Origin of the sequence: Pseudomonas sp. BYT-1 (assembly GCF_023611805.1) — a bacterium.
GTDB classification, from domain to species: Bacteria; Pseudomonadota; Gammaproteobacteria; order Pseudomonadales; family Pseudomonadaceae; genus Aquipseudomonas; species Aquipseudomonas guariconensis.
This window is the reverse complement of sequence record NZ_CP072559.1, coordinates 170,071-631,443: the sequence shown is the minus strand read 5'-3', so window position 1 is coordinate 631,443 and position 461,373 is coordinate 170,071. Positions and strand designations below refer to the sequence as shown.

The window sequence follows — 461,373 nt, the reverse complement described above, 5'->3', positions numbered from 1 at the left end:
GCCGCGAATCCACAGGCCCTCACCCCGCAGGAAAAGATCACCCAGCAACTGCGCTTCATTTTCGTGGGTGCGCGCCACTGGCAAGGGTTGGGAAATCCAGGCTGATCGTTGCCAACAACGGTAAAGTACCGGCGCGAGCGCCCTGCAACCCCATTCTGCTACCATGGCGCACTGCCCGATTGCGACGAGCGCCTTCATGTCCGACCCCCGCCCCACCCTGCCCGAACTGGCTCGCTTCAACCAGCACTTCGCCGACTGCATCGTGCCACTGTGGCAAGGTCCGGGCTGGAATGCCGAACTGGCCCTGCCCTTTGAAGCCCTCGATGGCGAACACCGGCCCATGCCCGTGCAGCGCTACCGCGCCATGGCCTGTGCCCGGCAGCTGTACCTGTTCAGCAGCCGGATCGAGCAACCGGGCGCGGCCGAGCGGGCTGCGGCGCTGTTCCGCTCGCTGCAACGGCATTTCCACGATGCCGAACATGGCGGCTGGTTCTACAGCATCGATGCCGAAGGTCGGCCACTGGACCGGCGCAAGGACCTCTATACCCATGCCTTCATCGTCTTCGCATGCGCCCATTACTGGGGCAAGGTGCGCGAGGGTCTGGTGGAGTCCGCGCTCAACGCCGCCCTGGATATCGTCGCCGAGCGCTTCGCCCGGGATGACGGGCTGTATGAGGCCAGCCTGGGCGAAGACTGGTCGGACCTGGGTAGCGGCCCCCTGCAAAATCCTCAGATGCACCTGACCGAAGCCTTCCTGCAGACCCTGGCGGTGCGCGAGGACGACGCTGTCGAGCACGCCTTGTTGTCGCTGTGTGAAGCGCTGCAGGCGCGCTTCGTCGATCCCGTCCACGGCTTGATGCTGGAGAAACCGAACGGGGCTGTGGATAACTGGTTCGAGCCGGGGCATCAGTTCGAATGGTTCTATCTGCTCGACACCTCGCCGCTGCTGCGTGGCACCCCGCTGCATGCCTCCATCGATCGTGCATTCATCTATGCCGAACAGTCCGGCGTTAAGGATTCGGCAGTGTTGGCCATGCTGGATGTCGCGGGTAAGGTGATCGACCCCACCCAACGCATTTGGGCGCAGGCGGAATACCTGCGAGCGCTGGCGTTGCGGCCGGGGAGCGGGGCGAAGTTACTGGCGCAGTTGCAGGCGCTCGAGGGTCGGTTCCTGCATGCCGGAGGCTGGTATGAATGCCGCGATGGCCAAGGCGAGGTCAGCCGGCACGACATGCCGTCCACCACGCCCTACCATTTGGCGACGTGTCTGGAAGGCCTACAGGCTGCCTGTGCGGACAACACTTCCCTCTGCTGATCGACCGCCATGCCCCCTCACCATTGTTCTTCCATCTCGGAGGAACAATGGACATGAAAAACAACGATTTTGCAGCATTCGTGGAAACGCAGATCGACAGGGCGGCCCAGAAGATCATCGACAGCAGCAATCAACGCTACGATGAACACGCCCATGGGAAACTGAGCTACCTGCTGAGCTTGCGCCGCGTGATGAGCCAAAAAGCCACCGCCGAGGATCTCGGCCGACAGGACGCCATCAACGATGTGCTTCAAGCCCTGAACATCATCGAGCCCAACAAAACCTACTTGTCACTGATCAAATAAAGTATCGACGGCACTGCAAGAACCGGCCAAAGCCGGTTCGCGTCCGTTCAGTCCTTGCTCGAGCGGTGGACCGAAAAACCAGCCCAGTCCTGGCTCACCGGCATCAATTCGAGACTGTTGATATTGATGTGCGCCGGTTGGGTAAGCATCCAGAAGATGGTTTCTGCAATGTCCTGGGGCTGGATCGCTTCGGCGCCCGCGTAAGTGGCATCGTACCGCGCCTGGTCCCCGCCGAAGCGCACCAGCGAAAACTCGCTCTCGCACAGTCCTGGCTCGATGTTGCTGACACGCACGCCGGTGCCGCGAAGATCGCAGCGCAGGCTCAATGAAAACTGCCCGACGAACGCCTTGGTGCCGCCATAGACATGGCTGCCCGGATAGGGATAGTTGCCCGCCACCGAACCTACGTTGAGGATACTGGCCCCACGGCCATGGGCAATCAGGCGCGGCAACAGCAGCCGGGTGGTGTACATCAAGCCCTTGATGTTGGTGTCGACCATGGTTTCCCAGTCGTCCAGGTCGCAGTCCTGGGCAGGTGACGCGCCCAGTGCCAGGCCTGCGTTGTTGACCAGGCCCTGCAGCTTGTCGAAAGTCGGCGGCAGGCTGGCGATCGCCTGTTCCATGGCCTGGCGATCACGTACATCGACCGCAAGACCATGCACTAGGGTCTTGGCCGACAGCTCGGCACACAGGGCGTCCAAGCGCTCCTTGCGCCGACCGGTGAGCACCAGCTTCCAACCTGCCTCAGCGAAACGGCGGGCGGTGGCTTCACCAAAGCCGGACGTCGCGCCGGTGATGAAAACGGTGGATGTCATGCGCATCTCCTTCACGGTGGGTTGTCGTCGACAGATGCTCAGCATGGTCTGCTACATCGTCTCCAGCAAGCGCACCCCATGCTGGTCAATAAATAGCCAACACCTTGAAACCCTTGTAATAGACAGGCTCAACGCACCTATACGCACCTTATCCACAAGGCTTTCCCCACGGATTGGGGGCAACTCGTCATCCTGAATGAACGCAACGTTGTCCAGCGGGTCTGTGGAGCGCTTTTCGGTGATGGCCCAACGCTTTCAACGGTGCCGCTTGCAGCGGTCTGTCCAAGGCTTTTTCACAGAGTTATCCACAGCCTTCGCCAAACATCGACACGCTGTTTGCGGACTGCGCGGCTGCAGTAAAAACGTCCTCAAGCCTGACCTGGTCAAAAAACATACAGATGCCTGTAAGGCGCGCCGGTAAAGGCGTAGAGACACCTGCCACCATGTTTTCCACAGGCGGTTCCACACGATCCGTGGACAAAGCGAAGCCTGTGGAAACAATGACTTGCGAAGGGATTCTGCGGGCCCTCGTGCAGGGTATGCGACAAGTTGTCCACATTGGCGTGAACAACCGGGCCGCGCTGCGGCCCGGTTACTGGGTCAGTGTCCGCCGAGGTAGGCGTTGCGCACTTCCTCGTTGACCAGCAGCTCCTGCCCCGTACCGCTCATGCGGATCTGGCCGTTGACCATCACATAAGCCCTATCGGAGAGCTTCAGCGCATGGTTGGCGTTCTGCTCCACCAGGAAGATGGTCATCCCTGTCTTGGCCAGCTCGCGCAAGGTCGAAAAGATCTGCTTGACCACGATCGGCGCCAGCCCCAGTGACGGCTCGTCAAGCAGCAGCAACTTGGGACGGCTCATCAATGCCCGGGCGATGGCGAGCATCTGCTGCTCGCCGCCGGACATGGTCATGGCCCGCTGGTTACGACGCTCCTTGAGCCGCGGGAACAGTTCGTACATGCGCTGCATGTCCTCATCGGCATGCTTGTCGCCAATCGGGATGGTCCCCATCATCAGGTTTTCCTCGACAGTCATGTCGGGGAACACCCGGCGTCCTTCCGGCGACTGGGCAATGCCGTTGGAGGCGATGTAGTGCGAGGACTTGCGGGTGATGTCGGTGCCCCGGTAGACGATCTGCCCGGACGCGGCCCGGGGCTGGCCGAAAATCGACATCAGCAAGGTCGACTTGCCGGCGCCGTTGGCCCCGATCAGGCTGACCGTCTCGCCTTCGTTGATGTGCATGCTGACTTTCTTCAGCGCCTGGATGGGCCCGTAGAACACATCCAGGTCCTTGAGCTCGAGAATGGGTGCACTCATACCAGTTCCTCTTCGTCGGCACCCAGGTAGGCGGCGATTACCGTCGGGTTGTTGCGGATGTCCTGCGGCGCACCTTCGGCAATCACGTTGCCGTGGTCGAGCACCACGATATGGTCCGAGATGCTCATGACCATGCCCATGTCGTGCTCGATGAGCACCACGGTGATGTCGTGTTCATCGCGGAGCACGCGGATCATGCGGCTCAGGGCTTCGGTTTCCTGGGGGTTGAGACCGGCAGCCGGTTCGTCCAGGCAGATGATCTTCGGCCGCGTGCACATGGCCCGGGCGATCTCCAGGCGACGCTGCTGTCCGTAGGACAGCTCGCCGGCCAGGCGATTGGCGCAATCGACCAGATCGACCACCTCCAGCCAGTAGAACGCATGGTCCAGGGCATCGCTTTCGGCCTTGCGGTAGGCCTTGGTGTTGAGCACGCCAGCCAGCAGGTTGCGGTTGACCCACATGTGCTGAGCCACCAGCAGGTTCTCCACCACCGACATTTCCTTGAACAGGCGAATGTTCTGGAATGTCCGGGCCAGGCCTGCGCGGTTGACCAGGTGGGTACCGCCGAACATCTTGTAGTACAAGCGATTGGCAAAACGCGCCGGGGACACGAAATCCGCCGCCTGGAAACGCTCGCCGAGCAACTGGATCACATTGGTGCGGCCACCGCGCACGTTCAGTTCGATGCGCCCGCCACTGGCCTTGTAGAAGCCGGTCAGGCAGTTGAACACGGTGGTCTTGCCGGCGCCGTTGGGGCCGATCAGGGCGAAGATCTGGTTGCGCCGGACCTTCAGGCTGACATCGCTGAGCGCTTTGATGCCGCCGAACTGCATCATCAGGTTGTCGACCGAGAGAATGATATCGTCGCTCATGGCGCCACTCCTTTACGCGGGGTCACACCGGCACGGCTGATGCGGATCAGCCCTCGCGGTCGCCAGATCATCATCAGCACCATCAGCACACCAAACAGCAGTACCCGGTATTCAGAGAAGCTGCGCAGCAACTCAGGTGCCACGGTCAGCACGAACGCGGCAATCACCACGCCTACCGTCGAGCCCATGCCGCCGAGCACCACGATCGCGAGAATCAACGCCGATTCGAAGAAGGTGAACGAAGACGGGTTGACGAAGCCTTGATAGGTGGCGAAGAACACTCCAGCCAGGCCTGCGGTGGAAGCACCCAGGGTAAACGCCGATAGCTTGACCAGTACATGGTTCAGGCCCATCGAGCGGCAGGCGATCTCGTCCTCGCGCAGCGCCTCCCAGGCCCGGCCGACCGGCATGCGGGTCAGACGGTGCTTGATGTACAGGACGGCCAGCACCACGATGAACAGCACTGCATAGATGAACACGAACTTAAGGTTGGCGTTGTATTCGAAACCGAAGAACTCGTGGATGGGCACTCCGCCATCCTTGGCCCTACGGCCGAACTCAAGGCCCATGAAGGTCGGCGCCGGTGCCGGCATGCCGTTGGGGCCACCGGTGAACGACAGCCAGTTGTTCAACACCAGGCGGATGATCTCACCAAAGCCCAAGGTCACGATCGCCAGGTAGTCGCCATGCATGCGCAACACGGGGAATCCAAGTATGCACCCGGCCAGTGCTGCGGCGATGGCCGCCAGTGGCAGCACACTCCAGAAGCCCAGGCCAAGGTACTGGTAGCCCAGGGCCAGACCGTAGGCACCAATGGCGTAGAACGCCACGTAGCCCAAGTCGAGCAGGCCCGCCAGACCTACCACGATGTTCAGGCCCAAGCCCAGCAGCACGTAGATCAGGCCGAGGATGACCACGGTGAGCAGGTACTTGTTGGCAAAGACCGGAAACACGATGGCGATGACGATCAGCGCCGGAATGATGTAACGCAGCCGTGATTTGTAGTCAGGCGCCAGCACGTGCACGCCCGAGCCGCCACTTTCGAAGCCCTGGAGCATGCGCTGCCCCGAGGCGGTCTGCAAAAACAGGCTGAGCAGGAAGCGCCCCAGCATCACCCCTCCGACCAGCCAGGCCACGCGACGGGGTTCGGCATTGAAGCTGTAGCCGTCGAGCACCACGCCGACGACAGGGCCAAACACGATCAGGGCGAGCAGGCCAGCGACGATGGTCTCCAGCAGGCTGCGCTTGATATCGAAACCGGAAGAAACAGTATTGGCAGCAGACATGTTCACACCTTAGCCACGAGCGGGCGACCCAACAGGCCTTGGGGACGGAAGATCAGAATCATCACCAGCAGTGAGAAACTGAACACGTCCTTGTAGTCGGAGTTGATCAGGCCGGAGAACAACGACTCGGAGATCCCCAGGATGATCCCGCCAAGCATGGCGCCTGGGAGCGAGCCAATGCCGCCGAGCACCGCGGCGGTGAACGCCTTGATGCCGATGATGAAGCCGGCATAGAAGTCGAAGGTGCCGTAGTTCATGGTGATCAGCACGCCTGCGAGGGCAGCCATCACCGCACCGATGACGAACACGTAGGAGATCACCCGGTCGGTGTTGATCCCCAGGATCGAGGCCATCTTGCGGTCTTGCTGGGTCGCGCGGCACATGCGGCCGAGCTTGGTGTACTTGATCACATAGGTGAGCAGGGCCATGCCGACGAAGGCCGCCACCAGGATGAAGATCTTGGTGTAGGTCAGTTGCACGAAGCCGGTCCCCACTTCGACGCGCCAGGCGCCTTCGAGCAGGGTGGGCACGCCTTGCTGGCGGGCACCCTGGCTGATCTGCGCGTAGTTCTGCAGGATCAGCGAGATGCCGATGGCACTGATCAGCGGTGCCAGGCGGGTGGAGTTACGCAGGGGCTTGTAGGCGATGCGCTCGATGGTGAAGCCATAGATGCCCGTGACGACGATGGTGAACAACAAGGTTCCCAACATCAGCAGCGGAAACGACTCGATACCGAAGTAGGCCAGCAATGCCAGGCTGATCGCCGCGAGGTACGCGGAGATCATATACACCTCGCCGTGCGCGAAGTTGATCATGCCGATGATGCCATAGACCATTGTGTAGCCGATGGCGATCAGACCATAGACAGACCCGAGGGTCAGTCCATTGATCAGTTGCTGCAGGAAAATACCATCCATAACGCAATCTCACCTGATTGAGATTGCACGAGCGCCGACCACGGCGGACCACCGCTGAAGCGGCCCTCGCAGCGCAGAACTGTGCAGATCTACGGATAAAGACAGGTACCGCGGGGCTGCGGCCCGGAGCACTGCGCATCCGGGCCGGTCGCCATTGTTATTTTTGTTTTTCCAGCTGGTGGTACTTGCCGTTGGCATCCCACTGGTAGACCACGTAGTCGGAGACGGTCAGGTCGCCCTTGTTGTCCCACTTCTTCTCGCCCATGACGGTCTGGACCGGGTTGGCCTTGAGCCACTTGGCAGCATCTTCGCCCTTGTTCGACTTAGCGCCGTTGAACGCGGCAGCCAGGGCCTGGAGGGAAGCGTAGGCGTACAGGGTGTAGCCCTCAGGTTCGGTACCGGCCTTGCGGAACTCCTCCACCACCGCCTTGCTGTCAGGCAGCAGGCGCGGGTCGGCACCGAAGGTCATGTACACGCCATTGACGTACTGGGCACCGCCAGCGGTGGCTACCAGTTCGTCGGTCACGATGCCGTCGTCGGACATGAACTTCACATCTTTCAGACCTTGTTCGCGCAGTTGGCGTACCAGTGGGCCGGCTTCTGGGTGCAGACCACCGAAGTAGACCACGTCGGCACCGGTGGAACGAATCTTGGTGACCACCGCGCTGAAGTCTTTCTCGCCTCGGGTCAGGCCTTCGTACAGCACAGGTTTCACGCCACGTTTTTCAAGCTGCGCCTTGGTCGCATCGGCCAGGCCCTGACCGTAGGTGTCCTTGTCGTGCAGGACAGCGACTTTCTTGCCCTTGAGTACATCGACGATGTAGTCGCCGGCCACGATGCCCTGCTGGTCGTCGCGACCGCACATGCGGAACATGGCCGAGAGCCCTCGCTCGGTCACCTGAGGGTTGGTCGAGCCTGGGGTGATGGCGATCACGCCAGCTTCGTCGTAGACCTCAGAGGCCGGGATGGTGTTGGAGGAGCAGAAGTGACCGACCACGCCGATGACTTTGTCCTGGTCGACCAGACGGTTGGCCACGGCCACGGCTTGCTTGGGTTCGCAGGCGTCATCGCCCTTGACCAGGATGATCTTCTCGCCGTTGACCCCACCTGCGGCGTTGATCTTGTCGGCTGCCGCCTGGGCACCTTTCATGTACTGCTCGCCAAACGCTGCGTTGGCACCGGTCATCGGGCCTGCGACGCCGATCTTCACATCGGCCTGAACAAACGAGGAAACACCCAGTGCCGAAGCTACGGCGAGAGCCAGGAAACCTTTCTTGTAAAACGTCTGCGACATGAGGTGGTGCTCCTTAGAGTTTTTTTGGTTGGCACTACAACTTTCAGCACTGAGCTCAGAGCAAGCGCCGTGCCAGCAGATTTGTCTTCGTCGCAAAACGCAGTGAGAGAGCGGACTAAAGGCGACCGACGGCCTTTTCTTTATTGAGCGTGCAACCGTCTAACCTAGACAAGTCGCAACCCTGCTGGCCATTCTGTGCAACCGTTCGGCGCCATCATTGCAACCCTGGCAAGTGTTTACGTGCAACCGCCCTGTAACAGGGCGACGTCACCGAACTGCACACTGCAAGTGCACAACTGCTACAGGGGGCACCGTTACGAGGCGGCGCAGTGTGTAGGAAAGTGCCCGGATCACAGGCGACAAAAGCGCCAAATCGCGGGACAAGCCCGCTCCGACAGGGGCTGCCCGGGCCGAACCGCACGGGCCGTTACCGAAGCCAATGTGCTCACGACGGCGCAAACGCTGGCACAATGGCGCGGATTCCACGCGCCTGCTTTGTGACGCGAGCGCCGCCACTTGGAGCCCCTCAATGAGCGAGAGCGCATTTGCCGAGCGCATCGTGCACAACCTGCTCGACACCGACTTCTACAAACTGACCATGATGCAGGCTGTCCTGCACAACTACCCGGATGCAGACGTGGAATGGGAGTTCCGCTGTCGCAACGGCGAGGACCTGCGCCCGTACCTCGACGAAATCCGCAAAGAAATCGAACACCTCAGCGACCTTAGCTTGGACGAAGGTCAGCTGGCCTTCCTCGAGCGCATCAGCTTCCTCAAGCCCGACTTCCTGCGTTTTCTTGGGCTGTTTCGTTTCAACCTGCGTTACTTGCGTATTGGCATCGAGAACGATCAGCTGTTCTTGCGCCTGCGTGGCCCATGGCTGCACGTGATCCTGTTCGAAGTGCCGTTGCTGGCCATCATCAGCGAAGTGCGCAATCGTCATCTGCACCCACGCATGCGCCTTAGCGAGGCGCGTGATCAGTTGTACCGTAAGTTCGACTGGCTGCGTGCCCATGCCAGCGACGAGGAGCTGGCCGAACTGCAAGTGGCCGACTTCGGTACCCGGCGGCGCTTTTCCGGTCGAGTGCAGGAAGAAGTGGTACGGGTGTTGCGTGATGACTTCCCAGCGCGCTTCGTCGGCACCAGCAACGTGGACCTGGCCTGGAAGCTGGATGTCAGGCCCCTGGGCACCATGGCCCATGAGTGGATCATGGCCCACCAGCAACTGGGCCCTCGGCTGATCGACAGCCAGATCGCCGCGCTGGACTGCTGGGTCCGCGAATACCGCGGGCTTTTGGGCATCGCCTTGACCGACTGCATCACCATGGATGCCTTCCTGACCGATTTCGACCTGTACTTCGCCAAGCTCTTCGACGGGCTGCGCCATGATTCCGGAGATCCGGTAGCCTGGGCGGAGAAGGCCATCGCCCATTACCGTAAACTGGGCATCGATCCGATGACCAAGACGCTGGTGTTCTCCGACGGCCTGAATCTGACCCGTTCGCTGGAAATCTTCCGCGCCTTGCGCGGTCGCATCAATGTCAGCTTCGGTATCGGCACCAACCTTACCTGTGACATTCCTGGTGTAGCGCCGATGAGCATCGTGCTTAAAATGACCGACTGCAACGGCTCGCCGGTGGCCAAGATCTCCGACGAGGCCGCCAAGACACAGTGCCGTGACGAGAATTTCGTCAATTACCTGCGCCACGTATTCAAAGTCCCCAGCAAGGAGTAACCCATGCAAGCCGTTCAGCGAGAGATTGCGCAGCAGCTCAAGGTGCAGCCCCCGTTTGCCGACGCCGCCGCGCTCCAGGCCGAAGTCACCCGGCGCGTGACCTTCATCAAGGGATGCCTGGCCAATGCTCGGCTCAAGACCCTGGTCCTGGGCATCAGCGGCGGGGTCGACTCGCTGACCGCCGCCCTGCTCGCCCAGCGCGCGATCAATGAGTTGCGTGCCGAGACCGGAGACGACAGCTACCGCTTCATCGCCGTGCGCCTGCCCTATCAGGTACAGCACGACGAACACGACGCCCAGGCGTGTCTGGATGTGATCAAAGCCGATGAAGTGCACACCGTGGATATCGCCCCGGCCGTCCGCGCCCTGGCAGCCGAGACCAAAGCCTTGGAAGGCGGCTCGCCGACCCTGGTGGATTTCGTCGTGGGTAACGTCAAGGCGCGCATGCGCATGGTGGCCCAGTACGCCATTGCCGGCGCCCGGGGCGGCCTGGTGATCGGAACAGATCATGCTGCCGAGGCGGTGATGGGCTTTTTCACCAAATTCGGTGATGGTGCCTGCGACCTGGCACCACTGAGCGGTCTGGTGAAGAACCAAGTGCGAGACATCGCTCGCAGTTTCGGCGCGCCGGAAGCACTGGTGGAAAAAGTCCCGACCGCGGACCTGGAAGACTTGGCGCCGGGCAAGCCGGACGAAGCCTCCCACGGCGTGACCTACAAGCAGATCGACGCGTTCCTGCACGGCGAGCCGGTCAGCCAGGAGGCGTTCGACATCATCGTCGCCACCTACCGCAAGAGCCAGCACAAACGCGAGCTGCCGTTCGCGCCTTGATCAGCCCCTAGAAACGCCTGTGGGAGCGGGCTCACCCGCGAATGCAGTGGCAGACCACCGAGGCATTCGCGGGCAAACCCGCTCCCACAGGTTATACGCTCAGGTTTCGCTTACTTGACGATGACCTTGCCCTTCATCATCGAGATATGGCCTGGGAAGGTGCAGAAGAAGCTGTAGTCACCACCGGCTTCGAGCTTGGAGGTGTCGAACTTAACTTCGGTTTCCTTCTCTGGCGCACCGATCATCTTGGTATGGGCGATGATCCCGGCATTGGCGGCATTGAGGTAGTCGTTTTCCAGACCCTTGCTCATGCCTTCGGTGGCGATGCCCTGCATGTCGGCAGTCTTGCTGATCACCAGGTTGTGGCCCATGACGTTCTTCGGCAGGCTGCCGGAATGGGTCAGCTTGACGGTGAACTCTTTGCAGCTCTTGTCGACGGTGAATTCCTTGGTGGTGTAGGACATCTGGTCGGTGGACTCGACAGTCACCGAGCACTCGGCTGCAAAGACAGAAGCGCTGGCGAGGGTCAGCAGGGATACCGCTACAGCTTTCGCAAACATCATGAATCTCCTTGGCAGGGTTTAATCATTGCGAGACTGCCTGAAGCCGCTCGCCTCCCCGCTGATATGGGTCAAGGAGGAAAGGCCTCAGCCAGTAGATTTGTTCAATGGATTGTATACAACCAATCTAAGTGCACATCATGCCCTCTTAATGGACGATGGGACAACCTCTCATTCAGGAGCAAGTACCATGACATTGAGCAGCATGATGCGCAGCCTGCTGGCTGCCTACGCCTGTGGCGCCAGTGGCGCGGCAGTTTGCGAGTTCTCCCGCCCCGAGTGAATCGGCGCTTGGAAGCGGCAGGCATGCGCCTTACCCTGTGCGCGCATGTGATGGGAGATTAGCAATGCCTGTACGTTCCGTTTGTGTCTTTTGCGGTGCCAGCATCGGCACCCACCCCGCTTATCGTGAAGCCGCGGTAGCTCTGGGCCAGGCCATCGCCCGGCGCGGCCTGACCCTGGTGTACGGCGGGAGCTCCGTGGGCCTGATGGGCGCTGTGGCCGATGCCGCCATGGCGGCTGGCGGGGAAGTGATCGGCGTCATGCCACAAAGCCTCATCGATGCGGAAATCGGCCATAAAGGCCTGCCACGGCTGGAAGTGGTCGACGGCATGCACGCCCGCAAGGCGCGCATGGCCGAGCTGAGCGATGCCTTCATCGCCCTTCCGGGGGGCCTGGGAACGCTAGAGGAACTGTTCGAGGTCTGGACCTGGGGCCAGCTGGGCTACCACGCCAAGCCATTGGGCTTACTGGATGTGAACGGGTTCTATGAAAAACTGGGCGGGTTCCTCGACCATATCGTCGAAGAAGGCTTCGTAAGACCGCAGCACCGGGCGATGCTGTTGCTTGGCAAGCAGCCGGATGAGCTGCTGAATGCGATGGAGGAATTCGTGCCGCCCGTGCTACCCAAGTGGGTCGACAAGAAACCTGATTGATCTCGATCGATGGGCCCCGCATCTGACCTGTGGAACGGGTTTTACCGCCAATGCGTCGGTAGACACCTCAGCATTCGCGGATAAGCCCGCTTCCACAGGGTCCAGTGCCCAGGCTATCGATCAGCGCGGAATGACTGGCTGACGAGGCTTCTTCTTGCCTTTGCCGCCCTTGGCCGCTTCCCTGCGCTCCTTGGCCGCCTGTTGGTTGCGAGCGAACGCTTCGGCCTTGGCCTTCTCCCGTTTGTCCCACGGCTTGCTGCCATCGCTGGCGCGCGGCGGCAGGCCGGTGTGCTGGGTCAGGATCTTCTGGTCTTTGCCCACCTTGTGGCTGCCGGCAGGAGTCGAGTTCTTACGGCGAGCGCTCTGGTAGCTGTCGGTCTGCGGCTGATGCAGCGGGATCAACTGGTGCTTGCCCGGACCGATCAGGTCAGCGCGCCCCATGCGTTGCAGCGCTTCACGCAGCATTGGCCAGCCCTTCGGATCGTGATAGCGCAGGAAGGCCTTGTGCAGGCGACGCTGTTCTTCGCTCTTGACGATCTCCACCCCTTCGCTCTTGTAGGTCACCTTACGCAGCGGATTCTTGCCCGAGTGGTACATGGCCGTGGCCGAGGCCATCGGCGAAGGGTAGAACGCCTGCACCTGGTCGGCGCGGAAACCATTGCTCTTGAGCCACAGGGCGAGGTTCATCATGTCCTCGTCGGTGGTGCCTGGGTGCGCGGCGATGAAGTACGGGATCAGGTATTGCTCTTTGCCCGCTTCCTTCGAGAACTTCTCGAACATGCGCTTGAAGCGGTCGTAGGTGCCGATCCCCGGCTTCATCATCTTGTCCAGCGGCCCCCGCTCGGTGTGTTCCGGAGCGATCTTCAGGTAACCGCCGACGTGGTGGGTCACCAGCTCTTTGACGTACTCCGGGGACTCCACGGCCAGGTCGTAGCGCAGGCCGGAAGCGATAAGGATCTTCTTCACCCCCGGGAGGGCACGCGCCTTGCGGTACAGCTCAATCAGCGAACTATGGTCGGTGTTGAGGTTCTCGCAGATGCCGGGGAACACGCAGGACGGCTTGCGGCAGTGCTTCTCGATCTCGTGGCTCTTGCAGGCGATGCGGTACATGTTGGCGGTCGGGCCGCCGAGGTCGGAGACCACGCCGGTGAAGCCTGGCACCTTGTCACGCATTTCCTCGATTTCGCGGATGATCGAGTCGTGGGAGCGGTTCTGGATGATTCGGCCTTCGTGCTCGGTGATCGAGCAGAAGGTGCAGCCGCCGAAGCAGCCACGCATGATGTTCACCGAGAAGCGAATCATCTCGTAGGCCGGGATGCGCTCCTTGCCATAGGCCGGATGCGGGACGCGCGCGTAAGGCATGCCGAACACGTAGTCCATTTCCTCGGTGCTCATCGGGATGGGTGGTGGGTTGAACCACACGTCCACCTCACCATGCTTCTGCACCAAAGCGCGGGCGTTCCCGGGATTGGTCTCCAGGTGCAGCACACGGTTGGCGTGGGCGTAGAGGACCGGGTCGTTGCGCACCTTCTCGAACGATGGCAGGCGGATCACCGACTTCTCACGGGTCATGCGTGGGCTGTCGAGAATCTGCACAACCTTGGCTTCGTTCGGGTCCTCGACTTCACCCTTGGCCTGCTCGATGGCGCAGGCCTGGGTGTCCTGGGTGTTGACGTAGGGGTTGATGATCTTGTCGACACGTCCTGGCCGGTCGATGCGGGTCGAGTCGATCTCGTACCAGCCCTCTGGTGTGTCACGGCGCACGAAGGCGGTGCCGCGTACATCGGTAATGCTTTCGATGCGCTCGCCCTGGGACAGGCGCTGGGCGACTTCAACGATGGCGCGCTCGGCGTTGCCGTACAGCAGGATGTCGGCACTGGCATCGATCAGGATCGAATGACGGACCTTGTCCTGCCAGTAGTCGTAGTGGGCGATGCGACGCAGGGAGGCTTCGATGCCACCGAGGACGATCGGCACATGCTTGTAGGCCTCCTTGCAGCGCTGGCTGTACACCAGGCTTGCGCGGTCAGGGCGCTTGCCCGCCAGGCCACCCGGGGTATAGGCATCGTCGGAACGGATCTTCTTGTCCGCGGTATAGCGGTTGATCATCGAGTCCATGTTGCCTGCCGCGACGCCGAAGAACAGATTCGGCTCGCCAAGCTTCATGAAGTCGTCCTTCGACTGCCAGTTCGGCTGTGCAATGATGCCGACGCGAAAGCCCTGGGCTTCCAGCAGCCGGCCAATGATGGCCATGCCGAAGGACGGATGGTCGACGTAGGCGTCTCCGGTCACGATGATGATGTCGCAGGAATCCCAGCCGAGCTGATCCATCTCCTCCCTGCTCATGGGCAGGAACGGTGCCGGCCCGAAGCATTCGGCCCAGTACTTGGGATAGTCGTAGAGTGGTTTGGCTGCTTGCATGTCAGTGACCGGTTCTGGTGTGCAGGGAAATCGCGGGCGCGGAATATAGCACAAAATTTGATCAAATCCGACGATAGTGGTCGGATTCGTGTGCTCAAAAAAAGAGACTTCCGCCCTGTGGGAGCGGGTTCACCCGCGAATGCGATGGCGCAGAGTCCACTGTATTCGCAGGCAAACCCGTCGTCACATGGGACAGACGTACCGCTGGAAGGGTTATTCGTCGTCGTCGAAGTTGTACATGCCCGGAGCGAGGTTCTCGAAACGGGTGTACTTGCCGATGAACGCCAGGCGGATGAAGCCGATGGGGCCGTTACGCTGCTTGCCGATGATGATTTCGGCGATGCCCTTGTGCTCGGTCTCGGGGTGATACACCTCGTCACGGTAGACGAACATGATCACGTCGGCGTCCTGCTCGATCGCTCCGGATTCACGCAAGTCGGAGTTCACCGGACGCTTGTTGGGGCGCTGCTCGAGGGAGCGGTTGAGCTGCGACAGGGCGATGACCGGGCAGTTGAATTCCTTGGCCAGCGCCTTGAGGGAACGCGAGATCTCGGAGATCTCGTTGGTCCGGTTATCACCGCTGGAGCCAGGGATCTGCATCAACTGCAGGTAGTCGACCATGATCATGGCGATATCGCCATGCTCGCGGACCAGACGGCGGGTACGGGCACGCATTTCCGAGGGACTGATGCCGGCGGTATCGTCAATGAACAGCTTGCGGTCGTTGAGCAGGTTGACTGCCGAGGTCAGGCGCGGCCAGTCGTCGTCGTCCAGCTGACCGGAACGCACCTTGGTCTGGTCGATGCGCCCCAGGGAGGACAGCATACGCATGATCAGCGCATCGCCGGGCATCTCCAGGGAGAACACCAGCACCGCCTTGTCGCTGCGCAGCACTGCGTTCTCCACCAGGTTCATGGCGAAGGTGGTCTTACCCATCGAAGGGCGACCCGCGACGATGATCAGATCCGCTGGCTGCAGGCCGCTGGTCTTTTCATCCAGGTCGGTATAGCCGGTCGACAGACCGGTGATGTCGCTGTCGGAGTTGAACAGCGTGTCGATGCGGTCAATGGCCTTGGTCAGCAGCTCGTTGACGCCCACCGGGCCACCGGTCTTGGGCCGTGCTTCGGCGATCTGGAAGATCTGCCGTTCGGCGTCATCGAGAATTTCCGCAGCATTGCGGCCCTGGGGGTTGAAGGCGTTGTCGGCGATATCGGTGCTGATGCTGATCAACTGGCGCAGAGTGGCCCGCTCGCGAATGATCGCCGCATAGGCCTTGATGTTGGCCACCGAGGGCGTGTTCTTGGCCAGCTCGGCCAGGTACGCCAGCCCGCCGACCTGGGTCGAGAGGCCTTCCTTGTCCAACTGCTCGTGCAGCGTGACCACGTCGAACGGCTGGTTCTGATCCACCAGTTTGTGGATGGCGCGGAAGATCAGGCGGTGGTCATGCCGATAGAAATCACCGTCCGAGACCTGGTCCAGCACCCGCTCCCACGCGTTGTTGTCCAGCATCAGGCCACCGAGCACGGCCTGTTCGGCCTCGATGGAGTGCGGCGGCACCTTGAGGGCGGCAGTCTGCAGGTCTAGTTGTTCGGGATTGCTGATCTCGTTCATGTCCACACGAAAAATCTGGGTGATGAAAAAGACAAAGGGCACGACCTGCATGATGCAGGACCGTGCCCGATGTTAACCGGCTGGCCCCGAGGAGCCAACCGATTCGCGGCAGCTTAGGCTGCGACGACAACCACGCGAACGGTGGCTTCAACGTCGCTGTGCAGGTGCACGGCAACGTCGTATTCGCCGACGTTACGGATGGTGCCGTTCGGCAGACGAACTTCAGCCTTGGCCACTTCAACGCCGGAGGCGGTCAGGGCGTCAGCGATGTCGTGGGTGCCGATCGAACCGAACAGCTTGCCTTCGTCACCAGCGGTGGCAGTGATGGTCACTTCCAGCTCGGCCAGTTGGGCAGCGCGGCTTTCAGCCGAAGCTTTACGCTCGGCAGCAGCTTTTTCCAGCTCGGCGCGACGCTCTTCGAACGCAGCCAGGTTGACGGCGTTGGCAACAACGGCCTTGCCGAAAGGCAGCAGGAAGTTACGGCCGTAACCACCTTTTACTTTTACTTTGTCGCCCAGGTTGCCCAGGTTGGCGACTTTTTCCAGCAGGATCAGTTCCATTTGGTAAAACCTCTTAACTTTTAACCTTCACCGTTCGCGGAATCGTCACCCTGGTGAGGGGACTTGCGACCGCGAAAATCAATCAGGCTATCGACAATAGCCAAGACCACGAGCAACGGATAAGTCAGCTGCATGAACAGCACCAGCGTCACGTACAACCCCACCAGCCAGAACTTGGCCAGGCGCTTCTGGGCCACCAACCCATGCAGCAGGGCGATCCCCGCGAACATGAGCGGCACACTGCACAGTGGTGTCAGCAATGCCAGGCCAGGACCGAAGTTCGGGCCGAACAGCATGCAGGCCAACAGCACCAGCATCGGCACCAGGGGAATCCGTACCGCGTGAAACTCGCGGCCGAAACCTCCCGGGTTGTACAACACGGCTTGCCAGTAGCGACCCAACATCAGGGCCAGCACGCTGACAACTTGCAACAGGGCCGCAATCAGGCCGCCGAGCACAGGTACGATGAGGCTTCCAAGGTGTGCCTGTTCCTCTACCGACAACTGCTGGTAGAGGCCGTCGAGCATCTGCGGCAGGGCTTTTTCAAGCGCTCGCGCCAGAGCTTCAATCGGTTCGCGGAACACCGAACCAAGCACAACACCGTACAACAGGCCCAGGGCGATGCTGGACAACAGCACCCGGTTCCAGGAATGTCCGGCGCGCAGCAGCGCAGCCAGCCCCAGCGTCCCCAGCAGCACCATCAAGGTGCGTGGCTCGCCGAAGATCCACCAGGCCAACGCCGGCAAGATACCCCAGACGATGACCGAGGAAGCGTCCTTGAAACCGCGCCGCAGGAACACCAGGCTCCCGGCGGCGGCACTCAACCAGAACAACAGCGGCAACGCCGCACAACCGGCCACCACAATGGAGGCCTGCACACGACCGCGCATGATGAAATCAGCCAACGCTCGCATGCTTATCCCTTGCTACTTGTCGACGACCCGGTCTCAGCGGCCGTGGCTGTCGGTGTAGGGCAGCAGGGCCAGGAAGCGGGCGCGCTTGATAGCGGTAGCCAGCTGACGCTGATAACGAGCTTTGGTACCGGTGATACGGCTTGGAACGATCTTGCCGGTTTCGGATACGTAAGCTTTCAGGGTGTTGAGATCTTTGTAGTCGATCTCTTTCACGTCTTCAGCAGTGAAGCGGCAGAATTTACGACGACGGAAGAAACGTGCCATGTAATAGGCTCCTCAAAAAGGTCCGTGGATTACTCGTCAGCGTTATCGCTGTTGTCGCTGTTGTCGCTGTCGTTGCTGTCGTCGCCATCGACGCCATCAGCAGCTTCAGGACGCTCGCGACGCTCACGGCGCTCGCTGCGGTTCTCTTCGGCCTTCAGCATCTCGGACGGGCCGGTGACGGCTTCGTCGCGACGGATGATCAGGTTACGGATCACGGCATCGTTGTAGCGGAAGTTGTCTTCCAGCTCGGCCAGGGCCTTGCCGGTGCACTCAACGTTCAGCATCACGTAGTGAGCCTTGTGAACGTTGTTGATGGCGTAAGCCAGCTGACGACGGCCCCAGTCTTCCAGGCGGTGGATCTTGCCGCCGTCTTCCTCGATCAGCTTGGTGTAACGCTCAACCATGCCGCCGACTTGCTCGCTCTGGTCCGGGTGAACCAGGAAGATGATTTCGTAATGACGCATGAATGCTCCTTACGGGTTAGTAGTCTGCCAGCACTGTGGTCAGACAAGGAGTGAATGACACTGTATGTCTTGCCTTGGAAAGAGGCACATGCGCGCCTGCCTGCTTGGCAAGGGGCGCAATTGTAGAGAAGGCGGGGAGTACAAGCAAGGTGGCTGGCGATTATTTGAACAGCCGGAAACAAATTGCCGGAGCCCCGCGAAAGAGGCGCCGCCCCTTTTGCGGGTAATCCCGCTCCCACTGCCCTGTAGCAGCGGGATCAGCCGCAAATGGGCATCAGCCCTTGACCTGACGCTGTCGCACAGCCTCGAACAGACACACCCCGGTAGCCACCGACACGTTCAGGCTGCTGACGCTACCGGCCATCGGCAACTTGACCAGGAAGTCGCAGTGCTCGCGGGTCAGGCGACGCATGCCCTTGCCTTCGGCGCCCATGATCATCACCAGCGGGCCAGTCAGATCCTGCTGGTAGATCTCCTGCTCGGCCTCGCCTGCAGTCCCGACCACCCATAGCCCACGCTGCTGGAGCTTCTCCAGCGTACGGGCAAGGTTGGTCACGGCCACCAGTGGAATCACCTCGGCAGCGCCGCAGGCGACCTTGCGCACCACGGCCGTGAGCGTCGCCGACTTGTCCTTGGGAATCACCACTGCAGTGACACCGGCAGCATCGGCAGTACGCAGGCAGGCTCCGAGATTATGCGGATCGGTGACACCATCGAGCACTAGGATCAGCGGTGGCCGTTCGGCACGTTCGAGCAACTCGTCGAGCATGGCCTCGCCCCAGACCTGGCTCGGGCTGACCTCGGCAACGACACCTTGGTGCACACCTTCGACCCAGGCATCGAGCTCGCGGCGCTCGGCCTGGCCGACCGGAACGCGGTTTTCCGCCGCCAAGGCCAACAGGCTCTGGATACGCGGTTCGCTGCGTCCCTCGGACAACCAGATCTGCTTGACCCGCTTGGGATGATGCTGCAACAGCCCCTGCACGGCATGCACGCCGTAGATTTTTTCCAGCTGACTCATGACTTGTTCTTGCCTTTGCGCGGCGCGCCGGACTTCGACGGCCCCTTGCGATGCTTGGTCGGCTTGCCGGACGCCTTGGCGCCTTTGTCCGACTTGCCGCTGGCGTGGCTGTGACGGGCCTCGCTCATCAGCGCCTTTTTCATTTCCCGGCTTTTGCGCACTTCGGCATTACGCTGCACGGCGTCCTTGGGGAAGTACGCCTCGGCAGTCTCGCTTTTGCGGCTGCGCGGCTTGGGCGAAATCTTCGCCTCGGATGCAGGTGCCGGCTGGGCTGCAGGTACCGCTTTGTCGGCCGCGGCAGCGGGTTTGCGACCGACCGGGGCGTTGACGCTCGCCTCGGACATCTCGAAGTCGATCTTGCGCTGCTCCAGGTCGACACGCATGACCTTGACCTCGACAGTATCGCCCAGGCGGAAGCTGCGACCACTGCGCTCGCCAGACAGACGGTGGTGCACCGGATCGAAGTGGTAATAGTCACCCGGCAAGGCGCTGACATGTACCAGGCCTTCCACATAGATGTCGGTCAGTTCGATGAACAGGCCGAAGCCGGTCACCGCGGTGATCACGCCCGGGAAGGTCTCGCCGACACGGTCGCGCATGTATTCGCATTTGAGCCAGTTGACGACGTCGCGCGTGGCCTCGTCGGCACGTCGCTCGGTCATCGAGCACTGCTCGCCCATCTGGTCGAGGGTGTTCTCGTCGTATGGGTAAATGCGCGCCTTCGGAATGCTCATGGCACCCGCCCGCTTGACATGCGGAGTATCGATCTTCGAGCGGATCACGCTGCGGATGGCGCGATGCACCAGCAAGTCCGGGTAACGGCGAATCGGCGAGGTGAAGTGGGTGTAGGCCTCGTAGTTCAGGCCGAAGTGGCCGTTATTCTCGACGCTGTACACCGCCTGGCTCAACGAGCGCAGCATGACGGTCTGGATCAGATGGAAGTCCGGGCGCCCGGCAATGCTCGCCAACAGGGCCTGGTAGTCCTTCGGCGAAGGATCCTTGCCCTTGTGCAGCGAAAGGCCCAGCTCGCCCAAGAATGCGCGCAGTTTTTCCAGGCGCTCCGGTGGCGGGCCATCGTGAACACGGTAGAGTGCCGGAACGCCGTGCTTCTGCAGGAACTCGGCGGTGGCCACGTTGGCCGCCAGCATGCACTCCTCGATCAGCTTGTGGGCATCGTTGCGTACGGTCGGGCGAATCTCATCGATCTTGCGGTCTTCACCGAAGATGATGCGGGTTTCCTGGGTCTCGAAGTCGATCGCGCCACGGGTGTGGCGAGCCGCCACCAGCACCTTGTACAGGGCATAGAGGTGCTTGAGGTCCGGCAGAACCGCGCTGTACTCCTCGCGCAGGGCCTTGCCTTCGCGGGTACGGGCATGTTCGAGCATGCTGCTGACCTTGTTGTAGGTCAGGCGGGCATGGGAATGAATCACCGCTTCGTAGAACTGATAGTCGACCATCTGGCCGGCCTTGTTGATGGTCATTTCGCAGACCATGGCCAGGCGATCGACGTGCGGGTTCAGCGAACACAGGCCGTTGGACAGCTCCTCGGGCAGCATCGGAATCACGCGCTCGGGGAAGTACACCGAGTTGCCGCGCTGCTGCGCCTCGACATCCAGGGCCGAACCTAGGCGCACATAGCTGGAAACGTCAGCGATCGCCACGTACAGGCGCCAGCCGCCCGAGAACAGCCGCAGCTTGCCCAAGGGCTCGCAATAAACGGCATCGTCGAAGTCGCGGGCATCTTCGCCATCGATGGTGACAAACGGAAGATGACGCAGATCGATGCGCTTTTCCTTGTCCTTCTCTTCGACCTCGGAGCGGAACTTGCGCGCTTCCTTGATCACATCTTTAGGCCAGACGTGAGGAATATCGTAGCTACGCAGCGCGACATCGATCTCCATGCCGGGCGCCATGTAGTTGCCGATCACCTCCACCACATCACCCTGGGGCTGGAAGCGTGGGGTCGGCCAATGGGTGATCTTGATCTCGACGAACTGGCCAATCTTCGCACCACCGTTACGCCCGGCAGTCACCAGCACTTCCTGCTGGATCTTCGGGTTATCGGGAGTGACATAACCAATGCCACCTTCCTCGAAGTAGCGGCCGACCACGCTCTCGTGGGCACGGGAGATGATTTCGACCAGCACGCCTTCACGACGGCCACGGCGATCGACACCGGAAACCCGGGCCAGACCGCGGTCACCGTCGAACACCAGGCGCATCTGCGCAGGGCTCAGGAAGAGGTCTTCACTGCCATCATCAGGGATCAGGAAGCCGAAACCATCGCGGTGGCCGGAAACGCGACCGCAGATCAGGTCAAGCTTGTCTACCGGGGCATAGGTGCCGCGCCGGGTATAGATGAGCTGGCCATCGCGCTCCATGGCGCGCAGGCGGCGGCGCAGGGCTTCGATCTGGTCTTCTTCGTGCAGGCCGAACTCGGCGGCCAGCTCTTCGCGAGCGGCCGGTTCGCCACGGTCGGCGAGACGCTGCAGGATCAGCTCACGGCTAGGAATGGGATTTTCGTATTTTTCCGCTTCGCGAGCGGCCTCGGGATCGAGGGATTGCCAATCGGCCATCAGAAGGGGTTCACCTTGGGGTATATAGATAAGAATTCTGGCATAGGCGTATTGAAACCGGAAATGTCTGCCTTGGACAGCCCCAGCGGAGCGTCGAAGTGGAGGCAATAGGCCTGCGGAATCAACAAGTTGAATTTTTTGAATTTTTTTTTGATCCGGGGCTTTACAGCCCTCAGGAGCGTCCGTATAGTGCGCACCACAACGACGGACAGCCGACGTTGTAGTTGAGATGCAACGCGATGTAAAGCATCATGTGACCTCGACGAAATGTGTGCCCAGGTGGCGGAATTGGTAGACGCGCTGGTTTCAGGTATCAGTGGCTTAACGGCCGTGGAAGTTCGAGTCTTCTCCTGGGCACCAACTATTTTCAAGTAACAGATGACCAAGGATCTGTTACTACTGTGTTAAACGAACGATAGTCGTCTTGCACAGAAGATGTAAAGCTTTGCCCAGGTGGCGGAATTGGTAGACGCGCTGGTTTCAGGTATCAGTGACTTAACGGTCGTGGAAGTTCGAGTCTTCTCCTGGGCACCATACAAAAACCCACTAGCTTGCTAGTGGGTTTTTTCTTGCCTGCGATTTAGCCCCCCGCCCTCTGCAGCAACGGCTTCATGCGCAAACACCGGCAAAGCCGGTGCCAAGCACTGTGTATCGCTCTTCACAGGCAAACCAGCCCCACCAGGAAGAGACGCCTCCTTAGCCCTTTGTCTGCTGATGAATTTCTCGCCATACGGCCACTTGAGAAACGATTTCGTTTACCATTGTTTCCAAATATGTAGCCGTAAGCGAGGAAGTACCCGCATGACGATCCGCCCGCAACTGCTGATGCGCAGCCTGGCCGCCGCTCTCTTCGGCCTGGTGATCGGCGCACCGGCCGCCTTGGCTGACGAACCGGTCACGCTGACCCTGTACAACGGCCAGCACAAAGAAATCGGCGAAGCCATCGCCAAGGCCTACGAGGCCAAGACCGGCATTCACATCAATATTCGCAAGGGCAGCAGCAACCAGCTGGCCAGTCAGATCATCGAGGAAGGCGATCGCTCGCCCGCCGATGTCATCTATACCGAAGAATCCCCGCCTCTGAACAACCTGGGCGAACTGGGCCTGCTGGCGAAAATCGATGACGCGACCTTGGACATGCTGCCCAAGCAATACGTCGGCGCCAACGGTACCTGGATGGGTGTGACCGCGCGAACCCGGATCGTCGTGTTCAACCCCAAGAAAATCGACGAGAAGGACCTGCCGAAAAGCGTCATGGACTTCGCCAACCCCGAGTGGGATGGCCGTGTCGGCTACGTGCCTACCAGCGGGGCCTTCCAAGAACAAGCCGTGGCCATCCTCAAGCTGCATGGCCGCGAAGCGACCGAGGAATGGCTAACCGGCCTCAAAGCCTTCGGCAAGGCCTACACCAACAACATGGTGGCCCTCAAAGCCGTCGAGCGCGGTGAAGTCGATACCGTGCTAGTGAACAATTACTACTGGTATGCCCTCAAGCGCGAGCGTGGCCAGCTGGACTCCAAGCTCTACTACCTGGCCGACGGCGACGCCGGCAATCTGGTAACCATCTCCGGTGCCGGCGCCGTCAAGGCCAGCAAGCACCCGAAGGAAGCCCAAGCCCTGCTCAACTGGATGGCCAGCGAAGAGGGCCAGCGCGTCATCACCCAGACCACCGCCGAATACCCGCTGCATAAAGGCATGGTCTCGGATCAGGGCCTGAAGCCGTTCGAAGAGCTACGCCCACCGAAGATCTCGCCGGCGGACCTTGGCAACGCCGAGGAAGCCTTGGAGCTTGAACGAGAGGTCGGCCTGCTCTGATGACTGCCGCCCTGCCCCAGCCGGCCCTGGCGCGCTTCGTGCCACGCCGCAAGCGCCCCTCGATCTGGGTGGTGCTGCCCGTCCTGTTCCTGGTGGCGATGAGCTTGCTGCCATTGCTCTACGTCGCCCTCAAGGCATGGCAAGCCGGCTGGCATGAAGCCTTTCGCCTGCTCTGGCGCCCCTTCGTCTGGGGGCTGCTGCGCAACACCTTGATGTTGATGATAGGGGTCACAGTGGCCTGCCTGATCGTCGGACTGGCGTTGGCCTGGCTGCTGGAGCGCAGCGACCTGCCAGGCCGTCGCCTCTGGGGGGTGGTGCTGTGCCTACCCTTTGCTGTGCCGTCGTTCGTCAGCAGCTTCACCTGGGTGTCGCTGAGTTCGGACTTCGAGGGCCTGGGCGGGGCAATCTTGGTCATGGCGCTGTCGAAGTACCCGCTGGTGTTCCTGCCTGTGGCCGCGACCCTGCGCAACCTCGACACCTCTCTTGAGGAGTCGGCGCGCACCCTGGGCTGCAGCCGCTGGGGCGTATTCTTCAAGATCACCCTGCCGTTGCTGTGGCCCTCGATGATCGGCGGCGCACTGCTGATTGCCCTGCACATGCTGGTGGAGTTCGGCGCCCTGTCCATCCTCGGCCTGCAGACCTTCACCACGGCCATCTACCAGCAGTTCGAACTGGAGTTCAGCAACGCCAACGCGGCCATGCTTTCGGCTGTGCTGCTGGCGCTGTGCCTGGCAATGCTCTGGCTGGAACTGCGCGTACGTGGCAAGGCGCGCCATGTGCGGATCGGCCAGGGCGTGGCCCGTCGCGGTCAACCGGTTCGCCTACGGGTTTGGATGCCCTTGGGGCAGTTGTTCTGCCTGTCACTGGCGGTACTGGGCAGCGGAATCCCCTTGGCCATGCTCGGCTACTGGTTGAGTGTGGGTTCATCGGCAGCATTTCCGGTTACGGAAATCGGCAAGGCACTGCTGACGTCGCTGTCAGTCTCCTTGGGTGGAGCCGGTTTTTGCGTGCTGCTGGCGCTGCCCATCAGCTTTCTGGTAGTGCGCTACAAGGGCCGCCTGGCGATCTGGGCCGAGCGCCTGCCCTACCTGCTGCATGCCTTGCCAGGGCTGGTGATCGCGCTGACGCTGGTGTTCTTCGCCCTGCACTATGTGCCGGCCCTTTACCAGACGTCCGCCCTGCTGCTGCTGGCCTATGCCTTGCTGTTCCTGCCACTGGCACAGGCCCCCGTGCGCACGGCCCTGAACAAAGCCTCCCCCACGCTGGAAGAAGCGGCCCGAACCTTGGGCGCCAGCAGTTTTGGCGCCTTCTGCCGGGTGACTCTGCCGATCATCTTCCCAGCCCTGGCAGCGGCCTTCGCCCTGGTATTCCTCGATGCCATGAAGGAGCTGACCGCTACCCTGCTACTCAGCCCCACCGGCATGACGACGCTGGCAACAGAAGTCTGGGCGCATACCGCCAACGTCGAATTCGCCGCGGCAGCACCTTATGCGGCGCTACTGATCGTGGTGTCGGGGTTGCCGGTGTATTTGCTGACCACGCGGATGTATCTGAACAAGGCGTAAACCGTTTCGTAGATCCCACCGCCGCTCCAGGGGCTGCTTTACAGCCCCTGGATCCGGCAGGGCAACAGTCGCCCCGTCACACCCCCTACGTTTTTTCAGGCGCGGAACTGCCCCAGGCTCGCCCGCAACTGTGCCGCCAGATCATCCAGCACCTTGCTGCTGGCCGTGGTCTGCATCACCACCTCTGCCGAACGCTCAGCCTGGGCATGGATATTCTCCACTCGTCCGCGCACAGCCTGCGCGCCGTGAGCCTGTTGTTCAGCCGCCCGGGTCGCGAGACCGATGGCCGAGTGCACCTGCTCCACCGCTGCCTGTACCGACTGCTGACGACGCTCATTGTCACGCAGCACCAACAACCCTTCGCTTGCCTGGCGACCGGCCTGGCTAATGGTGGCCACCGCCTCCTTGGCTCCTGCCTGCAAGGCGGCGATGTGCGCCTGGATATCGCCCGTAGAGCTCTGGGTCTTGCTTGCCAGGGCGCGCACTTCATCGGCGACCACGGCAAAGCCGCGTCCCGTCTCTCCGGCCCGGGCAGCCTCGATAGCGGCGTTGAGCGCCAGCAGGTTGGTTTGCTCAGCGATGCCGTGGATCACGGTCAACACCACTTCGATCTGCTCGCTCTGCTTGGCCAGCCGTTCGATTACCTGAGAACCCGTCTCCACCTCCCCGGCCAAGTTCTCGATCAAACGCGCCAGCTGGGTGGAAGCGCGACTGTTCTCGTCAGTGGCTTGGCGGATATCCACCACTTGCTGCAAGGCCGCTTGCATGGCCTGGCTTTCGGCCTGGGCCTCGTCCGCCATGCTCGAAAGATCACGCAGACTGGCGGCGACCTCGTCACGCTGCAGCGCAGCGGCTGCGTCGGCACCTGCGTTGCGCTGAGCCATGGTGTCGATTTCCACTCCCGTACGCTGAGCCACTTCGCCAGCCTCGCGGACGATGGGCTGCAACTTGTCGACGAAGCGATTGACCGCCGAGGCCATATCACCGATCTCGTCACGGCTGTCGAGCGCCACCCGCTTGGTCAGATCGCCCTCGCCCGCCGCCAGATCGTTCAGCGCCCCAATCAACAAGCGCAGCTTGTTGACCACACGCCGCCCCAGCACCACGGCCACCACCAACAACACGCCCAAGCCTACCAGCACCAGGCCCAGGCCGATCCGCCAGCGCAGCTCGGCCGCGGCATCGCGCACGGTTTGCGCGGTGTTGGCCTGCATGGCGGTGGCGCTGTTCTGTGCGGTCTCGAGACGCGACCGCAGGGCCTTGCCACTGTCGGCGGCGGCCGCCACCAGGCTATCGCCCACCAGTTGCTCGCCGCTGGCGATCAAGGCAGCAAAGCGCTGGTCCAGCGCCTTGAGCTCCTGCTCCACCCCGGCGGTCGACACGCCCATCAGCACCTTGCCGATCTCGGCGCCATTGGGGTTGATGGACGCCTCGACGTAGTACACCGAAGGGTCCTTGCGCGCAGCATCGAGCACCTTGTCCAACGCGCGCTCGCCCTGCCCGCGCTCGATCAGCGTCTGGTTGATGGGATTTTGGCGATTCAGGTAGCGGGTCAGGTGTTGGCCTTGGGCGTCGTCATAAATGACGAACAACACATTGGGATTGCGCTGCGCGCGACGCGCAAAGTCCGAAAGCGTCGGTACATCGTTGTCCCAGATGGCGCGCGGCGCGACAGAGGCCAATAGCTCGGCCATGTCGTTGGCCGAGTCCTTGAGGTTCTTCTCCAGCGTGGCGCGCAGTTGCTGCTGCTCACCCTGCAGGCGCTCGGAAAGGCCGGCGCTCAGGCGCTGACGAGTGCTGGCCGAGAGGCTGTCGAGCCCGGCGCGGACATCCTGCCCGGCCTGCTCCAGTTCAGCGGCCAGTTTCTGGCTATCGCTGCCCAAGCGTGCACCCAAATCGGCTTCTAGGGCGGTGACCGTGCTCCGCGTTAGTGCAACGGCAACCAGCACCTGCACCAGAAGAGCGATACCAAGTGCAACAAACACTGGCCGCAAGAGGCGGCTTCGTAACAGTGAAAGAATGGCAGACACGTTGTAACTCCCGTGTTTTCTGGCGCCATTACTTTGATGGCACCGACAGGAGTTTCATACAGCAAGGGTTATGCCCAGCACAGCAGGGATAAACGCCAATGTCTGGCGCCTGACAAGGCATTTCTGCATGGTGCCCAAATGAAAACGCCGCGACTCCTTGCGGAGCGCGGCGTTCGATCACTGCCGAAGCGACTGATCAGGCGAACGGATGACGCAGCACGATGGTCTCGTTGCGGTCCGGGCCAGTCGAGATGATATCGATCGGCGCACCGATCAGCTCCTCGATGCGCTTGATGTAGGCGCGAGCGTTGGCCGGCAGTTCTTCCAAGGTTTTCACGCCCAGGGTCGACTCGCTCCAGCCTGGCATCTCTTCGTACACCGGCTCCAGGCCGATGTAGCTGTCAGCGTCGGAAGGCGCGTCGATGACCGCACCGTTCTCGTTCTTGTAGCCAACACAGATGTTGATGGTTTCCAGGCCGTCCAGCACGTCCAGCTTGGTCAGGCAGATACCCGAGATGCTGTTGACGTCGATAGCGCGACGCAGGATCACGGCATCGAACCAACCGCAGCGGCGAGCACGACCGGTGGTGGAGCCGAACTCATGGCCGCGCTTGGCCAAGGTGGCGCCAGTCTCGTCGAACAGCTCGGTCGGGAACGGGCCAGAACCCACGCGGGTGGTGTAGGCCTTGGTGATGCCGAGGATATAGTCCAGGTACATCGGGCCAACGCCGGAACCCGTGGAGATACCGCCAGCGGTGGTGTTGGAGCTGGTGACGTACGGGTAGGTGCCGTGGTCGATATCCAGCAGCGAGCCCTGGGCGCCTTCGAACATGATGTCCTTGCCAGCGCGGCGCAGGTTATGCAGTTCGGCGGTGACGTCGAGCATCATCGGCTTGAGCTGCTCGGCGTAGGCCATGCACTCGTCCAGTGTCTGCTGGAAGTCGATGGCCGGCTCTTTGTAGTAATTCACCAGCTGGAAGTTGTGGTAATCCAGCAGCTCACCGAGCTTGGCGGCAAAACGCTCGCGGTGGAACAGATCGCCAACACGCAGGCCGCGACGAGCGACCTTGTCTTCGTAGGCTGGGCCGATACCACGGCCAGTGGTACCGATCTTGGCTTCGCCACGCGCCTTTTCACGGGCCTGGTCGAGGGCCACGTGGTAGGACAGGATCAGCGGAGCAGCCGGGCTGATGCGCAGGCGCTCGCGCACCGGTACACCCTTCTCTTCCAGCTTGGTGATTTCACGCATCAAGGCATCCGGAGCCACGACCACGCCGTTGCCGATCAGGCACTGCACGCCTTCACGCAGGATGCCGGAAGGAATCAGGTGCAGAACGGTCTTCTCACCGTTGATCACCAGGGTGTGACCCGCATTGTGGCCACCCTGGTAGCGCACTACGGCGGCAGCATGTTCGGTCAGCAGATCGACGATCTTGCCTTTGCCCTCATCACCCCATTGGGTGCCCAGGACGACGACATTCTTACCCATAACACTTGTCCTCATTCACGCAAACTTGGTTGCCGGCCCACGGCCGACGAAGAATCTCAATGGGTCAGCGGCAGTACCTGCCAGCGCCCGTCTTGCTGAATCAATTGCCGATCACAATCCGCCTCGAGAGCAGCACTCAACGGCTGACCAGGCAGTGCCTGGACCACACGCTGGCCCTCGTTGCGCAACTGGCAGACCATCTGCCAGAGGGCCGTGTCGCCGCTGTCGGGCATCCAGATCCCGCCAGAAGGCAATACGACCTCCGCTCGCCCCAGTGTGACCAGGGTCTTCAAATCCGTGGAAAATCCAGTGGCTGGGCGTGCCCGGCCAAAATCGGCGCCGATGTCGTCGTAGCGTCCGCCCTGGGCGATCGACTGACCGACGCCTGGAACGAACACGGCGAACACCACGCCGGTGTGATAGTGATAGCCGCGCAACTCGCCCAGGTCGAAGTACAGCGGCAAGTCCGGATAACGCGCCGCCAGGCGATCGGCGATCGCCAGCAAATCGTCAAGCGCCGCCAGCACGCTGGCTGGCGCACGCCCCAGGCGGACGCGGGCCTCGGCCAGCACCTCACGACCACCGCACAGCTCGGTCAGGGCACGCAGCATGTTGCCCAGATCCTTCGGCAGGTCGGCGGTCAGGGCCTGCACTTCATCGACGGCCTTGCGCTGCAGGGCGTCGAACAACTGCTGCTCGACCGCCCCGGACAAGCCGGCGGCACGGGCCAGGCCACGGTAGATGCCCACATGGCCGAGGTCCATGTGCACATCGGCGACATCGGTCAGTTGCAACGTGGCGAGCATCAGGCTGATGACCTCGACGTCACTGGTAGGACTGGCATCGCCGTACAACTCAGCACCGAGCTGAATTGGGCTGCGCGAAGTGGACAGGGCACGGGGTTGAGCGTGCAGAACGCTACCGGCATAGCACAGGCGGCTCGGCCCTTCGCGACGCAAGGTGTGGGCGTCGATACGCGCCACCTGCGGAGTGAAGTCGGCGCGGAAGCCCATCAGGCGACCGGACTGCGGGTCGACCACCTTGAAGGTGCGCTGGTCCAGGTCCTGGCCGGCACCGGTGAGCAGCGATTCCAGGTACTCGATATGCGGGGTGACGACCAGCTCGTAACCCCAACTCTGGAACAGGTCCAACACCTGGCGACGCGCGATCTCGATGCGCGCAGCCTCAGGCGGCAGTACTTCCTCGATGCCATCTGGCAGCAGCCAGCGGTCTACCGTTGCCATTACGCCATTTCCCCTCTGGTCCGGGCGGCTTGCCAGCTGGCGAGCCGTCAGTAAAGCAGGCATTGGCGCACAGCAGCGGGCAGCACCGATCCCAGCGCTACCACCGTACCCAATACCCTCGAATAGCCTTGCGACCTGACCAAACCGTCAACCGACACGTTGCCGATCAACCTTGCAGACGCAAAAAAGCCGGGAATTTCCCGGCTGACTTATCATACACCCCTTTTCCTTCAGGATGCACCCCGCTTGGCATTTTAGCTGCCAGGCGGGGTGCGTCTTCAGGAAGGGCTCAAGGCTTGCTCTTGTCCAGGAAGCGGAAGAACTCGTTCTTCGGATCGAGGACCAGCACGTCGCTCTTGCTGGAGAAGCTCTCGCGATAGGCCTGCAGGCTACGGTAGAACGCATAGAAGTCCGCGTCCTGGTTGTAAGCCTTGGCATAAATGGCAGCCGCCTGGGCGTCGCCGTCACCGCGGGTCTCTTCCGCTTCACGATAGGCCTCGGCCAGCAGTACACGACGCTGACGGTCGGCATCGGCACGGATACCTTCGGCCAGTTCGTTACCCTTGGCGCGGTGCTCACGGGCTTCACGCTCACGCTCGGTGCTCATGCGGTCGAACACACTGCGGTTGACTTCCTTCGGCAGGTCGATGGCCTTGACGCGCACGTCGACGACCTCGATACCCAGTTCCTTGCTGGCCATGCGATTCAGCGAAGCGGTGATGTCGGCCATCAACGCATCACGCTCACCGGAGACCACCTCGTGCAGGGTGCGCTTACCGAACTGGTCACGCAGGCCGCTTTCCAGACGACGGGACAGACGCTCATCGGCGATCTGCTTGAGGCCCGAGGTCGCGGTGTAGAAGCGTTCGGCGTCCTTGACTCGCCATTTGGCGTAAGCATCGACCATCACCGCCTTCTTCTCGAGTGTCAGGAAGCGCTGGGTCGGTGCATCCAGGGTCATCAGACGGGCGTCGAACTTGCGCACCTGGTTGACGTAGGGGACCTTCACATGCAGGCCTGGCTGGACATCCGCCTGGACCACGCGGCCGAATTGCAGCAATACCGCACGCTCGGTCTGGGACACGATGTAGAAGCTGTTCCAGGCCACGATGGCCAGCACCACGGCGGCGATCAGGGCGATCAGCGATTTATTGCTCATCAGCGGCTCTCCCTAGAACGCAGCGATTGTTGCTGCTGTTGCATTTCCTGCGCCGCGCGCGCGGCCGCATCGTTGGCCGACGCCGGTACTGTGCTGACCGGTGCGGCCGAATGGCGGCTGCCTTCGACCATCTTGTCCAGTGGCAGGTAGAGCAGGTTGTTCTGCCCATCCTTGCTGGTCACCAGGACCTTGCTCGAATTGCTGTAGACCTCCTGCATGGTCTCCAGGTACAGGCGCTGACGGGTCACGTCCGGTGCCTTTCGGTACTCGGCAACCAACTTGCTGAAGCGATCGGCCTCACCCTTGGCGCGGGCGATGACTTCATCGCGGTAGCCGTTGGCATCCTCGATGATGCGCTGAGCCTGACCACGGGCCTCCGGCACCACACCGTTGGCGTAGGACTCGGCCTGGTTGCGTGCACGCTGCTCGTCCTCGCGGGCACGGATCACGTCATCGAACGCTTCCTGCACTTCACGCGGGGCTGCCGCGCTCTGCACGTTGACCTGAGTGACGGTGATACCGGTGCGGTAGTTGTCGAGGAAGCGCTGCAGGCGCTCACGGATATCGACGGCCATCTGCTCACGGCCTTCGGTCAACACCTGGTCCATCGAGGTGGAACCCACCACATGGCGCAGGGCGCTGTCGGTCGCGTGCTGCAGGCTGACCTCCGGCTGGTCGACGTTGAGTACGAAGTCCTGCAGGTTGGTGATCTTGTACTGCACGGTCAGCGGCACCTCGACGATGTTCTCGTCCTCGGTGAGCATCTGGCCCTGCTTGGTGTAGGCCCGCTCGCGGGTCACGTTCTCAAGATATTTACGGTCAATGGGCGGGAAATAGATATTCAAGCCCGGACCGACAGTCTCGTAGTACTTGCCGAAGCGCAGCACCACAGCCTGTTCCTGTTCGTCCACGACGTACACGGCGCTGTACAGCCAGATGGCCGCAAGCACGGCCAGGCCGATGCCCAGCAGGCCCAGGCCGCCACCTTTGCCAACATTGCGGTCACCACCGCCACCGCGTTTCTTGCCGCTGCCAAACATGCCGTTGAGGCTGTCCTGCAGCTTGCGGAAGGCCTCGTCCAGATCCGGTGGACCTTTCTTGTCGCCACCACCGCCGCCACGACGGCCGCCCCAGGGATCCTGATTGTTCGAGTTGCCACCCGGCTCATTCCAAGCCATAGCGCTCTCCATCTGATAAAGCAAAGACGCGCCCACGGCGCGCCGTCCAATGCTACAGAATGCCTGTCACGGTCGCCCGGCGACCTCGACGGGCATTTATTGCAAAGTGTGTTGCTCGATGAAAAGTTCAGGCTCCATGCCCTCGCGACTGACCAGGCGATTGAGCTCCACCCGGGGCAATCGCACGCTCAGCAGGCTGCGACCTTCTTCATCGTGCTCTTCGCCTTGCACCGCGCCCAGAGCGAAGAATTGCGCGCGCAAGCGGGCAAGTCGCTGTTCCAGACGCAGGGTTCCGACATACAGATCATCCCCCAGCAACTCGGCAATCGCCTGGCCAACCAGTTCCAGGCCACGTCCATCACGTGCCGATACCCAGACCCGCTGCGGTTTGCCGTCGGCATCTCGCTGGATCTGCGGCTCGACATCTTCGAGCAGGTCGAGTTTGTTATAGACCTCGAGGATCGGCAAGCCTTCGGCTCCGATCTCGCCCAGCACCGCCAGTACCTGCTCGATCTGCTCCATACGCTCGGGCTCATGAGCATCGATGACGTGCAGCAACAGGTCGGAGTTGCTCGATTCTTCGAGCGTAGCCCGAAATGCCTCGACAAGCTTGTGCGGCAGGTGGCGGATGAATCCCACGGTGTCGGCCAGCACGATCGGGCCTAGGTCGGCGAGTTCGAGTCGGCGCAAGGTCGGATCGAGGGTCGCGAACAACTGATCGGCGGCGTAGACGTCGGAGGTGGTCAAGGCGTTGAACAGCGTGGACTTGCCGGCGTTGGTGTAGCCCACCAGCGAAACGGATGGGATATCCGCACGTTTGCGGCCGCGCCTTGCCTGTTCGCGCTGACTGCGCACCTTTTCCAGACGCGCCTTGATCTGCCGCAGGCGGACCCGCAACAGGCGCCGGTCGGTTTCCAGCTGGGTCTCACCCGGGCCGCGCAGGCCGATACCGCCCTTCTGCCGCTCCAAGTGGGTCCAACCGCGTACCAAGCGCGTGCTCATATGCTCGAGCTGAGCCAGTTCGACCTGCAGCTTGCCCTCATGGGTGCGCGCCCGCTGGGCGAAAATGTCAAGGATCAGCCCGGTACGGTCGAGCACACGACACTCGAAGACGCGCTCGAGGTTGCGCTCCTGGCTGGGCGTGAGGGTGTGATTGAATATCACCAGATCGACCTGTTCGGCGTGGACCAGATCGCGCAGTTCCTCGACCTTGCCACTGCCAATCAGGTACTTGGCTGTAGGCTGGTGCCGGGCCACCGTGGCCAGCGAAACGATCTCCGCTCCGGCCGACAGCGCCAGCTCCTGAAACTCCTGCGGGTCTTCGCGCGCCTCAGGGTTCTGACCTTCCAAGTGAACGAGCAACGCTCGCTCACCACCACCGTGGCGCTCAAAGAACAATGCAGGCTCCTATCAGGCGTTGCCTGGCTCGCTGTCGCCGTGTTCGGAATCGGACGGGCTTGGCAGGCGAACCGGACGGGCAGGAACCACGGTCGAAATGGCGTGCTTGTAGACCATCTGGCTGACGGTGTTCTTCAGCAGTACCACGAACTGGTCGAAGGATTCGATCGAGCCCTGCAGCTTGATCCCGTTTACCAGGTAAATGGAAACCGGGACCTTTTCTTTTCTCAAGGTGTTCAAGTAAGGGTCTTGTAGCGAATGCCCTTTTGACATATGCCGCACTCCTGTAAGGATCAATAGTAAAAAAACAATAAAATCGGTCATTCAAGCCATTCTAATCGCAAGAATAGACGGCAATTGCAGGGACTCAGCTCAATATGGAGATGGCCCCCAGGTATTTCAAGGTGCGGGACAGATTGTCGCAGGCCAGGCTGTCGAGCCACTCCACGCCGGACCAACCACGTAACCAGGTGAATTGCCGCTTGGCCAATTGGCGAGTGGCAATGATACCGCGTTCACGCATTTCTTCGGCTGTCAGCTTGCCGTCCAGGTAGTCCCAGACCTGCCGATACCCCACTGCCCGTATAGACGGCAGCCCTGCGTGCAAGTCACTTCTGGCGCGCAGTGCTCGGACCTCGTCGACGAACCCCTGTTCCAGCATTTGCGAAAATCGTAGCGCAATTCGCTGATGCAAAATGTGACGATCTGTAGGAGCAATCGCCAAACTGGCGACAGTATAGGGCAAATGACCGCCCGCGCCTGCGTCTGAGCCGCGACTTTCCGCGTATTGACGTTGCCGGTGCGCGGTCATGCTTTCGCCGCTCACGCGATAGACTTCCAAGGCGCGAATCAGTCGCTGCGGGTCGTTGGGATGGATGCGCGCCGCCGATTCCGGATCCACTTCGGCCAATTGCCGGTGCAGCTCGGCCAAGCCCAGGTCCCGCGCCTGGGCCTCAAGCTCGGCACGCACGGCAGCGTCTGCGGCGGGCATATCCGCCAAACCATCGACCAGCGCCTTGTAATAAAGCATGGTGCCGCCCACCAGCAAGGGGATCTTGCCCCGAGCGGTGATCTCGGCCATCGCTTCCAGCGCGTCGGTACAAAATTGCGCCGCCGAGTAGCTCTCGCCCGGGTCGAGAATGTCGATCAGCCGATGGGGGTGTGCAGCCAGCACGTCCTTGGAAGGCTTGGCGGTGCCAATATCCATGCCGCGATAGACCAGCGCCGAATCGACACTGATCAGCTCACAGGGCAGCACCTTGGTCAGCTCGATGGCAAGGTCGGTCTTGCCGGCCGCCGTCGGGCCCATGAGGAATATCGCTGGGGGCTTGCCGCTCATGTCATCGACCGCGCAGGAAAAGTTTGTCCAGGTCATCCAGCCCTAGCTGGGTCCAGGTCGGCCGACCGTGGTTGCACTGGCCACTGCGCTCGGTGTTCTCCATGTCACGCAGCAGCGCGTTCATCTCGGGGATGGCCAGGCGGCGGTTGGCACGCACCGCGCCGTGACAGGCCATGGTACCGAGCAGCTCGTTGAGGTGCGCCTGGATACGATCACTGGTGCCGTACTCCATGAGATCCGCGAGCACGTCCTGGACCAGCCGGTTGGCCTCGGCCTGCTTGAGCAAGGCAGGAATCTGCCGGATCGCCAGGGTTTCTGGGCCCAGGCGCTGCAGTTCGAAGCCCAGGCGCTGGAACCATTGGGCATGCTCCTCGGCGCAGTCGGCCTCGCGCTGGCTGAGGGCCAGCGACTCGGGCACCAGCAGCGGCTGGCCACTCAACCCCTCGCTGGCCATGGCCACCTTGAGGCGCTCGTACATGATGCGTTCATGGGCGGCATGCATGTCTACCAGCACCAGGCCAACGGCGTTCTCGGCCAGGATGTAGATGCCTTTGAGCTGGGCCAGGGCAAAGCCCAATGGCGGCACATCGCCCTGGCTTTGCGGCAACGCCGCCGGGACAGAGGCGCCGCCCTCCAGCGGGGCGAAGAATTCACGATAGACAGCCTGCGCTTCAGCAACCGGCACAGGCTGCGAGGGGCGTGGGGTGTACTGGTACTGATAACCCGAGCCACCACCGGCGAACGACTGGCGCGGCTCGGCTTGAGGCGGCTCCAGCACCGGCGAGGCCAGGCGCATCTCGCCCTGGGGCCCGAACTCACCGGCCTGCAGACCACTGGGACGGACGATCTCGGTAGCCGCTGCCGGTGCGGCGAGCTGGTCTTCCGGACGCACGTCCGCCAGGGCACGGTGCAGAGTGCCATACAGAAAATCGTGGACCATGCGCCCTTCGCGAAAACGCACTTCATGCTTGGTGGGGTGCACGTTGACGTCAACCCCGTTCGGCTCGAGTTCGAGGAACAGCACGAAGGTCGGGTGCCGGCCATTGAACAGCACGTCGCGGTAGGCCTGCCGCACCGCATGGGCCACCAACTTGTCACGCACGGCGCGACCGTTGACGAAGAAGTACTGTAGATCAGCCTGACTGCGCGAAAACGTCGGCAGGCCAACCCAGCCCCACAAACGCAGGCCATTGCGCTCGACATCGATAGGCAGCGCCTGCTCGAGGAAGCCCGGGCCGCAGATCGTGCCGACCCGCCGCGCCCGGGTCAGCTCATCGGGCGCCTCGTGCAGACTGAGGATGCTCTTGCCGTTATGTCGCAAGTGGAAGCCGACATCGAAGCGAGCCAAGGCCAGACGCCGGACGACTTCCTGCAAGTGATCGAACTCGGTCTTCTCCGACTTGAGGAACTTGCGCCGGGCCGGGGTATTGAAGAACAGGTCACGCACCTCGACCGAGGTGCCGACAGGGTGCGCGGCGGGCTGTACACGCGGCGTCATGTCGCGCCCCTCGGTCTCCACCTGCCAGGCTTCACCAGCGCCGGCGGTGCGCGAGGTGAGCGTCAGGCGCGCCACTGAACTGATCGACGCCAGGGCCTCGCCGCGAAAGCCCAGGCTGAGCACGCCTTCGAGGTCTTCGAGTTCGCGAATCTTGCTGGTGGCATGGCGCGCCAAGGCCAGCGGCAGATCGTCAGGCGCGATGCCGCCACCGTCATCCCGCACGCGCAGCAGCTTCACGCCGCCCTGCTCGACTTCCACATCGATACGCCGGGCACCGGAGTCCAGGCTGTTCTCAAGCAGCTCCTTGGCGACCGAAGCCGGGCGCTCGACCACCTCGCCTGCGGCGATCTGGTTGGCCAGCCGAGGGCTGAGCAACTGGATGCGCGAACCACCACTCATTGCTGGGCAGCCAGGGTAGTGCCAGGGATGTCGAGGTGCTGGCCGACCTTCAGCTCATCGCTCTTGAGGCTGTTGGTGGTCCGCAGGCTGGCCACGCTGACCTGATAACGCACGGCGATCATGGCCAGGGTTTCGCCGGGCCGCACAGTATGCTCGCGCGGTCCCTGGGCAATCTTGCCGCTATCGCGCAGCCATGCGATGTAAGTCCCGGGAGGGGGGCTTTGCTGGAAATACTGACGCACACCAGTGTGGATCGAGCGGGCCAAAGCCTGCTGGTGGCTCTTGGTCGCCAGCTTGGCGGCTTCGTTGGCATTGGAGATGAACCCGGTTTCCACCAGGATCGACGGAATATCCGGGGATTTCAGCACCATGAACCCAGCCTGCTCCACGCGGCGTTTGTGCAACGGGGTGATGCGCCCCATGTTGCCCAACACCTTCTGCCCCACATCGAGGCTGGAGCTGAGCGTGGCGGTCATGGACAGATCCAGCAGTACACCTGCAAGCATGCGGTCCTTGTCATCGAGGCTGACATTGCCGGCGCCCCCGATCAGGTCGGAGCGGTTTTCCGTGTCGGCCAGCCAGCGCGCGGTCTCTGAGGTTGCGCCCCGGTCGGACAACGCGAACACCGATGCACCGAAAGCGGCCTTGGACGGCGCGGCGTCGGCATGGATGGAAATGAACAGGTCGGCGCCCTTCTTGCGCGCGATCTCGGTGCGCTTGCGCAACGGGATGAAGTAATCGCCCGTTCGGGTCAGTTCGGCGCGATAGCCACGCTCGGTGTTGATTTGGCGCTGCAGCTCGCGGGCAATCTGCAGGACGATGTCTTTTTCATGCTGCCCACGCGAGCCCGATGCGCCTGGGTCCTCGCCACCATGGCCGGCGTCGATGGCGACGACGATGTCGCGCTTGCCACTGGGCACCGGCGGCAATTTGATAGCCGGCTGGGCAGGCGACACCGGCACGGCCGGGGCAGTAGCGGGTGTTTGCGCAGGTGGCGGGGTCGGAGTACTGGCGGCAACGGCATCGGCTTCCTGATCGTACAGATCGACCACCAGACGGTTGCCATACTGCGCGTTGGGCGCCAGGGTGAAGCTCTTGGGCGTCACGGCCTTTTTCAGATCGACCACCACGCGCAGGTCAGTGGGCGTGCGCTGGGCGGAGCGCACACTGTTGATCGGCGTATTGGAGGTGGCGACATTCAGCGTACCGCCCAGGGTGGCGCCGTTGATGTCGATGACCAGGCGGTCCGGCGCGGTCAGGGTGAAGACGCTGTGCTGCACAGGGCCGGACAGGTCGAAGACCAGCCGCGTATTGTCCGGTGCGCGCCACAGACGCATGCTCTTGACTTGTGTGACGGCCAGAGCGTCAACGGTCACCGCTGTCAGCAGCAGCCCAACGACGGCGACCAGTGCGCGTATGCGCATACCTAACCCCATTTACTGTTTGAATTCTGTGGCCAGGGCGGCGCACCAGGCCTCACCGCGAGCCCCCTGCGGTGAAAGGAGAAGCGAGCGTCCACTCGCTTGCGGGCTTATGGTAATGGTCAGGTCGGGCTTTGGCAAAACGCCCGCACCCTTTTGTGGCCATTCGAACAGGCACAGCGGGTCCCCTTCGAAATAGTCACGGATCCCCATGAACTCCAGCTCCTCCGGATCGACCAGACGGTACAGGTCGAAATGGAAGGCGCGCACATCGCCAATTTCGTAAGGCTCGACCACGGTGAAGGTCGGACTTTTGACTGCCCCGGTATGGCCCAGGCCGCGGATCAGCCCGCGCGAAAGCGTGGTCTTGCCCGCGCCCAGATCGCCTTCGAGAAAGATCACGCCATGACCGCCGGTCACTTCGGCCAAGCGTGCACCAAATGCGACGGTGGCCGGTTCGTCGGCCAGAAACAGGGTTATGCCAGACACGCTGAATGCTCCTCCAACAACTCACGAATGACCGGAACCAGATCACTGGCCGCCAAGCCTCTTCCCTTCACACCCAAGCGCTCCCCTGCACAGGCGTGCAACCACACGCCCAGGCAAGCGGCCGACCACGCGTCCATGCCTTGGGCCAGCAAGGCGGCCAGCACACCGGTCAGCACATCGCCCAGGCCCGCGCCCGCCATGGCCGGATGGCCACGCTCGCACAGCGCCAACTGCCCATCCGGGCCTGCCACCAAGGTACCGGCGCCCTTGAGCACGCAGACACTGGCATGCTTGCGCGCAAGCTTGCGGGCAGCTCCCGGGCGGTCGGCCTGAACCGCCTCAGTGGAAATACCCAGCATGCGCGCTGCCTCCCCAGGATGCGGGGTGAGGATGCTGCCGCTGTGCAGGGCCAAGGGCCTGTGCGCCAGCTGATTCAGCGCATCGGCATCCCACACCTGCGGCACAGGCGCGTTGGCCGCCGCCGACAACAGGCTGCGCCCCCAGGCGGCCTGGCCCAGGCCAGGGCCGACTACCAACACCGAGGCGCGCTCGAGCACGCCCATCAACTGGTTGGCCGAACTCACGCCGAGCCACATGGTTTCGGGCAGACGTGCAAGCCCTGCACTGACGTGCTCGGGGCGTGTGGCCACGCTCACGAGGCCAGCACCGCAGCGCAGGGCCGCCTCGGCACTGAGCATCACCGCTCCGCCGGTGCCCAGATCGCCCCCGACCACCAGGACGTTACCGAAGTCGCCTTTGTGGGCGTCGGCGCGCCGCGCTGGCAGGTGCGCAGTGGTCAGGCTGCTCAGCAGCTGGGGGGCATTACCGGGGTGTTTGGTCTGAGGCATGGGGTCAAAGGCTCCGATGTCTGGCAGAATTATACGCACCTCTGCCTGTATTGCCTTGTCCATCCATGTCCGCTTGCCTTCCTGACCTCAATACGCTGGCCCAATCGATCAAGGATTGGGGCCGCGAACTCGGTTTCGCACACGTCGGTATCGCCGACGTGGCGCTTGGCGAGCACGAACATCACCTGCAGCGCTGGCTGGAAGCCGGTTACCAGGGCGAGATGGACTACATGGCCGCCCATGGCAGCAAACGCTCGCACCCCGACGAACTGGTACCCGGCACTGTGCGTGTGGTGTCACTGCGCATGGACTACCTACCCGGCGATACACGCATGGCCCAGATGCTCGCTCAGCCTGAGAAAGCCTACATTTCCCGCTATGCCCTGGGTCGCGACTACCACAAGCTGGTGCGCAAACGCGTGCAGCACCTGGCCGAGCGTATCCAGCAGGCCATAGGCCCCTTTGGTTTTCGCGCCTTCGTCGACAGCGCCCCAGTATTGGAAAAAGCCATCGCCGAACAGGCCGGCCTGGGCTGGATCGGCAAGAATACCTTGCTGCTCAATCGCAAGGCCGGCAGCTATTTCTTCCTTGCTGAGCTGTTCGTCGACCTGCCACTGCCGGTGGATCAGGCCCAGACCAGCGAACATTGCGGACGCTGCCAGGCCTGTCTGGACATCTGCCCGACCGCCGCCTTCGTCGGGCCGTATGTGCTCGACGCCCGTCGCTGCATTTCCTACCTGACCATCGAACTCAAGCACGCAATTCCGGTCGAGTTACGCCCGCTGATTGGCAATCGGGTGTTCGGTTGCGACGATTGCCAGATCGTCTGCCCTTGGAACCGCTTCGCCCGCCCGACCCAGGAAAACGACTTCAAGCCACGTCACGGCCTGGACAACGCCGAGCTGGCCGCACTGTTCCTCTGGGATGAAGCGACCTTCCTGAACAACACCGAGGGCTCTCCCCTGCGCCGTGCAGGCTACGAACGTTGGTTGCGCAACCTGGCGGTGGGGCTGGGGAATGCCCCGACTACCATCCCTGTACTCGAAGCTTTGCGTGCCCGGCGCGAGCACCCCTCGGCACTGGTGCGCGAGCATGTGGAGTGGGCGCTGGCACAGCACGAAGATCAGTAGCGACCCAGCCCCTCAGGCCTGCAGAGAGGCAATCATTGCTGGTCGTTGTAGTGGAACTTGGGCATTTCCCAATGGAAGCGGATTGCCAGCAAGCGCACCAGGAACCCACCGAACAAGGTCAGCAGCATGGCCTGCTCGGCTGGCACTTTGAAGTGCACGCAACCCAGGTAGAACCAGGCGGCGGCAAAGGAGACGCTGGCATACAGCTCCCGGCGGAATACCAGCGGGATATCGTTGCAGAAGATGTCCCGCAGGATGCCACCGAACACACCGGTGATCACGCCACTGATCGAAGCCACCAGCATGCCCTGCCCCATCTCCAGGGCGGTCATGCAACCGATCAAGGTGAAGGCCACCAACCCCAGCGCATCGAGCACCAGAAACAGCGAGCGCAGATGGCGCATCAGCGGCGCTATGAAGATGGTCAGCAAAGCTGCAAAGCTGGTCAGCACGAGGTACTCGGGATGCTTCACCCAAGTCAGCGGGTAGTGCCCAAGCAGTACATCCCGCACCGAACCGCCGCCCAGCGCGGTGACGCAGGCGATCAGCACCACGCCAAACCAATCCATGCCGCGGCGCCCCGCGGAAAGCGCGCCGGTCATGGCTTCGGCGGTAATGGCGACAAGGTAGAGCATCAACAACATGGTGCATGTCCAAAAAAAGCGGCAAACGCCAAACCCACAAACAAAACGCCACGGCCGGCTGATCACTCAGCCGCTGTGGCGCTGATGCTTGGCTCGAGGCTCGAAACTTAGACTTTGATGAAGTGTTCGCGGTAGTGCCGCAACTCAGCGATCGACTCACGAATGTCGTCCAACGCCAGGTGAGTCCCCCCCTTCTTGAAGCTGTCGCGCACCTGCGGGGCCCAGCGGGCTGCCAACTCCTTGAGCGTGGAGACGTCCAGGTTGCGGTAGTGGAAGAACCCTTCGAGCTTAGGCATGTGGCGATAAAGGAAGCGGCGATCCTGGCAGATGCTGTTGCCGCAGATCGGCGACTTGCCCTTGGGCACCCATTGTTCGAGGAAGGCCAAGGTCTGCGCTTCGGCCTCAGCCATGTCGATGCGGCTCTCGCGCACACGTTGGGTCAGGCCGGAAGCACCGTGGGTCCGGGTGTTCCAGTCGTCCATACGTGCCAGCACTTCATCGCTGTGGTGGATCGCGATGACCGGCCCTTCGGCCAGGGTGTTGAGCTCACTGTCGGTGACGATGGTCGCCATCTCGATGATGACGTCGTTGTCCGGATCCAGACCGGTCATTTCCAGATCGATCCAGATCAGGTTCTGTGCGTTTTGCATGAAGGGGCTCCTCGAATAGGCCGTCATTTTAGCCCACGCGAGCCCCGGGGCGGTTAATTCTGCTCAGCAGCGGTTGAATTAGTCGGCACCTTCAGGCTTAACCCCAGCAGTACCACAACCCATGGCATCAACCACATCGCACGGGTACGCTCCCACAAACTGAAGACATCGAACTGCATGGCCACGCTGGCGAAAACCCAAAGTAGCAGCACCGAAAGGCCCAGCTGGGTATGACGGGCCCGCCAGGCCTGAAGGCCCAGCGCCACCCATAGCCAGCACCACACCAGCAATGCCGGAACGCCATATTGCATCGCCGTATGCATCAGGAAGTTGTGAACGTCCATGTCGGTCGGACGGCCCCAAAGATGGAGTTCATAGCCTGCCCCATAGCCCAGGCCGATCCAGAAATGCTCCTTCAGGATCGGCCAGGCACTTTGCAGCAATTCAAAGCGCCCCGAATCCCCACGCGCCAGCAAGGTCGGCTCGAGCCAGGCCAGCATCGCGCCAGCAGCCAAGACCAAGAGCGCGATCCACCGCCCTCGGCGCCCGGCCAAAAATACCAGGTAGAACAGCGCCACCACCATCAACCCCAACAACGTCCCTCGGCTCGCACACAGCCCGATATAGATCAGTGGAGGGATCTGAAGCAGCAGCCACCCTATACGCCAGGACCGCATAGCCGGAAGCAATGGCAACGCCAACAGCATTACAAAGCCAGTGGCATAGGCCGCCGCATTGGGATTGTCGAGAAAACCGCCAAACCCGCTCATACGCCCGAACACCGGCTTCAACCACAGCAAGGCCGCGACGCTGTACAGGCTATTGAGCGCGCCCAACACCATCATGGTGCCACGCAAGCGCTGCTCGCTCATCCGTGCCCACAGCACCCACCCGCAGACCAGCAGGCAGAACAGTAACAAGCGCTTGAGGCGGGACAGGTGTTCACCCGGCTCACCATTCCAGAACAATGAAAGCCCGGCCCAGACCAGCAAGACCAGGAACAAGCGCGCCTCGATTCGTTCGTGCAACAGTTGCTTGAGGCTCGCCGGACGACTGATGACCAACCACAAGGCGGGCAGGTAGACGAACAACACCAGAAGCGTGTGATAGAGCTTCATAGTCGGCGTCAGGAACACGCCCCCAATGCTCCAAAACACACCAATCCCAAGCATCGTTTCCGCGACCCGGGCCGCTCGTCCCTCACCCACACGTACGGGCGCCCGCCAGCTATTCCAGGCGTGCAGCAAATTTTGCTTTGTAGACAACATCTGATTACTCACGGAACTTGAACACCAGCTGGCGAATGCGTCGCCAGGTCACGCGATTCCAGCGCCACGGCGGAATTTTCATCAACAACCCGAGCGCATAGCCCTTTTGCGAAACCACCGAATGCTTGAGGGCTTTGTTCATCACGCAGGTCAATCCCGGCAGGTAGCCGGGATGATCTTGATAAGGGGCGATTGCCATCAGGTCATAGTCAAGCTGGCGCTTGTAGGCCGTCGTCGACATGTTACCCGGATGCTTGCGATACAGCGTCACCAGGTCAGGCAGAATATCCACGCGGTAACCCAGATAGGCGATCTTCAGGGTCATCTGGAAGTCTTGGATACGAATCTGCGGGTCGTAACCACCGACACGATCCATAGCCTCGCGTCGGTACATGGCCACCGGAGCCCCAACCGCACGGGCAGTGGCCAGCAACTCGGAAAAACTGAAAGCGCGTATCGGCTTGCACTTCTCGGCTTTCAAGCGCCGGCCATTGGCATCCACATACACAACCCCGGCGCCGACGCATCCGACTTCGGGATGTTGCTCAAGGTAGGCGACCTGCAGCGCCAGACGGCCTGGCAACATGACATCGTCGGAGTCCGGGGTCGCAATGTACTGACCGCGTGCATACTTGAGCGCTGTGTTGAGTGCCGCGCTCACACCCTGATTCTGCTGGCGATAAAACTGGAAACCATAACGCTCGCGCAAGGCTTCGATCCGCTGGGCACTGCCATCTTGCGAGCCGTCGTCGACGACGATCAGCTCGAAATTCGGGTAATCCTGTTCAAGGATGCTCAGCAGTGCTTCCTCGATGTACAGCTCGCGGTTGTAGCAAGGCACGAGCACGGAGACCAAGGGCGCGTCCGCGCCACCTTCTGCATCAGGTCCCGATGATGGACGAATGCTCAAACGCCCGACCTCCAATGCAATACCTCCGATCCCAGGCCAGCCGCCGTACTCAGGAAACGCTGCGAAGGAATGCGATCACCCATGCTCCTGGGCACGTAGAGAAACGCTGGGTAATCACCGTAGAAAACTCTAATCAGCATGTCCATCAGGCACAATATCGCGGCCTTCCCCCGCTCCTTGGTCATTGCGTGGCAGGCCATCATTTGGAAATCCTGCGTATCGAATCTGCACAGCGGCAAGGTGCCAGCTCCTAGTGTAGGGCGGCATCGTCGCACAATGGCAAATAGATGCCTAGGGAAACTCCATACCCACCGGAAGCTTAACGTCGGATGGGTGTTTCCCCGATTTTTTCACCCTCTCTATATATGTAGTCATTTCTATAGAAATAGCAGCTTTCGCCGTGCATTTGGCCGCGAAACCGTAACCGAATAAGGCGAGGGCTTCCGGCGTGCTAAACTGCCAGCCGTTTTTCCTTCTGCCCCGCCGACACGGAACCTCCATGGCCAAACGCCAGCTCAACCGTCGCCAAAACTGGCGCATCGAAAAAATCCAAGGCGAGCGCGCCGCTCGCGCCGCCAAACGTGAGCAACACGCCCTGCAGGAGCTGGAAGGGGGTGATCTAGGCCCTGAGCAGTTGGGGCTGGTGATCGCTCACTTCGGCGTGCAGGTGGAGGTCGAGGCGCAGGATGGCGAGTCCAAGGGCCAAGTGTTTCGCTGTCATTTGCGAGCCAATTTACCGGCACTGGTCACTGGCGATCGGGTGGTATGGCGAGCGGGCAACCAGGGCAATGGTGTGATCGTCGCGCAGATTCCCCGCACCGCCGAGCTGTGCCGGCCGAACAATCACGGCCAGCTCAAGCCGGTCGCGGCGAATGTCGACCTGATCGTGATCGTCTTCGCTCCCGCCCCCGAACCCCAGGCCAACCTGATCGACCGCTACCTGGTCGCCGCCGAACACGCAGGCATCCGCCCTCTTCTGCTGCTGAACAAGGCCGACCTGATCGATGAGCAGAACGGCCCGACCATCGAGGCCCTCCTGGCAGTATACCGCGACCTGGGTTATCCCCTTCTTGAGGTTTCGGCTCATCAGGGCGAGGGCATGCAGCGTTTGCAGCAGACGCTGGACAAGCACATCAGCGTGTTCGTTGGCCAGTCCGGGGTCGGCAAGTCATCGCTGGTCAACAGCCTGTTGCCGGAGGTCAGGACTCGTGTGGGCGATCTGTCCGAATGGTCCGGCCAAGGCACGCACACTACCACCACAGCCCGCCTGTACCATTTCCCCAATGGTGGTGATCTGATCGACTCACCCGGCATCCGCGAATTCGGCCTGGGCCATGTCAGCCGCGACGATGTCGAGGCCGGCTTCATCGAGTTCCGCGAACTGCTCGGCCACTGCCGCTTCCGCGACTGCAAACACGACCGTGAACCCGGCTGCGCCTTGCTCCAGGCTCTGGATGACGGGCGCATCAAGCCACAGCGGATGAACAGCTACCGCTCGATCATCGCCAGCCTGCCGCAGGACACCTACTGAGTCATCCAGCGCGGGCCTGCCGAACAGTTCCCAGACAAAACAAGGCCGCGCCTGCAGCGATTGCAGGCGCGGCCTTATGTGGACTGGCCCAGCCCAGGTCTCATTCCTGGGTATTGTCCATTTTCAACACGCCATCTTCGAAGATGTTCAGCTTCTGGCGAAGCTCACGCGGCTGCATCGGCGCCTGAGCCGTATCGCCCGGGCCCGGCGCGGCCGGGGTAGCCGCCCCCGGCGCACCATTGGCCGGAACCTGTTCTGTCGCCGGCGGGGCCTGTGGCGTGCCCTGCTCGCCTTCGATGGTACGCTGGGCCTTCTTGGTCAGGACAATGATGTCGATACGTCGGTTGACCGGGTTGAACGGGTCCTTGCGATCGAACAGCGACGACGAGGCATAACCCACCACCCGTGCCACCTGCTCATCCGGATACCCTCCGGCGACCAGCGCGCGGCGCGCGGCGTTGGCGCGGTTGGCCGACAGTTCCCAGTTGCCGAACTCGCCAGTGCCGGCGTATGGCTTGGCATCGGTATGACCACTGATGCTGATCTTGTTCGGCACTGCCTTGATGGTGTCGGCCATGGCCAACAGGATGTCCTCGAAGTATGGCTGCAGGCGTGCACTGCCCAGGTCGAACATCGGCCGGTTCTCGGCATCCATGATCTGAATGCGCAGGCCGTCCTGGGTGATCTCGAACAGGATCTGGTCCTTGAACTTCTGCAGTTGCGGGTTTTCCTCGACCTTGTTCTGCAGTTCCTGCAACAGCAATTGCAAGCGCTCCTGCTCGACCTGCTCGGCCAAGGTCTCGACCTTGTCTTTGTCCAACTGGATGCTGGTGTCAGGTGTCGGCTCGGATTTTTCTTCCGGATTGATGGTTTTCTCCGGCGCCAATTGTGGCGAACCACCCAGGTCGATGACGTAGGGGGTGCCGCTCTCGGAGAAGCCTATCGGGTCCTTGAAATAGCCAGCGATGGCGAGCTTCTGTTCAGGCGTGGCCGTGGACAGCAGCCAGAGCACCAGAAAAAACGCCATCATCGCGGTGGCGAAGTCGGCAAAGGCGATCTTCCAGGCACCGCCGTGGTGACCGTCGCCAAAGCGCTTGACGCGCTTGACGATGATGGGCTGATTGTTCTCCATGATTTAGCGACCGCGAACCGCTTGTTCCAGCTCGGCGAAGCTTGGACGGTGCGCCGGATAAAGCACCTTGCGCCCGAACTCCACGGCCAGCGACGGCGGCATGCCAGAGGCAGAGGCCACCAGCGATGCCTTGATTGCCTCGTAGACGTTCAGCTCTTCCTTCGCGTCATGACGCAGGGCGTTGGCCAACGGACCAAAGAAGCCGTAGGCCGCGAGAATACCGAAGAACGTACCCACGAGCGCGGCGCCCACGTGCAGACCGATGGACTTCTGGTCGCCATCGCCCAGCGATGCCATGGTCACGACAATCCCGAGAACCGCGGCCACGATACCGAAGCCGGGCATGCCATCGGCGATGCCTGTCACCGCATGGGAAGGGTGCTCGAGCTCTTCTTTCATGTTCAACAGCTCCATGTCGAACAGGCCTTCGAGCTCGTGGGGCGCCATGTTGCCGGTGGACATGATGCGCAGGTAGTCGCAGATGAACGCGGTCATGCGCTCGTCGCCCAGAACGGCCGGGTATTTGGCGAAGATGGGGCTGGCGGCTGGGTCTTCGATATCACCCTCGATGGCCATCATGCCCTCGCGGCGGCTCTTGTTGAGGATCTCATAGACCAGGCCCAGCACCTCCAGGTAGAAGGTGTGAGTGAAACGGGTGCCGAACATCTTCAGCGACTTCTTGATCACATGCATGGTCATGTGACCAGGGTTGGCCTGAAGGAACGCACCGAAGGCCGCACCGCCGATGATCAGCACTTCGAACGGCTGGATCAGCGCCGCGATCTTGCCGTGGGATAGCACGTAGCCGCCGAGCACGCTCGCGAATACGACGATGATGCCGATAATTTTAGCCATAGGTTCAAAGCACTTGCTGTGGTGGTCAGGGTCAGGGGCGGGAGCTTTAAAACTCTTCTTCTACTTATCGACAGAACTGCGCCAGACTATAGGCACAAAATGCGAAAAGCCAGTTCGGACTGATGTCAAAATGCCAATGGACGCTAAGGTACCAAGCCAGATTCCACCCACGCTCGATGCCTGGGTAAAACTGCTCGATGGCATCCGCCTGCCAGTACCCAAGGAGAGTCATGACCGGGTACTGGCCGCCATCAACGATAGCCGGCGCTCTTTGCGCGACATCGCCGAACTCATGCAGGACAGCCCAGCGCTGGTGCTTTCGGTGATGCGCGAGGCGAACCATCCGGCCAACGCCAGCCAGGCCGAACCCGCCGAAAGCCTGGAAGTCGCCCTCAATCGCCTAGGTCTGGCCCGCACCGCAAGCCTGCTGGCACGTCTGCCCGCCGTCCCTGGCGAAGATATTCCGCCGGTACTACGTCAGTTCCTGCTGATCAGCCAGCACGCTGCCCAGCAGGCCAGTGGCCTGTTCGCCAGCCGCCTGGCCCGGTTGTGGCAAGAGATCCATTGGGGCAGCCTGTTGTTCCTGTCACCACTGTGGCCCCTGGCTTTGGCCTACCCTAAATTGCTCGATGCCTGGGAACTGCGAGTCATCCATAAGGGCGAGGAGGCCGCCGAAGTCGAGCAGGCACTGTTCGGCGTGCGCATCGTGACCCTGTGCCAGGCCATGGCCGAGCAATGGCGCTTGCCCGGCTGGGTGACCCAGGGTTATCGCCTGCTGCTCGATGAGCGCGAACAATTAGCCCAGATCCTGACCATCGCGCGCGAGCAGGATGCCTTCACCCAGCAACAGCGTCTGGATGAAGAGCCCGGGCTGCGCCGCTGGTTCAACCAACCGGCCAACACCGTGCTGCTGGCCAACGGACTGGCTCTGGCGGCGCAGGTGGGCTGGGACAACCCTCACCTACTGCGCTGGCAGTTGCTGACGGCCTTGTACCTACAAACCTCGCTCGACGATGTCCAGCAACAGGTTCACCAGCAAGCGGCAGCCAGTGCCCGGCACCACGCCCGGCACGCCCTGTTCCATCCCGCCGAAGCGCTGCTCTGGCCCTGGCACCAGCGGCGACCGCATCCGGACATGCTCGCACCTGAGCCACCCACCAGTAAGGATCTGGAACACTGGCGCAAAATCTGTGGCGAGTTGCTGGTCCAACCCAGCCCGTTCACCACCATCCTGCACCTGACCACCCAGGCGCGCGAAGCCCTCTTGGCCTGCGGCATGCAGCGGGTCATGCTGCTGGCGCTCGACAGACCCAATGAATGCCTGCGTGTTCAGCAGACCGCAGGTCTGCCCCCGGAGGCAGCCTCGCTGGTGCTGCCACTGAACCAGAGCAAATTGTTGCAACGGCTGATGGGCCAGGCAGCGCAACTGCGCCTGACGCCGGAGAACCACGCCCAGTTCTCGGCCTTGCTGCCAACTCCTTTGCGAGCACTGCTGTCCAGCGAGCATTTGTTGCTGCGCTCGCTGGCAGTCAACGGCCAGGTGACGATGCTGATGATCGCCGACCAAGGCGGCAGGCCCATGGCCGATGTCAGCGTGCAGGCTTTCGGCAAGACAGCCCAATGCACCGAGCGTGCCCTGTCGGCCTTTACCAACCGCAACGCTTGAGCCTTAGGCTACAATCGCCTCCTCTATTCCACCCTGGAGATCGTGGATGACTGACTTTTCCGGCTTGCCCCTGGTGATCGAACCGGCCGACCTGCTCGCGCGCCTGGATTCGCCACAGCTGATCCTCGTCGACCTGACCAGCGTCAATCGCTATGGCAGCGGGCACATCCCTGGCGCCCGGTTCGTCGATCCCAAGCGCACCCAGCTGGGACAACCACCGGCACCTGGGTTGCTGCCGGCGCGGGCTGACCTGGAGAAGCTGTTCGGTGAACTCGAGCACCGGGACGATGCGGTCTATGTGGTGTACGACGATGAAGGGGGCGGCTGGGCCGGGCGCTTCATCTGGCTGCTCGATGTCATCGGGCACACGCGTTACCACTACCTCAATGGCGGCATCCAGGCCTGGCCCGCTGACAAGCTCAGCGTTGAAATCCCGCCAAGCGGCGGCAGCCCGGTCAGCCTGCAACTGCATGCAGAGCCCACCGCCACCCGCGAATACCTGCAAAGCCGATTGGGCGCGGCGGACCTGGCCATCTGGGACGCCCGCAGCCCCGGCGAGTACAAAGGCGAGAAAGTCCTGGCCGCCAAAGGCGGGCACATTCCCGGCGCGGTCAACTTCGAGTGGACCGCAGGCATGGACCTGAACGACCACCTGCGCATCCGCTCGGACATGGCCGACATCCTGCAACAACTCGGCATCACCCCGGACAAGGAAGTGATCACTCACTGCCAGACCCACCATCGTTCCGGCTTCACCTATCTGGTGGCCAAAGCCCTCGGCTATCCACGAGTGAAGGCCTACGCCGGCTCTTGGGGCGAATGGGGCAACCATCCGGACACGCCTGTAGAAGTTTGAAATTCCAAGGAAACCCAATGAAATCCCGTTTGTTCATCATCAGCCAGTACCTGCTGCCGCATCACCTGCTCTCGCGGCTGGCCGGCTGCGTCGCCGAATGCCGCGCCCGCTGGTTCAAGAACGCCTTCACCGCCTGGTTCGCCAAGCGCTACCAGGTGAACATGTCCGAGGCATTGGTCGAAGACCTGACCGCCTACGAACATTTCAACGCCTTCTTCACCCGCGCCCTGAAGCCAGGCGCCCGCCCGCTGGACGAAACCCCAGGCGCCATCCTGTGCCCGGCCGATGGTGCCGTCAGCCAGCTCGGCCCGATCGAGCATGGCCGTATCTTCCAGGCCAAAGGGCACAGTTTCAGTGCCCTGGAACTGCTCGGCGGCGATCCCGCCCTGGCCGCGCCCTTCATGGGGGGGGAGTTCGCCACTATCTACCTGTCGCCTAAGGACTACCATCGCGTGCACATGCCACTGGCCGGCACCCTGCGAGAAATGGTCTACGTGCCAGGCCGGCTGTTCTCGGTCAACCAGACCACTGCCGAGAACGTACCCGAGCTGTTCGCCCGCAACGAGCGTGTAGTCTGCCTGTTCGATACGGAGCGTGGCCCGATGGCTGTAGTGCTGGTCGGCGCAATGATCGTGGCCTCGATCGAGACGGTCTGGGCAGGCCTGGTCACGCCACCCAAGCGTGAACTCAAGACCTTCCGCTACGACGAAGGCAGCCGTGCCCCTATCCACTTGGAGAAAGGCGCCGAAGTGGGCCGTTTCAAGCTGGGTTCGACCGCAATCGTGCTTTTTGGCCCAGAGCAGGTGAAGTGGGCGCAAAGCCTGGGTGCAGGCTCTGCGGTACGTATGGGCGAGTTGCTCGCACAGCCTGCCCAAGCCTGAGTCATCGCCACGAAAAAAGGCCCCGCACAGGCGGGGCCTTTTTCATGGAGCTACGTCATTAGGCGCCAACCTCAGCTACGCGCGTCGCGATCCCGTAGGCCCAGCAGGTACAGCACGCCATCGAGCCCCAGGGTGGAGATTGCCTGCTTGGCCGACTGGCGCACCAGCGGCTTGGCACGGAAAGCCACACCCAGGCCGGCCAGCGACAGCATTGGCAGGTCGTTGGCGCCATCACCCACGGCAATGGTCTGTTCCAACTGCAGGCCTTCTTCGCTCGCCAGTTGCTGCAGCAGATCGGCCTTGCGCTGCGCATCGACGATCGGCTCAATAGCGACGCCGGTGACCTTGCCGTCGACCACTTCCAGTTCGTTGGCAAAGACATAGTCGATGCCCAGGCGCGCTTGCACCTGCTTGGCGAAGTAGGAGAAGCCACCAGACAAGATCGCTGTCTTGTAGCCCAGCCGCTTGAGCTCGGCGAACAGGTGCTCGGCCCCCTCCGTCAGGCGCAGGGAAGCGCCGATCTGGTCCAGCACGCCAACATCCAAGCCCTTGAGCAAGGCCATGCGCTCCTTGAAGCTGGCACGGAAATCCAACTCACCGCGCATGGCGCGCTCGGTGATCGCCGCCACTTGCTCGCCCACACCGGCGGCCTTGGCCAGCTCGTCGATCACTTCAGCCTCGATCAGCGTCGAGTCCATGTCGAACACGGCCAGGCGCCGGTTGCGGCGGAACAGGTCATCTTTCTGGAAGGCGATGTCGACGCTCAGCTCCTCGGCCAGGGCGAAGAAGTCCGCGCGCAGGGCCTGGGAATCACTCGGCTCGCCGCGTACGGAAATCTCGAGACTGGCCTTGCTCTTCTCGCACGAGGCATCCAGCGACACCCGAGCGGACAGGCGCTCGATGCGCTCGATGGTCAGGCCGTACTGGCTGATCACAGCACTGACCCGCTGCAACTGCTCCGGTGTCACTTTGCGGCTGAGCAACGTCACGATATGGCGTGCCTCGCCCTGGCTGTCGGCCCAATGCTGGTAGTCGGCCTCGGAAATGGGCGTGTAGCGGGCCTGCAGGTTCAGCGCATGAGCTTTGGCCTGAACGCTCTGCAGCAAGTTGGTGGCCACTTCGTTGTCCGGGATATCGACCAGAATGCCGAAGGACAGGGTGCCATGCATCACCGCCAGGCCGATGTCGAGAATGTTCACACCGCCCTGGACCAGGACGCCAGTGATGGCCGCAGTGAGACCGGGACGGTCTTCACCAGTGATGTTGATCAGGACGATTTCGCGCAAGACCGGGCTCCGACTTCGATGAAAAATGCGCATTCTACCGATTTTCCGTGACCATCGGGCGCTACCGATACTTTGCCGACAAAACACGGCTCGCTATACTGCGCAACACCTTTTTCGCCATAAAGAGCCGCGCTCTGTGAACCGGCCCACGCCAGTCAAACCTGATAACTTCTTCCTGATGATCTTCCGAGCCCTGCGCCAGCGTCGCGTTCCGCTGGCTCTGCGCATCGCCAGCCACAATATTTTCCTGGTGGCCCTGGCGCTGGTGATCTATGCCTGCGTCATGGGTCTGCAGTTCCGGCAGGCCATGCATGAGCAGGCCGACGCCCTCGGCCAGAGCCTGACCATCCAGACCGCCAACTCGGCGACCGAGCTGCTGGTGTCGAATGACATCCTCAGCCTCAACGTATTGCTGGGCAATCTGGTGAAGAATCCGCTGGTGGCCCATGCGGCCATCTACAGCGTGGACAACCGCATGCTGGCCGAAGCCGGCCAACGGCCGAAGAACGGACTGCTGGGCGAGGCTGAAGGGCTTTACCAGACCAAGATCACCTTCCAGGACGTGACCGCCGGGCAACTGCGCATCAGCCTGGACATGAGTCAGTTCCAGCAGCCGATGACCATCAGCCTGCAGAGCATGGGTATCCTCGGCGGCATCCTGCTGGCCTTGGCACTGGCCCTGAGCCTGCGCCTGGGCCGTCACATCACCACGCCGCTCTTGCAGTTGCGCGTGTGGCTGCGCGACCCGCACCCATATACGCCTGCAACCGACCGTCAGGACGAGATCGGCGACCTGGCGCGTCAGTTGCACACCCGCCTGGCACCACCCCCGCCGCCAGAACCGGAGGAAATCGAAGAAGATTTCGAGGACCTGGACGAAGTCGTCGTTACCCCCAAGGCCACGACAAAAACCAAGATCGCAACTGAAGACGACGAGGACGATGATGCCTTCGCCGGTCTGATCGACGCCGAGGACAGCCACGCCAAGCCTGTCGCTGCTGTGTCCGACGAGCCGCAGTACAGCGCCGTGCTCGCCGTGCAACTGGGCTCCCAGGAGCAACTGCGCCGCCTGCCCCGCACACGCCTGACCGAGTTGCTGGAGCGCTATCGCGACTGCCTGGAGCAGGCCGCATCGCTGTATGACGGCGAGACCTACACCCTCAACGATGGCAGCACCCTGTTGCTGTTCCACAGTCGCGACTGTGGCGAGGATTACCTGACCAATGCCATCTGCTGCGGCGAACTGCTACGGGCGCTGGGCCATGCCTTGCAGATCGAGGTGGCCGACAGTGGCATCACCCTGCAACTGCAGCTGGGCTTGGTCCTGGCAGACGACCTGCAGGGTCTGGAGCAGGTCGACCTGCTGATGACCGAAAAAGCCCAGGATGCCCTGGCGCTCTCGCAGCACAGCCGTAACTTGCTGCTGGTGGAGCGCAAGATCAGCGATGATGGACTGATTCGTCAACGAGCCCGCATCCGCCCGATAGCCAGCCCAGAAGGCGCCTGCTGCGTCGAGCGACTGATGGAGCCCTATCCGTCCATGCTCGAGCGCCAGTTGGCGCGCATGCACGAGCGCCGGGCCTGAGCTTCAGGAACGATTGGGGCCGAGCCAGCGCACCGTAGGAGCTGGCTCAACCTGCGAGGGTCCGTACACCGGCCTTCTAATTCGCAACCGTTCCAACAGCTCGAATCACCAGCACTTCACGAAGCAAAAAAAAGCCCGCATCGCTGCGGGCTTTTTTGTGTCTATCGGTTTAGAACCGGTAGACCTCCATGTCGGTCCGAATCGGCGAGGCCATCGGAATCTTTGGCTTCTCAGGCCCCTTCTTGACTTGAACCGGGGCGGACTTGCGTTGAGGCGGGGTCTCTTCAGCAATTGCCGGCTGGTTAGCCAGCGGTTTGACCGCAACACTGAGCTGCTCGGCCAGCTTCTGCAGCAATTGCCCCTGGGCCTGCACCTGGGACGCCTCGGAGCCCTCGTGTGGCTGCTCCAGGTGAACGATACGGTTATCCCGTACCTTGCCGCGACGATCGAGCAGGCGCCACTGGGCGTCGAGAATCGCCGGCTGGTTCTTGCCCGAATCCAGGCGGGTAATCGACAGCAACACTTGCACGTCAGGATTGAAACCGGCGGTCGCCGGGGCCAGGACCACGCGCTGGCTGTCCAGACGCCAGGCCAATTGGCGAACCAGCAACTGATCGATGTCCGAGGACAAACTGCCGGCCCAACGACCGTCGGTCGCCGAGGTCAGGCTGCCATCAGGCTGACGCTGCAGGAAGGTTTCACGTTGCAGGTAATCGGCGACCGATACCGGGCCGAGCACAACCGCCATGCCGGCGCTCTGCGAGGGCTGGCCTGGATCACCGCTGTCCAGCTGATACAAGGCTACCGGCTGATGCATGCTGCATCCGCTCAGTCCCAGCAGACCTGTCATCAACAGCGCAAATGGAAGGCGCAGAAATTTCATTCATCCCATCCAAGCGGTCGCCCAGGGGCAAACCGCAGTGATACTCATGTAGATTCTTACGGGCACACGGCCACGCCGGTACCGCAAGGGCACTATCATCCGCGAAATAACCGCCCGACTCCAGCATTTCTGCCTGAAATGACGCTGTAATTGCCGCTTCAGACAGACAGCCGGTTCACTCAGGGCGTTCAACCGCCATGCCATCCACGCGCTGGAAGCCACGCGGCAGCTTGCTGCCACGCCGTCCCCGTTCGCCTTTGTAATGCTCAAGATCGTCAGGCTTGAGAGATAGCGTACGCTTGCCCGCTTGCAATACAAGGGTCGCCCCCTCACTCACTACCGCAAGGTCAGTGACAAACTCTTCACGGCTGGCGACCCGGTCACCGGGCACGCCGATGATCTTGTTGCCCTTGCCTTTGCCCAATTGCGGCAGATCGCTGACCTTGAAGATCAGCAGGCGACCTTCGGTGGTCACCGCAGCCAGCCAGTCCTGCTCCCGGTCCGACACCGGCCTTGGAGTCATGACCTTGGCGCCGTTGGGCAGACTGAGCAGCCCTTTGCCGGCCTTGTTCTTCGCCTGCAGGTCTTCGCCTTTGACCACGAAGCCGTAGCCGGCGTCGGAGGCTACCACATAGAGCGCATCGTCATCAGGCAGCAGTACGCATTCGAAGCTCGCGCCCGGTGGCGGCGTCAGACGACCGGTCAGCGGTTCACCCTGGCCACGTGCCGAAGGCAAGCTGTGGGCAGCCAGCGAATAGCTGCGCCCGGTGGAATCGATAAACACGGCGTACTGATTGGAGCGGCCCGCGGCAGCGCCCTTGAAGCCATCACCGGCCTTGTAGGACAGGCCTGTGGCATCGATGTCATGCCCCTTGGCGCAGCGTACCCAGCCCTTCTCGGAAAGCACGACGGTAACAGGCTCGGTCGGCATCAGCTCGTTTTCCGAGAGTGCCTTGGCCTCAGCTCGCTCGACGATCGGCGAGCGGCGGTCGTCGCCGTAGGTCTCGGCATCCTTGATCAGCTCACTGCGCACCAGCTTGCGCAGCTTGGCATCGCTGCCCAGCAGCGCCAGCAGCTTGGCCTGTTCCTTCAGCAGCTCGTCCTGCTCGCCGCGGATCTTCATCTCTTCCAGGCGCGCCAGCTGACGCAGGCGGGTCTCGAGGATGTAATCGGCCTGAACCTCGGTGAGGTCGAAGCGAGCGATCAGAGCCTGCTTGGGCTGGTCTTCGGTGCGAATGATGTGGATGACTTCATCCAGGTTGAGGAACGCTGTGAGCAAGCCTTCCAACAGATGCAGGCGTTTCTCGACCTTCTCCAGACGGTGCTGCAAGCGGCGGCGGACGGTACCGATGCGGTACTCCAACCATTCGAGCAGCAAGGCACGCAGGTTCTTCAACTGCGGCCGGCCGTCCAGACCGATGATGTTGACGTTGACCCGATAGCTGCTCTCGAGGTCCGTGGTGGCGAACAGATGCTGCATCAGTTCGTCGGCATCCACCCGGTTCGAACGCGGGATGATGACGATACGGCAGGGGTTCTCGTGATCCGACTCATCGCGCAGGTCGGCGACCATCGGCAGCTTCTTGGCCTGCATTTGCGCGGCGATCTGCTCCAACACCTTGGCACCGGAGACCTGGTGCGGCAGGGCCGTCACCACGATGTCGCCGTCTTCTACCCGGTACACGGCGCGCATGCGGATCGAGCCACGGCCGCTCTCGTAGAGCTTGAGGATCTCGGCGCGCGGCGTGACGATCTCGGCTTCGGTCGGATAGTCCGGCCCCTGGATGTGCTCGCACAGTTGCTCGATGGTGGCCTTGGGCTCGTCGAGCAGGCGCACGCAAGCGCTGGCGACTTCACGCAGGTTGTGCGGTGGCACGTCGGTGGCCATGCCCACGGCGATGCCGGTGGTGCCGTTGAGCAGGATGTTCGGCAGGCGCGCCGGCAACACGGCAGGCTCCTGGAGCGTGCCATCGAAGTTCGGCACCCAGTCGACAGTGCCCTGGCCCAGCTCGCTGAGTAACACCTCCGAATAACGCGACAGGCGCGCCTCGGTGTAACGCATGGCGGCGAATGACTTCGGATCGTCCGGCGCACCCCAGTTGCCCTGGCCATCGACCAGGGTATAGCGGTAGCTGAATGGCTGGGCCATCAGCACCATGGCCTCGTAGCAGGCCGAGTCGCCATGGGGGTGGAACTTGCCGAGCACGTCACCGACGGTGCGCGCCGATTTCTTGTGCTTGGCATCGGCATCGAGCCCCAACTCGCTCATGGCGTAGACGATGCGTCGTTGCACCGGCTTCAGACCGTCGCCGATATGCGGCAAGGCACGGTCCATGATCACGTACATGGAGTAGTTGAGGTAGGCCTGTTCGGTGAAGTCAGCCAAGGAGCGGCGTTCGACGCCTTCGAGACTGAGTTCCAGTGAGTCGCTCATGCGGGCCTCGTCATTTCAGGTTCTGGCGCGACGGCAACTACCGCCGCGCCGGGTAAATTCAAATCGGCCGGCAAGCCTACGGCTTGGCGTTCCAGCCACCTTCAGGGGCCGCGAAACGCCAGACGATTGGACGAGCCTCACCATCGGCACGATCGCCGTTGTTGTTATCCACACCCACCCAGGCACCTTTGGTGTCGATCACCAACGCCTCGGCCAGCCCATACGGTTGGTCGTAGCGGCGCGATTCAACCAAGGCATCGGCGGCGAACGACCAGCAACGCTCGACCTGCCCGCTCTCGCTGTCACGGCGGCAGATGCGATAGGCGTTGCGTTCGAGGGTGTACAGTTTGCCCTCGTACCATGCCAGGTCGGAGAAGTCCCGCGCCATGGCCTGCGGATTGGGCATTTGCTTGGGCTGCATTTCGACGCCCGCCTCGCTGAGCAACACACAGCTGCGTGCGCAGTTCCAGACCGACTGCTGGCGTTCTACCAGCAGCAGACCGCGTCGCTCCCGCTCGGCCGCCAGCCACAGACGATCCCCGGACGGGTGGACTGCCAGCCCTTCGAACAGTGCATTGAAGTGCAGCAGCATGCCGCTGGCACGCGCCTGGCGCACCATGGCCGGGTCGATCTTCAGCCAGCGCGGTTCGCCATCGGCAGGCAGTTGCAACACCGCGGCATGGGCTTCGCTGATCAGGTAGAAGTTGCCGGCCTGATCACAGCTGATGCCCTCGAAGTCCAGCTCGCCGCCGCGGATATAAGAGGCCGCCCAATTACGCGACTTCAATCCCCAAGGCAGACCGCTCTCCGGCACCGGTGGCGGGGTGAACGTCAGTGGCTGGGCACGCCAGGTCCGGTCCTGCTGATCGAGGCGGTAGATGCGGTCGTCGTCCCGGTCGGACACCGTCCACAAGGCCCCACGGCACCAGGCCAGGCCCGACAGGTTGCCACCGCGCATGCCATCGACCGGGTGTTCCTCGCTCATCTTGAGCTCAGGCCAGTTGGCCGCCAGGCTCGGCAAGGCGACTAACAGCAGGCAGACCGCTGCGAGCAGGCGGGTCAAACCAGTACCTCGGCGAGATTACCTTTGGTCTCCAGCCAGCTCTTGCGATCGCCGGCGCGCTTCTTGGCCAGCAGCATGTCCATGATCTCGGTGGTGCCCTGCACATCGTCCAGGGTCAGCTGGACCAGGCGCCGGGTGTTCGGATCCATGGTGGTCTCGCGCAACTGCGGTGGGTTCATCTCGCCCAGCCCCTTGAATCGGGTGACCTGCGGTTTGCCACGTTTCTTCTCGGCCACCAGGCGGTCCAGGATGCCGTCGCGTTCCGCCTCGTCGAGGGCGTAGTAGATCTCCTTGCCCAGGTCGATGCGATACAGCGGTGGCATGGCCACGTACACGTGACCGGCTTCCACCAGCGGGCGGAAGTGCTGAACGAACAAGGCACATAGCAGCGTGGCGATATGCAGACCGTCGGAGTCGGCGTCGGCGAGGATGCAGATCTTGCCGTAGCGCAACTGCGACAGGTCCGCAGCGCCCGGATCGACCCCGATGGCCACGGCGATGTTGTGCACCTCCTGGCTGGCGAGGACTTCGCCACCATCGACTTCCCAGGTGTTGAGGATCTTGCCGCGCAGGGGCAGGATCGCCTGGAACTCCTTGTCACGCGCCTGTTTGGCCGAACCGCCGGCCGAGTCACCTTCGACCAGGAACAGCTCGGCACGCATCGGGTCCTGACCTGCGCAGTCGGCCAGCTTGCCAGGCAGTGCCGGGCCTTGGGTGATGCGCTTGCGTTCGACCTTCTTGCTCGCCTTCAGACGACGCCCAGCGTTGCTGATGGCCAGCTCCGCCAATTGCATGCCCAGCTCGGGGTGGGCATTGAGCCACAGGCTGAACGCATCCTTGACCACGCCGGAAACGAACGCCGCCGCCTCGCGGGATGACAGGCGCTCCTTGGTCTGGCCAGAGAACTGTGGCTCCTGCATCTTCATGGACAAGACGAAGGTGATGCGCTCCCAGACATCCTCGGGCGCCAGCTTGACGCCACGCGGCAGCAGGTTGCGAAACTCGCAGAACTCGCGCATCGCATCCAGCAGCCCCTGGCGCAGCCCATTGACGTGCGTGCCGCCCTGGGCGGTGGGGATCAGGTTGACATAGCTTTCCTGGACGCTGTCGCCGCCCTCGGGCAACCATAGCAAGGCCCAGTCGACCGCCTCCTTGTTGCCCGCGAGGCTGCCGCAGAACGGCTCGTCGGGCAGACGCATGAACTCGCTGACCGAATCGACCAGGTACGAGCGCAGGCCGTCCTCGTAATGCCATTCGACCTTTTCGCCGCTGGCTTTGTCTTCGAAGCTGACTAGAAGGCCTGGGCAAAGCACGGCCTTGGCCTTGAGCACATGCTTGAGGCGGCTGATGGAAAACTTAGGTGAATCGAAGTATTTCGGGTCGGGGCTGAAATAGACGCTGGTGCCAGTGTTGCGCTTGCCAACAGTGCCGACCACCTCCAGTTCGCTGGCCTTGTAGCCATCGGCGAAGGTCATCTGGTACTCGGTGCCATCGCGCTTGACGCGTACGCGGACTTGGCTGGACAAGGCGTTGACCACCGAGATGCCCACCCCATGCAGGCCGCCGGAGAATTGGTAGTTCTTGTTGGAGAACTTGCCGCCAGCATGCAGCTTGGTGAGGATCAGCTCGACCCCGGACACCCCCTCCTCGGGGTGAATGTCCACCGGCATGCCGCGACCATCGTCGCAGACTTCCAGCGAATGATCGGCGTGGAGAATCACCTGTACCGAACGGGCGTGGCCGGCCAGGGCTTCGTCGACACTGTTGTCGATGACTTCCTGGGCCAGGTGGTTGGGCCGGCTGGTATCGGTATACATGCCCGGCCGCTTGCGGACCGGGTCAAGGCCCGAGAGGACTTCGATGGCGTCTGCGTTATAGGCGCTAGCGCTGGGATTGGCCATGGGTTCTCGTCGTCAGTCTGGTGAATGCAAAAAGTCAAAATACAGAAAAATCGAGCGCCGCATACTGCCCGCGCGCAATCCCGGCGAAGGCCAGCAATGCCGGAAGGCGCTCGGCGAAACCCTGGAAACCGTGGTCGCCGCCAGCCTGGATGCGCAGGGCACAAGCTCGGTAATAGCGCTCGGCCTGGCGATAATCCAGGGTTTCATCGGCGGTCTGCAACCATACCTGATAGCGGTTGGCATCCAGGGGGGGCGGCACCTCCAGCTCGGCCAGGGCGTGTACATGGTCCAGGGTCAGCTCCCAGGTCTCGTCGGTGTACAGGTTGCGCTGGGTGCCGAGGTATCCGTCGAACAGCCGGTGCGGTCCGACCGCCGGGTTGATGAGCAGTGCCTTCAGGCCATGGCGCTCGGCCAGGTAGGTGGCATAGTAGCCGCCGAGCGAACTGCCCACCAGTAAAGGGTGGCCCAGCTCGGCGATGGCCGCTTCGAGCTGGGCAATGGCCTGACGCGGGTGGTGATGCAAGGCAGGCACACGCAGTTGGTCGGCCAGGCCCAGTTGCTGCATCACCGCCTCGAGTTGGAGGGCTTTCCTCGACAGCGGCGAGCTGTTGAAGCCGTGGATATAAAGGATGGAACCCGACATGCTGCCCCCGGAGTGTACTGCGGCGCGCCCGTCCGTGCGGGCGCAGGGACGCGCAGTGTAGCCTGTTCGCTGGGTTTTGGCGCAGCTTCGGGCTTTTCGCAACAAATTCTTCACGCCGCAGGCGGCCAAGGGCTTGCATCTTGTTCGCGGGCCCTTACCTGGAGCACACCGAGCCTCAATACCCCGGACTGTTGAAATCCAGCTGTACGTTGAAATCCCGGGCCCGCTCGAACCCACTCTCGACTCGCCCATCGCCATGCAAGCGCAACCACCGGTAACCGGGCTGCTCCTCGCTGACCTGGAAGTCCTCACTGTTGGGGGCGAACTGGATGCAGGTCGAGGGCGTGGCCAACAGACGAACACCTTCACGCCGCTCATCCCAAGGCTGGTGGATATGCCCCCAGAGCACTGCCCTTACCTGTGTATAACCGCGCAGTCGCTTCCATAGTTCATCGGCATTGCGCAGGCCGATCGGCGCGATCCAGGCACAACCGATGTCCACAGGCTGATGGTGCAGGCAGACCAGGCAGTGACGCTCCCCCGCTCCAGCCAGGGCTTGCTCCAGCAGGGCCAGTTGATCGTCGGCGAGCCAACCATGGGTGGCATCGGGCACGTTCGAGTTGAGCATGACAATGCGCCAGGCGCCCAGATCGGTCACCGCCTGCACCAGGTCGCTGCCCTGCGCGAACTCGGCCATCACCTTGGCCTCATCGTGATTGCCCGGCAGCCAGCGGCTCGGCGCACCCAACACCGCAGTCAGCTGGCGGAAGGCTTCATAGGACGCGACGCTGCCATCCTGGGATAGATCACCGGTGCACAGCAGTAAGTCCGGTTGCGGCTGCTCGCGCCGCACTTGCTCGACCACATGCTGCAAGCTGTCGCGGGTATTCATGCCCAGCAGGGTGCCGCCCGCGTCCGCGAACAGGTGGGCGTCGGTCAGTTGCACCACCTGCAGGGGTGCCGAGGCTTGAGGGAGATTGAATTGCGGCAACGGCCGGCTCCTCGAACGGATTCAGCGCGATTATGGGATGCCGAAGGCGCCGGAGCAAAGGGCTGAAACCGACCGCCGTCACATTTCAGCGAACGGCTTCCAACTCATGGCCGCAGGCCAGGCAGTGGCTGAGCCATTCACCCAGGAACAGGTTGAGCTGAGCTTTTTCATCCGGCTGGTGCATGGCCGCGTTGGGATAGGGATAGATGCTGCGCAGGCGCCGGGTATGCTCGGCACTGACCACTTCGGCCATGCGTGCATCGTGGTACACCTGCACCTCCAGATGCGGCACCGGCAACCAGGGCAGGCTGTGTTCCTGACGCACGCGCAGGGTGGTGGTGTAGGGGCACGCCAGCACCACGTCGAGCACCAGCACGCCCAGCATCTGGTCACCTTGGGTCATGCCGATGCGCCGCGAGCTCTGGGTGGTGCGCATGTCTGGCAACAGACGCATCAGGCGGGCGTAGTTGGCCTCGCAGGCTGCCTGCAGCCCAGCCAGGTCGACCCGATAGCGCTCGCGTAACAGGTTCACGACCACATCCCTCGCACTTCCGCACGGTTCAGCGCCAACCATTGCAGGCCGATGATGGTCGCGGCGTTGCAGATACGCCCGTCACGCACAGCCTGCAGGGCGTCCTCGAACGACCAAACGCGCACGCGGATGTCCTCGCCTTCTTCCTCAAGACCATGCAGCCCGCCGGCGCCTTCGCTGGAGCAGCGCCCCAGGAACAGGTGCACGTACTCGTCACTGCCTCCGGGCGACGGGAAGTAGCGGGTCATGGGCCACAGTGCGCTGAAGGTCAGGCCGGCTTCCTCCTGGGCTTCGCGGTGGGCGACCTCCTCGGGCTCCTCGTCCTTGTCGATGAGCCCGGCGACCATCTCGATCAGCCAAGGGTTCTCGACCTTGCCCAAGGCACCGACGCGGAACTGCTCGATCAGCACCACCTCGTCACGCTGAGGATCGTATGGCAGCACACAGACCGCATCATGGCGCACGAACAGTTCCCGGCTGATCTCCCGCCCCATGCCGCCAGCGAACAACTCATGGCGCAAGCGCACCTTGTCGAGCCGGTAGAAGCCCTGGAAGCAGTTGGCCTGCTCGACGATCTCGACCGCCTTGGGCACTGAATTCAACGTATCTGACATGGAAATCCTCGTTACCTCATTTACCGCATCGCGCCATCCTACTCTGCGAGCCGTCGTGTTTCACCCCTTTCCAACGACCGTTCAGGCGGCCAGGACAGAGCGTCTCTACTCTGTTAGCTTAGTGGCGAACTGAAGGCCGCGCCGACGGTCGAAGCTCGACTCCATCTGTTCTGCAAGGATCATCATGACGCTTGTCAAACTGACTTCCGTGGCTGTGCTGGCATTGGCCCTTGGCGCCTGCCAAAGCCTGTTCGAGCCCAACTACCGAGCTCCGCTCGAGGTCAAGCGCGACGCCTGGGAACACGTCAAACCCGGTTGCAGCGAGAGCGACTGCCCACTGGTGAACATCGACACCATTCATTTCCCGGCCCTGCCCAAGCTCGACGCCATCGTCGAACAGCGCCTGCTGCAGCTGACCGAAGACAACCAGCGCAGCACCGCGCCTACCTCGCTGCAAGCCTATGAGCAGCAATACCTGGCCAGTGCCGAAAAACGCAACAGCAGCTACCTGCAGGCCAAGGTACGCGAGCAGCATGACGGGCTGGTGATCATCGAACTGTCCAGCTATCTGGACAGCGGTGGCGCCCACGGCATGCCGGGGCGCGGGTTCATCAACTATTCGCGCAAGCTGGACAAGGTCCTGACCCTGCAGGACATGCTGCTGCCGGGCCAGGAGGAGACCTTCTGGAAGACGGTCGAGGAGTCCCACCGCGCCTGGATGATCAGCACCGGCATGGACAAGGACCCCGAATTCATCAAGACCTGGCCGTTCCGCAAGTCCCCGCACGTGGCGCTGACCTATGGCGCGGTGGTGGTCAAGTACGAAGTCTATGCCATTGCGCCCTATTCCATGGGCCACATCGAACTGAAGATCCCCTATCCACGCCTCAATGGCGTGCTCAAGCCCGAGCTGTTTCCTGGCCGCGGCTGAGGCTCAGCAGGCCATGCAGTACCCCTGCCAGCAGCAGTGCCGGCAGGGTCGCCCCCAGCTCCGGTGCGACATTGGCCATGAAGTGATATGCCGCCACCCCCACCGCCCAGGCGACCAGCGCCTGCCAGTGTAAGCCACTGATCGCCGCCGGCATCTGCCGACGACGAATGACGAAGTGGTCCATCAGCACGACACCGAACAACGGCGCGAACACCGATCCGATCAACAGCAAGAAGTTCTGGTACTGCGCCAGCGGCGCCAGCAGGGCGATCAATGTGCACAGCACGCCGATGGCCAGGGCCAGGTGCTCGACCTTCATGCGCACCAGCAAACCCGTAGACACGGCAGCAGAATGGATGTCGGCAAAGGCGTTCTCCGACTCATCCAGCAAGATCAGCAGCAGTGGAATACCCAGACCTGCCCCCGCCAAGGCCAGTAGCAGTGCATTGACCTCACCGCTCGGCGCGAAGGCCAGGGTGTAGGCCACGCCCAAGCTCATCAGCCAGGCATTGCCAATGAAAAAGCCCAGCGCCGTACCGCCGAACACGCGGCTGGCTCGCTGGCCGAAACGTGAGTAGTCGGCGATCAACGGCAACCACGACAACGGCATGGCGATGACGATGTCAAAGCCCACCGCCAGCGACATCGAGCCATCGCCCGCCTGGCGCCACAGGCCCGCCAGGTCGGCCTTGGCGAATAAGTTCCAGGTCAGCCACAGGCACGCCCCGAGCAGCAGCCAGATACCCCATTTGCGCAGCACCTTGCGCACGAAGGTCAGTGGGCCGCTCACCGCCAGCAAGGTGGCCAGAGCGCCAAAGCACAAGGTCCAGAGCAGAGGGCTGCTCCAGCCGCTGCCCTCGCCGAACGCCCGGGTGCCGAGCAGGCTGGCGGCATCGCGCATGACGATGATCTCAAACGACCCCCACCCCACCAGTTGCAACAAGTTGAGCAGCGCCGGCAGACGCGCGCCATGACGCCCCAGGCTCAGGCGCAGGGTGGCCATGGCCGATAGCCCAGTGTCGCTGCCGATGACCCCGGCCGCCGCCAACAGCAGCACGCCTACCGCGGAGCCCAGCGCGATCGCCAGCACCGAGCCTGCCAAGCCAAGGCCTGGCGCCAGTAGCGCGCCGACCTGCAGGACCATCAGGCCGATGCCGAGGGAGAACCAGAGGGAAAACAGGTCGCGGGCGCCGAATTGGCGCTGCCCGTGAGGGACCGGGTGGTCGGGGGAGAAGTGGCTGGGAGTGGTCATCGGCGGGCTTACCAGAGTTGTTGTTGGGGATACCGAGTCAAACTGACGAAGGGCACAGCCCTGTGGGAGTGGGTTTACCCACGAATGCGTCAGTGAACTCAGCATTCGCAGGTAAACCCGCCCCCACAGGGCCGTGCCCCACACAGAAAAATGTGCCCCTCCCACAGGAAGGGGCCGGGATGCGTTACACCTTTTTGTACAGCTGGCTGCCTTCCTGACGGAACCGCTCGGCCTGCTCGCGCATGCCTTCTTCCACGGACACATCCGTCGCCTCGATACGCTGGTTGGCTGCGTACTCACGGACTTCCTGGGTGATCTTCATGGAGCAGAACTTCGGCCCGCACATCGAGCAGAAGTGCGCGACCTTGGCCGACTCCTTGGGCAACGTCTCGTCGTGGAACGCACGGGCGGTGTCCGGGTCCAGGCCGAGGTTGAACTGGTCTTCCCAACGGAACTCGAAGCGTGCCTTGGACAAGGCATTGTCGCGGATCTGTGCCCCCGGATGGCCCTTGGCCAGGTCAGCGGCGTGCGCGGCGATCTTGTAGGTGATGATGCCGGTCTTTACGTCGTCCTTGTTCGGCAGGCCCAGGTGCTCCTTGGGCGTCACGTAGCAGAGCATGGCGCAGCCGAACCAGCCGATCATCGCGGCACCGATACCGGAGGTGATGTGATCGTAGCCAGGGGCGATGTCGGTGGTCAGCGGACCCAGCGTATAGAACGGCGCCTCATCGCAGCACTCGAGCTGCTTGTCCATGTTTTCCTTGATCAACTGCATCGGCACGTGGCCCGGGCCTTCGATCATGCACTGCACGTCATGTTTCCAGGCGATCTTGGTCAGCTCGCCCAGGGTTTCCAGCTCACCGAACTGGGCCGCGTCGTTGGCATCGGCGATCGAGCCCGGACGCAGGCCGTCGCCCAGCGAGAAGCTGACGTCGTAGGCCTTCATGATTTCGCAGATCTCGTCGAAGTGCGTGTACAGGAAGTTTTCCTTGTGATGTGCCAGGCACCACTTGGCCATGATCGAGCCACCACGGCTGACGATACCGGTGACCCGCTTGGCGGTCAGCGGTACGTAGCGCAGCAGCACGCCGGCATGGATGGTGAAGTAGTCCACGCCCTGCTCGGCCTGTTCGATCAGGGTGTCGCGGAACAGCTCCCAGGTCAGGTCCTCGGCCACACCGCCGACCTTTTCCAGGGCCTGGTAGATCGGTACGGTGCCGATCGGCACCGGCGAGTTGCGGATGATCCACTCGCGGGTTTCGTGAATGTGCTTGCCGGTGGACAGGTCCATGACCGTGTCCGAACCCCAGCGGATGCCCCAGGTCAGCTTGGCCACTTCTTCCTCGATCGAGGACCCCAGGGCACTGTTGCCGATGTTGCCGTTGATCTTCACCAGGAAGTTTCGGCCGATGATCATCGGCTCGAGTTCCGGGTGGTTGATGTTGGCGGGGATGATCGCGCGGCCGCGGGCGATTTCCTCGCGCACGAACTCAGGGGTGATTTCCTTGGGGATGCTGGCACCGAAGCTGTGCCCGGCGTGCTGCTGGTCCAGCAGGCCAGCGGCGCGGGCCTCCTGCAGCTTCATGTTCTCGCGGATGGCGACGTATTCCATCTCGGCGGTGATGATGCCCTGACGTGCATAGTGCATCTGGGTGACGTTGGCGCCTGGCTTGGCACGGCGCGGGTTGCGCACGTGGGCGAAACGCAGCTTGGCCAGTTCGGGGTCGTTCAGGCGCTGCTGACCGAAGTTCGAGCTCAGGCCATCCAGGCGCACGGTATCGCCACGGGCCTCGATCCACGCCGAGCGCACATCGCCCAAGCCTTTGCGCACATCGATGACGACGTTGGGATCGGTGTAGGGACCAGAAGTGTCGTACACCAGCACCGGCGCATTCTGCTCGCCACCGAAGTCCGTGGGCGTGTCATGCAGGCTGATCTCGCGCATGGGTACGCGGATATCGGGGCGCGAGCCTTCGACATAGACCTTGCGCGAACGGGGGAAAGGTTGCACGGACTGCTGGTCGACTTGCGCCGACTCGCTGAGGTGGATCGATTTTTCTTGTTGGCTCATCACAGGCTCTCCAGACAGCGTGGAATGTCGGGGAGAACCTGAAGGGGCGCGGATACACCTAGGACGGTGCGGTGCCGGATGCGAGAAGTGCCTTGAGCTTGAGCTTCGACAATCCCGGACCTGGCACAAGATCTCGCCGGGAAAGCGAGCAATCTTGTTCCCTACGCAGGCGCTAACCTGATCAGGTTCAACGGGATCCGGAACTATCCGATCTCAGCCTTCGATTCAAGGCACCCCGACAAGAACATGCGCAGTCTAGACTCAAGTGGTCGGCAAAGCCAAGCGTGTAGCTTGGCGAATGATGAAAGGCACGTCAGGCGATTGTTGCCAGGTGCGCCCGGCACTACACTGGCCATCGCTCGATACTCAACAGTTCAGAAATTCATTTCAAGGATTGCCTATGCTGCGCAAACTCTCACTGGCGATAGCCGTGTCTTGTGCGTCCAACGCAGTGGTCTGGGCAGCGGATATGCCCACGACGGTGAAAACCGACCTGGTCAGCGTTTACCAGGAGGCGGTCGACAACAACGCCGACCTGGCCGCCGCCCGCGCCGACTACGGCGCTCGTCGCGAAGTGGTCCCCCAGGCCAGGGCCGGACTGCTGCCGAACCTGTCGGCCGGTGCCGAGATGCTCAACACCCGCACCAAGATCGACGAGCCCTCCATCACGTCTAACCGCAGCGGCAATTCCTGGAGCGCCACACTGGCGCAGCCGATCTTCCGTGCCGACCGCTGGTTCCAGTTGCAGGCAGCCGAAGCCGTCAATGAACAGGCGGCCCTCGAGCTGTCGGCCACCGAACAGAACCTGATTCTGCAAACCGCCGAAAACTACTTCGCGGTACTGCGCGCCCAGGACAACCTGGCCTCGACCAAAGCCGAGGAAGCGGCCTTCAAGCGCCAGCTGGACCAGTCCAACGAGCGCTTCGACGTCGGCCTTTCGGACAAGACCGACGTGCTGCAGTCCCAGGCCAGTTACGACACCGCCCGGGCCAACCGGATCATCGCCGAGCGCCAGGTACAGGATGCCTTCGAGGCCCTGGTGACCCTGACCAACCGCGAATACAGCTCGATCCAGGGCGTGGTCCATACCCTACCGGTGCAGGTGCCAATCCCCAACGATGCCAAGGCCTGGGTCGATACCGCGGCGCGGCAGAACCTCAACCTGCTTGCCACCAACCATGCCGTGACCGCCGCCGAGGAAACCCTGCGCCAGCGCAAGGCCGGCCACGCCCCGACGCTCGATGCGGTGGCCAAGTACCAAAAAGGCGACAATGACAGTCTCGGCTTCACCAACCCCTCGCCCTTCGGGCGCTACAGCGGCGACGTGGAGCAGACCAGCATCGGCCTTCAGTTGAACATCCCGATCTACAGTGGCGGGCTGACCAGTTCCCAAGTGCGCGAAGCGTACCAGCGCCTGAGCCAGAGCGAACAGCAGCGCGAAAGCCTGCGTCGTCAGGTGGTGGAGAACACCCGCAACCTGCACCGCGCAGTGAACACAGACGTGGAACAGGTACAGGCGCGCAAGCAATCGATCATTTCCAACCAGAGTGCCCTGGAGGCTACCGAGATCGGCTATCAGGTCGGTACCCGCAACATCGTCGACGTACTCGATGCCCAGCGCCAGCTTTACACCTCGGTGCGCGACTACAACAACAGCCGCTACGACTACATCCTCGACAACCTGCGCCTCAAGCAAGCCGCCGGGACGCTCAGTCCGCAGGACCTGCAGGACTTGGGCCGCTATCTGAAAGCCGACTACAACCCGGACAAGGACTTCCTCCCACCCGACCTGGCAGCCGCGGCGGCAAAGAACTTCGAGCGGCGACCTTGAGGACGCGCTACCGCTACTTCACGGGCACGCCTGCCGAGCGGCTCGTGAAGTAGCAGGCACAGCCTGTCGATGCACATCACTTCATGAAGAAACGAATTGCGTTGTGATCGCCATCGATATGCAGCGAAGACCTGCAGTCGGCGTAGGCCTCGCCGATGGACGCGGCATGAAGCCTGACACGCCGCAGGTCGTACATGATGCTGAAATTGCACGCCAGAGCGCCCGAGGTCACAAGGACCTCCTCAACGAAGCTATGCTTGCCCAGCACCTTCGGCACCATCTCCAACCTGCCCTGATCGTCGTCATCCACCGACCAACTGGCGTTGTCATCGATAGTGAAGTGCGGCCCTTTCAGGGCATCGATGAAATAGGCCCCGGTGTGCTGGATGCTGGCGTTTGGATCCGGGTAGTTCACGCTCACGCTGGCCCACTGTTCGATGAACTTTGGGTACTTCGGCACACCTATCGAGGCCTGTGCCGACAAGGCGGTCATCAGGCCGAACGCGGTGAGTGTCCTGCTGTACATGCGGCGTCTCCTCCAATCTTCGACACGCCTGTTGGCGTCCTGGACAGGAGCGTAGGCAGCACGCCCAGCGCAAATGAACTATCTGTTTGCCACCTTTTGCGTCATCACAGCCATTTCGCCAATGCCTGCACAAGCCGGTCCAGGGCCCCTTGATTGGCTTGCATCACGGCCTTGCCCGCCAGCCCCATGCGCCGGGCATCCTGTGGCAGCTCGATCAAGCGGCGTATAGCGCCAGCCAGTCCCTCGGCATCATCCACCTGCTGCAAGGCACCGGCCTCACGCAACATGGCGGTGATCTCGAGGAAATTGAACACATGTGGTCCCATGACCACCGGCAAGGCCAGCGCAGCAGGCTCCAGTGGGTTGTGCCCGCCGGTAGCCACCAGGCTTCCGCCGACGAAGGCGATATCAGCCAATGCGTAGAGGAACAGCAATTCGCCCATGGTGTCGCCCAACAGCACCGCAGTCTGGCCGTTCACCGGCGTCCCCAGGGAGCGTCGCACCGTGGCGAACTGATCGCGGCACAAGGCATACACCGCATCGAAGCGCTCCGGATGACGCGGCACCAGAATCAGCAGCGCATCACCATGAACCTGCAACAACTGCCGATGGGCCTCCAGGATCAGCGCATCCTCACCCTCGTGGGTACTGGCGGCGATCCACACGGGGCGCTGCTCGGCGCCCCACTGTTCGCGCAACGCCTTGGCACGTGGTTGCAGTTGCTCGTCGATCTTCAGGTCGAACTTGATCGAGCCGGTCACCTGCACGCACTCGGGGCGCGCGCCCAAGCTGCGGAAACGCTCGGCCTCGACCTCGGTCTGCACGGCGATCAGGCTCATCTCAGCGAGCATCGGACCGGTCAGCCCGGCAAAGCGCGCGTAACCGCGGGCCGAACGCTCGGACAGCCGAGCATTGGCCAAGGCCACCGGGATACCGCGCTTGGTGCATTGGTGAATGTGGTTTGGCCACAGCTCGGTTTCCATGATGATGCCTAGCCGTGGCCGCACATGATCGAGGAAACGCCCGGCGGCCCACGGCAGATCGTATGGCAGGTAGCAATGCTGAATGCGCGGCTCCTCGGCGAACATCGCACGGATCCGCTCCGACCCGGTCGGGGTCATGCAGGTCAGGGTAATGGGCAAGTCCGGGTAGGCCTTGAGCAGGGCGCGAATCATCGGCGCAGCAGCGATGCTCTCGCCTACCGACACCGCATGCACCCAGATGCCTCCCTGGCGCATGGGCGCAAGCTTGCAGGCAAAGCGCTCGGCGATGCGCTGGCCGTAGGCCGGGGCCTTGCGGGCGCGCAGGTACAGGCGCAGCGCGACCAGCGGCAGGCCCAGGTGAAACAGCAAGGTATAGAGGGTTCTGTTCATGGCGACGCAGTGTACAAGGAACCGCAGGAAAAGGCCTGCAAGCGGCGAGCCTCAGCCAATCGCCCGCAGGTGCACGGCGAAGCGCTCGGCCAACCATTGCGCCGCCGGCCCCAACGGCTGGTCGCGGCGCCAAGCCAGCTCGACCACCAGCGCCGGCGGGCGCCACTCGCTGTCCAGTTCGACCATGTGCGTTTGGTAGGTCGGATACTGCACCACATGCCGCGGCAGCCAGGCCCAGCCCAGGCCACGCATCAGCAGTTCGGCCATTGAATAGAAGCTGTCGGCGCGCCACACCTGCGGACTGATCGCCTCGCCACCCGGATAACCGCTTTGCTGGGGCGTGATCAGCAATTGCCGATGACGCGCCAGTTGCTGACGACTGACCCGCTGCTCACGGGCCAGCGGATGCCCCACGGCGCAGACCGTGACCATCTCGACGCTGCCCAGCGCCCGACGCTCCAGCGAGGCGGGAATCTGCTCGTGATGGAAGAACAACCCCAGGTCCGCGCGCCGCTCGACCAGCTTGCGCGCCACATCCCCCTGAGCACCGCTGGCCAGTTGCACCTCGAGGAACGGAAAGCGGGTGGACAACTCGTCCAGGCTGTCGATGACCGGCTGGTAGGGCATGGCTTCGTCATTGGCTACCCGCAGCAGTGCTTCCTGCCCCCGCATCAATGCCAAGGCCCGGCCGTCCAGACGCTCGCACTGGCGTAGCAGCTCGCGGGCATCCTCGAGCAGGGCAGCACCGCTCTCGGTCAAACGTGGCTGGCGCCCGCTGCTGCGCTCGAACAACGTTACGCCCAAGTCCGTCTCCAACAGCGCGATTGCATTGCTGATGGCTGACTGCGCCTTGCGCTGCTCCCGTGCGACAGCAGAAAACGACCGCAACTCGGCCACCCGCAGGAACAGACGCAGCTGATCCAGACTCCACTGCTCAGCCATTGAACCTATCTCCAAGTTAGATAGGTAATGACTTTACCGCATTTCACCTAGGCCTAGAATGCGAGGCCTGGCAACGGAGACTCGCACCATGAACGCATATACCTACCTGACCATCGCCATCTGCGCAGAAGTCATCGCCACCGCTTCCATGAAAGCTGTGAAGGGCTTGAGCACACCGCTGCCACTGCTGTTGATGGTGTGCGGTTACGCCGTGGCGTTCTGGATGCTGACGCTGGTGGTGCGCAGCATTCCAGTGGGTATCGCCTACGCCATCTGGTCGGGCCTGGGCATCGTGCTGATCAGCGCAGTGGCGCTGGTGATCTATGGGCAGAAGCTGGACTTCCCGGCGATGCTGGGCATGGCCATGATCGTCGGCGGCGTGGTGGTGATCCAGCTGTTCTCCAAGACCGCGGGGCACTGAGCGACAGCGCATTTCATGCACGCCCATGGGCGGCAAGCATCTTGCCCTGTGGTAGTGCCCTCTTCACCGGGCAAACCCGCCCTCACCGGTTCTTCGGCGCTCATAGGTACGCCGCTGTAACGGTGTGAGCGGGTTTACCCGCGAACGCGACAAAACGGTCTGCATCTCTCCCCGGACAAGCATCACGCCACAGCCTGTATACTGGGCAACTGTCCCAGTTCTAGAGGTGCCCGCATGCCATCTGCCATTTCCACTGACGTGCTGATCGTCGGCGCCGGGGTCGCAGGCCTCTGGCTCAATGCCCGGCTGCAGCGCCTGGGGTACTCGACCGTGCTGGTCGAGCGCGCCAGCCTCGGCGGCGAGCAGACCATCAAGTCCCAGGGCATCATCCACGGCGGTACCAAGTACGCCCTGCATGGCGCCCTGACCGGCGCATCGGAGGCCATCGCCGACATGCCTCGCCGCTGGCGCGAAGCACTGGCCGGCAACGGCGAGCTCGACCTCGGCAAGACCCGCATTCTCTCCGAAGCCCACTACCTGTGGTCTCCTGGCACCCTGGCCGGCAACCTCACCAGCTTCTTCGCCAGCAAAGCCGTGCGCGGTCGGGTCGATCAGGTCAAGGGCGATCAATTGCCCCCCGCTCTGCAGGATCGTGCCTTCAAGGGCAAGGTCTATCGCCTGGCCGAACTGGTCATCGACGTGCCCAGCCTGCTCGCCAACCTGGCCGAACTGGCCGGCGACAGCCTACTGGCCGGCGAGCGCATCGAACCCTTGAAAGAAGGCGACGAGCTCGTCGGCTTGCGTGTCGATGACCGTGAAATTCGTGCCCAACGCATCGTCCTCAGCGCCGGCGCGGGCACCGAGGCGCTGCTCCAGGCCCTGGGCCTGAGCCAACCCGCCATGCAACGCCGTCCGCTGCATATGGTCATGGCCAAGGGGCCGAATCTCAAACCGCTCTACGCCCACTGCCTGGGCGGCGGCCCCAAGCCTCGGGTGACCGTCACCACCCACCCGGCTGCGGACGGGCAGTGGGTTTGGTACCTGGGGGGGGATTTGGCCGAAGCCGAGGGGGTCGCCCGCGAGCCTGCGGCGCAGATCGCCGCGGCGCAAAAGGAAATCGCCAGCCTGTTGCCATGGGTCGACCAGAGCCCAGTTCGCTGGGCCACCCTGCGTGTCGACCGCGCAGAACCTGCGCAATCAGGCCTGGTACGCCCGGACAACGCCTTCCTGGCTGACCAGCAGCGCCTGCTGGTGGGCTGGCCGACGAAGCTGGCCCTGGCACCGGACTTTGCTGATCGCGTCTTGGCGAGCCTGGATCGGGACGGCATCCGCCCCACCGCCCAACCGGACCTGGCCGACTTGCCCCGCCCCCCGGTTGGCGTGCCTGCCTGGGAGCAACTGCTGCCATGAGCCTGCCGACCCTGCACGACCTCCATCGCCCGCTGGGCAGCACCGGCCTGAAGGTCTCGCCGCTGGGCCTGGGCACCGTCAAGCTTGGCCGGGACCAGGGCGTCAAGTACCCCACCGGTTTCACCATTCCAGGTGATGACGAGGCCCGGCTGTTGCTGGCCCAGGCGCGAGAGCTGGGTATCAATCTCATCGACACCGCCCCTGCCTATGGCCGCAGCGAGGAACGCCTGGGGCCGCTGTTGCGCGGGCAGCGCGACGAGTGGGTGATCGTCAGCAAAGTGGGTGAGGAGTTCGAGGACGGCCAGTCCCGATTCGACTTCAGCGCCGCCCATACTCGCCTGTCGGTGGAGCGCAGCCTGCGTCGTCTGGAGACCGACCGCATCGAGCTGGTGCTGGTGCATTCGGATGGCAACGACCTGGCAATCCTCGAACAGCAAGGCGTCTACCAGACCCTCGCCGAACTCAAGCAGGAGGGCAAGATCCTCGGCTACGGCCTGTCCGGCAAGACCGTAGCCGGCGGACTCAAGGCGCTGGAGCAAGGCGACTGCGCCATGGTCACCTACAACCTCAACGAGCAGGCAGAACGCCCGGTGCTGGACTACGCTGCCGAACACGGCAAGGCCATCCTGGTGAAAAAGGCCTTGGCCAGCGGGCACATCTGCCTCGCGCCCGGGGTCGATCCGGTGCAGGCCAGCTTCGAGCTGCTGTTCTCCCACCCGGGGGTGAGCAGTGCTATCGTCGGTACCATAAACCCGTTGCACCTGGCCCATAACGTGGCCACCGTCGCCCGAATCCTGGGACGGCCTTGAATCGCCCAGACGGGCGCCCAACGCAAGGAGGAGCCTCGTGCCGCGAACGCTGATCCGCAAGAACCCGAGCAACTTCAAAACTTTACCGCTGCATGTCGAAGCCACGCCCGACGGCCTGACCTACAAGCCCATCGGCATGCCGTTGAACTTCTCCCAGGTGCAACAGCGACGCAAAGCCATTCAGCTGGGCAACCCGGAGCGTTTCGTGGTCGAACTGGCCAACCTCGGGGTATCGGTGCGTCTGACCTTGCATTGGCAGCATCGCGATTACTGGGTGCTGGTGCGCCAGCGCCGCCAGGATCGCGGCGATGTCGTGCTCAAGCTTATTTCCGGTTATGTCCCGGCCCAGGAACTGAACCTGCCGCTGCACACCGCCATCCAGGAGGTGGCCGAGGAGTGCCTGATGGAGACGCCCGAAGGCTGGCTCGGTGGGCGTTTCAACGATACCTGGCTGCCAGCCCCCTACGCCGACGCCCTGCACTACCGCGAGGCATTACCGTTTGTTCTGTCCCCCGAGTCCGGTGCAGCCCGTCCGGTTCACTGCGACAACCTCATGCTGCTGGAACGCCCACGCGCCTATGTGCACCTGCCAACGGCATCCCTGCAGTTGATCTATGACCTTCGCCTGCAGGTCCCCCGGGAGGCCAAGTCGCTCAGTTTGTTCCATGTCGACGAACGGCTGGAAGGCGACCAACTGGTCGCACGCCTGAACCGCAAGCGCCCTGACTTGTATCTGATGCCACTGATCGATGGCCAGCCCACGGCCGAGCTCTATACCTTGAAGAAAGACCAACTGGTGCCTGCAAGCACCCGCGGTCTGTACCTGGCCGAAAGCTTTGCCCGACAGGAAGGCTGGGTGGTGAAGGATGAGCGGATTCGTTGGAAAGAGTGGATCAAGCAACAAGGCCTTGAGCAGGTGCCGACCTCGCACCTGCAGCGATTCAGCGATAAGGCGCGGGCGCTGTTGCAGCGCGCACTGCACAAGTAACGACAGCAGGCCTTACAGGCCAATCGCGTGACAAGCTCCCCACAAGCATTGCGCTATGGGGGAATTGTCACGCGATACCTACGTTGCAGATCAGTGCTTGCGGATCTTCTCGACGATGGCGGTGGTCGAGCTGTTCTCCACCAGTCCCAGTACCTTCACGGTGCCACCGTAGGCCTTGACGATATCGGCGCCGACCACCTGGTCGATGCCATAGTCGCCGCCCTTGACCAGCACGTCCGGTTTGACCTGGCTGAGCAGGTTTTCCGGCGTGCCTTCAGGGAAACTGATGACCCAATCCACAGCCCCCAGGCCAGCCAGTACGGCCATGCGACGGTCGACACTGTTGATTGGACGACCCGGCCCTTTGAGACGGCTGACCGAAGCATCGTCATTGACCGCCACGATCAGGCGGTCACCTTGAGCGCGAGCCTGTTCCAGATAGGTCACATGCCCAGCGTGGAGAATGTCGAAACACCCGTTGGTGAAGACGATCTTTTCGTTGTGTGCCCGGGCATCATCAATGGCCAGCAGCAACTGGTCGAGGGTGAGCACGCCGCGCTCGGAGCCCTCTTCACGCTGGATCGCCCGGCGCAGCTCCGGCGCGCTGATGGCAGCGGTACCCAGTTTGCCGACCACGATACCTGCAGCCAGGTTGGCCAGCGCGACAGCGTGGGGAAGATCCTCGCCGGCGGCAATGGCTGCGGCCAGGGTCGAGATCACGGTATCGCCGGCACCGGTGACATCGAACACTTCACGGGCCCGGGCGGGCAGGTGCAGCGCCGGGTGCCCGGTGCGCAGCAGGGTCATTCCATGCTCGCCACGGGTCACGAGCAGCGCGCCCAGTTCCAGATCCTGGAGCAATTGCAGACCCTTGGCGACCAGTTCGGCCTCGTCGGCGCAACGACCTACGATCGTCTCGAACTCGCTGAGGTTCGGGGTGATCAGACTGGCGCCACGGTAGATGGAGAAGTCCTTGCCCTTGGGGTCGGCCAACACTGGAATGCCCTTGGCCCGCGCCGCCTGGATCAAGCTCTGATGGTTCTTCAGCGCCCCCTTGCCGTAGTCGGACAGGACCAGCACCTTGATGCCTTCGAGCAGCTCATCGACCTCCTCGCCCAACGACAACGGGTCGGTGGCGAACGGTTCTTCGAAATCGATGCGCAACAGCTGTTGGTGACGGCTCATGACCCGCAGCTTGACGATGGTCGGCTGATGAGCGATGCGCTGGAAGACCGAGCGCACACCTGCAGCCTGCAGGCTGTTGGCGAGGCTGTCGGCAGCCTCGTCCTGACCGGTCACGCCGACCAGCGAGGCAGGCGCGCCAAGGGCAGCGATGTTCAGTGCGACGTTGGCCGCGCCGCCGGGGCGATCCTCGATCTGCTCGACCTTGACCACCGGCACCGGTGCTTCGGGAGAGATCCGCGAGGTACCGCCATGCCAGTAGCGGTCGAGCATGACATCACCGACCACCAGGACCGGGGCTTGATCGAAACGCGGCATGGACAACTTCATGGGCAACCCATATGAAAAATAATGAACAGGGGCAGGATATTAGCACAGGGTCGGCGACGGCTTTATGGCCAGCTGCGATCTGTGCGTTACCAATGATGATCGGGGCCGAGAGGGCCCCGATTCAGGGGGGTCAGGTGATATCGGCCTTTTCCGGCTCATCCAGCCCCATGGCGTGCAAGCGGGCATAATGGCCATTGGCCTGGAGCAGCTCGGCGTGGGTGCCACGCTCCACCAGGCGGCCTTGGTCCATGACCAGAATCAGGTCGGCCTTCTCGATGGTCGACAGGCGGTGGGCGATCACCAGGGTAGTGCGGCCTTCCATCACGTGGTCCAACGCCGCCTGGATGTGCCGCTCGGATTCGGTATCCAGTGCCGAGGTCGCCTCGTCGAGGATCAGCAGCGGTGCGTTCTTGAGCAGTGCGCGGGCAATCGCCAAGCGCTGGCGCTGGCCACCGGAAAGCAGCACGCCGTTCTCGCCGACTTCGGTGTCGAAACCCTTGGGTAGCTGGTCGACGAAATCCTTGGCGTAGGCATCGGCAGCCGCCGCCTCGATCGCCTCACGCGGTGCACCGGCCAGGTCGCCATAGGCGATGTTGTTGGCCACGGTATCGTTGAACAGAGTGACGTGTTGCGTCACCTGGGACACATGTCGACGCAGATTGCGCAGTCGGTACTGTTCGATCTCCACGCCATCGAGCAGGATCTGCCCCTGATCATGGTGATAGAAGCGTGGAATCAGCGCCGCCAGCGTGGACTTGCCGCTGCCGGAACGCCCAACCAGTGCGATCATCTGCCCAGGCTCGGCGGTAAAGCTGATGTCGCTCAGTACCTGGCGCTCGGTCCCTGGGTAGGTGAAGCTGAGGTTGCGCACCTCCAGGCGGCCTTCCACCTTGTCCTTTTCCACGGTACCGGTGTCCACCTCGGGCTTCTCGTCCAACTGCTCGAAGATGCTCTCGGCGCCGGCCAGGCCCTTCTGGATGGTCGAGCTGACTTCCGAAAGCTGGCGGATCGGCTTGGGCAGCAGGCCCGCGGCGGTGATGTAGGCCACCAGGTCGCCCGCCGAAGCATCGCCACGCAGGAACAGCACCAGGAACATCAGCGCGGCCATGGCGCTGTAGATCACCAGCTGCAGCATCGGCGTGTACAGCGCGCCGGTCTTGGTCATGCGCAGTTGTTTGTCCGTATTGCTCTGGCTGGCGTTGCTGAAGCGACGCTGCTCGTAGGCCTCGCCGCCGAAGCTGCGGACCACGCGATAGCCCTGGATGGTCTCGGAGGCTACATGGGTGACGTCCCCCATGGCCACCTGGATCTTCTTGCTCTGCTTGCGAAACTTCTTGCTCGCGGTGCTGACCATCAGGGCGATGACCGGCAGGATGGCAACCATCACCAAGGTCAGCTTCCAGTTCATCCACAGCAGGTAGGCGAACAGGAACACCACGGTCAGGCCTTCGCGAATCACCACTTTGATCGCATCGGTGGCGGCGCCGGTGACCATGGTCACGTTGAAGGTGATGCGGGAAATCAGGTGACCGGAGTTGTGGCTGTCGAAATAGCGGTTCGGCAGCACCAACAGCTTGTTGAACAACTCCACCCGCAGGTCATGCACCAACCCCAGGGAGACCTTGGCCAAGTAGTAGTTGCCCAGGAACGAGCCCAGGCCCTGCCAGGCTGCGATCAGGATGATCAGCAACGGCACGGCCTGCAGCAACTGCATGTCTTTGAGGTAGGGCACGTCCGGGAACAGGACCGCCTGTGGATCGCTCAATCCATCGACGAAATACTTGAGAATCCCCGCCAGCATCGGCTGGGTGGAGGCGAAGATCACGAAGCCCACGATACTCAGCAGGAAAATGCCGATATAGGGTTTGACGTAGCTCAGCAGCCGGAAGTAGATCTTCAGGCTGGAGGTTTGCTCCGCCGGTAGCGGTGTTTCGGCCATCATCGAGCTCGCTGTTCAGGTTGAACCGGAAATTTTAACACAGGGTTTGTCCAGGGCACCCGTCGGGGCAGCACCAGACCCACATGACCAGCCTCTTCGCAGGCCGGCGCAATGCTTCTTGGCTTCGATCCCTGAAACAATCCAACGCCACCATCATGGTACTGGCGCGTTATTTTCGGCATTATTGCCGGTCATTTTGCTTGCCAGACGACAAGGCCCTACCCATGCAATGCTCCCGGCTCTCCCAGGTCGACTTCGATCAGCTGACACTCGGTGCCAAGGTTCTAGAGGCAGATAGCTACGGCGCCAAAGTCTACCTGCTAGGGAATGGCAATATCCTTAAAATCTTTCGTCGCAAGCGTTTGATTTCATCTGCATTGTTGCGCCCCTACTCGCAACGCTTCGTCGAGAATGCGGCACGCCTGACGCAACTGGGGATCCCGACCCTGCAGGTGATCAGCCACCACAAGCTCGAACTGCCAGGACGCACCGCCGTGCTGTACCGCCCACTGCCGGGCGAAACACTGCTGCAGCTGTCGCGCAAACCTGGGTTCAGTTGGGACGCCCTTATGCCTCAACTGATCGAGTTGATCCGTCACTTGCACCGTTCGGGCATTTATTTCCGCTCGTTGCACCTGGGTAACGTGGTGATGACACCCGACCAGCGCCTTGGGCTGATCGATGTGGCGGACATGCGCTTCCTGCGTGCACCGCTTTCGGCGCGAATGGTTCGGCGCAACGTCCAGCACATGGCGCGGTACATCGAGCGAGAAAAACTCGCCAATCAGTTCCCCGTCGCCGATTTCGAGGCTGCCCTGCTGGCCCATTGAGGTCTGCTAATCGATAGCGGCTGTCAGGTCCTGGGGCCGCTTCGCCAGCACCTACCAAGACTGCGCTGGGCCGCACACCGGCCCCGGCAGCTGGAAGCCGCCGCCGAGCCCCAGGTAAAAGAAGCCGGTCAGAATCCCAGTGCCAGGCGCAGACGCTGCCAACGGGTCAGCGGCGGATGCGGACGCAGCGCAGGCACCAGATGCTCGACGATGCTGCGTCCTACCTGGGCGAAGCTAAAGCGTGACACCGCAAGCTCACGACCATTACGGGCGATGCGCTCGGCAAGTTCGGGGTCGTTGCGCAGTACCGCCAATTTCTCCCGCAAGGTCGGAATGCTGTCGTACAGCACCACGTTGTGCATGTCCTCAAGACCCAGTGCACGGTTCTCCGCCTCGCCCTGGTCATAGGCCAGCAGCACGCAGCCACAGGCCATGGCCTCGAAGTTCTTGATCATGTATTCGCCCATGCCCACATCGGCGCTGACGAAGAAGCGAATGCGGTTGAGCGTATTGCAGTAGTCCTCGCCGGACTTGGTGCGGGTGACCACCAGGTTCTCCACCTGACCCAGCTCATCGAGCAACGCCTTGCGGCCACTGTAGGCGACGCTTCCAGTGCTGCCGACGAAGGCCAGCTCGATATCGCGCTCGCGCCCCTGGTCTGTGAGCAATTGCTCGTCGTAACCCTTGGGCACGAACACTGCGTCGAAACCTTCCTGGCGCAGGCGCTCGCTGACCATATAGCCGGAGCTGATCACCCGAGCCCACGGCAACTGGCGATAATGCGCACTGAACTTGCCGGTGTACTTGCACGGTATGTAGTTCTGGTAGGCGTCGTGCTCGAGAATCACCAGGTTGGGCACGCTGCGGATGAACGGGACCTGGCGGATCTCCTGCTTGAAGCGTAGGAAGAACACGATCCGGTCATAGCGCGTGACATCCACCTCGCGCTTGAAGTAGCGGCGCAGGTTGCGCTGGTCCTCGCTGCTCAGCCAGCGCAGGTCGCAATCGCAATTGGCGGCCACCCCATCGTACAGGCGGTCGAGGATCGCCCGTTGCTCCTTCTGCACCAGAAATAGGACTTTCATTGCTTTGCTTGGGCCTCTGCGCCTTCAATCATTCGTCGCGCTCAAACGTGCGACGCCAGAACAGCTCGTGGCGGCGTACCGCCTTGCGGAAGAATTCGTTCTCGCCATAAGGCGATGGCTTGCGTCCGGCCAGCCAGCGTTGCAGGGCACGCCGCAAGCGACGCTTGAACGGCGCGCTGGGCTGCAGGTCATGCATCATGCCCAAGGCCATGGCCTTGTCGCGTTGGATGGCAAGACTCAATACCTGGCTGCAGGGTGCCCAGACCTGGTCGGCACTCAACTGCGGGGGCAAGGCAACGCCGTCGCCGCTGTCACCCATCGGCCAGCGGTCATTGTCGTGCAGGTGGTTGGCGTAGCACAGCAGCGTCTCGGGCTGCCAGTCCAGGCCCTGCAACGCTTCGAGCACCGCCGCTTGGGCACAGATGTGATCCGGATGTGGATCGAGCTGTGGATGTGGCATCACCAGCACCTGGGGCCGCGCCCGCTCCAGGACGGCGCGCAGATCGGCCAGTAGGTTGTTCCAGGTCGGTGCACCATCGGCATCGCCTGGCAAGTCGAAGGGGTTGAATCGGCGGAAGGGGCGGATGTCGGCCATGTCCGCCTCACGCGAGCCCACCGGCATGTCCGGCGCCGCTTGCATCGCCGGCAATTGCAGACAGAAATAGCCCAACTGCACACAGCGCGCCTCAGGCACGCCCGCCCAGCGCGGCACCGCGATGCTGTCCCAGGCGCGCAGACGGCCCTTCAGGCGCGCCGCCTCAGCCTTGGGCAGGCCCATCTGCTGATAGTGCTCGGCCTCGATCTCACCTGCGGTCAGGGTGACCACCCAGGCTTCTTCGGCCTGGCTATACAGGCCATAGGCAGCAAGCTCAGCGTCATCTGCATGGGGTGCGATGACCATCACACGGCGCTTGTGCAATTCAACCGAGGGGGTTATCCACAGGCGAGGCTCGCCGACCAGCCGACAGTGGCGACCGCGCAAACGCAAGACACCCGCCATCAGGGGCGCGGCGAAACCGGTCAGGTTCAGGAAGCGGACACCATCGACGCCGCGTTCGAAAGTCTGGCAGTCCTGCTCGGACTCACCATCAAGCAGCACCTGCGGGTCGAGAAAACGCCCCAACCAGTTGGCTTTGACCCGTACTTCGAGGATCAGCGTCTCATCGCCTGCCAGTGGCACATCGACCTGGAGCCGGTCACCCTGAAGCCGCGCAGCGGCCTGGCGGGTCAATTCGCCGAAGCGGTAGGCATAGTCTTCGGAGGGCGAATAGAACAGGTGATCAGCGAACCAGGCCTCGTGGGCAATCCACACCAGCGGCAATAGCACCAGTGGCAGCCACCACCAAGTCAATACCCCCAGGGCGGCCAGCACCATGAGCCCGGCCAGCAGCCCCAGGCGCTTGTTGCGCCGATGGCGTTTGAGCAACTGCTGCTTGCGGCTCACGACTGGAACACCGGCACCGGGTTGCACCAGCGGTCCTTGTACTCGCGGTCGGCGCGACCGAAGGAGAATCGCAGCGGTTTGTTGCGCGCCCTGGCGTCCTCCCAGGCAGCCTGGGTATTGAGGAAGCTCAGGACGCTGCCCGGGCTGAAGGCCTTGGTCTCTGGGTCGACACCGCCGTTGATGTATTCGACGCTGATCCATTCCGGCGCCTCGACCCGGTACACCAGCTGGATCGCGATCGGCGCCCCATCGAGCAGCAACACCGAGCCGATCAACAGGTCACGCAGGCGCTCCAGCACCTCAGCCATACGCGCCGCGCCCGTGGCCGGGAACCCCCAGCGGCGCATGAACAGGTCGCAGTAGATGGCGGCAATTTCGGTCGCGCTGAAGTCGCTGATCGGCCGCACCACACCGCCCGCCTCTTCCAGCAGGCGCAGCTCGCGGCGCTGGTTGTAACGGAACTTCTTCGACAAGTCTTCATGGGCACGGGCCATGGCCAGCTGCTCGGCTTGCGCCTTGAGCCCAGTGAATCGACCTTGGTTCAACTCGGAAAGATAACGCGCTGCATGGCGCAGTGGCGCACCGGCATCGGGAGCTGCGGGCAGGATGATTTCCGCATTGCCCAGGTCGAACAGGCCCCTCTTACCGTGGCGCTTGAGCACGTCCTTGGACAGCGCCAGGTGACGCCCCCAAGTTGGAATAGCAGCCTTGAGCTCGCCAGCGTGGTGCCAACCCAGGTAACGCACAGGGATCTGCGCCAGGTCCGCCAATTGCTCGACCACCTGCGGATGGGTGGCGACACTGCCGCCGAAACGATGCCAGGCATCGGCGTAGGCCTGACCGTCGATGACGGACCAGCCGCGCTCGCGCAGGGCCCGGATATGATTGAGCATCACGCCTCCGCCACCAATGCCCGCACCTGCGGCAAGGCCCAGAAGGCCTCGCGTACGGCCTGGTCGGAAAATCGCTCATGCAGGCGTTGTAGCATGTGCTCGGCGCACGCCTGGCGCTGCGCCGCATCCAGCCCGGCCATATGCTTCAGGCCTTGGGCCAGCTGAGCGGCATCCCCAAGCGGGAACAGCACGCCCACACCTTCAACCACCTCGAGGGCTCCACCACACGCCGTGGCGAGCAGCGGTACGCCGGCAACCATCGCCTCCAGCAGAACCATGCCGAACGGCTCATGGTCGGAGCTCAGGGCGAACACGTCGAACGCCTGGAAATAGCGCCGCGCATTGGGCACCTGGCCCAGAAAATCCACCTGACCGGCAATACCCAGCTGCGCCGCCTGCGCTTTGAGCGCAGCTTCCAGGCGGCCCTCTCCCAGGATCGCCAGACGGGCGCCAGCTGGCAGATCGGGCAGCGCCTCGGCAAAGCCGCGAAGCAAAGTGGCCTGGTCCTTGTCGGGATGCAGGCGACCGACGTTGCCGACGACCCAGGCCTGCGGATCGAGCCCCAGCGCCCGGCGCGCCTCCTCACGAGGCACCAGGCCGGCCTGCAGCCCCTGGACATCGATGCGGTTGTACAGTGTCTGGATTCGCTCGATCGGCCACTGCGCCAGGCAACGGCGCATGTCGTCACGCACCGCATCGGAAACGCCGAGCAGGCTCAGACGCTTTTTGAACAAGTTGGCGAACAGGCGCCGACCGCCGCGCTGGTAGTCACCGAACGCATGGTGCACGCCGATCACCGGCAGGCGGGTACCCAGCAGCGCCACATAGATCGGCTTGAAGCGGTGGGCGATGCAGAAGCTGAAGTCGCGGGCCGCGGCGATCTTGCGCAACGCGGCGATCGCGCCCAGCTTCAGGCCACGTACGGCCTTGGAGCTGAACTCCAGAAACAGCACTTCGTCCGACGCGCAGCCTGCGGCTACCTGGGGGTCGGCCTTTCCGGTGAGAAAGACCGTGGTGACCTTGAAGCCGCTGCCCTGGAACAGACTGGCATATTGACGGGCGCAATCGAGGAATGGCCCGTCATAGCCGTGGCAGAACTGCAGGACGCGCCGTTCAGAGCGGTTGGTCATAAGGCGCCGCGCCGTCCTTGACTACCAGGATGTCCTCCATGATCAGGTACTGCAGGTCCGAGCCGAAGAACATGTTCAGGGCATCGGTCGGCGAGCAGATCATGGGTTCGCCACGGCGGTTGAGCGACGTGTTCAGCGACACGCCGTTGCCGGTCAGGTCCTCGAGGGCCTTCATCATGTCGTAGTAACGCGGGTTGTATTCACGCTTGAGCACCTGGGCGCGAGAGGTGCCGTCCTCATGGACCACCTCTGGCACACGGGTTTTCCATTCCTCGGCGACCTCGAAGGTGAAGGTCATGAACGGCGCGGGGTGATCGACCTTGATCATCTGCGGCCCTACAGTGTCGAGCATCGACGGGCAGAAGGGTCTCCAGCGCTCGCGGAACTTGATCTGCTCGTTGATCCGGTTGGCCACGCCCGGCACGCTCGGGCAACCGATGATCGAACGACCACCCAGCGCACGCGGGCCGAACTCCATGCGGCCTTGGAACCAGGCCACTGGGTTGCCATCGACCATGATCTTGGCGATGCGCTGCGGCATGTCGTCGATCTTGCGCCATTTCGGTGCATTTGGATGACGGGCACAGGCGGCGATCACGTCTTCGTTGGAGTACGAAGGGCCGAGGTAGACGTGCTCCATCTTCTCGACCGGCACGCCGCGGGCGTGGGAAACATACGCTGCGGCACCGACGGCGGTACCGGCATCGCCCGAGGCAGGCTGCACGAACAGTTCCTTGACGTCTGGGCGGGCGATGATTTTCTGGTTGAGCTTGACGTTCAGCGCGCAGCCGCCGGCGAAGGCGAGTTTGCCACCCTGCTTGAGGATGTCGCCCAGGTAGTAGTCGATCATTTGCAGCGCGAGCTTCTCGAACAGCGCCTGCATGCTCGCGGCGTAGTGGATGTATGGCTCGTCGGCGATGTCACCTTCGCGCTTGGGCCCCAGCCACTCGATCAGCTTGGGCGAGAAGTAGAAACCTTTGCCCTTCTCTTTATAGCGGCGCAGGCCAATGACGTTGGCGTACTCGGTGTTGATCACCAGCTCGCCGTTCTCGAAGCTGGCCAGACGGGAGAAGTCATACTTGCTGGCGTCGCCATAGGGCGCCATGCCCATGACCTTGAATTCGCCATCGAGCATCTCGAAACCGAGGAACTCGGTGATCGCGCCATACAGGCCACCCAGGGAGTCCGGATCGTAGAACTCCTTGATCTTGTGGATCTTGCCGTTCTCGCCGTAGCCGAAGAAGGTGGTGGCGTACTCGCCCTTGCCGTCGATACCCAGGATCGCGGTCTTTTCCTTGAAGCCCGAGCAGTGGTAGGCGCTGGAGGCGTGGGCCAGGTGGTGTTCGACCGGTTCGATCTTGATCTTCTTCGGGTCGAAGCCCAGTTGCTCCAGGCACCAGACGATCTTCTTGCGGTAACGCTTGTAGCGACGGTTGCCCATCAGGATCGCGTCGAGGGCGCGGTCCGGGGCGTACCAGTAGCGCTTGGCATAGTGCCAGCGCGCCTTGCCGAACAGACTGATGGGGGCGAACGGAATGGCCACTACGTCGACGTCGGACGGCTTGATGCCGGCCTGCTCCAGGCAGAACTTCGCCGACTCGTAGGGCATGCGGTTCTTCGCATGCTTGTCACGCACGAAGCGCTCTTCTTCGGCGGCGGCAACCAGTTTGCCGTCGATGTACAGGGCCGCGGAAGGGTCATGGCTAAGGGCGCCGGACAGGCCAAGAATCGTCAATGCCAAGGGTCTAGCCTCTTCTTTCGGTAGGGATGCGCCATCGGCCTTGCAGGCGGATGGCGGCTAAAGGGCGGAATTATAACGCAAACAGCAGGGGGTGCGATTGCTGGAAGGGGCTACAGGAAGCAGCGCTGTACCACGAGCGAGTTCGCAGCCTGGCATGGCTGCGCAACAGGCCCTTGTCACTCGGCGATCAGCCAGTCCATGCGGAAGCTGCCGGCCGTTTGCGCCAGCTCCTTGGCCAACCACGGCAACAACTCGCGCAGCTCCTCTTCCAGACCCCACGGCGGGTTGGCGATAGCCAGGCCCGAGCCATTGAGACCCTGGGGGCTGTCCTGATGATGGACATACAACTCGACCCGCAGCAGCTTGGGCGCCCCGGTGCTGGTGAGGTCTTGATAGAACCGCGTGAGCGATCGCTGATCCTTGATCGGGTACCAGATCGCAGCGACGGTCTGGCGCATGCGGCCGATCGCCTCTTTCATCGCCACGGTGCAGCGCTTGAGCTCATCGGCCTGCTCGAAAGGCGGGTCGATCAACATCACCGCGCGCTTCTCCTGCACCGGCAGCAATGCCCGAGGCACGTGCCAGCCCTCGCCCAGGTGCACGACCACCCGTGGGTCCTTCTTCATGTTTTCCTTGAGCAGCGGGCCGTCTTCGGGGTGCTTCTCGTTGAGCAGCGCCCGATCCTGCTGACGCATCAGGCGCCGCGCCAGCTCCGGGGATCCGGGGTAATAGCGCAGCTCGCCGTCCGGATTCAGGCGTTTGATGATTCGCAGGTAGTCAGCGGTGACGGCCGGCAGGTCTTCGCGATTCCACAGTCGGGCGACACCTTCGAGGTACTCACCGGTGCGGGTCGCCTGGTCGCCCTGCAAATCATACAGACCGAGGCCGGCATGGGTATCGATGTAGGCGAACGGCTGCTCCTTGCGCGACATCAGGGCGATGAGGCGAGTCAGCACGATGTGCTTGAGGACGTCGGCGTGATTACCGGCGTGGAAGGCGTGACGATAGTTCATGGCAACTCCTGCGGGGGCGACAAGTTTACCTTGTCAGGCAGGCGGAGTCAGGCCTGGCTGTCGATCGGCGCATGCTGCACTCGCGGTCAAGCCCGCCTCCCCCAGGCAACTGGAGCCTGTGGGAGCGGGCTTGCCGCGAACAAAGCAGTTGTCCTAACGCAGGATCACTTCTCGGCGTGATACGCCGCGTCGGCTTTCTCGAAGCGCGACACCATGCTGCCGGTCGGGGCACCCAGCTTGCTCACCACTACGATGGCGATGCTGGCGAACAGGAAGCCCGGGATGATTTCGTACAGACCCAGCCCAACGTAGTTCTTCCACAGAATCACCGTCAGGGCGCCGACCACGATACCGGCCAGTGCGCCGTTGCGGGTCATGCCCTTCCACAGCACGGAGATCAGCACGACCGGACCGAAAGCGGCACCGAAACCTGCCCATGCGTAGGCCACCAGGCCCAGTACGCGGTTTTCCGGATTGGCGGCCATGGCGATGGCGATCAGAGCCACAGCCAGCACCATCAGGCGGCCGACCCAGACCAGTTCACGCTGGGAAGCATTCTTGCGCAGGAAGGATTTGTAGAAATCTTCGGTCAGCGCGCTGGAGCACACCAGCAGCTGGCAGCTCAGGGTACTCATCACCGCAGCCAGGATGGCCGACAGCAAGACACCCGCGATCCAGGGGTTGAACAGGATCTTGGCCAGCTCGATGAACACACGCTCATGGTTCTCGGTGACGGGACCTGCGACCTCAGGGTGAGCCGAGAAGTAGGCGATACCGAAGAAACCGACGGCGCAGGTACCGGCCAGGCACAGGATCATCCAGGTCATGGAGATGCGACGGGCCTTGGCGATCGACTTGACCGAGTCGGCGGCCATGAAACGCGCCAGGATGTGAGGCTGGCCGAAGTAGCCAAGGCCCCAGCCCATCAGCGAGATGATGCCGATGAAGGTCGCGCCGCGGAACATGTCGAAGTTGGCAGGGTTCTGCGCTTCGATGGCCAGGAAGGTGGTGTCAAAGCCACCCGTGGAGATCAGCACGATGATCGGAGTGAGGATCAGCGCGAAGATCATCAGCGAAGCCTGTACGGTGTCGGTCCAGCTGACCGCCAGGAAGCCACCGACGAAGGTGTAGGCGATAGTAGCGGCCGCGCCGGCCCACAGGGCGGTCTCGTAAGGCATGCCGAAGGTGCTTTCGAACAGGCGGGCACCGGCAACGATGCCGGAGGCGCAGTAGATGGTGAAGAACACCAGGATGACGATCGCCGAGATGACCCGCAGCAGACCGCTGTTGTCTTCGAAACGGCTGGAGAAGTAGTCCGGCAGGGTCAGGGCATCGCCATTGAACTCGGTCTGCACACGCAGGCGACCGGCGACGAACAGCCAGTTGAGGTAGGCGCCGACGGTCAGGCCGATGGCGATCCAGGCTTCGGAAAGACCCGCGAAATAGATAGCGCCCGGCAGGCCCATCAGCAGCCAGCCGCTCATGTCGGAGGCGCCGGCGGAAAGCGCGGTGACCACGCTACCAAGGCTGCGCCCGCCCAGGATGTAATCGGAGAGGTTCTTGGTGGAGCGATAGGCGGCGAAGCCGATCAGCACCATTGCCGCAATGTAGATCACGAAGGTGATCGTGAGTGGATTGCCCATGGTTGTGCCCTGGCGTTGTTTTTATGTTTTGCGACCGCCGGCAAGGCGGTTGCACCTAGGCGGCGCATCCTATGCAACAACACGAACGAGGTGCAACCATTTTTCATTTGCAAGTTGCACCTACACCTGCATTTTCAGACAAAACCGCTTCTTTGCACCTTTTTGTTTCAAAAACCGGGTTTTTCATAAGAAAAAGCACCAAGAAAGTACATTTTCCTGCCACCCATGGAGCCGTCGGACGAGTTGCACCTACGCTGATCAAAAAACGGGTTGCACCCGGTTGCACCCGGATTGTCCTACAGCTAATCTTGCCGCCAGCTTAGGCCACATCCGTGGCAATAACGAGGATAAGAAATGGCGACGACCACCCTTGGGGTCAAACTCGACGACCCGACCCGTGAGCGACTCAAAGCAGCTGCGCAGTCCATCGACCGCACGCCGCACTGGTTGATCAAGCAAGCGATCTTCAACTATCTGGAGAAGCTCGAGGGTGGCGCCACCCTGAACGAACTCAACGGCCATGCCGCCAGCCTCGGCGACGATGCCGGCGACGTCCAGCCCGACCACAGCCACCAGTGCTTCCTCGAATTCGCTGAAAGCATCCTGCCGCAATCGGTCCTGCGCTCGGCCATCACTGCCGCCTACCGTCGCCCGGAACCTGAAGTTGTGCCGATGCTGCTGGAGCAGGCGCGTCTCTCCACCGAGCAGGCCGAGGCCACCAACAAGCTGGCGGCCGGCATCGCCGAGAAACTGCGCAACCAGAAGAGCGCCAGCGGCCGCGCCGGCATCGTCCAGGGCCTGCTGCAAGAATTCTCCCTGTCGTCCCAGGAAGGCGTGGCGCTGATGTGCCTGGCCGAGGCGCTATTGCGCATCCCGGACAAAGGCACCCGTGACGCCCTGATCCGTGACAAGATCAGCACCGGCAACTGGCAGCCGCACCTGGGCAACAGTCCGTCGCTGTTCGTCAATGCCGCCACCTGGGGCCTGCTGCTGACCGGCAAGCTGGTCTCCACCCACAACGAATCCGGCCTGACCTCCTCGCTCACCCGCATCATCGGCAAGAGCGGCGAACCGATGATCCGCAAGGGCGTCGACATGGCCATGCGCCTGATGGGCGAACAGTTCGTCACCGGCGAGACCATCGCCGAGGCCCTGGCCAACGCCAGCAAGTTCGAAGCCAAGGGCTTCCGTTACTCCTACGACATGCTCGGCGAGGCCGCCCTGACCGAGCACGACGCCCAGAAGTACCTGGCCTCCTATGAGCAGGCGATTCACTCGATCGGCAAAGCCTCCCACGGCCGTGGCATCTATGAAGGCCCAGGCATCTCCATCAAGCTCTCCGCCCTGCACCCGCGCTACAGCCGCGCCCAGTACGAGCGCGTGATGGAGGAGCTGTACCCGCGCCTGCTGTCGTTGACTCAACTGGCCAAGCAGTACGACATCGGCCTGAACATCGACGCCGAGGAAGCCGACCGCCTGGAGCTGTCCCTGGACCTGCTCGAGCGCCTGTGCTTCGAGCCATCGCTGGCTGGCTGGAACGGCATCGGCTTCGTCATCCAGGCCTACCAGAAGCGCTGCCCGTACGTGATCGACTACGTCATCGACCTGGCCAAGCGCAGCCGCCACCGCCTGATGATCCGTCTGGTCAAGGGCGCCTACTGGGATAGCGAGATCAAGCGCGCCCAGGTCGAGGGCCTGGAAGGCTACCCGGTCTACACCCGCAAGGTGTACACCGACGTCTCCTACATCGCCTGCGCTCGCAAGCTGCTGTCGGTACCGGAAGCCATCTATCCACAATTCGCCACCCACAACGCCCACACCCTGTCGGCCATCTACCACATTGCCGGCCAGAACTACTACCCAGGCCAGTACGAGTTCCAGTGCCTGCACGGCATGGGCGAACCGCTGTACGAGCAGGTGGTGGGCAAGGTCTCCGAAGGCAAGCTGAATCGTCCATGCCGCGTGTACGCCCCGGTCGGCACCCACGAAACCCTGCTGGCCTACCTGGTCCGTCGTCTGCTGGAAAACGGTGCGAACACCTCGTTCGTCAACCGCATCGCCGACCACTCGATCTCGATCCAGGAACTGGTCGCCGATCCGGTCGCCAGCATCGAGCGCATGGGCACCCAGGAGGGCAGCATCGGCCTGCCGCATCCGCGCATTCCTATGCCGCGTGAACTGTATGGCAGCGAGCGGGCCAACTCGGCCGGCATCGACATGGCCAACGAACACCGCCTGGCGTCGCTGTCCTGCGCACTGCTGGCCACTGCCCACAATGACTGGAAAGCGGCCCCGCTGCTGGCCTGCGCCGCCAGCGAGCAACCTGCCGTGCAAGTGCTCAACCCGGCCGACCACCGCGATGTCGTCGGTCACGTGCAGGAAGCCACTGTCGAGGACGTCGACAATGCCATCCAGTGCGCACTCAACGCCGCTCCGATCTGGCAGGCCACGCCGCCAGCCGAACGCGCCGCGATCCTCGAACGCGCCGCCGACCTGATGGAAGCCGATATCCAGCCGCTGATGGGCCTGCTGGTGCGCGAAGCCGGCAAGACCTACGCCAACGCCATCGCCGAAGTGCGCGAAGCGGTGGACTTCCTGCGCTACTACGCGGTGCAGGCACGCAACGATTTCAGCAATGACAGCTGCCGCCCGCTTGGGCCGGTGGTGTGCATCAGTCCGTGGAACTTCCCGCTGGCGATCTTCTCCGGCCAGGTCGCCGCGGCCCTGGCCGCCGGCAACCCGGTCCTGGCCAAGCCTGCCGAACAGACCCCGCTGGTCGCCGCCCAGGCTGTGCGCCTGCTGCTGGAAGCCGGTATCCCTGAAGGCGTGCTGCAACTGCTGCCAGGCCGCGGCGAAACCGTCGGTGCCGGCCTGGTCGGTGACGAGCGCGTCAAAGGCGTGATGTTCACCGGTTCCACCGAAGTCGCTCGCCTGCTGCAACGCAACATTGCTGGCCGTCTGGATAACCAAGGCCGTCCGATTCCGCTGATCGCCGAGACCGGCGGCCAGAACGCCATGATCGTCGACTCCTCGGCCCTGACCGAGCAGGTGGTCATTGACGTGGTGTCCTCCGCGTTCGACAGCGCCGGCCAGCGCTGCTCGGCACTGCGTGTGCTGTGCCTGCAGGAAGACTCCGCCGACCGCGTGATCGAGATGCTCAAGGGCGCCATGGCCGAAAGCCGCCTGGGCAACCCGGAACGTCTGTCCGTGGACATCGGCCCGGTCATCGACGCCGAAGCCAAGGCAGGCATCGAGAAGCACATCCAGGGCATGCGCGACAAAGGTCGTACGGTCTACCAGGTCGCCATCGCCGAAGGTGAAGAGATCAAGCGCGGCACCTTCGTGATGCCGACCTTGATCGAGCTCGAAAGCTTCGACGAACTCAAGCGTGAGATCTTCGGACCGGTCCTGCACGTGGTGCGCTACAACCGCAAGGACCTCGACCAGTTGATCGAGCAGATCAACGCCTCCGGCTACGGCCTGACCCTGGGCGTGCACACCCGCATCGACGAGACCATCGCCAAGGTGGTGGACAACGTCAATGCCGGCAACATGTACGTCAACCGCAACATCGTCGGCGCCGTGGTCGGCGTCCAGCCGTTCGGTGGCGAAGGCCTGTCCGGCACTGGCCCGAAAGCCGGCGGTCCGCTCTACCTGTACCGCCTGCTGTCGACCCGCCCGGCCGACGCCATCGCCCGCCACTTCCAGCGTGTCGACGGCGAAGGCAAGGTCGATACTGTCCTGCGCGACCAACTGATCAAGCCGCTGCACACCCTCAAGACCTGGGCTGCCAGCAGCCAGCTGGGTGAGCTGGCCAGCCTGTGCGACCAGTTCGCCGCCCAGTCCCAGAGCGGTATCAGCCGCGTGCTGCCCGGGCCGACCGGCGAGCGCAACACCTATACCGTGTTGCCACGTGAGCACGTGCTCTGCCTGGCCGACAACGATGCCGACCTGCTGGCCCAACTGGCTGCCGTACTGGCCGTGGGCAGCTCGGCGGTATGGGCCGACGCAGAGCCCGGCAAGAGCCTGCGTGCCCGCCTGCCGAAGGAGCTGCAGGCCAAGGTCAAGCTGGTGGCCGACTGGCAGAAGGACGACGTCGCCTTCGATGCCGTCATCCACCACGGCGACTCTGACCAGCTGCGCGGCGTGTGCGAGCAAGTGGCCAAGCGCGCCGGCGCCATCGTCGGCGTCCATGGTCTCTCCAGCGGCGACCACCAGATCGCTCTGGAGCGTCTGGTAATCGAGCGCGCCGTGAGCGTCAACACCGCAGCAGCAGGTGGCAACGCCAGCCTCATGACCATCGGCTGATCCAACGCGGTAAACGAAAAAGGAGAGCTTCGGCTCTCCTTTTTTATGTTTACAACGCCCGATTGCCGCTCACCCAATCAGGTGGACACCTGGTTTCTACCGAAGAACCAGAGCGTCCAGATTTTGAACAGCTCACACGCCAGCACGATCAAAAAGAACATCAGTGGATGTGCTGACGCTTGATAGCCCTCGTACAGATAGAAGACCGAAACAGAGGGAATGAAAAAGAGCAGCCTGAGCGGTAGTTGCAACCCCACCAGCCATTTCACGGCATTGCGCTGGGTGAAAAACAGCGCACAACTGATGCCCACTGACACCAGCAGGCCCAAGCGCAAGGCAAAAAGCACCGCGGTCGCCGTACCTTCGTCGCTGGCGACCACAGCAATCCGCAGCGCGTCGGAAACGAATGGAATCCTTCCGCTGGCGATCGCTTTGAATATGTAGTCGATTAACAACAGGGCATCGAACATGCCCCAGCACCACCAGCTGATCCGTCTGCTGTTCACAACAAGATTCACCTTTTGACGATTCAGGCCGCACGTTATTTCTTCCACCGACCAAGGGCGAGGCTGCCATAATGACCTCGCACCGCTCAAGTCAGGCAACATAGCCGGCCTGGGCCTGCAAGAGGGGGTGGTTCTAGGGGGAGCCACCGCGCACCGGAGGTTCCCGCATGTTCGATTCCAGTGCCTTGCTACGCCAGCGCTTTGCCGCGCTGCGCAGTTCGGCCGAGGTGTTTTCCCTGCGCCATGTGAAGCAGTCGCACCAGAGTCTGTCGGTGCGTCGCAATGTGGCCGAGCCACCATTCTTCAGTCAGGACGAAGGCGCCATGCTCACCGTGCGCGTCAAGGGTGTGGAAGCCTACGCTGCCACCGCCGACGTGTCCCAAGCCGGTCTGCAACGCGCCCTCGAACAGGCCGAGGCGCTGGCTCGCACGATCGCCGCCTACAGTCTGCTGGACCTGAGCGGGCAACCGGTGGCCAGCGAGCGCCATGACCATGTTTCGCCCCACTTCGAACATCCCCTGCCTAGCCTTGCCGAGTGCCTCGAGCTGCTCACCGCCGAGTCGGCCAGCGTGCCCAAGGACAGCCGCCTGGTTGATTGGCAGGCGAGCCTGGGCATCAGCCTTGTCGAGCAGACCTACCTCAATTCTGCAGGCGCCGAGCTGCGCCATGCCCAACGTTTCCTGTTCCCGGGCCTGGGCGTGACCGCAAGCGATGGCCAGGACAGCCAGAGCCGCAGCCTAGGCCGGGAGAACTTCGGCCAGCAAGGCGGCTTCGAGGTGATCGAGCGCTGTGGCCTGGTCGGTGCGGCCAGGCGCATCGCCGACGAGGCCCTGCAATTGCTGCTCGCGCCCAATACCCCCAGCGGCCCGCGCGACCTACTGCTGATGCCAGACCAGATGATGCTGCAGATCCACGAGTCCATCGGCCACCCGCTGGAGATGGACCGTATCCTGGGCGACGAACGAAACTACGCCGGCACCAGCTTCGTCAAGGCAAGCGACTTTGGTCACCTGCAATACGGCTCGAAGCTGCTCAACGTGACCTTCGACCCGACTATCGCCGAAGAGCTGGCCAGCTACAGCTTCGACGACGACGGCACTGCGGCGAGCAAGCAGTTCCTGATCCGCGACGGTGTGCTGCTGCGCCCGCTGGGCGGCGCCTTGTCGCAGTACCGCTCGGGACTGGATGGCGTGGCCAACAGCCGGGCCTGTGGCTGGAATCGCGCGCCGATCGATCGCATGGCCAACCTCAACATCGAGCCGGGCGACCAGTCGTTGGCGCAGCTGATCGGTGGTATCGAGCATGGCATCCTCATGCGCACCAATCGCTCCTGGTCCATCGACGACGCACGCAACAAGTTCCAGTTCGGCTGCGAATGGGGCCAACTGATCGAAAACGGCGAACTCAAAGGCGTAGTGAAGAACCCCAACTACCGCGGCATCTCCGCGCAGTTCTGGGGCAATCTCGCCGCCGTCGGCGATCGCAGCACGTTCCAGGTACTGGGCACGCCAAACTGCGGCAAGGGCGAACCCAACCAGGTGGTACGGGTTGGCCATGCCTCGCCGGCATGCGTGTTCCGCCAGATCGACGTATTCGGAGGAGACGCTTGATGAGCGCCACGCCCCAGCAACGCTTCGAGGACCTGACAGGCGCCCTGCGCGACGCACTCCAGGCTGGCGAGCAGTTCACCCTCGGCTACAGTGCCGAGCATTCACAGTTCATCCGCTTCAACCATGCCCGCGTGCGCCAGGCCGGCGAAGTCGCCCAGGCCAGCGCGCACTTGCGCCTGATCCGCGACGGGCGCCAGGCCGAGCAGCACTTCACGCTGGGCGACGATCCACAGCTGGACCGCCAGCGCCTGCGCGACGCGCTGGCCCAGCTGCGTCAGATCCTGCCGCTGCTGCCTGTCGACCCTTACCTGCGTCTTGATGAAAGCGCCTGGCACAGCCACAACCTGCAGGCAGCGGCGCTGCCGGACTGCGCCGATGTTCTTGGACTGATCGAGCGTGAAGCCGGCGATCTGGACCTGGTCGGTATCTATGCCGCAGGCCCCATCTGCCGGGGGTTCGCCAGCTCCTTCGGGGCCTTTGGCTGGCATCAGGCCAACAGTTTCAACTTCGACTGGAGCCTGTTCCACGCCAATGGCCAGGCGGTCAAGGCCAATTATGCAGGTCAGGTCTGGGACAGTGCGGCCCTGGTGGCGCGCCTGCGCCAGGCCCGCGAGCAACTGGATTTCCTTGGCCGCCCGGCAATCATCCTCAAGCCTGGCAGCTACCGCGCCTACCTGGCCCCGGCGGCGATGGACGAGATTGCCGGCATGCTCTGCTGGGGTGGTTTTTCCGCGCAGGCTCTGGCCACAGGCAACAGCGCGCTGCAGCGCCTGTACACCGGCGATGCCAGCCTCAGTCCGCAGGTCGGTTTCGATGAACAGGTCAGCGGCTCGCTCAGCCCGCCCTTCTCCGACGAAGGCTCGCCGCGCCAGGACGTGCGCCTGATCCACGAAGGCCGCGCACACGCGCGCTTGGTCAGCGCGCGCAGCGCTGCGGAGTTCGACCTGCAGGCCAACGGCGCCGACAGCTTCGAGTCGCCCTGTGCACTGAGCCTGGCTCCGGGGCATCTGCCTTCGGCGCAGGTCCTCGAGCGACTCGGCACGGGTCTGTATATCAGCAATCTCTGGTACCTGAACTACTCGGACCTGCCCGCCGCCCGCATGACCGGCCTGACCCGTTTCGCCACCTTCTGGGTGCAGGACGGTTGCATCCAGGGGCCGGTCGGCACCATGCGCTTCGATGACAGCCTGTACAACCTGCTGGGCAGTCAGTTGGAAGACCTGACGCGTGAGCGAGAGCTGATCCTGTCGACCAGTACCTACGGCCAGCGCAGCACCGGGTCGAGTCATTTGCCGGGAGCGCTGGTCAAAGCCCTGACCCTCACCCTCTAATGGGTCTGTGCTGGCTGCTTCACAGGGCTCCTACAGGACGATAACCCTGTGGAGGCGGGCCAGCACGATCAAGCAGCAAAGCCGAGGTATTCATGCCCGAACGCGCCCCGCTGGACCCCGTCACCGCCCGCTGGATCCCCTGGGTGGTGGCCATCGCCTTCTTCATGCAGTCCCTGGACGGCACCATCCTCAACACCGCCCTGCCGGCCATGGCCCGCTCCCTGGCCGAAGACCCGCTGCGCATGCAGGGTGTGATCATCGCCTACATGCTCACGGTGGCCCTGTTGATTCCCGCCTCAGGCTGGATCGCCGACCGCTTCGGCACCAAGCGCATTTTCTTCAGCGCCATCCTGCTCTTCAGCCTGGGCTCGCTGCTCTGCGCCATGGCCAACAGCCTCACGTTCCTGATCCTGGCCCGGGTCATCCAGGGCCTGGGCGGTGCGTTGATGCTGCCGGTCGGGCGACTGGTAGTGCTGCGCGCCTACCCGCGTTCGGAGCTGGTGCGGATCATGAGCTTCATCACCATCCCCGGCCTGCTTGGCCCGCTGCTGGGACCGACCCTGGGCGGCTGGCTGGTGGAGATCCTCACCTGGCACTGGATCTTTTTGCTCAATCTGCCCGTCGGTGCACTGGGCTGCTATGCGGTATGGAAGTTCATCCCTGATCTGCGCGGCGCCGAGCGCACTACCTTCGACGGCCCGGGGTTCATCCTGTTCGGCGCCGCGATGGTACTGATCACCATCGCCATGGAAGGCTTGGGTGAGCTGCACCTGCCGCACTTGCGGGTGATGTTGCTGCTGTTCGCCGGCATGGCCTGCCTGGCCGCCTATTGGCTGCGCGCCGGGCGCGATCCGCAGCCGCTGTTCTCGCCGGGCCTGTTCCGGGTGCGCACCTTCGCCATCGGCATCCTCGGCAACCTCTTCGCCCGCCTGGGCAGCGGCGCTCTGCCGTTTCTGGTGCCGTTGCTACTGCAGGTGGCGCTGGGCTATTCGCCCGCCGAGGCCGGCATGAGCATGATCCCTCTGGCCGCCGCGGCGATGCTCGCCAAGTCCATCGCACGGCCGCTGATCGAACGCTTCGGCTATCGCATCATCCTCACCGGCAATACCCTGTTGCTTGGCCTGCTGCTGGCCAGTCTGGGACTGGTGGACGCAGACACGCCGTATGCCCTGCTGCTGGCGCAACTGGCCCTGCTCGGCGCCGTGAACTCCATGCAGTTCACCGCCATGAACACCGTGACCCTGATCGACCTGGACGACGCCAGCGCCAGCAGCGGCAACAGCCTGTTGTCGGTGGTCGCGCAGCTGTCCTTGAGCCTGGGGGTGGCCTGTGCCGGCGCCTTGCTTGGCGGCTTTACCGCCGCGGGCAGCGCAGAGGGGGTGGAAAGCACCCTGGGCGCCTTCCAGCTGACCTTCTTGACCATCGGCTTGATGGCCATGCTGGCCGCAGCGATCTTCCTGCAGTTGTCACCGACAGACGGAAGGCGTGCCCGTCGTCAGGAAGCGCACATGGAGTCGTAGGGCGAATGGCCACGAGGCTGGTAGACTGTGCGGCATTTTTCGCTTCGCAACGCAGGCCCGCCTCGTGACCACCGACTCCACCGCCTTTGCCACTCTGCCGCTGTCCGCCGCCATGCTGGCCAACCTGGACGCCCTCGGCTACGCCTCGATGACGCCGATCCAGGCCCAGAGCCTGCCGGTCATCCTCAAGGGCCAGGACCTGATCGCCCAGGCCAAGACCGGCAGCGGCAAGACCGCCGCCTTCGGCATCGGCCTGCTCAACCCGATCAATCCGCGCTACTTCGGCTGCCAGGCCCTGGTACTGTGCCCGACCCGCGAGCTGGCCGACCAGGTGGCCAAGGAGCTGCGTCGCCTGGCCCGTGCCGAAGACAACATCAAGATCCTCACCCTGTGCGGCGGCGTTTCGCTGGGCCCGCAGATCGCCTCCCTGGAGCATGGCGCACACATCATCGTCGGCACCCCAGGGCGCATCCAGCAGCACCTGGACAAGGGCACTTTGGTGCTCGATGGGCTCAATACCCTGGTGCTGGATGAAGCCGACCGCATGCTCGACATGGGTTTCTTCGACGCCATCGCCAGCATCATCGGCAAGACCCCTTCGCGCCGCCAGACGCTGCTGTTCTCGGCCACCTACCCGGCCGGCATCGAGCAGTTGGCCGCCGAGTTCATGCGCAAGCCACAGCAGGTCAAGGTCGAAAGCCTGCACGCAGACAACCAGATCGAACAGCACTTCATCGAGATCGACCCGCAGCAACGCCTGGAAGCCGTCACCCGAGTGCTCGGCCACTTCCGCCCGCAGTCGTGCGTGGCGTTCTGCTTCACCAAGCAGCAGTGCGAGGACGTGGTAGCCCACCTCACCGCCAAGGGCATCGTCGCCCAGGCCCTGCATGGCGACCTGGAGCAACGCGACCGCGACCAGGTGCTGACAATGTTCGCCAACCGCAGCAGCTCGGTGCTGGTGGCCACTGACGTGGCGGCCCGTGGCCTGGACATCGACGGTCTGGACATGGTGATCAACGTCGAGCTGGCGCGTGATCCGGAGATTCACGTACACCGCGTCGGCCGCACCGGTCGCGCTGGCGAAAAAGGCATCGCCATCAGCCTGGTCGCGCCTGCCGAGGGCCACCGCGCACAGGCCATCGAGGACCTGCAGAAGCGCCCGCTGCGCTGGGAGCAGCTCGACAACCTCAAACACAAAGGGGGTGAGCCTTTGCTGCCAGCGATGACCACCTTGTGCATCGCCGCAGGCCGCAAGGACAAACTGCGCCCAGGCGATATTCTCGGCGCGCTGACCGGCGACGCAGGGATCCCCGGTAAACAGGTGGGCAAAATCGCCATCTTCGACTTCCAGGCCTTCGTGGCGGTGGAGCGCGCTGTGGCCAAACAAGCCATGCAGCGCCTGAACAGCGGCAAGATCAAGGGTCGGTCCCTGAAAGTCCGCATCATCTAAAGATCTGCACGACTCTGTGGAAGCGGGTTTACCCGCGAAGGCGGCAGTGAGTCCACCATCGCATTGCGGGTAAACCCGCTTCCACGGGGGCCAGTGTGTCATTTCAGAAAAGGTTTACACCGTGCATTCCACCGACGTGATCATCATCGGCGCCGGCGCCGCCGGCCTGATGTGCGCCCAGCTCACCGCCCGCCGAGGACGCCGGGTGCTGGTGCTCGACCACGCCAACAAGCCGGGCAAGAAGATCCTCATGTCCGGGGGCGGTCGCTGCAACTTCACCAACATGTACACCGAGCCCGCCAACTTCCTCTCGCAGAACACGCACTTCTGCAAGTCGGCCCTGGCCCGCTATACCCAGTGGGATTTCATCGAACTGGTGTGCAAGCACGGCGTGCCTTACCACGAGAAGAAACTTGGCCAGCTGTTCTGCGACAACAAGTCCAGCGACATCCTCGACATGTTGCTCGCCGAATGCGACGAGGCCGGGGCCCAGATACGCCTGCAGACCAGCATCGAGCAGATCGAGAAGACCGCCGAAGGCTATTGTCTGCAAACCTCCGCCGGCCCGTTCGCCTGCCAGTCCCTGGTGATCGCCACCGGCGGCCTGTCGATCCCGACCCTGGGCGCTACCGGCTTTGGCTACCAGGTCGCCCGTCAGTTCGGCCATACCCTGCTGCCGACCCGCGCGGGTCTGGTGCCCTTCACCATCACCGAGCCTCAACTCAAGGCCCTGTGCACCGAGCTCTCCGGCACCGCACTGGACTGCGTCGCCAGTTGCAACGGCACCAGTTTCCGGGAAAACCTGTTGTTCACCCACCGCGGCCTGAGTGGCCCGGCGATCCTGCAGATTTCCTCGTTCTGGGAGGCGGGCGATACCGTGGAGATCAACCTGTTGCCCGATCGAGACGCCCTCAGTTGGCTGCAACAGCAGCAGGCCGAACGCCCCAACAGCGAGCTGAAGACGCTGCTGGGCGAGGTTTTCACCCGCAAGCTGGCCAATCTGCTGGCCGAGCAATGGTTCGTGTCCAAGCCGATGAAGCAGTACACCCCGGCCGAACTGGCCCAGGTGGCGGATAAGCTGTCGGCCTGGCAACTGGTGCCGGCCGGTACCGAAGGCTATCGCACCGCGGAGGTGACCCTCGGCGGCGTCGATACCCGCGAGGTGTCTTCAAAGACCATGGAATCCCTCAAGAGTCCTGGGCTGTACTTCATCGGCGAAGTGCTCGATGTCACGGGCCACCTGGGCGGGTTCAATTTCCAGTGGGCATGGGCCTCGGCCAACGCTGCAGCGCAGTTCGTGTAGAGTAGAATCCTTTCAGCAGCACGGAACGCTTCTTGCTGGTCTGTGCTGAGGTGCCGATTTTCTGGGGCTGCTGCGCGGCCCACTATGAATGGCGCCAAGGTATTCATTCGATCACTGCCCAGGGCCATCATGTCATCGAGCTCGTTCCGCCATTCATTGCGTCGTTTGTGGGGCCAAGACAAGTTCAGCTACAGCATCAGGGTAACGATCGCACTCACCGGCAGCCTGGCGCTTTGCTGGTACCAGGACGAAATGGCGCTGTTGATCCCGCTGTTCCTCGGCATCATCGCCAGCGCCCTGGCCGAGACCGACGACGGCTGGCAAGGCCGCCTGAGCGCCCTGGCCGTTACCTTGGTGTGTTTCGCCATCGCCGCCTTGTCGGTGGAGCTGCTGTTCCCTTACCCCTGGATCTTCGCTGGCGCACTGGCCCTGGCAGCCTTCGCCCTGACCATGCTCGGTGCCTTGGGCGAACGCTACGGCGCCATCGCCTCGGCGACGTTGATCCTCTCGGTGTACACCATGATCGGCGTGGACCAGCGCGGCGGGCAGGTCAGCGATTTCTGGCACGAACCGTTGCTGCTGGTGGCCGGTGCGGCGTGGTATGGGCTGCTCTCGGTCCTGTGGCAGGCGCTGTTCTCCAACCAGCCGGTGCAGCAGAGCCTGGCAAAGTTGTTCATGGAGCTTGGCCGCTACCTCAAGCTCAAGGCCAACCTGTTCGAGCCGATCCGCAACCTGGACCTGGAAGCCCGCCGCCTGGAACTGGCCCAGCAAAATGGCAAAGTAGTGGCGGCGCTGAACGCAGCCAAGGAAATCATCCTGCACCGGGTTGGCAACAGCCAGCCGAACGCCAAGGTCAGCCGTTATTTGAAGCTGTACTTTCTGGCTCAGGACATCCATGAGCGGGTCAGTGCCTCGCACTATCCCTACAACGCACTGGCCGAAGCGTTCTTCCACAGCGATGTGATGTTCCGCTGCCAGCGCCTGCTGCGCCAGCAAGGCTCGGCCTGCCAGCAACTGTCCCACTCGATCCGCCTGCGCCAGCCGTTCGTCTACGGCGGCGGGTTCGCCGAAGCGCTGGAAGACCTCAACGCCTCCCTGGAACACTTGCGCCAGCAAAGCAATCCAGCCTGGCGCGGCCTGTTGCGCTCTTTGCGGGCGCTGGCCGGCAACCTGGCGACCCTGGACCGCCTGCTGGGCGCCGCCAGCAACCCCGACAGTCTGGCCGATGCCAGCGACAGCAGCCTGCTCGACCGCTCGCCACGCAACCTCAAGGATGTCTGGAGCCGCCTGCGCACGCAGCTGACGCCCACTTCGCTGTTGTTCCGCCATGCCCTGCGCCTGTCCCTGGCGCTGTCGGTGGGCTACGGCATGGTGCACCTGATCCACCCGACCCAAGGCTACTGGATCATCCTGACTACCCTGTTCGTCTGCCAGCCCAACTATGGTGCGACCCGCCGCAAGCTGGTGCAGCGCGTAGTGGGCACGGCTGTCGGCCTCACGGTGGGCTGGGCGCTGTTCGACCTGTTCCCCAGCCCGGTCATCCAGTCGATGTTCGCGGTGGTCGCCGGGGTGGTGTTCTTCGTCAACCGAACCACCCGCTATACCTTGGCCACGGCGGCGATCACCCTGATGGTACTGTTCTGCTTCAACCAGATCGGCGATGGCTACGGCCTGTTCCTGCCACGCCTGTTCGATACCCTCGTGGGCAGCCTGATTGCCATCCTGGCGGTGTTCCTGTTCCTGCCGGACTGGCAGGGACGGCGCCTGAACAAAGTGCTGGCCAATACGCTGACCTGCGCCAGTGCCTACCTGCGCCAGATCATGCAGCAATATGCCCATGGCAAGCGCGACGACCTGGCCTATCGCCTGGCCCGGCGCAACGCCCACAACGCCGATGCGGCACTGTCGACCACACTGGCCAACATGCTCATGGAGCCTGGGCACTTCCGTAAGGAAGCCGATGTGGGCTTCCGCTTCCTGGTGCTCTCGCACACCCTGCTCAGCTACCTCTCCGGGCTCGGTGCACACCGCGACACGGCGCTGCCGCCGGAGGTTCACGAGCAGTTGATCGATGGCGCCGGCCAGAGCCTGGCCAACAGCCTCGATGAGATCGCCAATGGACTGGCCGCCCGCCTGCCCGTGGCCATCCACAGCGATGCCGAGGAAGCCCTGGCCGGCGCCTTGGAACAGATGCCCGAAGAGTTGGACGAACATCAGCGTCTGGTGCAAACCCAACTGGCGCTGATCTGCCGCCAACTCGGGCCGCTGCGTACCCTGGCGGCGCACCTGATCAAGGAAAGCCCAACGGGCTGACGCTCCCAGGCCAACCCGCTCTTGAAGCCAGAGGGCGCTGAGGCGGATCAGAACCCGTGTTGGCGCAACAGACGGGCATAGCTGCCATCGGCCTTCATCGCGGCGATGGCGCGGTCGAAGCGCTCGATGATCTGCTGATGATGGGGGTGCTTGAGGCTGACGAGGATGTGCAGGTTGTTTTCGCCCAACGCGGGCTCTACGAAGGTCACGGCCTCACGCACCTCCTTCGGCTCGCGTTGCAGGCTGTAGCGCGCGACGAATTCGTCCTCCACCGTCAGGTCGACCCTGCCCGCCGCCAGCATGCGCACCGCCGAGGAGAAGTTGCGCACCGCCACCTTGTGCAAACGGGCGTCGGCGTCGAATTCCGGGGAATAGGCGTAATCGCGTACCACGGCAATGGAATAGTCGTAGAGGTCGGCCAGCTGACGGTAGCTCAAAGGCGTATCTTGCGGCCTGAGCAGGCGGATGCGGTTGACCAGGTAGGGTTTGGAAAATGCGCCCAGACGCGTGCGCGAGTCGTTGTACCAGGTGTTGACCAAGATGTCGTAGCGGCCTTCGCCGATACCCATCAAGGCCCTGGCCCAGGGCACCTGCTCGACATTGCTGGTGTAGCCAGCACGGGTCAGTGCCGCGGTGACGATGTTGGTGGCCAGGCCGCCGCCGGGCAAGTCGCTGTCTGTGAACGGCGGCCAACTGTCGGCCACAAGACGCAACTTCTCGGCCGCCACGGCGGGAGTGACCAGCACGATCAACAGTAAACCAAGCGCGCAAAGCAATGGCCGCATGCTCGAGTCCTTTCGCAGGTGGGTGATCCACTCTGATGGTGGCGATCCGCACTACTACAGGATGGGCAGATTACACAAAGCCCTCTCGGACGGCAGCCGACAAATGATATCAAATAGCCTCTATTTTGGCCGAATGCGGTTGAAGCCGTTTTTGGGCAATGTCTGACTCGTCGCCAGCGCCGGGATTTGCGATGATCGACCGCCCCTTCAAAGAGTTCATACCCATGTCCATCGAGTGGATCTGCAAGCACCATACCGACCTTGGCAAGGAGCAACTCTATGCCATCCTGCAGTTGCGCACTGAAGTCTTCGTGGTGGAGCAGCAATGCGCCTACCAGGAGGTCGACGGCCAGGACCTTTGCGCAGATACGCTGCACTTGATGGGTTGGGAACAAGACCGCTTGGTGGCCTACCTGCGCCTGCTCGACCCCCAATCCCAAGGCGGCGACGTGGTCATTGGCCGGGTGGTAACCGCCCCCGCCGCGCGCGGTGGCGGCCTGGGCCATCAGCTGTTGCTCAAGGGGCTGGAGTGCGCCGAGCACTGCTGGCCTGGGACACCGATCTACCTGTCGGCCCAGGCACATCTGCAGGCCTACTATGCGCGGCATGGATTCGAGGTGGCGGGAGAGCAGTACCTGGAGGATGGCATTGCGCATATCGGTATGCGCAAGGCTTGAGGCGAGAGGGCATCGAGCGGCTGGGGCGCTCAGGTCATGGATACCCCAGCACGTCCCTGATCTTGCGCAGGTGCTGGATGATCCACTGCTTGTCGATGGCACCCCAATCGTGGATGCGGTAGTGCCCGGCGTGATTACGCGCCCCGGCCTGCTGCTCGAATTCACAAACGATATCCAGGTCGGCCAGTGCGGCGATGGTGTCCTGTGCGGTGCGACGAGGCATGCCGGTAGCCTCCATCAGCGCCGGAACACTGGTTGCGGTCTGGCTGTCGATCAACCAGGCCACATAGAGACGCCGGTAGAAACTGCTCTTGGTCTTGCTCACATCCATGCTGCTCGATCCTCAGGTGGTGCCCGGCAGCTCCTGGTAGGTCAGGTAGACGCGCAGGTCGAATTCCAATTGATGATAGTCCGGCTCCATGTGCTGACAGAGCTGGTAGAACGCTTTGTTGTGGTCCCGCTCGCGCAGGTGCGCCAACTCGTGCACCACGATCATGCGTAGAAACTGGGGCGCCGCGTCCTTGAACAGCGAGGCGATGCGGATTTCCTTCTTGGCCTTGAGTTTGCCGCCCTGCACACGGGAGACAGCAGTGTTCAGGCCCAGGGCGCGATGGGTCAGATCCAGGCGGTTGTCGAACAGCACCTTGTCCAGATTCGGCGCACTGCGCAGGTATTGCTGTTTCAAGTCCTGGGCATAGCTGTACAGCGCTTTGTCGCTCTGTACGTCGTGTCGATCCGGGTAGCGCTGGCGCAGGTAATCGCCCAGGCGATCGGAGGCGATCATCTGGCGGACCTGCTCTTGCAGGTGAGGCGGGTAGGCTTGCAGGTAGCGTAATGCGGTCATTGCACGACGTTCAGCGAGAAGAACCGCGAGTGTATCCGATCCGCATCCAATATGAACGAGGGGCCGTTTCGCCAGCGCGAAACGGCCCCTCGTTCATGGCAGGATCAGTTGACCTTGGCGGCCAGCTCACCTTTGGCGTAACGCTGGAACATGCCCTCCAGGGAGATCGGCTTGATCTTGGAGGCGTTGCCGGCGGTACCGAAGGCTTCGTAACGGGCGATGCAGACATCACGCATGGCCTTCACGGTCTCGGCGAAGAACTTGCGTGGGTCGAACTCGCTCGGGTGCTGGGCCATGTAGCGACGGATGGCACCCGTGGAGGCCAGGCGCAGGTCGGTATCGATGTTGACCTTGCGCACGCCGTACTTGATGCCTTCGACGATTTCTTCGACCGGCACGCCGTAGGTTTCCTTGATATCACCGCCGTATTCGTTGATGACCTTCAGCCATTCCTGCGGCACCGAGGAAGAACCGTGCATGACCAGGTGGGTGTTGGGAATGCGCTTGTGGATTTCCTTGATCCGGTCGATGGCCAGGATGTCACCGGTTGGCGGCTTGGTGAACTTGTAGGCGCCGTGGCTGGTGCCGATGGCGATGGCCAGGGCGTCGACCTGGGTCTTCTTGACGAAGTCGGCGGCTTCTTCCGGGTCGGTCAGCATCTGGCTGTGATCCAGAGTGCCTTCGGCGCCGATACCATCTTCTTCACCGGCTTGGCCGGTTTCCAGGCTGCCCAGGCAACCCAGTTCGCCTTCGACGGACACGCCGCAGGCGTGGGCGAATGCCACGGTCTGCTGAGTGACGCGAACGTTGTACTCGTAGTCGGACGGGGTCTTGCCGTCTTCCTTGAGCGAGCCGTCCATCATCACCGAGCTGAAGCCCAGCTGGATGGAACGCTGGCAGACGTCAGGGCTGGTGCCGTGATCCTGGTGCATGCACACCGGGATGTGCGGGAACTCTTCGATCGCCGCCAGGATCAGGTGACGCAGGAACGGGGCACCAGCGTACTTGCGGGCGCCGGCCGAGGCCTGGACGATGACCGGGGAGTCGGTGGCATCCGCAGCTTCCATGATGGCGCGCATCTGCTCGAGGTTGTTGACGTTGAAAGCCGGAACGCCGTAGCCGAACTCGGCGGCGTGGTCCAGCATCTGGCGCATGCTAATGAGTGCCATTGTGTATCTCTCTCCCGACAAGCGTCGTTGTTTCGTGCAAGCCTGCCGCAGGGGCGGTTGCTGTTCAAGTAGTGTGGGCCACCGTCGCGGCCCGGCCAGTCACGGTGCCTTGCAGCCCCGCCCAATCAGATCGTTGGTCGCCACCCAATACACCAGGCCTTCGTCGCCCTTGGTGTGGAAGGCAAGTACCCCGTCGCTGTACAGCGCGCCCGAGGCGCCCGGCTCGGACTTGAGCCGGTAGACCTGGTCGCCGCCGCCTAGGCGTACGTCGACCGCATCCTGGCTCGCATCGGCGAATCGCCAGAGCACTTCGGCCTGGCTGTCGCAGACCCAGCGGGTCCAGTTGTCCGCCGAAGCGGATGGGGCCGGTTGCAGCAGCGAGCATCCTGCCAGGGTCGCCAGGGCCAATGCGGCCAGAAGCGCTTTCATCCAAAAACCTCGTCGTGGATCCGCTACGCGGCCCCTAATCCAAGACCACAAAACCCAACCTTGGTTGCCTGGCGCCCGATCAAGGGCAGCCCGGCGCCTGGCGCTGGTGTTCGTCGTCGTACTTTTCCAGGCCCTCCGGGCCCATGCGCTTGTTGATGACCGGCGCGGTTTCCGCCTGCCACTGAGACTGGTAGCAGCCGCCCTTGGGCGGCTGCGACGGCTCGGTATCGGCAGACTTGCTGGAGCAGGCGCCCAGCAACAGGGCCAGGATCATCACAGGCAATTGCTTGACCATCAGGTCGCTCCCTTTGCCAGGCGCCGCCATACTCAGGCCTTGGCCCGCTCTTCCAGGATAGCCACGGCGGGCAGGACCTTGCCTTCGACGAATTCGAGGAACGCGCCGCCACCGGTAGAAATGTAGGAGATATCAGCGCCTACGCCATATTTGTCGATGGCCGCCAGGGTGTCACCGCCACCGGCGATGGAGAAGGCGGCGCTGTCGGCGATGGCCTTGGCCAGCACTTTGGTACCGTTGCCGAACTGGTCGAACTCGAACACGCCGACCGGGCCGTTCCACAGAATGGTCTTGGACGACTTGAGCAGCTCGGCGAACTGTTCGGCAGTCTTCGGGCCGATATCCAGGATCATGTCGTCATCGGCCACATCGGCGATGGACTTGACGGTGGCTTCGGCGCTCTCGGCGAACTCCTTGGCAACCACTACGTCCACCGGCAGCGGCACGCTGACCTTGGCGGCGATCGCCTTGGCGGTGTCGACCAGGTCAGGTTCGTACAGCGACTTGCCGACCTTGTGGCCCGCCGCGGCGAGGAAGGTGTTGGCGATGCCGCCACCGACGATCAGTTGATCGCAGACCGTGCTCAGGCTGTTGAGCACATCCAGCTTGGTGGAGACCTTGGAGCCGGCGACGATGGCGGCCATCGGTTTGGCCGGGGCTTTCAGGGCCTTGCCCAGGGCATCGAGTTCGGCCGCCAGCAGCGGGCCTGCAGCCGCAACCTTGGCGAACTTGGCAACCCCGTGGGTCGAACCCTCGGCGCGGTGGGCGGTACCGAAGGCATCCATGACGAATACGTCGCACAGGGCGGCGTACTTTTGCGCCAGCTCGTCGGCGTTCTTCTTCTCGCCCTTGTTGAAGCGCACGTTCTCGAACAGCACCAGATCGCCGGCCTTGACCTCGACACCGTCCAGGTAGTCAGCGACCAGCGGCACGTCGCGGCCCAGGGCCTTGCTCAGGTAATCAGCCACCGGCTTGAGGCTGTTCTCGGCGGAGAACTCGCCTTCGGTGGGGCGACCCAGGTGCGAGCAGACCATGACGGCAGCGCCCTTCTCAAGGGCCAGCTTGATGGTCGGCAGCGCGGCCAGGATACGCGCATCGCTGGCTACCACACCGTCTTTCACAGGGACGTTGAGGTCTTCGCGGATCAGTACGCGCTTACCTTGCAGGTCGAGGTCGGTCATCTTCAACACGGTCATGAATGCAGTCCTTCAGGGCTGTTTGGTGCGGGTTTGGTGGACGACGTGCAGGAAATGACCGGCAACGTCGAGCATACGGTTGGCGAACCCCCATTCGTTGTCGAACCAGGCCAGCAGGTTCACCAGGCGGGGGCCGGAAACACGGGTCTGGCTGGCATCGACGATGGCCGAATGCGGGTCATGGTTGAAATCACAACTGGCGTGGGGCAGCTCGGTATAGGCCAGCAGCCCTTTCAGCGGGCCGTTCAGCGCAGCCTCGCGCAACACCCGGTTGACCTCTGCCGCGTTGGTATCACGGGCGGTCTGCAGGGTGATGTCCAGGCACGAGACGTTGACGGTCGGCACGCGTACGGCTTTGGCCTGGATTCGACCGGCAAGTTCCGGAAGCAGGCGCTCGATGCCGCGCGCCAGACCAGTGGACACCGGGATCACCGACTGGAATGCCGAACGGGTGCGGCGCAGGTCCTCATGGTGATAGGCATCGATCACCGGCTGGTCGTTCATCGCCGAGTGAATGGTGGTGATCGACACATACTCGATGCCAAACGCCTGGTCCAGCACGCGCAACAGCGGCACGCCGCAGTTGGTGGTACAGGAGGCGTTGGACACCAGGCGCTCCTCGCCGCTCAGGCAGTCCTGGTTAATGCCATAGACCACCGTGGCGTCGACATCCGCTTCACTGGACATCGGCTGGGAGAACAGCACCCGCGGCGCGCCGGCATCGAGAAAGCGCTGGGCATCGGCACGAGTGTTGTAGGCCCCGGAGCACTCCAGCACCAGATCGACGCCCAGCGCCGCCCAGTCGATGCCCTCCGGGGTGACGCTGCGCAGGACCTTCACACAGTCGCCATTGATGTGCAGGCAGTCGCCGTCAACCCTCACCTCGCCAGGGAATCGCCCGTGGGTGGAGTCGAAACGGGTCAAGTATTCGAGGCTGGCCTGATCGGCCAGGTCGTTCAGCGCGACGATCTCGAAGCCGGCGTCCGCTCCTCGCTCGAACAGTGCGCGCAAGACACAACGACCGATACGGCCGTAACCGTTGAGTGCAACTTTGTAGGGACGCGGATGGGGCATTCGATACTCACGGAACAGATCTATTGTCAGCAGCCTGCGGGATTGCGGTGTGGCATTCGCAGGCAAGCCCGCTCCCACAGGGATACACGACCACCGTGGGAGCGGGCTTGCCCGCGAATCGGGGCGACACCGCCCGCAGATCCTTACATCAGTCTTCCAGCAGCTCTTCAGCGGTACCCAGAATGTTCTCCAGGGTGAAGCCGAATTCCTCGAACAGTGCGGAGGCCGGCGCCGACTCACCGTAGGTGGTCATACCGATGACGCGGCCTTCCAGGCCCACGTACTTGTACCAGAAGTCCGCGTGGGCAGCCTCGATGGCGATACGCGCACCGACTTCCAGCGGTAGAACGGACTGCTTGTAGGCGGCGTCCTGGGCGTCGAACACGCTGGTGCACGGCATGGAAACCACACGCACCTTGCGGCCCTGCTCGGTCAGCTTGGCATGCGCCTGGACCGCCAGCCCCACTTCGGAACCGGTGGCGATCAGCAGCAGCTCAGGCTCGCCGGCGCAATCCTTGAGGATGTAGCCGCCGCGGCTGATGTTGGCGATCTGCTGGGCATCGCGCTCCTGGTGCTGCAGGTTCTGACGGGAGAAGATCAACGCCGATGGGCCGTCCTTGCGCTCCAGGGCCTGCTTCCAGGACACGGCGGATTCCACCGCGTCGGCTGGACGCCAAGTGTCCAGGTTCGGCGTGCTGCGCAGGCTGGTCAGCTGCTCGATCGGCTGGTGGGTCGGGCCGTCTTCGCCCAAGCCGATGGAGTCGTGGGTATAGACATGGATGACGCGCTGCTTCATCAGGGCGGACATGCGTACCGCGTTGCGGGCGTATTCCATGAACATCAGGAAGGTCGCGCCATAAGGCACCAGGCCGCCGTGCAGGGCGACGCCGTTCATGATGGCGGTCATGCCGAACTCGCGCACACCGTAGAACACGTAGTTGCCGCTGGCGTCATCGGCGCTGACGCCTTTGCAGCCCTTCCACAGGGTCAGGTTGGAGCCTGCCAGGTCAGCCGAGCCGCCAAGGAACTCAGGCAGCAGCGGGCCGAAGGCATTCAGGGCGTTCTGGCTGGCCTTGCGGCTGGCGATGGTTTCACCCTTGGCGGCGACTTCGTTGATGTAGGCCTGGGCCTTCTCGGCGAAGTCGGCCGGCAGCTCGCCGCGTTCACGGCGCTTGAACTCGGCGGCCAGCTCAGGGTAGGCCTTGGCATAGGCGTCGAAGCGCTGGTTCCAGTCGGCTTCGAGCTTGGCGCCGGCGGCTTTGGCGTCCCATTCTGCGTAGATGTCGGCCGGAATCTCGAACGGACCGTGGTTCCAGTTCAGTTCCTTGCGGGCCAGGGCGATTTCATCGTTGCCCAACGGCGCGCCGTGGCAGTCTTCCTTGCCCTGCTTGTTGGGCGAACCGAAGCCGATGATGGTCTTGCAGCAGATCAGGGTCGGGCGATCGCTCTTGCGGGCGGTCTCGATGGCAGTCTTGATCTCGTCGGCGTCATGACCATCGACGTTGCGGATCACCTGCCAGTTGTACGCCTCGAAGCGCGCCGGGGTGTTGTCGGTGAACCAGCCGTGCACTTCGCCGTCGATGGAGATGCCGTTGTCGTCGTAGAAGGCGATCAGCTTGTTCAGGCCCAAGGTGCCGGCCAGGGACGCGACTTCGTGGGAGATACCTTCCATCATGCAGCCGTCGCCCAGGAACACGTAGGTGTGGTGGTCGACGATGGTGTGGCCTTCACGGTTGAATTGGGCCGCCAGGACTTTTTCCGCCAGGGCGAAGCCCACGGCGTTGGCGATACCCTGGCCCAGCGGGCCGGTGGTGGTCTCGACGCCTGCGGTGTAGCCGTACTCCGGGTGACCCGGCGTGCGACTGTGCAGTTGACGGAAGGCCTTGAGGTCGTCGATCGACAGGTCGTAGCCGGTCAGGTGCAGCAGCGAGTAGATGAGCATCGAGCCGTGGCCATTGGACAGCACGAAGCGGTCGCGGTCGGCGAATTTCGGATTGCTCGGGTTGTGCTTCAGGTAATCGCGCCAAAGCACTTCGGCGATATCCGCCATGCCCATGGGGGCACCTGGGTGGCCGCTGTTGGCCTTTTGCACGGCATCCATGCTGAGGGCACGAATGGCGTTGGCACGTTCACGACGGCTGGGCATCGCTGAGTCTCCTGGGGATTGAAAAGGTAGTGAAACGAAAAAGGCCGCCATTTTCGCCCACAGGCGGGGCCGGGGGCAAACTTTTCCAGCCACAGGCGACAAGCTCGACACTGCAAGCAGAGGTAGATCGGCGCCCGATCTGCTCCAACCTTGCAGCTTGCCCCCTGCAGACCGCAGCTCATCGCCAATATCAAAACTTTTTGATATTGCTATTGCTACGACAGCATCCCCTGTCTAGACTGCCGCCTCATGAACCAAAGCGCGCCCATCACCCCTCAACGCAGCGACGAGCTGGCCGCCCTGTGCAAGGCCGGCGGCGACCCGCTGCGCCTGAACGTGCTGCGCGCGCTGGCCAGCGACTCGTTTGGCGTGCTGGAGCTCGCACAGATTTTCGACATCGGCCAATCGGGCATGAGCCATCACCTCAAGGTACTGGCCCAGGCTGAACTGGTGGCCACGCGCCGCGAGGGCAATGCGATTTTCTACCGCCGCGCCTTGCCCGACAGCCTGCGCTTGGGCGGTCGCCTGCACGCAGCCCTGCTCGAAGAGGTGGACGGCCTGGCCCTGACGCAGGACGTGCAGGCCCGTATCGCCCAGGTGCAACAACGCCGCGCCGCCACCAGCCAGGACTTTTTCCTGCGCGTGGAAGAAAAGTTTCGCGCCCAGCAAGACCTGATCGCCGGCCTGCCGCAGTACCGCGACAGCCTGCTGGCTCTGCTCGACAACCTCAGTTTCGGCCCCGAGGCCAGCGCGCTGGAAGTCGGTCCAGGCGATGGCGGCTTCCTGCCGGACCTGGCACGGCGCTTCAATCAGGTCACGGCCCTGGACAACAGCTCGACCATGCTCGAATTGGCCCGCCAGGTCTGCGAGCGCGAAGGGCTGGATAATGTAAACCTGCAGTTGGCCGATGCACTGGGTGCAACGGATGTGGAAGCCGACTGCGTAGTGCTGAACATGGTGTTGCACCATTTCAGCGACCCGGCCCTGGCCCTGCGCCTGCTGGCCAAACGGGTGAAAGCGGGCGGCAGCCTGCTGGTCACCGAGCTGTGCAGCCATGATCAGAGCTGGGCGCGGGAAGCCTGCGGCGATCTCTGGTTGGGCTTCGAGCAGGAAGACCTGGCCCGTTGGGCCCGGGTAGCGGGGCTAGTACCCGGGGACAGCCTCTATGTGGGCTTGCGTAACGGTTTCCAGATTCAGGTCCGCCATTTCCAGCGGACGACTGGCGACACTCACCATCGGTAAATTTTTAGGAACCCGTCGAGATGAGCGAATACTCCCTTTTCACTTCCGAGTCCGTGTCCGAAGGGCATCCGGACAAGATCGCCGACCAGATTTCGGACGCGGTCCTTGATGCAATCATCGCCCAGGACAAATACGCCCGCGTTGCTTGCGAAACCCTGGTCAAGACCGGTGTCGCCATCATTGCCGGTGAAGTGACCACCTCCGCCTGGGTCGACCTGGAGGAGTTGGTGCGCAAAGTCATCATCGACATCGGCTACAACAGCTCCGACGTCGGCTTCGACGGCGCGACCTGCGCCGTGATGAACATCATCGGCAAACAGTCGGTGGACATCGCCCAGGGCGTCGACCGCTCCAAGCCGGAAGACCAGGGTGCGGGCGACCAGGGCCTGATGTTCGGCTACGCCAGCAACGAAACCGACGTCCTGATGCCTGCCCCGATCTGCTTCTCCCATCGCCTGGTGGAGCGCCAGGCCGAAGCGCGCAAGTCCGGCCTGCTGCCGTGGCTGCGTCCGGACGCCAAGTCTCAGGTCACCTGCCGTTACGAAAACGGCAAGGTCGTGGGTATCGATGCCGTGGTCCTGTCGACCCAGCACAACCCGGAAGTCTCCTACAAAGATCTGCGTGAAGCCGTCATGGAGCTGATCGTCAAGCACACCCTGCCTGCCGAACTGCTGCACAAGGACACCCAGTTCCACATCAACCCGACCGGCAACTTCATCATTGGTGGCCCAGTGGGCGACTGCGGCCTGACCGGTCGCAAGATCATCGTCGACTCCTACGGCGGCATGGCGCGTCACGGTGGCGGCGCGTTCTCCGGAAAGGACCCGTCCAAAGTCGACCGCTCGGCAGCCTACGCCGGCCGCTACGTGGCCAAGAACATCGTTGCCGCAGGCCTGGCCGACCGTTGCGAGATCCAGGTGTCCTACGCCATCGGCGTGGCCCAGCCGACCTCCATTTCGATCAACACCTTCGGCACCGGCAAGATCGCCGACGACAAGATCGTACAATTGGTCCGCGAGTGCTTCGACCTGCGCCCGTACGCCATCACCACCATGCTCGACCTGCTGCACCCGATGTACCAGGAAACCGCTGCCTATGGTCACTTCGGCCGTATCCCACAGCAGAAGACCGTCGGCAACGACACCTTCACCACCTTCACCTGGGAACGCACCGACCGCGTCGACGCCCTGCGCGCCGCAGCCGGCCTGTAAGGGTAAGCGGCTGATTGCAGGCCGCACGCTACAGGTTGCAAGGAAAAGCCCCTGCCGAGTGATCGGCAGGGGCTTTTTCGTGACATATCGACTGACAACTCCGCCCGCCGCCCTGGCCTGCGATTGCCTAGGCTGAGCATTCCCTCCTGCCAAGCAAGGATGCTGGCCATGCCCCCAATGCTCATCGCTGCATTGCTCATACTTCTGCCGATCGTCAGTCAAGCCGACGTCTGTCCATCCTGGCCCCCGGCCCGTGCCCACGAGGAAATCACCCGACTGCGCGAAACCCTGGCCACCTGGGACGACCAGTACCACCGCCAAGGCCATTCACCCGTGGCGGACGAACTCTACGACCAGAGCCGGCAGCGCCTGCACGCGTTGCAAATCTGCTTCGACCTGCCAGGCAGCGATGATCCGCTGGCCAGCGCCCGCGGCGCCCTACCTCACCCGATACCTCACACCGGCGTGATCAAACTGGCCGATGAACAGGCAGTGGTAGCTTGGCTGCAAGGCAAGCGCGATGTCTGGATACAACCGAAGGTGGATGGCGTCGCAGCGTCGTTGGTGTACCGCGAAGGGCGCTTGGTGCAGTTGCTCAGCCGCGGTGATGGCCTTCTGGGACATGATTGGAGTCGCCATATTCCCCACCTGAGCGGCATCACTCGGCAACTGCCGGAGCCGATCGACCTCGTGCTGCAGGGCGAACTCTATTGGCGTCGGGACAATCACACGCAAGCTCTGGCCGGCAGCGCCAACGCCCGCGGTACGGTGGCAGGCCTCCTGGCGCGCAAGAGCCTGGATGATGCCCAAGGTGGCGGCATCGGTCTGTTCGTTTGGGATTGGCCCGATGGGCCGCCCCGTCAGGCCGACCGCCTGTCACGGCTGGCGCAGCTCGGCTTTGCCGATAGCCAGCGCTACAGCGTCGCCATCGAGACCTTCGACCAAGCCTCGCACTGGCGCCAGCATTGGTACCGCTCAGCCCTGCCCTTCGCGACCGATGGCGTGATTCTGCGCCAGGACAGTCGGCCGCCGGCCAAACGCTGGCGGGCCAAGCCGCCCTCCTGGATAGCGGCCTGGAAGTACCCATTCCAACAAGCCCTGGCCGAGGTGCGCGAGGTGCGCTTTCGGGTAGGACGGACCGGTCGCATCACGCCCATGCTGCACCTGCACCCGGTCGTATTGGATGACCGCCGCATCAGCCTGGTCAGCCTCGGTTCGCTGGCCCGCTGGCAGCGGCTGGACATACGCCCTGGTGACCAAGTGGCGATCACCCTGGCCGGGCTGACCGTGCCGCGACTGGAAAGCGTGGTGCACCGCTCGACGCACCGGGAGCCCGTGGCGCCGCCGGACGCCACACAGCACCATCCACTCAGTTGCTGGCGGCCCGACGACACCTGCAAGGAGCAGTTCCTCGCCCGCCTGGCCTGGTTGAGCGGCCGCCAGGGTTTGCAGATGCCCAACCTTGGCTCCGCCACCTGGGCGCGCCTGGTGGAAAGCGGGGCCGTGAGCAGCCTGCATGACTGGCTGGCCTTGGAGCGCGACGACCTGCAGCGCATATCGGGCATCGGCACGGCGCGTGCAGAGCAGTTGCTGCAAGCCTTTGCCAATGCTCGGCAGCAACCGTTCGAGCGCTGGTTGCGGGCCCTCGGTGTCCCGGCTCCGCGCAACCTCCCACTGGGACCGGATTGGCAGACCCTCGCGGCCAAGCGCCGTGAACAATGGCTGGCCGAGCCCGGTATCGGCCCTGGACGCGCCGCGCAACTGGAGGCGTTCTTCACGGATGAAACGCTGGCCCTGCTGGCCATGCAATTGCGCGCACACGCAATCCAGGGTTTCTAATTTCGTCAGATCAGGGCAGCATTTCGTTTTCCGCTGTCCTGCCTTCGAATGGAGTCCCCGATGAAATTGCCTTCGTCTCTTGCACTGTCCGCTTTGCTCAGCATCGCCGCCAGCCCTCTGCTGGCCGCCGAAGAGCAGCCTGGGCTGACAGGCTGCGCGGCCAAGCGCCAGGCTATCAGCGAACAGCTCGAACAAGCGCGCAGCCATGGCAACAGCGAGCAGCAGGCCGGCCTGGAAAAGGCCCTGGCCGAAGTCACCGAACACTGCACCGATTCCAGCCTGCGCAAGGAGCGTGAGCAGAAGGTCCTCGAGGCCCGCCACGAAGTGAACCAGCGCACCAAGGACCTGGACAAGGCCATGAAGAAAGGCGACCCGGAGAAGATCAACAAGCGCAAGGAAAAGCTCGCCGAGGCCAAGAAGGAGCTGCAAGAAGCCGTCGATGGACTGGAGCGCTGAGTCAGTCACGCCGGAGTAGGGTTTTTCTGAAAGCGATGTAGCACCCGTTTCCAGGGTTCACTCGGCAAACGGTTGTAGGCACTATCCCCTACAAATTTTGTTGCTATTGAAGGAAGTGTTCATGAAAGCCCGTTCCGCCCTGACAATTCTGGCCATCCTCGGCCTGGCCGCTGGCACTGCGCAGGCAGCGCAGCCCGCCCCAGGCCTGACCGGTTGCGCGGCCAAACGCAGCGCCATCGAGAACCAGCTCGAATACGCCCGCAAGCACAACAATTGGGGTCAGATCCGTGGCCTGGAAAAAGCCTTGAAGGAAAACGCCGCCCACTGCACCGATGCCGGCCTGAAACACGAGCGTGAAGCCAAGGTCGCCGAGGCCAAGGCGGAAGTGGCTGAACGCAAGGGAGACCTCGCCGAGGCTCATGCCAAGGGCGACAAGGACAAGATCGCCAAGCGCGAGCGCAAGCTTGCAGAGTCCCAGGCTGAACTCAAGCAGGCCGAGCTGGAGCTGGACAAGTGACATCGGCTCCCTGGGCTACCGCTGAGAGGGGCAGTGCACGGTAGTTGTGCCCCTGCATATCGGGGCCGTTGCGCGGCCCTTCGCAGTTTCCCGCAGGCATTGCGGGAAGCAGCCTCAAGCCCGGCCATGCGGGCAATCAATGATTGCGAAATTCCGTGTGGCAGGCCTTGCATGCGGCCTCGACCTTGTCCATTGGCGCCTTCAGGCTTGCCGCCTCCAGTGGCTGGTCACGGGTCACGCTGACGAGCTCGCCCGTCACCCCTTCCAATTGCCGAGCCAAATCCTGGAAACGCGCCTGACGCTCCCACACCTCAGGCCGCGCGCTGCTGTCACCTTCATCCTTGACCTGCGGAAAATGCTGCCACGGCTCGCGGGACAGACCATCGAGCTTCACCGCACCCTCGGCGAACCGGGCGCCGTCAAACGGTAATCGTCCCCGCAGCATGCCGCCCATATCCTCGCTGGTCTTGAGCATTTGCTTGAAGATCGCCTTGCGCTGACCCAGTGGTGAGTTAGGATCGACACGGTCACAGGCCGCCAGGGACAGGCCGACCAACAGCAGAACGGTGAAACATTTCAACATCACGGTCACATTGGCAGAGGGAAAGGGCCGACAGTATCCTCGCCTGCTCGACAAAGACCAATACCCCCACGAAAAACATGGGCAGCCGTACAGGCCGCCCATTCAAGGATTCAACCATGAGATCTGCTCTGCGCCACCTTGCCTGGGCGCTTCCCACCCTGGCCCTGCTGGCCGGTTGCAACGGCGGCGAGAATGCCAAACCCGAACCCCACGCCGTGGCGACCTACGCCCCGGCCACCTGGCAAGACCTGCCAAGCGTCAGCGACGACGACCTGTTGGCCGGTTTCCAGGCCTGGCGCAATGGATGCGAAAAGCTCAAGCGTGACCCGGTCTGGGCCGCTACCTGCGAGGCCGCGGCCCGCATGCCTGAAGACGCCGCCCAGATCCGTGCCTTCCTACAGCAGAACCTATCGGTCTACGGCCTGCGTTCAGCGCAGAACAACGCCCACGGCCTGATCACCGGTTACTACGAACCGGTCTACCCCGGAAGCCTCAGCCGTACCGAGACCGCCCACGTGCCGGTGTACGGTATCCCCGAAGACATGATCGTGGTCGACTTGGCCAGCATCTACCCGGAACTAAAAGGCAAACGCCTGCGCGGGCGCCTCGATGGCCGCGTGCTCAAGCCCTACGACACCGCTGAAGTGATCAACCGCGACGGCGTGAAAGCGCCGGTACTGGCCTGGCTGACCGATCCGATGGACCTGCAATTCCTGCAGATCCAGGGCTCCGGGCGCATTCAGCTAGAAGACGGACGCCAACTGCGCCTGGGCTACGCCGACCAGAACGGCCATCCCTACCGTCCCATCGGTCGCTGGCTGGTGGAGCAAGGCCAGTTGAAGAAAGAAGACGTGACCATGGGCAGCATTCACGCCTGGGCCCAGGCCAACCCGCAGCGGGTTCCCGAGCTGCTGGCCAGCAACCCCAGCTACGTATTCTTTGGCACCCGTCCAGACAGCAATGAAGGCCCGCGCGGCTCGTTGAACGTGCCGTTGACCGCCGGTTACAGCGTCGCCATCGATCGCAAGGTGATCCCCCTGGGCAGCCTGCTGTGGCTGTCCACTACCCGTCCGGATGGTAGCCCGGTGGTGCGTCCGGTGGGCGCCCAGGACACCGGCGGCGCCATCACCGGCGAGGTCCGCGCAGACCTGTTCTGGGGAACTGGCCCGCAGGCCGGCGAACTGGCAGGGAACATGAAGCAGCCAGGGCAGATCTGGATGCTGTGGCCCAAGGGCGCGGCGCTGCCTGAGGTGCCGAAAGTCCCTTGATCAGGGTTGGATGCTTCGCGGCGGAACCCGCTCCCACAAGCCTGCACAGACCTCAAGACCCACAGTGCCATGGGGGAGCGGGTTTAACCGCGAAGAGCGCGACACGCTTTCAGATGGAAACCACGAAAAACGCAATGATCAGCGCCAGCCCGGCAAACCACACCAGTGAACGCAGGATGGCCAGGTCGGCCAGGTAGCAGATGATGAAGAGTAGGCGACTGGTGATGTACAGCACCGCCAGTACATCCTGCGTCACCTGCTCCGCGTTACCGACGATATCGGCAACGAGCACCGCGGCAGCAAAAGCGGGAAAGGCCTCGAAGCCGTTCTGCTGGGCGGCATGGGCACGGCGTGGCAGGCCCGACAAGGTATCGAGGAAGGCGCGCGGATCGTGGTTTTCACGCAAGCCGAAACGGCCACTGCTCAGTTTCGCCGTCAACCCACACAGCGGCGGCAGGATCATGGCAATCAGGATGCACCACAGGGCAACGGTCATGGAAAGGACTCCTTGTTCAAATGATCGGTTTCAGAGCTTCATCACCAGCATGCCAGCCAGGACCAGCCCGCAAGCTAGGAGTCTTGGCCCGCCAAAAGGTTCTTTGAGGTAGCGCATGCCCAGCAGCACCACGAGGATCACGCTCAGCTCCCGCAATGCCGCCGCTTCGGCAACCGACCCCAGGTGCATGGCCCATAGCACCAGGGCATAGCTCAACAACACGCACAACCCCACCGCCAACCCCAGGCGCCACTGGGTGCGCCAGAACAACACGAACGGCGCCCGCCGCGCCACGCTTGCCAGCAACGGAAACGGCCAAGCACTGAGCAAGGTCAACCACACCAGGTAATCCAACGGCTTGCCCCAGATTTGCACGGCCCTGCCGTCGAACCAGGTGTAGCAACCGATGCACAGACCGATCAGCGCGACCACTGGCAGCATCGACCACGGCAGCCGATCCCCGCCGCCGCCCTGCCAGAGCAGGCAGGCCATGCCGCACGGAATCAGCAGGATGCCAATGATCTGCTTGTCGCTGAGCGATTCTCCGGCAAAGGCCAGCGTCAGCCCCAGCACCACCAAGGGCGACAGGCCGCGCATCAGAGGATAGACCAGCCCCAGATCGCCAACCCGATACGCCTGGATCAACAAAAAGCGGTACAGCTGCTCGGCCAGCGCCGATGCGAGCAACCAAGGCCAGATGTGCGCCGGAGGAATGTCTACGAACGCCACCGCCGCCACGGCGAAGGCGAGGGCTACCAGGTCCATGCTGGCAATCACCAGCAAACGCTCGCCACTGAATTTGATCAGGGTATTCCAAGTCGCGTGGAGCAGGGCCGCGACCAAAACCAGCGAAGTTGCCAACACGGGAGGGTCCTTGCACAGAGTCCAGGCCCTCGTTGGCCTGATTGTCCGACACTATATCGATTTCCAGCCCTAATGTAGGAATCAGCGCCCTGTCCGGCGGAACGAATCTTTCGGATCGGGTCATAAGGTGTGTCCCGAAACGCTCACCAGACCATCAAAGAACTGCCCGAGCATTTCGGGTAACGACTTGGAAGCCACTGTCACAGGATTTCGGATGCTTGAACTTGTTGCCGCTTTTATCTGCCTGACCACCCTCCTCACCTACGTCAATTACCGCTTCATCGGCCTGCCGCCGGCCATCGGCGTGATGGTCACCGCCCTGCTGTTCTCCTTGATCCTGCAAGGCCTGAGCCTGATCGGCTTCCCCGGCCTGGAAGCGCGCGTCGAGGGGCTGATGAACCAGATCGATTTCAACGACCTGTTGATGCACTGGATGCTGTCGTTCCTGCTGTTCGCCGGCGCGCTGCACGTCAACCTCGCCGATTTGCGCAGCTACCGCTGGCCGATCGGCCTGCTGGCCACCTTCGGAGTACTGATCGCCACGCTGGTCATCGGCTATCTGGCCCATTGGGTTTTCTCGATGTTCGGTTGGAACGTGCCGCTGATCTACTGCCTGCTGTTCGGCGCGCTGATCTCCCCCACCGACCCGATCGCCGTACTCGGCGCACTGCGTACCGCCAATGCCTCCAAGCCACTCAAGACTACGATCGTGGGCGAGTCGCTGTTCAATGACGGCACGGCGGTGGTGGTATTCACCGTCCTGCTGGGCATCGTCCAGCTCGGCGAGGCGCCAAGCTTTGCCGACACCGCCTTGCTGTTCGCCCGAGAAGCCATTGGCGGGATCGCCTTTGGCGGTGTGATTGGTTACGCCACCTATCGCATGATCAAGAGCGTCGAGCAGTACCAGGTCGAGGTGATGCTGACCCTGGCATTGGTGATCGGCGGCTCGGCCATGTGCTACGAGCTGCATGTGTCGGCGCCGATCGCAATGGTGGTGGCCGGCCTGATCATCGGCAACCTGGGGCGTAACCTAGCGATGAACGACATGACCCGTCGCTACATGGACGGTTTCTGGGAATTGATCGACGACATGCTCAATGCCCTGCTGTTCGCCCTGATCGGCCTGGAATTGTTACTACTGCCGTTCAACTGGCTGCACCTGGCCGCCGGGAGCGTGCTGGCCGTGGCAGTGCTGCTGTCGCGCCTGCTGACCGTGGCGCCTGCGATCGTATTGCTGCGCCGCTGGCGCAGCGTGCCCAAGGGGACTGTCCGCGTACTGACCTGGGGAGGTTTGCGCGGCGGAGTGTCGGTGGCCCTGGCGCTGTCGCTGCCCGCTGGCGCCGAGCGTGACCTGCTGCTGTCGATCACCTACATCGTGGTGCTGTCTTCGATCCTGGTGCAGGGGTTGAGCATCGGGCGGGTGGTGCGCGGGGTTACTGCACAGCCTTGAGGCTTTTGGGGCTGCTTTCGCGGCCCCCGATGTCATTCCACCGCGGTATCGGGGAACTGGTCCTGGATGTACTTGATCTCGGTTCGCCCATGGGGGGCCGGCAGGCCGTCCTCGCCCAGGTTGACGAAGACCATCTTGTCGACGGTCAGGATGCTTTTACGGGTGATCTTGTTGCGCACTTCACACTTGAGAGTGATGGACGTACGGCCGAACTCGGTGGCGGTAATGCCCAGCTCGATGATGTCGCCCTGACGCGAGGCACTGACAAAGTTGATTTCCGACATGTACTTGGTGACCACGCGCTGGTTGCCCAACTGGACGATGGCGTAGATCGCCGCCTCTTCGTCGATCCAGCGCAGCAAGCTGCCACCGAACAGGGTGCCGTTGGGATTGAGGTCTTCGGGTTTTACCCATTTGCGGGTGTGGAAATTCATCGGTACTCCTGACCTGCTTGGCTAACGTAGGGTAATGATGGCAGAGCCTTTGGCACCTCTCCATTGAACATCGACTATCGTCTCGATTAAGCGACAGAAAACCTTGGGCGTGGCACGACGCCACGGCTATAATCCCTGCCGATTCACATGGCCACCCGCCGCGGGGGCCATCCCGCCACCCATCCGAGGGGCGCTGCAGCAGGCTCGGCCTGTCAGGCTCGGTTGGGGCGTTGTCCGCACTGCGGACGCCTAACGCACAACGGCGCCCATTCGCACACTACGAATGGAGGCTCTCGATGAGCGCTGTAAACACGCCTGCAGGTTTTTCCGACTTCAAGGTCGCCGACATTTCCCTGGCCGACTGGGGCCGCAAGGAAGTCATCATCGCCGAATCGGAAATGCCCGCGCTGATGGGCCTGCGTCGCAAGTACCAGGCTGAGCAACCGCTCAAAGGCGCCAAGATCCTGGGCTGCATCCACATGACCATCCAGACCGCCGTGCTGATCGAGACCCTGGTCGCCCTGGGTGCCGAGGTGCGCTGGTCGTCGTGCAACATCTTCTCGACCCAGGACCAGGCCGCTGCCGCCATCGCCGCCGCCGGCATTCCGGTTTTCGCCTGGAAGGGCGAGACCGAGCAGGAGTACGAATGGTGCATCGAGCAGACCATCCTCAAGGACGGTCAGCCATGGGACGCCAACATGGTTCTGGACGACGGCGGTGACCTGACCGAAATCCTGCACAAGAAGTACCCGGCGATGCTGGAGAAGATCCACGGCATCACCGAAGAAACTACCACTGGCGTGCACCGTCTGCTGGACATGCTGGCCAAGGGCGAGCTGAAAGTTCCGGCGATCAACGTCAACGACTCGGTCACCAAGAGCAAGAACGACAACAAATACGGTTGCCGTCACAGCCTCAACGATGCCATCAAGCGTGGTACCGACCACCTGCTGTCGGGCAAGCAAGCCCTGGTGATCGGCTACGGAGACGTGGGCAAGGGCTCGGCCCAGTCCCTGCGTCAGGAAGGCATGATCGTCAAGGTCACCGAAGTCGACCCGATCTGTGCCATGCAGGCCTGCATGGACGGCTTCGAAGTCGTCTCGCCGTTCAAGGACGGTATCAACACCGGCACCGAGGCCGGCATCAACAAAGACCTGCTGGGCCGCATCGACCTGATCGTCACCACCACCGGTAACGTCAACGTCTGCGACGCCAACATGCTCAAGGCCCTGAAGAAGCGCGCCGTTGTCTGCAACATCGGTCACTTCGACAACGAGATCGACACCGCCTTCATGCGCAAGAACTGGGCATGGGAAGAGGTCAAGCCGCAGGTTCACAAGATCCACCGTACCGGCGCTGGCACCTTCGATCCGCAGAACGACGACTACCTGATCCTGCTGGCCGAGGGCCGCCTGGTGAACCTGGGCAACGCCACTGGCCACCCAAGCCGCATCATGGACGGCTCGTTTGCCAACCAGGTGCTGGCCCAGATCTTCCTGTTCGAGCAGAAGTTCGCCCAACTGCCTGCCGCACAAAAGGCCGAGCGCTTGACCGTGGAAGTACTGCCCAAGAAACTCGACGAAGAAGTGGCCCTGGAAATGGTCCGCGGCTTCGGCGGCGTGGTCACCCAGCTGACCCCGCAGCAGGCCGAATATATCGGCGTGACCGTCGAAGGCCCGTTCAAGCCGGACACCTACCGCTACTAAGCGGCAAGCTTCAAGCGGCAAGCAGCGGCAGAGCGCGCCGATGCCGCTTGAAGCCCAGGCTAAGGAATCTTGAACGATGCCAAGCCAGATCGGCCATCACCGATCTGGCTTTTACTTGCAGCTTGCCGCGTGAGGCGGGCTGCACGAGGAACGAGTGATGTCACAAGAACGCCGCTACAGTTTCGAGTTTTTCCCCACCAAGACCGATGCCGGCCATGAAAAGCTGATGGCGGTCGCTCGCCAGCTGGCGGGCTACAACCCCGATTTCTTCTCCTGCACCTACGGTGCCGGTGGTTCCACCCGCGATCGCACCCTGAACACGGTGCTGCAGCTGGAAAGCGAAGTGAAGATTCCTGCCGCGCCACACTTGTCTTGCGTCGGTGACAGCAAGGAAGAGCTGCGCGCCCTGATCGCCCAGTACAAGGCAGCAGGCATCAAGCGCATCGTTGCCCTGCGCGGCGACCTCCCGTCGGGCATGGGCATGGCCTATGGCGAGCTGCGCTATGCCAGCGACCTGGTCGAGTTCATCCGCCAGGAAAGCGGCGATCACTTCCATCTGGAAGTCGCGGCCTACCCGGAGATGCACCCTCAGGCGCGCAATTTCGAGTCCGATCTCACCAACTTCGTGCACAAGGTCAAGGCCGGTGCAAACAGCGCCATCACCCAGTACTTCTTCAATGCCGAGAGCTACTTCTATTTCGTAGAGCGCGTGCAGAAGATGGGTGTGGACATCCCGGTCGTGCCCGGCATCATGCCGATCACCAACTACAGCAAGCTGGCGCGCTTCTCCGACGCCTGCGGTGCTGAGATCCCCCGCTGGATTCGTAAGCAGCTGGAAGCCTATGGCGACGACACCGCCAGCATCCAGGCGTTCGGCGAAGAGGTGATCACCCGCATGTGCGAGCAGTTGCTCCAAGGCGGCGCACCGGGCCTGCACTTCTACACGTTGAACCAGGCCGAGCCGAGCCTGGCGATCTGGAACAACCTGAAGCTGCCGCGCTGACATATTTCGCTAACAGGTCCTTAAGGCAGCTTTAAGGCTTAGGTATTAGGCTAAAACCTTTCATCCAGCCTTAGACCTGTTAGCGAGCCGCCCATGCAGCCTTTGCCTTCCTCGACACCTCAGCTCATCTATCTAGCGTTCGGTGCAAAGACCTACCATCAGGAAGCTTGCTTCAGCATCATCAGCGCCCTCGCCCAGCTGAAAGAGTCCGGCAGCCAAGCCCTGGACATCCAGGTCCATACCGACGACCCCGCGCCCTACGCGAAACTCCCGGTCACCGTTCACCTTATTTGCGATGCCACGCGCGCGGCCTGGGCCCAACCCCATGGCTACCATTTTCGCAGCAAGCATGTTCTGTTACGCCAGGCCCTCGAGCAGCATTCCCAGGCGGTGCTGATCGACACCGACACCTTCTTCCGCCAATCGCCGATGGAACTGCTGCGTCGCGTCAAGCCCGGCCATCTGCTGTGCAACGCCATCTGCGCACGCTATGGCGAAAACCCGAACACCGACCTGTACCAAGGCCTGCGCAACATCCTGCACGCGCGCGGCCTGGCGGATGACCACATGAACCTGGTCAACTCCGGCGTCATCGGCCTTGCGGCAGAGGATTCAGGAGCACTCGACCAATCGATCGCGCTGATGGACGAGTTCCACCCCATCGTCCCCAACGCCTATACCCTCGAAGAGTTCTGTCTGGCCGTGGCGGCCTATCGCACGCTGACGCTGACCGACTGCACCGACGTCATCCACCACTACTGGAGCCGCAAGGACCTGTTCCGCGCCAAGATCCAGGCCTGGTTGCACAAGCACGGGGATGACCCTCTGGGCGAGGCCGCCCTGGCCGACGTAGCCCTGGTCAACGACCGCCTGCCAAAACCGCCCACCTTGCATCGCCTGGGATACAAGGCCCTGAGCCTGACACTGCCCCGCCACCAACGCCAATTTGCTCGGGAGTTGCTGTACGGCTGCTACCCCTATGCCAACGAATTCGATCGGGCCTGTACCTTCGCCTGGTGGGACAAGGCACTGGAAAATCTTCAGCAACGCCAAGGGCGCCTGAACAGCGAACAACTGCACCAATTGTTGCACCACCCTGGCTTACGTCTGTCTTTGGGGAGCAAGTATCAGGACGTGCGGGATCATCTGCTCAAGCCTGACAAAGGCTGACGACAGGCTTCACTGGCCTCGGACACACATTGGACGTACGCTGCCGCCATGCCTGACTTAACCCCCCTTCTTTGCGCCCTGCTGCTCGTCTGCCTGAGCCCGTTTGCCAAGGCGGAGCGCCTGCGCTTGGTTAGCGATGACTGGGCGCCCTATATCTACTGGCACGAAGGCCAGCCCAAAGGCATCGACTACGAAGTCGCCAACGAAGTGCTCAAGCGACTCGGCATCGATGTCGACTGGCAACTGCTGCCCTGGAAACGCTGTCTCGCCATGGTGGAGCAAGGTGCGGCCGACGGTGTGCTGGACATCTTCCAGGTCGATTCGCGCAAACCGTTCATGGTCTACCCGGACGAGGCACTCTCGGAGGTTGAGTTCGTGCTGTTCCAGGCCGACGCCAGGCCTCACGCCATCGAACGCCTGAAAGACCTTGCGGGCCTTACCGTAGGGACCTCGCCGGGCTACACCTACAGCCGGGCGTTCAGCGAGTCCTTCCTGTTTCGTCGAGAGCCGGCGCCCACCCATGAGGCGAATTTCGGCAAGTTGATGCTCGGGCGCATCGATCTACTGGTGACAGACCGCCGTGCGGGGCGCCTGTTGCGGCGGCAATTGGGGCTCGAGGGACAGGTTCAGGAGCTACCCTTGGTAATCAGCCGACACCCTCAATACTTGGGACTTGCGAACAAACCCGGAAGGGAACGCTTGGCACAGGCGTTCGCCGACGAGCTGCGACGCTTCAAGCAAGACCCTGCGTATGCGGCCATCAATGCCCGTTACGACAGCGACCTCGGCAATATTCCTGACGCCGTTGAGCAGCACGAACACAGCAGAGCGCGATAGCTCTGTTATACTCGGGCCTTCCCGCCCGGCTCACGCCCGGACGCTCGGCCTCGCAACAGGCATCTCGACCCGTCGGCAACGCACCCAGTGCCGCCCGCCGCCTCCCGGATGCGCAGTGAATGCCCAGCTGGACCGGACGCGATCGCATCTCGCCGATGCCCGTCGCGCCAGGCAGATCATCCCATCGGGCCCAGCCCCCACGAGAACAGGATTGCCCATGTCCTTTGCTTCCCTCGGTCTCTCCGAGGCTCTTGTCCGCGCTATCGAGGCTGCGGGCTATACCCAGCCCACTCCGGTGCAACAGCGGGCCATTCCCGCCGTGTTGCAAGGTCGCGACCTGATGGTCGCTGCCCAGACAGGTACTGGTAAAACCGGCGGTTTTGCACTGCCGATCCTCGAGCGTCTGTTTCCCGGTGGCCACCCTGACAAGTCCCAGCGCCACGGCCCGCGTCAGCCTCGCGTACTGGTGCTGACCCCGACCCGCGAGCTGGCAGCTCAGGTACACGACAGCTTCAAGGTTTATGCCCGTGATCTGAACCTGATCAGCGCCTGCATCTTTGGCGGCGTCGGCATGAATCCGCAGATCCAGGCCATGGCCAAGGGCGTCGATGTCCTGGTCGCCTGCCCGGGCCGCCTGCTCGATCTGGCCGGCCAAGGCAGCGTGGACCTGTCCCATGTGGAAATCCTAGTGCTCGACGAAGCCGACCGCATGCTCGACATGGGCTTCATCCACGACGTCAAGAAAGTCCTTTCCCGCCTGCCGGCCAAACGTCAGAACCTGCTGTTCTCGGCGACCTTCTCCAAGGACATCACTGACCTTGCCGACAAGCTGCTGCACAACCCCGAGCGCATCGAAGTCACGCCGCCGAACACCACGGTCGAGCGTATCGAGCAACGTGTCTATCGCCTGCCGGCTAGCCACAAGCGTGCCCTGCTGGCCCACCTGATCACCCTCGGCGCCTGGGAGCAGGTGCTGGTATTCACCCGTACCAAGCATGGCGCCAACCGCCTGGCCGAGTACCTGGAAAAGCACGGCCTGAGCGCTGCCGCGATTCACGGCAACAAGAGCCAGAACGCCCGCACCAAGGCCCTGGCCGACTTCAAGGCCAACACCGTGCGCGTGCTGGTCGCCACCGATATCGCCGCCCGCGGCCTGGATATCGACCAACTGCCTCACGTGGTCAACTTCGAGCTGCCTAATGTCGAGGAAGATTACGTCCACCGCATCGGCCGTACCGGTCGAGCGGGCCGTTCGGGCGAAGCCATCTCCATGGTCGCGCCGGATGAAGAAAAACTGCTCAAGAGCATCGAGCGGGTCACCAAGCAGAAGATCCCGGACGGCGACCTGATGGGCTTCGACCCAAGCCAGGTGGAAGCCGAGAAGCCGGAAGTGCGCGAACGTCCGCAGAACAACGGTCGTGGTGGCCGCAATCAGCAGCGCGCCGAAGGCAGCAAGGACGGCAGCGGCGGTCGCAAGGACAAAGGCAAGGATAAAGGCAAGGCCAAGCAGCACGCCGCCGAGAAGCCAGCCGAGCAGGAAAAGTCCGGCGAGAAATCCCAGCAACAGCGCAAGTCGCGCAACAAGAAACCCCGCCAGCAGCAAGCGGCCCAAGGCCAGAGCGGCATGCCGTCGGTTCCGGTGGACCGTGATCCAGAAGAATTCCTGGACGACGACATCGACAACTTCGGCAACCGCGCCGACTACGTCAGCCCCTACCAAAACGCCAAGAACCAAGGCCGTAACCGTCGTCCAGGCGGCGGCCAGGGTCAAGGCCAAGGGCAGGGCCAACGCAACGGCAGCGGCCAGCCACGCAACAGTGGCGGCGGCCAGCGCAAAGGCCAAGGTCAGAGCCAGGGGCAAGGTTCCGGCGAGAAACGCACCCGCAACAACAACGGCGGTGCACGCCGCGACAATAATGGCGGCGGCCGAAACCGCTCCTCGAGCCGTGACGACTTCTCCCGCCAAGAGCCAGCCGTTCGCAGCCCGCGTGAAACCCCTCAGCCGGTGATCATCCGCAAGGAGTCCAAGCTCGATCGCTATCCGACACCGGAGCAACTCGATGACTTGCCGAGCCGCCCACGCGGTGAGCGTCCTGCTTTGCTGACCCGCAAGGGCTGAGTCCAGCACCGCGCAAACGAAAACGCCGCCCAATGGGCGGCGTTTTTCGTCAGGGCAAAGCGAATTACTTCTGCTTCACGCCTTCGACGCTGATGTCCAGGTCCAGGGTCTGGGAGGACGGGCCTGGGCCTTTGATGCCGAAGTCGTTCAGGTTCAGCGTGGTGGTGGCGTTGAAGCCGGCACGCTCGCCGCCCCATGGATCCTTGCCTTCGCCATTGAAGGTTGCCTTGAAGGTGACAGGTTTGGTCACGCCGTGCATGGTCAGATCGCCGGTCACGTCAGCGGTCTTTTCACCGGTCGACTTGACGCTGGTGGAGACGAACTTGGCTTCCGGGTACTTCTTAACGTCCAGGAAGTCAGCGCTGGCGATGTGCTTGTCACGCTCGGCGTGGTTCGACCACAGGCTCGCGGTCTTCAGATTGACGGCGATCTTGCTGGCCTCAGGCTTGGCGCTGTCCCAAGTGAAGTTGCCGTCGAAGTCCTTGAAGGTACCGTGGATGAAGCTGTAACCCAGGTGGCTGATCTTCCAGTCGACGAACGCGTGCTGGCCTTCCTTGTCGATCTTGTACTCGGCAGCCATGGCCTGGCCGGCGGAGAGCAGTGCGGTACCGAGCGCCAGTGCGGCAAAAGTCTTTTTGAACATCCTTACTTCCTTCCTATGCAATTGAGGTAGAGAGTCAAGCTTTGCGGCCCAGCATACGGCTCAGGGTCGCGTCACGGTCGATGAAATGGTGTTTCAGAGCTGCCAAGGCATGCAGGATGGCAAAAATCACCAGCCCCCAGGCCAGGTAGAGGTGAATGGCTCCGGCGGTATCCGCCTGATCGGGCAGGTCACTGACCAGCGCCGGAACCTCGAACCAGTCGAATACCGGGATGCCCACCCCATCCGCGGTGGAAATCAGGTACCCGGCAATCATCACGGCGAACAGCCCAAGGTACAGCACCGCATGGCCAAGCTTCGCGGCCAGGCGGGTGAATGCGCCATGGTTGGCAGGTGCCGGCGGTGGCGGGCTGACGAAACGCCAAAGTACACGCAGCACCATCACCGCCAACAGCACCAGGCCGATGCTCTTGTGCAGATCGGGCGCGGACTTGCGCCAGGGGCTGTAGTAGTCCAGGCCGACCATCCACAGGCCGAGGCCGAACAACCCGAAGACCGCCAGGGCCACGCCCCAATGCATGACGATACTGACCAGGCCGTAGCGAGAAGCAGAGTTGCGCAGTTGCATGTTGGCGTGATTCTCCGTGAAAGCTGTGCACAGACTAACGCGTAACGTATCGAAAGAAAGCGGAAAAATTCGCTTGGGATTATCGACAAATACGATAGGTATTTTGGAAGTTTCCTATTAAGAAAACATTAACGATAGATGTTCAGCGGCGGGTTGTCGTAGTGCGGTGTAAACCCGCTCGCAATCGGTTGCAATGTCCTAAAACAACGCAATCCGAATGGGAGCGGGTTTACCCGAAAAGAAGCGGCTCACCGCGAGGGGCCCGAGTCCTCAGCCAGCCTTGGCCTGGGTATTGGCCAGTGGTTTTTTCACAGGCTCGGATTTGGCCGTGGTCTTTTTCACCGGCGCGGGCTTGTGGGCCTGTTTGGCGGACGGCTTGTGGGCCTGGGCGGGCTTGGCAGGTGCAATCTTGCTCGCCGCTGGCTTGACGGGCTCCTCCTTGGCCACTGGCGCTGGGGCAGGCTCAGGTTCCGGCGCTACCACCGGTGCGACCTCGTCAGCCTTGGCGATCGGTGCAGCTTTGGCCTGGGGCTTGTCGCCGCCACCGAACAGGCGCGAGAAGAAGCCTGGCTTGTCCTGCTTGGCTTCCTCTGCCTTCACCGCGTCCGCCTTGGCAGGTGCCTTGCCGGACGATCCGCCGAACAGGTTGGAGAAGAATCCACCTTTGTCCTTGGCGGCAACCGCGCCCGCTGCTGCGGCGGCGGCGACCGGTGCAGCCCTGGCCGGATCGAACGACTTGCCGGCCGCCAGGTCCTGCACCTGGCTGGCAGCACGCTGGCCGCTGCGCAGCGCGCCTTCCAGGGTGCCAGGGTAGAGTGCATCGGTGTGCTCGCCGGCGAAGGCTATGCGTTGCACCGGACGCTCCCACAGACGCCAGTACTTGCTGATCTGGCCTGGGCCATAGGCCAGATAGGCGCCGCCAGTACCGGCGTCGGTGCTGTAGCGGCGCACTTCGTAGCCGGTGAACGCGCCCCGGGCCTGCGGATAGAACGCGTGCAGTCGAATCAGCACCTGATCGACCATCTGCTTGTCGCCAAAGGCCTGCAGCAGTCGGGCATTGTCACCCGAGAGGTTGATCACCACATTCGCGCCGCCTTTGAGCGCCGGCTCGATCCACAACATGCCAAGGCCGGCATTGCTGAAGATTTCGCCGGACATGCGCGCACGGCTTTCCCAGACGGGTTTCTTGAACTTGAGCATCATCTGGTCGCGCCAACCGTAGTTGGTGCCTTTCAAGGCCGCCAGGTGCTGGCTGTCCAGCCCCGGAGTCATCTGGATCTTCGCCAGGGCGCGCAGCGGCACGGCCATGACCAAATAATCGGCCTGGTAGCCGACGCTGCCGACCTTGACCGTCACGCCTTTGCTGTCCTGTACGATCGAGGTGACCGGCGAGCTGGTCTTGATGGTCTTGAGTTGCTTGACGAAGGCCTGCGCCAGCACCGGGCTGCCGCCTGGCAGGCGGGCAGCGCGCAGGTCACGATCACTGATACCGCGGTAGACCCGGTTCTGCTGGGCGAAATAGAGCAGCGACAGACGCGACGGCTCGTCGTAACGGGTGCGGATCTGCTGGTTGATCAATTGCCGTGCCGTGGCAGGCAGTTGCAGTTTGTCCAGCCAGGTGGAGACGTTCATCTGGTCGAGGGCAAACAAGGTGCTGGTGGCGGCCGGGTTCAGCGGGTCCTCGATCGAACGGGCCAGATCATCGAGGGTCTTCTCGTAACGCTTGAGCGCATCGGCGGTGGCCGGTTGCTTGGTGGCCAGATCGCTGGCGCTGAAATACTCGCCGTCGATCAGGTAGCCGGGGGTGCGTACGAATTCAGGCGCGGGCAGTGTTTCAAGCTTGAAACGGTCCAGGTACTGGTTGAGCACCGGCTGGCTCTTGCCGTTGCCGATCCACTCGCTGGTGGCCAGGCCCGAACGGCCGCCCATGCCGGACTTGGCCTCCAGCAGCGTGACCTGCCAGCCTTTGTTCTGCAGTTCATAGGCCGCGGTCAGGCCTGCCAGGCCCCCACCCACGACGATCGCCGTGGGGCTCGTGTCCTTGGCCAGCGCGGCACCGCTGGAGACACCAATCAATACCAACGCGCACAGGCGCACCCAAGCAGCAGCCATGTTGGCGAACTCCGGATCAGAAGTGACAGAAAAGAGGGGGAGAGTGCCCCTGGGACGAGATGCGTTAAGAATACGTCAGGTCTCCAGACCCTGCCAGCGTAGTGACATCAAGTGCTTGCCAGCACAGGAAATTTAATTTTCGACGCAATCACGCGCTGCGCGTCGGTTGTCCTGCGCGGCCCCATTGCTTAGGCTTGTCGGCCTCAGCACGCCCCGCCAGGAGATCTGCCCATGGGCCTCAACCAACAGTGGATGCAACGTGACCTCAAGGTCCTCTGGCACCCCTGCACCCAGATGAAAGACCACGAGCAGCTGCCGCTGATCCCGATCCGCCGTGGTGAAGGCGTGTGGCTGGAGGACTTCGAAGGCAAGCGCTACCTGGACGCCGTCAGTTCTTGGTGGGTCAATGTGTTCGGCCACGCCAATCCGCGCATCAACCAGCGCATCAAGGACCAGGTCGATCAGCTCGAGCACGTGATCCTGGCCGGCTTCAGCCACCAGCCGGTAATCGAGCTGTCCGAACGCCTGGTGGCCATGACACCGGCGGGGCTGGACCGGGTGTTTTATGCCGACAACGGCTCGTCGTGCATCGAAGTGGCGCTGAAGATGAGCTTCCACTACTGGCAGAACAAAGGCCAGGTGAACAAGAAGCGCTTCGTCACCCTGACCAACAGCTATCACGGAGAAACCATCGCCGCCATGTCGGTGGGCGACGTGCCGCTGTTCACCGAGACCTACAAGGCGTTGCTGCTCGACACCATCAAGGTGCCGAGCCCGGACTGCTACCTGCGCCCCGAAGGCATGGGCTGGGAAGAGCACTCACGCAACATGTTCGCGCTCATGGAACAGACCCTGGCCGAGCACCACGCCAGCATCGCCGCCGTGATCGTCGAACCGCTGATCCAGGGCGCTGGCGGAATGCGCATGTACCACCCGGTATACCTCAAGCTGCTGCGCGAGGCCTGCGACCGCTATGGTGTGCACCTGATCCACGACGAAATCGCCGTAGGCTTCGGCCGCACAGGGACGATGTTCGCCTGCGAACAGGCCGGGATCCGCCCGGACTTCCTGTGCCTATCCAAGGCCCTGACCGGCGGATACCTGCCGCTGGCCGCTTGCCTGACCACCGATGATGTCTACCAGGCGTTCTACGACGATTACCCGACCCTGCGGGCGTTCCTCCATTCGCACAGCTACACGGGCAACCCGCTGGCCTGCGCCGCGGCCCTGGCGACGCTGGACATCTTCGAGCAGGACAACGTGATCGAGGCCAACAAGGCCCTGTCGGCACGCATGGCCAGCGCCACTGCGCACCTGGCCGACCACGCCCATGTCGCCGAGATCCGCCAGACCGGTATGGCCCTGGCCATCGAGATGGTCCAGGACAAAACCAGCAAGACTGCCTACCCCTGGCAGGAGAGGCGCGGCCTGAAGGTCTTCGAACACGCCCTGACCCGCGGCGCGCTGCTGCGACCGCTGGGCAGCGTGGTGTATTTCCTGCCGCCCTACGTGATCACCCCGGAGCAGATCGACTTCCTCGCCGAAGTGGCCAGCGAAGGCATCGACATCGCCACCCGCGACAGCGTCAGCGTGGCGGTGCCGGCCAACTTCCACCCCGACTTCCGCGATCCGGGCTAACCCTGAGGCTCGCCTCGCCCCCTGTGGAAGCGGGTTCATCTGCGAATGCGGATCGAGGATTTCCCCTCGCATTCGCCAGTAAATCGCAGCGGCCCAACGCCACTTCCACGGGGACGATGTCCATTTCATTTCCTGAGCAAAGCCATGAGACTGTCCCGCTTCTTCATCGACGCCCCCCTGAGCCTCGGCGAGCACGAGTTGCCCGAAGCCCAGGCCCACTACATTGGCCGCGTGCTGCGCATGGCGCCCGGAGACGCTGTGCAACTGTTCGACGGCAGTGGCCAGGAGTTTCGTGGCCAGTTGCTCGACGTCGGCAAGAAATCCGTGCGCGTCACCCTGGACCAGGCCTTGCCCGGCCAGGCCGAGTCCCCATTGCATGTCCACCTGGGCCAGGGCCTGTCCCGCGGCGAGCGGATGGACTGGGCGATCCAGAAGGCCACCGAGCTTGGCGCCAACGCGATCACGCCAATCGTCAGCGAACGCTGCGAAGTGCGCCTGAAGGACGAACGCGCCGACAAGCGCCTGGCCCATTGGCGGCAAGTGGCGATCAGCGCGTGCGAACAGTGCGGCCGCTCGACGCTGCCGGTGATCCACCCGCCGGTGACCCTGGCCGAATGGCTCAAGGATACCGAGGCCGACCTCAAGCTGGTGCTGCACCCGGTCGCTGAACCGCTGACCAGCCATGCACACCCCGGCCGCCTGGCATTCCTGATCGGCCCCGAAGGCGGCTTGAGCGACGCCGAAGTCGACCAGGCCAAGGCCGCCGGCTTCCACGCCGCACGCCTTGGCCCACGGGTACTGCGCACCGAGACCGCGCCGGTCGTGGCGCTGTCGGTGGCCCAGCAGCTGTGGGGCGACTTCTAACGCACGTAGAAGAACACCGCGACGAAGTGCATGAGACTGCCGGCGATGACGAACAGGTGCCAGATGCCATGCCAATGGCGAAAGCGGCTGTCGAAGGCGAAGAACAGGATGCCGATGGTGTAGAACGCACCGCCGGCCGCCAGCCAGGCGAAGCCGGCGCCGCCCAGGCTCTGCAGCAACGGCTTGACCGCCACCAGGACGATCCAGCCCATCACCGCATAGATGATGATCGACAGCACCCGCGCCTCGGAGCGCGGCTTGATCTCCTGGAGCATGCCGATCAAGGCCAGGCCCCAGACCACGCCGAACAGGCTCCAGCCCCAGGGGCCGCGCAGGCTGACCAGACAGAACGGCGTGTAGCTGCCGGCGATGAGCAGGTAGATCGACAGGTGATCGAGCTTGCGCATGATCACCTTCGCCCGCCCACGGGTGCTGTGGTAGAGCGTTGAGATGCTGTAGAGCAGCAGTAGAGTGCTGCCGTAGATGGAAAAGCTGACGATCTTCCACGGATCGCCCTGCAATCCGGCCACGACGATCAGCCAGATGGCACCGATACAGGCCAGCACGGCACCGACCAGGTGCGTCCAGGCGTTGAAGCGTTCACCGTAATACATGCAAACACTGACCTCCCTGACAGCTTCAAGTTTCAAGCTGTAAGCCTCAAGCAAAGCACGGGGACGCCCCCGACACAGCTAGCTTGCCGCTTGAAGCTTACAACTTGAAGCTAGTGAAGATCCGCGTCACGCACCATGCGCTCCAGCGCCGCCAAGTCAGGTACCCGCGCCACCTGCTCGCCGACCTGCACCGCCGCCAGCTCCAGGCTCGCCAAGGGGACATCCACATAGTTGAGCTGGCTGTCCAGCTTGCAGGAGCGTGGGATGTCCTGCAGTAGCAACGCCAGGTAGCGCAGGCCGGTATCGCCCAGCGCGTTGAGCACCACCACCCGTGCCCGCTCGCCACAAACGGTCTCGCCGCCACAGGCGGCCTCCAGGCCGATCAGCGGCAAGCGCTGCTGACGCCAGTCGATCCAGCCCAGGTGCCAGGCCGGGTCGCCCGCCTGGCAGGCGAAGGTGCGCTGGCCGATCAGCTCGGCCACCGCCACATTGGGCAGCACCAGGGTGCGGTCGCTCAAAGGCAGTAGCAGACCGGTCAGGCTGCTGCGCTGGCCGGCGATGTATTCAAGCATGGGGTTGGCTCCAATGGGCGATGCTCTGCAACAGGACCGACTCCTGATAAGGCTTGCCCAAGTAGTCGTTGACGCCGATGGCCATGGCCCTGTCGCGGTGTTTCTGGCCGGTACGCGAGGTGATCATGATGATGGGCAGATCCTTCAGACGGACATCGCGGCGGATGCGCGTGGCCACCTCGAAGCCGTCCATGCGCGGCATCTCGATGTCCAGCAGCAGCACATCGGGGCGGTGCTCCTCCAGCAAGGCCATGGCATCCACACCGTCCTTGGCCGTCAGCACACTCATACCGTGGCGCTCCAGTAGACGACTGGTGACTTTGCGCACGGTGACCGAGTCGTCCACCACCATCACCAGCAGACGCTGACGCGGTGCCGGGCCAAACACCGGACGCGGCCCCCCGTAGCCACCCGGCAGGCGCGCCAGACGCCGCTGCTGCCCGCGCAACTGGCCGAGCAAATCGAGAATCAGCACTACCCGGCCATCCCCCAGCAAGGTCGCGCCGGACAGCCCAGGCACCGCCGCGAACTGCGGCCCCAGGCTCTTGACCACGATCTCTCGGCTTGGCGACAGGCTGTCCACCTGGATGGCGAACGACTGCTCCTGGGAATGCACCAGCAACACAGGCAATGGCACGCTTTGCCCCAGCAGACTTGGCCGAGGCACACCGCCCTGGAGCACCTCCCCGAGATAGCGCAGGTCGTACTCGTGACCGGCATAGGCATAGCGCGGTGCGCTCAGCTGGTAACAAGCCTCAAGCTCAGCGGGCGGCACGCGCACGATGCCTTCGATGGTATTGAGCGGGATTGCGTACTGCTCCTCGCCCAGGTGCACCATCAGCGCTCGGTTCACCGACACGGTGAACGGCAAGCGGATCAAGAATCGCGCGCCTTTGCCCGGGCTCGACTCGATGCTCATCGAGCCGCCCAACTGCTTGACCTCCTCATGCACCACGTCCATCCCCAGGCCCCGGCCAGAGATCTGGGTGATCTTCTCAGCGGTAGAGAAGCCCGGACGCAGGATGAATTGCAGGATCTCGTGATCGCTCAAGTATGCTTGCGGGTCCAGCAGGCCACGCTTGATGGCCTTGTTGCGCACCGCCTCCAGGGGCACTCCGGCCCCGTCGTCGCTCATCTCGATGACGATATCAGCGCCTTCGTGCAGCAAGTTCAGATGGATGGTGCCCTGCTCCGGCTTGCCCGCCGCCAGACGCGCTTCGCGCGACTCCAGGCCGTGGTCCACGGCGTTGCGCAGCATGTGCTCCAGAGGCGCCACCATGCGCTCGAGCACGCTGCGGTCCAGCTCGCCCTCGGCGTTGCCCACCACCAGTTCGACCTGCTTGCCCAGCTCGCTGGCCACCTGGCGGACCACCCGCTGCAGGCGCGGTACCAAGCGTTCGAAGGGCACCATCAAGGTGGCCGTGAGACCTTCTTGCAATTGACTGTTCACCCGCGCCTGCTGCTGGAGCAGGCTGTAGGCTTCCTGGGCACGCTGGGCGAGGGTTTCCTTGAGGTCGAGCAGGTCCGAAGCCGACTCGAACAACGCCTGGGACAACTGCTGCAACTGGGAATGGCGGTCCATCTCCAGCGGGTCGAAATCCTCGTACGCATCGCCCTCGGCCTGGTAGCGGCTGGACATCCGTCCCTGGGTCTCGATATCCAGGCGCAGCAGCTGGTCGCGCATGCGCTCGAGCGTTGTTTCCATCTCGTTGAGGGCGAATTGGGCATCGTTGACTTGCTGCTCGATGCGCCCGCGAATAACAGAGTGCTCACTGGCCAGGTTGCCCAAATCGTCCAGCAGCTCGGCGTCCACCTTGACCATGTCGCCCGGCGCGCGCTCCGGCGCGGCGGCCGGCGCCTCCGGCGACGGCGCTTCGACCGGGACCTGGCCGGCCGCGCTGTCGGTCAACGCGGCACTGCTGAAATTGCGGATATAGTCGATCAGCGCCGTGGCTGCGTGCAGGGGCTGACCGAGGCGCACGGCGTCGAGCATGTGTGCCAGACGGTCATGGCAGTTTTGCAGCAAGGAGAACAGCGCCGGGCTCGGCGGCAAGCGGCCGGCGGCGAGCAGTTCGTACAAGAATTCCAGTTCATGGGCCAGATCGCCGATAGCGGCGATCTCGACCATCCGCGCGCCCCCCTTGAGGGTATGCAGATCACGCAGCAGGTTCTCCACCTCGACGCTGTTACGCGGATCGGCCTGCCAGCGCGCCAGGGCCGCAGCGGCGCTTTCGACGATATCCGAACTTTCTTCGAGAAAGACCTCGAGCAGTTCGTTATCGCTCGAGCGTTGGGCTTCGTCCGCCGCTGCCTCGACGGCAGCAGGCGCAGGTGGGGCATGGCGGTACTCGCGCAGCTCGCCCAGGAGCGCCGTTGCCGAAGCCGGCGCCTGCCCTTCGCGTAGCGCGTGCAGCATCTGCCCGAGGGTCTGGTGGCCGCGCCGCAACAGATCGAGCAGCTCGGCAGTAGCCCCCAGGCGGCGATCCACCAGGCCCTCGTAAAGCGCGACCAGCGCGTGGGCCAACACCTCCACCGCACCCACGCCAGCCATCTGCGCACCGCCTTTGAGGGTCTGGAGGTCGTGCTGCAGGGTCGACAGTGCCGAGTGGTTGTCCGGGTCCTGAGCCCATTGCGCCAATGCCTGGTCGGCGCCATCGAGGATATCGCCCGCCTCGTCGAGGAACAGTTGCACCAATGCAGGATCGTTCGCTGTCGGGTAGACCGCCAGAGGTGCCACCGCATCCTGGCCCACCACGCCCATGATCCCGGGGTCCAGGGCGTCGTCCAACAGGCCGCGCATGGCCGCGATGCAATCGACGCGGGCGCTGAGCGCCTGGCCGGCAGCTATCTCGTCGAACATGTCGAGCAGCGCCTCATGGGCCTGCTGGGCCAGGGCAAAGAATCGCGGGCTGGCGGCCAGACTGCCCTCTTCCACCGCGCCATACAGGTCAAGCAACGCCTCGCAGACTTCATCCACCTGCCACAACTCGGCCAGATACGCCGACTGGCCGAGGGTGGTCAACTCGTCCAGCAGCGTTTCCAAGACCGAGCGGTCGCCGGGTTGCGCCTGCCAACGCGACAGCAGCGCCTCGGCCTCGAGCAGGATATCCATACCCTGGGTCAGGAACGCGGCGATTCGCTGCGGATCGCGTTTGGGTCGATGGCTGTGCTGTGGGTCCTGCTGCAGGAAGGCCAGGCGCACATCCACCGACTGCCCGACCTCCTCGATCAACTGCGCCGCCCCCGGGATAGGGGCCAACGGCGTGCTACCCAGTTGCGCAAGGCCGAGGTGGAACAAGGCGCGGGCCGCCTCCAGCCACTCCAGCTCCGCCACCTGCAAGGGCAGTTCGTGACCTTTGTATTCGCGCACCAGTCGATCGAAGGCGGTGGCCAGCTCGGCGATCGGCATGACGCCCGCCATCGCCGCGCTGCCCTTCAAGGTATGCAGTGCGCGCTGCAGGCTGTCGTTGACGGGCGTGCCATGGCCATCGGCATCGCGCAGGAACGTCTCCAGACTGGCGAGATGGCCTTGGGCCTCGTTGCCGAAGATCGCCAACAATTGTGGGTCGAGCCCGTCGACCTGCGCCGGCGCCGACACATCATTGATCGCCAGATGATGCAAGTGGCCGGCTAACGGCTCGACCTCGACCCGCGACGGCAGATGGCCCACCGCGAAGTCGGCGAGCAAGTCCGGGAGCCGGACGAACACCTGTTGCAGGGCCAGCACCCCTTCGGCGCCAAGGGTGATCCGCCCTTCCAGTACACGGTTGAGCAAGTGCTCGGCGCCCCAGGCAAGCTCGGCCAGCGCCTCGGCATGGACCATGCGACCACTGCCTTTGAGTGTATGCAGGGCTCGGCGCACCTCGACCAGGGCCTCGCGCAAGGCATTGTCGGCGCGCCAACGCAGCCAGTGGCGTTCGATTTCCGGAAGCAGCTCGCCGGCCTCTTCGAGGAAGACATCCCGCAATTCTTCATCGACCGCTTCGAACTCGACGCGAGCCTCGGCCTGCCCGCACGACACACCCAGCGCCGCCAGGCTGGCCCGCGCCCTGTCGATGAATGGTTGGGCATCGACCAGCGGATCGGCCACCCGCCATTGCACATAGCACTCGCCAGCGCTCAAGGCTTCGGCCAGATGCGCCAGCTCGTCTGCAGGTGGCGGCTGCTCCAGATGCGACAGCCAACCCTGCACATAACCTGCGCAGCCACCGAACACCTCGGCGGCCTCCGGCCACATGAGCATCGTCAGCGCGCCACGGATCTGGTGCAAAAGCCCCGGCAGCGGCTGCAAGCGTTCTGCCGGCCAGCCCGACTCCAGGCAATCGCCGATCAAGTCCTTGGCCTGTTGCAGCACCGCCAGGGACTCATTGAGTACCAGCTGGCGGATCTCCGTCAGGTCCGCGCCCGGCAGGCCGCCCTGGCCGGTTTCCTCCAGCGGGCCGACCATGCCGTTGAGGGTGGCCTCCACGTACAGCAGGGCGCCGGCCACATCCATCAGCACGGCGTCGTCCACCGCCTGCTCGCCTTGGGCCAGGGCCTGCAGCACCAGTACTTGGTCGATGATCACCCGACGCGGCTGCTGGAAGGCGAGCACCGCCAAGGTATCGGCGACCTGGCGCAACGGCGCCAGCAGGGCCTCAAGTTGCTCACGCTGCTCACGATCGCCGCGCATGTACTGATCGAGTCGGTCCTTGATGCGCATCAGGTCATCGCACAGTGCCGTCACCACCGAGCGCAGGGCGTCGCGTCCATGGCCGGCCTGCAAATGTTCGCGCCAGTTGCCCAAGGACAGGTCCAAATCCGCCAGGTCCGCCGCCCCAGCCAGACGCTGCGCCACGCCGCCGACCAGGCTGCCCTGGGGCAACGGCTCGACGCCACGGCAGCCGCGCAGTTGGTTGAGCAGCGGCACCACCACCAACGGCAGGTCGTGTCGCGAGCCGCGCAGCCGTTCCAGATACGGCGGCAATTGCTCGAGCCCGCGGAACAGCGCACCCAGACAATCGCCTCGGGGGCTGACCTGACCATCGGCCATGGCCCGGCCCAGCAGCTCCAGCTCCTCGGCCAGGTGCGCTGCACCGCGCAGTTCGAGCATGCGCAGGCAACCCTGGACCTGATGCAGGTTGTCGACGAAGAAAGCCAGCATCGCCGGATCGCCCGGTTCGCTGGCGAATCGCTCCAGGGCCTGGCGGGCCTGGCCCAGGCAATCGAGGATCGGCGCCTTGACCCACGCCAGGGCGACGGTGTCGTGGCGCTCGGGGCTCACTGCTGAAGCAGCCATCTGTCGCTCCTCAACGCCGCTCGGCGGGTGCCGGCAGGGTAAAACCGGAGACCGAACGACGCATCTCGCTGGCCATGCGCGCCAAGTGGCGGATGCTGTCGGCGGTGGCGCTGGAACCGGCCGAGGTCTGGGCGGTGATCTGCTGGATCACCGCCATGGTGTGGGAGATCTGCCCGGCCGAGGAGGTTTGCAACTGGGCTGCGTCGGAGATGCTGTGGATCAGCTCAGCGAGGGTCTGCGATACGCCTTCGATCTCGGCAAGCGCCACCCCGGCGTCCTGGGCCAGGCGCGCACCGCGCACCACCTCGGCGGTGGTTTGCTCCATGGAGATCACCGCCTCGTTGGTGTCGACCTGGATGGTCCGCACCAGCGCCTCGATTTGCCGAGTAGCCGACGAGGAGCGCTCGGCCAGGCGCTGCACTTCGTCGGCGACCACCGCAAAACCACGCCCGGCCTCGCCAGCGAGGGAGGCCTGGATCGCGGCATTGAGCGCAAGGATGTTGGTCTGGTCGGCAATGTCGTCGATCAGGCTGACGATATCGCCGATTTCCTGGGAAGACTCGCCCAGGCGTTTGATCCGCTTGGCGGTGTCTTGGATCTGCTCGCGGATGTTGTCCATGCCGTGGATGGTGTTGTGCACCACCTCGTTGCCCTTGTTGGCAATGGCCACCGAACGCTCGGCCACCTTGGCCGATTCGTAGGCGTGGGAGGACACACGGTCGATCGACTCGACCATGTCGCCCACCGCCAGGGACGCCTCGCTGATCTGCTCGGCCTGGTGTTCGGAGGCCTTGGCCAGCTGGCGCGCTGTGTTCTGGGTGTCCTGCACGGCGGCGGCGACCTGCTCGGCACTGTGGTTGATGGTGGCCACCAGGTCGCGCAACTGGTCGACCGAATAGTTGATCGAATCGGCAATGGCGCCGGTGAAGTCCTCAGTGACCGACACCGTGACGGTGAGGTCGCCATCGGCCAGCTCCTCGATCTCGTCCAGCAAACGCATGATCGCTTGCTGGTTGCGCTCGTTCTTCTCGGCGGTCTCGCGCAACTGGCGGTGGGTGGCGCGCACCATCACCAGGCCGATGAGGATGATCGAAGCCAGCGCCACCAACCCCAGCAGGTAGCCACCGACAGTAGCCAGGGTGCGCCCGCTGGCCAGGTTCTCGAAGCTGTTGGCCAGGTGCGAGGCTTCATCGAGCAAGGTTTGCGACAGACTGAAGATATTGCCGGCCGCCTCGCGCACGCGCAGCAGTTCAGGCGACGTTTCGAGGATCTCGTCCACGGACCCGGAGACGAACTGGAACAGTTCGGCGATCTCCGCGAGGCGGGCGCGAGCATCGGCGTCCTCGACCTTGGTCACGTGAATCGCCGGGTTGCCGCCAAGCATGCCTTCGAGCACCTGGCCGAAACGGCTGGCGTCGCGGCCAAAGGCATCGGCGGCCTGTACCGAGGTGTCATCACCGGCCAGCACGGTGTTGACCGAACCCAGAATGCGCTCGGCCAACAGCAACTGACGCTGGGCCACCGCCACCTGGCTCGCCGGCGCTCCGCTCTGCAGGAGGATCTCCACTACTTTTTCGTATTCGACCTGCAACTGAGGCACGGTCTCGGCCAGCGTTGCCGCCACTTGGTGCAGCGACAGCACGGTCTGCTCGCTGGCCAGGATGGTGTCGGTATTCTTGCGCAGGTTGTCCCAGTCCTGACGGACCGCGTCCATCTCGTCCCGCACGGTCAGCGGCGCCGGCGGCAGCCCGGTGGCCTTGTCGCCCTCGCGCAGATAACGCCAGCGCCGCTCGAAGTCATTGCGCGCATCGGACAGCAGCTTGAACGCCAGGGCCTTGCCGGCCGCCGCTTCGGTGGCGTTCTTGGCGATGCGCTGGGACAGCACGCGCAACTCGCCGGCGTGGCCGATGTACTGTTTGTCGTAGTTGGACTGGGTATTGAGGTACGCGAAGTTGGCGAACAGCAGGATGATCGCCAGGATGAGCACCAAAAACAGTGCGGTGATCTGCGCAATACTGCGGCTGCGCTGGCTTTCGGCAACCGGAGCGACGGGGGTGGCGGGTTTGTTCACGGTCGAAGCATCCTCTACAACGCCACGTCGAGAAAGCCTGGCGCCTGGGCCAGGGCGAACGGGCTGAAGATCGCCCAGTTGCGTTCACGGGGAAAATGCCCCTGGACGAAGGGCGCCGCGGCACGCAGCAAGGGCTGCGGTGGCGACAGCTCCAGACTGCTCAGGGCAAAGTGTTGAAGGCCCAGGACTTCGTCCACCAACAGGCCGGCGAACAGTTCTTCGTGGTCCAGCACCAACACACGCCGCTGCTTGCCCGCCGCCGCAGGGCCTAGGCCGAAGAAGGCGCTCAAGTCCATAACCGGCAGCAGCCGGCCACGCAGATTGGCCACACCGCAGACCCAGGGCTGCACGCCGGGGACCCGGCTAGTGCGCGGCTCATGCAGGACCTCGGCGACTTCGCCCATGGGGGCCACGAACCACTGCCCGGCAATGCGAAACCCAATGCCGCTCCATTGCTGCAAGCGGGTGTCTTGCAAGGGCTGGTCCGCTACCAACAGGCGACAACGCCGGTCGATGTCCAGCAACAGCTCGAAGGCGGTCAGCGACGCGCCATGGGGGCGGGTGGTCAAGCCCCGAGCACTTCTTTGAGTTTGCTGATCAGGGCCGCCTCTTCCACAGGCTTGGTCAGGAAGTCGCGCGCGCCCTGGCGTGTGGCCCAGACCCGGTCGGTTTCCTGGTCCTTGGTGGTGACCACGATCACCGGAATGGCGCGGGTCTCAGGGTCCTTGCTCAGCTGACGGGTAGCCTGAAAACCATTCATGCCCGGCATGACGATGTCCATCAGCACCGCGTCGGGTTTCTCCTGACGGGCCAGGGCCACGCCATCGGCGCCGTTGTCGGCCTTGAGCACCTGGTGGCCATGCTTCTCCAGCCAGGCGGTCAGTCTGTACATCTCTGTCGGCGAATCGTCGACGATCAAAACTCGGGCCATGCTGTTTCCCCATTTAAAGGAAAAGAAGACGCCGCCAGGCGCGGCGGTGTCAGGGTGCGTGTTGTTCTTGCACGACGAAACCGGGCACATGAGCCCTGATCGCATCGAGCAGTTCTTCCTTGCTGAATGGCTTGGTCAGGAACTGGTCTGAGCCGACCACCCGACCGCGGGCCTTGTCGAACAGGCCGTCGCGCGAGGACAGCAGGATGACCGGGGTATCCTTGAAGGTGCTGTTCTGCTTGATCACCGCGCAGGTCTGGTAGCCATCCAGGCGAGGCATCAGTACATCGACGAAGATGACCTGGGGCTTGTGGTCGACGATCTTGGCCAGGGCATCGAAACCATCACTGGCGGTGATCACCTCGCAGCCGGCCTCGCCGAGCAACATCTGTGCGGTGCGGCGGATCGTGCGCGAATCGTCGATCACCATCACCTTCAGGGGTTGTTCCATAGTTGCCTACCAGTGGGAATTAGCTGCAGTTGCAAGCATCAAGCTGCGAGAAAAAGCGCGCCGACGCATGGCTGGTTTTTCTCAAGGCTTGTAGTTCAAGGCTTGCAGCTGCACTTTTAGCACACTACGGATAGCCATTCCATCCGCCGAACCCCTTGACCATCGGCGCTCCCGGCGCCACCCTGAGCCACTTTTCTTTCGAATCACCGCGGCCCCGCGCCGCCAAGAGGAACCACCCCATGAGCGTTCGCCTCGGGATTGTCATGGACCCTATCGCGTCCATCTCCTACAAAAAGGACAGCTCGCTGGCCATGCTGCTGGCGGCCCAGGAACGTGGCTGGAGCCTGTTCTACATGGAGCAGCGCGACCTTTACCTGGGTGCGGGCCAGGCCCGGGCCCAGATGCGCCCCCTGAAGGTGTTCGCCGATCCGGCCCGCTGGTTCGAACTGGGCGAGGAGCAGGACAGCGCCCTGAGTGAGCTGGATGTGGTCCTGATGCGCAAGGATCCGCCCTTCGACATGGAGTTCGTCTACAGCACCTACCTGCTGGAGCAGGCCGAGCGCGAAGGCGTGCTGGTGGTCAACCGCCCGCAGAGCCTGCGCGATTGCAACGAGAAGCTGTTCGCCACCCAGTTCCCGCAGTGCATGGCGCCCACGCTGGTCAGCCGCCGCGTGGACATCCTGCGTGAGTTCGCCGATAGCCGTGGCGACGTGATCCTCAAGCCGCTGGACGGCATGGGCGGTGCCTCGGTGTTCCGCCACCGCAAGGACGACCCCAACCTGTCGGTGATCCTCGAGACCCTCACCCAGCATGGCACCCAGCAGATCATGGCCCAGGAATACCTGCCGCAGATCAAGGACGGCGACAAGCGCATCCTGATGATCGACGGCGAACCGGTGCCCTACTGCCTGGCGCGCATCCCGGCCAGCGGCGAGACCCGTGGCAACCTGGCCGCTGGCGGTCGAGGCGAAGCCCGCCCGCTGACCGAGCGCGATCGCTGGATCGCCGCCCAAGTTGGCCCGACCCTGCGCGAGAAGGGCCTGCTGTTCGTCGGCCTGGACGTGATCGGCGACTACCTGACCGAGATCAACGTCACCAGCCCGACCTGCATTCGCGAAATCGACGCCGCCTACGACACCCACATCGGCGCCCAGCTGATGGACGCCATTGATCGCAAGCTCAAGGCGCGCTGACCGAGGACACGTGGCAATGCCACGCAGTGGGGTATGATGCGCAGCTTCAAGCTGCAAGCTGCACGTACGGGCAGGCCTGCACCGGGCCGCTTTTACTTGAAGCTTGCAGCTTGTGATTCGAAGCTGCCCTTGGATACCTGATGACGCTGCCTGCCGACATCCCTGCCGACCTGCTCCCACCCCGCGTCCGCCCGGTGGACCGGCTTGGCTTCACCCTGTTCCTGGCTGCCTTGGTGCACCTGGCGCTGATCCTCGGCGTGGGTTTCACCATCAGCAAGCCCAGCGAAATCCGCCACACGATGGACATCACCCTGGCCACCTTCAAGAGCGAGAAGCCGCCCGAGAAGGCCGACTTCCAGGCCCAGGACAACCAGCAAGGCAGCGGCACCCTGGAAAAGAAAGCCGTACCCAAGACCACCGAGGTCGCGCCCTTCCAGGACAGCAAGATCAACAAGATCACCCCACCGCCAGCCGCTCGCCAGGAAACCCCGCCCCCGCCGCAGAAGTCCGCGGTGGCCACCAAGGCGCCCAAGGTGCAGAAGGTCGAGCCCAAGCCCAAGGAAAGCAAGGCGCAGCCCAAGCCCCAGGCAGCGGTGCCGGACTTCGACAGTTCGCAGCTCTCCAGCCAGATCGCCAGCCTCGAGGCGGAGCTGTCCAACGAACAGCAGATGTATGCCAAGCGCCCGCGCATCCATCGCCTCAACGCAGCCTCGACCATGCGCGACAAAGGCGCCTGGTACAAGGAAGAATGGCGCAAGAAGGTGGAGCGCGTGGGCAACCTCAATTATCCCGAAGAAGCGCGACGCCAACAGATCTACGGCAACTTGCGGATGATGGTCTCGATCAACCGCGACGGCTCGCTGTACGAAGTGCTGGTGCTCGAATCCTCTGGTCAGCCGGTGCTCGACCAGGCGGCCCAACGCATCGTCCGTCTGGCCGCGCCGTTTGCACCGTTCACAGGCGACCTGGCGGAGTTCGACCGCCTGGAGATCATCCGTACCTGGCGCTTCGCCCGCGGGGACCGGTTGTCCAGTAACTAGCCGCACGTCACACGCCTCAAACGGCAAGAAAAAAGCGCGGGCATGCACAGCCGTGCTTTTTCTTGCCGCTTGAAGCTTGCAGCTTGAAGCCGAGCCCAGCTGACGCCACACTATCACTCATGAAAACCCTCAGCCCGAGCTACCTCAAGCATCAGTTCCTGATCGCCATGCCGCACATGGTCGATCCGAACTTTGCCCAGACCCTCACCTATATTGTCGAGCACAACGCCAACGGCGCCATGGGCCTGGTGATCAACCGCCCGCAGGAGCTGAACCTGGCCGACATCCTGGAGCAGCTACGCCCGGATGAGGAGCCACCGGCCAGCACCCTGCAGGTGCCGATCTACCAGGGTGGCCCGGTGCAGACCGATCGCGGCTTCGTGTTGCACAGCAGCGACTGCAGTTATCAGGCCACGGTGGAGCTGCAGGGGTTGTCGCTCTCGACCTCCCAGGACGTGCTGTTCGCCATCGCCGAAGGCGTAGGGCCCAAGCAGAGCCTGATCACCTTGGGTTATGCCGGTTGGGAAGCCGGCCAACTGGAAGCCGAGCTTGCCGACAACGCCTGGCTCAACTGCCCCTTCGACCCCGAGATCATCTTCGGACTGGCCAGCGAGCAGCGCCTCGAGGCAGCCGCCGCCAGCCTGGGGATCAACCTCAGCCTGCTGACCAGCCAAGCGGGTCACGCCTGATGGCCGAGCTGCGCCTGCTGCTGGGCTTCGACTATGGCAGCAAACAGATCGGCGTGGCCGTCGGCCAGGTGGTCACCGGCCAGGCCCGCGAATTGTGCACGCTTAAAGCCCAGAACGGCGTCCCGGACTGGGCCCAGGTGGAAAAGCTCATCACCGAATGGAAGCCCGACGCCATCGTCGTCGGCCTGCCGCTGAACATGGACGGCACGCCCAGCGAAATGAGCGCCCGGGCCGAGAAGTTCGCCCGCCGCCTGCATGGCCGCTACAACCTGCCTGTGCACACTCATGACGAGCGTCTGACCACCTTCGAAGCCAAGGGCGAGCAGATGGCCCGAGGCATGCGCCATGGCAGCTACCGCGACAACCCGGTCGATGCCATTGCCGCCGCCCTGCTCCTGCAGGGCTGGCTGGAGGCCAATACTTAAATCCGCTTCGCCGCCGGCCCAGCCCGGCGCCCCCCTTCCGAGGAGCACGCAATGAGCCTACCCAATCCCGCCGACCTGATCCGGCAGATGGCCGTCGACCTTCGCGCCCACCTGGCCCGTCGCACTATCACCGAGCCGCGCTTCATCGGCATCCGCACCGGCGGCGTATGGGTAGCCCAGGCCCTGCAGCAGGAGCTGGGCGACAGCAGCCCGCTGGGCACCCTGGACGTGTCCTTCTACCGCGACGACTTCAGCCAGAACGGCCTGCACCCGCAAGTGCGTCCGTCCGAGCTGCCCTTCGAAATCGAAGGCCAGCACCTGGTGCTGGTGGACGACGTGCTGATGAGCGGTCGCACCATCCGCGCCGCGCTCAATGAACTGTTCGATTATGGCCGCCCGGCCAGCGTCACCCTGGTCTGCCTGCTGGACCTGGACGCCGGCGAATTGCCGATCCGCCCGAACGTGCTGGGCGCCACCTTGCAACTGGCGCCCACTGAACGGGTAAAATTGACCGGACCGGCACCGCTCGTCCTCGAGCGCCAGGACCTCGCCACCGCTTCCGCCCTTTAAGAGTCCCTCGCGATGACGCCATTCGACGCCAAGCGCCCGCTGCAGCTCAATGACCAGGGCCAGCTGCGCCACTTTCTCTCGCTCGACGGTTTGCCCCGCGAACTGCTGACCGAGATCCTCGACACCGCCGACTCCTTCCTGGAAGTCGGCGCCCGGGCCGTGAAAAAAGTCCCGCTGCTGCGCGGCAAGACCGTCTGCAACGTGTTCTTCGAAAACTCCACCCGTACCCGCACCACCTTCGAGCTGGCCGCCCAGCGCCTGTCGGCGGACGTGATCAGCCTGAACGTGTCGACCTCCTCGACCAGCAAGGGCGAGACCTTGTTCGACACACTGCGTAACCTCGAAGCCATGGCCGCCGACATGTTCGTCGTGCGCCACTCCGACTCGGGCGCCGCCCACTTCATCGCCGAGCATGTCTGCCCGGAAGTCGCCGTGATCAACGGCGGTGACGGCCGCCATGCGCACCCGACCCAGGGCATGCTCGACATGCTGACCATCCGTCGCCACAAAGGCAGCTTCGAGAACCTCTCGGTGGCCATCGTCGGCGACATCCTGCACTCGCGCGTGGCCCGCTCCGACATGCTGGCGCTCAAGGCCCTCGGTTGCCCCGACATCCGCGTGGTCGGCCCCAAGACTCTGATCCCGGTGGGTATCGAGCAGTACGGGGTGAAGGTCTACACCGACCTGGCCCAGGGCCTGAAAGATGTCGACGTGGTGATCATGCTGCGCCTGCAGCGCGAACGCATGGCCGGCGGCCTGCTGCCCAGCGAGGGCGAGTTCTACCGCCTGTTCGGCCTGACCACCGCACGCCTGGCCGGCGCCAAGCCCGATGCCATCGTCATGCACCCCGGTCCGATCAACCGTGGGGTGGAGATCGAGTCGGCGGTAGCCGACGGTCAGCACTCGGTGATCCTCAACCAGGTGACCTACGGCATCGCCGTGCGCATGGCCGTGCTGTCCATGGCCATGAGCGGCCAGACCGCGCAACGTCAATTCGACCAGGAGAACGCCCAGTGACCATCAGCATTATCGGCGCCCGGGTCATCGATCCTGCCAGCGGCCTGGACACCATCACTGACTTGCACCTCGACGGCGGTCGCATCGCGGCCATCGGTGCAGCGCCCGCCGGCTTCACTGCCAACCGCACGATCCAGGCCGACGGCCTGGTGGCAGCCCCGGGCCTGGTCGACCTCGGCGTCTCCCTGCGCGAGCCGGGATACAGCCGCAAGGGCAACATCGCCAGCGAGACCCGCGCTGCGGTCGCCGGTGGTGTCACCAGTTTGTGCTGCCCGCCGCAGACCAAACCGGTGCTGGACACCTCGGCCGTGGCCGAACTGATCCTCGACCGCGCCCGTGAAGCGGCCAACAGCAAGGTCTACCCGATCGGCGCCTTGACCAAGGGCCTGGAAGGCGAGCAACTGGCCGAGCTGGTCGCCTTGCGCGACACCGGCTGCGTGGCCTTCGGAAACGGCCTGAAGGAAATCCCGAACAACCGCACCCTGGCCCGCGCGCTGGAATATGCCGCCACCTTCGACCTGACCGTGGTTTTCCACTCCCAGGACCGCGACCTGGCCCAGGGCGGCCTGGCCCACGAAGGCCCGATGGCGAGCTTCCTCGGCCTGCCGGGCATCCCCGAGACTGCCGAGACCGTGGCCCTGGCGCGAAACCTACTGCTGGTCGAACAAACTGGCGTACGCGCGCACTTCAGCCAGATCACCAGCGCCCGCGGTGCACGACTGATCGCCCAGGCCCAGCAGCTTGGCCTGCCGGTCACCGCCGATGTGGCGTTGTACCAGCTGATTCTCACCGACGAGGCGCTGCGCGACTTCTCCAGCCTCTATCACGTGCAACCGCCGCTGCGCACCGCCGCCGACCGCGATGGGCTGCGCGAGGCGGTCAAATCGGGTGTGATCCAGGCGATCTCCAGCCACCACCAACCCCACGAGCGTGACGCCAAACTGGCACCGTTCGGTGCGACGGAGCCTGGGATCAGCAGCGTCGAGCTGCTGCTGCCATTGGCCATGACGCTGGTCGAAGACGGCCTGCTCGACCTGCCGACCTTGCTGGCCCGCCTGAGCAGCGGCCCGGCGGCGGCCATGCGTCTGCCGGCCGGCGAGCTCAAGGTCGGCGCAGCGGCGGACCTGGTGCTGTTCGACCCGAACGCTTCCACGGTCGCGGGCGAGCAATGGTTCTCGCGCGGCGAAAACTGCCCGTTCATCGGCCACTGCCTGCCGGGCGCGGTGCGTTATACCTTGGTCGACGGGCACATCTGCCACGAGGCCTGAGCGAACCCATTTCGCGGGTAAGCCCGCCCCCACAGCAATCCTAGCGCCTGTGGGAGCGGGCTTACCCGCGAATGGGCAACACCGATGGCCCTGCCCGGCACGACCATTCATCCCCCCCGGTTGAAATCCTTCCCCCCACCCCCATATGAGTCTGCAACAGGCATTTTCGCCCCGCTGCGTGGAGACTCTCCCTTGACTACCATCGTTTCAGTCCGCCGCCACGGCAAAGTCGTCATGGGCGGCGACGGCCAGGTTTCCCTCGGCAATACCGTGATGAAAGGCAACGCGAAGAAAGTCCGTCGCCTGTACCACGGCCAGGTCATCGCCGGCTTCGCCGGTGCCACCGCCGATGCCTTCACCTTGTTCGAGCGTTTTGAAGGCCAGCTGGAAAAACACCAAGGCCACCTGATCCGTGCCGCCGTCGAACTGGCCAAGGAGTGGCGCACCGACCGTTCCCTGAGCCGCCTGGAAGCCATGCTCGCCGTGGCCAACAAGGATGCCTCCCTGATCATCACCGGCAACGGTGACGTGGTCGAGCCCGAAGACGGCTTGATCGCCATGGGTTCCGGCGGTGCCTACGCCCAGGCCGCTGCGCGCGCCCTGCTGAACAAGACCGACCTCTCGGCTCGCGAGATCGCCGAGACCGCCTTGAACATCGCCGGTGACATCTGCGTGTTCACCAACCACAACCTGACCATCGAGGAGCAGGACCTGGCCGAGTGATCAGCTGTTTTGGCGCCCGGTCCCGGTGACAGGGCTTTTCCACGCTGACCCACTCTGATCAAGGACCATTTTCATCATGTCCATGACCCCCCGCGAGATCGTTCACGAACTCAACCGCCACATCATCGGCCAGGACGACGCCAAGCGCGCCGTGGCCATTGCCCTGCGCAACCGCTGGCGCCGCATGCAGCTGCCGGCCGAGCTGCGCGCAGAAGTCACCCCCAAGAACATCCTGATGATCGGCCCAACCGGCGTGGGCAAGACCGAGATCGCCCGTCGCCTGGCCAAACTGGCCAACGCGCCATTCCTCAAGGTCGAAGCCACCAAGTTCACCGAAGTGGGCTATGTCGGCCGTGACGTCGAATCGATCATCCGCGACCTGGCCGATGCCGCGCTGAAGATGCTCCGCGAGCAGGAGATCATCCGCGTGCGCCACCGCGCCGAGGACGCTGCCGAGGACCGCATCCTCGACGCCCTGCTGCCCCAGGCCCGGGTCAGCAGCTTCGCCGAGGAAGCCTCCCAGTCGAGCAGCGACTCCAACACCCGCCAGCTGTTCCGCAAGCGCCTGCGCGAAGGCCAGCTGGACGACAAGGAAATCGAGATCGAAGTGGCCGAGTCCATGGGTGTCGAGATCGCCGCGCCACCCGGCATGGAAGAAATGACCAACCAGCTGCAAAGCCTGTTCGCCAACATGGGCAAGGGCAAGCGCAAGGCGCGCAAGCTCAAGGTCAAGGAAGCGCTCAAGATGGTGCGTGACGAGGAAGCCAGCCGCCTGGTCAACGAGGAAGAGCTCAAGGCCAAGGCCTTGGAAGCGGTCGAGCAGCACGGCATCGTGTTCATCGACGAAATCGACAAAGTGGCCAAGCGCGGCAACGTCGGCGGCGCCGATGTCTCCCGCGAAGGCGTGCAGCGCGACCTGCTGCCGCTGATCGAAGGTTGCACCGTCAACACCAAGCTGGGCATGGTCAAGACCGACCATATCCTGTTCATCGCCTCCGGCGCGTTCCACCTGAGCAAGCCAAGCGACCTGGTACCTGAGCTGCAAGGCCGTCTGCCGATCCGCGTTGAGCTCAAGGCGCTGACCCCGGAAGACTTCGAGCGCATCCTGCAGGAGCCGCACGCCTCGCTCACCGAGCAATACCGTGAGCTGCTCAAGACCGAAGGCCTGAACATCGAGTTCGCCGCCGACGGCATCAAGCGCTTGGCCGAGATCGCCTATCAGGTCAACGAAAAGACCGAGAACATCGGCGCCCGCCGCCTGCACACCCTGCTCGAGCGCCTGCTCGAAGAGGTATCGTTCAGCGCGGGCGACCTGGCCAGCGCCCATGACGAAGCGCCGATCCGCATCGACGCGTCCTACGTGAACAGCCACCTCGGTGAGCTGGCGCAGAACGAAGACCTGTCGCGCTACATCCTGTAAGCCCAGCGTCGCCTTCTTCACGGGTAACCCGCTCCACAAGGATTGCAGTGACCTTGTGGGAGCGGGTTCACCCGCGAATGGGCCCTTGAATCCCTCCACAAGAAGCTGGAAGCTTGCCTTATCAGCTCCCGAGAGATTCCCCCATGGCCCGCCTGCCCACCGCCATCAACCTGCACAAAGCCTCCAAGACCCTCAGCCTCACTTACGCCCCCGGCGAGGTCTATCACCTGCCCGCCGAATTCCTGCGGGTGCACTCCCCCTCCGCCGAGGTCCAGGGCCACGGCAATCCCATCCTGCAGTTCGGCAAGATCAACGTCGGCCTTACGGGCCTTGAACCTGCCGGGCAATACGCCCTGAAACTGATCTTCGATGACGGCCACGACAGCGGCCTGTTCACCTGGGAGTACCTCGAGCAGTTGTGCCTACGCCAGGAGCAGCTGTGGGCCGAGTACCTCGATGAGTTGCACAAAGCCGGCAAATCCCGCGACCCGGCCGAATCCGTCGTCAAACTCATGCTCTAGTGCAAGACTTCCACGCTTTAGAGCGCGTTTTCTAATCTCATCTGTTTGAATGCCCTACAGACAGCTCATGCACGAGCTGTCTTGCGCATTACATGAAAGTCGGGTAACCAATGGAGCTGGCAAGTTCCCTGCATCGTCGAACGCGCGGGCAGGGTCGGGCCGGTATGTAGAGGTCGCGAGCGAAAGCAGGCTGTCTTCACACGCAGAAAATCCCGCAGCTCATCGCCTGACGCATCCGGTCGCAGCACCGCTGTTTCTTATCACTGGTCACCCGAGCAGCAGTACCGGGCAATCGTCTGTGTACCCGCCACAGCCAACCGGTACTCGTCTCAGGACAACGGAGCGTCGTAGATGAGTAACAAGAACAACGATGAGTTGCAGCGGCAGGCCTCGGAGAACACCCTGGGCCTGAACCCGGTCATCGGCATTCGTCGCAAGGATCTGCTGACATCGGCGCGCACCGTCTTGCGCCAGGCCGTTCGCCAGCCGCTGCACAGCGCCAAGCACGTGGCGCACTTTGGCCTGGAACTCAAGAACGTGCTGCTGGGCAAGTCCAGCCTGCAGCCCAGTGGCGATGACCGCCGCTTCAATGACCCGGCCTGGAGCCAGAACCCACTGTATCGCCGCTATCTGCAGACCTACCTGGCCTGGCGCAAGGAGCTGCAGGACTGGATCGGCAACAGCGACCTCTCCCCTCAGGATGTCAGCCGCGGGCAGTTCGTCATCAACCTGATGACCGAGGCCATGGCCCCGACCAATACCCTGGCCAACCCGGCAGCGGTCAAGCGCTTCTTCGAGACCGGCGGCAAGAGCCTGCTCGATGGCCTGTCCAACCTGGCGAAGGACCTGGTCAACAACGGTGGCATGCCCAGCCAGGTGAACATGGACGCCTTCGAAGTGGGGAAGAACCTGGGCACCAGCGAAGGGGCCGTTGTGTATCGCAACGACGTGTTGGAGCTGATCCAGTACAGCCCCATCACCGAACAGGTGCACGCCCGTCCGCTGCTGATCGTGCCGCCACAAATCAACAAGTTCTATGTCTTCGACCTGAGCCCGGAAAAAAGCCTGGCGCGCTTTTGCCTGCGCTCGAACCAGCAAACCTTCATCATCAGTTGGCGCAACCCCACCAAGGCTCAGCGCGAATGGGGCCTGTCGACCTACATCGATGCACTCAAGGAAGCCGTGGACGCGGTGCTGTCGATCACCGGCAGCAAGGATCTGAACATGCTCGGTGCCTGCTCCGGCGGCATCACCTGCACCGCGCTGGTCGGCCACTACGCGGCGCTGGGCGAGAACAAAGTCAACGCCCTGACCCTGCTGGTCAGTGTGTTGGACACCACCATGGACACCCAGGTCGCGCTGTTCGTCGACGAGCAGACCCTCGAAGCCGCCAAGCGCCACTCCTACCAGGCCGGCGTGCTCGAAGGCAGCGACATGGCCAAGGTGTTCGCCTGGATGCGCCCGAACGACCTGATCTGGAACTACTGGGTCAACAACTACCTGCTCGGCAACGAGCCGCCGATTTTCGACATCCTGTTCTGGAACAACGACACCACGCGCCTGCCCGCCGCCTTCCACGGCGACCTGATCGAGATGTTCAAGAACAACCCGCTGACCCGCGCCGACGCCCTGGAAGTGTGCGGTACCGCCATCGACCTGAAGAAGGTCCACTGCGACATCTACAGCGTCGCCGGCACTGCCGACCACATCACCCCGTGGCAGTCCTGCTACCGCTCGGCGCACCTGTTCGGCGGCAAGATCGAGTTCGTGCTGTCCAACAGCGGGCATATCCAGAGCATCCTCAACCCGCCCGGCAATCCCAAGGCGCGCTTCATGACCGGTGAAGACCGCCCGGACGATCCCGTGGCCTGGCAGGAAAACGCGATCAAGCACGCCGACTCCTGGTGGCTACACTGGCAAGCCTGGCTGGGTGAACGCGCAGGTGAGCTGAAAAAGGCGCCGACCCGCCTGGGCAATCGCGCCTACACCGCAGGCGAAGCCGCACCGGGGACGTACGTCCACGAACGATGAGACCTGTCGCCATGGCCGCTTGGTCGCGTCATGGCGTCTTTTTGACCTAGAGTTCCGTGCATGCCGCAACCCTACATATTCAGGACAGTCGAGCTGGACAACCAGTCCATCCGCACCGCGGTCCGCCCCGGCAAGCCGCATCTGACGCCTTTGTTGATCTTCAATGGCATCGGCGCCAACCTGGAGCTGGTGTTCCCGTTCATCGAGGCGCTGGACCCGGACATCGAGGTCATCGCCTTCGATGTGCCGGGTGTCGGCGGCTCGTCCACGCCCAGCCGCCCTTACCGCTTCCCAGGCCTGGCCAAGCTGACTGCGCGCATGCTCGACTACCTCGACTATGGCCAGGTCAATGTCATCGGCGTGTCCTGGGGCGGCGCCCTGGCTCAGCAGTTCGCCCACGATTACCCCGAGCGCTGCAAGAAGCTGATCCTCGCCGCGACCGCTGCTGGGGCCTTCATGGTGCCGGGCAAGCCCAAGGTGCTGATGATGATGGCCAGCCCCCGGCGCTATGTGCAGCCCTCCCATGTGATCCGCATCGCGCCGTTGATTTATGGCGGTGGTTTTCGCCGCGACCCCGACCTGGCCCTGCACCACGCGGCCAAGGTGCGCTCGGGCGGCAAGACCGGTTATTACTGGCAACTGTTCGCTGGCCTTGGCTGGACCAGTATCCACTGGCTGCACAAGCTCCAGCAGCCGACACTGGTACTGGCCGGCGACGATGACCCGTTGATTCCGCTGATCAACATGCGTCTGCTGGCCTGGCGTATTCCCAACGCACAGCTGCACATCATCGACGACGGGCATTTGTTCCTGATTACTCGGGCCGAAGCCGTGGCGCCGATCATCATGAAATTCCTTCAGCAGGAGCGCCAGCGCGCGGTCATGCATCCTCGCCCGGCCCCTGGCCCTGGCGGCTGAACCCTGCCCCACCGGTGGTGATGGTTACGCGAGACGAACGTGGATGAGGCCTTACGACGGAGTGTGGGATGACAGATAAACCGGTAAAAGGGACGACACCGGTCCCCGCCACGAGCATCAATGTACAGAACGCGATCACCGGCCTGCGCGGGCGCGATCTGTTCTCGACACTGCGCAATGTCGGCCGTCTTGGCCTGCGCAACCCCTTGCACACCGCCCATCATCTGCTTGCCCTGGGCGGTCAACTGACCCGGGTGATGCTCGGCGACAGCCCGCACCAGCCCCACCCGCGCGACAACCGCTTCAGCGACCCGACCTGGAGCCAGAACCCTTTCTACCGTCGCGGGCTGCAGGCCTACCTGGCCTGGCAGAAACAAACTCGCCAATGGATCGAGGAAAGTACGCTGGACGACGATGACCGCGCTCGTGTCCACTTTCTGTTCAACCTGCTCAACGATGCCCTGGCTCCGAGCAACTCGCTGCTCAACCCTCTGGCGGTCAAGGAAATCTTCAACACCGGCGGCCTGAGCCTGGTCCGCGGCGTGGCCCACCTGCTCGACGACCTGCGTCATAACGACGGCCTGCCGCGCCAGGTGGACGAGCGCGCTTTCGAGGTGGGCGTGAATCTCGCCGCCACCCCTGGCGCCGTGGTGTTTCGCAATGAGCTGCTGGAGCTGATCCAGTACAAGCCGATGAGCGAAAAACAGTACGCCCGACCGCTGATGGTCATTCCGCCGCAGATCAACAAGTACTACATCTTCGACCTTGGGCCGACCAACAGCTTCGTGCAGTACATGCTCAAGAACGGCCTGCAAGTGTTCATGGTCAGTTGGCGCAACCCCGATCCACGCCATCGCGAATGGGGGTTGTCCAGCTACGTGGAAGCGCTGGAAGAGGCCCTCGTCGCCTGCCGCAGCATCAGCGGCAGCCGCGACCCCAACCTGATGGGCGCCTGCGCCGGTGGCCTGACCATGGCCGCCCTGCAGGGCCACTTGCAGGCCAAGGGCCAATTGCGCCGGGTACGCAGCGCCACCTACCTGGTCAGCCTGCTGGACAGCCAATTCGACAGCCCGGCGAGCCTGTTCGCCGACGAGCAGACCATCGAGGCGTCCAAGCGCCGCTCGTACCAGCGCGGTGTGCTCGATGGCGGCGAGGTGGCGCGGATCTTCGCGTGGATGCGGCCCAACGACCTGATCTGGAACTACTGGATCAACAATTACCTGCTGGGCAGGACACCACCGGCTTTCGACATCCTTTACTGGAACGCCGACAACACGCGTTTGCCCGCGGCGTTTCATGGCGAGCTGCTGGACTTCTTCAAGCTCAACCCCTTGACCTACCCGAACGGCATGCAGGTGTGCGGGACACCGATCGACCTGAGCCAGGTCACCCTGGACAGTTTCACCGTTGCCGGCAACAACGATCACATCACCCCGTGGGACGCGGTGTACCGCTCGGCCTTGCTGCTCGGTGGCAAACGCCGTTTCGTGCTGGCCAACAGCGGCCATATCCAGAGCATCATCAACCCGCCTGGCAACCCCAAGGCGCATTTCCTGGAGAACCCCACGCTGTCGAGCGACCCACGTGCCTGGGTGCACGACGCCACACGCCACGAAGGCAGCTGGTGGCCCCAATGGCTGGAGTGGATCGGCCAGCGCTCCGGGCGCCTGAAAGCCCCCGCGACCGAGCTGGGCAACGCCAGCTATCCACCGCTGGGCCCGGCTCCGGGCAGCTATGTCAGGGCACGCTGACACGATGAAGACCCGCGACCGTATCCTCGAATGCGCCTTGCACTTGTTCAATCGCCAGGGCGAACCCAACGTCTCGACCTTGGAGATCGCCAACGAATTGGGCATCAGCCCGGGCAACCTCTATTACCACTTTCATGGCAAGGAGCCGTTGGTGCTGGGGCTCTTCGAGCGCTTCGAGGAAGCGCTCATGCCGCTGCTGGACCCACCCCTGGGCGTGCGCCTGGACGCCGAGGATTATTGGTTGTTCCTGCACCTGATCGTCGAGCACATGGCCCAGTACCGTTTTCTGTTCCAAGACCTGTCGAACCTGACCGGACGCCTGCCGAAGCTGGCCCGCGGCATGCGCAGCCTGATCAATGCGCTCAAGCGCACACTGGCGGCCCTGCTCGCCAGCCTCAAGAGCCAAGGCCTTGTGAGCAGCGACACGCAAGCGCTGGGGCAACTGGTGGAGCAGATCACCCTGACCCTGATGTTTTCGCTCGATTACCAGCGGGTGCTTGGGCGTGAAGGGGACGTGGGCATCGTGGTGTATCAAGTGATGATGCTGGTGGCGCCACATCTGGTAGGCCCTGCACGCGGGGCTGCCGAACAGCTGGCGGGCAGATACCTGGAGGGGTAAGGCGCACGCGATGCGTTGCCTGGCCTGACGCTTTCGCGGGTAAACCCACTCCCACAAGGTTCAACGCTGAACCTGTGGGAGCGGGTTTACCCGCGAAAGGGGCGACGCGGTATTAGGCCTGGGTAGCGGCGTTCACCGGTGCCGATGGCGTGCTGCTGGCCGGCGCAGCGGCGGGTGCCGGAGCGGCGGTTGCAGCGGGGGCGGCGCTGGCGGCCGGCACGGCTGGCTTGGCTGCCGCGGGCTTGACGGGTGCTTTTTTCGCCGCGGGCTTCTTCGCCGCAGCGGGTTTGGCCGCAGGTTTGGCGGCAGTCGCCTTGGCAGCCGGTTTTGCCGCAGCGCTCTTCGTCGCAGGCTTGGCAGCCGCCTTGGCTACAGGCTTCGCAGCCGGCTTGGCGGCCGGTTTCGCCGCAGCCGTCTTCGCCGCAGGCTTGGCAGCCGCTTTCGCCAGAGGCTTGGCGGCGGTCTTGCTGGCAGCAGCCTTGGACACTGGCGTCACCGAAGCACCGGTGAGTTTCTCGATCTGCTTGGTGAGGCTATCGACCTGCTGGTGCAGGGCCTTGATCTCGTTGCGGCTTGGTACGCCCAGGCGCGAGATGGCGCTATTGAGGCGCTTGTCGAAGGCTTCTTCCAGCTCGCTCCACTTGCCCAACGCGCGCTCTTTCACATCGGAGACACGAGAGGATGTGGACGACTTGGCGCTTTGCTTCACGTCATCGACATTCTTCTTGGCTTGTTTTTCGGCCTTTTCACCATCCTTGACCAGCGACTCGAACAGCTTCGGGCCGTCCTGGTCGATCTTGGAATAGATACCCAGGCCAGCCAGCCAGATCTTGCGGGAGTACTTCTCGATCCCGCCGACCCAGGAGCTGCCTTCTTTCTCGGTGTTCTTCTTGCCAGCCATCCTGCTCTCCTTATGGTTTGCGCGCGACACGCTCGAGCAACTCGGTCAGCTGTTCGAGTTTGATGGACAACGCTTCAACGTCATGTTTAGACGGTATGCCGAGGCGATTCAAGGCGCGGGCGACCCGTGCATCGAAAGCTTTCTCGATCTTGTCGAGTTGAATCTCGACCTTGCCCCGAACACGGCTTACCTGCACGGTCGCTTCGTCGATCTGGTTGTTGGCGGCGTCGAGCTGTTGGTCGACGCGTTTCTTGCCACGCTTCTCGACGCCTTCGCCGGCCTTGACCAACTCCTTGAAGTAGTCCGAGCCTTCCTGGCCGACACGGGCATAGGCACCCAGGCCCGCCAGCCAGATCTTGCGCGCGTAGCCGCGCACCTCGCCCAAGGTGCTGCCTGGGGCGTCGTCTTTTTTCTTCAGGTTCACTTTGGCCATGCTCTGCACCTCACTCGCTTGAGGGAATGGAGGAACTGCCCATGGAACGCGGGCTTGAGCATAAGGTAGGGCGGAAAATTAGAATCCTCACCCTAAGAGCGCAGCTGCAAGAGAAAGCAAATCCCGCCGTACGCGATTCTGCTTTTTCTTGCAGCTTGGTACTCGGAGGGCCGTCAGGCCAGGGCCTTGTCCAGCGCTCGCTCGATCTCGCCCTTGATGGTGCCGCTCATCATCGACAGCATCATCCCAAGCTTGAGCTCCACGCGGATGGTGTCCTCGCCGATATGCACGCTGCCATTGGCACCGCTGCGCGACACGTCGACGCGGTCGCCCTGCCAGCTTGCCTTGAGGTCGTACTCGCGGGTCAGCCGGTCCACCAGCACCTCGGCCTTGGCGCGGGCGGCCTCGCGGCCGAGGGAGTGTTTGCGTTCAACGCTGATCTGGGTCATGCGGGCAATCCTGGATATCAACACAATGACGCCATTATGCCCGCGCCCATCCCACGGAGCACCCCGCCAAGACAAATCCGCCCGTTGCCCCTAGAATGGCCGTAATTTTTTTCGGTGAAGCGATATGAACGACCAGCGCAAAGGCGACCACGCCGAACCCACCACCCACTTCGGCTACCAAAACGTACCCGAGAGCCAGAAAGCGAAGAAAGTCGCCGAGGTTTTCCACTCGGTAGCCGCCAAGTACGACCTGATGAACGATGTGCTTTCCGGGGGCATGCACCGCCTGTGGAAGCGCTTCACCATCGAGCTGTCGGGCGTGCGCAGCGGCAACCGAGTGCTGGACATCGCCGGTGGCACGGGCGATCTGGCCGCCAAGTTTTCGCGCCTGGTAGGCCCCACCGGCCAAGTGGTGCTCGCCGACATCAACGAGTCGATGCTCAAGGTCGGCCGTGACCGCCTGCTCGACCGTGGCGTGGCCGGCAACATTGAGTTCGTCCAGGCCGACGCCGAGAAGCTGCCTTTCCCGGACAACCACTTCGACTGTGTGACCATCGCCTTCGGCCTGCGCAACGTCACCCACAAGGACGAAGCCATCCGCTCGATGCTGCGCGTCCTCAAGCCCGGCGGTCGCCTGCTGGTGCTGGAGTTCTCCAAACCCACCAACAAGCTCATGTCCAAGGCCTACGACGCCTACTCGTTCGCCTTCATGCCACTGGCCGGCAAGCTGATCACCAACGACTCGGAAAGCTACCGCTACCTGGCCGAATCGATCCGCATGCACCCCGACCAGGAAACCCTCAAGGCCATGATGGTCGAGGCCGGCTTCGACCGCGTCACCTACCACAACATGACCAGCGGCATCGTCGCCGTGCACCGGGGAATCAAACCCTGATGCTCCTGGCCGGCCTGCTCGCCAGCGTCGAGCATGGGCTCAACCGGGTCCTGCGCATGGACAGCACGGCCTTGCCGCGCCTGGCTGCGCTCGAAGGCAAGGTGATCGAGATCGACTGCCGCCAGCCGGCCTTGCAGCTGTACATCCTGCCCGATGAACAAGGCCTGATGCTCGCTGCCCACTGGGAAGGCGAGGTCGATTGCAGCCTGCGCGCGCCGGCCGGCAGCCTCGCCCAACTGGCCTTCGCCAAGGACAAGACCGCCGTGCTGCACAGCCCTCAGGTCGAATTGCATGGCGACAGCGCCGTGCTGCTGGACCTGGTCGGTGTGCTCCAGGACCTGGAACTGGACTGGGAGTACGAGCTGTCGCGCTGGCTGGGGCCGGTCGCCACTGCACTGGTCGCCGGGCATATCCGCCTGCGCGCCCGCTGGACCCGCCAGGGCCTTTCACGCTTCAGCCAGAACCTCTCCGAGTACCTGGCCGAAGAGTCCCGCACCCTGGTCGGCCGGCGCGAAGCCGAAGCGGCCTTCAGTGAGCTCGATGCCCTGAAGGTCGACGTTGAACGCCTCGAGGCGCGCCTGCGCCGCCTCGCCCGATCCCTTGATACCAGCGATAACGCATGAAGCTGCTCGCCGTCCGCCGTCTGTTGCGCATCCAGCGCGTCGTGATCCGCTACCGCCTCGATGACCTGCTGTTCGACCTTCCCCTGCCCTGGTGGCTGATGAGCCTGCGCGCCTTGCTGCCCTGGCGCTGGCTCCCGCGCAAACCGTCCGAGCTCAGCCGCGGTGCACGCCTGCGCATGGCCCTGCAGGACCTGGGGCCGATCTTCATCAAGTTTGGCCAACTGCTGTCCACCCGCCGCGACCTGCTGCCCACCGACATCGCCGATGAGCTGATGCTGCTGCAGGACCGCGTGCCGCCATTCGACCCCAAGCAGGCCGTGGCGCTGATCGAGGAGCAGCTGGGCGCCAAGGTCGGCGAAGTGTTCAGCCGCTTCGACGTCGAGCCCCTGGCCTCGGCGTCGGTGGCCCAGGTGCATGCCGCACGCCTCAAGAGCGGTGAAGAGGTCGTGGTCAAGGTGGTGCGCCCTGGCCTCAAGCCGGTGATCGCCCAGGACCTGGCCTGGCTGTTCCTGATCGCCAAGGGCGCCGAGCGGGTCTCGGCCGACGCCCGACGCCTGCACCCGGTGGAAGTGGTCAGCGACTACGAAAAGACCATCTTCGATGAGCTCGACCTGCTGCGCGAGGCAGCCAACGCCAGCCAGCTGCGCCGCAACTTCGAAGGCTCGGAATTGATGTACGTACCCCAGGTGTATTGGGACTGGTGCCGCCCCAAGGTGCTGGTGATGGAGCGCATCTACGGCGTGCCAGTCACCGACCTGGCGACCCTGGCCGACCAGCGCACTGACATGAAACTGCTCGCCGAGCGTGGTGTAGAGATCTTCTTCACCCAGGTGTTCCGCGACAGTTTCTTCCACGCCGACATGCACCCGGGCAACATCTTCGTCAGCACGGTCAAGCCCTGGAGCCCGCAGTACATCGCCATCGACTGCGGCATCGTCGGCAGCCTCACCTCCGAAGACCAGGATTACCTGGCGCGTAACCTGATCGCCTTCTTCAAGCGCGACTACCGGCGCGTCGCCCAACTGCACATCGATTCGGGCTGGGTGCCGGCGCAGACCAAGGTCAACGAGTTCGAGGCGGCTATCCGTACCGTGTGCGAGCCAATCTTCGAGAAACCGCTCAAGGACATCTCCTTCGGTCAGGTACTGATGCGCCTGTTCCAGACGGCCCGACGCTTCAACATGGAAGTCCAGCCGCAGCTGGTCCTGCTGCAGAAGACCTTGCTCAACATCGAAGGCCTGGGCCGCCAGCTTTACCCCGACCTCGACCTGTGGAGCACCGCCAAGCCGTACCTGGAGCGCTGGATGCGTGATCGCATGAGCCCCAAGGCAGTGTTCGGCAACCTGCAAAGCCAGGTAGAGCAATTGCCGCACCTGGCCGACATGACCCGCGACCTGCTCGAGCGTCTGTCGCAGCCGCACCTGAACGATCCGCAACTGCCGGAGCGCCGCCGCCAGGGCGACCGCTGGGCTCTGCGTTTGCTCGGTGCCGGCCTGCTCGGCGGCGGTGCCACCCTGGCGGCCGGGGCGGCCAGCCTCAGCGCCCCGGCGGCCTGGCCAGCCTGGCTGATGCTGGCGGCCGGGCTCTACCTGATCGTGCGCCAATAGCCAGCCGCGCGGCTGGCTGGCACACTAGCGCAAGGGGCCCGACACAGGCGTGGGTCCGGATTTGGAGTCGACGATGAAAGACTGGCTGGACGAGATCAAGTGGAACAGCGATGGCCTGGTGCCGGCGATCGCCCAGGACCATAAGACCGGACGCGTATTGATGATGGCCTGGATGAACCGCGAATCCCTGGCCCTGACCGCTGCCGAGCAACGCGCCATCTACTGGTCGCGCTCACGTGGCAAACTGTGGCGCAAGGGCGAGGAGTCCGGCCATGTGCAGAAGCTGCACGAAATGCGCCTGGACTGCGACGCCGACGTGATCATCCTGATGGTCGAGCAATTGGGCCATATCGCCTGCCACACCGGCCGCGAAAGCTGCTTCTATCGCGTCTTCGAAGACGGCCAGTGGAAAACCGTCGACCCGGTCCTCAAGGATCCGGATGCCATCTACAGCGCAGGACACTGACATGAGCGACACCCTCAACCGCCTTGCCGAAGTACTCGAGCAACGCAAGCAAGCGGCGCCCGACAGCTCCTACGTGGCCAGCCTGTACCACAAGGGTCTGAACAAGATCCTCGAGAAACTGGGCGAAGAGTCCGTCGAAACCATCATCGCCGCCAAGGATGCCGCCATCAGCAAGGATTACGGCGATGTCATCTACGAAACCGCCGACCTGTGGTTTCATAGCTTGGTGATGCTCAGCGCGCTGGGCCAACACCCACAGGCCGTGCTCGATGAACTGGAGCGCCGCTTCGGGCTCTCCGGGCATGACGAGAAGGCCGCACGCCAGCCTTCCAACTGATGTATTCCCGGGGCGCAGCGCGTCCCTGTGGAGCGGGTTTCCCCGCGAAGAATGCAACGCGGTAGAGAGCACTGGCTTGGCCGGTGTTCGCGGGTGAACCCGCTCCTACAGGGGCCGCGCTGTCAGAAAAATTCGCTGTACCTGTAAATTTCAGGAGTACGAAATGGGTATTTTTGACTGGAAACACTGGATCGTCCTGCTGGTCGTCGTAATCCTGGTCTTCGGCACCAAGAAGCTGAAGAACCTGGGCAGCGACCTGGGCGAATCGATCAAGGGCTTTCGCAAGGCGATGAACGAGGAAGAAAACAAACCGGCCGAGCAGACCCCGCCGCCGGCCCAGCCCGCAGCCCCCGTGCAGAACACCGCCCAGCAGCCCCAGGGCCAGACTATCGAAGGCCAGGCCCAGCCGGTCCAAGAGCCGCAGCGGAAAGACTGACCCATGTTCGGCATCAGCTTCAGCGAGCTGCTGCTCGTCGGTCTGGTCGCCCTGCTGGTGCTCGGTCCCGAGCGCCTGCCTGGTGCCGCGCGTACCGCAGGCCTGTGGATCGGCCGACTCAAGCGCAGCTTCAACGCCATCAAGACGGAAGTCGAGCGCGAGATCGGTGCCGACGAGATCCGCCGCCAACTGCACAATGAGCACATCCTGCAGATGGAGGAACAAGCCAAGCGCATCCTCGATCCGAGCAGGCCAGCCACGCCATCCATCGGCAACAGCGAAACACCGGCGCCATCGACCACCCCTGCCGCTCCCGGCAGCAGCGCCCCGGTATCCCCTGCCGCCCCCACTGAGCCGCCGCAGCCGCCACGAGCCCCATGAGCGATAGACCGGAACACGACCAGCCGATGCCGCTGGTTTCGCACCTGACCGAACTGCGTACCCGCCTGCTGCGCTGCGTAGCCGCCATCTTCCTGATCTTCGCTGGGCTGTTCTCCTTCGCCCAGCAGATCTACACCCTGGTCTCGGCGCCCCTGCGCTCACACTTGCCGGCCAACGCGACGATGATCGCCACAGACGTGGCCTCGCCGTTCCTGACGCCGTTTAAGCTTACGATGATCGTCTCGCTGTTCCTGGCCATCCCGTTCATCCTCCAGCAGATCTGGGGCTTCATTGCACCGGGGCTGTACCGCCATGAAAAGCGCATCGCCATTCCGCTGCTGGTCTCGAGCATCATCCTGTTCTATGCCGGCATGGCGTTCGCCTATTTCCTGGTGTTCCCGCTGATCTTCGGCTTCTTCGCCAGCGCCACGCCCGAGGGCGTGTCGATGATGACGGACATCTCCAGTTACCTGGACTTCGTCATGACCCTGTTCTTCGCCTTCGGCGTCGCCTTCGAGATCCCGGTGGCAGTGGTGCTGCTGGTGTGGATCGGCGTAGTCGATGTGCAGTACCTGAAGAAGATCCGCCCCTACGTCATCATCGGCTGCTTCGTGGTCGGCATGATCCTGACCCCACCGGACATCTTCTCCCAGACCCTGCTCGCCGTGCCCATGTGGATGCTGTTCGAGGTCGGCGTGCTGTGCGGCAGCCTGATCCGCAAGCGCAGCCAGCCCGAAGAAGCAGCCTCGGATGACCACAACGACCAGCCGCCAGCGACCCAACCGTGAACCTGCTGTTACTTGAAGAGGCCGACTTCATCGCGGCCGATCGCGTGGTGCTGGCTGACCGGCGCTTCACTCACATGCAGGAGATCCACGGCGTCGAAGTGGGCGATTCCCTGCGCGTCGGTCAGGTCAATGGCTTGATGGGCAAGGCCACGGTGCTGCGCCTGGCAGGGCATGAAGCCGAGCTGCAGGTGGCCTTCGACCAGCCGCCCCCGGCCAAGCTACCGCTGACCCTGGTGCTGGCCGTGCCACGCCCGAAAATGCTTCGTCGCCTGTTCCAAACCGTCGCCACCCTGGGGGTGCCACGGCTGATCCTGGTCAACAGCTACAAGGTCGAGAAGAGCTTCTGGCAAACGCCCTTCCTGAACCCCGAGACGATCCGCGAGAACCTCATCCTGGGCCTGGAGCAGGCCCGTGACACCGTGCTGCCCGAGGTGATCGTCGAGAAGCGCTTCAAGCCGTTCGTCGAAGACCGTCTGCCTGCCATCGCGGCCGGTACGCTTGGCTTGGTCGCTCATCCAGGCCCCTACCCGGCCTGTCCACGCGCCGTGGAGTCGCCTGTGACCCTGGCCATCGGCCCGGAAGGCGGGTGGATCCCCTATGAGGTCGATCTGCTGGGCAAAGCAGGCTTGGCGCCGGTGCAGCTGGGCGATCGTATCCTGCGTGTGGAGACCGCCGTGACGGCATTGCTGTCGCGCATTTTCTGACGAGCGGGTCAAACACCTCCCATCAAGTTTCCCCCCGGCAAGCCGATGGCCTTGGAAGCATGACAAAAATGCGACCAAGCCGACGGGGGAGTGAAGCATGTATCAAGGGTTTGCCCATTTTCTGGGGAACATGAGCGTCAATCGCAAGTTGGGCTTTGGCTTCGGCCTGGTGTTGCTGCTGACCCTGGCGATCACTGCCACAGGTTGGACAGGTATCGACAACGTCACCAACCGCGGCGACAAGCTGGGCAACATTTCGCTGATCTACCAGACCACCCAGGAGCTGCGTATCGCCCGCCTGAACTATACGACCCGTCACGACCAAGCCTCGCTCACCGAGCTGGACAAGACCCTGGACAAGCTCGAGCAGCAAGTGCAGGCGATGCTCGGGCAAATCGAACAACCTGTCGATCACCAGCGCCTAGAGCAGCAGCTGGAAGCTGTGCGCCAGTACCGCCAAGGCTACGAGCAGCTCCAGCAGGCCGACCAGCGCCGCGCGACACAACCTGACAGCGCGCAAACCGCAATCGAACAGGCGCTGCAGCACATGGCCACGCAAGGCAACGTGCTGCTCGAGTCCAGCGCGGCCATGACAGTCTCGCAAACCAAGGTACGCGACGAAGGTACCCGCCAAGCCAAGCGTATGCTGGCCGCCGCCACCGCCCTCGCCCTGTTGCTGGGTCTGCTGGCCGCCTGGACCATCACCCGGCAGATCATCGTGCCGCTGCGCCAGATCCTCGCGGCCGCCGAGCGCGTGGCCAATGGCGACCTCAGCCAGGACGACCAATCGATCGAGCGCCGCGACGAGCTGGGCCAGCTGCAAGCGAGCATGAAACGCATGAACCAAGGCCTGCGGACGCTGATCAGCGGCATCGGTGACGGCGTCACCCAGATCGCCAGCGCGGCCGAGGAGCTGTCGGCGGTGACCGAACAGACTAGCGCCGGGGTCAACAATCAAAAGGTCGAGACCGATCAGGTCGCCACTGCCATGAACCAAATGACCGCCACCGTGCATGAGGTCGCCCGCAGCGCCGAGCAGGCCTCCGAGGCGGCGCTGATGGCCGATCAGCAGGCCCGTGAAGGCGATCGCGTGGTCGGTGAAGCCATCGCCCAGATCGAGCGCCTGGCCAGCGAAGTGGTCAATTCCAGCGAGGCCATGAACCAGCTCAAGGCCGAGAGCGACAAGATCGGCAGCGTGCTGGACGTCATCAAGTCGGTGGCCCAGCAGACTAACCTGTTGGCGCTCAACGCGGCCATCGAGGCCGCTCGTGCAGGTGAAGCCGGTCGTGGTTTCGCCGTGGTCGCAGACGAGGTGCGCAGCCTCGCCCAGCGCACCCAGCAATCGACCGAGGAAATCGAAGAACTGATCGCCAGCCTGCAAAGCGGCACCCAGCGCGTGGCGGGGGTGATGGATGGCAGCCGCGCCCTGACCGACAGCAGCGTCGAATTGACCCGTCGCGCCGGAGGTTCTCTGGAAACCATCACCCGCACCGTCTCGTCGATCCAGGCGATGAACCAGCAGATCGCCACGGCAGCCGAGCAACAGAGCGCCACGGCTGAGGAGATCAACCGCAGCGTGATGAACGTACGTGACATTTCCGACCAGACATCGGCAGCCAGTGAGGAAACCGCGAGCTCCAGCGTCGAACTGGCGCGCCTGGGGACACACCTTCAGGGGCTGGTAGCACGCTTCCGGCTGTAAAGCAGCTGCAAGCACAAGAAAAAGCCGAACGGAGATGAGTTCGCCATCTCGGTTCGGCTTTTTTCATGCCGCTTGAAGCTTGCTCCCCGCTCTACAGCACCTGACGCAGGAAGGCCTGGGCGCGCAGGTCTTTAGGAGCCGCGAAGAACTGCTGGGGCGGGGAGTCTTCGAGGAGCTTGCCGTGGTCGAAGAACAGCACGCGATCGGCCACTTCACGGGCAAAGCCCATTTCGTGGGTCACGCAGACCATGGTCATGCCTTCCTGGGCCAGGGTCTTCATGACATCCAGTACCTCGCCGACCATTTCCGGGTCCAGCGCCGAGGTGGGTTCATCGAACAGCATCACCTTCGGCTCCATCGCCAGGGCTCGGGCGATGGCCACGCGCTGCTGCTGGCCACCGGAAAGGCGCGAAGGGTATTCGTTGGCTTTCTGGGCAATGCCGACCTTCTCCAGCAGCGCGCGCGCCTTGGCTTCGCGCTCGGCTTTGCCACGTTTGCGCACCACCTTCTGGGCCAGGCACAGGTTCTCGAGCACCGTCATGTGCGGGAACAGGTTGAAATGCTGGAACACCATGCCGACTTCGCGGCGGTAGGCGTTGATGTCGGTCTTCGGATCATCCAGCTGCAGGCCGTCGATGGACACATGGCCATCGTCGAAATGCTCCAGGCCGTTCAGGCAACGCAGGAAGGTCGACTTGCCCGAGCCTGACGGCCCAAGCACCACCACCACTTCGCCCTTGGCCACGCGAGTGGAGACGTTGTCCACCGCGCGCACCACCTGGCCACGGGTGTCGAAGACTTTTACCAGATCACGGACTTCAATCACTTTGCGCAAGCCTCCGCTCGAGCCGGCTGGCCATGTGCGACAGCGGCAGGTTGATCAGCAGGTACAGGCCTGCCACGCAGAACCAGATCTCGAAGGTCGAGAACGAGGTGGTGATAGCCTCGCGGCCGCTCTTGGTCAGTTCGGTGATGGCGATCACCGAGACCAGCGAGGTGTCCTTGACCAGGCTGATGAACTGGCCGGCCAGCGGTGGCAGCACGCGCTTGAACGCCTGGGGCAGGATCACGTGACGCATCGACTGGCTGGCGTTCAGGCCCAGCGAGCGTGCCGCTTCGTTCTGCCCCTTGGCGATCGACTGCACACCGGCGCGCACGATCTCGGCTACGTAGGCGCCAGTGAACAACGCCAACGCCGCCACCCCCGCGAACTCCCGGGACAGGTTGAGCACGGTGCCGATAAAGAAGTAGAAAATGAAGATCTGCACCAGCAGCGGTGTGCCGCGTACCAGCTCGACATAGACGGTGGAAAGATCGCGCAGGGTCGGGTTGTTCGACAGCCGGCACAAACCGGCGAACAGGCCGATCACCAAGCCCAAGGCGCCGGACACTACCGAGATCCATAGGGTGGTCCACAGGCCCCAGGTCAAGGGGCCAATGGCCCACTGGCGGGTCACGCCGATCTGGTCGCCCTCGGCGACGTCATCGCCACGGCTCAGCAGCAGGCTGTCCTTGGCGACGGTGACGACCTGCTGACCGCCGCTTTCATCCTTGAGCGTCACGCGGGCGGTGTCGCCCGAGAGGGTGATGTCTTCGACAGAGCCGTTTTCAGCGGCGCGCTGCGCTTCTTCGGCCTGGTAGGCGAAATATTGGGGAACGCGGTTCCAGCGCCACTCGTAGGAAATCATCGAGGTGGCCAGGTAGAGGCTGAACGCCAGCCCCACCAGGACCAGCGCGGTCAACCCGTGCCAGGGCCACTGGGCTTTCTTGTGCTTGATCAATTGGGGTACTCCAGAAAGCGGCAAGCCGCAAGCAACACGCGGCAAGAACAGGCCAAGCGTAGGCTCTGTTTCATCTTGCAGCGTGCAGCTTGCGGCTTGTAGCTACTGCTTATTCCATGTCCTTCAGCCAGTCTTTGTTCTTGAACCACTTGTCGTGAATACGATCGTAGGTCCCGTCGTTCTTGATCTGGTGCAGGAAGTTGTTGATGAAGTTGATGCTGTCGTAGTCGCCCTTCTTCAGACCGAAGGCAAGCGGCTCGTAGGTGAACGGCTCTTCGAGGAACAGCAGCTTGCCGGCACCGGCCTTCTCGACCGCTACCACGTTGTACGGGGCGTCGTAGACGAAAGCATCGGCCTTGCCGTTGACCACGTCCATCACGCCCTCTTGCTCGTTGTCGTAACCGTGATACTTGGCCTTGCTGATGAGTTTCTTGGAAACCATCTCGCCGGTGGTGCCGAGCTTGGAGGTGATGCGGTACTTCTCGTTGTTCAAGTCTTTGTAGGACTTGATCTCGCCCGCGAGTTCCTTGCGGATCAGCAGGGTCTGGCCGACGACGATGAAGGGTTCGCTGAAGTTCAGGCGCAGGTTGCGCTCCTGGGTCAGAGTCATGCCGCTGCCGATCATGTCGAACTTATCGGTCAGCAGGGCTGGGATGATGCCGTCATAGGCGGTGGAGACAGTTTCCAGCTTGACGCCCATGGACTTGGCCATGGCTTTGAGGATGTCCACCTCGAAACCGATGATCTCGCCACGCTTGTTGGTCATTTCGAAGGGCATGTAGGTCGGGTCCATACCGACCCGCAAGGTACCGCGTTTGACGGCGTCTTCGATGGCGCCCGCCTGGGCGGCGGTGACGGCGACCAGTGCGGTGACACCGACCAGCAGTCGCGACAGGTATTTCTTCATCATTACCAAGTCCCCTAGCAAAGTGTTGCGAATTTTATTGTTGGAAAGGTCGATAGACCGATACGCAATATCGAGAGGGATGCTAACGCATGCGCGGCCTAGGACCTAGAGCCGGGGGGGACATTGTTGGCCAAAATAGAGACACAGGCCCTGGCCGCAGGCTTCAGCAGCCTCCACAGGTTCGGTGAAGACACCGGTGGACTCTGGCGAAGCCTGGGAAAAGGGCCGCAAAGCGGCCCTTGGGGAATCAGGCGCCGACCAGTGAAGGCTGGGCCTGGTTTTCCGGGTGCAACGGCAGCAGCGGCGAGTGTGGATCGTTGGTGATGGAGCTGCGCCATACCCCGATCCAGGCCTCGTTGTTCGATGCCCATACCTGCTCATGCAGGCGCGAGAGCGCCACCGGGTCGCTCAGTAGCGCCAGGCGGGTGTTGCCATCCAGACCCTTGGGCCCGACTTCCAGGGCCTTGGCCACACGCTCGATGCGCAACGCCTCGATCGGCGCGGCCTGACCATGGCGTGCGGTAGCCATGGCGCACGCCAGGGCGTTCTGCCGTGGGTCGACCACCGCACGAACGAAGCCGTCGTGCAGGGCATGCCAGCGGTTCTCATGGGTGTACTGATCGGTCGCCAGCAGCTCCTGCGGCGTCGCGTATTCCTCGGGGATGAGGAACAGCTTCTCGTCCTTGGCCGCCAGGCCCAGGCGCGTACGGCTGGAAATCACCGAGACCGGAATCGACAGCACCAGCGAGCCCACGATCGGCGCCAGCCACCACAGGAAGCTTGGGTTCAGCCAAGCCACCAAGGCCGCCCAGGCGATGCCCAGCAGCGTCTGCGGACCGTGGCGACGGACTGCCTCGCTCCACGGCGTGGAGTCGTCGTCACGCTGCGGCGAATTCCAGGTCGCCGCCCAGCCGAGGAACGCGGCCAGGACGAAGCGGGTGTGGAAAATCATCCGCACCGGCGCCAGCAGCATGGAGAACAGCATCTCGATCAGCATCGACACGGTGACCTTGATGCGCCCCCCGAACTCCGTGGCGCCCTTGGCCCAGATCAGGATGACGCTGAGCAGTTTGGGCAGGAACAGCAGCACGACGGTGGTGGAGAACAGCGCGATGGCCTTCTCCGGATGCCATTGCGGCCACAGCGGGTAGAGCTGGAACGGCTCGATGAAGTACTGCGGCTCCATCAGCGTGTTGGTCGCCAGCAGCGCGGTCGAGAGCACCAGGAAGAAGAACCACAATGGCGCCGACAGGTACGACATGACACCGGTCAGGAACACCGCGCGGTGTACCGGGTGCATGCCCTTGACCAGGAACAGTCGGAAGTTCATCAAGTTGCCGTGGCACCAGCGCCGGTCGCGCTTGAGTTCATCGAGCAGGTTCGGCGGCAGTTCTTCGTAGCTGCCCGGCAGGTCATAGGCGATCCACACACCCCAGCCGGCACGGCGCATCAGCGCGGCCTCGACGAAGTCGTGGGAGAGGATCGCACCGGCGAACGCACCCTTGCCCGGCAATGGCGCCAGGGCGCAATGCTCGATGAAGGGCTTCATGCGAATGATCGCGTTATGGCCCCAGTAGTGCGATTCGCCCAGTTGCCAGAAGTGCAGGCCGGCGGTGAACAGCGGGCCATAGACGCGGGTGGCGAACTGCTGCAGGCGCGCATAGAGGGTATCCATGCCCGAGGCCTTGGGCGCGGTCTGGATGATGCCGGCGTCCGGGTTGGCCTCCATCAGGCGTACCAGGCTGGTCAGGCACTCACCGCTCATGACGCTGTCGGCGTCGAGCACGACCATGTACTTGTACTCGCCCCCCCAACGACGGCAGAAGTCGTCCAGGTTGCCGCTCTTGCGCTTCACGCGACGACGGCGGCGGCGATAGAAGATACGGCCGAAGCCCTTGGCCTCACGGCACACGTCCAGCCAGGCCTGTTGCTCGGCCACGGCGATGTCAGTGTCGTTGGTGTCGCTGAGCACGAAGAAGTCGAACCGGTCCAGGTCGCCCGTGGCGGCCACCGACTCGAAGGTCGCACGCAGGCCGGCGAACACCCGTGGCACGTCTTCGTTGCAGATCGGCATGACCAGCGCGGTACGCGCCTGGGGCGCGATCGGCTCGTTGCCGGCGCTGCTGCCGGAGATGCGGTACTTGTCACGACCGGTGAGCAATTCGAGAAAGCCCATCAGCGCGGTCCAGAAGCCCGCCGACACCCAGCAGAACAGGATGCCGAACAGGATCAGGATGCTCGTCTGCAAAGCATAGGGCCAGACCTGCACCACCGACTCCCAGAGCGACTGGGCCATGATTTCGTCGAGCGAAACGAACGACCAGCCCTGGTACGGCAGGATGCCCTTCATGTACCAGCCGGCAACGAGGGTCTGCCCGATCATCAAGGCCAGGAGAATATAGCGGCGCAGGGAGCCGACCCGGCGCCAGCGGGCCGGTGGCAACTCGCGCTTGGGCGGTTGCGGTGCATTGGTGCGCCCGGTGAGCCGGCGCCACATGCGCACCAGGATGTTGGTGCGCCATGGCTCGGGGATTACGCGGGTACGCTTGATCGGCGGTGCGATCTTCAGGCACAGCCGGCCGCTGCCGTCGACGCCGAGCATTTCGGCGTCCTCGAGCTCGGCGGCGCTACCCACGGTCAGGCGTGGGCCCACCGAGGCCTGCACGGCCTCGGCGGGGTTGGCGGCCGGTCGGGCCGCCAGGCGTTGGTGCAGCTCACTGAACGATTGGCAGCTGGCGAGTTCCGCGCGCTGCTCATCGCTCAGGGGAAGGTGGGCCAGGTATTCGCCAAGCGATTCTGGCCGTGCGCTTGAGTTACTCATCGGCAGGCAACTGATAGCTCCAGGTCTCGGTCATCACTTTTTCGGTGGTGGCCGGTGCCCCGTTGGTGGGTGCCGCATCGGCGGCAGGTTGTTCAGCCTTGGCGGCTTTCTCGGCCTTGGCGTGCTTGGCTGCGGCCTTGTCCTGCTTGCCTTCCTTGGCCGGTTTGGCCGGTTCCACCGGAACGTCACGCACCAGTGCGGCGCGCATCTCGGTGGACTTGCTCGGATCCTTGACCTTCAGTCGCAGGGTCAGGCGCCAGCCCTTGGTTTCAGGGTTATAGCGCAGGTTGTTCTCGACCACCTCGGCGTTGTCGCCGACGCTGACCTGGCTGCGCAGGGCGGTGTCTTCCGGCAGGGCGGCCAGGGTCGGCCCCTCGAAGTCGACCAGGAAAGCCACGCTGCCATCGGCTTCGCGGATCAAATTGGACTGTTTCACATCACCAGTGGAACGCATGGTCTTCTTGACCCAGCCCAGCTCTGGCGAGTGCAGTTGGGACTCGTTGATGGTCCAGCGCAGGCGGTACTCGAACTCCATCGGCTTGCCAGGCTCAGGCAGCTTTTCTGGGCTCCAGAAGGCCACGATGTTGTCGTTGGTCTCGTCGGCGGTCGGGATCTCGACCAGGTCGACGGTGCCCTTGCCCCAGTCGCCACGCGGCTCGACCCAGGCGCTTGGACGCTTCTGGTAGTTGTCGTCGAGGTCTTCGTAGGCGCTGAACTCACGCTGGCGCTGCAGCAGGCCGAAACCACGGGGGTTCTCCACGCTGAAGCTGCTCACGGCCAAATGCTTGGGATTGTTAAGCGGGCGCCACAGCCATTCGCCGTTGCCCGCGTGGATCGACAGGCCCTCGGAGTCGTGCAGGGCCGGGCGGTAATTGAGGACCTTGGACGGCTGGTTGGCGCCGAACAGGAACATGCTGGTCAGCGGGGCAACGCCCAGGCGGCTGACATGGTCACGCAGGAAGACCTTGGACTTGACGTCCAGGAGGGTATCGCTGCCTGGACGCAGGGTCAGCTTGTAGGCGCCGGTGGAGCGTGGCGAATCCAGCAGGGCGTAGATCACCAGGTGCTTGTCGGTCGGCTTTGGCTTTTCGACCCAGAACTCGGTGAAGCGCGGGAATTCCTCGCCCGACGGCAGCGCGGTGTCGATGGCCAGGCCACGGGCGGACAGGCCATACACGTGGCCCTTGCCGACGACGCGGAAATAGCTGGCGCCAAGCAGGGTCATGATCTCGTCCTGCTTGTCGGCCTTGTTGATCGGATAGAGCACGCGGAAACCGGCATAGCCGAGGTTTTCGACGGTCTTGGGGTCGTGCGGGACGTCACCGAACTCGAAGCGGCTCGGGTCGTACTTGATTTCTTCGACCTTGGTGGCGGTGACCTGGTTGATCTTCACCGGCGTGTCGAAGTGCATGCCCTGATGGTAGAAGGACAGTTTGAACGGCGTCTTGTCCTTGGCCCACTCGGCCTTTTCCTGGATGAAACGAATTTTCTGGTAGTCCCCGAACTTCATGTCACGGAAGACCGCTGGCAGGTTGCTCTTCGGTGCTTCGTACTTCTGACCGGCGAGATCCTTTGCCTTGGCTGCAACATCGTCAAGATTGAATGCCCAAAGCTGGCCAGCGCTCATCAGGCCAACCAGCGCGACGCCTGCCGCCAGGGCCTTGCGAAGCCGATTTCCGGGGATTCTTTGTGCAATACAGGGACTAACAATCACGAGCAACCCTCGCCGAAAACAGATCATGAAACCAACGGCCAGCGACCAATGCCGGGTTGGCGAGCACTGTTCGGACCCCGTAAGGGCCTAATGATTCCCCAAACGGTTCCAGACAGTGCTCGAGTCAGAGTGAAACGAGCCTACGAACGTAGGCTCACGCAGCGCGCGATTATCCAGCAGGGCGCGTTACAACGCATCAGGCTGAAACAACTATTTATCGTACAAACCCACTTGTTTTCCTTCAAACAAGGGGTTTTTTAACCTCATATTTGTAACATAAATGTTACGGGGCCATCATTGACCAAATGCACCTGCATGTCCGCCCCGAATCGGCCGCTGGCGACATCGCCATGGGCGGCGCGGGCCCGCTCAAGAAGATAGTCGAATATCTCGACGCCGAGCGCAGGCGGCGCAGCGGTGGAGAAGCTGGGACGCATGCCATTGCGAGTGTCGGCGGCCAGGGTGAACTGGGACACCAGCAGCAGGCCGCCGCCGATGTCCTTAAGGGACAGGTTCATCTTGCCCTGGGGGTCGCTGAATACCCGGTAGTTGAGCAGCTTGTGCAGAAGCTTGTCGGCGTGCTCACGGGTATCCCCCGGCTCGACGGCCACCAGCACCAGCAGGCCCTGATCGATCGAGCCGACGATCTGGCCCTCTACTTCGACGCGCGCACCGCGTACGCGCTGCAGCAGCCCTTTCATGCTTCTTCCAGAGGCAGGTCGAGCAGGCGCCGGGCCATCTGGTCGGCAGCGCGCACCAAGGCGTCGGTGATACCCGGCTCGGAGGCGGCGTGGCCTGCGTCGCGGATCACCTTCAGCTCGCTGTTGGGCCAGGCTTGGTGCAACGCCCAGGCGTTATCCAGTGGGCAGATCACATCATAGCGACCATGGACGATCACTGCCGGCAAATGGGCGATCTTCGGCAAGTCGCGGATCAACTGGTCCGGCTCGAGGAAGGCGTTGTTCATGAAGTAGTGGCACTCGATACGCGCGATGGACAGCGCGCGCTGCGGCTCGGAGAAGCGATCGACCACCAGAGGGTTGGGACGCAGGGTCGCGGTCCGGCCTTCCCAGGTCGACCAGGCCTTGGCCGCGTGCATCTGGGCAATCTGGTCGTTGCCGGTCAGGCGCTTGTGGAAGGCCTTGACCAAGTCGCCCCGCTCCTCCGGCGGAATCGGCGCGATGTAGTCCTGCCAATAATCGGGGAACAGGCGGCTGGCGCCTTCCTGGTAGAACCATTGGATCTCCTGCGGGCGGCACAGGAAGATGCCGCGCAGGATCAGGCCATGGACCCGCTCGGGGTGGGTCTGGGCATAGGCCAGGGCCAGGGTGGAGCCCCAGGAGCCGCCGAACAGCACCCACTTGTCGATGCCCAGGTGCTCACGGATGCGCTCCAGGTCCTCGACCAGGTGCCAGGTGGTGTTGTTTTCCAGGCTCGCATGCGGAGTCGATCGGCCACAGCCGCGCTGGTCGAAGGTGATGATGCGGTAGAGGGTAGGGTCGAAGTAGCAACGGCTCTGGGCATCGCAGCCCGCGCCGGGGCCACCGTGGATGAATACCACCGGCAGACCTTCTGGCGATCCGCTTTCGTCTACATACAGCACATGCGGTGCTTCCACGGCCAGATCGTGCCGGGCGTAGGGTTTGATCTGCGGGTACAGGGTCTGCATTGCGCACTCCGTGTGAGGATTTAATCTGCCGCCTGGCATCATAAACCTGAATTGCGCTTTGAGCATGTGTCACGGTGAAACAGGTGGATGTGTGCGGGGCCGTTCGCGGGAATCCCCGCTTCCACGGCTCTGGCGATGAACCTGTGGAAGCGGGTAGACCGGCGAACAGGACAGCGGACCTACCGCCCGTAGCGCTCCCTGCCCCAGGCCAGGACGGCCTCGAGCAACTGCTTGAGCACCACTTGGGTCGGCTGGGCCAGGTCCTCGCGGTACTTGAACGGCTCGAGCTCTTCCATATAGGTGCTCTGCGCCAGCTCCAGTTGCACCGCATGGATGTGGTTCGCCGGATCGCCGTAATGACGGGTGATGTGCCCACCCTTGAAGCGCCCGTTGAGCACGCAGGTATAGCCCTGGGCCTGCGCGCAGACACCCAGCAGACGCTCGGCCAGGACCGGGTCACAGCTGGCGCCGCTGAAGGTCCCCAGGTTGAAGTCCGGCAGCTTACCGTCGAACAGGTGTGGGATGACCGAGCGGATCGAGTGGGCATCCCACAACAGGGCATAGCCGTGAATCTCGCGCAGGCGCGCGAGCTCCTGGCGGATCGTATCGTGGTAAGGACGCCAGATGTGCTCCAGGTAGCCTTTGCGCTCATCGGCTGAGGGTTCCTGGCCCGCCTTGAACAACGGCTCACCCTCGAACAGCGTCGCCGGGTACAGGCCTGTGGTGGCGCCGGCGTACAACGGTTTGTCGTCATCCGGGCGGTTCAGGTCGATGACGAACCGCGAATACTGGGCGGCCACCACGCTGGCACCCAGGTCCCTGGCGAAATCGTACAGACGTGGGATGTGCCAGTCGGTGTCTGGCAGGCTGCGCGCCTGCTCGACCAAGCCGTCACGCACGGCGTCGGTCAGGCCAAGGCCTGCGTGAGGCATGCTGATCAGCAGCGGCAGCTGGCCCTGGTGAAAACTCAATACCTTGTCCATGTGCCCTCACTCAGTTGGATATCTCATGACCCAGGCGCACCACCCGCTTGGGCAGGTCGCCGCCGAGCCAATAGCTCAGATCCGCCGGGCGCTCGATCTGCCAGGCGATGAAATCCGCGACCTTGCCCACCTCAAGCGAGCCATGGCTTTCGCCTAACCCCAAGGCCGTGGCCGCATGCACGGTCACGCCCGCCAGGGCTTCTTCAGGCGTCATACGGAAGCAGGTGCAACCCATGTTCAGCATCAAGCGCAACGACAGCCCGGGCGAGGTGCCCGGATTGAGGTCGCTGGCAAGGGCGATCTTCACGCCATGGCGGCGCAAGGCATCCATCGGCGGCAACTGGGTTTCGCGCAGGAAGTAGAACGCGCCCGGCAACAGCACGGCGACAGTGCCGGCCTCGGCCATGGCGATGGCGTCTTCCTCGGTCATGAACTCCAGGTGGTCGGCCGACAGCGCCTGGTAGCGTGCCGCCAGGCTCGAGCCGTGCAGCGACGACAACTGCTCGGCATGCAGCTTGACCGGCAGGCCCAGTTCACGTGCCTTGATGAAGACTTTTTCGACCTGGGCCGGCGAGAACGCCAGGTGTTCGCAGAAGGCATCGACGGCGTCCACCAGGCCCTCTTCGGCCAGGGCCGGGAGCATTTCGTCGCAGATATGCGCAACGTAGTCATCCGCCCTGCCAGCATATTCTGGCGGCAGGGCGTGGGCGGCAAGGCAGGTGCTGCGCACGGTCAATGGCAGCTCCTCACCCAGACGCCGAGCGACCCTGAGCATCTTGCGCTCGTTGGCCAGGTCCAGGCCGTAGCCGGATTTTATCTCCAAGGTGGTCACGCCATCGCGCATCAACGCCTTGACCCGCTGACGAGCACTGGCCAGCAGCTCGTCTTCGCTGGCCGCGCGGGTCGCCCGTACGGTGCTGGCGATACCGCCGCCGTTGGCCGCGATCTCGGCATAGCTGACGCCCTGCAGGCGCTGCTCGAACTCACCGCTGCGATTGCCGCCGAACACCGCATGGGTATGGCAATCGATCAGGCCCGGGGTGACCCAGGCGCCGCCCAGGTCCACCGTGCGCTCGGCACCGACCACGGGTACCTCGCCACGCGGGCCGATCCACTCGATCAACCCGGCGTTGGTGACGATCGCGGCGTCCTCGATGATCGAGTAAAGGCCCTGGGCCATTGTCGCCACGTGGCAGTGCTGCCAGAGGGTTCTCATAAGCGTTCTCCGTGACTAGCGGTGCAGCTCGGCCGGCTCGCGAACCCGTTGGCCCTGCCCTGCCCGTGGCTTGCACCACAGCAGGTAGGAGGCCACCAGGAACACCACCCAGATCACGCCGACGATCAACGCGGCCTGAGTGTCCGGGAAGTAACCGAGCACACCAAAGATGAACAACATGAAGGCAATGGCCATTGCCGGCCCATAAGGCCAGAACGGTACCGGGAATTTCAGCTCGGCGATCTGCTCGCGTGTCATGCTGCGGCGCATGGCCACCTGACTCATCAGGATCATCAGCCATACCCACACGGTGGCGAAGGTGGCGATCGAGGCGATCAGCAGGAACACGTTCTCTGGGATCACGTAGTTGAGCACCACGCCGATCAGCAACGCAGCGCCCATCACCAGCACGGTCATCCACGGCACGCCGTGCTTGGACAGCTTGCCGAAGCTACGAGGCGCATGGCCTTGCTGGGCCAGGCCATACATCATGCGGCCAGCGCCGAAGATGTCACTGTTGATGGCCGAGACGGCCGCCGAAATCACCACGATGTTCAGCACCGCGGCCGCCGAGCCGATGCCCAGGTTGCTGAAGATCTGCACGAACGGGCTGCCTTGGCTGCCGATCTGCGGCCACGGGTAAAGGCACATCAGTACGAACAGGGTCAGCACGTAGAAGAGCAGGATACGCAGCGGTACAGCGTTGATCGCCTTGGGAATGACGCGTTGAGGATCTTTCGCCTCACCGGCGGTGACGCCAATGATCTCGATGCCGCCAAAGGCGAACATCACCACCGCGAAACAGGCGATCAGACCGCTGATGCCGTTGGGCATGAAGCCGCCGTGGCTGAACAGGTTGCTCACACCGACAGTGGCACCAGTGCTGGCCTGGCCCATGCCGAAGATCATGATGCCGGAACCTGCCAGGATCATCGCCACGATGGCGCCGACCTTGAGCAGCGATAGCCAGAACTCCATCTCACCGAAAACCTTGACGTTGCACAGGTTAAGGCCGCCGATGATGAAGACGATGCCCAGCACCCAGATCCAGCGGGCTACTTCCGGGAACCAGAAGCCCATGTAGATCCCGAACGCGGTGACATCGGCGATGGCGACGATGACCATCTCGAAGGCGTAGGTCCAGCCGAGGATGAAGCCCGCCATGGGGCCGAGGTAGGTACTGGCGTAGTGACCGAAGGAGCCGGCCACCGGATTGTGCACGGCCATCTCGCCGAGGGCCCGCATGACCATGAAGACCGCCGCGCCACCGATCAAGTAGGCCAGCAGCACTGCCGGGCCGGCCATCTGGATGGCCGATGCCGAACCGTAGAACAGCCCGGTACCGATCGCGGAACCGAGCGCCATGAAACGAATGTGCCGAGCCGTTAGCCCGCGCTTGAGACCTTCTTGCATTTCGCACCCTTATTATTGTTCTGCCGGTGATAGCTACAAGGGCCGCTTCGCCTCCCATCGCGGGCTTCGCCAGCGCCTCCAGGCAGTTGCGATCCTGCGGGCGCTGGCGAAGCCTGCGATGGGCCGCGAGCGGCCCCGAGGGTATTACAGGCTGGGCAGTACGCCAGCTGGCAGCAGGCCGGTCAGGCAACCCTTGGCCAGCAGCTCGGCAGCGGCTTCGATGTCCGGCGCGAAGAAGCGGTCACGGTCGTAGTGCGGGACTTCACGGCGCAGGGCCAGACGGGCCTGCTCCAGCTTGGCGGAGGTCTTCAGGCCTTCACGCAGGTCCAGGCCCTGGCAGGCGCCCAGCCACTCGATGGCGAGGACGCCACGGGTGTTTTCGGCCATTTCCCACAGACGCTTGCCGGCGGCCGGCGCCATGGACACATGGTCTTCCTGGTTGGCGGAGGTCGGCAGGCTGTCGACGCTGTGCGGGTGCGACAGGGCCTTGTTCTCGCTGGCCAGGGCGGCCGCGGTGACCTGAGCGATCATGAAGCCGGAGTTGACGCCGCCGTTTTCCACCAGGAACGGCGGCAGCTGGGACATGTGCTTGTCCATCATCAGCGAGATGCGGCGTTCACTCAGCGCGCCGATCTCCGCAATGGCCAGGGCGATGTTGTCGGCGGCCATGGCCACAGGTTCTGCGTGGAAGTTGCCACCGGAAATGACGTCACCCTGGGCAGCGAAGACCAGCGGGTTGTCCGACACAGCGTTGGACTCGATCGCCAGCACTTCGGCGGCCTGGCGCAGTTGGGTCAGGCAGGCGCCCATGACTTGCGGCTGGCAACGCAGGGAGTACGGATCCTGGACCTTGCCGCAGTTTTCGTGGGAGCGGGACACTTCGCTGGAATCGCCCAGCAGGTCACGGAAGCAGGCCGCGGTGTCGATCTGGCCGCGCTGGCCACGGACTTCGTGAATACGTGCGTCGAACGGCGAACGCGAGCCCAGGGCCGCTTCGACGGTCAGGCTGCCACAGGCGATGGCTGCGGCGTACAGGTCTTCGGCATGGAACAGGCCGCGCAGGGCGTAGGCGGTGGACGCCTGAGTGCCGTTGAGCAGGGCCAGGCCCTCTTTGGCAGCCAAGGTCAGCGGCTCCAGGCCGGCGACGGCCAGAGCCTCGGTGGCAGGCAACCACTGACCTTTGTAACGTGCCTTGCCCTCACCCAGCAGGACCAGCGACATGTGCGCCAGCGGTGCCAGGTCGCCAGAGGCGCCGACCGAGCCCTTGAGCGGGATGTGTGGATAGACTTCGGCGTTGACCAAGGCGATCAGCGCGTTGATGACCTTGCGACGGATGCCGGAGAAGCCGCGGCTGAGGCTGTTGATCTTCAGGACCATGATCAGACGCACCAAGTCGTCGTCCAACGGCGCGCCGATACCGGCGGCGTGGGACAGCACCAGCGAGCGCTGCAGGTTTTCCAAGTCATGGCTGGCGATGCGGGTCGAAGCCAGCAGGCCGAAACCGGTGTTGATGCCGTAGGCGGTGCGGTCTTCGGCAATGATCTGCTCGACGCAGGCAACGCTTGCGTCGATGGCCTGGTCGGCGCTGGCATCCAGTTGCAGGCGCACGGGCGCTGCATGGATGGCCCGTAGTTGGGCCAGGGTCAGGGTGCCGGGCTTGAGAGTCAGTTCGGTCACTTCGCTACTCCAATTCGCATGGGGCCTGCAGGCCCCTTCTTGTTTTCAGTATCAACGTTGTTCGGCAATTACCAAAGGAACGTCGATCAGCCCGTGATCATGGGCAGGTCCAGGCCCTGCTCCTTGGCGCAGTCGATGGCGATCTGGTAGCCGGCATCGGCGTGACGCATCACGCCAGTCCCTGGGTCGTTGGTCAGCACGCGAGCGATACGCGCGGCCGCTTCGTCGGTACCGTCACAGACGATGACCATGCCCGAGTGCTGGGAGAAGCCCATGCCCACGCCACCGCCGTGGTGCAGCGAAACCCAGGTGGCGCCGCCTGCGGTGTTGAGCAAGGCGTTGAGCAGTGGCCAGTCGGAGACGGCGTCGGAGCCGTCACGCATGGCTTCGGTTTCGCGGTTCGGGCTGGAGACCGAGCCGGAGTCCAGATGGTCGCGGCCGATGACGATCGGTGCCGACAGCTCGCCGCTGCGGACCATTTCGTTGAACGCCAGGCCCAGCTTGGCGCGCAGGCCCAGGCCAACCCAGCAGATACGTGCCGGCAGACCCTGGAAGCTGATGCGCTCGCGGGCCATGTCCAGCCAGCGGTGCAGGTGGGCGTCGTCCGGGATCAGTTCCTTGACCTTGGCGTCGGTCTTGTAGATGTCCTCGGCGTCGCCGGACAGCGCCGCCCAGCGGAACGGGCCGACACCGCGGCAGAACAGCGGACGGATGTAAGCCGGCACGAAGCCTGGGAAATCGAAGGCATTGGCCACGCCTTCTTCCTTGGCCATCTGGCGGATGTTGTTGCCGTAGTCGAAGGTCGGCACGCCCATTTTCTGGAAGTCCAGCATGGCTTGTACGTGCACGGCCATGGACTGCTTGGCGGCCTTGACCACCGCAGCGGCGTCGGTCTGGGCGCGGTCGCGGTACTGCTCCCAGGTCCAGCCGGCCGGCAGGTAGCCGTTGAGCGGGTCGTGGGCGCTGGTCTGGTCGGTGACCATGTCCGGGCGCACGCCCCGCTTGACCAGTTCAGGCAGGATTTCAGCAGCGTTGCCGTGTAGGGCGATGGAGATGGCCTTGCCTTCGGCAGTGTACTTGGCGATGCGCGCCAGGGCGTCGTCCAGGTCCTTGGCCTGCTCGTCCACGTAGCGGGTCTGCAGGCGGAAGTCGATGCGGCTCTGCTGGCATTCGATGTTCAGCGAGCAGGCGCCGGCCAGGGTCGCGGCCAGTGGCTGGGCGCCGCCCATGCCGCCCAGGCCTGCGGTCAGGACCCATTTGCCGGTCAGGTTGCCGTCGTAGTGCTGACGTCCGGCCTCGACGAAGGTTTCGTAGGTGCCTTGGACGATGCCCTGGCTGCCGATGTAGATCCAGCTGCCGGCGGTCATCTGGCCGTACATGGCCAAGCCTTTGGCGTCCAGTTCGTTGAAGTGTTCCCAGTTGGCCCAGTGTGGCACCAGGTTGGAGTTGGCGATCAGTACGCGCGGGGCATTGGCGTGGGTCTTGAAGACACCGACCGGCTTGCCGGACTGGACCAGCAGGGTCTCGTCGTCTTCCAGGCGGGTCAGGGTCTCGACGATCTTGTCGTAGCACTCCCAGTTACGTGCGGCACGGCCGATACCGCCGTAGACCACCAGCTCCTTCGGATTCTCGGCGACCTGAGGGTCGAGGTTGTTCATCAACATGCGCAGCGGCGCTTCGGTCAGCCAGCTCTTGGCGGTCAGCTTGTTGCCACGCGGGGCGCGGATTTCTACGTCACGGTATTTGTTGTTGTCGGTCACGGGAATGTCCTCTGCGGTCAGGTCGACGGCGGTGTGTCGATGTGAATATACAAACACACCTTTACTTGTATGTACAAGCATGGACAACCAAATTTTTCGTACCGTTCCTCGGGAAGCCGAAAAACAAAAAGGGCCGCTGCGCGACCCAACCGCAGGAAAACCCGCGATCAGGCCGCGCAGCAGCCCCTTTCACAATGCCGGGTTTACCGCGGCATCAATTCGATCAGGCAGAACCGCCCTTGCACATCCAACCCGAGCAATCCGTCATTGCCTTCCAGGTGCAGACAGTCATACAAACCGAGCTGCTGCTTGGCCTGTCCCGATGCCGACACCTCTACCTGCCCGCTGGCGGCGAACAGCAATACCGTCGAGGCCGAGCTGAATATCCGGCTGGTGCCGTCGAACCACTGCAACCGCGCGCGGTAGCGTTGCGGCGCGTAGATCAGGTTGAAATCGCGGATCGCGCCACCGAGCAGCTTGCAACTGACCTGGCTTTCGCCATTGAAAGCAAAGGCGTCGAACGGCAGCAGCGGCCGGCTGGCCTGGCCATCGACCAGCAAACGCATGCCATCGCCTTGCAGCACGGTGATGATCCGCTGATAGCCAGCGAAGGTGGAAAATCCACCAGACTCCTCGATGTCGGCGATCGACAGGCGCCAGCCGAAGCCATCCAGGCCTTCGCCGGCGTCGCGGGTGATCTCTTCGGTGAAACCGCCACCGTTCTTCCAAGGCATGCGCGGGTAATCATTGGCACGCAGCAACTGCAAATGAGTCATTTACTGAATCGTCCTTCGAGGCGATGACGGGAACCGGGGTGGATCAGCCGCGCCGCAGTCACCGGCTGGCGACCGGACCAAGTGCGGCGGCGAATCAGCAAGCAAGGCTCACCTTGCTCGATTTGCAGCAATCGGCATTCCTCGGGTTCGGCGAGAATCGCCTCCACCACGTGCTCGCCCTCGGTCAGTGGCGCGACCTGCGAAAGGTACGCATAGGGCGTTTGCTGGGTGAAGTCCTGCTTGAGGTAGTCCGGGGCGATCTGGGCATTGACGTAGCGATCTTCGATCTGCACCGGCACGCCGTTCTCGTAGTGCACGATCAGCGAATGGAACACCCGCTGGCCTTCGCGCATGTCCAAGGCCAGGGCGCGCTCGGAACCGGCGGTCTCCTCGGCGAGACGGATGACCTGGCAGCTATGCTGATGGCCACGGCCGGCGATCTCGTCAGCGATGTTGTTGACCTCGAACAGCGCCGAACGGGTCTTGGGCTCGGCGACGAACGTGCCAACGCCCTGCATGCGCACCAGCAGCCCTTCTGCGGTGAGCTCTCGCAGGGCACGGTTGATGGTCATGCGACTGAAGCCCAGTTGGCTGACCAGCTCGCTCTCGGACGGTACCCGGTGATGCGGCGGCCAGCTGCCGTTTTCGATCTGCTGGACGATCATCTGCTTGACCCGGGCGTAGAGCGGCGCCGGCCCTTCGCCCATCTGGGCAACCAGCGCGGAGACAGGAGGTGTCGGCACGGCGTTGAATCCTTGTGCAATTTGATTGAGCGGTAGCTTGCCGCAGTTTACCCGGCAGGCAAACACCTGTATATGTATATACAAGTTAAACAGTAACAGGATTTTCCCCGATGCCTGCCTTTTTCGCCGAACGCGCCCTGCTGCCTACTGGCTGGGCCAGCAATGTCCGCCTGGAAGTTGCCGAGGATGGCCGCTTGACCCATGTCGAGGCCGACGCCTCGGCCGAAGGCGCCGAGCGCCTGGGTGGTCCGGTGCTGCCGGGCATGCCGAACCTGCACTCCCACGCCTTCCAACGTGCGATGGCAGGCCTGGCGGAAGTGGCTGGCAACCCTAACGACAGTTTCTGGACATGGCGCGACCTGATGTACCGTCTGGTCGGGCGCATTACCCCCGAGCAAGTGCAGGTCATCGCCCGCCAGCTGTACATCGAGATGCTCAAGGCCGGTTACACCTCGGTCGCCGAGTTCCACTACGTCCACCACGACCACAACGGCCACGCCTACGCCGACCCGGGCGAGCTGTCGCTGCGTATCAGCGCCGCCGCCGCCGACACGGGTATCGGCCTGACCCTGCTGCCCGTGCTCTACAGCCACGCAGGCTTCGGCAGTCAGGCGCCGAGCGAGGGCCAGCGCCGCTTCATCAACTCCAGCGAGCAGTACCTGCGTCTGCAGGAGCGCCTCGCCCCGCACTTGGCGGCCCAGCCAGCCCAGCGCCTGGGTTTGTGCTTCCACTCCCTGCGCGCAGTCACGCCGCAGCAGATCGCCGAAGTGCTGGCTGCCGGCGACCAGGCGTGCCCCGTGCACATCCATATCGCCGAGCAACAGAAGGAAGTCGACGATTGCCTGGCCTGGAGTGGTCGCCGTCCCTTGCAGTGGCTCTATGAGAATGTCGAGGTAGACGCGCGCTGGTGCCTGGTCCATGCCACTCACGCCGAGGCCGACGAGGTCAGCGCAATGGCCCGCAGCCATGCCGTGGCCGGCCTGTGCCTGACCACCGAAGCCAACCTGGGCGACGGCATCTTCCCCGCCGTCGACTTCTTGGCCCAAGGTGGGCGCATGGGCATCGGCTCGGACAGCCATGTGTCACTCAGCGTCGTGGAGGAATTGCGCTGGCTGGAATACGGCCAGCGCCTGCGTGACCAGCGCCGCAACCGGCTGTATCGCGGTGACCAGCCAATGGTCGGTCGTACCTTGTACGACGCAGCCTTGGTCGGCGGCGCCCAAGCGATGGGCCAGGCTGTCGGCGAGCTGGCTGTCGGCAAACGCGCCGATTGGCTGGTGCTGGATGGACAGGACCCCTACCTCGCCACAGCCAGCGGTGATGGGATCCTCAATCGCTGGCTGTTCGCCGGGGGCGATCGCCAGGTGCTTGACGTGATGGTCAATGGGCAGTGGGTTGTGCGCCAGGGCCGCCACGCGCAGGAGCAAGCGAGCACTCGAGCGTTCATGGAGGTACTGCGTCAGTTGCTGGACTGATCCGTCACCTGCCCAAACGCAATCGCGGCGGCCCGTTATGCCGGACCGCCGCGATTGCGTTCTACCTGCCTGAATTAGTGCGAAGCGACGATCTGCTTGTCCGAGGCACGCCAGATCAGGCGGGTAGTGTCATAGCCTTGCTGACGCGCCTTGGCCAGCAGGCTTTCGCGCTCCACCGCCGGCAGGGTCTGGGTTCGCGAGAGCAGCCACAGGTACTTGCGGTCCGGGCTGCCGACAATCGCCGTGCGGTAGCGCTCGTCCACATACAGCACCCAGTACTCGCCCTTGGCCACGCCCGGCACCAGCTTCGTGAACCAATTGTTGAACTCTACCCACAGCCGGTCATTGTGCCCCGGCTCCTGCGGCCAGGCCGAACCTTCGGCGCGCAGCCATTCGCCATCGAACATGCGGCAGCGATTGAGCACACCCATCGTGCCATCGGGCCGCAGGTTGTAGTGGGCTTCGGACTGGGCGCAGTCACGCTGGAACAGCATCGGCAAGCGTGCCAGCTCGAACCACTTGCCTTCATAGCGCTTGAGGTCGATGTTTCCGGCAGTCTTGGGTACCAGAGGATCGGTCGCCGAAGTGGCGCAGCCACCCAGGACGACTACCGCGCAGAACGCCAACAGCAGGTGCAAACGCTTCATTTGAGACCCTGCCCGGAATAGATAAGGACTTTGTCCGCCGCATACTGTACGCTGATGAAGCTCTTTTCGTCCCCCCAGGTGCAGCTGCTCATGCCCAACGCGCCCGAACACTCGGCCGGGGTGCCGAGCAGTTGCTCCACTTCAGCCTTGCTCATGCCCGTCTTGAGCTTGGAATAGTTTTCCTGGTTGATCTTGCTGCAAGCGGTCAGGACGACGCACAAGGACAACAGGGCGAGGGAACGCAACGACATGAAGGGACACTCCTGGAGATGAAGGCACAGGCATGGTGGCCTGCAGACAGCTTAGAAGACAAAAAGCCGCCTCGGTTCCCTAGTCCCTTGGTTTTCACCCTACGCCATTGGTCGGCTGGCGCGCGCCGTGAGACGCTGATCACAGCGGAAACGATTGCGGGGCAGTTCACGTCCACGACAAGCGTGGGAGCGAACTGCCCCGCAATCGATTCAAATGCTCAGAAACGCGAACCCGGCTCCAGCAGAAAGTCCATTTCTTCGCTGGTGCTCGGTCGGCCCAGCACCAGGTTGCGGTGTGGGAAGCGGCCGAAGCGAGCGATCACCCGTTGATGCTGCTCGGCATAATCGAGGAAACCCTCGAACAACCGGGCATTGGCCTCGGGCTGCTCGTCGAGCAGCATCTGGTAGCGCTCGACACACAGGTTTTGCCAGTCCAGCACCTCGGCATGCTCCAGCACCAGCAGCACGAACACACGCTGGATCGGCAGCAGCTGGTAGTCCCAGCCCTTCTGCAGGCCCTGCATGGCGATCACCTGGGCACGACGGTCGCCATCGAAGGCGCGCGGCGTGTCACGGTAGATCATGCGCGGCAGCTGATCGAGCAGCAGGAGCAGGCCAAGCCAACCCTGGGGGCTTTGCTGCCACTCGTCCAAGCCGCCGGCCAGGGCATGCTCGACCAGCTCGCCGAAATACTCACGGGCTTCATCGTCATGGTGCTTGCCGAACCACAGCGAGCTCTTCTCGTCAGCCACGGCCTGGGGGCTACTACCCCATCCGAACCACCATTCCAGTAACGGCTGCCAAGGTGCGAGCATGACTTACTCCTTGTGGTAGGCGGTGACGCGCTCGACCTCTTCCTTCGAGCCGAGGATCACCGACACACGCTGGTGCAGGCTCTCTGGCTGGATGTCGAGGATGCGATCGTAACCGTTGGTGGACGCGCCGCCAGCCTGCTCGATGATGAACGACATCGGGTTGGCCTCGTACATCAGGCGCAGCTTGCCCGGCTTGCTCGGCTCGCGGGCATCGCGTGGGTACATGAACAGGCCGCCACGGGTCAGGATCCGGTGCACATCGGCCACCATCGAAGCGATCCAGCGCATGTTGTAGTTCTTTTTCAGCGGACCGGTCTCACCGGCCAGCAGCTCGCCCACGTAGCGCTGGACCGGAGCTTCCCAGTGACGCTGGTTGGACATGTTGATGGCGAACTCGGCGGTGGTTTCCGGTACGCGGATGTTTTCGTGGGTCAGGACGAAGCTGCCCAGTTCACGATCCAGGGTGAAGCCCTTGACGCCATTGCCCAGGGTCAGGATCAGCATGGTTTGCGGGCCGTAGATGGCGTAACCGGCGGCGACCTGCTGGGTGCCGGGCTGCAGGAAGGCTTTTTCGTTGAGGGTTTCGTTCTGGCTCAGGTATTCGTTGGGGCAACGCAGTACCGAGAAGATGGTGCCGACCGAAACGTTGACATCGATGTTCGACGAGCCGTCGAGCGGGTCGAAGACCAGCAGGTAGGCGCCTTTGGGATATTTGCCCGGAATCTGGTAGGCGTTGTCCATTTCCTCGGAGGCCATGCCGGCCAGGTGGCCACCCCATTCGTTGGCTTCGAGCAGGATGTCGTTGGAGATGACGTCCAGCTTCTTCTGCACTTCGCCCTGCACGTTTTCGGTGCCCATGCTGCCCAGGACACCGCCCAGGGCGCCCTTGGAAACGTGGTGGCTGATTTCCTTGCACGCACGCGCCACCACTTCGATCAGGAAGCGCAGATCGGCAGGGGTATTGTTGCTGCGGGTCTGCTCAATCAGATAGCGACTCAGGGTAACGCGGGACATGTATGGCTCCGAAATGGAAAGGGGGAGAAAAACCCCCGCAGTTTACAGGGAGAGTTGCGGGCTAGCGAGCGATGAGACTCGCCACGGCTCTCAGACGGCACAATAGGTGGGTAGTTCAGCCCTTGCCAGGCCGGTGGTCGGCGTTAGGGTCCATTCGCGGGCGGGCCGGTTCCCAAAGGACCGCATTCCTCCCAGGCCTGCGATGCACCCGTGGAGGCGGTCTACCCGCGAATGGCGACACCTCAGTCCAATGCCTTCCAGATCTCGCTGGCATATTCGCGAATGGTCCGGTCCGAGGAGAACCAGCCCATGCGCGCCGTGTTGAGCACCGCCATGCGCCACCAGTCCTGCGGCGCATGCCACAACGCCTCGACCCGCCGCTGGGCGTCCCAGTACGCATCGAAATCGGCGCACACCAGGAAGCGGTCGTAGGCCACCAGCGCGTCCACAAGCCCGGTGTATCGCGCCGGATCATCCGGCGAGAACACCCCGCTGCGGATCGCCTGCAGCACATCGGCCAGGCGACTGGACGCCGAGACCGCAGCGCCGGCGCCAAAGTCACCGGAGCGCCGCCGTTCCTCCACCTGCTGGGCGGTCAGGCCGAAGATGAACATGTTCTCGCCTCCCACTTGCTCGCACATCTCCACGTTGGCGCCGTCGAGGGTGCCGATGGTCAGCGCGCCGTTGAGGGCGAACTTCATGTTGCTGGTGCCGGAAGCCTCATAGCCGGCCGTGGAGATCTGCTCGGAAAGATCGGCTGCCGGAATGATGCTCTCGGCCAGGCTCACGTTGTAGTTGGGCAGGAATACCACCTTGAGCAGGCCGCGCACGGTCGGGTCGTTGTTGACCACCCGGGCGATGTCGTTGGCCAGCTTGATGATCAGCTTGGCTTGGTGATAGCTGGCCGCAGCCTTGCCCGCAAAGATCTTCACCCGCGGCACCCAGTCGGTCCCGGGCTCGGCGCGCATGGCCTGGTACAGGGCCACGGTGTGCAGCAGGTTGAGCAATTGGCGCTTGTACTCGTGGATGCGCTTGACCTGCACGTCGAACAGCGCCTGCGGGTCGACCGTGACCCCGACCCGATCCTGGATGATGCTGGCCAGCGCCCGCTTGCTGTGCAGGCGCTGGGCGGCGAACTGTTTGCGGAAGGTCGCCTTCTCGGCAAACGGCACCAACGCCTTGAGCCTGCTTTCCGGGTCGTCCAGCACCTCCGGGCCCAGCGCGTCGACCAGCATCGCGGTGAGCTGCGGGTTGGCCTGGTACAGCCAGCGTCGGAAGGTGATGCCGTTGGTCTTGTTGTTGATCCGTTGCGGGTAGAGCTTGTGCAGCTCGGCGAACACCGTACTGCGCATCAGCCGGCTGTGCAGGGCCGACACGCCGTTGACGCTGTGTGAGCCGAGGAAGGCCAGGTTGCCCATGCGCACCCGACGGCCGTTGTCCTCTTCGATCAGCGACACCGCCCGCAGCACGTCGAAGTCATGCAGGCCTTTGGCCCGCAGCGCATCGATGTGGTAGGCGTTGATCAGATAGATGATCTGCATGTGCCGTGGCAGCATGCGCTCCATCAACGCCACCGGCCAGGTTTCCAGGGCTTCGGGCAGCAAGGTGTGGTTGGTGTAGGCCAGGGTGTTGACGGTCAGCTCCCAGGCGGTATCCCAGGGGATCTCGTGCTGATCCACCAACAGGCGCATCAACTCGGCCACAGCTATGGATGGGTGCGTGTCGTTGAGCTGAATGGCCGCCGCGTCCGGCAGGTTGAGCAGGTTGTCATGCATGTTCAAGTGGCGGCGCAACAGGTCCTGCAGGGAGGCCGACACGAAGAAGTACTCCTGGCGCAGGCGAAGTTCCTGGCCCGCCTCGGTGCTGTCGGCCGGGTACAGCACCCGCGAGATACTCTCGGCCCGTGCCACCTCGGCCACAGCGCCCAAATGGTCCCCGGCATTGAAGCGCTCCAAGTGCAGCTCTTCGAGTGCCCGGGCGCGCCACAAGCGCAGCGTGTTGACGCTCGCCCCGCGCCAGCCGACCACCGGCGTGTCGTAGGCCACCGCCCGCACCGTCTCGCCCGGCCACCAGACCTGACGCGGTTGGCCGTGGGTGTCCTGCACCGTCTCGACGCTGCCGCCGAAGCTGATCGGGTAGATCACCTCGGCCCGCTCGAACTCCCAAGGGTTGCCGAAATCCAGCCAGTTCTCGGTCTGCTCCTGCTGCCAGCCATCGACCATGGCCTGGCGGAATAGACCATGCTCGTAGCGGATACCGTAGCCATGGGCGGCAATCCCCAAGGTCGACATGCTCTCCATGAAGCAGGCCGCCAGCCGCCCCAGGCCGCCATTGCCCAGCGCGGCATCCGGCTCGAGCAGGCGGATGCGTTCGAGGTCCACATCCAGGCCTTCGAGGGCCTCGCGGGCGATGTCCAGCAGTCCGAGGTTGCTCAGGCTGTCGTAGAGCAGCCGGCCGATGAGAAATTCCAGCGAGAGGTAATAGACCCGCTTCTGGCTGCGTCGATACGCCTGGCGGGTGTGGTCCATCCAATGATCGACCATGTGGTCGCGGGCAGCCAGGGCAATGGCTTCGAACCAATCGTGATCGAAGGCATGCTCCGGATCCTTGCCGACCGCGTAGGTCAGCTTGGCCAGTACAGCGGCGCGGAACTCAGCCACTTCTGCATCACGCGCTTTGGGTTCCTGGGACATGCGGCATCCTCGGGCAAGTTTGACGAAAGCACAGGTTGTTCAGCCTAGACGCTTCGACACAGAGCGACAGCGTGGGTTCGCGGTTTTCACATCCACTCGGCGATTCGGGCGAAAGGTTGTTCACAATTTGAACAACTCCGGTATTATCGCGCGCCCCAACTGTGATACGCCCACACAACGATGAAACCGACCCTGATCGCCGCCGCCGAAGTCGACCGCCTGGAAACCTGGCAACGCTATGCCAGCCATATGTGCGGGGGCTGCCACTCGACCTGCTGCACCCTGCCGGTGGAGGTCAAGATCAAGGACCTGATCCGCATCGGCGTGGTGGACGAGTTCGAAAAGGACGAACCCCCGAAGAACATCGCCAAGCGCCTGCAAAAGGACGGCATCATCGAGCGCTTCAACCAGAAGTCGGGGATCTTCACCCTGACCCGGATGAGCAACGACGACTGCCTGTACCTGGATCGCAAGAGCCGGCTGTGCACCATCTACGACAAGCGCCCGGACACCTGCCGCAATCACCCGAAAATCGGGCCACGCCCCGGGTATTGCGCCTACAAGCCCAAGGCGACCACCCGCTGATCGCTTGCCTGTAACGACCTGTTCGCGGCCCCCCCCCACAGCGGTCACTGGGATCCCTGTGGGCGCGGTTTCCGACAGCCAGGGCGACACCAGAACATAAGACAAACAAAAACGCCCCCGGCCTTTCGACCGGGGGCGTTTTCGTTCAGCTCAGGCTAGTACATCAAGCCTTGGCTTTCTTGGCAGCGCGGGTACGCTCGCCTTCGTCGAGGATCTTCTTGCGCAGACGGATCGACTTCGGCGTGACTTCGCACAGCTCGTCGTCCTGGATGAATTCCAGGGCCTGTTCGAGGGTGTGGCGAACCGGCGGAACCAGAGCGATGACTTCATCCTTGCCCGAAGCACGCATGTTGTCGAGCTTCTTGCCTTTGGTCGGGTTCACGCCCAGGTCGTTGTCACGGCTGTTCAGGCCGATGATCTGACCGTTGTAGATGTCCTGGCCGTGCTCGATGAATAGCTTGCCGCGAGCCTGCAGGGTTTCCAGCGAGTAAGTCAGGGCCTTGCCGGTCTCGATCGAAACCAGAACACCGTTCAGACGGCCCGACATGGTGCCTGGCTTCATGGTGTCGTAACGATCGAAGATCGAGGTCAGGATGCCTGCACCGTTGGTCAGGGTCAGGAACTGGTTACGGAAACCGATCAGGCCACGGGCCGGAACGTTGTACTCCAGACGCACACGGCCTTTGCCATCTGGCGCCATGTTGGTCAGGTCGCCCTTACGCAGACCCATTTCTTCCATGACCTTGCCCTGGGATTCTTCAGGGATGTCGATGGTGACGTTCTCGAACGGCTCCTGCTTGACGCCGTTGACCTCGCGGATGATCACTTCAGGACGGCCTACGGCCATTTCGAAGCCTTCGCGACGCATGGTTTCGATCAGAACCGACAGGTGCAGCTCACCACGACCGGAAACCTTGAACTTGTCGGCCGAGTCGCCTTCTTCAACGCGCAGGGCAACGTTGTACAGCAGCTCTTTGTCCAGACGCTCTTTGATGTTACGGCTGGTGACGAACTTGCCTTCCTTGCCGCAGAACGGCGAGTCGTTGACCTGGAAGGTCATCGAAACGGTCGGCTCGTCGACGGTCAGCGGCTTCATCGCTTCGACGTGGTTCATGTCGCACAGGGTGTCGGAGATGAACAGCTCGTCGAAGCCGCTGATGCAGACGATGTCGCCGGCGGTGGCTTCTTCGACGTCAACGCGGTGCAGACCGTGGTGACCCATCAGCTTGAGGATACGACCGTTGCGCTTCTTGCCTTCGGTGTCGATGGCGACGACCGGGGTGTTCGGCTTGATGCGGCCACGGGCGATACGACCAACGCCGATAACGCCCAGGAAGCTGTTGTAGTCCAGTGCGGAGATCTGCATCTGGAACGGGCCGTCGACGTCGACGGTCGGTGCCGGCACGTGGTCGACGATGGCCTGGTACAGCGGGGTCATGTCTTCGGCCATGTTGGTGTGGTCCAGGCCGGCAATGCCGTTCAGGGCCGAGGCGTAGACCACCTGGAAGTCCAGCTGGTCGTCGGTGGCGCCAAGGTTGTCGAACAGATCGAAGATCTGGTCCAGAACCCAGTCAGGACGCGCGCCCGGACGGTCGACTTTGTTGATCACGACGATCGGCTTCAGGCCGGCTTCGAACGCTTTCTTGGTCACGAAGCGGGTTTGCGGCATCGGGCCGTCCTGGGCGTCGACCAGCAGCAGCACGGAGTCGACCATCGACATCACGCGCTCGACCTCGCCACCGAAGTCGGCGTGGCCGGGGGTGTCGACGATGTTGATGCGGTAGTCGTTCCAGCGGATGGCGGTGTTCTTCGCCAGGATGGTAATGCCGCGCTCTTTTTCCTGGTCGTTGGAGTCCATCACGCGCTCGTCGTTGAGCTCGTTACGCTCCAGGGTGCCCGACTGGCGCAGGAGTTTGTCGACCAGGGTGGTTTTACCATGGTCAACGTGGGCGATGATGGCGATGTTACGCAGATTTTCGATCACAACTGTATCTCGATCAGAGGATTCGGTTGCCGCCAGTGTAGGCGGCGAATATGTACGGTTTGAGGCTCAGCGGGCCCGATGGTCGGGAGGGCGATGGCGGATGCTGCCGCCATACAGCCCTGGCGTCTTATGCCGGACGATAAACACGCACATTGGCATGTCCCTCACTGAGCAGGTGGTGTGCGTGCAGACGACTCATCACACCTTTGTCGCAATACAGCAGGTACTGGCGGTTGGCATCCAGATGCTTGAACTTGCTGTTGATCGCGTAGAACGGCATGGCCTGGACTTCGACGCCGTCGATCACCAGGGGTTCGTCTTCCTGGGCATCGGGATGACGAATATCGAGAACGATCTGGCCTGGCAAGGCCTCGGCCACTTCCTCGATCTCGATGTCCTTGCCCAGCTCGTCGATGACGTGGTCGATCGAGATGAACTTGGCGCGCTCCAGGGCTCGCTCGAGCACCGCCATGTCGAATTGCTTCTCTTCGTGCTCCATGCGGTGGCGCTTGGCATGGGTGGTCGGGTTCACCGAAATCACGCCGCAGTATTCAGGCATGTGCTTGGCGAACTCGGCAGTGCCGATCTGATAAGCGGTGTCGATGATGTCCTGCTTGTGGCTCGCGAGCAGCGGGCGCAGCACCAGCTTGTCGGTAGCCGAGTCGATGATCGACAGGTTCGGCAAGGTCTGGCTGGAAACCTGGGAGATCGCCTCGCCGGTGACCAGCGCCTCGATTTCCAGGCGGTCGGCCATGCGTGCGGCGGCGCGCAGCATCATGCGCTTGAGGGTCACGCCCATGTAGCTGTTGTCGACCTTGTTCAGGATCTCGCCGACCACTTCTTCGAACGGCACGCTGATGAACAGTACGCGCTGGCTGCTGCCAAACTTCTTCCACAGGTAATGGGCGACTTCCATCACGCCGAGCTCGTGGGCGCGGCCGCCAAGGTTGAAGAAGCAGAAGTGGGTCATCAGGCCACGGCGCATCATCTGGTAGGCCGCGACGGTGGAGTCGAAGCCACCGGACATCAGCACCAGGGTCTGCTCCAAGGCGCCCAGCGGATAGCCGCCGATGCCCTGATGCTGGTTATGGATCACGTACAGGCGCTGATCGCGGATCTCGATGCGCACCAGGACTTCCGGGGTCTTGAGGTCGATGCCGGTGGCGCCGCACTGCTGGCGCAGTTGGCTGCCGACATAACGGTCGACATCCATGGAGGTGAAGTCGTGGTGACCACCGCGCTTGCAGCGTACGGCGAAGCGCTTGCCGGCCAGCAGGTGGCCGAAGTGGTGCTTGCACTTGGCGACGATGTCGTCGAAGTCGCCCAGCGGATACTCCTCCACCTGCAGGAAGTGGGTGATGCCCGGCGTGCAGGTCAGGCGTTCGATCATCTCGCGCTGGATCTTCTCGTCCTCGACGCGGGTGACCACCTCGAGATTGTCCCAGACGCCATCGACCGCGAGCTCAGGATCCAGATCCTTGAGCACGACGCGGATGTTCTTGCCGAGCTGGCGGATGAAACGCTTGCGCACCGGCCGGCTTTTGATGGTGATCTCTGGGAAGACTTTGACGATAAGTTTCATTGGTTTAACAGCGCGCACCGGGCCTGCCGAAAATGAGGGGCGCGAATTATAGCGGAAATTGCTCAAGCTTTGAGCAACTTTTGATCAGAAGCTTCCAGATATTGCCGAAGGCGCATTTTGCGCTGCCTGTGCTGCCCCTTTTGGGGTAATGCCCCTGCCGCCAGGGTCAGCATGAATTGCAGCCGGTGTGCGCCCCTTGCAGGAGCGCTTTTAGTCGCGAACGGGAAACACGCCACCCAAAAGAATGCACACATTTGGTGCGCGCACTTAAAAACACGCCTCGCAAGAGTGCATTTCTCGCCGCACCGGGGGCCCCAATTGCCTGTAACCGCCCCCTTTTGTCCCGCCTTCGCCATTTTCGGGCACTGGCATGCAATTTGCTCCCTTGTGAGGCAGGCAAGCTTGGCCGACTATCCGCGCCCGGCGACACCCTTTTTCCAGGGCAGCGGCCCACCGCGCCCTAGACCATCCGGAGGACACTATGTCGAAGTCGGTTCAACTCATCAAAGATCATGACGTCAAGTGGATTGATCTGCGTTTCACGGACACCAAAGGCACTCAGCACCACGTGACCATGCCGGCGCGCGATGCGCTGGAAGACGACTTCTTCGAAGTCGGCAAGATGTTCGACGGTTCCTCCATCGCTGGCTGGAAAGGCATCGAAGCCTCCGACATGATCCTGATGCCGGTCGATGAAACCGCCGTACTGGACCCGTTCACCGAAGAGCCGACCCTGATCCTGACCTGCGACATCGTCGATCCTTCGAGCATGCAGGGCTACGACCGCGACCCACGTGCGATCGCCAAGCGCGCCGAAGAGTACCTCAAGAGCACCGGCATCGGTGACACCGTCTTCGCCGGTCCGGAGCCTGAGTTCTTCATCTTCGACGAAGTGAAGTTCAAATCGGACATCTCCGGCTCGATGTTCAAGATCTTCTCCGAGCAAGGCTCGTGGATGACCGACGCCGACGTGGAAGGCGGCAACAAAGGCCACCGTCCAGGCGTCAAAGGCGGCTACTTCCCGGTCCCACCGTTCGACCACGACCACGAAATCCGTACTGCCATGTGCAACGCACTGGAAGAAATGGGTCAGACCGTCGAAGTTCACCACCACGAAGTGGCGACTGCCGGCCAGAACGAAATCGGCGTCAAGTTCAACACCCTGGTTAAGAAGGCTGACGAAGTACAGGCCCTGAAGTACGTCGTGCACAACGTTGCCGATGCCTACGGCCGCACCGCCACCTTCATGCCGAAACCACTGTACGGCGACAACGGCTCGGGCATGCACGTGCACATGTCGATCTGGAAAGACGGCAAGAACACCTTCGCCGGCGAAGGTTATGCCGGCCTGTCCGACACCGCCCTGTACTTCATCGGCGGCATCATCAAGCACGGTAAGGCCCTGAACGGCTTCACCAACCCATCGACCAACTCCTACAAGCGTCTGGTCCCAGGTTTCGAAGCCCCGGTCATGCTGGCCTACTCGGCTCGCAACCGTTCCGCCTCGATCCGTATTCCTTACGTCGGCAGCCCTAAAGCCCGCCGTATCGAAGCGCGCTTCCCGGACCCATCGGCCAACCCGTACCTGGCCTTCGCAGCCCTGCTGATGGCCGGCCTGGACGGTATCCAGAACAAGATCCACCCAGGCGATGCTGCCGACAAGAACCTGTACGACCTGCCGCCTGAAGAGGCCAAGGACATCCCGCAGGTTTGCGGCAGCCTGAAAGAAGCCCTGGAAGAGCTGGACAAAGGTCGTGCGTTCCTGACCAAGGGCGGCGTGTTCTCCGACGACTTCATCGATGCCTTCATCGAGCTGAAGAGCGAGGAAGAGATCAAGGTCCGTACCTTCGTTCACCCGCTGGAATACGAGCTGTACTACAGCTGCTGATCTGATCGGCGCCTCGCGCCGATGACATGATCAAAAACGGCCTCCCTCGGGAGGCCGTTTTCGTTTCTGCCCACGCAGAAACCTTCCCCACCACGCTATGCTCTATCTTGGTGCACGCCAGTGCGCCTAACCGCTGACTGTTCCCCAATCTGGTTCAAATGAAACGCTTCACCCAGAGTTTCTGGTCCGGATTTGCGCAAATCCAGGCCTTTATCGGTAAATGCCGCATCTTTTCAGAGCTTTGGTTTGTTTCTTGCATTTTGTAAAGGACGGAATCGCACCCGCGGATCCATCCCGCGCCCGGCCCTTCCAAAACAGTGCCTGGCAAGCGCCAAAAGAGGTCGACGACGCCTTATGACCATCAGCGATGCACAGCACCGACTGCTCCTGGACAACCTGACCACGGCCACGCTCTTGCTCAATGCCGAGTTGCGCCTGGAGTACATGAACCCTGCCGCTGAAATGCTGCTGGCGGTCAGTGGTCAGCGCAGTCACGGGCAATTCATCAGCGAGCTGTTCACCGAGTCGGCCGAAGCGCTCAACTCTCTGCGCCTGGCCGTGGAGCAGGCGCACCCGTTCACCAAGCGCGAAGCGCAACTGACCTCGCTGACCGGCCAGAGCATCACCGTCGACTACGCCGTGACGCCGATCCTGCACCAGGGCCAGACCCTGCTGCTGCTGGAGGTCCATCCCCGGGACCGCCTGCTGCGCATCACCAAAGAAGAAGCCCAGCTGAGCAAGCAGGAAACCACCAAGCTGCTCGTACGCGGCCTGGCTCACGAGATCAAGAACCCCCTCGGCGGCATCCGCGGGGCGGCGCAACTGCTGGCCCGGGAGCTGCCGCATGACGACCTTCGCGACTACACCAATGTGATCATCGAGGAGGCCGACCGCCTGCGAAACCTCGTCGACCGCATGCTCGGCTCCAACAAACTGCCATCTTTGGCCATGACCAACATCCACGAAGTGCTGGAGCGGGTCTGCAGCCTGGTGGAAGCCGAAAGCCAGGGCGGCATCACGCTGGTGCGCGACTACGACCCGAGCCTGCCGGATGTGCTGGTCGACCGCGAACAGATGATCCAGGCAGTGCTCAACATCGTGCGCAACGCCATGCAGGCGATCGCCAGCCAGAACGACCTGCGCCTGGGCCGCATCACCCTGCGCAGCCGCGCGGTGCGCCAGTTCACCATTGGCCATGTGCGCCATCGGTTGGTCGCGCGGGTCGAGATCACCGACAACGGCCCGGGCATCCCCGCGCAACTGCAGGACACCCTCTTCTACCCCATGGTCAGCGGCCGCCCGGACGGCACCGGGCTTGGCCTGGCCATCACTCAGAACATCATCAGCCAGCACCAGGGCTTGATCGAATGTGACAGCCACCCCGGCCACACCACCTTCTCGATCTACCTGCCCCTGGAACAAGGAGCCACCGCCTCATGAGCCGAAGTGAAACCGTCTGGATCGTCGATGATGATCGCTCCATCCGCTGGGTACTGGAAAAAGCCCTGCAGCAAGAAGGCATGACCACCCAGAGCTTCGACAGCGCCGACGGCGTCATGGGCCGCCTGGCCCGCCAGCAACCGGACGTGATCATCTCCGACATCCGCATGCCCGGCACCAGCGGCCTGGACCTGCTTGCACAGATCCGCGAGCAACACCCGCGCCTGCCGGTCATTATCATGACCGCCCATTCGGACCTGGACAGCGCCGTCGCCTCCTATCAAGGTGGCGCCTTTGAATACCTGCCCAAGCCGTTCGACGTGGACGATGCAGTCTCGCTGGTCAAGCGCGCCAATCAACATGCCCAGGAACAACAGGCACTCGATGTGCCGACAAGCCTGGCCCGCACGCCGGAAATCATCGGCGAGGCGCCGGCGATGCAGGAGGTGTTCCGCGCGATCGGTCGCCTCAGCCATTCCAACATCACGGTACTGATCAACGGCGAGTCCGGTACCGGCAAGGAGTTGGTCGCCCACGCCCTGCACCGCCACAGTCCGCGGGCGGCATCACCCTTCATTGCCCTGAACATGGCGGCAATCCCAAAGGACTTGATGGAATCCGAACTGTTCGGCCACGAGAAAGGCGCCTTCACCGGGGCCGCCAACCTGCGCCGCGGCCGCTTCGAGCAGGCCGATGGCGGTACGTTGTTTCTCGACGAGATCGGCGACATGCCCGCCGACACCCAGACCCGCCTGCTGCGGGTCCTGGCCGACGGCGAGTTCTATCGGGTGGGTGGTCATGTGCCGGTCAAGGTGGACGTGCGCATCATCGCCGCGACCCACCAGAACCTGGAGTCGCTGGTGCAGGCCGGCAAGTTTCGCGAAGACTTGTTCCACCGCCTGAACGTGATCCGTATCCATATTCCGCGCCTGGCCGATCGGCGCGAGGACATCCCTGCCCTGGCGCGGCACTTCCTTGGCCGCGCCGCCAAGGAACTGGCCGTCGAGCCCAAGCTGCTCAAGCCGGAAACCGAAGAGTTCATGCGCAATCTGCCCTGGCCGGGCAACGTCCGCCAATTGGAGAACACCTGCCGCTGGATCACCGTCATGGCCTCCAGCCGCGAAGTGCTGATCGGCGACCTGCCGCCGGAGTTGCTCAACCTGCCGCAGGACTCGGCACCGGTCACCAACTGGGAGCAGGCCCTGCGCCAGTGGGCCGACCAGGCCCTGGCCCGCGGCCAGTCGAACCTGCTCGACAGCGCCGTGCCCAGCTTCGAGCGCATCATGATCGAGACCGCCCTCAAGCACACCGCAGGCCGCCGCCGGGATGCCGCCGTACTGCTGGGCTGGGGACGCAATACCCTGACACGCAAGATCAAGGAACTGGGAATGCGCGTCGATGGCGGGGATGAGGAAGAAGGCGACGATCATTGATCCTCGCTGAATCCGCCATTTTTTATTGTGGGGCCGCACCGCGGCCCCCAGCAGCCCCAAAGGCTCCATCTGCACCGATCCTGTGCCCTCTGCACCGCACCGAGGCACAAAATCTCGAAAAACCCCGCCAAAACCGCTCAATACCCAGCGTTTCTGTAGGTTCAGAAACTGGCACGGCATCTGCAATAAGACAGATATCTCCAGTTTCGGGGACCTCGGTACAGGCAGGCCGGGACATCCCCTCTTTTATTCGTGCAGCCTCACCTGCACCCGCCAGCGCCCAGCGTCCTGTGCACCGCTCCACTCGCCGTGCAGAGGGCGCGCGGCGACCACCGTCAGCAACAAACCTTCCTCGCTGTTCTGTAACCGCCAGCCAGCCGGCTTTCCTTGCACTTGCAACTGGCCTCGCTGGGGCTGGCCCTCGGCCTGGAACACAACAGCCACCGTGCCCTGCACCGTTTCACCGTGCAGCTTGGGCTCGTCGTTGAACCACAAATCCAGGCCGTCCTGCACCACTTCCACCTGTTCGAGCACTCGCTCTTGGGGCGCAGTCAGGCGTCCGATCATCAACCCCACCATCATGCCGACGATTGCCAGGGACAACAGCACACGTGGCCAAGCCTTCGAACGCAGGTCGGGTTCAAGGGTAGAATGCTCGTCATCTTCACGCCTGGAGCCGTGCATGTTTCACGTCATCCTCTTTCAACCAGAGATTCCGCCGAATACCGGCAACATTATCCGCCTTTGCGCCAATAGCGGCTGCGCCCTACACCTGATCGAGCCGCTGGGCTTCGAGCTGGACGACAAGCGCTTGCGCCGGGCAGGGTTGGATTACCACGAGTATGCCACGCTCAAGCGCTACCAGAGCCTGGCTGACTGCCTGGAGAGCCTCGGCCAGCCGCGACTGTTCGCCTTTACCACCAAAGGCTCGCATGCCTTCCACGAGGTCGATTACCAGCCGGGCGATGCCTTCCTGTTCGGCCCCGAGAGCCGGGGCTTGCCCACCGAGGTGCTGGACAGCCTGCCTGCGCAGCAGCGCCTGCGCCTGCCCATGCGGCCCGGCTGCCGCAGCCTGAACCTGTCCAACACCGTGGCGGTAACCGTCTACGAGGCGTGGCGCCAGCAGGGCTTTGCCGGCAGTTGATGCCCAGCCTGTTCGGGGGCAAACCCGCGAACCGGGAACTCACCGACAAAAAAGGGCGACCGAAGTCGCCCTTTGCTTTTTTTTACAGCGATTACTGCATGGTCGGCGCTTCGCCGGCTTCCTGCATGCGCTGCATTTCCTGCGCGTACAAGGCGTCGAAGTTGACCGGGGAGAGCATCAGCGCCGGGAACGAACCACGGGTCACCAGGCTGTCCAGGGTCTCGCGGGCATACGGGAACAGAATGTTCGGGCAGAACGCACCAAGGGTATGGCTCATGGAGGCCGCATCCAGGTTCTTGATCAGGAAGATACCGGCCTGCTGCACTTCGGCGATGAAGGCCACTTCTTCACCGTTCTTGACGGTCACGGACAGGGTCAGCACCACTTCGTGGAAATCGCTTTCCAGGGCTTTCTGGCGGGTGTTGAGGTCCAGCGAGACGCTCGGTTCCCACTGCTGACGGAAGATCTGCGGGCTCTTCGGCGCCTCGAAGGACAGGTCGCGCACGTAGATGCGCTGCAGGGAGAATTGCGGGGAATTGTCGTCGGCGGCGCCGTTGTTCTGCTGGTCAGTCATGGCAGATCTTTTCCTAATGGTTATGTAAGAGCTGTGATTCAAGCCTCGAGCAGGGCATCGAGTTTGCCCGCCCGCTCCAATGCATAGAGGTCATCGCATCCGCCAACGTGGGTGGTGCCGATCCAGATCTGCGGTACCGAGGTGCGGCCCGCCTTCTGGCTCATCTCGGCGCGCACTTGCGGCTTGCCGTCGACCTTGATTTCCTCGAAGGCCACGCCCTTGCTCTCGAGCAGGTACTTGGCACGCATGCAATAGGGGCAATAGTCGCTGGAGTAGACGATGACAGGCTTCATGATCACTTCACCAGGGGCAGGTTATCGGCTTTCCAGCTGGAAACGCCACCGCTGAGCTTGGCGGCAGTGTAACCAGCCTTGAGCAGCTCGCGGCAGATGGTGCCGGACTGCTGGCCCATGCTGTCAACGACGATCAGGGTCTTGCCCTTGTGCTTGTCCAGCTCGGCCATACGGTTGACCAGTTTGTCCTGCGGGATGTTCAGGGCGCCGACGATATGGCCCGACGAGTATTCCTTGGTCGGACGGATGTCGATCACCACGCCTTTGTCGGCGTTGACCAGCGCGGTCAGCTGGCCGTTGCTCAGACTCTGGCCACCACGGCGGATTTCGTTGATGAGCAGCAGGACCAGCAGAACAACGAAGATCGCCACCAGGATGTAGTGGTTTGTCGCAAATTGAATCAGGTTAGCAACCATCTGAGGGTGTTCCACGCGATTGAAAATGCCGGCCAGTATACACAGCCCCCCAGGCCCGCCAAAGCCCGGCGGCCCCACTGGAAAATCCCTCGTATCGACAGCCTGTCGGGCACTGCCCGTTCATTTGGAGGAAATTGGCCGCCGCTGGCCGATTTGCCCTAAAATGCGTGTCTTTATCATCTTGCAACCGTGAGTAGGATTGATGACGAACACGCCAAAACCCTTGGTCCTGATTATCCTCGATGGTTTCGGGCATAGCGAAAGCCCCGAATACAACGCCATCTTCGCCGCCAATACACCGGTCTACGATCGCCTGCGCGCCAGCCAGCCCAACGGGTTGATCTCCGGTTCCGGCATGGATGTCGGCCTGCCCGACGGCCAGATGGGCAACTCCGAGGTCGGTCACATGAACCTCGGTGCCGGGCGAGTGGTGTACCAGGACTTCACCCGGGTCACCAAGGCCATCCGCGATGGCGAGTTCTTCAGCAACCCGGTGCTCACCGGCGCGGTGGACAAGGCCGTGGGCGCCGGCAAGGCCGTGCATATTCTCGGCCTGCTGTCCGACGGTGGCGTACACAGCCACCAGGATCACCTCATCGCGATGGCCGAACTGGCCGCGCAGCGTGGCGCCGACAAGATCTACCTGCATGCCTTCCTTGATGGGCGCGATACTCCGCCGCGCAGCGCGCAGTCGTCCATCGAACTGCTCGATGCCACCTTCGCCAAACTGGGCAAGAGCCGCATCGCCAGCCTCATCGGCCGCTACTACGCCATGGACCGCGACAACCGCTGGGACCGTGTCAGCGCCGCCTACAACCTGATTGTCGACAGCGTCGCCGACTACACCGCGCCATCGGCCCTGGCCGGCCTGGAAGCGGCCTACGCCCGTGATGAAAGCGACGAGTTCGTCAAGGCCACCCGCATCGGAGAAGCCGTCAAGGTCGAGGACGGCGACGCCGTCATCTTCATGAACTTCCGTGCCGACCGTGCCCGCGAGCTGTCCCGCGCATTCGTCGAGGCAGACTTCAACGAGTTCCCTCGCGCCCGTCTGCCCAAGCTGGCCGCCTATATTGGCCTGACCCAATACTCGGCCAAGATCCCGGCCCCGGCCGCATTCGCTCCAGCCAGCCTGGACAATGTACTCGGCGAATACCTGGCCAAGAAGGGCAAGACCCAGCTGCGCATCGCCGAGACCGAGAAGTACGCCCACGTCACCTTCTTCTTCTCGGGTGGTCGTGAGGAGCCGTTCGAAGGCGAGGAGCGCATCCTGATCCCATCGCCGAAGGTCGCCACCTACGACCTGCAGCCGGAAATGAGCGCACCGGAAGTCACCGATCGTATCGTCGAGGCCATCGAGCAGCAGCGCTACGACGTGATCGTGGTCAACTACGCCAACGGCGACATGGTCGGCCACACCGGTGTGTTCGAAGCCGCGGTCAAGGCGGTCGAGGCGCTGGACGGCTGCGTCGGACGCATCGTCCAGGCACTGGACAAGGTGGGCGGCGAAGCGCTGATCACCGCCGACCATGGCAACGTCGAGCAGATGGAAGACGCCTGCACGGGCCAAGCGCACACCGCCCATACCACCGAGCCTGTGCCGTTCATCTATGTCGGCAAGCGCAACCTCAAGGTTCGCGAAGGCGGCGTGCTGGCGGACGTGGCGCCAACCATGCTCAAGCTGCTGGGCCTGGAAAAGCCTGCCGAAATGACCGGTACGTCGATCCTCGTCGACGACTGATCCACACGTCGCGAAGCACACGCTGCAAGTGGCAATAAAAAGCGGGCCAGCGCTCGCTGTTTCTTGACACTTGCAGCTTGAAGCTGACCGCTGACACTGCGAGACGTTTTTTTTGCAGGCCCAGGCGGGCATACTAGGCCAGTCTCCATCCCTGGTACGCCCAACTCCATGCTTCGCGCCCTGATCCTACTCGCCCTGTCCTGCCTGCTCAGCCCGGCCTTTGCCGACGAGCGCGCGCAGACCCAGCAACAACTGGAAGCCACCCGCCAGGACATCGCCGAGCTGAAGAAGATGCTGGGCAAGCTCCAGGAGGAAAAGTCCGGCGTGCAAAAAGACCTCAAGTCCACCGAGACCGAAATCGGCGACCTGGAAAAGCAGGTGGAGGCTCTGCAACAAGAACTAAAAAAGACCGAGGGCGAGCTGGAGCGCCTTGATACCGAGAAAAAAAAACTCCAGAGCGCCCGCGTTGAACAACAGCGACTGATCGCCATCCAGGCCCGCTCCGCCTACCAGAGCGGCCGCGAGGAATACCTCAAGCTGCTGCTCAACCAGCAGAATCCCGAGAAATTCGCCCGCACCCTCACCTATTACGACTACCTGAGCAAGGCGCGCCTCGAACAACTGCGCACCTTCAACGAGACCCTGCGCCAGCTGGCCAACGTCGAGCAGGACATCAGCCGCCAACAGGCGCAATTGCTGGCCCAGCGTGGCAACCTCGACAGCCGCCGCCAGGAACTTGAGGCCGTGCGCAACGAACGCCGGCAAGTCCTGGCCAAGCTCAACACCGACATGCAGGCTCGCGACCAGAAACTGCAGTCCCGCCAGCAGGATCAGGCCGAGCTGACCAAGGTCCTCAAGACCATCGAGGAAACCCTCGCCCGCCAGGCCCGCGAAGCCGAAGAAGCCCGCAAGAAAGCCTTGCTGGCCCAGCAGCAGGCCGAAGAGCAGCGCCGCCAGCAGCAGGCCCTTGCCGCCAACGAAGAAGAAGCCCCGAAAAAAGTCCGCACCACCCTCGGCCCCCTCGTTTCCAGCGAAGGCGCAAGCTACGGCGGCGCTTTTTCTGCTGCCCGCGGAAAACTTCCCTGGCCGGTCAATGGTCGATTGCTGGCACGCTTCGGCGATGCACGCGGTGGCGATGACCGGGCCAAGTGGGACGGTGTGATGATCGGCGCCAACCCGGGCACCCAGGTGCGCGCCGTACACGGCGGGCGCGTGGTGTTCGCCGACTGGTTGCGTGGCGCTGGACTTCTGGTCATTCTCGACCATGGTAATGGTTACCTGAGCCTGTACGGCCACAACCAGAGCCTGCTCAAGCGCGCCGGCGACATCGTCAAGGCCGGAGAGGCCATCTCCACCGTTGGCGACAGCGGTGGACAGGACAGCTCGGGCCTGTATTTCGCCATTCGCCAGCAGGGTCGCCCCACCGACCCTTCGCAGTGGTGCCGCGGTTAGTCACCTTTTTTACGGCATAGCCACAGCTGCGCCGATGCTCCTTCGAGGGAGCACCAACAGGATCAGGAGTTCGTTCGACATGCTGCACTCGTCTCGCCTCACCCAGCTGGCCCTGACCATCGCCCTGGTGGTCGGCGCGCCCCTGGTTTCCGCCGCCGAGCCGGCCGCACCGGCCAGCCGCGCGGCGGTACCGGCCACCGAGGTGACCGCCAAGGCGCCACTGCCGCTGGATGAGCTGCGCACCTTCGCCGAGGTCCTTGATCGCATCAAGGCCGCCTATGTCGAGCCGGTGGACGACAAGACCCTCCTGGAAAACGCCATCAAGGGCATGCTGAGCAATCTCGATCCTCACTCGGCCTATCTGGGGCCAGAGGACTTCCAAGAGCTGCAGGAAAGCACCAGCGGCGAGTTCGGCGGCCTGGGGATCGAAGTGGGCATGGAGGACGGCTTCGTCAAGGTGGTGTCGCCGATCGACGACACCCCGGCCTCGCGCGCCGGCATCGAGGCGGGCGATCTGATCGTCAAGATCAACGGCGCCCCGACCCGCGGCCAGACCATGACCGAAGCCGTGGACAAGATGCGCGGCAAGGTGGGCGAGAAGATCACCCTGACCCTGGTCCGCGATGGCGGCACGCCCTTCGACGTGACCCTCGCCCGCGCGGTGATCCAGGTCAAGAGCGTCAAGAGTCAGCTGCTGGAGAACGACTACGGCTACATCCGTATCACCCAGTTCCAGGTCAAGACCGGCGAGGAAGTCGGCAAGGCACTGGCCAAGCTGCGCAAGGACAACGGCAAGAAACTGCGCGGCGTGGTCCTGGACCTGCGCAACAACCCCGGCGGCGTCCTGCAATCGGCGGTGGAAGTGGCCGACCACTTCCTCACCAAAGGCCTGATCGTCTACACCAAGGGCCGCATCGCCAACTCCGAGCTGCGCTTCTCCGCCGACCGGGCCGACGCCAGCGAAGGCGTGCCGCTGGTGGTGCTGATCAACGGCGGCAGCGCCTCGGCTTCGGAAATCGTCGCAGGCGCCCTGCAGGACCAGAAGCGTGCGGTGCTGATGGGCACCGACAGCTTCGGCAAGGGCTCGGTACAGACCGTGTTGCCGCTGAACAACGACCGCGCGCTCAAGCTCACCACCGCGCTGTACTTCACGCCCAACGGCCGTTCGATCCAGGCCCAGGGCATTGTCCCGGACATCGAGGTACGCCCAGCCAAGCTCACCGCCGAAGCGGACACCGAGAACTTCAAGGAAGCCGACCTGCAGGGCCACCTGGGCAACGGCAACGGCGGTGCCGACCGTCCGACCGGCAGCAGCAAGCGCAAGGAGCGGCCGCAGGATGGTGACTTCCAGCTCAGCCAGGCCCTGAGCCTGCTCAAAGGCCTGAACATCACCAAGGGCGACTGACCCGTCTCATGCGTTACCTGCTGTTGACGCTGTTCTGCCTGTTGGCCGGCACCGCCCATGCGGCGCCGGCCAAGGCCTACATGAGCATCATCATCGACGACCTGGGCCAGAGCAGCGAGCGCGACAGCCGCACCCTCGCCCTGCCGGGCCCGATCACGATGGCGATCATGCCCGATACGCCCCATGCCACCGACTTCGCCCGACAAGCCCACAAAGCCGGGCGCACGGTGATCCTGCACATGCCCATGGACCCTGCCACCGGCCCGTACGCCTGGCACCCAGGCACCCCGATCGAAGAGCTCGCCCGCCGCCTGGATGCCGCCTTGGCCAAAGTGCCCTTCGCCGCCGGCATCAACAATCATATGGGCAGCCGCATGACCTCCCAGGCCGAGCCCATGACCTGGCTGATGGCAGAGTTGCAGCGGCGCCACCTGTTCTTCGTCGACAGCCGCACCAGTGCCGCCACCGTGGCCGCGGCCAAGGCCCAGGCACTTGGACTGGCGCATGTTTCGCGAGATGTCTTCCTGGACGATACCCGCACCACCGAGGCCATCTCCGCGCAGCTGCAGCAGGGCGTGGCCTTGGCCCGCAGACAAGGCTCGGCGGTGCTCATCGGCCACCCCTACCCTCAGACCCTGGACGTGCTGGAACGAGAACTTCCCCGACTCAAGCAGCAGGGCATAGAGCTGATCGGCCTTCACCAGATGATCGCCGAACGGAGCAACCAGGCCATGCCCGCCCATGGCAAGCATGGCCGTTACAGCAACCGCTGAAGCCATCACGCTTCACTAAAGATGTACCGCGCTGCGCTCACTTTCAGCGCTCACAGTGGCCCTTCTACACAAATAAGGAGGGTCACCATGCTCGCGCGACATTCGATCTGCCTAGGGCTGGCATTCGCCTGGATTGCCTCGCCTGCGTTGGCCGGCCCAGTGCCCGGTATGCAGGCCTGGCCTTCTGCGCGGATGCTCTGGCCAGCGCCCGTTCCCGATCCGGACATGACCCTAGAGCGCCTCGACAACGGCGACATGAAGGTCACCTGGAAGATCGCCCCGCCGGACCTTCAGTGCTATCGCATCAAGCACGGCCCACCCGGGACCCTCGACTGCAACGAGCCGGCTGGCTACCAAATGCTTCGCCATGCCAGCCAGGAATTCAAATGGCAGGACCTGCCCCTGAAGCTCTGCACCAAAGCCGAGGACATCGCCAAACACCACTCGGCGCCACGCGAAGACCTGTTGCTCCTGCAAGCCCCCTGAAACGACAAAGGCCCGACTCTCGCGAGTCGGGCCTTTGTCATGACATCAGGCGCTATCAGCTATAGACACGGCCCAGCAACTGGCGGTGGCTTTCGAACTGATCCAGCACGTCGCGCACGATCTGCTCCGGCGTGAAGCCCATCAGGTCGTATTCCTGACTGCCATCATGCAGGTAGACCTCAGCGCGGTAAAAACGCTGGCGCACTTCTGCCTCACCTTCTGCCGCGGCCTCGCTCGGCGCGGCCTGGTAGCCATCCAGGCTCACTTCGTAGACGAAGGGATTACCCTCTTCCATCATCACGCGCAGGCCCATCAGCGAACGGGAGTGACCGGCACGTGCCTCGACATCGAAGCCCTGGTTACGCATCTGCGCGGCAGCTTCCTTGAGCGCCGGGCTGACGTACTTGTCCATGAAGCGCTGGACCACGGCCTGGCTCGGCTGCAAATCCATCTGGCTCAGGCGCTCGCTGAAGCCACGACGGCCACGGGCAGCCAGTTCGGCACGCTCCTGCTCGACCGCAACGTCCTGCTTCATGGCCTTGTACAGACCGAACATGAACAGCACCAGCACCACGGAGAACGGCAAGCCAGCCAGAACCACCATGGTCTGCATGGCTTCGAAGTTACCGGCGAACAGCAGGCCGATGGTTACCAGCGTAATGACGACCGACCAGAACACCACCATCCAGTGCGGGGCGTCTTCATCCACCTTGCCGCCTTTGCACGACAGGTTGGCCATCATCACTGCACCGGAGTCGGCCGGGGTGAGGAACAGCACGAAGCCGACGAACACCGCCACACCGATGACGAACTTGGCTGCCGGGAAGAATTCCAGCAACTGATAGATCGACATCGACGGCTGTTCCAACGCGGTCTTGCCCAACTCCACAGCGCCCTGGTTAACCACCAGGTCCAGCGCGGTGTTGCCGAAGATCGACAGCCACGCCAGGGTAAAGCCCAGCGGGATCAACAGCACGCCACTGACCAGCTGGCGCACGGTACGGCCCTTGGAGATACGGGCAATGAACATACCGACGAATGGGCCCCAGGAGATCCACCAGGCCCAGTAGAACACGGTCCACAGGCCCAGCCAGCGCTCGGACTTGGCGCCGTCGCCTTCATAGACGTACAGGTCGAACGTCTTGAGCACGATGCCATTGAGGTAGTCACCGATGTTCTGCACGAAGCCGTTGAGCAGGTGCAGGGTGTTGCCACCCAACAGAACGAAGATCAACAGACCACTGAACAGCATGATGTTCAGGTTGGACAGACGGCGGATACCGTTTTCCACGCCCGACACCGCAGCCACGGTCGCCACGCCGGCCATGACCAGAATCACCGCCAGCAGGTTGGTCTTGCTGTGGTCGATGCCGAACAGGTACTCAAGGCCCGACGCCACCTGCATCGAACCGATACCCAGGTTGGTCACCAGGCCCAGCAAGGTGACGAACATGCCGAAGATGTCCACTGCATTGCCGGCAGCGCCCTTGACCCAGCGCTCACCGACCAGCGGGTACAGAGCCGAACGCAGGGCCAACGGCTGGTTGTGGCGATAGGCGAAGTAGCCCACGGCCAAGCCAACCAGGGCGTAGATCGCCCAGCCATGCAGGCCCCAGTGCAGGAAGGTCAGTTGCAGCGCCTGGCGCGCGGCTTCATGGCTCGCGGCGGCACCTTCAGGCGGGTTGAAATAATGGTCCAGCGGCTCGGAGGCGCCGAAATACAGCAGCGAGATACCGATACCTGAGGAGAACAGCATGCCGGCCCAGGCGCCGTAGCTGAAATCGGGTTGGTCATCTTTGCCGCCAAGCTTGAGCTTGCCGAAGTCGGAGAAGGCCAGATAGACGACGAACAGCAGGTATCCGCAGATCACCAGCATGTAGTACCAACCGAAGGTACGGGTCAGCCAGGCCTGCGCCACGCTCAGCACACGGCCGGCGGTTTCAGGGACAGCGATAAGCAGGGCGGTCAAAACGAGGACCAGCAACGCGGAGGTATAGAACACAACGCGGTTGACCCGTACCCGTTCGGCGGGAGGGTTGGTTAGGGAGGCAGAACTCATTGCACGAATGCTCCGGGCAGTGCGGGAGTGGAGGCTAATCAGTCTTCCCGAGCAAATGGTGCAATAGCCCCACAGCATCAGGTGTTATAAAAGCACCTAGGAAATCGCGATCCCGAATCGAATCGTTGCAAATAAAACAGATCCAAGCCCGCTCCAGTGGCTGCCCGCGCGGCCCATGACCGCTCGGCGGAATCTGCATTTCGCATCGCTCTTGCCCGTCAACGCCTTGTATTCCGGGGGTTACGCGATTTCCTGGGGTGTCAATCCGTGCCTTCTCGATCAGCTGAAAAACTGTCAATGGCACAAATTGTCGCAGAGCTTATTCTTTATTGATTGAACGTTCAATCAAAACAAAATAGACTGGCCTTCGCCGAGGCAGCCGCTCGTCGTCTGCTCGCAGGCCTGAGGAGATATGCAACATGCCCAAGGTCGGTATGCAACCCATCCGCCGCCAGCAGTTGATCGAAGCCACGTTGCAGGCGGTCGATCAGGTGGGACTGGGAGATGCCAGCATTGCGCTGATTGCCCGTTTGGCCGGTGTGTCGAACGGCATCATCAGTCACTACTTTCGGGACAAGAACGGCCTGATCGCAGCGACGATGGGTTACATCATGAGCATGCTCAACGAAGGCGTTGCGGCGCGTCGCCAGGCACTGACGGACGACAGCCCGCGCGCCCACCTGAAAGTGATCATCGAGGGCAACTTCGATGCGAGCCAGGTGAACGGCCCGGCAATGAAAACCTGGTTGGCCTTCTGGGCCTCCAGCATGCACCAGCCAGACCTGCACAGGTTGCAGCGGATCAACGACCACCGCTTGTATTCCAACCTGTGCTGCCAGTTCCGTCGCGTCCTGCCGCTCTACCATGCGCGCAAGGCTGCCCGCGGACTGGCGGCCCTGATCGATGGCCTGTGGCTGCGTGGCGCGCTGTCCGGTGATGCATTCGACACCGACCAGGCAATACGGATTGCTTACGAATACATGGATCTACAACTGGCTAAACAGCAGAGTCTGGACACTACCGACCAGGCCTCTGAACAACCGCGCGCGGCGATTGCCAACCAGGCAGGAGCGTGACGCGGTAGCCAACCACACACTGCACTTGCGAGGACACTATGGCCCGTTTCGGAACGCAAAAACTCTACATTGATGGTGGTTACGTCGACGCTAGCACCGACGCCACTTTCGAAGCCATCAACCCGGCCACCGGCGAAGTCCTCGCCCACGTGCAACGTGCCACCCAGGCTGACGTCGAGCGCGCCGTCGAAAGCGCCGAGCGTGGCCAGAAAGTCTGGGCCGCAATGACCGCCATGCAGCGTTCGCGCATCCTGCGCCGCGCCGTCGAGATCCTGCGCGAGCGCAACGACGAGCTGGCCATGCTGGAAACCCTGGACACCGGCAAGTCCTATTCCGAAACCCGTTACGTCGACATCGTCACCGGCGCCGACGTGCTGGAATACTACGCAGGCCTGGTTCCTGCCATCGAAGGCGAGCAGATCCCGCTGCGCGAGAGCTCCTTCGTCTACACCCGCCGCGAGCCACTGGGCGTGACTGCCGGCATCGGTGCCTGGAACTACCCGATCCAGATCGCCCTGTGGAAATCCGCCCCGGCCCTGGCCGCCGGCAACGCCATGATCTTCAAGCCTTCGGAAGTCACCTCGCTGACCACCCTGAAGCTGGCCGAGATCTACACCGAAGCCGGCCTGCCGGACGGCGTGTTCAACGTCCTGACCGGCAGCGGTCGCGAAGTGGGCACCTGGCTGACCGAGCACCCGCGCATCGAGAAAGTCTCCTTCACCGGCGGCACCACCACCGGCAAGAAAGTCATGGCCAGCGCTTCGAGCTCCACGCTCAAGGAAGTCACCATGGAACTGGGCGGCAAGTCGCCGCTGATCATCTGCGACGACGCCGACCTGGACAAGGCCGCCGACATCGCCATGATGGCCAACTTCTACAGCTCCGGTCAGGTCTGCACCAACGGCACCCGCGTATTCATCCCGTCGTCGATGAAAGCGGCCTTCGAAGCCAAGATCGCCGAACGCGTCGCCCGCATCCGTGCCGGCAACCCGGAAGACGAGAACACCAACTTCGGTCCGCTGGTCAGCTTCGCGCACATGGAAAGCGTCCTGGGCTACATCGCCAAGGGCAAGGAAGAAGGTGCCCGCGTCCTGTGCGGCGGCGAGCGTCTGATGGCCGGTGACTTCGCCAAGGGCGCGTTCGTTGCCCCGACCGTCTTCACCGACTGCACCGACGACATGACCATCGTCAAGGAAGAGATCTTCGGCCCGGTCATGAGCATCCTGACCTACGAAACCGAAGAAGAAGTCATCCGTCGCGCCAACGACACCGAGTACGGCCTGGCCGCCGGCGTCTGCACCAACGACATCAGCCGCGCCCACCGCATCATCCACAAGCTCGAAGCGGGCATCTGCTGGATCAACGCCTGGGGCGAATCGCCGGCCGAAATGCCGGTCGGCGGTTACAAGCAGTCGGGTGTCGGCCGTGAGAACGGTGTCAGCTCGCTGGCTCAATACACTCGCATCAAGTCGGTCCAGGTCGAGCTGGGCGGCTACAACTCGGTTTTCTGAACCCTGTCTAGCTAGCCACGCCCGTGCCGCTGCGCACGGGCGTTTCCGCTCCCTGATCACCGCCAACATGAGGGTACTTTCATGTCCAAAGAATACGATTACATCATCGTCGGTGCCGGCTCCGCCGGTAACACCCTGGCGACCCGCCTGACCGAAGATGCCGGCGTCACTGTACTGCTGCTGGAAGCCGGTGGCCCCGACTACCGCTTCGACTTCCGTACCCAGATGCCAGCCGCCCTGGCCTTCCCGCTGCAGGGCCGTCGCTACAACTGGGCATACGAAACCGATCCTGAGCCGCACATGAACAACCGCCGCATGGAGTGTGGCCGTGGTAAGGGCCTGGGTGGCTCTTCGCTGATCAACGGCATGTGCTACATCCGCGGCAACGCCATGGATTTCGACGGCTGGGCGAAACTGCCAGGCCTCGAAGACTGGACCTACCTGGACTGCCTGCCGTACTTCCGCAAGGCCGAAACCCGCGATATCGGCCCGAACGACTACCACGGCGGCGAAGGCCCGGTCAGCGTGACCACGCCTAAAGCCGGCAACAACCCACTGTTCCACGCCATGGTCGAAGCCGGCGTGCAGGCGGGTTACCCACGTACCGAAGACCTCAACGGCTACCAGCAGGAAGGCTTCGGTCCGATGGACCGTACCGTGACCAAGAACGGTCGTCGCTCCAGCACCGCCCGCGGCTATCTGGACCAGGCCAAGAAGCGTCCGAATCTGACCATCGTCACCCACGCCCTGACCGACCGCGTGCTGTTCGACGGCAAGCGCGCCATCGGCGTGACCTACCTGGTCGGCGACAGCGAAGAGCGCGTCGAAGCCCGCGCCCGCAAGGAAGTTATCGTCAGCTCCGGCGCCATCGCCTCGCCGCAGCTGCTGCAGCGCTCCGGCGTCGGTCCGCGCGAACTGCTCGAAAGCCTCGACATCCCGGTCGTCCACGACCTGCCAGGCGTCGGCGAGAACCTGCAGGACCACCTGGAGCTGTACCTGCAATACGCGTGCACCCAGCCGGTTTCGCTGTACCCGTCGCTGCTGTGGTGGAACCAGCCAGCCATCGGCGCTGAATGGATGTTCAACGGCACTGGCATCGGCGCCAGCAACCAGTTCGAGGCAGGCGGTTTCATCCGCACCCGTCCTGAGTTCGAATGGCCGAACATCCAGTACCACTTCCTGCCGGTTGCGATCAATTACAACGGCTCCAACGGCGTGAAGGAACACGGTTTCCAGGCCCACATGGGTTCGATGCGCTCGCCTAGCCGTGGCCGCATCAGACTCAAGTCCAAGGATCCGCGCCAGCACCCAAGCATCCTGTTCAACTACATGGCCACCGAGCAGGACTGGCAGGAATTCCGCGACGGCATCCGCCTGACCCGCGAGATCATGGCCCAGCCGGCGCTGGATCCATACCGTGGTCGCGAGATCAGCCCGGGCGCCCACGTGCAGACCGACGAGGAACTGGACAAGTTCATCCGCGAGCACGCCGAAACCGCCTTCCACCCGTCCTGCTCGTGCAAGATGGGCACCGACGACATGGCGGTGGTCGATGGCGAAGGCCGCGTGCACGGCATGCAGGGCCTGCGTGTGGTCGACGCATCGATCATGCCGATCATCATCACCGGCAACCTCAATGCCACCACGATCATGATCGCCGAGAAAATCTCGGACAAGATCCGTGGCCGCAAGCCGCTGCCGCGCAGCACCGCCAAGTACTACGTGGCCAATGGCGCACCGGTGAAGGGCAAGCCTATGCGCGAGGTCAAGCAGGGCTGAACCTGTCCCGGCTTGTCCGTGACCAACGCCGCTCCCACAGGGATATCGCTGCCCATAAGCGCAGCGCAGTACCTGTAGGAGCGGGCTTGTCCCGCGATAGCGCCGTACTGGTAACACCGAAAAAGGCACCCTCCGGGGTGCCTTTTTCATTTTCAGAAACGCTTTACAGGCTGCCAATTCATCAGGTTAGAATCGATTGGCACGCGACCTGCTAGTCAACGCTATCAAGTCCTTTTTCCCCGCGATGTACCGGAGTACTGCCTTTGGATGCGAGCACCATCAACAGCCTGTTTCTGATCGGCGCACTGCTGGTCGGGGCAAGTATCTTGGTCAGCTCGCTGTCATCGCGCCTTGGCATTCCTATCCTGGTCATCATCCTCGCCGTCGGCATGGTCGCCGGCGTCGATGGTGGCGGCATCATCTTCAACAACTATCCGACCGCCTATCTGGTGGGCAACCTGGCCCTGGCCGTGATCCTGCTGGACGGCGGCCTGCGCACGCGGGTGGCGAGCTTTCGCGTGGCGCTGTGGCCCGCGTTGTCGCTGGCCACGGTCGGCGTGCTGATCACCACCGGGCTGACCGGCATGGTCGCCGCCTGGCTGTTCGACCTGAGCCTCATCCAAGGCCTTCTGATCGGCGCCATCGTCGGCTCCACCGACGCCGCGGCGGTGTTCTCCCTGCTCGGTGGCAAGGGCCTGAACGAGCGTGTCACCGCGACGCTCGAGATCGAGTCGGGTAGCAACGACCCGATGGCGGTCTTTCTCACCGTCACCCTGATCGACATGATCGCCAGCGGCCAGACCGGCCTGCACTGGAGCCTGCTGACCCACTTGGTGCGCGAGTTCGGCATCGGCAGCCTGCTGGGCCTGGGCGGTGGCTGGCTGATGCTGCAACTGGTCAATCGCATCAACCTGGCCGGCGGGCTGTATCCGATCCTGGTGATCGCCGGCGGCCTGGTGGTGTTCTCGCTGACCAACGCCTTGCACGGCAGCGGTTTTCTGGCGGTCTACCTGTGCGGCCTGGTGTTGGGCAACCGCCCCATCCGCAGCCGTCACGGCATTCTGCACATGCTCGATGGCATGGCGTGGTTGGCGCAGATCGGCATGTTCCTGGTGCTGGGCCTGCTGGTCACGCCTCACGATCTGCTACCGATCGCCTTGCCAGCGCTGGGCCTTGCGCTATGGATGATCCTGTTCGCGCGCCCCCTGTCGGTGGTGGCCAGCTTGCTGCCGTTCAAGGCCTTCCACGGCCGCGAGAAAGCCTTCATCAGCTGGGTCGGCCTGCGCGGCGCGGTGCCGATCATTCTTGCCGTGTTCCCGCTGATGGCCGGCCTGCCCGATGCCCAGCTGTTCTTCAACCTGGCCTTCTTCATCGTCCTGGTCTCGCTGTTGGTGCAAGGCACCAGCCTGCCGTGGATGGCCAAGCTGTTGAAAGTCACCGTGCCGCCGGACCCGGCCCCGATTTCCCGCTCCGCTCTGGAGGTGCACATCACCAGCGAGTGGGAGCTGTTCGTCTATCGCCTGGGTGCTGAAAAATGGTGCATCGGCGCCGCCCTGCGCGAGTTGAAGATGCCAGAGGGCACCCGTATCGCCGCACTGTTCCGCGGCGAGCAACTGCTGCACCCCTCAGGCAGCACCGTGCTGGAGGTCGGCGACATGCTGTGCGTGATCGGCCACGAGCACAACCTGCCGGCCCTGGGCAAACTGTTCAGCCAGGCGCCGCAGCGGGGGCTGGACCTGCGCTTCTTCGGCGACTTCGTGCTCGAAGGCGATGCCGAGCTCGGCGCGGTGGCGGCGCTTTATGGCCTTAAGCTGGACGGATTGGACGCGAAAATGCCGCTTGCCCAGTTCATCCGACAGAAGGTCGGAGGCGCTCCAGTAGTAGGCGACCAGGTCGAATGGAACAGCACGATCTGGACCGTGGCGACCATGGACGGGAACAAGATCCAGAAAGTGGGCGTCAGATTTCCGGAAGGTACTCGACCCGGCCCCGGGTTGTTCCTCTAAACTTCGATTTGCCTCGTTTCGCAAGAATTCTGCCTATGTCCCTGCGTGTGTCCCTCCGCGCAGCCCTGCTCGGGCTGTGCCTGTCCCTCTCGTTCGCCGTCATGGCGGCCGAGGTCCCGACCACCGCCAGCGTCCAGCACAGCCTCGACAAGATCGCCGAGCGCAAACTTCCGGAAGCCGAGCAGAAGGCCCTGCAGCAAGTGCTCGAGCAGACCCTGGTCCTGCTCGCCAGCAAGGAAGACAGCGAAAAGAAACTCGCCGAGCTCAAACAGCAGCTGGCCAGCGCGCCCAACGAGATCCGTGACGGTCAACGCGAGCTGACCAAGCTCAAGCAAACCAAGAGCGTGCCGGTGGCTGAGCGCTATGCCAACCTGGCCGTACCCCAGCTGGAGCAGATGCTCAGCGAGCGCAGCACTGAGCAAGGCGAACTGCAAAAAGCGCTCTCCGAAGCCAACAGCCTGATCATCAACTCCCAGACCCGCCCTGAACGGGCCCAGGCCGAAATCAGCAGCAGCCAGACCCGCATCCAGCAGATCAACAGCAGCCTAAAATCGGGCAAGGACGGCGGCAAACCGATTTCCGCAGACCAACGCAACCAGCTCAACGCCGAGCTGGCCGCGCTCAATGCACGCATGGCTCTGCGCCGCCAGGAAATGACCAGCAACAGCCAACTGCAGGATCTGGGCAATGCCCGCCACGACCTGTTGATCGAGCGCGCCGCGCGCCTAGAGCAAGAAATCCAGGAGCTGCAGACGCTGATCAACGACAAGCGTCTGGCCCAGTCCCAGCAGACCGTCACCCAACAGTCGCTCGAAGCCCAGAAGGCCGGCAGCAGCACCTTGCTGGCCACCGAGAGCACCGCCAACGTCAAGCTTTCGGACTACCTGCTCAAGAGCACCGACCGGCTCAACGAGGTCACCCAGCAGAACCTGCGCACCAAACAGCAACTCGACAGCCTGACCCAGGCCGACCAGGCTCTGGACGAACAGATCGACGTGCTCAAGGGCAGCCTGCTGCTATCGAAGATCCTCTACAAGCAAAAGCAATCCCTGCCGCACCTGAAAGTCGATCGCAACCTGGCCGACCAGATCGCCGACATTCGCCTCTATCAGTTCGAGATCAACCAGCAGCGCGAGCAGATGAGCAGCCCCTCGATCTACGTCGACAAGCTGCTGGCCGCCCAGCCCGAGGAAGAGGCCACACCACAGCTGCGCAAGGCCTTGCTGGAGGTGGTGATCACCCGCAGCGACCTGCTCGAGCGCCTGAACCGCGAGCTGTCGGCGCTGCTCAATGAGTCCATCACCCTGCAGCTGAACCAGAAGCAATTGCTCAGCACCGCCCAAAGTCTGCGCACCACCCTGGAAGAGCAGATGTTCTGGATTCCCAGCAACAAGCCGCTGGACTGGGAGTGGCTGAGCCATGTGCCCGAGCGGTTTGCCGACCAGGTCGCCAACCTGCCATGGGGCTCGGGCCTCAAGGAGCTGACCGACGGCCTGGCGCAGCGCCCGCTGTTGTTCCTGCCGCTGCTGCTGGTGATCGGCGCACTGCTATGGCGGCGCAAGTACCTCTATCAGCGCCTGGGCAAGGTTCACCAGGACATCGGCCACTTCCGTCGCGATAGCCAGTGGCATACGCCCCAGGCGATCCTGATCAATATCCTCCTGGCCATGCCGGTCGCCCTGGCCCTGGCCCTGGGCAGCTACGCCCTGCAGATCGACGCTCGCGGCCAGAACGCTAACCTGGGCGCCGCCCTGTGGCAGATCGCCCAGGCCTGGCTGGTGTTCTACACCGCCTACCGCATCCTCGCGCCGGGCGGCGTTGCCGAGATCCACTTCCGCTGGCACAAGCCGCAGGTCGAGTTCCTGCGCGGCTGGGTGCGCCGACTGGGCACCGTGGTGCTGGCCCTGGTAGGTGTGGTGGCGGTGGCCGAGCATCAGCCGTCGGCCCTGGCCGATGATGTGCTGGGCATCGGTGTGGTGCTCACCTGCTATGCCCTGATGGCCTGGTTGCTCAGCCGCCTGCTGCTGAGCAGCCCCGCGCACCGAGACACCTCGCTGTTCCGCAAAGCGGTTGGGGTGGCCTTCACCGCGCTACCCATCGCCCTATTCGTGGCCGTGTGCTTCGGCTACTACTACACCGCGCTCAAGCTCACCGACCGACTCATCTATACCCTTTACCTGCTGTTGTTCTGGCTGGTGATCGAGGCCGCGTTCGTACGCGGGCTCTCGGTTGCGGCCCGGCGCCTGGCCTACCAGCGCGCCCTGAGCAAACGCCAGGCTGCCAAGGAAGGGCTGGACGGCGAGGTGATCGTCGAAGAACCAACCTTGGATATCGAACAGGTCAACCAGCAGTCGCTGCGCCTGATCCGCCTGGCCCTGCTTGGCGGCTTCATCGCCGGCCTGTACTGGGTCTGGTCGGACCTGATCTCGGTCTTCGCCTATCTCAACAACTTCACCTTGTACGAATACACCAGCGGCACTGGCGCGGCGGCCAGCATGGTGCCGATCAGCCTGGGCGACCTGCTCGGTGCGCTGGTGATCGTCGGTATCACCTTCGCCCTGGCCGGCAACTTGCCGGGCCTGCTGGAGGTGCTGGTGCTGTCGCGCCTGAACCTGGCCCAAGGCAGCGCCTACGCCACCACCACGCTGCTCTCCTACACCATCGTGGGTGTGGGCATCGTGAGCACCCTGTCGACCCTCGGGGTGAGCTGGGACAAGCTGCAATGGCTGGTGGCGGCCCTGTCGGTGGGCCTGGGCTTCGGCATGCAGGAGATCTTCGCCAACTTCATCTCCGGCATCATGATTCTGTTCGAGCGCCCCGTGCGCATCGGCGACACCATCACCATCGGCAATCTATCCGGCACGGTGAGCAAGATCCGCATCCGTGCGACCACCATCACCGACTTCGACCGCAAGGACATCATCGTCCCCAACAAGACCTTCATCACAGGCCAGCTGATCAACTGGTCCCTGACCGACACCGTCACCCGCGTCACGCTCAAGCTGGGCATCGACTACGGCTCGGATTTGGATCTGGTGCGCGAACTGCTGCTCAAGGGCGCCCACGAAAACCCACGGGTGCTCAAGGATCCTGAGCCGATCGTGTACTTCCTCAACTTCGGCGAAAGCTCGCTGGACCACGAACTGCGCATGCACGTCCGCGACCTGGGCGACCGCAACCCGACGCTGGACGAGATCAACCGCTACATCAACCGCGAGTTCAAGGCGCACAACATCAAGATCTCGGTGCGCCAGGTCGAGGTGTTCCTGATGGACATGCAAGGCGGCAAACAGCAGTTGATTCCGGTGGAGAACCCGAAACCGGATGGCACTGCACCGGCCTGAGTGCACTCGAATACTTTATTCTGTGCACAACCCTTGCGAGGGCTACGCCCTCGTTCGCGGGTAAACCGCTCCTACAGGCACAGCGCTGGACCTGTGGGAGCGGGATTACCCGCGAAGGGCCGCAAAGCGGCCCCTGACCCCCGATCCCAGGAGCCGGCCTGTGAAAGCCCTCGACCAACTGACCTTCGACAACCGCTTCGCCCGCCTGGGCGATGCCTTTTCCACCGAGGTCCTGCCCGACCCGATTGCCGAGCCACGCCTGGTGGTGGCCAGCGAATCGGCCATGGCCCTGCTCGACCTCGACCCGGCCCAGGCCGAACTGCCGGTGTTCGCCGAGCTGTTCAGCGGCCACAAGCTGTGGGAAGAGGCAGAGCCGCGGGCGATGGTCTATTCCGGGCACCAGTTCGGTTCCTACAACCCACGCCTGGGCGACGGCCGTGGCCTGCTGCTGGGCGAAGTGCTCAATGACGCCGGCGAGCACTGGGACCTGCACCTCAAGGGCGCCGGCCAGACCCCCTATTCGCGCATGGGCGATGGCCGTGCCGTACTGCGCTCCTCGATCCGCGAGTTCCTCGCCTCCGAGGCCCTCCACGCCCTGGGCATTCCCAGCAGCCGCGCATTGTGCGTGATCGGCTCGAGTACCCCGGTGTGGCGTGAGACCCGTGAAAGCGCCGCGATGCTCCTGCGCCTGGCCCAGAGCCATGTGCGCTTCGGTCACTTCGAGTACTTCTACTACACCCGCCAGCCAGAGCAGCAGCGCCAACTCATCGACCATGTCCTGGAGCAGCATTACCCCGAGTGCCGGGAAGCAGAACAGCCCTACCTGGCCATGTTCCGCACCATCGTCGAACGCAACGCCGAGCTGATCGCCCGGTGGCAGGCCTACGGCTTCTGCCATGGCGTGATGAACACCGACAACATGTCGATCCTGGGCATCACCTTCGACTTCGGCCCCTACGCCTTCCTCGACGACTTCGACGCCAATTTCATCTGCAACCATTCCGACGACCGCGGTCGCTACAGCTACGCCAACCAGGTGCCCATCGCCCACTGGAACCTGAGTGCCCTGGCCCAGGCCCTGACCACGGTGATCGAGGTGGAGCCGCTCAAGGAAGCGCTGGGCCTGTTCCTGCCGCTGTACCAGGCTCACTACCTGGATCTGATGCGTCGGCGCCTGGGCTTCACCATAGCCGAGGACGGTGACATGGCCTTGGTGGAGCGCCTGCTGCAACGCATGCAGAGCGGCGGCGTGGACTACACCCTGTTCTTCCGCAGGCTTGGCGACCAGCCCGTGGCCGATGCCCTCAAGGTGGTGCGCGATGACTTCATCGACCTGGCCGGGTTCGACGCCTGGGGCGAGGATTACCTGGCCCGCTGCCAGCGTGAACCCGCCAACGCCGAAGGCCGGCGCGAGCGCATGCATGCGGTCAACCCGCTGTACATCCTGCGCAATTACCTGGCACAAAAAGCCATTGAAGCGGCCGAAGCGGGGGATTACAGCGAAGTACGGCGGTTGCATCAGGTGCTGAGCAATCCATTCGAAGAACAACCTGCAATGCAGGCCTATGCCGAACGTCCGCCCGAGTGGGGCAAGCACCTGGAAATCAGCTGTTCCTCGTGAATGCCCTGCCAGGGCTGTGGCCAGTATTCACAAGATGTGGCTGCTTCAGATCAGGCCCCGTGGGCGCTGCGACAGCCTGCGATAAACCGAACAGGAGATGAAATGTCCGAACCTCTGCTGATTCCCTGCCCCCATTGCAACGGCCTCAACCGCCTGCCCGCCGAACGCCTGGGGGACCACCCCAAGTGTGGACGCTGCAAGCAAGAGGTACTGCTGGCCACGCCGTTCGACCTCGATGAACGCAGCTACGCCAGCCAGATCAAAGGCGATTTGCCCCTGCTGCTGGACGTCTGGGCAGACTGGTGCGGGCCGTGCAAATCGTTCGCCCCGGTCTTCGAACAAGCCGCCCGCCAGCTTGCCGGGCGCTGTCGCCTGGCCAAGCTGGACAGCGAGGCCAACCGCAACCTCGCCGGTCAGTTGGGCATCCGCTCGATCCCCAGCCTGATCCTGTTCAAGAATGGTCGTGAGGTCGCCCGCCAGGCAGGCGCTTTCCCACTCCAGTCTTTGCTGGAGTGGTTGCGCAGCCAGGGGGTCTAGGCGTTCTCTTCGAGCAGCGCGTGCAGCTCGACGAACTGCTGGGTCAGCTTGTGTCGAGGCTCCAGGTGGATCAACGGCAAGCTCGCATGGTGGGATTCACGCATCTTCACCGAACTGGCCAGATACACCGGCAGGACCGGCAAGCCCTCGGCCAGCAACTCGTCGAGCATCTGCTGCGGCAGGCTGGCGCGTGACTGGAACTGATTGACGACGATGCCCTCGACCAGCAGGTCTTCGTTGTGGTCGTCCTTGAGTTCGTCGATTTCCGCGAGCAGGCCATACAGCGCCTGGCGTGAGAAGCTGTCGCAGTCGAATGGGATTAGCACCCGATCGGCGGCGATCAACGCAGAAACCGCGTAGAAATTGAGCGCAGGTGGCGTATCGATGTAGATTCGCTCGTAGTCATCGTCCAGCTCATCGAGCAGTTTGCGCAGCTTGTTGATCTTGTGCTTGGCCTCGAGCTTGGGCTGCAGGTCGGCCAGTTCCGGGGTCGCAGTGACCACGTGGAGGTTGTCGAACGGCGTTTCGTAGATATCGACCTTGTTCTTCTTGGCAAAGGGCCCGCTGGAGAGGGTTTGCTTGAAGAAGTCGGCGATGCCCATGGGAATGTCCTCGCCGGTCAGCCCGGTGAGGTACTGGGTGGAGTTGGCCTGGGCATCCAGGTCGATCAACAGGGTCCGATAGCCTTCACTGGCACTGACCGCCGCCAGGTTGCAGGCGATGCTCGACTTGCCCACGCCACCTTTCTGATTGAACACCACGCGCCGCATGGAAGACCTCCGTGTATCAACGAATGCCCGAGTATGTGTCCGGCGAGCGACAATGACCAGTACCGCCCGCTCAACCTTTCCTACCCCGGTGCCGATAACCTTCGTAACCGTTCATCGGAAACCGCGGGTAATCGATCGGAGCGGGTCGACTAGCCAGAGCGTTGTTCATTGGTCATTGTCCAAGGCGTATTTGCTAGCGGTCCCCTGCACCGGGATAATGCGCGCCACTCGGCGAGTGTGAATCCCTCAGGCCGCTCCGAGCCACTCCGACGCCAAAGGTCGCCCGCAGGGCGGGAAACAAGCACATCGTGATCACTTTCAACATCAGCCAATGGCGCGCCTGGGCCCCCGGTCTGCACACGCCTGCCGACTGGCGTGCCTGGGCCAACGGTGAGTCCGTGTCGCCAGGCGACAGCCAGGTGCCGGACGTGTCCTTCCTTCCGGCCTTGCAGCGCCGGCGCCTGAGCCCGTTGGCACGCATGGCGTTCGCTGTCGGCTGGCCGCTTGCCGAGGGGTACGAATCGCTGCCGCTGGTGTACGTCTCGCGCCATGGTGAAACCCCGCGCACCTTCTCCATCCTCAGCGACCTCGCCCAGGGCGAGCCGCTCTCGCCCACCCAGTTCAGCCTCTCGGTGCACAATGCGGTGATCGGCCTGTGGTCGATCCTGCGTGGGCAGAGCTGCGAAATGACCGCCCTGGCCGCGGCCGACGACGGATTCGAACATGGCCTCGTCGAGGCGGCCGGCCTGCTCCATGAAGGCGCGCCGGCCGTATTGCTGATCGTTGCCGAAGAACTGCCGCCAGCGGCTTATGCGCCCTGGATCAGCGACGTACCGCTCTCCTATGCCCTAGGGCTGCTATTGACCCCTGGCGAGCAATGGCAGTTGGACCTGACCCCAGGCAGCGAAGCCGTCCCTGGCAACTTGCCCCACGCCTTGGGCTGGCTGCGCGCCCTGCTGACCGACCAGTCCAGGCTCACCCACCCAGGAAAGCAACGCTCATGGAACTGGCAACGGCTCGCGTGAACAAGCCACGGGATGCCTACCCCTGGCGCCTGGTGGCGACCGCACTGAGCTTTGCCCTGTTCGGTGTGGGCAGCCTGTGCCTGCGCGTGTTGGTGTTTCCGCTGCTCGCCTGCCTGCCCGGTGGCGTCGAACGCCACCAGCAACGCGCCCGCCGAACCATCGGCTGGCTGTTCTGGCGGTTCATACGTTTCATGCGGGTCAGCGGCGTGCTCACCTACGAGGTCGTCGGAGCCGAGGGTCTGGGCCGTCCGGGGCAGCTCATCATCGCCAATCATCCATCGCTGATCGACGTGGTGTTTCTAATCGGCCTGGCCCGCAACGCCAATTGCGTGGTCAAGCAGAGCCTGTTCGACAACCCCTTCACCCGCGGCCCGGTGCGCGAGGCACGCTACATCGGCAACGATGGCAGCGTGCAGATGCTCGAAACCGCCGCCGACACCCTGCGCCAGGGACAGCCGCTGATCATCTTCCCCGAGGGCACCCGCACACCGCCCGGCCAGGCCCCGGCCTTTCATCGCGGTGCCGCCGCGATCGCCTTGCGCGGTGCGAAAATCATTACACCCGTGACCATCAGCGTCAGCCCCAGCACCCTGACCAAACATGAGCCCTGGTACCGCATTCCGCGCCGACGCGTGCATTTTCGTCTACATGTCGGTGCCGATATCGACCCCGCCTCGTTCGCTGCGCTGGGCCCGGCACCGGTGGCCTCTCGACGCCTCAACGATTACCTGCATCAGTATTTCATCAAGGAGCTCGCCGAAGATGAGCGATCCACAGCAAGACCTGCACCGTGATATCAAGCAATTGATCATCGACGCCCTGGGGCTGGAAGACATCGACGTCCAGGACATCGATGACCAACAACCTCTGTTCGGCGAGGGCCTGGGCCTGGACTCGGTGGACGCCCTGGAGCTCGGCCTGGCCTTGCAGAAACGTTTCGGGATCAAGATCGACGCCGACGCCAAGGACACCCGCTCCCATTTCACCAATATCGCCACCCTGGCAGCATTCGTCACTGCCCGTCAGGCCGCCTGAGACCGCACCATGCAAAACCGCGAAGACATCTTCAACCTCCTGCGCAACGCCCTCGTCGAGCTGTTCGAGCTCGACCCGGCCAGCATCAGCCTGGAGTCCCACCTGTACCAGGATCTGGAAATCGATAGCATCGATGCCATCGACCTGATCGATCACATCAAGCGCCAGACCGGCAAGAAGATCACCGCCGAGGACTTCAAGTCGGTGCGCACCGTCAATGACGTGGTCGAAGCGGTCTTCCGCCTGGTCAACACCGCAGCATGAAACGCCTGTTCGGCCTCGCTCTGGTCATCGCCGGGGTGCTTTATCCCTTCGCCGTGTACTTCGGCCTGGCCCGGTTCGCACCCTGGCAGTTCGCCTTGCTGCTCGCTGCCCTTTGGCTGGCCCGCGCCGTTGGCACGGCGCGCAGGCCAGGCGACCTGGGGATGACCGCCGTGGCCCTGGCGTTCTGCGCTGTGCTGGCCTTGAGTGACAGCGCGCAGTTGCTGCGCTGGTACCCGGTACTGGTCAATGCGTTCATGTTGGCCCTGTTCGCCTCGAGCCTGAAGTACGGCCCGCCCGTCGTCGAGCGCATGGCACGCCTGCGCGAACCTGACCTGCCGCCTGCGGCCGTCGCCTATACGCGGCGCGTGACGCAGGTTTGGAGTCTGTTTTTCGTGATCAATGGCGTGATCGCCGCCGGGCTCACGCTCTGGGCGCCACTGACCTGGTGGACGCTGTACAACGGCCTGATCGCGTACCTGGCGATGGGCGTGCTGTTCGCTGCCGAATGGCTGACACGACACCATGTGCGAGGACGCTCATGAACTGGATCGATCCCGAGCACCTGTTGCGCCCACTGACGACCGCGCGCCCAGTGACCCTGGAGCCGCCCCTGGACCACGAAGGGCTGCGAAATGCCGCCCTGGGCCTGGCCGCGGGCCTGCAGCAGCGGGGCGTGCGCCGTCTGGCGGTGCATCTGGAAGACGCCGCCGACCTGGCCATCGCGCTATTGGGTGCCTGGCGCGCAGGCGTCCAGGTCCTGCTGCCCGCCGACCTGCAGCCCCAGACCCGGCTGCGCTGGAACGACCAGGTCGACCTGTGGCTCACTGATCAGCCCGGCGACCTCGACCTGGCGTCGCTGCAAACTTCCCCGCTGGCGCCGGTCGACCTCGATCCGGACCAATGCCGCATCGGCCTGTGCACCTCGGGCTCGAGCGGCGAACCCAAGCTCATCGGCAAGACCCTGCGCCAGCTGGCCAACGAGGTACGCGCCCTGGAGCAGCAATGGGGCACCGCGTTGGGCGACGCCTGGATCATCGGCAGTGTCGCCTCGCAGCACATCTATGGGCTGCTGTTCCGCGTGCTCTGGCCGCTGTGCGCCGGGCGCGGCTTCCTGCGGCGTCAGGTGCCGTTCCCTGAAGACCTGCAACGCGCCAGCCTGGCCCAGCCAGCCTTTGCCTGGGTCGCCAGCCCCGCCCTGCTCAAGCGCATGGGCGACAATCTGGACTGGACGGCCCTGGCCAAGGTGCGCTGCGTGTTCTCATCGGGCGGCGAACTGCCCGGCGATGCCGCGCAGCGCTTGCAGCAGCGCCTGGGGCAACGGCCGGTGGAAATCCTCGGCAGCTCCGAGACAGGCGGCATCGCCTGGCGCCAAGGGGAGCAGCGCTGGTCGCCCTTCGCAGGCGTGGTCTTGAGCCTGTCGGCCGAGGGTGCCCTGTGCGTGAGCTCGCCCTACCTGCCCGAGGGGCACGTGGAACACACCGCCGATGCAGCGCACATCGAGGCCGACGGACGCGTACGCCTGCTCGGGCGGCTGGACCGGATCGTCAAGCTCGAAGAGAAACGCATCGCCCTGCCCAGGCTGGAGCAAGCCCTGTGCACCCATGCCTGGGTCAGCGAGGCGCGTTTGGGCATGGTCGAGCAAGGCCGTGCCTTCCTCGGCGTCTTGCTGGTACTCACCCCTCTTGGGCTGCACCAATTGCGCAACCATGGGCGGCGTGCCCTGATCGAGGCGCTACGCGAGCACCTGGCCCAGCACTGCGAAGCCGTGGCCCTGCCCCGGCGCTGGCGCCTGGTGCGCCAACTGCCGCTCAATGCCCAGGGCAAGCTGCCCCAGGCGCAGATCCAGGCCCTGCTGGCAGCGCCCAGGAGTAATGCGCCGGAGGTCCTCGATACCCTGCAGGACGCCCATCAGTTGCGCGTGAAACTGGCAGTACCAGCGGATCTGGCCTGCTTCACCGGCCACTTTCCAAGCACCCCTATTCTGCCGGGTGTGGTGCAGATCGACTGGGCCATGGACCTCGCCGCGCCGCTGATTCCCAGCGGGCATCGGTTTGCCGGCATGGAAGTGCTGAAGTTCCAGCAACTGGTCCGCCCCGGAGACGAGATCGAGCTGACGCTTCGTTTCGACGCCGAGCGCGGCAAGCTCTATTTCACCTACGCCAACGGCGAGCAGGCCTGTTCCAGTGGCCGCATCCTCCTGGAGCACGCCGGTGCATAATCCCTGTGCGGTCATTCCGGTGTACAACCATGAGCGCGCCGTGCCCACGGTGGTCGCCGAGTTGTTGCGTGCCGGGCTGCCCTGCATTCTCGTGGACGATGCCAGTCACCCTGGTTGTGCCCAGGTGCTGCGCGAGCTGGCGCAGCAGCCGCAGACATTCCTCGTTCGCCTGGACCTGAACCAGGGCAAGGGCGGCGCGGTGATGACCGGCTTGCGCGAGGCCGCGCGGCTGGGGTTCAGCCATGCCCTGCAAGTGGACGCCGATGGCCAGCACGACCTGACAGCGGTCGGGGACTTCCTGGCGCTGTCGCGTGCCCAGCCCCAGGCGCTGGTGTGCGGTTATCCACAGTACGACGCCAGTGTCCCGAAGGGCCGGCTCTACGCCCGCTACCTGACCCACGTGTGGGTCTGGATCAACACCTTGTCCCTGGCCATTCCGGACTCCATGTGCGGCTTTCGTGTCTATCCCCTGCCGCCGACCCTGGCGCTGATCGACTCGGTGCGCCTGGGCCGGCGCATGGATTTCGACACCGAAATCCTGGTGCGCCTGTCGTGGCGTGGGCAACCGATGCGCTGGCTGCCGACCCGGGTGCACTACCCCGCCGACGGCGTCTCGCATTTTCGTCTGCTCCATGACAACGTTCTGATTTCGCGCATGCACGCCAGATTGTGTGTCGGCATGCTCCTGCGTGCGCCGATGATCCTCTGGCGCAGGTGGCGTCGATGAGCGACCGATCGCAGCATTGGGCGGCGCAACGTGAACGCGGCAGTTTCTGGTTGATGAAACTCACCGCCGTGCTGGCGCGCCTGCTCGGTCGTCGTCTGCTCAGCCCCTTGATCCATGCCATCGTGCTGTACTTCTTCCTGTTCGGTCGCAAGGCCCGGCGCAGTGCCTGGCAATACCAGCAGCGTTTGTGGCAATGCAGTGGTGGCCGAACTCCGCCGCCCAATCACTGGCGAGTGTTTCGCCAGTTCATGGCCTTTGCAGAAGCCCTATTGGACAAACTCGATGCCTGGAACGGCAGGCTGCGCCTGGAAGACATCGAGATCCGCGACACCAGCGAACTGCGCCAGCAACTGCGCGGCGCACGTGGGCAATTGCTGGTGGGCGCGCACCTGGGCAACCTGGAGGTGTGCCGAGCCCTTGCCGAACTGGGAGAGCGGGTGCGCATGAACGTGCTGGTGCACACCCGCCACGCCGAACGCTTCAACCGTCTGCTCGGCGAGGCCGGCGCCAGCCACCTGCGGCTGATCCAGGTCAGCGAGCTGGACCCGGCGATCATGCTGCAGCTCTCCGAGCGCCTGGAGCGCGGCGAATGGCTCGCAATTGCCGGCGACCGCATCCCCTTGCATGGCGCCCGTACGGTCGAGGTGGACTTCCTCGGCTATCCGGCGGCCTTTCCCCAGGGCCCTTGGCTGCTGGCCGGCCTTTTGAAGTGTCCCGTCAACCTGCTGTTTTGTCTCAAGCAGGACGGGCGCTACCGGATCACCCTGGAGCCCTTTGCCGAGCAACTGCACTGGCGCCGCGAGCAGCGCCAGCAGGTGATCGCCCAATGGGCCGGTCGCTATGCCGCCCGCCTGGGCCATTATTGCCAGCAGGCGCCGGACCAATGGTTCAACTTCTACCCTTTCTGGAGCGACGATGACGACGCATCCGCATGAGTCCGTGACCTTCGGCGAAGCGCCGTTGGCCATCGAGGACATCCTTGCCCTCAGCCAACGCCACGCCCGCCCCTTGCTGCAGGCCGACGCCGAGTACCGGGAGCGCATCGCCCGCGGCGCACGTTTTCTCGATACTCTGCTGCACAAGGAAGGGGTGATCTACGGCGTCACCACCGGTTACGGCGACTCCTGCGTGGTGGCCGTGCCCCTGGAGCACGTCGAGGCCCTGCCGCGCCACCTGTACACCTTCCATGGCTGCGGCCTGGGACAGTTGCTCGATGCGCCCGCCACCCGTGCGGTGCTGGCGGCGCGTCTGCGCTCGCTGAGCCATGGCATGTCTGGCGTGCGCCTGGAGCTGCTGGAGCGCCTGCGCGATTTTCTCGCCCACGACATCCTGCCGCTGATTCCCGAAGAAGGCTCGGTGGGCGCCAGCGGCGATCTGACGCCGCTCTCCTACGTCGCCGCCGCGCTCTCGGGCGAGCGTGACGTGATGTACCAGGGCGTGCGCCGCAGCAGCGCGGACGTGCACCGCGAACTGGGCTGGCAGCCACTGGTGCTACGCCCCAAGGAAGCCCTGGCGCTGATGAACGGTACCGCCGTGATGACTGGTCTGGCTTGCCTGGCCTATGCCCGTGCCGACTATCTGCTGCATCTGGCAACGCGCATCACTGCGCTGAACGTCATCGCCCTGCAAGGCAACCCCGAGCACTTCGACGAACGCCTGTTCGCCGCCAAGCCGCACCCAGGCCAGAACCAAGTCGCGGCCTGGCTGCGCCAGGACCTGGCCCTCGACGCCCCAGCCGCCCCCCTGCACCGCCTGCAGGACCGCTATTCGCTGCGTTGCGCGCCGCATGTGCTGGGCGTTCTGGCCGACAGCCTGGGCTGGCTGCGCAGCTTCATCGAGACCGAACTCAACAGTGCCAACGACAACCCCATCATCGATGGCGATGCCGAGCGGGTGCTGCACGGCGGGCATTTCTATGGCGGGCACATCGCCTTTGCCATGGACAGCCTCAAGACCTTGGTGGCCAACGTCGCCGACCTACTCGACCGCCAGCTCGCCCTGCTGGTGGACACCCGCTACAACCATGGCCTGCCCAGCAACCTCTCCGGGGCCCAGGCCGACCGGGCCATGCTCAACCATGGTTTCAAAGCCGTGCAGATCGGCGCCAGCGCCTGGACCGCCGAGGCGCTCAAGCAAACGATGCCGGCCAGCGTGTTCTCGCGCTCCACCGAATGCCACAATCAGGACAAAGTCAGCATGGGCACCATCGCCGCCCGGGACGCGCTGCGCGTTCTGCAACTGACCGAACAGGTCGCCGCCGCTACCTTGCTGGCCGCTAACCAGGGCGTCTGGCTGCGCGGCCGCCAAGCCGTTACCGCCCCGCTGCCGCCTGCCCTTGCGCAGATGCACCAGGCGTTGCTGGCGGACTTCGCCCCGGTCACCGAAGACCGCGCCCTGGAACACGAACTGCGGCTGTGCCTGACGCGCATCGGCGAACGCCATTGGAGGCTGCATGCGTAACCCCGGCGTGTTCCATGTCGACAGTGAGATCGTCGTGCCCTTCTTCGACGTGGACAGCATGCACGTGGTCTGGCACGGCCATTACGTGAAATACCTCGAAGTCGCCCGCTGCGCGCTGCTCGAACGCCTCGGGCAAGACTATCGGCGCATGCAGGCCAGCGGCTACATGTGGCCGGTGATCGACTTGCAGTTGCGCTATATCCGTGGCGCCACCTTCGGCCAACGCCTGAAGGTCCGCGCCAGTCTGGTGGAATGGGAAAGCCGCCTGAAAATCCACTACCTGATCAGCGACGCAGACACCGGTGAACGCATGACCCGCGCCAGCACCGTACAGGTCGCGGTGCACATCGAGAGCGGCGAAATGCAGTTGGCCTCGCCCCAGGTGATGCTCGATGCCGTAGCCAAGGTGCTGCCATGAACCGCTTGCACCGCTTGCTGGCGGTATTGCTGATGCTGCTTTCAAGCCCGATGGCGATGGCCTTCGACCTGGCCGACTTGCAAAAGCAGTTGAGCGCGCCAGCGGTGGTCAGCGGCAACTTCGTGCAGGAGAAACACCTGCGTGCCCTGGCGCAACCGCTGACGAGCCAGGGCCGCTTCGTCCTGGCACGCGACCATGGCTTGCTCTGGCTATTGCGCACCCCGCTGCGTCAGGACTACCGCATCGACGCAAGCGGCATCGCCCGTCGTGATCCGGGTGGCTGGCAACCGCTGCCCAGCCAGAGCGCCGGAGCACAGCAGAACCGTTTGTTCTTCGCGGTCCTGCAAGGCGACAGCAGCGGCCTGCAACGGGACTTCGAGCTGAGCCTGAGCGGTGACGCCGAGCATTGGCAACTGCGCCTGACGCCGCGCTCGATGTTGCTCAAGCAGATCTTCACCCGCATCGATATCACCGGCGGGCGTTTCGTCGAACGCATCGTGCTGGCCGAAACCCAGGGCGACAGCACGGTCCTGCGCATGCAGGACAGCCGCGGTGCCAGCGCCTTGAGCGACTCGGAGCGTCGTGACTTTGCCGATTGAACGCCTGATGCCGCGCCTGTTTCTCGCCCTGTTGCTGGCCATGCTCGCGCTCGCGGCCTGGCAGTGGCACCGCGGTGCGCCCCTGTCCTCCGACCTGATGACCCTGGTGCCTGGCGCGCCCCAGGACCCGCTGGTGCAACGCGCCGAACAACGCATGCAGGCGCCGCTGAACCGCGAAATGCTGGTGCTGGTTGGCCACCCTGATCGCCAGCAAGCCCTTGCCCTGGCCGAGGGCCTGGCCACCCGGTGGCAGGCCAGCGGCCTGTTCGAGAAGGTGCAGTGGAACCTGCACACCGACCTGCAGGCGGTGCGTGCGCAGCTCCTGCGAGGCCGCCTGGCGATGCTCTCGGCCGCTGACCGGCAGCAACTGGCCGAACAGCCCGACGCCTTCATCGAGCAACGCGTCCAGAGCCTGGTCGACCCCTTTGCGGGCTTGAGCCTGGTCTCGAGCCAGGACGACTGGCTGGGCCTGAGCGGACGCATCCAGGCCAGCCAGCCCAGGCCCGCCAATGTCCAGCTCGACACCGCCAGCGGCGCGCTGGTGGCCGAAGCGGACGGCAAGCATTGGGTGCTGCTGCGCGCGCGCACCGTGGGCAACGCCTTCGACCTGAACTTGCCCTTGCAAGTAGAGGCGTTGCTCGCCCAGGCCCGTCGGCAGGCCGACCAGGCAGGCGCCCAGCTGCTGGCGGCCAGCGGCCTGCTGCACGCCGCCGCCGGTCAACGCCAGGCCAGCCGGGAGATCACCTGGGTGGGCGGCGGGGCAACCGTGGGCATTTTCCTGCTGCTGTTGCTGGCCCTGCGGCGCTGGCGCGCGCTGCTGGCGTTCGTTCCGGTGGCGGTCGGCATGCTGTTCGGCTCGGTGGCCTGCGTCGCGCTGTTCGGCCAGATGCACGTGATGACCCTGGTGCTCGGGGCCAGCCTGATCGGCGTGGCGGTGGACTACCCGCTGCACTACCTGTCCAAGGGCTGGAGCTTGCGCCCCTGGCACAGCTGGACGGCGCTGCGCCTGACCTTGCCCGGCATGACCTTGAGCCTTGCGACCAGTTGCATCGGCTACCTGGCCCTGGCCTTCACGCCGTTCCCGGCATTGACCCAGATCGCGGCGTTTTCCGCCGCAGGCTTGCTGGGTGCCTACCTGTGCGCCGTCTGCCTATTGCCTGCGCTGTTGCAGCACATGGACCTGCGTCCTTCCCCCTGGCCGCTGCGCGTGGCCCAGGCCCTGACCGACCTGCGCGAGCGCCTGCTGCGCAAAGTGCCCAGCGTCATGCTGCTCGGTCTGTTGCTGGTGTTCTGTGTGGCCGGGTTGTGGCAGTTGCAAAGCCGCAACGACATCCGCCAGTGGATCAGCGCCCCACCGCAACTGCTCGAACAAGCCCAGGCCGTGGCGCGCATCACTGGCTACCAGCCGACCAGCCAGTTCTTCCTGGTGCGTGCCGATGACCAGAGTCAATTGCTCGACCGCTTGCAGACGCTGAGCGGCAAGCTCGATGAGTTGGTCGACCTGGGCAAGCTCAAGGGCTACCTGTCCCTTAGCCAGTTGGTGACCAGCCCAGCGACGCAGCAGCAAGTGCGCAACGCCCTGCTGCAGTTGCCTGGGCATTGGCAGCCATTGCTGGCCCTTGGTGTGCCCGAGCAGGCCTTGCAGACGGAGATCGCTCAACTGCAGACATTGGCACCGCTGTCGATCGACGAGGCCCTGCAGGGGCCGCTGGGCGAAGCCTGGCGGCCCTTGTGGCTGGGCCAGGACGGCCAAGGCGTGGCGGCGATCGTCAGCCTGCAGGGCCACGCAGATGTCTCGCTGTTGCGCCTGCAGGCACAGGACCTGCCCGGCGTACACTTGGTCGATCGCCTAGGCGAGCTCAACCAGCTGTTCACCGCCACTCAGGTCAGTGCCGCCGAACTCAAGTTGCTGTCTTGCGCGTTGATAGCGATGGTGCTGATGCTGCCGTTCGGCCTGCGCAGCGCCCTGCGCATCGTCGCCCTGCCGCTGCTCGCGGCGTTGTGCAGCCTGGCGAGTCTTGGTTGGCTGGGACAACCGCTGACCCTGTTCAGCCTGTTTGGCCTGCTGCTGGTGACCGCCATCGGCGTGGACTATGCAATCCTGATGCATGAGCGCGTCGGCGGCAGTGCCGTCAGCCTGCTGGGTACCTTGCTGGCAGCACTCACCACGTGGCTGTCGTTCGGTTTGCTGGCGCTTTCCAGCACCCCGGCAGTGAGTCATTTCGGCATGGCCGTGAGCCTGGGCCTGGTGTTCAGTTTTCTCCTGGCGCCCTGGGCCGGCGCCAACGATGGAGGGCCTCGGCAACCATGAAACATCTGTGGATTCTGCTGGCCTGCCTGCTGCTCGGCGCCTGCACCGGTCGAGCCCCCCTGCCTGAGCGGCTGCCGGAGTTGCAGTTGCCTCGTCAGTTGCATGTACAACGCGAACAGGATGGCCAGCGCCAGGACTGGCTGCTGGTGATCCAGCGAGAGGAGGGCCGCTTGCGCTGGTCGTTGCTCGATCTGATGGGCATTCCCCAGGCGCGCCAACTGTTCGACGGCCGTCAATGGCACGCAGACGGTCTGCTGCCCCCCAACCCGGCTGCCCGCGAACTGTTCGCCGCCGTGCTCTTCGCGCTTACCCCAGAGGCCCAACTGAGGCAGCTCTATCCCGGTGCCCTCCAGCGCGGACAGCAGCGTTCGCTACAGACGCGTTGGCAGGTGGACTACCAAGACCCGGATGATTTCACCTTGAACCTCGGCCAGGGCCTGCGTTATCTAGTCACCCCCTTGCCCAGCGAGAACACGCCATGACCGCCTTCCTCGACGCCCTGGGCCTGGTCTGCGCCCTCGGCCACGGCCAAGCCCAGGTTGCCCGCGCACTGTTTGCCGGCGACTGCGGCGGCATGCAGCCGCAAGAGGGTTGGGTAGCCGGACGCCGTCTGCCCGTCGGGGCCGTGCCAGGCCCTCTGCCCGAGCTGCCATTGCCCGGTCACCAAAGCCGTAACAACCAATTGCTCTATAGCGCGGCACTGCAAATCGAGCCTGCCATTCGCCACGCCATCGAACGCCACGGCCCACAGCGCGTGGGCGTGGTGCTGGGCACCAGCACTTCGGGGATCGCCGAAGGCAGCGACGGCGTCGCGCAGTACGTGCGCACCGGCCGCTTCCCGGATAGCTACGACTACGCTCAACAAGCCCTCGGCGCACCGGCCACATTCCTGGCCGCATGGCTGCAACTGTCAGGCCCGGCCTATGTGTTGTCGACCGCATGCACCTCCAGTGCCCGAGCGTTGCTCAGTGCCCGCCGCCTGCTCGACCTGGGTCTGTGCGATGCCGTGCTGTGCGGAGGCGTGGATACCTTGTGTGGCCTGACGCTCAACGGCTTCAGCGCGCTGGAGGCCGTCAGCGCCGAGCGCTGCAATCCCTTCTCGGCCAACCGCGACGGTATCAACATCGGCGAGGGCGCAGCCCTGTTTCTCATGACCCGCCAACGCGCAGGCGACGGGCCAGGCATCGCCCTTCTCGGCGCAGGCGCAAGCTGCGATGCGTTTCATATCTCAGCACCAGAGCCCACCGGCAAGGGCGCCTTGCAGGCCATGGGCAAAGCACTGGACAATGCCGGCCTAACGCCTGCACAGATCGACTACCTGAACCTGCACGGCACCGCCACCGTCCACAACGACGCCATGGAGAGCCTCGCCGTGCACGGTCTGTTCGGCGATCGCGTGCCCTGCTCCTCCAGCAAGCCCATGACCGGCCATACCCTGGGGGCCGCCGGCGCCTTGGAAGCGGCGTTCTGTTGGCTTGCCCTGAGCCGGCACAACCCAGAGGGCCTGTTGCCGCCTCATGTCTGGGATGGCCAGCGCGACCCCCGGTTGCCGGCCCTGAACCTGGTCGATGGCAGCCAACGCCTGCCTCCGCAGGGGCCGCGCCGCCTGATGAGCAACTCGTTCGCCTTCGGTGGCAACAATGTCAGCCTGATTCTCGGAGACGCCCCATGAACACCTGGCCACTGTCCGAACTGCTGCCGCATGCCGCAGATATGATCCTCATCGACCGCATCGACAGCTGCGACGACGAACAGATCCATACCCGTGCAACGGTCCGCCCGGGCGGTCAGTTCAACCGCGCCGACGGCAGCCTGCCCGCCTGGCTGGGCCTGGAGCTGATGGCCCAGAGCGTGGCCGCCTATGCTGGGTACCAGGCTCGCCGCGCCGGGCGTGCGGTGGAAATGGGCTTTCTGTTGGGTACCCGTCGCTTCGAATGCGATGTGGCGCAGTTCCCGGCCGGCGCCGAGCTGCGCATCCATGCCCTGCGATCGCTTGAAGACGAGAGCGGCATGGGCGTGTTCGAATGTCACCTGCGCGGTGAGGGTATCCATGCCAGCGCGCGCCTGAACGTCTACCGTCCGCCCCAGGCCACTGGCTACCTGGCCGAAGCGGCACCCGAGGAAACACCCCATGACTGACACTATCCTGGTCACCGGCTCCAGCCGCGGTATCGGCCGCGCCATTGCCCTGCGCCTGGCACGCGCAGGCTTCGACCTGGTGCTGCATTGCCGCAGCGGCCGCGACGCGGCCGAGGCGGTCGCCGAACAGGTGCGTGGGCTGGGGCGTCAGGCGCGGATCCTGCATTTCGACGTCGCCGACCGGGCGGCCTGCGCCCGCATCCTGGGCGAGGACGTCGAAGCTCACGGGGCCTACTATGGAGTGGTGTGCAATGCCGGACTGACCCGCGATGGCGCATTCCCTGCGTTGAGTGAAGACGACTGGGACCAGGTCATGCGGACCAACCTGGACGGCTTCTACAACGTCCTGCACCCGCTCATGATGCCCATGATCCGCCGCCGCGCACCTGGTCGCATCGTCTGCATCACTTCAGTATCCGGCCTGATCGGCAACCGCGGCCAGGTCAACTACAGCGCCTCCAAGGCGGGCGTGATCGGTGCCGCCAAGGCTCTGGCCATCGAGCTGGGCAAGCGCCGCATCACGGTCAACTGCGTGGCCCCGGGGCTGATCGACACCGACATGCTCGATGAACAGGTACCGGTCGATGAACTGCTCAAGATGATTCCTGCCCAACGTATGGGGACCCCGGAGGAAGTGGCCGGCGCGGTCAATTTCCTGATGTCGGACGAAGCGGCCTACATCACCCGCCAAGTACTGGCCGTCAACGGAGGGCTATGCTGATGCGTCGCGTTGTGGTCACCGGCATGGCCGGCATCACTGCCCTGGGCAGCGACTGGGACAGCATTGCCCGGCAATTCGCCGCCAATCGCAGTGGTATCCGGCGCATGGACGAGTGGGACCGCTTCGAAGAACTCAATACTCGCCTGGCCGGCCCTGTGGATGACTTCCAAGTGCCAGGGCACTGGACACGCAAGCAACTGCGCAGCATGGGACGCGTGTCACGGCTGGCGGTCGCCGCAGCCGAACGCGCCCTGGCCGATGCCGGGCTGCTGGACGCCCCGAGCATCCGCGATGGACGCATGGGCGTGGCTTGCGGGTCATCGATCGGCAGCACCGAAGAGATCAAGGCCTTCGGCAACATGTTGCTCAATTCAAAGGCCGACGGGCTCAATGCCAACTCCTACGTGCGCATGATGCCGCACACCACAGCCGCCAACATCAGCATTTTCTTCGGGCTGACCGGGCGCCTGATCCCGACATCCAGCGCCTGCACCAGCGGCAGCCAGGGTATCGGTTATGCCTATGAAGCAATCAAGTTCGGGCGCCTGCCGCTGATGCTGGCCGGCGGTGCCGAGGAGCTGTGCCCCAGCGAGGCGATGGTGTTCGATGCCCTGTACGCGACCAGCCTTAAGAATGACACCCCCACCCTGACGCCGCGCCCCTATGACCGCGCACGCGATGGGCTGGTGGTGGGTGAAGGCGCCGGCATGCTGGTACTGGAAGAGCTGGAGCATGCATTGGCCCGGGGCGCGCATATCCACGCCGAGATCGTAGGGTTTGGCAGCAACGCCGACGGCCAGCACATCACCCGCCCGGAGCAGGTGACCATGCGCCGGGCGATGGAACTGGCGCTCGAAGATGCCGGCCTGCCCGTCGAGGCCATTGGCTACGTCAACGGCCATGGCACTGCCACCGAACAAGGCGACATCGCCGAGACCCTGGCCACCCACGCGCTGTTCGGCCCGCGCATGCCGATCAGTTCCCAGAAAAGCTTCCTTGGCCACACATTGGGTGCCTGCGGCGCACTTGAGTCCTGGTTCAGCATCGAGATGATGAATCGCGACCAGTACGTGCACACCCTGAACCTCGATGACATCGACCCTCGCTGCGCCGAGCTGGATTACCTGCGCGGGGGCATGCGCGCCATGAGCCACGAGCATGTGATGAACAACAACTTTGCCTTCGGCGGCGTGAACACCTCGTTGATCTTCCGGCGCTGGCGCTGAGGCTTGCACGGATTCCTCGGGGAGCGGGTTTACCCGCGAACAGCACCGCAGACCGCATTCATCCTCAATCCAGTACCTGCTGCGTCAACAACTCGGCAAAGGCACGGGCCATGGCCGATCCGCCGAGCTGGCGCTGGACAAGCCATACCGCCGTGATCGCGCCCTCGTCCAGCAATGTGCGATAGACCACCCCGTCGATGCGCATGCGCTGGAACGACGCCGGCAATACCGACACCCCCAACCCCGCCGACACCAACCCGATGATGGTCATCGCCTCCCCTGCCTCCTGGGCAAAATGCGGGCTGAACCCAGCCTGGCGCGCCAGGCTCAGTAACTGCGCATGCAGGCCACTGCCGTAGCTACGCGGAAAGAACACGAAGGGCTCATGGGCCAAGGCTTCCATATACAGCCCCTGCTCATTGCCCTGGGCCAGCGGATGAGAGGCATTGATCACCGCCACCAGCGGCTCGCTGAACAACTCGGTGGCGACCAACCCCTCCGGCAAGGGCAACGGCCGCATCAGGCCGACTTCGATGGACTCGTTGAACACCGCCTCGGCCACATCCCGACTGCTCATCTCCCGAAGGCTCAGGTGTACCGCCGGAAACCGCTGGCGGAACGCATGCAATGCTTTGGGGATTTTTGACGTGAAGGGGGCCGATGAGGTGAAGCCGATCTTCATTTCGCCCAACTCGCCCAACTGCGCCCGCCGGGCGACATCGGCAGCCTTCTCCACCTGCGCCAGGACCTGACGCGCCTCTTCGAGAAACAAGCGCCCGGCCTCGCTCAGTTCCACCCGCCGATTGGTGCGCTCGAACAGGCGCGCGCCAAGCTCCTGCTCCAGGGCCTGGATCTGCTGACTCAAAGGTGGTTGGGAAATCCCCAGTTGCTGGGCCGCGCGTCCAAAATGCAGTTCTTCAGCCACGGCGATGAAATACCGCAAATGGCGCAGTTCCATGAAGCCTCCGAATCAGTCGCAGAACCTATTAAACAGGTCGAACAATATATTGGATCTAATCATTAGCCAGCTATATGCTTTTTTCCATCGCAACGCCGGCCCGCGCCCCGAGGTACCCTGCCGTGAAATCCGCCGTCGCCCCGCTATCCCTTGAGCCTGACCGCGTCCTGAACGACGCTTGGATAGAGAAAGGCACCCCCGCCTTCATGAAGACCGTACTGGCCTTGTTCAGCGGCGGCTTCGCCACCTTTGCCTTGCTCTACTGCGTGCAGCCGATGATGCCGTTGTTGTCGCGGGAGTTTTCCATCAATGCGGCGCAGAGCAGTCTGGTGCTCTCGGTCTCCACCGCCACACTGGCCTTCGGCTTGCTGGTCACAGGGCCAATCTCGGACCGCATCGGGCGCAAGCCGGTCATGGTATTCGCCCTGCTGTGCGCGGCGCTTGCGACGCTGGCCAGCGCAGTGATGCCTAGCTGGGAGCTGGTGCTCGCTACCCGCGCCTTGGTCGGCCTGTCACTGAGCGGCCTGGCGGCCGTGGCGATGACCTACCTGAGCGAAGAGATCCACCCGCAACACATCGGTCTGGCCATGGGCCTGTACATCGGCGGCAATGCCATTGGCGGCATGAGCGGTCGGTTGATCACGGGCGTGCTGATCGACTTCGTCAGCTGGCACACGGCAATGCTGGCCATCGGCGGCTTGGCGTTGATGGCGGCGCTGGTGTTCTGGAAGGTATTGCCCGAGTCGCGTAACTTCCGCTCCCAGCCGCTGAATCCGCGCAGCCTGTTGGATGGCTTCGTCATGCACTTCAAGGACGCCGGGCTGCCTTGGCTGTTCCTCGAAGCCTTCCTGCTGATGGGTGCATTCGTCACGCTGTTCAACTACATCGGCTATCGCCTGCTGGCCGAGCCCTACCACATGAACCAAGCCTTGGTCGGCCTGCTCTCGGTGGTGTACCTCTCAGGTATCTACAGCTCCGCGCAGGTCGGCGCCCTGGCCGACAGGTTGGGTCGGCGCAAGGTGTTCTGGGCGAGTATCGTGGTGATGGCCGCGGGGCTGCTGATGACCCTGGCCAGCCCGCTGGTGATCGTGATCCTGGGCATGCTGGTGTTCACCTTCGGCTTTTTCGGCGCCCACTCGGTGGCCAGCAGCTGGATAGGACGCCGGGCGCTCAAGGCCAAGGGCCAGGCTTCGTCGCTGTACCTGTTCAGCTACTACGCAGGTTCGAGCATCGCCGGCACCGCCGGTGGCGTGTTCTGGCACCAGGCCGGCTGGAACGGCATCGGCCTGTTCATCGGCAGCCTGTTGGTCGTGGCGTTGCTGGTGGCCCTGCATTTGAGCCGGTTGCCTTCCAAGAGCCCTGCCTGAAACCGCGCAAACCGGCTCCAGCGCCAATTCGACCCTGGCCTGGAGCTGTTCGGCCTTGCGACGACTGCAAGGCAGCCGCTGGCACACCTGCATCAGCAGATGCAGGCGGCCATACTCGAACTCAAGCGTGGTATTGCGCCGACAGCTCGTGCACGGCGTTGATGAACGCACCGGCGTGTTCCGGGTCGACTTCAGGCGTAATGCCATGGCCCAGGTTGAACACATGACCGCTGCCATGGCCATAGCTTGCCAGGATCCGCGCCACTTCCTTGCGGATGGCTTCGGGCTTGGCATACAGCACAGTCGGGTCCATGTTGCCCTGCAGAGCGACCTTGTCACCGACCCGGCGACGGGCATCGCCGATCTCGCAGGTCCAGTCCAGGCCCAAGGCGTCGGCGCCGGCCTCGGCGATGCTTTCCAGCCACAGGCCGCCGTTTTTGGTGAACAGGATAACGGGCACCTTGCGCCCTTCGTGCTCGCGGATCAGGCCGCTGACGATCTTGCGCATGTAGGCCAGGGAGAATTCCTGGTAGGCCGCCGCCGACAGGTTGCCGCCCCAGGTGTCGAAGATCTGCACGGCCTGGGCGCCGGCCTGGATCTGGCCGTTGAGATAGCTGGTGACCGACTGGGCGAGCTTGTCCAGCAGCAGATGCAGAGCCTGGGGATTGTCGTAGAGCATGGCTTTGGTCTTGCGGAAGTCCTTGGACGAACCGCCTTCGACCATGTAGGTGGCCAAGGTCCAAGGGCTGCCGGAGAAGCCGATCAGCGGTACGCGGCCGTTGAGCTCACGGCGGATGGTGCTGACGGCATCCATCACGTAGCCAAGGTCTTTGTGCGGATCTGGGATCGGCAGCGCTTCGATGTCGGCCGGGGTGCTGATGACCTTCTTGAAGCGAGGGCCTTCGCCGGTCTCGAAGTACAGGCCTTGGCCCATGGCATCGGGGATGGTGAGGATGTCCGAGAAGAGGATCGCCGCGTCCAGCGGGTAGCGGTCCAGCGGCTGCAAGGTGACCTCGCAGGCGAACTGCGGGTTCATGCACAGGCTCATGAAGTCCCCCGCTTTGGCGCGGCTGGCGCGGTACTCCGGGAGGTAGCGACCGGCCTGGCGCATCATCCAGACCGGGGTGACGTCTACGGGTTGCTTGAGCAGTGCACGCAGGAAACGATCGTTCTTCAGGGCAGTCATGTCGGCATCCAGCAAAAAAGTGCGGGCATTTTCTCAGACGCCGACACAAAAGGCACGGCCAAGGCCATGCGTTTTGTCTATTGAGTGCCGTAGATCAAGCATTTTTGTATACAAAAATGCTTCCGGGGCGGCCTTTCGTCGCCCAGGTCCACACATCTCACACCCTTATCGAGACCTTGCTGTACCTGTGGGAGCGGCTTTGGCCGAGATAGGGCTGCAAAGCAGCCCCACTGACGGATCAGACGCCGAGATAGTCAAGAATGCCTTCAGCTGCAGTGCGGCCTTCGAAGATCGCCGTCACCACCAGATCCGAACCGCGCACCATGTCGCCACCGGCGAACACTTTCGGGTTGCTGGTCTGGTGTTTGAACTTGGCCTTCTCCGGTGCCACCACGCGGCCCTGGCTGTCGGTCTGGATGTCGAACTGCTCGAACCACGGCGCCGGGCTCGGACGGAAGCCGAACGCGATCACGACGGCATCGGCCGGCAAGATTTCCTCGGAGCCTGGAATCGGCTCAGGGCTACGACGGCCACGGGCATCCGGCTCGCCAAGACGGGTCTCGACCACCTTCACGCCTTCGACTTTGTCCTCGCCGACGATGGCGATGGGCTGACGGTTATAGAGGAACTTCACGCCCTCTTCCTTGGCGTTCTTCACCTCGCGGCGCGAACCCGGCATGTTGGCCTCGTCGCGGCGATAGGCGCAGGTCACCGATTTGGCACCTTGGCGGATCGAGGTGCGGTTGCAGTCCATCGCGGTGTCGCCACCGCCAAGCACCACCACCTTCTTGCCCTGCATGTCGACAAAGTCTTCCGGCGACTTCTCGAAGCCCAGGTTGCGATTGACGTTGGCGATCAGGAAGTCCAGCGCGTCATGCACGCCCGGCAGGTCCTCGCCTGGGAAACCGCCCTTCATGTAGGTGTAGGTACCCATGCCCATGAACACTGCATCGTATTCGGCGAGCAGTTGTTCCATGGTGATGTCCTTGCCCACCTCGGTGTTCAGGCGGAACTCGATGCCCATGCCGGTGAAGACTTCGCGGCGACTGCTCAGCACGGTCTTTTCCAGCTTGAACTCGGGGATACCGAAGGTCAGCAGGCCACCGATTTCAGGGTTGCGGTCGAACACCACCGGAGTCACGCCCGCACGCACCAGCACGTCGGCGCAGCCCAGGCCCGCCGGGCCTGCACCGATGACTGCGACACGCTTGCCAGTCGGTTTGACCTTGGACATGTCCGGGCGCCAGCCCATGGCGAAGGCAGTGTCGGTGATGTACTTCTCCACTGAGCCGATGGTCACCGCGCCGAAGCCGTCGTTGAGGGTGCAGGCACCCTCGCACAGGCGGTCCTGCGGGCACACACGACCGCACACTTCAGGCAGGGTGTTGGTCTGGTGCGACAGCTCCGCCGCCGCCAGGATATTGCCTTCGGAGACCAGCTTCAGCCAGTTGGGGATGAAGTTGTGCACCGGGCACTTCCACTCGCAATACGGGTTGCCGCAACCCAGGCAACGGTGTGCCTGTTCGACCGACTGCTGGGGCTTGAAGGGTTCGTAGATCTCCACGAACTCCTTCTTGCGCTGGCGCAGCAGTTTTTTCTTAGGGTCCTTACGGCCCACTTCGATGAACTGGAAGTCGTTGTTCAGACGTTCAGCCATTTTTCAAAACCTCTTAACAGCAGCTGCAAGCTAAGCGCTGCAAGCCGCAAGACGATCACTTAAGCCGGGCGAACCTCGAACCGCTTCAACTTGCAGTTCGAGGCTCGCCACTTGCAGCTGCTTTTACTGCGGGTTGGCACGGGTGCTGGACAACAGTTGCTTGAGGTTGGCGGCCTTGGGCTTGACCAACCAGAAGCGACGCACGTAGTCGTCCAGGTTCTCCGAGAGCTCGCGCCCCCACTCGCTGCCGGTCTCTTCCACGTATTCGCCAAGGACCCGCGCCAGATGGCTGCGGTAGGCCTCCATCGCCTCACCACTGATGCGCTGGATTTCCACCAGCTCGTGGTTGAGTTTGTCGACGAAGGTGTTGTCCATGTCGAGCACGTAGGCGAAGCCGCCAGTCATGCCAGAACCGAAGTTGTAACCGGTCTTGCCCAGGACGCAGACAAAGCCGCCGGTCATGTATTCACAGCAGTGATCGCCGGTACCCTCGACCACAGCGTGGGCGCCGGAGTTACGCACAGCGAAGCGCTCGCCCGCGGTGCCAGCGGCGAACAGCTTGCCGCCAGTGGCGCCATACAGGCAGGTGTTGCCGACGATGGCGCTGTGCTGGGTTTCGAACGGGCTGCCGGCAGGCGGCACGATGGTCAGCTTGCCGCCGGTCATGCCCTTGCCCACGTAGTCGTTGGCATCCCCTTCCAGGTGCAGGTTCAGGCCACCGGCGTTCCACACGCCAAAGCTCTGGCCGGCAGTGCCCTTGAAGCGGAAGGTGATTGGCGCACCGGCCATGCCCTGATTGCCGTGCAGGCGGGCGATCTCGCCGGAGATACGCGCGCCGATGGAACGGTCGCAGTTGCAGATGTCCAGGCTGAATTCGCCACCGGAAAGATCGCGAATCGCCGGCAGGGCCATCTCGACCATTTTCTCGGCCAGCTCGCCTTTGTCGAACGGCGGGTTCTTGTCGACTTCGCAGAACTGCGGCTTGTCGGCCGGAATGTGCGAGCTGCCCAGCAGCGGCGACAGGTCCAGGTACTGCTGGCGCTCGGTATCGCCTGGCAGGATGTCGAGCAGATCGGTACGCCCGATCAGCTCGCCCAGGCTACGCACGCCCAGCTTGGCCAGCCACTCACGGGTTTCCTCGGCGACGAAGGTGAAGAAGTTCACCACCATGTCGACGGTACCGATGTAGTGGTCCTTGCGCAGCTTGTCGTTCTGGGTGGCAACGCCGGTAGCGCAGTTGTTCAAGTGGCAGATACGCAGGTATTTGCAACCTAGGGCGATCATCGGCGCGGTGCCGAAACCGAAACTCTCGGCGCCAAGGATGGCCGCCTTGATCACGTCCAGGCCAGTCTTCAGGCCACCGTCGGTCTGTACCCGCACCTTGCCACGCAGGTCGTTGCCGCGCAGGGTCTGGTGGGTCTCGGCCAGGCCCAGCTCCCACGGCGCACCTGCGTACTTGATGGAGGTCAGCGGCGAGGCGCCGGTGCCACCGTCGTAGCCGGAGATGGTGATCAGGTCCGCGTAGGCCTTGGCCACGCCAGCGGCGATGGTGCCCACGCCGGCCTCGGCCACCAGCTTGACCGACACCAGCGCCTGCGGATTGACCTGCTTGAGGTCGTAGATCAGCTGGGCCAGGTCTTCGATCGAGTAGATGTCATGGTGCGGAGGAGGCGAAATCAGGGTGACGCCCGGCACGGCATAGCGCAGCCGTGCGATCAGGCCGTTGACCTTGCCGCCAGGCAGCTGGCCGCCCTCGCCGGGCTTGGCGCCCTGGGCCACCTTGATCTGCAGCACTTCGGCGTTGACCAGGTATTCCGGGGTGACGCCGAAGCGGCCGGTGGCCACCTGCTTGATCTTCGAGCTCTTGATGGTGCCGTAGCGGGCCGGGTCTTCGCCGCCCTCGCCAGAGTTGGAGCGCGCGCCCAGGCGGTTCATCGCCTCGGCCAGGGCCTCGTGGGCTTCCGGCGACAGGGCGCCGAGGGAGATGCCCGCGGAGTCGAAGCGCTTGAGGATGTCCTCCAGCGGCTCGACCTGATCCAGCGCCAACGGCTGGTCGGCCAGCTTGACCTTGAGCAGGTCGCGAATCATCGACACCGGACGCTGGTCGACCAGTGTGGTGTATTCCTTGAACTTGGCGTAGTCGCCCTTCTGCACTGCTGCTTGCAGGGTGTTGACTACATCCGGGTTGTAGGCGTGGTACTCGCCGCCGTGGACGAACTTGAGCAGGCCGCCCTGCTGGATCGGCTTGCGCGCGCTCCAGGCTTCGGCCGCCAGCAGCTTCTGGTCGTTCTCAAGGTCCACGAAGCGTGCGCCCTTGATGCGGCTGGCCACGCCCTTGAAGCTCAGGCCGACCACTTCCTCGGCCAGGCCCACGGCTTCGAACAGCTGGGCGCCGCGGTAGGAGGCGATGGTGGAGATGCCCATCTTCGACAGGATCTTCAGCAGGCCTTTGGAGATGCCTTTGCGGTAGTACTTGAACACTTCATCCAGGTCGCCCAGCACCTCGCCGGTGCGGATCAGGTCGGCCAGCACTTCATAGGACAGGTAGGGGTAGACGGCCGAGGCACCGAAGCCCAGCAGCACGGCGAAGTGGTGCGGGTCACGGGCGGTGGCAGTTTCGACCAGGATGTTGCTGTCGCAGCGCAGGCCTTGCTCGGTCAGACGATGGTGTACCGCACCGACCGCCAGGGAGGCATGCACCGGCAGCTTGCCTGGGGCAATGTAGCGGTCGCTCAGCACCAACTGAGTCTTGCCGCTGCGTACGGCTTCCTCGGCCTGGTCGGCGATGTTGCGGATGGCCGCTTCCAGGCCGACGCTCTCTTCATAGTTGAGGTCGATCAGCTGGCGATCGAAGCCTTCGCGCTCCAGGTTCATCAGCGAACGCCACTTGGCAGGCGAGATGACCGGGGAGCTGAGGATTACCCGCGAGGCATGCTCGGGGGATTCCTGGAAGATGTTGCGCTCGGCGCCCAGGCAGATCTCCAAGGACATGACGATCGCCTCGCGCAGCGGGTCGATCGGCGGGTTGGTTACCTGGGCGAACTGCTGGCGGAAGAAGTCGTACGGCGAGCGCACGCGCTGGGACAGCACGGCCATTGGCGTGTCGTCGCCCATCGAGCCGACCGCTTCCTGGCCCTGCTCACCGAGCGGACGCAGCACCTGGTCACGCTCCTCGAAGGTGACCTGGAACATTTTCATGTATTGCTTGAGCTGGTCAGCGTCATAGCTGGCCACGCCTTGGTCGTCGGTCAGGGTCGCCTGGATGCGCAGGGCGTGCTGACGCAGCCAGCGCTTGTAGGGATGGCGCGACTTCAGACGATTGTCGATAGCGTCCGTGTCGAGAATCTGGCCGGTTTCGGTGTCCACGGCGAAGATCTGGCCCGGGCCAACGCGCCCCTTGGCCAGCACATCCTCGGGCTTGTAGTCCCAGACGCCGATTTCCGAGGCCAGGGTGATGTAGCCGTTCTTGGTGGTCACCCAGCGTGCCGGACGCAGGCCGTTGCGGTCCAGCAGGCAGACCGCGTGGCGGCCCTCGGTCATGACGATACCGGCCGGGCCGTCCCACGGCTCCATGTGCATGGAGTTGTACTCATAGAACGCGCGCAGGTCGGCGTCCATGGTCTCGACGTTCTGCCAGGCTGGCGGTACCAGCATGCGCACGCCGCGGAACAGGTCGATGCCGCCGGTGACCATCAGCTCGAGCATGTTGTCCATGCTCGAGGAGTCCGAACCCACGCGGTTGACCAGCGGGCCGAGCTCTTCGAGGTCGGGGATCAGATCGTTGGCGAACTTGGTGCGACGGGCGATAGCCCAGTTGCGGTTGCCGGTGATGGTGTTGATCTCGCCATTGTGGGCGAGGAAGCGGAAGGGCTGCGCCAGCGGCCATTTCGGCAGGGTGTTGGTGGAGAAGCGCTGGTGGAACACGCAGATCGCGGTTTTCAGGCGCTCATCGCCCAGGTCCGGATAGAAGGCGGAAAGATCCGCCGGCATCATCAGGCCTTTGTAGATGATGGTCTTGTGCGAAAAGCTGCAGATGTAGTGGTCGGCGTCGTGGGCATTGGCCACGGACGAGCGACGACGGGCACTGAACAGCTTGATGGCGAACTCCTGGTCGCTCAGGCCTTCGCCGCCGATGAAGACCTGCTCGATCTGCGGCAGGCGCTCCAGGGCCAGGCGGCCAAGCACACTGGTGTCGATCGGGACTTTGCGCCAGCCGACCAGCTTCAGGCCAGCATTGATGATCTCGCGATCCATGTTGGCGCGGGCCGCTTCGGCCTTCACCGGGTCCTGATTGAAGAACACCATGCCGACGGCGTACTGCTTGGGCAGCTCGACGGCGAAGTGTTCCTGGGCCACGGCACGCAGGAATTGATCGGGCTTCTGCATGAGCAGACCGCAACCGTCGCCGGTCTTGCCGTCGGCGTTGATTCCGCCGCGGTGGGTCATGCAGGTCAGCGCCTGCATGGCGGTTTGCAGAAGATGGTGGCTCGCCTCGCCCGTCATATGGGCGATCAGGCCGAAACCACAGTTGTCCTTGAATTCTTCGGGATGGTACAGACCTGTTTTCATAGACACTTTCTCACCAGGTTCGCCTCTCAACCAAGGCAAATCTCTTTTTAGTACAACCACTTACCATCCACGCCGATCGAATGCCAGCTTTTTGCGGTGGGCAATGGGAAACCATTGTTGCACAGGGACAGCAACGCCCACAAATTTTCATGACGCATCACTGAAAACTTATGTCGCATTTTTGAATGTTTTTGCGCCATGCGCCGTGGTAACGGCTTGACTCGAGTCTGAAGCGTTTCAGCCATGACTGCAAGAAAGGGCTTGTGGCCGGCAGTCCGGGACAGAAAAGCCTGCCGCGCTCAGGCGCAGCAGGCTTATCGAAACTCAGGCAACTGGGCAGCAGGGTGGAGCCGCCCGGAAGGTGTCAGCGGGCCGTGGCCAGCTCTTGTTGGACGCTGCCTACGGTTCGTGGCCAAGGTTTACCAGCCTGGACCTTGGCTGGCAAGTTCTTGATTGCCGCAACCGCTGCATCGCGGCTGGCGAAGTTGCCGTAGGTCACCACGTAGAGGGGTTTGCCCTGCAGGGTCTTCTTGAAGTAGCGATAGTCGCCACCCTGGGCTTTGACGAAAGACTGGGCGGAGGCCTCGGAGCTGGTGCCGAAGATCTGCACCACGTAATTGCCCGGTTTCTGACCGCTGTACCAGCCGCTATTGCCCGCGCCACCAGCGGTTGGCTTGGCAGCCGGCTTGGCGGTGGCGACCTGGGTCGGCGCCGGGGCAGGCTTGGCAGGTGCAACCGGCTTGGCCGGCTGGGTTGCGACTGGCTTGGGCGCAGGTGCAACAGGTTGGGCTGGTGCGGTGGCGACACTCTGGGCCGGCGCGCTGGTGACAGGCTGAGCCGGTACCGGGGCTGGGCCTGCGGTGGCACCTTGCGGCGGCGCGATGGTCGTGACAGTCGGCGGGTTGGCCGGCTGCAGTGCGGTGTTGCCGGCCGGGCCGCCCTCCTCGCCATCACCCATGCCGGCCGCCTGGGCCAGCGGCTCGCGCATCACCGGCTGCGACTGCCCAACCAGCGGCAGTGGCATTGGCTGGGAAGAGCCGGAGAACTCGATGGCTGGACCACTATTATTGGACTGGGCATTGGCCGGCTGGCCTTCACCCAGCGGCAACTGGGCCTGGGCGGCAGGCGCTTCGGCAGGCTTGTCACCGCCCTTCTTGGGCATCAGGACCGCCGCGGCAACCGCGACCACGACGACAGCGGACAGCGCGAGCACGTGTTTCTTAGGCATATTGAACCCCATGGATGGTCGCTTCACCGTACTGCGGCTAGCGATCATGGCTTCGATCAAGGTATCGCGGGCGACCTGGTTAATGTTGCCAGGCCAGCCGTCGGAGTTTTCATGGATGTCGACGATCTGTTCACGGGTGAACACCTCGATGCCCCGGCCTGCGCCATCCAGACGCTGCTCCAGGTACTCGCGGGTTTCCTCCTCGCTGTAGGGCGCAAGCTCGATGACATGGAATCGCTCTCCGTCGGCATCGAGCCCTTCCAGTGCGGCGATCAGTGACGGCTCACCGAACAGGAACACGTGCGGACGGCCCTCCGGAACACCCGCCGCCAGCTCCAGCAACGCTTGGAGTGCCGACTCGTCGAGTTGTTCCGCATCGTCCACCAGCAAATAGACTTCCTGCCCGGTCAGCGCCAGTTGCACGACTTGGGCGAGGATGGTCTGCACTTCGGCATTGGCGACATTGAGTGCCTGTGCCACCTGGGCCAGAACGCTGGCCGCGTCGCCCGCGCCACGGGCCGAGACCACCACGCTCTGCACCGACTGCTTGTTGGTGCTGGCCACCAGGGCCTGGCGCAGCAGGGTCTTGCCGCTGCCCACAGGGCCTGTGACCACCAGCATTAGCTGGCTATAACGCGCCAGATGATGCAGTTGGCCCAGCACCGGCTTGCGCTGGGCGGGGAAGAACTTGAAACCGGGCACACGGGGCGCGAACGGATCGTGGCTCAACTGATAGTGGTCGAGAAACGCCTCATCGGCATGCAAACTGGTCATTGCGCTGTCACAACCTCAAAGCTGGGCCACGATTGCGCGGTAATCCGCTGCCAACGTGGCCTGAAGAATCTCTTTCGGATAGTCGTCGGTCACCACGGCCTCGCCCATCTGGCGCAGCAGCACCAGGCGCAAGCGACCGTCGAGGACCTTCTTGTCGACCGCCATGTGTTCCATGAAGTGCTCAGGGGTCATCTCCTGGGGAGGCACCACCGGCAAGCCGGCCGCCTGCAGCAGACGAATGCCGCGATCTCGCGCAGCCTGGTCGATCCAGCCCAGGCGCATGGACATTTCCAGCGCCATCACGGTGCCGGCCGCCACGGCTTCGCCATGCAGCCAAACGCCATAACCCATGTGGGTCTCGATGGCATGGCCGAAGGTATGACCGAGGTTCAGCGTGGCCCGCACGCCGGATTCGCGTTCGTCAGCCCCAACCACCGCAGCCTTGGCCGCGCAGGAGCGGCGGATGGCTTCGGTGAGCGCGACGGGCTCCAGCTCGCGCAGGTCATGGATGTGGGCTTCAAGCCAAGTCAGGAACGGCTCGTCGCAGATCAGGCCGTACTTGATGACCTCGGCCAGGCCCGCCGACAGTTCGCGTGCCGGCAGGGTCTTTAGGCTGGCGGTGTCGATCAGCACGGCGTTGGGCTGATAGAACGCGCCGACCATGTTCTTGCCCAAGGGATGATTGATACCGGTCTTGCCGCCCACCGAGGAATCGACCTGGGACAACAAGGTAGTCGGTATCTGAATGAAGTCGACGCCGCGTTGGTAACAGGCAGCGGCGAAGCCGGCCATGTCACCGATGACACCACCGCCCAGGGCCACCACGGTGGTCCGGCGATCATGCCGGGCGGTGAGCAGGGCATCGAAGATCAGTTGCAGGGTTTCCCAGTTCTTGTGGGCCTCGCCATCGGGCAACACCACGGGCAATACCGCATAGGCACCGAGGGTGCGGCGCAGACGTTCGAGATACAGGGGGGCAACGGTTTCGTTCGAGACAATGGCGACCTGCCGTCCGGCAATGTGCGGCGCCAGCAGTTCGGGCTGGTCCAGCAGGCCTTCGCCAATGTAGATCGGGTAGCTGCGTTCGCCCAGGTCGACCTTTAATGTCTGCATGTATCCCCACAATGTACTAGGGCGCGGCATCGTCCAGGCGACCCCGCGCGGTAACGTTCAACCCGCCTCGGCGTTGGTCGCCGAGAATAGTCCCGGCTTACCGGGGCGGCAACTTCTGCAAGCGCTCAAGGATGTCGAGCACCACCATGCGCGGCGGCCGTTCGTCGGTTTCCACCACCAGGTCAGCGATTTCACGGTAAAGCGGGTCGCGGGTTTCCAGCAGGGCGCGCAGGGTCGCCTCCGGGTTGGCAGTGCGCAACAGTGGCCGGTTGCGATCACGCGCTGTGCGCCCGACCTGCTGCTCGACCGAGGCGTGCAGGTAGATCACCCGTCCGCCCTCACGCAGCGCCCTGCGATTGGCTTCACGCATCACCGCGCCGCCGCCGGTCGCCAGGACCACGCCATCGAGGCCACTGAGTTCGGCGATCATGGCCTGCTCACGGTCACGAAAGCCCGGCTCGCCTTCTTTGTCGAAGATCCACGGGATGTTGGCGCCGGTTCGCAGCTCGATTTCCTTGTCGGAATCCTTGAACAACAGGCGCAGCTCTTTGGCCAATAGGCGTCCGATGGTGCTTTTACCAGCGCCCATGGGTCCCACAAGTATCAAATTTCGCACAGAATCAACGACTCACAGCAATCGCCTGGTCACTCATGATACGCGGAGTCAGGAAGACCAGCAGCTCGGATTTTTTCTCTTGTAATACATCGCGTCGAAACAGCCTGCCAACATACGGCAGATCGCCTAAAAATGGCACCTTGTCGACCACATTGTTTTGCGTGGTCGAGTAAACGCCACCGATGACGATCGTCTCGCCGTCCGCCACCCGCACCTTGGCGTTGACCTCATTCTTGCGGATGGGCGGGACGTTGTTCAGTGCATTGACGTAGTCAGGCTCGTCCTTGGTCACCCTGACAGCCATCACGACTTTGCCATCGGGCGTGATCTGCGGCGTCACCTCAAGCGATAACGATGCCTCGCGAAACGAGATGGAGGTCGCGCCGCTCTTGCTGGTTTCCTGGTAAGGCACCTCGGTACCCTTGATGATCCGCGCGGTCTCCTTGTCAGCGGTGACCACCTTCGGCTGGGAGATGATCTCGCCGTTTCCGCTCTTTTCCATGGCACTGAGCTCCAAGTCCAGCAGCGTCCCGCCTCGTAGCACCCCCAACCCAATGCCGGACGTCCCCCGCTCCACACCCAGGTCGACGAACAGTTCTTTTCCCAGACGAGCGGTATCGCCTTGCAGGGGCGCGCCCCAGCGCACACCCAGGCTTTTTTCGTAATCGACGTTGGCCTCGACGATCCGCGCCTCGATCAGCACTTGTCGCACCGGCACATCCAGCTGCCCCACCAGTCGCCGCAACTCGGCGAGTCGGTCGGCCGGCTGGTAGGCCACCAAGGTGTTGGTCCGTGGGTCGACACTCAGGCTGCCGCGCCCGGTGAGAATGCCCTCGTCGGCGAGCGCGGCCAACAGCAACTCTGCCATGTCCGCCGCCTTGGCGTGATGGATCGGCAGCAGCTCACGCCGCATGGGCTGCAATTGCGCATCCAGCGCCTGCCCAGACCGGGCTTCACGAAACTGCTCTGCCAGCTCCGCGATGGGCGCGACCACCAGAACGTTACCCTCCTCGCGCCGGGCCAGTCCTTTGCTGCGCAATACAAGGTCCAGCGCCTGATCCCAGGGCACGTCTTCCAGGCGCAAGGTAAGACTGCCTTGTACCGTGTCGCTGGCAACCAAGTTGATGCCGGCATGATCGGCCAGCACCTGCAGCGCCGCGCGCACTTCGATGTCCTGGAAATTGAGGGACAGCGGCTCACCTCGATAGAGCGATGCTGTCGCCGCCGGGCTCGACAGCATTGCCATCACCATGCCGATCTTCAGTTTGTTCAGCGTCATCCATGACCTCGTTGTTGACCCGCTTTCCCATGGCCAGGTAGACCGACCGCTCGTGCCACACTCCCGCGACGAACACACGCTCGCGCACCTCGATCTGGTGTCGATCGATCCGTACCACGACACCCTCATTACGCCCCACACGGTCCCCAGAACACACCCGATACAACCGTCCAGCCGACCACAGCAGAGCCTGGTGATGCCCAGCCTGCGACAGGCTGCCGACCATCTCCAACTGATCCAGGGGCACGCCAGCCAGCCCCGTCACGGCGGCCTGAGTCGACCAAGGCACGAACAGGTCCACGCGCGGAGGGCGGGCCGCCGGCCTCGCCGGCTCATGGGCCAACGAGGCCGGTGCCGGCAGTTCTTCGCCCGGGTGATACGAAGCGACCTGCACCTGCAGGCGCAGCAGGCCTGGACGCTCGGGCAAGTCGACCAGCCGCAGGCTCGTTGCCCGCAAGAGACGAACCTGGCCGAACCATTCGTCCAGCCACATCCGCAGCGCGGCATAACGCCCCACGACCTCTACCCGCAGCGGCACCATCTGGTAGCCAGTCTCCACGCGCGCCTGCTCCACATCGAGCTGTTCGAACACCAACCCATGGGCATGTCCCGAACTGGTCAGCTCGTCGAGCAGATCACTCATGTTCACACCCGCAGCCAGGCGCCAACGCGCATCGCGCAACTGCAGCGTGGCATCGTCCAGCGCCAGCCGGGCAGACTCGTGCAGGTGCAGCGCCTGCGAATTGCCCGACAGCGCCAAGTTCAATGATTGCTCTTGGCCCTTGCCCAACTGATAGGTCCGATACCGCCCTTGGAGAAGCCCGAACCACCCGGCAAGCAACACCAGGGCGATCAACGTCGCCAGAATCGCAGCAATGAAACCCCGCGAACGGATCCCCCACTCCCGCCAGTCGGTCATCTCGGCCCACGTCATGACCACGAAACCGGCACCTGGGCCAACAATAAGAACTCTTCCCCCGCTGGCACATTGCGAAGGCGTTTTAGCTCCAGCCCCTGCAGGACGGCAGACTGCTCGAGCGCGCGCATGAGCTGCGCCAGGACAGCGGGGGACGCCGCCAACCCAAGCACTTGCACGCGATTTTCCTGCAAGGTCAGTTCGCTCAAGCTCAATCCCTCTGGCATGGCCCGCTCAAGCTCGGCGAACACCACCAAAGGCAGACCTTGATCGGCACGCAGGCGAGCCAGGGCTGAAGATTGCGCCTGCACGGCCTCGCGCCGCTCACGCAGCCCATCGATGCGCGCGAGCTCCGCTTGCTGCTCTTGCAGCAAAGCCTGGCTTTGCGCAATGGCCAATTCCTGGCTCTGCAAACGCTGACGGGCCATATGGTCGAGCAGCATCACGCCGCAGAAGGCAACCAGGACACTGGCGAGCACGGCCAGCTTGAAGCGCCGAACTGCCGCAAGGCGCTGCCGTTCGCGCCAGGGAAGTAGGTTCAACCGCAGCATCACTGCCCTCCTCCCAATGCCAGTCCGTAGGCTAGCGCCATGCCACCAGCCTCCCTGCACGACAGCGTGGAATCCATGGCCAGGCCCGCCAGCGCCAGGCCAGCGAAAGGCCAGAGCGACTCACACGGCATCGCCAGTTGCTGCGCGAGCCCTTCCAGCCAGCCGTCTTCCGGCACATCGCACGGTGCGACGTGAAGGCATTCGACGGATGTTCCGGGCAGCGCACTGCGCAGCCAGTGCCCGATACGTTCGAGGCGTTGTGCCTGGTCCTGCTCGGGCACCATGCGCAACTCCAGACGCTGAGGCATGAAAGGCTCCGACCAGGTATGCACGGTGGCACGAACAGCCTCGATCCTGAGGACCGCCGCTGCGGTAAGTCGGCCAGGGGCGAGCGTGCGGGCCAAGGCCAGGCTGTCGACTTCGACCATCACCAACTGCAAGCCAGCGCTGTGGAACACCTGCTCCAACGGCTCCAACAGACAGTGGCGGCAAGCCCCCACCAGCACGCTCACCTCATCGACCGGCCCCGGCACCGTCTCGAGCGTCTGGAAATCCAGCGCGAGGTCCTGCAATGGAAACGGAAACAGGCGCTCGGCCTCGGCCAGCAACTGCGCCTCCATCTCGCTGTCGGACAATCGCGCCGGCAGCCGATGTACCTTGCAGATCACCTCAGAGCCCGGTAACGCCACTGCGGCCTGACGCTGACGAGACCCACTACGCTGCCAGGCTCGTTGCAAGGCCTTGGCCACCACATCAGGATGTGCCGTCCAGTGCCCCGGTGGCGCCTCGAAAGGCTCCACGGCCCAGGCGCAGACTGCATGGCCGCCCTGGCGCCGTTGCAATTGAAGGATTCGAACGGAACCGGAGGCGATTTCCACCCCCAGCAGTGAACCGGCATCCCTGCCGAAACGTCCAAGCATGGTTCTTCCTTGAAAGATCGTCGCAGTGCCGCACTACAGGAGCCGACCGTCCAGGCCGGCCGGTCGCCCCGGCAAAGCGAAAAATGCTTATAATGCCCAGCGTTTTTTCCTGTCCGCCGGACCGCGTGCAATCCACTCCCAACCTGGACACCCAAAAGCCTTGATACGTCTGCTGAAGTTCTTCTGGTGGTCTTTCGTCGCAGTCATCTGCGCGCTCGTACTCGGTGTGAGCGGTGCGTTTCTGTATCTTAGCCCCAGCCTCCCCTCGGTCGAGTCCCTCAGAAGCATCCAGTTGCAGATCCCCTTGAGGGTGTACAGCAGCGACGGCAAGCTGATTGCGGAATTCGGCGAAATGCGCCGCTCGCCTATCCGTTTCGCGGATATTCCCCCACAGTTCATCCAGGCGCTTCTGTCAGCAGAGGACGACAATTTCCTCAATCACTATGGGGTCGATCCGAGCAGCCTGATGCGCGCCGCGACCCAGCTGGTGAAATCTGGCCACATCCAGACCGGCGGCAGCACGATCACCATGCAGGTGGCGAAGAACTTCTTCCTCACCAGCGAGCGCAGTTTCTCGCGCAAAACCAATGAAATCCTCCTGGCCTTGCAGATCGAACGCGAGCTGACCAAGGACGAAATCCTCGAGCTGTACGTCAACAAGATCTACCTGGGCAACCGCGCCTACGGCATCGAAGCCGCTGCACAGGTGTACTACGGCAAGTCCATCCGCGACATCAGCCTGGCCCAGATGGCCATGATCGCTGGCCTGCCCAAGGCGCCGTCTCGCTTCAACCCGCTGGCCAACCCGGTGCGCGCCAAGGAGCGCCGCGACTGGATCCTGGGCCGCATGTACAAGCTCGGCAAGATCGACCAGGCCAGCTACGAGGCCGCCCTGGCCGAGCCGCTCAATGCCAGCTATCACGTCCCGACACCCGAGGTAAACGCGCCCTACATCGCCGAAATGGCCCGCGCCGAAATGGTCGGCCGCTATGGCAGCGATGCCTACACCGAAGGCTTCCGCGTGACCACCACGGTGCCGAGCGACATGCAGGAGATGGCCAACAAGGCCGTGCTCACTGGGTTGACCGACTATGACGAGCGCCATGGCTATCGCGGCCCAGAATCGCGTTTCCCAGGCAAGACCCACGCCGCCTGGCTGCAGGAGCTGAGCAAGCAGCGCACCCTTGGGGGCCTTGAGCCTGCCATCGTCACTCAGGTCGACAAGAGCGGCCTGAAGGTGCTGACCCGCAGTGGCGAAGAGGAGCACGTAGCCTGGGACACCATGAAATGGGCCCGGCCATTCCTCAACAGCAATGCTCAGGGTCGCTCCCCTCAATCGCCCGCCGACGTAGCCCAGGTCGGTGATCTGATCCGTGTGCAGCGCCTGGAAGACGGCAAGCTCAAGTTCAGCCAGGTGCCTGGTGCCCAGAGCGCACTGGTCACTCTGGATCCTTACAACGGCGCCATCCGCGCACTGGTCGGCGGTTTCTCGTTCGAACAGAGCAATTACAACCGCGCCATGCAGGCCAAGCGCCAGCCCGGTTCGAGCTTCAAGCCCTTCGTCTACAGCGCCGCACTGGACAGCGGCTACACCGCCGCCAGCCTGGTCAACGACGCACCGATCGTGTTCGTCGACGAGTACCTGGACAAGGTCTGGCGCCCGAAGAACGACACCAACACCTTCCTCGGCCCGATCCGCATGCGCGAAGCCCTGTACAAGTCGCGCAACCTGGTCTCGATCCGACTGCTGCAATCGATGGGCGTGGGCAAGACCATCGACTACATCGCCAAGTTTGGCTTCAACAAGCAGGACCTGCCGCCGAACCTGTCTCTGGCGCTGGGGACAGCAACCCTCACGCCGATGGAAATCGCCACGGGCTGGAGCACTTTCGCCAACGGCGGCTACAAGATCAGCCCCTATCTGATCGAACGCATCGAGAGCCGCAACGGCGAAACCCTGTTCACCGCCAATCCGGCGAGGGTTCCTCAAGAGGGTCAGGACCAGGCCGGCATCGCCGCGCCGGAACAGCCGATCAGCATCCAGCCGCTGCCAGGCGAAGCACCCTCGACACTGGGCCAGGTGGCACCCGCGCCACAGGCACCGGTCGTGGCCGAGCGCATCGTCGACGGTCGTACTACCTATATTCTCACCAGCATGCTGCAGGACGTGATCAAGCGCGGCACCGGCCGCCGCGCCCTGGCCCTTGGTCGAAACGATCTGGCGGGCAAGACCGGCACCACCAACGAGTCCAAGGACGCCTGGTTCACTGGCTACAACGCCGACTACGTGACGACCGTGTGGGTTGGCTTCGACCAGCCAGAGACCCTGGGCCGGCGCGAGTATGGCGGCACCGCCGCGCTGCCGATCTGGATGAACTTCATGGGCGCGGCGCTCAAAGGCAAGCCCGAGCACGCCCCAGCCGAACCGGAAGGCATCCTCAGCCTGCGGGTCGATCCGGTCAGCGGCCGCGCCGCCACGCCAAGCACTCCGAATGCCTATTTCGAGCTCTTCAAGGCCGAGGATTCCCCGCCTTCGGTAGACGAGCTGGGCAACGGTGCGGCACCAGGCAGCCCGCTGCCGGCCGATGAAGCGGCGCCGATGGATCTGTTCTAAGCAGCACAAGCGACAAGCAAGAAGAAGGGCGCGCCGGCTCTCCCGGGCGCCCCTACAGACAACCTCGAACAACGTGTCGCTCGCAGCTCCAAACTCGAAGCAAAAAAAACCGGCTCATTTGAGCCGGTTCTTTTTTGCGTTCTGCATTAACCGTTGAACACGTCGTTCACGTTCTGCAGTGGGTAGTGCTTCGGATACGGCAGGGTTGCAACGCCGGACTCGATGGCAGCCTTGGCCACGGCATCGGAGACGACGGTGATCAGGCGTGGGTCCATCGGCTTCGGAATGATGTACTCACGGCCGAATTCCAGCGCCTGCACGCCGTAGGCGTCGCAGACTTCCTGCGGCACTGGCAGCTTGGCCAGGTCCTTCAGGGCGATGGCGGCGGCGATTTTCATTTCTTCGTTGATGCGCTTGGCACGTACGTCCAGAGCGCCACGGAAGATGAACGGGAAGCCCAGCACGTTGTTGACCTGGTTCGGGTAGTCGGAACGACCGGTAGCCATGATCACGTCGCTGCGGGTCTGGTGGGCCAGCTCTGGCTTGATCTCCGGATCCGGGTTCGAGCATGCGAACACGATCGGGTTCGCAGCCATGCTCTTCAGGCCTTCCGGGCTCAGCAGGTTCGGACCGGACAGACCCACGAAGACATCGGCACCTTCCAGTGCGTCAGCCAAGGTGCGTTTGTCGGTGGCGTGCGCGAATTGGGCCTTGTACTGGTTCAGATCGTCACGGCCTGCGTGGATCACGCCGGTGCGGTCGATCATGAAGATGTTCTCGACCTTGGCACCCATGCTGACCAGCAGCTTCATGCAAGAGATGGCGGCAGCGCCAGCGCCCAGGCAAACGATCTTGGCTTCGTCGAGCTTCTTGCCGGCGATTTCCAAGGCGTTGATCATGCCGGCCGCAGTGACGATCGCGGTGCCGTGCTGGTCATCGTGGAAGACCGGAATGTCGCACTGCTCGATCAGCGTGCGCTCGATCTCGAAGCACTCAGGCGCCTTGATGTCTTCCAGGTTGATGCCACCGAAGGTGATGGAAATACGCTTGACGGTGTCGATGAAGGCTTGCGGGCTTTCGGAGTCGACTTCGATGTCGAATACGTCGATGCCAGCGAAACGCTTGAACAGAACACCCTTGCCTTCCATGACCGGCTTGGACGCCAGCGGACCCAGGTCACCCAGGCCGAGGATGGCGGTACCATCGGAAATCACCGCAACCAGGTTGCCTTTGCCGGTGTACTTGTAGGCCAGCTCTGGATCACGGCCGATCTCACGCACAGGCTCGGCGACACCCGGGCTGTAGGCCAGGGCCAGGTCACGGGCGGTTGCGGTCGGCTTGGTGAGTTCGACGCTCAGTTTCCCCGGACGAGGCTGAGCGTGGTATTCGAGAGCGGCGGTTTTCAGGTCTGACATGGTGGGCATTCCGCTTGTTTACTGTTCTGACGGACCGCCGAGGATACGCAAAGAGCCGGGGGGCCACAAGACTGCCCGGTCACTTGTGTCAAGGCCTTTAGCCTACGACTTTACGCTATAACCCACGGGGGCATACACCATCAAGTGTGTACAATTTAATAGCGAAATGTCTACAACTATTTACCCTGAAATCCGTTCGAGCATGCTCGGATCGGTCAACGGCAATTCCCAGCGTCGCTGCCCAGGCTTCAGCCCACCCTTGCGGGAACGATCCAGCACCCAGCCGCGCGCCTCGACCTGGCGTCCCTTGAGGTTATCGAAGAAGCTCGAGGGGAAGTTGCGCTGCAGACGAGCGGGAATGCGAAGCACCACCGCATTGCCAAGTTCCAGCCAAACACCACCACGATTGCGCTCGATAGCCTTTACTTTGCCGCTTATGACAGCAAAGCCCGACTGCCGGACATCACCCTCTCGCAGCACTGGCGACTGCCGCCATAACCCGATCCGCGCCGCCCTGGCCGCCTGCTCGGCCTGTTGCTGGCAGCGGGAAAGCTTGACGTTGGGCGCCACCGCGACGCGATAGCCCAAGCCCTCGCTGAGCAGTGTGGCTTCAAGATTGTTGCCATCCCGGCCATAGATGTGCGCCAAGGTGCGACCGTACTTGTCCTTTCCCTCTACCCCCGGCACCAGTCCGACCCGTCCGTCGCTGGCTTTGACCAACGCCTGCAAACGCTGCCTGGCGGCCTCGGCATAGGGCTCGCTGGTGCGACCTTTACGGCCGATTTCCGGTGCATTGATGCCGATCATCCGAACGCTGCGTCCATCACTCAGACGCAAGGTGTCGCCATCGACCACCTGTCGCACCGCCACCTGCTGCGGCTTGTCGGGCAATGGGCAGAAAGCCAGCGCGGGAAAATGCCAGATCGCGCCCACAAAAAAAGCGCCCACAAGGGGCGCCTTTTTTTGCAGCAGCGCGAAACCCGAGGGATTCGCCATGCGCATGATTACTTCTTGGTACCGAACATACCGAAGCGATCGGCGAACTTCTGTACGCGACCACCGGTGTCCAGGACTTTCTGCTTACCAGTGTAGAACGGGTGGCACTGGGAGCACACGTCGATCGCCAGCGGCTTGGCCAGGGTCGAACGGGTTTCGAATTTGTTGCCGCAGCTGCAGGTGACTGCAACTACTTCGTAGTTCGGATGAATATCTGCTTTCATGGTCACTTCCTCGAGCTGCGTGCCGCCACCCAACACCAATTGTTGAATACCGCACGTAATTAGGCGGCGAATAATACCAGAGCAAGGCGCCAGCGCAAGTTGTCGCGATCACCGACTGTCGTCTGCTAGGCTCGCGGAACTTGTAAACCTGCCATCCAGAGACCTCCCGCGTGTCCGACGTCATTCTGCGCCTAGCCCTGCCCTCGCCTTTGCGTCGCCTGTTCGACTATAGGGCACCAGCAAGCATGGCCCGCCAGGCCTTGACGCCTGGCATGCGCATCCGCGTGCCGTTTGGCCGCCGGGAGATGATCGGCGTACTGGTGGAGGTCTGCGACAAGAGCGAAGTGCCCGCCGACAAGCTCAAGCCCGCCAGTGCCCTGCTCGATCCGGTCTCACCGCTGCCGTCGGCACTGTTCAAGCTGTGCCTGTGGACCGCGCAGTACTACCAGCACAGCCTGGGCGACACCTTGAACTGGGCCTTGCCCACCTTGTTGCGCCAGGGCGAGCCGGCCGAGATGCGCCAAGAGCGTTTTTGGCATGTCGCTCCCGGCGCCCGCCTCGAAGACCCGCGTATCGCACGCGCTCCCCGCCAGCGTGACGCCCTCAAGGCCCTGGCCCAGCATCCGCACGGCGTCGCCCACAGCGTGCTGTCCAAGCTGGGCCTGAGCAAGGACAGCCTCGATTTGCTGCTGGCCAAGGAACTGGTTCAGGTAGAGGTCCGCCGCCATTTGCCCCAGCCCCGTCACGAACACTGGCTGGCACAGCCGGAGCTGCCCCTGAATGAAGAGCAACTGGCCGCATTCGATGCCGTGCGCTCGGGCTTCGGCGCCTTCCATGCCTTCTTGCTGGCGGGAGTGACCGGCAGCGGCAAGACCGAGGTTTACCTGCAACTGATCCGTGAAACCCTCGAGGCTGGCAAACAAGCACTGATCCTGATTCCGGAAATCAACCTTGGGCCGCAGACCTTGGCGCGCTTCGAGCAACGCTTCAACGCTCGCATCGCCCTGCTGCATTCGGCGGTCGGTGATCGCGAACGCCTGGATGCCTGGCTCGCCGCCCGCGACGGCGAGGCCGATATCATCATCGGCACCCGCTCGGCACTGTTCACACCGATGAAAAATCCCGGGCTGATCATCATCGACGAGGAGCACGACGGCTCCTATAAACAGCAGGAAGGCCTGCGCTACCACGCCCGGGACCTGGCCGTGGTCCGCGCCCACCAAGAGAACATCCCGATCCTGCTGGGCTCGGCCACCCCCTCGCTGGAAAGCCTGCACAATGCCCACAGCGGCCGCTACGGCCTGCTGCGCATGAATCAACGCGCCGGCGGCGCTCGCGCACCGCGCTTCCTGCGCCTGGACGTACGCAGCCTGCCGCTGGACAGCGGCATCAGCGGCCCGCTGCAACAGGCCATCCGCCAGACCCTGGAAGCAGGCCAGCAAGTGCTGGTGTTCCTCAATCGCCGCGGCTTCGCGCCGACCCTGCTGTGCCACGATTGCGGCTGGCTGTCCGAATGCCCCCGCTGCGACGCCCGGATGACGGTGCACCAGCGCTCCGGCGTGTTGCGCTGCCACCACTGCGGCCACGACGAACGCCTGCCCCACCAGTGCCCGCAATGCGCCCATGTCGACCTGCGCCCGGTGGGCGCGGGTACCGAGCGCGCCGAGGAGCGTCTGAAGGTGCTGTTCCCGGACTATCCCATCCTGCGGGTCGACCGCGACAGCACATCGCGCAAGGATGCGATGCACAACCTGTTCACCACTATTCAGCGCGGACAGCCGAGCATCCTGGTCGGCACCCAGATGCTGGCCAAGGGTCACCACTTCCCCCGGGTAACCCTGGTGGCCATCCTCGACGCCGATGGCGGCCTGTTCTCCGGGGACTTCCGCGCCAGCGAACGCATGGCGCAGTTGATCGTCCAGGTCGCCGGCCGCGCTGGTCGGGCAGAGGAGCCCGGCAAGGTGATCATCCAGACCCACCTGGCCGAACATCCGCTGCTGGTGCAACTGACCGAGCAAGGGTATTTCGCCTTTGCCGAGCAGGCCCTGAGCGAACGCCGCGCGGCCGGCCTGCCGCCCTTCTCCCACCTCGCCCTGCTCCGGGCCGAGGCGCACAAGCCAGGCCAGGCCGAGGGTTTTCTGGACGAGGCCTGCAGCGCCGCTGAACGGCTGTTGGCCGAGCAGAACCTGCAGGGTATCGAGCTGCTCGGCCCGGTACCTGCGCCCATGGAGCGCCGTGCGGGGCGTTTCCGCGCGCAATTGTTGCTCCAGGCCAATGCCCGGGCGCCCTTGCATCGACTGATCAGCGCTTGGTTGCTAGTGTTGGAACACATGCCATCCGGGCGCCAGGTGCGCTGGTCGCTGGACGTAGATCCGGTCGACCTTTATTGAGCTGCAAGCAACAAGCAAGGGCAGGCCGTGCACGCTGCGCTTTTTTTGCAGCTTGAAGCTTGAAGCTTGCCGCTCCATACCCAGCTTGCCGCTCAAAGGTTGGCAACACGCCCCCGGGAACGGATAATGCCCAGTTTTTCCACCTGCGCATCGAAGCGCCCCACCGCGCTTGCGGTCGAAAAGAGAACGCCATGAAAGACACCATTCGCCAGCTCATCCAGCAAGCCCTCACCCAACTCGTCACCGACGGCGTGCTGCCTGAGGGACTGACGCCGGCGATCCAGGTGGAAAACGCCCGGGACAAGACCCACGGCGACTTCGCCAGCAACATCGCCATGATGCTGGCCAAGCCGGCCGGCATGAAGCCGCGCGACCTGGCTGAAAAGCTCATCGACGCCCTGCCGGCCAGCGCCGACATCACCAAGGTCGAGATTGCAGGCCCGGGCTTTTTGAACTTCTTCCAGAACACCCAGGCCTTGGCCAACCGCCTGGACGCAGCCCTGGCAGACGATCATCTGGGCGTGCGCAAAGCCGGCCCTAGCGAGAAAGTGGTGATCGACATGTCGGCACCGAACCTGGCCAAAGAGATGCACGTCGGCCACCTGCGCTCGACCATCATCGGCGACAGCGTCGCACGCGTGCTGGAGTTTCTCGGCGACCAAGTGATCCGCCAGAACCACGTGGGCGACTGGGGCACCCAGTTCGGCATGCTGCTGGCCTACCTGGAAGAAAACCCGATCACCAGCGACGAGCTGTCGGACCTGGAGAACTTCTACCGCGCGGCGAAAAAGCGCTTCGACGAGTCCGAGGAATTCGCCACCCGCGCCCGTGGCCTGGTGGTCAAGCTGCAAGCCGGCGACCCTGAGTGCATGGCCCTGTGGACCCGCTTCAAGGACATCTCCCTGTCCCACTGCCAGAAGACCTACGAGCTGCTCAACGTCAAGCTGACCATGGCCGACGTGATGGGCGAAAGCGCCTACAACGGCGACCTGGCCAACGTGGTCGCCGACCTCAAGGCCAAGGGCCTGCTGGTCGAGGATCAGGGCGCCCAGTGCGTGTTCCTCGATGAATTCAAGAATGCCGAAGGCGAGCCGCTGCCGGTGATCGTGCAGAAGGCCGATGGCGGCTACCTCTATGCCACCACCGACCTGGCGGCCGTCCGCTATCGCAGCAACGTCCTCAAGGCCGACCGTGCCCTGTACTTCGTCGACCAGCGCCAGGCCCTGCACTTCAACCAGGTGTTCGAAGTCGCGCGCCGCGCAGGCTTCGTCGGCCACCCAATGCAGATGGAACACATGGGCTTCGGCACCATGAACGGCGCTGACGGCCGCCCGTTCAAGACACGTGACGGCGGCACCGTAAAACTGATCGACCTGCTGACCGAGGCCAAGGAGCGTGCCTATGCACTGGTCAAGGACAAGAATCCGAGCCTGTCCGAAGACGAACTGCGCCACATTGGTGAAGTGGTCGGGATCGGCGCGGTGAAGTACGCCGACCTGTCCAAGCACCGCACCAGCGACTACAGCTTCAACTTCGAGCTGATGCTGAACTTCGACGGCAACACCGCACCCTACCTGCTGTATGCCTACACCCGAGTGGCCAGCGTATTCCGCAAGCTGGGCAAGGGCTTCGAGGAAGTCGAGGGCAACATCGTCCTACAGGCGACCCATGAGCAGGATCTGGCCGCTCGCCTGGCGCAGTTCGGTGAAGTACTCAACAATGTCGCCGAGAAGGGCACCCCACATGTGCTGTGCAGCTACCTGTACGACATCGCAGGCCTGTTCTCCAGCTTCTACGAGAACTGCCCGATCCTCGCCGCCGAAACCGCCGAACAGCAGCAAAGCCGTCTGCGTCTGGCCGCTCTGACCGGCCGTACGCTCAAGCAAGGTCTGGAACTGCTCGGCCTGGAAACCCTGGAGCGCATGTAAGTTGGCTGCCAAGAAAAAACCTGCACCCAAGCGTGGCGCCAGCCGCAACCAGGCACCGGCCAAACAGCCGATTCCTGGTTGGATCTGGCTGGCGGTCGGCCTCACCGTAGGCGCTTTCGTTGTCTTTTTGATGAAGCTCGAGCCAGGCAGCGAAGACATCAAGCGCGCCAAGCCTGAGCAGCAAAAACCCGCCAAGGTCGCCGAAGCCGGAAAGACCAGCGCACCGACGACACAGCAGCCGGTCAAGCCGAAGTACGACTTCTACACCCTGCTGCCGGAGTCAGAGGTCATCGTGCCGCCGGAGGCCGTACCGGAGAAAACCCCACCGGTACCGGCCCAGCCAGTGCAGCCGGTCAAGCCGGTAACGCCAGCGGAAGCTGCGAAGATCGATACCGCGCGCGCCCAGGCCGCCCTGATGGGGCAGACGCCTCCGCCCGCCCCTCCGGTGATCAAGCCTGCGGCGACTACCACCTTCTTCCTGCAGGCCGGCTCGTTCCGCAAACAGGCCGATGCCGACAAGGTTCGTGCGCAAATCATCCTGCTTGGCCAAGCGGTCAAGGTGGAGTCAGGGACAGTGAAAGATGAAACCTGGTACCGCGTCCTGGTCGGCCCGTTCAGCAACCGTGAGCAGTTGACGGTCGCCCAGAAGCAGCTTGCCGGGGCAGGGTTCAGCAACCTGCTGCTGCAACAGCGCCAGACCCGCCAGTAACGAAAAAGGCCTTGCCGCTCGATGCGACAAGGCCTTTTTTCTGTCAGCGGCGCTGGGCGTTGACCTGGGAGATCTGGCTGTTCAAGGTCCAGAAATCGTACAGCACACCAATCAGGAACAAGCCCCCGGTGAGCAGATAGATCAACGCGCTGATCCACTTGCCCAGGTACAGCCGGTGCACGCCGAAGATCCCGAGGAACGTCAGGAAGATCCAGGCCAGGTTGTAGTCCACGCGACCGGACTGAAAGCGCATGTCCGCCTCACGGTCCATCGACGGAATCAGGAACAGGTCGATCAGCCAGCCGATACCGAGTAACCCCAGGGTGAAGAACCAGATCGTCCCGGTGATCGGCTTGCCGTAGTAGAAGCGGTGCGAGCCGGTGAAACCGAAGATCCACAAGAGGTAGCCAAGGACCTTGCTGTGGGTGTCGTGCAGCCCACCCTGTTGATAACCGTTCATGCTTGTCCTCCGTGGGTTAGCAAAAAATTTTCTAACGGAAAATGTGACTTTTCCGTGGGAAGCCGACGTATGGTACCCGCGCAATCGACCAACGGAGCAAAAAATCACCCGAAGCTGTTATAGAGTTGCGCGCCACAGCCAACACATACCTAAAAAGAGCTTCAACTATGCCGCCTCTGTTCAAGACATGGCTGACCCTCTGCCTATTGTTGCCCCTGGCCGCCCACGCCACCAATCGTGAGCAACGTCTTCCCAATGGTTTCACCGGCTATACCACCAACGCCTCGGTGAAACACGCGCCGGTCAAATACAGCACCTTGCGCGCCCGCCCAAGCAATGCCGCCAAGGCTTCGAGCAATCTGCCCGTCGTGGCCATGTCGGCCAAGCAGAGCAGCAACGTGCTCAGCCGCGCAGTGAATGTACTGGGCACGCCCTATCGTTGGGGCGGCAGCAGCCCGAGCAAGGGCTTCGACTGCAGCGGCCTGGTCAAGTACGCCTTCACCGATGTCGCCGACGTCGACCTGCCGCGCACCTCCAATGCCATGGCCAAAGGGCACGGCGTCAAAGTCGCAAAAAGCGACCTCAAGCCTGGCGACCTGATCTTCTTCAACATCAAGAGCCGCCGGGTCAACCACGTCGCCATCTACCTGGGCAATGACCGCTTCATCCATGCGCCACGCACCGGCAAGCGGGTGAGCATCGACACCCTGAGCAAGCCGTACTGGCAGAAGCACTACGTGGTGGCCAAGCGCGTGCTGCCTAAAGAACAGCAGACCCTGGCCCTGGCCAAACGCTGACCTGCCCCTCGGTGGAGCCCAGGTTCTTCGAACTGCCTGACATCACCGGGACTGCTGCTCGGCCCATTCGCCGGTGAACCCGCTCCCACAAGAACCGCGCCAATCCCAGCTCCGCGCGGTGGGTGGAGGCGGTTTTATCCGCGAATGGGCCGAAGATCCAACCTCAGCCTGACGCGATCAGCCCCGCCCCCTGCAATTGCTGCATCGCCATCTCCATCGTCCTCATCCCCGCCGCCGCTCCGGTCTGCATCACTGAATGCAACTGCGCCATGCGACCTTCACGGATCAGGTTGCGTACGGCGGGCGTAGCCACCAGCACTTCCCTGGCCGCCACACGCCCGCCATCCAATCGTCTGATCAATGTCTGCGCCACCACCATGCGCAGCGACTCCGCCAGCATGCCCCGCACCAGAGCCTTTTCCTCTGGCGCAAACACCTCCACCAGGCGGTCGATGCTGTTCACCGCCGAGCGGGTATGCACCGTCGCCAGCACCAAGTGCCCCGTTTCCGCAGCGCGCAAGGCCAGGCGGATGGTTTCCAGATCACGCAGCTCGCCGATCACGACTACATCCGGATCCTGGCGCAATGCACTGCGCAGGCCTTGGGCAAAATTTCGGCAGTCGCGGCCGATCTCGCGCTGGTTGACCAGACTGCGCTGGCCGCTGTGGATAACTTCGATGGGGTCTTCGAGGGTGACGATGTGCAGCGCCTGCGTTCGATTGAGCTGATCGATCAGAGCCGCCAGGGTCGATGACTTGCCGCTGCCTGTCGGCCCGCCGACCAGCACGAGGCCATCGCGCCACTGGGCAATCGCTTGAAACACTTCCTCTAGGCCCAGCTCATCGAGCCTGGGAATGCGAGCCGGCAGCAGTCGCAGGCTCACGCCTGGCCCACGATGCTGGCGATAGAGGTTCGCACGCACGCGCACGGCGCCTGGCAGTATCAATGCGATATCCAACTCATCGCCCTGCGCCCACTGGCGGCGCTGGGCTTCATCGAGCAGCGGAGCAAAGCCATCGTTCAGGGTCGCAGCCGCCAGAGGCGGCAGATCCAGGCGCTGCAGCTCGCCGTCCAGGCGCAGCACCGGTACTTCGCCCGTCGCCAGGTGCAGGTCGCAAGCGCCCGCAGCCACGGCCCGGGCCAACAGGTCGGTCACATCCATGAGACTCCCCAAAGGCCATCAAGCAGGTAGAATGCCGCAGACCACTGAGCCGTCGGCATCGATTCCATGTCCACCATAGCAGACAACCTGTCCGCCCTCGCCGCTCGCATCGACAGCGCGGCCAAGGCTGCCGGACGCGACCCGGCCAGCATTCAACTGCTGGCGGTGAGCAAGACCAAACCCGCCAATGCCGTGCGCGAAGCCCACGCCGCTGGCGTGCTCCACGTCGGCGAAAACTACCTCCAGGAAGCCTTGGCCAAGCAGGAAGAATTACGCGACCTGCCCTTGACCTGGCACTTCATCGGCCCCATCCAGTCGAACAAGACCCGTTCAATCGCCGAACATTTCGACTGGGTACACTCCGTGGACCGTCTGAAGATCGCCCAACGCCTGTCCGAACAACGCCCTGCCGACCTGGCACCGCTGAATGTCTGCCTGCAGGTGAACGTCAGTGGCGAGGACAGCAAGTCCGGCTGCCAGCCAGCCGATGTGCCGGCCCTGGCCAGTGCCATTGCCAGTCTGCCCGGCCTGCGTCTGCGGGGCTTGATGGCGATCCCCGAACCCACCGAGGACCGTGTCGCCCAGGAAGCGGCCTTCGCCACCCTGCGCCAGTTGCAGGAGGGCCTTGGACTGGGCCTGGACACCTTGTCCATGGGCATGAGCCATGACCTGGAAGCGGCCATTGCACAGGGAGCGACCTGGGTGCGCATCGGTACCGCCCTGTTCGGTGCCCGCGACTACGGACGCCCCTGATTCCATGCTTTACTCACTCTTTCCTTCAAGGACCTGACATGAGCAAGACACGTATTGCCTTTATCGGCGCCGGCAACATGGCCGCCAGCCTGATCGGCGGCCTGCGTGCCCAGGGTCTGGACGCCGCGCAGATCCGCGCCAGCGACCCGGGCGCCGAGACCCGGGCCAAGATCCAGGCCGAGCACGGCATCGAAGCCTTCGAAGACAACGCCCAGGCCATCGCCGACGCGGATGTGATCGTTCTGTCGGTCAAACCGCAGGTCATGAAGGCCGTGTGCCAGGCTCTGCAGCCCAATCTGGCGCCAGGTCAACTGATCGTTTCCATCGCCGCCGGCATCACTTGCGCCAGCCTGCAAGCCTGGCTGGGCCCACGCCCGGTGGTTCGCTGCATGCCCAACACTCCGGCCCTGTTGCGCGAAGGCGCCAGTGGCCTGTACGCCACCGCCGAGGTGTCTGCCGAGCAGCGGCAGCAGGCCGAGCAACTGTTGCGCGCCGTGGGCACCGCCCTGTGGCTGGACCAGGAGCAGCAACTCGATGCCGTCACCGCCGTCTCCGGCAGTGGTCCGGCTTATTTCTTCCTGCTGATCGAAGCCATGACCGCAGCCGGCGAAAAACTTGGCCTGCCGCGTGAAACCGCCTCGCAGTTGACCTTGCAGACCGCACTGGGCGCCGCACGCATGGCCGTCTCCAGCGACGTGGACGCCGCCGAGCTGCGTCGGCGCGTCACCTCGCCAGCCGGTACTACGGAAGCGGCGATCAAATCGTTCCAGGGCAACGGCTTCGAGGCGCTCGTCGAGCAGGCACTGGAGGCCGCGGCAAAACGTTCCGCCGAGCTGGCCGAGCAATTGGGCAAATAAGGAGCTGTCGATGAATGCATTGTCCGGCGCCATGATCTTCGTGGTGCAAACCCTGGTCAGCCTGTACCTGGTGATCGTCCTGCTGCGCTTCGTGCTGCAACTGGTCAAGGCCGACTTCTACAACCCCCTGAGCCAGTTCGCGGTGCGCGCCACCCAGCCGCTGCTCAAGCCGCTGCGCCGCATCATCCCCAGCATCGGCGGCCTGGACACCTCGTCCTTGCTGCTGTCGGTGGCCATCCAGGCGCTGTTGATGGCCTTCGTGATGATGTTCGTGCTCTACAGCTACAGCCCGCTGCAACTGGTGATCTGGGCGATCATCGGCGTGACCTCGCTGTTTTTGAAGATCTTCTGGGTGGCGATGATCGTCATGGTGATCGTCTCGTGGGTCGCGCCCAACAGCCACAACCCTGCCGCCGAACTGGCCTACCAGATCAGCGAGCCGGTGCTGGCGCCGTTCCGCAAGCTCATTCCTAACCTGGGCGGGCTGGATATTTCGCCGATCTTCGCCTTCCTGGCGATCCAGGTCATCCAGTCCTACGCCATGCCGGTACTTGCCGAATATGTCGGCATGCCGGAGATCCTCTGGCGCATGATCTGACCCTGGTGTTTCCAGCGGCAAGCCTTTGCTTGCCGCTGGGGATAGCGCTCTTTAGACTTACGCCTCCGTCAAGCGTGAGCAGGGTCGATGTCCACTGTCTTTCCCGAAGATTCCGTTGGTCTGGTAACACCGCAAATTGCCCGGTTCGATGAGCCGCTGGCGTTGGCCTGTGGCCGTTCGCTGGCCAGCTACGAGCTGATCTACGAGACCTATGGCACCCTCAACAGCACCGCCAGCAATGCCGTGCTGATCTGCCATGCGCTCTCCGGCCATCATCATGCCGCAGGCTATCACGCCCCCACCGACCGAAAGCCCGGCTGGTGGGACAGCTGCATCGGCCCCGGCAAGCCGATCGATACCAATCGCTTCTTCGTGGTCAGCCTGAACAACCTCGGCGGCTGCAACGGCAGTACGGGGCCGAGCAGCGTCAACCCTGCCACCGGCAAGCCCTATGGCGCCGACTTCCCGGTCCTGACCGTCGAAGACTGGGTACACAGCCAGGCGCGGTTCGCCGATCGCCTCGGCATCCAGCAGTGGGCGGCGGTGGTCGGCGGCAGCCTGGGCGGCATGCAGGCCCTGCAATGGACCATCAGCTACCCGGACCGAGTACGCCACTGCGTGGACATCGCCTCGGCGCCCAAGCTCTCGGCACAGAACATCGCCTTCAACGAAGTCGCCCGCCAGGCCATCCTCACCGACCCTGAGTTCCACGGCGGCTCGTTCCAGGACAAAGGCGTGGTGCCCAAGCGCGGCCTGATGCTGGCGCGCATGGTGGGCCACATCACCTACCTGTCCGATGATTCGATGGGCGAGAAATTCGGTCGCGAACTCAAAAGCGACAAGCTCAACTATGACTTCCACAGCGTCGAGTTCCAGGTCGAGAGCTACCTGCGCTATCAGGGCGAGGAGTTCTCCGGGCGCTTCGATGCCAATACCTACCTGCTGATGACCAAGGCGCTGGACTACTTCGACCCGGCCGCCACCCACGGGGGGGACCTGGCGGCAACGCTGGAGCATGTCACGGCGGACTACTGCATCATGTCGTTCACCACCGACTGGCGCTTCTCGCCGGCGCGTTCTCGAGAAATCGTCGATGCACTGATGGCCGCGCGCAAGAACGTCTGCTACCTGGAGATCGACTCACCATACGGGCACGATGCCTTCCTGATCCCCACGCCTCGCTACATGCAAGGTTTCGCGAACTACATGAACCGCATCGCCATCTGAGGACAGCATGAGAGCCGACCTGGAAATCATCCACGACTGGATCCCCGCCGGCAGCCGGGTACTCGACCTGGGCTGCGGCAACGGCGAGCTGCTGGCCTCGTTGCGCGATCGCAAGAACGTCACCGGCTACGGGCTGGAGATCGACGCCGACAACATTGCCGCCTGTGTGGCCAAAGGTGTCAACGTCATCGAGCAGGACCTGGACAAAGGCCTGGGCAACTTCGCCAGCAACAGCTTCGACGTGGTGGTCATGACCCAGGCCCTGCAGGCCGTGGAATACCCTGACCGCATTCTGGACGAAATGCTGCGGGTGGGCCGCGAGTGCATCATCACCTTCCCCAACTTCGGCCACTGGCGTTGCCGCTGGTACCTGGCGACCAAGGGCCACATGCCCGTCTCGGACTTCATGCCGTACACCTGGTACAACACGCCGAACATCCACTTCTGTACCTTCGCCGACTTCGAGGACCTGTGCCACGAACGTCGCGCCAAGGTGATCGACCGCCTGGCGGTCGACCGTCTGCACCGTAATGGGTGGGCAGGCCGGCTTTGGCCTAATCTTCTAGGAGAAATCGGTATCTATCGCGTCAGCAGCCGAGGCCTGCAGGAACATCAGGTCGCGGTCTGACATCGAGCCCATCCCACTGGAGGATCGCACCATGCGTCGCCTTGCACTTTTCTTGATCAGCCTGTGCCTGGCCTTGCCAGTTCTGGCTGCAGACCCCGCCAGGCCGGAACGCAAGGAAGTCTTCGGCGACGTGACGGTCCACTACAGCGCCTTCACCTCAAGCATGCTGCAACCGGATGTGGCCGCGGCCACGGGCCTGACCCGCAGCAAGAATCAAGGCGTGCTCAATATCGCCGTGCTCAAGGCCGGCAAGCCAGGCATGGCGGTGGTCAGTGGCACCGTAAAGGACCTCACCGGGCGTAGCAGCCCGTTGTCGTTCAAGCAGATCACCGACCAGGGCGCGGTCTACTACATCGCCCAGTTCAAGATTGACCAGGCAGAAACCCTGACCTTCGACCTGAACGTCGAGACCGGCGGCGTCAGCCACAAACTCAGCTTCAACCAGGAAGTGTTCCCAGGCGAATGATGAATTTCCAACAGCTCGTATTGGCCAGCCACAACGCCGGCAAACTCAAGGAACTCCAGGCCATGCTCGGCGAGTCCGTGCAACTGCGTTCGATCGGCGAATTCAGCCAGGTCGAACCGGAGGAGACCGGCCTGTCGTTCGTCGAGAACGCCATCCTCAAGGCACGCAACGCTTCTCGTATCTCCGGCCTGCCGGCCCTGGCCGACGATTCGGGCCTGGCAGTGGACGCTCTGGGCGGCGCACCGGGCATCTACTCGGCGCGCTATGCCGACGGCAAGGGCGATGCGGCGAACAACGCCAAGCTGCTCCAAGCACTCCAGGATGTACCCGCCGCAGAGCGCGGCGCGCAGTTCGTCTGCGTGCTGGCCCTGGTGCGTCACGCCGATGACCCGCTGCCGATTCTGTGCGAAGGGTTGTGGCATGGCAGCATCTTGTTCGAGGCCAGCGGCGAGCACGGGTTTGGCTACGACCCGTTGTTCTGGGTCCCGGAGCGCAAGTGCTCCAGCGCCGACCTCAGCCCTGTCGAAAAGAACCAGCTCAGCCACCGCGCCCGCGCCATGGCCCTGCTGCGTCAACGTCTGGGCCTGGCATGACCGAAACGTTGTCCACCCAGCTGCGCCATTGCGGCGCGGCAGGTTTCGCCGCACTCCCACCTCTGGCCTTGTATATCCATATTCCCTGGTGCGTGCGCAAATGCCCTTATTGCGACTTCAATTCTCACGCTGCCGGGCCTGATCTGCCGGAAGAGGCGTACGTCGATGCGCTGCTGACCGACCTTGATCAGGAGATGGCTGCGGTCCAGGGACGCCCCATCAGCTCGATCTTCTTCGGCGGCGGCACTCCAAGCCTGTTCAGCGCCAAGGCTTTGGGGCGTTTGCTGCGCGGCGTGGAGCAGCGCATCCCGTTCGCCGTCGACATCGAAATCACTCTGGAAGCCAACCCAGGGACCTTCGAGCAAGAGAAATTCAAGGCGTACCGGCAAACCGGCATCAATCGCTTGTCCATCGGCGTACAGAGCTTCCAGCCCGCCAAGCTCCAGGCCCTGGGGCGTATACACAACGGCGACGAGGCGATCCGCGCCGCGGACATGGCACGCGCAGCCGGCTTCGACAACTTCAACATGGACCTCATGCACGGCCTGCCCGACCAGTCCCTGGACGACGCCTTGGCCGACCTGCGCCAGGCCATCGAGTTGGCGCCGACGCACCTGTCCTGGTACCAGCTGACGGTGGAGCCGAACACGGTGTTCTGGAACCAGCCGCCGGAGCTGCCCGAAGACGACATTCTCTGGGACATCCAGGAAGCCGGCCAGGCCCTGATGGCGGCGAACGGCTTCCAGCAGTACGAGGTCTCGGCGTATGCGCAGCCGGGCCGGGCCGCGCGCCACAACCTCAACTATTGGCGTTTCGGCGACTTCATCGGCATCGGTGCCGGGGCCCACGGCAAACTGACCTTTGCCGACGGCCGCATCCTGCGCACCTGGAAGACCCGCCTGCCCAAGGACTACCTGAACCTGGCCAAGCCGTTCAAGGCCGGCGAAAAGCTCCTGCCCGCGCAGGAGTTGCCGTTCGAGTTCCTGATGAACGCCCTGCGCCTGACCCAGGGTGTGGAAGCCGACCTATTCACCCAGCGTACCGGCTTGCCCCTGTCGCAGCTGGCAGAGGCCCGGCGCGAGGCAGAACGAAAGGGCCTTTTGCAGGTCGAACCGGATCGATTGGTGGCCACACCACGCGGCCAGTTGTTCCTCAACGACCTGTTGCAGTATTTCTTGACCTAAGGATGACCCATGGATTTGGTACTTGACCTGCTCGCGACCGTCTCCCGCTGGAGCCGCAGCAACCTGTCGGAGATTTCCCTGGCCTTGGTAGGCTGCATGCTGGTGCTGTTTGGCACCGACATCAAGGGTTGGGTGGAGCAACGCCTGGGCGGCCTGGCCGGCGCCCTGCGCGTCCCCTTCATGGCATTGCTGGTGATGATCGGCAGCGGCGCGGCGCTGATCTACGCAACGCCGTGGGTGGTGAAGGGCTTGGCCCAGTTCAACAACTATGCCCTGGCGCCGGTATTGCTGGTGGTACTGGTATTGATCGGCGTGGTGGCTGATCGACGGGGGTAAATGAACGGGTGCGCGGCGGCAGGCCTGCTTGCGCCCCCATTCAAATCAGGGTTGCAACCGTACCTCTATGGGTACAGAGCGCTGCCCGGCATGATCAATGCCCACTGCACACAGCCGTGTATCCTGCCCGACCACGATCTTTCCCGTTGCCGTAGCGGGTAAATCACCGTAGTTCTGAAGGCTCGCGCAATCAGTGCCCTGCCAAGGGCCCAGCTTGAATTCCACCCTTCGGAACAAGAGGTGCCTGGAGGGAAAACGCACTCGGTAGGCCTTGCGCCCGTGATGATCATAGTAAGGTGCGCTGATTTTCAGCTCCGGCTGCGCGGCCGGCCCCGGCTGGAGCACTACCACCGGCAGAGCCACAGCGTTACGGCTAGCAGGCTCGGGAGCACTAGCCTCACGCCCCCAAATGCACAACGCCAGCACCGTGGGATTGGTTGGTGAAAGAGTGAATCCCTCCAAGTGTAGATTCAGCGCAACGCCCGATGCCTGTGGCGCGCCATACCCATTCGATTCCTCGCACTGCTCCGGCCACTGCGCAAGCTTGGCCTGGTACAGAGAAGTCGTCGAATACACCGAAGAATCAATGAGCATTGGCGCCTGATCGGACGGCTTGTAGATCAGACGATCGTCATCGTCTTTTTCCACCACGACATTGAAGACATTGTCCAATCCACAACCTTGGGCCTCAGCGCTGAAGCGTCCCTGACGTAAGCACGCCGGCAGGAAGCTCATATCTGACGCATGGGCGCCGCCTGGCACAACGCTGTGCACGACCGCCAAGACACTATGATTGCTGGCATCCACGATCGGACTACCGGAGTCCCCGTCGTGCAGGCTGACGTCGTTCAACATCAAAAGGTGTCGGAACAAGGTTCCCTCGCCAGTCTGCATGTCGATCCAGGGCAATGCTTGTTCCGGCCAGCTGGCGACACCACTGACACTACCCTGGCACGTCGCGGCAATGATCGTTTCGCCATCAACTGCCTTGCGTCCAGCCAGAACTAAAGGCGTAATGCCCAATGCCTTGAGCGCGCCCTGCGTCTGATGCAACTCGAAAATGGCGAAGTCCAGACCTCGACGCGAGGCAAATCGCACGTGGGCGACCTCGAAGGTCGCGTCTGGAAGGTCCCGGAATCTGACCAGACCGATCCCCGTCAGTTGCGTAGCGACCTGATCGAACACGTCGAGCACCGCATGCCCGCTGCCCACCAGCAAGGCCGGCGCGGCGTCGTTGCCGCTGTCGATCAGAAACGCCGTGCTCTTCTCGACTTTGCGCAAACCGAAATGCAGGCCACTGTCGCTGAGCGAGCGCTGGTACATCGCAATGGCAGAGGTATCCAGCCCGCCCCCAACGGCAGCGGATTCAGCGAAGACCAGCGTCGGAACGCCCAGCAGGGCACCGACCAACAGCGAACGCAGCAATGATGAGAGATAGCGCTGTGTGTACATATTGAGCCTCCTGGCGTCTCCGGGCGTCGTTACCCGAGGTCAGGAGGCTCACATAGCGCATGAGCTGCGGTGACATATCATGCGCTACGCACCTGCCAAAGCAGGATGGTCAAGCAACAGACAGGTAAGAGAAAGCGTGCGGCGCTCCTCTGAAGGATCAGGCCAGCTTTTCGAACTTCAAATCCCACACCCCATGCCCCAGTCGCTCGCCACGGCGCTCGAACTTGGTGATCGGGCGTTCCTCTGGGCGCGGCACGTAAGTCCCGTCGGCGGCCTGGTTGCGGTAGCCCGGGGCGACGCTCATCACCTCCAGCATATGCTCGGCATAGGGCTCCCAGTCGGTAGCCATATGGAACACACCACCCACCTTGAGCTTGCGACGCACGAGCTCAGCGAACTCCGGTTGGACAATACGGCGCTTGTGGTGGCGCGCCTTGTGCCATGGGTCCGGGAAGAACAGCATCAAGCGGTCGAGGCTGTTGTCGGCCACGCAGCGGTTGAGCACTTCGATGGCGTCACAATCATACACACGCAGGTTCTTCAGGCCCTGAGTGAGCACACCGTTGAGCAGTGCACCGACACCAGGACGGTGTACTTCGACACCGATGAAGTCCTGCTCAGGCGAGGCAGCGGCCATTTCCAGCAGGGAATGGCCCATGCCAAAGCCGATCTCCAGGGTACGCGGCGCCGAGCGCCCGAACACCTGGTCGTAGTCCACCGGGCTATCGGCCAGGGGCAGGATGAACAGCGGACCGCCCTGTTCCAGACCACGCTGCTGGCCTTCAGTCATGCGCCCGGCGCGCATCACGAAGCTCTTGATGCGGCGGTGTGGGCGCGCTTCGCCGTCGGTGGTAATCGGCGTTTCTTGCGATTCAGTCATCAGAGGCTCTTACTTGATCAGACCTTCCAGCGGCGACGAGGCGCTGGCATAGAGTTTTTTCGGCATGCGCCCGGCCAGGTAGGCCATGCGACCGGCGACGATCGCGTGCTTCATGGCTTCGGCCATCAGCACCGGTTGCTGGGCATGAGCGATGGCCGAGTTCATCAGCACTGCCTCACATCCCATTTCCATGGCGATGGTCGCGTCAGAGGCCGTACCCACGCCCGCATCGACCAGCACCGGTACCTTGGACTCTTCCAGGATGATTTGCAGGTTGTAGGGGTTGCAGATACCCAGGCCAGTGCCGATCAGACCTGCCAGCGGCATCACCGCGATGCAGCCGGCTTCAGCCAACTGGCGGGCGATGATCGGATCGTCGCTGGTGTAGACCATCACGTCGAAACCGTCCTTGACCAGCACTTCGGCGGCCTTGAGGGTCTCGATCACGTTGGGGAACAAGGTTTTCTGGTCGGCCAGGACTTCCAGCTTCACCAGATTGTGGCCATCGAGCAGTTCTCGGGCCAGGCGGCAGGTGCGCACTGCCTCGACCGCGTCGTAGCAACCGGCGGTGTTCGGCAGGATGGTGTAGCGATCGGGAGGCAGCACGTCGAGCAGGTTCGGCTCGCCCGGGTTCTGGCCGATGTTGGTACGGCGCACGGCAACGGTGACGATTTCGGCACCCGAGGCCTCGATGGCCAGGCGGGTTTCTTCCATGTCACGGTACTTGCCGGTGCCAACCAGCAGGCGCGACTGGAAAGTGCGCCCGGCCAGGGTGAAGGGCTTGTCGCTACGAACGTTGCTCATCGTGGATCCTCGGGAAAAGGTTACGGGACTTGCAGGTGAATCACCGGGCGGATCAGCCGCCACCGATGGCATGGACCACTTCGACCTGGTCGCCTTCACTGAGCCGCGTGCTTTCATGCTGGCTACGCGGGACGATATCCAGGTTCAGTTCCACCGCCACTCGGCGACCAGCGAGCTCCAGCCGACCCAGCAGGGCAGCGACGCTCTCGCCATCGGGCAATTCGTAAGGTTCACCGTTCAGTTGAATGCGCATGCGCACGGCCACCATTGTGCTTTGGGGGTCGGCATTCTAGCCCTGATCCGCACTTCAACCCAAGGCCAGCCAACGCCATTAGTCGCGATTGTGGACCACTTGGTCAGCTCAGGCGCCAGGCCGCCAGACCCAGGCACAACCAACCGGCCAGAAAGCACAGCCCGCCGATGGGCGTGATGATGCCAAGCTTGCCCAGGCCGCTGAGGGTCAGCACGTACAAACTACCGGAGAACAGCAAGATTCCGACGGCGAACAGGCCACCGGCCCAGCCGATTAACCGACCCGGTAGGTGCACAGACAGCAGCGCGACGCCGAACAGCGCCAAGGCATGCACCAACTGGTAGGTCACGCCGGTGTGAAAGATCGCCAGGTAGTCGGCCGTCAGGCGGTTCTTCAGGCCGTGGGCGGCGAAGGCGCCCAAACCGACCCCGGTGAAGCCGAAGAAAGCGGCGAGCATCAGGAAGCTGCGAAGCATGGGACGACTCCTCGAAAGGGGTCTGTATAATGGCCCGTTCCAACGGTCCGGCCAAGCCATCACCATGCTGTCATCCCTAATCCGTCGCATCGCCCGCGCCCTGCTCTGGTTCGCCGCCGGCAGCATCGTCGTGGTGCTGGCCCTGCGCTGGATACCGCCACCGGGCACGGCGCTGATGGTCGAGCGCAAGGTGCAATCCTGGATCAACGGCGAGCCGATCGACTTGCAACGTGAATGGACGCCTTGGGAGCGGATCTCCGACGACCTCAAAGTCGCGGTCATTGCTGGCGAGGACCAGAAGTTCGCCAGCCATTGGGGCTTCGACCTGCCGGCGATCCAGGCTGCACTGGCCTACAACGAACGCGGCGGCAAGATCCGGGGGGCCAGCACCCTGACCCAGCAGGTCGCCAAGAACCTGTTCCTCTGGTCCGGTCGCAGCTGGCTGCGCAAAGGCCTGGAGGCCTGGTTCACCGGGTTGATCGAGCTGTTCTGGTCGAAGGAGCGGATTCTCGAGGTCTATTTGAACAGCGCTGAATGGGGCAAGAGTGTGTTCGGGGCACAGGCCGCCGCCCGCTACCACTTTGGCGTCGATGCCAGCCGTCTTTCCCGCCAGCAGGCCGCTCAACTGGCCGCCGTACTGCCCAGTCCGCTGAAATGGAGCGCTAGCCGGCCCAGCGCCTATGTCGCCAGCCGCGCTGGGTGGATTCGCCGGCAGATGAGCCAGCTGGGTGGGCCGAGCTACTTGATGCAACTGCGTCCTTGAGTGCCCACAGCGAGGACAGCTTGCCCCCTTCATGAAGCCAAAAGAAAAGCCGCTTGCCCAAAGGCAAGCGGCTTTTCGTGTATGGCCAGGTCTTGATCAGATCGTGATCAGCGCCTTGACCTTGTTCATTGCGTTCTTTTCCAGCTGGCGAATCCGCTCGGCCGAAACACTGTATTTGTCCGCCAACTCATGCAGCGTTGCCTTTTCCTCGGCCAGCCAACGCTGATAGAGGATGTCACGGCTGCGCTCATCAAGACCCTGCAACGCAACGTGCAGGTTGCTGGTGGAGTTGTCGCTCCAGTCTGCGTCTTCCAGCTGTACGGCCGGGTCGTAGCGGTGATCTTCCAGATAATGCGCGGGCGACTGGAAGGCGCTGTCGTCGTCAGCTTCGGCCGCCGGGTCGAAAGCCATGTCCTGGCCACTCAAGCGGCTCTCCATCTCGCGCACTTCACGGGGTTCGACACCCAGGCTCTCGGCCACTCGATGGACTTCTTCATTGTTCAGCCAGGCCAGACGCTTCTTCTGGCTGCGCAGGTTGAAGAACAGCTTGCGCTGGGCCTTGGTGGTGGCCACCTTGACGATGCGCCAGTTGCGCAGAATGAACTCATGGATCTCGGCCTTGATCCAGTGCACCGCAAAGGACACCAGACGCACGCCCATTTCCGGGTTGAAACGCTTTACCGCCTTCATCAGGCCAACATTGCCTTCCTGGATCAGGTCGGCCTGGGCCAGCCCGTAGCCAGCATAGCTGCGAGCGATATGTACGACGAAACGCAGGTGGGCCATCACCATTTGCCGAGCGGCCTCAAGATCCTGCTCGTAGTAGAGACGCTCGGCCAGTTCACGCTCCTGCTCGGCCGTCAGCAGGGGAATGCTGTTGACCGTGTGCACATAGGCTTCCAGGTTTGCACCGGGAACCAGGGCATATGCAGGTTGCAACGAATTGGTCATTCAAGAACCTCCGACTTACTAAACTCGCGCCTTGTGGGCACTGCCAACATTGACCGGAAACCACGAAACAAGTTCCCAGAACGGTAGAAAAGTCAATGCTGGCGTAAAAACATTATCGTGGTGCCAGCTCGTTCAGGTGACGAGCGACCGCGATCCACGCACCGATATACCCCAACAGTAGAGCACCGATCAAGAGCGAAAGTCCATCAGACCCTGGCACACCTGCCAGGGCGAAGTCGCTCCCGTACAGCCCGGAAAGGTCCACGACCGCATCGTTGAGCCAGTCCAGCGAGAACGCCAGGATCCCCCACGCCAACACGCCGGCACCCAGGCCGTAGAGCGCGCCCATGTAGAGGAAGGGCCGGCGCACATAGCTGTCGGTACCGCCCACCAGTTTGATCACTTCGATCTCGATGCGGCGGTTCTCGATATGTAGACGAATTGTGTTACCGATTACTAACAGCAGGGCCGAAATCAGCAAAACAGCCAAGCCGAAGACGAATCGATCGCCCAACTTGAGGATCGCCGCCAGGCGCTCGACCCAGACCAGATCCAGCTGCGCCACTTCGACTCGCGGCAGCTCCGACAGCCGTTGGCGCAGGGCTTCCAAGGCCGGCTTGTCGACCTCTGTCGGCGTCACCACCACAACGCCAGGCAGCGGGTTGTCCGGCAGCTCGCGCAGGGCCTCGCCCAAACCGGACTGCTGCTGGAATTCCTCCAGCGCCTGCTCGCGGCTGACGTACTGGGCATCGGCCACACCGGGCATGCCTTTGATCTCGTCGCGCAGCGCTTCACCTTCACGGCTGCCGGCATCGAGCTTGAGGTACAGGGAGATCTGCGCGGCGCGCTGCCAGGAACCGCCGAGCTTCTCGACGTTCTTGAGCAGCAACGACAACCCCATGGGCATGCTCAGGGCCACGGCCATCACCAGGCAGGTGAAGAAACTGCCGATCGGCTGCTTGCCCAGGCGGCGCAAGCTGTCGATCAGGCTGGCGCGGTGGCTCTCCAGCCAGGCGTGCAGCAGGCTGCGAAAATCCGGGCCATCGTCATCGTGGCCGCCGCGCTGCTTGGATGGCTGCGGATCGGCAGCCTTCGGCGCGACACGCTCGGATACCTTAGGCGTACGTGTAGTGGTCATTGCCCGGCCTCCCCATCGCCGATCAGACGACCGCGCTGCAGAGTCAGCATGCGGTGCCGCATGCGCGCGATCAGCGCCAGGTCGTGACTGGCGATCAATACGGTGGTCCCCAGGCGGTTGATGTCCTCGAACACGCCCATGATTTCCGCGGCCAGGCGCGGGTCCAGGTTACCGGTAGGTTCGTCTGCCAGCAGCAAGGCCGGCTGGTGAACGATGGCACGGGCGATACCCACCCGCTGCTGCTGGCCCGTGGACAGGTCGGCTGGGAACAGCTCGCCCTTGTCGCTCAGGGACACACGCTCCAGGGCCGAGTCCACGCGCTTGGCGATCTCGGGTTTGGACAGCCCGAGAATCTGCAGCGGCAGGGCGATGTTGTTGAAGACGGTGCGATCGAACAGCAGTTGGTGGTTCTGGAACACCACGCCGATCTGCCGGCGCAGGAACGGGATCTGCGCATTGCTGATCTGCCCCAGGTCCTGCCCAGCCAACAGCAGCTTGCCGCTGGTCGGACGCTCCATGGCCAGCAGCAAGCGCAGCAAGGTGCTCTTGCCCGCGCCCGAGTGCCCGGTGACGAACAGGAACTCGCCCCGACGCGCCCGGAAGCTCAGCTCATGCAAGCCGACATGGCCATTGGGATAGCGCTTGGCAACCTGTTCGAATCGGATCATGGGTGCTCCCGCTCGGCAAACAGGGCTTTGACGAACGGCTCGGCCTCGAAGGTGCGCAGGTCATCGATGCCCTCGCCGACACCGATGAAGCGGATCGGCAGGTTGAATTGCTTGGCCAGGGCGAAGATCACCCCGCCCTTGGCGGTGCCGTCCAGCTTGGTCAGGGCGAGGCCTGTCAGCTCGACGCTCTGGTTGAAGTACTTGGCTTGGCTGATGGCGTTCTGGCCAGTGCCGGCATCGAGCACCAGCAGCACCTCGTGGGGCGCCTCGGCGTCGAGCTTGCCGATGACCCGACGGACCTTCTTGAGCTCTTCCATCAGGTTGTCCTTGGTGTGCAGGCGACCGGCGGTATCGGCGATCAGTACATCGACGCCCCGTGCCTTGGCGGCCTGCACGGCGTCGAAGATCACCGAGGCGGAATCCGCACCGGTGTGCTGGGCGATGACCGGAATCTGGTTGCGCTCGCCCCACACCTGCAACTGCTCCACCGCTGCTGCGCGGAAGGTATCGCCAGCGGCCAGCATGACCTTCTTGCCTTCGAGTTGCAGTTTCTTGGCCAGCTTGCCGATGGTGGTGGTCTTGCCGGCGCCGTTGACGCCCACGACCAGGATCACGTACGGCTTGTTCTGGACCTGGACTTTCAGCGGTTGCTCGACCGGGCGCAGCAGGGCAGCCAGTTCTTCCTGCAGCGACTTGTACAGGGCATCGGCGTCGGCCAACTGCTTGCGAGCGACCTTCTGCGTCAGGTTCTGGACGATGACCGACGTGGCTTCGACGCCAACGTCGGCGGTCAGCAGACGGGTCTCGATCTCGTCGAGCAGGTCGTCGTCGATGGCCTTCTTGCCCAGGAACAGGCTGGCCATGCCTTCGCCGATGCTGGCGCTGGTCTTGGACAGGCCCTGCTTGAGGCGGGCGAAGAAGCCGGGCTTGGCGGGTTCGGCGACAGCCGGCTCGGGTGCGGGGTCACGCGGTGTCGGTGCTGGCTCGACGGGTGCCTTGGGCGCCTCGGGAGTGGCCACCGGGGCCATCTCGACCACTGGACGCTCAGGTATGACCGGCGGGGCCTTGGGCTCCAGATCCGGGACCAAGGCCACGGGTTCCTCAGCCACCGGCAGCACCAGATTGCTCACCGGCGCTGCAGGCGCGACCACTGGCGGCACAGCCTGTACAGGCGTGGAGGCGACCGGCTCCGGAGCAGGCGCCTGCAGCGGCATGGACGCGATCGGCTCAGGCTGCGGGGCCTGCAATGGCTCGGACGCGACCGGCTCTGGGGTCGGCGCTGCAATGACCGGGGCCACCGGCTCGGCCGGAACAACCTCGGGCTGCTCTACGGGGGCCTGCGGCGCGACCGGTTCTACGGTTTGCGGTTCAGGGGTTTGCGGCTGTTCGGCGACAGGTTGCTGCGGCTTCTTGCGAAACCAGCTGAACAGGCCTTTCTTTTCGCCAGCCTCGGCCGGCGCTTTTTTGTCGTCGTTGGAACCAAACATGGAAGACGGCTATCTCAGGGTAGCGATGGGCCATCAGCGGCGCATCGGGAATTCTCTAAACGCAGAACAGACTATTTTGAATCCGGCTGGTTCATGCGCAATATTTTGTCGTCAGGCCCGCAGGCCAGAACGGCGACAGGCATGGTCGCCAGGCAACCGGATCAGTATCCTAGCACCTCCTGGCCCGCCGACGCTAAACCCTGGGGGCCGCCGTACAGGTTATCCAACGTATGAATGCTCTAGCCCGCCGCGCCGCTGGCCTGTTGCTCAGCACGCTCTGCCTGCCGTTCGCGGCCCTTGCCGCCGATCCGCAACCCACCCACGAGTTCATTCTCGACAATGGCCTGAAAGTGGTCGTGCGCGAAGACCATCGCGCACCGGTGGTGGTCTCGCAGATCTGGTACAAGGTCGGCTCCAGCTATGAGACGCCAGGCCAGACCGGCCTGTCCCATGCCCTCGAACACATGATGTTCAAGGGCAGTGCCAAGATCGGTCCGGGCGAAGCTTCGCGCATCCTGCGTGACCTGGGCGCAGAGGAAAACGCCTTCACCAGCGACGACTACACCGCCTACTACCAAGTGCTGGCCCGCGACCGCCTGCCGGTGGCCCTGGAGCTCGAAGCCGACCGCCTGGCGAGCCTGCGTTTGCCGGCCGATGAGTTCAGCCGCGAAATCGAAGTCATCAAGGAAGAGCGCCGCCTGCGCACGGACGACCAGCCCAATGCCAAGGCCTACGAGCTGTTTCGCGCGATGGCCTATCCGGCCAGTGGCTATCACACACCGACTATCGGCTGGATGGCCGACCTCGAGCGTATGAAGGTCGAGGAGCTGCGCCACTGGTATGAATCCTGGTACGCCCCGAACAATGCCACGCTGGTAGTCGTCGGCGATGTCACCCTCGACGAGGTCAAGGGCTTGGCGCAGAAGTACTTCGGCGCAATCCCCAAACGAGCCGTTCCTCCCGCCAAGCTGCCTCTGGAACTGGCCGAGCCCGGCCTGCGCCAGCTGACCTTGCATGTACGCACCCAGTTGCCAAGCCTGATCTACGGCTTCAACGTGCCCAGCCTGGCCACCGCCAAGGATGCGCGCGCGGTCAATGCCCTGCGACTGATCTCGGCCCTGCTCGATGGCGGCTACAGCGCGCGCATGCCGTCACGCCTTGAGCGTGGCCAGGAACTGGTGGCCGGCGCCTCGTCGGGCTACAACGCCTTCACCCGCGGTGACAGCTTGTTCATGATCTCGGCCACGCCGAACGTGCAGAAGCAGAAAACCCTGGCCGACGTCGAGAAAGGCATCTGGCAACTGCTCGACGAACTCAAGACCACCCCGCCCACCGCCGAGGAGCTCGAACGCGTGCGCGCCCAGGTGATCGCCGGGCTGGTCTACGACCGCGACTCCATCAGCAGCCAGGCCACCACCATCGGCCAGCTGGAGACCGTGGGCCTGTCCTGGAAGCTGATCGACAGCGAGCTGGACGAGCTCAAGCGCGTGACCCCGCAGGACATCCAGGACGCCGCACGCACCTATTTCACCCGCGAACGCCTGAGCGTTGCCCACGTACTGCCCGAGGAGTCCGCTCATGAGTGATCGCAGCGCCCCACGCTACACCCTGTTCGGCCTCGGGATCATCACCTTGGTCGTGGCCCTGGCCCTCGTGCTGGCCCGCCCGGCTCAGTCGGACAACGCCGCAAAGGCCCAGGACACGGCGGCGCGCCCGGCCAATACGTTGCAGTCGCTGGCCGAGCTGGACGGCAAGGCGCCCAGTCGGCGCCAACTGAACATCCAGAGCTGGAGCACCGCCGAAGGCGCGCGGGTGCTGTTCGTCGAAGCGCGTGAGCTGCCGATGTTCGACCTGCGCCTGACCTTCGCGGCCGGCAGCAGCCAGGACGGCGATGTGCCAGGGCTTGCGACCTTGACCAATGCCATGCTCAACGAAGGTGTGGCCGGTAAGGACGTGACCGCCATCGCCCAAGGCTTCGAAGGCCTGGGGGCGGACTTTGGCAACGGCTCCTACCGCGACATGGCCGTGGCCACCCTGCGCAGCCTGAGCACCCCGGACAAGCGCGAGCCAGCCCTGAAGCTGTTCGCCGAAGTGGTGGGCAAGCCAACATTCCCGGATGACGCCCTTAAGCGCATCAAGAACCAGCTGCTGGCCGGCTTCGAGTACGAAAAGCAGAACCCGGGCAAAATCGCCGGCAAGGCCCTGTTCAACCAGCTCTACGGCAACCACCCTTACGCCCATCCCAGCGATGGCAGTGCCGAAAGCATCCCTGGCATTAGCCTGGCGCAGCTGCGGGCGTTCCACGCCAAGGCTTATGCTGCCGGCAATGCCGTGATCGCCCTGGTCGGCGACCTGAGCCGGGCCGAGGCCGAAGCCATCGCCGCCCAGGTCTCCAGCGCGCTGCCCAAGGGGCCGGCGCTGGCCAAGCCTGCTCAGCCGGCCGAACCCAAGCCTGGCCTGACCCACATCGACTTCCCGTCCAAGCAGACCCACCTGATGCTGGCGCAGTTGGGCATCGACCGCCAGGATCCGGACTGGCCGGCGCTGTCTCTGGGTAACCAGATCCTCGGCGGCGGCGCTTTCGGCACACGACTGATGAGCGAAGTACGCGAGAAGCGCGGCCTGACCTACGGCGTGTACTCGGCCTTCAGCCCCATGCAGGTGCGCGGACCGTTCATGATCAATCTGCAGACTCGTGCCGAACTGAGCGAAGGCACGCTCAAGCTGGTCCAGGACATCCTCGCCGATTACCTCAAGACCGGCCCCACCCAGCAAGAGCTGGACGATGCCAAGCGCGAACTGGCCGGCAGCTTCCCGCTGTCGAATGCCAGCAACTCGAGCATCGTCGGCCAACTGGGCGCCATCGGTTTCTACAACCTGCCGCTGACCTGGCTCGAGGACTTCATGCAGCAGTCCCAGGCCTTGACCGTCGAGCAGGTCAAGGCCGCCATGAACAAGCACCTGGCGGCGGACAAGCTGGTGATCGTCACCGTCGGCCCGACCGTGGCGCAGAAACCACTGCCGCCGCCCACTGACAAACCCGCCGAGCAGCCGCTCGGCATACCGGAGCATTAATGGCCAAGCCATCGACCCCTGCCCGTCCGGGCCAGGCCCAGAGCAAGGGCCCAGGACACTTGCGCATCATCGCCGGCGAGTGGCGCAGCCGCCGCCTGACGGTCCCGGAAGGTGAAGGCCTGCGGCCGACACCGGACCGCGTCCGCGAGACCCTGTTCAACTGGTTGGCGCCCTATATCGAGGGTGCTCTGGTGCTGGATGCCTTCACTGGTAGCGGCGCCCTGGTACTCGAGGCCCTGTCGCGGGGAGCCAAGGATGCCGTCGCCCTGGACAGCAACCCAGCGGCCATCGCCAACCTCAAGGACAACCTGGAAGTGCTGCGCTGCCCGCGTGGCCAGATCCTGCAGACCGATGCCCTGCGCTACCTGCAAGGCCCGGCCAAACAACAGTTCGACGTAGTGTTCCTCGATCCGCCCTTCCACCAGGACCTGCTGGCCGACACCTGCAACCTGCTTGAAGACCGCCAGTGGCTGAGCGAAAGCGCCTGGGTTTACACCGAGAGCGAAGCGGCGCCTTCCACCTTGCAGATGCCCGGCAACTGGCGCTTGCACCGGGAGAAAAAGACCGGGCAGGTGCATTACGCGCTCTGGCAACGGGGCTGAATCGACGGACTGCCTACTTATGTAACGCAGATAGACCCTTTCTATCGCTGAAGCTGCTCCGGCTTATCGCCCATGAGGAGCACTTCAGCGATGATTTCTTCCCCAACTCCACCTAATCAGGCCCACACAGGTTGCGCCAGTCTCGACGTACTGGCATCAGCCAAGCCTGCCCCTTTGCACCATTTCAGGCTCGACAACGGTCTATCGGTCTACCTGCATGAAAACCACAGCGCCCCACTGGCAGCCGTCCAGTTGTGGTACCACATCGGCGCAAGCCACGAGCCACCGGGGCATTCGAACCTGTCGCACCTGCTCGAGCACCTGGTTTTCCAAGGTAGCAGTAAACTCCCGGCTGGACAGTACTCCCGATTGATCGCCCGCCTGGGCGGTGTGGCCAATGCCACCACCCATGACGACGCCACTTCGTTCGAGATGATCTTGCCTGCCTCCCGGCTGCCTGTTGCTCTGGAACTCATGGCCGATGCCATGAAGAACGCCACACTGGACCCGGCTGCATTCGAACAGGAAGTCAAAGCCGTTGCCGACGAACGCCGCTTCAGAGTCGACAATTCGCCGATCCAGCTGGCATTTGAACAGCACCGAATGCTCGCCCACGGGGACAACGCTTATGCCATGCCCAGCTTCGGATATTCGATCGACCTCGAAGAGATGAGCCTGGCATCGGTACGGACGTGGTATCAGACGTGGTATCAACCGAACAACGCGACCTTGGTGGTCGCGGGCGCGGTCGATCCCAAAGTCCTGCGTCACCAGGTAGAGACTTACTTCGCGGCCCTGCCACCCGCCCCCCTTGATGCCAAACCCGCTCCTCGGCACAGAGGCGTGCTTGCCGAACGCAGCCAGACGCTCGTTCAGCCCACGCTGGTGGATGGCCTGTTCATGTCGTTCAACGTCCCGAGCCAGGCCACAGCCCCTTCTCAGGAAACCGTCCTGGCGCTGCGCTTGCTCTGCCAAGTTCTGGGCACTGGCTACAGTGCCCGGCTGTACAGCCAACTGGTGCGTGACAAACGCCTCCTCAAATACGCTCAACTCTCCTATGACCACCACGTGCGGGGCGACACCCTGATGACGCTCTCGAGCGCCACGGTCCCGGACAGGGCCACTGCCCAACAGGCGGCTACCGAGGTATGGCAACTGATCGACACGCTTCGAACTGCTGCACTACCAGAAACAGAGCTCGAAGGTGCAAAGCTGCGCCTGCTGGCCAGGCAGTTCTACGAGCGGGACGACCTCGCGCACCAGGCGACGCTCATTGGCCATGCGGCCGCGGCCGGCCTGGATCCGGCGCTACACGATGAAGCGCCACGAATCATCCGCGACCTCACCAGCGCCACCCTGCAACGTGTCGCCAGCGAATACCTGAGGCGGGAGCGGCTGACGACAACCTACCTGCAGCACGGAGTGCCAGCATGAACGATCTCTCTTCCCCCTCGGCGAACGCCGAAACCTGCAACCCTCTTGCGCCGGACACCTTCACCGAGACGCTGGCCAACCTCGCATCGGCGCAGGCCCTGGACCTCGACCCGTTCCCGCTCGTGAAGCACGACGTACAGCATTGGCGTACGAAAGAAGGCACTCGCGTGCGTTTTCTGGCTTCACACGAACGGCCGATGTTCGACCTGGTGCTGCGCTTCAAGGCTGGCAGCGCCCTGGACGGCGATACGCCCGGTCTGGCAGCCCTGGCCCTGTACGCGCTGGACCAAGGCACTGCCGAGCTCAACGCCACCCAATTCACCGAGCGACTGGAGGGTCTGGGCGCGGTCATGAACCGGCAGGTGACCCAAGACTGCGCGATCGTCACGCTGCGCAGCCTTAACACGCCGGACCTGCGCGCTTGCGCCTTGCGCTTGATCACCGAGATGGTCGCCCGGCCTGCTTTGCGCCCAGAAGATGTCGCCAAGATCAGCGCGCGCCTTGTCGATGCACAGCAAAGCAGCCTCCAGCCTCTGCATGCACGGTTGTTCGACGCCACGATGGAGCAATTGCTCGCAGGTCATCCCTATGCCACCCCGCTGGCCGGAACACTCGATGGCCTGGGCTCCCTGACGCCAGACGATGTACGCGCCTTCCATCGACAAGCCTACTCCGCCAACAATCTCGACATCGGCCTGGTTGGCGATCTGTCCCGTGAAGAGGCCCAAGCGCTGGTAAACGATCTTACCCAGGCACTGCCGCAGCAGTGGGCCGCCGTGCCTCCGCCAGCGCTGCCAGTACCTGCCGCTGGTCCCCTGCATCTTGAGCGCCCAGGCGCCAGCACTCAGGTGCTGCTGACACTCCCGCTGCATGTCTGGCCAAAGGACGAGGATTACCCAGCCCTGCTCATGGCCACTGAAATCCTGGGAGCGGGGTTCGAGTCCCGATTGACCCCCGAGCTGCGCACACGTCGCGCGCTGACCTACAGCATCTATGCTGTATTAGAACCGATGGATGCGGGATGCCTGTGGCAGGTGAGCTGGGATATCGCACCTGAATACCGGGATGCCTCCAGGGTCCTGGTATCGAACGTGCTTGAATGCTTCATCGCCCATGGGCCCACCCAGGCCGAGTGCGACCTGGCCCTGAACCAGCTGGCGGGCAAGCTGATGCGTGGCATGGCCGACAATGCGGTGCTGGCAAACGGGTTGGCAGCATTCAGCCATCAGGGGCTGCCAGCCAATCATCTGGCGAGCTACCAGGAGAAACTCGCAGCCTTGACACCCGAGGGCATTCGACAAGCCGCTCGGGGCTGGCTCGATATAAAAAAGGCTTTCTTCGCCACCCTTGGCCCTGCCGTCGATCAGCAGCCGTTGCCCGAGCCACCGACCATAGGCGTATAGGGCAACCCCTGAAGAGGCGCTTCATGGCAAGCTAGGCGAGCACATGACGAGTTGTCCAGCATGCCAAGTCCTATCGCCCAGTTCACGCCCGCCATCGGCCTCTCCAATCCGCATCTGCAAACCTTGTGGGGCCCGCTCTGGCGTAAAACGCCCGAGTTGCATCGCACCCGCGAGCGAATGTGGCTTTCCGATGGAGATTTTCTCGACCTCGACTGGCTTGGCCCCAATCAGGTCAACGCACCCGTGGTCCTAGTGCTCCATGGCCTGACCGGCTCGTCCCACTCGCCCTATGTCAAAGGCCTGCAGCAGGCGCTGCAGGCCCATAGCTGGGCCAGTGTCGCAGTGAACTGGCGAGGCTGCTCGGGCGAGCCCAACCTGTTGACGCGCAGCTACCACTCCGGCGCCAGCGAGGATCTGGCCGAGACCATCCGTCACTTGCGTGTCCAGCGACCCTTGGCACCGCTCTATGCGGTGGGGTATTCGCTGGGCGGCAATGTGTTGCTCAAGTATCTGGGGGAAAGCGGCTCGGCCAGCCAACTGCAAGCGGCAGTCGCAGTATCGGTACCGTTTCGCCTGGACCAAAGCGCCGACCGTATCGGGATGGGTTTCTCGAAGGTCTACCAAGCGCATTTCATGCGCGAATTGCTGGCCTATGTGCAACGAAAACAGCGGCACTTTCGCGACAACGGCCATGTGGAGCGGCTGGCCGAACTGGAACGGCTCGGGTCATTGCGCAACCTACGCAACTTCTGGGACTTCGACGGCAAGGTCACCGCGCCCCTGAACGGCTTCAGCGATGCCTACGACTACTACCGGCGCTCGTCGAGTCGCTACTACTTGGGCGAAAACCGCACCCCGACGCTGATCATCCAATCCAGCGACGACCCTTTCGTCTTCGACCATAGCCTGCCGACTGCGAGTGAACTGGCGCGCGACACGCATCTGGAACTGCACAGCAGAGGTGGCCACGTGGGCTTCGTGGAAGGCAGCCTGCGCAATCCAGGGTATTACCTGGAGCGCAGGATTCCGCAGTGGTTGGTGCAGGGGGCTTGATCGTCGAAGGGATTGGCCTGTATCACGCCCCCGCTTTCCTCAGGTGGCGTCAATCACCGGTTGCCACACCGTGGCCAGGGTCGTTGATCCACTCGCTCCACGACCCGGCGTAGAGTCTGCCTAGCGGGTACCCCGCCAATGCCAGGGCGAACAAGTTGTGGCAGGCGGTCACGCCCGATCCGCAGTAGGCCACCAACTGTTCTGGCGCCCGCCCTGCCAGTTTCTGGGCAAAACGCTGCTTGAGCTGTTCGGCCGGCAAAAAGTGCCCATCCGGCCCCAAGTTGTCGGTGAAGGCCGCGCACTGAGCCCCGGGAATATGCCCGGCCACTGGGTCGATCGGCTCGACCTCACCGCGAAAACGCGGCAGGCCACGGGCATCGATCAGAGTCATTTCTGGATTGCCCAACCCCTTGGCCAGATGCTCGGCGTCGATCACCAGTTTCATGTCCGGCGCACCGGTGAAGGTGCCCTCACGCTTGGCCGGAGGGTCCAGGCTCAGCGGCTGATGCGCGGCGTGCCAGGCCTTCAGGCCTCCGTCGAGAATCGACACCCCCTCGCGTTTGCCCAGCCAGGCCAGCAGCCACCAAGCGCGGGCAGCGAAGGCGCCCGGGCCGTCGTCGTAAAGCACCACCTGACTGTCGTTGTCCATCCCCCACTCACGCAGGCGCTCGACCAGCCGTTGCGGATCCGGCAACGGGTGACGGCCCGTCACGCCCTTGACCACCGGCCCGCTCAGGTCTCGCTCCAGATCCGCGAAGTGCGCGCCGGCGATATGCCCGAGGGCGTAGCTGCGTTGGCCGTAGTCCACATCTTCCAGGGCAAAGCGACAGTCGAGGATCACCAACCCAGGCGCGCCCAGGCGCTCGGCCAGCTGCGTTGGGGTGATCAATTGCGCAAGAGGCATGACAATCTCCTGATCGATAGCACGAAAGCCCGGGGTCACTGCTCCAGGGCCTGGTTGAACGGAACGTGGAACTCCTCGCAGAGGGCATCCACGGCGGCACGCGCGCTGGCAGTGACGAAGCCCAGTTCGAGCACCAGCACCTGGTAGACACCACGCTTGAAGGCTTCTTCTCCCAGATGCGCGGAATGTTCGCGTGTAGTACTGAGAAAACGTACCCAGGATGTCAGCACGATCCAGGCATTGATGGTCAACGATTCGACCTGCGCGGCATCCATCGCAAGAATGCCAGCATCGACGAAGCCCCGGTAGATCGCCTGGCCCTGCTGCAGGCAACGCTGGGAAAAACGGCGGTAACGGGCAGCCAGTTCCGGGTCGCTGTCGAGCAGGTGCTCGAGGTCCCGGTGCAGGAATCGGTAGTTCCACATGGCCGCCAGCAAGGCCTTGAGGTAGAAACGTTTGTCCTCGACCGTGGCGACACGCCCCTGTGGCGGACGCAGGAAGCTGTCTACCAGCTCTTCGTATTGGTTGAAGAGCACGGCGATGATCGCCTGCTTGTTGGGGAAGTGGTAGTAGAGGTTGCCGGGCGAAATTTCCATGTGCGCGGCGATGTGGTTGGTGCTGACGCTACGTTCGCCCTGTTGATTGAACAGCTCCAGGCTGTTCTGCACGATGCGCTCGCGAGTCTTCATGCGCGGGGCCATGCTCAGCTCCAGGTTCGTTGATGGTTCATCTTACGGCGTATCGACCAGGCAATGCACAGTGCTGCGGGCGCGGGGGTCCGTGGGAACGGGTTTACCTGCGAAAAGTCCGGCAGGGTGGACGGCAGGCAGACGAGTCCGCGCTGTCGGTAAATTTTCAAGACGGCACACCTTAATTGAATGTCCAGGCAACGGATTAGAGTATATGCTCTAGCCACCGAGCACCCCAGCGGAGCAGCCATGACCTCGCCGATCACTCAGCTTCCAGTGCATTCCGACCTCGACCTGCCCGCGTTGTTCGATGCCCAGCGCCAAGCCTTCGCAAACAATCCCATGCCGCCGGCGGCCCAACGTCGGCAATGGCTCCGGAGCCTGCGCGAAGCGCTGCTGCAAAACCAGCAATCGCTGATCGAGGCGATCGACCGAGACTTCGATGGCCGCAGCGCCGACGAAACCCTGCTCGCCGAGCTGATGCCGTCGATCCAAGGCCTGCGTCATGCCGAGCGTCACCTGCAACGCTGGATGAAACCTTCGCGACGCACGGTCGGCCTGGCCTTCCAACCGGCCAGCGCCCAGGTGCTTTATCAACCGCTGGGCGTGGTCGGGGTCATCGTGCCGTGGAACTACCCCTTGTTACTGGCGATCGGGCCGTTGACCTGCGCCTTGGCCGCCGGCAACCGGGTGATGCTCAAGCTCAGCGAGGCCTCACCGGCCAGCGGGAAGGCTCTCAAGACCCTGCTCGAGCGCGTGTTCCCGGCGGACTTGGTCAGCGTCGTGCTCGGCGAGGTCGAAGTCGGCCAGGCCTTCGCGCGCCTGCCTTTCGACCACCTGCTGTTCACCGGGTCCACCAGCGTGGGTCGACAAGTCATGCTGGCTGCCGCCACCAACCTCACCCCGGTGACCCTGGAACTGGGCGGCAAGTCGCCGGCCATCGTCTGCGCCAGTGTGCCGCTGGAAACCGCCGCCGAGCGCATCGCTTTCGGCAAAGGTCTCAATGCCGGCCAGACCTGCGTCGCCCCTGACTATGTGCTGGTTCCTCGCGAGCGCCTCGACGCCTTCGCCGAAGCCTACCAACGCGCCATGCGCCGTCTGTACCCGCGCATCGCCGACAACCCCGACTACAGCGCCATCATCAACACCCGGCAACTGCAACGCCTGGAGCGGCTGCTCACCGATGCCCGCGACAAGGGCGCCCGGGTGCTCGACCTGTATGCCGACGAGCCCCGCCAGGGTCGTCGCCTGCCCCCTCACGTGCTGATGGCGGTGAATGACGACATGCAGGTGATGCAGGACGAGATCTTCGGCCCCTTGCTGCCCCTGGTGCCATACGACAACCTCGATCAGGCCCTGGCCTACATCAACCAGCGCCCGAGGCCCCTGGCGCTGTACTACTTCGGCTACGACCGCGCCGAGCAGGCCCACGTGCTGCGCAACACCCATTCCGGCGGCGTGTGCCTGAACGACACGCTCTTGCATGTGGCCCAAGATGATCTTCCCTTTGGCGGCGTCGGCCCCTCGGGCATGGGCCACTACCATGGTCATGAAGGCTTCCTGACCTTCAGCAAGGCCAAGGCGGTGTTGGCCAAGCAACGCCTCAACACCGCCCGGCTGATCTACCCTCCTTATGGCAAAGCCTTGCAGCGTCTGATTTTCAAGCTGTTCATCCGTTGAGCGAGGGGATGCCATGCACCGCCGAGACCTGCTTCGGTTCAGCCTGGGTGCCAGCGTTTTCTTGAGCACTGCCAGCCTGGTCGGCTGTGCGCCGCAGACATCCGCTGCAGGTTTCTCGGTGCTACGCGAAGACGACTTGCCGATGCTGGCTGCGGTGATTCCGGTGGTGCTCGCCGGCACTCAGGCCAGCGACGCACTGGTACTGCACAGCCTGGATCACAAGCTGGCAGCGCTCTCGCCTGAAATGCTCAAACTCACCCGCCAGTTGTTCGACGTGCTCAGCCTGCCGCTGACCCGTGGACCATTGACGGGCATCTGGGGCAGTTGGGAAAACGCCAGCAGCGCCCAGGTGAACACCTTCCTGCGACGCTGGCGCGACAGTTCGCTGGACATGCTGCGCATGGGCCACGCCTCGCTGCTGCAACTGCTGCTCATGGCCTGGTACGAACGCCCCGAGGCCTGGGCGGCCTGCGGCTATCCCGGCCCACCGAAGATCTGACTAAGAGGCTTGCCCATGCCTGTCGCCGACCCGTTTCGCCAAGGCCTCGCCCGAGGCTGGATCACCTACGATGGTTCGCGTCTGGACCAGGACCTGACGCTGGAGGCCGACATCGCCGTGATTGGCAGTGGTGCTGGCGGCGCCACCAGCGCAGAGCTGCTCAGCGCCGCAGGCTTCAAGGTGCTGTTGATCGAGGAAGGCCCGCTCAAGACCAGCAGCGATTTCCACCTGCAGGAAAACGAGGCCTACGCCCAGTTGTACCAGGAAGGGCTCGGGCGCATGAGCAAGGATGGCGCCATCACCATCCTCCAAGGGCGCGCCGTGGGCGGTACCACCTTGGTCAACTGGACCTCCAGTTTCCGCACCCCTGAGCAAACCCTCGAGCACTGGGCCCGGGAGCACGGCGTCAAAGGGCTCGCCAGCGAAGACCTGCGCCCTTGGTTCGAGCGTATCGAGCAACGCCTGGGCATCAGCCCCTGGGCCCTGCCGCCTAACCCCAACAACGACGTGCTGCGCCGGGGCTGCGAAGTGCTCGGCTACCGCTGGGCAGTGATTCCGCGCAATGTGCGCGGCTGCTGGAATTTGGGCTACTGCGGCATGGGTTGCCCGGTCAACGCCAAGCAATCGATGCTGGTGACCAGCATTCCCACCACCCTCGACAACCACGGCGAGCTGCTCTATCTGGCCCGTGCGCAGCGATTCGAACATGACGGCAGGCGCATCACCCAACTGCTGTGCCAGGCCCTGGACCGCCGGGCCGTGGAGCCGACCGGGTACCAGGTACGGATCCGCGCACGGCATTATGTACTGGCTGGCGGCGGCATCAACAGCCCAGCCCTGCTGCTGCGCTCCGAGGCGCCCGACCCGCACCGACGGCTGGGCAAGCGCACCTTCCTGCACCTGGTCAATTTCAGCGCGGCCTTGTTCGATGAGCGCATCGATCCGTTCTATGGCGCGCCTCAGTCCATCTACAGCGACCAATTCCAGTGGCGCGACGGCGTCGATGGGCCGATCGGCTTCAAACTCGAAGTGCCCCCGCTGCATCCGGCGCTGGCAAGCACGCTGCTGGGCGCCCATGGCCAAGAAAGCGCCCGGCGCATGGCCGCGTTGCCACATACCCATGTCATGCTGGCGTTGCTGCGCGATGGTTTCCACCCCGAGAGCCAGGGCGGCCAGGTGGAGCTGCGCGGCGACGGCTCGCCGGTGCTCGATTATCCCATCACCGACTACTTGCGCGATGGCCTGCGCCGGGCCTACTTGAGCATGGCGCGCATCCAGTTCGCCGCCGGCGCTACCCAAGTGATACCGGTGCACAGCGATGCCCGCTACACCACAGACCTGCCCCAGGCGCAGGCGTTGATCGACGAATTGCGCCTGGAGCCGTTTCGCACGCGCCTGGGCAGTGCCCACGTAATGGGCGGCTGCGCCCTTGGCGAGGATCCACGCCAGGCGGTGTGCGACAGCCTGGGGCGGCACCACCAGTTGGAGAACCTGTCGATCCACGACGGCTCGCTGTTCCCCACCAGTATTGGCGCCAACCCGCAACTGTCGGTCTACGCCCTCGCCGCCCGGCTCAGCGACGCCCTGGCCACCCGCCTGGCACGGGGCGCATGACAACGAACGGCCTGGCTGTCTATAGTGCCCTCATTCGGCCGTGCGACTTGGCCGGGCAGCAGTCGCTGCGCTACCATCCGACTCCCCAACGCACTCCAGCCAGGATGACGCGATGAACCGAGTGTTGTACCCGGGTACTTTCGACCCCATTACCAAAGGCCACGGCGATCTGGTCGAGCGCGCCTCGCGTCTGTTCGATCACGTGATCATCGCAGTCGCCGCCAGCCCGAAGAAAAACCCGCTGTTCCCGCTGGAGCAACGCGTGGAGCTGGCCCGTGAGGTCACCAAGCACCTGCCCAATGTCGAGGTCATCGGTTTCTCGAGCCTGCTGGCGCATTTCGCCAAGGAGCAAGGTGCCAATGTCTTCCTGCGCGGCCTGCGTGCAGTCTCGGACTTCGAGTACGAGTTCCAGCTGGCCAACATGAACCGGCAACTGGCGCCGGACGTCGAAAGCCTGTTCCTGACGCCGTCGGAGCGCTACTCGTTCATTTCCTCGACCCTGGTCCGGGAAATCGCCGCCCTGGGTGGCGACATCAGCAAATTCGTCCACCCGGTGGTCGCCGAGGCGCTGACCCTACGCTTCAAGAAGTGACACCCACCGCCTGATCATCGCGCCAGCGTGCACTGCGGGCGCGAATGCGGCACAATTGTGCCCACTGGTTTGATACATGCCCGGGCCAATAGCCCCGGCCGGAGCCCCCATGTCCCTGATCATCACCGACGATTGCATCAACTGCGACGTCTGCGAACCCGAGTGCCCGAACGCCGCTATCTCCCAAGGCGAAGAGATCTATGTGATCGACCCGAACCTGTGCACCCAGTGCGTAGGTCATTACGACGAGCCGCAGTGCCAGCAGGTCTGCCCGGTCGACTGCATCCCTCTGGATGAAGCTCACCCGGAGACCCACGACGAGCTGATGGAAAAGTACAAGCGGATCACCGGCAAGGCTTGAAGCGCTCGGCAAGGGTTTCGCACTTCTTCGCGGGTGAACCCGCACCCACAGATTCTGCGGTGCTCTTAAGACCACCAGTAACCTGTGGCGACGGGTTCACCCGCGAAGGCCCATGAGGCGATCCCAATCATGATCAGCGCTGGCAGCGCGGGCAGTAAACGCTGGCCCGCTGCCCCAGCTTCACTTCCCTGAGCGTCGTGCCGCAGACCTTGCATGGCTGTTCCCCGCGCCCATACACGAACAACTCCTGCTGGAAGTATCCCGGCTGCCCGTCGCCTCCGATGAAGTCGCGCAGTGTCGTGCCGCCCTGCTCGATCGCCGCTGCCAGCACCCGCTTGATCTCGATCGCCAGCCTCACATAACGCGCCCGAGAGACGCCGCCGGCCTCGCGCCGCGGGTCGATGCCGGCCGCGAACAGCGCCTCGGTAGCGTAGATGTTACCCACCCCCACCACCACGGCGTTATCCATGATGAACGGCTTGATCGCCATGCTCCGCCCGCGGGATAACTGGAACAACCGCTCGCCATCGAACAGGTCGGTCAGCGGCTCCGGCCCCAGACGCATGAGCAACTCATGATTGAACGGGTCCAGGCTCCAAAGCATCGCGCCGAAACGACGCGGGTCGGTGTAGCGCAGGGCTAGCCCCGATTCCAGTTCGATGTCTACGTGCTCGTGCTTGCCCACCGGCAAGCCCTGCTCCACCAGGCGCAGGTTGCCCGACATGCCCAGGTGGCTGATCAAGGTGCCGACCTCGGCATTGATCAACAGGTATTTGGCGCGCCGCTCAACGGTGAGGATGCGCTGCCCGGAAAGACGCACATCCAGATCCTCAGGGATCGGCCAGCGCAGGCGCCGGTCACGCACCACCACGCGGCTGACCCGCTGACCTTCCAGGTAAGGCGCGATACCGCGCCGGGTAGTCTCGACTTCAGGTAGTTCCGGCATGGTCTTTCAGTGTCCGCCCAATTCGCGAATGGTTTGCTTGAGGTGCTCGAAGTCGTACTCCGACAGGCCGATGTAGTCGAGCACCAAGGGCCCGACCACCTGCCACTCATGGTCTTCGGCCTGGTTGCCCAGTACCCGGTAAGAGGCGCAGATGTGCTCGGCCATCTTCAACACCGCGAGCAGGTTCTTCAGTCGAGTATCGCCCGAAGCGTCGTCGCGAAACACTGCCAGGGCATTGTGATGATTGGCGATGGCCGCCGTGATGTGCTCCGGCAGGCGCCAGGACTTGGCGGTGTAGTAACCCACCACCGAATGGTTGGTGTTGAACATGCGGTTTTCGGTGTCCACCACCCGCGTCTGCTCGCTGGCCTGGGCATAGGCGGTTTCCAGCACGCTCATGTAGTCGGGGAAGCGCTTGAGCATCAGCGGCACGCCGCAATCATGGAACAAGCCCAGGGTATAGGCCTCGTCCACGGCCGGGATGTCGGTGTGCCTGGCCAGGGTCAGGCAGGTCATGGCCACGTCCTGGGCGGTGTCCCAGAAGCGATTGAGCGTGACGATGGTTTCATCGCTCATCTCGCCCTTTATCGACAAGGCGTTGATCAGGTTGATGATCGAACCGCTGCCCAACAGCGCCACGGCGCGCTGGATCGAACCGACCTTGTCGGCCAGCCCGAAGTGCGGGGAATTCACCAGTTTGAGCAACGCCCCCGAGAGCCCCGGATCCTGGGCGATCAGCCGGCAGATGGTGTCCAGGTCCGGGTCTGGCATGTACTGCTCGAACTGCAGATCGACCATGATCTGCGGTTGCGGCGCGATGCTGATTCCTTGCAGGACCTGCTGGATCTGTTCGGGACTGAGTTCCTGGGACATGGTGCACACATACATTGAGGACGGCGAATTCTACCGTCCTCCGCCCGGCAGGGCACCCACCACTGGCGCACTGCGCCGGAACTTTCCCCCACGCCACTGGCCTGCACTCTCAAGACCCACCCTCAAAGGAGAACCTCCCATGAGTGCAATACTGAACGGCAAGCGCGTGGCTTTCTTGGTCACCGATGGCTTCGAGCAGGTGGAATTGACCGGCCCACGCGAGGCCCTGGAACGCAACGGCGCGGTGGTCGATATCCTGAGCGACAAGGAAGGCACGGTGCGCGGCTGGAACCATGACAAGCCCGCTGATGAGTTCGCCGTGGACGCCACCTTCGAAGGCGCCAGCCTGGACCTGTACGACGCCCTGGTGCTGCCAGGCGGTGTGCAGAACTCCGATACCATCCGGATCATCCCGGCTGCCCAGAAGCTGGTGAAAAGCCATGATTCGGCCCGCAGGCCGCTCGCCGTGATCTGCCATGGCGCCTGGCTGCTGGTCTCTTGTGGCCTGGCCAAGGGGCGCCGGTTGACCAGTTACAAGACCCTGCAGGACGACATCCGCAACGCTGGCGGCGAGTGGGTCGACGAAGAAGTGGTGGTCGATGGCAACCTGATCACCAGCCGCAAGCCCGACGACATTCCGGCATTCAGCGAACAGCTGGTCAAGGCGCTGGCCTGAGACGCGGGCAACCCCGTACCCACAGGCTAAGCGGTGTCGCTGGGCACCACTGAACCCTGTGGGAGGGGTTGACCCGAAAAAGCGCTTGTCCGGGCAGCGGAAAACCGACGGGGCAACGCTCAGCGCATGGCCAACACGCTATAATCCCGCTCTTTTTTCCCGGAGCGACGTCATGTCCCTGCCCAGCCTTCGCCTCAAAGCCAATGCCGACCGCCGCCTGCGCGCCGGCCACCTGTGGGTCTACAGCAATGAAGTCGATGTTGCCGCAACCCCGCTGCAAGGCCTGAAGGCCGGTCAGCAGGCCATCCTCGAAGCCGCCAATGGCAAGCCCTTGGGCGTGGTGGCCATGAGCCCGAACAACCTCATCTGCGCACGCCTGCTGTCCCGTGACGCCAAGCTGCCCCTGGACAAGTCGCTGCTGGTTCACCGCCTCAATGTGGCCCTTTCCCTGCGCGAGCGTCTGTTCGACCAGCCCTGCTACCGCCTGGTCTACGGCGATTCCGACCTGCTGCCGGGCCTGGTGGTGGACCGCTTCTACGACATGCTGGTGGTCCAACTGGCCTCGGCCACCATGGAGGCACACAAGGACGATGTGATCGCCGCCTTGGTGCAGGTGCTCAAGCCCAGCGGCATCCTGTTCAAGAACGACTCCGCCGCCCGTGATGCCGAAGGTCTGGAACGTTATGTCGAGACGGTCTACGGGGAAGTCCCGGACTGGGTCCCGCTACAGGAGAACGGCGTGAAGTTCGAAGCGCCTGTGCGTGATGGCCAGAAGACCGGCTGGTTCTACGACCACCGCATGAACCGCGCGCGCCTGGCCCCCTACGTCAAGGGCAAGCGTGTACTGGACCTGTTCAGCTACATCGGTGGCTGGGGCGTGCAGGCCGGTGTGTTCGGCGCCAGCGAAGTGTTCTGCGTCGATGCCTCGGGCTTCGCCCTCGACGGCGTCGAGCGCAACGCAGCGCTCAACGGTATCAGCGAGAAGCTGACCTGCATCGAAGGCGACGTGTTCGAGGCCCTGCGCGAGCTCAAGGCCGCCGAGGAACGCTTCGACGTGATCATTGCCGACCCACCCGCCTTCATCAAACGCAAGAAGGACCTGAAAAACGGCGAGGCTGCCTATCGTCGCCTGAACGAGCAAGCCATGCGCATGCTCACCAAGGATGGCATCCTGGTCAGCGCCTCCTGCTCGATGCACCTGCCCGAGGACGACCTGCACAACATCCTGCTGACCAGCGCCCGCCACCTGGACCGCAACCTGCAGTTGCTCGAGCGCGGCGGCCAAGGCCCAGACCACCCCGTGCACCCAGCGATCCCCGAGACCCGCTACATCAAGAGCATCACCTGCCGCCTGCTGCCCAACAGCTGACCGTTGCAAGCTGCAAGAGGGTAGCCTCACCGCACCCGTCTTGCAGCTTGTAGTTCCAAGCTCGTAGCTCCAAGCTCAAAACGTACCACCTGTACCTGAACCATTCCCTCGCCGCGCCAGCGGTGTAGAATCGGCCTATTCATCGCCAGACATCCCCGGCGGGTTTATGAGCTCTGGTCGAGCACACGGCGATCCCGTGACGCTTTCGGCCTCATCCGTGCCAGCGGCAACCGGCCTTCGGCGCAAAGGAAAGACAAGCTCACTCCCCATTTTGTGACCTGATTAAGCCGCCAGGAGTGCTTCATGCCTGATTATCGTTCCAAGACTTCCACCCAGGGCCGCAACATGGCCGGCGCTCGTGCCCTGTGGCGCGCCACCGGGATGAAGGACGAAGACTTCAAGAAACCGATCATCGCCATCGCCAACTCGTTCACCCAGTTCGTCCCAGGCCACGTGCACCTGAAGGACCTGGGCCAGCTGGTCGCCCGCGAAATCGAACGCGCCGGAGGCGTGGCCAAGGAATTCAACACCATCGCGGTCGACGACGGCATCGCCATGGGCCATGACGGCATGCTGTACTCCCTGCCGAGCCGCGAGATCATCGCCGACGCCGTGGAATACATGGTCAATGCCCACTGCGCCGACGCCATCGTGTGCATCTCCAACTGCGACAAGATCACCCCCGGCATGCTGATGGCCGCCCTGCGCCTGAACATCCCGGTGATCTTCGTCTCCGGTGGCCCGATGGAAGCCGGCAAGACCAAGCTGGCCAGCCACGGCCTGGACCTGGTCGACGCCATGGTCATCGCCGCCGACTCCAGCGCCAGCGACGAGAAAGTCGCCGAGTACGAGCGTAGCGCCTGCCCGACCTGCGGTTCGTGCTCCGGCATGTTCACCGCCAACTCGATGAACTGCCTGACCGAAGCCCTGGGCCTCGCCCTGCCGGGCAACGGCTCCACCCTGGCCACCCACGCCGACCGCGAACAGCTGTTCCTGACCGCTGGCCGCACCATCGTCGAGCTGTGCAAACGCTACTACGGCGAGAACGACACGTCCGTCCTGCCGCGCAGCATCGCCAGCTTCAAGGCGTTCGAGAACGCCATGACCCTGGACATCGCCATGGGCGGCTCGACCAACACCATCCTGCACCTGCTGGCCGCCGCCCAGGAAGCGGAGGTGGACTTCGACCTGCGCGACATCGATCGCCTGTCGCGTAAAGTCCCGCAACTGTGCAAGGTGGCGCCGAACATCCAGAAGTACCACATGGAAGACGTGCACCGCGCCGGCGGCATCATCAGCATCCTCGGCGAACTGGCCCGCGGCGGCCTGCTGCACACCGACCTGCCGACCGTGCACAGCCGCAGCATGGAAGAAGCCATCGCCAAGTGGGACATCACCCAAACCGATGACGAAGCGGTACACACCTTCTTCAAGGCAGGCCCTGCCGGCATCCCGACCCAGACCGCCTTCAGCCAATCGACCCGTTGGGAGACCCTGGACGCCGACCGCGCCGAAGGCTGCATCCGCAGCGTCGAGCACGCCTACTCCCAGGAAGGTGGCCTGGCGGTGCTGTACGGCAACATCGCCCTGGACGGCTGCGTGGTGAAGACCGCCGGTGTCGATGACTCGATCCTGGTGTTCGAAGGCAACGCGAAGATTTTCGAAAGCCAGGACAGCGCCGTGCGCGGCATCCTGGCCGACGAAGTGAAGGCCGGCGACGTGGTGATCATTCGCTACGAAGGCCCCAAAGGCGGTCCGGGCATGCAGGAGATGCTGTACCCGACTTCGTACCTCAAGTCCAAGGGCCTGGGCAAAGCGTGCGCCCTGCTCACCGACGGCCGCTTCTCTGGCGGCACCTCGGGCCTGTCGATCGGCCACGCCTCGCCGGAAGCCGCTGCAGGCGGCGCCATCGGCCTGGTGCGCGACGGCGACAAGATCCTCATCGACATCCCTAACCGCACCATCAACCTGTTGGTCAGCGACGAGGAACTGGCGCACCGTCGCATCGAGCAGGACAAGAAAGGCTGGAAGCCTGCCGAAGCCCGCCCACGCAAGGTGACCACCGCCTTGAAGGCCTACGCCCTGCTGGCCACCAGCGCCGATAAAGGCGCTGTGCGCAACAAGGCGATGCTCGAAGGGCTTTAAGGCCTGAAGGCATAAAAAAACCGGCGCCCCGTGCGCCGGTTTTTTTGTGGGAGCGGGTTTAACCGCGAATCCAATCAAGCAACACAGGAGCTACTGAATCTGCTCCGGCGTCACGATCACCCAGTTCTTGTCCGCCGTCACCGGCAGCCCTTCCTTGGCCTGGGCCGCTGCGTTCTTGGCGATCATCCCGTTCATCTGGTCCATGTACTTGGCCTTGCGGTTGACCCATAGATGGATGCCGCCCTTGTTCACATCGACGCTGTGAAACTGCATGTAGCCATCGCTGGTGGGGGTGTCGCCGCCGACCAGCACAGGCTTTTTCCATTCGTCGATGTAGGTGAGGATGGCGGCCTGTTTACCTGCCATCCAGGTGGCCGGAGTCCACAGGTAGGGCGTCAGTTCCAGCTCCTGATTGGCCTTGGCGTCGTAGTTGCCTTCGCTGATCTGCTTGCGAGGCGTGGTCAACTGCCCGGTGGTGCGGTTCTTGAGCAACAGACTGACGCCAATCACGTTTTGCGGTTTGACGTTGTAGCCGTACTTGGGGTCCGAGGCGACCATGCGCACCAAGTCCTCGGACGCTGCGGAGATCACGTACACGTCGATCCCGTTTTCCATCAGCTTGTTGTACAGCTCTGTCTGCCCGGTGAAGACCTTCGGCGGCTGCACCTCCATCTGCTTGACCTGGTCGCCGTCGTAATAGGTGGTCGGGATCGGCTTGCCGGAGGCCATCAGCTCATCGACTTGCACCTTCAGTTCCTTGAGGGTGAAGCCTGAAAACACCTGGGCCACCCAGGGATAGCAGACCATGTCGTCGATTTCGCAGAGGCGGTAGTAGTAACTGAACAGGCTCTCCTTGTGATCAGCGGTGTCCTTGAACGGGATCAGCTTCAGGGAGGGGTCGAGCTTGTCGCGGGTGATCAGCCCTTTGTTTTCCATGAACGGCAGCAGGGACTCTTCCAGGTCGAAGCGGTAACTGGTGTTGTCCATGTCGAACACCGCGTAGTTACCTTTGTTGGCATTGGCGGCGATCATGCTGTCCAACTGCTTGGCGGCCTCTGCGGGCCAGTGCTTGAGCTCGGTGGCCCAGGTCTCGACGCTCAGCAGCAGGGCCAGGCCCGCCGCGAGTACTTTCGGAGCAGACTTCATTGCAAGTTCTCCTGAACAGTGGACCTGCAACGCTAGACAAACCCCCGCCACTACAAGGGCCCGACAGCGACGTCGAACCTTCTCCACGCGCCACGTGATGTTCCAAGTGCGACGCCTTTATATTCCAGAAACGACTAAGCACATTCGATTTGGGTATAAATTCGTTTGTTTTCAGGCTGTTAGCATTTGCGTTCGCAATCGCTCAATCAGAGGCGATGCCTCTTGTGCTTTACCCTGGAGCTTCAATGAACCTGCCGTTGTCACTCAACCTGCTGGCCTTCGTGGTCTTGTTACTGGGCCTTTCGCAAACCCGCCGTACCGACTGGAGCCTGGCCCGGAAAGTCCTGCTCGGCCTGGTGCTGGGCGTATCGTTCGGTCTGGTGCTGCACACGCTCTATGGCGCGGGCCATCCGGTGCTCAAGGCGACGATCGCCTGGCTCGACCTGGTCGGCAACGGTTACGTGGGCCTGTTGCAGATGATCGTGATGCCGCTGATCTTCGCCTCGATCCTCAGCGCGGTGGCTCGCCTGCACAATGCATCGTCCCTGGGCCGGATCAGCGTGCTGAGCATCGGCATCCTGTTGCTGACCACCGCGATCGCGGCGCTGATCGGCATCACCCTGACCAACCTCTTCGGCCTGAGCGCCGACGGCCTGGTGGCCGGCGCCCAGGAAACCGCGCGGCTGCAAACCATCCACAGCGACTACGCGGGCAAGGTCGCCGACCTCAACATCCCGCAGTTGCTGCTGTCGTTCATCCCCACCAACCCGGTGGGTGACCTGGCGCGGGCCAAGCCGACCTCGATCATCAGCGTGGTCATCTTCGCTGTGTTCCTGGGCCTGGCTGCCTTGCAACTGATCAAGGACGACGCCGACAAGGGCAACCGCGCCTTGGCGGCCATCGATACCCTGCAGGCCTGGGTGATGCGCCTGGTGCGCCTGGTGATGAAGCTCACTCCCTACGGCGTGCTGGCGCTGATGGCCAAGGTGGTCGCCAGCTCCAACCTCGAGGACATCCTCAAGCTGGGCAGCTTCGTGGTGGTGTCGTACCTGGGCCTGGGCCTGATGTTCGTGGTGCATGGCGTGATCCTGGCCGCGACCGGCGTCAGCCCGCTGCGCTTTCTGCGCAAGGTCTGGCCCGTGCTCACCTTCGCCTTCACCAGCCGCTCGAGCGCAGCGAGCATCCCGCTGAACATCGAAGCGCAGACCCGGCGCCTGGGCGTTCCGCCGTCCATCGCCAGCTTCAGCGCCTCGTTCGGCGCCACCATCGGCCAGAACGGCTGTGCCGGCCTGTACCCGGCCATGCTGGCGGTGATGGTCGCGCCTGCGGTGGGCATCGATACCTTCGACCCACTGTGGATCGCCACCTTGGTGGCCATCGTCACCCTCAGCTCGGCAGGTGTAGCCGGTGTGGGCGGCGGCGCGACCTTCGCTGCGCTGATCGTGCTGCCCGCCATGGGCCTGCCGGTGGAGCTGGTGGCGTTGCTGATTTCCGTGGAGCCGCTGATCGACATGGGTCGCACTGCATTGAACGTGAACGGCTCCATGACGGCAGGCGTAGTCACCAGCCAGTTGCTCAAGCAGACCGACCAGCAGGTGCTGGCCGATGATGCCCATGCCGAACTGAGCCATTCCTAGCTCCGTGGCGACTGCTTCGCGGAAATCCGCGCCCACAGGGTTGGTGGTGATCCTTGGGGGGCGGGTTCACCCGCGAAGGGCTGCAAAGCAGCCCCGGTAGTTTCAAACCTTGTCCCACACCTCGAAGTGATACGCAGGCTTGCCTTCCTCGGCCTGCGGCTCACTCGACACCAAGCGCCAGTGAGCCTTGTCGAACTCAGGGAACCACGCATCCCCCTCCGGCGATAGCTCCACCCGGGTCAGGTACATGCGGCTGACCAAGCCCTTCTCCAGCGCTTGCCCGTACAACTGCGCCCCGCCGATCAACATAAGCTCGCCGACGCCCTGTTCCCGCGCCCACTGCTCGGCCCGTACCCGAGCAGCCTCCAGCGAGGGAAACACCTCGGCGCCCTGCAATTGCAGGCCCGGTTGGCGGCTGACCACGATGTTCAGGCGCCCCGGCAAAGGGCGGCCCAGCGAATCCCAGGTCTTGCGCCCCATGATGATGGGCTTGCCCAGGGTGTTGGCCTTGAAGTACTTGAAGTCCCCCGGCAGGTGCCAGGGCATGGTGTTGTCGATGCCGATCACACGGTTCTCGGCGAGTGCCGCGATCAGGCTGAGGGGGAGTGATGTATTCATGGTGGCGAGGATAGCACCCGACGCCTGGGTTATGCTTTGCCCTGACTTGTGCAATGGAAGAGCTCGTGACTGCACCCACCCTATTCGACAAACGCTGGCTCACCGAAGCGGTGCGCCTGCGCGAGGAACAGGCCGGCCCCCTGGAGGATCAGGAAGCCAACCGCCGCGCCCGCCAACAAGGTGGCGACCTGGCGGCGCGCATCGAAACGCGCGCGCTGTGGCTGGCCGAACGCGATGGTATGACCCACGCCCTGCGCCATTGGAAACAGGGCGCGCGCCTGGCCCTGCTGGCCCTGATGGTACTGGCCGTTCTCAGCGGCGCCGGCCTGGGGCTGGCGGCCCTGGGCGACGGGCAGCGCCCGGTGAATGTGTTCTGGGCCCTGGGCAGCCTGCTGGGGCTGAACCTGCTGATGCTGCTGGGATGGGCCGCCGGGCTGTTGCTGGCCGGCGAGCACGACACAGGCCTTGGCCGTCTGTGGCTATGGCTCAGCGAACGCCTGGCCCGCGATGCGCAGGCCGCGCACCTGGCCCCCGCCTTGCTGGTGATGCTACAACGCCAACGGCTCAACCGCTGGCTGCTCGGCGCGCTGGTGCATGGCCTGTGGCTGCTGGCAATGGTCGCCGCAGTGGGCATGCTTCTGGCGTTGCTGGCCACCCGGCGCTACGGCTTCGTCTGGGAAACCACCCTGCTCGCCGCAGAACCGTTCATCCATCTGACCCAGACCCTCGGCGCTCTGCCTTCGTTACTGGGCTTCGCGGTGCCCGATGAAGCCCTGATCCGCGCCAGCGGCGACACCCTGCCCGCGCTCGACCTGGCACGCCAGGCCTGGGCCAGCTGGTTGCTTGGCGTGGTGCTGGTGTACGGCTTGCTGCCGCGCCTGTTGCTCGCCCTGCTCTGCCTGTGGCACTGGCATCAGGGTCGCGCGCGTTTGAAGCTGGACCTGAACCTGCCCGGCTACAGCCACCTGCGCGATGTGTTGATGCCCAGCAGCGAACGGCTCGGCGTGCAGGACGCCGCGCCTCACGCCCTGCCCGAGTTCCGGGCCGGCCAATTGGGCGTTCAGGATGGCGGCGCCCTGCTGGTCGGCCTGGAGCTGGATGACCAGCGTCCTTGGCCACCCATTCTGCCCAAGACCGTGGCCAACGCGGGCGTGCTGGACAGCCGCGAATCGCGCAACAAGCTGCTGGAGCAACTGAGCCGCTTCCCGCCAGCCCGCCTGGCCATCGCCTGCGACCCCCGTCGCTCGCCTGACCGTGGCAGCCTCGCACTGCTGGCCGAACTGGCACGTAACGCAGGGGCCACACGCATCTGGCTGCTCCAGGCCCTCCCAGGCGAGCCGCTGGACGCCGATCGCCTGGGTGATTGGCATGACGCCCTGGATCGCCTCGGCCTGCCCCACGCCGACACCTCGCCCATGACCTGGTTGGAGCACGGCCATGACTGAGCCCCTGAAGCTGGCCGTGGTCGGCCACACCAACGTCGGCAAGACCTCCCTGCTGCGCACCCTGACCCGTGACGTCAGCTTCGGCGAGGTCTCCCACCGGCCCAGCACCACCCGTCACGTGGAGGGCGCGCGGCTGTCGGTGGACGGCGAGCCGCTGCTGGAGCTGTACGACACGCCCGGCCTGGAAGATGCCATCGCCCTGCTCGATTACTTGGAACGCCTGGAACGCCCCGGCGAACGCCTGGACGGCCCGGCACGGCTGGAGCGGTTTCTCCAGGGCAGCGAGGCGCGCCAGCGTTTCGAACAGGAAGCCAAGGTCCTGCGCCAACTGCTGGCGAGCGATGCCGGGCTCTATGTGATCGATGCCCGCGAGCCGGTGTTGGCCAAGTACCGCGATGAGCTGGAAGTCCTGGCCAGTTGCGGCAAGCCCTTGCTACCCGTGCTCAACTTCGTCGCCAGCCAGCAGCATCGCGAGCCTCAGTGGCGCGAAGCCCTCGCCCGTCTTGGCCTGCACGCCCTGGTGCGCTTCGACAGCGTGGCGCCGCCCGAGGATGGCGAACGGCGCCTGTACGAGAGCCTGGCCCTGCTGCTCGAGGACGCCCGCCCCGCCCTGCAACGCCTGATCAACGACCAGCAAGCCCAGCGCAAGGCACGCCAGCAAAGTGCCAAGCGCTTGATCGCCGAGTTGCTGCTCGACTGCGCCGCCTGCCGACGCAGCGTCGAGGCCGAACCTGCCGCCGAAGCCCAAGCCATCGAAACCCTGCGTCATGAGGTGCGTCAACGCGAGCAACGCTGCGTCGAAGCACTGCTCAAGCTCTATGCCTTCCGTCGCGACGACGCCCATGCCGGTGACCTGCCCTTGCTCGATGGGCGCTGGGGGGATGACCTGTTCAACCCGGAGACTTTGAAGCTGCTCGGCGTGCGCCTGGGCAGCGGCGTGGCGGCCGGGGCTGCCGCCGGGGCTGGCGTGGACCTGCTGGTGGGTGGCCTGACCCTGGGTGCCGCCGCCCTGGCCGGGGCCATTGCCGGTGGCGCACTGCAAACGGCGCGCAACTATGGGTCGCGCCTGATGGGCAAGCTCAAAGGCCAGCGCGAACTGACCGTGGACGACACAGTGCTGCGCCTGCTGGCGCTGCGCCAACAACAGCTGATGGTGGCGCTCGACAGCCGCGGACATGCCGCGCAAGACAGCATCCGCCTAAGCGAGCCGGATGAAAAAGCCTGGCGTGAGGGCAAGCTGCCCGAGGCCCTCAAGCGCGCCCGGGCGCACCCCCAGTGGTCGACGCTCAACCCTGGCGCGCGAGTCAATCAGGCCGAGCGGCAGGAGCAACTCGAAGCCCTGGTGAACGACTTGTAGATCCCTTCGCGGGTTTACCCGCGTAGAGGTCTGTCAGAGCAACGCCAGGGCCTTTTCCTTGAGCAGCGCCAGGTCGATCACCGGTACCCCGACCTCCTTGGCCATTTCGTCCCACTCGCGCATGCGCAGACTGACCTTGAACAACGGGTCCTGCTCGAATGCGTCGGCCTCGGCATCGCTCATCACCCCGCCTTGATATTCGAGCGTACGCCGGCTCGCCTCGCTCAGGCGGTCGTAGTAACCCGGCTGGCGCAAGGTCAGGTAGCGCTTGGCCTCGACGTGGTACTGCACCAACCGCGCCATGCGCTCGCCGAAACCGCAGCGACGAAGGTACTCGGCCCCGATCCGCTCGTGGCTGACCACCCCATAGCCGCCCATGTCCCCTTCGCCCTCCCCGCACAGATGGCCGATGTCATGGAAGAACGCGGCCAACACCACTTCATCGTCGAAGCCCTCGGCCATGGCCAATTCGGCGGCCTGGGACATGTGCTCGATCTGGGTGATCGCCTCGCCGATGTAGTCGTCGGCGCCGTGGCGTTCGTAGAGGGTGAAAGTGGTATGGATGATCTGTTCGGGGGTGGGCATTGCTCATCTCCAGAATTAGGTACCAATACATTCGCGGGTAAACCCGCTGCCACAAGGTTCAGCATCATCCCTGTGGCAGCGGGTTTACCCGCGAATGAGGGCAAGCGGCCCTCGCAAGAGACTAGCCGCGATTACTGCTGAGCGACTTTCTCCGACTTGCCGTCATAGCGCTTGCGCCACTCGCTCAGGATCTCGTCGCGGTTCTTCGAGGCCCAGGCGAAATCGTTTTTGATCAGGCGCTGCTCGTAATCTGCCGGCAGCTCGGTCTGCGGCTTGGCGATGCCAGGGGCGGCAAGCACGGCGAAGTTTTCCTTGTACAGCTCCATGGCCGCGGGGCTTGCCGAGAAATCGGCCAGGCGCTTGGCGGCCTCGGCCTTCGGCGAGCCCTTGATGACCGCGGTGGCTTCGATTTCCCAGCCCAGGCCTTCCTTGGGCAGGATGATATCCAGCGGCGCGCCCTGGCGCTTGAGCTGCACGGCCGGGTACTCGAAGGAGATACCGATCGGGAACTCACCGGCCGCAGCCAGCTTGCACGGCTTGGACCCGGAGTGGACGTACTGACCGATGTTCTGGTGCAAGGCGTCCATGTAGGCCCAGCCCTGAGGCTCGCCGAAGGTCTGCAGCCAGGCACTGACATCCAGGAAGCCGGTGCCCGACGAGGCCGGGTTCGGCATGACGATCTTGCCCTTGTACTCAGGCTTGGTCAGGTCCTGCCAGCTCACCGGCTTGCTCAGGCCCTGCTTCTCGGCCTCGACGGTGTTGAAGCAGAGGGTGGCAGCCCAGACGTCCATGCCGACCCAGGCAGGCGGGTTGGCGGCGTCGCGGTAGTTGGGGGAGATCTTGCCCAGGTCTTTGGGCGCGTAGGCTTCGAGCATGCCGTTCTGGTCGAGGATGGCCAGGCTGGAGGCAGCCAGGCCCCACACCGCGTCTGCCTGCGGGCGGTCTTTTTCGGCCAGCAGCTTGGCGGTGATGATACCGGTGGAGTCACGCACCCATTTGATCTCGATGTCCGGGTTGGCCTTCTCGAAGGCCTGCTTGTAGCTCTTGAGCTGCTCGGCTTCCAAGGCGGTGTAGACCGTCAGTTGGGTCCCGGCGGCCGAAGCCTGCAGGCTGAACACGGCGGATACGGCAGCGACAAGTGCGAGGGGCTTGAACATGATGCGGTTCCTTACAGGGTTGGCAGTCGGTCAATGGCCGGGCGCACGCTGGCGCCAGGCCTGGGAGCGGCGCAGCAGGCCGCGGGATGCACCGGCCAGCAGCAGCGAAGCGGTCGCGCTGGTCAGCAGGATCAAAGTGGACATGGCGGCGGCGCCGCCCACATTGCCGGCGTCGTCCATGTTCAACACGGCGACGGCGGCGAGAATGGTGTCGGGGCTGTACAGGAAGATCGCTGCCGACACGGTGGTCATCGCCGAGACGAACAGGTAGCGGATGATGTCCAGCAGCGCCGGCAGGCAGATCGGCACGGTCACCCGCATGAAGTGCTTGTACAACGGTGCCTTGAGCGATAGCGCGGCGGCTTCGAACTCACTGTCGAGCTGGCGCAGGGCAGTGGTCGCGGTCATCTGCGCCGTGGTCAGGTAGTGGGCGATGGTGCACACCACCAGCAGCGCCATGCCGCCATAGAACACGTGCAATGGGTTGCCGTTGAGGTTGAAGAAGAACACATAGCCCAGGCCAAGGACGAGGCCCGGCACCGCCATGGGAATGAAGCTCAGCAGGCGCAGGGACTGGTTGAGCAGGCGCTGGCCCTGGGTCTTCTCCATCAGGTAGGCGCCGGTGAAGATCACGAGGCTGCCGATCAGCGCCGTGGCCAGCGCCATGGTCACGCTGTTGCGGTACGCCAGCCAGCCGCCACCGGCGGTGTCGTCGAACATATAGTGCTTGAACGACAGCGACAGGTTGTACGGCCAGAACTTTACCAACGACGAGTACACCGCCATACCGATGACCAGCAACAGCACCGCGCAGACCAGCAGCACGATGGCCAGGAAGCACGCATCACGGCGGCGCGACGGCTGGGGCTGGAACACCTGCGCACGACCGCTCATGGCATCGCCCTGGCGTCGGCGCAGCCAGGCATCGACGGTAAAGCTCAGCAACGCGGGCACCAGCAACACCATGCCGATCAACGCCCCCCGACCGAACTGCTGCTGGCCGACCACCGCCTTGTAAGCTTCCAGCGCCAGCACTTGATAGTCGCCTCCCACCACGACCGGCACGCCGAAATCGGTGATGGTCAGGGTGAACACCAGGCAGAACGCGGCGAACACCGCTTGGCGGGTGCCGGGCCAGGTGATGCTGCGAAACGCGCGCCAGGGCCCGGCGCCCATGCTCGACGCGGCATCGAACAGACGTGCATCCGCCAACGTCAAAGCCGACAGCAGGATCATCAAAGCATGGGGGAAGGTGTAGATCGCCTCGCCCAGCACGATGCCCCAGAAGCCATAGACGTTATCGGTCAGCAGCCCGCGCAACAGGCCCTGGTTGCCGAACAGGTAGACCAGCGCGATCGCCGGCAGCATCGACGGCGCCAGCAGCGGCAGCAGCGAGATGCCTCGCCACAGCCCCTTGGCGGGGATCAGCGTGCGTTGCAAGGCATAGGCGAACAGATAGGCCAGCGGCACGACAATGGCCGCGACACTGAAGGCGACCTTCAGGCTGTTGCCCAACAGCCAGTGGAAGTTCTCGCTGGCGAACAGTTCACGGGCGGCGACCAGGCCGCCACCTTGACCGGCCTCACCATTGAAGCCACGCCAGAAGATCGCCAGCAGTGGCATCAGCACGGCGAGGATGAGCAGGAGCAGCAGCAAGCACTTGCCGCCGACGACGAAGAGTCGATCGCCCAGAGCGACACCACTGCGTGGTGCCGACTTGGCCTGGGGGATCGCGACGGACAGGGGCGCGGCCATCTCAGGCAAAGACCTGCAGGCTGCGCGGCGGCAAGGCCACCCAGATGTCCTGGGACCCCAGGCGCGGCATGGCCTCTGGCGCCAGCTCCGCCAGCAGCGAATGGCCAGGCAGGGCCTTGAGCTCGAAGCTCATGCGGCAGCGGTTACCCAGGAAGGTGATCTCCTGGACCATGGCCGGGAACAGGTTCTCCTCATGCACCACCGGGTTGACGGTGATCGCCTCAGGGCGACAGAACAGTCGACCGCTGCTGCTGTGCACCGCCCCAGGGGCCAGGCGCATGTTCATGCCCCCCACCTGGGCATGGCTGTCGCCGCTGCGCTGGAAGGGCAGCCAGTTGCCCTGACCGACGAACTCGGCCACGAACGGCGTGGCGGGCTGGTCGTAGATTTCCTGCGGGGTGGCGTACTGCTCGACCTGGCCGTTGTTCATCACGGCGATGCGGTCGGCCATCAACATGGCTTCGTCCTGGTTGTGGGTCACCATCAGGGTGGTGATGCCCAACTGGCGCTGAAGCTGGCGCAACTCGGTGCACAGGTGCTCGCGAACACGTGCATCGAGTGCCGACATGGGCTCGTCGAGCAACAACAGCGAAGGCGACGGCGCCAGGGCGCGGGCCAGGGCCACGCGTTGCTGCTGGCCGCCGGACAGCTGGCCGGGGTATTTCTTCTCGCTGCCCGAGAGACCGACCAGTTCGAGCATCTGCGCCACACGATGGCGTGCCTGCTCGCGGCTACTGCCGGTCAGACCATAGGCGATATTGGCCTCGACGGTCAGATTGGGGAACAGCGCATAGGACTGGAACAGGATGCCGTAGTCACGGGCCTGGGGCGGCAAGTGGGAGATATCGCGTTCGCCGATGTACAGCTCGCCACGGTCCTGGCGCTCTAGACCGGCGATGCAGCGCAGCAGCGTGGTCTTGCCACAGCCGGAAGGGCCCAGCAGACAGACCAACTCGCCGGCGGCGATGTCCAGGGAGACATCGTTGAGGGCCGTGAAGGCGCCGAAACGCTTGTGGATGTTGCGCACTTTCATTTGTGCGCCCGGGGCGGGGATAGCGTTGTTCATGACAGGGCCTCATCGAACAGATGGGGCCATGCTAGGAACTCAATGCGAAGGTTATGTGGCTGGTAAGCAAAAGCTGCCGATAGTGCCATTCACGGATTTTTGTAGTGAACTCAACGGCGCTTTCACGGGAAACCCGCTCCTACAGGGTTCAGCACACACCCCCAAGGAGCCAACACCGATCTAGAACTGCGATCCCACCACCTCTTGTGCCACGCCCAGGAACGCCGCCGGCAACCTGGCCTGGCGCCGCTCCTTGAGGCAGTACAAGTACTCGTGCATCACTGGAGCATTCTCCAGCGTCAACACCCGCAGCTCCGGGTTATGCGGCACTTCATGGCGGGCAATGATGCTGATGCCGATGTTGCGCAGCACCGCCTCGCGGATCGATTCACGGCTGCCAATTTCCAACAGCGTCCCACCGTTGACCCCGGCCTCCTCGAGCATGCGCTCGGTCAGCTTGCGAGTGGTCGAACCAGGTTCACGCATCAACAGACAGTGCCCGGCCAGCGCGTCGATGGAAACTGCGTGGCGATGGGCCAGCGGGTGGTTGCGGTGCACCGCCACGACCAGCGGGTCGCTACCCAGCACGCGACGCACCAGACGATTGTCTTCCACCAGTTGGGAAGAGGCAGCGATGTCCACCCGGTAGTCCTCGAGCATCTCCAGCACCTGCTGGGAATTGCCGATTTCTACGGTCAGTTCCACCTGTGGCAAGCGTTCACGGAAGATCTTCACCAGATCGAGGATGTAATAGGGTGCGGTGGCGGCGATGCGCAAACCGCCCTGGGCCTGACCACTGTTGCGCAGCTCGAACTCGATGTCGGCTTCCTGTTGCAGCAAGGCCTTGACCATCGGCAACAGTCGCGCGCCCTCCTCGCTCAGCACCAAGCGCCGCCCACCCCGGTAGAACAGCTCAACTGCGTAGTGGCTCTCCAGGTTGCGGATCTGCGTGGTCACCGTGGGCTGGCTGAGCCCGAGCTTCTTCGCAGCCAAAGTGATGCTGCCCAGGCGGGCCACCATGTAGAAGGCTTTGAGCTCCGCGCTCAGCATCGAATTACCTCTATTTACGCAGCAGGCGCAAGCCGTTGAACACCACCAGCAGACTCACGCCCATGTCGGCGAACACCGCCATCCACATGGTCGCCATGCCGGCGAAGGTGATCGCCAGGAAAATCGCCTTGATGCCCAATGCCAGAACGATGTTCTGCGTCAGGATCGCCGCACTTTGGCGCGACAGCCTGACGAAGGCGGGGATTTTGCGCAAGTCATCGTCCATCAGCGCCACGTCGGCGGTCTCGATGGCGGTGTCGGTGCCAGCCGCCGCCATGGCAAAGCCGATCTCGGCGCGGGCCAGGGCCGGCGCGTCGTTGATGCCATCACCGACCATGCCGACACGATGCCCTTGGCCGTACAGTGCCTCGATGCTGCCGAGCTTGTCCGCCGGCAAAAGGTTGCCTTCGGCGCGGTCGATGCCCACTTGGGCGGCGATGGCCTGGGCGGTATGGGGATTATCGCCGGTCAGCATGACAGTCTTGATACCCAGCGCATGCAGCTCGGCGATGGCCTGGCGGCTACTGTCCTTGACCGTGTCCGCCACGGCGAACAGCGCCAGCGGTCCGGAGCCGTCGAGCAGCAGCACGACGGTCTTGCCCTGGCGCTCGAGCTGGTCCAGTTCGGCCTCCAGAGCCGGCGAGCACAGGCCCAGCTCTTCGACCAGGCGATGGTTGCCCAGGTGATACAGGGTGCCGTCGATTTCGCCCCGCACGCCGCGACCAGCCAGGGCGGTGAACTCACGCACGTCGCTCAGCTCCAGGGCCTGCGCCTGGGCATGCTGGGCGATGGCGCCCGACACCGGGTGGTCGGAGCGCGCCGCCAGGCTTGCCGCCAACGCCTGGGCGCGGCCTTCGAACAACGGGTCGAGCACATTGCTGTCGGTTTGTACCGGCTTGCCATGGGTGATGGTGCCGGTCTTGTCCAGAGCCAGGAAGTCCAACTTGCGCCCGCCTTCGAGGTACACGCCGCCCTTGATCAGGATGCCCTTGCGCGCCGCCGCCGCCAGGCCACTGACGATGGTCACCGGGGTGGAGATCACCAGGGCGCAAGGGCAGGCCACCACCAGCAGGACCAGCGCGCGGTAGATCCAGTCGAACCAGGCGCCGGCCATGAACAGCGGCGGAATGATCGCCACCGTCAGGGCCACCGCGAACACCGCCGGGGTGTAGATGCGCGAGAATTGGTCGACGAAGCGCTGGGTCGGCGCCCGGGCGCCTTGGGCCTCTTCGACGGCCTTGATGATGCGCGCCAAGGTCGACTGCACTGCCGCCGCAGTGACCCGGTACTCCAAGGCACCGGCCTGGTTGATGGTGCCGGCGAACAGCTTGTCGCCGACAGCCTTTTCGATCGGCAGGCTTTCGCCGGTGATCGGCGCCTGATCGACGCTCGATTGCCCACTGACCACTTCGCCGTCCAGGCCGATGCGTTCACCAGGGCGCACGCGCACCAAGGCGCCGATAGTCACATCTCGCACCTCGACCTCACGCCATTGGCCGTCAGCCTGCTGCACCGTGGCCAGGTCCGGGCTCAGTTGCATCAGCCCACCGATGGCATTACGGGCGCGGTCCAGCGAGCGCGCCTCGATCAATTCGGCAACCGTGAACAGCACCATGACCATGGCCGCCTCCGGCCATTGGCCGATCAACACGGCACCGGTCACGGCGATGCTCATCAATGCATTGATGTTGAGGTTGCGGTTCTTCAGGGCGATCCAGCCCTTCTTGTAGGTGCCCAGGCCACAGCCGAGGATGGCTGCCAGCGCCAACAGCGCCACGACCCACTCCGGTGCCTTGCCGGAGAAATGCACGAGCTCGGCGGCGATCGCCGCCACACCCGACAACGCGAGCGGCCACCAACGGGGCTTGTGGGCCAGGGGCGCGGCTGGGGCATCGTCACCCTCAGCACTCATAGGCTCGGCTTTCATCCCCAGGCTGTCGATGGCCTGCTCGATCTGGGCCGTACCCTCCAGCGTGTGGCGCACGCCGAGCACGCGGTTGATCAGGTTGAATTCCAGTTGTTCGATGCCCGCCAGCTTGCCGAGCTTGTCCTGGATCAGGCTCTGCTCGGTGGGGCAGTCCATGGCCTCGATGCGGAAACGGCTGAGCCGTGCCTGGCCACTGGCCCTCTCGGTCAATTGCACCCTGGCTGGCGCGGCACTGGAGCTGCAGCAACCGTGACCATGGGAGGCATGGCTGTGCGCCTTGTCGCCATGATCGTGATCATGGCCGTGGTCATGCTGATGTTCGGGGCTGACAGGCTGGTTCATGGAATCATCCTTAACGTGAGCGCTGACCTCTGCAGGTATCCACAGAGTGGGTTGTTGCCAAGTGAACACCCTGTAGCCACTATAGGGTCAAGCCCCTTTCCTGGAGATTGCCATGAAGATCGGAGAACTGGCCAAGGCCACCGAGTGCGCCGTGGAGACCATCCGCTACTACGAGCGCGAGCAATTGCTACCGGCCCCCGCCCGCACCGAAGGCAACTACCGGCAATACACCCAGGCCCATGTGGAGCGCCTGACCTTCATCCGCAACTGCCGCACCCTGGACATGACCCTGGACGAAATCCGCAGCCTGTTGCGCCTGCGCGACAGCCCCGACGATTCGTGCGGCAGCGTCAATGCGCTGATCGACGAGCATATCGAGCATGTGCAGGCGAGAATCGATGGGTTGATGGCGCTGCAGGCGCAGTTGGTGGAGCTGCGCCAGCAGTGCAACGCCAAAGGATCGGAGTGCGCGATCCTTCAGCAACTGGAGACGAACGGGGCGGTATCGGTACCCGAAACCGAGCACTCCCACGTGGGACGCAGTCACGGGCATTGAGGGGGGGCTGCGAGCAGCCCAGCCCTCTCAGGGTCAGACCGCCATCGGCGCGGTCATCGGTGCATGGTGCTCGTACCCTTCCAGCCAGAAGTCGCTCGGCTCGATCTTCTCCAGCCACTCGGGTTCGTACTTGCCCGTCTCTGCGAACGCCGGCACGCGGTCGCTGATCACCAGTTTCGGCGCCGCCAATGGCTCGCGCTTCATCTGCTCGTTCAGCATGTCCAGGTGGTTTTCATACACATGGGCATCGCCGATGAAATAGGTGAACCAGCGCGGGGTGTAGCCGGTCAGCCGGCCGAATAGCGACAGCAGCGCCGCGCCTTCGGTGAGGTTGAACGGTGTGCCCAGGCCCAGGTCGTTGGAACGGATGTAGAGCGTCAGGGAAATTTCCTTGGTCTCGACATTGGGGTGGAACTGATACAGCAGGTGGCACGGCGGCAGGGCCATTTCATCGAGCTGGGCGCAGTTCCAGCCGTGGAACAGAATGCGGCGGCTGCCCGGGTCGTGGGCGATGGTGTCCAGGCACTGGCGCACCTGGTCAATGGCCTTGTACAGGATGACGAACGCCTGGCCGTCTTCTTCATCCTGGGCGATGCGGCGAAAGCCTGCCTTCTCGGCCATCTCGATGGCCGCCGGATTGCTCAGCGGGATGCGCTTGTAGCCCGGCCACTGGCGCCATTGCACGCCGTAGATTTCACCCAGGTCGTCGTGGCCCTGGCGGAAGGGATTGGCCAGCCACTGAGCGTTCTCGTTGGCGTTCTGGTCCCAGACCTTGCAGCCCAACTCACGGAACTGCCCGGCATTCTTCACGCCGCGCAAAAAACCCACCATCTCGCCGATCGCCGACTTGAACGCCAACTTGCGCGTGGTGATGGCCGGGAAGCCCTTCTGCAGGTCGAAACGCAGCATGGCGCCCGGCAGACTGATGGTGCGGATGCCGGTGCGGTTTTCCTGCAACGTACCGTTTTCGATGACGTCACGGACCAGGTCTAGATACTGTTTCATGGCTTACCTGTAGCAAGAACGGCAGGGGGATCGCCCCTGCCGTGAGAGTCAAACGGTGGCCTTGGCCGTAGGTTTGCGGTTGTAGGCCCACCAGATCAGGAAGATGCCGCCGGCGATCATCGGCACGCAGAGCAACTGACCCATGGTCAACCAGCCGAAGGCGATGTACCCCAGCTGGGCGTCGGGTACCCGCACGAATTCCACGATGAAGCGGAAAATCCCGTAGAACAGCGCGAACATGCCGGAAACGGCCATGGTCGGGCGCGGTTTGCGCGAGTACAGCCAAAGGATCACGAATAATGCCACACCTTCGAGGGCGAACTGGTACAGCTGCGACGGGTGACGCGGCAGTTGCGCCGGGTCGCTGAACGGCGGGAAGACCATCGCCCAAGGCAGGTCGGTGGCCTTGCCCCACAGCTCGGCGTTGATGAAATTGCCGATGCGCCCGGCGCCCAGGCCGATCGGCACCAGCGGGGCGACGAAGTCCATCAGCTCGAAGAACGACTTGTTGTTGCGCTTGCCGAACCACAATGCCGCCAGCATCACGCCGATGAAGCCACCGTGGAACGACATGCCGCCCTTCCAGACCTCGAAGATCAACGTCGGATTGGCCAAGTACTGGTGCAGGTCATAGAACAGCACATAGCCCAGGCGCCCACCGACGATCACCCCCATGGACAGCCAGAACACCAGATCGGAGAGTTTCTCGCGGGTCCAGGTGGGATCGAAGCGGTTCAACCGGCGCGAGGCCAGCAGCCAGGCGCCGCCGATGCCGATCAGGTACATCAGGCCGTACCAGTGGATTTTCAGCGGCCCGATGGCCACGGCCACGGGGTCGATCTGCGGGTAAGGCAGCATTGTCATTCCTCTCGGGTTAAATCAAAAAGCTCAGTCCGACGCAAAACAGCAGCGCGGCGAACAGGCGCTTGAGCAAACGCGGCGACAACCTGTGCGCCAGGCGGGCACCGAATCGGGCGAAGAACATGCTGGTGACCGCGATACCCACCAGCGCAGGAAGATAGACGTAACCGATGCTGTGAGCCGGCAAGTGCTGCTCGTTCCAACCCAGCCACATGAAGCTCAGGGCACTGGCCACGGCAATCGGCAAACCACAGGCCGACGAGGTCGCCACTGCCTGCTGCATCGGCAGGCTGCGCCAGGTCAGGAACGGCACGGTCAGCGAGCCGCCGCCGATGCCGAAGATCGCCGAGGCCCAGCCGATCACGCTGCCAGCAGCGGTCAGGCCAGGCTTGCCGGGGATACCACGGCTGGCCTTGGGCTTGAGGTCCAAGGCCATCTGCGCGGCGATCACCAGGGCGAACACGCCGATGATCTTCTGCAGCATCGGGCCTTGGATCAGCGAGGCAGTCTTGGCCCCGACCAGCGCGCCGAGCAGGATGCCCAGGGTCATCCAGGCGAAGATCGGCCACTGCACCGCGCCCTTGCGCTGATGCTCGAGCACGGCATTGATCGACGTGAAGACGATGGTCGCCAGCGACGTGCCGACGGCCAAGTGAGTCAGTACCGAAGGGTCGAAGCCCTGCAGGGTGAAGCTGAACACCAGCACCGGCACGATGATGATGCCACCGCCCACACCGAACAGCCCGGCCAACACACCGGCGCAGGCCCCCAACAGCAGATAGAGTACGAATTCCATTCGTCGCCCCTTATGGAAACAATCCGCCATGGTAGCGGAAGCCAGCCCCGTGGCTCTAGTGAACTCTCTGTCAGGTGATGGATAGACGCAGCCCTAGTGGGTAGAGTGGCCAAAACAACCGAGGCCCTGACATGTGCCTGATCGTTTTCGCCTGGCGGCCGGGGCACGCCCTGCCGCTGATCGTCGCGGCCAACCGTGACGAGTTCTACGCCCGCCCGACCCAGGCCCTGGCCGCCTGGGAGGACGCCCCGGGCGTGCATGCCGGTCGCGACCTGGAAGCCGGTGGCACCTGGCTGGGCATCGGCCCCCTGGGACGCTTCGCGGCGCTGACCAACATCCGTGACCCACAACAGCCACTCGGGCCACGCTCACGCGGCGAGCTGGTGGCGGCCTATCTGCGCGGGGACCTGGGCGTGGAGGCTTACCTCGACCAGGTGGCCAGCCGCAGCAGCCAGTACTCAGGATTCAATCTACTGGTGGGCGATGCAGGGCAGCTGGGTTACCTGAACGCACGCCAGACCTCGCCGCGCCTGCTGGAGCCTGGGGTGTACGGGCTGTCCAATGCCGGGCTGGATACGCCCTGGCCCAAGCTGATCAAGGCGCGTAGTGGGCTGGAGGCGTTACTTGAGGATCCTCAGCCGGAGCATCTGCTGGCGTTGCTCGCCGATGCAGCGCCGGCCCATGACAGCGATCTGCCGGAAACTGGCGTGGGGTTGGCGACCGAGAAGCTGCTGTCGAGCGTGTTCATTGCCAGCCAGAACTATGGAACACGGGCGAGTACGGTATTGCTGGTCGATGACCAAGGACGGCGGCGAATCATCGAGCGCAGTTTCGGGCCCTTTGGCGGGCACTTGGGAGAGGTCGAGCTGCTGGTCTGAAAGGCATTGGTGTATCGGCCTCTTCGCGGGTTTACCCACGAAGAGGCCAGGAGTGATGTCAGAGGGTCTTGTTGGCCCCAGGCCCGATCATCCGCGCCAGCCCCAGGTTCTTCAGGGCCAACTGCAGCGAACTGTGGATAACCTGCGGGTTGTCATGGCTCATGGCATCGACCAGCAGTTCCTTGGCCTTGCTCATGTTGATCTGACGCAGCATCCACTTCACCTTTGGCAGGTTGGTGGCGTTCATCGACAGGCTATCGAAGCCCATCGCCATCAGCAGCACGGCGGCAGCTGGATCGCCGGCCATCTCACCGCAAATGCTCACCGGTTTGCCTTCTTCATGGGCGACGCTGACCACGGTCTGCAAGGCCTGAAGCACCGCTGGATGCAAGTAGTCGTAGAGGTCGGCGACGCGCGGGTTGTTGCGATCGACCGCCAACAGGTACTGGGTAAGGTCGTTGGAACCGACCGACAGGAAGTCCACCTGACGCGCAAGCTCGCGGGTCTGGTACACCGCGGCAGGAATTTCGACCATCACCCCGACCGGCGGCATCGGCACATCGGTGCCTTCGTCCCGCACCTCGCCCCAGGCGCGGTGGATCAGGTGCAGCGCCTCTTCCAGCTCATGGATGCCGGAGATCATCGGCAGCAGAATGCGTAGATTGTTCAGGCCCTCGCTGGCCTTGAGCATGGCGCGGGTCTGCACCAGGAAGATTTCTGGGTGGTCGAGGGTCACACGGATGCCACGCCAGCCCAGGAAGGGGTTTTCTTCCTTGATCGGGAAGTACGAAAGCGCTTTGTCGCCGCCGATATCGAGGCTGCGCATGGTCACAGGCAGCGGATGGAACGCCTGCAGTTGCTCACGGTAGATCGTCAGCTGTTCCTTCTCGCTGGGGAAACGCTGGTTGATCATGAAAGGCACTTCGGTGCGGTACAGGCCCACGCCTTCGGCACCACGCTGCTGGGCACGGGCGACATCGGCCAGCAGCCCCGTGTTGACCCACAACGGCATGCGGTGGCCATCCGGGGTCACGCACGGCAGCTCACGCAGGGCATCCAGCCCCTGGGCCAGCTGGCGCTCCTCCTCGACCACGTCGCTGTACTGCTTGCGCAGCACCTCGCCCGGGTTGGTGAACACCTCACCCTTGTAGCCGTCGACGATCATTTCGATGCCGTCGACCTTCGAGTACGGCAGGTCGACCAGGCCCATGACCGTCGGGATACCCATGGCCCGAGCCAGGATCGCCACGTGGGAGTTGCCCGAGCCGAGTACCGAGACCAGGCCGACCAGCTTGCCCTCCGGTACCTCGCCGAGCATCGCCGGGGTCAGTTCCTCGCTCACCAGGATGGTGTTGTCCGGGTAGACCAGCGTCTGCGAGCGCGCCTCCTGGAGATAGGCCAGCAGGCGCCGGCCCAGGTCCTTGACGTCCGATGCCCGCTCACGCAGGTAATCGTCGTCCATCAACTCGAAGCGGCTGACGTGCTCGCCCACCACCTGGCGCAGGGCGCCCTGGGCCCATTGGCCTGTCTTGATGACCTGCGCCACCTCGCCGCCCAAAGCCGCGTCCTCGAGCATCATCAGGTAGACGTCGAACAGCGCGCGCTCTTCCGGGCGCAACTGGGTGGCGAGCTTGGCCGACAGCTTGCGCATGTCGGCGCGCACACCTTCCAGAGCGGTGTTGAACAGCTTGAGTTCGGTGTCGATGTCCTCGACGGTCTTGTCCGGGACCACTTCCAGATCGGCCGGCGGCAGCATCACCACGGCCTTGCCGACGGCAGCGCCCGGCGAGCCAGGCACACCGACGAAGCGCGCCTCCTGGATGCCCTTGCCCTGGCGGCCCAGGCCCCGGATGGAGCCGGTGGCCTCGGCATGGGCGATAACGCCTGCGAGCTGGGCGCTCATGGTGACCAGGAAGGCTTCTTCGCCTTCGTCGAACTGGCGGCGCTCCTTTTGCTGGATGACCAACACCCCGACCACACGACGGTGGTGGATGATCGGTGCACCGAGGAAGGAGGCGAAGCGCTCCTCGCCGGTTTCGGCGAAGTAGCGATAACGGGGGTGAGCGGCGGCGTCTTCGAGGTTCAGCGGCTCTTCCCGGGTACCGACCAGGCCGACCAGGCCTTCGTTGGGGGCCATGCTGACCTTGCCGATGGAGCGTTTGTTCAAGCCCTCGGTGGCCATGAGCACGAAACGGTTGGTATCCGGATCGAGCAGGTAGACCGAGCAGACCTGGCTGCCCATGGCTTCCTTGACGCGCAAGACAATGATCCCCAACGCCGTCTTGAGATCTTTGGCGGAGTTCACTTCCTGGACGATCTTGCGCAGCGTATTGAGCATGGCTCGGGGTCGGACTCCGTCGTCAGTCGCGCGTCAACAGGCGCGGGGCTAGCTCTTTCAAGGCGCGGCGATAGACCTCACGCTTGAATGTCACCACCTGGCCCAAGGGATACCAGTAGCTGACCCAACGCCAGCCGTCGAATTCCGGCTTGCCGGTCAGGTCCATGCGTACCCGCTGCTCATTGCTCACAAGGCGCAGCAGGAACCACTTCTGTTTCTGGCCAATGCACAGGGGCTGGCTGTGGGTGCGCACCAGGCGCTGGGGTAAACGATAACGCAACCAGCCACGGGTGCAGGCAAGAATTTCCACATCCTCGCGTTCCAGGCCTACTTCTTCGTTCAGCTCGCGGTACAGGGCGTCTTCCGGCGTCTCGTCAGGGTTGATGCCACCCTGGGGGAATTGCCAGGCATCCTGGTTGATCCGTCGAGCCCATAGCACCTGCCCGGCATCATTCGTAAGAATGATCCCGACATTGGGGCGAAAACCATCCGGGTCGATCACGGCAGCAACCTCGCAAACGCATGTCAACGCATTGTTCCACAAAGCTCACGAGCGCAGCAACGCGCCCGCCAAGCTTATGTGAGGCGAGGTGAAAACTCTGTGTTCCATGGGGTCTTGCCGGGGCCCGGCTCATGAACGTCGCCGAGGGTCTGTAACGATATACCGCGGTTTCATGAAGGGTTGGTGACGGAGCATCGCAGCTGCGCCAGCGCCTACCTTTCAAAGCGGATCCAGGTGGAAGCTGGCCACCTACGATGGGGCGTGGAACGACCCCTTGGGGCTCAGATCGGCTTGGCGCCCATCAGTCCGGCGATGGAGAGCAAGCACACGCCACTGATCAACGCCAACGCCAGGGTGAAGCGCAACCCCGTGGGTTCAGCCTTGCGCAGCCGGTTGAGACGGACCAACAACCACCAGGCAGTGAACGCGCCAACGCTGTAGATGACGCTGGAGGCCAGTAACCACGTCTGCCCCAGGGGCCAGCCGATCAGGTGCACCAGCCACCAACCGGTGAACGGCATGCTCACCAAGCAAACGCCCATCAACAACCAGACAAACACCAGAGGCCGGCGCAGCAGCTTGCCGTAGGCCTCGGCATCGCCACGACGGCGGGCAGCGACGGTCCAGATCGCCAGGCCCAGCGCGCCCAGTAGCAACAACACGGTGGCACCGATGTGCAGGGCCTTGAGGGTGGTCAGGTATTCCATATTTTCACGTCCTTGAGCGATAGGGCAAGCTTAGTCGTTTAGCCCAGGAACAGCTTGTAAGCCGGGTTATCGGTCTCGTCCCAGTAGGGGTAGCCGATCTTGGCCAGTGCCGCCGGTACCAGGTGGCGTTCGTCGTCCGGTACCTGCAGGCCTGCGACCACTCGGCCATCGGCTGCGCCGTGATTGCGGTAGTGGAACATGGAGATGTTCCAGCGACCGCCGAGTTTATTGAGGAAATTGAACAGCGCCCCTGGGCGCTCGGGGAACTCGAAGCGCAGCACCATCTCGTCGCTGGCCCCTGCCGAGTGCCCGCCGACCATGTGGCGGATATGCAGCTTGGCCAGTTCGTTGTCGGTCAGGTCGGTGACAGGGAAGCCTTGCTCGGTCAGTTGCTGGACCAGCATCGCCCGCGGATCGGTTTCAGGGTGAGTCTGCACGCCAACGAAGATGTGCGCTTCCTTGTCGGCGTGGTAACGGTAGTTGAACTCGGTGATCTGGCGCTTGCCGATCGCCTCGCAGAACGCCTTGAAGCTGCCCGGTCGCTCCGGAATGGTCACAGCGATGATCGCCTCGCGCTTTTCGCCCAGTTCGGCGCGCTCGGCCACATGGCGCAGGCGGTCGAAATTGACGTTGGCACCCGAGTCGATCGCCACCAGGGTCTGGCCGGATACGCCATACAGCTCGACGTATTTCTTGATGCCCGCCACGCCCAAGGCGCCTGCAGGTTCGGTGATCGAGCGGGTATCGTCGTAGATATCCTTGATGGCAGCGCAAATCTCGTCGGTGCTGACCGTCACCACCTCGTCCACATACTGTCGGCAGATGTCGAAGGTATGCTGGCCGATCTGCGCCACCGCCACGCCGTCGGCGAACAGGCCGACCTGCGGCAGCACCACGCGCTCGCCTGCAGCCATCGCGGCCTGCAGGCAGTTGGAATCGTCCGGCTCGACGCCGATCACCTTGATCTCGGGACGCAGGTACTTCACATAGGCGGCGATGCCGGCGATCAGGCCACCGCCGCCGACGGGCACGAAGATCGCGTCCAGGCGCCCCGGGTGCTGGCGCAGGATTTCCATGGCCACGGTGCCTTGACCGGCAATGGTGTGGGGGTCGTCATAGGGGTGAATGTAGACGAAGCCCTTCTCGTCGACCAGCTTGAGCGAATAGGCCAGCGCCTCGGGGAAGGAGTCGCCGTGCAGCACCACCTTGCCGCCGCGCGAGCGCACGCCTTCGACCTTGATCTCCGGGGTGGTCTTAGGCATCACGATGGTTGCCTTGATACCCAATTCGCGCGCCGCCAGTGCCACACCTTGGGCATGGTTGCCGGCCGAGGCGGTGACCACGCCGCGGGCCAGTTCTTCTGGGCTCAGCTGCGCCAGTTTGTTGTACGCCCCACGGATCTTGAAGGAGAACACCGGCTGCAGATCCTCGCGCTTGAGCAGGACCTGGTTGCCCAGCCGCTTGCTCAACTGGCCAGCGCTCTGCAGCGGGGTTTCGACAGCGACGTCGTAGACGCGCGAGGTGAGGATCTTCTTGACGTACTGTTCGAGCATCGGGAAAGCATCACTGGCCGCGGGACAAGGCCTGGGAGTCTACCGCAGCGCTACGTCGGGCGACCACAGCGAAACCGAGGTTTTGCCGGCACTTGCGTCTATAATACCGGGCTTTGAAATCCCGCCCCTCTCGGAGCCCGCATGACCCAGGACCAACTCAAACAGGCCGTCGCCCAGGCTGCCGTCGACTTCATTCTGCCCAAGCTGGATGAGAAAAGCGTCGTCGGCGTCGGCACCGGTTCGACCGCCAACTTCTTCATCGATGCCCTGGCCAAGCACAAGACCGCCTTCGACGGCGCTGTCGCCAGCTCCGAAGCCACCGCCGAGCGCCTGAAGTCCCATGGCATCCCGGTGTACGAACTCAACAGTGTCAGCGAACTGGAGTTCTATGTGGACGGTGCCGACGAGAGCGATGCGCACCTGAACCTGATCAAGGGCGGCGGTGCGGCCCTGACCCGGGAGAAGATCGTCGCGGCGGTGGCCAAGACCTTCATCTGCATTGCCGACGCCAGCAAGCTGGTGCCCGTGCTGGGCGCCTTCCCGCTGCCGGTCGAGGTGATCCCCATGGCCCGCAGCCACGTGGCTCGCCAGTTGGTCAAGCTCGGCGGCGACCCGGTGTATCGCGAAGGCGTAGTGACCGACAACGGCAACGTCATTCTTGACGTGCACAACCTGCAAATCACCGACCCGGTCGGCCTGGAGTCGCAGATCAACGCCATCGTCGGCGTAGTCACCAACGGCCTGTTCGCGGCGCGTCCGGCGGACCTGCTGCTGCTCGGCACCGCCGAAGGCGTCAAGACGCTCAAGGCCGAGTAACCCTTCTGGGGCTGCATTGCAGCCCGTTGAAGACTTCGCCAGTTTCCACCGGTATCCGGTGGGAGTTGGCGACTTCGAGCTCAGACCTGCTCGCGACCCGCGTTCAATCTGTCGATTGCCTGAAGACGTAGAACAGGTTCGGCTCACTGACCAGATAGATGGTCCCCTCCTCGTCCATGGCCAGGCCCTCGGCCTGCGGCACACTGCGCTTGAGCCCCTGAAAGCCTTTGTTCAACGAAAGCGTGCTCAGCGGCCGGCCCTCCACATCCAGTTCCACCACCAACCGAGACTCATCCGACAGCGCCAGCAAATGCCCCGTGCGCTCGTCGAACTGCAGGCTCGACAGGTCACGCACGAACAACCGCGAATCGCGCTTGCGGTCCTGCACCACATGCACCGCATAGGGTTTTCCGGGTTTTCCGTGGGGGAAGCCGTGAATCTCGTAGATCATCATCGGGTCGCGCTCCTTGGCCACGAACAGGCGCTTGCCTGCCGAGTCGTAGGCTAGGCCTTCGAAGCCCTTGTTGCCATTACGGCCAATGGCCAAGGTGAGCTGCTCGGCATCGTTGGCGTCGAGAAACAGTGTGTCGTCGTCCAGATGCACGCGGATCAGCCGCTGCTCACGCTCGTCGGTGATCACATAACTGTTGGTTCCCACGTATTCCACCGCCTCGGGATCGCCGAAGCCGGTCAGGGGGACGCGGCGCAGGATGCGTCCTTCCAGCGACAGTTCGATGAGTTCGGAGCGTTTGTTGGTGACGGTAAAGAGGGTCTTGCGGTCGGGGTCGAAGGTCAGCGCCGAGATATCGTCATCCAGCCCTGCGATAGGCTGGGCTTCGAGCGTCACACGGTAACGATCAAGGCCTATGCCCTGCTCGGCAGGCTGCCACCAAGCCTGAAGATTGAACCAGCCACGCTCGAACAGACGAAACTCATGGGCGGCCAATCCACCCGCCAGCAGCGCAAGGCACGGCACCAGAACAAGGAACAGGCGTGAACGACGACACATGAAGATAGATCCGATAAGAAAGGCCGGAATCTAATCATGGTCGACTGAAATAAAACTTAATGCCGTCAGTTCTTTCTGAATCGATAGAAAAGGTCTGGCTCACTCACCATGTACAGGTTGCCCTGGTCATCCGTCGCCACGCCCTCGGCGCGCGGAATGGTGTGCTTCAAGCCGTTGAAACCGCCGAGCAACGTCATGAAGCTGACCTGTTTGCCCTTTTCGTCCAGTTCCAGCAGCAAGTTGGAATCAGCCGACAAGACCAGCAAATGGCCCGTGCGGGGATCGATCCACAAGGCGGAGAGATTGCGCACATCGAGCTGGTCGCTGGGCACAACCTGCTTTTCGCCTTTGAGCGGGCTTTTGCCATCGGTGCTCCAGGCATACAGTTTGGGCGGACGCTCTTCACCCAACAGCAGACGCTGGCGGACAGGGTCCCAGGCGATGGCCTCGAAACCCTTGTTGCTGTTGGCTGACTTGCCCAGGTCGTGGTGCGGATGGTCCGCGTAGGTCAAGCTGGAGGTGCTGGCATCCACGCTCACCAGGGTCATGTCATGCTTGCGCTCGTCGACGATCGCGATCTGGCCATCGACCAACACCGCGACCCCTTCGGGGTTGTCCCAGCCCACCAGCGGGATCTTGCGCAGCACATCACCCTCGAGGCTCAGCTCGACCAGGAAAGGGTTGTTCCCCATTACCGCGAACAGGGTCCGGGTAAACGGGTTGAACGCCAGGTCCGATGGCTCATCGTCCGACATGCCCGGCAATACCTTGGCATCGATGTCCGCCACGTAGTCCGGCAGCCAGACGCTTTCACCGCGCTCGACCTTGTTCTCGAAGCGCTCCTTGACCCACAGCACGGCGCGATCGTCCCAATGCATGATCACCGCCAGGACATAGCCCAACACTGCGACTACCCCTACCCATACCTGCCAACGACGGAAAATACCGCGCTTGCGAACTGGGCGTGGAGCACTGGAGGTAAATGCCATAGAAGAGCGCTTCCTGGTATCGCCGAGTTCTCCCTAACGTCGGCTAATGAAATATCCGGGGCATTATCCGGATGATTTGTGAAAAAAACGGCAAATATCGCGTTGAATACGATGACAGCCCGATAAGACTGTCATCGTCAGCGGGTCACAACACGCGGCTTTCGAAGCGGCTCGCGCCGGGAAGCTCCAACACCAACTCATCGCCCACCCTCAAGGGGCCGACGCCAACGGGTGTACCGGTGAGGATGACATCACCCGGGAGCAGGGAGAAGTGAGCGGCAATATGCTGGATGACCGGCACGATGGGGTTGAGCATCATCGCGCTGTTGCCGTCCTGGCGGACTTCGCCGTTGATCGACAGGCGAATGCCGATATCGGTCAGGTCCTCGAAGGTGTCGGCGACCACGAACGGCGGCAGGACGCAGGCACCGTCGAAGCTCTTGGCCAGTTCCCAAGGCAGGCCCTTCTCCTTGAGCTTGGCCTGCACGTCGCGCAGGGTCAGATCCAAGGCCGGGGCAAAGCCGGAAATGGCATCGCGCACTTCTTCTTCGCTGGGGTGGGTCGACAGCGGCTTGCCGACCAGCACGGCAATCTCCGCTTCATAATGCACGGCCCCCCGCTCGGTCGGGATCTTGAAACCACCCTCCAAGGGCACCACACAACTGCCGGGCTTTATGAACAGCAGAGGCTCGCTGGGGATTGGGTTGTCCAGCTCCTTGGCATGTTCGGCGTAGTTACGGCCTATGCAGACCACCTTGCCCAGGGGAAAGTGGATGCGCGTGCCGTCTAGGTACTGGTGCTGGTAACTCATGGCCGACTCCTCTGGATACTGCGTATTTATTCAGGAGCGAAGATCTTACCCGGATTCATGATGCCGTTCGGGTCGAACACCCCCTTTATTGCCTTCATGCAGGCAATTTCCTCAGGTGACCGGCTGTAGCCCAGGTAGTCGCGCTTGGTCATGCCCACGCCATGCTCGGCGGAGATCGAGCCGTTGTAACGCTGGACGATCTCGAACACCCATTTGTTGACCTTGGCGCAGGTGGCGAAAAACGCGTCCTTGGCCATGTCATCGGGCTTGAGGATGTTCAGGTGCAGGTTGCCGTCGCCGATATGGCCGTACCAGACCACTTCGAAGTCCGGATAGTGCTGACCGACGATGGCATCGATGTCCCGCAGGAACGCCGGCACCTTCGAAACCGTGACGGAAATGTCGTTCTTGTAGGGTGTCCAGTGGGAAATGGTTTCGGAGATGTACTCGCGCAGTTTCCATAGGTTCTTGAGTTGGGTCTCGCTCTGGCTCATCACGCCATCGAGTACCCAGCCCTGCTCGACGCAATGCTCGAAGGTGGCCAGGGCTTCGTTGGCCACATCTTCGGTGCTGGCTTCGAACTCCAGCAGGGCATAGAACGGGCAATCGGTCTCGAACGGCGGCGGCACGTCGCCACGCCCCATGACCTTGGCCAAGGCCTTGTCGGAGAAGAATTCGAACGCGGTGAGGTCGAGCCGGCCCTGGAAGGCATGCAGCACTGGCATGATCGAGTCGAAGTCCGGCGTACCCAACACCATGGCGGTCAAGTTGCGCGGCGCACGGTCCAGACGCAGCGTGGCCTCGACCACGAAGCCCAGGGTGCCTTCGGCGCCAATGAACAGCTGACGCAGGTCGTAGCCGGTGGCGTTCTTGATCAAGCCCTTGTTCAACTCGAGCAGCTCACCCTTGCCGGTCACCACCTTCAGACCCGCCACCCAGTTCCGGGTCATGCCATAGCGAATGACCTTGATACCGCCGGCATTGGTGCCGATGTTGCCACCGATCTGACTGGAGCCCGACGAGGCGAAATCCACCGGGTAATAAAGGCCGTTGTCCTCGGCGAACTGCTGCAACTGGCGAGTGATCACGCCCGGTTGGCACACCACGGTGCGGTCGAAGGCGTTGAAGTCGAGGATCCGGTTCATGTAGTCGAAGGCCACCACCACCTCGCCGTTGGCGGCCACCGCGGCGGCAGAGAGGCCGGTGCGCCCGCCCGAGGGCACCAACGCAACTTGATGTCGATTGGCCCAGGCGACAATGGCCTGCACCTGCTCGATGGACCGAGGGAAGACGATCGCCGAGGGCGCCGGTGGATAGTGCTTGGTCCAGTCCTTGCCGTAGGCCTCCAGCGAAGCCGGGTCGGTAAGAACCTTGCTCGGGTCGACCAGGGTCATCAGTTCATCAAGTACCGCGGTGTTGGTCATCGGCTGAACTCTCGAACTATTCATAGTCACCCTGAGCACTCTTCACCTGTCGGGATAAGCTCAGATTCTGTCGCGTATGCTAGCATAGCGCTCCCGCCGTTCGTGCTAAGGCCGACGCCGCGCCGCTTTACCCCCCTGCCATTTTTTCTCCGGGATACAGGTTTACGCAGATGAGCAAGACTTCTCTCGACAAGAGCAAGATCAAGTTCCTTCTTCTTGAAGGTGTGCACCAGAATGCGGTCGATACCCTCAAGGCTGCCGGGTACACCAATATCGAGTACCTCACTGGTTCCTTGCCGGAAGCAGAGCTGAAGGAAAAGATCGCTGATGCCCACTTCATCGGCATTCGCTCTCGCACCCAGCTGACCGAAGAGATCTTCGACTGCGCGAAGAAACTGGTCGCTGTCGGCTGCTTCTGCATCGGTACCAACCAGGTCGACCTGAACGCAGCCCGCGAGCGCGGTATCGCCGTGTTCAACGCGCCGTTCTCCAACACCCGCTCCGTTGCCGAGCTGGTGCTGGCCGAAGCCATCCTGCTGCTGCGTGGCATCCCCGAGAAGAACGCTTCCTGCCACCGTGGCGGCTGGATCAAGAGCGCGGCCAATTCCTTCGAGATCCGTGGCAAGAAACTGGGCATCGTCGGCTACGGCTCGATCGGCACCCAATTGTCGGTCCTGGCCGAAAGCCTGGGCATGCAGGTCTACTTCTACGATCCGCTGACCAAGCTGCCGCTGGGCAACGCCACCCAGGTGACCAGCCTGCATGAGCTGCTGGGCCTGGCCGACATCGTCTCGCTGCACGTGCCTGAGCTGCCATCCACCCAGTGGATGATCGGCGAGAAGGAAATCCGTGCGATGAAGAAGGGCTCGATCCTGATCAACGCCGCCCGTGGCACCGTGGTCGAGCTCGACCACCTGGCCGCCGCGATCAAGGATCAGCACCTGATCGGCGCCGCCATCGACGTCTTCCCGGTCGAGCCTCGCTCCAACGACGAGCAGTTCGAAAGCCCGCTGCGCGGCCTGGACAACGTGATCCTGACCCCACACATCGGTGGTTCCACCGCCGAAGCCCAGGCCAACATCGGCCTGGAAGTGGCCGAAAAGCTGGTCAAGTACAGCGACAACGGTACGTCCGTATCGTCGGTCAACTTCCCGGAAGTTGCCCTCCCGGCGCACCCAGGCAAGCACCGCCTGCTGCACATCCACCAGAACATCCCCGGCGTACTCAGCGAGATCAACAAGGTCTTCGCCGAAAACGGGATCAACATCTCCGGCCAGTTCCTGCAGACCGACGAGAAAGTGGGTTACGTGGTCATCGACGTGGATGCCGAATACTCGGACCTGGCGCAGGAAAAACTCCAGCAGGTCAAGGGTACTATCCGCTCTCGCGTGCTGTTCTAAGTTACTGCGCTGCATAAAAAAGGAGGCCCGGGTGGCCTCCTTTTTTTTGCCTGTGTATCGACGGTGTCTGTTTCGCGGGTAAATCGGAGCGCCGAACCGCCGCTCCCACAGGTCATGTATCGCTCTCAAGCATCTCGCTGTGCCAGAGGGCCGCGAAAGAGTCGGGATTTACTTCACCTGCACGGTGATCTTCTGCGACTCGACGCTTGGCTTGAACGGCACATGGAACCGGTCCCCCAGGACCAGTTGCAGGGTGTGCTTGCCTGGCGTCAGGGTGATGGTGGCTTCGGTCTGCGCCTTGCCGAAGTGCAACACTTGCGGGCCGGCCGGCAGTGGTGCGTTGTTCTCCGGCATCAAGGTGGTCGGCAGCGGCTGGTCAGCCGCAGGCTCTTTGTCGACATCAACCAGCAGGTGATGGTGACCCGTGTGCGGGGTCGCATCGCCCGCAGGCTTGAGCCCCATGCCCTCGATGCCGAACTTGACCGTGAAGGTCTTGTCGACGGTCGCTCCGTCAGCGGGGGAAACGATGAAGACCTTGGCGCCCTCGGGCGGCTCCTGACTCTTCAGCGCGTCCGCGGCGCCCGCGAACACCGACACCCCCATCAACAAGCCGGCAACGGCAGCACGCGAAAATAGGCTGTTCATTCACATCTCCTGTGTTTCACTTTCATTGACTACTGTCCATTAACGAACCGCAGCGATAAATCACCATAGTTCAATTGGGCGCCAAGGTCTTGCCGGACAGGATCAGAAAAAATGATCGCCGCTCAAAACATTGCAGCGCAGCTAAGGTCATAGCCTGCATTCGACCGTAACAAGTCAGAAAGTCGCGGCGAAACATATTCAACTGCCAAAAGAAAATGGGGGCATTCATGCGTTTGAGCACTGGCGTACTTCTGGCACTTTTGATCAGCCCATTGGCCCAGGCCGAGCTGATAGACGACGTCAACGACCGGGGCGAGCTGCGCATTGCCGTGCAATCCGATACCCCACCCTACGCCTACAAGGAAAACGAACACCTGACTGGCTTTGAAATCGAGCTGGGCCAGGCCATCGCCAAGGAACTGGATGTGCGTGCGCAATTCGTCGAGGCCCCTGCGGATCAGTTGCTGCCTGGCGTTCAGAGCGGCAAGTTCGACATCGCCCTCGATCAGCTCGATGCCAAACAGACACTCGATGGGCAATTGGATATCAGCCAGCCCTATGGCGCCGACGCACGGGTGATTCCATTCCAGAAGGACAACCCGGCGTTCGAAAGCGCAGTGAACAATGCCCTGCAGCGCATCAAGGACGACGGCCGTCTGACGGCATTGGAACAGAAGTGGCTCAAGAACCAGGCAGCGAGCCAGTGATGGCCTGCCAAACGCTGCAGGGGGCATCGACCTTTATCGTCTGGCGAATCCTTGCTAATGGCCCATACCTTCCAGCGCTCGCTGTGCGTCTTCGAGCTCCAGCTCGCTGAACACCAGCACGCCTTCGCGGCGCAACAGCGCTGTGGTCACCCCTTCCCCCGGGACCTTCACGCCGCTGAAGGTCCCATCGTAGGTCAACCGGTTGCCACATGAAGGGCTGCCTGCCTTGAGCACCGCCACACGGATGCTATGTTCACGCACCAGCGCCAGGGCCTGCCGGGCGCCAGCAAGAAAGGCTTCGCTGACATCCAACCCGGTCACCGTCACTACCTGGGCCTGCCCGTCCAGCACCGCCGCCCCCTGCCCCCCCGGAATTTCCGCTGGGGGGCGGGGTGTCGGCAGGCCGCCCGCCACTTCTGGACATAGCGGCACCACGCGGCCTTCGGCCTGCCAGCGCTGAAGAAGATCCGGGTGCCCGCTGTCGCGCCCGTCGTAGCGCACCGGCTGCCCCAGCAGACAGGCGCTGACCAGGACCCTGGGCAAATCAGAACGGTTCATTGCCACGACGGCGGAACCAGCCGGTCAGAGACAGGCGATCACGCCTGGCCGGCAAGACTTCATGGGGGATATCGCCAGACAGGAACACCACCAGGCTGCCCGCCTCCGGCTGCACATCCAGCTGCGCGTCCTCGGCGAGGAACATGCGCAACTGGCCACCGTCCTGGGGTTGCCAATTCTCGTTGAGGTAGAGGATGGCCGAGACCGCGCGTCGGTCGTCGTCGCGGAAACGGTCCACATGACGGCGATAGAAGGCGCCTGGTGGATACAAGGCGAAATGACACTCGAAGTCCTCAAGGCCCAGGTACAAGCCCTGGTTCAGCGCCTGGCGCAGGCTGTCCATGGCCGTCAGGTAACGGTCACAGGCCTCGGACTCACCCGGCTCCAGCCATTGGATGCGGTCGCCACGGATCGCTTCGCGCACCTCTTGTCCGGTGCCGCGCCCCACGCCGGCCGGGCTCAATTCGCCCTCGGCGGCACGGTGTCGGCACTCGGCCGCCAAGGCGCTGATCAATGCTTCGGGCAGGAAAAAAGGCTGGCGGGACCAACCACGGTTGGCCAGGTCGTCGACGATGGTAGAAAGCATCGGATATTCAAGAGAGATGGGCATGGCGCATAGTATCGACTCGCCGTGAAAACCGACAGCGCCACTTGGCCGCCAACCGTCATCGGCGTCTCGACAAAGCCACGCCGCCCCAAGGACAATAGCGGCCTGCCGACAGGAGTCCTGAATGCGCCGTTTGTTTTCCCTGCTGCTGATGATGATCTGCACCATGCCTGTCTGGGCAGACAGTCTCGATCAGCTGTACAAGGTCGCCGGCTGGCCCGACCAGCGCGCCCACTTCACCGATGCCGTGAGCGCTGCCCAGCAGCGCTACAAGAACAGCCTGCCGCCTGCGGTCTACCAGGCGCTGGTCAACAACAGCAACCAGCGTTTCCAGGCCCAGGCCATGGACCGCCGGGCCCAGGCGCAATTGCGCGCCAACCTGCCCAACCCTGCGCCTGCGCTGGCCTTCTTCCAGTCGCCGCTTGGGCGCAAGGTCGTGGCCGCCGAACTGCTGGCTACGCGCAAGGACCAACTGGCCAAGAATGCCAAGGGCCTGCCGAAGATCCAGGCCAGCGACAACCGTATGCTGATCATCGGCCACCTGGCCCAGGCCCTGCCTGCCCGGGAAGCCGGTGCCGAGGTGAGCCTGGCAATCGCCGGCGTCGCGGCCGACAGCCTCAGCTCCATGATCCCCGGCCTGTTCGGGGCAGGTCAGGCCAGCAGCCTGCTCGATGGCCAGCGCCAGCGCCTGATGCAGCAGATCGGCGAGGATTTGAACAACACCCTGTTGTACGTCTACCGCGACCTGTCCGACGCCGAGCTCGAGGAATTCGCCACCTTCGCCGAATCCGCCGAGGGCAAGGCCTACTACAAGGCAGCCCTGGAAGCGGTGCGCGCCGGTCTGGCGGTGGGGCGGAGCGCCGCAGACCTGCAGTGATCAGCCAAGGCGCTGATCGATGAAGGCGAAGTAGCGCTGGCGAATGGCCGGCAACTCGTTGGCCAGATGATGACGCGCCTCGGGCAGCATGAGGATCTGCGGCTCGGCGAACTTGGCCTTGAGCACCTTGAGGTTGTAGGGCCAATCCACCGTGGCGTCGGCTTCCCCCTGCACGATCACCGGTCGCCGCACGCTGCGCGGCGCGGCCTCGATACGCTTGACCCAGGCCACCAGGGCCCCGACCCAGGCCGTCGGCAACCGCCGCGGTTGCAGTGGGTCGGCCTCCAGGAACGGCAGGAACGCCGGATCGTTGCTGTTCTCGCTGAAGCGCCGCTCGATGCCGTTGACGAAGTGGCGCAGCACGCAATAGCTGAGTTTCGACCAATACCACGAGCGTGGCCGCACCAAAGGCGCCAGCAGGATCACTTGGCCATCGGCCGGGCTCTGCTCGCCGTGGTGCAGCACGTGATCCACCACGATCGCCCCGCCAGTGCTCTGCCCGCACAGATGCCATGGGCGTGGCAAGTCGAGCAGACGGGCCTGTTCGAACAAAGCATCGAGCATCTGCTGGTAGACGGCGAAATCAGTGATGCTGGCCCGTTCGCCACTCGACAGCCCATGGCCTGGGAGGTCGCAACTGATGACCGCGAACCCCTGACCCAACGCCCATTCGATCACATGGCAGTACAGCCCCATGTGGTCGTAGTAGCCGTGCAGCAGAAACAGCGTCGCCACAGGCCGCTGCGGCAACCACACCTGCCCCACCAACTCGAAGCCCGCCGCCTTGAAGCCGCCCAGCCAGCTTTGGCGCACCGGCAGGTCCAGGCCATAGAAACGCTGGTAGTCCAGGCCTTGGGACGACAGAGGGTGGCGGGCCGCCAAGGGCGCAAGGCTGGCGCGCAGGAGGTCGGGGTGAAAGGTGGCGGGCATCGGGCGGATCCACAGCGAAGCGAGTATTGACCTGTGATATTCAGCTCTGGGCGTCATCGTGGCAAGCTAGACCCTTTGCCAGAACAGACCGCTCCCACAGGGTTCTCGCTGCCCCAAATCCTGCGGACACACCATGCCCACCCGAAAATCCCTGCTCACCGCCTTCGCATTGCTGCTCTGCGCTGCCGTCCTCTGGTGGGCGTACGCCAGTTTCCAGGCGCGTTACCTGCGCACGTTCGACGACCAGACAACTCTGTTCGAGGGCAGCCAGTTGCAGTTGCCTGCCGAGCTGGCCGGCCCAGGCCCGATCCGGGTGGTGCATTTCTGGGACCCGGCCTGCCCCTGCAACGTCGGCAACCAGCAGCACCTGGGCGAGCTGATCGAACATTTCGCACCTCAAGGCGTGCGCTTTCATGTGGTGCAAAAGCCCGGTAGCCAAGGCCAGTTGCCTGACAACCTGGCGGCGCTCCAACCCTTGGCCGCGCTGCCCGGCAGCGAGCACCTGCCAGCGTCTCCCGCCGTGGCCATCTGGGACCGCGAAGGCCGCCTGGCCTATTTCGGCCCTTATAGCGAGGGCGCCGTGTGCAATGCCAGCAACAGCTTCATCGAGCCGGTCCTCAAGGCGCTGGTCGAAGGCCGCAAGATCAACGCGTCCAACACCCTGGCCCAGGGCTGCTACTGCCCTTGGGCCGGCTGACGCACCCGCGCGGGGTTGCCCACCACGATCGCCCCGGCCGGCACGTCGCGGGTGACCACGCTGCCGGCGCCCACCACGGCGTTGTCGCCGATACTCACGCCCGGCAGGATGATCGCCCCGCCACCGATCCACACGTTGTTGCCAATGCGCACCGGCCGGCCGCTCTCCAACCCGCTGCGGCGCACCTCGGGGTCCAGCGGATGGTCAGCGGTGTAGATCTGCACCGCAGGGCCGATCTGGCAGTCCTCGCCGATATGGACCGGCAACACATCGAGAATCACGCAATTGAAATTCATGAAGGTGTTGGCACCCACGCTGATGTTGTAGCCGTAGTCGCAATAAAATGGCGGACGAATCACTGCGCCTGGGCCGGCATGGCCGAAGTGCTCGACCAACAGCGCGTGGCGGGCGTCGTTGAGCAGCTCGACACTGCTGTTGTAGCGGTGCATCCAGTGCTTGTTGGCGATCTGCTCGGCTTGCAGTTCAGGGCAGCCGGCATGGTAAAGCTGGCCAGTCAGCATTTTCTGTTTTTCGCTGAGGGACATGGAGACTCCTTCCAGGGGACTATGCTCAGTTCGCGAATCCGTCGATGATCGGACCACACTTTTCGCTCGAATGCACAAGGAGTCTTGATGAAGCGCAGCCTGACCCTGCTGGCAGTGGCGATTGCCGCTGCCGTAGGCGCCGGTTACTGGTACGTGCAAGGCAAGCAGCCACAGCGCGGGGGCCAGGCAAGTGTTGCCGGCCTCGAGGCGCCGGTCAGCGTACGCTACGACGCTCGCGGCGTCCCTCATCTGCAGGCGCAGAACGAGTCTGACCTGTACCGTGCCCTGGGCTATGTGCATGCCCAGGACCGGTTGTTCCAGATGGAAATCCTGCGGCGCCTGGCCCGTGGAGAGCTGGCCGAAGTGCTGGGCGCCGACCTGATCCCCACCGACACCCTGTTTCGCAGCCTGCGTATCCGCGAACAGGCCACACGCATGGCCCAGCGCCAGGACCAGCAATCGCCGGCCTGGCAGGCGCTACAGGCCTACCTGGACGGGGTCAACCAATGGCAGGCCAGCCACCCCAAGCCCATGGAGTTCGACCTGCTGGGCATCAACCCACGCCCCTTCACCGCCGAGGACACGCTCAGCATCGCCGGTTACTTGGCGTACAGTTTTGCCGCTGCCTTTCGCACCGAGCCTGCGCTGACCTATATCCGCGATCAGCTCGGCCCTCAGTACCTGGAAATCTTCGATCTCGACTGGCAACCGGACGGCGCCCTAGCCGCGCCCCTAGCTGCTGCGGACTGGCGCAGCCTGGAGCAGTTGGCACGCTTGAGTCACGAGGCCTTGGGCGAGGCCGGCATCCCCCAGTTCGAAGGCAGCAATGCCTGGGCCGTCTCTGGCACCCGCACGCGCAGCGGCCGCCCATTGCTGGCCGGCGATCCGCACATTGGCTTTGCCGTCCCGGCAGTGTGGTACGAGGCCGAACTGTCGGCACCGGGGTTCAACCTGTATGGCTACTTCCAGGCGCTCAATCCCTTCGCCCTGCTCGGTCACAACCTGGACTTCGGCTGGAGCCTGACCATGTTCCAGAACGACGACGTGGACCTGATCGCCGAGCAGGTCAACCCGAACGACCCCGATCAGGTCAGGGTCGATGGCAGGTGGCAGCCGCTGGAAAAAGTCGAGCAGCAGATCGCTGTCAAAGGCCAGGCCCCCGCGTCTATCACCCTACGTCGCTCGCCCCACGGCCCGATCGTCAACGATGTGATCGGCGCCACCGCCGGGCCTAGGCCGATTGCCATGTGGTGGGCATTCCTGGAAACCGACAACCCCTTGCTCGATGGCTTCTATCAGGTCAACCGCGCCGATACCCTGGGCAAGATGCGCGACGCGGCAGCGAAGATCCATGCCCCCGGCCTGAATCTTGTCTGGGCCAATGCCCGTGGCGACATCGGGTGGTGGGCAGCAGCGCAATTGCCGGTGCGCCCAGAGGGGGTCAATCCGTCGTTCATTCTCGATGGCAGCACGTCCCAGGCCGACAAACCCGGCTTCTACCCGTTCAGCGTGAACCCACAGCAAGAGAACCCTGCCAGCGGCTACATCGTCTCGGCCAACTTCCAGCCTCCGGCCGTCGTGCCGGTCCCTGGCTATTACAACCTGCCCGATCGTGGTCGCCAGCTCGACCGACACCTGGCCGTGCCAGGTATCCAGTGGGACACCCAAAACACCCAAGCTTTGCAGCTCGATACCGCCACCGACTACGGCCCACGCACCTTGGCACCGCTGCTGGGCACTTTGCGCGCCATCGCTCAGGGCGAGCAGGAGAAGGAACTGGTGGAACAATTGGCCGCCTGGCGGGGCGACTACCCGCTGGATTCGACCAGTGCCACCCTGTTCAACCAGTTCCTGTATGAACTGGCCTTCGCAGCCCTGCACGACGAACTGGGAGATACCTGGTTCCCGGTCCTGATCAACACCCGCGTCATCGATGCAGCCCTGCCGCGCCTGGCGGCCGATCCCGAGTCGCCTTGGTGGGCGCTACGCGGCGCCAGCGAACATACCGACCGCACCGCTATCGTCAAGCTGGCCTGGCAACGCAGCCTCGCTCACCTGCGCGAGACGTTCGGCAAGGACCCGGCCCGCTGGCAGTGGGGCAAAGCCCACACCCTGACCCACAACCACCCGCTGGGAGTGAAGAAGCCGCTGAACCTGCTGTTCAACGTTGGCCCCTTCGCCGCACCCGGTACCCATGAGGTGCCCAACAACCTCTCGGCGAAGATCGGTCCGGCACCCTGGGCAGTCAACTACGGCCCCTCAACCCGGCGCCTGATTGATTTCGCAGACCCCGGCGCGGCCCTGACCATCAACCCGGTAGGCCAGAGCGGTGTGCTGTTCGACCCGCACTATGGCGACCAAGCCGAGGATTACATCAATGGGCGATATCAACGGGCGCAGATGGGTGTGATTCCAGCGCAAAGCACCTTGCGACTGCTGCCGGTACAGTGACGGCCCGAGCCATGACCTTCAACCCGCTCCCGAGGATCCCGATGCACAAGCACTTCATTGAAATCGACGGCGCCCGCATGAGCTATGTCGACCAGGGCCAAGGTTTCCCCGTGCTGCTGGGCCACAGCTATTTGTGGTCGGCGGCCATGTGGCAGCCGCAGATCGAGGCACTGTCGAAACACTACCGGGTGATCGTGCCCGAGCTTTGGGGCCACGGCGACTCCGCAGCGCCACCGCCCACCACCACCGACATGAGCGTGTTGGCGCGCCAGCACCTGGCATTGCTCGATGCCCTGGATATCCCGAAATGCCATCTGGTCGGCCTGTCGGTCGGCGGCATGTGGGGCGCACAGCTGGCCATCGAGCACCCCCAGCGCATCGACCGCCTGGTGTTGATGGACACCTACCTGGGCGCCGAGCCGGACGCCACCCGCCTGAAATACTTTGGCCTGCTCGATGCCGCGAGCGCAGCGGGCGGGTTCAGCGATGCCTTGCTCGACATCGTCGTACCGATCTTCTTCCATGCCGGGGGCCAGACGGTACCTGAGATCCGTGAGCAGTTTCGCGCCCAGCTCAAGGCTAGCAGCGCCCAGGCGATCCGGGAAAGCCTCGAGCCGATGGGCCGAGTGATTTTCGGCCGGCCAGACCTGCTGGCGCGGCTGGGCGAATTGCCAGGCGAACGTACTATCGTGCTGTGTGGCGACCAGGACATTCCCCGGCCACCGGCAGAGTCCAACGAAATGGCCCGCTTGATCGGCTGCCTGGCGGCGCAGATTCCGTTCGCGGGGCACATCTCGAGTCTCGAGAGCCCGCAGGTGGTGAATGAGTTTCTGTTGAACTGGTTGCCGCGCAATAGCTGAAATCCCCGGGGCTGCCATGCAGCCCCACCCGCTCCCACAGGTACGGCGACATTCTTCGGCTTGGCGCTGTGCCCTTGGGAGCAAAGCCTGCGATCGGCCGCAACGCGTACCCTTCGTCGGCGGGCGCGGAAATTTCGTCCTGACCTGGGATCTTTCCTGTCGATGGCCTCTCAAAGGGCACTCAGACAGCCTTCAGGAATCCCCCAATGAACAGCGCCTGCCCACCCATTTCGAACGAGCAACTTCAATGGCTCCTGGCCTTGCGTCGGGCGCTGGCCAAATCGGGGGCATGAACGAAAACGCCGACGCAAATGCGTCGGCGTTTTCTTTCAGGCGTGAAGATCAGAACGCCGGCAGCACCGCACCGCTGTACTTCTTGGCGATGAATTCCTTCACCTGCGGGCTGGTCAGGGCTTTGGCCAGTTTCTGGATGGCCTCGCTGTCCTTGTTGTCCGGGCGGGCAACCAGGAAGTTCACGTACGGCGAGTCGCTGCCTTCGATTACCAGGGCGTCCTTGGCCGGGTTCAGACCGGCTTCCAGGGCGTAGTTGGTGTTGATCATGTCCAGGTCGACCTGATCGAGCACGCGCGGCAGCATGGCCGATTCCAGCTCGCGGAACTTCAGGTTTTTCGGGTTCTCGGCGATGTCCTTGGGCGTGGCCAGGGCGTTCTTCGGATCTTTCAGGGTGATCAGACCTGCCTTTTGCAGCAGGATCAGCGCACGGCCGCTGTTGCTGCCTTCGTTGGGGATGGCGACAGTGGCACCGTCCTTGAGCTCAGCCAGGCTCTTGACCTTCTTGGAGTAGCCACCGAACGGCTCGACGTGTACGCCGATCACGGTTTCCAGGTGAGTACCCTTGCCTTCGTTGAAGTTCTTCAGGTACGGCAGGGTCTGGAAGTAGTTGGCATCCAGACGCTTCTGGTCGACCTGCACGTTAGGCTGGACGTAGTCGGTGAAGACCTTGATCTGCAGGTCCACGCCTTCCTTGGCCAGAGTTGGCTTGATCAGTTCTAGGATTTCGGCGTGGGGTACGGGGGTAGCAGCCACGACCAGCTTCTCGGCGGCGTTGGCGAAACCGGCCAGCGACAGGGCAGCGGCCAGGGCAGTGGTCAGCAGAGTTTTTTTCATGGTGATCCTTGTTATCAAGCTGGAGCCATTGATGATGGCGAAGTCGGTGCCCACCCTTTGAATGGGGGCGTGAAGCGGACGATACCGGGAATTTTTATTCCGGAACAATATCTTTTGCTTAGCCGCTTATAACTAAAAAAAATTGCCATTACCGCATTCGCTTCTGACCAACGGTTACCCGCTCTAGCACAGGGTTTATCCCAGGCTCGCCAACGTCGAAGCCAGCAATTGGCGCACCGCCAATTTCGTTTGCGGCTCCTGGCTCTGGCCCAGTTGCGCAAGTTGGCGCGCCAGGCTGGCCAGCGGCGTGGTGTCGGGCAGGTCCAGGTGCTGCGGGAGGATTTCCCCGGCATCGCTCACCAACAGGGCAAAGTGGATGACGTTTTCCAGCTCGCGGGTATTGCCGGGCCAGGCATGGGCCTCAAGGGCCTGCTGGGCGGCTTCGCTGATCAGCGGCACCGGAACGCCCAGGCGTAGGCTGTAGATTCCGATGAAGTATTCGGCCAGCGGCAGGATATCCCCCACCCGCTCGCGTAGCGCCGGCAATTCCAGCTGGCCTTCGCGCAGGTAGAGGTAGAGTCGCTCGTTGAAGCGCCCGGCACGCACGGCCTGGGCCAAGTCGATACTGGACGCCGCCACCAAGCGGACATCCACCGGCTGCGGCCGCTGGGCGCCGACGCGGGTGACTTCGCGGTTCTCCAGCGCCGCCAGAAGCTTGCCCTGGATCGCCAGCGGCAGGTCGGCGATCTCGTCCAAGTACAGGGTGCCACCATTGGCCGAGCCGAACCAGCCCGCCCGGCCGCTGGCGGTTCCCCCTAGGGTGCCGGCGCTGTAGCCGAACAACTCGGCATCGGCGTAGGTCGGGCTAATCGCCGCGCAGCTCACCGAGACGAACAACCCACTGCGGTCACTGGCACGATGGACCTGTCGGGCCAGCAGTTCCTTGCCGGTACCGGTCTCGCCGCGGATTAGCACCGGCACCGGTTGCGGTGCCAGGTGCTCCAAGGCATCGCGCAGCTGTTGCGAACGAGGGTCGATGAACACCAGCGCCTTGGCGCGGATGCTCAATGGGCTTTTGTCTTGCTCGGGGAAGGTCAGCAAAGGCTGACCGAAAGTGTTGTGGATGGTCATGACGCGCTCCCGCCCGAGGCCGCCGCCGGCCGGGCGTCTTGGTGTACGTGAACGGTTCGCGGATCAGGCGCGGCGCAAGGCCCGCTGTTCGATACGGCCTTGCAGGCGATAGAGGTAGGCAAAACCTTGCTCCCAGCGCTCATGGCCGGACTTGACGTTGATATGCCCGGCATTGGCCAGCAGCCCCGCCTCGGCGCCCCAGGCCCGTGCCAGGTGCAATGCACGCGGCACACTGACGGCCGGGTCGTTGTCCGAACTGACCACCTGACTCGGGAATGGCAGCGGCTGCAGCGGGATCGGTGCGAAATTGCGCAGCGCGGGCGAGCAGGTGGGACGCTCAACATCCGCCGGAGCCACCAGCAATGCGCCGCGCACTTGGCGCAGCAAGGCCGGGCGGGCCTGGGCGGCCCAATGAGCGACGGTGATGCAGCCCAGACTATGGGCGATCAGGATCACCGGCGAGCGTTCGGCGGCGATTGCCTGCTCCAGCGCCTGGACCCAGTCGCGCCGCTGAGGCGTGAGCCAGTCGCGCTGCTCGACCCGGACGCTGTTGGGCAGACTACGCTGCCAGTGACTTTGCCAATGGTTGTCTGGCGATCCTTGCCAGCCCGGCACAATCAGGTAACGGATCGACTCATTGCGCATGGGGACGCCTCCTGGAAGTTTGCGTGCTTGGGACCAGTATTGAGGAGACGGTTATATCAGTAAAGGAATAAGGCGCTATTTATTAATAGCTTTAAGTTTTAAGCGACACGCTTCAGTCGCTAACTCGTGCCCTCTTGCCGCACGAAGCTCAAAACGTACAGCCCAAAAAAAAGGGCCATCCCCTGCCAAGGAAAATGGCCCTGAAGCACTTGCCTGAAGAGGGTTTGCCGGTCAGCGTGCGGTGATCACCGCCAACTTGCTGATCCCGGCGCGTTCGATGGCAGCCATGGCCCGCGCCACTTCGCCGTAATTGACGCCATCGTCGGCCTGCAACTGGACGCGCAGCTCGGCGTCCTTGGCCTTGGCGTCCTTGAGGTTGGTTTCCAGCAGATCGGGCTGGATCTCGTCCTTGTTGATGAACAGCTTGCCGCTGCCATCGATGCTCACCACCAGCGGGTCCTTCTGCTCGACCGGGGCCACGGCCTCGGTCTTGGGCAGGTTGATGGGGATGGCGTTGGTCAGCAGCGGTGCGGTGACGATGAACACCACCAACAGCACCAGCATGACGTCCACCAAGGGCGTGACGTTGATTTCACTGAGGACTTCATCGCTGTCCTGGGTCGAGAAGGCCATATCAGGAAGCCTCCTTCACCGGTTGGGTGAATCCGGTCTGGGCCTTGTGCACTGCAGGGTGCACGAGTACGCGGAAGGCACTCTTCTGCGCCAGGCTGTAGAAGTCATGGGCGAAATCGTCGAGGTCGGCGGCGGTCAGCTTGAGGCGACGCAGGAAGTAGTTGTAGACCAGCACCGCAGGCACTGCGACGGCGATACCGACCCCGGTGGCCACCAACGCCGCGCCGATCGGCCCGGCCACGGTTTCAAGGCTCGCCGAGCCTGCCGCGCTGATGCCTTTGAGCGCTTCCATGATGCCCCACACAGTGCCGAACAGGCCGATGAAAGGCGAGGTGCTGCCGATGCTGGCGACCACTGCCAGGCCCGTTTCCAGGGAGCGGCGTTCACGCACGATCTGCTGACGCAGCGCGCGCTCCAGACGGTCCTGATGATTGATGGCATGGCTCAGGTCATTGGCCTGGCCTGGCTCCCCGACGGCAATCGCCGCGTAGCCTGCCTGGGCCACCCGGGCGGCGGGGCCGGGCAGATCGTGGCTGGGCTGGGCTGCCGCATCGAGGCTCGAGGCCGCCCAGAACTGCTCATGGAAGCGCCGATCCTGGTGCTTCAGGCGCACGAACTGCACGACCTTGACCAAGGCCAACGCCCAAGTGGCCACGGAAAAACCAACCAGCAGCCAGATGACGGCGCTTTCAACGGATTCGAGTGGGGATGCCAACAGGCTCATGATGAAGTCTTCCTTTGTACGTCGATGGGCGCGAATTAACGAAGCTTGAAATCGATCGGCACGCTGACCCAGCCAACCTGGGCCACCTCGCCCTGCTTGGCCGGCACGAAGCTCCAGCGCTTCACTGCGGCGAGGGCCGCGTCATCCAGCACCTGGCGACCGCTGCTCTTCTGGATCTGGATCTGCCCAGGCTTGCCGCTGGCGAGCACCTCGACACGTAGCAGCACCGACCCCTCCCAGCCCCGGCGATGGGCCATTTGTGGGTACTGCGGCGCGGGGTTCTTCAAATAGGCAGCGCTGGCCGAAGGTGGCGTAACCGGCGCCGGTGCCGGCGGAGCCACCGGCGCGGGGGCCGCCACCGGTGGAGCGGGCGGCGCCTCGACGGGCTTGGGCTGCGGCTTGGCCACTGGTTTGGGCGCAGGTATCGGCTTGGGCTTGGGTATCGGTTTTGGCGCAGGCTTGGCCGCCAGCTCGTCCACCACAGGGGGTGGCGGCTCGACCACGGGCGGCGCTGGAGCCGGTGGAGGGGGCTCGACCACAGGTGGTGCGGGCGCGGCGAACTCGATGGTCATCGGCGGAATCTGTGGTGGAACCACGGGCAATACTGGAGTCGGCGCCTGGCTGATCCAGTAGGCCGCAGCGCCATGCAGGGCCAACACCAGCAGCCCTAGTGCCAGCGTGTCGCGACGCTTGAGGCCACTGACAGGCGTGCGTTGCAGGCGCAGTTGGCCCAATGGCAGGCGAAGCGTGCGTCCAAGCTCGACCAGGTCGCCCGATGCCGGACGCCATGGCTGGTCGTAGGCCCTGACGGCCGACTGGACATTACCCATCGATAGAACTCCCTGGGGGCGTGATTCATGGCTGAATCATCGGGCGCGAAGGCTTATCCCAGAAAGTAATATTTAAAATTAAAAATAGATCTTTTTTGAATATAGAGAAGCTACGGTTGCGCCCAGGCCGCGTCGTTCAAGGGCTGCAGCAGTGCACCGAAAAAACGATGCCTGCCCGGCATATGAAATATAGCGACAAGGCATGGCCCTGGCGCACAGGTGGGGTTGCACACCCTCCGTAGGAGCGGGTTCGCCCGCGACTACGCCCGCCTCTTCACCACGCATCCGCGGGCAAAACCCGCTCCCACAGATTCCTGCAGTCCAAAAAAACCCGGGACGATGCCCGGGTTATCGGTGTGCACGATGGATCAGATGTCCGTTACCTTCTGCCAGACCTTCGGCCGGAAGAACAACGTCTCCCCCCGCGCCAGCCCCGACAGGCTGTCGTGGTCCTTGACCACTTCCGCCTCGATCAACTCGCTCTGTCCTGGCACCTTCAAGGTGACACGCGTGGTCGCCCCCAATGGGCGGATGTCGCGCACTTCGGCGGCCTGGTGGCCTTCGGTCTCATGGCGCGACAGCGACACTTCGTGCGGACGGAACAGCACATGCTGGCCCTCGCTCAGACTCAGGCGGTTGGAGTCGCCCAGGAAGTGATAGACGAAGTCGTTGGCAGGGTGTTCATACACCTCGCCCGGCGAACCGATCTGCTCGATCACACCCTTGTTCATCACCACGATGCGGTCTGCCACTTCCATGGCTTCTTCCTGGTCGTGGGTGACGAATACCGAGGTCAGGTTGATGTCCTCGTGCAGGCGCGCCAACCAACGGCGCAGCTCCTTGCGTACCTTGGCGTCCAGCGCACCGAAGGGCTCATCGAGCAGCAGCACCTTGGGCTCCACCGCCAGGGCACGGGCCAGGGCGATACGCTGGCGCTGACCGCCGGACAGCTGCTCAGGGTAGCGGTCGGACAACCAGTCCAGTTGCACCATGTTCAGCAGCTCGTGCACTTTCTCGGCGATCTTGCTCTCGCTCGGGCGTTCACCCTTGGGCTTCATGCGCAGGCCAAAAGCGACGTTGTCGAACACGCTCATGTGGCGGAACAAAGCGTAGTGCTGGAACACGAAACCGACGTTGCGATCACGCACGTCATGGCCGGACACGTCCTCGCCATGGAACACGATATTGCCCTGGTCGGGCGTTTCCAGGCCGGCGATGATGCGCAGCAGGGTGGTCTTGCCGCAGCCGGACGGGCCCAGCAGGGCCACCAGCTCGCCGCTGTTGATATCCAGGTTGATGTTGTCCAGGGCCTGGAAGGCGTTGAAGCGCTTGCTGACGTTACGAACTTCGATCGACATGAATCATTCCTCCGCGGCGCTGTGGCGCAGGCGGTTAATACGGTTCTCGCTCCACTGCTTGAGCAGCAGGATGAAGAGCGCCAGGATCAGCAGCAGGCTGGCCACGCTGAAGGCCGCGACATGGTTGTACTCGTTGTAGAGGATCTCCACGTGCAGCGGCAAGGTGTTGGTGACGCCACGGATATGCCCGGACACCACCGACACGGCGCCGAACTCACCCATGGCCCGCGCGGTGCACAGCACCACGCCGTAGATCAGGCCCCATTTGATGTTCGGCAGCGTCACGTGCCAGAACATCTGCCAGCCGTTGGCGCCGAGCAGGCGCGCGGCCTCCTCCTCCTGCGTGCCCTGTTCCTGCATCAGCGGGATCAGCTCTCGGGCCACGAAAGGCACAGTCACGAAGATGGTCGCCAGCACGATGCCCGGCAGGGCGAACACGATCTGGATGTCGTGGTCCTGCAGCCAGGGGCCGAACAGCCCCTGGGCACCGAACATCAGCACATAGACCAGACCGGCGATCACCGGCGAAACCGAGAACGGCAGGTCGATCAGGGTCACCAGCAGGCTCTTGCCGCGGAAGGTGTACTTGCTCACGCACCAGGCGGCGCTGACGCCGAACACCAGGTTCAACGGCACCGAGATGATCACCGCGAACAGGGTGAGCTTCAGCGCCGACAGGGCGTCGGGCTCGAAGATGGCTTCGAAGAACGTGCCAAAGCCATTCTTCAGGGCCTGGGACACGACGATGAACAGCGGCAGCAGCAAGAACAGCGCGAACACCAGCCAGGCCAGGGCAATCAGCACACGCCTTGAGGTGGCACTGCCACGGCGGGCGGCGTTGGCGGCGGCCGCTGCGCCAAGGGATGACGAAGACATTACCGGGCCTCCTTCAAGGGGTTTCGATGCGCCGCTGCAACAGGTTGATCAGCAGCAGCAGGATGAAGGAAACCACCAGCATCAGCACGCCAATGGCGGTGGCACCGGTGTAATCGTACTGGTCGAGCTTGACCATGATCAGCAACGGCAAGATCTCGGTCTTCATCGGCATGTTGCCGGCGATGAAGATCACCGAACCATACTCGCCTACGCCCCGGGCGAACGCCAGGGCGAAGCCGGTCAGCCAGGCCGGCAGCAACGCCGGGGCCAACACGTGGCGGAACACCTGCAGCGGCTTGGCACCCAGGCAGGCAGCGGCCTCTTCGACTTCACGCGGAATATCGGCCAGCACCGGCTGCACCGTGCGCACCACGAACGGCAGGGTGACGAAGGTCAGCGCCAGGGTAATGCCCAGTGGGGTGTAGGCGATCTTGAAGCCCAGGTCGGTCGCGAACTGCCCAACCCAGCCGGCCGGCGCATACAAGGCGGTCAAGGCGATACCCGCCACAGCGGTGGGCAAAGCGAACGGCAGGTCGATCATCGCATCGATGATCTTGCGACCGGGAAAGCTGTAGCGCACCAGCACCCAGGCCAGCAGGGTGCCGATCACACCATTGATGAGGGCGGCGAACAGGGCGGTGCCGAAGCTCAGCTTGAGCGCGGCCAGAACCCGCGGAGCGCTGACGATACTCCAGAACTGTTCCCAGGTGAGCTGCGCGGCATGCACGAACATGGCGGCCAGCGGTATGAGCACAATCAGGCTGAGATACACCAAGGTGTAGCCCAGTGTCAGCCCGAAGCCGGGTATGACGGGGGAAATACGACGTGACATAAAGTTCCCTGGTTGAACGCACGAAGCCCGGGCGTGATCCCGGGCTGGTGCAGGCTACTGAAGGGTGTTGCTTTTCGGGGCCTCACCGCGGCCCCGCAAGTTTTCATGGCCGATCACTGTGCCTGATAAATCTGATCGAACACACCACCATCGTTAAAGAACTTGGGCTGTGCAGTTTTCCAGCCACCGAAGTCCTTGTCGATGGTCACCAGCTCCAGTTTCGGGAACTGCTTGCCGAACTCGGCAGCGACCTTTTCGTCACGCGGGCGGTAGAAGTTCTCGGCGGCAATCTTCTGGCCGGCCGGGCTGTACAGGTGCTTGAGGTACTCGGTGGCGATCTCGGTGTTGCCTTTCTTCTCGGCGTTCTTGTCGACCACCGCTACCGGTGGCTCGGCGAGGATCGACAGGGACGGCACGACGATTTCGAACTTGTCGCTGCCGCCGTCTTCCTTCAGGGCCAGGAACGCTTCGTTCTCCCACGCCAGCAGCACATCGCCCTGGCCGTTGTTGACGAAGGTGATGGTCGAGCCACGGGCGCCGGTATCGAGCACCGGCACGTGCTTGAACAGCTCTTGCACGTACGCCTTGGCTTTGTCTTCGCTGCCGCCGGTCTTCAGGCCATAGGCCCAGGCGGCGAGGAAGTTCCAGCGGGCGCCGCCGGAGGTCTTGGGATTGGGGGTGATGACCGAGACGTCCTTCTTGATCAGGTCGCCCCAGTCCTTGATGCCCTTGGGGTTACCCTTGCGCACCAGGAACACGATGGTGGACGTGTAGGGCGTGCTGGCCTCAGGCAGGCGTTTCTGCCAGTCCTGCGGCAGGCTCTTGCCGAGCTTGGCCACTTCATCGATGTCGCCGGCCAGGGCCAGGGTCACCACGTCCGCGCGCAGGCCATCGATCACCGCACGGGCCTGCTTGCCCGAGCCGCCATGGGATTGCTGGATCTTCACCTTGTCGCCGGGATGAGCGGCCTGCCAGTGCTTGATGAACTCGGCGTTGTACTGCTGGTACAGCTCGCGGGTCGGGTCGTAGGACACGTTCAGCAGTTCGTAGTCCTTGGCGATCGCGGAACCGGCAAAAACGGCACTGGCCAGAGCGGCAAGCGCATAACGGCGGATGGACATGGTGAAGCTCCCGATTGGCATTTTTCTAGTTTGTTAGAGGGGGCGGTATCAGCCGGACTTGTTGCCTGGCTGCTGGAGGCGGAATTTTTCCTTGCGCTCGATCTGCACGACCTGGGCGTTGTGCACGGTGATCTCCACCGCACCGAAGCGCAGATCGCGCAGCGCGCTCTGGATTTCACGCAGAATGGTGGTTTCGTCCTGACCGTCGATGCTACGCACAGATGCACTCATGCTCGTTCTCCTTGGGTATGAAGTGCCGGGCAGAGGAAGGTGATTGCGCCTGGCTTGAGGGCAATCTTAGAGACGTGTATTTATTCTGAAAAATACTGTTTAAGAATTTTTATATAACTAAAATTCCGCGCCGATTTCGAAGGTGCCAACGGGTCTGTGGGAGCGGATCTACCCGCTCCCACAGACCCGTTGCGTGCCCTAACGTTGTGTCTGCGGCTCGCGGATCTTGTACCAGGCCACATAGAGCGCCGGCAGGAACAACAGCGTCAGCAGCGTTGCACTGATGATGCCGCCGATCATCGCGTAGGCCATCGGCCCCCAGAACACTTCCCGAGCGATCGGGATCATGCCAAGGCTCGCCGCCGCCGCGGTCAGCAGGATCGGTCGGCGGCGGTGGTTGGTCGCCTCCACGACGGCATCCCAGGGCGAGAACCCTTGCGCCTCGAATTCGTCGATCTGAGTCACCAGGATCACCGAGTTGCGGATGATGATGCCGGCCAGGGCCAGGATACCGAGAATGGCCACGAAGCCCATGGGCGTGCCGGTGGGCACCAGCGCCAGCACCACGCCGATCAGCCCCAGTGGCGCCACGCTGACCACCAGGAACAGCTTCTGCACGCTGTGCAGCTGGATCATCAGGAAGGTCGCCATGAGGAACAGCATCAGCGGAATGACCTTGCGGATCGGCCCTTGGGCTTTGGCGCTTTCTTCCACCGTACCGCCGGTGGCCACTTCATAGCCGACCGGCAGCTTGTCGATGAACTGGTCGATTTCAGGCTTGAGCTGGGCCACCAGGTCGGTGGGCTGGATGTCGCCGTTGACCGAGGCCTTGATGGTGATGGTTGGCTTGCGGTCGCGGCGCCATACCAGGGGCTGTTCCAGCTCGTAGCGCACGGTGGCGAAGGCCAGCAGCGGGATCGAGGTGCCGTTGGGGGTGAGGATCTGCAGGTTCTGCAGAGTATCGGGCGAGCCACGCTCGCTGTCTTCGGCACGGGCGACCACGTTGATCAGGTAGATGTTGTCGTTGACCTGGGTGATCGGCGTGCCGCTGACGATGCTGTTCATCACGTTGGCCACGTCCTCGGACGACAGCCCCAACTGGCGCGCCTTGTCCTGGGCGATCTCCACGCGCAGCACCTTACCGGGCTCGTTCCAGTCGTAGATCATCTCGCCGATGTGCTCGTTGGCGTCGAGCAGGGTGGCAAGCTCGATCGCATGCTTGCGCACCTGGTCGATGTCCTTGCCACTGACCCGGTACTGGATCGGACGTCCCACCGGCGGGCCCATTTCCAGCGACTGGACGTTGGTACCGATGCCCACGAACTCTTCGCGCAGGATCTTCTCCAGGCGCTTCATCATGCCCTGGCGCTCTTCGAAGCCCTTGCTGACGATTACCAGCTGCGCGTAGTAGGGGTTCTGCAATTGCGCATCCAGCGGTAGGTAGAAGCGAATCGCCCCCTGGCCGATGTAGGTGCTCCAGCGCACCAGGTCCGGGTCGTCCTTGATCCTGGCCTCGAACCGGTCGACGACCTTGCGGGTTTCCTCGATCGACGCGTTCTGGGGCAGGTTCAGGTCGACCAGGATCTCGGGGCGGTCGGACGAAGGGAAGAACTGGTTCTGCACGAAGCGCTCGCAGATCAGCGCCAGGACAAACAGCAACACCGTGCCGATGATGGTCAGCCAGCGATGACGCATGCACCACAGCAGGCTGTGCTCGAACGCCCGTCCCACGCGGCCAGGCTCGGCCTCATGGGCCTTGAGCTTGCTGCTGCTCAGGATATGCACGCCCAGCACAGGCGCGAAGAACACCGCCACCACCCACGACACCAGCAACGCCACCGCGATGACGGCGAACAAGGTGTAGGTGTATTCACCCGCAGAGCTGGCGTTGAGCCCGATCGGCACGAAACCGGCCACGGTCACCAGCGTGCCGGTAAGCATGGGGAAGGCTGTGGAGGTGTAGGCGAATGTCGCCGCCTGCTCCTTGCTTTCGCCCATCTCCAGCCGCGTGACCATGACCTCCACCGTGATCATCGCATCATCCACCAGCAGGCCCAGGGCGATGATCAGCGCTCCGAGGGAGATCCGCTGCATGGTGATGCCGCTGTACTCCATGAACACGAACACCATGGCCAGCACCAACGGGATCGAGCACGCCACCACCAGACCTGCGCGCACGCCCAGGCTGACGAAGCTCACCCCCAGCACGATCACCACCGCCTCGAACAGCGCACTGGTGAAGCCGCCCACCGCCTGCTTGACCACCACGGCCTGGTCGGACACGGTGTGCACGCCCACGCCCACCGGCAGGTCGGCGACGACGCTATCCATCTTCTTCTTCAGCGCGGCGCCAAACACTTGGATGTTGCCACCGGCCTTCATGCCGATCGCAAGGCCGATGGCCGTCTGGCCGTTGTAACGGAACATTGGCGAAGGTGGATCGACATAGCCACGTTCGATATCGGCGATATCCGCGAGGCGGAAGAAGCGGTCGTTGATCCGCAGGTTGACGGTCTGCAGGTCCTTTTCCGAGGCGAATTGCCCGGTCGTACGCACTGAGATGCGCTCGGGGCCCGCTTCGATCACGCCCGCCGGGGTGACCGCGTTCTGCGATTGCAAAGCCTGCATCACCTGGCGCTGGTCGATGCCCAGGGCCGCCAGCTTGCGGGTGGAGAAGTTCAGGTAGAGCACTTCGTCCTGGGTGCCGATCAGCTCGATCTTGCCGATGTTGGGCACATCGCGCACTTCGGCCCGCGCCACTTCCACGTAGTCGCGCAGCTGGCGCAAGGTCAGGCCATCGGCTGTAAAGGCATAGATCGAACCGAACACATCGCCGAATTCGTCGTTGAAGGCAGGGCCCTGGATGCCCGAGGGGAACTGGCCGCGGATATCCTGGATCTTCTTGCGCACCTGGTACCAGATTTCCGGGATGTCCTTGGCCTTGGTGGTGTCGCGCAGGTAGACATAGACAGTGGATTCACCAGGGCGGGTATAGCTCTTGGTGTAATCGAGCGAGTCGAGCTCCTCGAGCTTCTTTTCGATGCGGTCGGTGACCTGATACAGCGTCTCGTCCTGGGTCGCCCCTGGCCAGCGGGTCTGGATCACCATGGTCTTGATGGTGAAGGACGGGTCTTCCTCACGTCCTAGGTTGAAATACGAAAAAATCCCCATCAGCAGCCCGACGAACATCAGGTACCAGACGAACGATTGGTGCCTGAGCGCCCACTCGGACAGGTTGAAGCTTCCTTTCATTGCGCGTCCTCATCGAATGCGACCTTCTGGCCCGGCTTGAGGCTGTTCACGCCGGCTGTGACCACCCGCTCGCCTGGCTGAACGCCGGACGTCAGGACGATGCTGTCCTGCGTGCGCTCGATCAGGGCTACGTCACGGATGGCCACGGTCTTCTGTTTCGGGTCGATCACCCACACCTGGGTCTTGCCGTCGCGTTCGAGCAAGGCGCTCAGCGGCAGCTGGCTGCGCGGCGAAACCGCAGAGCTCAACGTCACGCTGATGGCAGTGCCCAGGTGGAAGGCGGCCGGCGTGCTGGCCAGGGTCAGCCGCGCACGACGGGTTCGCGTCGTGGCATCGGCCTGGGGCTCCAGCTCGCGCAAGGTAGCGGTGGTGTTGATGGTGGGGTCCAGTTGCGAGGCGACGGTGAACGTCAGGCCTTTGTTCAGTTGCTCGGCCAGACCGATAGGCAGATCGATCACCGCTTCCTTGACGTCCGGACGGGCCAGCGTGACCACGGCCTGCCCGGCCGTCACCGTCTGCCCGGCCTCGGCCTGCCAGGCGGTGATGACGGCGGCGTGGTCGCTGCGCAGGGTGCTGTAGTCGAGCTGGTCACGGGCCTGACTCACTGCCGAACGGGCTTGTTCCAGTGCAGCGCCTGTGGTCTTGAGGTTGGTCTGGGCGATGTCCAATTGCGCCTGGGCGCCGACGCCTCGATCAAACAGTTGCTGTTGCCGTCGTGCGTCGGCCTGGGCGTTGATCCACTGCGCTTGCACCTTGGCCAGGTCGCCTTCGGCAGCGCGCAGTTGGTTCTGCTGATCGGTCGGATCGAGGGTGGCCAAGGTATCGCCGGGCTTTACCTGGGCGCCGACGTCCAGCCAGCGCCGGGCGATACGCCCGGACACACGAAACCCCAGCGTGCTTTCGAAGCGGGCCTGGATACTGCCCGCAAAGCGCCCCAGCTGCGACTGTACCTGGGGTTCGACGGTCATCGACAGCACCGGCCGGATCGGCTCGGGTGCTTGCTCCTCGCTGGAACAGGCGGCCAGCAGTAGGCTGGCCGGCAACACAAGCAGCACGCGCTTCATGGCGCCCCTCCCCCGTCCTTGGCGTCGACCTTGTGCACCTGCATGTTCGGGTGCAGCAATTGCCCACCACTGACCACGACGGTTTCACCACTTTTCAGGCCGCTGGCGACCACGATCTTGCCGGTCAGGTAACGTGTGACCTCGACCTTGCGCAATTCGACCTTGTCCCCCTCGCCCACCACCCAGACCGCCGGCTCGTGCAACGCTTTGGTCAAGGCCGACCAGGGCAGCTCGACACTCGGCCGCCCCTGGGCATTGGTGGTGGCAGTGACCGGCGCGCCCAGCTGCATACCGGGAGGTACGTTGCGCAGCCCTACCTTGACCTGCACCGTGCCACTCTGCGCGGAGACGGTCGGCGTGATTTCCCGGACAAACCCTTGCGCCTGGATCTTGGGATCGTCCAGCAGACTGACAATGACGCCTGCATCGCTCGGCGGCGCCACCAGCAGGGACTCATACACGTTGAACACCGCATCGCGGTCGCCGTCGCGGGCGAGGCTGAAGATCGGCATGGTCGCCTGCACCACCTGGCCGACTTCGGCCTGACGCTCGGTGATGACCCCGTCGGCCTCTGATACCAGCGCGGTATAACTCAACTGCTCCTGGGCATCGGCCAACTGCGCCTGGGCAGCCTTGAGCGCACTCTGGTCACTGCGCAGCGACGCCTGGGCGGAGTCGTACTCGCTCTGGCTGGTGTAGCCCTTGGGCAGTAGCTTTTGCTGACGCACGAAGGCCGCGCTGGTCTGGGTGACACGCGCCTGGGCGGCGAATACTTCGGCCTTGGCCGAATCGACGTTGTTCTGCAGATCCTTGGGGTCCAGGCGCGCCAACACCTGGTTGGCTTTGACGTGATCGCCTACATCCACGCTACGGGAAATGATCTTGCCGCCGACCCTGAACGACAGGTCGGTCTGCACCCGCGCCTGGACATCGCCGGTCAGGGTCACCCTGGCGGCAAAATCGGTAGGTTTGACCTGGATTACACCCACCCTGGGGAGTTCAGCTTTCGACTCTTCCTTGCTACAGCCCGACAGCATGGACAGCAGCCCCAGGCAAACGACCATCAGCGGACGCGCTAACGTCATGCAGGCTCCTTGCTTGTGCCAATTGGATTGAGGGACGCGAGTGAAAGCGTAGATCAGGCACGGACAACTGGCACTGACTCAGATCCATCAAAACTTCTGCACGCAGAATCGGGGATACTGCCGCTTCACAGGACAAGGAAAAGGCCCATGCTCAACACCCTGGCCATTGCCAACTACCGCTCGATCAACCAGCTGGTCATCCCCCTGGGCCGGTTGAACGTGATCACCGGCGCCAATGGCAGCGGCAAGTCCAACCTCTACAAAGCCCTGCGCCTGCTGGCCGAGACGGCCCGTGGCGGGGTGGTCAACGCCCTGGCCGCCGAGGGCGGTCTGGAGTCGACGTTCTGGGCCGGCCCCGAGACGATCAGCCGGCGCATGCGCCAGGGCGACGTGCCCGTGCAGGGTGGGCCGCGTCAACATGTCAAACGTCTGCGCCTGGGGTTTGCCGACGACGATTTCGGTTACGCCATCAGCCTCGGATTGCCCGAGCCGAGCCGGTCGAAGTTCGCCCTCGACCCGCAGATCAAGCACGAGGCGATCTGGGCTGGCCCGGTGTGCCGCCCTGCCAGTCTGCTGGTTGAGCGTAGCGCGGCCATGGTCAAGGCACGCCAGACGCGCCAGTGGCAGGTGCGCAACCAGCACATGACCGAATTCGACAGCCTGTTCGACCACGTCGGCAGCCTGCAGGATTCGCCGGAAGTCCTGCGCCTGCGCGAACGCATCCGCAGTTGGCGCTTCTACGATCACTTTCGCACCGACGCCGAGGCACCGGCACGCCAGCCACGCCTGGGCACCCGCACCCCCGTGCTGCACCACGATGGCCGCGACCTGGCCGCTGCCTTGCAGACCATCGATGAAATCGGTGACTTCGGCGCCTTGCAGCAGGCCATCGGCGACGCTTTCCCTGGGGCTCATCTGAAAGTCGATGCGCAGCCCGGGGGCTTGTTCAGCCTGCGTTTTCACCAAGCCGGGCTGCTGCGCCCGTTGAGCGCCGCGGAACTGTCCGACGGCACCCTGCGCTATCTGCTGCTGGTGGCCGCCCTGCTGACGCCCAGGCCGCCGAGCATGATGGTGCTCAACGAGCCGGAAACCAGCTTGCACCCGGACCTGCTACCGGCCTTGGCGCGTTTGATCCGCCACGCTGCGCAGCATTGCCAAGTGTGGGTGGTCTCCCATGCTCCGCGCTTGGTGGCGGCGCTGGAAGAAGACGAAGCCTGTCACTCGATCCGCCTGGAAAAAGATCTCGGGCAGACGTTGATGGCTGGGCAGGGGATGCTCGATGAACCGGCCTGGAACTGGCCGGATTGAGCCTGGGGATGCGTCGCAGCCCTCGCGCGGCCCCGATGCGCTCCTGCAGGTATCGCATGCGATACCTGCAGGAGCTCGCGGAGCCTGCGAAGGGCCGCAAAGCGGCCCACGGATGGATCAGACCGACGCGGTAGCTTGAACCGGACGCTTGACCTGCGGCTGCGAAACATTCGCCGCAGCGCCCTCTTCGATGGCTTGCTGGATAGCCTTGCGACGACGCTCTTCGGCCTGGCGGCTGAAGTACCACACCAGGAAGGTCACCAGCGATACCGACAGCAGGATCAAGCTGGCCACGGCGTTGATTTCCGGCTTCACGCCAAGGCGCACAGCGGAGAACACTTCCATCGGCAAGGTGGTCGAACCTGGACCGGACACGAAACTGGCCAGTACCAGGTCATCCAGCGACAGGGCGAAGGACATCATGCCGCCCGCCGCCAGCGATGGCGCGATCATCGGGATGGTGATCAGGAAGAACACCTTCCACGGCTTGGCACCCAGGTCCATGGCAGCCTCTTCGATGGACAGGTCCAGCTCACGCAGGCGCGCCGACACCACCACCGCCACATAGGCTGCGCAGAAAGTGGTGTGAGCGATCCAGATGGTGACGATGCCACGCTCCTGCGGCCAGCCGATCATCTGCGCCATGGCCACGAACAGCAGCAGCAGCGACAGACCGGTGATCACCTCAGGCATCACCAGAGGCGCTGTTACCAGGCCACCGAACAGGGTACGGCCCTTGAAACGGGTCACCCGGGTCAGCACGAAGGCGGCCAGGGTACCCAACGCCACGGCGGCGATCGCCGTGTAGCAGGCGATCTCCAGCGAGCGCATCACCGAGCCCATCAACTGACTGTTGTCCAGCAGGCCGACGTACCACTTCACCGACCAGCCGCCCCAGACCGTCACAAGCTTGGAGGCGTTGAACGAGTAGATCACCAGGATCAGCATCGGCAGGTAGATGAACAGCAAGCCGAGCACCAGCATCAGCTTGGAGAAACCGAAGCGCTTCATGCTCTGCCCTCCATTTCTTTGGCCTGGCTGCGGTTGAACAGCAGGATGGGCACGATCAGGATCGCCAGCATCACCACCGCCAGGGCGGATGCCACCGGCCAGTCACGGTTGTTGAAGAACTCCTGCCACAGCACCTTGCCGATCATCAGGGTTTCCGGGCCGCCGAGCAGTTCAGGAATCACGAACTCGCCCACCACCGGGATGAACACCAGCATGCAGCCGGCGATGATGCCGTTCTTCGACAGCGGCACAGTGATCTTCCAGAAGCTGTTGAAGGTGCTCGAACCCAGGTCGCTTGCGGCCTCGAGCAGGCTCGGGTCGTGCTTGACCAGGTTCGCGTACAACGGAAGGATCATGAACGGCAGGTACGAATAGACCACGCCGATGTACACCGCCAGGTTGGTGTTGAGGATCTGCAGCGGCTGGTCGATCAAGCCGATCCACAGCAGGAAGCTGTTGAGCAGGCCGTTATTGCTGAGGATGCCCATCCAGGCATAGACGCGGATCAGGATCGCGGTCCAGGTCGGCATCATGATCAGCAGCAGCAGGACCGTCTGGGTTTCCTTGCGGGCATTGGCGATGGCGTAGGCCATCGGGTAGCCGATCAGCAGGCACAGAAGGGTGCTGAAGAAGGCCATCTTCAGCGAGCCCAGATAGGCCGAGATGTACAGTTCATCCTCGGTCAACAGGCCGTAGTTGGCCAGGTTGAGCACCAGTTGGATCTTGTCCTCGACGTAGCTGTAGATCTCCGTGTAGGGCGGGATCGCCACGTCGGCTTCAGCGAAGCTGATCTTCAGGACGATGAAGAACGGCAGCATGAAGAACAGGAACAGCCAGATGAACGGCACGCCGATCACCAGATGGCGGCCCTCCGGGGTCACTTTGTTGAGTGCTCGCTTGAGCTTGCGAATGTTCATGAGCGCAATACCACGCCGCTATCGTCTTCCCACCAGACGTACACTTCATCGCCCCAGGTCGGGCGGGTGCCCTGGCGCTCGGCGTTGGCGACGAAGGACTGGACCACTTTCCCGCTCGGCAGCTCCACGTAGAACACCGAATGACCACCCAGGTAGGCGATGTCATGGACCTTGCCACGCGACCAGTTGTACTGGCAGGTCGGCTGCTCGGAGGTCACCAGGAGTTTTTCCGGACGCAGCGCATAAGTGATGTGCTTGTCTTCGACCGAGGTGGTGACACCGTGGCCCACGTAGATATTGCGTTCGAGCTCAGGGCTTGCGATCAGCGCATGGCCTTCGGCGTCGTCGACCACTTCACCCTCGAACAGGTTGACGTTACCGATGAACTCGCAGACCAGGCGGCTGGTCGGGGTCTCGTACACATCCACCGGGCTGCCGATCTGGGCGATCCAGCCCAGGTGCATGATGGCGATGCGTTGGGCCATGGTCATGGCCTCTTCCTGGTCGTGGGTCACCATCACGCAGGTCACGCCGACCCGCTCGATGATTTCGACCAGCTCCAGTTGCATTTGCGAGCGCAGTTTCTTGTCCAGGGCGCCCATCGGTTCGTCCAGCAGCAGCAGCTTGGGGCGTTTGGCCAAGGAGCGGGCCAGGGCCACACGCTGACGTTGGCCACCGGAAAGCTGGTGCGGCTTGCGCTTGGCGTACTGAGTCATGTGCACCAGCTTGAGCATCTCGGCCACGCGGGCGTCGATCTCGGCCTTGGGCATCTTGTCCTGCTGCAGGCCGAAGGCGATGTTCTGCGCCACGGTCATGTGCGGGAACAGCGCGTAGGACTGGAACATCATGTTGATCGGCCGCTCGTAGGGCGGCATGTCGGTGATGTCGACGCCATCGAGGAAGATCCGCCCTTCGGTCGGACGCTCGAAGCCGGCAAGCATACGCAGCAAGGTGGACTTGCCGGAGCCGGAGCCACCCAGCAGGGCGAAGATCTCACCCTTGCGGATTTCCAGGGACACATCGTCCACGGCTACCGTTTCGTCGAACTTTTTTGTGACCCGGTCGATTTTGACCAGCACCTGCTTGGGTTGCTGGCCACCCTCGAGGGCTTTTTTATAGGCACCGGAGGCAACTGCCATGAGTGAAACTCCCAACAAGATTTTTATGCCCACACGGCCTGTTTTGGCAGGAACGTAGAGGGTCTGGATGATTACTTGCCCGACTTGACCTTGGTCCAGCTACGGGTCATCAGACGTTGCACCTTCGGTGGCAACTCAGCATTGACGAACATCTTGTCCAGCACTTCCTGCGGAGGGTAGACCGCAGCGTCAGTCCTCACGGCCTGATCCATCAGGTCGCCAGCCCTGGGGTTCGGGTTGGCGTAACCGACATAATCGCTGACCTGAGCGATGACCTCAGGTTTCAGCAGATAGTTGATGAAGGCATGGGCCTCCTTGACGTTGCTGGCGTCCTTGGGAATCGCCAGCACATCGAACCAGAGGTTGCCGCCTTCTTTTGGAATGGCGTAGGCCAGTTTCACGCCCTTGCCGGCCTCTTCGGCGCGGGCCTTGGCCTGGAACACATCACCGGAGAATCCGGCGGCGACGCAGATATCGCCATTGGCCAGGTCAGTGACGTATTTCGAGGAATGGAAGTAGGTCACGTAGGGACGCACGGCCAGGAGTTTCTTTTCGGCCGCCTGGTAGTCCTTGGGATTGCTGCTGTTAGGGTCCAGGCCCATGTAGTTGAGCACGGCCGGCAGCATTTCGTCGGCCGAGTCCAGGAACGCCACGCCGCACTGGGAGAGCTTCTTCATGTTCTCGGGCTCGAAGAGCACGGCCCAGGAGTCGATCTTGTCGGTGCCCAGCACCGCCTTGACCTTCTCGACGTTGTAACCGATGCCGTTGGTGCCCCACAGATACGGCACGGCGTACTGGTTGCCCGGGTCATTGCGCTCGAGGCGCTTCATCAGAGCCGGGTCCAGGTTGGAATAATTCGGCAGCAGGCTGCGGTCGAGCTTCTGGAAGGCGCCCGCCTTGATCTGCTTGCCCAGGAAATGGTTGGACGGCACGACCACGTCATAGCCGGTGCGACCGGCGAGCAGCTTGCCTTCCAGGGTTTCGTTTGAATCGAAGACGTCGTACTTGGCCTCGATGCCGGTTGCCTTCTGGAAATCGGCGAGGGTCGTCGGGCCAATGTAGTCCGACCAGTTGTAGATATGCACCGTGGGCGCTGCTTGGACGCCGAATGCCAGCGTCAGACCCGCTCCAGCCATCATGGCCTTGCGAAATACGGAAATAGACAAGTGGATGGTCCTCACAATCAGTGCCTCTGGGTGACGGCGACGCTGCCGTACACGCAAAACCGGCGCGCAACTTACCTTTGCTGCATCGATGCCGCAAACAAAATTGCCTTACACGCCTTCCGGGCCGGGAAACCCCGGCCCAGAGGGCTTCGAGACGGGCTTACTTGCCCGACTTGATCTTGGTCCAGCTGCGAGTGATCTCACGCTGTGCCTTGGCACCCGGGTCGGCGATCGCGTACAGCTTTTTCTTCACGTCAGCTGGCGGGTAGATGCTCGGATCGCTGGTGATTTCCTTGTCTACCAGTGCAGTCGCAGCTTTGTTGCCGTTCGGGAAGCGCACGGCATTGGTGATGCCAGCCATGACTTCCGGTTGCATCAGGAAGTCCATGAACTTGTAGGCGGCTTCGACGTTTTCGGCATCCTTCGGAATGGCGACCATGTCGTAGAAGGTACCGGCGCCTTCCTTCGGAATGACGTAGCTCAGCTTGATCTTGTCGCCGGCTTCGTGGGCACGGGCCTTGGATTGCTCCAGGTCGCCCGAGTAGCCGACTGCCACGCAGATGTTGCCGTTGGCCAGGTCAGAGATGTACTTGGAGGAGTGGAAGTAGGTGATCGAAGGACGAATGCTCAGGAACAGCTCTTCGGCGGCCTTCAGGTCTTTCTTGTCGGTGCTGTTGGACGGTTTGCCCAGGTAGTGCAAGGCCGCCGGGATCATTTCGGTCGGTGCATCCAGGAAGCTCACGCCGCAGCTCTTGAGCTTGGCGATGTTCTCAGGCTTGAACACGGCGTCCCAAGAATCGATCTTGTCCACGCCCAGCGCGGCCTTGACCTTCTCCGGGTTGTAGCCGATGCCGATCGAGCCCCACATGTACGGGAAGGCATGCTTGTTGCCCGGGTCGCTGGCATCGCCCACGGCCTTGAGCAGGTCTTCGTCCAGGTTCTTCCAGTTCGGCAGCTTCGAGCGGTCGAGCTCCTGGTAGACACCTGCCTTGATCTGCTTGGCCAGGAAGTTGTTCGACGGCACGACCACGTCGTAGCCGGATTTGCCGGCCAGCAGCTTGGCTTCCAGGGTCTCGTTGCTGTCGAAAACGTCGTAGACGACCTTGATGCCGGTCTGCTTCTCGAAGTTGGCGATGGTGTCCGGTGCAATGTAGTCGGACCAGTTGTAGACGTGCAGCGTTTTGTCGTCAGCCTGAACAGCGGTAGCCATGGCACCCATCAGGGCCGCGGCCAGCAACGTCTTGCCCATTTTCTTCATGCGTAATGCTCCAGAATTTATTATCAAGCCATCTGTTCAGCAGCCAAGATCCCACGGTACAGCGCTGGGCGACTGAAACAGCCGCTAGTCTGGCAAGTTACAAGGCGCTGTTTCAAGGAAAGCAGGGCCCTGTAACCGCTTAATGTCGCTTTGCCAGCCTAGCAGACCGTCACTTGATCGCTTCGTACGTCAAGTCCAGGCACTTGCGCGCCTTTTCAATCAACTCATCGATCTCTGCGTGGCTGATCACCAAGGGCGGCGCGATGATCATGGTGTCGCCCACCGCACGCATCACCAGCCCGTTCTCGAAGCAGTGCGTACGGCAGATCATGCCGACGCCCTTGCCCTCGTGACGGGTGCGGGTCGCCTTGTCCTTGACCAGCTCGATCGCACCGAGCAGGCCCAGGCCGCGTACCTCGCCCACCAGTGGGTGGTCTTGCAGTTCACGCAAACGCTTTTGCAAATAAGGTGCCGTTTCGGTCCTGGCGCGCTCGACGATCTTCTCATCGCGCAGGATGCGCAGGTTTTCCAGGCCCACGGCAGCGGCCACCGGGTGGCCTGAGTAGGTAAAGCCGTGGTTGAAGTCGCCGCCTTCGCTGAGAACCTGGGCCACGGTGTCACGCACAATCACACCGCCCATGGGGATGTAACCGGAGGTCAGGCCCTTGGCGATGGTCATCAGGTCGGGTTCCAGACCGTAGTAGTCCGAGCCGAACCACTCGCCGGTACGGCCGAAGCCGCAGATCACTTCGTCGGCGACGAACAGAATGTCGTACTTGGCGAGGATCTCCTTGATCTTCGGCCAGTAGGTGTCCGGTGGAATGATTACCCCGCCCGCCCCCTGGATCGGCTCGGCGATGAACGCCGCGACGTTGTCTTCGCCCACTTCCAGGATTTTCTTTTCCAGTTGCTCGGCAGCCCATACCCCGAACGCATCAGGGGTCATGTCGCCGCCCTCACCGAACCAGTACGGCTGTGGAATGTGCACGATGCCCGGGATCGGCAGGCCGCCCTGCTCGTGCATGCCGCTCATGCCGCCGAGGCTTGCGCCAGCGACGGTGGAGCCGTGATAGCCGTTGATGCGGCCGATGATGGTCTGCTTGCCAGGCTTGCCCTTGAGCGCCCAGTAGTGGCGAACCATACGCAGCACGGTGTCGTTGCCTTCGGAGCCGGAACCGGTGAAGAACACATGGGTCATGCCCTTGGGCGCCACATCGGTGATCGCCTTGGCCAGTTCCAGGGCTGGCGGGTGAGCGGTCTGGAAGAACAGGTTGTAGTACGGCAGCTCTCGCATCTGTTTTTCCGCCGCCTGCACCAGTTCTTCACGGCCATAGCCGACGGCCACACACCACAGGCCGGCCATGCCGTCGAGGATCTTGTGACCCTCGCTGTCCCACAAATGCACGCCCTGGGCCTTGGTGATGATGCGCGGTCCTTTTTCCTTCAACTGCTTGTAGTCGCTGAAAGGCGCCAGGTGGTGCTCACCGCTCAAGGTTTGCCATTCACGGGTTTGCGGGTTGTTGACGCTCATGTGCTTCTCCGTTATCCGACAGCCGCGCTGAAGCGGCCCCAAGTTTGATCAGACGGCAAACAGCAGGAACTCTCGCTCCCAGGAGCTGATTACCCGTTTGAAGTTCTCGTGCTCGGCCCGCTTGGTGGCCACATAGCCGCTGATGAATTTCTTGCCCAGGTACTGTTCCAGCGCGCGGCAGTTTTCCATGCGCTCCAAGGCATCTTCGATGGTCAGCGGCAGGCGCAGATTGCGCCGCTCGTAGCCACGGCCCTGGACCGGCGCGCTGGCGCCGATGCCCTCGACCATACCGATGTAGCCGCACAGCAAGCTCGCGGCAATGGCCAGGTAAGGGTTGGCGTCGGCGCCTGGCAGACGGTTTTCCACGCGGCGGTTCTGCGGCCCGGCATCAGGCACACGCAGGCCAACGGTGCGGTTCTCCTCGCCCCATTCGACGTTCACCGGTGCCGAGGTGTCCGGCAGGAATCGGCGGAACGAGTTGACGTTGGGGGCGAACAGCGGCAGCGCTTCAGGGATGAACTTTTGCAGGCCGCCGATGTGGTTGAGGAACAGCTCGCTCATGCTGCCGTCCTCGTTGGAGAAAATGTTCTTGCCGGTGGCCACGTCCACCACGCTCTGGTGCAGGTGCATGGCGCTGCCAGGCTCGCCGGTCATGGGCTTGGCCATGAAGGTCGCGGCCACGTTGTGCTTGAGCGCCGCCTCGCGCATGGTGCGCTTGAACACCAGGATCTGGTCGGCCAGGTGCAGGGCGTTGCCGTGACGGAAGTTGATCTCCATCTGCGCCGTGCCGTCTTCGTGGATGAGTGTGTCGAGGTCCAGTTGCTGCAGTTCGCACCAGTCATAGACGTCCTCGAACAACGGGTCGAACTCGTTGGCAGCCTCGATGGAGAACGACTGGCGACCGGTCTCCGGACGGCCGGAGCGACCCACTGGCGGTTGCAGCGGGAAGTCCGGATCCTCGCTGCGCTTGGTCAGGTAGAACTCCATCTCAGGCGCCACGATCGGCTGCCAGCCTTTGTCGGCGTACAGCTTCAGGACTTTCTTGAGCACGTTGCGCGGCGACAGCTCGACCGGGTTGCCCTTCTTGTCGTAGGTGTCGTGGATGACCTGGGCGGTCGGCTCGATGGCCCATGGCACGAGGAACACAGCGCTCTCGTCTGGGCGGCAGATCATGTCGATGTCGGCCGGGTCCAGCAGTTGGTAATAGATGTCGTCGTCGACGTAGTCGCCGGTCACGGTCTGCAGCAGGACGCTTTCGGGCAGGCGCATGCCCTTTTCGGCGATGAACTTGTTGGTCGGCGAAATCTTGCCGCGGGTGATGCCGGTCAGGTCGCTGATCAGGCATTCCACTTCGGTGATCTTGTGCTCTTTCAACCAATCGGTGAGCTGGTCGAGGTTGGTACTCATAAATACCTCAGGAGGTAATGTGGCCCGGCTGACGATAGTCGGGCGCCGCTGACGCCTGGCGTCGATCAAGACGGACGCTGCCTGGCCGCAAATGCCATGGCAGACCCGCGCCTTGATTCTGGATGCAGTGCTTGGCTAAAGCAAAAACCCACGCGCAAGACGACAGCAGATACACTCGAAACAAGCGTGTCCGCGATACAAACAAAGGGCAGAGAAGCGAAAGGACGTGCAGGAAACTGCTACGAACGGAGGATGGACCTGACCAGCCGTCAATTATTGCGAGCAGAGCGCGCGCGCAGGACTCGATGCGTGCGCAGCCTTCGCGGCGAATGCTGGGAACACCTGTGTGCGCGGCGCAGGCAGCGCTTTCAGGTCTCGGCAGGCGGACCATGTGACCCTCGTATTATTGTGTTCTGGGTTGAGGCCGAGCTTAGCCTTGTTCATTTTTTTACACAACCACTCCGTAAAAAATAAACCACGCTCAGCCTGCGATAGCCCTTTGGGGCCAAAATAGCGGATAATGAGTTGCCCCCAGATGCAGCATTTCTGCCGTTGCTGTGCCATTTCGGGGCATCATGGGGTTGGCTTGACTTCGCTAGGTCTTTCGGATTGACTGGGCTTGCAAGCCCCCCTTGATTGATATTTTTAACAACAAAGGTGTTGCATCATGTCGGTACCCCCGCGTGCCGTTCAGCTTAACGAAGCGAACGCGTTCCTTAAGGAACATCCTGAGGTTCTCTACGTTGACCTTCTGATTGCAGATATGAATGGTGTGGTGCGCGGCAAGCGCATAGAGCGCACCAGCCTCCACAAGGTTTACGAGAAAGGCATCAACCTGCCCGCCTCCCTCTTCGCCCTGGATATCAACGGTTCCACCGTCGAAAGCACCGGCCTTGGCCTGGACATCGGCGATGCCGACCGCATCTGCTACCCGATCCCCGGCACCCTCTCCAACGAACCCTGGCAGAAGCGCCCCACCGCTCAACTGCTGATGACCATGCACGAACTGGAAGGCGAGCCGTTCTTCGCCGACCCGCGCGAGGTCCTGCGCCAAGTGGTGAACAAGTTCACCGAGATGGGCCTGACGATCTGCGCAGCTTTCGAGCTCGAGTTCTACCTGATCGACCAGGAAAACGTGAACGGCCGTCCCCAGCCGCCGCGTTCGCCAATCTCGGGCAAGCGTCCGCAATCGACCCAGGTGTATCTGATCGACGACCTGGACGAGTATGCCGATTGCCTGCAGGACATCCTCGAAGGCGCCAAGGAGCAAGGCATTCCGGCCGACGCCATCGTCAAGGAAAGCGCCCCGGCCCAGTTCGAAGTCAACCTGCATCACGTCCCCGACCCGCTCAAGGCCTGTGACTACGCCGTACTGCTCAAACGCCTTATCAAGAACATCGCCTACGACCATGAGATGGACACCACCTTCATGGCCAAGCCCTACCCGGGCCAGGCGGGCAATGGCCTGCATGTACACATCTCCGTGCTGGACAAAGATGGCAACAACATCTTCACCAGCGAGGATCCCGAGCAGAACGCCGCGCTACGTCACGCTGTCGGCGGTGTGCTCGAGACCCTGCCCGCGTCCATGGCGTTCCTGTGCCCGAACGTCAACTCGTACCGTCGCTTCGGTGCACAGTTCTATGTGCCGAATGCGCCGAGCTGGGGCCTGGACAACCGTACCGTAGCCCTGCGCGTGCCAACCGGTTCGCCGGATGCCGTGCGCATCGAGCACCGCGTGGCCGGTGCCGACGCCAACCCGTACCTGATGATGGCCGCCGTATTGGCCGGTGTGCACCATGGCCTGACCAACAAGGTCGAGCCGGGTGAGCCGATCGAAGGCAACTCGTACGAACAGCTGGAGCAGAGCCTGCCGAACAACCTGCGCGATGCCCTGCGCGAGCTGGACGACAGCGAAATCCTGAACAAGTACATCGATCCGAAGTACATCGACATCTTCGTCGCGTGCAAGGAGAGCGAGCTGGAGGAGTTCGAGCACTCGATCTCCGACCTCGAGTACAACTGGTACCTGCATACCGTGTAAACGAAAACGCCGCCCCAAGGGGCGGCGTTTTTCATTCCGGGACCGTGTCGCCCGCGAAGAGATCAGCACAGTCTCAAAGCGGCTTCTCGAAAATCTTCGAATTGCGCTGGTAGTTGTACAGCGATGCCCGCGCCGCCGGCAGCCGCTCCACCCCACTGGGCGCGAAGCCGCGTTCACGGAACCAATGCGCGGTACGGGTGGTGAGCACGAACAAGGTGCTAAGGCCCTGCTGCCGCGCCCGGCTCTCGATCCGCTCCAGCAACTCGTCGCCACGTCCGCCATGGCGATACTCAGGGTTCACCGCCAGGCACGCCAGCTCTCCTGCGTCGGAATCGGCGATCGGATACAGCGCCGCGCAGGCGATGATCATGCCCTCGCGCTCGACGACGCTGAACTGCTCGATCTCTCGCTCCAACACTTCACGCGAGCGCCGCACCAGGATCCCCTGCTCCTCCAGCGGACTGATCAGCTCCAGCAAACCGCCCACATCGTCGATGGTCGCCTCACGCACCACTTCGAACTGCTCCTGGGACACCAGCGTGCCCCCGCCGCCACGCGTGAACAGCTCGGTCAGCAGCGCGCCGTCCTCGGCATAGCTGACGATGTGACTGCGCGCCACACCGCCCTTGCAGGCTTCGGCGGCGGCATCGAGCAGTTCGCCCTGATAGTCGCTGCCCAAGCGTTGCAGATGCGCGGGTACCTGTTGTGGACGCAGCTCACGCACCAGCTTGCCCTGCTCGTCCAGCAAGCCGGGTTCGGCACCGAACAGCAGCAGTTTGTCGGCGCCAAGCTCGATGGCGGCGCGGGTCGCCACGTCTTCGCAGGCCAGATTGAAGATCTCGCCGGTAGGCGAATAGCCCAAGGGCGACAGCAACACGATGGAGCGCTCGTCGAGCAGGCGGTTGATGCCCTTGCGGTCGATCCGCCGCACCTCGCCGGTGTGGTGATAGTCGACCCCTTCGAGCACCCCGATCGGCCGGGCGGTGACCAGATTGCCCGACGCCACCCGCAGCCGCGAGCCTTGCATCGGCGAGGCGGCGATGTCCATCGACAGGCGCGCCTCGATGGCCAGGCGCAGGGCGCCGACGGCATCGATCACGCAGTCCAGGGTCGCCGCGTCGGTGACACGCATGCCGCGATGATAATGAGGTGTCAGGCCGCGATCGGCCAGGCGGCTCTCGATTTGCGGACGCGAGCCATGGACCAGCACCAGCCGCACGCCGAGGCTATGCAGCAGCACCAGGTCGTGGACGATGTTGCCGAAATTGGGGTGTTCCACGCCATCGCCTGGGAGCATGACCACGAAGGTGCAGTCGCGATGAGCGTTGATGTAGGGAGAAGCATGGCGCAGCCAGTTGACGTAATCGGGCATGACAAGGCCTGTGGATAAGTGAACGGAGAACGGCGAACAAACGGCGGCGTTCAAAATCATCGTCGGAACAGGCTTGCGGTCACGCGCGGTCTCCTCTAGGCAGGGACGAATCAGGTCAATGGACGTTTAGGCGCTGTACGAAATGTATCCGCTCTGGCCCATGCTGCGTTGGAACAGGGCTCCAATGCGCGTGTACGCGCGGGCGAAGACATTTCATACAGACCCTAGCTCAGGCAATAGTGCCGGATCAGATCACGCAATAGACGCACGGTAGGCTCGATACGTGACATTTCAAGGTATTCGCCCGGCTGGTGGGCACAGGCAATGTCGCCCGGGCCCAGCACGATGGTCTGGCAGCCCAGTTGTTGAAGATAAGGCGCTTCGGTGCCAAAGGCCACTGCCTCGGCGCGATGGCCGGTCAGACGTTCGGCCAATTGCACCAGTTCGGCGTCGGCGGTCTGCTCGAACGGTGGGACTTCCGGAAACAACGGCGCATAGTCGATGCGCACTTCGTGGCGTTCGGCCACCGGCACGAGTTTTTCCCGGATCGCCGCGCGCAGCTGTTCGACATCCATGCCAGGCAGCGGACGCAGGTCGAACTCCAGGGCGCATTGGCCGCAGATGCGATTAGGGTTGTCGCCGCCGTGGATGCAACCAAAGTTCATCGTCGGGGTCGGCACGCTGAACTGCGGGTTGCGGTAGGCCTGCTGCCATTGCTGGCGAAGGCCCATCAGCTCGCCCATCACCGCATGCATCGCCTCAAGGGCACTGTGCCCAAGGCTTGGGTCAGAGGAATGCCCGCTGCGTCCCAGGATGTCGATACGGTCCATGAGGATGCCCTTGTGCATGCGAATCGGCCGCAAGCCCGTGGGCTCACCGATCACTGCCGCGCGGCCTAGGGGCTGACCGGCCTCAGCCAGGGCGCGGGCGCCGGACATCGAGCTCTCCTCGTCGCAGGTCGCAAGAATCAGCAGCGGTTGCTTGAAATCGTGTTCCAACAGCGGCAACACGGCCTCGATGACCAGCGCAAAGAAGCCTTTCATGTCGCAACTGCCCAAGCCCACCCAGCGGCCATCGACCTCGGTCAGCTTGAGCGGATCGCTGGCCCACAGTTGTGGATCATAGGGCACGGTGTCGCTGTGTCCGGCCAACACCAGGCCGCCGGGGCCCGTGCCACGGCTGGCCAGCAGATTGAACTTGCCAGGCGTTACCTGGCGGATCTCGCAGACAAAGCCAAGATCGCCAAGCCAGCCGGCCAGCAAGTCGATGACCTGACGGTTGGACTGGTCCAGCGCAGCCTGGGTGCAACTGACCGACGGTGCGGCGATCAGGGCGGCGAACTGGTCTTTCAGCGACGGCAGGGGCATAAGCGCTCTCCTCGGGCTCGAGGCCCATCATAGCAATGCATCCCGTCCCCGGAACAACCCAACAGCCGGGAGCCGACTCCTGTAGACTGCACGACAACGATGCCCCCTCCTTCGAGTCTGCGATGCACAAAGAAACCGAACTCAAGCTCCGCGCCAGCCGCGAGACCCTTGCCGCCCTGCGCGAGCACCCCCTGCTGAAGAAGCGCAACAAGTCCGGCTGGCAGACCCGCGAACTGCTCAACCAGTACTTCGACACCCCAGACCGCGACCTCGCGGCTGCCCGCGTTGCCCTGCGCCTGCGTCGGGACGGCGAGGTCATCATCCAGACCCTCAAGTGCCGCGGCCAGAGCGTGGCCGGGCTGTCCGAGCGCAACGAACACGAATGGCACCTGGACAAGGTCAAGCTGGACCTCAAGAAGCTCGACGACACCTGCTGGCCAGAGCAGCTAGCGGGGCTGGACAAAAAGACCATCAAGCCGCTGTTCACCACCGACTTCACCCGCGAATTCGCCGAGATCGCCTGGGGTCGTGGCAAAGCCAAGGTGGTGATCGAAGCCGCCCTTGACCAAGGCTTCGTCATCGCTGGCAAGCGCAAGGAAGAAATCTGCGAGCTGGAGCTTGAGCTGCGCGAAGGTGCCCCTGAAGCGCTGCTGGAACTGGCCGCCGAACTGGCCGCCAGTCTGCCGCTGATGCCCTGCGACATCAGCAAAGCCGAGCGCGGCTACCGCCTGCTCGAGCCCGAAAGCTATGAGCTGAGTTTGCCGAACACCGAACTTGAAGCCGAAACCTCGGTGGACGACGCCTTCGCGGCGCTGGCCTGGCAGTTGCTCGGCAGTAGCCAGCGCCTGGCCGAGCAGTACCGTCACAGCGGCCATTGGCGCCTGCTGCAGGACTGGGTGCAGTGCCTGGCCGAGCTGCGTGCCCTGGTCAGCACTCTGGGCCAGGCCGCCCCCCGCGCGACCACACGTGACCTACGTCTGCGCCTGGACGCCCTGCTGGAAGACTGGCGTCCGTTGGTACAGGCCGGCAACGACGACGAAGACGTCCGCCGCGCCGCCCCCGAGCAGTTCGCCGACGAGCTCGAAGACACTCGCTGGGGTCAGTTCTCCCTGGAAACCTCGCGCTGGCTGCTGGCCCGTACCTGGACCGTCGAGCGCGCCGGCCGGGGCGAGCGCCAGGGCAAGGCGCACCTGGCCAGCTGGCTGGCGCACCTGCTGGGCGAGGAAGGCCGTTCGCTGAAGTTGCCGCTGTATGCCCAGCGTCCAGAAGACCTTGCCGAGCAACTGCCGCGCATCGAGCAATTGCTGGCCTGGCTGCACCACGCGCGTCACGTCCTCGAGGCGCCGCAGATGGACCGGCTGTATGGCGACCTGAAGAAGCTACATGAGCTGGCGGAACTGCCGATCAGCGATGAACTGCTGGAGGCGCGGATCGAGCAGGCCCGCGTCATCGATCAGAGCAGGGGCTGGAAGCATTTGCTCAAAGTTTGATACCGGCTCGCTACTTCACGGGTGGACCCGTTCCTACAGATACGGCGCAGATCCTGGTTTTGCGCAGCCCTGTGAGCGCGGGTTCCCCTGTGAACGCTTCACCTCGATAACGGCAGGCTGGTGGTGGATTTGATTTCGGACAGGGCCACGATCGAATTGACTTCCTGGATCCCTGGCACGTTGGACAATTTCTCGAAGAAGAACCGTTCGTAGGCTTCGATGTCCGGCGTGACGATGCGCAGCAGGAAATCAACCGATCCCATCAGCACATAACACTCCAGCACCTGCGGAAAACCCCGGATCGCCTCGGTGAACTCGGTGAAGTTAGAACGCCCATGGGCATTGAGCTTAACCTCGGCAAAGATCTGCGTATTGAGGCCAACCTTCTTGCGGTCGAGCAAGGTCACCTGGCCACGAATGATTCCCTCGTCCTTCAAGCGCTGTATGCGCCGCCAGCACGGCGATTGCGAAAGGCCGATGCGCTCGGCGATCTGCGCGCTGGACAGCGAAGCATCCTCTTGTAACAGCTCCAGGATGCGGCGATCGTAAGCGTCAAGGTCGCTTTGCATGAATAATTCTCCATTTCGCACAGATTCGAATAGAAATAGCTGACAAGGGGCGATTGGCTGGAATCATAGCGAAAAAATACCCCCCTCGACCTGCCAGACTTTCTCCCTCGACGATGGAGATCGGCATGAACGCACTCGAACGCCCCGACACCCCGCAACGCACCGACACCTGGGCCGCCAGCGCCGCTCACTGCACCGCACGCTATCGCCTGCAGGCCGAGGCCGAGCCGGACAGCCTGTGCCGGGTGCTCAATCTGTTCGCGTTGCAGTTTCTGACTCCGCACAGCGTCCATGTGCAACAGCAGGACGATCTGCTGGATATCGAAGTGGGTGTGGACGGACTTAGCTGGCATCGGGCCGAAGTCATTGCACAGAAATTGCGCAACCTGGTGTGTGTCGGTGAAGTGCGCCTTGAGAACATGCCGCGGATGGCCGAGGTGGCTGCGAGCTGAGGACTGCGAGACGGGGGTGGCCTCGTTCGGCTTCTCTGAGCAAGATCCAGACACTTTTTGCCCCGACTCCTTCACCTGAGGCCGGCTAGCCTTCCCCGGGACCGATCCACCCTGGCAAGGAAGCCATCTATGTATACCGACGACACCCACGCCCTCGACCTGAGCCGAGTGCTCGACGCCCTGCTCATCGAACAGCACCTGGACGCCAGCGACACCCTGCGCGTTCTCGAACAGGCCCACCGCCACCCAGATCAGCATCCGCTCGAGACCATCGCCAGCCTCGACCTCCATGACCGTCGCCACCCCGACCGACGCCTGGACCTGGACATCCTCTGCCAATGGCTCGCCAACCGGGCCGGCCAACCGTTCATGCGCATAGACCCACTGCAAGTCGACCTGCAGCAGGTCAGCGGCCTGATGTCGCCAGCTTTCGCCCAGCGCCACGGCATCCTCGCCGTGGCTGTGGACGATAGCTGCGTCACGGTGGCCAGCGCCCAACCCTACCAGTGCGAATGGGAGGCCGACTTGGTCCGCAGCCTGGGCAAGCCGATCCGCCGCGTACTGGCCAGCCCGGTGCAGGTTCGCCAATTGGCCCAGACCTTCGTTCGCCTGGCCCACTCGGTCAAGGGCGCACAGCGCCAGCAGACCACTGGCCTGGGTGAACTGGAGCATCTGCTGGAGCTCGGCCAGCGCCACACCGAGGCCAGCGCCGACGACGCCCACATCGTGCACATCGTCGACTGGCTGCTGCAGTACGCCATCGAACAGCGCGCCAGCGATATCCACCTCGAACCGCGCCGAGAACAGGGCCAGCTGCGATACCGCATAGATGGCTTGCTGCATACGGTCTATGCCTTTCCGGCAGGTGTCACCCTGGCGTTGGTCAGCCGCCTCAAGCACTTGGGGCGCATGGATGTCGCAGAAAAGCGCCGCCCCCAGGACGGTCGACTGAAAAGCCGTCTGCCGGGGGGTGGCGACGTGGAACTGCGGCTGTCCACATTACCCACGCCTTTCGGCGAAAAACTGGTACTGCGGCTGTTCGACTCCCAACAATCGCACCAGGACTTTCACCACTTGGGCCTGGAGGGCGACTTGCTACGCCAATGGCAAGGGCTGCTGAACCACCGCCAGGGTATCGTCCTGGTCACAGGCCCCACAGGCTCGCGCAAGACCAGCACGCTCTACGCCAGCCTACGCCAACTGGCCACGCCCCAGGTCAACCTGTGCACCATCGAAGACCCTATCGAGCGTCTGGAGCCTGCGTTCAACCAGCTGCAGGTCCAGCCGAGCCTCGACCTGGGGTTTGCCAATGGCGTGCGCGCCCTGCTGCGCCAGGATCCGGACATCATCATGATCGGTGAGATACGTGATCGCGAGACCGCCCAGGTCGCGGTGCAAGCAGCCCTGACGGGGCATCTGGTGCTGTCCACCCTTCACACCGACGACACCTGCAGCGCGATCACCCGTCTACAGGAGCTGGGTGTGGCGGACTACCTGCTCAAAGCCACACTGCTCGGCGTCATGGCCCAGCGCCTGGTGCGTACCTTCTGCGGCGACTGCCAGGGCACGGCGGCCCTCGACGGTGTTGCCTGTCGTGCTTGCCGAGGGACGGGGTTTCATGGCCGCACGGGGCTGTTCGAGCTGTTGATCCCAAGCGAAGGCCTGCGCGCCAGCATCGGCTCCAACAGCGATCTGGCCGCCCTGCGTCGGATGGCTCTGGCGGAAGGTTTGCAGGACCTGCGCCACTGCGGGGAGGTGAAAATCAGCGCCGGACAGACCAGCCTGGCGGAGGTGCTCAGGGTCTGCTCCTGAGCAAAATTCCCTTGTATTCAGGGAACTTGCGTCACTCAGACACGATCCAAACGGCCATTCCCACAACCCTCACCACTCGAGGTGAATGCACCATGCGTCTCAAAACCGCCATCGCAGCCGCCGCCCTGCTCTCGCTGCCTGTTGGCTCCGCCATGGCCGATACCTTCTGGCGTAACGTCATGACTTCCGGCGCGACCACCGCGTCGAGCTACCTGACCTCCAAAGACCACAAGATGGTCGTGGCCGCCCAAGACGATGCCGGCAGCTTCGTTGCCAGCGAAGGCGCCATCCGCGGGCCATACCTAGAGGCAGCGCTCCGTAAGGTGCGCGCCGACAACCCTGGCATGCAAGCGACCGACATGGACCTGGCCAACGCTATCCTGGCCAAGAACGCCGTCGTCGAGTAACACCGCAGGGTCCTTCCGACAGATCCATCTCGGGCCTGTATGAGCAACGGTCTTGCTCCGTGGCGTCGTGTTCGCGGGTAAACCCGCTCCCACTGGTCCGCGCTGGCCCTGTGGGAGCGGCTGACCCGCAAGCAGACGACTCAGATGCTGGGGTCATCTAACCGCTGCTTCAATCGCCCATTTCCCTCAGCTTCCTACCTACCTTTGATGGCCTAGCATCAGCCTCAGCGATACGCCTCCACCGGCACGCACGAGCAGAACAGGTTCCTGTCCCCATACACATTGTCGACCCGGTTCACCGCTGGCCAATACTTGTGCAAGCGCACATGAGCACTGGGAGCTACGCCTTGCTCCAGGCTGTAGGGGCGCGTCCAGGGCGCCAGCACATCGGCCAGGGTATGGGGGGCATGCTTGAGCGGGTTGTCCTCGGCGGGCCAGTTGCCGTCCTTCACTTCATCGATCTCCGCCCGGATCGCCAGCATCGCCTCGACAAAGCGGTCCAGCTCAGCCTTGGATTCGCTCTCGGTAGGCTCGACCATCAAGGTACCCGGCACCGGGAAGGACATGGTCGGGGCATGGAAGCCGTAGTCCATCAGGCGCTTGGCCACGTCCTCCTCGGTGATTCCAGTCAGCGCCTTGAGCGGGCGCAGATCGAGGATGCACTCGTGGGCGACACGCTCGTTGCGCCCCCGGTACAACACCGGGAATGCCCCATCGAGCTGGTGAGCCAGGTAGTTGGCTGAAAGAATCGCCACCTCACTGGCATCGGCCAGTTGCGGCCCCATCATCGCGATGTACATCCAGCTGATCGGCAAGATGCTCGCACTGCCCCAGGGCGCGGCGCTGACTGCGCTATTGTTCGGGTCGAGCCCTGGCACCGGCACCACCGGGTGGCTGGCAACGAACGCCTTGAGGTGGGCACGCACCCCGATCGGCCCCATGCCGGGCCCCCCGCCGCCATGGGGGATGCAGAAGGTCTTGTGCAGGTTCATGTGCGAGACATCGGCACCGATGTCGGCCGGCCGTGTCAGGCCGACCTGGGCATTGAGGTTGGCGCCGTCCATGTACACCTGGCCCCCCTGCTGGTGGATCACCTCACAGATCTCACGAATGCCTTCTTCATACACCCCATGGGTCGAGGGGTAGGTGATCATCAGGCAGGAAAGTCTATCGCCAGCAGCGCGCGCCTTGGCCTTGAGGTCGCCGAGGTCGACGTTGCCATCATCGTCGCAGTCGACGATCACCACCTCCATGCCAGCCATCTGCGCCGATGCAGGGTTGGTGCCGTGCGCCGATGATGGAATCAGGCACAGGGTCCGCTGCGGCTGATGGCGACTCTGGTGATAGCGGGTGATTGCCATCAGCCCTGCATATTCGCCTTGGGCGCCCGAGTTGGGCTGCATGCAGATGGCATCGAAGCCGGTGATGGCGCACAACCAGCTTTCCAGCTCGTCGATCATGGCCTTGTAGCCCTGGGCCTGGCCGGCCGGGACGAAGGGGTGCAGCGAGGCGAAGCCAGGCCAGGTGATGGGGATCATCTCGCTGGTGGCATTGAGCTTCATGGTGCACGAGCCCAGCGGGATCATCGACTGGTTCAGCGCCAGGTCCTTGTTCTCCAGCTGCTTGAGGTAGCGCAGCATCTCGGTTTCGCTGTGGTGCAGATTGAACACCGGATGGGTGAGCAACGGCGTACGCCGGACCAGCGCCCCCGGAATGCCTTCGGGGAGCGCCTGGGCGTCGAGGTCGGCGATGCGCAGGCCATGGTCGACGCCCAAGAAGACATCGAACAGACGCATGACCGTCGCCTCGGTGCAGGTCTCGTCCAGGCTGACGCCCAGGTGTCCGCGCCCGAGAATGCGCAAATTGATCCGGGACTTCTCGGCGCTTTCGATGATCGCCGCCTGGGTACCGCCAACGTCGAGGGTCAAGGTATCGAAGAAGTGCTGGTTCACCCGCTTGATGCCCTTGGCTTCGAGGCCTGCGGCTAGGACGAACGTCAGCCGATGCACACGCTGAGCGATGCGCCTGAGCCCTTCAGGGCCATGGTAGACCGCGTAGAACCCGGCGATGTTGGCCAGCAGCACCTGAGCGGTGCAGATGTTGGAATTGGCCTTCTCGCGGCGGATGTGCTGCTCGCGGGTCTGCAAGGCCATGCGCAGGGCGGTATTGCCGCGAGCATCGCGCGAGACGCCGATGATGCGCCCCGGCATCGCGCGCTTGAACTCATCACGACAGGCGAAATATGCGGCATGGGGGCCGCCATAGCCCATGGGTACGCCAAAACGCTGGGTCGAACCCAGCACCACATCGGCCCCCAGCTCACCGGGTGGGGTCAGCACCACCAGGCTGAGGATATCCGCCGCGACGCAGGCCAAGGCGTGTTGGCCATGCAATTGCTCGATCAGTGGACGCAGGTCGCGCACTTCCCCATGGGTGTCGGGATACTGCATCAAGGCGCCGAACACCTGATGCTTGGCCAGGTTGTCCAGTGAATCGACGATCAGTTCGAAGCCGAACCCCTCGGCGCGGGTGCGCAGCACCGAGAGTGTTTGCGGATGGCAGTGCTCGTCGGCAAAGAAGACATTGCTTTTGCTCTTGGCCATCCGCTTGGCCAGGGCCATGGCCTCGGCCGCCGCAGTGGCTTCATCGAGCAACGAGGCATTGGCCAGGGCCAGGCCGGTGAGGTCGATCACCATTTGCTGGAAGTTCAGCAGCGCCTCCAGCCGCCCTTGGGCGATTTCCGGCTGGTAAGGCGTGTAGGCGGTGTACCAGCCCGGATTCTCCAGCACATTGCGCAGAATGACGGTGGGCGTGACGGTCCCGTGGTAACCCATGCCGATCAGGCTGGTCCAGATCTGGTTCTGTTCCGCGTACCCAGCCAGTTTGGCCAGGGCAGCTTGCTCATCCAGGGCGGGCGGAAGGTCCAGCGGGCGGGCCAGGCGGATGCCCGGGGGGACGGTCTGTTCGATCAGTTCGGTGCGACTGGCGATGCCGAGGGCATCGAGCATGGCCTTCTGCTCTGAGGCATCAGGCCCCAGGTGACGACGCAGGAAGGGGTTGAGCTCTTGCAGTTGACTCAAGGATGGCGACTGGGACATGGCGATCGTCTCTTCCTGGACCAGGTCTCATGGAGACTTACAAGTCTAGGAAGGGATTGCCCATGCTGCGTGAAATCTTGCGTTGCCCAGTGACTTCTTCACGGATAAACCCGCTCCCGCAGGGCTCGGATCGCGCCTGCAGGAGGGGTTTAGTTGTGCCAGGAAGGCTTACTCGCCGATGGCAGCTTGGTAGCCAGCAGCGTCCAGCAGGTTGTCCAGATCGGCTGGGTTGCTTGGCTTGAGCTTGAAGATCCAGGCAGCGTAGGGCTCTTCGTTGAGCAGCTCAGGGCTGTCGGCCAGTTCTTCGTTGACGGCGATGACTTCGCCGGCCACAGGTGCGTAGATATCCGAAGCGGCCTTGACCGACTCGACCACGCCCGCGGCGTCGCCAGCGGCAAACACCTTGCCCACTTCTGCCAATTCGACGAACACCACATCACCCAGGGCTTGCTGGGCATGATCGCTGATACCGACGGTCACGCTGCCATCGGTCTCCAGGCGTGCCCACTCGTGGCTTTCGGCAAAACGCAGTTCGGCGGGGATATTGCTCATCTGTTGTCTTCCTCGATTGGCTCAGCGGTCAGCCCGCCGGTAATTGTTCAGATCAGAATCTTTCCATGGCGCACGAAGGTCGGCTTGACCACCCGCACCGGATACCACTTGCCACGAATCTCCACCTCGGCACGCTCGCCCGTAGCCATGGGCACACGCGCCAAGGCGATGGATTTGCTCAGCGTAGGCGAGAAACTACCACTGGTGATCTCCCCTTCGCCAATCCCGGCTACCCGCACTACCTGATGGGCGCGCAGTACACCACGCTCTTCCAGCACCAGGCCGACCAGTTTCTCTTGCACACCCTGCTCGATTTCCGCAAGCAGGCCGGTACGCCCGATGAAGTCGCGCTCGGCCGGTTCCCAGGCGACACTCCAGCCGAGGTTGGAGGTCAGTGGCGTATGGTTTTCGTCAATGTCCTGGCCGTAAAGGTTCATGCCGGCTTCCAGGCGCAACGTGTCGCGCGCACCTAGGCCGCTCGGCGCAATGCCTGCACCGACCAGGTCGTTGAAGAAGGCTGGCGCCTGCTGGCCGGGGAAGATGATCTCCAGGCCGTCCTCGCCGGTGTAGCCGGTGCGGGCAATGAACCAGTCACCTTCGGCAACCCCTTCGAACGGGCGCAGCTCACGGACCAGTGCAGCACGCGGGGCACTGAGCAACTGGGCGACTTTTTCGCGGGCATGGGGGCCTTGGATGGCGAGGATGGCGAGCTCGGAGCGCTCGACGAAGTTGATGGCGAAACCGGCGCTCTGCGCCTGCAGCCAGGTGAGGACCTTGTCGCGGGTGGCGGCGTTGGCCACCAGGCGATAGCCGATTTCCGTGCGGTAGGCGATCAGGTCGTCGATGACGCCGCCGTCGGCGTTGAGCAGCGGGCTGTACAGCGCCTTGCCTAGGCTATCCAGACGGGCCACATCGTTGGCCAGCAAACGTTGCAGCCAGGGTGTGGCCTGGTCGCCGGCAACATCGATGACGGTCATGTGGGATACATCGAAGACGCCGCAATCACTGCGCACCTGGTGGTGCTCCTCGACTTGCGAACCGTAGTGCAGGGGCATGTCCCAACCACCGAAATCGACCATCTTGGCGCCGAGCGCCAGGTGCAGGTCATACAGAGGCGTACGCTGTCCCATGGGTTTCTCCTTCCGGGCGTGGCGAGGCGGCGGCGGTCGGCAACGTTGATCCGTCGCCTGATCTTGTTCAGGACCCGCCGCAGCGAATGCCGCGCATTGTAGCCGCAAGGGCGGAGCCTGGCACCCTCAGTGACGATGCCCGGGACGCCGAGCCGAACGGCGGATCAACCCGATGACCGGCAGCAGGCCGACCAGCACCAGCGTCAACGCTGGCAGCGAGGCTCGTGCCCATTCGCCTTCGCTGGTCATCTCGAACACCCTGACGGCGAGGGTGTCCCAGCCGAACGGTCGCATCAGCAGCGTCGCCGGCATCTCCTTGAGCACATCGACGAACACCAGCAGCGCCGCACTCAGGGCGCCCGGCACCAGCAACGGCAGATACACCTTGAAAAACAACCCCACGCCACCGACCCCCAGACTGCGCGAAGCTTCCGGCAGCGACGGCCGTATACGCTCCAGGCTGCTCTCCAGCGGACCGTAGGCCACGGCCATGAAGCGCACCAGGTAGGCCAGCAGCAAAGCCCAGAGGCTGCCCAGCAACAACGGTTTGCCGGCGCCGCCCAACCATCGGGACAACGGAACCACCCATTGGTTGTCCAGGTAGCTGAAGGCAAGCATGATCGACACGGCCAGTACCGAGCCCGGCAGGGCGTAGCCCAGGTTGGCCACGCCCACCCCGGCGCGGATGCCTCGGGTTGGCGACTGACGCCGCGCAAAGGCCAACAGCAGGGCCACGCTGACCGTGATCAAGGCAGCCATGGCGCCCAAGTAGAGGGTATGCAGCACCAAGCCAATGTACCGCTCGTCAAGGTCATGCCGCCCCCGCTGCCAGAACCACGCCAGCAATTGCAGCAGCGGGATGACGAAAGCACAGGCGAATACCAACAGGCACCAGCCGGTAGCCGCCAGCGCTTTCAGGCCACGCAGGTGATAGAGCGCCTGCCCCCGGGGCCGCTCGTTGCCATGGCGGCTTTTGCCACGAGCCCGCCGCTCGCCGTACAGCACCAGCATCACCACCAGCAGCAACAGGCTGGCCAGTTGCGCTGCGCTGGAAAGGCTGAAGAAGCCATACCAGGTCTTGTAGATGGCCGTGGTGAAGGTGTCGAAGTTGAACACCGCCACGGCGCCGAAATCTGCCAGGGTCTCCATCAGGGCCAAGGCGATGCCTGCACCGATGGCGGGCCTGGCCATGGGCAGCGCCACACGCCAGAATGCCTGTAGCGGCGACAGCCCAAGCACCCGCGCCGCCTCCATCAACCCTTTGCCTTGGGCCAGGAAGGCGCTACGCGCCAGCAGATAGACGTAGGGGTAGAACACCAGCACCAGCACGCTGATCACGCCACCGGTGGAGCGCACCCGAGGCAGGCGCATGGGCCCGAACACCTCGCGCAGGGCAGTCTGCACGGGGCCGGCGAAATCGAGCAGGCCGACGAAGACGAATGCCAATACGTAGGCTGGGATGGCGAAGGGCAGCATCAGCGCCCAGTCCAGCCACCGCCTGCCGGGGAATTGGCAAAGGCTGGTCAGCCAGGCCAGGCTCACACCCAGCACCGTCACCCCGACGCCCACTCCCAGCACCAGCGTGAGCGTGTTGCCCAGCAAGCGGCTCATCTGGGTGTCGAGCAGGTGCGACCAGATCTGCACGTCGATCGACTGCCAGGACAGCAGCAGCACGCTCAGGGGCAAGAGCACCAAAGCAGCGACGAGAAAGACCGGGAAGTACCAACGGCGTTGGAGGGTGTGGGGCAAGGCGAACGTCTCTGTGCTGATGGCGACCGCTGCGCGGTCGTTCGCAGGTAAACCCGCTCCCCAGGAACACCCTCGAGGGAGCGGGTGTTCCTGGGGAGCGGGTTTACCCGCGAAGGGCCTTTGCAGGCCCTGAAGGATAAAGCCTGGGGCTTAGTTCCAGCCAGCCCGGTCCATCAAGCGAATGGCCTCGGCCTGGCGTTTGCCGGCCACTTCCACCGGAATGCTGTCGGCCTTGAAACTACCCCAGGCCGCGACTTCCTCGGACGGCTGGACCTTCGGGTTGGCCGGGAATTCCTGGTTGATGTCGGCAAACAGCTTCTGCGCCTCGACGCCGGTCATCCACTCGACCAGCTTCTTCGCCGCCTCCGGGTGCGGCGCGTGCTTGGTCAGGCCGATGCCCGACAAGTTGACATGCACGCCACGGTCGCCCTGGTTGGGCCAGAACAGCTTGACCGGCAGGTTGGGCTTTTCCTTGTGCAGACGACCGTAGTAATAGGTGTTGACGATGCCCACGTCGCACTGACCGGCCTCGATGGCCTGGAGCACGGCGGTGTCGTCAGAGAACACATCGGTGGACAGGTTGTTCACCCAACCCTTGATGATTTCCTGGGTCTTGGCCTCGCCGTGGTTCTCGATCAGGGTCGCAGTCAGCGACTGGTTGTAGACCTTCTTGGCCGTGCGCAGGCACAGACGGCCTTCCCATTGCTTGTCGGCCAGGGCTTCGTAGGTGGTCAGCTCTTGGGGTTTTACCCGCTCGGTGGAGTAGGCAATGGTCCGCGCACGCAGGCTCAGGCCTGTCCAGTCGTGGGAGGAAGCGCGGTACTGGGAAGGGATGTTCTGGTCGATGACGTCCGATTTGATCGGTTGCAGGATGCCCATCTGTTCAGCCTGCCAGAGGTTGCCGGCATCGACGGTGAGCAGCAGGTCGGCCACGCCGTTCTCGCCCTCGGCCTTGATGCGTTGCATCAATGGGGCTTCCTTGTCGGTGATGAACTTGATCTTCACGCCGGTCTTGGCGGTGTAGGCGTCGAACACTGGCTTGATCAGCTCGTCGATGCGCGAGGAATACACCACCACTTCGTCCGCCGCCTGGGCAGTGCCGCCGAACAGGGTCAGGGCCAGAGCGGCCAATAGGGGCTTGCGTGGCAACATCGGGGTCTTCCTCGCTGAGTTGAGAGGTGCAAATGGTAGTGAATCCCATTATCTACCTCACCTGCGCAGACGTTACCGAATGTTGCCGGACGCCCTCAGGCCTTGGCCAAGGCCGGCAGATCCCCGGAAAGCCCCAGCGCCTGGCGCACGAACAACGCCTTTGCCTCCGGCATCTGCTCCACCAGCTTCAACCCGCTGTTGCGTAGCCAGCGCAGCGGCAATGGATCAGCCTGGAACAGCCGCTCGAAACCTTCCATCGCTGCCATCAACGCCAAGTTGTGCGGCATGCGTCGCCGCTCGAAGCGGCTCAGCACCTTCACGTCGGCGAGCCGTTCGCCACGCTCGCAGGCGCGCTCCAGCTCCTCGGCCAACACGGCAGCATCCAGAAAGCCCAGGTTGACGCCCTGTCCGGCCAGCGGATGGATGGTGTGCGCGGCGTCGCCGATCAGCGCCAGCCCCTCGTCCACATAGCGCTTGGCATGGCGCTGGCGCAGCGGCACGCAAAGCCGTGGATCGGCACTCACCACCTCACCCAGGTGCCCCTCGAAAGCACGACCGAGCGCCTCGCAGAAGGCGGCGTCATCCAAGGCCATGAGTTTCTCGGCCTGCTCCGGCGTGGTCGACCAGACGATCGAGCACCAGGCCTGCCCGTCATCACGGGACAACGGCAGGAAAGCCAGCGGCCCTTCATCGGTAAAGCGTTGCCAGGCCGTGGCCTGGTGCGCCTCGCTGCAGCGCACGCTGGTGACGATGGCGTGGTGCAGGTAATCCCACTCACGGGTTTCACAACCGGTCAGCTTGCGTACCGCGGAGTTGGCGCCATCGGCGGCCACCACCAGCGGCGCACGCAGGGTCCGCCCATCGGCCAGGGTCAGCAGCCATTCGTCGCCGGAGCGGCGCATCTGCTCCAGGCGAGCATTGGACAGCAGGCCGACGTCACTGTCGTGAAGACGCTCCAGCAGGCTATCCTGCACCACGCGGTTCTCGACGATATGGCCAAGCACCTGGGCGTGCACGCTGGCTGCCGAGAAGTGGATCTGACCCGTACCGCTGCCATCCCAGACGTGCATGTCCGTATACGGAGAGACCCGGCGCCCGGCGATGCCTTCCCAGGCGCCCAGGCGCTCGAGGATACGCTGGCTGGCCGCCGACAGTGCGCTGACGCGGGGTTCGAATGGCCCTTGGGCATCGAAGGGTTTGACCGACAGCGGGCTGCCGTCGAGCAGGAGAATTTCCAGGCCGCTGTGGCGCAAGGCCAAGGCCAGGGCGCTGCCGACCATACCGGCACCGACAATCAACAGATCTGCGCGCATTTCCATGCCTTACGCCTGCCTCGCTTGCGGCTTGAGCCGCACATAAAGGGTTTTATCGACCCGCGCAACCAGTTCGCCGGCACCGTCGCGGATATCGACCTGCAAACGAGGCAGGTACTTCTTGCCGCTGGCGGTCTGCTGGCGAATGTCCTCCAGCAACGCGTCATCGACATGGAATTCGGCGAATACCGGGCCTTTGCCGGGTGCGATGAAATCGATGGTGGCGGCCTTGTCCCAGACGATGTATTCACGCCCGAGTCGCTCGATCAACAACAACATGTAGAAAGGATCGACCATCGAATAGAGGCTGCCACCGAACTGGGTGCCGACGTAGTTGCGGTTCCAACGGGTCAGCTTCATGCGCACCCTGATGCTGCGCATGTCGGGACTGATGTGCTGCACGCGGATACCGGCGCCCAGATAGGGTGGGTAGAGGTTGAGCAGCCACCGCAACATGCGGGCCTTTCGGGCGAGCCTGCGCGAATCGCTCATGCACGGCCTCGCGGGTCGGGACGGGTACCCAGGCCCATGGCCTGTCGGGCGAACCAGCGCTTGGCCGGCGGCAGCAGGTCCAGGCCGAGCAACCCAAGGTTGCGACCGGCGGCCAGCAAAGGCTGGCTGCTGCCGAACAAGCGGGTGACCTGGTCGGAAAAACCGATGGTCATGGCCTGGTCCAGTTGCTGACGCTGATGGTAGGCCTGCAACGTGGCAAGGTCGCCCAGCGGCTGCGGGCCGGCCAGCAGGGCTTCGGCCAGCGACTGCACGTCACGCAGCGACAGGTTGAAGCCCTGCCCTGCGATCGGGTGCAGGCTGTGGGCCGCGTTGCCCAGCACCACCAGATGTGGACGCACCTGCTCCTGGGCTTCGATCAAGGCGAGCGGATACAGATGGCGCACCCCTACCTGACGCAGGGCGCCCAGGCGGTAGCCGAATACATCTTGCAGTTCACGCAGGAAGCTGCGTTCGTCGATCTCGGCCAGGCGCTGGGCGTCCATCCCTTGGCGGGTCCAGACGAGCGCACAGCGGTTTTCCGGCAGCGGCAGCAAGGCCATCGGGCCCTGCTCGGTGAACCGTTCGAAGGCCTGCCCGCGATGGGCTTCGCCCGGGGTGATGTTGGCGATCAGTGCGCTTTGTTCATAGGGGGTACGCCGGACATGGATGCCCAGTTGTTCGCGCAAGCCCGAGCGGCCACCGTCGGCGAGTACCGCGAGGTCGCACTCAAGGCTGGTGTCGTCGTCCAGCAGCAAGCGGTAGCCGCCGGCGACAGCCTGCATGGCCTTGACCTCGGCCGGACAACGCCAGCTCACCACATCGGCATCAAGGCTCTGCCACAGGCATTGGCCAAGCCAGGCGTTCTCCACCACATAGCCCAGCGCCGGCACGCCTTCCTCGATCGCATCCAGGCGGGTGGCGCCGAAGCGACCTCGGTCGGACACCTGGATCTGGCTAATTGGCTCGGCGCGTTGGCTGATCAGCTGCCACAGGCCCAAGTGCTCATAGATTTGCCGGGTGCCGTAGGACAACGCCGAGGAGCGGGCATCGTAGCTGGGCTGGAAGCTGTGACCCGGGGCGAACGGCTCGATCAGCAGAATCTTCCAACCGCGCGCCTTGGCGCCGGCCTGCAAGGCCAGGGCTAGGCTGGCCCCGACCAGGCCGCCACCGATGATCGCCAGGTTGACCCGGTTCATGCCGCGTCCTTGCGGGCGGCGGCCATCAACGCTTCGATCTCGGCAACCGTGCGCGGTACGTCGGAGGTCAGAATTTCACAGCCCTGCTTGGTCACCACCACATCGTCCTCGATCCTTACGCCGATGCCGCGCCATTTCTTCGCGACGTTCTGGTTGTCGGCGGCAATGTAGATACCGGGCTCGACGGTCAGCGCCATGCCCGGCTCGAGCACGCGCCACTGCCCGCCCACCTTGTAATCGCCCACATCGTGCACATCCATGCCCAGCCAGTGACCGGCGCGATGCATGTAGAACGCACGATGGGCCTCGCTGTCGATCAGCGCTTGCACGTCACCTTTGAGCAGCCCCAACTCCACCAGCCCCTCGGTGATAACCCGCACGGTCGCCTCATGGGCGTGGTTCCAGTGCTTGCCCGGCGCGATCTCGGCGAACGCGGCGGCCTGGGCCTTGAGCACCAGTTCGTAGATGGCTTTCTGCTCCGGCGAAAAACGCCCGCTGACCGGGAAGGTCCGGGTGATGTCGCTGGCGTAGCAGTCGATTTCACAGCCGGCATCGATCAGCACCAGGTCGCCATCCTTGAGTGGGGCGTCGTTCTGCTGGTAGTGCAGGATGCAGGCGTTGCGTCCGGCCGCAACGATCGAACCATAGGCCGGCATCTTCGCGCCGCCTTTGCGGAATACGTAATCCAGTTCTGCTTCCAGGCTGTATTCGTGCAACCCGGCCCGGCACGCCTGCATGGCCCGCACGTGAGCTTGCGCGGAAATCTTCGCGGCGGTGCGCATCACCTTCACCTCTGCCGCCGATTTATACAGGCGCATGTCGTGCAGCAGGTGATCCAGGGCAACGAATTCGTTCGGAGGCTGGGCGCCGAGCCGCGCCTTGGAGCGAATCACGTTGATCCACTCCATCAACCGGCGGTCGAACTCGGGATTGCTGCCCATGGCGGTATAGACCCGGTCGCGGCCTTCTATCAGGCCGGGCAGGATCTCGTCGATATCGGTAATGGGGAAGGCGTCGTCGGCGCCAAAGTCGCGGATCGCGCCTTCCTGGCCGGCACGCAGGCCATCCCACAGCTCACGCTCAGGGTTGCGCTCGCGGCAGAACAGCACGTACTCGCCATGCTCACGGCCAGGAATCAGCGCGATGACCGCCTCGGGCTCAGGGAAGCCACTCAGGTACTGGAAGTCGCTGTCCTGCCGGTAAACGTGCTCGACGTCGCGATTGCGGATGGCAACCGCGGCCGCCGGCAGGATGGCGATGCTGTTGGGGACCATCTGCGCCATCAGCGCCTTGCGCCGACGGGCATATTCGGCCTTCGGAATATGGCTCATGGGCAGGACCCCCGGGGTATCAGTGCAGCGATGGCTTGGGCGCGGGCGCAGCGGGTTTGGCCAGCTCGGTGTACAGCAACAACGGGGCGACGCGCAGGTACTCCATGACTTCCATGTAGTCGCTCTCACCGTCCTCGGACTCTTCGAGGGCGTCCTGAACCTGGGAAATGGCCACCAAGTCCTGTAGGACTTCCTTGGCTTCGTCGGAGAGGTCCTTGCCGCCGGCGTTGAGCCCGAAGCCTGTGATGAAGCCCTGGCACCATTGGCCCAGGGCAGTGGCACGCTCGGTCAGCGGCGCATCGTCGCCCGGCAGCAGCAGGACGATGGCAATGTCTTCGCCAGTGAGCTCGGCCTTGACCATTTCCTGCAGACCAAGCAAGGCGGCGCGCACGGCATCCACCGGCTCGTTCTCCAGCGCACCGGCGGCGTCGGCCAGCCAGGAATCGGCATCGAAGCCTGCGCCGGCGCAGCTGCGACCGATCAGCAGGCCGTGCAGTTCGGCGGGGGAGACAGGATGGCCATTGCTGGAGAGCAGCGTGGCGAAGGCAGTGTAGGGCGATTGGGTATTGGGCATGGGCAGCTAGGCGCCAGGCGGCGCAATGACTAGAATGAAGACCTTGTATCCTAGCACCGGCAGGCGCGCCAAGACCATCCGCACTGGCTGTACCGCCCCCGGAAGAGGCATGATCGCCAGGCAGTCAACGAGGGAGCGAATCGAGTGCAACCCATGCCAGAGAACGACTTGCAAGCGCTGATGAGCCGATTCGAGTTGCTGATCGAGCGAGTCGAGCAACTAAAACGGCAAAATGCACTCCTACTAGCGCAGGAAAAATCCTGGCGCGAGGAGCGCGCCCACCTCATCGAAAAGAACGAGATCGCAAGGCGAAAGGTCGAGTCGATGATTTTACGCCTCAAGGCCCTGGAGCAAGACTCATGAGTTCAAGCAATAGCGTCACCGTCCAGATCCTCGACAAGGAATACTCGATCATCTGCCCGCCGGAAGAGCGCAACAACCTGGTCAGCGCCGCCCGCTACCTGGATGGCAAGATGCGCGAGATCCGCAGCAGCGGCAAGGTGATCGGTGCGGACCGCATCGCGGTCATGGCAGCCCTGAACATCACCCACGAACTGCTGCACCGTCAGGAGCGTCCGGATGTTGCCGCCAGCGGCACCACACGCGAGCAAGTGCGCGACCTGCTCGAGCGGGTCGACCAGGCGCTGTCCGACGACGCGGATACCAAAATCGGCTGAGCTTGGTATACTGGCGCCACTCCCTGGGGGATGCGCCAGTCGGTTATGTCCCTGAGCCGATACGCACAACCACGGGGGTTGCACGCTGGGGCCGGTGTGCATGTCCGCCCGACGGAAAGCCTTAACGCCCCCTGCAATCTCCACCTTGAACTTTCGGGTTCAAGGGCTACACCGATAGCGGTCTTGTCGGGGAGCCTGAATTCTTTCTTGCCCGCCTGCCCTGGCGGGCAAATCGTCCGGTCGCCACGGCGTCCGGCACATCTGGGAACGCCTGTGCCATGACCGACACCGCGCCGCTCACCCGCCCCCAATTGCGCCGTCTGCTTCGCAATGCCCGCCGCGCACTGACGCCCGCCCAACAACGCCAAGCCTCCCTCGGCCTGTACCGCCAGCTGGCCCAGCATCCGTTGTTCCGCCGCGCCCGGCACATCGCCCTGTATCTGCCCAACGATGGCGAGATCGATCCGCGCCTGTTGCTGCGCGAGGCCCAACGACGCGGCAAGCGTGTCTACCTGCCGGTACTGCATGCCTGGCCGCGCACGCGCATGGTTTTCCAGCGTTTCGAGCACGGCGAAAAGCTGCGCCCCAACCGCTTCCGCATTCCTGAACCTGTGGTCGAACGCAAGCGCCAACGGCCGATCTGGTCATTGGACCTGATCCTGCTGCCATTGGTGGGATTCGACGAGGTGGGGGGGCGCCTGGGCATGGGAGGCGGCTTCTATGACCGCAGCCTGGCTTACCAGGCGCGCCGCAAGACGTGGAAGAAACCGCTGCTGCTGGGGCTGGCCCATGAGTGCCAGAAAGTGGAGCGGCTAGCTCAGGCCAGTTGGGATGTTCCGCTCAAGGGAACGGTCTCGGACCGAGGCTGGTACCTGGCGCCGGCTTGAACGGCGCCTGCGGACAGATCAGCGCTGCGGCTGGGCTGGATCTACCGGCATCTGGTAGGCGGCGTCCACCTTGCGCTCAAGGAAACTCTGCGCATAACCGGTGGTGACGACACCCAGGCCAAAGATAAAGACCAGGATCCAGAGCAGGTCCGGTTTGCGTTGGTTCATTGATGATTGCCCCCCTAGGCAAACAGTCAGGCTCGGCAACCTTCTTGGTGCTGCCGGAGCGTCAAGCTTAAAATCGGCGCATTTTCCGACAACCTGAGTCGACACGCAAACGTTGACGCCAACCGACTGTCGGTTAAATGCGTCAGGTTATTTCAAACTTTTTCAGGAGCCTCACCCATGGCCTATTGGCTGATGAAATCCGAGCCAGACGAGCTCTCCATCGAAGCCCTGGCAGGTCTCGGACAGGCGCGCTGGGACGGGGTGCGCAACTATCAGGCCCGTAATTTCCTGCGCGCCATGAGCGTGGGCGACGAATTCTTCTTTTACCACTCCAGCTGCCCACAGCCGGGCATTGCCGGTATCGCGCGCATCACTGCCTCGGCCTATCCCGACCCGACCGCGCTCGACCCCGAGAGCCATTACTACGACGCCAAGGCCACTGCCGAGAAGAACCCCTGGAGCGCCGTGGACGTTGCCCATGTGAAGACCTTTCGCCAGGTGCTGGGCCTCGGGCTGCTCAAGCAGCAGGCCGCCCTCGACGAACTGCCGTTGGTGCAAAAAGGCAGCCGCTTGTCGGTAATGCCGGTCACGGCCGAACAGTGGACAGCGATTTTGGCGCTGACGACCTGACACACTGGTAAACCCGGCCCCGCAGGCCCGTAAGCCTTGCGGGAACGGGTCCACCGGTGAAAAGCGCGTTTATTGCACGATCAGGTTATTGAACAACAAGTCCTCGACGATCGGCTTGCCTTCCTCGGCTTCCATCACCTGCTGAACCTGCTTGAGCGCTTCCTGGCGCAGCTTTTCCTTGGCCTCGACATTGCTCATGTTGTCCACACCCTGCTGGGTGAACAGTGCCACCAGCTGGTTGCGAATCAGCGGTTCATGGTGCTTGACCGCGGTGGCCGCGGCATCACCGGTCACGCGCAGGGCAACGTCGGCCTTGTACACACGCAGCTTGGGGCTGCCGTCGAGGGCATAGTTGCCGACGAAAGGTGGACTTAGGCTGATGTAGGCCACCTTGGGCTCTCCTTCCTTGGCTTCCTCGGCCAGGGCCGCCGCTGGCAACAACAAGGCCAGCATCATCAAGATCCACGCTTTCACGAATTCGCTCCTCAATACAGTTGGCGCCAGCTTACCCAGCACATCGCTCAAACCCAAGCCCGGGCTTATGCCGCCCCATCAGGGCGGGGCATGCTCGTTGACCCGTCCTGTGCCCCTCCTACACTTATCGGCCAACGCACGCAAAGGAATAGCCCCGATGAAAGCAGTGTTGTGCAAAACCCTCGGCCCTGCGCAAAACCTGGTGCTGGAGGAGGTGGCAAGCCCGGTACCGAAGAAGAACGAGCTTCTGCTGGAGGTTCATGCCGCCGGCGTCAACTTTCCTGATACCTTGATCATCGAGGGCAAGTACCAGTTCCAGCCACCGCTGCCGTTCTCCCCTGGGGGTGAAGCGGCCGGCGTGGTAGCGGCGGTCGGGGATAAGGCCGGCGCCTTCGCGGTCGGCGACCGGGTCATGGCACTGACCGGCTGGGGCAGCTTCGCCGAGCAGGTCGCCGTGCCCTTCTATAACGTGCTGCCGATTCCCGCGTCGATGGACTTCGCCACCGCTGCAGCGTTCGGCATGACTTATGGCACCTCGATGCATGCTCTGCGCCAGCGCGGCCAGCTCAAGGCCGGCGAAACCCTATTGGTGCTCGGTGCATCCGGCGGCGTGGGCTTGGCCGCCGTGGAGATCGGCAAAGCCATGGGCGCCCGGGTGATCGCCGCAGCCAGCAGCGCCGAGAAGCTCGCCGTCGCCAAGGCTGCCGGAGCCGATGAGCTGATCGACTACAGCCAGGCCAGCCTGAAGGATGAAATCAAGCGCCTGACCGGGGGCCAGGGCGTCGATGTGGTCTACGACCCGGTGGGTGGCGAACTGTTCGAGCAGGCCGTACGCGGTCTGGCCTGGAACGGTCGACTACTGGTGGTGGGCTTTGCCAGCGGGACCATCCCCCAGTTACCCGTGAACCTGGCATTGCTCAAGGGCGCCGCAGTGCTGGGCGTGTTCTGGGGCGCTTTCGCCCAGCGCCAGCCCGAGGACAACGCAGCCAACTTCCGCCAGTTGTTCGTCTGGCATGCCGAGGGCAAGCTCAAACCGCTGGTGTCGCAGACCTATGCGCTGGCAGAAGCCGGTGCAGCCATCGAGCGATTGGCGCAGCGCAAGGCTGTGGGCAAGTTGGTGGTGCTGACCAAATAGGGGGGCTGGGCGAGGCCTGCCCACGGACGGCAAGCCCCCCGAGAGTCGCAAGCACTTGATGGGGAACGGGCGTTTCTTACACCTCGCGCAGGTTATGGCACCTGCGAAACCGCGCTTCCAAATTGCGATCGGGCATCTGGTGGCTGCGCAAGGCGTTGAGCGTCTGTTCGACATAGTCCCGGGTACTGCCATAGCGCCCTTTGGCACTGGCCAGAATCTGACTGAGCAACGCGTCCGGCAGATTGCCGGCATAGCACGGCAGATGCCGCTCCAGCACAAAACCCAGGGCCTGCACCTTGCTGCCGTCGCTCAACCGGCAGTTGAGCCAGTGCGGCCGGTACGCCGGGTACGGCATCTCGCGTTGCCACAGGGCCATCAGCGAGTCATCCAGGTTGTTCTCGTCCAGGCGATAGGCAAAACCGCTGCACGAGCCACCACGGTCCAGGCCGAACACGAGCCCCGGGCAATCGGGCGTGCCACGATGCTCGTGGGACCATAGATACAGGCCCCTGTGGTACCCATGCACGCGCGCCCGCTGGCGCTCGACCGAATTGCATTCCGGCCGCCAGATCAGCGAACCATAGGCGAACAACCACACCGGTCCACCTTCGTGACGCGACATGGTCAGTTTCATGGAGTGATGCAACTGCTCTTCGGTCAACTGCTGACCGAAATCCAGCGAAGGAGGATAAGTCACCTGCCACGACGAACTTTCAAGTGTCGACATCATGCTGCCGCCATTATTCCCCGTAAACTACCGAAGGCTGTCACTGTAAAAGCCGTGACGCCTCGCTGGAATTACCGTACGGCAGAAAGTGTCCGGAACTCAAGTCAAAAGTATTGCGTGAGCCCAGTATTCATCTGCCTTTGCGGATAACAGACAGGTATTGTTCCGAGTATAGTGAAAGTTATTAACCGCGGCGGCAACAATGAGCGCCTTATAATACGAATGGCACACTTCGGTTATTAAAAACGGCACACCTTTGCGGTGTGCCGTGTGCTGTTTCAGGCCCGCGGTGCGTAGGCGAAAACATCGGCGCGCATGCGATGCGCATCCATACCGGCCTCGACCAACGCATCCAGAGTCGCGTAGACCATGGTGGGCGAACCACTGGCATAGACATGCACCTGATTCAAGTCAGCGATATCTTCGCAGACCGCTTCATGCAACAGCCCACAGCGTCCTTCCCAACCGCACAGATCACTCACCACCTTGTGCAGAAAAAGATTCGGCAACTGCTCCCATTCGGACCAATGCTCGATCTGGTAGAAGTCCTCGGGTCGACGCACGCCCCAATACAGGTGAACCGGATGCTTGAAGCCTTGGGCGCGGCAATGCTCGATCAGACTGTGCATCTGGCCCATGCCGGTACCGGCGGCGATCAATACCAGCGGCCCGTCCGGCAATTCGGCCAGGTGCGCGTCGCCAAACGGCAGTTCGATACGTGCCACGCCGTCGCGCTGCAACTGGCTGATCAGTTGCCGGGCGCTGTTTTCACGCGCCAGCACATGCAGCTCCAGGTCACGACCGCCATGGGGGGCCGATGCCAGGGAGAAGGCCGCCTTGTCGGCTCCCTCACGTTCGATCATCAGATATTGTCCGGCGTGATAGCGCGGCGCCTTGCCGGCGGGGGCGCGCAGGCGCACGCGCCAGACGTCGCCACCAACCTCGACGCACTCACTCAAGGTGCAGGCCAGCTTGCGCACCGGCAACTCACCCAGGGCCAGCACACCATCCCAGAGCACCACGCAGTCCTCCAGCGGCTCGGCGATGCAGGTGAACAGCTCGCCATGATCGCGAACTTCACCTTCTTGGCGCACCCGCCCTTCTACCAGCAGCGCGGCGCAAACGTGGCAATTGCCGTTGCGGCAGCTGTTGGGGCAGTCATAACCCAGACGCCGGGCCGCATCCAGAATCCGTTCTCCGGGCTCGACGGCCAGTACCGCTCCGGACGGCTGCAACGTTACCTGCATCAATCTATTCCCAACTGATCCCACAGCTCATCGATACGGCGGGTGACGGCCTCGTCCTTGACGATGGCACGCCCCCATTCGCGTGTAGTCTCGCCCGGCCACTTGTGCGTGGCATCCAGGCCCATCTTCGACCCCAGGCCCGATACCGGCGACGCGAAGTCGAGGTAGTCGATCGGCGTGTTGTCGATCATCACCGTATCACGCTTGGGGTCCATGCGCGTGGTGATGGCCCAGATCACGTCGTTCCAGTCACGGGCGTTGATGTCATCGTCGGTGACAATAACGAACTTGGTGTACATGAACTGTCGCAGGAACGACCACACACCCAGCATCACGCGCTTGGCGTGCCCTGGATACTGCTTTTTCATGGTCACCACCGCCATCCGGTACGAGCAACCTTCCGGCGGCAGATAGAAATCGACGATCTCCGGGAACTGCTTCTGCAGGATCGGCACGAACACTTCGTTCAGCGCCACGCCCAGGATCGCCGGCTCATCCGGCGGACGGCCAGTGTAGGTGCTGTGGTAGATCGGCTTTTGCCGGTGGGTGATGCGCTCGACGGTGAAGACCGGGAAGCTGTCCACCTCGTTGTAGTAACCGGTGTGGTCGCCATACGGCCCTTCCGGGGCCATTTCACCTGGGTGGATCACCCCTTCGAGAATGATCTCGGCAGTGGCCGGCACCTGCAGGTCGCTGCCACGGCATTTGACCAGCTCGGTGCGATTGCCGCGCAACAGGCCTGCGAAGGCGTATTCGGAGAGCGTGTCCGGCACGGGGGTCACGGCACCGAGGATGGTCGCCGGATCCGCCCCCAAGGCAACGGCCACGGGGAATGGCTGCCCGGGGTGCTTCTCGCACCATTCACGGTAGTCCAGCGCACCGCCACGGTGGCTCAGCCAACGCATGATGACCTTGTTGCGGCCGATCAGCTGCTGGCGGTAGATACCGAGATTCTGGCGATCCTTGTTGGGGCCGCGGGTGACGGTCAGGCCCCAAGTGATCAGTGGCGCCACATCGCCCGGCCAGCAGTGCTGGATCGGAAGCTGGGTGAGGTCGACGTCCTCGCCCTCGACCACGACTTCTTGGCACACCGCGTCCTTGACGACCTTCGGCGCCATGGACACGACTTTCTTGAAGATCGGCAGCTTGGACCAGGCGTCCTTGAGCCCTTTCGGCGGCTCGGGCTCCTTGAGGAAGGCCAGCAGCTTACCGATTTCACGCAGCTCATCGACCGACTCGGCGCCCATGCCCATGGCCACGCGCTCCGGCGTACCGAACAGGTTACCCAGCACAGGCATGTCGAAGCCGGTGGGCTTTTCGAACAGCAGCGCCGGGCCCTTGGCGCGCAGGGTGCGGTCGCAGACTTCGGTCATTTCCAGGATGGGGGAGATCGGAACCTGGATGCGCTTGAGTTCACCGCGCTGTTCCAGGCCACGGATGAAGTCGCGCAAGTCGCGATACTGCATGCAGAAGCCTCGTGTTGGCCGTATCGATCGGGGTTGCAGAGTGTAGCGCCGTTCAAGGCTTTGTTGGGGGCAAAAATGACTTGGGGCCGCTTCGCAGCCCTTCGCATGTAAACCTGCTTCCACCAGAATCGCACGAAACCTGTGGAAGCGGATTTACCCGCGAAGGGGCACGAGGCGGCCCCAATTACATCCTGATCTACAGCGCTTACTTGCGCTTCATCGACAGGAAGAACTCGTCGTTGGTCTTGGTCTGCTTGAGCTTGTCGACCAAGAATTCGATGGCGGCAACTTCATCCATCGGGTGCAGCAGCTTGCGCAGGATCCACATGCGCTGCAGTTCGTCGTCGGCGGTCAGCAGCTCTTCGCGGCGGGTACCGGACTTGTTGATGTTGATGGCCGGGAATACGCGCTTCTCGGCAATGCGACGGTCCAGCGGCAGCTCCATGTTGCCGGTGCCCTTGAACTCTTCGTAGATCACTTCGTCCATCTTCGAGCCGGTTTCGACCAGCGCGGTGGCGATGATGGTCAGCGAACCACCTTCCTCGATGTTACGCGCCGCACCGAAGAAGCGCTTTGGCTTTTCCAGGGCGTGGGCGTCGACACCACCGGTCAGGACCTTGCCGGAGCTCGGAATGACGGTGTTGTAGGCACGGGCCAGACGGGTGATGGAGTCGAGCAGGATGACCACGTCTTTCTTGTGCTCGACCAGGCGCTTGGCCTTCTCGATGACCATCTCGGCAACCTGCACGTGACGGGTCGGCGGCTCGTCGAAGGTCGAGGCGACCACTTCGCCGCGTACGGTGCGCTGCATCTCGGTCACTTCTTCCGGGCGCTCGTCGATCAGCAGGACGATCAGGTGGCACTCGGGGTTGTTGCGGGTGATATTGGCCGCGATGTTCTGCAGCATGATGGTCTTGCCCGCTTTCGGCGGAGCGACGATCAGGCCACGCTGGCCTTTACCGATCGGTGCGCACAGGTCGATGACACGGCCAGTGAGGTCTTCGGTAGAGCCGTTGCCGGCTTCCATCTTCAGGCGCTCGTTCGGGAACAGCGGCGTCAGGTTCTCGAACAGGATCTTGTTCTTCGCGTTTTCCGGGCGGTCGAAGTTGATGGTGTCGACTTTCAGCAGGGCGAAGTAACGCTCCCCTTCCTTCGGCGGACGGATCTTGCCGACGATGGTGTCACCAGTGCGCAGGTTGAAGCGACGGATCTGGCTGGGCGAGACGTAGATATCGTCAGGGCCGGCCAGGTAGGAGGCATCCGCCGAACGCAGGAAACCGAAACCATCCTGGAGAATCTCCAGCACGCCGTCACCCGAGATCTCTTCGCCGCTTTTCGCATGCTTCTTCAGCAGGGCGAAAATCACGTCCTGTTTGCGCGAACGGGCCATGTTTTCGATGCCCATCTGTTCGGCCATTTCCAAAAGATCGGTAATCGGCTTTTGCTTGAGTTCAGTCAGGTTCATAAGGGGAGTGACGTAATCATGTAAGAAGGGAGAATTAAGCGTTGGCTTAATGAGGCCGCGCCGCTAGATGGCGACAGGATCGCGTACTGATTCGAATTAGGGATGCTTCGGCGACGGCGTGCAGAGGGCACTGGAGAAACAGTGCGAGGCCGAATGTAACACTTGCTTTTTTCGACGTCTAGGGGTTTTGACTGGGTAAATCGCGCCTCGTGGGAACCGGTTTACCTGTGAAGGCAGCCGTGGCTTCACCCTCGAATTCGCGGGCAATCCTGCACTCACAAGCGCTTGGGCCCAGAAAAAAGCCCCGCATGTGCGGGGCTTTTCACATCACAGGTGGGCGTCGAGGAACGCGGCCAGCTGGGACTTGGACAGGGCGCCAACCTTGGTCGCTTCGACGTTGCCGTTCTTGAACAGCATCAGGGTCGGGATACCACGCACGCCATGCTTGGCAGGGGTTTCCTGGTTTTCGTCGATATTCAGCTTGGCGACGGTCAGCTTGCCTTCGTAGGTAGCCGCGATGTCGTCCAGGACCGGAGCGATCATCTTGCATGGGCCGCACCATTCAGCCCAGTAGTCGACCAGCACCGGGCCTTGAGCCTGCAGTACGTCGGCTTCGAAGCTGGCGTCGGTGACGTGTTTGATTTTGTCGCTCATGGAAATCTCCAAGGTCGTAAGCAATAAAAAACGTTGCCCATCATAGCTGCACCTACGTCCTACAGGAAGTCGCGCACGATTGAGTGTAACTATAGTTGTGCAAGACGCCACGAATCGAAACTGTCACATCACTGTCATAGCATCGAGTGGCACATTGCCCTGCATCAATCCCGACAATTGTCATGCGTTGGCGCAAGCCATGGATCATGGCAGGATTGGCGGGTTATCGACCGAGAACATCGAGATCATGCCGCATACCACCGCGAAGAACCTGTCTCTGATCGCCGCCATCGACCTTGGCTCCAACAGTTTCCACATGGTCGTGGCCAAGGCCCACCACAGTGAAATCCGCATTCTCGAGCGGCTCGGGGAAAAAGTGCAGCTGGCCGCCGGCATCAGTGAAGAGCGTCAGTTGAGCGAAGAAGCCATGCAGCGGGGCCTCGAATGCCTCAAGCGCTTCTCGCAACTGATCAACGGCATGCCCCAGGGCGCCGTTCGCATCGTCGGCACCAACGCCCTGCGCGAAGCACGCAACCGCAACGAATTCATCCTGCGCGCCGAAGCCATTCTCGGCCATCCGGTCGAGGTCATCTCCGGCCGCGAGGAAGCGCGCCTGATCTACCTGGGCGTCTCCCACACGCTGGCCGATACCCCGGGCAAGCGTCTGGTCGCCGACATCGGCGGCGGCAGCACCGAGTTCATCATCGGCCAGCGCTTCGAGCCGCTGCTGCGCGAGAGCCTGCAGATGGGCTGCGTCAGCTTCACCCAACGATATTTCCGCGACGGCAAGATCACCCCCGCACGCTACGCCCAGGCTTATACCGCCGCACGCCTGGAGTTGATGAGCATCGAGAACGCCCTGCATCGCCTGACTTGGGACGAAGCCATCGGCTCGTCTGGCACCATCCGTGCCATTGGCGCGGCGATCAAGGCCAACGGCATGGGCAGTGGCGAGGTCAACGCCGAAGGCCTGGCGGCGCTCAAGCGCAAATTGTTCAAGCTCGGCGAGGTCGACAAAATCGATTTCGAAGGCGTCAAGCCGGATCGTCGCGCGATTTTCCCGGCAGGCCTGGCGATTCTCGAGGCGATCTTCGACGCCCTCGAACTGCAACGCATGGACCATTGTGACGGCGCCCTGCGCGAAGGCGTACTGTACGACCTGCTAGGCCGTCACCATCACGAGGACGTTCGTGAGCGCACCCTGAATTCGCTGATGGAGCGCTACCACGTCGACCAAGGCCAAGCGGCACGTGTCGAACGCAAGGCGCTGCATGCGTTCGACCAAGTGGCCAAGGCCTGGGGCCTGGAAGAAGGCAACTGGCGGGACCTGCTGAGCTGGGCGGCCAAAGTGCACGAAGTCGGGTTGGATATCGCCCATTACCACTACCACAAGCATGGCGCCTACCTGATCGAACACTCCGATCTGGCTGGTTTCTCCCGCGAGGACCAGCAGATGCTGGCCCTGCTGGTTCGTGGCCACCGCCGTAACATTCCCAAGGACAAGTTCGCGGAGTTCGGCGATGAAGGCGTGCAGTTGATCCGTCTGTGCGTGCTGCTGCGCTTCGCCATCCTGTTCCACCACATCCGCGGTACACAGCAGATGCCGAAGGTGGAGCTCAAGGCAGGCGAGGACAACCTGGAAGTGGTATTCCCGCAGGGCTGGCTGGAAGAAAACCAGCTGACCCAGGCCGACTTCGCCAACGAGGCGCAGTGGCTGGCCCGGGTCAACTTCATCCTCAGCGTACGTTGAGAACCGGATTGCTCAGGCGCTCGAGCAGGGCGGCCTGGGCATTGCGCGGGTTCTGGTTGCCGGTCGGCGTGCTGCGCACGTAGCGGCCGTCCGGCTGCAGGATCCATGCGTGGGTATTGTCGGTGAGGTAACCCTCGAGCTCCTTCTTGACCCGCAGCACCAGCTTTTTACCTTCCACCGGGAAGCAGGTCTCGACGCGCTTGTCGAGGTTGCGCTCCATCCAATCGGCGCTGGACAGGAACATCTGCTCCTCGCCGCCATTGAGGAAGTAGAACACCCGCGTGTGCTCCAGGAAGCGACCGATGATCGAGCGCACCTGGATATTGTGTGAAACCCCCGGAATCCCTGGGCGCAGGCAGCACATACCGCGGACCACCAGATCGATGCGCACGCCCGACTGACTGGCCTTGTACAAGGCTTTGATGACCTTGGCATCGGTCAGCGAGTTGAACTTGGCGATGATGTGCGCAGGCTTGCCTTCCAGTGCGAACTGGGTTTCCCGGGCAATCATGTCCAGCATGCCCTTTTTCAGGGTGAACGGCGCGTGCAGCAGCTTCTTCATACGCAGGGTCTTGCCCATGCCGATCAGCTGACTGAACAGCTTGCCGACGTCCTCGGTCAGCGCATCGTCGGACGTGAGCAGGCTGTAGTCGGTGTAGAGGCGCGCATTACCGGCGTGGTAGTTGCCCGTGCCCAAGTGGGCATAGCGCACGATCTCGCCCTGTTCACGACGCAGGATCAACATCATCTTGGCGTGGGTCTTGAAGCCGACCACGCCATAGATCACCACCGCACCCGCAGCCTGCAGACGGCTGGCCATCTGTAGGTTGGACTCTTCGTCGAAGCGCGCACGCAGCTCGATCACCGCCGTGACCTCCTTGCCGTTGCGCGCCGCATCCACCAGGGCGTCGACGATTTCGGAGTTGGCGCCGCTGCGGTACAGGGTCTGGCGCACGGCGAGCACGTGCGGATCCTTGGCGGCCTGGCGCAGCAGGTCGACCACCGGGGTGAAGGACTCGAACGGGTGCATCAGCAGCACGTCCTGCTTGCCGATCACGCTGAAGATGTTGTCGGCGTTTTGCAGGATCTTCGGAATCGCCGGGGTGAATGGGGTGTATTGCAGCTCAGGGTGGCTGTCCAGGCCGGTGATGCTGAACAGCCGGGTCAGGTTGACCGGGCCATTGACCTGGTACAGCTCGCTCTCGCTCAGGCTGAACTGCTTGAGCAGGTAGTCCGACAGGTGTTTAGGGCAATTGTCGGCCACTTCCAGGCGCACAGCGTCCCCGTAGCGGCGCGAGAAGAGTTCGCCACGCAGAGCCCGCGCCAGGTCTTCGACATCCTCGGAATCCAGCGCAAGGTCAGCGTTACGGGTCAGGCGGAACTGGTAGCAGCCCTTGACCTTCATGCCTTGGAACAGGTCATCGGCGTGGGCGTGGATCATCGAGGACAGGAACACGAAGTTGTCCCCGGCGCCACCGACGTCTTCCGGCACACGAATCACCCGCGGCAACAGGCGCGGTGCCGGGATGATGGCCAGACCCGAATCGCGGCCGAAGGCATCGACACCTTCGAGCTCGACGATGAAGTTCAGGCTTTTGTTGACCAGCAGCGGGAAGGGGTGGGTCGGGTCCAGGCCGATCGGGGTGATGATCGGCGCGATTTCGTCGCGGAAGTAACGACGTACCCAGGTCTTGAGCTTGGTCGTCCAGTGCCGGCGGCGAATGAAGCGGATCTGGTGTTTCTCCAGCTCCGGCAGCAGCACGTCGTTGAGGATCGCGTACTGGCGTTCGACCTCGCCATGGACCAGCTCGCTGATGCGCGCCAGCGCCTGGTGCGGCTGCAGGCCGTCGGCACCGGCTTGCTCGCGGGCGAAGGTGATCTGCTTCTTCAGGCCCGCCACGCGGATCTCGAAGAACTCGTCCAGGTTGCTTGAGAAGATCAACAGGAATTTCAGGCGCTCGAGCAGCGGGTAGGATTCGTCCAGCGCTTGCTCGAGCACCCGAATGTTGAACTGCAGCTGCGAAAGCTCGCGATGAATGTACAGGCTGCTGTCGTCCAGGCTCGGAATGGCGATGGCAGGCGCGGGCGCAGGCGCGACAGCTTCGGCCGCAGGCTCGGCTGCTGGTGGCAGATCCGGCGGGGTCTGCACCATTTCTTCGGGAACCGCCTGGGCATCCTTGATCGCGACAGGTGTTAGCACTTCATTGTTCATCTGACGTTCCTGGAGGGCGTGACTGCCCTCTCGACAATTGAGCGGCGCGGGCAGCGAAAAGAGGTCAGGATGCCATCGGCGCCTGCCCGTTTGAAGCGGCACCAGTCCTGCGCAGCTTCCAGCGGTACATCGAGGGAGAGGATCCTGGTGGAAAACGCATCCCGACGGTCGCTGCGCAGCCTGGTGGCAAGAGGAAGGAGGATGAACGGGGCAACGCTCACGGCAGACTCCTGGGCCCGCGCACGCGGGCTGGCGCGACAGTTATAAGCCGCCATTATGACGCTGGGATGACAGTATTGGGCAACCCTTTGACCAGAGGCCAAAGCGACCTTTCCTGTAGGAATTGTTCACGTCGAGACACATTTGGACACTTTCCCGAACGCGCGCGAAGGGGTAGGCTGCGCGTTCATTTCGCTAGCACCCCAGAAAATGCTTCAACAATTCCTGCAGGATTTCGGCTACTTTGCCCTTTTTCTCGGCACGTTTTTTGAAGGCGAGACCATCCTGGTTCTTGCGGGCTTCCTTGCGTTCCGCGGATACATGGATATCAATCTGGTGGTGCTCACAGCGTTCTTCGGCAGCTATGCCGGCGACCAGTTGTGGTACTTCATGGGCCGCCGTCACGGCCGGGCCATCCTCGCGCGCAAACCACGCTGGCAAGCCATGGGCGACCGGGCACTTGACCACATCCGCCGCCATCCGGACATCTGGGTCCTGAGTTTTCGCTTCGTCTACGGCCTGCGCACGGTCATGCCCGTGGCCATAGGTCTGTCCGGCTACCCACCCCGGCGCTACCTGTTGCTCAACGGCATCGGCGCAGCGGTCTGGGCCCTGGCCCTGGGCGCCGCGGCGTACCACTTCGGCGCCATCCTCGAAGGCATGCTGGGCAATGTGAAGAAGTACGAGCTATGGGTGCTCGGCGGCCTGCTGGCGCTCGGTGGCCTGCTCTGGTTGCGCCGCCGGTTCCGCACCCTGCGCGCCGAGCGCAAGGCAGCCGCAGCGGGTCAGACCCCAGAGACTGGCAACGCTGTATCCCAGGAGCAGGAGCCACCCCAAGGGCGTGACCGGCCCTAAGCCCATGGCACCGGCCAGGTACAGCGCCGGTGCATTCGATGTCAGTCGTGCCAGCTCCAGGCGCCTGGCCCAAGGCCGATTCTCGAGTGCAGCGCCGAGCACGAACAAACCAAACGCCATGACTGTCCAGCCCAGCACGAGGCCGGCCGTGGGCACCTGTTCGGCCACCTGCATGAGGTAGCTGCCCAAGGCAACGTAGGCTGCAAACTGCGCCACGACGTAAACCTGTGACCTTCGCCCCAACGGAATCTCGAACTTGTGAAACCGCGCCAGGTCCGGCTTGGCCTGTGGATAACGTGCCGCGACGTCAGCCGGACGCCAGCCGGTGGGCATGAACCAAATACGCAGTTTGTCCCGCAGCGAGTGGGTACGCCTGGCATCCTCCCAGAGCTGTGCATAGAACTGCAGGTTGGCCCACAGCGGATTCCAGCTGGCCAGCGGTGTGGTCACGCCGAACACCACCGGTTCACGAGGGTCCTCTTCCTGGAAGGTGCCGAACAGCCGATCCCAGAGAATGAACACGCCTGCGTAGTTGCGATCCAAGTACAGAGGGTTTTGCGCATGGTGGACGCGATGGTTGGACGGCGTGATCAGCACCCATTCGAGCCAGCCCAGCTTGGGGATGTGCCGCGTGTGCACCCAGAACTGGTAGAGCAGATTCAGCGAGGCCACGGTAACGAACACCAGCGGTGGCACGCCGATCAGCGCCAGGGGCAGGTAAAAGATCCAGGAGAAGATGAAGCCGCTGCTGGTCTGGCGCAGGGCGGTGGTGAGGTTGTACTCCTCGCTCTGGTGATGCACCGAATGGGCGGCCCAGAGAATATTGCGCTCATGTCCCAGGCGGTGCAGCCAGTAGTAGCACAAGTCGTACAGCACGAAAGCCAGCAGCCAGGTCCACCAGGCGTCCCCCGGCAGGCGCGAGAAGGCCAGATATTCCCAGGCCAGGGCGTAGCTCACCAGCCCCACGCCTTTGGTCAACAGGCCGGTGCTGGTCGACAGCACGCCCGTGCTCAGGCTGTTGATCGCATCGGCCAGCCGGTAGTTGCGCTGACCACGCACGCGGTCGGCAATCAGCTCCACGGCGATCAGCACGAAAAAGAACGGCACGGCCAGCAGAATCAGGTCCATGGACAAGCATCTCCGGGGTTATCCCCAAAGATTAGGCCTCGTGCGTGGGAAACCCTATGGCGACATCTGCCAAACTAGAGGACATTTAGCGCCTCGACACTGGAGTAATGAGCATGACGAAAAAAGTTGCGGTGATACTTTCCGGCTGTGGCGTCTACGACGGCGCCGAGATCCACGAAAGCGTGATCACGCTGCTGCGCCTCGATCAGCGCGGCGCCCAGGTGCAGTGCTTCGCGCCCAACATCGCCCAGATGCATGTGATCGATCACCTCACTGGCCAGCCCATGCCTGAATCGCGCAACGTGCTGGTGGAGTCGGCGCGCATCGCTCGCGGCCAGATCAAGGACATCCGCGAAGCCAGGGCCGAGGACTTCGACGCACTGATCGTCCCGGGTGGCTTCGGCGCGGCGAAGAACCTGTCCAACTTTGCCGTCGAGGGCGCCAACTGCACCGTCAATCCGGACGTGCTGGCACTGGCCGAAGCGTTCGCCGAGGCGGGTAAGCCGGTGGGTCTGATCTGCATTTCCCCGGCGCTGGCGGCGAAGATCTACGGCCCGGGCGTGGTCTGCACCATCGGTACCGACGCCGATACCAGCGCGGCGGTGGTGAAGATGGGCGGTACCCACGAGGAGTGCGATGTGCACGACATCGTCGAGGACACCCAACGCAAGTTAGTGACCACACCCGCCTACATGCTGGCCACGTCCATCAGCGAGGCGGCCAGCGGTATCTACAAGCTGGTGGATCGAGTGCTGGAGCTGACCCACGAGAACGATTGACCAGCTCCGCCCCCAAGCAGTCGGATACCCATCCAACCCTTGGGGGCTGTTCGTCACACCTTCGACAGCCGGGTGAGAATCCGGTCCAGGGCATTGGCGAATGCCTGCTTCTCCCGCTCGCCATAAGGCGCCTGCCCTCCCCCGACCTGCCCTTGCTCGCGTAGCTCGGTGAACAGGTTGCGCACCGCCAGGCGCTCGCCCATGTTGCGCTCATCGAACTCACGCCCACGTGGGTCGAGGGCGGACACACCCTTCTTGATCAGGCGATCGGCCAACGGCACGTCGCTGCAGATCACCAGCTCGCCCGGCACGGCGTTTTCCACCAGATAGTCATCGGCCGCGTCCATGCCGCTGGGCACCACGATCAGCCGAACACAGGCAAACGCCGGCTTGATCTGGGCCTGGCCGGCCACCAGCACCACCTCGAACTTGCGCTTGAGGGCGAACTTGACGATCAGGTCCTTGGCCGCCTTGGGACAGGCGTCGGCATCGATCCATACACGCATTGCAGGTGTTTCCTCGAAATCGTTGGGGAGGGCTTGACCCTCCAATCGCGGCCCAAGGCCGCTCCCACAGGTTCACAGTATGCCTGCGGGAGCGGCTTTCAGCTCGCCGCGATCCGGCGCTTCTCGGCCAGGCGTGACCGCCCATAGAGGAACATGATCGCCAGCAATGCCAGCGCCTGCGCGCCGAGTGAATAGGCATCGGCATGAATGCCCAGCCAGTCGAACTCGAAGAACGCCACGGGCCGCGTGCCCAACACGCCGGCTTCCTGCAGCGCCTTGATGCCATGCCCGGCGAACACGACCGACAAGACGCACAGCAAGGCCGCATTGATCGTGAAGAACAGCGACAACGGCAGTTTGGCCGAGCCACGAAGGATCACCCAGGCCAGGCCCACTAGCAGCACCAGCGCAGTAGCCCCTCCGGCCAGCACGGCGTTGTGGCCCGCTGGGCCGGCCTGCAGCCACAGGGTTTCATAGAACAGGATCACCTCGAACAACTCGCGGTACACCGAGAAGAACGCCAGTACCGCAAAGCCGAAGCGCCCACCACCGCTGACCAGGCTGCTCTTGATGTAGTCCTGCCAGGCCGCAGCGTGGCGACGGTCGTGCATCCACACGCCCAGCCACAGCACCATCACCGCGGCGAATAACGCCGTACAGCCTTCGAGCAGCTCGCGCTGAGCACCACCGACGTCGATCACGTAGGCCGCCAGGGCCCAGGTAGCGAAGCCTGCGACCAGCGCCAAGCCCCAGCCGAGATTGACGCTGCGCACTGCCGATTGCTGGCCGGTATTGCGCAAGAAGGCCAGGATCGCCGCCAGCACCAGGATGGCCTCAAGCCCTTCACGCAGCAGGATCAACAGGCCGGAAACGAAACTCAGCGACCAACTCAGCCCATCGCCGCCCAGCAGCTTGGCGGCGCCGTCGAGCTTGGCCTTGGCCTCGGCCAGGCGCTGCTCGGCCTGGGCGACCGGCAGCCCGTCCTGAAGCGATTGACGATAGGCCATCAGGGCTTTCTCAGTGTCCTTGCGTGCCAGGGTGTCGATGTTATCCAGGGAGCTTTCGACCAGCTCGAAGCCTTCGAGGTAGGCCGCTACCGAGAGGTCATAAGCCTGGTCATGGTCGCCTTCGCGGTAGGCGGCCAGGCTCTTGTCCAGGGTGCTGGCGGTGTACTCGAGCAACTGCGCAGGGCCACGCTTGACCTGCGGCGGCTGGGCACGCTGGGCGCGGAAGGCGAGCACGGCTTCGGCGCCTTCACTGGCAGCGACTTCGGCCGGGGTCTGGCGCGCCAGGTCGGCCAAGTTCCAGGTCTTGTCGCCCTTGGCGGCCTGCGGGTCGGCCGTGAGGCTCGCCACGTAGGCGGCCACATCCCAGCGCTGACGTTCATCGAGCTGGTCGGCGAACGACGGCATCTCGGTGCCTTCGATGCCCAGCGCCAGGGTGTTGTAGAGGTCGAACAGGCTCAGCTGGTCGAGGCGCGCGACACTGCGCAGGTTGGCCGGCGGCGGCTCCAACCCCAGGCCCGCCGGGCCATCGCCGGCACCGGTATCACCGTGGCAGATGGCGCAGTTCTGTGCGTACAGCGAGGCGCCACGGGCCGGATCGGGGGTGATGATCGGCGCCTGGCTGACTTCATAAGCCACCGCCAGTCGTGCGCCCAGCTGGCGGGCCTGCTTGGCGACGACTGCACCCTCCTGGCGTTGGTCGATGGCTTGACGCAGTGCCTGCACGCCCTGTTCGAGCCCGTTACGCTCAGGATTGTCCGGCAGGGCCTTGAGCACTTCGGCCAGGACGGCGCTGAACTCCTGCTGCTCGCGGTATTCACCCGCATCCACCACCTTGCCGTCGTGCACGGTCGGTGGGTAGTCGGCGCCGATGTAGTCGAGCAGGTGCAACGCCTTGGCAGCCTCGGCGGGGGATTCGGCCAGCGCCGGGGTGCTGCTCAGCGCCAGTATCGGGCCGAGCAACAAGGCGGGCAGCCAGGCGAGCAGACGGAAGGGGAGCATCATGGCCACTCTCGCGGTAAATACGAAAGAGAACATTGTTCACTTCCACTCCCTTTCGCTCAAGGCTCATGGGCGGATTTCATGAAAAATCTTGTGACAAACTGACGACACTTGCGCCGCGCCGAGGGCGTTGCCCTTGATCATGACGCTCGCGTATGGGTCCTCAAGGCTTGGCCGCCGCGCCCTGCCATCCACCGCCCAAGGCCAGGAATACCCCGATCTGCCCCATGGCCACCTGGGTATTGGCAGCAGCCAGCTGCGCGCGCACATCGGTATAAGTGCGGGTCGCCTGCAGATCGGCCAGGAACGACTCGCGTCCCACCTGGTATCGCAGGTGAGTCTGGTCCGCCGACTCCTTCGCCGAGCGCTCGGCGTCGGCCAGGGCGTCGCGGCGCTCCAGCAACGCGCTGTACTGGGCCAGGCGGGTCTGGGTTTCGCGGATGGCATTGAGTACCACGCCATCGAAATGCGCCAACGCCGCCTGGGTCGAGGCCTCGGCCATGCGGATGCGCGCCCGGGTGCCGTTGGTGGGGATCGTCCAGCTGACCTGCGGGCCGAAGCCCCAACGGTTGGTCGACGGGTCACCGAGGTTTTCAAGGATACCGATGGTGCCGACCTGGGCGCCGATGCTGATGTCCGGATACAACGCACCGGTGGCCACGCCGATGGCGGCGGTGGCGGCGGCGAGCTGACGTTCGGCCTGGCGCACGTCGGGGCGGCGCTTGAGCAGCGCAGCGCCATCGCCTACCGGAAGCAACTGGGTGATGTGTGGCAGCTCCGCGCAGTCAGCGGTACCGGCCGGCAGCTGCTCGACCGGCTTGGCCAGCAGGGCCGCCAGGGTGTAAAGGCCAGCCTCACGCTCGGCCTTGAAGCGCGGCAGCTCGGCGCGCAAGGATTTGAACTGGGTCTGCGAACGGGTGACCTGGGTTTCATCCCCGCGGCCAGCGTCGCGCAGGCGCTGGTTCAGTTGCACGCTCTGTTCCTGCAGGTCGAGGGACTCACGGGCGATGTGGTACTCCTCGTTGGCCGAGCACACCTGGGTGTAAGCCTTGACCACGTCGGCCACCAGGGTGATGCGCGCAGTATCGGCCGCGGCCTGCACCGCGTCGGCATTGGCCTTGGCGGCCTCGGTGCCACGCTTGAAGGTGCCCCACAGATCGAACTGGTAGCTGGCGCTGATGATCGCCTCGCCGATGTTGGCCACCGGCACCTTTTCCGGCAGCAGGAAAGCTTCGCCGGATTCCTGCAGCCGCTGGGCGCCGAGCTTGACCCCACCGTTGAAGCCACCCTGGGACTCGGCCACTTCCACCTGGGCACGAGCCTTGGCGATGTTGGCCGCCGCGACGCGTAGCTCGGTGTTGGCCGCCAGGGCCTGGCGCACCAGATCGTTCAAGCGCTGATCCTGGTACAGCTGCCACCAGTCGTCTGGTACCGGCGCCGAGACCACGCTGTCGGCGTCCTGGCGCAGCGGGCCGTTGAGGTCGCTGCGCTGCACGGCGGCGTCCTTGGGCACTTCGTAGTCCGGGCCGACCATCATGCAGGCGCCCAGGGACAGGCACAGCCCCGCCAGGATCAGCTGTTTCATGGCCGCTGGCCCTCGATGATCGACACCGTGGCGGTACGCCCGGCGATCATGCGGAAGTCTTCTGGCACGTCATCGAAGGCGATACGCACCGGGATCCGCTGGGCCAGGCGCACCCAGCTGAAGGCCGGGTTGACGTTGGGCAACAGGTTTGCGCCGCTGCTGCGGTCTCGATCCTCGATGCCCGCCGCCAGGCTCTGCACATGGCCTCGCAGCCGGGTGTTGTCGCCCATCACGCGGATGTCCACGGCATCGCCGATGTGGATACCGCCGAGCTTGGTCTCTTCGAAATAGCCATCGACGTGGTACGAGGCGCTGTCGACCACCGACAGCACTGGCCGCCCGGCGGTGACGAATTCATGAGCACGCGGCGCGCGGTCGTTGAGGTAGCCGTCCACTGGGCTGCGCACTACCGAACGGTCGAGGTTGAGCTGGGCCGTGTCCACCGCCACCTGGGCCTCGCTGACCGCCGAACGAGCGCGTGCCTCACGCGACTGGCTCTCCTCCAACTGCTCGGCCGCCACCAGGTTGCCCAATTTACGGTTGCGCTGCGCCTCACGGGAGGCCTGGGCCAGGGTTTCCTGACGCTCGGCCAGGGTCGCCTTGGCCTGGCGCAGGGCCAGGGTGAAGCGGTCCTGGTCGATGGTGAACAGCACGTCGCCGCGCTTGATCATCTGGTTGTCGCGCACTTCGACCTTCTGGATAAGCCCCGATACGTCCGGGGCGATCTGGATCACGTCGGCACGAATGTGCCCATCGCGCGTCCAGGGCGCGAACATGTAGTACACGACCATCTGCCAGACCAGCACGGCCGCGAAGGTCACCACCAGCAATGTCAGGACCACTCGGCCCAAGGTCAACAACGGTTTTTTCATGGCAGCATCAGGTTTCGACAAAAGTGATCCACCGCGCCAAGGAGCACGGCGTAAAGGGCAACGTTGAACAACGCCCGGTGCCAGACCAGGCGGTAGAACCCAAGGCGCACCAGCACGGCGTGCACGCCCAGGAACAACAGGTAGGTGAAGACCATCATCACCAGCAGCGTGGGCAGAAATACCCCGCTGATATCCAGATCACCGATCACAGTGGGGCTCCATCGATGCCCGGGGGCAATTGCGGTTGGTCGGCCGGTTCGAGCATCACCTCGACGCCCGGCAACAGCGCCAGACGCAGGCCGCTCAAGGCATGCAACAGGTGCACGCGGGCATCGCCTCGGTCGTTGTCGTGCGCATCCAGGGCCAGCGCCTGGCGGGCGCGCTCCATGTTGCGCAGCAATGCCGCCGGGGCGTGCAGGCGCTCTTTGGCGCGCAGGCACTGGGCATAGTGAGCGCCCACCTCATCCACCACGGTCTGCAGGCGTTCGCGTGGCGCCTGGCCGACTCGCGGCATGTACGCCAGCAAGTCCAGCAGGTTGAGGCCCACACGCAGATCACGCAGCGCCACGCCACTGTCCTGCCCGGTCTGGGCCAGGCGCGGCAGGTGCTGCATCAGGCGGTCGAGCATCTGCACGCCGACATGGCGATGCTCGGCCAGGGTCGCGGGCTGGGTCATCTCGACGATGTCCTGCCAGCTGAAGCGGGTCAGGCGCTTGGCCGCGAGCTCCACGCCAAACGGACGCAACAGCAAGGTCCAGATGAAGGCGAACAGCAAACCCACAGGGCCCGCCATGTTGGCGTTGATGAAGGTCAGGAAGTCAGCGTCGTAGGCGCCCTGGATGCTGATGAAGGTGGCGGTGTTGACGATGGTCAGCAAGGTGCCGAGGTAGAAACGCGGCTGCACGGTCAGGGTGCCGACGCAGATGAACGGCACGGCGAAGGCCAGCACCAGCATCGGGAAGTCGTGCAGGTTGGGCAGCACCAGGAACAGGTAGACGCTGGAGAAAATCACCGACATCAGCGTCCAGAAGAAGAACCGATAGATCTGTGGTGCCGGGTCATCCATGGCGGCGAAGAAACTGCACGCCACGGCGGCGAGGATCACCGCGCTGCCACCATCGTTCCAACCGAGCAGGATCCACAAGCCACTGGCGACGATGATCGCGGTGACAGTGGAAAACACCGAGTAGAGCATCAGCCCGCGGTCAAAGAACGGCGTCAGCCGGCCCAGGCGCCAGTGGCGGTACACCGCACGCCATGGCGTGGCATCATCCTTGCGCAAGGCGTGCTGCAGCGCGCAGCAGTCCTGCCAGAGGTCGATCCATTCGCTCAGTCGGTAAAGGGCGTTGGAGAGCAGCAATTGCTGGCGTTGGTCCAGTGCGGCTGCGCTGGGCTGCAGGCGCTCGAGCTGCTCGTGCAGGGCGGTCCAGCGGGCCAGCGAGGCGTCTTGGGCGGTGCCTTCCAGCCAGGTGCGGGTTTCGGCCAGCAGTGGTTGGAGCTGAGCGAACTGGGCCGGGGCGCGGCTTTGCAGCGCGATCAGCGCATCGTCCAGGGCATCGATCACCGGCAGCAGGTGGATCATCCGTCCGCGCAGCTCCCGGGCATTTTTCAGGGTATGGGGGCCGGTGCCTTCATGACCGAGCTGGCCGATCATCATCTCCAGGCTGTTGAAGGTGGCGACCATCGAGGCGCGCATGCCGGCGACCTTGTCGGCGGCGACTTCGCGGGCCAGGTAGGTGTCGCTGTAGCGAATCGCCTCGTGGAACCAGCTGTTGGCCGAGCCGAGCACCACCGGCGCCAAGCGGCGCGGCCAGAAGATCGCGCCGACCACCGCCGCGCAGACGATGCCCAGGCAGATTTCCTGGGCTCGGGAGGAGGCCACATCGAACACCGCCAGCGGATTGTCGACCACCGCCAGGGCGATCATCGGCAAGGTATAGCCGGCCAGCATCAACACATAGTTGTTGGCCGTGCGCAGGTTCAGCGACAGGAACAGCAGCGTGCCGGTCCACAAGGCAATGGCGACGCAGAGCAGCGCTGGCGACTGTACCAAAGGCGGCACCAGCAAGACCGCCCCGCCGGCACCCAGCAACGTGCCCAAGGCGCGATACAGCGCCTTGGAGCTGGTCGGCCCGACGAAGGGGCTCGAGACGATGTACACCGTGGCCATGGCCCAGTAGGGACGTGGCAATTGCATGAGCAGGGCAATGTACAGGGCGATCATCGAAGCGGCGAAGGTGCGCACGCCATAGAACCAATCGCGGGCCGGTGGGACCGAACTGAAAAAACCGTTCATGCAAGCCCGCCCGGTGCGACTTGGCTGGCGTCTTCGAAGGCTTGGATCACCCGCAAGGTGGCCTCCAGGTCGGCTTGGTCGATCCCGCGCAACACCTGTCGGCGCAGGCGCACCAGCTCTTCTTCGATCGACTCGGCCAGACGGCGGCCCTCCTTGGTCAGGCTCAGGGCCTTGGCACGGCGGTCCAGGGGATCTTCGCTGCGACATACCAGCCCGGCCTTGCACAGCTGGTCGAGCAGGCGCACCAACGACGGGCTTTCCAGGCCGGCGGCCTGGGCCACCGCGACCTGGTGCACCCCATCGCCCAGGCGCACGATCATCAGCAGTGGCACAGCGCAGGCTTCGGAGATGCCGTAGCCCGTCAGGGCCGCCTGGCAGATGCGTCGCCAGTGGCGGGCGGCCACGACCATGCCGCTGCTGATCTTCATGTGCAGTGCATCAAGCGTCATGAGAGGAACCAAGGATATTCATAGTTTGCTAACTATCAATACTACGCCTTGCCCTCCCCCTGTCGTCAACCGGGGGCGATGGATCGCCTGGATGAATTGTTGTTCATCTTGGGGACCGTCTGGCCGCTTTCAGCAGGGGCAGGTGTTCCTGCTGAAAGCGGCTGCCAGGCCTCAACGCCACTCGCTGTAGGGCTCCAGCGGTTCCACCGGCAATAGCAGGTTGCCGCGCCAGGGCTCGAACAGATATCGAACGTAGAGCATGGCACTGCTCGGCGCATAGTCATCGCTGTGCTGCCAGTCGAAGCCCCCGCCCAAGGCCCAGTGGTCGCTCAGGCGGCGCTCGAACAAGCCTCTGAGGTGATAACCCACGCCGTTGCTGGTACTGCCCTCGCTGATATCGCCGAGGTTCGAGCTTTCGAGATCATAGCGATTGATCATCTTGTCGTTCAGCGATTGGTTGGGATAGCGCGGACGGCTACCACTCTTAGCCTGGGACCAGCTGACCGAGGTTTCCAGCAATACCGACCAATCGTAGTTGCGCCAGGCATAGCTGAACGGCACGCCGATGGAGTTGTAGCGCTCCGGGCTGTAGTAGCCGCCCTGGCCCAGATAGTAATCGCCCAAATCCTTGTCATGCCGCCAGTGCATCACGGTCAGGCCGATACGCATGCGCTCGTCAGCCCGCTCCAGCAGACGGTAGTAGTAACCCGCCATGGCTCGGGTACGTTGGTTGTCGGTGACATTCTCACCATACAGCCAATGATGACCGAGGCTGGCCCATACACCATCGTCGCCGCCCTGGTCCCAGCTCAGCCCGAGCGTTGCGCCGTTAGCGGTGACCCCGCCCCAACGCACGCCCGTGCGCGGGTCCTTGGCACCACCAAACGAAAGCAGCGAATTGCTCATCGGCCGCCGTGAGGCGGTCAGCGACCAGCCAAGCTCTCCCAGGTCGCCATTGACCGTTGCACCGCCTAGCCAGTTGTTGACCTCGAAGCCATCGGTAGTGCCGAGGTCGGCAGCCCAGCGCTCCCCTTCCCAGCCCAGCGCCATGATCCGGCCATTGGCCGTCTGCGACCCGCCAGGACAACCGGCCGGCAACGGATTACCCGAACGGGTGGTACCGCTGACTTGGCATGTGCCGAACGCCTCGGTGTGCTGGCCATCTTCAAGGTCGAAACTACCAGCATCCAGGCCAATCCTTTCCAAACGCACGAACGCCTTGCCATCTTGCAACGGCATGTCGGCATGCAACAGGGTGGACTGGGTCTTGAGCTCCGAAATCCCAGCGGTGCCGTCGTCATTGCGCCAGCCATAGTCATGCATCAACGTGATGCTGGGGTTCTGCTGACGGTACAACTCATCAACGTCGCTGCGTAGGCTGCGCGCCAGCCAGTCGTCCTCGTCCTTGGCACGGCTCGCATAGGTCAGCGCCCGATCATCACGCGGTTCCACCGCACGGCGCTCGAGCAGGTCGGCATCGGCCATCGCCGCGGCGTAAAGATCCAGTGCTCGTTGCGGGTCCTGCTGCACTGCCAATCGCGCAGCATCTCGACGCAATAGCGGATCAGGCTGGGCTTGCTCGGCCACCAGACGGTCTAGCAGCGACGCCGCCTGCGCCCGGTCGCCCACTGCCAGCCAGGCATTAGCCAGACGCCGCTGTGCGTCGATCTGCCCGGGCGGGAACTGGGGCGCACGCCGCTCCAGGGCCTGGCGTGCTCGGGGCAGGTTGCCTTCGGCTATCCAGCCCTCGATCAACCCAAGGCGGGCCTCAGGTTGCTCCGGCTGGCGCTCCAGCACGCGTTCGAAGTACGTTCGGGCTGTGCTGTGATCCCCCCGGGTCGCCGCCCAGTCCGCGAGCATCAGTAGGTCATCGGTGTCGCCTTCGCCGCGGGCAATCCCGGCCTCGAGCAGTGCGCTTGCCTCGGCTTCGCGCCCCTGGTCGCGCAACTGTCGCGCTTGAGCCAGAGTGACACGGCGCCGCGCGCGCTTTTCAAGGGCATGCATGTCGTCGGTCCATGCACCTTTGGGGACACCGGCAAGGCTATCCAGTGCCAAGGCATCACGGTCAGTGGACTCCAGGAACAGGCCATGGGCATAGCGCGCTTGCGGGTCGGTCGGATGCCGTTGCAACAGCTTGGCAAAGGCGGCATCGGCCTCGCCGATACGCCCTTGCTGACGAAGGCTGCCGGCGAGTTGGTAAACCAGCCAGGGTTCATCTGGCGCCAACTCGACTGCCCGCTTCAGCGCTGGGCTTGCCGCTGCCCAGTCCTGCCGCTGCACGGCTGCATCGGCTTCGCTGCGCAATTGCTCCAGTTCCAGGCTGCGGCGCAGGCTGGCGAACATTGCCTGTTGCCGAGGTGGCAGGCCGTTAAGGTAGGCACGCGCCTTGTCGGGTGATTGTGCTTGGTAGATCCGCATCAGGCCGCGCACAGCACTCTCGTTGTCCGGCGCCATGCGCCGAACCTGAAGGTACAACCGCTCAGCAGTGGCCGGATCGCCCTCGGCGACCGCCACGTCGGCCAAGCCAAGCACGGCGAATTCATCCTGGGGCCGCTGCTGACGCGCCTGTTGATAGATCGCACGGGCGGTGGAAATATCGCGCCGTTCCAGCGCCTGGTCGGCTTTCTTCAATTGCATCCAGTAATGGCTGGACGACTCCAGATCCTTCCACTGACTGATCCAATAGGTGTCCTGCTCCTTGGTGGCAGCCAGACGAAACGCGGCGTTGGCGTCCTCGAAACGGCTCTGGCGCATCAACGCATAACCCAAGGCGCCGTGCAGGCTGGCATCGTCGGGGTATTGGCGCAAGGCACGGCGCAACTGGGCCTCAGCCTCGGCGTTACGCCCTTGGTCGAGCAACTGCTTGCCACGCTGACCGGCCTGCCAAGCGGGATCGGCGATCAATTGACGTTGCTGGGCAAGGGTCTGGTTGGCCTGGGGCAACAGCGGTGATGCCGGATAGCGTTGGACGAAAGCTTTCCAGGCCGCCACGCTGGCAGCGCCCACGGGCTGCCCAGAGAGATAGTCGAATTCACGCTGCGCAGCAGAATCGCGTGCGCCTGGATCACGTGAGAGCAATTCGAGCAGGGCCAGCGCCTCGGGATCTCGTTTCTCAGCAAACAGCAGCCCCACCAGGGTCTGGCGCAGCCCAGCATTCCCTGGGTACTGCCGATCCAGAGCCTGCAATTGCTCGATCGCTTCGCGCCGCTGGCCAGGCAAGGCGCTGCGCACACGCCAGTAGTCCAGCGCCAGCTCCAGACTGGGCGGCTCACCCGCGAACAACTGATCGTAAATCTCCAGCGCCTCCTGATTGCGCCCGGTCACTGCGAACAGGCGTGCCTGTTGTAGGCGCCGGGTTGCCTCCGGCTGCTGCAACTCGATCAGACGCTTGGCCTTGTGCTCCTGGACGCTACCGGGCGCCTCCTGGCTAATGCGCGCCATGAGCTGGGTGACCTGGTCCTGATCACGCTCGCGCAGGGCCAGGCGCAACGAAGCGAACAGCACCTCGGCGTCGCGCGGCTCAAGCAGGCGCAAGCGACCCAGCGCATCGCGAACCAGATCATCGCGGTGCAAAGCCTCGCCCATGCGGATCTGCTCCAGCAGCCATTGGCGTTGCTCGCTGCGGTCAGTCGGTTGCGCGGCAACCTGGCTGCAAAGCCCTGTGAGCAGCACGATGCTAATCAATCGGTACATGACGTACTCCAGGCCGGCAACAAGCGACCCTCCTTGTCAAAGCGATACCGCGCCTCATCCCAGCCCTGGCCGAACAACGCCAACATCTGGCTGTAGTACGCACGAGGCTCTATCGGATGATCCTTTATTCGCTGGCGCTGGGCGCGCAGCCCTTCGTCGGCATTCGGTGTCACGGCCAGCAATGGCAGCAGTGCGGCCGAGAAACCACCTGGTCCGCCACCACGAGCCTGGCCACTACGGGCGTCTACGGTTTCCGGCGGCTGTCCCTTTTGTGTCGTCAGCATGGCCATCGGCGCGAAATGCTGGAGTAGTTCAACCCGTTGGGCAGCGTCCTTGGCAAGCATGCCTACCCACAGATAGACACGAATGGCGTCATAGTCGCCGGCACTCCCATGTTGCGGGTCGGGCTCGATCTTGCCGGTGGGCGTCCATAGCAGCCAGTCGGGCGCAAAGCCTTTGGGAGAGGCATCGCGCAGCAGCCGACGGGTGTTGCCCGCAAGCTCGCCCCACAGGGGGTCGACCAGGGCGAAGCGGTCCAGCAGTTGCGGTGGCAGATAGCTCGGGTTAAGGCGCCAGCCTCGGGCATCGTCAAAACCGTAGTCCGCCGGCAGCAGCATGATGCCCAGGCCAGGCAGTTTGCGCAGGGTTTGAGCGCTGATGCGCCATAGCAGGTGCTGACCCAGCTGGGTATAGCTGGGTTCGTTCCACAAACGCCCCGCCTCAAGCAGGCTGTAGGCGATCCAAAGGTCAGCGTCGCTGGCATTGTTGGGGTCGAGTACCTGCCACTTGCCCTTGGCGTCACGCCCCCACAACCAGGCCGGCAAATGGCTCGAGAGGTCTCCTTCGGCCAGGTTGTTGCTGGTCCAGCGCAGCAGTTGAGCGAAGGTTGCCCGGTCATTGGCCACTAAGGCGAAGAACAGCCCATAGCTCTGCCCTTCGGAGGTGGTAATCAGGCGCTCATCACTGGGGTCCAGCACGCGTCCGTCCACACTCACCAGCTCTGTGCGCAAACGCTCCCAGGCCGGCCAAGGACAGTTTGGCGCTGCGCCCGCGATTGCGGGCAGGCTCAGCGCCAGCATCAGCACAAACCGCCACATGATCAGTCAGCCTCACCCAGCCGGCGTCGGGCAGCCCAACGCAGCGCGCGCCACAGCAGGAAGGCGAACAACAGCACGCTGATGGTGGCAAGGACCGCGAGCAATAACGGCTGCTCGGACAGGTGGAACCACAACAGCAGCCACCAGGGCAACTGGCCGACAAAATAATGCTCGCCCACGAACTGGCTGCTCACCCCGCTGGATCGCACCAGGGTGACCGAGCCGGCTACCGCATCGAGCTTGCCGGTATCGCCGAGCGCCTCACGCAGCAGCGCATAGTCGGCATCGGTATTGCCCAGCAAGGCGACCACGCTGCGCTGCTCGTGGAAGGGAGACTTGAGCCCTGTGATCGCGCCGATCGGCGCCTGGGCACTGATTGCCACATGGCTGCTGGCCGGCACGGGCGATGTGTCGAACCGGTGGCGACCGGGCATGTTTGTGGAGCGTCCTTGCGCCAGCCAGTCGCGCTGGGCGTTGAGCAGCAGGCCAAGGTTGCGCTCCTGGGCCAGCTCCTGGGGCAATGTGCCGATAACCAGCAGGTCGGCATCCGCCGAGGCCGCTTGCTTCCAGTCGTCGATCAGGCGAATCCCTAAGGCCGGGTAGCCGACTTGACCGGCAATGCTACCTACCACATCGAGCAGAATACCCACCTGCATCGGCGTCGGTTTGGCGGGTACCAAGACCTGGGTTTCGGACAGATCTGCCATGCGGCTGAACGGGAAACCGCTGCGGGCAAAGGCACGCAGGTCCGGCATGGCGATGTAGTGGTGGTACCCCGAAAGGTCGATGGTGGAGTTCTCGTCGATGGCCGCGCGAACGTCCACCGGCAAAGAGGTCTGGCACTGATCACGCTGGGAGCTGCCGAGCTTGCTGGCGAAGCTGAAGTCGAAACGCAGGCGGTTGCGGTCGCCGATCTTCAGCGCCGGCACCAATGCCTGCTCGCTCAATGCCGTGCTATCGCTGGATAGCACGCTCAGGCGCAGCTCTTCGAGCGTGCCGCCACGACGATCATTGCCTACCAAGGGCATGCTGGTGATGTACTGATCGTTGACACTGATGGTCAAGCGCGATTCGTCCGTGACCGCTGGCGGCGTATAGCGGTACAGCGTGCGCAGCGGAATGCCTTGGTTGCGCCAAACGAACAGGTCTGGCGGCAGGTTCACATCGAGGATGATCGCGTTCGGTTGCAAGCCGCTGACCTGCAACTGCTGCGGGTAATCGAGCAACTCGGCGAAACGTACCGGACGGTCGGTGCGGGTCCAGTTCGGCGCATCGTATGGCTTGCGAGGCTGCAGATCGCTCATCTGCTCGATCTTCACTCGGTCGCCACGGAACAGGTTGTTGCCCACCGCCAATGCCGAGGCAGCCTTGACCAGGTCCTCGTCGTTGCGGCCCAGCACCAGCAGCAGTTTGCTGGCTCTTCGCATTTAAGGGTGTAGAAAAAATCTGACCGGCTGGAAAAGGAGTCGAGGATCTTAGAAAATGTAAGCTCTCACACCAACAAAAACTAAGCCCCCGACGTGAACAATCTTACCTTTTCTAGCCCTGATCTTTCCAGCTTTTGCCAACTGAATAACCTCGGCCTGACTGCCACTGGACAACATCTTTGTGCAGAGCGCGCCGTCATCGAATGTCGTTTAACCAAAGCACCCGAGCCATGCCCCAAGTGCGGGGCTGCTGGTGTTTCACGCGGTACTGTCGATAGGCATCTTGCTCACACACCTTACGGACAACGACCAACCAGATTGCTGCTGCGTATCCGTCGCTGGCGTTGTGCTTGCGGCTGTTTCTGGCATGAAGATACAAACAGTGCAGCACCTCCACGTTCAAAGCTTTCATATGGGGCGATACGCTGGGCATTAGCTGCCATCGTGCTGGATCATCTGTCGGTATCTCGTGTTGCGAGCCAGCTTGATGTTGCATGGCACACCGCTAATAATGCCATTATCAACGAAGGACGGCGCCTGCTTTTTAATGACTCGACACGTTTTGACGGTGTGACCGTGCTGGGCGTGGATGAGCATGTTTGGCGACATACACGCTGTGGTGACAAGTACGTCACCATCGTGGTTGACCTTACGCCCGTGCGTAACAAAAACGGGCCGGCCCGCTTGCTCGATGTGCTGGAAGGCCGCTCCAAACAAGCCTTTAAGCAATGGCTACAGAGTCGCCCCAAATCGTGGCGTGACCAGATCGAAAGCATTGCCATGGACGGTTTTACGGGGTTTAAATCTGCAGCGCAAGAAGCCCTGCCTCAAGCCCAAACCGTGCTGGATCCTTTCCATGTCGTGCGCTGGGCAAGCAACATGCTGGATGAATGCCGCCGGCGTGTGCAACACGACATCCTGGGCCGCAGAGGGCGTAAAAATGACCCGCTCTACAAAAGCCGTCGAACGCTACTGACTCGGATCAGCTACCTGTCTGACGCCAACAAAAAGCAACTGTTCCAGCTGTTTGCAGATGAGCACCACCTCGAAGTGGATTGCACCTGGAGCATGTACCAACGGGTGGTCAGCGCCTACAACGAGCCGGATCGAAAACGTGGTAAAAAACTCATGGAAGAGGTCATAAATATCATTACAGCCAGCGACTTGCCCAAAGCGCTCATCGAGGTGAAAGGCTTGGGGGAAACGCTGAAAAAATACGCTGAGAGCATCCTTGCCTACTTCGACCGGCCAGGAACCAGCAACGGTCCAACAGAAGCTATCAACGGGCGACTTGAGCACTTACGAGGTACCGCCTTGGGCTTTAGAAATTTAACCAATTACATAGCCAGGTGCTTGCTGAAGTCAGGAGGGTTTAGAAATCAGCTACACCCTTAAATGCGAAGAGCCAGTTTGCTCCAACGATCGCTTGGATGGTCGATCAGTTGCACCACCGGGCCGTCCACCCGCGGGAACTTCTCGTAGTCGGCCAGAAATGCCGGACGACGCTCGTTGCTGGCAAAGACGATCGCCGGCTTTGGCTTGTCGCCTGCCGCCGGCAGGCTGTCGAAGAGCACCGGGAAGGTCGCCTTGCGCCAGCCCGCCTGGCTGCCGAAATAGGACGCGAGAATCGTGGCGGCACGTTGCTCCCCCAGCGTCGGGCTCGCGGCGAAGACCACCGGCAGGTCAACCTTGCCGGTATCGCGCGCGTCGAAGAACGGCAACGGGAAGAAGGCCAGGTCGTTTTCCATCGCCAGGGCCTGCTCGCGCAGATGAACCTCGCTCTTGCGATTGAGGTTCAGCCAAAGGCCGCTGTGCGCGGGGTCTTCACAGACGTCGGCGTAGTGCCCGACGAACTCCAGACGCACCCGGTTGAAGTCACTGATCAGCTTGGGATCGAGCGGCAGCTGACGCTGGACGCGCTGGCCAAGCTGGTCCTTTTCCACCGGCAACACGCCCATCAGCTCATCATTGAGGTAGACGCGCAGGTGCGACAGGGTCGGCAGCAGCGCCGGCGATGGCGTGTAGTCCAGCTGCAGGACCGCCTCGGTGGCGAGGCGGTCGCGCCGCAGGCCGAATTCGATCTGCTCGCTGTTGCGCACACCGAGCAACAGGGTGTCGGCAGGATGCCCGAGCTGCTCGAACGTTCTCGCCACGGGCCAGTTGGGTACCACCGGCTCGGCAACGGCCTCGGGGGTGGACGGGGTGGTGTCGGCGGTGGCCTGGAACACGCAGGCGAGCAGCGCCATCGCCAGGCCCCAGGTACGTGCGGGGTAACGAGTCATGATGCGTCTCGGGTTGAAAGATTCGTGGAAGGGAGAGGCCGCGGGGTGCGCGGCATGAAGGTGGCCAGCCAGCGCGCCAGCACGACCAGAGGTCGTACCGGCCCCAACAGCCGCACCGGAACGTACTCGAGCAGTCGCAGGTAGCCGACGCCACCCAGCTTCAGCACATCGACCAGGCTTTGCAGCGGGCGGTCGTGCTGATGCGCCTCCTGCCAGGCCAGCCAAGCGTCGGCACGGGCGAAGGTGCAGTGCACCAGGTCGATGCGTTGCTGTGTGTCCAGTTCATCGAAGGTCAGGCCGAGGTGGCGCCCAACCCGGCGGGTGATTCGTGCATCGAAGGCGAACTCACGCTCCCCTCGGCTGAGCAGCAGACGCACCCGGCCACCGGTCTTCGGTGCCAGGCCGTCACCCAGCTCAAGGCCGATACCGCTGTCCGAATAGTCCACCAGGGTGCACGGATAGGCGTGACCGTTCTCAAGAACCAGCGCAGCCGGCAGGTGCATCTGCACCCGGTGCGCACGTCGAACCTGGCGCACCTCGGCGGCCACAGCGGTCGCAGCACCGATGATCAACAGGTTGTAGGTCACCCAGAGCGAACTGACGATGACCGTGCCGATCTCTTCGGTTGGGCCGGTGAACAGGCGCCAGACCGCGAAGCCGAGCCCGACGAAATTGAGCACCGCCAACAACAAATAAGGCTGGGCGATGCGCCAGTCGAACTGGCTCTCCTCCATCAACCCGCCTTTGGCGGTGACGTTGAACTTGCCCTTCTTCGGCGCGAACAGGGCCACCGTGGTGGGCCGTGCGATGTACCACGCCAGCACGGTCTCGTAGACCTCACCCCAGAAGGTGCGCCGGTATTTGCCCTGCATGCGCGAGTTGGTCAGGCTGGCGTGGATCATGTGCGGCAGTACGTAGAGCAGGATCATCAGCGCCGGTGCATAGATGATGTAGGCATGCAGCAGCAGGAACGCCAACGGCGCGGTCAGGAACACCAGACGCGGCAGGCCGGCCAGGAAGTGCAGCATGGCATTGGCATAGCACACCCGCTGGAACAGGCTCAGGCCACGACCGAACAAGGGGTTGTCGGTGCGGAAGATCTGTACCATCCCGCGCGCCCAACGAATTCGCTGGCCGATGTGCGCCGACAGGCTCTCGGTAGCCAGACCAGCTGCCTGCGGCAGGCGCAGGTAGGCGGAGTTCCAGCCATGGCGGTGCAGGCGCAAGGCGGTATGGGCGTCTTCGGTCACGGTCTCCACGGCGAACCCGCCGATGTCTTCCAGGGCGGTGCGTCGCAACACGGCACAGGAGCCGCAAAAGAACGCCGCGTTCCACATGTCGTTGCCGTCCTGGATCAGGCCGTAGAACAACTCGCCTTCGTTGGGGCGGTTGCGGAAGGTGCCCAGGTTGCGCTCGAACGGGTCAGGCGAGAAGAAATGGTGAGGCGTCTGCACCAGCGCCAGGCGTGGGTCCTTGAGGAACCAACCCACTGTCATCTGCAGGAAGGAGCGCACCGGCACATGGTCGCAGTCGAAGATCGCGATCAGCTCGCCGTCGGTGACACCCAGGGCGTGATTCAGGTTGCCAGCCTTGGCGTGCTTGTTGTCGGGACGGATGATGTAACCAACACCCATTTCCTCAGCAAAGGCGCGGAAGTTATCGCGGCGGCCATCGTCGAGCAGGTAGATGCGCAGACGCTCGCGCGGCCAGTCCAGGCCCAGCGCCGCGAGCACAGTGGTACGCACCACCGAGAGGTCCTCGTTGTAGGTGGGGATCATCAGGTCCACGGTCGGCCACTCGGTAAGCTGCTCCGGCAGGTTCGCCGGCTTGCGCTCCAGTGGCCAGCAGGTCTGGATATAACCCAGGATCAGCACGAACCAGGAGTAGGTCTCGGCAATCAGCAGGGTCAGCCCGCACACCAGGTCCAACGTATCGTTCCAGTTGAGCGTGGAGGTGTAGCGCCACCACAGGTAACGGCAGGAAATGATCGTCGAGAGGATGATCAACATCAGGGTCGGGAAGCGACCGGGCATGTGGCGCACCAGCATGGCGATGCCCCACAGCAGCAGAATGAACATCAGCTGGGCCAGGTAGCCGAATGGCTCGGTCACGCACAGCAGCGCCAGTGCAAGGGCGCACACCGTGAGCACAAAGTAGAACGCGCGCCGGGCACCTTTGCTCAGGCCCCGCAGCTGTTGGGCGGCGTTACGCTGCCAAGTGCTGGTGCGCACCTGGCTGGGCACCCGCCGCAACTTCTCGACCATGTGCAAGCGAAGGCGACGCAGGCGTTGCAGCAGGGCGGCCCCGGCGTCAAACAGGGCGCGGCAGCCGCGGGCCAGCGCGGACGGTTTGCGCGGTTGCGGCTCGTGTCGGATCAACAACCACGCACCTTGGATCAGCAAGCGCAGTGGGTCGCCCAAGGTCGGCGGTTTGCCGGCCACTTGCGGGAACAGCCGCCGCCGATCAGCCAGCAGCGCTTGCCAGGCCGGGGACTCCAGACGCAGCAGAAGGAAGGCCAGCCAGGTGCCCAGGGTGAACACCAGCGCAGTCAGGCGCGCCGCACCTAGGTGGGAGTAGTAGTGGTAGGCATTGGCCGGCGACAGTTTCACGATCGACGCCTCGTCAGGCAGCGCACAGCTAGGCTCTGTACGTCACGGGAGGCCAGGCTCTGGGGGGCGTAGTGGCCGACCGGAGCCTTGCAGGCCAGCGCCTCGACGAATGCCTCGTCGCGATGTATCACCTGCAGAGGAAGGCGGTTGTGGTAAAGCCTGCGCCAGACCATCAGCACATCGCTCTGCAAGCGACTGGCCGCGTCGAAACGGTTGATAAGCAGCAGATCGAAGCGCTCCGGCGCCTGGCGCTCCAGCAAAATGTGGCTGGTCATTTCAGCTTCTGCGACCAGTACACGTACATCGACCTCCACTTCACGCAAGGCGCCCGAAGATGGCAAATCGAATAGCACCCAGTCGAAGTGCCGGACCAACTGCGCCTGGCGGGCACTCCAGATCCCAGGGTTGAATGTCCCGCTCAGCTCGGCCAGGGCCGGTTCGTCAAGCTCGCCGAAGGGCATCACGCATAAGCCGTCGAACACTTCGAATACCTGATCGCCGAACGGGCGACCGTCCCGTTCGGCGTTCGCCCAACCGTCGCATCCAACCAGCGGCAGATTGAAGTGCAGGCCCAACAGGTTGTTCGAGCATAAGTCGACCAGCAGCACCCGCTCACCCAGTTCCCGCAGGGCATGCCCCAACGCGGCGAGCACGGAGCTACGCCCCAGGCCGCCACGCAGCCCATGCAGCGCAAGGCTGGTCATCGCGCGGTAGCCTTGGGCGCTGGAGCTATCTCATGGGCGAGGTCACTCATGGACTTCGCACAGCTTTCTCCCAGCAAGGGCCAGCGCCGCAGCGCCTCGCGCACCCCCACCATCAACGAGATGTCCTGGTAGTTCAGTTCGGGCATATCCAGATGCTGACGCAACCGGGCGATGTCATCACTGCGATCAGCGGGATCTGCTTTCCTTGTCATCAGTTGCTCTCCTTCGGGATCGGTTGCCAGTTCGGCTGGCCTTGCAGACGCATGTAGCTGGTGCCTTGGAAATCCATTACCTGGGCGCCGGACGTTTCAGCGACATGTTCGGTGGTGGGCAAATCTTTCAGCACACCAGGCAAATCCAGGACCTGGCCGGCTCCCTGGTTGGCATAGACGCGCGATACCAGTTCGGACAGGGCCAGGTAGCTGGTGGGCGCCGAGACATGCAGAGGCTCGCGCCGGCCTGGTTGATCCATGCCGATGAACTTGAGCCCTACCGGCACATGGGTGATCGATGGCGTAGGGATCTCGCGCATGCCGGGCAGCTGCATGCGGTCGCCGTGCAGCGCCGCGCCGTGCTCCGGTACGATCGCCACGACGACTCGGCGACCGCTGCGTTGCAGTTCATCCAGGAATTTGCCCAGGTCATCGAACAGACGCGTCGCGCGGGTGTTGTAGTCCGCCATACGGGTTCCCCCATCAGCAGTCACTATGCGATTGCCGTCATGCAGGCTGATGGTGTTGTAGAACAGCGAGACATGCGCTGCTCCCGACGCCTGGCGGCGCCCCCACCAGCCTTGCAGCACCTCCAGATCACTGGCGATAGGCGAGCCATCGAAACCGACCAGCGAGCGGCGGAAGTCGGTGCTGGACAGGCTCGGCTGCGGCATGTGCTGGGTAGTGATGTCACCCAGGAAGTTATCGAAGTGCCCACTGTGGTTGAGCAATGTCTCACGCTCGAAGCCCAGCCGGGCGAGGTTATCGAACAACAGGCACTGATCGGGTGCCGGCTTGTAGAGCATTTCATGCGAGGGCTGGCCACAGCTGGCCCGCAACACGCGGATCGCGGCCGGGCCACTGTACGAGGTAGCCGAGTTGAACTGGTCGAAGATCACGTCCAGGCGCGAGAACAGTGGGTTTTCATGCAGGCCGACAGCGGTGAGGTCATCCCAGGCCAGGGAGCAGACGTTGATCACCAACAAATCGAAAGGTTGCTCATCGGGCTTGACCACCGGGAAGGCGGTGACCCGCTGGCGCTCGCGGTCGAAGAAGCTATCCAGCTTGGCATTGAGCGTGGCATCGTCTGCTGCCACGGCAGCTGCCTCCTGCGTAGCAACGTCGGTCACGACCTGGCGCGAGGTGACCGGCGTGATCGACGGCAATCCGCTTGCGGCCAGCCACAGCAGTCCGACCACACTCAGGGTGCTCAGGCGCAACCAGTGTCTTAGGTAGAAGTAGCCCACCACCGTCAACAACAAGGCGCCCACCAAGTACCAATTGATGAAGCGGCCCAGCAGTTCCAGCATGTAGTCAGGCGTGAAATCGAGCACACCGGGCTGCGCGAGCAGACGCTCGAATGGCGGCAGCCAGGTGTCCTGATAAAACAAAGCGACGCCGATCGGCACAGCCACCAGTTGCCGCACGACACGTAACCAGCGCCCTGGCAGTGGCACCATCAGGAAGGCTGCGAACAGCAGGTTGGGCAACGGCTGGAAGTCCAGCAGCCCCGCGGCGAGCATGACGAACTTCGCCAGGAAATACAGGTTCCAGGCGCCCAGGCCCGGCCAACGGGACAGTGGGTGGGCAATGACCATCGAGTTACTCATGCTTCTCCCCACGTCGACGCACGCCCGCAGCTTTCATGTGACGTGGCGGCAAACGGTGTTTCAACCAGCTCTGCACCCAGGTTTTCAGGCGCAGCAGAGCGAACGCCAGGATCAGCGTGCCAAGCGCACTGATGCCGATGACTTGCAGCAGTTGCTCGAAATTCATGCCTTGCCTCGTCGTGGCAGCGATATGGGCCTTGGCTGCAATACGGCACGGACCTTGGACATCGGCACGCTGGCCGCATCGGCAACCGGTGCCACCGGCTGCGTCTCATCCATGAATGCCGGCGCACCGAGGCTTTCAGGCGTGACAAGCAGTTCCCGGCCGATGAACAGCTCCCGCCAGGACAATTGGAAAATGTGGTCCAGCGCTTGCTCGACGCCTTCGGCGCGGCAAGCGAAGAGGAACAGGTACAGCATGTCGTCGACCACGCAGGCGATATCCCCGTCGCGGCGGAAGATACTGCGTGAACACGCTTGCAAGGAGGACAGACCAGGGGCGGGACGCAGCACCAGTAGCTGGTGGACGATTTCCCCGTTGCGCATGCCCTGCCACATCTGCAGCACGGCATCGGCGAAGGCGCGCGGTGAGACCAGGCCCGATATCGGCAGCGGCCGCAGGCGAGCCAGCAACGCATCGAAGTCAGCCGGCAGCCGACGGCGCCAGGTGTAGCCCTGGATGCTGTCGACCTGAGTCAGGAAGCGTGAAAGGCTGGCGCCGAAAGGCACGATCAAGCTGGCACCACAGGCCAGCAGCAATTGCTCGTCCTGATAGCGAAGCGTTGGTGCCATTTCGCGCACCACCAGTTTCAGGGCGTTGCCCCGCAACAGGCGCAGGGTGTGCAGTTGCCGCGCGAGAACGTCCAGGCGCTGCCCGCCGTCCATGGGGAAGATCACCGTGGCGGACACCGCCACACCAGCCCTGGCACCCAGTTCGCTGATGCTATCGAACAATTGCCAGTGCTCGGAGAAGGCCGGCGCGCCTTCCAGCACCTGTCGCTGGGCCAGGAACAGAAGCTCGTCGCCGCCGGTCTCGGCCAGCGGTTGAGGACGGCCTGCAAGCACGAAACCACCGGTGTGACGCGTCAGTTCGATATCTTCGGTGCCAACGACACCCAGCGCGTTGCGCCAATAATGCAACAGGTAACGTACCCCACCCTGGCCACGATAGAGCTGGGCCAACCCATCGAGATCCTGATTGCACCTACGCAGTTGCTCGAGCAGCCAGACGCTCTGCCCTTCGCTGACCATCAACAGGACGCTGCCCGCATCACGAAGGCTGTCGGCCATCTCGCGACACCAACTCCCTATATCGCTGTCCTCCCAATCCGTCGCCGATACCCGGACCACGATCACGCGACCAGTCGGGTCGATGCGTGGCAGGTCTTGGGCAAGATGGCGTGCGGCATGAGGCTGGGCTTGGTACAAGGCGAGTTGCCCCGGTCCACGGTCCGGAGCAAGCCCATCGACGATTTCGCGCACCCCCTGCGCACTGTCGATCAGCGTCGCTTTGGCATCGCCTGTCATTGCCTCGATGACCTGGCGGCAAATCGCGCTGGCATCTTCGGCCGTGTCACAGGCCACCCAGTACAGTCCTTGGGTGTGGAACTGGCAGTGCTCGGCACTCAGGCCGGGAATGGCCAAAGAAGGAATGATTTTCGCCAAAACTATGACTCTGTAATTCAGGACCGACGTTTTACCGATAGATGCCGCACATCCATTTGTCGGAGATCAAAAATATCGGTGCACTTTGTCAGAACGCAAAGCGTCAAAAAAACATCAGATCAAAGAGCACAGCTTAGCAGGCGTCAATTGTACAGCACTCCCGCAGAATAGTGTCAATTCGCTGGTCGGTATCTTCACAGACTCAAACCAGCACGCCTGTTCCAGACAGCCTAGACGCCGATTCACAGGAAACAAGTTTCATTGCGCCCCTGTGACGATCATCACAAAACTATTGGAGTCGCCCCGCGCAAACGCTTGCGCATCATGCCTTGTAAAGCTTCGAAAATCCTCGGACGGTGCGGATTTATCGCTGCATGAAGTAGCGCTTCCCTTACTACGGGACTTCCTTCACGATAGCCGTTCTTCGCGCCATGCCAGTCGGCTCAGCGCCTGTTATCGCGTTGGTTTGACACCCCCTTCGCTGCTTTCTAGTGTTATTGGATCCAATTTCTATCAAGGCAGACGTCCACGTGGCCGAAAAACCCCGACTTCTGAAAACTGTTCTGGGCGGCGAACAGGTGCCAGCGCATCTGGCACGCAGCGTGATCGAAGAGCGTCTGCGCAGCGCCATTGTCGACGGCCGCCTGCCACCTGGGACCGCCCTGCGGCAGCAGGAGATCGCCACATTGTTCGGCGTCAGCCGCATGCCCGTGCGCGAAGCCCTACGCCAGCTGGAAGCGCAGTCCCTGCTGCAAGTGTTGATGCACAAGGGCGCCGTGGTTGCCCCACTGATCGGCGAGGATGCGGTCGATACTTATGAATTGCGAGTCATGCTCGAGTCCGAGGCGCTACGCCAGTCGGTTCCCCTGCTCGAACCAGAAGACATCGCCCTGGCACGCGGCTATATCCAGCAGTTGGAGCACGAAACCCGCCATGCCGACATCGGCCGTCTCAACCGCTTGCTGCATATGACGCTCTACAGCAAGGCGCGCAACCAGAAGCTGCTGCGCATGATCGAGGTCGAGCTCAACGAGGAAGAACGCTTCCTGCGTTTTCACCTGTCCTCGATGGGCCTGGGCAAGCTGACTCAGGACGATCACATTGCGTTGGTCGATGCCGCCAGCGCAAAGCAGGTGGACGAAGCCGTCAGCGTACTGGAGCGGCACCTGAACAACGCATCGCGCACCATTCGCAACTATCTGGACAGCCAGGCAACACGCTAAAACCTGCAGGTAGGGCCCGCACGACGAGCCCACCGCTCAAGGCAGTTGCAAAATAATTCCAGCCCGCTAACAATGAGACTTATTATCATTAATACCTAACAGCACAGCGCGCCTCCATGTCTTTCAGAGATTCCGTGCATACGCTCTACAGCCATCATCACGGCTGGCTGCACAATTGGTTGCGCAGCAAGCTGGGCAATGCCGCCGATGCCGCAGACCTCGCCCATGACACCTTCGTGCGTCTGCTGCAACGCGATCACCTGGAACTCAACGCCCCGCGCGCCTTTCTGCGCACGGTAGCGCGTGGCTTGGTGATTGATCACTGGCGACGCGAAGAGGTTGAACGAGCCTACCTCGAAGCGCTGGCCAACCTACCGCTGGCCGAAGCGCCCTCGGCCGAAACCCGCGAACTGATGCTGGAACTGCTCGAGCGCATTGCGCGCATGCTCGACGGCCTCAAGCCCAAGGTCCGCCGCGCCTTCCTGCTCGCCCAATGCGAAGGACTGAGCCACAAGGCAGTCGCCGAACAAATGGGTATCTCCCTGCGCTCTGTCGAACGTTATGTGGCGGACGCGCTGTATCACTGCTACCAGCTGCGTTATGACGATGAGCCATGAGCCGATAGGCGTCTGCCCGCCTTCGCCCAAGGTAGTCAAACAAGCCATCCAGTGGCTCCTGCGCCTGCGTGAAAGTGGCCATACCCCTGCGCTGCAGCTGCAATGCGAACAATGGCGCAGCGCCGATCATGCGCATGAAGTGGCCTGGCAGCGTGTCGTGAGCCTGCACCAGGATCTGGACCTGCGTGCCATGGCGGGCGTCAACGTCGCCCTTCAGACCCTCGAAACCAGCCAACGCCGCTTGAACCGACGCCAGGCACTCAAGCTGTTAGGCGGGCTCGCCCTGGTCGGTACGGCTGCCTGGCTGGGCAAGGATCAACAGGCACTGAGCAGTTGGGCCTCGGACTACGCCACAGGCACAGGCGAACGCCGAAGCATTGCGCTTGAGGACGGCTCATTGCTGCAGCTCAACACCCGCAGCGCCGTGAATTTGGCTTTCGACGAACGCCAGCGGCTCATCCAGCTGCGCCAGGGCGAACTCATGCTCACATGCAATGACGCACAGCGCCCCTTGTTGATCCAGACTCGTGACGCCCTCCTCGAAGATTTCGGTGGCCAGGTCGTGGTGCGTCAGGACGCCGATTGCACACGCATCAGCGTCAGGCAGGGCAAGGTAGCCCTGCACCGGCCCGATGGCGCGCCGTTGCAGTGGATCACCCCTGGCCAGTCCTGGCGCGTGGATGCCCTCGGGCCGCGACCGATCGAACGACAGCCGATGGACGCCAGCGCTTGGGCCGAGGGGCTGATTGTCACCCGCGACATGCGTCTGGCCGACTTCCTGGGGGAGGTGAGCCGCTATCGCCATGGCTACCTGGGATGCACTGAGGACATCGCCGACCTACGGCTGTCTGGCGTGTTCCGCCTGGAGGACACCGACAAACTGCTGCAATTGTTGCCGCAGACGCTACCGGTATTCGTTCGTCAACGCACCCGCTGGTGGGTCCGCCTGGAACGGCTGGCCTGATTTTTTCATTTTCCTGCAGGTTTTTCTGGCGGGTTTTTCTCACAAGTCCGGCTAGGACAGTAAGCGACTCCTTCAGCCCTTACCGAACCCACGGACCTTTTCCATGCCAGATGCCTTGCCTCAACTAAGCACCGTCGATAAGAATGATTTTCGACCTGTCTTGAATTGCGTTTTTCTCGGCCGAGCCATACGCGCAGCCCTGCTCGGCACGACCCTCGGTTTCTTGGGCGTTGCTCCACATGTCCTGGCCGCCGATCCGGTGGGTATGAGCCAGCCGTACTCGATCCCCGCCGGAAATCTGGATGACGTGCTCAACCAGTTCGCCCGCCAGGCGGGCATTACCTTGTCGAGCACCCCGCAGATGACAGGTAAGCTGCAATCGCCTGGCTTACGGGGCCAGTACGCCATCGACCAGGCCCTGCGCCAGTTACTCAATGGCACTGGGCTGGAAGCCGTCAGCCAGGACGCAAGCAGCTATGTGCTGCGCGCGCAGCCTGAGGATGCTGCGCTGTCGTTGCCAAGCACCGACATCCGCAGCTTCACCCTGGGCAATGCCTTGGGCAGCATGGAAGGCTACAACGCCACTCATAGCCAAGTGGCCACCAAGACCAGCATGCCGATCCTGGAAACCACCCAGTCGGTCTCGGTGGTCACTCGCCAGCAGATGGACGACCAGGGCTCCCAGACCGTCGCCCAGGCCATGCGTTACACCCCTGGCGTCTTGACCAACCCCTACGGCGCGACCCATCGCTACGACTACGTAGCCATGCGCGGCTTCAACGACGGGTCTGTGGATAACATCTACGTAGACGGCCTGAAATCCATGGGCGATAACGGCACCTACAGCACCATGCAGGTGGATCCGTACTTCCTCGAGCGCATCGACATCCTCAAAGGGCCCTCCTCCGTGCTGTATGGCCGCAGCTCGCCAGGCGGGCTGGTGGCACTGACCACCAAGAAGCCACTGTTCGATCCTTATCATCAGATCCAGGCCACAGTTGGCACCCAGGGCCAACGTGGCATGGGTTTCGACTTCAGCGGCCCGCTGGATGACGACAAACGCATCGCCTATCGCCTGACTGGTCTTGCGGACGCTTCGGACACTCAATTCGATCACAACAAGGAAGAACGCTACGCAATCGCACCTGCGGTCAGCATCGACTTTAGCGAAGACACATCACTGACCTTGCAGGCCTACCTGCAGCACGACCCCAATGGCGGTTATCACGGCGGCAACCCGGCCGATGGCATGCTGCACCCTCGCAACGGCCTGCGTTTGTCCGACCACTTCTTCGAGGGCGAACCGGACATCGACGATTACGAGCGCACCCAGCAGTCGTTCAGCTACCAATTCGAACATCGCTTCAATGATGTCTTCACCGCACGTCAGAACTTCCGCTATCAAGATTCGGATGTGTCGATGGACCAGGTCTATTCGGCTGGCTGGGCGGATGCCACCAGCAACATCCTCAACCGCGCCTATACCGGCGGCGACGAACGCCTGCATTCGTTTATCGTCGATAACATGCTCCAGGCGGAATTCTTCACAGGCGCTGCTAAACACACCGTTTTGCTCGGCGCCGACTATCAGCGGCGCAAGGCCGATGTGACCTGGCGCTACGGCACTGTCGATCCGTTGGATGCCGATAACCCGCACTATGGCAACGGCAACCTTCAGGTCCTCGGCGAAAACAACTACCTGCGGCGTCTGCAGCAAACCGGCGTGTACCTACAGGATCTGGTCGAACTGGACCAATGGCGCTTCTCCCTGGGCCTGCGTCAGGACTGGGTCAAGGTATCGGAGGAGAACCGCGACACCGATACCAAGGTCAACGACGACCGTTCCAAGTTCACCACCCGTGCGGGTGTGCTGTACCTGTTCGAAAACGGCGTTGCGCCTTACGTGAGCTACTCCGAGTCGTTCAACCCCAACACCGTATCCGACCAGAACGGCCGTCCGCTCGCGCCGACCGAAGGCACGCAGTGGGAGACCGGTATCAAGTACCAACCGCCCGGCACGGACAACTTGTTCACGGCCTCGGTGTTCCGCATCGAGCAAGAGAACCTGGCCTCCAAGCAACCGAACGAAGAGTTCTATCGTGCGGTGGGCGAGGTTCGCTCCCAGGGCCTGGAGCTGGAAGCTCATGTGCAGGTGACCGACAGTTTCAAGCTGATCGGGGGTTATACCTACACCGACATCGAATACACCAAATCGATGCCGAGCTTGGTGACCCCAGGCCTGGACAATAAAGGCCGTTCGCCGACCCAGGCGCCGGAACAGATGTATTCGCTGTGGGCCGACTACAACTTCCTCCAAGGCCCGCTTGATGGCCTGCGCCTGGGTGGCGGCGTGCGTTATGTGGGTTATAGCTGGGTCGATGCGGAAAACAGCATGAAGGTTCCCTCCTATACCTTGTTCGACGCCTCGGTCGGTTATGACCTGGGCAAGGTCGGGCTCAAGGGAATGGATGTGCGACTCAACGCCAATAACCTGACCAACGAATCCTACGTCGCGTCTTGTGCGAGCCTGAACTACTGCTACATGGGCGAAGAACGCAATGTCAGTGCCACGGTCAGCTATCAGTTCTGACTCGTTCCTTTCCATGCTCGAAGCCAGCTCCTGACCCAGGTGCTGGCTTTTTCGTTTCCGGCGCTTTCCTGGAGGCCTGTAAATGCGTCAACTCTATGTCCTGTTGCACCGCTACCTTGGCCTGGCCACGGCAGCGTTTCTGGCCGTCGCCGGCCTGACTGGCAGCGTGCTGGCCTTCCATCACGAACTCGACGAATGGCTCAACCCAGGTTTCTACGAAGCTTCGGCCACCGGGGCGCTGCAACAACCCGGCACGCTTGTGGACAAGTTGCAGACCCAGTATCCGCGGCTGCAAGTCTGGTACATGGAATATCCACAGGAGGCGGGGCACTCCGCGCTGCTGGCGATGGTTCCACGCAACGATCCACAGTCCGGCAAGCCCTATGACGAGAAGAACACCGTGTTCTATCTCGATCCGGTCAGCGGTGAGACTTTGGGCCAGCGCTACTGGGGCGAATGCTGCTTCTCACGCGAGAACTTCATGCCGTTCATGCTGGAGCTACATTACAGCCTGACTCTGCCGGGCAATTGGGGGATTGTGCTGATGGGTGTGGTGGCGATCCTCTGGGTCGTGGATTGCCTCATCGCTGTATTACTCACCCTGCCCCGCGGCCGGCCGTTCTGCCGCAAATGGAGCACCGCCTGGAAGATCAAGGGCGGGCACGCGTATCGACTGAACATGGATATCCACAGAGCCAGCGGCTTATGGCTGTGGCTACTACTGTTGCCCATTGCCATCAGCAGTGTGGCGATGAACCTGCCGGCCCAGGTCTTCAAACCCGCCATTTCGTTGTTTTCACCCGTTGAGCCGAGTGTCTACGAAGCCCGGGGCGTCATGCCCATGGAAGCCCTGGGTGTGACACAGCTTACCTACCAACAGGCGTATCAACGCGCGCAGGAGGAAGGCGCAAGGCTTGGACTGAGCGCACCGATCGGTGAGCTCTATTACAGCTTCGAGTACAACTTTTATGGCGCGGGGTTTGGCCAGCACGATACACAAACCCATGGTAAGTCCTGGCTGTTCTTTCACGGCACCGATGGCCAGCTAATAGGGCAGGAAATTGCCGGAGAAGGCACGCTGGGTGAGCAGTTCTATCGTTTGCAGCTTCCCATTCATGGGGGGCGCATCATCGGAGTCGCGGGGCAGGTGCTGATTGCGATTTTAGGGGTGGTGATCGCAGTGTTATCGATCACAGGGGTGTACATCTGGTGGCGCAAGCTACAGGCACGACGTAGCGGTAAGGTGCGCAGAACAGCAGTGTGACAGCCGGAAAAGACAAAGCCCCTGTTCGCATCGCGAACAGGGGCTTTGGGTTTGAATCTTGACGATGACCTACTCTCACATGGGGAAGCCCCACACTACCATCGGCGATGCGTCGTTTCACTTCTGAGTTCGGGATGGGATCAGGTGGTTCCAACGCTCTATGGTCGTCAAGAAATTCTGTGTGCTGGCCCGTCCCTCGGACGTGCCTGCGAATTTCTGGTCTCTCTACTTAAAGACAAAACCCCTACCTGCTCACGCAGATAGGGGTTTTGCGAAATGAATCTTGACGATGACCTACTCTCACATGGGGAAGCCCCACACTACCATCGGCGATGCATCGTTTCACTACTGAGTTCGGGATGGGATCAGGTGGTTCCAATGCTCTATGGTCGTCAAGAAATTCTGTTGCCAGACTGTCTTATGACACTCCAGCCAATTCGGATATGTGATCGTTGTGGTTGCGAACTTTCGGTTCTTTCGTCTTCACCACCGCAATCTGCAGAAGCAAATTGCTTGGGTGTTATATGGTCAAGCCTCACGGGCAATTAGTATCGGTTAGCTCAACGCCTCACAGCGCTTACACACCCGACCTATCAACGTCGTAGTCTTCGACGGCCCTTTAGGGGATTCAAGATCCCAGTGAGATCTCATCTTGAGGCAAGTTTCCCGCTTAGATGCTTTCAGCGGTTATCTCTTCCGAACATAGCTACCCGGCAATGCCACTGGCGTGACAACCGGAACACCAGAGGTTCGTCCACTCCGGTCCTCTCGTACTAGGAGCAGCCCCTCTCAAATCTCAAACGTCCACGGCAGATAGGGACCGAACTGTCTCACGACGTTCTAAACCCAGCTCGCGTACCACTTTAAATGGCGAACAGCCATACCCTTGGGACCGGCTTCAGCCCCAGGATGTGATGAGCCGACATCGAGGTGCCAAACACCGCCGTCGATATGAACTCTTGGGCGGTATCAGCCTGTTATCCCCGGAGTACCTTTTATCCGTTGAGCGATGGCCCTTCCATACAGAACCACCGGATCACTAAGACCTACTTTCGTACCTGCTCGACGTGTGGGTCTCGCAGTCAAGCGCGCTTTTGCCTTTATACTCTGCGACCGATTTCCGACCGGTCTGAGCGCACCTTCGTACTCCTCCGTTACTCTTTGGGAGGAGACCGCCCCAGTCAAACTACCCACCATACACTGTCCTCGATCCGGATCACGGACCTGAGTTAGAACCTCAAGGTTGCCAGGGTGGTATTTCAAGGATGGCTCCATGAGAACTGGCGTCCCCACTTCAAAGCCTCCCACCTATCCTACACAAGCAAGCTCAAAGTCCAGTGCAAAGCTATAGTAAAGGTTCACGGGGTCTTTCCGTCTAGCCGCGGATACACTGCATCTTCACAGCGATTTCAATTTCACTGAGTCTCGGGTGGAGACAGCGCCGCCATCGTTACGCCATTCGTGCAGGTCGGAACTTACCCGACAAGGAATTTCGCTACCTTAGGACCGTTATAGTTACGGCCGCCGTTTACCGGGGCTTCGATCAAGAGCTTCGCTTGCGCTAACCCCATCAATTAACCTTCCGGCACCGGGCAGGCGTCACACCCTATACGTCCACTTTCGTGTTTGCAGAGTGCTGTGTTTTTAATAAACAGTCGCAGCGGCCTGGTATCTTCGACCGGCATGGGCTTACGGAGCAAGTCCTTCACCCTCGCCGGCGCACCTTCTCCCGAAGTTACGGTGCCATTTTGCCTAGTTCCTTCACCCGAGTTCTCTCAAGCGCCTTGGTATTCTCTACCCGACCACCTGTGTCGGTTTGGGGTACGGTTCCCAGTTATCTGAAGCTTAGGAGCTTTTCTTGGAAGCATGGCATCAACCACTTCGTCGCCTAAAGGCAACTCGTCATCAGCTCTCGGCCTTGAAATCCCGGATTTGCCTAAGATTTCAGCCTACCACCTTAAACTTGGACAACCAACGCCAAGCTGGCCTAGCCTTCTCCGTCCCTCCATCGCAATAACTGGAAGTACAGGAATATTAACCTGTTTTCCATCGACTACGCTTTTCAGCCTCGCCTTAGGGACCGACTAACCCTGCGTCGATTAACGTTGCGCAGGAAACCTTGGTCTTTCGGCGTGCGAGTTTTTCACTCGCATTGTCGTTACTCATGTCAGCATTCGCACTTCTGATACCTCCAGCAAGCTTCTCAACTCACCTTCACAGGCTTACAGAACGCTCCTCTACCGCATCACCTAAGTGATACCCGTAGCTTCGGTGCATGGTTTGAGCCCCGTTACATCTTCCGCGCAGGCCGACTCGACTAGTGAGCTATTACGCTTTCTTTAAAGGATGGCTGCTTCTAAGCCAACCTCCTAGCTGTCTAAGCCTTCCCACATCGTTTCCCACTTAACCATGACTTTGGGACCTTAGCTGACGGTCTGGGTTGTTTCCCTTTTCACGACGGACGTTAGCACCCGCCGTGTGTCTCCCATGCTCGGCACTTCCAGGTATTCGGAGTTTGCATCGGTTTGGTAAGTCGGGATGACCCCCTAGCCGAAACAGTGCTCTACCCCCTGGAGTGATACATGAGGCGCTACCTAAATAGCTTTCGAGGAGAACCAGCTATCTCCGAGCTTGATTAGCCTTTCACTCCGATCCACAGGTCATCCGCTAACTTTTCAACGGTAGTCGGTTCGGTCCTCCAGTCAGTGTTACCTAACCTTCAACCTGCCCATGGATAGATCGCCCGGTTTCGGGTCTATACCCAGCGACTAAACGCCCTATTAAGACTCGCTTTCGCTACGCCTCCCCTATTCGGTTAAGCTCGCCACTGAATATAAGTCGCTGACCCATTATACAAAAGGTACGCAGTCACCTAACAAAGTAGGCTCCCACTGCTTGTACGCATACGGTTTCAGGTTCTATTTCACTCCCCTCTCCGGGGTTCTTTTCGCCTTTCCCTCACGGTACTGGTTCACTATCGGTCAGTCAGTAGTATTTAGCCTTGGAGGATGGTCCCCCCATGTTCAGACAAAGTTTCTCGTGCTCCGTCCTACTCGATTTCATTGATAAGAGACTTTCGTGTACGGGGCTATCACCCACTATGGCCGCACTTTCCAGAGCGTTCCACTAATCTCAAATCAACTTAAGGGCTGGTCCCCGTTCGCTCGCCACTACTAAGGGAATCTCGGTTGATTTCTTTTCCTCAGGGTACTTAGATGTTTCAGTTCCCCTGGTTCGCCTCTTGCACCTATGGATTCAGTACAAGATACCTAGGTTATCCTAGGTGGGTTCCCCCATTCAGAGATCTCTGGATCACAGTCTGTTTGCCGACTCCCCAAAGCTTATCGCAGGCTACCACGTCTTTCATCGCCTCTGACTGCCAAGGCATCCACCGTATGCGCTTCTTCACTTGACCATATAACCCCAAGCAATCTGGTTATACTGTGAAGACGACATTCGCCGAAAATTCGCATGTTGCTCAATAAAGAGCAGAACTCACAAATTTTACCTTAGCCTGATGGCCCACCAGTGAAAGTGGTCATCAGTCTATCTATCACATATCCGAATTTTTAAAGAACGATCTGACAAAAGTCAGAAATCAACATTCACGTTGGAATGCTCATTTCTAAGTTCTGCAGGTAACGGCAAGTGGTGGAGCCAAGCGGGATCGAACCGCTGACCTCCTGCGTGCAAGGCAGGCGCTCTCCCAGCTGAGCTATGGCCCCGTAGTCATCTGCACCAAGCTAATGGTAGGTCTGGGCAGATTTGAACTGCCGACCTCACCCTTATCAGGGGTGCGCTCTAACCAACTGAGCTACAGACCTATAACAGGGTCGCGTTACAGCATCGTCTTCTTCAAAGAATCAAGCAATTCGTGTGGGAGCTCATCAGCAGGCTGATGTCTTCGATTAAGGAGGTGATCCAGCCGCAGGTTCCCCTACGGCTACCTTGTTACGACTTCACCCCAGTCATGAATCACACCGTGGTAACCGTCCCCCCGAAGGTTAGACTAGCTACTTCTGGTGCAACCCACTCCCATGGTGTGACGGGCGGTGTGTACAAGGCCCGGGAACGTATTCACCGCGACATTCTGATTCGCGATTACTAGCGATTCCGACTTCACGCAGTCGAGTTGCAGACTGCGATCCGGACTACGATCGGTTTTGTGAGATTAGCTCCACCTCGCGGCTTGGCAACCCTCTGTACCGACCATTGTAGCACGTGTGTAGCCCAGGCCGTAAGGGCCATGATGACTTGACGTCATCCCCACCTTCCTCCGGTTTGTCACCGGCAGTCTCCTTAGAGTGCCCACCATAACGTGCTGGTAACTAAGGACAAGGGTTGCGCTCGTTACGGGACTTAACCCAACATCTCACGACACGAGCTGACGACAGCCATGCAGCACCTGTGTCAGAGTTCCCGAAGGCACCAATCCATCTCTGGAAAGTTCTCTGCATGTCAAGGCCTGGTAAGGTTCTTCGCGTTGCTTCGAATTAAACCACATGCTCCACCGCTTGTGCGGGCCCCCGTCAATTCATTTGAGTTTTAACCTTGCGGCCGTACTCCCCAGGCGGTCAACTTAATGCGTTAGCTGCGCCACTAAAATCTCAAGGATTCCAACGGCTAGTTGACATCGTTTACGGCGTGGACTACCAGGGTATCTAATCCTGTTTGCTCCCCACGCTTTCGCACCTCAGTGTCAGTATCAGTCCAGGTGGTCGCCTTCGCCACTGGTGTTCCTTCCTATATCTACGCATTTCACCGCTACACAGGAAATTCCACCACCCTCTACCATACTCTAGCTCGCCAGTTTTGGATGCAGTTCCCAGGTTGAGCCCGGGGCTTTCACATCCAACTTAACGAACCACCTACGCGCGCTTTACGCCCAGTAATTCCGATTAACGCTTGCACCCTCTGTATTACCGCGGCTGCTGGCACAGAGTTAGCCGGTGCTTATTCTGTCGGTAACGTCAAAACAGCAAGGTATTAACTTACTGCCCTTCCTCCCAACTTAAAGTGCTTTACAATCCGAAGACCTTCTTCACACACGCGGCATGGCTGGATCAGGCTTTCGCCCATTGTCCAATATTCCCCACTGCTGCCTCCCGTAGGAGTCTGGACCGTGTCTCAGTTCCAGTGTGACTGATCATCCTCTCAGACCAGTTACGGATCGTCGCCTTGGTGAGCCTTTACCTCACCAACTAGCTAATCCGACCTAGGCTCATCTGATAGCGTGAGGTCCGAAGATCCCCCACTTTCTCCCGTAGGACGTATGCGGTATTAGCGCTCCTTTCGGAACGTTGTCCCCCACTACCAGGCAGATTCCTAGGCATTACTCACCCGTCCGCCGCTGAATCAAGGAGCAAGCTCCCGTCATCCGCTCGACTTGCATGTGTTAGGCCTGCCGCCAGCGTTCAATCTGAGCCATGATCAAACTCTTCAGTTCAATACTGCTTGGGTTTTTAAGAAACCCTAAACTTGGCTCAGCAATCTCAAATGACTATGTGATTTCTCGCATGGCCACTTGTGATGCTGATAATCTTGGCGACGATCAGTCCGTACTCACAAGCACCCACACGAATTGCTTGATTCGATTGTTAAAGAGCGATTTGGTTAAGCGCTTTGCTCAACCGAGGCCGCGCATTCTACGCCTTCCTCTAAGTCTGTCAAGCGTTTATTTTGAAGTTTTTTCCGAGAAACCCGTTCAACTTCAACCGCTTAACTCGCTGCGATCTCTCGTAGCGGGAGGCGAATCATACAGCGTTAAAACCTGCTGTCAACTGCCTTTTTCACCGCTGCCGATCAGAAGACCGAAGCCCTTCCGATACTACCTGAAGCGTTCAACTCGTTGATTATCAAGGAGTTTTGCGTTTCGACTGCGTCGGAAGTGGGGCGCATTATAAGGGGATTCGAAACCCCGTCAACACTTATTTTCAAAAAACCTTAATCCGGCTGAAAAGCAAAGCGGGGAGGCCTGACGGCCTCCCCGCTTCTCTATATATAGAGAGGGTAGGGAGAACTTCATATCACTCCGGCGCTTCTCAAACGCAGCACCGCTTCGATATCCATACCCAACACCTCCTCCAACACAGCGTTAGTATGCTCACCGAGCAATGGCGGCGCCTGACGATACTCGACCGGCGTCTCGGACAACCGAATGGGACTGGCCACCTGCGGTACGCTACCCGCTAGCGGGTGAGCAATATCGAGCGCCAAACCACGCGCCAGCACCTGGGGATCCTGGAACATCTGCGCCAGGTCGTTGATCGGTCCGCAAGGCACGCCTGCCTTTTCCAACTCACTGACCCATTCAGCCGTGGTCTTGAACACCGTGGCCTGGCGAATCAACGGAATCAGCTCGGCACGATGGGCCACACGCTGTTTGTTGGTGGCAAACCTCGGGTCGTCTGCCCACTGTGGCTGGCCAGCCACTTCGGCAAACTTACGGAACTGCCCATCGTTGCCCACGGTGAGAATGAAGTTGCCATCCGCCGTCGGGAAATCCTGGTAAGGCACGATATTAGGGTGTGCATTGCCCAACCGCCGTGGCGGGGTGCCCGTAGTCAGGTAGTTCATCGCCTGGTTGGCCAGGCAGGCCACTTGAACATCCAGCAACGCCATGTCCACGTGCTGACCGACGCCGGTCTGATCGCGATAGGCGAGGGCAGCCAGGATCGCCACTGTCGAATACAACCCCGTCAGGATGTCGGTCAAGGCGACCCCCACCTTGATCGGTCCCGCGCCTTCTTCACCTTCCGGGCGGCCGGTCAGGCTCATCAGCCCGCCCAACCCTTGGATCATGAAGTCATATCCGGCGCGCTTGGCATAAGGACCAGTCTGACCGAAACCGGTGATCGAGCAATAGATGAGCTTGGGATTGACCGCCTTCAGGCTCGCATAGTCCAGCCCATAGGCCGCCAAGCCGCCCACCTTGAAGTTCTCGATGACGATGTCGGACTTCGCCGCCAGCTCACGCACCAGGCGTTGGCCTTCAGGCTGGGTGAAGTCAATGGTAACCGACCGCTTGTTTCGGTTGGCCGACAGGTAATAGGCCGCTTCGCTGGTGTTCTCACCCTGGGCGTCCTTTAGGAAGGGCGGCCCCCAGGAACGGGTATCGTCCCCTGTGCCTGGGCGCTCGACCTTGATCACATCAGCCCCAAGGTCGGCAAGGATCTGACCGGACCAAGGGCCCGCCAGCACGCGCGAAAGATCCAGCACCCGCAGATGTGATAGCGCACCCATGGCCAGCTCCTTTATCAATAGAACGCCTGGATTCCAGTCTGGGCACGACCCAGGATCAGCGCGTGCACATCGTGGGTACCTTCATAGGTGTTGACCACCTCGAGGTTGACCAGATGGCGGGCCACACCGAACTCGTCGGAAATACCGTTGCCACCGAGCATGTCACGCGCCATACGGGCGATGTCCAAGGCCTTGCCGCACGAGTTGCGCTTCATGATGGAGGTGATCTCCACCGCTGCGGTACCCTCGTCCTTCATCCGCCCCAAGCGCAGGCAGCCCTGCAGCGCCAGAGTGATCTCGGTCTGCATGTCGGCCAGCTTCTTCTGGATCAGCTGGTTGGCAGCCAACGGACGGCCAAACTGCTTGCGGTCCAGCGTGTATTGGCGAGCGGTGTGCCAGCAGGCCTCGGCTGCCCCCAGGGCGCCCCAGGAGATGCCATAGCGGGCGGAATTCAGACAGGTGAACGGGCCTTTCAGACCGCGCACTTCAGGGAACATGTTCTCTTCCGGCACGAACACGTTGTCCATGACGATCTCGCCGGTGATCGAGGCCCGCAGGCCGACTTTGCCGTGAATTGCCGGCGCGCTCAGGCCTTCCCAGCCCTTTTCAAGAATGAAGCCGCGGATGTCGCCGGCATCGTCCTTGGCCCATACCACGAAGACATCGGCGATCGGGCTGTTGGTGATCCACATCTTGCTGCCGGTGAGACGGTAGCCGCCATCGACCTTGCGCGCGCGGGTGATCATCGAGCCCGGATCGGAGCCGTGGTTCGGCTCGGTCAGGCCGAAGCAGCCGATCCACTCACCGGCGGCGAGCTTGGGCAGGTACTTTTGTTTCTGTGCCTCACTGCCGAACTCGTTGATCGGCACCATCACCAGCGACGACTGAACACTCATCATCGAGCGATAGCCAGAGTCGATGCGCTCCACCTCACGGGCAATCAGGCCATAGCACACGTAGTTCAAGCCGCTGCCGCCGTATTCGACCGGGATAGTGGCGCCGAGCAGGCCGACTTCGCCCATCTCGCGGAAGATCGCAGGATCGGTCTGCTCGTGGCGGAAGGCCTCCAGCACACGGGGCGCCAGCTTGTCCTGGGCGAACTGATACGCGCTGTCACGGACCATGCGCTCTTCTTCAGTGAGCTGCTGGTCCAGCAGCAGCGGGTCGATCCAGTTGAAGCTTGCTTTACCGGCCATGAGCGAATACCTCGAAATTGGAAGCTGAGTTTCTTGTGCCTTGATCCTAGGCCCGATCAGCCGTCTGGACAAACGAGGATTGCGCACCGTTTAGTGATATTTTCTCACTTCGAAGAACTGAAAAATCCTAGATTCAACGGCTGACAAGTGAGGTTGACGTACATGCGCCGCAAGATTCCCAGCACCACGGCATTGGTCTGCTTCGAGGCGGCGGCACGCCACGAGAGCTTCACCAAGGCCGCCCAGGAATTGGCCCTCACCCAGGGTGCCGTTTGTCGGCAAATCGGTGGCTTGGAGGCTTTCCTGAATGTGGAACTGTTCCGCCGCTCTCGCCGCGGGGTGAAGTTGACCGAGGCAGGCTTGTCTTACAGTCGCCAGGTCGCAGCGCAGCTCGATGCGGTCGAGCGCGATACCTTGTCGGTAATGCGTCAGCAGGGTGCGAACGTGATCGAGCTGGCCGTGGTGCCGACTTTCGGCACGCAATGGCTGCTGCCGCGCCTGAAGGACTTTCAGGAGCGTCACCCGGACGTCACGGTGAACCTCACCAATCGCACGCGACCGTTCCTGTTCGCCGATACCGCCTTCGATGCGGCCATTTATTTCGGAGACGGGGACTGGTCCGGCACCCAATCCCATCGACTGATGGGCGAAAACCCCGTGCCGGTGTGCAGCCCGGCGCTACTGGAGGGGCAGGGCAGCCTGGAGCCGCGACGCATCGCCGAGTTACCACTGCTGCAACAGACCACCCGACCCTACGCCTGGCGGCAATGGTTTGGGCATCTGGACATGAATGTTGAGCGCGACATGACAGGCCCGCGCTATGAGCTATTCTCAATGCTCGCCCAAGCCGCCATGCACGAGATGGGCATCGCCCTGATTCCGCCGTTCCTGATCCAGCGTGAGCTGGAGGAGGGCAGGCTGGTCATCGCGAACCGCCACGCTCTGGCCAGTGCCAAGGCCTATTACCTGATGATTCCAGACCGCAAGGTGGAATCGGCATCGCTGCGCGCTTTCCGCGATTGGCTGGTGCAACAGGCCGACCACTACACCGCGACCCATCGTGACGCCACGAAAACCTGACCCTGTAGTTAATTATTTTAAACACCTACAGATATAAGGATTTGTCGCCAATTAGAAAACTGTTCAGGTTGCATTAAAAATGCCTTCAAACCGTGCAACCACGCGGCTTTCAGAGCTTATTTGCGACATCCACGAACGCATCCGCGAAACGCCTACAAAAAATTGCAGTTTTTACCTTAATCTCCGAATACCCTGTGTTTGACGGGCCGCTTTCGGCTTGTTGCGACATACGGTCACAGGGTGACTTGTAGTTTTGGCTTCGTATCGCTTCAGAACCGGTTGAAGCCCCTTCGGTTCGTCTGCAAAATGCTCGACCCGCCCCGGAACCGGCGGGTTCATGCTGAACGGCCGCACCAGACGCACCACCCGAAGTGCGCTGGCTTCAACAAAGACAAAAGGTCACCGCAGGAGAATAAGTCGTGCACATTGGTGTTCCTCTCGAGACGCAGACGGGCGAAACGCGGGTCGCCGCCACCCCGGAAACCATCAAGAAGCTGGTTGGCCAGGGTCATCAGGTCACCGTCCAACGGGGGGCAGGGCTCAATGCCAGCATTCCGGACAGTGCCTATGAGGCCGCAGGCGCTTCCCTGGGCAATGCCGCCGATGCCTTCGGCGCGCAATTGGTGCTCAAGGTCGTCGCACCCAGTGATCAGGAGCTTGCGCAGATCAACAGCGGCACGCTGCTGGTGGGCATGCTCAACCCGTTCAACAACGACATGATCGCCAAGATGGCCGAACGCGGTATCACCGCCTTCGCCCTCGAGGCTGCGCCACGCACTTCCCGTGCCCAGAGCCTCGACGTGTTGTCATCCCAGGCCAACATTGCCGGGTACAAAGCCGTGTTGCTGGCGGCCCATTACTATCCGCGCTTCATGCCGATGCTGATGACTGCTGCCGGTACGGTAAAGGCGGCTCGAGTGCTGATTCTTGGCGCCGGCGTCGCGGGCCTTCAGGCCATTGCCACAGCCAAGCGTCTCGGTGCGGTGATCGAAGCGTCGGACGTACGCCCGGCCGTGAAGGAGCAGATTGAGTCCTTGGGCGCCAAGTTCATCGATGTGCCCTACGAGACCGATGAGGAGCGCGAATGCGCCGAAGGTGTCGGTGGCTACGCCCGTCCCATGCCAGCCAGCTGGATGCAACGCCAGGCCCAGGCCGTGCACGAACGCGCCAAGCAGGCCGATATCGTCATCACCACCGCGCTGATTCCCGGGCGCAAGGCACCGACACTGCTCAGCGCCGAAACCGTCGCGCAGATGAAGCCCGGTGCCGTGGTCATCGACCTGGCCGCCGCCCAAGGCGGTAACTGCCCGCTGACCGTAGCGGATCAGGTGGTAATGGCAGAAGGCGTTACCATCGTCGGCCCGACCAACCTGCCAGCCCAGGTCGCTGCCGATGCCTCGGCGCTGTACGCACGCAATCTGCTGGACTTCATGAAGCTGCTGTTCGACAAGGACGGCGCGCTGGTGATCAACCTCGAAGACGACATCGTCGCCGCGTGCCTTATGTGCCGCGACGGCCAGGTCGTGCGCAAGAACGGTTAAGGAGCACGACAATGGAAGACATGCTGATTTCCCATGGCATCTACAACCTGATCATCTTCGTGCTGGCCATCTATGTGGGATACCACGTGGTCTGGAACGTCACCCCGGCGCTGCACACCCCGCTGATGGCCGTCACCAACGCCATCTCCGCGATCGTCATCGTGGGCGCCATGCTGGCCGCCGCGCTGACCGTGACCCCGGCAGGCAAGGTCATGGGTACCCTGGCCGTGGCCCTGGCGGCGGTCAATGTGTTCGGTGGCTTCCTGGTCACCCGTCGCATGCTGGAGATGTTCAAGAAGAAAACCAAGAACGAGGGGCAGAAGTAAGCATGAGCATGAATCTGGTAACGCTTCTCTACCTGGTCGCCTCCGTCTGCTTCATCCAGGCGCTCAAGGGCCTGTCGCACCCGACCACTTCGCGCCGGGGTAACCTGTTCGGCATGATCGGCATGGGGATCGCGATCCTCACCACGGTCGGACTCATCTACAAGCTGGGGGCAGAGCTGGCGACTGCCGGCATCGGCTACGTGATCGTCGGCCTGTTGATCGGCGGCAGCGCCGGTTCGATCATGGCCAAGCGCGTCGAGATGACCAAGATGCCGGAGCTGGTGGCCTTCATGCACAGCATGATCGGTCTGGCAGCGGTGTTCATCGCCATAGCCGCGGTGCTCGAGCCGCAGTCGCTGGGCATCGTCGCCAGCATCAGCGACCCGATCCCCACCGGTAACCGCCTGGAGCTGTTCCTCGGTGCGGCCATCGGTGCGATCACCTTCTCCGGCTCAGTCATCGCCTTCGGCAAGCTGTCAGGCAAGTACAAATTCCGCCTGTTCCAAGGCGCACCGGTACAGTTCACCGGGCAGCACAAGCTGAACTTGATCCTGGGCCTGGCCACCATTGCCTTGGGCCTGCTGTTCACCTTCACTGGCCATTACAGTGCCTTCACCCTGATGCTCGCCTTGGCGTTCATCATGGGCGTGCTGATCATTATTCCGATCGGTGGTGCTGACATGCCGGTGGTGGTGTCCATGCTCAACAGCTATTCGGGCTGGGCAGCGGCCGGTATCGGCTTCTCGCTGAACAACTCGATGCTGATCATCGCCGGCTCCCTGGTCGGCTCCAGCGGTGCGATCCTCTCGTACATCATGTGCAAGGCGATGAACCGTTCGTTCTTCAACGTCATCCTCGGCGGCTTCGGCGCCGATGCCGATGCCGGCGCCAGCGCAGGCTCCCAGGAGCAGCGTCCGGTGAAGTCCGGATCGGCCGACGACGCGACCTTCCTGCTGAGCAACGCCGACAGCGTGATCATCGTGCCTGGCTACGGCCTGGCAGTGGCCCGCGCCCAGCACGCGCTCAAGGAACTGACCGAGAAGCTGACCCATAACGGCGTGACCGTTAAGTACGCGATCCACCCAGTGGCGGGGCGCATGCCTGGGCACATGAACGTGCTGCTGGCCGAAGCCGAGGTGCCGTACGACCAGGTCTTCGAGATGGAAGACATCAACGCCGAGTTCGGCCAGGCCGATGTGGTGCTGGTGCTGGGCGCCAACGACGTGGTCAACCCGGCAGCGAAGAACGACCCCAAGTCGCCGATCGCCGGCATGCCGATCCTCGAGGCGTTCAAGGCCAAGACCATCATCGTCAACAAGCGCTCCATGGCCAGCGGCTACGCAGGCCTGGACAACGAGCTGTTCTACCTGGACAAGACCATGATGGTGTTCGGGGATGCCAAGAAGGTGATCGAGGACATGGTCAAGGCCGTGGAATGATCGCCAGACTCACCTGCACTTATATATAGAAGCGCAGGCAATCCCCTAAAACCCCTGGGTGTCATGCCCGGGGGTTTTTCGTTTGCATGATCCAGATCAACGGCTCTAAATCCAGCCTTCGCCTACGACCATGGTCGCGGGACGGCAACGGGCGAAATCTCTAGACTGCGCTCCAGTAGCTTCAGTAGCCCGAGATAACAATCCATGTACCGTGATCGTATCCGCTTGTCCTCCCTGCACAGCAAGGTAATGAGTGCGGCTGATGCCGCTGGCCTGATCCAGGACGGCATGACCGTCGGCATGAGCGGCTTCACCCGCGCCGGCGAAGCCAAGGCCGTGCCGCATGCCCTGGCCGAACGTGCCAAGCAGTCGCCCCTGAAGATCAGCCTGATGACTGGCGCCAGCCTGGGCAACGACCTGGACAAGCAGCTGACCGAGGCCGGCGTGCTCGCCCGCCGCATGCCGTTCCAAGTGGACAGCACCCTGCGCAAGGCCATCAACGACGGCCAGGTGATGTTCATCGACCAGCACTTGTCGGAAACCGTTGAGCAGCTGCGCAACCAGCAGCTCAAGCTGCCGGACATCGCGGTCATCGAGGCCGTGGCGATCACCGAGCAAGGCCACATCGTTCCAACCACGTCCGTAGGTAATTCGGCCAGCTTCGCGATCTTCGCCAAGCAGGTGATCGTCGAGATCAACCTGTCGCACAACGCCAACCTCGAAGGCTTGCACGACATCTATATCCCGACCTACCGCCCGACTCGCACCCCTATTCCGCTGGTTAAAGTCGATGACCGCATCGGCAGCACCGCAATCCCGATCGACCCGGCCAAAATCGTTGGCATCGTGATCAGCGACCAACCCGACTCGCCGTCCACCGTGCTGCCGCCGGACGACGAAACCCAGGCCATCGCCGACCACCTGATCGACTTCTTCAAGCGTGAAGTGGATGCCGGCCGCATGACCAACAAGCTCGGCCCACTGCAGGCCGGCATCGGCAGCATCGCCAACGCGGTCATGTGCGGTCTGATCGAGTCGCCGTTCGAAGACCTGACCATGTACTCCGAAGTGCTGCAGGACTCGACCTTCGATCTGATCGACGCCGGCAAGCTGCGCTTTGCCTCGGGCAGCTCGATCACCCTGTCGACCCGCCGCAACGCCGATGTGTTCGGCAACCTGGAGCGCTACAAGGACAAGCTCGTCCTGCGTCCACAGGAAATTTCCAACCACCCCGAAGTGGTGCGTCGCCTGGGCATCATCGGTATCAACACCGCGTTGGAATTCGACATCTATGGCAACGTAAACTCCACCCACGTCTGCGGCACCAAGATGATGAATGGCATTGGCGGCTCCGGCGATTTCGCCCGCAACGCCCATCTGGCCGTATTCGTCACCAAGTCGATCGCCAAAGGCGGCGCGATCTCCAGCGTAGTGCCGATGGTCAGCCATGTGGACCACACCGAGCATGACGTGGACATTCTCGTCACCGAGCAAGGCCTGGCTGACCTGCGCGGCCTGGCCCCGCGCGAGCGCGCACGGGCGATCATCGATAACTGCGTGCACCCGGACTACCGCGCCGCGCTGAACGACTACTTCGACCGCGCCTGCCAGCGTGGCGGCCACACCCCGCACATTCTGCGCGAGGCGTTGAGCTGGCACGAAAACCTAGAAGAAAGCGGTCGCATGCTCGCCAGCTGATCCAGCACAGCCTGCCTGGACCTGTCGCGGGAGCAGCCCCATCCTCACCTCTGTGGGGGGGTGGGCTGCTCCCGCGATTGCATTCGGACCTACACAGTCTGTTGGCTTGCCCGCCTTTAACTCACAAAAACTGTACTACTGTACTGGTAAAAACGTCGATTTTGTGTCGACACGAAATCGGAGCGCGCTGTTTTTGCACCAAACAAGTGCGCACCGGTACAGTTTCGCCAATTTCAGGTGCAACAGTCGGCTTAGACAGTTAACTGAGTGATCGCAATACTGGTGAACTGTATCTACTGTTCTGGACGACGGAGGAGGATCATTGGCATCAGTTAAATCACTACCTAATGCCGCCATAAGCGGAAGGATGACACATCATGGAACGTACCCTCAGTTCCGATCTGGTTTTCGAAAACAACGCTCAAGCCTCCAACGCTTCGCTGCCTCTGCGCGCCCTGTCGACCTTGCTGCTGTGGCAGCGTCGTATCAGCAGCCGTCGTCAGCTGGCTCGCCTGGACGGTCGTCTGCTGGCTGACGCCGGTATCACCGAGTCCCAGCGTTACGAAGAGCTGAGCAAGCCGTTCTGGCGCTAAGCCCGGGCTCGCTGGCCTCGGCCGGCGCCCTAGAATTTCAAAAGCCCGTCGTGGGAAACCGCGACGGGCTTTTTGTTTGCAGGGCTCTAGTGCGCGTACCACAGCGCAAACCAGCACAGTTTTGATTAGCAGAGAATTGACCAGTACAGTTACGCACAAAGCCCGTCCAGTTAACCTCTGCACCGCCGCCGCGTGATACGCTTCGTTCAGCCGCTTGGTTGAAAGCATCGCGAGCGATCAAACGTGCGGCAGATAACCAGAATCACCCAGACCCTTACGCAGGAGTCCACGACCATGTCCCGTAAACACCTCATCGGCGCCGCCCTGTTGCTGGCCCTGGCCGGCACCGCCAACGCCACCAGCTTCGTCGTCACCACCGACACGGTCGTGCGCGGCGTAGCCGCCTCCACCGACGCTACCTCCGATCTCTCTTCGTCGTTCCGTGACAGCAAGATCGTCCAGGCTGCCCGCGACGATGCCGCGACCTTCGTCGGCAGCGAAGGCGCAATCCGCGGCGCCAAGCTTGAAAGCGCGTTCATCCATATCCGCCAGCAGCTGCCAAGCCTGCAGGCAAGCGACGCGCAACTGGCCCAGGCCATCCTCGCGCTCTGACACTGCTTACCGAGCGCGGGTAAGCCCCAAGAAGCTGCCAAGTGCCAGTGTAAGGGGCTTTACCCGCGAGAGGGCTGCACATCGGCCCCATTCAAACCGGACACACTGGCCTTGGCCGACGTATCCGGGGTAGCCTTCGCCGTTCACCTCCGTCGCCTTCAGAACTCCATGCGTTATTCGTTGCCGTTACTGTTCGCCCTTATCGGCGTGGGAAGCGCCCATGCCATGGATGTCACCACCCAGAGCCTGGTCGCCAGCAGTTACGTCACCAGCAAGGTGACCTCCGCGCCGTTCGACCGCAAGCTGGTCATCCAGGCCCGCGACGACGCCGCAGCCTTCGTGGCCACTGACGGCCAGATCCGCGGAGCACGCCTGCAGGCGGCACTCGATTCGCTGCGTCATGCCCATGCGTACCATTGTGTCGGTGACCGTGAACTGGCCGAGGCAATTCTCGTCCAATAAACATGTCTGACTCCTTGTATCTTCCGGAGATGCTCCATGCGTAAACCGCTGATCGCCGCTGCCCTCGGCATGCTGCTGCTGGCCGACCTGGCCCAGGCACAAACCCTGGTGGCCACCAGCAATATCATCGTCCGTGCCTTTGGCCGTTCGATCGATTTCACCTCTGACACCACGACGTCCATCCGCGACTCCAAAGTGGTGCAACAAGCCCACGATGACGCCGCCAGTTTCGTCGCCAGCAATGGCGAGATCCGCGGCGCTCAACTGGAGGCCGCCTTCGACACCCTTCGCCAGCGCGTCCCAGAAGCACGCGATGCCAGCGACCAGGTTCTGGCCGAAGCCATCCTCGCTCTGTGAACCACGTGCGTGCCTGGCTGCTGGGCTGCGTCCTGACGCTGCTCGGCACGCCCGCCCTGGCTGGCCTGCAGCTCGAGCTGCAGGTCAGTGGCCTCGACCCACAGCAGCAGCAGGCCTCCCAAGCCCTGCTCGACGAGGCCATGGGCAAGCTTCCCCCCCGCTTCAAGCAACAGCTGGATCGACGCATCCAGGTCAGCTGGAGCGAGCGTATGCCTACCGACGCCTATGGACAGGCCTCGCCGGTCGCGACGCTTGAGCTCAACCGTCGCCTGCTGCCCAGCCTCACCGATGGCAGCGCGGCCAAAAAGAAGACCGACCGTCCTCACGGCACGGTCCGGCAGGAGCTGCTGGCGACCGTGCTTCACGAGCTGACACACATTTACGACCGCGCCCGCCTGTGGCCTGAAGCCGAACGCCAGCTGATCACCCGCTGCAAGCGCCAGCAGGACACCTTGGGCAAGATCGGCCTGCCTGAGCAGTGCCGAGGCCAGGCTGAAAGGCGCTTTACCCTGAGCGACGACCCGCGCCTGCTCGATTTGGCCGGATGGCCGCAATATGTCGGCCGTCGCGGCGATCGCGAGCAACACAATGGCCAGCTGGCCCGCAGCCCTGACAGCTATGAATTGAGCAGCCCCAAGGAGTTCGTTGCGGTCAACATGGAGTACTTCCTCCTCGACCCGAGCTACGCCTGCCGCCGCCCCGCCCTGAATCAGTACCTGCGCGACCACTTCGGCTGGGCCCCACAGCAGAACACTTGCGTCAGCGGTCTGCCATTTCTCAATGCCGGGACCGATTTCGCCCGCCAGCCTCTGGGCGAAATCGACCCGCAGCGGGTCTATGAAGTCGATTACCTACTGGCCGAAGCCAACCAGAACTGGGTGAGCCGTTGGGGCCACAGCATGTTGCGCCTGGTAATCTGCGCCCCAGGCAGGCCTCGTGGCCCAGACTGCCGGCTGGATCTGGACCAACACTTGGTGCTGTCGTACCGGGCGTTCGTCAATGACGTGCAGTTGTCCAGCTGGGACGGCCTGACCGGTGCCTACCCTTCGCGATTGTTCGTGCTGCCGCTGAGCCAGGTGATCGACGAGTACACCAAGACCGAACTGCGCAGCCTGGCGTCGATCCCGCTCAAGCTCAGCCGTCAAGAGGTTGAAAGCCTGGTGCGCCAGGCTGCGGAGATTCACTGGAGCTATGACGGCAACTATTACTTCCTGTCCAACAATTGTGCGGTCGAGTCCCTGAAACTGCTGCGCAGTGGCACTGGCAATCCACGGCTGAACGATCTGGACAGCATCATGCCCAACGGCCTTCTGGAAGTACTCAAAGGGCGAGGGCTGGCCGATACCAGTGTCCTGGATGACCCACGTGAGGCCCTGCGCCTGGGCTATCGCTTCGATTCCTACCGCGAGCGCTACCAGGCCATGTTCGATGTGCTGAAGAAGCAGCTGCCGATCAAGCAGAACAAAGTCGAAGACTGGCTGGCCCTGGATGCCAAGGACCGCAGTACCTGGTTCCAGCAGGCAGACCTGCGCACCAGCGCCGCGTTGCTGCTGCTCGAACAGGCCAGCCTTCGCCGCCAGCTGCTGCTGGCCCAGGACGAGGTCAAACAGCGCTACCTGAACGCCACCGCCCTCAAGGACGGCAGTATCTCCAAGGCCAACGACACCTTGCAGAAAATGCTCGCCAACAGCGGCTTCCTCAGCCGCCCGGCGGAGTTGCTGGAAAACAAGGGCTACGGCTTGCCCCAGCCAGAAGAACGCAAGCAGCTCGAGAAGATCAGCAGCGAGCGCCAGGCCCAATTGCTGCGCCTGAGCACCGACCTGGACAAAGAAGTTAGGGCATTGCTCGAGCCTTCGCGGGCCCAGGAGATCGCGGCGGTAGAGGCCAATGTGAAGCAGATCGGCGTGCATCTGCGGGAATTGCACAAAGCCGCCGGCGGTTTGCAGCTTCCCTGATACCGCTCAGGTTGGTGGGGCTGTTTCCGGCCTTCAAAGGCTCTCCTGCGCCTCTCCAGGCAAATCCTCATCCAGATGCAACCAAGGCAACCGGCTGCTGGTCCAGATGTGCCGATTGGCACGTACGCGCTCCGGGTGGTCCAGGGTCGCCACCGTCACGTCGATGCTTGCGGGGCTGTGTAGCGTCAGCAACGCCACATGAGCCCCGCAGTTGGTGCAAAAGTAACGGCTGCAACTGGCCGGAGCGACATAACAGCCCGGCGTGCCCGTCAACCATCTGAAATCGTCACGAGGCAAGGTCAGCCAGGTCACCACCAGACCTCCGCTGACCCGCCGGCAGATTGAGCAGTGACAATGGGCGACATCTGTAAGATCGCCTTGCAACCGATAGCGCAGGGCGCCGCAATGGCAGCCACCTTCCATTACATCGGTCATCGGCACTACCTCCTGTCGCCTGGTTTCAGCCGAAAGCTGGCTGAAAGCTTCCGCCAATAGGATAGCCCCACCACCGGCAGCAGACCGGTCAGCCAGGGCACCCGGAAGTTTCCGCGCCCGGCCCAATCAACAACAACAATGGTGATACCCGATGTTTTCCTGTGCCCGCCTGTTCGCTATACCTCTCCGGCTACTCCCCGCGCAGCGCCTGACGCGCTGACCCGCCCGAATCGACTTTCCTTTCGCAGCGCACCGCCTGGAGTACCGCCATGCTGACCTTCCTCGGCTTCGCCATGGTCATTTCGTTCATGTACCTGATCATGACCAAGCGCCTGTCGGCCTTGATCGCCCTGATCCTGGTACCGATCCTGTTCGCCCTGTTCGGCGGCTTCTACAGCCACATCGGCCCCATGATGCTCGAAGGCATCAGCAAGCTCGCGCCCACCGGCGTCATGCTGATGTTCGCCATTCTCTACTTCGCCCTGATGATCGACTCCGGCCTGTTCGACCCGGCCGTGCGCAAGATCCTCAAACTGGTCAAAGGTGACCCGCTCAAAGTGTCGGTCGGCACCGCGGCGCTGGCTCTGGTGGTCTCGCTCGACGGCGACGGCGCCACCACCTACATGATCTGCTGCGCCGCCATGCTGCCGCTCTACAGCCGCCTGGGGATGAGCCCGCGGATCATGGCCGGCCTGATCATCCTCGCTGGCGGCGTGATGAACATGACCCCGTGGGGCGGCCCCACCGCGCGTGCCGCCAGCGCCCTGCATGTCGACCCGTCCGACATCTTCGTGCCGATGATCCCGGCCATGGCGTTCGGCGTGGTGGCGATCCTCGCCATCGCTTACCTCTACGGCAAGCGCGAACGGGCTCGCCTGGGCGAACTGCACCTGCCCACCGACGACATCGACCACAGCGAAATCACCGTTTCGCAGTTTCCGGAAGCCCGTCGACCGAAGCTGATCTGGTTCAACGGCGCCCTGACCGCTGCGCTGATGGTCGCCCTGATCGCCGGCGCCTTGCCGCTGCCGGTGCTGTTCATGATCGCCTTCAGCATCGCGATGATCGTCAACTACCCATGCCTGCAACAGCAAAAAGACCGCATCGCTGCCCACGCCGGCAGCGTGCTGGCCGTGACCGGGCTGATTTTCGCCGCCGGTATCTTCACCGGCATCCTCTCCGGCACCGGCATGGTCGAGGCCATGTCCAAGAGTCTGCTGGCGGTGATTCCCGATGCACTCGGGCCGTACCTGGCGGTGATCACGGCGATCGTCAGCATGCCGTTCACCTTCTTCATGTCCAACGACGCCTTCTATTACGGGGTTCTCCCGGTACTCTCCGAAGCGGCCAGCCACTATGGCATCACTCCGGTGGAAATGGCCCGCGCGTCGATCGTCGGACAGCCGGTACACCTGCTGAGCCCCTTGGTACCCTCTACCTACCTGCTGGTGGCCCTGGCGGGTATCGAATTCGGCGATCATCAGCGCTTCACGCTCAAGTGGGCAGTGCTCGTGTGCCTGTGCATAATGCTCGCCGCGCTGCTCATGGGGATTTTCCCGCTGTTCAGCAGTCTGTAAGAAACGCGCACTATTCAACCGCGACGCACCCGCTTGGGTGCGTCGCCCTTATCGTTCAAAGGAAAACACATGGAATGGCTGACCAGCCCGGAAATCTGGGTTGCCTTTTTTACTCTTACGGCGCTTGAGATCGTTCTCGGTATCGACAACATCATCATGATCTCGATCCTGGTCAGCCGCATGCCCAAGCACATGCAGCCGCGCACGCGGATCTTCGGCCTGGCCCTGGCCATGGTCACCCGCATCATGCTGCTGCTGTCGATCACCTGGGTGATGCGCCTGACCGACGACCTGTTCGTCATCTTCGAGCAGGGCATCTCGGGGCGTGACCTGATCCTGTTCTTCGGTGGCCTGTTCCTGCTCTGGAAGAGCTCCCAGGAGATCTACCACGGCCTCGAAGGCGAGGACGAAAACGCAGAAGAGCCCAAGGGCGCAGGCGGCAAGTTCTTCTACACCATTATCCAGATCGCCATCATCGATATCGTGTTCTCGCTGGACTCGGTGATCACTGCCGTGGGCATGGTCTCCCACGTACCGGTGATGATCGCCGCGATCATCGTTGCCGTGCTGGTGATGATGCTCTGTGCAGGCACCATCAGCGAGTTCATCGACAAACACCCGTCGCTGAAGATGCTGGCCCTGTCGTTCCTGATCGTGGTCGGTACCGTGCTGATTGCCGAATCCTTCGACGTGCATGTGCCAAAAGGCTACGTCTACTTCGCCATGGCGTTCTCCCTGGCGGTCGAGGCGATCAACATCCGCATGCGCACCGCCTTGGCACGAAAGCAGGGCAAGGAGCATGAGCCGGTGAAACTGCGCAAGGACATTCCGGGTCAATAAGATCAGGAAGCGCAAGAAAGAAAGGGCCCTTCGGGGTCCTTTCTCGTTTCTGGCGCGAAGTTTCCTTGGGTTGATGACAGCCCTTTCATGACTCAAATGTTTCAAATGCCTGGCGAGCATGCGAAGCTGGCGGCAGGTCCGCAAAACAACTAAAGCTTCAGTGAGCCCCAAAAACAGCCCACCCCCGGGCCCGGCTCACAGCTTCACCTATTGGCCCCAGCCTGGGGCACAAGGCAACAAGGGGGCCCAGAACATGCTGACCCTGCTCAACCTGCTGTCCGCCGTGGCCTTGCTGGTGTGGGGCACGCATATCGTACGTACCGGCATCCTGCGCGTGTACGGCTCAAACCTGCGTCGTGTGCTCAGCCAGAACATGAGCAAGCGCCCACTGGCCTTCATCGCCGGCATCGTGGTCACCGCCATGGTGCAGAGCAGCAATGCCACCGCGATGCTGGTGACCTCGTTCGTGGGGCAGGGCTTGATGGCCATGACGCCGGCACTGGCGATCATGCTGGGCGCCGACGTGGGCACCGCGCTGATGGCGCGGGTGCTGACCTTCGACCTGTCGTGGCTGTCGCCGCTGCTGATCTTCCTCGGGGTGATCTTCTTCCTCTCGCGCAAACAGACCCGCGCCGGCCAGCTCGGGCGCGTGGGTATCGGCCTGGGACTGATCATCCTGGCCCTGCAATTGATCGTGCAGGCCGCCGCGCCAATCACCCATGCCCAGGGTGTGCGAGTGCTGTTCGCCTCGCTGACCGGCGACATCATGCTCGATGCCCTGGTGGGCGCGCTGTTCGCCCTGGTGTCCTATTCCAGCCTGGCCGCCGTACTGCTCACCGCCACCCTCGCGGGCGCCGAAGTCATCAGCCTGCCGGTGGCGATCGGCCTGGTGGTGGGCGCCAACATCGGCAGCGGCCTGCTGGCCTTCTTGACCACCAGCATGCAGAACTCCGCCGGCCGCCGGGTCGCCCTGGGCAGCCTGCTGTACAAGCTGATCGGCCTGGTGCTGATCATTCCCGTGCTGCATCCGCTGGTGGACTGGATGGACTCGCTGAGCTTCAGCCCCCAGGAACTGGTGATCGGCTTCCACCTGCTCTACAACACGTTGCGCTGCCTGGTCATGCTGCCCACAGTCAAACCCATGGGCCGGTTATGCAGTTGGCTGCTGCCAGAACGCGAGAACGGCAATGGACCGATCAAGGCACGCCACCTGGACGCCACCGCCTTGGGCACACCGAGCCTGGCCCTGGCCAACGCTGCTCGCGAGACGCTGCGCCTGGGAGATATCGTCGATAACCTGCTCGAAGCCATGCTCGGCGCGCTGCGCGGCACCCAGACCGCACTGCCTCAGCAAGTGCGTGCCCTGGGCGAGGATGCCGAAGCCTTGTACAGCGCCATTAAGCTGTACTTGGCACAAATGTCCCGGGAAGACCTGAGCGAACAAGACAACCGCCGCTGGGCAGAGATCATCGAACTGGCCATCAACCTAAAGCTCGCCAGCGACCTGATCGAGCGCATGTTGCGCAAGGTCCAACAGCAAAAGACCTCGCAGCGCCGAGAGTTTTCCCAAGTCGGGCTGGAAGAACTCACTGGCCTTCAGGAGCAATTGTTGGCCAACCTGCGTCTGGGCTTGTCGGTGTTCCTCAGCGCAGACCCTGAGAGTGCGCGTTTGCTGCTGCGCGAGAAGCGCCGTTTCCGCGCACAAGAGCGGCGCCTGGCCCACGCCCATGTCAGCCGTCTGCAACGTAAAGTGGTGCAAAGTATCGAGACCAGTTCGCTACACTTGGAGCTGATCGCCGACATGAAGCGATTGAACTCTTTGTTCTGCAGCAGTGCCTATGTCGTACTGGGCGGCGCGGATACGGGCGGACTTCTGCTCGACAGCGTGCCGGACGAGGCCCGCCTGTCCTGAAATTCGCACACACCTGGAGACCCGAGCTCGCCGATGCGTTGCCTGATGTTCGTTTGCCTGCTGATCTGCAGCCTGCCCTCGTTTGCCCTCGATCGTTCGCGGGTAGAGGGTTATCTGTTGCCCAATGGCCTGCAGGTGATCCTCAAGTCCGGCTATGAGCGCGATCACGTGGCCATTCGCCTGGTGGTCGGCGTCGGCCTGGATGACTTCGACTGCGACCAGAAGGAATTGCCGCATCTGCTTGAACACCTGCTGTTCAGCGGCATCGACGACACCGGCGAAGGGGGCCTGGAAGAGCGCCTGCAATCGCTGGGCGGCGAGTGGAATGCCTACACCAGCAGTGCCGACACCACCTTCGTGATCGAAGCGCCCGCGCGCAACCAACGCAAGGTCCTCGACCTGCTGCTGTCAGTGATCCGCGATACCCGCATCGACGCCACGTCCTTGGAGACAGCGAAAAAGATCATCGAACGCGAAGACGGCGGCCATTACGGCCACCTGCAACGCTGGCTCGACCGCCAGGACATCGGCCACCCAGGCAGCGACCAATTGGCCGTGGAGCTGGGCCTGAAGTGCGCCGAGCGCTCCAACCTCGAGGACATGACCCTCGAGCAGGTGAAAACCTTGCGCGAACGCTGGTATGCCGCCAACAACATGACCCTGATCGTGGTTGGCGGCCTGGACCGCCTGCTGCCGGCCTACCTGGAACGCACCTACGGCGAACTGCCGGCCACCGAGCCGGGCGAACGTCGAAACCTCGACACCATCACTCAACAGGCCGAACAACGCCGCGACCTGACCCGCGGCTGGCTGGGGGACAGCGTCAAACTGCACTGGCTGTTCATCGAACCTGCGGCCGACAACGACCAGAACGCCACCCTCGATCTGCTCTCGCGCTATCTGGACTGGGCCCTGTACGACCAGTTGCGCCTGCGCCATGGCTTGTCCTACGGACCATCGGTGCGGCGCGAAAGCTTCGGCGATACCGGCATGCTGGCCTTGAACGCAGACCTCGAG

Annotated in this window: 400 protein-coding genes, 4 tRNA genes, 4 rRNA genes, 1 other RNA gene, 6 pseudogenes and 2 riboswitches (2 of these 417 cut by a window edge); of the genes and pseudogenes, 181 read left to right on the top strand and 234 right to left on the bottom strand. The window is 63.0% G+C overall.

The window, feature by feature from the left end:
• The 3 genes from J5X93_RS02890 to J5X93_RS02880 form a co-directional block, all read left to right on the top strand.
• A protein-coding gene (locus J5X93_RS02890; protein WP_043211922.1) for a TetR family transcriptional regulator crosses the window boundary here: on the top strand, positions 1-105 show its 3' end. It extends 528 nt beyond the left edge of the window; 105 of the gene's 633 nt are visible here — the last part of the coding sequence; its start codon lies beyond the left edge, outside the window; it ends in the stop codon at positions 103-105.
• Positions 106-196: 91 nt separating this feature from the next.
• Complete coding sequence (locus tag J5X93_RS02885; protein ID WP_102081278.1) at positions 197-1,315, top strand: AGE family epimerase/isomerase; 1,119 nt, start codon at positions 197-199, stop codon at positions 1,313-1,315.
• A gap of 53 nt (positions 1,316-1,368) precedes the next feature.
• Complete coding sequence (locus J5X93_RS02880) at positions 1,369-1,620, top strand: hypothetical protein (protein ID WP_043211929.1); 252 nt, start codon at positions 1,369-1,371, stop codon at positions 1,618-1,620.
• Between the two features lie 47 nt (positions 1,621-1,667).
• Here J5X93_RS02880 and J5X93_RS02875 read toward each other — a convergent pair whose 3' ends face one another.
• From J5X93_RS02875 to J5X93_RS02850, 6 genes are all read right to left on the bottom strand, one after another.
• On the bottom strand, positions 1,668-2,435 hold the full coding sequence (locus J5X93_RS02875; protein WP_043212011.1) for an SDR family oxidoreductase: 768 nt from the start codon (positions 2,433-2,435) through the stop codon (positions 1,668-1,670).
• A 600-nt stretch (positions 2,436-3,035) separates the two neighbouring features.
• A complete protein-coding gene (locus tag J5X93_RS02870; protein WP_043211932.1) occupies positions 3,036-3,752 on the bottom strand; it encodes an ABC transporter ATP-binding protein in 717 nt (238 codons plus the stop codon).
• Positions 3,749-4,624 (bottom strand): ABC transporter ATP-binding protein, encoded by an 876-nt coding sequence (locus J5X93_RS02865; protein WP_043211934.1) that lies wholly within the window; start codon positions 4,622-4,624, stop codon positions 3,749-3,751. Before J5X93_RS02865 ends, J5X93_RS02870 begins: the two co-directional genes overlap by 4 nt.
• The gene (livM, locus tag J5X93_RS02860; protein WP_043211937.1) at positions 4,621-5,910 is read right to left on the bottom strand and encodes a high-affinity branched-chain amino acid ABC transporter permease LivM; all 1,290 of its coding nucleotides are present in this window, start codon (positions 5,908-5,910) and stop codon (positions 4,621-4,623) included. Before livM ends, J5X93_RS02865 begins: the two co-directional genes overlap by 4 nt.
• Before the next feature lie 2 nt (positions 5,911-5,912).
• On the bottom strand, positions 5,913-6,827 hold the full coding sequence (locus J5X93_RS02855; RefSeq protein ID WP_043211939.1) for an ABC transporter permease subunit: 915 nt from the start codon (positions 6,825-6,827) through the stop codon (positions 5,913-5,915).
• A 157-nt stretch (positions 6,828-6,984) separates the two neighbouring features.
• Complete coding sequence (locus J5X93_RS02850; RefSeq protein ID WP_043211941.1) at positions 6,985-8,121, bottom strand: branched-chain amino acid ABC transporter substrate-binding protein; 1,137 nt, start codon at positions 8,119-8,121, stop codon at positions 6,985-6,987.
• Between the two features lie 529 nt (positions 8,122-8,650).
• Between J5X93_RS02850 and pncB the strand changes: the two genes are divergently transcribed.
• The gene (gene pncB, locus J5X93_RS02845) at positions 8,651-9,856 is read left to right on the top strand and encodes a nicotinate phosphoribosyltransferase (protein ID WP_043211943.1); all 1,206 of its coding nucleotides are present in this window, start codon (positions 8,651-8,653) and stop codon (positions 9,854-9,856) included.
• Positions 9,857-9,859: 3 nt separating this feature from the next.
• Positions 9,860-10,687, top strand: coding sequence for an NAD(+) synthase (nadE, locus tag J5X93_RS02840; RefSeq protein WP_043211947.1), 828 nt, complete (start codon positions 9,860-9,862; stop codon positions 10,685-10,687).
• 110 nt (positions 10,688-10,797) lie between these two features.
• Here nadE and azu read toward each other — a convergent pair whose 3' ends face one another.
• Positions 10,798-11,247 carry an azurin gene (gene azu / locus J5X93_RS02835; protein ID WP_043211949.1) on the bottom strand — a complete coding sequence of 150 codons (450 nt, stop codon included), beginning with the start codon at positions 11,245-11,247 and terminating at the stop codon, positions 10,798-10,800.
• Between the two features lie 347 nt (positions 11,248-11,594).
• Between azu and J5X93_RS02830 the strand changes: the two genes are divergently transcribed.
• Positions 11,595-12,182, top strand: coding sequence for a cytokinin riboside 5'-monophosphate phosphoribohydrolase (locus J5X93_RS02830; protein ID WP_043211950.1), 588 nt, complete (start codon positions 11,595-11,597; stop codon positions 12,180-12,182).
• 120 nt (positions 12,183-12,302) lie between these two features.
• Here J5X93_RS02830 and J5X93_RS02825 read toward each other — a convergent pair whose 3' ends face one another.
• From J5X93_RS02825 to rnr, 8 genes are all read right to left on the bottom strand, one after another.
• Complete coding sequence (locus J5X93_RS02825; RefSeq protein WP_043211952.1) at positions 12,303-14,603, bottom strand: YgiQ family radical SAM protein; 2,301 nt, start codon at positions 14,601-14,603, stop codon at positions 12,303-12,305.
• 213 nt (positions 14,604-14,816) lie between these two features.
• Entirely contained in the window at positions 14,817-16,214 is a 1,398-nt protein-coding gene (gene dnaB / locus J5X93_RS02820; RefSeq protein WP_043212012.1) for a replicative DNA helicase, read from the bottom strand.
• A 113-nt stretch (positions 16,215-16,327) separates the two neighbouring features.
• On the bottom strand, positions 16,328-16,774 hold the full coding sequence (rplI, locus tag J5X93_RS02815) for a 50S ribosomal protein L9 (protein WP_043211954.1): 447 nt from the start codon (positions 16,772-16,774) through the stop codon (positions 16,328-16,330).
• A gap of 20 nt (positions 16,775-16,794) precedes the next feature.
• On the bottom strand, positions 16,795-17,688 hold the full coding sequence (locus tag J5X93_RS02810; protein WP_043211957.1) for a YybS family protein: 894 nt from the start codon (positions 17,686-17,688) through the stop codon (positions 16,795-16,797).
• Positions 17,689-17,721: 33 nt separating this feature from the next.
• Positions 17,722-17,952 (bottom strand): 30S ribosomal protein S18, encoded by a 231-nt coding sequence (gene rpsR, locus J5X93_RS02805; protein ID WP_009403887.1) that lies wholly within the window; start codon positions 17,950-17,952, stop codon positions 17,722-17,724.
• Between the two features lie 29 nt (positions 17,953-17,981).
• The gene (rpsF, locus tag J5X93_RS02800; protein WP_250034389.1) at positions 17,982-18,416 is read right to left on the bottom strand and encodes a 30S ribosomal protein S6; all 435 of its coding nucleotides are present in this window, start codon (positions 18,414-18,416) and stop codon (positions 17,982-17,984) included.
• A gap of 274 nt (positions 18,417-18,690) precedes the next feature.
• Positions 18,691-19,437: a 23S rRNA (guanosine(2251)-2'-O)-methyltransferase RlmB gene (rlmB, locus tag J5X93_RS02795; protein ID WP_043211963.1), complete on the bottom strand. Its 747-nt coding sequence runs from the start codon at positions 19,435-19,437 to the stop codon at positions 18,691-18,693.
• Positions 19,434-22,013, bottom strand: a complete 2,580-nt coding sequence (rnr, locus tag J5X93_RS02790) for a ribonuclease R (protein ID WP_043211965.1) — start codon at positions 22,011-22,013, stop codon at positions 19,434-19,436. The genes rlmB and rnr overlap by 4 nt, the downstream gene beginning before the upstream one ends.
• Before the next feature lie 273 nt (positions 22,014-22,286).
• Between rnr and J5X93_RS02785 the strand changes: the two genes are divergently transcribed.
• From J5X93_RS02785 to J5X93_RS02770, 4 genes are all read left to right on the top strand, one after another.
• Positions 22,287-22,373, top strand: a tRNA-Leu gene (locus J5X93_RS02785).
• Between the two features lie 87 nt (positions 22,374-22,460).
• Positions 22,461-22,547: transfer RNA gene (locus J5X93_RS02780), tRNA-Leu, on the top strand.
• Positions 22,548-22,814: 267 nt separating this feature from the next.
• Complete coding sequence (locus tag J5X93_RS02775) at positions 22,815-23,828, top strand: extracellular solute-binding protein (protein ID WP_043211968.1); 1,014 nt, start codon at positions 22,815-22,817, stop codon at positions 23,826-23,828.
• A complete protein-coding gene (locus J5X93_RS02770) occupies positions 23,828-25,393 on the top strand; it encodes an ABC transporter permease (RefSeq protein WP_043211970.1) in 1,566 nt (521 codons plus the stop codon). The genes J5X93_RS02775 and J5X93_RS02770 overlap by 1 nt, the downstream gene beginning before the upstream one ends.
• A 95-nt stretch (positions 25,394-25,488) precedes the next feature.
• Here the strand turns inward: J5X93_RS02770 and J5X93_RS28420 are convergent.
• From J5X93_RS28420 to J5X93_RS02710, 13 genes and pseudogenes are all read right to left on the bottom strand, one after another.
• Positions 25,489-26,121: pseudogene (locus J5X93_RS28420) on the bottom strand (methyl-accepting chemotaxis protein); the annotation flags it as partial.
• Positions 26,122-26,346: 225 nt separating this feature from the next.
• Positions 26,347-26,607, bottom strand: a pseudogene (locus tag J5X93_RS28415) (HAMP domain-containing protein); the annotation flags it as partial.
• 1,012 nt (positions 26,608-27,619) lie between these two features.
• The gene (locus J5X93_RS02760) at positions 27,620-28,912 is read right to left on the bottom strand and encodes an adenylosuccinate synthase (RefSeq protein ID WP_013974430.1); all 1,293 of its coding nucleotides are present in this window, start codon (positions 28,910-28,912) and stop codon (positions 27,620-27,622) included.
• 56 nt (positions 28,913-28,968) lie between these two features.
• Positions 28,969-30,156, bottom strand: a complete 1,188-nt coding sequence (locus J5X93_RS02755) for an ATP phosphoribosyltransferase regulatory subunit (RefSeq protein ID WP_043211975.1) — start codon at positions 30,154-30,156, stop codon at positions 28,969-28,971.
• Between the two features lie 289 nt (positions 30,157-30,445).
• Positions 30,446-31,315, bottom strand: a complete 870-nt coding sequence (hflC, locus tag J5X93_RS02750; RefSeq protein ID WP_043211977.1) for a protease modulator HflC — start codon at positions 31,313-31,315, stop codon at positions 30,446-30,448.
• Entirely contained in the window at positions 31,315-32,493 is a 1,179-nt protein-coding gene (gene hflK / locus J5X93_RS02745) for an FtsH protease activity modulator HflK (protein ID WP_043211979.1), read from the bottom strand. The genes hflC and hflK overlap by 1 nt, the downstream gene beginning before the upstream one ends.
• Before the next feature lie 96 nt (positions 32,494-32,589).
• The gene (hflX, locus tag J5X93_RS02740; protein ID WP_043211980.1) at positions 32,590-33,891 is read right to left on the bottom strand and encodes a ribosome rescue GTPase HflX; all 1,302 of its coding nucleotides are present in this window, start codon (positions 33,889-33,891) and stop codon (positions 32,590-32,592) included.
• Positions 33,892-33,903: 12 nt separating this feature from the next.
• Positions 33,904-34,164, bottom strand: a complete 261-nt coding sequence (gene hfq, locus J5X93_RS02735; RefSeq protein ID WP_003258160.1) for an RNA chaperone Hfq — start codon at positions 34,162-34,164, stop codon at positions 33,904-33,906.
• Positions 34,165-34,258: 94 nt separating this feature from the next.
• Positions 34,259-35,230: a tRNA (adenosine(37)-N6)-dimethylallyltransferase MiaA gene (gene miaA, locus J5X93_RS02730; RefSeq protein ID WP_250034387.1), complete on the bottom strand. Its 972-nt coding sequence runs from the start codon at positions 35,228-35,230 to the stop codon at positions 34,259-34,261.
• Between the two features lies 1 nt (position 35,231).
• Entirely contained in the window at positions 35,232-37,127 is a 1,896-nt protein-coding gene (gene mutL / locus J5X93_RS02725) for a DNA mismatch repair endonuclease MutL (protein WP_102081283.1), read from the bottom strand.
• Complete coding sequence (locus tag J5X93_RS02720) at positions 37,124-38,563, bottom strand: N-acetylmuramoyl-L-alanine amidase (protein ID WP_167358060.1); 1,440 nt, start codon at positions 38,561-38,563, stop codon at positions 37,124-37,126. Before J5X93_RS02720 ends, mutL begins: the two co-directional genes overlap by 4 nt.
• On the bottom strand, positions 38,564-39,037 hold the full coding sequence (tsaE, locus tag J5X93_RS02715; RefSeq protein ID WP_043211984.1) for a tRNA (adenosine(37)-N6)-threonylcarbamoyltransferase complex ATPase subunit type 1 TsaE: 474 nt from the start codon (positions 39,035-39,037) through the stop codon (positions 38,564-38,566).
• Positions 39,025-39,885, bottom strand: coding sequence for an NAD(P)H-hydrate dehydratase (locus J5X93_RS02710; protein ID WP_043212015.1), 861 nt, complete (start codon positions 39,883-39,885; stop codon positions 39,025-39,027). Before J5X93_RS02710 ends, tsaE begins: the two co-directional genes overlap by 13 nt.
• A gap of 65 nt (positions 39,886-39,950) precedes the next feature.
• Here J5X93_RS02710 and queG point away from each other — a divergent pair, with 65 nt between their 5' ends.
• Entirely contained in the window at positions 39,951-41,015 is a 1,065-nt protein-coding gene (gene queG, locus J5X93_RS02705) for a tRNA epoxyqueuosine(34) reductase QueG (RefSeq protein WP_043211986.1), read from the top strand.
• Between the two features lie 32 nt (positions 41,016-41,047).
• On the opposite strand, the gene J5X93_RS02700 is transcribed toward queG, so the two are convergent.
• From J5X93_RS02700 to J5X93_RS02685, 4 genes are all read right to left on the bottom strand, one after another.
• Positions 41,048-41,659, bottom strand: a complete 612-nt coding sequence (locus tag J5X93_RS02700; protein ID WP_043211988.1) for a trimeric intracellular cation channel family protein — start codon at positions 41,657-41,659, stop codon at positions 41,048-41,050.
• Between the two features lie 107 nt (positions 41,660-41,766).
• A complete protein-coding gene (orn, locus tag J5X93_RS02695) occupies positions 41,767-42,309 on the bottom strand; it encodes an oligoribonuclease (RefSeq protein ID WP_070571130.1) in 543 nt (180 codons plus the stop codon).
• A 53-nt stretch (positions 42,310-42,362) separates the two neighbouring features.
• Complete coding sequence (locus J5X93_RS02690; protein WP_232092064.1) at positions 42,363-43,427, bottom strand: O-antigen ligase family protein; 1,065 nt, start codon at positions 43,425-43,427, stop codon at positions 42,363-42,365.
• A gap of 154 nt (positions 43,428-43,581) precedes the next feature.
• Positions 43,582-44,433, bottom strand: coding sequence for a glycosyltransferase family 2 protein (locus J5X93_RS02685; RefSeq protein ID WP_269475618.1), 852 nt, complete (start codon positions 44,431-44,433; stop codon positions 43,582-43,584).
• A 553-nt stretch (positions 44,434-44,986) separates the two neighbouring features.
• Here J5X93_RS02685 and rsgA point away from each other — a divergent pair.
• Positions 44,987-46,018, top strand: a complete 1,032-nt coding sequence (gene rsgA, locus J5X93_RS02680) for a small ribosomal subunit biogenesis GTPase RsgA (RefSeq protein ID WP_250034384.1) — start codon at positions 44,987-44,989, stop codon at positions 46,016-46,018.
• 100 nt (positions 46,019-46,118) lie between these two features.
• Here the strand turns inward: rsgA and motB are convergent, their stop codons facing one another.
• Together motB and motA are read right to left on the bottom strand one after the other, a co-directional pair.
• The gene (motB, locus tag J5X93_RS02675) at positions 46,119-47,150 is read right to left on the bottom strand and encodes a flagellar motor protein MotB (RefSeq protein WP_043211995.1); all 1,032 of its coding nucleotides are present in this window, start codon (positions 47,148-47,150) and stop codon (positions 46,119-46,121) included.
• A 3-nt stretch (positions 47,151-47,153) separates the two neighbouring features.
• The gene (gene motA / locus J5X93_RS02670) at positions 47,154-48,005 is read right to left on the bottom strand and encodes a flagellar motor stator protein MotA (RefSeq protein ID WP_043211996.1); all 852 of its coding nucleotides are present in this window, start codon (positions 48,003-48,005) and stop codon (positions 47,154-47,156) included.
• Between the two features lie 130 nt (positions 48,006-48,135).
• Here motA and J5X93_RS02665 point away from each other — a divergent pair, with 130 nt between their 5' ends.
• The 3 genes from J5X93_RS02665 to asd are packed head-to-tail and all read left to right on the top strand — an operon-like array spanning position 48,136 to position 51,408.
• Positions 48,136-49,671 carry an HDOD domain-containing protein gene (locus J5X93_RS02665; RefSeq protein ID WP_250034382.1) on the top strand — a complete coding sequence of 512 codons (1,536 nt, stop codon included), beginning with the start codon at positions 48,136-48,138 and terminating at the stop codon, positions 49,669-49,671.
• Between the two features lie 46 nt (positions 49,672-49,717).
• Positions 49,718-50,527 (top strand): rhodanese-like domain-containing protein, encoded by an 810-nt coding sequence (locus J5X93_RS02660; protein WP_043212000.1) that lies wholly within the window; start codon positions 49,718-49,720, stop codon positions 50,525-50,527.
• A 17-nt stretch (positions 50,528-50,544) separates the two neighbouring features.
• Complete coding sequence (asd, locus tag J5X93_RS02655; protein WP_250034380.1) at positions 50,545-51,408, top strand: archaetidylserine decarboxylase; 864 nt, start codon at positions 50,545-50,547, stop codon at positions 51,406-51,408.
• A 71-nt stretch (positions 51,409-51,479) separates the two neighbouring features.
• Here the strand turns inward: asd and serB are convergent, their stop codons facing one another.
• On the bottom strand, positions 51,480-52,694 hold the full coding sequence (gene serB, locus J5X93_RS02650) for a phosphoserine phosphatase SerB (RefSeq protein ID WP_250034379.1): 1,215 nt from the start codon (positions 52,692-52,694) through the stop codon (positions 51,480-51,482).
• A 136-nt stretch (positions 52,695-52,830) separates the two neighbouring features.
• On the opposite strand from serB, the gene J5X93_RS02645 reads away from it, so the two are divergent.
• The gene (locus J5X93_RS02645) at positions 52,831-54,279 is read left to right on the top strand and encodes a histidine kinase (RefSeq protein ID WP_043212006.1); all 1,449 of its coding nucleotides are present in this window, start codon (positions 52,831-52,833) and stop codon (positions 54,277-54,279) included.
• Positions 54,280-54,448: 169 nt separating this feature from the next.
• On the opposite strand, the gene J5X93_RS02640 is transcribed toward J5X93_RS02645, so the two are convergent.
• The 8 genes from J5X93_RS02640 to J5X93_RS02605 all read right to left on the bottom strand — a co-directional run bounded on the left by J5X93_RS02640 (position 54,449) and on the right by J5X93_RS02605 (position 63,340).
• Positions 54,449-55,162, bottom strand: a complete 714-nt coding sequence (locus J5X93_RS02640; protein ID WP_070571122.1) for a PqiC family protein — start codon at positions 55,160-55,162, stop codon at positions 54,449-54,451.
• A 175-nt stretch (positions 55,163-55,337) separates the two neighbouring features.
• On the bottom strand, positions 55,338-57,596 hold the full coding sequence (gene parC / locus J5X93_RS02635) for a DNA topoisomerase IV subunit A (protein WP_250034376.1): 2,259 nt from the start codon (positions 57,594-57,596) through the stop codon (positions 55,338-55,340).
• Between the two features lie 76 nt (positions 57,597-57,672).
• Positions 57,673-58,581 (bottom strand): esterase-like activity of phytase family protein, encoded by a 909-nt coding sequence (locus J5X93_RS02630; protein ID WP_491999627.1) that lies wholly within the window; start codon positions 58,579-58,581, stop codon positions 57,673-57,675.
• Between the two features lie 74 nt (positions 58,582-58,655).
• Positions 58,656-60,560, bottom strand: a complete 1,905-nt coding sequence (gene parE, locus J5X93_RS02625) for a DNA topoisomerase IV subunit B (protein ID WP_070571120.1) — start codon at positions 60,558-60,560, stop codon at positions 58,656-58,658.
• 34 nt (positions 60,561-60,594) lie between these two features.
• Complete coding sequence (locus tag J5X93_RS02620) at positions 60,595-61,203, bottom strand: YqiA/YcfP family alpha/beta fold hydrolase (RefSeq protein WP_102081289.1); 609 nt, start codon at positions 61,201-61,203, stop codon at positions 60,595-60,597.
• Between the two features lie 175 nt (positions 61,204-61,378).
• Positions 61,379-62,194: a 3',5'-cyclic-AMP phosphodiesterase gene (cpdA, locus tag J5X93_RS02615; RefSeq protein ID WP_102081290.1), complete on the bottom strand. Its 816-nt coding sequence runs from the start codon at positions 62,192-62,194 to the stop codon at positions 61,379-61,381.
• Positions 62,195-62,279: 85 nt separating this feature from the next.
• The gene (locus tag J5X93_RS02610) at positions 62,280-62,732 is read right to left on the bottom strand and encodes a DUF1249 domain-containing protein (protein ID WP_043207338.1); all 453 of its coding nucleotides are present in this window, start codon (positions 62,730-62,732) and stop codon (positions 62,280-62,282) included.
• Positions 62,723-63,340 (bottom strand): NUDIX domain-containing protein, encoded by a 618-nt coding sequence (locus tag J5X93_RS02605; RefSeq protein ID WP_043207336.1) that lies wholly within the window; start codon positions 63,338-63,340, stop codon positions 62,723-62,725. The genes J5X93_RS02610 and J5X93_RS02605 overlap by 10 nt, the downstream gene beginning before the upstream one ends.
• A gap of 184 nt (positions 63,341-63,524) precedes the next feature.
• Between J5X93_RS02605 and J5X93_RS02600 the strand changes: the two genes are divergently transcribed.
• On the top strand, positions 63,525-64,271 hold the full coding sequence (locus tag J5X93_RS02600; protein ID WP_043207334.1) for an RsiV family protein: 747 nt from the start codon (positions 63,525-63,527) through the stop codon (positions 64,269-64,271).
• Here J5X93_RS02600 and cytX read toward each other — a convergent pair.
• Positions 64,240-65,523, bottom strand: coding sequence for a putative hydroxymethylpyrimidine transporter CytX (gene cytX / locus J5X93_RS02595; protein ID WP_070571116.1), 1,284 nt, complete (start codon positions 65,521-65,523; stop codon positions 64,240-64,242). The two genes, J5X93_RS02600 and cytX, sit on opposite strands and share 32 nt — an antisense overlap.
• Before the next feature lie 184 nt (positions 65,524-65,707).
• Positions 65,708-67,594 (bottom strand): phosphomethylpyrimidine synthase ThiC, encoded by a 1,887-nt coding sequence (thiC, locus tag J5X93_RS02590; protein WP_043207332.1) that lies wholly within the window; start codon positions 67,592-67,594, stop codon positions 65,708-65,710.
• Positions 67,595-67,735: 141 nt separating this feature from the next.
• Positions 67,736-67,842, bottom strand: a riboswitch (TPP riboswitch).
• 152 nt (positions 67,843-67,994) lie between these two features.
• Here thiC and J5X93_RS02585 point away from each other — a divergent pair.
• Positions 67,995-69,425, top strand: coding sequence for a TolC family outer membrane protein (locus J5X93_RS02585; RefSeq protein WP_043207331.1), 1,431 nt, complete (start codon positions 67,995-67,997; stop codon positions 69,423-69,425).
• 76 nt (positions 69,426-69,501) lie between these two features.
• On the opposite strand, the gene J5X93_RS02580 is transcribed toward J5X93_RS02585, so the two are convergent.
• From J5X93_RS02580 to J5X93_RS02570, 3 genes are all read right to left on the bottom strand, one after another.
• On the bottom strand, positions 69,502-69,951 hold the full coding sequence (locus tag J5X93_RS02580) for a hypothetical protein (protein WP_182942226.1): 450 nt from the start codon (positions 69,949-69,951) through the stop codon (positions 69,502-69,504).
• 104 nt (positions 69,952-70,055) lie between these two features.
• Positions 70,056-71,324, bottom strand: a complete 1,269-nt coding sequence (gene waaA / locus J5X93_RS02575; protein ID WP_043207327.1) for a lipid IV(A) 3-deoxy-D-manno-octulosonic acid transferase — start codon at positions 71,322-71,324, stop codon at positions 70,056-70,058.
• Positions 71,325-71,375: 51 nt separating this feature from the next.
• Positions 71,376-72,266, bottom strand: coding sequence for a LysR family transcriptional regulator (locus tag J5X93_RS02570; RefSeq protein WP_043207326.1), 891 nt, complete (start codon positions 72,264-72,266; stop codon positions 71,376-71,378).
• A gap of 88 nt (positions 72,267-72,354) precedes the next feature.
• Between J5X93_RS02570 and J5X93_RS02565 the strand changes: the two genes are divergently transcribed.
• The 4 genes from J5X93_RS02565 (at position 72,355) to J5X93_RS02550 (ending at position 75,894) form a co-directional block, all read left to right on the top strand.
• Complete coding sequence (locus J5X93_RS02565; protein ID WP_043207325.1) at positions 72,355-72,687, top strand: DMT family transporter; 333 nt, start codon at positions 72,355-72,357, stop codon at positions 72,685-72,687.
• Positions 72,688-72,921: 234 nt separating this feature from the next.
• Positions 72,922-74,097 (top strand): NAD(P)/FAD-dependent oxidoreductase, encoded by a 1,176-nt coding sequence (locus tag J5X93_RS02560; protein ID WP_102081291.1) that lies wholly within the window; start codon positions 72,922-72,924, stop codon positions 74,095-74,097.
• The gene (locus J5X93_RS02555) at positions 74,094-74,906 is read left to right on the top strand and encodes an aldo/keto reductase (RefSeq protein ID WP_043207324.1); all 813 of its coding nucleotides are present in this window, start codon (positions 74,094-74,096) and stop codon (positions 74,904-74,906) included. The genes J5X93_RS02560 and J5X93_RS02555 overlap by 4 nt, the downstream gene beginning before the upstream one ends.
• A 37-nt stretch (positions 74,907-74,943) precedes the next feature.
• Entirely contained in the window at positions 74,944-75,894 is a 951-nt protein-coding gene (locus tag J5X93_RS02550; RefSeq protein WP_043207323.1) for a hypothetical protein, read from the top strand.
• A 90-nt stretch (positions 75,895-75,984) separates the two neighbouring features.
• Here the strand turns inward: J5X93_RS02550 and hldE are convergent, their stop codons facing one another.
• Both hldE and msbA read right to left on the bottom strand, forming a co-directional pair.
• The gene (hldE, locus tag J5X93_RS02545; protein ID WP_043207322.1) at positions 75,985-77,406 is read right to left on the bottom strand and encodes a bifunctional D-glycero-beta-D-manno-heptose-7-phosphate kinase/D-glycero-beta-D-manno-heptose 1-phosphate adenylyltransferase HldE; all 1,422 of its coding nucleotides are present in this window, start codon (positions 77,404-77,406) and stop codon (positions 75,985-75,987) included.
• Positions 77,407-77,536: 130 nt separating this feature from the next.
• Positions 77,537-79,345, bottom strand: coding sequence for a lipid A export permease/ATP-binding protein MsbA (gene msbA / locus J5X93_RS02540; protein ID WP_043207321.1), 1,809 nt, complete (start codon positions 79,343-79,345; stop codon positions 77,537-77,539).
• A 224-nt stretch (positions 79,346-79,569) separates the two neighbouring features.
• Here msbA and J5X93_RS02535 point away from each other — a divergent pair, with 224 nt between their 5' ends.
• A complete protein-coding gene (locus J5X93_RS02535; RefSeq protein WP_043207317.1) occupies positions 79,570-80,175 on the top strand; it encodes a BUD32 family EKC/KEOPS complex subunit in 606 nt (201 codons plus the stop codon).
• Positions 80,176-80,303: 128 nt separating this feature from the next.
• On the opposite strand, the gene J5X93_RS02530 is transcribed toward J5X93_RS02535, so the two are convergent.
• From J5X93_RS02530 to putP, 7 genes are all read right to left on the bottom strand, one after another.
• Positions 80,304-81,260: a glycosyltransferase family protein gene (locus J5X93_RS02530; RefSeq protein WP_043207315.1), complete on the bottom strand. Its 957-nt coding sequence runs from the start codon at positions 81,258-81,260 to the stop codon at positions 80,304-80,306.
• 28 nt (positions 81,261-81,288) lie between these two features.
• A complete protein-coding gene (locus tag J5X93_RS02525; protein WP_182817058.1) occupies positions 81,289-82,704 on the bottom strand; it encodes a PIG-L deacetylase family protein in 1,416 nt (471 codons plus the stop codon).
• Positions 82,701-83,597, bottom strand: coding sequence for an antimicrobial resistance protein Mig-14 (locus J5X93_RS02520; RefSeq protein ID WP_250034371.1), 897 nt, complete (start codon positions 83,595-83,597; stop codon positions 82,701-82,703). Before J5X93_RS02520 ends, J5X93_RS02525 begins: the two co-directional genes overlap by 4 nt.
• Entirely contained in the window at positions 83,597-84,727 is a 1,131-nt protein-coding gene (locus J5X93_RS02515; protein ID WP_250034369.1) for a glycosyltransferase, read from the bottom strand. The genes J5X93_RS02520 and J5X93_RS02515 overlap by 1 nt, the downstream gene beginning before the upstream one ends.
• Positions 84,711-86,468: a carbamoyltransferase family protein gene (locus J5X93_RS02510; RefSeq protein WP_250034360.1), complete on the bottom strand. Its 1,758-nt coding sequence runs from the start codon at positions 86,466-86,468 to the stop codon at positions 84,711-84,713. The genes J5X93_RS02515 and J5X93_RS02510 overlap by 17 nt, the downstream gene beginning before the upstream one ends.
• A gap of 176 nt (positions 86,469-86,644) precedes the next feature.
• Complete coding sequence (locus J5X93_RS02505; protein WP_043207307.1) at positions 86,645-87,481, bottom strand: 23S rRNA (adenine(2030)-N(6))-methyltransferase RlmJ; 837 nt, start codon at positions 87,479-87,481, stop codon at positions 86,645-86,647.
• A 164-nt stretch (positions 87,482-87,645) separates the two neighbouring features.
• Positions 87,646-89,124: a sodium/proline symporter PutP gene (gene putP / locus J5X93_RS02500; RefSeq protein ID WP_043207301.1), complete on the bottom strand. Its 1,479-nt coding sequence runs from the start codon at positions 89,122-89,124 to the stop codon at positions 87,646-87,648.
• 354 nt (positions 89,125-89,478) lie between these two features.
• Here putP and putA point away from each other — a divergent pair, with 354 nt between their 5' ends.
• Positions 89,479-93,432, top strand: coding sequence for a trifunctional transcriptional regulator/proline dehydrogenase/L-glutamate gamma-semialdehyde dehydrogenase (gene putA / locus J5X93_RS02495; protein WP_090343223.1), 3,954 nt, complete (start codon positions 89,479-89,481; stop codon positions 93,430-93,432).
• Positions 93,433-93,509: 77 nt separating this feature from the next.
• Here putA and J5X93_RS02490 read toward each other — a convergent pair whose 3' ends face one another.
• A complete protein-coding gene (locus tag J5X93_RS02490) occupies positions 93,510-93,902 on the bottom strand; it encodes a hypothetical protein (protein ID WP_102081295.1) in 393 nt (130 codons plus the stop codon).
• 203 nt (positions 93,903-94,105) lie between these two features.
• Here J5X93_RS02490 and J5X93_RS02485 point away from each other — a divergent pair, with 203 nt between their 5' ends.
• From J5X93_RS02485 to yccS, 6 genes and pseudogenes are all read left to right on the top strand, one after another.
• Positions 94,106-95,548 (top strand): TldD/PmbA family protein, encoded by a 1,443-nt coding sequence (locus J5X93_RS02485; RefSeq protein WP_250034357.1) that lies wholly within the window; start codon positions 94,106-94,108, stop codon positions 95,546-95,548.
• Positions 95,548-96,879 (top strand): TldD/PmbA family protein, encoded by a 1,332-nt coding sequence (locus tag J5X93_RS02480; RefSeq protein WP_043207295.1) that lies wholly within the window; start codon positions 95,548-95,550, stop codon positions 96,877-96,879. Before J5X93_RS02485 ends, J5X93_RS02480 begins: the two co-directional genes overlap by 1 nt.
• 92 nt (positions 96,880-96,971) lie before the next feature.
• The gene (gene mdtD, locus J5X93_RS02475) at positions 96,972-98,399 is read left to right on the top strand and encodes a multidrug transporter subunit MdtD (protein WP_043207291.1); all 1,428 of its coding nucleotides are present in this window, start codon (positions 96,972-96,974) and stop codon (positions 98,397-98,399) included.
• Positions 98,400-98,511: 112 nt separating this feature from the next.
• A complete protein-coding gene (gene dbpA, locus J5X93_RS02470) occupies positions 98,512-99,849 on the top strand; it encodes an ATP-dependent RNA helicase DbpA (RefSeq protein WP_232092100.1) in 1,338 nt (445 codons plus the stop codon).
• Between the two features lie 88 nt (positions 99,850-99,937).
• A pseudogene (locus tag J5X93_RS02465) lies at positions 99,938-101,152 on the top strand (BaiN/RdsA family NAD(P)/FAD-dependent oxidoreductase); the annotation flags it as partial.
• A 129-nt stretch (positions 101,153-101,281) separates the two neighbouring features.
• On the top strand, positions 101,282-103,465 hold the full coding sequence (yccS, locus tag J5X93_RS02460; RefSeq protein ID WP_043207349.1) for a YccS family putative transporter: 2,184 nt from the start codon (positions 101,282-101,284) through the stop codon (positions 103,463-103,465).
• 47 nt (positions 103,466-103,512) lie between these two features.
• Here the strand turns inward: yccS and J5X93_RS02455 are convergent, their stop codons facing one another.
• Positions 103,513-104,250 (bottom strand): substrate-binding periplasmic protein, encoded by a 738-nt coding sequence (locus tag J5X93_RS02455; RefSeq protein ID WP_090343233.1) that lies wholly within the window; start codon positions 104,248-104,250, stop codon positions 103,513-103,515.
• A gap of 224 nt (positions 104,251-104,474) precedes the next feature.
• Here J5X93_RS02455 and J5X93_RS02450 point away from each other — a divergent pair, with 224 nt between their 5' ends.
• Positions 104,475-104,927, top strand: a complete 453-nt coding sequence (locus J5X93_RS02450) for a GNAT family N-acetyltransferase (RefSeq protein WP_043207347.1) — start codon at positions 104,475-104,477, stop codon at positions 104,925-104,927.
• Positions 104,928-104,961: 34 nt separating this feature from the next.
• Here the strand turns inward: J5X93_RS02450 and J5X93_RS02445 are convergent, their stop codons facing one another.
• The 8 genes from J5X93_RS02445 to tkt form a co-directional block, all read right to left on the bottom strand.
• The gene (locus J5X93_RS02445; RefSeq protein WP_043207283.1) at positions 104,962-105,258 is read right to left on the bottom strand and encodes a winged helix-turn-helix domain-containing protein; all 297 of its coding nucleotides are present in this window, start codon (positions 105,256-105,258) and stop codon (positions 104,962-104,964) included.
• Between the two features lie 12 nt (positions 105,259-105,270).
• Positions 105,271-105,771, bottom strand: coding sequence for a M48 metallopeptidase family protein (locus J5X93_RS02440; RefSeq protein WP_070571097.1), 501 nt, complete (start codon positions 105,769-105,771; stop codon positions 105,271-105,273).
• A 104-nt stretch (positions 105,772-105,875) separates the two neighbouring features.
• Positions 105,876-106,940, bottom strand: coding sequence for a class II fructose-bisphosphate aldolase (fba, locus tag J5X93_RS02435; protein WP_043207275.1), 1,065 nt, complete (start codon positions 106,938-106,940; stop codon positions 105,876-105,878).
• A gap of 99 nt (positions 106,941-107,039) precedes the next feature.
• Positions 107,040-107,369: an MliC family protein gene (locus tag J5X93_RS02430; protein ID WP_090343235.1), complete on the bottom strand. Its 330-nt coding sequence runs from the start codon at positions 107,367-107,369 to the stop codon at positions 107,040-107,042.
• A 79-nt stretch (positions 107,370-107,448) separates the two neighbouring features.
• Positions 107,449-107,664: a hypothetical protein gene (locus J5X93_RS02425; protein WP_043207346.1), complete on the bottom strand. Its 216-nt coding sequence runs from the start codon at positions 107,662-107,664 to the stop codon at positions 107,449-107,451.
• A 32-nt stretch (positions 107,665-107,696) separates the two neighbouring features.
• Entirely contained in the window at positions 107,697-108,860 is a 1,164-nt protein-coding gene (locus J5X93_RS02420; protein ID WP_043207267.1) for a phosphoglycerate kinase, read from the bottom strand.
• Positions 108,861-108,872: 12 nt separating this feature from the next.
• The gene (epd, locus tag J5X93_RS02415) at positions 108,873-109,934 is read right to left on the bottom strand and encodes an erythrose-4-phosphate dehydrogenase (protein ID WP_250034355.1); all 1,062 of its coding nucleotides are present in this window, start codon (positions 109,932-109,934) and stop codon (positions 108,873-108,875) included.
• Positions 109,935-110,082: 148 nt separating this feature from the next.
• The gene (gene tkt, locus J5X93_RS02410) at positions 110,083-112,080 is read right to left on the bottom strand and encodes a transketolase (RefSeq protein WP_043207258.1); all 1,998 of its coding nucleotides are present in this window, start codon (positions 112,078-112,080) and stop codon (positions 110,083-110,085) included.
• Positions 112,081-112,329: 249 nt separating this feature from the next.
• On the opposite strand from tkt, the gene J5X93_RS02405 reads away from it, so the two are divergent.
• The 5 genes from J5X93_RS02405 (at position 112,330) to J5X93_RS02385 (ending at position 117,345) form a co-directional block, all read left to right on the top strand.
• Positions 112,330-113,322: an ArsR/SmtB family transcription factor gene (locus tag J5X93_RS02405; protein ID WP_043207256.1), complete on the top strand. Its 993-nt coding sequence runs from the start codon at positions 112,330-112,332 to the stop codon at positions 113,320-113,322.
• Between the two features lie 20 nt (positions 113,323-113,342).
• The gene (gene metK / locus J5X93_RS02400; protein WP_043207253.1) at positions 113,343-114,533 is read left to right on the top strand and encodes a methionine adenosyltransferase; all 1,191 of its coding nucleotides are present in this window, start codon (positions 113,343-113,345) and stop codon (positions 114,531-114,533) included.
• A 168-nt stretch (positions 114,534-114,701) separates the two neighbouring features.
• The gene (gene ligB, locus J5X93_RS02395) at positions 114,702-116,372 is read left to right on the top strand and encodes an NAD-dependent DNA ligase LigB (protein ID WP_250034353.1); all 1,671 of its coding nucleotides are present in this window, start codon (positions 114,702-114,704) and stop codon (positions 116,370-116,372) included.
• A 60-nt stretch (positions 116,373-116,432) separates the two neighbouring features.
• Positions 116,433-116,828, top strand: a complete 396-nt coding sequence (locus tag J5X93_RS02390; RefSeq protein WP_250034351.1) for a DUF1090 domain-containing protein — start codon at positions 116,433-116,435, stop codon at positions 116,826-116,828.
• A gap of 121 nt (positions 116,829-116,949) precedes the next feature.
• Positions 116,950-117,345 (top strand): DUF1090 domain-containing protein, encoded by a 396-nt coding sequence (locus J5X93_RS02385; RefSeq protein WP_102081301.1) that lies wholly within the window; start codon positions 116,950-116,952, stop codon positions 117,343-117,345.
• 136 nt (positions 117,346-117,481) lie between these two features.
• On the opposite strand, the gene J5X93_RS02380 is transcribed toward J5X93_RS02385, so the two are convergent.
• Entirely contained in the window at positions 117,482-117,928 is a 447-nt protein-coding gene (locus J5X93_RS02380; protein WP_070571090.1) for a c-type cytochrome, read from the bottom strand.
• 116 nt (positions 117,929-118,044) lie between these two features.
• On the opposite strand from J5X93_RS02380, the gene mltA reads away from it, so the two are divergent.
• Positions 118,045-119,196 carry a murein transglycosylase A gene (mltA, locus tag J5X93_RS02375; RefSeq protein ID WP_090343247.1) on the top strand — a complete coding sequence of 384 codons (1,152 nt, stop codon included), beginning with the start codon at positions 118,045-118,047 and terminating at the stop codon, positions 119,194-119,196.
• A 109-nt stretch (positions 119,197-119,305) separates the two neighbouring features.
• Here mltA and J5X93_RS02370 read toward each other — a convergent pair whose 3' ends face one another.
• Entirely contained in the window at positions 119,306-119,692 is a 387-nt protein-coding gene (locus J5X93_RS02370) for an MAPEG family protein (RefSeq protein WP_043207241.1), read from the bottom strand.
• Positions 119,693-119,722: 30 nt separating this feature from the next.
• Positions 119,723-120,556 (bottom strand): EamA family transporter, encoded by an 834-nt coding sequence (locus J5X93_RS02365; RefSeq protein ID WP_043207239.1) that lies wholly within the window; start codon positions 120,554-120,556, stop codon positions 119,723-119,725.
• Between the two features lie 214 nt (positions 120,557-120,770).
• Here J5X93_RS02365 and J5X93_RS02360 point away from each other — a divergent pair, with 214 nt between their 5' ends.
• Positions 120,771-122,006, top strand: coding sequence for a cation:proton antiporter (locus J5X93_RS02360; RefSeq protein WP_043207237.1), 1,236 nt, complete (start codon positions 120,771-120,773; stop codon positions 122,004-122,006).
• A gap of 32 nt (positions 122,007-122,038) precedes the next feature.
• Here J5X93_RS02360 and J5X93_RS02355 read toward each other — a convergent pair whose 3' ends face one another.
• Positions 122,039-122,440, bottom strand: coding sequence for an acyl-CoA thioesterase (locus tag J5X93_RS02355; protein WP_043207235.1), 402 nt, complete (start codon positions 122,438-122,440; stop codon positions 122,039-122,041).
• 179 nt (positions 122,441-122,619) lie between these two features.
• A riboswitch (S-adenosyl-L-homocysteine riboswitch) is annotated at positions 122,620-122,715 on the top strand.
• Positions 122,716-122,736: 21 nt separating this feature from the next.
• Here J5X93_RS02355 and ahcY point away from each other — a divergent pair.
• The 5 genes from ahcY (at position 122,737) to rhlE2 (ending at position 129,275) form a co-directional block, all read left to right on the top strand.
• Positions 122,737-124,146 carry an adenosylhomocysteinase gene (gene ahcY, locus J5X93_RS02350; protein WP_043207233.1) on the top strand — a complete coding sequence of 470 codons (1,410 nt, stop codon included), beginning with the start codon at positions 122,737-122,739 and terminating at the stop codon, positions 124,144-124,146.
• Between the two features lie 157 nt (positions 124,147-124,303).
• On the top strand, positions 124,304-125,149 hold the full coding sequence (gene metF / locus J5X93_RS02345) for a methylenetetrahydrofolate reductase [NAD(P)H] (protein WP_043207230.1): 846 nt from the start codon (positions 124,304-124,306) through the stop codon (positions 125,147-125,149).
• Positions 125,150-125,242: 93 nt separating this feature from the next.
• Positions 125,243-126,319 carry a hypothetical protein gene (locus J5X93_RS02340; RefSeq protein ID WP_182817045.1) on the top strand — a complete coding sequence of 359 codons (1,077 nt, stop codon included), beginning with the start codon at positions 125,243-125,245 and terminating at the stop codon, positions 126,317-126,319.
• A gap of 48 nt (positions 126,320-126,367) precedes the next feature.
• Positions 126,368-127,156, top strand: coding sequence for a substrate-binding periplasmic protein (locus J5X93_RS02335; protein ID WP_043207226.1), 789 nt, complete (start codon positions 126,368-126,370; stop codon positions 127,154-127,156).
• A 217-nt stretch (positions 127,157-127,373) separates the two neighbouring features.
• Positions 127,374-129,275, top strand: coding sequence for an RNA helicase RhlE2 (gene rhlE2, locus J5X93_RS02330; RefSeq protein ID WP_250034349.1), 1,902 nt, complete (start codon positions 127,374-127,376; stop codon positions 129,273-129,275).
• Between the two features lie 64 nt (positions 129,276-129,339).
• Here the strand turns inward: rhlE2 and J5X93_RS02325 are convergent, their stop codons facing one another.
• The 3 genes from J5X93_RS02325 to J5X93_RS02315 all read right to left on the bottom strand — a co-directional run bounded on the left by J5X93_RS02325 (position 129,340) and on the right by J5X93_RS02315 (position 132,616).
• A complete protein-coding gene (locus J5X93_RS02325; RefSeq protein WP_043207221.1) occupies positions 129,340-129,918 on the bottom strand; it encodes a YceI family protein in 579 nt (192 codons plus the stop codon).
• Between the two features lie 34 nt (positions 129,919-129,952).
• Complete coding sequence (locus J5X93_RS02320) at positions 129,953-130,504, bottom strand: cytochrome b (RefSeq protein WP_043207219.1); 552 nt, start codon at positions 130,502-130,504, stop codon at positions 129,953-129,955.
• A gap of 270 nt (positions 130,505-130,774) precedes the next feature.
• Positions 130,775-132,616 carry a flavin monoamine oxidase family protein gene (locus J5X93_RS02315; protein ID WP_250034348.1) on the bottom strand — a complete coding sequence of 614 codons (1,842 nt, stop codon included), beginning with the start codon at positions 132,614-132,616 and terminating at the stop codon, positions 130,775-130,777.
• Positions 132,617-132,847: 231 nt separating this feature from the next.
• On the opposite strand from J5X93_RS02315, the gene J5X93_RS02310 reads away from it, so the two are divergent.
• Both J5X93_RS02310 and J5X93_RS02305 read left to right on the top strand, forming a co-directional pair.
• Complete coding sequence (locus J5X93_RS02310; RefSeq protein ID WP_090343256.1) at positions 132,848-134,254, top strand: adenosylmethionine--8-amino-7-oxononanoate transaminase; 1,407 nt, start codon at positions 132,848-132,850, stop codon at positions 134,252-134,254.
• A 144-nt stretch (positions 134,255-134,398) separates the two neighbouring features.
• The gene (locus J5X93_RS02305) at positions 134,399-135,118 is read left to right on the top strand and encodes a 16S rRNA (uracil(1498)-N(3))-methyltransferase (protein ID WP_090343258.1); all 720 of its coding nucleotides are present in this window, start codon (positions 134,399-134,401) and stop codon (positions 135,116-135,118) included.
• On the opposite strand, the gene trhA is transcribed toward J5X93_RS02305, so the two are convergent.
• The 7 genes from trhA to J5X93_RS02270 all read right to left on the bottom strand — a co-directional run bounded on the left by trhA (position 135,115) and on the right by J5X93_RS02270 (position 145,035).
• Positions 135,115-135,732 carry a PAQR family membrane homeostasis protein TrhA gene (gene trhA, locus J5X93_RS02300; RefSeq protein ID WP_043207212.1) on the bottom strand — a complete coding sequence of 206 codons (618 nt, stop codon included), beginning with the start codon at positions 135,730-135,732 and terminating at the stop codon, positions 135,115-135,117. The two genes, J5X93_RS02305 and trhA, sit on opposite strands and share 4 nt — an antisense overlap.
• A 110-nt stretch (positions 135,733-135,842) precedes the next feature.
• On the bottom strand, positions 135,843-136,304 hold the full coding sequence (locus J5X93_RS02295; protein WP_043207211.1) for a chemotaxis protein CheW: 462 nt from the start codon (positions 136,302-136,304) through the stop codon (positions 135,843-135,845).
• Entirely contained in the window at positions 136,297-141,582 is a 5,286-nt protein-coding gene (locus tag J5X93_RS02290) for an Hpt domain-containing protein (RefSeq protein ID WP_250034347.1), read from the bottom strand. Before J5X93_RS02290 ends, J5X93_RS02295 begins: the two co-directional genes overlap by 8 nt.
• A gap of 10 nt (positions 141,583-141,592) precedes the next feature.
• Positions 141,593-143,596, bottom strand: a complete 2,004-nt coding sequence (locus tag J5X93_RS02285) for a methyl-accepting chemotaxis protein (RefSeq protein WP_232092099.1) — start codon at positions 143,594-143,596, stop codon at positions 141,593-141,595.
• Positions 143,597-143,667: 71 nt separating this feature from the next.
• Positions 143,668-144,222, bottom strand: a complete 555-nt coding sequence (locus tag J5X93_RS02280) for a chemotaxis protein CheW (protein WP_043207204.1) — start codon at positions 144,220-144,222, stop codon at positions 143,668-143,670.
• Positions 144,219-144,584 (bottom strand): twitching motility response regulator PilH, encoded by a 366-nt coding sequence (pilH, locus tag J5X93_RS02275; protein WP_043207202.1) that lies wholly within the window; start codon positions 144,582-144,584, stop codon positions 144,219-144,221. The genes J5X93_RS02280 and pilH overlap by 4 nt, the downstream gene beginning before the upstream one ends.
• A gap of 49 nt (positions 144,585-144,633) precedes the next feature.
• Positions 144,634-145,035 carry a response regulator gene (locus tag J5X93_RS02270; protein WP_043207200.1) on the bottom strand — a complete coding sequence of 134 codons (402 nt, stop codon included), beginning with the start codon at positions 145,033-145,035 and terminating at the stop codon, positions 144,634-144,636.
• Between the two features lie 239 nt (positions 145,036-145,274).
• On the opposite strand from J5X93_RS02270, the gene gshB reads away from it, so the two are divergent.
• The 14 genes from gshB to J5X93_RS02200 all read left to right on the top strand — a co-directional run bounded on the left by gshB (position 145,275) and on the right by J5X93_RS02200 (position 159,220).
• Positions 145,275-146,228, top strand: coding sequence for a glutathione synthase (gene gshB / locus J5X93_RS02265; protein WP_043207196.1), 954 nt, complete (start codon positions 145,275-145,277; stop codon positions 146,226-146,228).
• A 140-nt stretch (positions 146,229-146,368) separates the two neighbouring features.
• Positions 146,369-147,268 (top strand): energy transducer TonB, encoded by a 900-nt coding sequence (locus J5X93_RS02260; RefSeq protein WP_043207195.1) that lies wholly within the window; start codon positions 146,369-146,371, stop codon positions 147,266-147,268.
• Between the two features lie 119 nt (positions 147,269-147,387).
• Positions 147,388-147,957 (top strand): YqgE/AlgH family protein, encoded by a 570-nt coding sequence (locus tag J5X93_RS02255; protein WP_070571079.1) that lies wholly within the window; start codon positions 147,388-147,390, stop codon positions 147,955-147,957.
• Positions 147,957-148,382 (top strand): Holliday junction resolvase RuvX, encoded by a 426-nt coding sequence (gene ruvX, locus J5X93_RS02250; protein ID WP_043207190.1) that lies wholly within the window; start codon positions 147,957-147,959, stop codon positions 148,380-148,382. The genes J5X93_RS02255 and ruvX overlap by 1 nt, the downstream gene beginning before the upstream one ends.
• Before the next feature lie 51 nt (positions 148,383-148,433).
• Positions 148,434-148,952 (top strand): bifunctional pyr operon transcriptional regulator/uracil phosphoribosyltransferase PyrR, encoded by a 519-nt coding sequence (pyrR, locus tag J5X93_RS02245; protein ID WP_043207188.1) that lies wholly within the window; start codon positions 148,434-148,436, stop codon positions 148,950-148,952.
• 12 nt (positions 148,953-148,964) lie between these two features.
• A complete protein-coding gene (locus J5X93_RS02240; protein ID WP_043207186.1) occupies positions 148,965-149,969 on the top strand; it encodes an aspartate carbamoyltransferase catalytic subunit in 1,005 nt (334 codons plus the stop codon).
• A complete protein-coding gene (locus tag J5X93_RS02235; protein WP_182817034.1) occupies positions 149,966-151,237 on the top strand; it encodes a dihydroorotase in 1,272 nt (423 codons plus the stop codon). The genes J5X93_RS02240 and J5X93_RS02235 overlap by 4 nt, the downstream gene beginning before the upstream one ends.
• A 192-nt stretch (positions 151,238-151,429) precedes the next feature.
• Positions 151,430-151,960 (top strand): ATP-dependent protease subunit HslV, encoded by a 531-nt coding sequence (hslV, locus tag J5X93_RS02230; protein WP_043207181.1) that lies wholly within the window; start codon positions 151,430-151,432, stop codon positions 151,958-151,960.
• 76 nt (positions 151,961-152,036) lie between these two features.
• Complete coding sequence (gene hslU, locus J5X93_RS02225) at positions 152,037-153,380, top strand: ATP-dependent protease ATPase subunit HslU (RefSeq protein WP_043207178.1); 1,344 nt, start codon at positions 152,037-152,039, stop codon at positions 153,378-153,380.
• 143 nt (positions 153,381-153,523) lie between these two features.
• On the top strand, positions 153,524-153,901 hold the full coding sequence (locus J5X93_RS02220; RefSeq protein ID WP_070571077.1) for a gamma-butyrobetaine hydroxylase family protein: 378 nt from the start codon (positions 153,524-153,526) through the stop codon (positions 153,899-153,901).
• Between the two features lie 351 nt (positions 153,902-154,252).
• Positions 154,253-155,932 carry a class II poly(R)-hydroxyalkanoic acid synthase gene (gene phaC / locus J5X93_RS02215; protein ID WP_043207173.1) on the top strand — a complete coding sequence of 560 codons (1,680 nt, stop codon included), beginning with the start codon at positions 154,253-154,255 and terminating at the stop codon, positions 155,930-155,932.
• Between the two features lie 60 nt (positions 155,933-155,992).
• Positions 155,993-156,850 (top strand): poly(3-hydroxyalkanoate) depolymerase, encoded by an 858-nt coding sequence (phaZ, locus tag J5X93_RS02210; RefSeq protein WP_043207169.1) that lies wholly within the window; start codon positions 155,993-155,995, stop codon positions 156,848-156,850.
• Between the two features lie 68 nt (positions 156,851-156,918).
• A complete protein-coding gene (gene phaC, locus J5X93_RS02205; RefSeq protein ID WP_043207167.1) occupies positions 156,919-158,601 on the top strand; it encodes a class II poly(R)-hydroxyalkanoic acid synthase in 1,683 nt (560 codons plus the stop codon).
• Between the two features lie 4 nt (positions 158,602-158,605).
• The gene (locus J5X93_RS02200) at positions 158,606-159,220 is read left to right on the top strand and encodes a TetR/AcrR family transcriptional regulator (RefSeq protein ID WP_043207165.1); all 615 of its coding nucleotides are present in this window, start codon (positions 158,606-158,608) and stop codon (positions 159,218-159,220) included.
• 112 nt (positions 159,221-159,332) lie between these two features.
• Here J5X93_RS02200 and J5X93_RS02195 read toward each other — a convergent pair whose 3' ends face one another.
• The 3 genes from J5X93_RS02195 to J5X93_RS02185 all read right to left on the bottom strand — a co-directional run bounded on the left by J5X93_RS02195 (position 159,333) and on the right by J5X93_RS02185 (position 161,003).
• Entirely contained in the window at positions 159,333-160,121 is a 789-nt protein-coding gene (locus J5X93_RS02195; RefSeq protein ID WP_043207162.1) for a phasin family protein, read from the bottom strand.
• Between the two features lie 10 nt (positions 160,122-160,131).
• Entirely contained in the window at positions 160,132-160,554 is a 423-nt protein-coding gene (locus tag J5X93_RS02190; protein ID WP_043207160.1) for a phasin family protein, read from the bottom strand.
• Between the two features lie 173 nt (positions 160,555-160,727).
• A complete protein-coding gene (locus tag J5X93_RS02185; protein ID WP_043207157.1) occupies positions 160,728-161,003 on the bottom strand; it encodes a polyhydroxyalkanoic acid system family protein in 276 nt (91 codons plus the stop codon).
• A gap of 124 nt (positions 161,004-161,127) precedes the next feature.
• Between J5X93_RS02185 and ubiE the strand changes: the two genes are divergently transcribed.
• From ubiE to J5X93_RS02135, 10 genes are all read left to right on the top strand, one after another.
• The gene (gene ubiE, locus J5X93_RS02180; RefSeq protein WP_043207154.1) at positions 161,128-161,898 is read left to right on the top strand and encodes a bifunctional demethylmenaquinone methyltransferase/2-methoxy-6-polyprenyl-1,4-benzoquinol methylase UbiE; all 771 of its coding nucleotides are present in this window, start codon (positions 161,128-161,130) and stop codon (positions 161,896-161,898) included.
• Positions 161,898-162,521 (top strand): ubiquinone biosynthesis accessory factor UbiJ, encoded by a 624-nt coding sequence (locus tag J5X93_RS02175; RefSeq protein WP_070571072.1) that lies wholly within the window; start codon positions 161,898-161,900, stop codon positions 162,519-162,521. Before ubiE ends, J5X93_RS02175 begins: the two co-directional genes overlap by 1 nt.
• Positions 162,518-164,128, top strand: a complete 1,611-nt coding sequence (gene ubiB / locus J5X93_RS02170) for a ubiquinone biosynthesis regulatory protein kinase UbiB (RefSeq protein ID WP_043207148.1) — start codon at positions 162,518-162,520, stop codon at positions 164,126-164,128. Before J5X93_RS02175 ends, ubiB begins: the two co-directional genes overlap by 4 nt.
• Positions 164,129-164,201: 73 nt before the next feature.
• Entirely contained in the window at positions 164,202-164,594 is a 393-nt protein-coding gene (gene hisI, locus J5X93_RS02165) for a phosphoribosyl-AMP cyclohydrolase (protein ID WP_027592414.1), read from the top strand.
• A gap of 1 nt (position 164,595) precedes the next feature.
• Complete coding sequence (locus J5X93_RS02160; protein ID WP_043207145.1) at positions 164,596-164,931, top strand: phosphoribosyl-ATP diphosphatase; 336 nt, start codon at positions 164,596-164,598, stop codon at positions 164,929-164,931.
• Positions 164,932-165,094: 163 nt separating this feature from the next.
• Positions 165,095-165,367 (top strand): twin-arginine translocase TatA/TatE family subunit, encoded by a 273-nt coding sequence (locus tag J5X93_RS02155; protein WP_043207142.1) that lies wholly within the window; start codon positions 165,095-165,097, stop codon positions 165,365-165,367.
• 3 nt (positions 165,368-165,370) lie between these two features.
• Complete coding sequence (gene tatB / locus J5X93_RS02150; protein ID WP_043207140.1) at positions 165,371-165,748, top strand: Sec-independent protein translocase protein TatB; 378 nt, start codon at positions 165,371-165,373, stop codon at positions 165,746-165,748.
• Positions 165,745-166,536: a twin-arginine translocase subunit TatC gene (tatC, locus tag J5X93_RS02145; protein ID WP_182942194.1), complete on the top strand. Its 792-nt coding sequence runs from the start codon at positions 165,745-165,747 to the stop codon at positions 166,534-166,536. The genes tatB and tatC overlap by 4 nt, the downstream gene beginning before the upstream one ends.
• Entirely contained in the window at positions 166,533-167,240 is a 708-nt protein-coding gene (locus J5X93_RS02140; RefSeq protein ID WP_182942192.1) for a 16S rRNA (uracil(1498)-N(3))-methyltransferase, read from the top strand. The genes tatC and J5X93_RS02140 overlap by 4 nt, the downstream gene beginning before the upstream one ends.
• A 97-nt stretch (positions 167,241-167,337) precedes the next feature.
• Positions 167,338-168,942, top strand: a complete 1,605-nt coding sequence (locus J5X93_RS02135; RefSeq protein WP_043207133.1) for a methyl-accepting chemotaxis protein — start codon at positions 167,338-167,340, stop codon at positions 168,940-168,942.
• 91 nt (positions 168,943-169,033) lie between these two features.
• Here the strand turns inward: J5X93_RS02135 and J5X93_RS02130 are convergent, their stop codons facing one another.
• The 14 genes from J5X93_RS02130 to hutC all read right to left on the bottom strand — a co-directional run bounded on the left by J5X93_RS02130 (position 169,034) and on the right by hutC (position 186,366).
• Positions 169,034-169,768: an amino acid ABC transporter ATP-binding protein gene (locus J5X93_RS02130; RefSeq protein ID WP_043207132.1), complete on the bottom strand. Its 735-nt coding sequence runs from the start codon at positions 169,766-169,768 to the stop codon at positions 169,034-169,036.
• A complete protein-coding gene (locus tag J5X93_RS02125; protein ID WP_070571066.1) occupies positions 169,761-170,723 on the bottom strand; it encodes an amino acid ABC transporter permease in 963 nt (320 codons plus the stop codon). The genes J5X93_RS02130 and J5X93_RS02125 overlap by 8 nt, the downstream gene beginning before the upstream one ends.
• 109 nt (positions 170,724-170,832) lie before the next feature.
• Positions 170,833-171,630 carry a transporter substrate-binding domain-containing protein gene (locus J5X93_RS02120; RefSeq protein WP_043207344.1) on the bottom strand — a complete coding sequence of 266 codons (798 nt, stop codon included), beginning with the start codon at positions 171,628-171,630 and terminating at the stop codon, positions 170,833-170,835.
• A gap of 247 nt (positions 171,631-171,877) precedes the next feature.
• Positions 171,878-174,451: a glucans biosynthesis glucosyltransferase MdoH gene (gene mdoH, locus J5X93_RS02115; protein ID WP_043207128.1), complete on the bottom strand. Its 2,574-nt coding sequence runs from the start codon at positions 174,449-174,451 to the stop codon at positions 171,878-171,880.
• Positions 174,444-176,165 carry a glucan biosynthesis protein G gene (locus tag J5X93_RS02110; protein ID WP_043207342.1) on the bottom strand — a complete coding sequence of 574 codons (1,722 nt, stop codon included), beginning with the start codon at positions 176,163-176,165 and terminating at the stop codon, positions 174,444-174,446. The genes mdoH and J5X93_RS02110 overlap by 8 nt, the downstream gene beginning before the upstream one ends.
• A 263-nt stretch (positions 176,166-176,428) precedes the next feature.
• A complete protein-coding gene (gene dtd, locus J5X93_RS02105; protein ID WP_043207126.1) occupies positions 176,429-176,866 on the bottom strand; it encodes a D-aminoacyl-tRNA deacylase in 438 nt (145 codons plus the stop codon).
• Entirely contained in the window at positions 176,863-177,834 is a 972-nt protein-coding gene (pip, locus tag J5X93_RS02100; RefSeq protein WP_043207123.1) for a prolyl aminopeptidase, read from the bottom strand. The genes dtd and pip overlap by 4 nt, the downstream gene beginning before the upstream one ends.
• 179 nt (positions 177,835-178,013) lie before the next feature.
• Positions 178,014-178,817, bottom strand: a complete 804-nt coding sequence (gene hutG / locus J5X93_RS02095; protein ID WP_090343280.1) for an N-formylglutamate deformylase — start codon at positions 178,815-178,817, stop codon at positions 178,014-178,016.
• Positions 178,818-178,827: 10 nt separating this feature from the next.
• Complete coding sequence (hutI, locus tag J5X93_RS02090) at positions 178,828-180,033, bottom strand: imidazolonepropionase (RefSeq protein ID WP_250034346.1); 1,206 nt, start codon at positions 180,031-180,033, stop codon at positions 178,828-178,830.
• A gap of 15 nt (positions 180,034-180,048) precedes the next feature.
• Entirely contained in the window at positions 180,049-181,446 is a 1,398-nt protein-coding gene (locus J5X93_RS02085) for an L-histidine transporter HutT (protein ID WP_102081311.1), read from the bottom strand.
• A gap of 144 nt (positions 181,447-181,590) precedes the next feature.
• Positions 181,591-183,123, bottom strand: a complete 1,533-nt coding sequence (hutH, locus tag J5X93_RS02080; RefSeq protein ID WP_043207115.1) for a histidine ammonia-lyase — start codon at positions 183,121-183,123, stop codon at positions 181,591-181,593.
• A gap of 86 nt (positions 183,124-183,209) precedes the next feature.
• A complete protein-coding gene (gene hutU / locus J5X93_RS02075) occupies positions 183,210-184,883 on the bottom strand; it encodes a urocanate hydratase (protein WP_090343286.1) in 1,674 nt (557 codons plus the stop codon).
• Between the two features lie 203 nt (positions 184,884-185,086).
• Positions 185,087-185,659 (bottom strand): HutD/Ves family protein, encoded by a 573-nt coding sequence (locus J5X93_RS02070; RefSeq protein ID WP_250034345.1) that lies wholly within the window; start codon positions 185,657-185,659, stop codon positions 185,087-185,089.
• Entirely contained in the window at positions 185,656-186,366 is a 711-nt protein-coding gene (hutC, locus tag J5X93_RS02065; protein ID WP_177343683.1) for a histidine utilization transcriptional repressor HutC, read from the bottom strand. The genes J5X93_RS02070 and hutC overlap by 4 nt, the downstream gene beginning before the upstream one ends.
• Positions 186,367-186,512: 146 nt before the next feature.
• On the opposite strand from hutC, the gene J5X93_RS02060 reads away from it, so the two are divergent.
• Positions 186,513-187,877 (top strand): formimidoylglutamate deiminase, encoded by a 1,365-nt coding sequence (locus J5X93_RS02060; RefSeq protein WP_250034344.1) that lies wholly within the window; start codon positions 186,513-186,515, stop codon positions 187,875-187,877.
• 74 nt (positions 187,878-187,951) lie between these two features.
• Here J5X93_RS02060 and J5X93_RS02055 read toward each other — a convergent pair whose 3' ends face one another.
• The 5 genes from J5X93_RS02055 to J5X93_RS02035 all read right to left on the bottom strand — a co-directional run bounded on the left by J5X93_RS02055 (position 187,952) and on the right by J5X93_RS02035 (position 193,297).
• Positions 187,952-188,524, bottom strand: coding sequence for a lipocalin family protein (locus tag J5X93_RS02055; RefSeq protein WP_043212575.1), 573 nt, complete (start codon positions 188,522-188,524; stop codon positions 187,952-187,954).
• On the bottom strand, positions 188,521-188,775 hold the full coding sequence (gene bamE, locus J5X93_RS02050; RefSeq protein WP_043212571.1) for an outer membrane protein assembly factor BamE domain-containing protein: 255 nt from the start codon (positions 188,773-188,775) through the stop codon (positions 188,521-188,523). The genes J5X93_RS02055 and bamE overlap by 4 nt, the downstream gene beginning before the upstream one ends.
• Before the next feature lie 218 nt (positions 188,776-188,993).
• On the bottom strand, positions 188,994-189,590 hold the full coding sequence (locus tag J5X93_RS02045) for a DUF924 family protein (protein WP_090343300.1): 597 nt from the start codon (positions 189,588-189,590) through the stop codon (positions 188,994-188,996).
• A 3-nt stretch (positions 189,591-189,593) separates the two neighbouring features.
• Positions 189,594-190,604: a class 1 fructose-bisphosphatase gene (locus J5X93_RS02040; RefSeq protein WP_013974568.1), complete on the bottom strand. Its 1,011-nt coding sequence runs from the start codon at positions 190,602-190,604 to the stop codon at positions 189,594-189,596.
• A 242-nt stretch (positions 190,605-190,846) separates the two neighbouring features.
• The gene (locus J5X93_RS02035) at positions 190,847-193,297 is read right to left on the bottom strand and encodes a glycogen/starch/alpha-glucan phosphorylase (RefSeq protein WP_043212566.1); all 2,451 of its coding nucleotides are present in this window, start codon (positions 193,295-193,297) and stop codon (positions 190,847-190,849) included.
• Positions 193,298-193,477: 180 nt separating this feature from the next.
• On the opposite strand from J5X93_RS02035, the gene J5X93_RS02030 reads away from it, so the two are divergent.
• Complete coding sequence (locus tag J5X93_RS02030) at positions 193,478-193,882, top strand: YkgJ family cysteine cluster protein (protein WP_043212564.1); 405 nt, start codon at positions 193,478-193,480, stop codon at positions 193,880-193,882.
• A gap of 163 nt (positions 193,883-194,045) precedes the next feature.
• On the opposite strand, the gene typA is transcribed toward J5X93_RS02030, so the two are convergent.
• Both typA and thiI read right to left on the bottom strand, forming a co-directional pair.
• Entirely contained in the window at positions 194,046-195,866 is a 1,821-nt protein-coding gene (gene typA, locus J5X93_RS02025) for a translational GTPase TypA (protein WP_043212561.1), read from the bottom strand.
• Positions 195,867-195,993: 127 nt separating this feature from the next.
• The gene (gene thiI / locus J5X93_RS02020; protein ID WP_043212559.1) at positions 195,994-197,448 is read right to left on the bottom strand and encodes a tRNA uracil 4-sulfurtransferase ThiI; all 1,455 of its coding nucleotides are present in this window, start codon (positions 197,446-197,448) and stop codon (positions 195,994-195,996) included.
• 481 nt (positions 197,449-197,929) lie between these two features.
• Here thiI and glnA point away from each other — a divergent pair, with 481 nt between their 5' ends.
• The 3 genes from glnA (at position 197,930) to ntrC (ending at position 202,209) form a co-directional block, all read left to right on the top strand.
• The gene (glnA, locus tag J5X93_RS02015; RefSeq protein WP_043212556.1) at positions 197,930-199,336 is read left to right on the top strand and encodes a type I glutamate--ammonia ligase; all 1,407 of its coding nucleotides are present in this window, start codon (positions 197,930-197,932) and stop codon (positions 199,334-199,336) included.
• A gap of 354 nt (positions 199,337-199,690) precedes the next feature.
• Positions 199,691-200,776, top strand: coding sequence for a nitrogen regulation protein NR(II) (gene glnL, locus J5X93_RS02010; RefSeq protein WP_043212554.1), 1,086 nt, complete (start codon positions 199,691-199,693; stop codon positions 200,774-200,776).
• Positions 200,773-202,209, top strand: a complete 1,437-nt coding sequence (gene ntrC / locus J5X93_RS02005; RefSeq protein WP_102081450.1) for a nitrogen regulation protein NR(I) — start codon at positions 200,773-200,775, stop codon at positions 202,207-202,209. Before glnL ends, ntrC begins: the two co-directional genes overlap by 4 nt.
• A gap of 246 nt (positions 202,210-202,455) precedes the next feature.
• Here ntrC and J5X93_RS02000 read toward each other — a convergent pair whose 3' ends face one another.
• Positions 202,456-202,893 carry a hypothetical protein gene (locus tag J5X93_RS02000; protein ID WP_043212550.1) on the bottom strand — a complete coding sequence of 146 codons (438 nt, stop codon included), beginning with the start codon at positions 202,891-202,893 and terminating at the stop codon, positions 202,456-202,458.
• Between J5X93_RS02000 and trmL the strand changes: the two genes are divergently transcribed.
• Positions 202,892-203,353: a tRNA (uridine(34)/cytosine(34)/5-carboxymethylaminomethyluridine(34)-2'-O)-methyltransferase TrmL gene (gene trmL, locus J5X93_RS01995; RefSeq protein ID WP_043212548.1), complete on the top strand. Its 462-nt coding sequence runs from the start codon at positions 202,892-202,894 to the stop codon at positions 203,351-203,353. The genes J5X93_RS02000 and trmL overlap by 2 nt on opposite strands.
• A gap of 91 nt (positions 203,354-203,444) precedes the next feature.
• Here the strand turns inward: trmL and secB are convergent, their stop codons facing one another.
• The 3 genes from secB to J5X93_RS01980 are packed head-to-tail and all read right to left on the bottom strand — an operon-like array spanning position 203,445 to position 204,636.
• A complete protein-coding gene (secB, locus tag J5X93_RS01990) occupies positions 203,445-203,927 on the bottom strand; it encodes a protein-export chaperone SecB (protein WP_043212546.1) in 483 nt (160 codons plus the stop codon).
• A gap of 38 nt (positions 203,928-203,965) precedes the next feature.
• A complete protein-coding gene (gene grxC / locus J5X93_RS01985) occupies positions 203,966-204,220 on the bottom strand; it encodes a glutaredoxin 3 (RefSeq protein WP_043212544.1) in 255 nt (84 codons plus the stop codon).
• A 2-nt stretch (positions 204,221-204,222) separates the two neighbouring features.
• Entirely contained in the window at positions 204,223-204,636 is a 414-nt protein-coding gene (locus tag J5X93_RS01980; protein WP_250034343.1) for a rhodanese-like domain-containing protein, read from the bottom strand.
• Between the two features lie 202 nt (positions 204,637-204,838).
• Here J5X93_RS01980 and gpmI point away from each other — a divergent pair, with 202 nt between their 5' ends.
• The 5 genes from gpmI to J5X93_RS01955 all read left to right on the top strand — a co-directional run bounded on the left by gpmI (position 204,839) and on the right by J5X93_RS01955 (position 210,490).
• Complete coding sequence (gene gpmI / locus J5X93_RS01975; RefSeq protein WP_250034342.1) at positions 204,839-206,374, top strand: 2,3-bisphosphoglycerate-independent phosphoglycerate mutase; 1,536 nt, start codon at positions 204,839-204,841, stop codon at positions 206,372-206,374.
• A 168-nt stretch (positions 206,375-206,542) separates the two neighbouring features.
• Positions 206,543-207,826 carry a murein hydrolase activator EnvC family protein gene (locus J5X93_RS01970; protein WP_182942185.1) on the top strand — a complete coding sequence of 428 codons (1,284 nt, stop codon included), beginning with the start codon at positions 206,543-206,545 and terminating at the stop codon, positions 207,824-207,826.
• Between the two features lie 79 nt (positions 207,827-207,905).
• A complete protein-coding gene (locus tag J5X93_RS01965; protein ID WP_043212530.1) occupies positions 207,906-209,231 on the top strand; it encodes a S41 family peptidase in 1,326 nt (441 codons plus the stop codon).
• 8 nt (positions 209,232-209,239) lie between these two features.
• Positions 209,240-210,004: a divergent polysaccharide deacetylase family protein gene (locus J5X93_RS01960; protein ID WP_043212528.1), complete on the top strand. Its 765-nt coding sequence runs from the start codon at positions 209,240-209,242 to the stop codon at positions 210,002-210,004.
• 87 nt (positions 210,005-210,091) lie between these two features.
• Positions 210,092-210,490, top strand: a complete 399-nt coding sequence (locus J5X93_RS01955; protein WP_070571688.1) for a hypothetical protein — start codon at positions 210,092-210,094, stop codon at positions 210,488-210,490.
• 55 nt (positions 210,491-210,545) lie between these two features.
• Here the strand turns inward: J5X93_RS01955 and J5X93_RS01950 are convergent, their stop codons facing one another.
• Positions 210,546-212,549 (bottom strand): BCCT family transporter, encoded by a 2,004-nt coding sequence (locus J5X93_RS01950; protein ID WP_070571689.1) that lies wholly within the window; start codon positions 212,547-212,549, stop codon positions 210,546-210,548.
• 419 nt (positions 212,550-212,968) lie between these two features.
• Between J5X93_RS01950 and betI the strand changes: the two genes are divergently transcribed.
• The 7 genes from betI to trxC all read left to right on the top strand — a co-directional run bounded on the left by betI (position 212,969) and on the right by trxC (position 224,423).
• Positions 212,969-213,625, top strand: a complete 657-nt coding sequence (gene betI, locus J5X93_RS01945) for a transcriptional regulator BetI (RefSeq protein ID WP_070571690.1) — start codon at positions 212,969-212,971, stop codon at positions 213,623-213,625.
• A 38-nt stretch (positions 213,626-213,663) separates the two neighbouring features.
• The gene (gene betB, locus J5X93_RS01940; RefSeq protein ID WP_043212517.1) at positions 213,664-215,136 is read left to right on the top strand and encodes a betaine-aldehyde dehydrogenase; all 1,473 of its coding nucleotides are present in this window, start codon (positions 213,664-213,666) and stop codon (positions 215,134-215,136) included.
• Between the two features lie 81 nt (positions 215,137-215,217).
• Positions 215,218-216,915: a choline dehydrogenase gene (gene betA, locus J5X93_RS01935; RefSeq protein WP_043212515.1), complete on the top strand. Its 1,698-nt coding sequence runs from the start codon at positions 215,218-215,220 to the stop codon at positions 216,913-216,915.
• A 263-nt stretch (positions 216,916-217,178) separates the two neighbouring features.
• Positions 217,179-218,921: a potassium/proton antiporter gene (locus J5X93_RS01930; protein WP_043212513.1), complete on the top strand. Its 1,743-nt coding sequence runs from the start codon at positions 217,179-217,181 to the stop codon at positions 218,919-218,921.
• Between the two features lie 35 nt (positions 218,922-218,956).
• Entirely contained in the window at positions 218,957-222,265 is a 3,309-nt protein-coding gene (mscK, locus tag J5X93_RS01925; protein ID WP_043212512.1) for a mechanosensitive channel MscK, read from the top strand.
• Between the two features lie 160 nt (positions 222,266-222,425).
• The gene (gene selO / locus J5X93_RS01920) at positions 222,426-223,886 is read left to right on the top strand and encodes a protein adenylyltransferase SelO (RefSeq protein ID WP_250034340.1); all 1,461 of its coding nucleotides are present in this window, start codon (positions 222,426-222,428) and stop codon (positions 223,884-223,886) included.
• Positions 223,887-223,988: 102 nt separating this feature from the next.
• Positions 223,989-224,423 (top strand): thioredoxin TrxC, encoded by a 435-nt coding sequence (trxC, locus tag J5X93_RS01915; protein ID WP_043212507.1) that lies wholly within the window; start codon positions 223,989-223,991, stop codon positions 224,421-224,423.
• On the opposite strand, the gene J5X93_RS01910 is transcribed toward trxC, so the two are convergent.
• Complete coding sequence (locus tag J5X93_RS01910) at positions 224,420-225,193, bottom strand: ParA family protein (RefSeq protein WP_043212506.1); 774 nt, start codon at positions 225,191-225,193, stop codon at positions 224,420-224,422. The genes trxC and J5X93_RS01910 overlap by 4 nt on opposite strands.
• 308 nt (positions 225,194-225,501) lie before the next feature.
• On the opposite strand from J5X93_RS01910, the gene J5X93_RS01905 reads away from it, so the two are divergent.
• The 17 genes from J5X93_RS01905 to J5X93_RS01825 are packed head-to-tail and all read left to right on the top strand — an operon-like array spanning position 225,502 to position 240,336.
• Entirely contained in the window at positions 225,502-226,218 is a 717-nt protein-coding gene (locus J5X93_RS01905; protein WP_250034338.1) for a beta-ketoacyl synthase chain length factor, read from the top strand.
• Complete coding sequence (locus J5X93_RS01900; RefSeq protein ID WP_043212502.1) at positions 226,194-227,012, top strand: lysophospholipid acyltransferase family protein; 819 nt, start codon at positions 226,194-226,196, stop codon at positions 227,010-227,012. Before J5X93_RS01905 ends, J5X93_RS01900 begins: the two co-directional genes overlap by 25 nt.
• Entirely contained in the window at positions 226,981-227,253 is a 273-nt protein-coding gene (locus J5X93_RS01895; RefSeq protein ID WP_043212500.1) for a phosphopantetheine-binding protein, read from the top strand. Before J5X93_RS01900 ends, J5X93_RS01895 begins: the two co-directional genes overlap by 32 nt.
• Positions 227,254-227,262: 9 nt before the next feature.
• Positions 227,263-227,517 carry an acyl carrier protein gene (locus J5X93_RS01890; protein WP_070091934.1) on the top strand — a complete coding sequence of 85 codons (255 nt, stop codon included), beginning with the start codon at positions 227,263-227,265 and terminating at the stop codon, positions 227,515-227,517.
• A complete protein-coding gene (locus J5X93_RS01885) occupies positions 227,514-228,059 on the top strand; it encodes a COG4648 family protein (protein WP_090343318.1) in 546 nt (181 codons plus the stop codon). The genes J5X93_RS01890 and J5X93_RS01885 overlap by 4 nt, the downstream gene beginning before the upstream one ends.
• Entirely contained in the window at positions 228,056-229,735 is a 1,680-nt protein-coding gene (locus tag J5X93_RS01880) for an ApeI family dehydratase (RefSeq protein WP_250034335.1), read from the top strand. Before J5X93_RS01885 ends, J5X93_RS01880 begins: the two co-directional genes overlap by 4 nt.
• On the top strand, positions 229,728-230,462 hold the full coding sequence (locus tag J5X93_RS01875) for a glycosyltransferase family 2 protein (protein WP_090343324.1): 735 nt from the start codon (positions 229,728-229,730) through the stop codon (positions 230,460-230,462). Before J5X93_RS01880 ends, J5X93_RS01875 begins: the two co-directional genes overlap by 8 nt.
• Complete coding sequence (locus J5X93_RS01870) at positions 230,459-231,397, top strand: lysophospholipid acyltransferase family protein (protein ID WP_250034333.1); 939 nt, start codon at positions 230,459-230,461, stop codon at positions 231,395-231,397. The genes J5X93_RS01875 and J5X93_RS01870 overlap by 4 nt, the downstream gene beginning before the upstream one ends.
• Complete coding sequence (locus J5X93_RS01865; RefSeq protein ID WP_197852710.1) at positions 231,378-232,922, top strand: HAL/PAL/TAL family ammonia-lyase; 1,545 nt, start codon at positions 231,378-231,380, stop codon at positions 232,920-232,922. Before J5X93_RS01870 ends, J5X93_RS01865 begins: the two co-directional genes overlap by 20 nt.
• Positions 232,915-233,340, top strand: a complete 426-nt coding sequence (locus J5X93_RS01860) for an acyl-CoA thioesterase (protein WP_043208556.1) — start codon at positions 232,915-232,917, stop codon at positions 233,338-233,340. The genes J5X93_RS01865 and J5X93_RS01860 overlap by 8 nt, the downstream gene beginning before the upstream one ends.
• Positions 233,337-233,939, top strand: coding sequence for an outer membrane lipoprotein carrier protein LolA (locus J5X93_RS01855; RefSeq protein ID WP_043208558.1), 603 nt, complete (start codon positions 233,337-233,339; stop codon positions 233,937-233,939). Before J5X93_RS01860 ends, J5X93_RS01855 begins: the two co-directional genes overlap by 4 nt.
• A 7-nt stretch (positions 233,940-233,946) precedes the next feature.
• The gene (locus J5X93_RS01850) at positions 233,947-236,250 is read left to right on the top strand and encodes an MMPL family transporter (protein ID WP_434968412.1); all 2,304 of its coding nucleotides are present in this window, start codon (positions 233,947-233,949) and stop codon (positions 236,248-236,250) included.
• Positions 236,247-236,732, top strand: coding sequence for a DUF3261 domain-containing protein (locus tag J5X93_RS01845; RefSeq protein WP_102081439.1), 486 nt, complete (start codon positions 236,247-236,249; stop codon positions 236,730-236,732). Before J5X93_RS01850 ends, J5X93_RS01845 begins: the two co-directional genes overlap by 4 nt.
• The gene (locus J5X93_RS01840; protein WP_090343337.1) at positions 236,729-237,922 is read left to right on the top strand and encodes a beta-ketoacyl-[acyl-carrier-protein] synthase family protein; all 1,194 of its coding nucleotides are present in this window, start codon (positions 236,729-236,731) and stop codon (positions 237,920-237,922) included. Before J5X93_RS01845 ends, J5X93_RS01840 begins: the two co-directional genes overlap by 4 nt.
• Positions 237,919-238,389, top strand: coding sequence for a hotdog family protein (locus J5X93_RS01835; protein ID WP_043208565.1), 471 nt, complete (start codon positions 237,919-237,921; stop codon positions 238,387-238,389). The genes J5X93_RS01840 and J5X93_RS01835 overlap by 4 nt, the downstream gene beginning before the upstream one ends.
• Entirely contained in the window at positions 238,382-239,110 is a 729-nt protein-coding gene (gene fabG / locus J5X93_RS01830) for a 3-oxoacyl-ACP reductase FabG (protein WP_250034330.1), read from the top strand. The genes J5X93_RS01835 and fabG overlap by 8 nt, the downstream gene beginning before the upstream one ends.
• Positions 239,110-240,336, top strand: a complete 1,227-nt coding sequence (locus tag J5X93_RS01825; protein WP_250034329.1) for a beta-ketoacyl-ACP synthase — start codon at positions 239,110-239,112, stop codon at positions 240,334-240,336. Before fabG ends, J5X93_RS01825 begins: the two co-directional genes overlap by 1 nt.
• 64 nt (positions 240,337-240,400) lie before the next feature.
• Here the strand turns inward: J5X93_RS01825 and J5X93_RS01820 are convergent, their stop codons facing one another.
• Positions 240,401-241,294, bottom strand: coding sequence for a LysR family transcriptional regulator (locus tag J5X93_RS01820; RefSeq protein WP_250034328.1), 894 nt, complete (start codon positions 241,292-241,294; stop codon positions 240,401-240,403).
• 122 nt (positions 241,295-241,416) lie between these two features.
• On the opposite strand from J5X93_RS01820, the gene J5X93_RS01815 reads away from it, so the two are divergent.
• Entirely contained in the window at positions 241,417-242,661 is a 1,245-nt protein-coding gene (locus J5X93_RS01815; RefSeq protein WP_434968322.1) for an MFS transporter, read from the top strand.
• Positions 242,662-242,782: 121 nt separating this feature from the next.
• Here J5X93_RS01815 and hemE read toward each other — a convergent pair whose 3' ends face one another.
• The 10 genes from hemE to pilM form a co-directional block, all read right to left on the bottom strand.
• On the bottom strand, positions 242,783-243,847 hold the full coding sequence (gene hemE, locus J5X93_RS01810; RefSeq protein ID WP_043208573.1) for a uroporphyrinogen decarboxylase: 1,065 nt from the start codon (positions 243,845-243,847) through the stop codon (positions 242,783-242,785).
• A 238-nt stretch (positions 243,848-244,085) separates the two neighbouring features.
• The gene (locus tag J5X93_RS01805; protein ID WP_250034327.1) at positions 244,086-245,504 is read right to left on the bottom strand and encodes a glutamate synthase small subunit GltD family protein; all 1,419 of its coding nucleotides are present in this window, start codon (positions 245,502-245,504) and stop codon (positions 244,086-244,088) included.
• A gap of 123 nt (positions 245,505-245,627) precedes the next feature.
• Positions 245,628-250,073, bottom strand: a complete 4,446-nt coding sequence (gene gltB, locus J5X93_RS01800; RefSeq protein ID WP_182817000.1) for a glutamate synthase large subunit — start codon at positions 250,071-250,073, stop codon at positions 245,628-245,630.
• A gap of 364 nt (positions 250,074-250,437) precedes the next feature.
• Positions 250,438-252,075 (bottom strand): AAA family ATPase, encoded by a 1,638-nt coding sequence (locus J5X93_RS01795; protein WP_250034326.1) that lies wholly within the window; start codon positions 252,073-252,075, stop codon positions 250,438-250,440.
• Positions 252,076-252,090: 15 nt separating this feature from the next.
• Positions 252,091-253,188 (bottom strand): 3-dehydroquinate synthase, encoded by a 1,098-nt coding sequence (gene aroB, locus J5X93_RS01790; protein ID WP_090343351.1) that lies wholly within the window; start codon positions 253,186-253,188, stop codon positions 252,091-252,093.
• 97 nt (positions 253,189-253,285) lie between these two features.
• Complete coding sequence (gene aroK, locus J5X93_RS01785; RefSeq protein ID WP_043208585.1) at positions 253,286-253,804, bottom strand: shikimate kinase AroK; 519 nt, start codon at positions 253,802-253,804, stop codon at positions 253,286-253,288.
• Positions 253,805-253,808: 4 nt separating this feature from the next.
• The gene (locus J5X93_RS01780) at positions 253,809-255,044 is read right to left on the bottom strand and encodes a type IV pilus secretin PilQ (RefSeq protein ID WP_324724953.1); all 1,236 of its coding nucleotides are present in this window, start codon (positions 255,042-255,044) and stop codon (positions 253,809-253,811) included.
• Positions 255,001-256,017 carry a pilus assembly protein PilP gene (locus J5X93_RS01775; RefSeq protein ID WP_238556597.1) on the bottom strand — a complete coding sequence of 339 codons (1,017 nt, stop codon included), beginning with the start codon at positions 256,015-256,017 and terminating at the stop codon, positions 255,001-255,003. Before J5X93_RS01775 ends, J5X93_RS01780 begins: the two co-directional genes overlap by 44 nt.
• A complete protein-coding gene (locus J5X93_RS01770) occupies positions 256,014-256,550 on the bottom strand; it encodes a PilN domain-containing protein (RefSeq protein WP_090343357.1) in 537 nt (178 codons plus the stop codon). The genes J5X93_RS01775 and J5X93_RS01770 overlap by 4 nt, the downstream gene beginning before the upstream one ends.
• The gene (gene pilM, locus J5X93_RS01765; RefSeq protein WP_250034325.1) at positions 256,550-257,470 is read right to left on the bottom strand and encodes a type IV pilus biogenesis protein PilM; all 921 of its coding nucleotides are present in this window, start codon (positions 257,468-257,470) and stop codon (positions 256,550-256,552) included. Before pilM ends, J5X93_RS01770 begins: the two co-directional genes overlap by 1 nt.
• A 163-nt stretch (positions 257,471-257,633) precedes the next feature.
• Between pilM and J5X93_RS01760 the strand changes: the two genes are divergently transcribed.
• Entirely contained in the window at positions 257,634-260,084 is a 2,451-nt protein-coding gene (locus tag J5X93_RS01760; RefSeq protein WP_390483979.1) for a penicillin-binding protein 1A, read from the top strand.
• Between the two features lie 146 nt (positions 260,085-260,230).
• Here J5X93_RS01760 and J5X93_RS01755 read toward each other — a convergent pair whose 3' ends face one another.
• The 3 genes from J5X93_RS01755 to rpmE form a co-directional block, all read right to left on the bottom strand.
• Positions 260,231-261,499 carry a malic enzyme-like NAD(P)-binding protein gene (locus J5X93_RS01755; RefSeq protein WP_043208592.1) on the bottom strand — a complete coding sequence of 423 codons (1,269 nt, stop codon included), beginning with the start codon at positions 261,497-261,499 and terminating at the stop codon, positions 260,231-260,233.
• A 180-nt stretch (positions 261,500-261,679) separates the two neighbouring features.
• A complete protein-coding gene (locus tag J5X93_RS01750) occupies positions 261,680-262,501 on the bottom strand; it encodes a thermonuclease family protein (protein WP_043208594.1) in 822 nt (273 codons plus the stop codon).
• 2 nt (positions 262,502-262,503) lie between these two features.
• Complete coding sequence (gene rpmE, locus J5X93_RS01745; protein WP_023378219.1) at positions 262,504-262,719, bottom strand: 50S ribosomal protein L31; 216 nt, start codon at positions 262,717-262,719, stop codon at positions 262,504-262,506.
• 170 nt (positions 262,720-262,889) lie between these two features.
• Here rpmE and J5X93_RS01740 point away from each other — a divergent pair, with 170 nt between their 5' ends.
• The 3 genes from J5X93_RS01740 (at position 262,890) to J5X93_RS01730 (ending at position 267,746) form a co-directional block, all read left to right on the top strand.
• Entirely contained in the window at positions 262,890-265,109 is a 2,220-nt protein-coding gene (locus tag J5X93_RS01740; RefSeq protein ID WP_102081431.1) for a primosomal protein N', read from the top strand.
• 191 nt (positions 265,110-265,300) lie between these two features.
• Positions 265,301-267,037, top strand: a complete 1,737-nt coding sequence (argS, locus tag J5X93_RS01735; RefSeq protein ID WP_043208601.1) for an arginine--tRNA ligase — start codon at positions 265,301-265,303, stop codon at positions 267,035-267,037.
• 1 nt (position 267,038) lies between these two features.
• Positions 267,039-267,746, top strand: coding sequence for an SPOR domain-containing protein (locus tag J5X93_RS01730; RefSeq protein WP_043208603.1), 708 nt, complete (start codon positions 267,039-267,041; stop codon positions 267,744-267,746).
• Positions 267,747-267,789: 43 nt separating this feature from the next.
• On the opposite strand, the gene J5X93_RS01725 is transcribed toward J5X93_RS01730, so the two are convergent.
• Entirely contained in the window at positions 267,790-268,206 is a 417-nt protein-coding gene (locus tag J5X93_RS01725) for an NINE protein (protein ID WP_043208605.1), read from the bottom strand.
• Between the two features lie 167 nt (positions 268,207-268,373).
• Here J5X93_RS01725 and J5X93_RS01720 point away from each other — a divergent pair, with 167 nt between their 5' ends.
• Positions 268,374-269,003: a C40 family peptidase gene (locus J5X93_RS01720; protein WP_043208607.1), complete on the top strand. Its 630-nt coding sequence runs from the start codon at positions 268,374-268,376 to the stop codon at positions 269,001-269,003.
• Between the two features lie 163 nt (positions 269,004-269,166).
• On the opposite strand, the gene J5X93_RS01715 is transcribed toward J5X93_RS01720, so the two are convergent.
• The gene (locus tag J5X93_RS01715; protein ID WP_182816986.1) at positions 269,167-270,165 is read right to left on the bottom strand and encodes a type IV pilus twitching motility protein PilT; all 999 of its coding nucleotides are present in this window, start codon (positions 270,163-270,165) and stop codon (positions 269,167-269,169) included.
• Between the two features lie 66 nt (positions 270,166-270,231).
• On the opposite strand from J5X93_RS01715, the gene J5X93_RS01710 reads away from it, so the two are divergent.
• From J5X93_RS01710 to J5X93_RS01670, 9 genes are all read left to right on the top strand, one after another.
• On the top strand, positions 270,232-270,918 hold the full coding sequence (locus J5X93_RS01710; protein WP_043208611.1) for a YggS family pyridoxal phosphate-dependent enzyme: 687 nt from the start codon (positions 270,232-270,234) through the stop codon (positions 270,916-270,918).
• 38 nt (positions 270,919-270,956) lie between these two features.
• Positions 270,957-271,775 (top strand): pyrroline-5-carboxylate reductase, encoded by an 819-nt coding sequence (gene proC, locus J5X93_RS01705; protein ID WP_043208613.1) that lies wholly within the window; start codon positions 270,957-270,959, stop codon positions 271,773-271,775.
• 10 nt (positions 271,776-271,785) lie between these two features.
• On the top strand, positions 271,786-272,373 hold the full coding sequence (locus J5X93_RS01700; RefSeq protein ID WP_043208615.1) for a YggT family protein: 588 nt from the start codon (positions 271,786-271,788) through the stop codon (positions 272,371-272,373).
• Between the two features lie 87 nt (positions 272,374-272,460).
• Positions 272,461-273,600 (top strand): homoserine O-succinyltransferase MetX, encoded by a 1,140-nt coding sequence (metX, locus tag J5X93_RS01695; RefSeq protein WP_070571721.1) that lies wholly within the window; start codon positions 272,461-272,463, stop codon positions 273,598-273,600.
• A 7-nt stretch (positions 273,601-273,607) separates the two neighbouring features.
• Positions 273,608-274,228, top strand: coding sequence for a methionine biosynthesis protein MetW (gene metW, locus J5X93_RS01690; RefSeq protein WP_043208620.1), 621 nt, complete (start codon positions 273,608-273,610; stop codon positions 274,226-274,228).
• Positions 274,229-274,259: 31 nt separating this feature from the next.
• Positions 274,260-274,694: a DUF4426 domain-containing protein gene (locus J5X93_RS01685; RefSeq protein ID WP_043208621.1), complete on the top strand. Its 435-nt coding sequence runs from the start codon at positions 274,260-274,262 to the stop codon at positions 274,692-274,694.
• The gene (gene rdgB, locus J5X93_RS01680; RefSeq protein WP_043208624.1) at positions 274,691-275,287 is read left to right on the top strand and encodes an RdgB/HAM1 family non-canonical purine NTP pyrophosphatase; all 597 of its coding nucleotides are present in this window, start codon (positions 274,691-274,693) and stop codon (positions 275,285-275,287) included. Before J5X93_RS01685 ends, rdgB begins: the two co-directional genes overlap by 4 nt.
• A complete protein-coding gene (hemW, locus tag J5X93_RS01675) occupies positions 275,284-276,471 on the top strand; it encodes a radical SAM family heme chaperone HemW (protein WP_102081428.1) in 1,188 nt (395 codons plus the stop codon). Before rdgB ends, hemW begins: the two co-directional genes overlap by 4 nt.
• A 9-nt stretch (positions 276,472-276,480) precedes the next feature.
• Positions 276,481-276,807 (top strand): DUF3392 family protein, encoded by a 327-nt coding sequence (locus tag J5X93_RS01670; RefSeq protein WP_043208627.1) that lies wholly within the window; start codon positions 276,481-276,483, stop codon positions 276,805-276,807.
• Between the two features lie 45 nt (positions 276,808-276,852).
• On the opposite strand, the gene J5X93_RS01665 is transcribed toward J5X93_RS01670, so the two are convergent.
• From J5X93_RS01665 to J5X93_RS01645, 5 genes are all read right to left on the bottom strand, one after another.
• Positions 276,853-278,259 (bottom strand): hypothetical protein, encoded by a 1,407-nt coding sequence (locus tag J5X93_RS01665; RefSeq protein WP_250034324.1) that lies wholly within the window; start codon positions 278,257-278,259, stop codon positions 276,853-276,855.
• A gap of 157 nt (positions 278,260-278,416) precedes the next feature.
• Complete coding sequence (gene trmB, locus J5X93_RS01660) at positions 278,417-279,139, bottom strand: tRNA (guanosine(46)-N7)-methyltransferase TrmB (RefSeq protein WP_043208629.1); 723 nt, start codon at positions 279,137-279,139, stop codon at positions 278,417-278,419.
• Between the two features lie 9 nt (positions 279,140-279,148).
• Positions 279,149-279,943 carry a thiazole synthase gene (locus J5X93_RS01655; RefSeq protein WP_043208630.1) on the bottom strand — a complete coding sequence of 265 codons (795 nt, stop codon included), beginning with the start codon at positions 279,941-279,943 and terminating at the stop codon, positions 279,149-279,151.
• A gap of 52 nt (positions 279,944-279,995) precedes the next feature.
• Positions 279,996-280,196, bottom strand: coding sequence for a sulfur carrier protein ThiS (gene thiS, locus J5X93_RS01650; protein WP_028689131.1), 201 nt, complete (start codon positions 280,194-280,196; stop codon positions 279,996-279,998).
• Positions 280,197-280,299: 103 nt separating this feature from the next.
• Positions 280,300-280,671, bottom strand: coding sequence for a DUF423 domain-containing protein (locus tag J5X93_RS01645; RefSeq protein WP_043208631.1), 372 nt, complete (start codon positions 280,669-280,671; stop codon positions 280,300-280,302).
• Between the two features lie 64 nt (positions 280,672-280,735).
• Here J5X93_RS01645 and mtgA point away from each other — a divergent pair, with 64 nt between their 5' ends.
• Entirely contained in the window at positions 280,736-281,434 is a 699-nt protein-coding gene (gene mtgA / locus J5X93_RS01640) for a monofunctional biosynthetic peptidoglycan transglycosylase (protein ID WP_250034323.1), read from the top strand.
• A 96-nt stretch (positions 281,435-281,530) separates the two neighbouring features.
• Here the strand turns inward: mtgA and rpoH are convergent, their stop codons facing one another.
• The 4 genes from rpoH to ftsY all read right to left on the bottom strand — a co-directional run bounded on the left by rpoH (position 281,531) and on the right by ftsY (position 285,678).
• Positions 281,531-282,385 (bottom strand): RNA polymerase sigma factor RpoH, encoded by an 855-nt coding sequence (gene rpoH, locus J5X93_RS01635; protein WP_043208632.1) that lies wholly within the window; start codon positions 282,383-282,385, stop codon positions 281,531-281,533.
• A gap of 112 nt (positions 282,386-282,497) precedes the next feature.
• Positions 282,498-283,523 carry a permease-like cell division protein FtsX gene (gene ftsX, locus J5X93_RS01630; protein ID WP_250034322.1) on the bottom strand — a complete coding sequence of 342 codons (1,026 nt, stop codon included), beginning with the start codon at positions 283,521-283,523 and terminating at the stop codon, positions 282,498-282,500.
• Complete coding sequence (gene ftsE, locus J5X93_RS01625; RefSeq protein WP_043208636.1) at positions 283,520-284,191, bottom strand: cell division ATP-binding protein FtsE; 672 nt, start codon at positions 284,189-284,191, stop codon at positions 283,520-283,522. The genes ftsX and ftsE overlap by 4 nt, the downstream gene beginning before the upstream one ends.
• Positions 284,188-285,678, bottom strand: a complete 1,491-nt coding sequence (gene ftsY / locus J5X93_RS01620) for a signal recognition particle-docking protein FtsY (RefSeq protein WP_250034319.1) — start codon at positions 285,676-285,678, stop codon at positions 284,188-284,190. Before ftsY ends, ftsE begins: the two co-directional genes overlap by 4 nt.
• 230 nt (positions 285,679-285,908) lie before the next feature.
• Between ftsY and J5X93_RS01615 the strand changes: the two genes are divergently transcribed.
• From J5X93_RS01615 to J5X93_RS01590, 6 genes are all read left to right on the top strand, one after another.
• On the top strand, positions 285,909-287,264 hold the full coding sequence (locus tag J5X93_RS01615) for a M16 family metallopeptidase (protein ID WP_090343382.1): 1,356 nt from the start codon (positions 285,909-285,911) through the stop codon (positions 287,262-287,264).
• Positions 287,257-288,753 carry a M16 family metallopeptidase gene (locus J5X93_RS01610; protein ID WP_090343385.1) on the top strand — a complete coding sequence of 499 codons (1,497 nt, stop codon included), beginning with the start codon at positions 287,257-287,259 and terminating at the stop codon, positions 288,751-288,753. Before J5X93_RS01615 ends, J5X93_RS01610 begins: the two co-directional genes overlap by 8 nt.
• Positions 288,753-289,355 (top strand): 16S rRNA (guanine(966)-N(2))-methyltransferase RsmD, encoded by a 603-nt coding sequence (rsmD, locus tag J5X93_RS01605; protein WP_043208640.1) that lies wholly within the window; start codon positions 288,753-288,755, stop codon positions 289,353-289,355. The genes J5X93_RS01610 and rsmD overlap by 1 nt, the downstream gene beginning before the upstream one ends.
• A 72-nt stretch (positions 289,356-289,427) precedes the next feature.
• Complete coding sequence (locus J5X93_RS01600; protein WP_349666376.1) at positions 289,428-290,789, top strand: M16 family metallopeptidase; 1,362 nt, start codon at positions 289,428-289,430, stop codon at positions 290,787-290,789.
• Positions 290,786-292,192 carry a M16 family metallopeptidase gene (locus tag J5X93_RS01595; protein ID WP_250034315.1) on the top strand — a complete coding sequence of 469 codons (1,407 nt, stop codon included), beginning with the start codon at positions 290,786-290,788 and terminating at the stop codon, positions 292,190-292,192. The genes J5X93_RS01600 and J5X93_RS01595 overlap by 4 nt, the downstream gene beginning before the upstream one ends.
• A gap of 60 nt (positions 292,193-292,252) precedes the next feature.
• A complete protein-coding gene (locus tag J5X93_RS01590) occupies positions 292,253-293,245 on the top strand; it encodes a hydrolase (protein WP_043208643.1) in 993 nt (330 codons plus the stop codon).
• 49 nt (positions 293,246-293,294) lie between these two features.
• Here the strand turns inward: J5X93_RS01590 and J5X93_RS01585 are convergent, their stop codons facing one another.
• Both J5X93_RS01585 and J5X93_RS01580 read right to left on the bottom strand, forming a co-directional pair.
• The gene (locus J5X93_RS01585; protein ID WP_102081422.1) at positions 293,295-294,149 is read right to left on the bottom strand and encodes a sulfurtransferase; all 855 of its coding nucleotides are present in this window, start codon (positions 294,147-294,149) and stop codon (positions 293,295-293,297) included.
• Positions 294,150-294,184: 35 nt separating this feature from the next.
• Complete coding sequence (locus tag J5X93_RS01580; RefSeq protein ID WP_043208646.1) at positions 294,185-294,850, bottom strand: TetR/AcrR family transcriptional regulator; 666 nt, start codon at positions 294,848-294,850, stop codon at positions 294,185-294,187.
• A 237-nt stretch (positions 294,851-295,087) separates the two neighbouring features.
• On the opposite strand from J5X93_RS01580, the gene J5X93_RS01575 reads away from it, so the two are divergent.
• The 5 genes from J5X93_RS01575 to J5X93_RS01555 all read left to right on the top strand — a co-directional run bounded on the left by J5X93_RS01575 (position 295,088) and on the right by J5X93_RS01555 (position 299,584).
• Entirely contained in the window at positions 295,088-296,518 is a 1,431-nt protein-coding gene (locus J5X93_RS01575) for a coniferyl aldehyde dehydrogenase (protein WP_090343393.1), read from the top strand.
• Positions 296,519-296,531: 13 nt separating this feature from the next.
• Positions 296,532-297,017: a twin-arginine translocation pathway signal protein gene (locus J5X93_RS01570; RefSeq protein WP_070571732.1), complete on the top strand. Its 486-nt coding sequence runs from the start codon at positions 296,532-296,534 to the stop codon at positions 297,015-297,017.
• A gap of 15 nt (positions 297,018-297,032) precedes the next feature.
• The gene (locus J5X93_RS01565; protein WP_090343396.1) at positions 297,033-298,631 is read left to right on the top strand and encodes a GMC family oxidoreductase; all 1,599 of its coding nucleotides are present in this window, start codon (positions 297,033-297,035) and stop codon (positions 298,629-298,631) included.
• Between the two features lie 112 nt (positions 298,632-298,743).
• On the top strand, positions 298,744-299,223 hold the full coding sequence (coaD, locus tag J5X93_RS01560; RefSeq protein WP_043208653.1) for a pantetheine-phosphate adenylyltransferase: 480 nt from the start codon (positions 298,744-298,746) through the stop codon (positions 299,221-299,223).
• A gap of 109 nt (positions 299,224-299,332) precedes the next feature.
• Positions 299,333-299,584 carry a YfhL family 4Fe-4S dicluster ferredoxin gene (locus J5X93_RS01555; protein WP_043208655.1) on the top strand — a complete coding sequence of 84 codons (252 nt, stop codon included), beginning with the start codon at positions 299,333-299,335 and terminating at the stop codon, positions 299,582-299,584.
• A gap of 133 nt (positions 299,585-299,717) precedes the next feature.
• On the opposite strand, the gene mutM is transcribed toward J5X93_RS01555, so the two are convergent.
• The gene (gene mutM / locus J5X93_RS01550; protein WP_090343398.1) at positions 299,718-300,530 is read right to left on the bottom strand and encodes a bifunctional DNA-formamidopyrimidine glycosylase/DNA-(apurinic or apyrimidinic site) lyase; all 813 of its coding nucleotides are present in this window, start codon (positions 300,528-300,530) and stop codon (positions 299,718-299,720) included.
• Between the two features lie 6 nt (positions 300,531-300,536).
• Positions 300,537-301,349: an HDOD domain-containing protein gene (locus J5X93_RS01545; protein ID WP_178113791.1), complete on the bottom strand. Its 813-nt coding sequence runs from the start codon at positions 301,347-301,349 to the stop codon at positions 300,537-300,539.
• A gap of 193 nt (positions 301,350-301,542) precedes the next feature.
• Here J5X93_RS01545 and J5X93_RS01540 point away from each other — a divergent pair, with 193 nt between their 5' ends.
• The 3 genes from J5X93_RS01540 to ilvD all read left to right on the top strand — a co-directional run bounded on the left by J5X93_RS01540 (position 301,543) and on the right by ilvD (position 305,593).
• On the top strand, positions 301,543-302,079 hold the full coding sequence (locus tag J5X93_RS01540; RefSeq protein ID WP_043208659.1) for a type 1 glutamine amidotransferase domain-containing protein: 537 nt from the start codon (positions 301,543-301,545) through the stop codon (positions 302,077-302,079).
• A gap of 172 nt (positions 302,080-302,251) precedes the next feature.
• The gene (locus J5X93_RS01535) at positions 302,252-303,448 is read left to right on the top strand and encodes a class I SAM-dependent rRNA methyltransferase (RefSeq protein WP_043208660.1); all 1,197 of its coding nucleotides are present in this window, start codon (positions 302,252-302,254) and stop codon (positions 303,446-303,448) included.
• 303 nt (positions 303,449-303,751) lie between these two features.
• Complete coding sequence (gene ilvD / locus J5X93_RS01530; protein ID WP_043208662.1) at positions 303,752-305,593, top strand: dihydroxy-acid dehydratase; 1,842 nt, start codon at positions 303,752-303,754, stop codon at positions 305,591-305,593.
• Between the two features lie 90 nt (positions 305,594-305,683).
• On the opposite strand, the gene J5X93_RS01525 is transcribed toward ilvD, so the two are convergent.
• Positions 305,684-306,739, bottom strand: a complete 1,056-nt coding sequence (locus tag J5X93_RS01525; protein ID WP_043208665.1) for an HAD family hydrolase — start codon at positions 306,737-306,739, stop codon at positions 305,684-305,686.
• Between the two features lie 245 nt (positions 306,740-306,984).
• Between J5X93_RS01525 and J5X93_RS01520 the strand changes: the two genes are divergently transcribed.
• Complete coding sequence (locus tag J5X93_RS01520) at positions 306,985-308,376, top strand: L-cystine transporter (RefSeq protein ID WP_043208668.1); 1,392 nt, start codon at positions 306,985-306,987, stop codon at positions 308,374-308,376.
• A 102-nt stretch (positions 308,377-308,478) separates the two neighbouring features.
• On the opposite strand, the gene J5X93_RS01515 is transcribed toward J5X93_RS01520, so the two are convergent.
• Complete coding sequence (locus tag J5X93_RS01515) at positions 308,479-308,994, bottom strand: dihydrofolate reductase (RefSeq protein WP_250034313.1); 516 nt, start codon at positions 308,992-308,994, stop codon at positions 308,479-308,481.
• Between the two features lie 53 nt (positions 308,995-309,047).
• Between J5X93_RS01515 and J5X93_RS01510 the strand changes: the two genes are divergently transcribed.
• Positions 309,048-310,439 carry a DUF2868 domain-containing protein gene (locus J5X93_RS01510; protein WP_090343403.1) on the top strand — a complete coding sequence of 464 codons (1,392 nt, stop codon included), beginning with the start codon at positions 309,048-309,050 and terminating at the stop codon, positions 310,437-310,439.
• Positions 310,432-311,796: a GTPase/DUF3482 domain-containing protein gene (locus J5X93_RS01505; protein WP_250034311.1), complete on the top strand. Its 1,365-nt coding sequence runs from the start codon at positions 310,432-310,434 to the stop codon at positions 311,794-311,796. The genes J5X93_RS01510 and J5X93_RS01505 overlap by 8 nt, the downstream gene beginning before the upstream one ends.
• Before the next feature lie 33 nt (positions 311,797-311,829).
• Here the strand turns inward: J5X93_RS01505 and J5X93_RS01500 are convergent, their stop codons facing one another.
• The 6 genes from J5X93_RS01500 to J5X93_RS01475 form a co-directional block, all read right to left on the bottom strand.
• Positions 311,830-312,381, bottom strand: coding sequence for a phosphonate degradation HD-domain oxygenase (locus J5X93_RS01500; RefSeq protein WP_250034309.1), 552 nt, complete (start codon positions 312,379-312,381; stop codon positions 311,830-311,832).
• A 131-nt stretch (positions 312,382-312,512) separates the two neighbouring features.
• Positions 312,513-313,538, bottom strand: coding sequence for a putative 2-aminoethylphosphonate ABC transporter substrate-binding protein (locus J5X93_RS01495; protein ID WP_043208679.1), 1,026 nt, complete (start codon positions 313,536-313,538; stop codon positions 312,513-312,515).
• Between the two features lie 30 nt (positions 313,539-313,568).
• The gene (locus tag J5X93_RS01490; RefSeq protein ID WP_090343411.1) at positions 313,569-315,293 is read right to left on the bottom strand and encodes a putative 2-aminoethylphosphonate ABC transporter permease subunit; all 1,725 of its coding nucleotides are present in this window, start codon (positions 315,291-315,293) and stop codon (positions 313,569-313,571) included.
• A 1-nt stretch (position 315,294) separates the two neighbouring features.
• Positions 315,295-316,359, bottom strand: a complete 1,065-nt coding sequence (locus tag J5X93_RS01485) for a putative 2-aminoethylphosphonate ABC transporter ATP-binding protein (protein WP_043208682.1) — start codon at positions 316,357-316,359, stop codon at positions 315,295-315,297.
• Positions 316,360-316,539: 180 nt separating this feature from the next.
• Entirely contained in the window at positions 316,540-317,409 is an 870-nt protein-coding gene (locus J5X93_RS01480; RefSeq protein WP_090343414.1) for a LysR family transcriptional regulator, read from the bottom strand.
• Positions 317,410-317,419: 10 nt separating this feature from the next.
• Positions 317,420-319,678, bottom strand: coding sequence for a heavy metal translocating P-type ATPase (locus J5X93_RS01475; RefSeq protein ID WP_250034307.1), 2,259 nt, complete (start codon positions 319,676-319,678; stop codon positions 317,420-317,422).
• A gap of 112 nt (positions 319,679-319,790) precedes the next feature.
• On the opposite strand from J5X93_RS01475, the gene cadR reads away from it, so the two are divergent.
• Complete coding sequence (cadR, locus tag J5X93_RS01470) at positions 319,791-320,234, top strand: cadmium resistance transcriptional regulator CadR (protein ID WP_043208688.1); 444 nt, start codon at positions 319,791-319,793, stop codon at positions 320,232-320,234.
• A gap of 33 nt (positions 320,235-320,267) precedes the next feature.
• On the opposite strand, the gene J5X93_RS01465 is transcribed toward cadR, so the two are convergent.
• From J5X93_RS01465 to J5X93_RS01455, 3 genes are read right to left on the bottom strand one after another with little or no spacing between them, the layout of a single operon-like run.
• Entirely contained in the window at positions 320,268-321,239 is a 972-nt protein-coding gene (locus J5X93_RS01465; protein ID WP_043208690.1) for a thymidylate synthase, read from the bottom strand.
• A gap of 48 nt (positions 321,240-321,287) precedes the next feature.
• The gene (lgt, locus tag J5X93_RS01460; RefSeq protein ID WP_043208691.1) at positions 321,288-322,097 is read right to left on the bottom strand and encodes a prolipoprotein diacylglyceryl transferase; all 810 of its coding nucleotides are present in this window, start codon (positions 322,095-322,097) and stop codon (positions 321,288-321,290) included.
• 16 nt (positions 322,098-322,113) lie between these two features.
• A complete protein-coding gene (locus J5X93_RS01455; protein ID WP_043208693.1) occupies positions 322,114-322,896 on the bottom strand; it encodes a sulfite exporter TauE/SafE family protein in 783 nt (260 codons plus the stop codon).
• 131 nt (positions 322,897-323,027) lie between these two features.
• Here J5X93_RS01455 and J5X93_RS01450 point away from each other — a divergent pair, with 131 nt between their 5' ends.
• Positions 323,028-323,774 carry an NRDE family protein gene (locus J5X93_RS01450; protein WP_250034305.1) on the top strand — a complete coding sequence of 249 codons (747 nt, stop codon included), beginning with the start codon at positions 323,028-323,030 and terminating at the stop codon, positions 323,772-323,774.
• A 58-nt stretch (positions 323,775-323,832) separates the two neighbouring features.
• Here the strand turns inward: J5X93_RS01450 and ptsP are convergent, their stop codons facing one another.
• The 4 genes from ptsP to ilvA all read right to left on the bottom strand — a co-directional run bounded on the left by ptsP (position 323,833) and on the right by ilvA (position 328,874).
• Positions 323,833-326,112 carry a phosphoenolpyruvate--protein phosphotransferase gene (gene ptsP / locus J5X93_RS01445; protein WP_070571747.1) on the bottom strand — a complete coding sequence of 760 codons (2,280 nt, stop codon included), beginning with the start codon at positions 326,110-326,112 and terminating at the stop codon, positions 323,833-323,835.
• Between the two features lie 22 nt (positions 326,113-326,134).
• Positions 326,135-326,614, bottom strand: coding sequence for an RNA pyrophosphohydrolase (locus J5X93_RS01440; protein ID WP_029614755.1), 480 nt, complete (start codon positions 326,612-326,614; stop codon positions 326,135-326,137).
• A gap of 281 nt (positions 326,615-326,895) precedes the next feature.
• Positions 326,896-327,321, bottom strand: a complete 426-nt coding sequence (locus J5X93_RS01435) for a DUF2269 family protein (protein WP_043211463.1) — start codon at positions 327,319-327,321, stop codon at positions 326,896-326,898.
• Positions 327,322-327,359: 38 nt separating this feature from the next.
• Positions 327,360-328,874, bottom strand: a complete 1,515-nt coding sequence (gene ilvA / locus J5X93_RS01430; RefSeq protein ID WP_090343422.1) for a threonine ammonia-lyase, biosynthetic — start codon at positions 328,872-328,874, stop codon at positions 327,360-327,362.
• 141 nt (positions 328,875-329,015) lie between these two features.
• On the opposite strand from ilvA, the gene rpiA reads away from it, so the two are divergent.
• Positions 329,016-329,690, top strand: a complete 675-nt coding sequence (gene rpiA / locus J5X93_RS01425) for a ribose-5-phosphate isomerase RpiA (protein ID WP_043211467.1) — start codon at positions 329,016-329,018, stop codon at positions 329,688-329,690.
• A gap of 103 nt (positions 329,691-329,793) precedes the next feature.
• Here rpiA and J5X93_RS01420 read toward each other — a convergent pair whose 3' ends face one another.
• The 4 genes from J5X93_RS01420 to J5X93_RS01405 form a co-directional block, all read right to left on the bottom strand.
• On the bottom strand, positions 329,794-330,699 hold the full coding sequence (locus J5X93_RS01420; RefSeq protein ID WP_043211469.1) for an SdiA-regulated domain-containing protein: 906 nt from the start codon (positions 330,697-330,699) through the stop codon (positions 329,794-329,796).
• A 65-nt stretch (positions 330,700-330,764) separates the two neighbouring features.
• Complete coding sequence (locus J5X93_RS01415) at positions 330,765-331,688, bottom strand: SdiA-regulated domain-containing protein (RefSeq protein ID WP_250034299.1); 924 nt, start codon at positions 331,686-331,688, stop codon at positions 330,765-330,767.
• A 145-nt stretch (positions 331,689-331,833) separates the two neighbouring features.
• Positions 331,834-332,499, bottom strand: a complete 666-nt coding sequence (locus tag J5X93_RS01410) for a fumarylacetoacetate hydrolase family protein (RefSeq protein ID WP_102081413.1) — start codon at positions 332,497-332,499, stop codon at positions 331,834-331,836.
• A 26-nt stretch (positions 332,500-332,525) separates the two neighbouring features.
• The gene (locus tag J5X93_RS01405) at positions 332,526-333,923 is read right to left on the bottom strand and encodes a D-2-hydroxyglutarate dehydrogenase (RefSeq protein WP_090343430.1); all 1,398 of its coding nucleotides are present in this window, start codon (positions 333,921-333,923) and stop codon (positions 332,526-332,528) included.
• Between the two features lie 170 nt (positions 333,924-334,093).
• On the opposite strand from J5X93_RS01405, the gene serA reads away from it, so the two are divergent.
• Positions 334,094-335,323, top strand: a complete 1,230-nt coding sequence (serA, locus tag J5X93_RS01400) for a phosphoglycerate dehydrogenase (RefSeq protein WP_043211478.1) — start codon at positions 334,094-334,096, stop codon at positions 335,321-335,323.
• Between the two features lie 168 nt (positions 335,324-335,491).
• Here serA and J5X93_RS01395 read toward each other — a convergent pair whose 3' ends face one another.
• Positions 335,492-335,968, bottom strand: coding sequence for a DUF4399 domain-containing protein (locus J5X93_RS01395; RefSeq protein WP_043211481.1), 477 nt, complete (start codon positions 335,966-335,968; stop codon positions 335,492-335,494).
• 227 nt (positions 335,969-336,195) lie between these two features.
• On the opposite strand from J5X93_RS01395, the gene J5X93_RS01390 reads away from it, so the two are divergent.
• A complete protein-coding gene (locus J5X93_RS01390; RefSeq protein ID WP_043211568.1) occupies positions 336,196-336,675 on the top strand; it encodes a transporter substrate-binding domain-containing protein in 480 nt (159 codons plus the stop codon).
• A gap of 54 nt (positions 336,676-336,729) precedes the next feature.
• Here J5X93_RS01390 and J5X93_RS01385 read toward each other — a convergent pair whose 3' ends face one another.
• Both J5X93_RS01385 and J5X93_RS01380 read right to left on the bottom strand, forming a co-directional pair.
• A complete protein-coding gene (locus J5X93_RS01385) occupies positions 336,730-337,233 on the bottom strand; it encodes a 2-thiouracil desulfurase family protein (protein WP_090343433.1) in 504 nt (167 codons plus the stop codon).
• On the bottom strand, positions 337,220-337,843 hold the full coding sequence (locus tag J5X93_RS01380) for a 2OG-Fe(II) oxygenase (RefSeq protein ID WP_090343435.1): 624 nt from the start codon (positions 337,841-337,843) through the stop codon (positions 337,220-337,222). Before J5X93_RS01380 ends, J5X93_RS01385 begins: the two co-directional genes overlap by 14 nt.
• A 121-nt stretch (positions 337,844-337,964) precedes the next feature.
• Here J5X93_RS01380 and J5X93_RS01375 point away from each other — a divergent pair, with 121 nt between their 5' ends.
• Positions 337,965-338,717, top strand: coding sequence for a DUF2059 domain-containing protein (locus J5X93_RS01375; protein WP_090343438.1), 753 nt, complete (start codon positions 337,965-337,967; stop codon positions 338,715-338,717).
• Here J5X93_RS01375 and bipL read toward each other — a convergent pair whose 3' ends face one another.
• Positions 338,718-339,647 carry a phospholipase BipL gene (gene bipL / locus J5X93_RS01370; protein WP_090343441.1) on the bottom strand — a complete coding sequence of 310 codons (930 nt, stop codon included), beginning with the start codon at positions 339,645-339,647 and terminating at the stop codon, positions 338,718-338,720.
• A gap of 133 nt (positions 339,648-339,780) precedes the next feature.
• Here bipL and J5X93_RS01365 point away from each other — a divergent pair, with 133 nt between their 5' ends.
• Complete coding sequence (locus J5X93_RS01365; protein ID WP_043211490.1) at positions 339,781-340,344, top strand: DUF6436 domain-containing protein; 564 nt, start codon at positions 339,781-339,783, stop codon at positions 340,342-340,344.
• Here J5X93_RS01365 and J5X93_RS01360 read toward each other — a convergent pair.
• A complete protein-coding gene (locus J5X93_RS01360) occupies positions 340,323-340,889 on the bottom strand; it encodes a sugar O-acetyltransferase (protein WP_043211492.1) in 567 nt (188 codons plus the stop codon). The two genes, J5X93_RS01365 and J5X93_RS01360, sit on opposite strands and share 22 nt — an antisense overlap.
• An 87-nt stretch (positions 340,890-340,976) precedes the next feature.
• On the opposite strand from J5X93_RS01360, the gene J5X93_RS01355 reads away from it, so the two are divergent.
• Both J5X93_RS01355 and J5X93_RS01350 read left to right on the top strand, forming a co-directional pair.
• Positions 340,977-343,340: a penicillin acylase family protein gene (locus J5X93_RS01355; protein ID WP_250034297.1), complete on the top strand. Its 2,364-nt coding sequence runs from the start codon at positions 340,977-340,979 to the stop codon at positions 343,338-343,340.
• Between the two features lie 41 nt (positions 343,341-343,381).
• Complete coding sequence (locus J5X93_RS01350) at positions 343,382-344,200, top strand: alpha/beta fold hydrolase (protein WP_102081408.1); 819 nt, start codon at positions 343,382-343,384, stop codon at positions 344,198-344,200.
• Between the two features lie 342 nt (positions 344,201-344,542).
• Here the strand turns inward: J5X93_RS01350 and J5X93_RS01345 are convergent, their stop codons facing one another.
• From J5X93_RS01345 to J5X93_RS01280, 14 genes are all read right to left on the bottom strand, one after another.
• On the bottom strand, positions 344,543-345,328 hold the full coding sequence (locus J5X93_RS01345) for a MetQ/NlpA family ABC transporter substrate-binding protein (RefSeq protein ID WP_043211500.1): 786 nt from the start codon (positions 345,326-345,328) through the stop codon (positions 344,543-344,545).
• Between the two features lie 195 nt (positions 345,329-345,523).
• Positions 345,524-346,459, bottom strand: coding sequence for a sigma 54-interacting transcriptional regulator (locus J5X93_RS01340; RefSeq protein WP_250034294.1), 936 nt, complete (start codon positions 346,457-346,459; stop codon positions 345,524-345,526).
• Positions 346,460-346,522: 63 nt separating this feature from the next.
• Positions 346,523-347,104, bottom strand: coding sequence for an alpha/beta hydrolase (locus tag J5X93_RS01335; RefSeq protein ID WP_070571765.1), 582 nt, complete (start codon positions 347,102-347,104; stop codon positions 346,523-346,525).
• Between the two features lie 231 nt (positions 347,105-347,335).
• Positions 347,336-347,737 carry an ExbD/TolR family protein gene (locus J5X93_RS01330; protein WP_043211507.1) on the bottom strand — a complete coding sequence of 134 codons (402 nt, stop codon included), beginning with the start codon at positions 347,735-347,737 and terminating at the stop codon, positions 347,336-347,338.
• 1 nt (position 347,738) lies between these two features.
• Positions 347,739-348,461, bottom strand: a complete 723-nt coding sequence (locus J5X93_RS01325; RefSeq protein ID WP_043211508.1) for a MotA/TolQ/ExbB proton channel family protein — start codon at positions 348,459-348,461, stop codon at positions 347,739-347,741.
• A gap of 35 nt (positions 348,462-348,496) precedes the next feature.
• Positions 348,497-349,291: an energy transducer TonB gene (locus J5X93_RS01320; protein ID WP_102081406.1), complete on the bottom strand. Its 795-nt coding sequence runs from the start codon at positions 349,289-349,291 to the stop codon at positions 348,497-348,499.
• 368 nt (positions 349,292-349,659) lie between these two features.
• Positions 349,660-350,649, bottom strand: coding sequence for a sulfate/molybdate ABC transporter ATP-binding protein (locus J5X93_RS01315; protein ID WP_070571769.1), 990 nt, complete (start codon positions 350,647-350,649; stop codon positions 349,660-349,662).
• 3 nt (positions 350,650-350,652) lie between these two features.
• A complete protein-coding gene (gene cysW / locus J5X93_RS01310; protein WP_043211515.1) occupies positions 350,653-351,525 on the bottom strand; it encodes a sulfate ABC transporter permease subunit CysW in 873 nt (290 codons plus the stop codon).
• 13 nt (positions 351,526-351,538) lie between these two features.
• On the bottom strand, positions 351,539-352,357 hold the full coding sequence (gene cysT, locus J5X93_RS01305; protein ID WP_043211517.1) for a sulfate ABC transporter permease subunit CysT: 819 nt from the start codon (positions 352,355-352,357) through the stop codon (positions 351,539-351,541).
• A 113-nt stretch (positions 352,358-352,470) separates the two neighbouring features.
• Positions 352,471-353,478: a sulfate ABC transporter substrate-binding protein gene (locus tag J5X93_RS01300; protein WP_043211519.1), complete on the bottom strand. Its 1,008-nt coding sequence runs from the start codon at positions 353,476-353,478 to the stop codon at positions 352,471-352,473.
• A 48-nt stretch (positions 353,479-353,526) separates the two neighbouring features.
• Positions 353,527-353,709 carry a sulfur starvation response protein OscA gene (gene oscA, locus J5X93_RS01295; protein ID WP_043211521.1) on the bottom strand — a complete coding sequence of 61 codons (183 nt, stop codon included), beginning with the start codon at positions 353,707-353,709 and terminating at the stop codon, positions 353,527-353,529.
• Between the two features lie 198 nt (positions 353,710-353,907).
• The gene (locus J5X93_RS01290) at positions 353,908-356,961 is read right to left on the bottom strand and encodes an efflux RND transporter permease subunit (protein ID WP_043211523.1); all 3,054 of its coding nucleotides are present in this window, start codon (positions 356,959-356,961) and stop codon (positions 353,908-353,910) included.
• A complete protein-coding gene (locus tag J5X93_RS01285; RefSeq protein WP_043211525.1) occupies positions 356,958-358,025 on the bottom strand; it encodes an efflux RND transporter periplasmic adaptor subunit in 1,068 nt (355 codons plus the stop codon). Before J5X93_RS01285 ends, J5X93_RS01290 begins: the two co-directional genes overlap by 4 nt.
• Entirely contained in the window at positions 358,022-359,110 is a 1,089-nt protein-coding gene (locus J5X93_RS01280; protein WP_043211527.1) for an efflux RND transporter periplasmic adaptor subunit, read from the bottom strand. The genes J5X93_RS01285 and J5X93_RS01280 overlap by 4 nt, the downstream gene beginning before the upstream one ends.
• Positions 359,111-359,257: 147 nt before the next feature.
• Here J5X93_RS01280 and J5X93_RS01275 point away from each other — a divergent pair, with 147 nt between their 5' ends.
• Positions 359,258-360,418: an AAA family ATPase gene (locus J5X93_RS01275; protein ID WP_102081403.1), complete on the top strand. Its 1,161-nt coding sequence runs from the start codon at positions 359,258-359,260 to the stop codon at positions 360,416-360,418.
• Between the two features lie 117 nt (positions 360,419-360,535).
• Here the strand turns inward: J5X93_RS01275 and J5X93_RS01270 are convergent, their stop codons facing one another.
• From J5X93_RS01270 to J5X93_RS01240, 7 genes are all read right to left on the bottom strand, one after another.
• Positions 360,536-361,429 carry an ABC transporter permease subunit gene (locus J5X93_RS01270; protein WP_043211529.1) on the bottom strand — a complete coding sequence of 298 codons (894 nt, stop codon included), beginning with the start codon at positions 361,427-361,429 and terminating at the stop codon, positions 360,536-360,538.
• Complete coding sequence (locus tag J5X93_RS01265; RefSeq protein ID WP_043211531.1) at positions 361,426-362,346, bottom strand: ABC transporter permease subunit; 921 nt, start codon at positions 362,344-362,346, stop codon at positions 361,426-361,428. Before J5X93_RS01265 ends, J5X93_RS01270 begins: the two co-directional genes overlap by 4 nt.
• Positions 362,343-363,485, bottom strand: coding sequence for a polyamine ABC transporter ATP-binding protein (gene potA / locus J5X93_RS01260; protein ID WP_043211532.1), 1,143 nt, complete (start codon positions 363,483-363,485; stop codon positions 362,343-362,345). Before potA ends, J5X93_RS01265 begins: the two co-directional genes overlap by 4 nt.
• 71 nt (positions 363,486-363,556) lie before the next feature.
• Positions 363,557-364,651: a polyamine ABC transporter substrate-binding protein gene (locus J5X93_RS01255; RefSeq protein WP_284048328.1), complete on the bottom strand. Its 1,095-nt coding sequence runs from the start codon at positions 364,649-364,651 to the stop codon at positions 363,557-363,559.
• A gap of 160 nt (positions 364,652-364,811) precedes the next feature.
• Positions 364,812-365,909 (bottom strand): polyamine ABC transporter substrate-binding protein, encoded by a 1,098-nt coding sequence (locus J5X93_RS01250; RefSeq protein WP_250034291.1) that lies wholly within the window; start codon positions 365,907-365,909, stop codon positions 364,812-364,814.
• Between the two features lie 169 nt (positions 365,910-366,078).
• Positions 366,079-367,440, bottom strand: coding sequence for an aspartate aminotransferase family protein (locus J5X93_RS01245; protein ID WP_043211539.1), 1,362 nt, complete (start codon positions 367,438-367,440; stop codon positions 366,079-366,081).
• Between the two features lie 48 nt (positions 367,441-367,488).
• On the bottom strand, positions 367,489-368,847 hold the full coding sequence (locus tag J5X93_RS01240; protein ID WP_043211541.1) for a glutamine synthetase family protein: 1,359 nt from the start codon (positions 368,845-368,847) through the stop codon (positions 367,489-367,491).
• Positions 368,848-369,514: 667 nt separating this feature from the next.
• Here J5X93_RS01240 and J5X93_RS01235 point away from each other — a divergent pair.
• On the top strand, positions 369,515-370,891 hold the full coding sequence (locus J5X93_RS01235) for a glutamine synthetase family protein (protein WP_043211544.1): 1,377 nt from the start codon (positions 369,515-369,517) through the stop codon (positions 370,889-370,891).
• A 73-nt stretch (positions 370,892-370,964) separates the two neighbouring features.
• Here J5X93_RS01235 and argA read toward each other — a convergent pair whose 3' ends face one another.
• Positions 370,965-372,263, bottom strand: a complete 1,299-nt coding sequence (gene argA, locus J5X93_RS01230; RefSeq protein WP_043211546.1) for an amino-acid N-acetyltransferase — start codon at positions 372,261-372,263, stop codon at positions 370,965-370,967.
• A gap of 224 nt (positions 372,264-372,487) precedes the next feature.
• A complete protein-coding gene (gene argE / locus J5X93_RS01225; RefSeq protein WP_250034289.1) occupies positions 372,488-373,630 on the bottom strand; it encodes an acetylornithine deacetylase in 1,143 nt (380 codons plus the stop codon).
• Between the two features lie 122 nt (positions 373,631-373,752).
• On the opposite strand from argE, the gene J5X93_RS01220 reads away from it, so the two are divergent.
• Complete coding sequence (locus tag J5X93_RS01220; protein WP_043211550.1) at positions 373,753-375,120, top strand: CYTH domain-containing protein; 1,368 nt, start codon at positions 373,753-373,755, stop codon at positions 375,118-375,120.
• A gap of 98 nt (positions 375,121-375,218) precedes the next feature.
• Here J5X93_RS01220 and J5X93_RS01215 read toward each other — a convergent pair whose 3' ends face one another.
• On the bottom strand, positions 375,219-375,689 hold the full coding sequence (locus tag J5X93_RS01215; RefSeq protein ID WP_090343465.1) for an Lrp/AsnC family transcriptional regulator: 471 nt from the start codon (positions 375,687-375,689) through the stop codon (positions 375,219-375,221).
• A gap of 125 nt (positions 375,690-375,814) precedes the next feature.
• Between J5X93_RS01215 and J5X93_RS01210 the strand changes: the two genes are divergently transcribed.
• From J5X93_RS01210 to J5X93_RS01200, 3 genes are all read left to right on the top strand, one after another.
• On the top strand, positions 375,815-376,141 hold the full coding sequence (locus J5X93_RS01210) for an ACT-like domain-containing protein (protein ID WP_043211552.1): 327 nt from the start codon (positions 375,815-375,817) through the stop codon (positions 376,139-376,141).
• A 129-nt stretch (positions 376,142-376,270) separates the two neighbouring features.
• Positions 376,271-377,953 (top strand): GspE/PulE family protein, encoded by a 1,683-nt coding sequence (locus J5X93_RS01205; RefSeq protein ID WP_250034287.1) that lies wholly within the window; start codon positions 376,271-376,273, stop codon positions 377,951-377,953.
• A gap of 92 nt (positions 377,954-378,045) precedes the next feature.
• Positions 378,046-378,360 carry a DUF2388 domain-containing protein gene (locus tag J5X93_RS01200; protein WP_043211555.1) on the top strand — a complete coding sequence of 105 codons (315 nt, stop codon included), beginning with the start codon at positions 378,046-378,048 and terminating at the stop codon, positions 378,358-378,360.
• A 224-nt stretch (positions 378,361-378,584) separates the two neighbouring features.
• Here J5X93_RS01200 and gcvP read toward each other — a convergent pair whose 3' ends face one another.
• The 10 genes from gcvP to J5X93_RS01150 all read right to left on the bottom strand — a co-directional run bounded on the left by gcvP (position 378,585) and on the right by J5X93_RS01150 (position 390,947).
• Positions 378,585-381,458, bottom strand: a complete 2,874-nt coding sequence (gcvP, locus tag J5X93_RS01195; protein ID WP_250034285.1) for an aminomethyl-transferring glycine dehydrogenase — start codon at positions 381,456-381,458, stop codon at positions 378,585-378,587.
• Between the two features lie 168 nt (positions 381,459-381,626).
• Entirely contained in the window at positions 381,627-382,010 is a 384-nt protein-coding gene (gcvH, locus tag J5X93_RS01190; protein ID WP_043211560.1) for a glycine cleavage system protein GcvH, read from the bottom strand.
• Between the two features lie 47 nt (positions 382,011-382,057).
• A complete protein-coding gene (gcvT, locus tag J5X93_RS01185; protein WP_043211562.1) occupies positions 382,058-383,140 on the bottom strand; it encodes a glycine cleavage system aminomethyltransferase GcvT in 1,083 nt (360 codons plus the stop codon).
• 126 nt (positions 383,141-383,266) lie between these two features.
• A complete protein-coding gene (locus J5X93_RS01180) occupies positions 383,267-384,889 on the bottom strand; it encodes an ABC transporter permease (protein ID WP_250034283.1) in 1,623 nt (540 codons plus the stop codon).
• A 150-nt stretch (positions 384,890-385,039) separates the two neighbouring features.
• A complete protein-coding gene (locus J5X93_RS01175; protein WP_070571787.1) occupies positions 385,040-386,041 on the bottom strand; it encodes an extracellular solute-binding protein in 1,002 nt (333 codons plus the stop codon).
• 95 nt (positions 386,042-386,136) lie between these two features.
• A complete protein-coding gene (locus J5X93_RS01170; protein WP_178113792.1) occupies positions 386,137-387,354 on the bottom strand; it encodes a 2-octaprenyl-3-methyl-6-methoxy-1,4-benzoquinol hydroxylase in 1,218 nt (405 codons plus the stop codon).
• A gap of 9 nt (positions 387,355-387,363) precedes the next feature.
• Complete coding sequence (locus tag J5X93_RS01165; protein WP_043212156.1) at positions 387,364-387,846, bottom strand: DUF4442 domain-containing protein; 483 nt, start codon at positions 387,844-387,846, stop codon at positions 387,364-387,366.
• Entirely contained in the window at positions 387,843-389,042 is a 1,200-nt protein-coding gene (ubiH, locus tag J5X93_RS01160) for a 2-octaprenyl-6-methoxyphenyl hydroxylase (RefSeq protein WP_090343476.1), read from the bottom strand. The genes J5X93_RS01165 and ubiH overlap by 4 nt, the downstream gene beginning before the upstream one ends.
• The gene (gene pepP / locus J5X93_RS01155) at positions 389,039-390,373 is read right to left on the bottom strand and encodes a Xaa-Pro aminopeptidase (protein WP_043212152.1); all 1,335 of its coding nucleotides are present in this window, start codon (positions 390,371-390,373) and stop codon (positions 389,039-389,041) included. The genes ubiH and pepP overlap by 4 nt, the downstream gene beginning before the upstream one ends.
• Positions 390,374-390,392: 19 nt before the next feature.
• On the bottom strand, positions 390,393-390,947 hold the full coding sequence (locus J5X93_RS01150) for a YecA/YgfB family protein (RefSeq protein ID WP_043212150.1): 555 nt from the start codon (positions 390,945-390,947) through the stop codon (positions 390,393-390,395).
• A gap of 153 nt (positions 390,948-391,100) precedes the next feature.
• Here J5X93_RS01150 and J5X93_RS01145 point away from each other — a divergent pair, with 153 nt between their 5' ends.
• The 4 genes from J5X93_RS01145 (at position 391,101) to J5X93_RS01130 (ending at position 392,511) form a co-directional block, all read left to right on the top strand.
• Positions 391,101-391,310 carry a TIGR02449 family protein gene (locus tag J5X93_RS01145; RefSeq protein ID WP_043212148.1) on the top strand — a complete coding sequence of 70 codons (210 nt, stop codon included), beginning with the start codon at positions 391,101-391,103 and terminating at the stop codon, positions 391,308-391,310.
• The gene (locus J5X93_RS01140; RefSeq protein WP_043212146.1) at positions 391,307-391,624 is read left to right on the top strand and encodes a cell division protein ZapA; all 318 of its coding nucleotides are present in this window, start codon (positions 391,307-391,309) and stop codon (positions 391,622-391,624) included. Before J5X93_RS01145 ends, J5X93_RS01140 begins: the two co-directional genes overlap by 4 nt.
• A gap of 17 nt (positions 391,625-391,641) precedes the next feature.
• A non-coding RNA gene (gene ssrS / locus J5X93_RS01135) (6S RNA) lies at positions 391,642-391,821 on the top strand.
• Positions 391,822-391,902: 81 nt separating this feature from the next.
• Positions 391,903-392,511, top strand: a complete 609-nt coding sequence (locus J5X93_RS01130) for a 5-formyltetrahydrofolate cyclo-ligase (RefSeq protein WP_102081397.1) — start codon at positions 391,903-391,905, stop codon at positions 392,509-392,511.
• Between the two features lie 18 nt (positions 392,512-392,529).
• Here the strand turns inward: J5X93_RS01130 and J5X93_RS01125 are convergent, their stop codons facing one another.
• The gene (locus J5X93_RS01125; RefSeq protein WP_167358061.1) at positions 392,530-392,679 is read right to left on the bottom strand and encodes a hypothetical protein; all 150 of its coding nucleotides are present in this window, start codon (positions 392,677-392,679) and stop codon (positions 392,530-392,532) included.
• A gap of 177 nt (positions 392,680-392,856) precedes the next feature.
• On the opposite strand from J5X93_RS01125, the gene J5X93_RS01120 reads away from it, so the two are divergent.
• Positions 392,857-393,309, top strand: a complete 453-nt coding sequence (locus J5X93_RS01120; protein ID WP_250034282.1) for an EVE domain-containing protein — start codon at positions 392,857-392,859, stop codon at positions 393,307-393,309.
• 69 nt (positions 393,310-393,378) lie between these two features.
• On the opposite strand, the gene J5X93_RS01115 is transcribed toward J5X93_RS01120, so the two are convergent.
• On the bottom strand, positions 393,379-393,783 hold the full coding sequence (locus J5X93_RS01115) for a flagellar basal body-associated protein FliL (protein ID WP_043212140.1): 405 nt from the start codon (positions 393,781-393,783) through the stop codon (positions 393,379-393,381).
• Between the two features lie 157 nt (positions 393,784-393,940).
• On the opposite strand from J5X93_RS01115, the gene J5X93_RS01110 reads away from it, so the two are divergent.
• Positions 393,941-394,918, top strand: a complete 978-nt coding sequence (locus J5X93_RS01110) for an NADPH:quinone oxidoreductase family protein (RefSeq protein WP_090343480.1) — start codon at positions 393,941-393,943, stop codon at positions 394,916-394,918.
• A gap of 76 nt (positions 394,919-394,994) precedes the next feature.
• Here the strand turns inward: J5X93_RS01110 and J5X93_RS01105 are convergent, their stop codons facing one another.
• From J5X93_RS01105 to trxA, 5 genes are all read right to left on the bottom strand, one after another.
• Positions 394,995-395,645, bottom strand: coding sequence for a gamma-glutamylcyclotransferase (locus tag J5X93_RS01105; protein ID WP_043212177.1), 651 nt, complete (start codon positions 395,643-395,645; stop codon positions 394,995-394,997).
• A 278-nt stretch (positions 395,646-395,923) separates the two neighbouring features.
• A complete protein-coding gene (locus tag J5X93_RS01100) occupies positions 395,924-396,892 on the bottom strand; it encodes a CDP-6-deoxy-delta-3,4-glucoseen reductase (protein WP_043212136.1) in 969 nt (322 codons plus the stop codon).
• Complete coding sequence (gene ubiD, locus J5X93_RS01095) at positions 396,892-398,358, bottom strand: 4-hydroxy-3-polyprenylbenzoate decarboxylase (protein ID WP_070093669.1); 1,467 nt, start codon at positions 398,356-398,358, stop codon at positions 396,892-396,894. Before ubiD ends, J5X93_RS01100 begins: the two co-directional genes overlap by 1 nt.
• 205 nt (positions 398,359-398,563) lie before the next feature.
• Complete coding sequence (gene rho / locus J5X93_RS01090) at positions 398,564-399,823, bottom strand: transcription termination factor Rho (protein WP_043212134.1); 1,260 nt, start codon at positions 399,821-399,823, stop codon at positions 398,564-398,566.
• A 327-nt stretch (positions 399,824-400,150) separates the two neighbouring features.
• Positions 400,151-400,477: a thioredoxin TrxA gene (gene trxA, locus J5X93_RS01085; RefSeq protein WP_012274768.1), complete on the bottom strand. Its 327-nt coding sequence runs from the start codon at positions 400,475-400,477 to the stop codon at positions 400,151-400,153.
• Between the two features lie 247 nt (positions 400,478-400,724).
• Here trxA and ppx point away from each other — a divergent pair, with 247 nt between their 5' ends.
• Positions 400,725-402,227 (top strand): exopolyphosphatase, encoded by a 1,503-nt coding sequence (ppx, locus tag J5X93_RS01080; protein ID WP_043212175.1) that lies wholly within the window; start codon positions 400,725-400,727, stop codon positions 402,225-402,227.
• On the opposite strand, the gene ppk1 is transcribed toward ppx, so the two are convergent.
• Positions 402,214-404,439 (bottom strand): polyphosphate kinase 1, encoded by a 2,226-nt coding sequence (ppk1, locus tag J5X93_RS01075; RefSeq protein ID WP_043212132.1) that lies wholly within the window; start codon positions 404,437-404,439, stop codon positions 402,214-402,216. The two genes, ppx and ppk1, sit on opposite strands and share 14 nt — an antisense overlap.
• Positions 404,436-404,660, bottom strand: a complete 225-nt coding sequence (locus J5X93_RS01070) for a hypothetical protein (RefSeq protein WP_043212130.1) — start codon at positions 404,658-404,660, stop codon at positions 404,436-404,438. The genes ppk1 and J5X93_RS01070 overlap by 4 nt, the downstream gene beginning before the upstream one ends.
• 208 nt (positions 404,661-404,868) lie before the next feature.
• On the opposite strand from J5X93_RS01070, the gene J5X93_RS01065 reads away from it, so the two are divergent.
• Complete coding sequence (locus J5X93_RS01065) at positions 404,869-405,513, top strand: DedA family protein (protein ID WP_167358062.1); 645 nt, start codon at positions 404,869-404,871, stop codon at positions 405,511-405,513.
• 501 nt (positions 405,514-406,014) lie between these two features.
• On the opposite strand, the pseudogene J5X93_RS01060 reads toward J5X93_RS01065, so the two are convergent.
• Positions 406,015-406,641 (bottom strand): annotated as a pseudogene (locus tag J5X93_RS01060) (sterol desaturase family protein); the annotation flags it as partial.
• 113 nt (positions 406,642-406,754) lie between these two features.
• Here J5X93_RS01060 and elbB point away from each other — a divergent pair.
• The gene (gene elbB, locus J5X93_RS01055; protein WP_043212126.1) at positions 406,755-407,420 is read left to right on the top strand and encodes an isoprenoid biosynthesis glyoxalase ElbB; all 666 of its coding nucleotides are present in this window, start codon (positions 406,755-406,757) and stop codon (positions 407,418-407,420) included.
• Between the two features lie 53 nt (positions 407,421-407,473).
• On the opposite strand, the gene J5X93_RS01050 is transcribed toward elbB, so the two are convergent.
• The 10 genes and pseudogenes from J5X93_RS01050 to J5X93_RS01005 form a co-directional block, all read right to left on the bottom strand.
• On the bottom strand, positions 407,474-407,926 hold the full coding sequence (locus J5X93_RS01050) for a YaiI/YqxD family protein (RefSeq protein WP_070571798.1): 453 nt from the start codon (positions 407,924-407,926) through the stop codon (positions 407,474-407,476).
• Between the two features lie 98 nt (positions 407,927-408,024).
• Positions 408,025-409,968: a cytochrome c/FTR1 family iron permease gene (locus J5X93_RS01045; RefSeq protein WP_250034281.1), complete on the bottom strand. Its 1,944-nt coding sequence runs from the start codon at positions 409,966-409,968 to the stop codon at positions 408,025-408,027.
• 127 nt (positions 409,969-410,095) lie between these two features.
• Positions 410,096-411,517: an efflux transporter outer membrane subunit gene (locus J5X93_RS01040; protein ID WP_182942126.1), complete on the bottom strand. Its 1,422-nt coding sequence runs from the start codon at positions 411,515-411,517 to the stop codon at positions 410,096-410,098.
• Positions 411,514-412,389, bottom strand: a complete 876-nt coding sequence (locus J5X93_RS01035; protein ID WP_043212120.1) for an efflux RND transporter periplasmic adaptor subunit — start codon at positions 412,387-412,389, stop codon at positions 411,514-411,516. Before J5X93_RS01035 ends, J5X93_RS01040 begins: the two co-directional genes overlap by 4 nt.
• The gene (locus tag J5X93_RS01030) at positions 412,386-412,598 is read right to left on the bottom strand and encodes a DUF1656 domain-containing protein (protein WP_043212118.1); all 213 of its coding nucleotides are present in this window, start codon (positions 412,596-412,598) and stop codon (positions 412,386-412,388) included. The genes J5X93_RS01035 and J5X93_RS01030 overlap by 4 nt, the downstream gene beginning before the upstream one ends.
• Positions 412,595-414,685, bottom strand: coding sequence for an FUSC family protein (locus J5X93_RS01025; RefSeq protein WP_090343495.1), 2,091 nt, complete (start codon positions 414,683-414,685; stop codon positions 412,595-412,597). Before J5X93_RS01025 ends, J5X93_RS01030 begins: the two co-directional genes overlap by 4 nt.
• On the bottom strand, positions 414,682-415,134 hold the full coding sequence (locus tag J5X93_RS01020) for a MarR family winged helix-turn-helix transcriptional regulator (RefSeq protein ID WP_043212113.1): 453 nt from the start codon (positions 415,132-415,134) through the stop codon (positions 414,682-414,684). Before J5X93_RS01020 ends, J5X93_RS01025 begins: the two co-directional genes overlap by 4 nt.
• Before the next feature lie 171 nt (positions 415,135-415,305).
• Positions 415,306-418,827 (bottom strand): cellulose synthase complex outer membrane protein BcsC, encoded by a 3,522-nt coding sequence (gene bcsC / locus J5X93_RS01015; RefSeq protein WP_197852737.1) that lies wholly within the window; start codon positions 418,825-418,827, stop codon positions 415,306-415,308.
• Positions 418,815-419,924, bottom strand: coding sequence for a cellulose synthase complex periplasmic endoglucanase BcsZ (gene bcsZ / locus J5X93_RS01010; RefSeq protein ID WP_102081388.1), 1,110 nt, complete (start codon positions 419,922-419,924; stop codon positions 418,815-418,817). Before bcsZ ends, bcsC begins: the two co-directional genes overlap by 13 nt.
• A 2-nt stretch (positions 419,925-419,926) precedes the next feature.
• Positions 419,927-421,345: pseudogene (locus J5X93_RS01005) on the bottom strand (cellulose biosynthesis cyclic di-GMP-binding regulatory protein BcsB); the annotation flags it as partial.
• A gap of 99 nt (positions 421,346-421,444) precedes the next feature.
• Between J5X93_RS01005 and J5X93_RS01000 the strand changes: the two are divergent.
• Positions 421,445-422,746: an ISL3-like element IS1411 family transposase gene (locus tag J5X93_RS01000; RefSeq protein ID WP_011920678.1), complete on the top strand. Its 1,302-nt coding sequence runs from the start codon at positions 421,445-421,447 to the stop codon at positions 422,744-422,746.
• A 5-nt stretch (positions 422,747-422,751) separates the two neighbouring features.
• On the opposite strand, the pseudogene J5X93_RS00995 reads toward J5X93_RS01000, so the two are convergent.
• The 7 genes and pseudogenes from J5X93_RS00995 to bcsE form a co-directional block, all read right to left on the bottom strand.
• Positions 422,752-423,633, bottom strand: a pseudogene (locus J5X93_RS00995) (cellulose biosynthesis cyclic di-GMP-binding regulatory protein BcsB); the annotation flags it as partial.
• Positions 423,630-426,242: a UDP-forming cellulose synthase catalytic subunit gene (gene bcsA / locus J5X93_RS00990; RefSeq protein ID WP_090343507.1), complete on the bottom strand. Its 2,613-nt coding sequence runs from the start codon at positions 426,240-426,242 to the stop codon at positions 423,630-423,632. The pseudogene J5X93_RS00995 and the gene bcsA, both read right to left, overlap by 4 nt.
• Positions 426,239-426,946: a cellulose biosynthesis protein BcsQ gene (gene bcsQ / locus J5X93_RS00985; protein WP_090343510.1), complete on the bottom strand. Its 708-nt coding sequence runs from the start codon at positions 426,944-426,946 to the stop codon at positions 426,239-426,241. Before bcsQ ends, bcsA begins: the two co-directional genes overlap by 4 nt.
• Positions 426,943-427,161, bottom strand: a complete 219-nt coding sequence (gene bcsR, locus J5X93_RS00980) for a cellulose biosynthesis protein BcsR (protein WP_090343513.1) — start codon at positions 427,159-427,161, stop codon at positions 426,943-426,945. The genes bcsQ and bcsR overlap by 4 nt, the downstream gene beginning before the upstream one ends.
• Positions 427,158-428,768 carry a cellulose biosynthesis protein BcsG gene (gene bcsG / locus J5X93_RS00975; protein WP_182942118.1) on the bottom strand — a complete coding sequence of 537 codons (1,611 nt, stop codon included), beginning with the start codon at positions 428,766-428,768 and terminating at the stop codon, positions 427,158-427,160. Before bcsG ends, bcsR begins: the two co-directional genes overlap by 4 nt.
• Complete coding sequence (gene bcsF, locus J5X93_RS00970; RefSeq protein ID WP_090343520.1) at positions 428,761-428,934, bottom strand: cellulose biosynthesis protein BcsF; 174 nt, start codon at positions 428,932-428,934, stop codon at positions 428,761-428,763. Before bcsF ends, bcsG begins: the two co-directional genes overlap by 8 nt.
• On the bottom strand, positions 428,931-430,421 hold the full coding sequence (gene bcsE / locus J5X93_RS00965) for a cellulose biosynthesis protein BcsE (protein ID WP_043212170.1): 1,491 nt from the start codon (positions 430,419-430,421) through the stop codon (positions 428,931-428,933). The genes bcsF and bcsE overlap by 4 nt, the downstream gene beginning before the upstream one ends.
• A gap of 542 nt (positions 430,422-430,963) precedes the next feature.
• On the opposite strand from bcsE, the gene J5X93_RS00960 reads away from it, so the two are divergent.
• The 5 genes from J5X93_RS00960 (at position 430,964) to J5X93_RS00940 (ending at position 437,091) form a co-directional block, all read left to right on the top strand.
• Entirely contained in the window at positions 430,964-431,656 is a 693-nt protein-coding gene (locus J5X93_RS00960; RefSeq protein WP_250034280.1) for a GntR family transcriptional regulator, read from the top strand.
• Between the two features lie 116 nt (positions 431,657-431,772).
• A complete protein-coding gene (locus J5X93_RS00955; protein ID WP_043212089.1) occupies positions 431,773-432,273 on the top strand; it encodes a sigma-70 family RNA polymerase sigma factor in 501 nt (166 codons plus the stop codon).
• Complete coding sequence (locus J5X93_RS00950; RefSeq protein WP_284048327.1) at positions 432,257-433,237, top strand: FecR domain-containing protein; 981 nt, start codon at positions 432,257-432,259, stop codon at positions 433,235-433,237. The genes J5X93_RS00955 and J5X93_RS00950 overlap by 17 nt, the downstream gene beginning before the upstream one ends.
• A gap of 103 nt (positions 433,238-433,340) precedes the next feature.
• On the top strand, positions 433,341-435,827 hold the full coding sequence (locus J5X93_RS00945) for a TonB-dependent siderophore receptor (RefSeq protein WP_491999311.1): 2,487 nt from the start codon (positions 433,341-433,343) through the stop codon (positions 435,825-435,827).
• Between the two features lie 82 nt (positions 435,828-435,909).
• Positions 435,910-437,091, top strand: a complete 1,182-nt coding sequence (locus J5X93_RS00940) for a PepSY-associated TM helix domain-containing protein (RefSeq protein WP_250034279.1) — start codon at positions 435,910-435,912, stop codon at positions 437,089-437,091.
• 56 nt (positions 437,092-437,147) lie between these two features.
• Here the strand turns inward: J5X93_RS00940 and rrf (J5X93_RS00935) are convergent.
• From rrf (J5X93_RS00935) to J5X93_RS00900, 8 genes are all read right to left on the bottom strand, one after another.
• Positions 437,148-437,263: ribosomal RNA gene (gene rrf, locus J5X93_RS00935) — 5S ribosomal RNA — on the bottom strand.
• A 109-nt stretch (positions 437,264-437,372) separates the two neighbouring features.
• Positions 437,373-437,488 (bottom strand): 5S ribosomal RNA (gene rrf, locus J5X93_RS00930).
• A gap of 127 nt (positions 437,489-437,615) precedes the next feature.
• Positions 437,616-440,506 (bottom strand): 23S ribosomal RNA (locus J5X93_RS00925).
• Between the two features lie 234 nt (positions 440,507-440,740).
• Positions 440,741-440,816 (bottom strand) — tRNA-Ala (locus tag J5X93_RS00920).
• A gap of 22 nt (positions 440,817-440,838) precedes the next feature.
• Positions 440,839-440,915: transfer RNA gene (locus tag J5X93_RS00915), tRNA-Ile, on the bottom strand.
• An 85-nt stretch (positions 440,916-441,000) separates the two neighbouring features.
• Positions 441,001-442,537: ribosomal RNA gene (locus J5X93_RS00910) — 16S ribosomal RNA — on the bottom strand.
• The 16S, 23S and 5S rRNA genes sit together here with 2 tRNA genes alongside, the layout of an rRNA operon.
• Positions 442,538-443,112: 575 nt before the next feature.
• Positions 443,113-444,333 (bottom strand): CaiB/BaiF CoA transferase family protein, encoded by a 1,221-nt coding sequence (locus J5X93_RS00905; RefSeq protein WP_090344062.1) that lies wholly within the window; start codon positions 444,331-444,333, stop codon positions 443,113-443,115.
• A gap of 14 nt (positions 444,334-444,347) precedes the next feature.
• Positions 444,348-445,529, bottom strand: a complete 1,182-nt coding sequence (locus J5X93_RS00900) for an acyl-CoA dehydrogenase (protein ID WP_043207786.1) — start codon at positions 445,527-445,529, stop codon at positions 444,348-444,350.
• A gap of 162 nt (positions 445,530-445,691) precedes the next feature.
• On the opposite strand from J5X93_RS00900, the gene J5X93_RS00895 reads away from it, so the two are divergent.
• The 10 genes from J5X93_RS00895 to J5X93_RS00850 all read left to right on the top strand — a co-directional run bounded on the left by J5X93_RS00895 (position 445,692) and on the right by J5X93_RS00850 (position 455,592).
• Positions 445,692-446,609 (top strand): LysR family transcriptional regulator, encoded by a 918-nt coding sequence (locus J5X93_RS00895; RefSeq protein ID WP_043207782.1) that lies wholly within the window; start codon positions 445,692-445,694, stop codon positions 446,607-446,609.
• A 419-nt stretch (positions 446,610-447,028) separates the two neighbouring features.
• Complete coding sequence (locus J5X93_RS00890; protein ID WP_043207780.1) at positions 447,029-448,150, top strand: Re/Si-specific NAD(P)(+) transhydrogenase subunit alpha; 1,122 nt, start codon at positions 447,029-447,031, stop codon at positions 448,148-448,150.
• An 11-nt stretch (positions 448,151-448,161) separates the two neighbouring features.
• Positions 448,162-448,476 (top strand): NAD(P) transhydrogenase subunit alpha part 2, encoded by a 315-nt coding sequence (locus tag J5X93_RS00885; protein WP_023631272.1) that lies wholly within the window; start codon positions 448,162-448,164, stop codon positions 448,474-448,476.
• Between the two features lie 2 nt (positions 448,477-448,478).
• Entirely contained in the window at positions 448,479-449,915 is a 1,437-nt protein-coding gene (locus tag J5X93_RS00880; protein ID WP_043207776.1) for an NAD(P)(+) transhydrogenase (Re/Si-specific) subunit beta, read from the top strand.
• Positions 449,916-450,119: 204 nt separating this feature from the next.
• Positions 450,120-451,613, top strand: coding sequence for a succinyl-CoA:acetate CoA-transferase ScpC (gene scpC, locus J5X93_RS00875; RefSeq protein WP_043207773.1), 1,494 nt, complete (start codon positions 450,120-450,122; stop codon positions 451,611-451,613).
• A 377-nt stretch (positions 451,614-451,990) separates the two neighbouring features.
• Positions 451,991-452,206, top strand: coding sequence for a DUF1127 domain-containing protein (locus J5X93_RS00870; RefSeq protein ID WP_043207772.1), 216 nt, complete (start codon positions 451,991-451,993; stop codon positions 452,204-452,206).
• Between the two features lie 294 nt (positions 452,207-452,500).
• Positions 452,501-452,818 carry a DUF2388 domain-containing protein gene (locus J5X93_RS00865; RefSeq protein WP_043207771.1) on the top strand — a complete coding sequence of 106 codons (318 nt, stop codon included), beginning with the start codon at positions 452,501-452,503 and terminating at the stop codon, positions 452,816-452,818.
• Between the two features lie 168 nt (positions 452,819-452,986).
• Positions 452,987-453,280 (top strand): DUF2388 domain-containing protein, encoded by a 294-nt coding sequence (locus tag J5X93_RS00860; RefSeq protein ID WP_043207769.1) that lies wholly within the window; start codon positions 452,987-452,989, stop codon positions 453,278-453,280.
• Positions 453,281-453,316: 36 nt separating this feature from the next.
• Entirely contained in the window at positions 453,317-453,637 is a 321-nt protein-coding gene (locus tag J5X93_RS00855) for a DUF2388 domain-containing protein (protein ID WP_043207767.1), read from the top strand.
• Positions 453,634-455,592: a DUF7844 domain-containing protein gene (locus tag J5X93_RS00850; RefSeq protein ID WP_182816890.1), complete on the top strand. Its 1,959-nt coding sequence runs from the start codon at positions 453,634-453,636 to the stop codon at positions 455,590-455,592. The genes J5X93_RS00855 and J5X93_RS00850 overlap by 4 nt, the downstream gene beginning before the upstream one ends.
• Positions 455,593-455,625: 33 nt before the next feature.
• Here the strand turns inward: J5X93_RS00850 and J5X93_RS00845 are convergent, their stop codons facing one another.
• The gene (locus tag J5X93_RS00845; RefSeq protein ID WP_043207766.1) at positions 455,626-456,027 is read right to left on the bottom strand and encodes a GFA family protein; all 402 of its coding nucleotides are present in this window, start codon (positions 456,025-456,027) and stop codon (positions 455,626-455,628) included.
• Positions 456,028-456,296: 269 nt separating this feature from the next.
• Between J5X93_RS00845 and J5X93_RS00840 the strand changes: the two genes are divergently transcribed.
• From J5X93_RS00840 to J5X93_RS00825, 4 genes are all read left to right on the top strand, one after another.
• On the top strand, positions 456,297-457,604 hold the full coding sequence (locus J5X93_RS00840) for a CitMHS family transporter (RefSeq protein WP_043207764.1): 1,308 nt from the start codon (positions 456,297-456,299) through the stop codon (positions 457,602-457,604).
• Between the two features lie 69 nt (positions 457,605-457,673).
• Entirely contained in the window at positions 457,674-458,444 is a 771-nt protein-coding gene (locus J5X93_RS00835) for a TerC family protein (protein ID WP_043207762.1), read from the top strand.
• 253 nt (positions 458,445-458,697) lie between these two features.
• The gene (locus J5X93_RS00830; RefSeq protein ID WP_043207760.1) at positions 458,698-460,356 is read left to right on the top strand and encodes a Na/Pi cotransporter family protein; all 1,659 of its coding nucleotides are present in this window, start codon (positions 458,698-458,700) and stop codon (positions 460,354-460,356) included.
• Positions 460,357-460,389: 33 nt separating this feature from the next.
• Positions 460,390-461,373, top strand: partial view of a M16 family metallopeptidase gene (locus J5X93_RS00825; RefSeq protein ID WP_250034278.1) — the 5' portion only. Its footprint extends 423 nt past the window's final position; only the first 984 of its 1,407 coding nucleotides appear in the window; its start codon is at positions 460,390-460,392; its stop codon lies off the right edge, out of view.

Excerpts from the sequence above, each read along its gene's own strand:
- J5X93_RS02885 (WP_102081278.1), top strand. The coding sequence starts at position 197 with ATGTCCGACCCCCGCCCCACCCTGCCCGAACTGGCTCGCTTCAACCAG.
- J5X93_RS02880 (WP_043211929.1), top strand. The coding sequence starts at position 1,369 with ATGAAAAACAACGATTTTGCAGCATTCGTGGAAACGCAGATCGACAGG.
- J5X93_RS02875 (WP_043212011.1), bottom strand. The coding sequence starts at position 2,435 with ATGACATCCACCGTTTTCATCACCGGCGCGACGTCCGGCTTTGGTGAA.
- J5X93_RS02870 (WP_043211932.1), bottom strand. The coding sequence starts at position 3,752 with ATGAGTGCACCCATTCTCGAGCTCAAGGACCTGGATGTGTTCTACGGG.
- J5X93_RS02865 (WP_043211934.1), bottom strand. The coding sequence starts at position 4,624 with ATGAGCGACGATATCATTCTCTCGGTCGACAACCTGATGATGCAGTTC.
- livM (WP_043211937.1), bottom strand. The coding sequence starts at position 5,910 with ATGTCTGCTGCCAATACTGTTTCTTCCGGTTTCGATATCAAGCGCAGC.
- J5X93_RS02855 (WP_043211939.1), bottom strand. The coding sequence starts at position 6,827 with ATGGATGGTATTTTCCTGCAGCAACTGATCAATGGACTGACCCTCGGG.
- J5X93_RS02850 (WP_043211941.1), bottom strand. The coding sequence starts at position 8,121 with ATGTCGCAGACGTTTTACAAGAAAGGTTTCCTGGCTCTCGCCGTAGCT.
- pncB (WP_043211943.1), top strand. The coding sequence starts at position 8,651 with ATGAGCGAGAGCGCATTTGCCGAGCGCATCGTGCACAACCTGCTCGAC.
- nadE (WP_043211947.1), top strand. The coding sequence starts at position 9,860 with ATGCAAGCCGTTCAGCGAGAGATTGCGCAGCAGCTCAAGGTGCAGCCC.
- azu (WP_043211949.1), bottom strand. The coding sequence starts at position 11,247 with ATGTTTGCGAAAGCTGTAGCGGTATCCCTGCTGACCCTCGCCAGCGCT.
- J5X93_RS02830 (WP_043211950.1), top strand. The coding sequence starts at position 11,595 with ATGCCTGTACGTTCCGTTTGTGTCTTTTGCGGTGCCAGCATCGGCACC.
- J5X93_RS02825 (WP_043211952.1), bottom strand. The coding sequence starts at position 14,603 with ATGCAAGCAGCCAAACCACTCTACGACTATCCCAAGTACTGGGCCGAA.
- dnaB (WP_043212012.1), bottom strand. The coding sequence starts at position 16,214 with ATGAACGAGATCAGCAATCCCGAACAACTAGACCTGCAGACTGCCGCC.
- rplI (WP_043211954.1), bottom strand. The coding sequence starts at position 16,774 with ATGGAACTGATCCTGCTGGAAAAAGTCGCCAACCTGGGCAACCTGGGC.
- J5X93_RS02810 (WP_043211957.1), bottom strand. The coding sequence starts at position 17,688 with ATGCGAGCGTTGGCTGATTTCATCATGCGCGGTCGTGTGCAGGCCTCC.
- rpsR (WP_009403887.1), bottom strand. The coding sequence starts at position 17,952 with ATGGCACGTTTCTTCCGTCGTCGTAAATTCTGCCGCTTCACTGCTGAA.
- rpsF (WP_250034389.1), bottom strand. The coding sequence starts at position 18,416 with ATGCGTCATTACGAAATCATCTTCCTGGTTCACCCGGACCAGAGCGAG.
- rlmB (WP_043211963.1), bottom strand. The coding sequence starts at position 19,437 with ATGAGTCAGCTGGAAAAAATCTACGGCGTGCATGCCGTGCAGGGGCTG.
- rnr (WP_043211965.1), bottom strand. The coding sequence starts at position 22,013 with ATGGCCGATTGGCAATCCCTCGATCCCGAGGCCGCTCGCGAAGCGGAA.
- J5X93_RS02775 (WP_043211968.1), top strand. The coding sequence starts at position 22,815 with ATGACGATCCGCCCGCAACTGCTGATGCGCAGCCTGGCCGCCGCTCTC.
- J5X93_RS02770 (WP_043211970.1), top strand. The coding sequence starts at position 23,828 with ATGACTGCCGCCCTGCCCCAGCCGGCCCTGGCGCGCTTCGTGCCACGC.
- J5X93_RS02760 (WP_013974430.1), bottom strand. The coding sequence starts at position 28,912 with ATGGGTAAGAATGTCGTCGTCCTGGGCACCCAATGGGGTGATGAGGGC.
- J5X93_RS02755 (WP_043211975.1), bottom strand. The coding sequence starts at position 30,156 with ATGGCAACGGTAGACCGCTGGCTGCTGCCAGATGGCATCGAGGAAGTA.
- hflC (WP_043211977.1), bottom strand. The coding sequence starts at position 31,315 with ATGAGCAATAAATCGCTGATCGCCCTGATCGCCGCCGTGGTGCTGGCC.
- hflK (WP_043211979.1), bottom strand. The coding sequence starts at position 32,493 with ATGGCTTGGAATGAGCCGGGTGGCAACTCGAACAATCAGGATCCCTGG.
- hfq (WP_003258160.1), bottom strand. The coding sequence starts at position 34,164 with ATGTCAAAAGGGCATTCGCTACAAGACCCTTACTTGAACACCTTGAGA.
- miaA (WP_250034387.1), bottom strand. The coding sequence starts at position 35,230 with ATGAGCGGCAAGCCCCCAGCGATATTCCTCATGGGCCCGACGGCGGCC.
- mutL (WP_102081283.1), bottom strand. The coding sequence starts at position 37,127 with ATGAGTGGTGGTTCGCGCATCCAGTTGCTCAGCCCTCGGCTGGCCAAC.
- J5X93_RS02720 (WP_167358060.1), bottom strand. The coding sequence starts at position 38,563 with ATGGGGTTAGGTATGCGCATACGCGCACTGGTCGCCGTCGTTGGGCTG.
- J5X93_RS02710 (WP_043212015.1), bottom strand. The coding sequence starts at position 39,885 with ATGCCTCAGACCAAACACCCCGGTAATGCCCCCCAGCTGCTGAGCAGC.
- queG (WP_043211986.1), top strand. The coding sequence starts at position 39,951 with ATGTCCGCTTGCCTTCCTGACCTCAATACGCTGGCCCAATCGATCAAG.
- J5X93_RS02700 (WP_043211988.1), bottom strand. The coding sequence starts at position 41,659 with ATGTTGTTGATGCTCTACCTTGTCGCCATTACCGCCGAAGCCATGACC.
- orn (WP_070571130.1), bottom strand. The coding sequence starts at position 42,309 with ATGCAAAACGCACAGAACCTGATCTGGATCGATCTGGAAATGACCGGT.
- J5X93_RS02690 (WP_232092064.1), bottom strand. The coding sequence starts at position 43,427 with ATGAAGCTCTATCACACGCTTCTGGTGTTGTTCGTCTACCTGCCCGCC.
- rsgA (WP_250034384.1), top strand. The coding sequence starts at position 44,987 with ATGGCCAAACGCCAGCTCAACCGTCGCCAAAACTGGCGCATCGAAAAA.
- motB (WP_043211995.1), bottom strand. The coding sequence starts at position 47,150 with ATGGAGAACAATCAGCCCATCATCGTCAAGCGCGTCAAGCGCTTTGGC.
- motA (WP_043211996.1), bottom strand. The coding sequence starts at position 48,005 with ATGGCTAAAATTATCGGCATCATCGTCGTATTCGCGAGCGTGCTCGGC.
- J5X93_RS02665 (WP_250034382.1), top strand. The coding sequence starts at position 48,136 with ATGCCAATGGACGCTAAGGTACCAAGCCAGATTCCACCCACGCTCGAT.
- J5X93_RS02660 (WP_043212000.1), top strand. The coding sequence starts at position 49,718 with ATGACTGACTTTTCCGGCTTGCCCCTGGTGATCGAACCGGCCGACCTG.
- asd (WP_250034380.1), top strand. The coding sequence starts at position 50,545 with ATGAAATCCCGTTTGTTCATCATCAGCCAGTACCTGCTGCCGCATCAC.
- J5X93_RS02640 (WP_070571122.1), bottom strand. The coding sequence starts at position 55,162 with ATGAAATTTCTGCGCCTTCCATTTGCGCTGTTGATGACAGGTCTGCTG.
- parC (WP_250034376.1), bottom strand. The coding sequence starts at position 57,596 with ATGAGCGACTCACTGGAACTCAGTCTCGAAGGCGTCGAACGCCGCTCC.
- J5X93_RS02630 (WP_491999627.1), bottom strand. The coding sequence starts at position 58,581 with ATGAGCGAGGAACACCCGGTCGATGGCATGCGCGGTGGCAACCTGTCG.
- parE (WP_070571120.1), bottom strand. The coding sequence starts at position 60,560 with ATGGCCAATCCCAGCGCTAGCGCCTATAACGCAGACGCCATCGAAGTC.
- J5X93_RS02620 (WP_102081289.1), bottom strand. The coding sequence starts at position 61,203 with ATGTCGGGTTCCATCCTTTATATCCACGGCTTCAACAGCTCGCCGCTG.
- J5X93_RS02605 (WP_043207336.1), bottom strand. The coding sequence starts at position 63,340 with ATGTCAGATACGTTGAATTCAGTGCCCAAGGCGGTCGAGATCGTCGAG.
- J5X93_RS02600 (WP_043207334.1), top strand. The coding sequence starts at position 63,525 with ATGACGCTTGTCAAACTGACTTCCGTGGCTGTGCTGGCATTGGCCCTT.
- cytX (WP_070571116.1), bottom strand. The coding sequence starts at position 65,523 with ATGACCACTCCCAGCCACTTCTCCCCCGACCACCCGGTCCCTCACGGG.
- thiC (WP_043207332.1), bottom strand. The coding sequence starts at position 67,594 with ATGAGCCAACAAGAAAAATCGATCCACCTCAGCGAGTCGGCGCAAGTC.
- J5X93_RS02585 (WP_043207331.1), top strand. The coding sequence starts at position 67,995 with ATGCTGCGCAAACTCTCACTGGCGATAGCCGTGTCTTGTGCGTCCAAC.
- J5X93_RS02580 (WP_182942226.1), bottom strand. The coding sequence starts at position 69,951 with ATGTACAGCAGGACACTCACCGCGTTCGGCCTGATGACCGCCTTGTCG.
- waaA (WP_043207327.1), bottom strand. The coding sequence starts at position 71,324 with ATGAACAGAACCCTCTATACCTTGCTGTTTCACCTGGGCCTGCCGCTG.
- J5X93_RS02570 (WP_043207326.1), bottom strand. The coding sequence starts at position 72,266 with ATGGCTGAGCAGTGGAGTCTGGATCAGCTGCGTCTGTTCCTGCGGGTG.
- J5X93_RS02565 (WP_043207325.1), top strand. The coding sequence starts at position 72,355 with ATGAACGCATATACCTACCTGACCATCGCCATCTGCGCAGAAGTCATC.
- J5X93_RS02560 (WP_102081291.1), top strand. The coding sequence starts at position 72,922 with ATGCCATCTGCCATTTCCACTGACGTGCTGATCGTCGGCGCCGGGGTC.
- J5X93_RS02555 (WP_043207324.1), top strand. The coding sequence starts at position 74,094 with ATGAGCCTGCCGACCCTGCACGACCTCCATCGCCCGCTGGGCAGCACC.
- hldE (WP_043207322.1), bottom strand. The coding sequence starts at position 77,406 with ATGAAGTTGTCCATGCCGCGTTTCGATCAAGCCCCGGTCCTGGTGGTC.
- msbA (WP_043207321.1), bottom strand. The coding sequence starts at position 79,345 with ATGGCCGAAACACCGCTACCGGCGGAGCAAACCTCCAGCCTGAAGATC.
- J5X93_RS02535 (WP_043207317.1), top strand. The coding sequence starts at position 79,570 with ATGCAATGCTCCCGGCTCTCCCAGGTCGACTTCGATCAGCTGACACTC.
- J5X93_RS02530 (WP_043207315.1), bottom strand. The coding sequence starts at position 81,260 with ATGAAAGTCCTATTTCTGGTGCAGAAGGAGCAACGGGCGATCCTCGAC.
- J5X93_RS02520 (WP_250034371.1), bottom strand. The coding sequence starts at position 83,597 with ATGCTCAATCATATCCGGGCCCTGCGCGAGCGCGGCTGGTCCGTCATC.
- J5X93_RS02515 (WP_250034369.1), bottom strand. The coding sequence starts at position 84,727 with ATGACCAACCGCTCTGAACGGCGCGTCCTGCAGTTCTGCCACGGCTAT.
- J5X93_RS02505 (WP_043207307.1), bottom strand. The coding sequence starts at position 87,481 with ATGAACTATCGTCACGCCTTCCACGCCGGTAATCACGCCGACGTCCTC.
- putP (WP_043207301.1), bottom strand. The coding sequence starts at position 89,124 with ATGGGCAATCCACTCACGATCACCTTCGTGATCTACATTGCGGCAATG.
- putA (WP_090343223.1), top strand. The coding sequence starts at position 89,479 with ATGGCGACGACCACCCTTGGGGTCAAACTCGACGACCCGACCCGTGAG.
- J5X93_RS02490 (WP_102081295.1), bottom strand. The coding sequence starts at position 93,902 with ATGTTCGATGCCCTGTTGTTAATCGACTACATATTCAAAGCGATCGCC.
- J5X93_RS02485 (WP_250034357.1), top strand. The coding sequence starts at position 94,106 with ATGTTCGATTCCAGTGCCTTGCTACGCCAGCGCTTTGCCGCGCTGCGC.
- J5X93_RS02480 (WP_043207295.1), top strand. The coding sequence starts at position 95,548 with ATGAGCGCCACGCCCCAGCAACGCTTCGAGGACCTGACAGGCGCCCTG.
- mdtD (WP_043207291.1), top strand. The coding sequence starts at position 96,972 with ATGCCCGAACGCGCCCCGCTGGACCCCGTCACCGCCCGCTGGATCCCC.
- dbpA (WP_232092100.1), top strand. The coding sequence starts at position 98,512 with ATGCTGGCCAACCTGGACGCCCTCGGCTACGCCTCGATGACGCCGATC.
- yccS (WP_043207349.1), top strand. The coding sequence starts at position 101,282 with ATGTCATCGAGCTCGTTCCGCCATTCATTGCGTCGTTTGTGGGGCCAA.
- J5X93_RS02455 (WP_090343233.1), bottom strand. The coding sequence starts at position 104,250 with ATGCGGCCATTGCTTTGCGCGCTTGGTTTACTGTTGATCGTGCTGGTC.
- J5X93_RS02450 (WP_043207347.1), top strand. The coding sequence starts at position 104,475 with ATGTCCATCGAGTGGATCTGCAAGCACCATACCGACCTTGGCAAGGAG.
- J5X93_RS02445 (WP_043207283.1), bottom strand. The coding sequence starts at position 105,258 with ATGGATGTGAGCAAGACCAAGAGCAGTTTCTACCGGCGTCTCTATGTG.
- J5X93_RS02440 (WP_070571097.1), bottom strand. The coding sequence starts at position 105,771 with ATGACCGCATTACGCTACCTGCAAGCCTACCCGCCTCACCTGCAAGAG.
- fba (WP_043207275.1), bottom strand. The coding sequence starts at position 106,940 with ATGGCACTCATTAGCATGCGCCAGATGCTGGACCACGCCGCCGAGTTC.
- J5X93_RS02430 (WP_090343235.1), bottom strand. The coding sequence starts at position 107,369 with ATGAAAGCGCTTCTGGCCGCATTGGCCCTGGCGACCCTGGCAGGATGC.
- J5X93_RS02425 (WP_043207346.1), bottom strand. The coding sequence starts at position 107,664 with ATGGTCAAGCAATTGCCTGTGATGATCCTGGCCCTGTTGCTGGGCGCC.
- J5X93_RS02420 (WP_043207267.1), bottom strand. The coding sequence starts at position 108,860 with ATGACCGTGTTGAAGATGACCGACCTCGACCTGCAAGGTAAGCGCGTA.
- epd (WP_250034355.1), bottom strand. The coding sequence starts at position 109,934 with ATGCCCCATCCGCGTCCCTACAAAGTTGCACTCAACGGTTACGGCCGT.
- tkt (WP_043207258.1), bottom strand. The coding sequence starts at position 112,080 with ATGCCCAGCCGTCGTGAACGTGCCAACGCCATTCGTGCCCTCAGCATG.
- J5X93_RS02405 (WP_043207256.1), top strand. The coding sequence starts at position 112,330 with ATGAACCAAAGCGCGCCCATCACCCCTCAACGCAGCGACGAGCTGGCC.
- metK (WP_043207253.1), top strand. The coding sequence starts at position 113,343 with ATGAGCGAATACTCCCTTTTCACTTCCGAGTCCGTGTCCGAAGGGCAT.
- ligB (WP_250034353.1), top strand. The coding sequence starts at position 114,702 with ATGCCCCCAATGCTCATCGCTGCATTGCTCATACTTCTGCCGATCGTC.
- J5X93_RS02390 (WP_250034351.1), top strand. The coding sequence starts at position 116,433 with ATGAAATTGCCTTCGTCTCTTGCACTGTCCGCTTTGCTCAGCATCGCC.
- J5X93_RS02385 (WP_102081301.1), top strand. The coding sequence starts at position 116,950 with ATGAAAGCCCGTTCCGCCCTGACAATTCTGGCCATCCTCGGCCTGGCC.
- J5X93_RS02380 (WP_070571090.1), bottom strand. The coding sequence starts at position 117,928 with ATGTTGAAATGTTTCACCGTTCTGCTGTTGGTCGGCCTGTCCCTGGCG.
- mltA (WP_090343247.1), top strand. The coding sequence starts at position 118,045 with ATGAGATCTGCTCTGCGCCACCTTGCCTGGGCGCTTCCCACCCTGGCC.
- J5X93_RS02370 (WP_043207241.1), bottom strand. The coding sequence starts at position 119,692 with ATGACCGTTGCCCTGTGGTGCATCCTGATTGCCATGATCCTGCCGCCG.
- J5X93_RS02360 (WP_043207237.1), top strand. The coding sequence starts at position 120,771 with ATGCTTGAACTTGTTGCCGCTTTTATCTGCCTGACCACCCTCCTCACC.
- J5X93_RS02355 (WP_043207235.1), bottom strand. The coding sequence starts at position 122,440 with ATGAATTTCCACACCCGCAAATGGGTAAAACCCGAAGACCTCAATCCC.
- ahcY (WP_043207233.1), top strand. The coding sequence starts at position 122,737 with ATGAGCGCTGTAAACACGCCTGCAGGTTTTTCCGACTTCAAGGTCGCC.
- metF (WP_043207230.1), top strand. The coding sequence starts at position 124,304 with ATGTCACAAGAACGCCGCTACAGTTTCGAGTTTTTCCCCACCAAGACC.
- J5X93_RS02340 (WP_182817045.1), top strand. The coding sequence starts at position 125,243 with ATGCAGCCTTTGCCTTCCTCGACACCTCAGCTCATCTATCTAGCGTTC.
- J5X93_RS02335 (WP_043207226.1), top strand. The coding sequence starts at position 126,368 with ATGCCTGACTTAACCCCCCTTCTTTGCGCCCTGCTGCTCGTCTGCCTG.
- rhlE2 (WP_250034349.1), top strand. The coding sequence starts at position 127,374 with ATGTCCTTTGCTTCCCTCGGTCTCTCCGAGGCTCTTGTCCGCGCTATC.
- J5X93_RS02325 (WP_043207221.1), bottom strand. The coding sequence starts at position 129,918 with ATGTTCAAAAAGACTTTTGCCGCACTGGCGCTCGGTACCGCACTGCTC.
- J5X93_RS02320 (WP_043207219.1), bottom strand. The coding sequence starts at position 130,504 with ATGCAACTGCGCAACTCTGCTTCTCGCTACGGCCTGGTCAGTATCGTC.
- J5X93_RS02315 (WP_250034348.1), bottom strand. The coding sequence starts at position 132,616 with ATGGCTGCTGCTTGGGTGCGCCTGTGCGCGTTGGTATTGATTGGTGTC.
- J5X93_RS02310 (WP_090343256.1), top strand. The coding sequence starts at position 132,848 with ATGGGCCTCAACCAACAGTGGATGCAACGTGACCTCAAGGTCCTCTGG.
- J5X93_RS02305 (WP_090343258.1), top strand. The coding sequence starts at position 134,399 with ATGAGACTGTCCCGCTTCTTCATCGACGCCCCCCTGAGCCTCGGCGAG.
- trhA (WP_043207212.1), bottom strand. The coding sequence starts at position 135,732 with ATGTATTACGGTGAACGCTTCAACGCCTGGACGCACCTGGTCGGTGCC.
- J5X93_RS02295 (WP_043207211.1), bottom strand. The coding sequence starts at position 136,304 with ATGCTTGAATACATCGCCGGCCAGCGCAGCAGCCTGACCGGTCTGCTA.
- J5X93_RS02290 (WP_250034347.1), bottom strand. The coding sequence starts at position 141,582 with ATGGCTGCTTCAGCAGTGAGCCCCGAGCGCCACGACACCGTCGCCCTG.
- pilH (WP_043207202.1), bottom strand. The coding sequence starts at position 144,584 with ATGGCCCGAGTTTTGATCGTCGACGATTCGCCGACAGAGATGTACAGA.
- J5X93_RS02270 (WP_043207200.1), bottom strand. The coding sequence starts at position 145,035 with ATGGAACAACCCCTGAAGGTGATGGTGATCGACGATTCGCGCACGATC.
- gshB (WP_043207196.1), top strand. The coding sequence starts at position 145,275 with ATGAGCGTTCGCCTCGGGATTGTCATGGACCCTATCGCGTCCATCTCC.
- J5X93_RS02260 (WP_043207195.1), top strand. The coding sequence starts at position 146,369 with ATGACGCTGCCTGCCGACATCCCTGCCGACCTGCTCCCACCCCGCGTC.
- J5X93_RS02255 (WP_070571079.1), top strand. The coding sequence starts at position 147,388 with ATGAAAACCCTCAGCCCGAGCTACCTCAAGCATCAGTTCCTGATCGCC.
- ruvX (WP_043207190.1), top strand. The coding sequence starts at position 147,957 with ATGGCCGAGCTGCGCCTGCTGCTGGGCTTCGACTATGGCAGCAAACAG.
- pyrR (WP_043207188.1), top strand. The coding sequence starts at position 148,434 with ATGAGCCTACCCAATCCCGCCGACCTGATCCGGCAGATGGCCGTCGAC.
- J5X93_RS02240 (WP_043207186.1), top strand. The coding sequence starts at position 148,965 with ATGACGCCATTCGACGCCAAGCGCCCGCTGCAGCTCAATGACCAGGGC.
- hslU (WP_043207178.1), top strand. The coding sequence starts at position 152,037 with ATGTCCATGACCCCCCGCGAGATCGTTCACGAACTCAACCGCCACATC.
- J5X93_RS02220 (WP_070571077.1), top strand. The coding sequence starts at position 153,524 with ATGGCCCGCCTGCCCACCGCCATCAACCTGCACAAAGCCTCCAAGACC.
- phaC (WP_043207173.1), top strand. The coding sequence starts at position 154,253 with ATGAGTAACAAGAACAACGATGAGTTGCAGCGGCAGGCCTCGGAGAAC.
- phaZ (WP_043207169.1), top strand. The coding sequence starts at position 155,993 with ATGCCGCAACCCTACATATTCAGGACAGTCGAGCTGGACAACCAGTCC.
- phaC (WP_043207167.1), top strand. The coding sequence starts at position 156,919 with ATGACAGATAAACCGGTAAAAGGGACGACACCGGTCCCCGCCACGAGC.
- J5X93_RS02200 (WP_043207165.1), top strand. The coding sequence starts at position 158,606 with ATGAAGACCCGCGACCGTATCCTCGAATGCGCCTTGCACTTGTTCAAT.
- J5X93_RS02195 (WP_043207162.1), bottom strand. The coding sequence starts at position 160,121 with ATGGCTGGCAAGAAGAACACCGAGAAAGAAGGCAGCTCCTGGGTCGGC.
- J5X93_RS02190 (WP_043207160.1), bottom strand. The coding sequence starts at position 160,554 with ATGGCCAAAGTGAACCTGAAGAAAAAAGACGACGCCCCAGGCAGCACC.
- J5X93_RS02185 (WP_043207157.1), bottom strand. The coding sequence starts at position 161,003 with ATGACCCAGATCAGCGTTGAACGCAAACACTCCCTCGGCCGCGAGGCC.
- ubiE (WP_043207154.1), top strand. The coding sequence starts at position 161,128 with ATGAACGACCAGCGCAAAGGCGACCACGCCGAACCCACCACCCACTTC.
- J5X93_RS02175 (WP_070571072.1), top strand. The coding sequence starts at position 161,898 with ATGCTCCTGGCCGGCCTGCTCGCCAGCGTCGAGCATGGGCTCAACCGG.
- ubiB (WP_043207148.1), top strand. The coding sequence starts at position 162,518 with ATGAAGCTGCTCGCCGTCCGCCGTCTGTTGCGCATCCAGCGCGTCGTG.
- hisI (WP_027592414.1), top strand. The coding sequence starts at position 164,202 with ATGAAAGACTGGCTGGACGAGATCAAGTGGAACAGCGATGGCCTGGTG.
- J5X93_RS02160 (WP_043207145.1), top strand. The coding sequence starts at position 164,596 with ATGAGCGACACCCTCAACCGCCTTGCCGAAGTACTCGAGCAACGCAAG.
- J5X93_RS02155 (WP_043207142.1), top strand. The coding sequence starts at position 165,095 with ATGGGTATTTTTGACTGGAAACACTGGATCGTCCTGCTGGTCGTCGTA.
- tatB (WP_043207140.1), top strand. The coding sequence starts at position 165,371 with ATGTTCGGCATCAGCTTCAGCGAGCTGCTGCTCGTCGGTCTGGTCGCC.
- tatC (WP_182942194.1), top strand. The coding sequence starts at position 165,745 with ATGAGCGATAGACCGGAACACGACCAGCCGATGCCGCTGGTTTCGCAC.
- J5X93_RS02135 (WP_043207133.1), top strand. The coding sequence starts at position 167,338 with ATGTATCAAGGGTTTGCCCATTTTCTGGGGAACATGAGCGTCAATCGC.
- J5X93_RS02120 (WP_043207344.1), bottom strand. The coding sequence starts at position 171,630 with ATGAAGAAATACCTGTCGCGACTGCTGGTCGGTGTCACCGCACTGGTC.
- mdoH (WP_043207128.1), bottom strand. The coding sequence starts at position 174,451 with ATGAGTAACTCAAGCGCACGGCCAGAATCGCTTGGCGAATACCTGGCC.
- dtd (WP_043207126.1), bottom strand. The coding sequence starts at position 176,866 with ATGAAAGGGCTGCTGCAGCGCGTACGCGGTGCGCGCGTCGAAGTAGAG.
- pip (WP_043207123.1), bottom strand. The coding sequence starts at position 177,834 with ATGCAGACCCTGTACCCGCAGATCAAACCCTACGCCCGGCACGATCTG.
- hutG (WP_090343280.1), bottom strand. The coding sequence starts at position 178,817 with ATGGACAAGGTATTGAGTTTTCACCAGGGCCAGCTGCCGCTGCTGATC.
- hutI (WP_250034346.1), bottom strand. The coding sequence starts at position 180,033 with ATGAGAACCCTCTGGCAGCACTGCCACGTGGCGACAATGGCCCAGGGC.
- J5X93_RS02085 (WP_102081311.1), bottom strand. The coding sequence starts at position 181,446 with ATGCAAGAAGGTCTCAAGCGCGGGCTAACGGCTCGGCACATTCGTTTC.
- J5X93_RS02070 (WP_250034345.1), bottom strand. The coding sequence starts at position 185,659 with ATGACTCATTTGCAGTTGCTGCGTGCCAATGATTACCCGCGCATGCCT.
- hutC (WP_177343683.1), bottom strand. The coding sequence starts at position 186,366 with ATGGGCGAAGGGCCGGCGCCGCTCTACGCCCGGGTCAAGCAGATGATC.
- J5X93_RS02060 (WP_250034344.1), top strand. The coding sequence starts at position 186,513 with ATGCCTGCCTTTTTCGCCGAACGCGCCCTGCTGCCTACTGGCTGGGCC.
- J5X93_RS02055 (WP_043212575.1), bottom strand. The coding sequence starts at position 188,524 with ATGAAGCGTTTGCACCTGCTGTTGGCGTTCTGCGCGGTAGTCGTCCTG.
- bamE (WP_043212571.1), bottom strand. The coding sequence starts at position 188,775 with ATGTCGTTGCGTTCCCTCGCCCTGTTGTCCTTGTGCGTCGTCCTGACC.
- J5X93_RS02045 (WP_090343300.1), bottom strand. The coding sequence starts at position 189,590 with ATGCTCGCACCTTGGCAGCCGTTACTGGAATGGTGGTTCGGATGGGGT.
- J5X93_RS02040 (WP_013974568.1), bottom strand. The coding sequence starts at position 190,604 with ATGTCCCGCGTTACCCTGAGTCGCTATCTGATTGAGCAGACCCGCAGC.
- J5X93_RS02035 (WP_043212566.1), bottom strand. The coding sequence starts at position 193,297 with ATGTCCCAGGAACCCAAAGCGCGTGATGCAGAAGTGGCTGAGTTCCGC.
- J5X93_RS02030 (WP_043212564.1), top strand. The coding sequence starts at position 193,478 with ATGAAACCGACCCTGATCGCCGCCGCCGAAGTCGACCGCCTGGAAACC.
- thiI (WP_043212559.1), bottom strand. The coding sequence starts at position 197,448 with ATGAAACTTATCGTCAAAGTCTTCCCAGAGATCACCATCAAAAGCCGG.
- glnA (WP_043212556.1), top strand. The coding sequence starts at position 197,930 with ATGTCGAAGTCGGTTCAACTCATCAAAGATCATGACGTCAAGTGGATT.
- glnL (WP_043212554.1), top strand. The coding sequence starts at position 199,691 with ATGACCATCAGCGATGCACAGCACCGACTGCTCCTGGACAACCTGACC.
- ntrC (WP_102081450.1), top strand. The coding sequence starts at position 200,773 with ATGAGCCGAAGTGAAACCGTCTGGATCGTCGATGATGATCGCTCCATC.
- trmL (WP_043212548.1), top strand. The coding sequence starts at position 202,892 with ATGTTTCACGTCATCCTCTTTCAACCAGAGATTCCGCCGAATACCGGC.
- J5X93_RS02000 (WP_043212550.1), bottom strand. The coding sequence starts at position 202,893 with ATGCACGGCTCCAGGCGTGAAGATGACGAGCATTCTACCCTTGAACCC.
- secB (WP_043212546.1), bottom strand. The coding sequence starts at position 203,927 with ATGACTGACCAGCAGAACAACGGCGCCGCCGACGACAATTCCCCGCAA.
- grxC (WP_043212544.1), bottom strand. The coding sequence starts at position 204,220 with ATGAAGCCTGTCATCGTCTACTCCAGCGACTATTGCCCCTATTGCATG.
- J5X93_RS01980 (WP_250034343.1), bottom strand. The coding sequence starts at position 204,636 with ATGGTTGCTAACCTGATTCAATTTGCGACAAACCACTACATCCTGGTG.
- gpmI (WP_250034342.1), top strand. The coding sequence starts at position 204,839 with ATGACGAACACGCCAAAACCCTTGGTCCTGATTATCCTCGATGGTTTC.
- J5X93_RS01970 (WP_182942185.1), top strand. The coding sequence starts at position 206,543 with ATGCTTCGCGCCCTGATCCTACTCGCCCTGTCCTGCCTGCTCAGCCCG.
- J5X93_RS01965 (WP_043212530.1), top strand. The coding sequence starts at position 207,906 with ATGCTGCACTCGTCTCGCCTCACCCAGCTGGCCCTGACCATCGCCCTG.
- J5X93_RS01960 (WP_043212528.1), top strand. The coding sequence starts at position 209,240 with ATGCGTTACCTGCTGTTGACGCTGTTCTGCCTGTTGGCCGGCACCGCC.
- J5X93_RS01955 (WP_070571688.1), top strand. The coding sequence starts at position 210,092 with ATGCTCGCGCGACATTCGATCTGCCTAGGGCTGGCATTCGCCTGGATT.
- J5X93_RS01950 (WP_070571689.1), bottom strand. The coding sequence starts at position 212,549 with ATGAGTTCTGCCTCCCTAACCAACCCTCCCGCCGAACGGGTACGGGTC.
- betI (WP_070571690.1), top strand. The coding sequence starts at position 212,969 with ATGCCCAAGGTCGGTATGCAACCCATCCGCCGCCAGCAGTTGATCGAA.
- betB (WP_043212517.1), top strand. The coding sequence starts at position 213,664 with ATGGCCCGTTTCGGAACGCAAAAACTCTACATTGATGGTGGTTACGTC.
- betA (WP_043212515.1), top strand. The coding sequence starts at position 215,218 with ATGTCCAAAGAATACGATTACATCATCGTCGGTGCCGGCTCCGCCGGT.
- mscK (WP_043212512.1), top strand. The coding sequence starts at position 218,957 with ATGTCCCTGCGTGTGTCCCTCCGCGCAGCCCTGCTCGGGCTGTGCCTG.
- trxC (WP_043212507.1), top strand. The coding sequence starts at position 223,989 with ATGTCCGAACCTCTGCTGATTCCCTGCCCCCATTGCAACGGCCTCAAC.
- J5X93_RS01910 (WP_043212506.1), bottom strand. The coding sequence starts at position 225,193 with ATGCGGCGCGTGGTGTTCAATCAGAAAGGTGGCGTGGGCAAGTCGAGC.
- J5X93_RS01900 (WP_043212502.1), top strand. The coding sequence starts at position 226,194 with ATGGAACTGGCAACGGCTCGCGTGAACAAGCCACGGGATGCCTACCCC.
- J5X93_RS01895 (WP_043212500.1), top strand. The coding sequence starts at position 226,981 with ATGAGCGATCCACAGCAAGACCTGCACCGTGATATCAAGCAATTGATC.
- J5X93_RS01890 (WP_070091934.1), top strand. The coding sequence starts at position 227,263 with ATGCAAAACCGCGAAGACATCTTCAACCTCCTGCGCAACGCCCTCGTC.
- J5X93_RS01885 (WP_090343318.1), top strand. The coding sequence starts at position 227,514 with ATGAAACGCCTGTTCGGCCTCGCTCTGGTCATCGCCGGGGTGCTTTAT.
- J5X93_RS01880 (WP_250034335.1), top strand. The coding sequence starts at position 228,056 with ATGAACTGGATCGATCCCGAGCACCTGTTGCGCCCACTGACGACCGCG.
- J5X93_RS01870 (WP_250034333.1), top strand. The coding sequence starts at position 230,459 with ATGAGCGACCGATCGCAGCATTGGGCGGCGCAACGTGAACGCGGCAGT.
- J5X93_RS01865 (WP_197852710.1), top strand. The coding sequence starts at position 231,378 with ATGACGACGCATCCGCATGAGTCCGTGACCTTCGGCGAAGCGCCGTTG.
- J5X93_RS01860 (WP_043208556.1), top strand. The coding sequence starts at position 232,915 with ATGCGTAACCCCGGCGTGTTCCATGTCGACAGTGAGATCGTCGTGCCC.
- J5X93_RS01855 (WP_043208558.1), top strand. The coding sequence starts at position 233,337 with ATGAACCGCTTGCACCGCTTGCTGGCGGTATTGCTGATGCTGCTTTCA.
- J5X93_RS01850 (WP_434968412.1), top strand. The coding sequence starts at position 233,947 with ATGCCGCGCCTGTTTCTCGCCCTGTTGCTGGCCATGCTCGCGCTCGCG.
- J5X93_RS01845 (WP_102081439.1), top strand. The coding sequence starts at position 236,247 with ATGAAACATCTGTGGATTCTGCTGGCCTGCCTGCTGCTCGGCGCCTGC.
- J5X93_RS01840 (WP_090343337.1), top strand. The coding sequence starts at position 236,729 with ATGACCGCCTTCCTCGACGCCCTGGGCCTGGTCTGCGCCCTCGGCCAC.
- J5X93_RS01835 (WP_043208565.1), top strand. The coding sequence starts at position 237,919 with ATGAACACCTGGCCACTGTCCGAACTGCTGCCGCATGCCGCAGATATG.
- fabG (WP_250034330.1), top strand. The coding sequence starts at position 238,382 with ATGACTGACACTATCCTGGTCACCGGCTCCAGCCGCGGTATCGGCCGC.
- J5X93_RS01825 (WP_250034329.1), top strand. The coding sequence starts at position 239,110 with ATGCGTCGCGTTGTGGTCACCGGCATGGCCGGCATCACTGCCCTGGGC.
- J5X93_RS01820 (WP_250034328.1), bottom strand. The coding sequence starts at position 241,294 with ATGGAACTGCGCCATTTGCGGTATTTCATCGCCGTGGCTGAAGAACTG.
- hemE (WP_043208573.1), bottom strand. The coding sequence starts at position 243,847 with ATGACTGCCCTGAAGAACGATCGTTTCCTGCGTGCACTGCTCAAGCAA.
- J5X93_RS01805 (WP_250034327.1), bottom strand. The coding sequence starts at position 245,504 with ATGGCTGAACGTCTGAACAACGACTTCCAGTTCATCGAAGTGGGCCGT.
- gltB (WP_182817000.1), bottom strand. The coding sequence starts at position 250,073 with ATGAAAACAGGTCTGTACCATCCCGAAGAATTCAAGGACAACTGTGGT.
- J5X93_RS01795 (WP_250034326.1), bottom strand. The coding sequence starts at position 252,075 with ATGACCAGTTTGCATGCCGATGAGGCGTTTCTCGACCACTATCAGTTG.
- aroB (WP_090343351.1), bottom strand. The coding sequence starts at position 253,188 with ATGCAGACATTAAAGGTCGACCTGGGCGAACGCAGCTACCCGATCTAC.
- J5X93_RS01780 (WP_324724953.1), bottom strand. The coding sequence starts at position 255,044 with ATGCTGTCGAGCCCGGCGGCGACAGCATCGCTCTATCGAGGTGAGCCG.
- J5X93_RS01775 (WP_238556597.1), bottom strand. The coding sequence starts at position 256,017 with ATGACGTGGGCCGAGATGACCGACTGGCGGGAGTGGGGGATCCGTTCG.
- J5X93_RS01770 (WP_090343357.1), bottom strand. The coding sequence starts at position 256,550 with ATGCTGCGGTTGAACCTACTTCCCTGGCGCGAACGGCAGCGCCTTGCG.
- pilM (WP_250034325.1), bottom strand. The coding sequence starts at position 257,470 with ATGCTTGGACGTTTCGGCAGGGATGCCGGTTCACTGCTGGGGGTGGAA.
- J5X93_RS01755 (WP_043208592.1), bottom strand. The coding sequence starts at position 261,499 with ATGTCAGACCTGAAAACCGCCGCTCTCGAATACCACGCTCAGCCTCGT.
- J5X93_RS01750 (WP_043208594.1), bottom strand. The coding sequence starts at position 262,501 with ATGCGCATGGCGAATCCCTCGGGTTTCGCGCTGCTGCAAAAAAAGGCG.
- rpmE (WP_023378219.1), bottom strand. The coding sequence starts at position 262,719 with ATGAAAGCAGATATTCATCCGAACTACGAAGTAGTTGCAGTCACCTGC.
- argS (WP_043208601.1), top strand. The coding sequence starts at position 265,301 with ATGAAAGACACCATTCGCCAGCTCATCCAGCAAGCCCTCACCCAACTC.
- J5X93_RS01725 (WP_043208605.1), bottom strand. The coding sequence starts at position 268,206 with ATGAACGGTTATCAACAGGGTGGGCTGCACGACACCCACAGCAAGGTC.
- J5X93_RS01720 (WP_043208607.1), top strand. The coding sequence starts at position 268,374 with ATGCCGCCTCTGTTCAAGACATGGCTGACCCTCTGCCTATTGTTGCCC.
- J5X93_RS01715 (WP_182816986.1), bottom strand. The coding sequence starts at position 270,165 with ATGGATGTGACCGACCTGTTGGCCCGGGCCGTGGCTGCGGGCGCTTGC.
- J5X93_RS01710 (WP_043208611.1), top strand. The coding sequence starts at position 270,232 with ATGTCCACCATAGCAGACAACCTGTCCGCCCTCGCCGCTCGCATCGAC.
- proC (WP_043208613.1), top strand. The coding sequence starts at position 270,957 with ATGAGCAAGACACGTATTGCCTTTATCGGCGCCGGCAACATGGCCGCC.
- J5X93_RS01700 (WP_043208615.1), top strand. The coding sequence starts at position 271,786 with ATGAATGCATTGTCCGGCGCCATGATCTTCGTGGTGCAAACCCTGGTC.
- metX (WP_070571721.1), top strand. The coding sequence starts at position 272,461 with ATGTCCACTGTCTTTCCCGAAGATTCCGTTGGTCTGGTAACACCGCAA.
- metW (WP_043208620.1), top strand. The coding sequence starts at position 273,608 with ATGAGAGCCGACCTGGAAATCATCCACGACTGGATCCCCGCCGGCAGC.
- J5X93_RS01685 (WP_043208621.1), top strand. The coding sequence starts at position 274,260 with ATGCGTCGCCTTGCACTTTTCTTGATCAGCCTGTGCCTGGCCTTGCCA.
- rdgB (WP_043208624.1), top strand. The coding sequence starts at position 274,691 with ATGATGAATTTCCAACAGCTCGTATTGGCCAGCCACAACGCCGGCAAA.
- hemW (WP_102081428.1), top strand. The coding sequence starts at position 275,284 with ATGACCGAAACGTTGTCCACCCAGCTGCGCCATTGCGGCGCGGCAGGT.
- J5X93_RS01670 (WP_043208627.1), top strand. The coding sequence starts at position 276,481 with ATGGATTTGGTACTTGACCTGCTCGCGACCGTCTCCCGCTGGAGCCGC.
- J5X93_RS01665 (WP_250034324.1), bottom strand. The coding sequence starts at position 278,259 with ATGTACACACAGCGCTATCTCTCATCATTGCTGCGTTCGCTGTTGGTC.
- trmB (WP_043208629.1), bottom strand. The coding sequence starts at position 279,139 with ATGACTGAATCGCAAGAAACGCCGATTACCACCGACGGCGAAGCGCGC.
- J5X93_RS01655 (WP_043208630.1), bottom strand. The coding sequence starts at position 279,943 with ATGAGCAACGTTCGTAGCGACAAGCCCTTCACCCTGGCCGGGCGCACT.
- thiS (WP_028689131.1), bottom strand. The coding sequence starts at position 280,196 with ATGCGCATTCAACTGAACGGTGAACCTTACGAATTGCCCGATGGCGAG.
- J5X93_RS01645 (WP_043208631.1), bottom strand. The coding sequence starts at position 280,671 with ATGCTTCGCAGCTTCCTGATGCTCGCCGCTTTCTTCGGCTTCACCGGG.
- mtgA (WP_250034323.1), top strand. The coding sequence starts at position 280,736 with ATGCTGTCATCCCTAATCCGTCGCATCGCCCGCGCCCTGCTCTGGTTC.
- rpoH (WP_043208632.1), bottom strand. The coding sequence starts at position 282,385 with ATGACCAATTCGTTGCAACCTGCATATGCCCTGGTTCCCGGTGCAAAC.
- ftsX (WP_250034322.1), bottom strand. The coding sequence starts at position 283,523 with ATGACCACTACACGTACGCCTAAGGTATCCGAGCGTGTCGCGCCGAAG.
- ftsE (WP_043208636.1), bottom strand. The coding sequence starts at position 284,191 with ATGATCCGATTCGAACAGGTTGCCAAGCGCTATCCCAATGGCCATGTC.
- ftsY (WP_250034319.1), bottom strand. The coding sequence starts at position 285,678 with ATGTTTGGTTCCAACGACGACAAAAAAGCGCCGGCCGAGGCTGGCGAA.
- J5X93_RS01615 (WP_090343382.1), top strand. The coding sequence starts at position 285,909 with ATGAATGCTCTAGCCCGCCGCGCCGCTGGCCTGTTGCTCAGCACGCTC.
- J5X93_RS01610 (WP_090343385.1), top strand. The coding sequence starts at position 287,257 with ATGAGTGATCGCAGCGCCCCACGCTACACCCTGTTCGGCCTCGGGATC.
- rsmD (WP_043208640.1), top strand. The coding sequence starts at position 288,753 with ATGGCCAAGCCATCGACCCCTGCCCGTCCGGGCCAGGCCCAGAGCAAG.
- J5X93_RS01600 (WP_349666376.1), top strand. The coding sequence starts at position 289,428 with ATGAGGAGCACTTCAGCGATGATTTCTTCCCCAACTCCACCTAATCAG.
- J5X93_RS01595 (WP_250034315.1), top strand. The coding sequence starts at position 290,786 with ATGAACGATCTCTCTTCCCCCTCGGCGAACGCCGAAACCTGCAACCCT.
- J5X93_RS01590 (WP_043208643.1), top strand. The coding sequence starts at position 292,253 with ATGCCAAGTCCTATCGCCCAGTTCACGCCCGCCATCGGCCTCTCCAAT.
- J5X93_RS01585 (WP_102081422.1), bottom strand. The coding sequence starts at position 294,149 with ATGCCTCTTGCGCAATTGATCACCCCAACGCAGCTGGCCGAGCGCCTG.
- J5X93_RS01580 (WP_043208646.1), bottom strand. The coding sequence starts at position 294,850 with ATGGCCCCGCGCATGAAGACTCGCGAGCGCATCGTGCAGAACAGCCTG.
- J5X93_RS01575 (WP_090343393.1), top strand. The coding sequence starts at position 295,088 with ATGACCTCGCCGATCACTCAGCTTCCAGTGCATTCCGACCTCGACCTG.
- J5X93_RS01570 (WP_070571732.1), top strand. The coding sequence starts at position 296,532 with ATGCACCGCCGAGACCTGCTTCGGTTCAGCCTGGGTGCCAGCGTTTTC.
- J5X93_RS01565 (WP_090343396.1), top strand. The coding sequence starts at position 297,033 with ATGCCTGTCGCCGACCCGTTTCGCCAAGGCCTCGCCCGAGGCTGGATC.
- coaD (WP_043208653.1), top strand. The coding sequence starts at position 298,744 with ATGAACCGAGTGTTGTACCCGGGTACTTTCGACCCCATTACCAAAGGC.
- J5X93_RS01555 (WP_043208655.1), top strand. The coding sequence starts at position 299,333 with ATGTCCCTGATCATCACCGACGATTGCATCAACTGCGACGTCTGCGAA.
- mutM (WP_090343398.1), bottom strand. The coding sequence starts at position 300,530 with ATGCCGGAACTACCTGAAGTCGAGACTACCCGGCGCGGTATCGCGCCT.
- J5X93_RS01540 (WP_043208659.1), top strand. The coding sequence starts at position 301,543 with ATGAGTGCAATACTGAACGGCAAGCGCGTGGCTTTCTTGGTCACCGAT.
- J5X93_RS01535 (WP_043208660.1), top strand. The coding sequence starts at position 302,252 with ATGTCCCTGCCCAGCCTTCGCCTCAAAGCCAATGCCGACCGCCGCCTG.
- ilvD (WP_043208662.1), top strand. The coding sequence starts at position 303,752 with ATGCCTGATTATCGTTCCAAGACTTCCACCCAGGGCCGCAACATGGCC.
- J5X93_RS01525 (WP_043208665.1), bottom strand. The coding sequence starts at position 306,739 with ATGAAGTCTGCTCCGAAAGTACTCGCGGCGGGCCTGGCCCTGCTGCTG.
- J5X93_RS01520 (WP_043208668.1), top strand. The coding sequence starts at position 306,985 with ATGAACCTGCCGTTGTCACTCAACCTGCTGGCCTTCGTGGTCTTGTTA.
- J5X93_RS01515 (WP_250034313.1), bottom strand. The coding sequence starts at position 308,994 with ATGAATACATCACTCCCCCTCAGCCTGATCGCGGCACTCGCCGAGAAC.
- J5X93_RS01510 (WP_090343403.1), top strand. The coding sequence starts at position 309,048 with ATGGAAGAGCTCGTGACTGCACCCACCCTATTCGACAAACGCTGGCTC.
- J5X93_RS01505 (WP_250034311.1), top strand. The coding sequence starts at position 310,432 with ATGACTGAGCCCCTGAAGCTGGCCGTGGTCGGCCACACCAACGTCGGC.
- J5X93_RS01500 (WP_250034309.1), bottom strand. The coding sequence starts at position 312,381 with ATGCCCACCCCCGAACAGATCATCCATACCACTTTCACCCTCTACGAA.
- J5X93_RS01495 (WP_043208679.1), bottom strand. The coding sequence starts at position 313,538 with ATGTTCAAGCCCCTCGCACTTGTCGCTGCCGTATCCGCCGTGTTCAGC.
- J5X93_RS01490 (WP_090343411.1), bottom strand. The coding sequence starts at position 315,293 with ATGGCCGCGCCCCTGTCCGTCGCGATCCCCCAGGCCAAGTCGGCACCA.
- J5X93_RS01485 (WP_043208682.1), bottom strand. The coding sequence starts at position 316,359 with ATGAACAACGCTATCCCCGCCCCGGGCGCACAAATGAAAGTGCGCAAC.
- J5X93_RS01480 (WP_090343414.1), bottom strand. The coding sequence starts at position 317,409 with ATGCTGAGCGCGGAGCTCAAAGCCTTCTACATGGTGGCCCGCCTGGGC.
- J5X93_RS01475 (WP_250034307.1), bottom strand. The coding sequence starts at position 319,678 with ATGAACCAGCCTGTCAGCCCCGAACATCAGCATGACCACGGCCATGAT.
- cadR (WP_043208688.1), top strand. The coding sequence starts at position 319,791 with ATGAAGATCGGAGAACTGGCCAAGGCCACCGAGTGCGCCGTGGAGACC.
- J5X93_RS01465 (WP_043208690.1), bottom strand. The coding sequence starts at position 321,239 with ATGAAACAGTATCTAGACCTGGTCCGTGACGTCATCGAAAACGGTACG.
- lgt (WP_043208691.1), bottom strand. The coding sequence starts at position 322,097 with ATGCTGCCTTACCCGCAGATCGACCCCGTGGCCGTGGCCATCGGGCCG.
- J5X93_RS01455 (WP_043208693.1), bottom strand. The coding sequence starts at position 322,896 with ATGGAATTCGTACTCTATCTGCTGTTGGGGGCCTGCGCCGGTGTGTTG.
- J5X93_RS01450 (WP_250034305.1), top strand. The coding sequence starts at position 323,028 with ATGTGCCTGATCGTTTTCGCCTGGCGGCCGGGGCACGCCCTGCCGCTG.
- ptsP (WP_070571747.1), bottom strand. The coding sequence starts at position 326,112 with ATGCTCAATACGCTGCGCAAGATCGTCCAGGAAGTGAACTCCGCCAAA.
- J5X93_RS01435 (WP_043211463.1), bottom strand. The coding sequence starts at position 327,321 with ATGGAATACCTGACCACCCTCAAGGCCCTGCACATCGGTGCCACCGTG.
- ilvA (WP_090343422.1), bottom strand. The coding sequence starts at position 328,874 with ATGCTCGAACAGTACGTCAAGAAGATCCTCACCTCGCGCGTCTACGAC.
- rpiA (WP_043211467.1), top strand. The coding sequence starts at position 329,016 with ATGACCCAGGACCAACTCAAACAGGCCGTCGCCCAGGCTGCCGTCGAC.
- J5X93_RS01420 (WP_043211469.1), bottom strand. The coding sequence starts at position 330,699 with ATGTGTCGTCGTTCACGCCTGTTCCTTGTTCTGGTGCCGTGCCTTGCG.
- J5X93_RS01415 (WP_250034299.1), bottom strand. The coding sequence starts at position 331,688 with ATGGCATTTACCTCCAGTGCTCCACGCCCAGTTCGCAAGCGCGGTATT.
- J5X93_RS01410 (WP_102081413.1), bottom strand. The coding sequence starts at position 332,499 with ATGAGTTACCAGCACCAGTACCTAGACGGCACGCGCATCCACTTTCCC.
- J5X93_RS01405 (WP_090343430.1), bottom strand. The coding sequence starts at position 333,923 with ATGACCAACACCGCGGTACTTGATGAACTGATGACCCTGGTCGACCCG.
- serA (WP_043211478.1), top strand. The coding sequence starts at position 334,094 with ATGAGCAAGACTTCTCTCGACAAGAGCAAGATCAAGTTCCTTCTTCTT.
- J5X93_RS01395 (WP_043211481.1), bottom strand. The coding sequence starts at position 335,968 with ATGAACAGCCTATTTTCGCGTGCTGCCGTTGCCGGCTTGTTGATGGGG.
- J5X93_RS01390 (WP_043211568.1), top strand. The coding sequence starts at position 336,196 with ATGCGTTTGAGCACTGGCGTACTTCTGGCACTTTTGATCAGCCCATTG.
- J5X93_RS01385 (WP_090343433.1), bottom strand. The coding sequence starts at position 337,233 with ATGAACCGTTCTGATTTGCCCAGGGTCCTGGTCAGCGCCTGTCTGCTG.
- J5X93_RS01380 (WP_090343435.1), bottom strand. The coding sequence starts at position 337,843 with ATGCCCATCTCTCTTGAATATCCGATGCTTTCTACCATCGTCGACGAC.
- J5X93_RS01375 (WP_090343438.1), top strand. The coding sequence starts at position 337,965 with ATGCGCCGTTTGTTTTCCCTGCTGCTGATGATGATCTGCACCATGCCT.
- bipL (WP_090343441.1), bottom strand. The coding sequence starts at position 339,647 with ATGCCCGCCACCTTTCACCCCGACCTCCTGCGCGCCAGCCTTGCGCCC.
- J5X93_RS01365 (WP_043211490.1), top strand. The coding sequence starts at position 339,781 with ATGCCCACCCGAAAATCCCTGCTCACCGCCTTCGCATTGCTGCTCTGC.
- J5X93_RS01360 (WP_043211492.1), bottom strand. The coding sequence starts at position 340,889 with ATGTCCCTCAGCGAAAAACAGAAAATGCTGACTGGCCAGCTTTACCAT.
- J5X93_RS01355 (WP_250034297.1), top strand. The coding sequence starts at position 340,977 with ATGAAGCGCAGCCTGACCCTGCTGGCAGTGGCGATTGCCGCTGCCGTA.
- J5X93_RS01350 (WP_102081408.1), top strand. The coding sequence starts at position 343,382 with ATGCACAAGCACTTCATTGAAATCGACGGCGCCCGCATGAGCTATGTC.
- J5X93_RS01345 (WP_043211500.1), bottom strand. The coding sequence starts at position 345,328 with ATGAAAAAAACTCTGCTGACCACTGCCCTGGCCGCTGCCCTGTCGCTG.
- J5X93_RS01340 (WP_250034294.1), bottom strand. The coding sequence starts at position 346,459 with ATGACCATCCACAACACTTTCGGTCAGCCTTTGCTGACCTTCCCCGAG.
- J5X93_RS01335 (WP_070571765.1), bottom strand. The coding sequence starts at position 347,104 with ATGCGCAATGAGTCGATCCGTTACCTGATTGTGCCGGGCTGGCAAGGA.
- J5X93_RS01330 (WP_043211507.1), bottom strand. The coding sequence starts at position 347,737 with ATGGCCTTCTCGACCCAGGACAGCGATGAAGTCCTCAGTGAAATCAAC.
- J5X93_RS01325 (WP_043211508.1), bottom strand. The coding sequence starts at position 348,461 with ATGAGCCTGTTGGCATCCCCACTCGAATCCGTTGAAAGCGCCGTCATC.
- J5X93_RS01320 (WP_102081406.1), bottom strand. The coding sequence starts at position 349,291 with ATGGGTAATGTCCAGTCGGCCGTCAGGGCCTACGACCAGCCATGGCGT.
- J5X93_RS01315 (WP_070571769.1), bottom strand. The coding sequence starts at position 350,649 with ATGTCGATCGAAGTTCGTAACGTCAGCAAGCGCTTCAACGCCTTCCAG.
- cysW (WP_043211515.1), bottom strand. The coding sequence starts at position 351,525 with ATGTCTTCGTCATCCCTTGGCGCAGCGGCCGCCGCCAACGCCGCCCGC.
- cysT (WP_043211517.1), bottom strand. The coding sequence starts at position 352,357 with ATGTCACGTCGTATTTCCCCCGTCATACCCGGCTTCGGGCTGACACTG.
- J5X93_RS01300 (WP_043211519.1), bottom strand. The coding sequence starts at position 353,478 with ATGTCCATCCGCCGTTATGCGCTTGCCGCTCTGGCCAGTGCCGTTTTT.
- oscA (WP_043211521.1), bottom strand. The coding sequence starts at position 353,709 with ATGAGTGCATCTGTGCGTAGCATCGACGGTCAGGACGAAACCACCATT.
- J5X93_RS01290 (WP_043211523.1), bottom strand. The coding sequence starts at position 356,961 with ATGAAAGGAAGCTTCAACCTGTCCGAGTGGGCGCTCAGGCACCAATCG.
- J5X93_RS01285 (WP_043211525.1), bottom strand. The coding sequence starts at position 358,025 with ATGAAGCGCGTGCTGCTTGTGTTGCCGGCCAGCCTACTGCTGGCCGCC.
- J5X93_RS01280 (WP_043211527.1), bottom strand. The coding sequence starts at position 359,110 with ATGACGTTAGCGCGTCCGCTGATGGTCGTTTGCCTGGGGCTGCTGTCC.
- J5X93_RS01275 (WP_102081403.1), top strand. The coding sequence starts at position 359,258 with ATGCTCAACACCCTGGCCATTGCCAACTACCGCTCGATCAACCAGCTG.
- J5X93_RS01270 (WP_043211529.1), bottom strand. The coding sequence starts at position 361,429 with ATGAAGCGCTTCGGTTTCTCCAAGCTGATGCTGGTGCTCGGCTTGCTG.
- J5X93_RS01265 (WP_043211531.1), bottom strand. The coding sequence starts at position 362,346 with ATGAACATTCGCAAGCTCAAGCGAGCACTCAACAAAGTGACCCCGGAG.
- potA (WP_043211532.1), bottom strand. The coding sequence starts at position 363,485 with ATGGCAGTTGCCTCCGGTGCCTATAAAAAAGCCCTCGAGGGTGGCCAG.
- J5X93_RS01250 (WP_250034291.1), bottom strand. The coding sequence starts at position 365,909 with ATGAAGAAAATGGGCAAGACGTTGCTGGCCGCGGCCCTGATGGGTGCC.
- J5X93_RS01245 (WP_043211539.1), bottom strand. The coding sequence starts at position 367,440 with ATGAGCGTCAACAACCCGCAAACCCGTGAATGGCAAACCTTGAGCGGT.
- J5X93_RS01240 (WP_043211541.1), bottom strand. The coding sequence starts at position 368,847 with ATGAGTACCAACCTCGACCAGCTCACCGATTGGTTGAAAGAGCACAAG.
- J5X93_RS01235 (WP_043211544.1), top strand. The coding sequence starts at position 369,515 with ATGTCGGTACCCCCGCGTGCCGTTCAGCTTAACGAAGCGAACGCGTTC.
- argA (WP_043211546.1), bottom strand. The coding sequence starts at position 372,263 with ATGCCCGATTACGTCAACTGGCTGCGCCATGCTTCTCCCTACATCAAC.
- argE (WP_250034289.1), bottom strand. The coding sequence starts at position 373,630 with ATGCCCCTGCCGTCGCTGAAAGACCAGTTCGCCGCCCTGATCGCCGCA.
- J5X93_RS01220 (WP_043211550.1), top strand. The coding sequence starts at position 373,753 with ATGCACAAAGAAACCGAACTCAAGCTCCGCGCCAGCCGCGAGACCCTT.
- J5X93_RS01215 (WP_090343465.1), bottom strand. The coding sequence starts at position 375,689 with ATGCAAAGCGACCTTGACGCTTACGATCGCCGCATCCTGGAGCTGTTA.
- J5X93_RS01210 (WP_043211552.1), top strand. The coding sequence starts at position 375,815 with ATGAACGCACTCGAACGCCCCGACACCCCGCAACGCACCGACACCTGG.
- J5X93_RS01205 (WP_250034287.1), top strand. The coding sequence starts at position 376,271 with ATGTATACCGACGACACCCACGCCCTCGACCTGAGCCGAGTGCTCGAC.
- J5X93_RS01200 (WP_043211555.1), top strand. The coding sequence starts at position 378,046 with ATGCGTCTCAAAACCGCCATCGCAGCCGCCGCCCTGCTCTCGCTGCCT.
- gcvP (WP_250034285.1), bottom strand. The coding sequence starts at position 381,458 with ATGTCCCAGTCGCCATCCTTGAGTCAACTGCAAGAGCTCAACCCCTTC.
- gcvH (WP_043211560.1), bottom strand. The coding sequence starts at position 382,010 with ATGAGCAATATCCCCGCCGAACTGCGTTTTGCCGAAAGCCACGAGTGG.
- gcvT (WP_043211562.1), bottom strand. The coding sequence starts at position 383,140 with ATGGGACAGCGTACGCCTCTGTATGACCTGCACCTGGCGCTCGGCGCC.
- J5X93_RS01175 (WP_070571787.1), bottom strand. The coding sequence starts at position 386,041 with ATGTTGCCACGCAAGCCCCTATTGGCCGCTCTGGCCCTGACCCTGTTC.
- J5X93_RS01170 (WP_178113792.1), bottom strand. The coding sequence starts at position 387,354 with ATGCGCGCAGATCTGTTGATTGTCGGTGCCGGTATGGTCGGCAGCGCC.
- J5X93_RS01165 (WP_043212156.1), bottom strand. The coding sequence starts at position 387,846 with ATGAGCGATTCGCGCAGGCTCGCCCGAAAGGCCCGCATGTTGCGGTGG.
- ubiH (WP_090343476.1), bottom strand. The coding sequence starts at position 389,042 with ATGAACCGGGTCAACCTGGCGATCATCGGTGGCGGCCTGGTCGGGGCC.
- pepP (WP_043212152.1), bottom strand. The coding sequence starts at position 390,373 with ATGAGCCATATTCCGAAGGCCGAATATGCCCGTCGGCGCAAGGCGCTG.
- J5X93_RS01150 (WP_043212150.1), bottom strand. The coding sequence starts at position 390,947 with ATGCCCAATACCCAATCGCCCTACACTGCCTTCGCCACGCTGCTCTCC.
- J5X93_RS01145 (WP_043212148.1), top strand. The coding sequence starts at position 391,101 with ATGCCAGAGAACGACTTGCAAGCGCTGATGAGCCGATTCGAGTTGCTG.
- J5X93_RS01140 (WP_043212146.1), top strand. The coding sequence starts at position 391,307 with ATGAGTTCAAGCAATAGCGTCACCGTCCAGATCCTCGACAAGGAATAC.
- J5X93_RS01130 (WP_102081397.1), top strand. The coding sequence starts at position 391,903 with ATGACCGACACCGCGCCGCTCACCCGCCCCCAATTGCGCCGTCTGCTT.
- J5X93_RS01125 (WP_167358061.1), bottom strand. The coding sequence starts at position 392,679 with ATGAACCAACGCAAACCGGACCTGCTCTGGATCCTGGTCTTTATCTTT.
- J5X93_RS01120 (WP_250034282.1), top strand. The coding sequence starts at position 392,857 with ATGGCCTATTGGCTGATGAAATCCGAGCCAGACGAGCTCTCCATCGAA.
- J5X93_RS01110 (WP_090343480.1), top strand. The coding sequence starts at position 393,941 with ATGAAAGCAGTGTTGTGCAAAACCCTCGGCCCTGCGCAAAACCTGGTG.
- J5X93_RS01105 (WP_043212177.1), bottom strand. The coding sequence starts at position 395,645 with ATGTCGACACTTGAAAGTTCGTCGTGGCAGGTGACTTATCCTCCTTCG.
- J5X93_RS01100 (WP_043212136.1), bottom strand. The coding sequence starts at position 396,892 with ATGCAGGTAACGTTGCAGCCGTCCGGAGCGGTACTGGCCGTCGAGCCC.
- ubiD (WP_070093669.1), bottom strand. The coding sequence starts at position 398,358 with ATGCAGTATCGCGACTTGCGCGACTTCATCCGTGGCCTGGAACAGCGC.
- rho (WP_043212134.1), bottom strand. The coding sequence starts at position 399,823 with ATGAACCTGACTGAACTCAAGCAAAAGCCGATTACCGATCTTTTGGAA.
- trxA (WP_012274768.1), bottom strand. The coding sequence starts at position 400,477 with ATGAGCGACAAAATCAAACACGTCACCGACGCCAGCTTCGAAGCCGAC.
- ppx (WP_043212175.1), top strand. The coding sequence starts at position 400,725 with ATGCCGCATACCACCGCGAAGAACCTGTCTCTGATCGCCGCCATCGAC.
- ppk1 (WP_043212132.1), bottom strand. The coding sequence starts at position 404,439 with ATGAACAATGAAGTGCTAACACCTGTCGCGATCAAGGATGCCCAGGCG.
- J5X93_RS01065 (WP_167358062.1), top strand. The coding sequence starts at position 404,869 with ATGCTTCAACAATTCCTGCAGGATTTCGGCTACTTTGCCCTTTTTCTC.
- elbB (WP_043212126.1), top strand. The coding sequence starts at position 406,755 with ATGACGAAAAAAGTTGCGGTGATACTTTCCGGCTGTGGCGTCTACGAC.
- J5X93_RS01050 (WP_070571798.1), bottom strand. The coding sequence starts at position 407,926 with ATGCGTGTATGGATCGATGCCGACGCCTGTCCCAAGGCGGCCAAGGAC.
- J5X93_RS01045 (WP_250034281.1), bottom strand. The coding sequence starts at position 409,968 with ATGTTCTCTTTCGTATTTACCGCGAGAGTGGCCATGATGCTCCCCTTC.
- J5X93_RS01040 (WP_182942126.1), bottom strand. The coding sequence starts at position 411,517 with ATGAAACAGCTGATCCTGGCGGGGCTGTGCCTGTCCCTGGGCGCCTGC.
- J5X93_RS01035 (WP_043212120.1), bottom strand. The coding sequence starts at position 412,389 with ATGAAAAAACCGTTGTTGACCTTGGGCCGAGTGGTCCTGACATTGCTG.
- J5X93_RS01025 (WP_090343495.1), bottom strand. The coding sequence starts at position 414,685 with ATGAACGGTTTTTTCAGTTCGGTCCCACCGGCCCGCGATTGGTTCTAT.
- J5X93_RS01020 (WP_043212113.1), bottom strand. The coding sequence starts at position 415,134 with ATGACGCTTGATGCACTGCACATGAAGATCAGCAGCGGCATGGTCGTG.
- bcsC (WP_197852737.1), bottom strand. The coding sequence starts at position 418,827 with ATGTACCGATTGATTAGCATCGTGCTGCTCACAGGGCTTTGCAGCCAG.
- bcsZ (WP_102081388.1), bottom strand. The coding sequence starts at position 419,924 with ATGTGGCGGTTTGTGCTGATGCTGGCGCTGAGCCTGCCCGCAATCGCG.
- bcsQ (WP_090343510.1), bottom strand. The coding sequence starts at position 426,946 with ATGACCAGCCTTGCGCTGCATGGGCTGCGTGGCGGCCTGGGGCGTAGC.
- bcsG (WP_182942118.1), bottom strand. The coding sequence starts at position 428,768 with ATGAGTAACTCGATGGTCATTGCCCACCCACTGTCCCGTTGGCCGGGC.
- bcsF (WP_090343520.1), bottom strand. The coding sequence starts at position 428,934 with ATGAATTTCGAGCAACTGCTGCAAGTCATCGGCATCAGTGCGCTTGGC.
- J5X93_RS00955 (WP_043212089.1), top strand. The coding sequence starts at position 431,773 with ATGTCTTTCAGAGATTCCGTGCATACGCTCTACAGCCATCATCACGGC.
- J5X93_RS00950 (WP_284048327.1), top strand. The coding sequence starts at position 432,257 with ATGACGATGAGCCATGAGCCGATAGGCGTCTGCCCGCCTTCGCCCAAG.
- J5X93_RS00945 (WP_491999311.1), top strand. The coding sequence starts at position 433,341 with ATGCCAGATGCCTTGCCTCAACTAAGCACCGTCGATAAGAATGATTTT.
- J5X93_RS00940 (WP_250034279.1), top strand. The coding sequence starts at position 435,910 with ATGCGTCAACTCTATGTCCTGTTGCACCGCTACCTTGGCCTGGCCACG.
- J5X93_RS00905 (WP_090344062.1), bottom strand. The coding sequence starts at position 444,333 with ATGGGTGCGCTATCACATCTGCGGGTGCTGGATCTTTCGCGCGTGCTG.
- J5X93_RS00900 (WP_043207786.1), bottom strand. The coding sequence starts at position 445,529 with ATGGCCGGTAAAGCAAGCTTCAACTGGATCGACCCGCTGCTGCTGGAC.
- J5X93_RS00895 (WP_043207782.1), top strand. The coding sequence starts at position 445,692 with ATGCGCCGCAAGATTCCCAGCACCACGGCATTGGTCTGCTTCGAGGCG.
- J5X93_RS00885 (WP_023631272.1), top strand. The coding sequence starts at position 448,162 with ATGGAAGACATGCTGATTTCCCATGGCATCTACAACCTGATCATCTTC.
- J5X93_RS00880 (WP_043207776.1), top strand. The coding sequence starts at position 448,479 with ATGAGCATGAATCTGGTAACGCTTCTCTACCTGGTCGCCTCCGTCTGC.
- scpC (WP_043207773.1), top strand. The coding sequence starts at position 450,120 with ATGTACCGTGATCGTATCCGCTTGTCCTCCCTGCACAGCAAGGTAATG.
- J5X93_RS00870 (WP_043207772.1), top strand. The coding sequence starts at position 451,991 with ATGGAACGTACCCTCAGTTCCGATCTGGTTTTCGAAAACAACGCTCAA.
- J5X93_RS00865 (WP_043207771.1), top strand. The coding sequence starts at position 452,501 with ATGTCCCGTAAACACCTCATCGGCGCCGCCCTGTTGCTGGCCCTGGCC.
- J5X93_RS00860 (WP_043207769.1), top strand. The coding sequence starts at position 452,987 with ATGCGTTATTCGTTGCCGTTACTGTTCGCCCTTATCGGCGTGGGAAGC.
- J5X93_RS00855 (WP_043207767.1), top strand. The coding sequence starts at position 453,317 with ATGCGTAAACCGCTGATCGCCGCTGCCCTCGGCATGCTGCTGCTGGCC.
- J5X93_RS00845 (WP_043207766.1), bottom strand. The coding sequence starts at position 456,027 with ATGACCGATGTAATGGAAGGTGGCTGCCATTGCGGCGCCCTGCGCTAT.
- J5X93_RS00840 (WP_043207764.1), top strand. The coding sequence starts at position 456,297 with ATGCTGACCTTCCTCGGCTTCGCCATGGTCATTTCGTTCATGTACCTG.
- J5X93_RS00835 (WP_043207762.1), top strand. The coding sequence starts at position 457,674 with ATGGAATGGCTGACCAGCCCGGAAATCTGGGTTGCCTTTTTTACTCTT.
- J5X93_RS00830 (WP_043207760.1), top strand. The coding sequence starts at position 458,698 with ATGCTGACCCTGCTCAACCTGCTGTCCGCCGTGGCCTTGCTGGTGTGG.